Source organism: Rathayibacter caricis DSM 15933, assembly GCF_003044275.1.
In the GTDB taxonomy this organism is placed as follows: domain Bacteria; phylum Actinomycetota; class Actinomycetes; order Actinomycetales; family Microbacteriaceae; genus Rathayibacter; species Rathayibacter caricis.
This window is the reverse complement of record NZ_PZPL01000001.1, coordinates 2540406-2998382: the sequence shown is the minus strand read 5'-3', so window position 1 is coordinate 2998382 and position 457977 is coordinate 2540406. Positions and strand designations below refer to the sequence as shown.

Here is a 457977-nt window from a genome sequence, read left to right as displayed (position 1 = left end):
CGCGTGCTTGGATGGGTTCCATCAAGCACAGATCGAAGACCGAGTGCAGGAGGCCAAGTCATGTCGACCACCGCAACCCCTAATGGCGTGGACGAGCTCGCGGGTGCCCACCAGCTCTCCGCCGCCGACCGCTGCGACAGCTGCGGCGCCCAGGCGTACATCCGCGTCGTCGTGAACAACGGAGAACTGCTGTTCTGCGCGCACCACGGCAAGAAGTACCAGGAGAAGCTCTCCAGCATCGCTCAGAGCTGGCACGACGAGTCCGCGCGGCTCTTCGAGGAGCAGCGCCCCTGATCGTCCGGGCATCCGCCCCCGATCGGCCGTCAGGGCGCTGAGTGCGTCCTACCGTCCGACACCGAGCCGCTTCGCGATGACCTCGCGGGCGGCTCGTGCTGTGTCGTCTGCCTGACGCAGCCGCGGGTCGTCAGCCTCGTAATCGAGGCCGTGCCGCTCCGCGACCCGCTGGAGGATCGTGTCCGCCAGGACCGGGTTCTTCGCGAGCAGGGGCCCGTGCAGATGGCTGCCGAGCAGCGATCCGGCGAGGTACCCCTCGACCCCGTTCCCGTCGCCCACTCCGTGCAGCACCCGCCCGAGCACCGAGCCCGGATCGATGCCCTCGAAGCGCCGGACGTGGTTCTCGAACCCGACGAGCACCCCGGAGGCGCTGTCGAGCACGAGGTCGTCGGTCACCCGCTCCGCAGCGGGAACGCTCCGGCCCGGGAAGACCCCGATCCCGCTCACGACACCTTCCAGCGTGCTGAAGGACTCGGCGAGGAGCTCCCAGCCCGCGCCGATCGCGACGAACTCGGTTCCGGAGTCGGCCCAGCCGCGGACGGTGGCGTCGACGTCGCGGAGAACGTCGAGCACTCCCGGGAGATCCTGATCCGCGCCGGTGCCGGCCACCAGGACGTCCGGCCGCTCGCGGAAGTCGTCGCGGTGGTGCAGGCCGACCAGCTCGGCCTCCAGCCCCGCCCAGCGTGCACGGGCGACGAGCACGCGCGCGTTCGCGGCGTCCCCGTTGCTGTCGAGGACGTCGGGGGCGAGCACGCCGATCCGCAGGACGGTCACGAGGTCTCCTCGCGGTTGGAGGTGAGCTGGAGGTGGGCCCGCGTGCGGCGCATCGAATCGGCTGAGAACACGATCGTCTTCCGGCCCACGGAGGGCGCGGGCAGCGCGAGGAAGCGGTCGAGCGCGCGTCCGAGATCGTCGTCGACGGAGTCGATCTCGACGCCGTCGTACTGCAGGTGCAGCGCCGCCTCGTGGGCCTTGGACCCCGAGACGGCGCTGACGCGGCCGAGTCCGGAGGTGTCCACCGGCCAGAAGTAGGACGGATCGCGCACGTCGGAGCCGATCGCGAGCATGATCTGCTCGGTCCCCGACGGGATCTCCGCGATGTTCAGTCGGTAGCTCGCCGGGTTCTGCACCAGGACGAACTCGACCTCCTGTCCGCGCACGACGACGACCTCCCCCCGTCCGAACACGGGGTCGATCGACGACAGTGCGGTGGACGCGGTGGTTGCGACGAAGCGCTCCCCGAGCACCGCGCGGGCGGCGGAGACGGCGGCCGCGGCGTCCACGGCGTAGTGCACTCCGCGCGCCGGGAGTCGGACGTCGAGTCGCTCGCCGTGGCTGTCGATCGAGGCGGCCGCTCCGCTCGTCGTCGAGACGACGGTCGTGGCGCGATCCGTGCCGGACTCGGCCTCGGCCGCGTATCCCAGCCCGCCGGGCGCCTCGCCGCGGACGTCCGCGGAGACCCCGTACCAGCGCACGCGCTCGTCCGGCAGGGCCGCGGCGAGGGCGGCGACATGCCGGTCGTCGGCGTTGAGGATCACGTGACCGGTGGCGCGCTCGGAGATGGTGGCGAGCATCCGGGCGACCATCGCGGGGTCGAAGAAGCGGTCGATCTGATCGACGACCACGTTGGTGAGGGCGACCACACGGGGGCGCATGCGCGGAGCGAGGCGGGCGCCGTGACCCTCGTCCATCTCGAGGACGGCGATGTCCGCGTCGATCCGGCCCCGCAGGTCCGTCCGCTCGAGCAGAGCGGAGGTGAGCCCCTGCGCGATGTTGGCAGTCGAGGGGTTCGTGAAGACGCGCAGCCCGTGGGCGCGCAGGACGGCGACCAGCATCTTCGTCGTCGTGGACTTGCCGGCGGAACCGCTGACCACGACGAGTCCCTCCGGGAACCCGTCGAGGACCGCGGGCAGGAATCCGGGCGCGACGCGGTTCACGACGAGTCCGGGCACGGCGGATCCCCCGCCGGGCTTCCGGGCGCGCGCCGCGAACCGGGCGGCCCTCCCGAGGAGGACCGCCGGCGCGTAGCGGATCACCGGTCTACTCGAGGTAGTCGCGGAGCGACTGCGACCGGGACGGGTGGCGCAGCTTCGCCATCGTCTTGGACTCGATCTGGCGGATGCGCTCGCGCGTCACGCCGAAGGTGTCGCCGATCTGGTCGAGGGTCTTGGGCATCCCGTCGCCGAGGCCGAAGCGCATGCGGATCACGCCCGCCTCGCGCTCGGAGAGGGAGTCCAGGAGCGACTCGAGCTGCTTCTGCAGCATCGTGAAGCCCACGGCGTCGGCGGGGACGACGGCCTCGGTGTCCTCGATGAGGTCGCCGAACTCGCTGTCGCCGTCCTCGCCCAGGGGCGTGTGCAGCGAGATCGGCTCGCGGCCGTACTTCTGCACCTCGATGACCTTCTCGGGGGTCATGTCGAGCTCGCGCGACAGCTCCTCGGGCGTGGGCTCGCGACCCAGGTCCTGGAGCATCTGACGCTGCACGCGGGCCAGCTTGTTGATGACCTCGACCATGTGCACCGGGATGCGGATGGTGCGGGCCTGGTCGGCCATCGCGCGGGTGATCGCCTGGCGGATCCACCACGTCGCGTAGGTCGAGAACTTGAAGCCCTTGGTGTAGTCGAACTTCTCGACGGCGCGGATCAGACCGAGGTTGCCCTCCTGGATCAGGTCCAGGAACTGCATGCCGCGGCCGGTGTAGCGCTTGGCGAGGCTGACCACCAGGCGGAGGTTCGCTCCGAGCAGGTGGCTCTTCGCGCGCTGTCCGTCCTTCGCGACCCAGCGCAGCTCGCGGACGAGCTCGGGGCTGAGGTCGGTCGAGTTCGCCAGCTTGTCCTCGGCGAAGAGACCCGCCTCGATGCGCATCGCGAGCTCGACCTCCTCGGCCGCGTTCAGGAGCGCGACCTTGCCAATCTGCTTCAGGTAGTCCTTGACCGGGTCGGCGGTCGCTCCGGTGATCGCCGTCGAGTAGACGGGGACCTCGTCGTCGTCGCCGCCGAACGAGAGCACCAGCGCACCGCTGGGCAGCGGTGCCTCCGGTGCGGCGACCGGCGCGACGGGAGCGTCGGGGGTCTCGGCGTCGTCCTTGGCCTCGGTCTCGGTGTCCTCGACGACGACCACCTCGGTGTCGTCGTCGTCGGCCTCCTCGGGCTCGACGGCCTCGGTCGGCTCCTCGTCCTCAGCGGGGGCGGCGGCCTTCGTCGCCGCAGTCTTGCGCGGGGCCTTCGACGCGGCAGGCTTGCGCGCCGCGGGCTTCTTGGTCGTCGTCACGTCGTCGTCGACGGCGTCGAGCGTTGCGGTCTTGGTAGCTCTGGTGGCCATGGCGGCACCTCTCCATCCGTTGCGTCCCGGTCGCGGGCGGCTCCGGAGAGCGCCGTCCGTCGGTGGGCATTACGAGGACCCATGTCAAGTCGAGGACGTCGCACGCCCGACGTGGGCCTGGTGCTCCTCGACCCGAACGGGTCCTATTGACAATTATTGCACGCCTGAGTAGTGCGGTCGCGCGCGGAGCCGTGGAAGGCCCGGATCGATCGGCCGCGAGCCGCCGGCGCCGATCCCGTCGACCCGCGGTCCCCGCCGGAGGACGGGCCGGAGCGCTTCGTCAGCGGCCGGATCGTCCTCGGCGCAGACGGTCACTCAGTGCAACCCAGAGAGGGGCCACCGTTATTCCCTCGTCCTCCGCCAGGCGACGGCGGGTGCGCCGACGGGCGCTGATCAGACCGAGCACGCCGAGCCCGACCACGACGTACTGCACGCACCACGCGAGACGGAAGCTCTCCAGGGAGTACAGCGAGGCGGAGTCCGCTCCGGGCCCGGCGAGCGCGTCCAGGATGAGCCCGATGGCGAACATCATCGTGAAGCTCGCGAGGAACCCGCCGACGTTCACGACTCCGTTCGCGGCACCGAGACTCCGCGACGGGTTGAAGGTGCGGGCGAAGTCGAAGCCGATCATCGATCCGGGCCCGCCCGCGCCGATCACGACCAGGAGAAACACGACGAGCCAGTACGGCGGCACTCCCGGCCAGAGCAGCACGACGGTCCAGGCGAGCGCCATGGTCGAGACGATCCCCAGCACCAGGTTGCTCCGGCGCATCGGATGCCGCGCCGTGAGCACGCCCAGGATCGGCCCCACCACGATGCCGGCGATCACCACGATGGTCAGCGTCGGGGCCGCGACCGCGGGCGGCAGGCCGATGGCGTACACGAGGAAGGGGTATCCCCAGAGGAGGGTGAAGACCGTCCCGGAGGACTGCGTCACGAAGTGCGACCAGAAGCCGAGCTGGGTCCCCGGCCTCCGCAGGCTCACCCCGAGCTGCGCGATCGTCGCCCGCAGCGTCGGCGGTGTCAGGACGATCGGCTCGGTCCGGGGCGGAAGATCGCTGACGAGGAGGAGCACGCCGAGGAAGGCGACCGCACCCAGGCCCGCCGCCGAGAGGAAGGCGGGCGTCCATCCCGCCGAGTGCAGGACCGCCGCGAACGGGAGGGCGGAGAGGATCTGGCCCACCTGGCCGATGTTCCCGATCCACTGCGACAACTGGGGCACGATCGGACCGCTGAACCAGGCGACGGTGAGGCGGATGACGGACGTGAAGATCGCGGCGTCGCCTGCGCCGACCAGGATCCGGCCGACGATCGCGACTCCGATCGACGGGGCGAGTGCCAGCACCACCTGGCCGACCATCATGAGCGCCGTGCCCGAGAGGATGAGCGTCCGAGGCCCGTACCGGTCGATCAGGATACCGACGGGGATCTGCATCCCCGCGTAGACGATCAGCTGGACCACGGCGAGCGAGGACAGCACCGCGGCGGTGATGTCGAAGCGCTCAGCCGCGTCGACCCCTGCGACGCCCAGCGTGGTGCGGTCGAGGACCGCCACCAGGTAGGCGAAGGCACCGGCTCCGAAGACGAACCACGCTCGACGAGATCGCACTCGCCCGAGCCTATCAAGGCCGCGCGCCCCCACCGGGGGGCAGGGCTAGGCGCCCGAGGCCTCGTCGCCCGGGCGGCGGATGGCCAGGAACTTCTCGAGCTCCGCGGCCAGCGCGTCCGCACTCGGAACCGCTCCGTCCTCGTCCGTCAGGGGCGAGCGGAGGCTCGTGCCCTCCATGTAGGTGTCGTGACGGGACTCCAGCGCCGCGACCAGCTTCTGCAGCTCGTCGTTGCCGCCCACCTGCTCGTCGACCTTCGCGAGGAACTCCCGCCCGCTCTCGCGCAGCCGGTCGGTCGGGAAGATGAGGCCGGTCGACGCCGAGATGCTCTCGAGCGCGGCAACGGCGGCCTGCGGGTACTCGGTGTCCGAGAGGTAGTGCGGGATGAGCAGCGCGAAGCCGACGGCGGGCATGCCGAGCTCGTAGAGGCGGTACTCGAGCAGGTGCAGGACATTCGAGGGGATCTGCGTGTGCGGGCGCCAGACCGACATCGCCTCGACGAGGTCCTCGCGGTTGCCGCTGACGGTGACGCCCACCGGCCGCGTGTGCGGCACGGGCATCGGGATCGCGTGCACCCAGGTGGTCCCAGCGACCTCGAGGCGGTCGATGAGGCCGACCACCGCGCGGGTGAACCGCTCCCACTGGAAGTCGGGCTCGAAACCGGTGAGGAGGAGGAACGGCTGGTGCAGCTCGTCATGTGCGAGCGAGAGGCGCAGCGTCGCCGGGCGGTAGTCGGTCAGGTGGTCCTGGTCGAACGTGATGATGGGGCGCCGCGCGCGGTAGTCGAGGAGCTGATCCTGGTCGAACGCCACGATCGCCCGGTGCTGGAGCGTGTCGAGGAGGTACTCGTTCAGCTGGCCGACGGCGCCCCCGGCGTCGGTGAAGCCGGTCAGTCCGGCGACGAGGTGGAGCCCGCGCGGCACGTCGGCGAGGTCGCCCTCGATCTCGAACAGGTCTTCCGGATCCAGCATGCCTTCCACTGTAGACGGCGCCCAGCAGGGGCCGGCGAGCGGCGCTGAGCCCTGAGCGAACAGTGCTCGGGAACACGGCCTAGCATGGCCGCCATGCCCCTCTCCTCTCTCGAGTACACGACCGCGCCCGCCTCCGACATCGACACCGACGCCCTCGTCCTCGGCGTCGCTCCGGGGCCGGACGGCCCCCGGATCGTCGGCGCGGACGGCTTCGAGGACGTGGTCAGGGCCCTTCCGTCGCTGGGTGCGACCGGATCCGTCGAGTCGGTCCTCCGGGTCCCGTCGGCCGGTCCCGCGGGCGTCCTCGTGCTGGTCGGCCTCGGCTCGGACGACCCCTCCCCCACGGTCCTGCGCACCGCCGCCGGCCTCGCCGTGCGCACCCTCGCGGGGACCGCCTCCGTGGCCCTCGCCCTTCCCACGAGCACGCCGGAGGCACTCGCCGCCGTCGCCGAGGGAGCCGCGCTCGGCGCCTACTCCTTCTCGGCCTTCCGCGGCACCACGGCCGAGACGGTGAAGACACCGGTCGAGTCCGTGGTGGTCGTCACGACCGATGCCGAGTCGGACCCGGCGCTCCTCGAGCGCGCCCTCGTGCTGGGCCGCGCGGTCGCCACCGTCAAGGACCTCGTCAACACCCCTCCGTCGCACCTCTACCCGCAGACCCTCGCCGAGGCGGTGCAGGACGGAGCGGCCGGCCTGCCCCTCGAGGTCACCGTCTGGGACGAGGCGGCCCTGGCCGAGGACGGCTTCGGCGGGATCCTCGGGGTCGGCAGCGGATCGACCCGGCCCCCGCGCCTGGTCAAGGTCGCCTACTCGCCCGAGGGGGCGACCGCCCACCTCGCGCTCGTGGGCAAGGGCATCACGTTCGACAGCGGCGGACTCTCGCTCAAGCCGCCGGCGTCGATGGTCGGGATGAAGTACGACATGACCGGTGCGGCGACCGTCTGGGCGGTCGCCCGCGCCGTCGCCGAGCTGGCCCTGCCCGTGCGGGTGACGGCCTGGCTCTGCATCGCCGAGAACCTGCCCTCGGGCAGTGCGATCCGCCCCAACGACGTGCTGACCATCCGCGGCGGCACGACCGTCGAGGTCCTGAACACCGACGCGGAGGGACGCCTCGTGCTCGCCGACGGCATCGTCGCCGCGAGCGAGGAGCAGCCCGACGCGATCATCGACGTCGCCACCCTCACGGGTGCGGCGATGGTCGCCCTCGGCAACCGCTACACGGGAGTGATGGGCGACGACGAGCTGGTGGCCCGCGTGATCGGCACGGCCACCGCTGCGGGCGAGCCGTTCTGGCAGATGCCGTTCCCGCCGGAGCTGCGGCCACTGCTCAACTCCGACGTCGCCGACCTCGCCAACGTGAAGATCGGCAGCACCGCCGGGGGCATGCTCATCGCCGGGCACTTCCTCCGCGAGTTCGTCGGCACGCGCGGCGAGGGCGAAGACGCCACCACGATCCCGTGGGCCCACCTCGACATCGCCGGTCCGGCGAACAACTCGGGCAGCGCCTACGGCTTCACGGGCGCCGGGCCGACCGGGGTCTCCGTGCGGGCGCTCGTCGCGCTGGCCGAGGGCTTCGCGAGCGCGTAGTAGGGTCGACGGGGCGGGAGATCCCGCCTCGTCCCCTCCTCCTCCCGCGCTGCGCTCCGCGTCGCGACCGGTACGGAGCGACCGGGGACCGCACGTCGCAAGGGAGTCACCGGGTGTCGGAAGAGAGCTACGACCTGGTCGTGCTCGGCGGGGGCAGCGGCGGGTACGCCGCGGCGCTGCGGGCCACTCAGCTGGGGATGAACGTCGCTCTCGTCGAGCGCGACAAGCTCGGCGGCACCTGCCTCCACCGGGGCTGCGTCCCCACCAAGGCCCTCCTGCACGCCGCGGAGCTGGCGGACGGCGCCAAGGACGCGCAGAAGTACGGCGTCCGCGCAAGTTTCGACGGCATCGACGTCGAGCAGGTGACGGAGTACCGCCGCGGCGTCGTCGCCGGCAAGTACAAGGGACTGCAGAGCCTCATCTCCTCGCGGGGCATCACCGTGGTCGAGGGCGACGGCCGACTCTCCGGTCCGAGCACCGTGACGGTGGGCGAGCACGTCCTCCACGGACGCTCGATCGTCGTCGCGACCGGCTCCGCGTCGCGGACGCTCCCGGGCATCACGATCGGCGGCCGGATCCTCACCAGCGACGAGGCGCTCGAGCTCGATCACGTGCCGGCTCGCGTCGTCGTGCTGGGCGGCGGAGTCATCGGCGTCGAGTTCGCGAGCGTGTGGCGCTCCTTCGGCGCCGAGGTCACCATCGTGGAGGCGCTCCCCCACCTCGTGCCGAACGAGGACGAGAGCGCGAGCCGACAGCTCGAGCGTGCGTTCCGCAAGCGCGGCATCGCGTTCCAGCTCGGCTCGCGGGTCTCCTCCGTCTCCCAGTCCGACACCGGAGTGAGCGTCTCGCTCGAGAACGGCACCGTCGTCGAGGGCGAGCTGCTGCTCGTCGCCGTCGGCCGGGGTCCGGTCACGGCCGGCATCGGGCTCGAAGAGGCCGGAGTCGCGCTCGATCGCGGCTTCGTCGTCACGGACGAGCGCCTGCGGACCTCGGTCCCGGGCGTCTACGCCGTCGGCGACATCGTCCCCGGACTGCAGCTCGCGCACCGCAGCTTCCAGCAGGGGATCTTCGTCGCCGAGGAGATCGCCGGTCTCGCCCCGCAGGTCGTGAGCGACCTCAACGTGCCGAAGGTGACCTACAGCGATCCCGAGGTGGCCTCCATCGGGCTGACCGAGGCGGGCGCCGTGGCGGAGTACGGTGCCGAGCGCGTCGCCGCCTACGACTACGGCCTCGGCGGCAACGCGCGCAGCACGATCCTGGGCACCAGCGGATCGGTGAAGGTCGTCCGAGTCGTGGACGGACCGGTCGTCGGCGTGCACATGGTCGGCGCCCGGGTCGGCGAGCTGATCGGCGAGGCCCAGCTCATCGTGAACTGGGAGGCGCACCCGGAGGACGTCGCACCCTTCGTGCACGCGCATCCGACCCAGAACGAGGCGCTCGGCGAGGCGCATCTCGCGCTGGCCGGGAAGCCCCTGCACGCCCTCTAGCACCACCGCGGGGCGGCGACCCGCCGCTCCCGCATCACTAAGCTGAACACTGTACGCACACGTCTTAAGGAGACAGGATCATGAGCGAATCCGTCAGCCTCCCGGCACTCGGAGAGAGTGTCACGGAAGGAACGGTCACCCGCTGGCTGAAGAACGTCGGGGATCGCGTCGAGGTCGACGAGCCCCTGCTCGAGGTGTCGACCGACAAGGTCGACACCGAGATCCCGTCGCCCGTCGCCGGTGTCATCGAGGAGATCCTCGTCCAGGAGGACGAGACCGTCGAGGTCGGCGCCGAGCTGGTCCGGATCGGCGACGGTTCCGCGTCCGCGGCGCCCGCCGAGCCCGAGGCCCCCGCCGCCGCCGAGGAGGCTCCGGAGGTCGAGGCCGCCGAGACCGAGCCCACCGACGTGGCGACCCCGTCGGTCGACTCGGACAGCGAGGAGGAGGCTCCGGCCCCCGCCGAGCCCGAGCCGGCCCCCGCCGCCGAGAAGCCCGCCGCGCCCGAGGCCGCCGCACCGGCTCCCTCCGTTCCCGCACCGGCGCCCGCCGCCGCGGCGCCCGCCCAGGCCGCGACCCCCGAGCCCACCGACTCGAACCCCGGCTACGTGACCCCCCTCGTGCGCAAGCTCGCGAGCGAGCACGGCATCGACCTCGCGTCGCTCACCGGCACCGGTGTCGGCGGCCGCATCCGCAAGCAGGACGTGCTCGACGCCGTCGAAGCCGCGAAGTCGGCTCCCGCCCCGGTCTCGGCTCCCGCCGCCGCCGCGGCGAAGGCCGCTCGCACCCCGCTCGAAACCTCGCCGCTGCGCGGAACGACGCAGTCGCTGTCGCGCCTCCGCAAGGTCCTCGCCCAGCGCGCCGTCGAGTCGATGCAGTCGACCGCTCAGCTCACCTCGGTGGTCGAGGTCGACGTGACGAACGTCGCCCGCTTCCGCGACTCGGTGAAGAAGAGCTTCCAGGAGAAGACCGGCGCCAAGCTGTCCTTCCTCCCGTTCTTCGCGCTGGCGGCCGCCGAGGCGCTGAAGGCCTACCCGGTCATCAACTCCACCCTCGACGGCGACTCGATCGTCTACCCGGACCACGAGAACATCAGCATCGCGGTCGACACCGAGCGCGGCCTGCTGACCCCGGTCCTGAAGAACGCGTCGGACCTGAACCTCGCGCAGATCGCCTCCACCATCGGGGACCTGGCCGAGCGCACCCGCAACAACAAGCTCAAGCCCGACGAGCTGGCCGGCGGCACCTTCACGCTGACCAACACCGGATCGCGCGGCGCGCTCTTCGACACCCCGGTGGTCTTCCTCCCGCAGACCGCGATCCTCGGGACCGGCATCGTGACCAAGAAGCCCGCCGTGCTGCAGGTTGACGGTCAGGACGTCATCGCGATCCGCTCGACCGTGTACCTCGCGCTCTCGTACGACCACCGCACGGTGGACGGTGCCGACGCGGCGCGCTTCCTGGTCGCGATCAAGGAGCGCCTCGAGGAGGGCTCGTTCGAGAACGACCTCGGCATCTGAGCGGACCCGTCCGCTGAGGGGACGGCCTAGCCGCCCTCCTCGGTGAACACCTCGCGCAGGAGCCAGCCGGCCTCCGTCCTGATGATCAGGACGGAGGCCGCTGTCGTCTCCCCCGCCTCGGCCGTCGCATCGATCGAGAGGAGGGCGGACGCCCCTTGCTCGTCCGTCAGAGCGGCGTGGTCGACCGTTCCGAGTGCCGCCACGAAATCCGGTCCGCCGTCCGAGCGCAGCGGCGAATCCTCGGCGCTCAGGCTGTCGACGCAGCTCCGATCCGTCGCTCCGGAGCAGGACGCGAAGCTCCGGAGCAGCGCGGTCGCCGCTTCGGCGGCCGGGAGGTCGGCGGAGGGAGGTCTGGGCGCGACCTCCTGGTGGCTTCCGGTCGGAGCGGCCGACGCGCCTCCCTCGGGCGGCGCGCTGACGTCCTGCTCGTTCCCCGAGACGAGTCCGGCGACGAGAGCACCCACGACGACCGCTGCCGCAGCGAGCAGCGGACCGCGACGCGCGCTCGCCATCGCGACGGCCCGACCCCTCCAGCCGTCGAGCGGGTGCACGCGCCGGTGCCGGGCGAGTGCTGAGGCTCCGGCCACCGCGGAGCGACGCCGGAATCGGAGTCGCCACGTCGCGGTGATCCCGGCGATGCGCGTGCGAGCGCTGGGCGAGCCGGTCGGCCCCGGCTCCGGACCTTCGGACGCGGCCGGGACCGCCGGCGCCGTGAGCAGCTCTCCGAGAGGAGCGGGCGCCGCCCAGCGGTAGAGGTGCGCTTCGAGTCCAGCGAGATCGGCGTCCTCCGGAGGACTCGATTCCGGAGCGGCCGCGAGCAGCACCGCGCGGAAGGCCGACGCCGGTGTGGACCCGGCGCCCTCCTCTCCCAGCAGGAGGACGGGCCTCCCTTCCGCCGTCAGGCCGACGGATCCGGTGCCGATCGACAGGACGACGCCGTGGTCCGCGGCGTCCCGCAGCGCCCCCGCGATGGGAGCGAGGACGGTCACCGCGGCGCCCGCTGGCAGTCGGTGCCCTCGCTCCAGGACCCGGGCGAGCGTCTCCACGACCGCCGGTCGCGTCAGCAGGACCACGACCCCGTCGTCCACGCAGAGGTCGACCAGGGTCTCCCGGTGCCCGTGCTCGGGCAGCAGGGCCGCCCCGTTCCGCAGGGCGACGGCGGCGTCGTCGACGGAGCAGATGCGCGCCTCGAGGGCCTCCCCCTCGGGCCCGCGCACGAGGTGTCCGCGCGCCGACGGGCCGACGACCTCATAGCCCGCGACCCGTCGTCCTCGCTCCTCCTGCACCCGTCCCGTCTCCGATCCCATCCCCCGAGGATCGACCGACGCACCGCCCGCCAGGGGCCGCCGATCCCGATCTGGGGACGACCGGGCACAGCGACCGCCGGGGAGGAGCCTCTCGCTGATCGAGGGGGAACGGTCCCTGCGGCCGGGGCGGCTCGGTATCCTTGAGCACATGGCACGCAGCACGGAACCGTCGACGAAGGCGGTCAAGGAACCCGGACGTCTCAAGCAGATGTGGCAGGTGTTCCAGATGACCCGCCGCTACGACAGCAGCGCGGTCTGGATCATCCTGCTCGCGACGCTGCTGCCCGTGCTCCTCGGCGTCCTTTTCGGGATCCTGCTGGGCGGAGGCAATGGCTTCGTCATCGCGCTCTGGGTGCTCGTCGGCGTGCTCGCCGGCATGGTGGCCGGACTCGCCGTGCTCTCCCGTCGCGCCGAGCGCGCGGCCTACGGTCAGATCGCAGGCCAGCCCGGCGCCGTGGGAGCGGTGCTCCGCAGCGGCCTCCGCGGCACGTGGACCGGGACCGAGATGCCCGTCGCCGTGAACGGGAAGACCCAGGACGCCGTGTACCGCGCCGTCGGCCGCGGCGGTGTCGTGCTGATCGCCGAGGGCCCCTCCGGCCGGACCAAGCGCATGCTCGACGACGAGCGCCGCAAGGTGACCCGGATCCTCCCGAACGTCCCCGTCACGTTCGTCCACGTCGGCCCCGACGCCGACTCGGTTCCGCTACACCGCATTCCCCGGACCCTCGCGAAGACGAAGAAGGCCCTCACCAAGGCCGAGGTCCTCGCGGTGAAGAACCGTCTGGCCTCGCTCAACACGTCGCTGCCGATCCCGAAGGGCGTCGACCCCTTCAAGGTGCGCCCGCAGCGCTCGCGCTGAGCGCGGCGCCGACCGCGCGGCGTCGACCGCTCGGCGTCGACCGCTCGGCGTCGACCGCTCAGTAGCGGACGAGCACCGTTCCCGCGACCTTGTCGTGGAAGCCGCGCTGGTCGGAGTCCCAGACCAGCGCGGGAACGAGCACGGCCAGGAGCAGCGAGCGCACCAGCGGGCGCCACGCCCCCACCCAGCCGCCGCCGAGTCGGACGACGCGCATCCGGAGCAGGCGGTGCCCGATGCCACCGCCGATGGTCGGGATGAAGACCGCCTGCAGGACCACGAACAGGATCAGGCTCGCCCAGCGGTCGTAGGAGAAGAACGCCAGCGAGATCAGCGCCGCGATCGCGAAGTCGACCGCCAGCGCGGCGAAGCGGCGACCCGGTCGCGCGATCGACATCCGGCCCTCACGGGGCAGGCCGAGCCGCTCCCCCGGCCAGTGGCTCGGGGGCACATCGGCGAAGGTCCTGCGTTCCGGTCCGGGCATGGATCCATCGTATCGGCGCCCCCTGAGCACCTCGGCCGGCCCGCGGAGCCAGGATGAGTCAGACTCACGTAACATGCTCGAAACAAGGGGGACACTCCAGGGACACACCCCGTGACTAGCCTGGGACGGCTGCGCTCAGCAGTAACCCGTTATGCCATAGGAGACTTCTGCATGTTCAAAGATTCTTCCGAGGTGCTCAAGTTCATCAAGGACACGGACGTCAAGTTCCTCGACATCCGGTTCACCGATCTCCCCGGTGTCCAGCAGCACTTCAACATCCCCGCCTCGACCGTCGACGAGGAGTTCTTCTCGGTCGGCCAGCTCTTCGACGGGTCCTCGATCCGTGGATTCGCGAACATCCACGAGTCGGACATGCAGCTGATCCCCGATGTGACGACCGCCTACGTGGACCCGTTCCGCGTCGAGCGCACCCTGATCCTCGTCTTCGACATCTACAACCCGCGCAACGGCGAGATCTACTCGAAGGACCCGCGCCAGGTGGCCAAGAAGGCTGAGAAGTACCTCGCCTCGACCGGCATCGCCGACACCGCGTTCTTCGCCCCCGAGGCCGAGTTCTACATCTTCGACGACGTCCGCTACGAGATCACGCAGAACTCGGCGTTCCACTCCGTCGACTCCGTCGAGGGCGCCTGGAACTCGGGCCGCGTCGAAGAGGGCGGCAACCTCGGCAACAAGACGCCCTACAAGGGCGGCTACTTCCCTGTGAGCCCCGTCGACAAGCAGGCCGACCTGCGCGACGACATCTGCCTCAAGCTGATCGACGCCGGCCTCATCCTCGAGCGCTCGCACCACGAGGTGGGCACCGGCGGACAGGCCGAGATCAACTACCGCTTCGACACCATGGTGCACGCGGCCGACGACATCCTGAAGTTCAAGTACATCGTCAAGAACACGGCCGAGCAGTGGGGCAAGACCGCCACGTTCATGCCGAAGCCCCTCTTCGGCGACAACGGCTCGGGCATGCACACCCACCAGTCGCTGTGGAACGACGGCACGCCGCTCTTCTACGACGAGAACGGCTACGGCGGACTCTCCGACCTCGCCCGCTGGTACATCGGAGGCCTGCTCAAGCACGCCCCCGCCGTGCTCGCGTTCACGAACCCGACGGTGAACTCCTACCACCGCCTGATCCCGGGCTTCGAGGCGCCGGTCAACCTGGTCTACTCGGCCGGCAACCGCTCCGCGTCGATCCGCATCCCGATCACGGGCACCAACCCCAAGGCCAAGCGCATCGAGTTCCGTGCGCCCGACGCCTCGGGCAACCCGTACCTCGCCTTCGCCGCGCAGCTGATGGCGGGCCTCGACGGCATCAAGAACCGCATCGAGCCGCACGAGCCGGTCGACAAGGACCTCTACGAGCTGCCCCCCGAGGAGGCGAAGCTCATCCCGCAGGTCCCCGCGACCCTCGGCGAGGCTCTCGACGCCCTCGAGGCCGACCACGACTTCCTGCTGCAGGGCGGCGTGTTCACCCAGGAGCTCATCGACACCTGGATCGAGTACAAGCGCGAGAAGGAGATCAAGCCGCTCGCGCAGCGCCCGCACCCCTTCGAGTTCGAGCTGTACTACGGGGTGTAGCTAGAACCCACGGAAGTAGCGGGGTCAGTCCGCAACGAGTCCGCACGAGCGGCCAGCACATGTGCAACGGCCGCTCGTGCGGACTCGTCTTTGTCGGGCCACATGTGCCCGTAGGTGTCGAGCGTCGTCTTCGCTGACGCGTGCCGGAGGCGGGCCTGCACGACCTTCACGTCAAGCCCGGACGCGATCAGCAGCGACGCGAAGTAGTGACGGCAGTCGTGAATCCGGAAACCCTCAGGTAGGCCGTCGATCGCGTCCCGCGCGACCCGGAACGCCGTCTCGATCGTGTATGGCGCGACCGGGCGGCCGTAGGCGCCGACGACGAGGGTGCTGCTCCCCCATTTCGCCGGCACCCGGTTCAACTCGAGCGCGAGTTCGGTGGGGATCGGGATCGGAGTACGCGACATCTCCGTCTTGAGCGGCTCAGCCGGGTACTGGATCGCAGGAGTAATCACACCGCGCATGAAGTCGACGTCCGTCGTACGCAGCGCGGCGATCTCGGCTACCCTCAGGCCGGCGAACGCGCCGAGGAGGATCACCGGCTTCATTCCCTCGGGCATGGCGTCGTGGAGCGCCCAGATCTGCTCCGTCGTCGCAACATACGGCCGCTGCTTCCCCGCACCCGGAGACGTGCGCCTCGAGACCGGAGAGCGAGGCACCAGCCCGTCGTGCACGGCGTCGGAGAACAAATGTGACAGGCGAGCGTGCAGGGCGTAGACCGTGGAGTCCGCGAGTCCCTGCTGCTTCAGTGCCGCGGTCCACGTCTTCACCTCGGACGGCCGGACGCTGGCGAGAGGACGGGGGCCGAATGCGACGCGTATGTGCTTGAGGTGGGTGCGCGCCTGCCGGACCGTTGACGGTCGATTGGTCGCGTATCCGGCGAGCCAGCGGTCGCACCACTCCCCCACGGTCATCCGCGCCGTCTCGGGGTCGAGGTAGTCCCCGCGGACGACTGAGGCTGTCACCGAGTCGAGCCAGTGTTGCGCGGACTCAGCGGGCTTCTTCGGATTGTTCTTGAACTCGAAGTGACGCGCGTGCTCCTTGCCATTGGCGTCCCGGTACCGCGCCCGCCACCTGCCGTTAGGGCGCTTCTGGATGCTCGCCATGCCGTTGCCACGAGTAGAAGGCCTTGATGTATGTGTCGTCGGAGATGTCGATCCCGCGGTCCTCACCGTCAGTCTCTCCGTAGAGCCGCTCCGCCAGCGATGCTTCCATCGCATCCTCAGACCAGATTCGTTCGAGTGTCGTCTCCACCGCTCGCTGAGGTGAATGGCTCAACCAGTCCAAAATTCCTTCGCCAGTTGTGCTGTCCGGGTGTGGCTGCGCGCTGTATGCGGCCATCGAAAGCTGCAGCTGAGTCTCAACGTAAGTGCGTACGGCCTTCTCCACCGCAGCATTGGCTTCCCACATCTTCCGCATCCACACCTGCACTGTCGCGTCGGCTTCCGACGCCAGGAGGTTGTGGACGAAGCCGTGCCCGATTGCGTCGACAACCGCTTCCGCCTCAGCGAGGCGGAGAGGTCGCTCACCTCGCTCAATCGATCCGACCGTGACGTGAGTCCATTTCCACCCCCGTTGCTTCATCTTCTCCGCGAGCTCTCTCTGCGTCATGGAGCCACGCAACTTGATCAGGTTGGAGCCGATCTGCTCGTCAGGGGTAGGCATGCGCTCGACTCTACCGAATCTGACCTAACTTGGTTGGGATCGCTTGCGGTACCAGGTCTGGTCATGTTTGAATCTATCCAAGCCCGGAAGGAACTGGGAACCAAGCACAGGAAAGAGGAACTCTTGAGCACCTCCTACATCACTTCGGGCGGAGCGCTTCTGACGCTCGCCGAGACCGCACTGCGCCTTCGAAAGTCGGAGAAGCAGCTCCGCTGGATGCTGCACCAGGGCACTGCTCCCAAGTCCGCGAAAATCGGTGGCCGCCGGATTTTCCGAGAGTCGGACGTCGAGGCGTTCATCGAAGCGGCTTTCGCGGAGGCGTCCTGACCGGACGAACCGGCAGCCCCTCGAACTGGGCGTCCGCCTCACCGCAGGCGCGCTCAACTGCTCCTCTAGAAGCAGCCCGATGGGAACTCCGGCGACCCCCGAAGCGCTACAACCTCAACTCCGAGGTAGCTGCCGACATCCACCGCATCGTCAGCACGATCCGATCTCGAAGCGTCCTGCCGATCTCCGATCCGACGTTCAACACCGCCGCCACCAACATCGAAACTACGTTGTTGGCCAACTTTGCCGGCTGGCAGCTTCACCCCGACAAGAAGGAGATCTGGCTCGATCCCGAGCATCGGGTCACCATTCGCGCAGAGGCACTCTCACCCACCGAAGCCGTCGCGGTCTTGCGATTCATCGCGGACCACTGCACGAAGCAGCACACGAACAGCGGACGCGGCACGCGCATCGTCCTCGCTGAGAAGAAGAAGGCCCCCATCCATGCGGGTGCAACCGCGGATGAGGGCGACCGGCCCGACCCAACCACTACGAAGGAGACCAGTAATGAACACCATCATGGCACATACCACCGAGGTTGAGCCCGAGCGTTTCCGCCGTGTTCCCCCGGCCGCGCTCAGCTCGCACATGATCGCCGGAGCGGAGGTCATCGTCACCGCCGACGCTCACGGTTTGATCTGCTACGACTCTCGACTGCCCGCAGGATTGTTGTACTCGACCGTCGCCGGCACCGCGTTCGCGGACGAGCACGGCGCCCCGTGGGTGTTCCTCGGCATGTACGAGTTCGAGGGCATCAAGCAGGGGACGGCGACTCTGCGCCTGTTGTCTCCCGTTCCGTGCGTCGATCTCGACTGGTGCCGCGGCCACGAACTCGACGACACTGCCGGCCTACTCGAGCCCGAGTGGCACGAGGGGCCGCGCGAGTCGATCGGGATGATCAAGGGCGGCACGGTCACTGCCTACCGGGTGAGCTACGCCGACGAGGACGGAACCATGATCGATCGCACCGCGATCTTCATGCCGGAGACGTTCGACTACGCCCTGTCGAAGACCGAGTTGTTGGAGATGGCCGACCAGCTCGAGCGCCTCAGCAAGAGCGTCCGGGTCCAGGCGCGAAAGGCGGTTCAGGCGTGAACGCCGCCGAGGTGGTCGCCGGTCCTGACGGCCCCGGCCGGTCCCTTCGCAAGCTACGCCAGCTCGCGGGCGTTCCCATCGTCCAAGCGGCGGAAGCGGTCGGTAAGCCCGTGGCGTCCCTGCACAGGGCCGAGGACGGCGACGACCGGCAGCTCAACATCCGCGAGGTGTTCGTGCTTTCGGGCCTCTATGCCGAGGAGCTCAAGAAGGGCGGCAAGCGATGACCGCCGCGCTGGTCGAGACGCGCTGGGCGGGCGGCCCGATCGCGGTAGAACCGGACGAGTACGACGAGCAGATCGTGGTTCGCGTGGACGTTCCCGGGCTCAGCGTCCCTCTCGCCGCAGACGAGGCCGTGCGACTGGGCGTAGAACTCATCGCCGCCGCTCATCGCGCTGAGCACCCGAAGGTCGACGACTGGCTCGATGACCCGATGGAGCCGCCGTGCTGAACGACGAGATCGTGGTGCTCGACATGAGCATTTCCGAGGTGAAGAGCGCGGTGATGAAGCTCGGGCTGCTGCGTGACGGCATCGAGGGGCAGTTCGCAAAGTACATCGAGGTTGTTTCCTCGCTGTACGAGCGGCGGGCGTGGATCGCGGCCGGCGTGGCGTCCTGGGAGGAGTTCGTGCAGCAGCACGACATCCTCGTGAGCTTGCCGCAGCAGGATCGACAAGCAATCTCGGTCGCGCTCTCCGAGGGCGGCATGAGCACGCGAGCTATCGCCGCGACTCAGGGCGTCAGCCACGTGACCATCGGCAAGGACATCTCCGCCGCGAGTGGTAACCCGGTTACCACTCGTCCCGAGTCGGGTCCAAAGCGGTGGCGGCAGCCCGTCAGAGACGCTCCTGAGCCCCACAAGCTGACCGCCGAGGAGCGGGAGGCCCTGTGGCCGAACGTCATCGAGATGGCCTCGAATGGCTTCACCTCCGAGGCCATCAACCGCTCGCTCCGGATGTACTCCGACGCCTCCTACTTTCGTTCGCAGGCGAAGGAGCGGGGCATCACGATTCAGGCCGACAGCGTGATGCTCGGCCAGCGGAAGATCGTGCACGCCGAGGTGATGGAACGAATGGTATTCGCTCTCGCGAGCGAGGCCGAGGGTCTAGCCGCCGTGGATGTCTACGAGCTTCCCGTCGAACAGGTGGAGAAGTGGTTGGCGAGCATGAAGCACTCGATCACCACGCTCAGCAAGGCCCGGCGCCGAATCGAGGCGGCCTTCACGGCCGACTCGGATGAGCCCGACTAAGGGCCGATCCGGGGTTCTCAGACCACAACTTCACACGTCAGCAACTAGGAGGGCCGATCGCGGCGTGGATACGCGATCGGCCCTCCGTTTTCCCCTGGGAGGGAATCACATGACCAACACCACTACTGACGGCGAGAGGCAGCCGTCACAGCACCACGCGCTGACGCCCGGCGCTGCCGACAGATTGGGGGGCTGATGGGAGCGCAGCTTGTGGGGAAGGCGTTCCTCTTCGCGGCCGAGAACGAGTTGAAGGCGAACGAGTTGCGTTTGCTCATCTGGATGTCACTCAAGGCGATGGATCAGGACAAGCCCCCTCGGTACTTCGCCGCGCGTGAGGAATCGGCCTACGGCTTGGGGCGCCTCGTGCCGGACGAGCCGCAGCCGTTCGACGCCAACGCCGCGGAAGCCACCCTCGACCGCGAGGCGGCGTTCCAGCGCGTGAAGATCGCAACCCAGGGCCTCGTGAAGTCGGGCGCGATCGAGAGAACGAGACGGGGCCAAGCCGGGAACCGAGCGGAGTACGTGCTCCGTTTCGGCAAGGTTGCGTGACCGATCAGGGGTACGGAATGCGTACCCCTGGCGCCTGTGGAGAACCGCTCATGGGGTACGGAATGCGTACCCCTGGCAGGTACGGGATACGTACCCCTCAGGGGTACGCGGAACGTACTTCCAGGGGTACGCGGACTGTACCCCATAGGAACAACTGAGGAACAACGGAGGAAAAGACTATGAGGATTAAGGGGAACCAAGGCGAGCACCTCACGTGTGCAGACCCCTCCTATCGGCAGATGGAGGGGGAAGCATGACCACACCGGATCTCACCGCGATTCGACTCTCGATCCTCGAGAAGGAGAATCGAGATCTTCGCGCGGAGGTCGATCTCTGGCGCAATCGCGCGAAGAAGAAAGAGGATCTGCTCTCGAAGTATCAGCGGTCGGGGATGCGCCGTGCCGATTGAGGTAGCGGGCTGATGCGCGTCTGCAGTACCTCGGGATGCGCGACTCTCGTGCCCACGTCGGGTCACTGCCCTGCGCACCGCAAGGAGAAGGAAAAGGCGCGCGGCACCTCCGCAGAGCGGGGCTACGGGGCGGCTCACGTCGCCCTCCGCGCCGAGTGGGCTCCGATCGTCGCGCTCGGCATGACCCCCTGCTCCCGCTGCGGTCGCGTGATCGCCGCGGGTGAGCCGTGGGCACTTGATCACGACGACGATGACCGCACTCGATATCGCGGACCGTCGTGCGTCCGCTGCAACAACAGCGCTGGCGGCAAGGCGTCACACCGATGAGCGACCCGCTCGAGGAGATGACCGTCGACCGTGACCGGTGGCGCTCGCTCGCCCGCGGACACGAATCCCGACTCCAAGCCGAGAGAGCCGCGCGCAGCGACATCCTCTCGGAGCTCGCAACACACGTCGTCACCGCACTCCGCGGCGCCGGCTACGTCCAGATCAACCCGACCGGACTCCCGGTCGCAACGGAAGAGACCACCAATGACTGAACCCAGCAAGGGCATCGAGGCCGGCCGGCGCATGTTCGCCGAGCGCAACGGACGCTCCGGCTTCCACGCCGATCCCAGCCCCACTCACGAGCCCTACGAGAAGCGACCTCCGGGGACTGTCGAGTCGGGACGCGCCCTGTACGAGCAGAAGCACCCCAAGCCGCAGACGGGAGAGCGCGCATGACCGCAGCGAAGAGCAAGCCGACCAGCGTCCGCGACGTCGCCTACTCGCTCATCCCCGGCTGGGACATCCGCAACGGCATCATGCGGCAGCTCGGAGTAAGCGTGCTGCTCCCCGCAGGATCTCCGGCGCGAGCGACCTTGACCCGGCCCGCCGCCGTCGCCACGGTCGAGCAGAAGATCGAAGCGCTCCTCCTCGCGGGCAAGCCCGTGCCCGACGACATCGCGGCGCCGATCATCGAAGCCGACCGGATCGATGCTCTAGCGGTCGCCCGGATGCACGCACTCAACTCCGTGGCCTCGAACTACTCCGACACTCGCGGGCTCCTCAACGAGTACACGACCGAAGCGGCGTTCGCGTACCTCGCCGGAGAGCTGGCCACCCTCGCCGACAAGGTGCGAGCAGAGGCGAACAACCTCGCGGGAATCACCAGCCCGGCAACCGCCATCCTCGGCAACAGCGAGGCCATCACGTCCTGGCAGACCGTCACCGCTCTCGAACCCCGCTACCGCGAAATCCGCCAGGTTCAGACAGAGCTGATGGACGCCGCGTTCGATCAGAGCAGCACCACCCTCAGCACCGACCAGATCGCCCACTCAGCCCACTTCCGGCGATCCGCCGACGTCGTCCCCCACTGGATCGAACGACGCCGCGAGGCCGCGCGAGAGATCCCGACGAGCAGCCGCCCGAACCTTCTCGAGTATCGGGAATGGCTCGTCAGCGGTACGGCCTCACCAGTGTTCGACAAAGACATCGACAGCACCTACCGCCTCGTGCTCGCGTGCACCGACCTCGAGCCCTGGGTGCCGACGTTCGAAGAGTTCGACCAGGAGCGAGCCGCGGCCGAGTACATCACCGGCGCCCCAACCCCGAACACCATCGAGCACAAGACGCAGGCCCGTGACGCCTACCTGACAGGCGGACCCGCACCCGAAGCCGAGCCGTTCCGCATCATGCCCTCCGACCTCAACCGACGGAGCGAAGCGCACGCACGCGCACGCATGCGCAGCGGCTACCGACCCTGACCCCACACCCGAAAGGACACCAGCAATGACACCCACACAGCACCGAACAGCAGCCGAGAAGCTCTTCACCCAGATCGACGCGCTCAACCACACCCACCCCGACGACAGCACTTACGAGATCGCGACAGCGCACGCCATCCTCGCGAACACAGCAGGCACTGGCGACGACTACGACAAGGCGGGCGAGCTCATCGAGCAGGCCGAACAGATCGCCGCACGCATCACCACCAGCGCCATCCGCTTCGCCAAGCAGGCGCAGGTGCGAGCCCACCTCGCGACCCGCTAGGCGCCCGATGGTCGCGCGCTTCCACCCCGGAGCGGGGAGTCCTCAGGTGCCCTAGCGATCGCACCGCCGGGGTGGGAGCTCGGGGGTGCGAAGGGTTCAAAAAATCCGGAGGACCCCCTGCCCCCACTTCCTCGAGCCTCTCGAGGCGGTTGCCCACCGGGGCGTGCGCCCTTCTCTCCCCACAGAAATCTGTAGGCCCTCGCCATCCAGGCGGGGGCCGTTTCATTCACGAAAGGAACCACTCATGCCCTCAACACGCGTCACCAACCTCTGGGTCGGACCGACCCCGCCCCCCGAACTCGGTCCCGGCACCGTCTGGCTGAAGACGATCGGCGACGGCCGCATCACGATCACCGCCCATGAAGACGACATCGCCGAGTGGAGCCGTTGATGGCGCACAATATGACCCTCGTCGGCGAGCTGGAGGCGATGAGCGATGGCACTGCGGCGACTCTGATCGAGAAGGCTGGCACTCGCACACAGGCGGCCGTACGCGCTCAGTTCGTCGAGGCGCTGGCCGAGCACCCGGACGTGACCGCATCGGCTGGTCTCGCAGCCGCGGAGGCTGCGGTCGGCGCGGTCGAGAACGAACTGAATGCCTCACCGAGGCTTCCGCGACTCGGAAAGTCGGGCCGGTACCTGGCGCGCGTGATGAACGCGGCGAAGACGAAGCTGATCCTCGCTGTCGGGCAGGACGCGGTCCTCTACGTCTTCGGCGCGCTGAACGTCCTCGGCGAGCTCACCCGCCGCAGGACGTCCAAGTCCTGGCTGCGCACCTGGTCCATCGGGAACCGGGTCGTGTTCGGCATCCGAAAGGATTTGCGCATCTTCGGCATCCCCGACGACGCGATGCTCGCCTACATCGCCTCTCATCTCGGACCGATCAGCACGCCGATCCCGCAGGCTCCCGCGCCGTCGCTCGAGGGCCTCGCGTGGTATGACTTCGGGCATTCCTGGGCGACTGGTACGGGTGGGCAGTCCAACGGGACGGTCATCGCCGCGAACGCGATGATCGGGACCGTCTCGGGCGGCTACTCGGCACGCTGGTTCGACCGGGTCCAGCGGCGAATGGGGCTCGCGGTCGTCGCGCAGAAGGGCGTCGCCGGCCGGACGATCGGCGACATCTCAAACCTGCTGATCCAGCCGGCATCGAGCGCGGCGACGACGACGAACAAGTGGGCGTGGCAGACGTACTCGAAGGGCGTCGCTTCGGTCGTGTGCACGGTCAACGACTTGACCCTCTTTCAGGGGTCGGCGGCGTCCAAGCGCGGCTACCTGTACGCCTGGCGTGCCACGCTGGCGGCGCTCACCGCCCGCTCCCTCGGCGCGTCCACGCTCGCGCAGTGGGTGTACTCGGCGGGCTGGACGAAGGAGCTCGCTGCGGGCACCGCGACCTCGACGGCGGGCGCGACTCCCGGGTCGACGTCGGGCTCGAGGTGGACGACGACGACGGCCAACGCCTTCGCGGAGTTCAGCTACGTGGATATCGGTGGCACCGCGCTCGGGAACGGCGTGGACGTGTTTCTCGTCGCTCGAGCGGCGGGCGCGGGAGTCGCGACGATCGCGGTCGACGGGACCACCGTCGGCACGCTCGACCTGACGCAGCCGACTGCGCAGGACTGCATCGCCGTGTTCTCCATCCGCGGCCGCAGCGCCGGCACTCACACTGTCCGCGTCACGCACACGTCGGGCGCGTCGCTCACGGTGGACTCCTACCGAATCCCGCACCCGGAGCCGATCACCGTCCTCGTCCTCGGTGAGCCGCCCGTCGCCCCCGCCACGACTGACTACCCGGGGTACCTCGCGGATCTCGCCTCGTGGAAGGGCGAGCTCGCGGCGATCTGCGCGACGTTCCCGACCGTGCAGTTCCTCGACCTTGCGCCCGGCTGGGACACGGCCACGATGCTCTCCGACGACGGCGGAGACGGCATCACCGGACGCAAGCACCCCTCCGACAAGGGCTCCGCGTTCATCGCCTCCGCCATCGAGTCGAAGCTCAAGGATCTGGCGTTCACGCGCGGCACGAACATCCACCCCGGGTCCGTCACGACCGTCTACACCGCACCCACCGCACCCACCACCCCGACCGGCGGCCACGTCGGCACGGCCACCTCAGGAACCTAGGAGCCCCATGTCCTCCATCGACACGATCCTCACCGGCAACCCCACTGGCGAATACGCCGCCTACCTGCCCACCGTGGACATTCCCGCCCTCGCCACCGGCTACGTCGCCCGCTACCGCGCCGCCGACATCGACGCCCCCATCGGATCGATCGTCACCCCCTGGAACAACGCAGTCACCGGAGGTACCAACCTCACCGGCACCAACGGATTCACCCTCCGAGTCGACGCCGACGGATACAAGTACCTCGAGAGCGACGGCGTCAACGACGCCCTCCTCTACAGCGGCGGCATCGGTACTGCTCTCACCGCGTCCTACGTCCTCGCGATCCCCTCCCTCCCCTCTGGGAAGCGCATCCTCCACGGCTCGACCATCTACACGAACAACGTCGCGGGCTCGCCCCGTCAGGAGCTCGCGGTGAACGCGCAGGGCTACTGGACCGCGAACTCCGGCACCGAGGTCGGCACCGTCCGAGCCACGACCGAACGCACCGTCCTCACCGCCGTCTACGCGCCCGGTGCACCATCCTCGCTCGCCGTCAACGCGAACCCCGAGGACATCGGCGCGAACAACGCCAACTCCGGCGGCGTGAACTTCCTGTTCGCGCTGCAGGGCGGCGTCTACACCCGCATCCGCTGGTACGAGCTCGTGCTCTACACCAGCGCGCTCACCGCACCCGCACGCACCGAGAACCAGGACGCCCTCATGTCCGCCTACGCCATCGCCTGAACGGAGAACCCATCATGCCCGCCTACATCATCGCTCTGACCGACCCCGCCGACGCCGACTACAACGAGTCGACCGTCGCCACCGCCGACACCCCCGAACAGGCCGCCGCCGCAGCCGAGGTCTACGTCCGCGGCTACTCCGGCCGACACGTCACCGCCGTCGACACCGAGCCCGCAGCCGGCTGACACGAACGCCCCCTCGCTACTCCTTCGGGAGCGGCGAGGGGGCGTTTCTGCGTGTGCAGAGCACCAACACCCAGGCCCAAAAATGGTCGCGTCGGGTTCAGACGTTCGAGGGCCTACTTCTGTACTTCGCCCCCGAGCTTGCCCGTGAATTTGTCGAGATCTACCTCGTCACTGATCGCGATCGCCATCCATCGGCTGCCAGTCAATCGAGCAGCATCGCTCTCACCAATCCGAGCCACGTATCGATTCTGGGCGGTCTCGTCATCGAACACGAGGAGCATCGTGGCGTCCTCGCAGAACACGCCATGCGTACCCTCGGAAGTCATCGACTCCGGAACGTCAGTAGCGTCGTCGCACGTGCCGCCCGCATCCGAGTAAGCCTCTTGAAGATCCTGCGGACTGGCATACGTGGTCGATGACGCCGCGCACCCTGTCAGCAGTAGCACGACCAGAACGACCGGCGCGAACCTCTTCACCCTTGACCCCCAAGCTGTTTCTCGGAGCATAGCGATGACGGACTGGCGTGTCAGTGGTCCCCGCGACGATCACCGACATGGCGCACCACTGGACCCCGATGAGCATGGTCTCCCGCTCCGTCACCCCCGGCGAGTGGCGGATGGGCGACAAGCGCGAGGAGCTCGGCTGGATCAGACTCGTCGACTACCAGGGCGTGCCGACGTTCGTGTGTGTCACGCGCGACGAGCTCGTCGTCGGTGGCGGGGACAGCCTCTCCGATGCCGCGCGAGCGTTCCTCGCGTGGCGCCGTAGCTAGCGCTCGACCGGCAGGGCGACGACGCTGTCCTGCATGACCGATCACCAATCCGGGATGCCGCGACGCCCACGCGGCACCGGGGCCCTCTTCCTCGACGCACGCGGCTACTGGACTGCGACGGTCGAGCTGGTCTCGAGCGACGGCAAGCGGCGCCGAAAAGTCGTACGCAGCAGGGACGAGGCGTTTGCGCGAGCTGCAGTCGCCGCGATGTCTGAGCAGATCGGCTCGGATCGCGAGGCCCGTCGCCTTGCGTTCCTGCGCGAGTCGGTAGCGGCGACCGATCTCCCCTGGACGGTCGAGTCCTGGTCGGCGCATTGGCTTGAGACGATCGCACGCCGGCGCGTGAAGCCGAAAACGTTCGAGGCGTACGAGAGCGCCGTCCGACTCCACATCGTCCCCGCAATCGGCTCGGTCCCGCTCGAGACGCTGTCCCCCTCCCATCTCCGGGCGGTCGAGACGTCCGTACTCGACCTCGGGCGCTCACCGAGCAGTGCCCTCCACACGCACCGAGTCATGGCCGTGTGCTTTGGCGACGCCGTCCGCGAAGAGGTTCTCGAACGAAACCCAGCGGAGCGCATGCACCCGCCCAGGAAGGCGGCGAGCAAGCTTTCAACGTTGACCGCGAACGAGGCGGCATCTGCCTTCCGCGGACTCGTCTCGCGCCCGGACGGAGCGCTGTGGGCGACGCTCCTGTTCACCGGCGCCCGCCGCGGCGAGATCCTCGGGCTCGAGCTCGACCGAGTCGGCGAGAGCCTCGAGCTGTCCTGGCAGCTACAGCGCTTCCCCTGGAAGCACGGTTGTGCCGGCGCAACTGCCTGCCCTTCAGGGTGGCGCGCGGGTGCCTGCCCGCAGCGCCACGTGACTCTGCCTGCCACCTTCGAGCACCGCCACGTCTACGGCTCTCTCTACCTGACTCGGCCCAAGTCCTCGGCGGGCGTGCGATACGTGCCGCTCATCGAGCCGCTGCGATCGGTTCTTCTTCGGCACATCCGAACGAACCCCATTCCTCGGAACGGTCTCGTCTTCGTGAACTCCGTAGGCAACCCCATCGACCCCGACTGGGCATCACGTCGCTGGATCGACCTGCGGAAAGAGCTCGGGATCACGAAGCCCATCCGACTTCACGATCTCAGACACGCAGCCGTCGACATGCTTTACGAAGCGGGCGTTCCAGAAGACCTCATCACGGAGCTGATCGGACACTCGTCGTCGCAGATGACCCGCGGGTACAAGTCGTCGTCCTCGCAGGAGAGGCGTCGAGCCGCGGTCGAGAGCATGGCGGCGCTCTACCGCTAGTCCGCAGCCAGTCCGCAAGAGTCCCGATTATGGCCACTCAGCGACAACCGCGCACCACCACCAGATCCCCGAAATCACGCTGATTCCGACCGTCGCCTACCACCGGCAATCACCGACGGGAAGTTCGAGCTGTACTACGGCGTCTGAGCCGACTCGGCACGATCCACGTCGGATCGCAGAGGGCCGCTCTCCTTCGGGAGGGCGGCCCTCCGTCGTTCCCGGAGCGGCTCAGCGGGTGGTCGACTCGCCGTCGGCCGGACCGTAGAAACGACGCTCGAAGACCGCGCGGGCGCGCCGGGTGACCCCGAGGTAGTCGTCCTCGAGCTGCGTGGCGGAGCCGGCCGGGTACTCGAGGAGTCGGGCGACGCCCTCGAGCTGCATCCTGTCGGTCGGGAGCACGTCGCTCGTCCGGTTCGACCAGAGCGTCATCGCCGAGCGCACCCGGGAGGAGAGCAGCCAGGCGGCGCGGAGCCGCTCGGCGTCGCTCGCCGACAGCAGCTCCGCCTCCTCGGCCACGCGCAGAGCCGTCAGGGTCGACGTCGTGCGCAGCTCCGGGATCGCGTGCGCGTGCTGCAGCTGGAGGAGCTGCACGAGCCACTCGACGTCGCTCAGCGAGCCGCGGCCCAGCTTGAGGTGGCGCTTCGGGTCGGCGCCCTGCGGCAGGCGCTCGTTCTCGACGCGCGCCTTGATCCGCTTCACCTCGCGGATGTCGCGGTCCGAGATCGCGGACGGGTAGCGGATGCCGTCCGCGAGGGCGGCGAAGTCGCGGATCAGCGCCTCGTCGCCGGCGACCCCGCGGGCTCGGAGGAGCGCCTGCGCCTCCCACGTCAGTGACCAGCGCGCGTAGTAGGCGCGGTAGGAGTCGAGCGAGCGCACGAGCAGGCCGTTCTTCCCCTCCGGCCTCAGATCCGCGTCGAGGTCCAAGGGCAGCCGTGAGTCCTCGGTGAGGCGGACGAGTTCTGAGACGAGGAACTGCGCAGAGAGCTGGGCGTCGCGCGGCTCCCCCGTGCCGGGGCGCTGCACGTACACGACGTCGGCGTCCGAGCCGAAGCCGAGCTCCGCTCCCCCGTAGCGGCCCATCCCGATGACGGCGAACTCGAGGTCGGCGCCCGGGCGGTCGGCGCTCGCGCGGCGCACCGACGCCAGCACACCGGTCAGCAGCGCCGAGATGATATCGGTGAGGCTCTGCGCGATCTGCTCGATGGTGCTCAGGCCGAGGACGCCGCCGACGGCCGTCCGCAGGACCTCGCGTCGGCGCATGGCGCGCAAGACGCCCGCGACGGCCTCCGGAGTGTCGTGACGGGCTAGGACCGCGCGGACCTCCTCGGCCAGCTGGGCGGCGCTGCGCGGACGGAGGTCGTCGTCGTCCTCCAGCCAGGCGGCGGACTCCGGGATGCGGTCGAGCAGCTCGCCGACGTAGCGGGAGCCGGACAGCACCGTGGTGAGTCGCTTCGCGGCACCGGAGGAGTCGCGCAGCATGCGCAGGAACCAGGGCGTGCCGCCGAGGGTGTCGCTCAGTCGCCGGAAGGCGAGCAGCCCGTAGTCCGGATCGGCGCCGTCGGCGAACCACTGCAGCATCACCGGGACCAGGTGCCGCTGGATGCTGGCGCGGCGCGAGACTCCGGAGGTCATCGCGGCGATGTGGCCGAGCGCACCGCGGGCGTCGGTGAAGCCGATGGCGGCGAGCCGTGCCTCCGCCTGCCCGGTCGAGAGCTCGGCCCCGCCGTCCGGGAGCGACGCGACGGCCGAGAGCAGCGGGCGGTAGAAGAGGCGCTCGTGCAGGCCCCGGACGCGGTGCTTGATGCCGTTCCAGAGGACGAGGAGCTCCTCGGCGGACCGCGCGAGACCGCTCGAGCGCGCCAGGGTCCGCAGCTCGTGCTCGTCGCGGGGCATGAGATGCGTGCGGCGGAGCCGGCGGAGCTGCAGGCGGTGCTCGAGCAGGCGGAGCGCGCGGTAGTCCTTCGAGAACTCGTCGGCGGCGGAGCGTCCGATGTAGCCGCGGTCGGCGAGTGCGCCGAGTGCGAGGAGCGTGCCGGGCATGTGGATCTCGTCGTCCGTCTGCCCGTGCACGAGCTGCAGGAGCTGGACGGTGAACTCGATGTCGCGCAGGCCGCCGGGGCCGAGCTTGAGCTGGTAGTGCACGTCGTTCTGCGGGATGTGCTCGGTGACGCGCTCGCGCATCCGCTGCACCGATTCGACGAAGTTCTCGCGCGACGCGCTCGACCAGACCTTCGGAGCGACCGCGTCGACGTAGGCCTGACCGAGCCCGACGTCGCCCGCGAGCGGACGGGCTTTCAGCAGGGCCTGGAACTCCCAGCTCTTCGCCCAGCGGTCGTAGTACGTGACGTGCGACTCGAGCGTGCGCACCAGAGCGCCCTGCTTGCCCTCGGGCCGCAGGTTCGGGTCGACCTCCCAGAGCTCGGGCTCGACCGCCAACGCAGAAGCGCCGCGCATGAGGAGGACGGCCAGCCGGGTCGCGATGTCGATCGCCCGCGCGTTCGACAGCTCGTGCTCGGGGTCGCCCTCGGCGACGAAGATGACGTCGACGTCACTGACGTAGTTGAGCTCGTGCGCCCCGGCCTTGCCCATCCCGATGACCGCGAGGCGGGTCGCGGCGACCTCGTCGCGCGTGAAGCGGCCCGGACCGACTCCGGCGACGAGATCGGCCCGGGCCACGGCGAGAGAGGCCTCCAGGGCCGCGCCCGCGAGGTCGGCGAGGGCCCGGGTCACCCGGTCGATCGCGGCGACCGGATCGGCCTGCGACAGGTCGTGCACGGCGATGCGGGTCAGGAGTCGCCGGTAGCGGACGCGGAGCGCGACCCAGCCGGCCTCCTCGCCGACCGCCGCGAAACCGTCGACGGCGCCCACGGACTCGAGGAGGTCGTCGCGGAGCTCGGCACGGCCGGGCAGGGTGAGGACCGGATCGAGGAGGCTCCGCAACTCGTCCGGACGCCGCTGCAGGAAGTCGGCGATGCCCGAGGACGCCCCCGTGACCTTCAGGAGCCGGACGAGGGCGTCGTCGTCGGCGAGGACGGCGTCCATCCGATCGCGGTGGCTGCGAAGGAGATCGATCAGCGCCTGGAGCGCCGCATCCGGGTCCGCGACCGACGCGAACGCCGGAACGACGGAGCCCAGGGACCGCCCGGCGAGCCGCTCCGCCTCCGCGATCCGCGCCCCGGTCTCGCCGAGCTCGGCGAAACCGAGGCGCGCGATGTCACTGAGCGTGCGTTCGCGAGCCATGCGACGAGCGGATCAGAGCATCTCGAGGTTGCTGCGCAGCTCGTACGGAGTGACCTGGGCGCGGTACTCGGCCCAGTCCTTCCGCTTGTTGAGCAGCACGAAGTTGAACACCTGCTCGCCGAGCGTCTCGGCGACCAGCTCCGACTCCTCCATCAGCGAGATGGCGCGGTCGAGGCTCGCCGGCAGCGGGCTGTAGCCGAGGGCGCGGCGCTCGGCGTCGGTGAGCGACCAGACGTTGTCCTCGGCCTCGGCGGGGAGCTCGTAGCCCTCCTCGATGCCCTTGAGTCCCGCGGCCAGCAGCAGCGAGTAGGCGAGGTAGGGGTTGGCGGCCGAGTCGAGAGCGCGGTACTCGATGCGCGAGGACTGGCCCTTGTTCGGCTTGTACAGCGGCACGCGCACGAGAGCGGAGCGGTTGTTGTGGCCCCACGAGACGTAGCTGGGGGCCTCGTCGCCGCCCCAGAGTCGCTTGTAGGAGTTCACGAACTGGTTGGTGACCGCCGTGATCTCGGGGGCGTGCTTGAGCAGTCCCGCGATGAACTGACGCCCCAGCTTCGACAGCTGGTACTGCGCGCCCTGCTCGTAGAACACGTTGACGTCGCCCTCGAAGAGCGAGAGGTGGGTGTGCATGCCCGATCCGGGGTGGCCGGAGAGGGGCTTGGGCATGAAGGTCGCGTAGACGCCCTGCTCGATCGCCACCTCCTTGATGACCGTGCGGAACGTCATGATGTTGTCGGCGGTCGTGAGGGCGTCCGCGTAGCGCAGGTCGATCTCGTTCTGGCCGGGCCCCGCCTCGTGGTGGCTGAACTCGACCGAGATCCCGAGGTCCTCGAGCATCCGCACCGACCGGCGGCGGAAGTCGTGCGCGGTGCCACCGGGGACGTTGTCGAAGTAGCCGGCGGAGTCGACGGGCTCGGGGCCCTCCGCGCCGAAGGTCGACGACTTCAACAGGTAGAACTCGATCTCGGGGTGCGTGTAGAACGTGAACCCTCGCTCGGCGGCCTTGGCGAGCGTCCGCTTCAGCACGTTGCGCGGGTCGGCGACGGCGGGCTGGCCGTCGGGAGTCGTGATGTCGCAGAACATGCGCGCGGTCGGATCGATCTCGCCGCGCCACGGGAGGATCTGGAAGGTCGACGGATCCGGGTGCGCGAGCACGTCGGCCTCGAACGAGCGGGTCAGACCCTCGATGGCCGATCCGTCGAAACCGAGGCCCTCGGCGAACGCCCCCTCGACCTCCGCCGGCGCGATCGCGACCGACTTCAGAGTGCCGACGACGTCCGTGAACCAGAGGCGAACGAATTTGATCCCTCGCTCTTCAATGGTGCGAAGAACGAAGTCCCTTTGCTTGTCCATCGAGGCCCTTCCTGCTCGGCTCTAAGGCTAGTGGCTCCGCTCACCGTCCGCGGGGCGGTGCGCAGGGGCCCGGGCCGTGCGCCGCCCCGCCGGTAGACTGGCGCGCATGTCAGCGCAGCCCGTGAAACGCGTTCGAACCCGCCACTTCCAGAACGCGAAGGACTCCGGTGTCCGGATCACGGGTCTGACGAGCTACGACCAGCTCACCGCGCGGATCTTCGACGAGGCGGGCATCGACTTCCTCCTGGTGGGCGACTCCGCCGGCAACAACGTGCTCGGCTACGACACGACCCTCCCGGTCACGGTCGACGAGCTGATCCCCTTCGCGCGTGCGGTCGCCGGAGCGGTGGAGCGGGCCTTCGTCGTCGCCGACATGCCGTTCGGCTCCTACGAGTCGGGCCCGGACGACGCACTGCACACGGCGTTCCGCTTCATGAAGGAGACGCATGCCCACGCGGTCAAGCTCGAGGGCGGGGTGCGCTCGGCCGAGCAGATCCGCCGGATCGTCGACGCGGGCATCCCCGTGATGGCGCACATCGGCTTCACTCCGCAGAGCGAGCACGGACTGGGCGGCCACATCGTGCAGGGGCGAGGCGAGGGCCTCGAGCAGCTGCTCGCCGACGCTCGCGCGGTGGAGGAGGCCGGCGCGTTCGCTGTCGTGCTCGAGATGGTGCCGAGCGAGGCGGCCCGCCGGGTCACCGAGGAGCTCCGCATCCCGACGATCGGAGTGGGTGCCGGACCGCACGTGGACGGTCAGCTGCTCGTCTGGACGGACTTCGCCGGCTTCACCACCGGCCGCGTCCCCCGCTTCGTCAAGCAGTACGCCGACCTGCGGGGCGTGCTCACCGGGGCGGTCACCGCCTACCGTGAGGACGTCGAGTCCGGGGAGTACCCCGGCCCCGAGCACAGCTACGAGTAGCCGGGCTCAGCGGTCCTCCGCGGCCTCCTCCTCGGCCCACTTCCGGCTGTTCTCGCGGAGTCGCTCCGGAGCCGCCGCCGCCTCCTCGCGGGAGGAGAAGGGTCCGACGCGGTCGACGGACGGGGACTGGTACCCCTGCTCCACCGCACCGGTCTTGGAGTTGTACCACCAGGAGGTCTCGTCGCCGTCAGCCATGGCGCCGATCCTACGCTCGGTCGCCGGGGAGCCGTCGGGCGCGCTTCGCTAGCATGACCGGTATGACTTCATCGACGACGGCCATCGGCATCGACATCGGTGGGACCGGGATCAAGGGCGCGTTCGTCGACCTCGATGCAGGCGCCCTCCTCAGCGAGCGCGTGAAGCTCGCGACCCCCGAGGGCGGACGGCCGAAGGACATCATCGCCGTCGTCACGCAGATCATCGACGCCCTTCCGGACGTGGCTGCCGACACCCCGGTGGGCATCTGCTTCCCGGCCGCCGTCGTGCACGGCAGGACGATGTCCGCGGCCAACGTCTCGGACGAGTGGATCGGCCTCGAGGCCGAGAAGCTGTTCGAGGACGCGATCGGCCGCGACATCTTCTTCGTGAACGACGCCGACGCTGCCGGCTACGCCGAGGCGCGGTTCGGCGCGGCGAAGGACAAGCCGGGGCTCGTGCTGATGACCACCCTCGGCACCGGCATCGGCACCGCTCAGATCTACAACGGCGTGCTCATCCCCAACGCCGAGCTGGGCCACCTCGAGATCCACGGCGGCGACTACGAGAAGAAGGCGTCCTTCGCCGCCAAGGAGCGCGAGGACCTCGACTACAAGCACTGGGCGAAGCGGCTCCAGCGCTACTACTCCCACCTCGAGGCGCTTCTCTGGCCCGACCTCTTCATCGTCGGCGGCGGCATCTCGAAGCACTACAAGGAGTTCCTGCCGCTGCTGGACCTCCGGACCCCCATCGTGCCTGCAGAACTCCGCAACAACGCGGGGATCCTCGGGGCTGCCGCACTCGCCGGAGGCGGCGTCCACTCCTGAGCGTCCCGCCTCGAACGTCGAAGACCCCGCAGCACCGGATGCTGCGGGGTCTTCGTGCGAAGGGGCCGGCTGATACGCCGGGTTCTGTTCACGCCGCGCCTCTCGGCGGGCGCTGGACGGCCATCTCTCTCGGAGTCGCGTCGCCGCGACCCTCCAGCGGTCTACCCGAGGACCCGACGAGCAGCCGCATCGTCCTCTGTCTGACCTTGCTCCGGGCGAGGTTTACCGAGCGGACCGGATCACTCCGGCCCCTGGTGGTCTCTTACACCACCGTTTCACCCTTACCGCGGGCCGGGGCCCGTGGCGGTCTGTTCTCTGTGGCACTGTCTCGCGGGTCGCCCCGGGTGGGTGTTGCCCACCGCCCTGCTCTGCGGAGCCCGGACGTTCCTCGGCGCCGGCGCTCTCGCTCCGGCGACGCGGCCGTCTTGCCGACCCGTTCGCCCGTCCAGTGTAGGCCGGGCTCAGGCGAGCGTCGACTCGTCCCCGCGGACGAGGATGCAGCCGCTGTCCGGGCAGAGCACGACGTCGTCGGGAGCGCTCGCGCGGATCCACGACAGATCGGACTCGGTCAGAGCGACTCCGCTGCCCTCGGACACCTTGCCGCGCAGGAGGGCGGCTCCGACCCCGTAGCGGGCGCGCTGCGTCTCGTAGAGCTCGACGAGGTCGACGGGGATCTTCTCGACGAGCGCGGCGCGGTCGCGGGCGAGCGCGTCCTGCTTGCCCGCCAGCTTCTCGGCCTGGGCGTCCTTCTCCTCGGCGAGGGTGTCGAGTGCGGCGACGACCTCGTCGCGCTCAGCCTGAGCGGCGGCGACCTCGGCGTCGATGCCCTCGATGCGCTCCATCAGGGTCAGCTCGATGTCCTCGAGGTCGCCGCGTCGCTTCACCAGCGAAGTGATCTCGCCCTCGAGAGCGGCGATGTCCTTCGCCGACGAGGCGGTCTGCAGGCGGTCGCGGTCGCGGGCGAGCCGCTTCTCGACCACGCCGACGTCGGACTCGATCCGGCCCAGTTCGGTGCGGACGTCCTCGAGACGACCGAGACGCTCGGCGAGGGTTCGGCGGGTCTCGTTGTTGCGCGCCTGCAGGGCCTGGATCTTCGCGATCTGCGGCAGCGTGGCGATCGCGTGGCGCAGCTGCGCGCCTCGCGTGTCGAGAGTCTGCAGGGTCAGTAGCTCGCGCTGGTCGGCGGGGCTGGCTTTCACGTCGCGGTCCTCGTTCCCGGCACAGGAGGTCGTGCCGGGTCCATTCTCGCGTGTCGCGCCGTGCTCAGTGGACGATCGCGAAATCCCACGGATCGGTGCGTGTCTCGCTGACGTCGACCGCGACGGTCGGCAGTGCCTCGCGGAGAGCAGCGGCGGCGACGTCGAGCCAGAGCCACTCGCTCGCCCAGTGCGAGACGTCGATGAGTGCCGGGCCGGTGCCGTGGAGGGCCTTCTCGCGCGCCTCCGACGCCGGGTGGTGCCGGAGGTCGGCCGTGATGTAGACGTCGCTCGTCCGCACGGCGGGGGCGTCCAGGAGGGAGTCACCGGCTCCGCCGCAGAGCGACACGCGGCGCACGGCCGTCTCGTACCCTCCGGCGGCGCGCACTCCCCCGGCGGTGGCGGGCAGCAGATCGGCCACGGCCGCCGCGAGCCGGCCGAGGGTCACCTCCTCGGGCAGTTCGCCCACGCGTCCCAGCCCCACCGCCGGATCGGCGCCGGGCACGATCGGCGTGGCTCCCGTCAGGCCGAGGCGGGTCGCGATCACGTCCGACACCCCGTCGGCGACGATGTCGGCGTTCGTGTGCGCCGAGACCAGGGCGCAGCCGCCGCGGATCAGGTCGGCGAGCAGCCTCCCCTTGTAGCCGTCCTCGGCGATCGAGGTCACGCCGCGCAGGAGGAGCGGGTGGTGCGCGACGAGCAGCTGGTAGCCGCCGCCGACCGCCTCGCGCACGGTGTCGGACACGACGTCGACCGTGAGCAGGATCCGCTCCACGGAGGAGTCGGGGTCACCGGTCACGAGGCCGGGTGCGTCCCAGCTCTCGGCGGCGGCCTCGGGCCAGAGACGATCGATGACGGCGTGGACGTCGCGAAGGGAGGGCATGGGTCCAGGGTAGGCGCGGCGGTCAGCGGGCGTGATCGGACTCGACCGCGCGGATGGCGGCGTCCGAGACCGCCGCGTCCTCGTCGAGGTCCGCGGCGAGGTAGTCCTCCGACTCCGGCAGCCGCACGGTGATGCCGCCGTACTGCTCGACCTCGAGCGTGCCGGCGAGACCCGAGACGGCGAGGACGTGGCCGCCGAGTGTGCCGGTGACGTCGACGAAGTGGGTGTGCAGACCGGCCACGCTGATGCCCTGGAACGCCTTCGGCGCGACGAAGCCGAGCAGTGTGCCCTCGACGCGGTCGAGGTGCAGCTCGCGCTGGTCGTGCATCGCGTCGGCGAGACGGAGGTACGGCTTCACCTGCGCGATCGGCTGACGCAGGGTCAGGCGGTCGAAGCTCCCCCGGACGCGGAGGCCGAGGAAGACGTTGTGGCTCGCGACGAGGCTCCGGACGGCCACCAGCAGGCCGTCCAGCGACGGTACGTCGTGCAGAGGGACCGCGACATCGGCCTCGAAGCGGGAGACCTCGGCGAAGGCCACGCGGTCGTCCGGTGCGAGCACCGCGACCGAGCCGTCGCCGCGGAACACCCGGTGGACGCCGTCGAGGATCACCAGCTCGCCGTCCATCCGGTCGCCGCAGCCCAGACCGAAGTCGCCGGCGGCGTCGACTTCGGCGCGCGTCACGACTCCGTCGAAGAGACCGGCGAGCAGGGCGTCGACGAGGGAGAACTGCGTGATGAGGCCGCGCGGAGCGGTCGGAGTCGGCATGCAGTCAGTCTGGTGGAGGGTGGTCGACCCGCCTGGCCCCCGTTCGTGGCGACCGGCAGGACCGCCACTGCAGCGGTCCTGCCGGTCGGCCGGACGGCTCAGAGGAGGGCCGACTCCTGGGTGTAGATCGCCTTGACCTGCGCGGCCGTCAGGGCGACGTCCCAGACCCGCAGCCGCGCCACGTCCGCGATCGCGAAGTTGCCGAGCACGCCGCCGGTCCGGCTCGCGCCGACGGTGAAGTCGGCCGGCAGGGGGTTGAGGCCGGAGCTGAAGGCGTAGGGGTTCCGCGCGTAGGTCGCCCCGGTGGAGTCGGTGAACGACGGGTACGCGGAGGCGACACCGTTGAGGTAGCTGGTCGCGACGGCGCCGTCGTAGGTGCCGACGTGGAGCTGCCAGACCCCGGGAGTCATGAGCGTCTTCGTCGCGGAGTAGTCGCGCGGATACGGGTAGCCCGGCGTGGCTCCTCCCGAGCGGGAGACGTAGAAGCAGGCGCGATCCGCGCCACCATAGCTGCTCACGTCGTAGAAGAGGCCGTAGGAGCGGCCCGCCGCGCCCGCGGAGTCGCTCCACACGCCGGCGACGCAGCCGGTGTTCGGGTCGTTCTGCCGCACCCACGCGGCGACGGTGACCTTGCCGGAGCCCGCGCCACGGTTGAGCGCGCCGACCGAGGCCTTCGGCACCGCGAGGGCCGAGGAGCCCTTGAGGGCGAGCCCGCGGCCGAAGGGGGTCGCGATCGTCGCCGCCGCGGTCGATCCGATCTGCGAGAGCGGGAACGCGCCGTTGGAGGCGGTGAAGGGGCCGGACGTCTGCGCGAAGTCCCATCGGGCCACCGGGGCCGGGACGGCCACGGGCGTCGTCGTGGGCGGGGTGGTCGTCCCGAGCGCGGCGTGCCAGCGGAAGATGGCGTCGATGCCGTCTTGATTGGCCCACGACGGCGGGTTGTGGCCGAGCGTGTGGTAGCGCACGCTCGCCTCCTTGGCCGTCGACTTCGCCTTGGCGACGAGAGCGAGGCCGTGCAGCGTCGGCGGGACGCTCGTGTCGACGTGGTCGGCATCGGAGACGACCACGCGGATGTTCGTCCCGGCCCACGCGGAGGAGGGCAGGCGCTTGGGGTTGTGCGCGTCGATCTGCGCGGTGCTGCCGAAGGCGTCGCCGATCGAGATCCGGCCGCGGAGCGAGCGGTCGTGGATGTCGCGGAGGTCGTAGACGCCGTTGACGAGGTAGAGGCCGTTGATGCCGGGGATGACCTTGGAGCCGTAGTTCTCGCAGGCGAGCGCTCCGCCGGCCGACAGCGACCACATGTAGCTCGCGCGGATCGGGAACAGGCCGGACAGGTAGGCGTAGCCGTTGCGCTGGTGGCCCTGCGCCGTGTCGTTCGTCCAGAGCGTGCCGCCGAGGGTCTGGCAGATCGCGATCGCGCCCTTCTCGACCGCCAGCTCGGCGGGGTACTTGAAGACGCTGTTCAGCGAGTTGTGGTCGGCCTGCGCCGAGTGGATGAACCAGATGACCGGCACCGGGGTCGTCTGGTTCGGCTTCACGCTCTGCGGGATGAAGATCCGTGCCGAGTCGCCGCCGATGGAGACGACGAGGTTGTCGTAGAGCACGCGCTTGTTCTGCGTCGGCACGTTGATCTTGCGGCTGATCTCGCCGGGCAGACCGCGGATCGGAGCTGCGGAGGCGGCCGTGGCGGGAAGCGTCGCGGCTCCCAGCGCGAGAGCACCGGAGAGCGCCCCGCCGACGATGGTCCGCCGCCGGAGGGAGGAGGAGGTGGAGGATGCGCGACCCGCGGCGTCGTCGTGGGGGGACATGGCTTCTCTTCCTGCAGAGGCCGCTCGCTCCGCGGCGGCCGGTCGATCCGGCTCGGCGGAGGCGGACCCTCTCACCGTACCGGTCGGACGTGTCGGGCGGGTTTCCGGATTCCGCACGGCCGACGCTCACCCGGAGAGCATGTGCGCCCTCAACGCACAAGAGCCGCCCCGAGGGGCGGCTCTTGTGTCTCGGTGGATCCGAGGGGATTCGAACCCCTGACCCCCTGCATGCCATGCAGGTGCGCTACCAGCTGCGCCACGGACCCGTTCGTCTTGCCTGTTCCGTTCCCTCCGCCCGGCGGAAGCAACTCGAATAATCTACAACACGAAGTGCGTCAGACGAAATCGAGCCCTGCCACCGGGCGTGTTCGTCAGTGCGAGGGAGCCGAGGAGTCGGCGGGCACGGGCTGGTCGACGGTGAAGGGCACGGTCGGGCAGTCCTTCCACAGGCGCTCGAGCGAGTAGTACATCCGGTCCTCCTCGTGGAAGACGTGGACGACGAGGTCGCCGAAGTCGAGCAGGATCCAGCGCCCCTCGGAGCGGCCCTCGCGGCGCAGCGGCTTCCTGCCCGAGGCGATCAGGCGGTCCTCGACCTCGTTGGCGATCGCGACCACGTTGCGCTCGGAGCGCCCGGTCACGAGCAGGAAGATGTCGACCAGCGGCAGCGGGCCCGACACGTCGAGCGCGACCAGATCCTCCCCGCCCTTGGAGTCGGCGGCTGTGGCCGCGATGTCGAGCAGGGCGCGGGCGGAATCGGTCGCAGTCATGAAGCCTTCAGTGTCGGGGAGAGCGGATCAGAAGATGTTGAGGACGAAGCCGCCGATGAACAGCGCGATCGAGGCGACGAGGAGGACGGCCGCCGTGATCGCGAGGACGACGGGAGCGCTGATGCCGCGCTTCTTCTGCGGGGCGATCATCGCGGTACCGGCGGCGTGGGTCGAGACGGCGCTGGACGCACGGACCGGCTCGGAGTCGGCGGCGGGCTGCTCGCGGTCGATCCGGTCGACGTAGCGGTCGACGTCGGGCGAGTCGTACAGGTTCGGGTGCTGGCCCGTCGACCCGAGGCTCCGCGGGAGCTCGAAGGTGCCGGTCACGAGGACCTCGCCGGTGTCCGAGCGCCCCTCGACGACGTCGCCGGCACCGGTCGTGGGGAGGATCAGGGCGTTGGTCGTCGTCACCGCTCCGGTGGAGGAGACCCCGCGGGCGATGAGCTCGTCGAACGAGGCGTCGACCTCCTCCTTCGACTTGCTGTCGAGCTCCTCCGTGATCGCGAGGTGCTCGATCGGCGGGTGGAAGCTGCCCGTGATCTCCGTCGCCTTCTCGTCGCCGAGGTCGAGCGTGCCCACGGTCGCGAAGAGGGCGGTGTTGAGCTTGGGCTCGACGGTCCCGGAGTCACGGGTCGCGTCGTCGTCCTGCTGCGCCCGCTCGTCGGAGTCGCCCGAGTCGGAGTCGCCCGAGTCGGAGTCGCCCGAGTCGGTCTCGGAGGAGGGGAGCTCGGAGGCGCGCCCGACGGCGTCGTCGACCGAGGCCGGCTCGTCCGGCTGCGTCGTCGCCACTCCGGGCGCGGAAGCGGTCGTCGGCGAGGCAGCGAGCTTCGCGGCTTGCTGCTGCGCGTGCAGCGCGCGGAGCTCGCGGCGCGTGAGGCTGGAACGCTCGACGCCCTCCGGCAGCACGACCTCGAGAGCGGACGTCCGCAGGTCCGGCTCCCGGGCGGGAGACGCCTGGGGCGCCTCGATGCGGAGGGTCTGGACCGGCGTGAGCACGGGCATGTCCCCCGCAGCGGTCACCGAGGCGGTGGCGGCGCGTCGCGAGGTCGTGGGCGCTGCGGCGGCCGGGGCGAGCCCCGCCTCGCGGCGTTCGCGCTCGCGGATCTCTCGCCGGGTGAGCGGCTTCTCCTCGGGCTGGACTGTCATGACGTACTCCGATACAGATGGTGCTTCGAGATGTACTGGACGACACCGTCGGGAACCAGGTACCAGACCGGACGACCCCGGTTCACGCGGCTCCGACAGTCAGTCGAGGAAATCGCGAGCGCCGGAATCTCCAACAAGGATACGTCCTGTGCCGGCAATCCCGAAACGTTCAGGACGTGGCCGGGCCTGCTGACAGCGACGAAGTGCGCGAGCTCCCAGAGCTCGTCGTAGTCCTTCCAGCTCAGGATCTGCGCGACCGCGTCGGCTCCGGTGATGAAGAAGAGCTCGGCGTCGGGATGCGCGGCGTGGATGTCGCGCAGGGTGTCGATCGTGTAGGTGGTGCCGATCCGGTCGACGTCGACGCGGCTCACGGTGAAGCTCGGGTTCGAGGCGGTCGCGATGACCGTCATCAGGTAGCGATGCTCGGCGGAGGTCACCGTCTTCTTGTGCCAGGGCTGCCCGGTGGGGACGAAGACGACCTCGTCGAGGTCGAACGACTGCGCGACCTCGGACGCCGCGACGAGGTGCCCGTGGTGGATGGGGTCGAACGTTCCGCCCATCACGCCGATGCGCGGACGCCGGGGATCGCCGCTCGCGGCGGACGTCACGATCGCGGAGCCTCCGGCCTAGTGGCCGTGTCCGTGCTGGTCGGCCGATCCGGAGGTCTTGTGCGCGTGGCGGTTCGACACGTCGCGGTAGCTCCAGGTCACGAAGCCGAGGCCGACGAACGCGACGGCGGCGATGAGGCCGAACACGATCGCGGGGAACGGCAGCTCGACGTGCGTCGATGCTTCTGCCAGGACGGTCGTGGCCAGGGACATTCGGTGCTCCTTGAAGGTCGTGGTGCCCGCGCGGGCGCTGTCGAGTCTACCCGGCCGCTGTCGGGACTAGGCGCGGACCTGCCCGGCACCGCGCAGCAGCCATTTGGTGCTCGTCAGCTCGGGCAACCCCATCGGCCCGCGCGCGTGCAGCTTCTGCGTGGAGATGCCGACCTCGGCCCCGAAGCCGAACTCGCCTCCGTCGGTGAAGCGGGTCGACGCGTTCACCATGACGACGGCCGAGTCGACCTCGGCGAGGAACCGCTCGGCGTTCGCGAGGTCGTTGGTCACGATCGACTCGGTGTGGTGCGTGGAGTAGCGCGCGATGTGGGCCATCGCCGCGTCGAGGTCGTCGACGATCGCAACGGCGATGTCGAGCGAGTAGTACTCGGCCGACCAGTCCTCCTCCGTCGCCGCGACCGCGGAGGGGTGCAGCGCGCGGACGCGGTCGTCGCCGTGGACCGTGACGCCCGCGCGCTCGAGCCGGCCGAGGACCGGCGGCAGCAGGCGCTCCGCCGCGTCGCGGTGCACCAGCAGGGTCTCGAGGGCGTTGCAGGTGCTCGGACGCTGCGTCTTGGCGTTGTGCACGATGTCGACCGCCCACTGCTCGTGGGCCGAGGCGTCGAGGAAGACGTGCACCACTCCCGCCCCGGTCTCGATCACCGGCACGGTGGACTCGGTGACGACGGACTCGATGAGCCCTGCGCTCCCCCTCGGGACGAGGACGTCGACGTAGCCCCGGGCGCGCATGAGCGCCTTCGCGCCCTCGCGGCCGTGGTCGTCGACGGTCTGCACCAGCTCGCGCGGCAGTCCGACGGAGGCGATCGCCTCCTGCAGCAGCTCGACCAGCACCCGGTTCGTGTTCTCGGCGGCGGACCCGCCGCGCAGGATCACCGCGTTGCCGCTCTTGAGCGCGAGCGCGGCGATGTCGATCGTCACGTTCGGGCGCGCCTCGTAGATGGCTCCGACGACGCCGAACGGGACGCGCACCTGCGTGAGCGAGGCGCCGTTGGGCAGGTTCGACCCCCGGACGGTCTGCCCCACCGGGTCGACGAGACCGGCGACGGCGACGACGGCGTCGGCCAGGGAGCCCAGTCGCGCCTCGTCGAGGCGGAGGCGGTCCTGCAGACCGGTGCTCATCCCGTTCTCCCGCCCGTTCGCGAGATCGAGGTCGTTCGCCGGCACGATGCGGTCGGCGCCCGAGCGGACGGCGTCGGCGATCGCGAGGAGCGCGCGGTTCTTCAGCTCGGTCGTCGCACTCCGGAGGGATCGGGACGCGGTGCGGGAGGCGGCGAACCGCTCCGTCAGAGCGGTGCTGTCGAGGGTCGTCTGCGGCATCCGGACAGTGTAGTGCTCCGTTGCGGACGACGGACGGAGCCCGGCACCTCCGCGAGCGCCGGGCTCCGGAGGTCAGTCCTCGCGGTCCGCCTCGACGGTGTCGACGGCGTCGTCCTCGTCGGAGACGCGCCACACGCCGCCCAGGCGCTCGCGCTCGAGCTCCGCGCGGGCCTCCGCCTTGGCGTCCATCCGCTCGAAGTACTCGTCGCGGCGCTCGTTGCGCGTCTTGCGGCGGTTGTCCTCGAGCCGCACATCGGTGCCGCGGGGCGCGGTGAGGAGCTCCGCCGTGGAGGTGAGGGTCGGCTCCCAGTCGAAGACGACTCCGTCGCCCCGGCCGATGACGACGGTGGAGCCGGCGACGGCTCCCGCCGCGAACAGGCCGTTCTCGACGCCCAGCTTCGCGAGCCGGTCGGCGAGGAAGCCGACGGCCTCGTCGTTGGTGAAGTCGGTCTGCGCGACCCAGCGCACGGGCTTCGTGCCCAGCACCCGGTAGATGTTGCCGTAGGAGCCGCCCTCGACGCGGATCTCGAAGTCCTTCTCGTCGACGGCCCGCGGGCGGATGGTGATCCGCTCCACCTGGGGTGCCGCAGCGAGCTCGGCGCGGTGCTGCTCGACGATCTCGGCCAGGGCGAAGGTCAGCTGGCGGAGGCCCTTGTGGCTGACGGTCGAGATCTCGAAGACGCGGTAGCCGCGCGCTTCGAGGTCGTTGCGCACGAACGCGGCGAGCTCCTGGGCCTCGGGCACGTCGACCTTGTTGAGGGCGATCAGCTGAGGACGCTCCAGCAGCGGGACCTGGCCGTCGCCGACGGGGTAGGCCGCGAGCTCGCCCAGGATGACGTCGAGGTCGGTCAGCGGGTCGCGACCCGGCTCGAGAGTGGCGCAGTCCAGGACGTGCACGAGCGCCGTGCAGCGCTCGACGTGACGGAGGAACTCGAGGCCGAGCCCCTTGCCCTCGCTCGCGCCCTCGATCAGGCCGGGGACGTCGGCGACGGTGTAGCGCGACTCCCCCGCCTGCACGACGCCGAGGTTCGGGGCGAGCGTGGTGAAGGGGTAGTCGGCGATCTTCGGCTTCGCGGCCGAGATGGCGGCGACGAGGCTCGACTTGCCCGCGGAGGGGAACCCGACGAGTGCGACGTCGGCGACGGTCTTGAGCTCGAGGACGACGTCGCCCTCCCAGCCCGGGGTGCCGAGCAGCGCGAACCCGGGGGCCTTGCGCTTCGTGGTGGCGAGCGACGCGTTGCCCAGACCGCCCTGACCGCCAGGAGCGATGACGAAGCGGAGACCCGGTTCGTCCATGTCGATGAGCTGCTCGCCGTCGGGTGACTTCACGACGGTGCCGACCGGGACGGTCAGCTCGAGGAGCTCGCCGTTGCCTCCGGCGCGGTGGTCGCCCATCCCGGGCCCGCCGTTCTCGGAGGACTGGTGCGGGTGGCGGTGGTAGGCGAGGAGTGTCGTGACCTGCGGGTCGGCGACGAGGACGATGTCGCCGCCGTGACCGCCGTTCCCGCCGTCGGGGCCGGCGAGCGGCTTGAACTTCTCGCGGCGGACGGAGACGCAGCCGTTCCCGCCGTGGCCGGCACGCAGGTGCAGCGTGACGTTGTCGACGAAGGTGACCATGGTTGTTCTGTCCGTCCGATCGGGAGTGGGGGCGCCGGGGTTCCCGTGCGCCGGAGGCCGGCGGGCCGCTGCAACGCGCAAGGGGCGAGCCGAAGCCCGCCCCTTGCGTCCTGTGCCTGCTCGGCCGAGGAGACCGACCCTACTGGGCGGCCGCCACGATGTTGACGACCTTGCGGCCGCCCTTGGTGCCGAACTCGACCGCGCCGGCCGACAGGGCGAACAGGGTGTCGTCGCCGCCGCGTCCGACGTTGGCGCCGGGGTGGAAGTGGGTGCCGCGCTGGCGGACGATGATCTCGCCTGCGTTCACGACCTGACCGCCGAAGCGCTTGACGCCGAGACGCTGCGCGTTCGAGTCACGACCGTTGCGAGTGGAGCTCGCGCCCTTCTTGTGTGCCATTTCTCATCTCCTCGAGACCGGGGGGCCGCAGCCCCGTGCTGAACATCCGCGGTGCGATGGCTCGCTCCGCGGTCAGCGGTTACTTGATGCCAGTGACCTTCACGCGCGTGAGCTCCTGACGGTGCCCCTGGCGCTTCTTGTAGCCGGTCTTGTTCTTGAACTTCTGGATGACGATCTTCGGACCGCGGAGCTCTTCGAGCACCTCCGCGGTGACCGAGACCTTCTCGAGCGCCGAGGCGTCCGAGGTGATCGAGTCTCCGTCGACGAGGAGCACGGCAGCCAGCTGCACGGTGCCGTTCTCGTCGGCCTTGACGCGGTCCATCGTCACGATGGTGCCGACCTCGACCTTCTCCTGCCGACCGCCGGCGCGCACAACTGCGTAAACCACTTCTCGTACCTGTTTCTCGTCTGGACGGGCGCTGTCGTGAGACGGCGCCATCCGGGGCTTGTATGGAAGGGGCGGGGCCCCGTTTCTTTCCCGTCTCCCACACCGAACGAGGGAACCGGTACCGCGTCCCGCTCTCCGTGAGGAGACGGGCGACGACGGAAATCTGCGTGAGCACATGGATCGCGCCACACCAACGGTCAAGAGTACGGGATGGGAGCTCGACGGTCAAACGCCCGCTCCGGAGAGCGGGCATCGCACGGCCGCACGGCCTCTCGGCACGGCGCGCCCGATCCGACGACCCCGTCACGATAGTGGACAGCGGCGGGCCGGGGCGGCAGGCGCGCCGCCTACGATCGATGGATGGCGATCCTTCTCGACGCGGCGCGGTGGCCGGCCCACGACACGCTCTGGGCGCACCTGGTCAGCGACGAGTCGTTGGAGGAGCTGCACGCGTTCGCGCGGCGCACCGGAGTCCCCGAGCGCAGCTTCGACCTCGACCACTACGACGTCCCCGAGGAGCGCCGATCCGAGCTGCTCGCCGCGGGCGCGATCCCGGTCGGCGCACGCGAACTGGTGGAGCGGCTCCTGAGCAGCGGTCTACGCGTGAAGGGCCGGGACCGGGAGACGGAGAGGGCCCGGCGCCGGCTCTCGCCGGGCACCGGGCCCCACTGATCGCTCGCGCGGTCGCTACTGCTGCTCGGCGCGGCGCGGGGTCTGCTCCGGGATGACCGCGACGCCCGTGAGAGCGGCGGTGGTCACCCGGCGGCTCTTGGCGCGGCCCTGACCCGGCTGCTTGGGGGCCGGGAGTGCATCGAGGACGGAGTCGAGCAGGTGCTCGGCGACCTCGCTGCGCACCCGACGACCCGTGGTCGCGGGAGCGGGCGGGATAGGGATGTCGAGGATCGGCACGACCGGCGCCTCGACGGCGGGCGGAGCGGACTGCTCCGCCGGCGCCTCGACCGTCTCATCGCCCGTGCTCTCCTGGCGCGGCTCGCGGTCGCGGCCCCGGCGGCGGCGCTCACCCCGGGCGGGACGCTCGCCGCGACGCGACTGCTCGCGCGGTGCGGTCTGCTCGGTCTGCTCCGAGTCCCCGGTCTCGACGGGCTCGACGGGCTCGGTACGGGCGGACTCGGCGGACGCCTCGTCGACGAGCGCGGCGGCCTCCTCGGCGGCCTGGCGCACGTTCGCGGGGTGGATGGTGCTCGCCGCGATCTGAGCGAGGGCGTTCTTCGCGTCGTCGGTGATGGCGTGCGTGCTGACGCTCTTCGCTCCGGAGCCGTTCTGGCCGTTCGCGGCGGACGAGCCGCCGGAGCCGTTCTGGCGGGGCGAGCCTCCGGACGCGCTGTCGCCCGAGCGGCCGCCGCGGCGGCGCTCCTGCTGCGGGGCGGCGGTGGAGCGGTGCTTGACGACCGGGTCGTGCTGCACGATGACTCCGCGGCCCGCGCACACCTCGCAGTTCTCGCTGAAGGTCTCGAGGAGGCCCAGGCCGAGCTTCTTGCGGGTCATCTGCACGAGGCCGAGCGAGGTGACCTCGGCGACCTGGTGCTTGGTGCGGTCGCGGCTGAGGCACTCGACCAGGCGGCGCAGCACGAGGTCGCGGTTGGACTCGAGCACCATGTCGATGAAGTCGACCACGATGATGCCGCCGATGTCGCGCAGGCGCAGCTGGCGGACGATCTCCTCCGCGGCCTCGAGGTTGTTCTTGGTGACGGTCTCCTCGAGGTTGCCGCCCGAGCCGACGAACTTGCCGGTGTTGACGTCGACGACGGTCATCGCCTCAGTGCGGTCGATGACGAGCGAGCCGCCGCTCGGCAGCCAGACCTTGCGCTCGAGAGCCTTCTCGATCTGCTCGGTGATGCGGAACTCGTCGAACGCGTCCTGCTCGCCCGAGTACACCTCGACGCGCTCGAGCAGGTCGGGGGCGACCTGGCTGAGGTAGAGCTCGATGGTCTCGCGGGCGTCGTCGCCGGCGATGACCATCTTCTCGAAGTCCTCGTTGAAGACGTCGCGGACGATCTTGATCAGCAGGTCGGGCTCGCTGTGCAGGAGAGCCGGCGCCTGGCCGGTCGCGGCCTTCTCGCTGAGCGCCGTCCACTGCGCGGTGAGGCGCTCGACGTCGACGGTCAACTGCTCCTCGGTGGCTCCCTCGGCCGCCGTGCGCACGATGACGCCGACGTTCTCGGGAAGGACCTCCTTGAGGATCTTCTTCAGGCGGGCGCGCTCGGTGTCGGGGAGCTTGCGGGAGATGCCGTTCATCGAGCCGTTGGGCACGTAGACGAGGTAGCGGCCCGGGAGCGAGATCTGGCTCGTCAGGCGGGCGCCCTTGTGGCCGACGGGGTCCTTCGTGACCTGCACGAGGACGCGGTCGCCGGGCTTGAGGGCGAGCTCGATGCGACGGGGGCCGCCGGGGTTCGCCGCGGCGTCCCAATCGACCTCGCCGGAGTAGAGGACGGCGTTGCGTCCGCGTCCGATGTCGACGAACGCCGCCTCCATGCTCGGGAGGACGTTCTGCACGCGGCCGAGGTAGACGTTGCCGATGAGGGACGCCTCCTGCGAGCGGGCGACGTAGTGCTCGGCCAGGACGCCGTCCTCCAGGACGCCGATGCGGATGCTGTCCTGCTTCGAGCGGACCACCATCACGCGGTCGACGGCCTCGCGGCGGGCGAGGAACTCGGACTCGGTGACCACCGTGCGTCGGCGGCCGGCGTCGCGGCCGTCGCGGCGGCGCTGCTTCTTGGCCTCGAGACGAGTGGAGCCCTTGATGCGCTGAGGCTCGGTGATCAGCTCGGGCTCGCGCTGCTCGCGGGGCTCCCGCGGCTGACGGACCCGGACGACGGTGTTCTCGGGGTCGTCCGACCCGCCGCGGTCGCTCTCGCCGGTGCGGCGGCGCGAGCGGCGGCGGACGGAGCCCTGCTCCTCCGCGGGCGCCTCGCGCTCCTCGCGCAGGCCCAGTGGGGCGCCGCGCGGCGGAAGCGGTGCGAGCTCGACGTAGTCGGGCAGCTCGGGCGCCTGGAACAGGAGCGACGTGCTCGGCAGTGCGGGACGGGCGGGACGCGCGTCCTCCTGGCCGGGCGCCGTCTCGGGCAGGGCGTTGAAGAACGCGACGGAGGACGTCGGGCTCTGGGCCTCGCTCACGTCCTCGGTCGGCGTCTCCTGCGCGGTCGTGTCGGTCTCGTCGGTATCGATGATCGTTCCCCCTGTCGCTGGCGCGCTCGACTCGGTCCGCCGGGTCGCCCGGCGGCCACCGAAGAGGCGGCTGATCTTCTTGGCCCCGCTGCGGGGCTCGTCGCGGTCCGGATCGGATCCGCTCGAATTCTTGTCTTCCACCATTCCTGGTGCACTCCTCGGCCGGGTCGTCCGCCGCGCCTTCCTACCCGGATCTCTCCTCGTGCGAGGGGCCGCGTGGGGCCCGTCGCGAATCCTTCCGCTCCCCCGATCCGGTCGCTCACGTGGCGCAGGACTCCGGGTGCAGCTTCGTTCTCGGAACTGACTATCCGACACGTGCTCCGTCTCGCTGCGACCGTCGGTCGCGTCGTGGTGGAGCGGGTGACCCGTCGCGTCCATTCGCGGAACGCGGTCGATCTCCTGTGGCCCGGTGTTCGCCCGGTAAACCTTCTGGTGCCGGCGCGGGATCTTCCGGACCGACGGCTCCGATTATCGCACGCATTCCCAGAGGCGCCGATTCGGCCCGTGCGATAATCCCCCGGTGTCCGACGCCCCCGCCCTTCGACGCCCGATCCTGTTCGCCGCACTGCTGGTCGTCCTGGGGATCACGGGGTGGATCGCGGCCTTCGCGCTGACGCTCGACAAGTTCGCGGCGCTGACCGATCCGTCGACGGGACTGGGGTGCGACTTCAGCATCCTCGTGCAGTGCAGCGCGAACCTCGACTCGCCCCAGGGAGCCGTCTTCGGCTTCCCGAATCCGCTGATCGGGGTGGCCGCCTGGATCGCGCCGATCGTGGTCGGGGCCGGGCTGCTGGCCGGGGCGCGCTTCGACCGCTGGTTCTGGGCGGTCTTCAACCTGGGCTTCGTCTTCGCCCTGGGCTTCGTGATCTGGCTGATCACGCAGAGCGTCTTCCTCCTCGGCACGCTCTGCCCGTGGTGCATGCTCACCTGGGCGGTCGTGATCCCGGGCTTCTGGCTCGTGACCCTGCGGAACCTGCGCGAGGGCGTGTTCCCGGTCCCGGCCGCGGTGCGGCGCTTCGCGGGAGCCGCCTACGGCTGGATCCCGTTCATCACGCTGCTCTGCTACCTCGCGATCGCGGTGATCGCGCAGCTCCGTCTGGATGTGCTCTCGTACCTGTGAGGCTGCTCAGGCGCTGACGGCAGCACTCCTCCTGGAGCACGTGGATCTCGATACGCCCGCTGCGCGGGCTACTCGATCAGCGGGCACGACGTGGATCTACTGGGAGGAGACCCCCGCCTCCTTGCTGGTCGAGTAGCCCCGAAGGGGCGTATCGAGACCCACGTCCCCCAGAACATCCGTCTCTTCCCCCCCGCGTTGGCACCGAAGGCGCCCCCTCCGCTCGATACGCCGCCTGCGCGGGCTCCTCGATCAGCAAGGGCCGGCGGGAGGCTCCTCGTGCAGGGCGCCCTCCGTCGCGGAACGCGCGGACCACCCGACGACACGGACAGAGAAAGGCACCCCGGGAAGATCCCGAGGTGCCCGTCACCGGATCGCCGAACACCGCGAGGCGTATCCGGGAAAGCGCGTTCGAGCGCTTTCCCGTCGCCGGAGTCGCGACGCTCTGCGGATCGGGACCGCCTACGCGAGCCGACCGCGGTTCCGCGGTTCACCGCGGAACACCGCGGAGCGCGAGCTCCCGCGGCGGTTCTCCGTCAGGAGAACCAGAGGGAGAGCTCGCGCTCCGCGGATTCGACGGAGTCGGAGCCGTGGACGAGGTTCTGCTGCACCTTGAGGCCCCAGTCGCGGCCGAGGTCGCCGCGGATGGTGCCGGGCGCCGCGGTCGTCGGGTCGGTCGTTCCGGCGAGGGAGCGGAAGCCCTCGATGACTCGGTCGCCGGCGATGCGGATCGCGACGATCGGACCGCTCTCCATGAACTCCACGAGCGGCTCGTAGAACGGCTTGCCCTCGTGCTCGGCGTAGTGGGCGCCGAGGAGGTCGCGGTCGGCCTCCACGAGCTTGATGTCGACGAGCGAGTAGCCCTTCGCCTCGATGCGGCGGAGGATCTCGCCGGTGAGGTTGCGCGCGACTCCGTCGGGCTTGACGAGGACGAGGGTCTCCTGGATGGCCATGGTTCAGCGGTCTCCTTCGATGGGGTCGGTGGTCCCGGCCGCCGGAGGGCCGGCCTGGGAGTCGAGGCGGGTGCCCGTCACGATGCAGTACGTCCAGAGGGCGACGAAGGCCGCGCCGATGACGAACATGATCGGGACGAGCAGACCCGAGGCAACGATAACGAACTGCAGCACCCAGCCGATCCGGATGCCGAGCGGGCGGTCGAGGAGGCGGAGCGTCGCCAGCATCGCGAGGCAGAGCACTCCCCCGCCGACCAGCACGACCACCGGATCGGCGACCTTCAGGCCGAAGCCCACGAGGGTCGCGAGGAACACGATGACGACCTCGAAGCCGAGGACGATCGACGCGAGGCTCTCGCGGACGGTCCTCGCCCGGCGCGGGCGCCCGGCTCTCACGAGCCCTGCCAGTTCTCGTCGCGGGCGACGGTGATCGCGCGCCCGACGAGAGTGATCGACCCTGTGATCACGAGGGCGCCCTTGTCGGTACGCGCCGCGAGCAGGCGGCCCGCGGTCAGCGCTGCTGCGGTGTCCTCGGCGACGTGCACCGACTCCTCCGGGAACACGGTGCGCGCGAGTGCCGCGAGGTCGTCGGCCGCGAGGGCGCGATCGCTCGGCGCGCGGGTCACGATGAGCTCGTCCACGACCGGCAGGAGCGCGCGGAGGATGCCCTCGGCGTCCTTCTCGGCGAGCACGCCGACGACCGCGGTGACACGGTCGAAGTCGAAGTAGCGGCCGAGCGCTGCAGCGAGCGAGGCGGCGCCGTGCGGGTTGTGCGCGGCGTCGACGAGGGTGCGCGGGGAGTTGCCGACCACCTGGAGACGCCCCGGGGAGGTCGCGGCCGCGAGCCCCTCGTCGAGGACGTCGCCGGTCAGCTCCTGGGTGCCGCCTCCGATGAACGTCTCGACCGCGGCGATGGCGACGGCGGCGTTCTCGGCCTGGTGGTCGCCGAAGAAGGGCAGCAGGAGCTGGTCGTAGGAGGTCGCGAGACCGCGGACCGAGACCAGTTGGCCGCCGACGGCGACGGTGGTCGAGGTGACGTCGAACTCCGAGCCCTCGAAGGCGATGGAGGACTCGGTGGCCTCGGCCGCGTGCCGCAGCACCGCCTCCGCTTCGGGGGTCTGCTTCGCCGACACCACGGCGGCCAGCGGCTTCACGATGCCCGACTTGGTGCGCGCGATCTCGTCGATCGTCGAGCCGAGGCGGTCCGTGTGGTCGAGCGCGATCGGCGTGAAGACGGCCACCTGCGCGTCGGCGACGTTCGTCGAGTCCCACTCGCCGCCCATCCCGACCTCGATGACGGCCACGTCGACCGGCGCGTCGGCGAAGGCCGCGTACGCGAGCACGGTGATGACCTCGAAGAAGGAGAGCGGCGGCTCGTCCTGCTCGGCGAGCTCGGCGTCGGTCATGCGGATGTAGGGCTCGACGTCCTGCCAGTTCGCGACGAGGCTCTCGTCCGAGATGGGCTCGCCGTCGATGACGATGCGCTCGTTGAAGCGCTCGAGGTGCGGGCTCGTGAACAGCCCGACGCGCAGGCCGTGGGCCCGCAGGAGGCTCTCGATCATCCGGCTCGTGGAGGTCTTGCCGTTCGTGCCGGCCACCTGGATCACCGGGTAGGCCCGCTGCGGGTCGCCGAGTATCTCGACGGCGCGTCGCGTCGGGGCGAGCCTCGGGCGGACGTTCGACTCGCCCAGGCGCTCGAGCAGGGTCGCGTAGACGGCGTCGGCCGCCGCCCGGTCGGCGTCGTTCTCGAGGGGATCAGACATCGGCGGCCTCGACCTTCTCGACGCGGATGATGGCGGTGCCGGCGGGACCGAAGGCGACGGCCCCCTCGCCGCCCTCGAGGGCGATGGTCAGCGGGGTGAAGGCGAACCCGGTCGCGAGGGTCTCCTCGGCGATCCAGGTCGCGTGCGGCTCGAGCGCGCCGAGGCTGACCTCGTCGAGCATCACGTCGAGCACGATGCGGTCGCTCACGTCGAGACCGGCTCCCTTGCGGGCGTCCTGCACGGCGCGGATGAGATCGCGGGCGAGCCCCTCGGCCTCGAGCTCGGGCGTGGTGGCGGTGTCGAGGAGGACGAACCCTCCGCGCGGGAGGAGCGCGATGGCGCGGTCGTCGGCGCCCGCTCCCCCGACCTCGAGCGTGAGCTCGTACTCCCCCTCGGCCAGCTCGACGCCGCCCGCGGTCACGACTCCGTCGACCTCGCTCCAGTCGCCCGCCTTCGCGGCCTTGATGACCGTCTGCACGCCGCGTCCGAGCCGCGGTCCGGCGGCACGGGCGTTGACGGCCAGGCGGGAGGTGACTCCGTAGTCGGACGCGCTCGTCTCGACGAGCGGCACGAGGGTCACCTCCTTCACGTTCAGCTCGTCGCGCAGGATCGCCTCGAACGGCGCGAGCTCGTCGGCGTCCGCGACGACCACGGTGAGGCGCGCGAGCGGCAGGCGCACGCGCAGTCCCGCCTGCTTGCGGAGCGAGAGCGCCGTCGACGAGATGCCGCGCACGGCGTCCATCGCGTGGACGAGGGCCTCGTCGACCGGGAACTCGTCGGCGGTGGGCCAGTCGGTCAGGTGCACGCTGCGCCCGCCGGTCAGTCCCCGCCAGATCTCCTCCGAGATCAGCGGGAGCAGCGGAGCGGCGACGCGCGTCACCGTCTCGAGGACGGTGTACAGCGTGTCGAACGCCTCCGCGCCCCGGCCGTCCGCGTCGGCACCCTGCCAGAAGCGGTCGCGGGAGCGGCGCACGTACCAGTTGGTGAGGACGTCGGCGAAGTCGCGCAGCGCGGCCGCGGCGAGGGTCGAGTCGAGCGCCTCGAGGTGCCCGGTGACGGTCTCGATCAGGTCGTGGGTCTTGGCGAGCAGGTACCGGTCGAGGACGTCCCCGGAGTCGGTGCGGCGGCGCGCCTCGTAGCCGTCCTCGCCGGAGGCGTTGGCGTAGAGCGAGAAGAAGTACCAGGTGTTCCAGAGCGGCAGCAGCACCTGGCGCACGCCCTCGCGGATCCCCTCCTCGGTGACGACCAGGTTGCCGCCGCGCAGCACCGGGCTCGACATCAGGAACCAGCGCATCGCGTCGGAGCCGTCGCGGTCGAAGACCTCGGCGACGTCCGGGTAGTTGCGCAGCGACTTCGACATCTTCTGGCCGTCGTTGCCGAGGACGATGCCGTGACTGACGACGTTGCGGAACGCCGGCCGGTCGAAGAGCGCGGTCGAGAGCACGTGCAGCGTGTAGAACCAGCCGCGCGTCTGCCCGATGTACTCGACGATGAAGTCGGCGGGGTTGTGCGAGTCGAACCAGTCCGCGTTCTCGAACGGGTAGTGCACCTGCGCGAACGGCATGGAGCCCGAGTCGAACCAGACGTCGAGGACGTCGGTGATGCGGCGCATCGTCGAGCGCCCGGTCGGGTCGTCGGGATTCGGCCGCGTGAGCTCGTCGATGAAGGGGCGGTGCAGGTCCTCCGGGCGCACGCCGAAGTCGCGCTCGAGCTCGTCGAGCGAGCCGTACACGTCCATGCGCGGGTAGTCGGGGTCGTCGCTCTTCCACACCGGGATCGGCGAGCCGAAGTAGCGGTTCCGGCTGATCGACCAGTCGCGCGCGCCCGAGAGCCACTTGCCGAACTGGCCGTCCTTCACGTTCTCGGGGACCCAGGTGATCTCCTGGTTGAGTTCCTCCATACGGTCGCGGAACGCGGTGACGCGCACGAACCAGCTCGAGACCGCCTTGTAGATCAGCGGGTTCCGGCAGCGCCAGCAGTGCGGGTACGAGTGCTCGTAGCTGGCCTGACGGAGGAGCCGGTGCTGCGCCTTGAGCAGCTGCGTGAGGGGCTTGTTCGCCTCGAACACCTGCAGGCCGGCCACCTCGGCGATCTGCGGGAGGAAGCGGCCGCCGTCGTCGACGGAGATGATGACCGGGATGCCTGCGGCCTCGCAGACCTTCTGGTCGTCCTCGCCATAGGCGGGGGCCTGGTGCACGATGCCCGTGCCCTCGCTCGTCGTCACGTAGTCGGCGACCAGGATGCGCCACGCGTTCTGCGTGCCCCAGGTCTCGGTGTCGGCGTAGTGGTCCCAGAGGCGGTCGTAGCTGACGCCCTCGAGCTCGCGACCGCGGAGGGTGCGCGAGACGGCGGCGCGCGCGGACTCCGCGTCGTCGTAGCCCAGGTCCTTCGCGTACGCGCCGACCTGGTCGATGGCGAGGAGGTACTCGGCCGAGAGCTCGCGCTCCTCCGGCTCGCCCTTCCCGTCGGCGGCGCCGTTCGGGCCCGAGGCGAGCACGGCGTACTCGATGTCGGGGCCGACGGCCAGCGCGGCGTTGGTCGGCAGGGTCCAGGGAGTCGTCGTCCAGGCGAGCGCGCGCACGGCGGTCAGGTTCAGCGCCTCCGCCGTCTCGCCGACCAGCGGGAACGTGACCGTCACCGTCTGGTCCTGGCGCATCTTGTAGACGTCGTCGTCCATCCGCAGCTCGTGGTTCGAGAGCGGGGTCTGGTCGCGCCAGCAGTAGGGCAGCACCCGGTAGCCCTCGTAGGCGAGGCCCTTGTCGTAGAGCTGCTTGAACGCCCAGATGACCGACTCCATGAAGGAGGGGTCGAGCGTCTTGTAGTCGTTCTCGAAGTCGACCCAGCGCGCCTGGCGGGTGACGTAGTCCTGCCACTCGCCCGTGTAGCGCAGCACCGACTCCTTCGCCGCGGCGTTGAACGCGGCGATGCCCATCTCCTCGATCTGGGACTTGTCGGTGATGCCCAGCTGCCGCTCGGCCTCGAGCTCGGCGGGCAGGCCGTGGGTGTCCCAGCCGAAGCGGCGGTGCACCTGCTTGCCGCGCATGGTCTGGAAGCGCGGGAAGAGGTCCTTCGCGTACCCGGTCAGCAGGTGCCCGTAGTGCGGCAGGCCGTTGGCGAAGGGCGGTCCGTCGTAGAACACCCACTCGGGAGAGCCCTCGCGCGAGCGGATCGACTCCTGGAAGGTGTCGTCGGCCTTCCAGTGCGCGAGGACGGCCTCCTCGATCTCGGGGAAGCGCGGCGACGGGGTCACCCCGCGGCCGAAGGCGGATCCGGAGTCGCCGGAGGTGGGAGGGGTCAAGGGATAGGTCACGTGCGTTCTCCTGGCAGTGATGCTGGGCTGCACGAGGACGGCCCGCCCGGATCTGTCAGCCCGGGCCGGGGTCGCGGTACCACCTCGCTTGGGACCTCCCTCGGCGCTGCCTCGGAGACGTCCCCACTCGACCGGCTGTCACGGGCCGCACCCGTCCGGTTCTACTGGGCGGGGGCCGGAGCCGACGCCGTTCTTCCGGAGACTCGCCGGTGATGGCCGGGTCGAAGTCGTTGAGGGCTATCGTAGCGCGTCGGGGGCGGGAGGAGCAGGAGCGCACATGGCGGGAGCGACGAGCAGAGGACGGCCGCGCGCCTCGTCGCGCTCGATGCTCGAGGACGCCGCGCTGGACCTGTTCCTGGAGCAGAGCTACGCGGGCACGACCGTGGAGCAGATCGCCCAGCGCGCCGGCGTCTCGCGCAACACGTTCTTCAACTACTTCGAGTCCAAGAGCGACGTCTTCTGGGTCCTCGTCGACGACCGGCTGGCCGAGCTGCCCGCCGCACTCGGGGCGACGGCGCCGGAGCGGCCGGCGATGGACGCGCTGCGCGACGCGCTGCTGGCGGTCGGCGCCGGCTTCGGCCCCTCCTCCGTGCCCTGGGCGCTCACCCAGAGCGCGCTGATCGGCAGTGTGCACGAGCTGCAGGCGTCGGCCCTGTCGCGGCTCGCGCGCCAGGCGGCGATCGTGGCCGCCTTCGTGGAGCAGCGGGCCGCGCGACCGCTCCCGACCCACCTCTCCCGGGCCATCGCCTACGCCAGCGTCGGAGCGGCCGTCGCCGCGGTGCAGGCGTGGGCGGCGGCGGGGCCCACCCGCGGCGAGCTGGTGCCCTACCTCGACGAGGCGCTCGCCCCGGTCTGCGCCGGATTCGCCCCGGTCGTCGGCCGGGCCGCTCCCGACGGCCGCACCGCGGCTCCGCGATAGGATCGGCGCGGCCGGTGAGCGATCCGCTCCGGAGCCGCCATCCAGGCATCATCACCACCGACACGGTGCCGCCCATATCGAACCGGAGAATCATGACCTTCGCCGCGCAACTCCCCGCGAAGCCCGCCCTCGAGGGGCTCGAGAGCAAGTGGGGCCTCGTCTGGCAGACCGACGGGACGTACCGGTTCGACCGCACCGGTCTCACCCGCGCCGACGTCTACTCGATCGACACGCCCCCGCCCACCGCGTCGGGCTCGCTGCACATCGGGCACGTCTTCTCGTACACGCACACCGACGTCGTCGCGCGGTTCCAGCGCATGCGCGGCCGCAAGGTCTTCTACCCGATGGGCTGGGACGACAACGGCCTGCCGACGGAGCGCCGCGTGCAGAACTACTACGGCGTCCGCTGCGACCCGACGCTGCCCTACGAGGCCGACTTCACTCCTCCGTTCGAGGGCGGCGACAACAAGAGCAGCAAGGCGGCCGACCAGAAGCCGATCTCGCGCCGCAACTTCATCGAGCTGTGCGAGCGCCTCACCCTCGAGGACGAGAAGCAGTTCGAGGACCTCTGGCGCAGCCTCGGACTCTCCGTCGACTGGTCGCAGACCTACCGCACCATCGGCGAGGAGTCGCAGGCCGCCTCGCAGCGCGCGTTCCTCCGGAACCTCGCCCGCGGCGAGGCCTACCAGGCCCAGGCGCCGACCCTGTGGGACATCACCTTCCGCACCGCGGTCGCCCAGGCCGAGCTCGAGGACAAGGAGCAGCCCGGGGCGTACCACCGGATCGCGTTCCACCGCGAGGGCGCGGAGGACGTCTTCATCGAGACGACCCGCCCGGAGCTGCTGCCCGCCTGCGTCGCGCTCGTCGCGCACCCCGACGACGAGCGGTACCAGCCGCTCTTCGGCACGACCGTCCGCACCCCGCTCTTCGACGTCGAGGTGCCCGTGCTCGCGCACCACCTCGCGCAGAAGGACAAGGGCTCGGGCATCGCCATGATCTGCACCTTCGGCGACGTCACCGATGTGGTCTGGTGGCGCGAGCTCGACCTGCCCAACCGCGCGATCATCGGATTCGACGGCCGCATCGTCTCGGAGGCGCCGCAGGCAATCGCGAGCGACGCGGGCCGCGAGGCGTACGCGCAGCTCGCCGGCAAGACGGTGTTCTCGGCCAAGCAGGCCGTCGTCGCGCTCCTCACCGAGTCAGGGGAGATGACCGGCGAGCCGCGTCCCATCACCCACCCCGTGAAGTTCTTCGAGAAGGGCGACAAGCCGCTCGAGATCGTGTCGACCCGGCAGTGGTATCTGGTGAACGGCGCGCGCGACGCCGCGCTCAAGGAGCGCCTGCTGGAGCTCGGCCGCGACGTCCGCTTCGTGCCCGAGTTCATGCGCGTGCGCTACGAGAACTGGGTCAACGGCCTCTCGGGCGACTGGCTCGTCTCGCGCCAGCGCTTCTTCGGCGTGCCGATCCCCGTCTGGTACCCGCTGGACGGCGACGGCAACCCCGTCTTCGACCGCCCGCTCGTTCCCGAGGAGTCGGCGCTGCCCGTCGATCCGTCCTCGGACCCCGCCCCCGGCTACTCCGAGGACCAGCGCGGCGTGCCCGGCGGCTTCCAGGGCGAGCTCGACGTCATGGACACCTGGGCCACCTCCTCGCTCACCCCGCAGCTCGCGGGCGGCTGGGAGCGCGACGACGAGCTCTGGCAGCTCGTGGCTCCGTACGACCTCCGCCCCCAGGGCCAGGACATCATCCGCACCTGGCTCTTCTCGACGCTGCTGCGCTCGCAGCTCGAGGACTCGCGCGCGCCCTGGGGCAACGCGACGATCTCGGGCTTCATCGTCGATCCGGACCGCAAGAAGATGTCGAAGTCGAAGGGCAACGTCGTCACCCCGGCGGGCATGCTCGAGCAGCACGGCTCGGACGCGGTGCGCTATTGGGCGGCCTCGTCGCGGCTCGGGACCGACGCGGCGTTCGATCCGCAGAACCCGACCCAGATCAAGATCGGCCGGCGTCTCGCGATCAAGGTCCTGAACGCGGCGAAGTTCATCCACGGCTTCGCGCAGGCCGAGGGCGCCGAGGTGACCGATCCGCTCGATCTGAGCATGCTCGCGACGCTCGACGCCGTGGTGGCCGAGGCGACGACCGCCCTCGAGAACTACGACCACGCGCGGGCGCTCGAGAGCACCGAGGCGTTCTTCTGGACCTTCTGCGACGACTACCTCGAGCTCGTCAAGGAGCGCGCGTACGGCGAGGACGGTGCCTCGGCGGCCGCCGCACTCCACCTCGCGCTCGATGCGCTGCTGCGCCTCTTCGCTCCGTTCATCCCCTTCGCCACCGAGGAGACGTGGTCGTGGTCGCACGACGCCTCGATCCACACGCAGCCGTGGCCCGAGCAGACCGGTCTCGGTGGGGACCCCTCGGTCCTCGCCGCCGCCAGCACCGTGCTCACGGCGGTCCGCCGCGCGAAGACGGATGCGAAGGCTTCGCAGAAGACGCCGGCCCGCGCGGCCGTCGTCACGGCTCCCGCCGACCTGATCGCCTCGCTCCGCCTCGCCGCGGGTGACATCGCCGCAGTGGGCCGGATCGCCGCCCTCGACTTCGCCGAGGGTGCGACACTGTCGGTGGAGATCGAGCTCGAGACCGAGGTCTAGGACGCGCCGGGAGGCGGGCCCGACCGGCCCGCCTCCCGAGCACCGACGAGAGGACGCACCATGCAGCTCGGAACACGCTGGAACCTCGGCGGCCGGCCGCCGACCACCCTCCCGGAGATCGTCGTCACCGCGGTCCGCGACGTCGAGCACGAGCTCGCCGAGGCGGGCACCGAAACGGCGGACTGGCGCTGGCAGCTCACCTGGCTCGAGGGCAAGCCCGTCCTCGAGCTCGACGACGGTACGACCGTCACCTACCGTCCCGACGAGGACGCGGCCTACATCACGCAGCCGCAGGGCCGCGTCGAGGGCGAGGACGACGACTGGGGCTGAGCCCGCCGGGTGCGGCCTAGGCTCGCAGGATGATCGACTCCGTCGCCGTCCTCCTCGAGCCCAGCACCCTCCCCCACGGTCTGCCCGACTTCGCGGCGGTCGACCCGGACGCCTACCGGCCCGCCTTCGAGGAGGCGCTGCGCCGGCACCGCACCGAGATCGACGTCATCGTCTCCACGGAGGCGGCGCCGAGCATCGAGAACACGCTCGTGGCGCTCGAGCGCTCCGGTCGCGCCCTGCGCCGGGTGAGCGCGGTCTTCTTCACCGTCTGCGCGTCCGATCGCACGGCGCAGACCGATGCGCTGGAGCAGGAGCTCGCTCCACTGCTGTCGGCGCACGACGACGCGATCACCCTCGATCCGCGGCTCTACGAGCGGCTCCGCGTCCTCGGCGAGCAGAGGGATCGACTCGACCTCGACGACGAGACGGCCTACCTGCTCGAGCGGGTGCTCACACGGTTCGCCCGCGCAGGAGCGCTCCTCGACGACGACGGGAAGGCCCGTCTCGGCGAGCTGAACGAGCGGCTCTCGACCCTCACCACGCTCTTCCAGAAGAACCTGCTCGCCGAGACCAACGCGCGCGCCGTCGCGTTCGACGACGCCTCGGCGCTCGACGGGCTCGACGACTCCGAGGTGTCCGCTGCTCAGCGGGCCGCCGGGGAACGCGGTCTCGAGGGCGTCCTCGTCACCCTGCCGCTCTTCTCCGGCCACCCGTGGCTCGCCCGTCTGCGCGATCGCTCGGTGCGCGAGCGCATCCTGCGAGCCTCCGTCGGCAGGGCGAGCGAGGGCGGCGAGCACGACAACCGCGAGGTGCTGCAGGACATCGTCGCCCTGAGGGCGGAGCGCGCCGCTCTGCTCGGGGCGGACTCGCACGCCGAGTTCGTGATCTCGGGGCAGACGGCCGGCTCCCCGGAGCGGGTGCGGACTCTGCTGGAGGAGCTCGCCGAGCCCGCCGCCCGGAACGCGTCCGAGGAGCTCGCCAGGATGCAGGCGTTCGCCGACGCGGAGCAGGACGGCGCAGGTGCACCGCGGTTCGTCCTCGAGCGCTGGGATCGCGCGTACTACGAGGAGCGGGTGCGCTCCGCGTCCTACGACGTCGACTCGAGCGCGCTGCGGCCCTACTTCGAGCTGGAGCGGGTGCTGCACGAGGGGGTCTTCGCCGCGGCGGCGGGACTCTACGGTCTGCGCTTCGAGGAGCGGACGGACCTCGGCGGCCACAGCGAGCACGTCCGCGTCTTCGAGGTGCACGAGGAGGACGGCTCCGCGCTCGGGCTCTTCCTCTTCGACCCCTTCACCCGCGACTCGAAGCGGGGCGGCGCCTGGATGAACTCGCTGTCGACGCGAACGAGCCTCCTCGGCGACTCCGCCGTCGTCGTCAACACCCTGAACATCTTGGCGCCCGGCGAGGGCGAGCCTGCACTGCTCGCTCTGGACGAGGTCGACACGCTCTTCCACGAGTTCGGGCACGCCCTGCACGGCCTCCTCGCCTCGGTGCGGTATCCGCGGTTCGGCGGCACGAGCGTCTACCGCGACTTCGTCGAGTTCCCGAGTCAGGTGAACGAGATGTGGGTGCGCCGACCGGAGCTCCTGTCCTCCTACGCGCGCCACGTCGAGACCGGTGAGCCGCTGAGCGCCGAGCTCGTGCAGCGGCTCGAGGAGTCCGCCCTCTGGGGTGAGGGCTTCGCCACGGCGGAGTACCTCGCCTCGGCGCTCCTGGACCTCGCCTGGCACGAGCGCGCCCACCCGGTCGAGCGCGTCGACGTGCACGACTTCGAGGACGACGCGCTGCGCCGCGCCGGCCTGCTGCTCGACGCGATCCCGCCGCGGTACGGCAGCACCTACTTCGCGCACGTCTTCTCGGGCGGCTACTCCGCGGGCTACTACTCCTACATCTGGAGCGAGATCCTCGACGCCGACACCGTCGAGTGGTTCGAGGAGAACGGCGGTCTGGATCGCGCGGCGGGCGAGCGCTTCCGCCGGATGATCCTCGGGATCGGCGGCTCGCGCGATCCGCTCGACGCCTACCGCGGGTTCCGCGGTCGCGACGCCCGCACCGAGCCGCTGCTGCGACGACGGGGACTGCTCCCCCGCGACTGAGCTCTCAAGCGGCGGACCGGCGCGGCACGAGCCACGCCAGCAGGACGAGCCCGACGACCAGCCCCCAGAAAGCGGATCCGATCCCCGCGACGGTGGTGCCGGACGCGGTGACGAGGAGGGTCGCCGCCGCGGGCAGACGCAGCCGCGGCTCGTCGACGGCCGCCTGCACCGCCGCGACGAACACTCCGAGCAGCGCCAGCCCGGCGACGGCCTCGATGAGCAGAGGGCTCGCGGAGGAGACCAGCGCCGTCGCGGCGCCGGCCACGACGCCGAGGACGAGGTAGGACGCGCCCGCCGAGACCGACGCGATCCACCGGCGCTCCGGCAGCGGGGACGCCTCCGGGCCGGCGGTCAGCGCCGCGCTCAGCGCAGCGAGGTTGATCGGCACCCCGCCGAAGACGGCGGCGACGCCCGAGAGCGCTCCGGAAGAGACGATCGCCGGTCGGGAGTGTGGCGCGAAGCCGAAGCTCGACAGCACGGCGATGCCCGGGATGTTCTGACCCGCCATCGTGACCACGTAGAGCGGGAGTCCGATGCCGACGATCGCGCCGATCTCGAAGACCGGAGCGACGAACTCGGGCGACGGCAGCAGCGGCGCGCCGGCGAGGGCCGCCCCGTCGGTGACCAGCAGCAGCACGATCGCCAGGCCGATCGCGGCAGGTACGGCCCAGCGCGGGAGCAGCCGCACGAGCACGAGCCAGACCAGGATCACCGGCAGGGCCAGCGCCGGGATCTCGACCGCCGCCCGGACGGGCGCGAGCACGAGCGGGAACAGGATCCCCGCGAGCATGCCGTTGGCGAGCGGTCGCGGGATGCGCGACACCAGCCGCCCCAGCGCCGGCCAGAGCCCCGTGACCACCAGGAGGAGCGACGCCACCAGGAACGCGCCCACCGCGCGGTCGAAGCCGCCGGGGAGCGCCGCCGTCGCCGCGAGCAGTGCGGCTCCGGGGGTGCTCCACGCGAAGGTCATCGGAACGCGGTAGCGGATGCTCAGCAGGATGCACAGCAGACCCTGCAGCACGCAGACGGCCAGGAGTCCGGACGCGGCCTGCCGGTCGGTCGCGCCGACGGCGACGACTCCGGCGAGGACGATCGCGAAGGAGCTCGAGAAGCCGGTGAGGGCCGCGACGATCCCGGCGAGCAGGGGCTGGACGATGACGGCTCCTCCGTTCGCGGACGCCCGGACCGACCGGGCGGCGCGTCCACGACCCGCTCCGCCAGGCTAGGGAACCGGAGCGGGCACGACGACGCCCCCGCCGGGCCAATCCTGGTGAACTGGCGCGACGGGGGCGGAGGGGGTCAGGCGCTCTTCTCCTGGCGGCGCGGCGCGTGCGGCACGATCGTCGGCGCGGCGTTGTCGAGCACGGCGGCGCGGGTGACGACGACCCGGGCGACCTCGTCGGACGACGGCACCTCGAACATGATCGGTCCGAGCACCTCCTCGAGGATCGCGCGGAGCCCGCGGGCGCCCGTCTGCCGCAGCACGGCGAGGTCGGCGATCGCCTCGAGGGCGCCGCGGTCGAACTCCAGCTCGACGCCGTCGAGCTCGAACATGCGCTGGTACTGCTTGACGAGCGCGTTGCGCGGCTCGGTCAGGATCTGCATCAGCGCATCCTGGTCGAGCTGCGTCACCGTGGTGACGACCGGGAGGCGGCCGATGAACTCGGGGATGAGCCCGAACTTGTGCAGATCCTCCGGGAGGACCTCGCTGAAGATGTTGATCTCGTCGCCCTTGCTGTGCAGCGGGGCACCGAACCCGATGCCGCGCTTGCCGGCGCGCGACGAGATGATGTCCTCGAGTCCGGCGAACGCTCCCGCGACGATGAACAGCACGTTCGTCGTGTCGATCTGGATGAACTCCTGATGCGGGTGCTTGCGACCACCCTGCGGCGGCACGGAGGCGACCGTGCCCTCGAGGATCTTCAGCAGGGCCTGCTGGACGCCCTCGCCCGAGACGTCGCGCGTGATCGACGGATTCTCGGCCTTGCGCGCGATCTTGTCGACCTCGTCGATGTAGATGATGCCGGTCTCGGCGCGCTTGACGTCGTAGTCGGCCGCCTGGATGAGCTTCAGCAGGATGTTCTCGACGTCCTCGCCGACGTAGCCCGCCTCGGTGAGGGCCGTGGCGTCGGCGACCGCGAAGGGAACGTTGAGCCGCTTCGCGAGCGTCTGAGCGAGGTAGGTCTTGCCGCAGCCGGTCGGGCCGATCAGCAGGATGTTGCTCTTGGCGATCTCGATCTCGTCGTGGATCGCATCGGCCGCGGTGATCGTGTTGCGCACGCGCACCCGCTTGTAGTGGTTGTAGACCGCGACGGCGAGGGCTCGCTTGGCCTGCTCCTGGCCGATCACGTACTCCTCGAGGAACCCGAAGATCTCCTTCGGCTTCGGGAGGTCGAACTCGTGGCTCGTCTCCTCGCTCGACTCCGAGAGCCGCTCCTCGATGATCTCGTTGCACAGCTCGACGCACTCGTCGCAGATGTAGACGCCGGGACCGGCGATGAGCTGCTGGACCTGCTTCTGGCTCTTGCCGCAGAACGAGCACTTCAGCAGGTCGGCGCTTTCGCCAATACGTGCCACGGGGATGCCCCACTTCCTTGTCGTGCGTCGGTCGTGTCGTGCGTCGGTCGTGCGGGGACCGAGGAACTGGTTCCGAGCCTAGCCTCTGCATCGCGAGGGCTCGGCAGGCGGGCCGGGATTCGCGGCCGTTGCGCCCATCGTGACGGTTTGCTACGGACGCCCGGGCGCGACCCCGGGTGCGCGGAAGGGCCGGTCGCGGATCTCTCCGCGCCGGCCCTTCCGAGGGTCGATCAGGCCGTGAGAGCCGGGAGGCTCTTGCGGCTGGTCAGGATCTGGTCGATCAGCCCGTACTCGAGCGCGTCGTCCGCACCGAGGATCTTGTCGCGGTCGATGTCCTTCTTGACCTGCTCGATCGAGCGGTTGGAGTGCTTCGACAGCGTCTCCTCGAGCCACTCGCGCATGCGCATGATCTCGGCCGCCTGGATCTCGATGTCCGAAGCCTGGCCACCACCCTGCTGGACGGCGGGCTGGTGGATGAGGATGCGCGCGTTGGGGAGCGCGAGGCGCTTGCCCGGCGTGCCCGCGGCGGTCAGTACGGCGGCGGCCGAGGCCGCCTGACCGAGGACGACCGTCTGGATGTGCGGGCGGATGTACTGCATCGTGTCGTAGATCGCCGTCATCGCGGTGAAGGATCCACCGGGCGAGTTGATGTACATGACGATGTCGCGGTCGGGGTCCTGGCTCTCGAGCACGAGGAGCTGAGCCATGATGTCGTCCGCCGAGGCGTCGTCGACCTGCACGCCGAGGAAGATGATGCGGTCCTCGAAGAGCTTGGCGTAGGGGTCCTGGCGCTTGTAGCCGTAGGCCGTGCGCTCCTCGAAGGTGGGGAGGATGTAGCGCGAGGACGGCGCGGCTCCGGAGCCGAAGGCCGTTCCGCCGAAGGTGGGTGCGTTCATTGTCTGTTCCTGATCTCTCGGCGCGTCTGGAAGGCTCACTCGGTGGCGGTTCCGCCGCCGCCGGCGACGTCGGTCGCGGAGGAGCGGATGTGGTCGACGAATCCGTAGGCCAGGGCCTCCTCGGCGCTGAACCAGCGGTCGCGGTCGCCGTCCTCGTTGACCTGCTCGACGGTCTTGCCGGTCGCCTTCGCGGTGATCTCGGCGAGGCGCTTCTTCATGTCGAGGATGAGCTGCGCCTGGGTCTGGATGTCGGACGCGGTGCCGCCGAACCCGCCGTGCGGCTGGTGCAGCAGGACGCGGGCGTTCGGCGTGATGTACCGCTTGCCCTGCGTGCCGGCGGTGAGGAGGAGCTGGCCCATCGAGGCCGCCATCCCGATGCCCACGGTCACGATGTCGTTCGGGACGAACTGCATCGTGTCGTAGATCGCCATGCCGGCGGTGATGGAGCCGCCGGGCGAGTTGATGTACAGGAAGATGTCCTTCTCTGCGTCCTCGGCCGCGAGGAGGAGGAGCTTCGCGGCGATCTCGTTCGCGTTCTCGTCGCGCACCTCGGAACCGAGCCAGATGATCCGGTCCTTGAGCAGGCGGTCGAAAACACTGTTGGGCATAACCATGTCGGCCATGTATTGCTCCGTTTCAGTTGTCGCTTCGGAGGCGAATCTATCGGACGCTCCCCCGCCGATCCGGCCGTGTTCGCCCGGGGCGGAGCGGGAGCGGCCGGTGTTCGCCGGGGGCGGACCGGGCGGCGCGCCTGCGCCGGAACGACAGGAGCCGCCCCCGACGGATCGGGGGCGGCTCCTGTGGTCGTCTGCGCGAGTGCTACTCGGCGGCCGGGGTCTCCTCGGCGGGAGCGGCGACCTTCTTCTTGGCGGGGGCGCGCTTCTTCTTCGGAGCCGGGGCGGGCTCCTCCGCTGCGGCCTCGGCCGGAGCCTCGCTCGTCTCGGCCGGAGCGTCGCCGGCCTCCGCGGGCGCCTCGACCGGGACCTCGGCGGCGGCGTCCTCGACCGCGGGAGCGGTCTCGTCGGCCGCCGACTCGTCGTCCTCGCCGGGAACGGCGGTGAAGGCGGTCAGGTCGACGGCCTTGCCGTCGGTGTCGACGACCTTCGCCTTGCCGAGGACGATCGCGAGCGCCTTGTTGCGGGCGACCTCGCCGACCATCTGACCGATCTGGTTGTTCTCGGACAGGATCTTGATGAACTCGTTCGGCTCCATGCCGTACTGCGCAGCGCCCTGGATCAGGTACTGCGTGAGCTCGTCCTGGCTGACCTGGACCTTCTCCTGCTCGACGACGTGGTCGAGCAGGATCTGGGTCTTGAAGGTCTTCTCGCTCGCCTCGGTGACCTCGGCGCGGTGCTCGTCGTCCTCGAGGCGGTTCTCGCCCTCGAGGTGGCGGTGCACCTCGTCCTCGACGAGCGACGCGGGGACCGGCACCTCGACGAGGGCGAGGAGGGCGTCGACGAGCTTCTCGCGCGCCTGGCCGCCCTGGCCGAAGGTCTTCTGCTGAGCGGCCTGCTCCTTGAGCGACTCGCGGAGCTCGGCGATCGTGTCGAACTCGCTGGCGATCTGCGCGAAGTCGTCGTCGGCGTCGGGGAGCTCGCGCTCCTTGACGGCGGTGAGGGTGACGGCGATCTCGGCCTGCTCGCCGGCGTGGTCGCCGCCGAGCAGCGGGGCGGTGAAGGTGGTGCTCTCACCGGCGGTGAGGGAGTCGAGCGCCTCGTCGATGCCCTCGATGAGCTCGCCCGAGCCGAGCTCGTAGGAGATCGCGTTGGCGGTGTCGACCTCGACGCCGTCGATGGTCGCGATCAGGTCGATCTGGGCGAAGTCGCCCGTCTTCGCGGGACGGTCGACCGTCACGAGCGTGCCGAAGCGGCTGCGCAGGCGGTCGAGCTCGGCGTCGACGTCGGCGTCGGTGACCTCGGCCGCGTCGACCGTGAGCTCGATGCCCTCGTAGTCGGGCACGTCGACCTCGGGACGGACGTCGACCTCGATCGCGAGCTCGAGATCGCCGGTGAAGTCCTTGTCGCTCGGCCAGGCGACGATGTCGGCCTGCGGGCGGCCCAGGGGGCGCACCTCGGACTCGCGCACGGCCTCGCGGTAGAAGCCGTCGAGGCCCTCGTTGACGGCGTGCTCGAGCACGGCCGCCTTGCCGACGCGCTGGTCGACGATCGCGGGCGGGACCTTGCCCTTGCGGAAGCCGGGGACGTTGATCTGCTCGGCGATGTGGCCGTACGCGTGCGTGATGCTGGGGCCGAGCTCGTCGGGGGTGACCGAAATCGCGAGCTTGACGCGGGTCGGGCTCAGCTTTTCTACCGTGGTCTTCACGTGAGGGGATCTCCTGTGCTGGTTGGTGTCGGCGCCGTGCAAACGGTCGTCACGGGTCGAGGTCGTCACGATGAGAATCGTGGTCGGGGCGACAGGATTCGAACCTGCGACCTCCCGCTCCCAAAGCGGGCGCTCTAGCCAAGCTGAGCTACGCCCCGGATGCGCGGGCCGGGGCACCGTGCTGTGAGACTCTCGTCGAGCCCTCTCCGCACGTCCGCTGTCGCAACACGCCGAAATGGCCTTCGCAAGTGTACTCCACCGCGACTCGCCCGGCAGGAACGCGGTTCCGACCGCGCGCCGCGAGCAGTGCTGCACGGACGTGTCCGCCTCGGCCACGGGATGTACTACAGTGTCATGGTGCCCGATCGAGAGATGGGCGCACACCCGTTTCGCAGCCTCGCGCCGCGGATCCGGGGCTGTAGCTTAGTGGTAAAGCCTCTGTCTTCCAAACAGATGATGCGAGTTCGATTCTCGTCAGCCCCTCTCCTTCCTCTCTTCTGACCGGCCCGGTCTTCTGACCGTGTCGGCCGCGTCAGGCCGTCGCGTCCGACGCTCCCCGGTGCAGCTCGGTCAGCGCCCGGTACGACTCGGCGTTCCTGCGGATGCCGGCGCGCTCCTCCTCCGTCAACTCGCGACGCACCTTCGCCGGCACTCCGGCCACGAGCGACCCGGGCGGGACGACGGTGCTCTCCAGCACCACGGCACCCGCCGCCACGAGGGAGCCGGTCCCGATGACGGCGCCGTTCAGTACTGTCGCGTTCATCCCGACCAGCACGTCGTCCTCGAGCGTGCAGCCGTGCAGCACGGCGTTGTGCCCGACCGAGACCCCGGCGCCGATCGTCGCACCGAACCCGGCGTCGACGTGCACGATCACGCCGTCCTGCAAGTTGCTGCCCTCGCCGAGTCGGATCGACGCGCTCTCGGCCCGCAGCACCGCCCCGTACCAGACGCTCGCGTGCTCCTCCACGGCGACGTCGCCGACGAGGACGGCGCCGGGCGCCGCCCAGGCGGTGCGGGCGAGGCGGGGCGATCGCCCCTCGCCGAGCCCGAGGAGGCGCGGCCCCTGCTGATCGTTCGACATCGTCGTCTTCCTCTCGTCGTTCCGGGACGCTCGTCCCGCATCCTCGCACCGTCCTTCGGCGAGCGGGACCTCAGCGGGCCGAGCGCAGCCAGGTGAGCACGGCGAGGACGCGCCGGTGGTCCGATCCCGAGTCCTCGAGACCGAGCTTCTGGAAGATCGCGGTCACGTTCTTCTCGACCGCGCCGACCCCGATGAAGAGCGACGCCGCGATGCCCGCGTTCGTGCGCCCCTCCGCCATCGCCTCGAGCACCTCCCGCTCCCGCGGGGTCAGCGAGGCGAGCGGATCGCGCTGGCGCTGCAGGAGCGACGCCACGACCTGCGGGTCGAGCACGGTCCCTCCGGCCGCCACCCTCTCGACCGCGTCACGCAACTCGTCGACGGAGGCGACCCGGTCCTTCAGGAGGTAGCCCATCCCGCCCTCACCGGATCCGAGCAGCTCGTGCGCGTAGGTCACCTCGACGTACTGGCTCAGCAGGAGGACCGCGACGGACGGGTGCGCGGCGCGGATCCGGAGGGCCGCACGCACCCCCTCGTCACGGAAGGTCGGCGGCATGCGGACGTCGAGCACGGCGACGTCGACCGCCGCGGGCTCGCGCTCGAGGAGGGCCACGAGTCCCTCGGCGTCGCCGAACGCTCCGGCCACGGCGAACCCCGCGTCCTCGAACAGTCGGACGAGACCCTCCCGGAGGAGTACCGAGTCCTCGGCGAGGGCGACGCGGATCACGGGTGCGGAGCTCACTCCGTCAGCCTAGAGCGGGGGCATCGGCGGGGAGCGGGCGGAACGGCACGTGGACGCCGACGGTCGTCGGTCCTCCCGCGGGCGAGTCCAGGCGGAGGACGCCGCGGAGACCTCGGAGCCTCCCCTCGACCCCCTCGAGTCCGTGGCCGGGGATCGCGGCCGCCCCGCCGACTCCGTCGTCGATCACCCAGACGTCGAGCCAGCTCTCCCCGGACGGGCCCGGATCGCGCACGTCGAGGTGGACCCGGACGCGCCGGGCCCTCGCGTGCTTCGACGCGTTCGCGAGCAGCTCCGCTACGACGAAGTAGACGCTCCGCTCGACCTCCGGCGGCACCCCCCGGATCGGATGGTCGACGACGACGTCCACCGGAACGGGGCTCAGCGCGGCGATCGAGTGCACGGCCGCCTCGAACCCGCGGTCCTGCAGGATCGGCGGGGCGACGCCGCGCGACAGGGCGCGCAGCTCGTCCAGCGCCGCGCCGACGTGCTCGCGGGCCTGCGCGATCAGGGCCGTCGCTCCCTCCGGATCCGCGCCGATACGGCGTTCCGCCGACGCGAGGTCCATCTGCACCCGGAGGAGCCGCTGCTGCGGTCCGTCGTGGATGTCCCGCTCCAGCCGGCGCAGCTCGCGGTCCTCGGCGGCGACGGCGGCTCCGCGAGAGGCGCTCAACTCCTCGACCTCGCGCTGCAGCGCCTCCGAGCTCCACGGGCCCAGCAGCAGCCTGTCGACCAGGTAGCGGGCGAGGGTGAGGCCGCGCGTCGCGAACGGCAGGGTCGAGACGAACAGCACCAAGACGGCGACTGCGGCCAGGACGACGAGGATCTCCGGCGGCTCGGGCACGCCGAGCAGCGAGCTCACGCGGTCGGCCACCCAGCGGGCGGCGGTCGCTGAGCCGCCTCCCGTGCCGTCGAGCGCCGTCACGAGGGTCCCCGCCCCCGCCCAGAGCCACAGCACCAGCACGGCCCCGAGGACCGTCGAGAGCAGCGGAGCCACGATCAGCGTGTGCAGCAGAGCCAGCCAGTAGTGGCCGTCGATCACGGGACCGTAGAGCGCGAAGGTGGCGGGGGCCGTACCGGCGGGCGCCCGGCGCGCTCGGGGCTCGGGGATGTCCGGGCGACCGGCGAGCAGGTCGAGCCACCGGGTGCCGCGCGCGAAGAAGCGCGCGACGATCAGGGCGACCGGGACCAGGACGACCCCGATCAGCACCCCGATGAGCCCGAGCGCGGCGACGAGCGCGAGGCCGACCGTCGTCGCCCCGACGACCGCGAACGGCACCGCGACGACCAGCGCGAGCGCCTCACGCGGCACCCCGCGCCAGAGGCGGAGGTAGGCGCGGGTCGCCTCGGCCAGCGGTGACGACGCAGCGCTCATCACGGCCCTCCTTCACGCCCGCCGCGGGAGGGGGACGCCGGTCCGAGCGTATCGGCGGCGCCCTCTCGGCACCCGGGGGCGGACCCCCGTCTCCGTCGCTCCTGCGGCCCTCGCGGAGGAGGACAGCCTCACCTCAGCGGCGCTTAGCGGAGCCTCCGCTTCCTTGCGGCGACGGGGCTGCGGCGTACAGTTGACGATCAGTCACCCCCTCTCGAAAGGACCCGATCGATGTCCACTGCATCCGTCACGTCGCTCACCTCGTCGAACCCGGATGTCGCATCCGGAGTCGCTCAGTTCCTCAGCCCCGTCGTCGTCGAGATGACCGCGCTGGCCGTCAACGGCAAGCAGGCGCACTGGCACGTGCGCGGCGCCAACTTCATCGGCGTGCACGAGCTCCTCGACACGATCGTCGCGCACTCGATCGAGTGGGCCGACCTCGCCGCCGAGCGCGTCGTCGCCCTCGGCCTCCCCGTCGACGCCCGCATCCAGACCGTCGCCTCGGCGACGCGGACCCAGCCCCTCACCCCCGGGTTCCAGCGCTCCGAGAACGCCATCGTCGAGATCATCACCCAGATGGACGTCGCGATCGCCACGGTGAACACCGCGATCGCCGAGCTCGCCGAGATCGACGCCAGCAGCCAGGACGTCGCCATCGAGATCGGCCGCGGCCTCGAGAAGGACCGCTGGTTCCTCTTCGCGCACGTCAGCGAGAGCTGAGCACCCGCTCCCGGACGCACCCGGAAGGCCCGCCCGATCCTCGGATCCGGTGGGCCTTCCGTCTGCCCGGTCGGCCGGGACCGGCGTCAGGCCTCGTGGGTGACGCGGCCCGCGAGGAACGTCAGCGCCACGGGCATGGTCCGCAGCCGGTCCGGAGCAGCGGTGAGCGGGTCGCGCTCGACCACGACGAGGTCGGCGGGGTCGCCCGCCATCGGCCGCAGCCGTCGCGACCTCGTCGAGGCGGTGATCGCCTCCCGAGCATCGAGGCGCTGCTCGGGGTGCCAGGGCTCATCGCCGGGGCGCGCCCGGGCCACGGCCGCCGCCATCGCGACCCACGGGTCCAGCGGCGCGACGGGGGCGTCCGATCCCAGCACGACCGTCGCTCCGGAGTCGATCAGCGAGCGGAGCGCGAAGGCGCGGCCGGTCCGTCCCGCCCAGTAGCGGTCGGCGACGTCGCGGTCGTCGAGAGCGTGCTCGGGCTGCACGCCGGCCACGACTCCCAGGCCGGCGAACCGCGGGATGTCGGCGTCCGAGAGCAGCTGCGCGTGCTCGATCCGGCCGCCGCCCACCCGCGCGAGGGCGTCGAGCGCGACCGTGGCGGCCGCGTCGCCGATGGCGTGCACGGTCGACCGGATCCCGGCCGCCGCCGCGCGGGCGAGCAGCTCGTCGAGCTCGACCGGATCGACGGTGAGGACCCCGCGCCCCGCGCCGGCACCCTCGTACGGGTGCTCGCAGAAGGCCGTCCGCGTATTCAGGGAGCCGTCGATCAGCACCTTGAGCGGGCCCATCCGGAGCAGGCCCTCTCCCCCGGCGAGCTCGTCCCCGCTGCGCAGCCCCTCGCGGATCGCGCGGTCCAGGTCGTCCCGGTACACCCCGGTGTCCACCCGGAGGGACCGCGTGCCGTGAGCGACGCGGCGGGTCCAGTCGCCGACGTTCCAGCGCATCTCGAGATCGACGACTCCGACGACCCCGCGCGCGGCCGCCTGCCGGGCCGCCGTGTCGACGAGCAGGTCGAGCTCGTCGTCGGTCATGGCGCCGAGCGCCGTGACGAGCTCGAAGCACGGGTCCTCGCGCAGGAGATCGTCCGTCCACGGCACGGAGTAGCGCCGGAGCGCCGCGGAGTTGAGCCAGACGGAGTGCAGGTCGCCGCCGACGAGCACCACGGGCCGCTCGGGCGCGACGGCGTCGAGCTGCCCGGTGGTCGGCGGCTCGGGCCACAGGCCGTCGCGGTAGCCGAAGCCGACGAGCGTGGTCGTCGCTCCCGCGGGCGAGACGGCGAGCCGGTCGCGGACCGCCGCCACGACCTCGGCAGCCGAGACGGCCGACGAGACGTCCAGGCGCGGAGCGGTCATCGCCCACTGCGAGAAGTGCACGTGCTCGTCCCACAGTCCGGGCAGCAGCCACCGGCCGTCGAGGTCGCGGACGTGGTCGACCGGTCCGGCCGCGGCGCCGACGGAGTCGATCACCCCGTCCCGCACCACCACGTCGACCGGAGCATCGGCGCCCAGCAGCCGCGCGCCGCGCAGCAGCAGCGATCCGCTCATCGTCGTCCGGCCTCGATCACGACTGGCACACCGGGCACCAGTAGAGCTTGCGCGCGCCGATCTCCTCGAGGAGGACGTTCGTGCCGCAGACGCGGCAGGGCAGGCCCTCGCGCTTGTAGACGTAGTTGCGCTCGGCGCGGCTGCGGACGGCCTTCGACCGCTCGGCGGCGGTCAGCCCGCGCCGGGTGATCATCATGCCGGTGCGGATGCCGTCCTCGAGCAGGAGCGCCCAGTCGGCCCACAGCTCGTTCGCGAGCTCGAGCGGCACCTGCTTGCCGGGCGTGTGCGGGTCCAGCGCCGCGCGGTAGAGCAGCTCGGCCCGGTAGATGTTGCCGATGCCGCTGACGACCGACTGGTCCATCAGCACCAGTCCGACCGGAGTGGCCGTCTTGCGCAGCCGCGTCACGAAGCGCTCGCGCGCGGCATCGGAGTCGTCGGCGGCCGGATCGGGGCCGAGCCGCGCCAGCAGGGCCTCGACCTGCGACGGGTCCATCACCTCGCACGCCGTCGGTCCGCGCAGGTCGGCGACCGTCTCCTCCGTCTGCAGGCGCACGCGCACGGCGCCGATCGGCGGGGGCGGGAACTCGTCGAGGTCGCTGTCGGTCTCGTGCTCCGTCTCGGAGAGCCGGACCGCGCGCCGCCGCCGCGGGGCGCCGATGCTGCTGCCCGCCTTCCCGTCGGGGAAGAGCGGAGAGACGTGCCCGAGGAAGTCCCACGCCCCGTAGAGGCCGAGATGCACGTGCAGGAACAGATCGCCCTCGAAGCGCAGCAGCAGGTGCTTGCCGACCGCGGTCGACTCGAGGACGGTCCGCCCGCCGAGCACCGCGGCGCCCTCCGCGAACCGTCCCTGCGGACTGCTGACGGCCACCGCGTGCCCGACCACGTCGCGCTCGAACTGCAGCGCGATGCGGTGGACGGAGTGCCCCTCCGGCACCTAGCGGCTCTTCGCGGTCGAGTCGACGGCTCGGCCGGCGATGTCGCCGGTGGCCTCGTACTCGGCGAGCTGCGCGATGCGGCGCACGTGCCGCTCCTCGAACGTGAAGGGCTCGGCGACGAACGCGTCGATGAAACCCGTCGCCTCGTCGACCGTGTGCTGGCGGGCGCCGATCGAGATCACGTTGGCGTCGTTGTGCTGGCGGGCGAGGACCGCGGTGCTGAGGTTCCAGACCAGGGCGGCGCGGACGCCCGCCACCTTGTTCGCCGCGATCTGCTCGCCGTTCCCGGAGCCGCCGAAGACGACTCCTAGCGCCTGCACGCCGGCCTCCTGGTCGCGCACGACCGCCGCTGCCGCGTTGATGCAGAACGACGGGTAGTCGTCGAGCGGGTCGTAGGAGGTCGGACCGTGGTCGACGACCTCGTGGCCCGCCGCACCGAGGTGCTCGATCAGGTGCCGGCTGAAGTCCAGCCCGGCGTGGTCCGTTGCGATGTGGATGCGCACGCGCTCGTCCTTTGAGAGTGCCGAATCGATGCCCGCTCGAGCGGGCCGGGAGTCAGAGTACCGCCCGCGGACGGCGGTCGCCCTCAGTCGAACTGCGGGTCGCGGGTCCGCGAGCGCTTGAGCTCGAAGAATCCGTCGTACGAGGCGGCGGCGACGATGCCGTCCCACAGGGTCAGCGCCTGCTCGCCGCGCGGAGTGGGCGAGAGGACGGGGCCGAAGAAGGCGACGTCGCCGATCGCGATGACGGGGGTGCCGACGTCCTGGCCGACGCGGTCGATCCCCTCGAAGTGCGAGGCGCGCATCGGGGCGTCGTACTCCTCCGAGTCGGCGTAGGCGGCCAGCTCGGCCGGGACTCCGATCTCGGCGAGCGACTCGGCGATGACCGCGTCGACGTCCGTGCGGCCTCCGACGTGGATCCGGGTGCCGAGAGCGTCGTAGAGCGGCTTGATCTTCTCGCGGCCCTCGCGCTCGCCGACGGCCGCGACGAGGCGCGTGTAGCGCAGCGCCCGCGGCAGGAAGCTGCGGTAGGACTCGTCGACGTCCTTGTCCTCGTTGAGGACGGCGAGGCTCATGATGCGCCAGGTGACGTCGAGGTCGCGGGCGGGCGTCACCTCGTCGACGAAGCGGGAGGTCATCCAGGCCCAGGGGCAGGAGGGGTCGAACCAGAAATCCACGGAGGTCATGCCCTCACGTTACGCCGCCGTCCGCACCCTCCGTGCGCCTGAGCGCCGCCCGGGTGCCACCGGGCGCCACGGCCCTAGGCTTGATCGTCGGCGCCCGCACCCCGGCGCCCGGCGGCCGCGCCCGAGACGAACGGATGGAGCACCCGTGCCAGGAGACAACCTCACCCGGAGCGAAGCGCAGGAGCGCGCCTCGCTGATCCAGGTCATCGACTACGACATCCGCCTCGACCTCACGCAGGGGCCGGAGACGTTCCTCAGCACGACGACCGTGCGCTTCACCGCGGTGGAGGGGGCGTCGACCTTCCTCGACGCGATCACGCGGACCGTCCACTCGGTCGTGCTGAACGGCGTCGAGCTCGACGCGGCCGAGGTCGCCGACGGCGTGCGGATCCGCCTCGACTCCCTCGCCGCCCGGAACGAGCTGACCGTCGTCGCCGACGCGATGTACACCAACACCGGCGAGGGCCTGCACCGCTTCGTCGACCCCGTCGACGGCGAGGTCTACCTGTACTCGCAGTTCGAGGTGCCGGACTCCCGCCGCGTGTTCGCGGTGTTCGAGCAGCCCGATCTCAAGGCGGAGTTCCGCTTCACCGTCACCGCGCCCGCCACCTGGCAGGTCGTCTCGAACCAGCCGACCCCGGAGCCGGTGCCGGCCGGCGAGGGCGTCGCGACCTGGAGCTTCGAGCCCACGCCGCGCATCTCCTCCTACATCACGGCCCTCATCGCGGGACCGTACGTGGTCGAGCGCGACTCGCTCGTCTCCTCCGACGGCCGCACCGTGCCCCTGGGCGTCTTCGCCCGCGCCTCGCTCGCTCCCCATCTCGATGCCGACTACGTCTTCGAGAAGACCAAGCAGGGCTTCGCGTTCTACGAGGAGAAGTTCGGCGTCCCGTACCCGTTCGACAAGTACGACCAGCTCTTCGTCCCCGAGTTCAACGCCGGCGCGATGGAGAACGCGGGAGCGGTCACGTTCACCGAGACCTACGTGTTCCGTTCCAAGGTCACCGACGCGATCAAGGAGCGCCGGGTCGTCACGATCCTGCACGAGCTCGCGCACATGTGGTTCGGCGACCTGGTGACCATGAAGTGGTGGAACGACCTCTGGCTGAACGAGTCGTTCGCCGAGTACGCGTCCACCCTGGCCACCGCCGAGGCGACCGAGTGGACCGAGGCCTGGACGACCTTCGCCGCGATGGAGAAGAGCTGGGCGTACCGCCAGGACCAGCTGCCCTCGACGCACCCGATCGTCGCGACGATCAACGACCTCGAGGACGTCCAGGTCAACTTCGACGGCATAACCTACGCCAAGGGCGCCTCGGTGCTCAAGCAGCTGGTGGCCTGGGTCGGCGAGGAGGAGTTCCTCGCGGGCGTCCACGAGTACTTCGTGAAGCACGCGTTCTCGAACACCGAGCTGCGCGACCTGCTCGTCGAGCTGGAGGCCACGAGCGGCCGCGACCTGACCGAGTGGTCGGCGCAGTGGCTCGAGACGGCCGGAGTGAACACCCTGCGTCCCGAGATCGCGGTCGACGAGTCCGGCTCGATCGCCTCCTTCGCGATCCTGCAGAGCGCCGTCGAGGAGTACCCGACGATCCGTCCGCACCGCCTCGCGATCGGCCTCTACGACTTCGAGGGCGACCGCCTCGTGCGGATCGACCGGCTCGAGCTCGACGTCGACGGCGAGCGGACCGAGGTGCCCGAGCTGATCGGCCGCACCCGCCCGGCCCTCGTGCTGCTCAACGACGACGACCTGGCGTACGCCAAGATCCGGCTCGACGACGCCTCGCTCGACGTCGCGATCGAGCACCTCGCGAGCATCGAGAGCCCCCTGGCGCGTTCGCTCGTCTGGGGCTCGGCCTGGGATGCGACGCGGGACGCCGAGTCGGCTCCCCGCGACTTCGTCCGCCTCGTGCTGGGCAACATCGCCACCGAGACCGAGTCGACCACGCTCCGCACGGTGCTGGGCCAGCTGGTCACGACCGCGACCCAGTACGTCGCTCCGGAGCACCGCTCCGAGACCGTCGCTCAGGTCGGCGACCGGCTCCGCACCCTGGCCGAGGAGGCGGAGGCCGGCAGCGACGCGCAGTTCCAGTTCGTGAAGTTCTTCGCCGCCGTCGCGTCGACGCCCGAGCACCTCGACGCGCTCGAGGCGCTGCGCAGCGGCTCGACCTCGCTCGAGGGCCTCGAGATCGACACCGACCTCTCCTGGGAGCTGCTGATCGCGCTCGTCGCGGGCGGGCGGGCCGGCACGGAGGAGATCGACTCCGCTCTCGCCGCAGACACCACGGCCACCGGTCAGCAGTCGGCGGCGCAGGCCCGCGCCGCGATCCCGACCGCCGAGGCGAAGCGCGCGGCCTGGGAGTCGGTCACGGCCGACGACTCCGCGCCGAACACGATCGTGCGCTCGACGGGCCTCGGCTTCCAGCGCACGAGCGACCCGCAGCTGCTCGACGCGATGGTGCCGGTCTACTTCGATGCTCTGCGCGAGCTGTGGGACTCGAAGAGCTACAAGATCGCCGAGTACCTCGTCGTCGGCTTCTACCCGGCTGCCACCCCGACACCCGAGATCGTCGCGGCGACGCGGGAGTGGCTCGAGGCGAACCCCGAGGTGCCGGCACTGCGCCGTCTCGTCGTCGAGAACCTGGCGGGTGTGGAGCGCGCCCTGCGCGCCCAGGAGCGCGACGGGCGCTGATCGACCCGCTGATCGGCCTCGGAGGGGGCGTCGGAGCGATCCGGCGCCCCTCCTTCGTCCCTACCGCTCGGGCGCCGATCGGCGAGCGACCCTAGCGCTCGGGCACCGATCGTCGAGCGACGCCGTCGTACTGCGACAGGGGCCGGATGAGCGCGTTCGCGGAGCGCTGCTCGATCACGTGCGCCGTCCAGCCCACGACCCGCGCCGCGACGAACAGCGGAGTGAAGACCTCGGTGTCGAAGCCCATCAGCCGGTAGGCGGGCCCTGAGGGATAGTCGAGGTTGGGCAGGATGCCCGTGCGCTCCGCCATGGCCTCGGCCAGCGCGTCCGACAGCTCCACGACGTCCGGACGGCCCGCGTGCTCGGCCAGACGGCGCATCGCGGCGTCCATCGTCGGCACGCGCGAGTCCCCCGACTTGTAGACCCGATGACCGAAGCCCATGATCTTCCGCTTGGCGGCCAGCGCACCGGCCAGCCACTCCCGGGAGCGCGCAGGTGCGTCGGGGCCGAGGCCGATCTCGTCGAAGACGTGCAGGACCGCCTCGTTCGCGCCTCCGTGCAGCGGCCCTTTGAGGGCGCCGACTGCCGCCGTGACCGCTGAGTAGACGTCGGACAGCGTGGAGGTGACGACCCGCGCGGTGAAGGTCGAGGCGTTGAACGAGTGCTCGGCGTACAGGATCAGCGAGACGCGGAAGGCGTCGACGACGACCGGGTCGGGCACCTCGCCGAAGGTGGTCCAGAGGAAGTTCTCGGAGTAGTCGAGGTCGCCCCGCGGCGCGATCGGCTCCTGGCCGCGCCGACGTCGCTGCGCGAAGGAGACGACGGCGGGCAGCGCGGCCCAGAGCCGCACCGAGCGCGCGAGCACCTCCCCCGGCGCGTCCGCTCCCGGCTCCGGATCGAGGGCGCCGAGGACGCTGACGGCGGTCCGGACGACGTCCATCGGATGGGCCGTCAGCGGCAGGAGATCGATCACGGCCCGCACAGCGGGGTCCAGGTCGCGGTGGGCGCGCTCGATGTCGGACAGCGCCGCCGCCTCCTCCGCCGTCGGGAGCTCCCCGTGCCACAGCAGCCAGGCCACGTCCTCGAACGAGCACCGCGACGCGAGCTCCTGCACCGGGTACCCGCGGTACAGCAGGGAGTTCGACTCCGGGTCGACCTTCGAGATCGACGTGGTGTCGACGACGACCCCCGCGAGGCCCTTCCTGATGTCCTGACTCGTCGTGCTCATGCATCGCTCCTTCGCGAGACGGACCCGGTGCGGCGCCGCACCGGGGAGTGCGGGCGCTCAGGCGCCGTAGTGGTCGGCCAGGCTGAAGTCGAAGACGCCCTCGTCGAAACGGCCGTAGGACTCGTAGTCGAGCAGCTCGTAGAGCTCGGCACGGGTCTGCATGCCGGGCACCTCCGAGCGGAGCGAGCCCTCGGCCTTCAGACCGTCGAGCGCGCGCATCGCCGCGCCCATCGCGATGCGCAGGAGCGACACGGGGTAGATGACGATGTTCACGCCGACGTCCGCCAGCTGCTGCGTCGTGAACAGCTCGCTCTTGCCGAACTCGGTCATGTTGGCGAGCACCGGCACGTCGACCGCGGCGCGCACCGCCTCGAACTCGCTCAGGTCGCGCATCGCCTCGGGGAAGATCGCGTCCGCTCCCGCGTCTACCAGCCGCTTCGCGCGGTCGATCGCGGCCTGCAGACCCTCGAGAGCCCGGATGTCGGTCCTCGCCATGACGAGGAGGTCCGGATCGCGGCGCGCGTCGACCGCCGCGGCGATGCGGCGCACCGAGGTGCTCTCGTCGACCACGGCCTTGCCGTCGAGGTGCCCGCACCGCTTCGGGTTGACCTGGTCCTCGATGTGCAGGCCCGCCACTCCCGCGTCCTCCAGCATCTGCACGGTGCGCGCGACGTTCAGGGGCTCGCCGAAGCCGGTGTCAGCGTCGACGAGGACCGGCAGGTCGGTCATGCGCGCGATCTGCTGGCCGCGACCCGCGACCTCCGAGAGCGTGGTGAGTCCGATGTCCGGCAGCCCCAGCTCGGCCGAGAGCACGGCGCCCGAGACGTACACGCCGTCGAAGCCCTTCGCCTCGATGAGCCGCGCCGAGAGCGGGGTGAACGCGCCCGGCAGCTGCAGCAGCTCGCCCGTGGCGAGGCGTTCGCGGAAGAGTCGGCGCTTGTCGGCGGGCGTCCGGGTCGAGTGCAGCAACGGGAGGTCCTTCCCTCGGTGGCGGACCGCCTCGCGGCCCTCCTCCCGAATCTATACACCCCGCGCGGCACCCAGGAGCGGTGCGCGCACACCGGACGGGGAGGAAGGCGTCCCGTAGCCTGGAGGGGTCATGCTGCTCTTCGAGACCTCCACCCCGAATCCCGTCTCCGCCACCATCTCGTTCTTCGACACCCCGGTGTTCTGGAAGAGCGTCTGGGTCCTCGCGATCGTGCTCGGCGCGCTGATCGCCCGGGTCATCGCGCACTTCGTCGTCGGCCGGGTGGTCGACCAGATCGTCTCGGGCGTCAAGCGGCGCCAGCGCGTCGAGGACACCCAGTCGATCGCAGCCTCACCGCTCGCCGCCGTCCGCGTGGTCCAGCGCACCCGCACCCTCGGGTCGATCCTGAACAACATCAGCTCGATCCTGATCGTGGTCATCGCGCTCGTGATGATCGTCAACACGATCGACAGCACCTTGATCGGCTCCTTCGCCCTGCTGACCGCGGCACTCGGCGCCGGCCTCGGTTTCGGCGCCCAGAACATCGTCAAGGACGTGCTGAACGGCCTGTTCATGGTCGCGGAGGACCAGCTGGGCGTCGGCGACGTCGTCGACACCGGGCAGGCGACGGGGGTCGTCGAAGCGGTCGGCGTCCGCATCACCCAGATCCGCGACGTCAACGGCACGCTGTGGTTCGTCCGCAACGGAGAGATCACGCGGGTCGGCAACATGTCGCAGGGCTGGTCGCGGGTCATCATCGACCTCGCGGTGCCCTACGAGACCGACCTCGAGCAGGTGCAGAGCACAGTCCTCGCCACCGCGACCGAGCTGGCCGGCAGCAGCCGCTGGCGGGCCCGCATCATCGACAAGCCCGAGCTGTGGGGCCTGGAGTCGATCGCCGACGACGCGCTCGTCGTGCGCCTGGTGATCAAGACCCGCACGACCGCCAAGGACGACGTCGCCCGCGAGCTCCGTCTGCGTCTGAAGCGGGCCCTCGATGCGCTCGACGTCAAGCTGCCCTCGCTCAACGCGGTCGTGCTGAGCGGGTTCGAGGGGGCGACCAGCGTCGGAGGAGCGAAGCCGCCGCGCACCACGCCGTCCCCGACAGTCACCACCGAGCACGGGAAGCCCGTGCGGCTCCCCCGGGCTCCGCTCCCGTCCCCGCGACGGCGACCCGACTCCCCCGACGGAAGGACCCCGCTCGTGAGCGGACTGCAGATCGGCGGCACCCCGCCGCTCCGGAGCTTCTGGGAGCACATCGGCGGCCGCCCGACGTTCGAACGGCTCGTGCGGCGCTTCTACGAGGGCGTGCGCGAGGACGAAGTGCTCTGGCCGATGTACCCCGAGGACGATCTCGAGGGTGCGATCCAGCGGCTGACGGGCTTCCTCGAGCAGTACTGGGGCGGCCCGGGCACCTACAGCCAGGAGCGCGGGCACCCGCGGCTGCGGATGCGCCACCAGCCGTTCCGCGTGAATCCCGCGGCCCGCGATCACTGGCTGCAGCACATGCGCGTCGCCGTCGACGAGCTCGAGCTGGCACCCGCGGACGACGCGCTGCTCTGGGACTACCTCGAGCGCGCCGCGCACGCCATGGTCAACACTTTCGAGGAGTAGTCAGGCGGGGGTGCGGACGAGGACGTGTCCCCGTCTCGACGTGAGGCGGCGCCACGGACCGCTCTCGAGGAGGGCGACCGGGTCGTCCGCTCCGAGGAAGCCTAGCGCGAAGAGGGCGAAGGCGGCTCCGGCGGGCACGTCCTCGAGACCGTCGAGGGGCCGGCCCCAGACGGAGGAGCGCACCCGTCCGACGATCTGCTCCCCGGTCGCCGAGCCGACGGCCGCCGCGATCTCGTCGATCCCGTCGCGGGCGACCTTCTCGAGGAAGGCGGGGTCCACCGGCTCGCGTCGGGCCCAGCCGCCGCGCGGAGGCGCGATGCCCGCCCAGGCGCCGGCCGTGGCGTCGTCGCCGTCGGGGAGAACGACCGGCTTGCCGTCGGCTCCTCCCGGCTCCCACTGCAGGCGGGCCAGGCGGTCGTTGAGCGCGCGGATCGGGATCACCCGGTCGAACGCGGCCGGCTGATCGAGCGCGAAGACACGGAGGCCGAGCACGGTCGCGGAGCGGTCGAGGATCCCGCGCGGCTGAAGGATCGCGGTGTAGGTGGCCAGGACGTGGTCGTCGGCGACCAGTCGGACCGCGCCGTCGTCGACGCGGGCGGACCGGCCGAGGAAGACCCGCAGATCCGAGAGGCTGGGCGGATCCGCGAGGGAGAAGGACGCATTCATCGCATCGATAAACTTACCCCGAGCCGCTCGACCGATCGGCCGACATCCCGGAGGTACCGTGTCCGATCCCCTGTCCTCGTTCCTCACCGCGCTCGATCTGACCGACACGGGGGCGCGGACCAGCGAGGACATCTTCACGGGGCCGTCGCAGTGGATGCCGGAAGGTCGCGTGTTCGGCGGCCAGGTGCTCGCGCAGTCGCTGATCGCGGCGGGCCGCACGGTCGAGGGCCGCAGCGTGCACTCGATGCACGGCTACTTCCTCCGCCCGGGCGATGTGGAGCTGCCGATCACGTTCTCGGTCGACCGGATCCACGACGGCCGGTCGTTCTGCACCCGGCGCACCCAGGCGTACCAGAACGGCGCGCCGATCCTGTCGATGATCGCGTCGTTCCAGACGGAGGACGAGGGCCTGGACCACCAGACTCCGATGCCGGAGGGCGTGCCCGATCCGGAGTCGCTGCCCAGCACCGCCGAGATCCTCGCCGGTGTCGACCACCCGGTCGGCAGCTTCTGGGCGACGCAGCGGCCGTTCGACGTGCGGCACGTGGAGCAGCCGGTCTACCTCCGTGCCGATCCCGACCGCCGGGCGCATCAGAGCGTCTGGATGCGCTCCCTCGGCACCCTGCCCGACGATCCGATGCTGCACCGCGCAGCTCTCGCGTACGCGAGCGACTACACGATCCTGGAGTCGACGCTGCGCCGGCACGGTGCCGCGTGGACGACGCCCGGGCTCCGGATCGCCAGCCTCGACCACGCGATGTGGTGGCACCGCCCGGCGCGCGTCGACGAGTGGCTGCTGTACGTCCAGGAGGCGCCGAGCGCCTCGGGCGGCCGCGGACTCTCGCTCGGTCGCATCTACGCGCGCAACGGACTGCTGGTCGCCAGCGTCGCGCAGGAGGGCATGGTGCGCGTCCCGCTGCACTGAGCGAGACGCGCACCGTCAGCCTCGCTTCGCGAAGCGCACCGGTTCGTCGACGTACGGAGCCCACACCTCGCGGAGCTCGTCGGGGATCCGCTCGGGACGGCCCGTGGCGGCGGTCACCATGACGAGCGTGGTCGCCGCCTTCGTGTACAGGATGCGCGGCTCGACGCCGGCGGGCGAGTACAGCTCGTAGCAGATCTCGAGGCTGGCGCCGCCGATCCGCCCGATCCACATCTCGATGTCGATCGGCGCCCGCATGTACGGGATGGGAGCGAGGTACTCGATCTCCTGCCGCGCGATCAGGCTGATCGTGCGGGCGCCCGGTCGGGCGTCCAGAACCGCCGTCGCCATGCCCGCCGCGCTCGGGGAGTCCGGCCGCCAGAACGCCTGGATCCGCGCCTCCTCGAGCAGACGCAGCATCTCGGCGTTGTTGACGTGCGCGTAGGCGTCGAAGTCCGACCAGCGCAGCGGGATGGCGACGTGCAGGCGCATCAGTCGCGCGTCAGCTTGCGGTAGGCGGAGCGGTGCGGCTTCGCCGCGTCGGGACCGAGGCGCTCGATCTTGTTCTCCTCGTACGCCTCGAAGTTGCCCTCGAACCAGTACCAGTTCGCCGGGTCCTCCTCGGTGCCCTCGTACGACAGGATGTGCGTCGCGATCCGGTCGAGGAACCACCGGTCGTGGGTGATCACGACGGCGCAGCCGGGGAACTCGAGCAGCGCGTTCTCGAGGCTCCCGAGGGTCTCGACGTCCAGGTCGTTGGTGGGCTCGTCGAGCAGCAGCAGGTTGCCGCCCTGCTTGAGCGTCAGCGCGAGGTTGAGGCGGTTGCGCTCTCCACCGGAGAGCACACCCGCCTTCTTCTGCTGGTCCGGGCCCTTGAAGCCGAACTGCGAGACGTAGGCGCGCGACGGGATCTCGGTCTTCCCGACCTGGATGTAGTCGTGCCCGTCCGAGACGACCTCCCAGAGGTTCTTGTTCGGGTCGATACCGCCGCGGCTCTGGTCGACGTAGGAGATGTCGACGGTCTCGCCGATCTTGAGGTCGCCGCCGTCGAGCGGCTCGAAGCCGACGATCGTCTTGAACAGCGTGGTCTTGCCGACGCCGTTCGGGCCGATGACGCCGACGATGCCGTTGCGCGGGAGCGTGAAGCTGAGGTCCTCGATGAGCACGCGCTCGCCGAACGACTTGTGCAGCTTCTTCGCATCGATGACCTGGGCTCCGAGGCGCGGGCCCACGGGGATCACGATCTCCTCGAAGTCGAGCACGCGCGTCTTCTCGGCCTCGGCGGCCATCTCCTCGTAGCGGGCGAGGCGGGCCTTCGACTTGGCCTGGCGGCCCTTCGCGTTGCTGCGCACCCACTCGAGCTCGGTGGTCAGGCGCTTGGCGAGCTTGGCGTCCTTCTTGCCCTGGACCTCCAGCCGCGCGCGCTTCTTCTCGAGGTAGGTCGAGTAGTTGCCCTCGTAGGGGTAGAGGTGTCCGCGGTCGACCTCGGCGATCCACTCCGCGACGTTGTCGAGGAAGTACCGGTCGTGGGTGACGGCGAGGACGGCGCCGGGGTACTTCGAGAGGAACTGCTCGAGCCAGAGCACGCTCTCGGCGTCCAGGTGGTTGGTGGGCTCGTCGAGCAGGAGCAGGTCGGGCTTCTGCAGGAGGAGCTTGGTCAGCGCCACGCGGCGCTTCTCACCGCCCGAAAGGTTCGTCACGAGGGAGTCGCCCGGGGGCGTCCGGAGAGCGTCCATCGCCTGCTCGAGCTGGGAGTCGAGATCCCATGCGTCGGCGGCGTCGATGGCCTCCTGCAGGGTGCCCATCTCGGCGAGCAGCGAGTCGAAGTCGGCGTCGGGGTCGGCCATCGCGAGGGAGATCTCGTTGAAACGGTCGATCTTGCCCTTGATCTCGCCCACGCCCTCCTGGACGTTCTCGAGCACGGTCTTGGTCTCGTCGAGCTCGGGCTCCTGCATCAGGATCCCGACGGAGTAGCCCGGGCTCAGCCGCGCCTCGCCGTTGCTCGGGGTGTCGAGCCCGGCCATGATCTTCAGGATCGTCGACTTGCCGGCGCCGTTCGGGCCGACCACGCCGATCTTGGCGCCGGGCAGGAACGACATGGTGACGTCGTCCAGGATCAGCTTGTCGCCGACCGCCTTGCGGGCGCGCACCATCGAGTAAATGTATTCAGCCACAGCTAATCCTAAAATTTTCGCATGTCCATGAGGCCCCTTGCCGCCGTCAGTGTCCGATTCGCGTTTCACAGCTCGCTCGAGACGTCGATGCAGGGGTAGAACGCCGACCCGTGCGCCCACGCGGAGTGCACGAGCTCGCAGGTCGTCCGCTACCTCGAGGATACCCGGAAGTCCGGCAGTCGGAAGCGGGCAAGCCCGCTTCCCGATCCTCATGACTACGAGACCAACACGCTCGCAGTCCGCCTCTCGCCACAGGTACCCGCGCAGGCAACGCTGACAGCCACGCCATCCCAAAAGGATTTTCCTTGCAACATGTCCCACAGCACTCCTCTTTGCGAGACCGGTCGCTTACTATGGGACGAGCGCAACATTTCGGAACGCATCCCGGTGCTTATCGAAGAAGACGCGCTCCGCATCTCTTGCGTCGAGTTCGAGGAAGTCGAACCCTCTCCCTAGATCGCAGTGATCTATCAGCCTGACGACCGGCTCTCTATTCTGGTGCAATCAATGTGGTGCCGACTCGCCATACCGATACCACCGCCCATCACCGAAGGCATTAGACACTGTACGTACCGGCCTCGGCCCTGTCGTGTTCAACGGTTGCACTGAGGCTCCTACTGATTTCGGGAATACCTCACCCTCTCGAGACGGGTAAGAACGTAAGCCCACAAGGCCAGGCGGTGGAACCTCCACCCTTTCGTCGTAGATATTGATACCAACTGATACTCCATATGCAGATCCGTGCATTAGTGAGGATCCGCTACCTTCAGGTATGCGCATGCTTTGATATTGGACGCGGTCGTCCATCACGCGCACATAGTGGTGATCATGCCAAAACGTAGCTTTCTTGACGCGCACAGTACTTGGAGTATCAAATTCTACGTCGAGGTAGACTCGGCGATGTCCATCCCGAATGCGCAGGACTTTTCCCGTGAAAGTAACATCCCAGGCATCCGTTGCATATACAAGTTCATTTGCAACAATGCGGACCGCTAGAGAGCCGTCTTCCCTCATTAGATCGACATTCAAGAAGTAGTCACCTTCATCGAACGTGAAGGAAAGAAGTGGACGACCGAAGATGCGAATCACCTCAATATCTTGCCTTGGCGCCGCAGAGAAGTTGTTTGTCGAAAGAACAACCTCCGCCGATTCACCTTCGTAGTGAAGGGAGTAGCCCGCACTCACACCGAGACGCATATTAACTGGATTTGCATTAGCCCTGACGATTTTCGCTGCGGTTAGAAGACCTTTAGTAGCCTCGCTGTGATGAAGCGGGCAAAGTAGCGTCAGGTTTTCCTCTTCGTGAACTTTCACCTCCGCCCACGGATCCATGTGGTGGTACTCGATGAGAGGAATTCCGCACAGCACGCAGCCAAAGCCGCAACGCTTTCTTACCGCTCGCTTTATGTTTGCGGGAATCGGAGGGCGATCTGTTCCAGATGATTCATTCAAAAGGCAAATCTTTCTAGAGGGCTGATTACAGTCGCGACAAACAAGCGACACTCGAGTTTCTCAATCGTAGCCGAACGACAGGCAGCCCAGGCGCTTTTAAAGATAATCGAACGGTTTCAAGCCCGGAACTCGTTCTCGCCAGCATTCCTGCTCGGTCGGGCGCGCCGCACCGTGTTGCTCGCCCGGTTGGCCCTCTGGGTCTCAGTGGACGAGGCCTGCGGATTTGCTCTCAATGGCGCAGCGTCATCGAGTCAGGTTATGGTTCCAACCAGCCAGCGAGCTAGGCCGCGAGTCCTGGACGGGTAGGACGTGGTAAGCACGATTACCTGCGATATTGGTTATCTGGAATGCCAACAGGAGCCGAGCGATGCGACTGACGCTGGCGCTTCCCATGCAGAAGCATGAAAGCGGAGAAAGAGACTAGCCGCGCTTCGCGGCAGGCTTTCCCCTGCATCGCATAAACCACGATTTGTTACTACCGTCGCTATCGACCGGGACGGATCCGCGACAACCCTCGTATAAAAAATCCGAGAGTTACCGCACGGTAGCTGCTGAAGGTGTGACCCACGGCGTCCCTGTTGCAACCAAAACAATAGATTGACAAGACGAGCCTAGACCAGCGGCGTTTCGCCTTGAAGCGCCATTGGTTCATTTACCACATTCGAGTCGCTCCCCACGCCGCCTGCTGACCGTGGACGTCAGCCCCTCGCCCGCAGCAATTCCGCGTTTATGGGACTGACGCAACGCCCTCGCGGACGCAGCTCGGACGCGAGTCCGGACATAAATGTCCGCGGTGACCTACTCACCTGCGGGATCGCGCTTTGCACATGGTGAGTCGCGACAAAGGAGCATTGAAGGCCGCGCAGGGCCGCCCCGCTAGAACCAATTCCGCTATCGTGGTGTAGTCTCAAGTTGCACAATTAGGTTGGCCGGATGTAGACGAGACGGAGCCGCGGCATCTCGTTCAGGCCTTACTTCTTCGCCGCGAGTCAAGCCCAATTCGCATCGGGCGCCTCATCAACGCCGCCGGTCGGAGCTTTCATGCTGAATGGGCCTACCCGGGAGACCGCGGCCGGATGACGGCCTCCGTCGGTCGCGGCGCGGTTCGCGCAGACGGATCGGAGGCCGGGGGCCGTGTCGAGGCTACCGGCTGGGGGACACGGGATCAGCCTTCGAGCGGGACGGTCCGGCCGACCAGGCAGGCGCCGGTCGCGATCGGCGCGGCGACCACCGCGTGGACGCCGTCGCTCTTGGGCCCGTACTGGCCGAGCAGGCAGGAGCCACCGAGCTTCACCGAGACGAGCACCGTGTCGGCGTCCAGCCCGATCGAGGTCTCGTCGGCAGTCAGCTGCATCGACTCCTTCGAGAAGCCGGCCGCGACCAGGGCGTCGACGACGCTGAGTCCGGGTGCCTCGGCGTCCGCGGTGACCACTCCGCTGATCACCTGCTCGAAGAAGGGCAGGTTCTCCTCTGCGGAGCCGCCCGGGACGAGGGCGACCGGTGCCGGCTCTGCCGGAGCACCGGCGGTCGCCTCCGCGACGGGAGACGACGCGGTGGTCTCGGGAGCGGCGGGAGCGGTGCAGCCGGCGAGCATCCCGACGGCGAGGACGGGACCGGCGAGCAGGGCGGCGACACGGCGCAGGCGCTCGTCGACCGGGGTCCGTGTGCTCACTCGACTCCTTCCGGCGGCCGCGGATCTCGCGCCGGACACCCTCGTCAGAACGGGGTGTCGACCGATTCTAACGACGGCTCGAGCGGCGTCGTCACCGCGCCCCAGTCCCCCGTGGCCGCTCCGTCGACGGCCTTGGGTGGCTCCTCGCTCCAGGCCTCGGGCGCGGTGGGGGCCGCCACGGGCGCCGCTCGCCCGACGGTCTTGGTGTAGCGGGTGGTCCCCCACGCGAGATCGTGGCCGATCCCCTCGGCCGTCAGTGCGACGTCGGTGCCGGACTTGCCGCCGCTCTCCCACGAGCGCACGGCGAGCCGCCCCGTGACGATGACCCGGTCGCCGCGGGCGAGGGAGGCGAGGGCGTTGCCGGCCAGTCCGTTGAAGGCGTTCACGGTGTACCAGTTCGTGGATCCGTCGACCCAGCGCTGCTCGGTGCGGTCGTAGCGGCGCTGCGCCGAGGCCAGTCGGAAGCTGGCCATCGTGCTGCCGTTCGCGGTGTCGATGCTCCGCGGATCGGTGCCGATGACGCCGATGAGGGTGAGGGTGTCGGTCATGGTCGTGTCCTCTCGTCGATGGTCGCGGTCGCGACCGGAGCGGCACCCGGGCGGAGGGGGCTGGTACCACCCGGGTGCCGTGAGAACAGTGTCGTGACGAAGGGCCCGCCTCCGGAGTGGAGACGGGCCCTTCTGGGGACGACCGGCGTCATCGACGCCTGGGGAGGACGACTACGACGCGGTGATGTACTTCGAGTACGACTTGCGGATCTTGTTCACCTTGGGAAGTGCCACAGCGAGGCAGTAGCCCTGACCCGGGTTCTTCGCGAAGAAGTCCTGGTGGTAGTCCTCGGCCGGGTAGTAGACGCCGAGGGGCGAGATCTCGGTGACGATCGAGCCGTCCCACCACTCCGAGGCGCGGTCGCGAGCCGCCTCGAACAGCTCCTTCTCCTCGTCGGTGGAGTAGTACATCGCCGAGCGGTACTGCGTTCCGACGTCATTGCCCTGGCGGTTGAGCTGACGGGGGTCGTGGAGGGTGAAGAAGACGTCGAGGATCACCTGCTCCGGGATGACGTCGGGATCGAACGTCACGGCGACGGCCTCGGCGTGGCCGGTGCGTCCTGTGCAGACGTCCTCGTAGTCGGGATCGACGGTGGATCCGCCGGTGTAGCCGGAGACGACGTCGCTCACGCCGTCGAGGACGCGGTAGACGGCGTCGAGGCACCAGAAGCATCCCCCGGCGAGTACGAATGTGCGCATGTGCGTGTGACTCACTTCCTGTCGCGGCGACGCATCCGGAGTGCCGGGCGCGTCGTCTGAGTCAACACCCTCCGGGCCCGCGGCATTCCGCGCCCGGGGGCGGCTGGCATAGAGTCCAGGAGTGAGCTACGACGCAGCCCCCGACCGCTACGACCGCATGGACTACCGACGAGTGGGACGGAGCGGGCTGAAGCTTCCCGCGCTCTCTCTCGGCCTCTGGCACAACTTCGGCTCCGACCGCCCCCTCGACACGCAGCGCGCGATCCTGCGCCGCGCGTTCGACCTGGGGATCACCCACTTCGACCTCGCGAACAACTACGGACCGCCCTACGGCGCGGCCGAGACGGCGTTCGGCCGGATCTTCGCCGAGGACTTCCGTCCCTACCGCGACGAGATCGTGATCTCCTCCAAGGCCGGGTACGACATGTGGCCGGGACCGTACGGCGACGGAGGGTCCCGCAAGTACCTCCTCTCCTCCCTCGACCAGAGCCTCGAGCGCCTCGGAGTCGACTACGTCGACATCTTCTACTCGCACCGGCCGGACCCAGAGACGCCGATCGAGGAGACGATGGGAGCGCTCGCCTCCGCGGTCCAGCAGGGCAAGGCGCTCTACGTCGGAGTCTCGAACTACGACCCCGAGCAGACCCGCGCCGCCCAGGCCGCCCTCGCGTCCGCCGGAGTGCCGCTGCTCATCCACCAGCCGCGGTACTCGATGTTCGACCGCCACATCGAGGACGGCCTCTTCCCGGTCCTCGACGAGCTGGGGACGGGCTGCATCGTGTTCTCGCCGCTCGCCCAGGGGCTGCTGACCGACCGCTACCTCGACGGGACCGTCCCGGACGGATCGCGCGCCGCGACCTCGCGCTTCCTCTCCTCCGACCGGATCGACGAGGACTACCTCGCCCGGGCGCGCGGACTGAACGCGATCGCGGAGGGACGCGGCCAGACCCTCGCGCAGCTCGCGCTGAGCTGGGTCCTGCGCGTCCCCACCGTCACGAGCGCGGTCATCGGCGCCTCGAGTGTCGCCCAGCTCGAGCAGAACGTCGCGGCGCTCGACGCCGGTCCGCTGACGGAGTCGGAGACGGCGGCGATCGAGGAGTTCGCCGTGCACGGGACCGCTCTGCGCTGAGTCCGCGGGACCGACGGGGATGTCGGTGGTCGCTCGTAGTCTGCGAGAGCACCCTGGCCGGTGGGTGCTCCCCGATCCGAGCAGGAGGAACCGATGTCCCTGTCCACTCTGCACGCGACACGCACTCCCCCGCGATTGACCCGGGTGAACGGGCGGCTCTGGCGCGTGAGCACCGCGTCCGGCGCGATCGTCGGCCACATCGAGCTGGTCGACTACCCGCAGGGCGAGAAGTACCGGGCCCGCCTCCTGCGCGCCGGGATGCCCGCAGGTGCGCAGCTCGGCGAGTTCTGGAGCGTCGACGACGCGATCGAGGTCTTCCGCGTCGCCTGACGGCACCGATCGTCCGGTGGTCGGCGTGCCGATCGCCTGTCGCCGCGCGCCCGGGCTAACGTTCGGCACATGCAGTGGTGGAGCGATTTCGTGCAATGGATCCAGACGGCGGACGGCTACCGGGCGGTGTTCCTGGCGGTGATCGTCCTGCTCTCGGTGGTGATCGGAGTGGTCATCACGGCCGCCGTGTTCCGCTCCGCCATCGCGCGGCTGATCCGGCAGCAGGATCACGAGCGCAAGAACGCCGTGATCGCGACCCTGATCGACGCCGCCGTCGATGCCTCCGCGTGGAACGTGCTCAGCCAGACCGAGCGCATCCTGAGCGACCGCGCGTCCGCTCAGGCCGAGACGCACCTGCGCCTCCTGCCCGTCAAGGGCTCCGGGGTCGCGGCGAACTGGGCCGCGCACGAGCTCGCCGATCTGAAGCACTCCTCGGCGACCGGCGGCTATCAGACCCAGGCGAGCGTGGGCGAGTTCCGCGACCGCCTCGTGCTCTGGCGCGACAAGCCCGGGCGTGCCCGCAAGGCGTTCCTCGCCGACCTCGAGCGCTGGCGCTTCTCCGAGACCTCGCGTCCCGAGACGAAGGCCGTCCAGCCCGAAGGGCAGTCCGCCCGCCCGACGCCGGAGCCCGAGCGCGCGGCGACCCCCGCTCCCGTCGTGGTCGGCGCCTCGGAGGGAGCGACCGACTACCAGCGTCCGTCCTCGACGCCGACGATCGTCCTGCCGGCCGCCTCCGAGAACGATGGACACGACGAAACGCGCCAGCTTCTGGACGACGTCGACCGCCTCGACGTGCCCTCGCGCGAGCGCCCGGTCGAAGAGCTCCCGCCCGTCGAGCACGAGCAGACGACGACTTCCGCGCCGCAGACCGAGGTCGAGGGCGAGCACTCCGACGACGCCCGCACGGCGCACGCCGTCCGCCCCGTCGAGTGAGCCGAGCCCCTCATGTCGAGAAGGCCCCGACCGCTGATGCGGTCGGGGCCTTCTCTGTGGTGTAGATCACACGTCTCAGATGTGCGCGTCACGTGCACGCGCAACCCGGCCGACCAGTACGGCGAGGGGCGCCGCGATGATCGTCCACGCAACCGCGATTCCAGCGAGAAGAGCGAGGAGCAGCATGGTCGTACCTCCGTTCGTTACGTCGTTGTAATTCCGGACACCCCCAGACTAGGTGCCCAAAGGCGAGCACAGTGCTCAAAACTCGAAAACACGCCGGTGTTGCCCGGAAAAGAGCAGTGTGTTAGGCGAGAAAAGCCGACTTTGCCACCCATTCAGGGTTGGAAATCGGCGGAAAAGGAAGCACGGCTCTGCACTTCACCCCGAAGCGCGGCTGCCGGATGCGGACCGTCAGCCCTCGTCCTCGGTGAGGAGGCGCTGCGCGACGAAGACCGATCGCCTGCACAACGGCGATACCGGCGTCGACGTGCCCCCGGCAGGAATCGAACCTGCGACCAAGAGATTAGAAGGCTCCTGCTCTATCCGCTGAGCTACGGGGGCGTCCGTCGTCCAGAGTACCGGGACAGCGTCGGCGGGTCGGGAGCGACGCGGGACCGACCCGGGCGGTCAGCCCTGGACGAGCCCGACCACGCCGACGACGAGCGAGACGGCCGCCAGGAGCAGCGAGATCCCGATCAGGATCGAGTGCACCCGGAGGAAGGTCGTCGCGCGCCCGTCCGCATCGCGGGCTCGGGGGTCCTTCCGCACGCGACGGAGGAAGGGCGGCCAGACCACCGCGTTCCAGACGGCGTTGGCGATCAGCATCCAGCAGACGAGGGTCATCACGGAGAACGAGTGTACGAGGCCCGGCCGAGCCCCCCGCGGCGCGTCGGTGGCCGCGGATAGACTGCCCCGCATGAGTAGCGCCCCCGACCGTCTTGTCTGGATCGACTGCGAGATGACGGGACTCGACCTCTCGGTCGACGAGCTCGTCGAGATCGCCGTCGTGGTCACGGACTTCGATCTCGAGCCCCTCGACGAGGGCCTCTCGATCGTCATCAAGCCCGACGCGTCGGCGCTCGAGCACATGGGCGACTTCGTCCGCACGATGCACGAGACCTCGGGGCTGCTCGAGGAGATCCCCTCCGGAGTCAGCGTCGCCGAGGCCGAGTACCAGGTCCTCGAGTACGTGCTGAAGCACGTGCCGAGCGAGCAGCACGCTCCCCTCGCCGGCAACACGATCGGCACCGACCGCGCCTTCCTCGCCAAGTTCATGCCCCGCCTCGACGGGCACCTGCACTACCGCAACGTCGACGTCTCCTCCATCAAGGAGCTCGCGCGGCGCTGGTACCCGCGCATCTATTTCAACGCCCCCGCCAAGCACGGCGGGCACCGGGCCCTCGCCGACATCCTCGAGAGCATCCGCGAGCTCCGGTACTACCGCCGGGCCGCGTTCGTCGCCGAGCCGGGTCCGTCGACCGCCGATGTCCAGGCCGTGTCGGCCGCCGTCGTGGACGAGTTCGCCTCGCGGATGTAGTAGTCTCGTACAGTTGCTTCGGGAGGGTCACCCTCTCGGAACACCGTCCTGGTGGGTATAGCTCAGTTGGCAGAGCGCCTGGTTGTGGTCTAGGAGGTCGCGGGTTCGAGCCCCGTTACTCACCCCAGGAGGGCCCGGAGTCGTCACGACTCCGGGCCCTTTCCCATACCGGAGGCGACGGTGCTCGAACTGGACGAAGCGGCGTTCGGACGACTCGTGGTCGCCGAGCTCGATGAGCTCCCGGACGACATGGTCGACGGCCTCGACAACGTGGTGTTCGTGGTCGAGGACCGTCCCGAGGACGGCTCCCTCGATCTCCTCGGCGTCTACGACGGAGTGGCGCTGACCGAGCGCGAGCGGTACGGCTTCGGCGAGATGCCCGACCGCATCGTGGTGTTCCGCGAGCCCCACCTCGCCGCCTGCGAGACGCTCGATGAGCTGCGGGACGAGATCCACGTGACCCTCGTGCACGAGATCGCGCACTTCTACGGGATCGACGACGACCGGCTGCACGAGCTCGGCTGGGCCTGATCCGCCGTCAGGCGCCGGTGTCGAGCACGACGTCCGCGCCCTCGCGGGGCCGCTCGCGCAGCCGGTAGCGCCGGAACTGCTCGTCCCACTCGTCCCAGTGCGACTCGAAGAGCGCTCCGTCCCGAGCAAGTGCGCGCCGGCGCCTCTCGACGTCGCCCGTCTCGATCCAGATCGTGAGATCCGCCACCGCTCGGCTCGCGGCTGTCGCGGCACCGCAGCCCTCCACGACGAGCAATGGGCAGCGCACCACGACCGGACCAGCCGACGTCCCGCTCGCCCAGTTCCAGGGCCGCCAGCGGCCGGCCCCGTGCAGGGCGTGCGGGCGCACGAGATCCCGGGTGACCTCCGTGGCCGCCCGGTCCAGGCCCGACCAGCCCGGATACAGATCGTCCATCCGCACGAGTGCGGCCTCGGGTGCGCCGGCGGCCGCGCGGACCCGGGCGAGCAGGTCCACCGCGAAGGTCGACTTGCCCGATCCGCTCGGACCGTCGACGAGCACGGTGCGGGCGCGTCGATCGACGATCCGGCGGGCCAGCGCGCGAGCGACGCGGGGAGTCAGGGGCTCAGCCACGCAGCACGAAGCTCCAGGTGCCGGCGAGCACGGCGGCGCCGACGGCGATGCCCGCGATCGCGGCTCCGCCGAGCACGAGGAGGGTGTCACCGCCGCCGAAGCGGGACACCCGCGCCCAGGTCCGCGGCGTGTCCGCTCCGAACCCCTTCGCCTCCATCGCGGTCGCGAGTCGGCTCCCCCGCCGGATGGCGAGCACCAGCAGGGAGAACGTGCGACCCGCGAGGCTGCGGAGAGCCTGGACCGGGCCGCGGCCGTCGGCCACGCCGCGGGCACGCCGCGCCATGGACAGCGTCCGCCAGTCGTCGACGAGCAGGCCCACGAGACGCATGCCGGCGAGACCGCCCAGGACGAACCTCGACGGCAGGCGCAGGATCTGCGCGAGTCCGTCGGCGAGGTCCGTCGGATCGGTCGTCGCGATCAGCACGACGCTCGGGAGGCCGATGGCCAGCACGCGGAGGGTGATCGCACCTCCCAGCGCGACCGAGCCGTCGGTGACGCTGACGAAGAGGAACTCGGCGAGCACCGCCCCGCTGTCGCGTCCGTAGAGGACGGTGGTCATCCCGGCCAGCGGAGCGGCGATCAGCACGGGAGCCGTGCGGCGGAGCAGGTCGCCGAGCCTCAGCCCCGCGAACGGCAGCACGAGCAGTTCGAGGGCGAGCGCGGTCGCCGCCGAGACCGCGTCGAGGGTGAGGACCAGGACGATCGCGATCAGGAGGCTCGCGAGCAGCTTCGCCACGGGGTTCGCCCGGGCGATCCTTCCGCGGGCGGGCAGGGCGTCGAGGAGGGTCATCGCCGCACCTCCTGAGCCGCGCCCAGCGGCAGGACGGCATCGGCGAGCGCGTCGACGAGGTGCTCGTCGTGCGTGACGGTGAGGATCGCGCGCCCGTCCGCACGCAGCTCGGCCAGCAGGTCCACGACCACGTCCCAGGTGCGGCGGTCCTGGCCGAAGGTCGGCTCGTCGAGCACGACGACCGACGGCCGGCGCACCAGAGCGGAGGCGACGGCGAGGCGCCGCTTCTCCCCGCCCGACAGCGTGAACGGATTGGCGTGGGCGAGCGAGGACAGCCCGAGCCGCTCGAGCATCGCGTCGGCGCGCGAGCGCTCCGCCTCGTCGCGGGCGCCGAGGTGCAGCTCCTGCCGCACTCGCGCCGTGAGGAACTGGTGCTCCGGCTCCTGGAAGACCATCGCGACCCGATCCGCGAGCTCCCTCGAGCGCCAGCGGTGCGGATGCGGGGACGCCCCGGCCCGGACCTCGTCCGACGCGATGACCTGTCCCGCCGCCGGATCCAGGAGCCCGGCCAGGGTCAGCGCGAGGGTCGACTTGCCCGCTCCGTTGGGCCCGAGGACGGCGGTGACCCGGCCCTGTCCGATCTTGACGTCCAGTCCCTCCGAGACGCGGGGCGGGTGGCGGACTCCGAAGAGCGGTCGCGCGATGGCCAGATCCACGGTGCGCAGCGCCGGAGGGGCGGCGCCGTCCGGTCCCGGGCGCCGCGCGGGGCGCTCCCCCGGCAGCCACACGCCGGCGGCCTCGAGGACCGCGCGGGCCTCCACGAGCACGGTCGACGGAGCGCCGTCGGCGATCACCGCGCCGTCCGAGCCGAGCACGACGATCCGATCGACGAGATCGACCCACACGTCGACCCGGTGCTCGACGACGACGAGGGTCGCCCCGCTGCGCGCCGTGCTGCGCTGGACCGCGTCGCGCACCTCGCGGACCCCGTCGGGGTCGAGATTCGCGGTCGGCTCGTCCAGCAGCAGGAGTCGGGGGCGCATCGCCAGCACACCCGCCAGGGCGAGCCTCTGCTTCTGACCACCCGAGAGCGCCGAGGTGGAACGGTCCAGCGCGACATCCAGCCCGACGTCGTCGAGCGCCTGCCGCACCCGCTCCGGGATCTCGCCCGCCGGGACACCGAGGTTCTCGCAGGCGAAGCCCACGTCGTCGCCCACGCGGGCGAGCACCGCCTGCGTGTCCGGATCCTGGAGCACGAGGCCCGCGACTCCGCGACGACGGACCGGTGCGTCCCCGTCCAGGACGAGCGCGCCGGTCGACGCGCCGTCCTCCTCGCCGCCGAGGACTCCGGCGAGAGCGTGCAGGAGGGTGCTCTTGCCCGCGCCCGAGGGTCCGAGCAGGAGCACCCGCTCCCCGGCTGCGATCTCGAGATCGAGCCCGGTGACCGCGGAACGGGAGCGCCCGGCGTGCCGCCAACTCCATCCGCGGGCGGAGACCGCCGCGCCGCTCATCGGGCGCCCGCGGCCGCTCCGTCGATCACCCGGCCCTCGCGTCCCGAGGCGAAGCGGTCGAGCGCTCCGGAGGCGGCCAGTCCGCGGACCGCGAGCCACGGGAGCAGGCCCGCGAGAAGGATGCCGGAGACGATCGAGGACACGATGTAGACCGTGGCGAAGAGCCCGTCGACTCCGACGTACCAGAGGAGCAGATCGTTGATCGCGAGCGCGAGCCCGGCCCCCGCTCCGGCGAGCAGAGCGACGATCGGGCGGCCGCTGCGGTAGAGGAACAGGGCCAGGATCAGCTCGGCACCCAGACCCTGCACGAGCCCGGAGAGCAGGACCAGGTAGCCCCACTGGGTGCCGATGAGCGCGGAGACGACCGCGGCGAGCAGCTCGGTGTAGAGCGCTGCACCGGGCTTGCGGATGATGAGACCGCCGAGGACACCGGCGAAGAGCCAGCCGCCGCCGAGGATCCCGCCGAGCCCGGGGAGGAACTCGAACGCGAGGCCGAGGACGTTCGTCGCCAGGCCCCAGGCCCAGAAGACGATGCCGCTCGCGACGGCGACGACGCTCGCCACGACGATGTCGACGACGCGCCAGCGCAGATCGCGGCGCGGAGCGGTGCGGGCGGAGGGGGTGGTGGTGTTCTGCACTGACGTGCCCTTTCGTGGAAGCGAATGGAGGGCACGGGTAGTAAGAGGAGATCGAAACGTTCCTTCGCTGGCATGACCCAGATCAGGTTCGACGGTCGAAGGCTGAAAGCCTTCCTCTCAGTCCGGTGCACCGGACTCCCGTGTTCGTCAGCAATCATAGACAGCATGCTGTGGTCGGTGGTCGTCGTTCTCGCCGTCCTGCTGCTCCTGCTGCTGCAGGTGCTCGTCCATGAGCGGCGACGACGCCTCCGCCGCGAGCTGCTGGCACAGGGCAGGCGAGTCCGCGGGCGCGTGATCGCGGACGACCCGGGAGCGCGGGCCGGGCGTCTGCTCGTCGCCTACCGGCTCGAGAACGGCGAGGAGCGGCGCGCTCTGAAGACGCCGCAGCGTCGAGGGGACGCGTGGATGGCGGGCGAGCCCGTCGTCGTCGTGTACGACCCGCGACGCCCGACCGACGCGGAGCGACTCGTCGTCGGATTCGGCCGCACCAAGACGACCTGGTTCACCGCGCGCCCGATCCGGACGCGCTGAGCGCCCCTACTTCTTCAGGGCCCGCACGATGCGTGCGAGCGCCTTGCCGGTCACCCACACGAACGGGATGCCGACAGCGAGCACCGACACGATGTTGGGCTGGAAGCGCAGGCCGAGGTCGTCCTTGATGTAGGCGCCGATCGGCATGACCGCACCGCCGCCGCCACCACCGCCCTCCTGACCGTCCTCGGATCCGCTGCCCCCGCCGAAGCCGAACCAGCGGAGGGCGACCGGGACCATCGTGGCGCCGTCGACGCTCACGGGCTCCCCGTAGATCGTCGCGGTACCCGCGGAGGTGACTTTGTCGGCCAGGGACACGGCGATGTTGGGCATGCCCGAACGCTACTCCGCGGCTCTCGGCGGCGACAACCGCCGCGCGGGCGCGCACAGCACTCCCCCATCCCGGTCGAGGGAGCCGATGCGATGATCGAGGATGCCTTCCCGCCCCCGCCGTCGACACCCGGTCCGCTCGACCGCGGTCGCGGTGGCGAGCACGGGGCTGGCCGCGTTCCTCGCCTTCCACCGCGTGCTCCCGGAGGCGTCGGGCTGGTTGTCGGTCGTCGAGACCGCGATCCCGTGGTCCGGACTCGCGGTGCTCCTGCTCGTCGCCTCGGCCGTCGCCCTGCGCTCGCGCGGTGCCGGTGCGGCCGTGACGGTGCTCGCGATGGTCTACGGGGTGCTCGTCCTGCCCGTCGCGGTGCCTGCTGCCGCTGTGCGCTCCGGTTCGTTCACGGTCGTCAGCCAGAACATCGGCGGCAGCGGCGAGGCCGGCGCCGCCGCGGCGGAGCTCGCCTCTGCCGAGCCCGACGTGATCGCGCTGCAGGAGTTGACCGCCGACGCGCGCGACGCGGTCGACGACGAGCTGTCGGAGGCCTACCCGCACTCCTACGTCGTCGGGACAGTGGGCGTCTGGAGTCGGGGAGTGCTCTCGAACGGCGAGCCGCTGGATCTGGGGCTCGGCTGGGACCGCGCGCTCGCGGTCGACATCGGCACCACGCTGGGCACGACCCGGCTCTTCGTCGTGCATCTGGCGTCGTTCCGACTGGGCGACCACGAGGAGCGCGATGCGACACTCGCCGGTCTGGCCGATGCCCTCGCGGCGGACGAGTCCCCGAGGACTCTCGTCGTGGGCGACTTCAACACGGCGACCGACGACCACCTGCTCGCCCCGGTGCTCGAGCAGGCCGGGCTCGTGCGCACCTCGGGCATCGGGTTCCCTGCCACGTGGCCGTCGCTCCTCCCGCTGGTCGGCCTCGACCACGCCCTCGCCGACGGCGTGCCCGCGGCGACCGTCGAGGTCCTGCCGCCCAACGGATCGGATCACCGGCCCGTCAGTCTGACGATCGGCTCCGCGTAGCGAGCGTGTCGCTGAGGTCGATGCCCTTCGCCGACTCCGGCGCCGAACGCGCCAGCAGCGAGGCGGGTCGGACCGCCCCCGTGCCGAAGCGTGCCGCGACCCCGTCGACGGCGAGCTCGGCGTCGCGCCAGTCGTCGGAGTCGTTCCAGAGCGAGAAGGCGACCTCGTCGCCGTCGACGAGCTGCTCGCCGCGCACGCCGATGAGGCGCACGGGTCGGCGCATCGGGTTCGCCGCCTCCAGCAGTGCCGACGACGCCTCGTAGAGGACCCGCGCCACGTCCGTCGCCTCGGGCAGCGTCCGGGAGCGGGTGAGCGTGCTGAAGTCGCCGAAGCGCACCTTGACCGCCACCGTGCGGCAGCGCACTCCGCCGCGACGCAGGCGGACCGCGACCTTGTCGCAGAGCCTCAGGAGCTCGCGACGGACCAGCTCGGGGTCGGCGACGTCGTCGGCGAAGGTGATCTCGTGGCCCGCGCTCTTCTCGACGACGCGGGTGTCGACGGGGCGCGGGTCCACTCCGTTCGACAGGGCGTGCAGGCGGCGACCGGTCGCCTCGCCGAGCGAGGAGATCAACACGGCCAGCGGGGTCGCGGCGACGCCGGCGACGGTGGTCAATCCGCGGCGCAGCAGCGCCTCCTCCGTGCTCGCTCCGACGCCCCAGAGTGCGCTCACGGGCAGCGGATCGAGGAACTCGCGCACGCCGTCGGACGGCACGACGAGCAGGCCGTCGGGTTTCGAGCGTCCGGAGGCCAGCTTAGCGACGAACTTCGTGCTGGCGATCCCGACGGAGCAGGTGAGGCCGAGCTCCGAGTGGACGCGCTCGCGGATCGCGGTGCCGATGGCGAAGGGCGTGCCGGACAGGCGACGCGCTCCCGCCACGTCGAGGAACGCCTCGTCGATGCTCAGCCGCTCGACGAGCGGGGTGAAGGAGTCGAAGATGGCCATGACCCGCCGGGACGCCTCGCGGTAGCGGTCCATGTGCGGCTCGAGCACGACGGCCTGCGGGCAGCGGCGGAGCGCCACGGCCATGGGCATCGCCGAGTTGACCCCGTAGCGCCGGGCCTCGTAGGTCGCGGCGGTGACGACGGACCGGGAGCCGATGTGCCCGACGATCACCGGGCGACCGCGCAGGTCGGGTCGCTCGAGCAGCTCGACGGAGGCGAAGAACGCGTCCATGTCGATGTGCAGGATGCTGGCGCGCGGATCGTCGACGGGGTCGAGCGTGACCTGTCGGCCGCTTCCGTCCTGTTTGCTCACGTGCCGTCCTGCTCGCCCTCTACCGATGCCGTCCTGACATGCTCGCACGCACCTCCGACACGGCGCTCGGCGACGAGCGAGGAGGAGGCTCCCATCCGCTGCGGGAATGGCCCGGTGCCGATCCGGGTTGTCCCGAGCACCGACGACGACGCTCCGGAGAAGACATGACGCACGAGCCCGCCTCCCCCACCGCCACCGAGATGAGCCGCTGGCTCGACCTGCAGCAGCGCGCGCACGCCGCCTTCGAGAGCCGCCTGGCCGCCGTCGTGGACTGGTCGGCGCCGACGCCCGACACCGAATGGGACACCCGCGCGCTCGTGCTGCACGTCGTCCGCGAGCAGCAGCGCGCGCACACGCTGCTGTCCGGCGGAGACGAGTCCCCGATCCGCCTCGAGCCGGTCGGCAGCGACCTGCGCAGCGAGTGGAGCCGGGTCACTGCCGACACGCGTGCAGCCGCCTCCTCCGCCCGACCGGAGGCCGTCCTGCGCCTCGGTCGCGACTCCGTCACGGCGCTCGAGCTGGTCCGGGAGCAGGTGTCGGACGTCACCATCCACGCCTGGGACCTCGCCCGCGCCACCGGGACCGACGAGACGCTCGACGAGGAGCTCGTGGCGGCCGTCTGGGAGCTGTTCGCGCCGCAGGAGGAGACGCTGCGCGCGAGCGGGCTGTTCGCCGCTCCCGTCCCCGTCGGCGAGGACGCACCGCTGCAGACGCGCCTGCTCGCCGTCACCGGGCGCGACGACCGCCTGGCAGCCTGAACGCCACTCCCATCCGCCGCAGGCAGGATGGGGCCACCGCCGCCGCGGCGGAGGAAGCACCGGGGCCCCGCGCCCCGCCGAGGAGAGGAACACGCATGGCACGAGTCGCCGTCATCGGAGCCCACGGCAAGGTGGGTCAGCAGATCCTGCACCTGCTCTACGACGCCGGACACGAGTCCGTCGGAGTGATCAGGAACCCCGAGCACGCCGAGGACATCGTGCGACTGGGCGGCGATCCGCTCGTCCACGACCTCGAGAACTCGAGCGCCGAGGAGTTCGCGGCGCTGCTCGAGGGCGTCGACGCCCTCGTCTTCACCGCCGGCGCCGGCCCCGACTCGGGGATCGAACGCAAGCGGACCGTCGACCTGGGCGCCTCCGTGCTCAGCCAGGAGGCCGCGGCCGCGGCCGGAATCCGCCGCTTCGTCCAGATCAGCGCGATCGGCGTCGACGAGCCGCTGGCCGAGGACACCGAGAAGGTCTGGCGCGCCTACGTCGAGGCCAAGCGCGACGCCGACACCGCACTGAGGAACACCGATCTCGACTGGACCATCCTGCGTCCGGGCGGGCTCACGACCGACGAGGGCACCGGCCGGGTCGAGCTGGGTGAGACCGTCGAGCGCGGCAGCATCCCCCGCGAGGACGTCGCAGCCGTGGTCGTCGCCGTGCTCGAGCAGCCCGCGTCCATCGGACGGACCTGGGAGCTCGTCTCGGGTGACGTGCCCGTCGAGGACGCGGTCGCCCGAGCCTGACGCCGGTGGCCGGCGCCCGCCCGAGGGGCGGCGTCGGCCCGTGCGCCTAGAGTGGTGCGGGTGAGCAGCCCCGCGCCCCGTCCCTGGATCCGCAGCTACGCACCCGGAGTGCCGGCGGAGCTCGAGCCCCCCGAGGGCTCGCTCCTCGACATCGTGACGGAGTCGGCGGCGCAGTACCCCGAGAAGGTCGCGCTGGAGTTCTTCGGCCGTGCGACCAGCTACGCCCAGCTCGCGGATGATGTGGAGCGCGTGGCCGAGGGCCTGCGCCGACTGGGCGTCCGCGAGGGCGATCCGGTCGCCCTGATCCTGCCCAACTGCCCCCAGCACGTGGTCGCCTTCTACGCCGTCCTCCGGCTGGGAGCGGTGGTCGTCGAGCACAACCCGCTCTACACGCCGCGGGAGCTGCGGCACCAGTTCGAGGATCACGGCGCGCGCGTCGCGATCGCCTGGGATCGCATCGTGCCCCTGGTCCAGGAGCTGCCCGCCGATCTCGGGGTCGAGACCGTCGTAGCGGTCGACCTCACCAGGGCGATGCCCGCGCCGATGCGCGCGGCCCTCCGCCTGCCGATCCGCAAGGCGCGCGAATCCCGCGCCGCTCTCACCGGGCGCGTGCGCGGCGCGATCGAGTGGGACTCGCTGCTGCGTCGCCGGATCGACCCCGCTCACCCGCGTCCGACCACCGACGACCTCGCGGTGATCCAGTACACGAGCGGGACCACCGGCACTCCCAAGGGCGCCGAACTCACGCACCGCAATCTGACGGCGAACGCCGCGCAGTCCCGCTCCTGGGTGCCGACGGTGCGCCGCGGCGACTGCGTGGTCTACGCGGTGCTGCCGATGTTCCACGCCTACGGCCTCACCCTCTGCCTCACCTTCGCGATGAGCATGGGGGCGCGGCTGGTGCTGTTCCCCAAGTTCGACCCCGACCTCGTGCTGAAGGTCGTGCGCAAGCACCCCGCGACGTTCCTGCCTGCCGTTCCTCCGATCGCCGAGCGGCTCGCCGCGCGGGCCCGCGAGAAGGGCGTCTCGCTGCAGGGCATCGAGATCGCCATCTCGGGGGCGATGCCGCTGGACCCCGCGCTCGTCGCCCGCTTCGAGCAGGAGACGGGAGGCACCCTCGTCGAGGGCTACGGCCTGTCCGAGACCTCGCCGGTCCTGATGGCGAATCCGGTCGGCCCCACTCGGCGCGCCGGGACCGTCGGCCTGCCGCTGCCCGGGACGGACGTGCGCATCGTCGACCCGGAGGACCCCTCCGTCGACGTCGCGCTCGGCGAGCAGGGCGAACTCGTGGTCCGAGGCCCGCAGGTGTTCCGCGGATACCACCGGAAGCCGCAGGAGACCGCGGACTCGTTCACCTCGGACGGCTGGTTCCGCACCGGCGACATCGCCACGATGGACGGGGACGGCTTCATCAGCCTCGTCGACCGCATCAAGGAGCTCATCATCACCGGCGGCTTCAACGTCGCTCCGTCCGAGGTCGAGGAGGTCCTGCGCCGGCTCCCCTCGGTCAGGGACGCGGCGGTCGTCGGCCTCCCCGACGCCCGCAGCGGCGAGATGGTCGCGGCCGCCGTCGTGCTCGAGCCCGGCGCGCACTTCGACGAGTCGGAGGCGCGCGCGCTCGTCCGCGAGGCGCTCACGCCCTACAAGGTGCCGCGGAGGATCGTCGTCATCGACGAGCTGCCGACCAACATGATCGGCAAGGTGCTGCGCCGCGAGGTGAAGGCGACGCTGCTCGACGAGAGCTGAGCGCCCCGGACAGCACAGAGCCCCCGGTCCCGCTCGCGCGGTCCGGGGGCTCCGTCGTACAGTCACATGTCGAAGCCGCCGCCGAAGTCTCCGCCTCCGAAGTCGCCTCCGCCGAAATCCCCACCTCCGCCGTAGTCGCCTCCGCCGTAGTCGCCCCCCGCGTCCGCACCGGCGTCACCACCGTCTGCTCCCGCCTCGCCGTCGCCGCCCTCACCGCCGGCGTAGTCGCCGCCGACGTCCGGGAGGAACGCACCGGCGATCGCCGAGCCGATGGCGAATCCGGCGATCGTGCCGAGCATCGACGAGGCCAGGACCCCGCCGAAGCCCATCCCGCCCGCGCCGCCGCCGGCGAACCGGCGCTCCATGAAGCCGGGCTGCCGCAGCTCGCTACGGGTCGCGGACTGGGCGAGTGCCTGGGGGTCGTCGCTCCGCGGGGCGTCGCCGACGGGTGCGCCCTCGCTCAGCTCGCGGAAGACCTGCTGGCGCTGCTCCGGAGTCAGCTGCTCGAAAGCTTCACGGTGCACCTGCTCCAGCGCCTCAGGCGGCGCGGTGCGCAGGAGGTATCGGTACCGCTCGATCGCGATCTCGTCCTCGCTGCGGGCGGAGCGTCCGGGCGGGGTGCCGTAGGCGGGCTGCTGCCCGTCCGGCCGTCCCGAATCGCGTCGTGCGTTCTCGGCGGGCTCTTCGCGTCCCAGCAGTCGGTCCAGGAATCCCATGATCTCCTCCTCGGCGCCGCGTGGAAGCGGTCGCTCAGCGACACGCTAGGACGCTCGCACGCATGACTCCTGAACGCGCGCTCAGAGTGCGCTCCACACGGGAGCGCGGAATCACCTCTGCTTCGGGATCACGATCCACAGGATGATGTAGGCGATGATCTGCGGTCCCGGCAGCAGGCACGAGAGCACGAAGAGCAGACGGACCAGAAACGGGCTCCAGCCGAAGCGGTGGGCGAGCGCGGCGCAGACGCCGGCGATGATCGTGCCCCGACGGGGGCGAGTGAGAGTGGCCATGGATCCACTCTGTCGCAGCACTCCTGGGAGCGGCATCCGGGGAACCCCCGAGAGTGGGGGCCGGGACCCCGAGTCGGCCTAGTCCGGGAGCGCCGCGGCGGCGGATGTCGCGAAGGCGGCGGCGCGATCAGCGGCGGCCTGCGGCCACACGACCCGGAAGCGCTCGAACACGACCCCCTCGAGCTCGGACTCCGGGTCCTCGCGAGCGAAGTAGCGCCGATGCCCGGACAGCCAGGCCTCGCGGGTGCGATCGCCCTCCCCCTCGGCCCAGGCGAACGCCTCGTCGACCGAGTCGAGCGGTCCGATCCTGACGTCGTCATCGCGCAGGACGAGCCGCGGTGCGCCGGTCCCGTCGCAGACGATCCAGTGATCGCCGGCCGCGGGAACCGGATCGTCGCCGACCAGGGACGCGGTCGCGGTCTTCACTCCGCGCGCGACCAGTGCGAGCAGCTCGTCGGCCAACTCGACGGAGTCGCCGAAGGACTCGACCGGCGGCAGCGGATGCGGTCCGGAGCCCGGGTACTCGGACCAGAGCCGCCGCGCGGCGTCGAGGTCGGGCTCCGGCAGGGGCGTGCGCTGCGGGGCGTCGGGCAGCACCGCGAGGATGTTCGCTCCGGCCAGAGCCGCCGGGTCCTCGGGGTGGTTGTCCGGAGTCTCGACGGAATCGAACGGCCACCGTGTCAGCAGCCAGCGACGCGCGAACGCATCGAACTCCTCCTCGCTGCGCGATCCGCGCAGCTCCGGGAGGACCCACCAGGACGCGGTCGCCGTGCGCCCCTCGCCGGGCACGACGCTCAACGCTCCTCGCACCGTGGTCCAGGAGTCGTCGACGAGGACGAACGCGTGCGCCCGGCCCGCGCGGGCAGCGCCCTCGACGAGCCGGAGAGCCTCCACATCGTCATGCGGATCGGCCCCTCCTGGGAGGAGCGCTTCGAGCCACGCGCGGCGCTCCCCGATCGCCGCACCGAGGAGGTCGGCGTCGCTCGACACCAGGGGACGGAGGAAGTCACCACTCGGCAGATCGAGCCGCGCGGGGACGGAGTCGTCGGGCCGGTCGCTCACCGTCTCCTCCGCTCCCCGCGCACCGGCTCAGCCGGCGGCGCGCTCCAGCACGAGCTCGCGCACGCGGGCGGCGTCGGCCTGGCCCTTCATCGCCTTCATGACGGCGCCGATGACGGCACCGGCGGCCTGCACCTTGCCGTCGCGGATCTTCGCGAGGACGTCGGGCTGCGCGGCGAGGGCGGTGTCGATCGCCTCGATGAGCGCACCGTCGTCCGAGACGACCGCGAGCCCGCGGGCGTCGACGACCTCCTGCGGTGAGCCCTCGCCGGCGACGACGCCCTGCAGCACCTCGCGGGCGAGCCGATCCGTCAGCGTGCCGCTCTCGACGAGACCGGCGAGCTCGGCGACCTGGGTCGGAGTGACCAGGGCCGCCGGGTCCTGCCCAGCCGCGTTGGCGAGACGGGCGATCTCGCCGGTCCACCACTTGCGGGCGGCCTGAGGCGTCGCTCCGGCCGCGACCGTATCGATGATCTCGACCAGCAGGCCGCTGTTGGCGACGTCCTGGAACTCGAGGTCGGTGAAGCCCCAGTCGGCCTTCAGCCGCCGACGGCGGGCAGCGGGCTTCTCGGGGAGCGCGGCGCGCAGCTCCTCGATCAGCTCGGGTGCGGGCACCACCGGGAGCAGGTCGGGCTCGGGGAAGTAGCGGTAGTCGTCGGCGTCGCTCTTGGGGCGGCCGGCGGAGGTGCGGCCGGTGTCCTCGTGCCAGTGGCGCGTCTCCTGCGTGATCGTGCCGCCCGCAGCGAGGATCGCCGCCTGGCGCTGGATCTCGTAGCGCACGGCGCGCTCGACCGAGCGGAGCGAGTTGACGTTCTTGGTCTCGGTGCGGGTGCCGAGCTTCTCCTGGCCCCACGGGCGGAGGGAGACGTTGGCGTCGCAGCGGAGGTTGCCGCGCTCCATCTTCGCGTCGGAGATGCCGAGGGCGAGGACGATGTCGCGGATGGTCGCCACGTACGCCTTGGCGAACTCCGGTGCGTTTTCCCCGGCTCCGAAGATCGGCTTCGTGACGATCTCGACGAGCGGGACCCCCGCGCGGTTGTAGTCGACGAGCGAGTACTCGGCGCCCTGGATGCGGCCGGTGGAGCCGCCCACGTGCGTGAGCTTGCCCGCGTCCTCCTCCATGTGCGCGCGCTCGATCGGGATGTCGACCAGTGTGCCGTCGGCCAGCTCGACCTCGACCGAGCCCTCGAAGGCGATCGGCTCGTCGAACTGCGAGATCTGGTAGTTCTTCGCGAGGTCCGGGTAGAAGTAGTTCTTCCGGGCGAAGCGGCTCGACGGCGCGATCGAGCAGCCCAGCGCGAGGCCGAGGCTGATCGAGTAGCGCACGGCCTGCTCGTTGACGACCGGGAGCGAGCCCGGCAGCCCCAGGTCGACCGGGGTGACGTTGGTGTTGGGCTCGGAGCCGAACTCGTTCGGCGCGTCCGAGAACATCTTGGTCCTGGTGTTGAGCTCGACGTGCACCTCGAAGCCGAGGACCGGCTCGAAGCGCTCGAAGACCTCGTCGTAGTCCATGAGCTCGGGGACGGACGTGTGCGCGGAGGCCATCAGACGGCACCTTCCTCGGAGGCGAACTGCTCGGCGGGAGCGAGATCGGGGGCCTTCGCGAGGAGCGGGTGACCCCACGACTCCTCGAGCAGGGCCTCGAGCGCTCCGCCGACGGTGTAGAGGCGGACGTCCTCGCGGGCGGGAGCGAGGAACTGGATGCCGACGGGCAGCCCGTCCTCGTCGGCCAGCCCCGCGGGGACCGAGATGCCGGGGATGCCGGCGAGATTCGCCGGGATCGTCGCGATGTCGCCGCGGTACATCGCCAGCGGGTCGTCGAGCTTCTCGCCGAGACGGTAGGCGGTGGTCGGCGCGGTCGGCGAGGCGATGACGTCGACCGAGGCGAAGGCCCGGTCGAAGTCGCGCTGCACGAGCGTGCGCACCTTCTGCGCGCTGCCGTAGTAGGCGTCGTAGTAGCCGGCCGAGAGGGCGTAGGTGCCCAGGATGATGCGGCGCTTGACCTCCGGGCCGAAGCCCTGCTCGCGCGTGGCCGCCATGACCTGCTCGACGGTGCCGCCGCCCTTCGGCGTGACCCGCAGGCCGAAGCGGACGGAGTCGAACTTGGCGAGGTTGCTGGACGCCTCGGCGGGGAGGATCAGGTAGTAGGCGGCGACCGCGTGCTCGATGCTGGGGGCGCTCACCTCGACGATCTCGGCTCCGGCGCCCTCGAGCACCGCGAGCGCCTCGTGGAAGCGCGCGAGGACGCCGGGCTGGAAGCCCTCTCCGCCGTCGAGCTCCTTGAGCACTCCGATGCGGAGGCCCTTCACGTCGGCGCGGCGGACCGCATCGGCGAAGGAGGGCCAGGTGTCGCGCAGCGACGTCGAGTCGCGCGGGTCGTGCCCGGCGATCACGTCGTGCAGCAGGGCGGAGTCGAGGACGGTCCGCGAGACGGGTCCGATCTGGTCGAGGCTCGAGGCGAGTGCGATCGCTCCGTAGCGCGAGACGCCGCCGTAGGTCGGCTTGACGCCGACGGTGCCCGTGACGTGAGCGGGCTGGCGGATCGAGCCGCCGGTGTCGGAGCCGAGGGCCAGCGGCGCCTCGTAGCTCGCGACCGCCGCGGCGGAGCCGCCGCCCGAGCCGCCGGGGATGCGGTCGAGGTCCCACGGGTTGTGGGTCGGGCCGTACGCGGAGCGCTCGGTGGTCGAGCCCATCGCGAACTCGTCCATGTTGGTCTTGCCGATCGGCACGAGGCCGGCGGCGCGGACCTTCGTCATGACCGTCGCGTCGTACGGCGGACGCCAGCCCTCGAGGATCCTCGACCCGCTCGTGGTCGGCATGTCGTTCGTGACGATGACGTCCTTGACGGCCAGCGGGATCCCCGCCAGCGGGTGCAGGGACTCGCCGGCGGCGCGACGGCGGTCGATGTCGGCGGCGGTGCCGACGGCGGACTCCTCTGCCACGTGCAGGAACGCGTGCACCGCGGAGTCGACCGACGCGATGCGGTCGAGGTGGGCGCGGGTCGCCTCCGTCGACGAGATCGACCCGTCGACGAGCTTCTCGGAGAGCGCGGAGGCGCTCAGGCGGATGATCTCCGCTCCGTGGGCGCTCACTGCTCCTCCCCCAGGATCGCGGACACCTGGAAGCGGCTGCCGTCGTGCTCGGGGGCACCGGACAGGGCCTGCTCACGGGTGAGGGTCTCGCCGACCACGTCGGGGCGGAAGACGTTCTCGAGCGGGATGGGGTGGCTGGTCGCGGGCACATCGGGGGTGGCGACGGCCTGGACGGCGGCCACGGAGTCGACGATCTGGCCGAGCTCCCGGGTCATGGTCTGGATCTCCTCTGGGGTGAGGTCGATCCTGGCCAGCTGGGCCAGATGGGCGACCGTCTCGGCCGTGATCTCGGACATACGTCTCCGTCGGTGGTTCGTGAGGATGCGGCGTCCAGTGTACCGAGCGGCTCCGCGCCGCTCGGCCAGCCGTGGTGCGGACACCGACGCGGGTCAAGACTCGTCGGACGACTCCGCGGCGTCGGGCTCGGCCTCGCCGGGTGCGGAGGACTCGGCGTCCTCCTCGGGTGGAGCGATCGCCGCGGGCCCCTCGGTGACGAGCAGGTGGAACTGCGCGGCGTCGATGATGCGGACGCCGAGCTGCTCCGCCTTGCCGAGCTTGCTGCCCGCACCGGGCCCGGCCGCCACGTAGTCGGTCTTCTTCGAGACGCTCGAGCCCGCCTTGCCGCCGGCCTGCATGATCGCCTCCAGAGCGCCCTCGCGGGAGTAGCCCTCGAGGGATCCCGTCGCGACGACGGTGAGCCCGGCGAGCACTCCTCCCGCCGCCTCGGCGGCACCGGGGCCGGGGTGTCCCGGAGTCGAGAAGCGCACCCCCGCGGCTGCCCAGCGATCGACGATCTCGCGGTGCCAGTCGACCTCGAACCAGTCGAGCAGGGCGTCGACGATGATGCCGCCCACCCCGTCGACGGCCGCGAGTTCGTCGCGGCTGGCCGAGCGGATGGCGTCGAGCGAGCCGAAGTACCCCGCGAGCGCGCGCGCCGCGACGGGACCGACGTGCCGGATGCTCAGCGAGACGAGCAGGCGCCAGAGCTCCTTGGTCTTCGCCTTGTCGATGTTCTCGACCAGGCGAGTGGCGTTGGTGGACGGGACGGACGACTCATCCCCCGCGAACACGCCCGCGTCGGGATCGAACGGGCCGTCCTTCGCGATCTGGCGTTTGCGCTGGAAGGGCCGGACGACCTTGGGCCGACCCGCGGCGTCGAGCTTCTCGAGACCGGTCTCGGAGTCGCGGACGACGACCTCGATCGGGAACAGGTCGGCGAGGGTGAGCTCGAAGAGCCCGGCCTCGGTGCGCAGCGGCGGCTCCGCGGGGACGAGCGGCTGGGTCAGCGCGGCGGCGCTCACCTCGCCGAGCGCCTCGATGTCGAGTGCCCCGCGGCCGCCGATGTGCTCGACGCGCCCGCGCACCTGCGCCGGGCACGACTCGGCGTTCGGGCAGCGCAGATCGACGTCGCCCTCCTTCGAGGGAGCGAGGGTCGTGCCGCACTCGGGGCAGGTCGTCGGCATCACGAACTCGCGCTCGCTGCCGTCGCGCAGCTCGACGACCGGGCCGAGCACCTCGGGGATCACGTCGCCGGCCTTCCGCAGCACCACGGTGTCGCCGATCAGCACGCCCTTGACCTTGACCACGTCGGCGTTGTGCAGGGTGGCCTGGCGGACCTCGGATCCGGCGACCTTCACCTTCTGCATCACGGCGAACGGAGTGGCCCGTCCGGTGCGTCCGACGCTCACGACGATGTCGAGGAGCTTCGTGTGCACCTCCTCCGGCGGGTACTTGTAGGCGATGGCCCAACGCGGCGCGCGGCTGGTGGCACCGAGCTCGTCGTGGAGGGCGAGCTCGTCGACCTTGACGACGACTCCGTCGATCTCGTGCTCGACCGAGTGGCGCTCCCGCCCGTACTGCTCGACGAAGGCAACCACCTCGTCGACGGAGGCGGACACCCGGTTGTGCGCGCTGACCGGCAGCCCCCACGAGGCCAGCAGGCCGTACACGTCCGACTGCGAGGACACCGGCGGAGCCTGCCACGCTCCGATGCCGTGCACGTAGAGCGCGAGCGACTGCACCCGGGCCTCCCCGGCGCGCAGATCGAGCCCGGACTTCTTGTCCAGCTGCTGGCGCAGCCCTCCGCTCGCGGCGTTGCGCGGGTTCGCGAAGGTCGGGAACCGGCGCAGCGCGCTGTCGCGGGCCCGCTCCTCCTCGAACGGCCTGCGGGTGGCCTCGGGACGCGCGGCCCACCGGGCGCGCGACTCCTCGACGGCCTCCTCGCGCAGCCGCTCCTGCAGAGCGTTGAGCTCGGCGAAGGCCTTCACCGGGATGAACACCTCGCCGCGGACCTCGACCAGGGCGGGGTGGCCCTCGCCGGAGAGCTGCTCGGGGATGCCGGCCAGCCGCACGGCGTTGACCGTGACGTCCTCCCCCGTCCGGCCGTCGCCGCGAGTGGCGGCGGTGACGAGACGCCCGTTCTCGTAGTGGAGGGAGATCGCGAGACCGTCGATCTTGAGCTCGGTGAGCCAGGCGATCTCGCGGCCGGCCGACGCGACGGTCTTCTCGCACCACTCGCGCAGCTCGTCGGCCGAGAACACGTTGTCGAGCGACAGCATCCGCTCGGCGTGGTCGATCGGATCGAGACCGGCCGCGACGACGCCGCCGACGGTGCGGGTCGGCGAGTCCTCGGCGGCGAGCTCGGGGTGCTCGGCCTCGAGGGCGGCCAGCTCGCGCACCAGCGAGTCGTACTCGGCGTCCGAGAGGACGGAGGCGTCGGCCGCGTAGTAGTTCTCGCTCGCGGAGCGGATCCGCTCGCGCAGCTCGTCGACCCGGGCGGCGACGGTCTCGTCGGCGGCCATCAGCGGGCGCCCCCGAGGTAGGCGGCTCCGAGGTCGGCGTCCACGAGATCGGCGGCCACGGTGCGGTCGATCGTGCACTGGCCGAGGACGCGCGTGCCGAGGTAGACGACCGCGGTCTGCCCGGGGGCGACGCCGTCGAGCGGGGAGTCGGGGGTGATCACGAGCTCGACACTGCCATCGACGTCCGACACCACGGCCGAGGCCGGCACGGGGTCGGCGTGAGCGCGGATCTGCACGTCGCAGCGGAAGGGCGTCGTCGCGTCCTCGGGCGCCGCTCCGGCCCACGTGAACCGGGAGCCGGCGATGCGCCCGATCCGCAGCGCCTCGCGCGGTCCGACGACGACCTCGTTGGTCTTCGGTCGCACCTCGAGCACGAAGCGGGGGCGGCCGTCCGGCGCCGGCACTCCGAGGTGCAGGCCGCGGCGCTGACCGACCGTGTAGCCGTGGGCGCCCTCGTGCGCACCGACGACCGCACCGTCGCGGTCGACGATCGAGCCCGGCTCCGGAGCGACCCGCTCGGACAGCCAGCCGCGGGTGTCCCCGTCGGGGATGAAGCAGATGTCGTAGCTGTCGGGCTTGTTCGCGACGCTCAGGCCGCGCTCGGCGGCCTCGGCCCGCACCACGGCCTTCGACGGCGTGGTCCCGAGCGGGAACATCGAGTGCGCCAACTGCTCGGTGGTCAGGACGCCGAGGACGTAGGACTGGTCCTTCGCCTCGTCGCTCGCCCGGTGCAGCTCGCGTCCGCCGTCGGGCAGGGTGACGAGAGAGGCGTAGTGGCCGGTGCAGACCGCGTCGAAGCCGAGGTCGAGCGCCTTCTCGAGCAGTGCGGCGAACTTGATCCGCTCGTTGCAGCGCATGCAGGGGTTCGGGGTGCGGCCCGCGGAGTACTCGGCCACGAAGTCGTCGACGACGTCGAGCTTGAAGCGCTCCGAGAAGTCCCACACGTAGTAGGGGATGCCGAGCACGTTCGCCGCGCGCTGCGCGTCCATCGAGTCCTCGATCGTGCAGCAGCCGCGGCTGCCCGTCCGGAGCGTGCCCGGCATCCGGCTGAGCGCGAGGTGCACGCCGACCACGTCGTGCCCCGCGTCCACCGCCCGGGCCGCGGCCACCGCCGAGTCCACTCCACCACTCATCGCCGCGAGAACCTTCACCGTCCGAGTCTACGAGCGCTCGTGCGGACGGCGCAGTCCCCGCTCAGGCCGTGGGCAGGACGGACCGGTTGGAGAGCCCGGCTCGCGCCGCGCGGGTGTAGGCCCCGGGCAGCGCCGCGAGGACCGCGTCCACGTCGGAGTCGGTCGTCGTGCGGCCGAGCGTCAGGCGAAGCACTCCGCGCGCCTCGTCCTCGCTCCGGCCGAGCGCCATCACCACGTGCGAGGGCTCGGGGATGCCCGCCGTGCACGCCGACCCGGTGGAGACCGAGATCCCCGCCAGATCGAGCAGCAGCAGGAGGGAGTCGCCCTGCGCGCCGGGGAACGCGAAGTGCGCGTTGTTCGCGACGCGGCGGCCGGAGTCGACGGCGGGACCGGTCAGCGTCGCTCCGGGGACCGCCTCGAGCACGCCCGCGACGAGCCGATCGCGCAGAGCGGCGAGGCGGACGGACTCCGCGGCGAGCTCGGCGGTCGCCTCCGCGGCGGCCGCGGCGAACGCGGCGGCGCCCGCGACGTCCTGCGTCCCGGACCGGACGCCGCGCTGCTGGCCGCCGCCGTGCAGGACCGGGACGACCCGGGCGTCCCGCGCGAGGACGAGCGCGCCGGTCGCGATCGGCCCGCCCACCTTGTGGCCGGAGACGCTCACGGCCGCGAGTCCCGCTCCCCCGCCCGAGCCGGAGGTGCGGCGCACCGCCGCGATCTCGAGCGGGACGTGGCCGAACGCGGCGACGGCGTCGAGGTGCAGCGGCACGCCCGCCTCGGCGCAGACGGTCGCGAGCTCGACGACCGACGCGATGGTGCCGATCTCGTTGTTGACCCACAGCGCCGACACCAGCGCGACGGATGCGGGGTCGCGGGCGATCGCCGCGGCGAGCACTTCGGGGCGCAGCACGCCCTCGGAGTCGAGCTCGAGCCACTCGACGGCGGCGTCCTCGTGCTGCACCAGCCACTCGACGCTGTCGATCGTCGCGTGGTGCTCTCCCCCGGGCACGAGGATCCGCCGCCGGGCCGGATCCTCGGCACGGCGCTGCCAGTAGAGGCCCTTGAGCGCGAGGTTGATCGCCTCCGTGCCGCCCGCGGTCAGGATCACCTCGACCGGCTCGCAGCCCAGCGACTCGGCGAGGATCTGGCGCGCGTCCTCGAGGCGGCGGCGCGCCTCCTGCCCGGCGCCGTGCACCGAGGAGGGGTTGCCCGGGCTCTGCGAGGCCTCGACGAAGGCGGCGAGCGCCGAGGCGCGCATCGGAGTCGTGGCCGCGTGGTCGAGGTAGATCACCGCTGTCCCCCGTCCGCGTGCGGGCGCGGAGGAGGTCTCCGGCCCTTCACTACTGTAAGTCGCATGATCTCTCGCGACCCTCTGTCCCGGCTCGGTGTGACCGTGGACGGGGAGGGCGGCGAGCTGCGGGTCTGGTCGGCGAACGCGAGCGCCATCGACCTCCTGCTGTACGACGAGAAGGACCCGGCCTGGGTCGCGCGCACGGTGCCGCTGGTCCGGGGCGAGGGCGACGTGTGGTCGGCGCGGTCGGCGCTGCTGACCCCCGGGCGCCGGTACGCGATCCGCGTCGACGGTCCGGACGGACCGCGCCACCGGTTCGATCCGCGGACGGCGCTGCTCGAGCCCTACTCGAAGGGCCTGCTGCGGGTCGCCGAGAACGAGTGGCGCTCGGTCGTCGTCGACGACTCCTTCGACTGGGGCGGCTCGGTGAAGCCGGGCACGCCGTGGGACCGCACCGTCGTCTACGAGGCGCACGTGAAGGGCCTCACCAAGCTCAACACGGCGCTGCCCGTCGAACTGCGGGGCACCTACGCGGGGCTCGCGCACGAGTCGACCGTCGCGTCGCTCCTGGACCTCGGGGTGACCGCCGTCGAGCTGCTGCCCGTGCACGCCTTCGTGTCGGAGCAGCGGCTGCTCCGCCAGGGGCTGACCAACTACTGGGGCTACAACACCCTCAACTTCTTCAGCCCGCACGCCGCCTACGCCTCCCCCGCGGCTCAGCGCGGCGGGCCGACCGCCGTGCTGCGGGAGTTCAAGGGCATGGTGAAGCTCCTGCACGAGGCCGGGCTCGAGGTGATCCTCGACGTCGTCTACAACCACACCGCCGAGGAGGGGCCGAACGGCCCGCGCTCGAGCCTGCGCGGCATCGACGACGCGAGCTGGTACCGCCAGACCGACGAGGGCCACTACGTCGACGTGACCGGCTGCGGCAACACGATCGACTTCGGGCGGCCCGTCGCGCAGCGGATGGTGCTCGACTCCCTCCGGTACTGGTCGTCCGAGGTCGGCATCGACGGCTTCCGGCTCGACCTGGCCGCGACACTCGGGCGCGACGAGAACGCCCACTTCCGCTCCGATCACCCGCTGCTCGTCGCTGCGGTCGAGGACCCGGAGCTCGCCGACGTCAAGATGATCGCCGAGCCGTGGGACGTCGGCATGGGCGGCTGGCAGACGGGTCAGTTCCCCACCGGCTGGTCGGAGTGGAACGACCGCTACCGCGACCGGGTCCGCAACTTCTGGCTGTCGGACATCGACTACGCCCGGCGCGCCGGTACGGCCCCCGTCGGCATCGGCGGCTTCGCCACCCGCCTCACCGGGTCCTCCAACACGTTCTCCACCGAGCGCGGCCCGCTCGCCTCCGTCAACTTCGTCACCGCGCACGACGGATTCACGCTCGCCGATCTCGTCTCGTACAACGTCAAGCACAACATCGGCAACGGCGAGTCGAACCGCGACGGGTCGGACAACAACCGCTCCTTCAACCACGGCTTCGAGGGGCCCACCCCGGACGAGGGCGTCACTCTCGCCCGCCGCAAGGCCATGCGCAACCTGCTCGGCACGCTCCTGCTCTCGGCCGGCGTGCCGATGATCACGGCGGGCGACGAGTTCGGGCGCAGCCAGCGCGGCAACAACAACGCCTACTGCCAGGACTCGGATCTCACCTGGCTCCGCTGGGACAGCCGGAGCGAGTGGCAGCTCGAGCTGCGCGAGCACACCCGCGCGCTGATCCGGCTCCGGCGCGAGCATCCGGCGCTGCGCCCCTCCCGCTACGGCCGCGAGGGCGAGGTGACACCGAGCGCGAGCACGATGCACTGGTTCGACGTCCACGGCCGCCGGATGTCCGAGCACGACTGGACCTCGGCCGAGAACCGGACGATGCAGTACCTCGCCACCTCCACCCCCGAGACCGAGGAGCTCGACCGCGTCCTCCTCGTGGTGCACGGGGTCGAGCACGAGACGAGCGTCGTCCTCGCCGCGAGCGAGGGCGTCACGGGCTACACCAGGCTGTGGAGCAGCGACGAGCCCGTGCCGCTCGAGCACGGCGAGTCCTTCGAGGCGGGCCAGATGATCCGCGTCGCGGGCACGTCGATGCAGCTCTTCGCGGCCCACTCGGCAGAGGTGACCCCCTCCGGAGCGGGCACCTGATGGCGAGGAGCGGCCCCGGCACCCCGGCGACCGTCGCCCTGGTCGCGGCGGGCATCCCGTTCACACCGCGCGAGTACCAGCACGATCCGGGGACGACCGGATACGGCGCCGAGGCGGCCGAGGCGCTCGGAGTCGAGCCGGACCGCGTGTTCAAGACGCTGCTCGCCGACGTCGACGGCGAGCTCGTGGTGGGCATCGTGCCGGTCAGTGGATCGCTCGATCTCAAGGAGCTGGCGGCGGCAGTGGGCGGCAAGAGGGCCGCCATGGCCGATCCGGCGCTCGCCCAGCGGCGCACCGGCTACGTGCTCGGCGGCATCTCGCCCCTCGGGCAGAAGACGCACCACCGCACCGTGCTCGACGAGACCGCCGAGCTGTACGACACCGTCCTCGTCTCGGGCGGTCGGCGCGGTTTCGACATCGAGCTGGCCCCGGCCGACCTGATCGCCGCGACCGGGGCGATCACGGCAGCCATCGGCCGCTGACGGCTCAGCCCGCGGCCGCGACCAGCCCGAGCTCCGCCGCTCGCGCCAGCAGGGGATGCCTCGGCACCACCCGCACCGTGTAGCCGAAGGTGCCGCTGCGATCCAGCTCGACCACTCCGGCGTACGGCGTCCGCCCGACGGCATCGGCGGGGACCACGGCGCCCGCGGACTCGGCGACCTCGAGGTCCTGGCTGCGCACGTCGGTGAGCGAGCCGTCGGGTGCGGTCGTGCCGTAGACGACCTGCACCGTCACGTCCTCGGGCGCGAGCTCGCCGAGCAGTACTCCCGCGCGGACGGCCAGGCGGTCGCCCCGCTGCGGGACGGCGTCGATCCCGCCCGACTCGACGGAGGCGACCGCCACCCCCGGCCAGCCGGCCCGCACGCGGCGCTTCCACGCCGACAGCTCCTTCGCCGGCTCGAAGTGGTCGACGGCGACCGCCCGGTGCGCCTCGGCGGCGGGACGGTACAGGGACTCGACGTACTGCTGCACCATCCGCTCGGCCGACAGCTCGGGCGAGAGCGTGGCGAGCGTGTGCCGGATCGAGCGGACCCAGCGGCGCGGCACTCCGTCGTGGTCGCGCTCGTAGAAGCGGGGCACGACCTCGCTCTCGAGCAGCTCGTAGAGGGCGTCGGCCTCGAGCGTGTCGCGCGCCTCGGGGTCGAGGGCGCGGTCGGAGGACGGGATCGCCCAGCCGTTCTCGCCGTCGAAGTACTCGTTCCACCACCCGTCGAGGATCGACAGGTTCAGCGAGCCGTTCAGGGCCGCCTTCATCCCGGAGGTGCCGCACGCCTCGAGCGGCCGCAGCGGGTTGTTCAGCCAGACGTCGGTGCCCGGGTAGAGCAGCTGGGCCATGGCGATGTCGTAGTCGGGCAGGAACACGATGCGGCGACGAACGTCCGCCTCCTGGGCGAAGCGGACGAGGCGCTGGATGAGCCGCTTGCCCTCCTCGTCGGCCGGGTGCGACTTCCCCGCGATCACGATCTGGATCGGGTGCTGCGGGTGCGTGAGCAGGGCGCGCAGCCGCTCCGGGTCGTGCAGCATCAGCGTCAGCCGCTTGTAGGTCGGCACCCGCCGCGCGAAGCCGATGGTCAGGACGTCCGGGTCGAGCAGCTCGTCGAGCCAGCCGGGAGTGAGACCGCCGGGGTTCTGCTCGCGCCACGACCGCGCCGCGCGCACCCGGGCGTCGCGCACCAGCTGCTCCCGCAGCGTCCGCCGGGCGGCCCAGAGGTCGTAGTCGCTGAGGGCCCCCGAGGACCAGTCGGCCCGGGTGGTGTCCTCCGTGCCGAGGCGGTCCCGGGCCAGCGCCGTCAGCACCGGATCCGTCCAGGTCGGCGCGTGCACGCCGTTCGTGACCGAGCCGATCGGCACCTCCGCGGTGTCGAATCCCGGCCACAGGCCCGAGAACATGCCGCGGCTCACCTCGCCGTGCAGCTGCGAGACGCCGTTCGAGCGCTGCGCGAGGCGGAGTCCCATCACGGCCATGTTGAAGACGTGCTCGGAGCCGCCGTCGTACGACTCGGCGCCGAGCGCGAGCACGTCCTCGACCTGGACGCCCGGCAGCAGCTCGGTCGAGAAGTACTCCTCGATCAGCCCGCGGTCGAAGCGGTCGATGCCCGCGGGCACGGGGGTGTGCGTCGTGAAGACGGTGGAGGCGCGGACGACCTGCAGGGCCTCGTCGAAGGCGAGCCCCGACCCGATCAGCCCCGAGATGCGCTCGAGCCCCTGGAAGCCCGCGTGCCCCTCGTTGGTGTGGAACACCTCCGGGAGCGGCGTGCCCGACACCTCGGACCACAGCTCGAGCGCGCGGACTCCGCCGATGCCCAGCAGCAGCTCCTGCAGCAGCCGGTCCTCGCCCCCGCCGCCGTAGAGGCGGTCGGTGACCGAGCGGAGGGAGTCCTCGTTCTCGGGGATGTCGGTGTCGAGCAGGAGGAGGGTCACCCGGCCCACCTCGGCCCGCCACACGCGCGCGTACAGGGCCCGGCCGTCCGGCAGCGCGAGCACGATCCGCGCGGCCGACCCGTCGGCGAGCCGGACGACGCGCAGCGGCAGGCCGTCGGGGTCGAGGGAGGGGTACGACTCGATCTGCCAGCCGTCGGCCGAGAGCCCCTGGGAGAAGTAGCCCGAGCGGTAGAAGAGACCGACGCCTGTCAGCGGGACGCCCAGGTCGGACGAGGCCTTGAGGTGGTCCCCCGCCAGGATCCCGAGGCCGCCGGAGTACTGAGGGAGGGCGGCGGCGATGCCGAACTCGGGAGAGAAGTAGGCGAGGGAGCGCGGAGCCGACTCCGGCAGCGACTGGTACCAGCGCGGCTCGGTGCGGTAGCGCTCGAGCTCCTCGCGCAGGCGCCACGCGTCCTCGACGAAACTGCGGTCCTGGGAGAGCTCGGCGAGCCGCTCGGGGCTGACGGTGCCCAGCAGCGCCGTGGGATCGGCTCCTCCGCGGCGCCACAGCGCGGGATCGACCCGCTCGAACAGGCGGCGGGTGGGCTCGTGCCACGCCCAGCGCAGGTTGCCGGCCAGCTCGCCGAGCGCGGAGAGCTCGGGCGGCAGGACCGAACGGACGGTGAAGCGGCGGATGGCCTTCACGGCACTCCTCGACTCTCTGCGGATCCCGGCGTGCACGGGCGCAGAGCGCCGGGGGTCGCGCGCGCTCGCACACCCTAGCGGACCTCCGCGGCGCGGGAGCGGGCGCGCCCGGGACCGTTTGCACAGGCCCGAGTGCGGGCGCAAGCGGCGTGCCGAAGCACGCCCGGGTCGCTACTGTCGTGACGTGGCTCAGACACCTTTCGGCACGTCCTCACACGGCAAAGACGCACGGCGAGCGGCCCGCGGGCGCCCCGCTCCGACCCCCGAGGCGGTGACGCCCCCCGAACCCGCGCCGGTCGCGGAACCGGCGGCACCCGCCCCCGTCGGCCGCGGATACCGCACCCGAGCCGAGCGCCTCCCGATCATCGACCCGCAGCCGCGGCTCGAGGACGACCGCTGGCCGGCGAAGGCCTTCGTCGGAGAGGTGGTGCCGTTCGCGGCGACCGCGTTCCGCGAGGGCCACGACCTCATCGGCGTCGACCTGCTCCTCACCTCGCCCTCGGGCGCCGAGTCCGAGCACCGCATGAGCCTGATCGCGACCGGGACCGACCGCTACGGCCGGCTCGTCCGCCTGGACGCCGAGGGCGACTGGACCTACCGCATCCGCTCCTTCGCCGACGACTGGGCGACCTGGCTGCACACGGCCGAGATCAAGATCCCGGCCGGCCTCGACGTCGAGGTCACCTTCGCGGTGGGTGCGGGACTGCTCCGCTCGGCCGCCGGCGACGAGTCGCGCTCGGGGACCGAGCGCACCCTGCTGGCCGACACGGCGGCGAGCGTCGCCGACACCTCGCTCGCTCCGGAGGCGCGCCTCGCGGCCGCCGAGGACGCCGCTGTCCACGGGGCGCTCACGGCGCGCCCGGTGATGAGCCTCTCGAGCCTGTCGGTGCCGCGCGTCGTGCACGTCGAGCGCACCCGCGCGGGCGTCGGCGCCTGGTACGAGTTCTTCCCGCGCTCCGAGGGCGCGGTGCGCAACGAGGACGGGACGGTCACGAGCGGGACCTTCCGCACCGCTGCCGGGCGCCTCCCCGCCGTCGCCGCCATGGGCTTCGACGTGCTCTACCTGCCGCCGATCCACCCGATCGGCCGCACGTTCCGCAAGGGACCGAACAACACGCTGAACGCCGGCCCGGCCGACCCGGGCTCCCCGTGGGCGATCGGCGCCGCCGAGGGCGGCCACGACGCGATCCACCCCGACCTCGGCACCGTCGAGGACTTCACCGCGTTCCACGACGCCGTGAAGGAGGCGGGCCTCGAGCTCGCCCTCGACTTCGCGCTGCAGGCCTCGCCGGATCACCCGTGGGTCACGAGCCACCCGGAGTGGTTCACGACCCTCCCGGACGGCACCATCGCCTACGCCGAGAACCCGCCGAAGAAGTACCAGGACATCTACCCGATCAACTTCGACAACGACCCCCAGGGCATCCGCCAGGAGTCGCTGCGGATCCTGCGCTACTGGATCTCGCTCGGAGTCCGGATCTTCCGCGTCGACAACCCGCACACGAAGCCGCTCGACTTCTGGGAGTGGATCATCCACGAGGTCAACGCCGAGCACCCCGACGTCGTGTTCCTCGCCGAGGCGTTCACGCGCCCCGCGATCATGCGGGCGCTGGGCAAGGTGGGCTTCCAGCAGTCGTACTCGTACTTCACCTGGCGCAACACCAAGGAGGAGCTCGAGGAGTTCTTCACGAGCATCTCGCACGAGACGGCCGATTACATGCGGCCGAACCTCTTCGTGAACACGCCGGACATCCTCACCGAGTACCTGCAGTACGGCGGACCGGCGGCCTACAAGGTGCGCGCGGCCCTCGCGGCCACGGCCTCGCCGCTCTGGGGCGTCTACGCCGGCTACGAGCTCGTCGAGAACGTCGCGCGCCCGGGCGCCGAGGAGAACATCGACAACGAGAAGTTCGAGTACAAGACGCGCGACTGGGCGGCGGCGGACGCCTCCGGACGCTCGCTCGCGCCGTACATCACCCGGCTCAACGAGATCCGGAAGACGCACCCCGCACTCGCGCAGCGCCGCAACCTCCAGGTGCACCGCAGCGACGACGAGGCGATCATCGTCTACACGAAGCACCTGCAGAAGGAGTTCACGGGCACCGGCAGCGCCGACACCCTGATCGTCGTGGTCAACACGGATCCTCACTCCGCCCGCGAGACGACCGTGCACCTCGACCTGCCCGCACTGGGTCTGGAGTGGGGCGACTCGTTCCAGGTCGAGGACCTGATCACCGGGGCCGTCTGGACCTGGTCGAGCGACAACTACGTGCGGCTGGACTCGTTCGTCGAGCCGGTGCACATCCTGAGCGTGAAGGCGGACGAGCGATGAGCGGCACCACCCCCGGCGACGACACCGCCACCCCGGCCGAGCAGGCGGGCCTCGCCCCGCGCGTCGACACCGTCGTGACGACCGGCACGAGCTCGGCGACGACCACCGGCTTCGGCACCGACGAGGCCGCGGCTCCGTCGGGCGGCTCCTCGACCGCCTCCGACCCGGTCGTCGAGGGCTCCTCCGGCATCGAGCTCCCCGTCATCGAGGAGTGGATCCTCCAGCAGCTCGCGACCGGCAGCAACGCGCTCCCCCACCACGTGCTCGGCCAGCACGTGGTCGCTGCGCAGGGCGTCGCGGATCCCGTGACCGTGGTGCGCACCCGGCGACCCCTCGCCGAGAAGGTCGTCGCGGTGCTCTCGACCGGCGTTCGTGTCGAGCTGACCCACCTCCACGACGGCATCTGGCAGGGCTTCCACATCCTCGGCCCGCAGGCGTACACGATCGAGGCCCGCTACGGTGACGGCAGCGAGTGGACGACGGAGGACCCGTACCGGTTCTCGAAGACCGTCGGCGACTTCGACCTCTACCTCATCGGCGAGGGTCGCCACGAGCGGCTGTGGGAGGCGCTCGGCGCCTGCCACCGCGAGCACGAGGGTGTCTGGGGCACCTCGTTCTCGGTCTGGGCGCCGCACGCCCAGGCGGTTCGCGTGGTCGGCGACTTCAACCAGTGGAGCGGCGAGGGCCACGCCCTCCGCAATCTCGGCGTCACCGGTGTCTGGGAGATCTTCGTCCCCGGCCTCGAGCCCGGCGCGCCCTACAAGTTCGATCTGCTCTCGCGCGACGGCCACTGGGTCCGCAAGGCCGACCCGATGGCCCGCTCGACCGAGGTCCCGCCGGCGACCGCCTCGCGCATCGCGGTCTCGCACCACCAGTGGAGCGACGGCGACTGGATGGCGCAGCGCGCGGCGGTCGATCCGCACACGCAGGCGCTCAGCGTCTACGAGATGCACCTCGGCTCCTGGCGTCCCGGACTCGGCTACCGCGATCTGGCGGATCCGCTGATCGAGTACGTGACCGAGCTCGGCTTCACCCACGTCGAGTTCATGCCGCTCGCCGAGCACCCGTTCGGCGGCTCCTGGGGCTACCAGGTCACCGGCTACTACGCGGCGTCCAGCCGCTTCGGCACGGCCGACGACCTGAAGTACCTGATCGACCGGCTCCACCAGGCCGGCATCGGTGTCATCGTCGACTGGGTCCCCGGGCACTTCCCGAAGGACGACTTCGCGCTCGCCCGCTTCGACGGCGAGCCGCTCTACGAGCACCCGGACTGGCGCCGGGGCGAGCAGATGGACTGGGGCACCTACGTCTTCGACTTCGGTCACACGCAGGTCCGCAACTTCCTCGTCGCGAACGCGCTCTACTGGCTCGAGGAGTTCCACGTCGACGGACTCCGCGTCGACGCGGTCGCCTCGATGCTGTACCTCGACTACTCCCGCAAGGAGGGCGAGTGGCTGCCGAACGAGCACGGCGGTCGCGAGCACCTCGAGGCGATCAGCTTCCTGCAGGAGGTGAACGCGACGGCCTACAAGCTCTACCCCGGCATCATGATGATCGCCGAGGAGTCGACCAGCTGGCCGGGCGTCACGCAGCCCACCGTCTCGGGCGGGCTCGGCTTCGGGCTCAAGTGGAACATGGGCTGGATGCACGACTCGCTGAACTACATGGCGAACGATCCGCTGTGGCGCCAGTACCACCTGGGCGAGATCACCTTCTCGTTCGTCTACGCCTTCAGCGAGAACTTCGTCCTGCCGATCAGCCACGACGAGGTCGTGCACGGCAAGGGGTCGCTGATCCAGAAGATGCCCGGCGACCACTGGCAGCAGCGCGCGAACCTGCGGGCCTACCTGGCATTCATGTGGGCGCACCCCGGCAAGCAGCTGCTCTTCATGGGCCAGGAGTTCGGCCAGTACTCCGAGTGGTCGGAGGAGCGGGGCCTGGACTGGTGGATCCTCGACCAGCCCGCGCACCGCGGTCTCTTCGATCTCGTCGGCCAGTTGAACCGCGTGTACCGCGAGACGCCGTCGCTGTGGGAGCTCGACTTCGATCAGGCGGGCTTCGAGTGGATCGACGGCGGTTCCGCCGCTCCGAACGTCATCTCGTTCCTGCGCAAGGACAAGCAGGGTCGGCCGGTCGCGGTGATCGTGAACTTCTCGGGCTCGCCTGTGCACGGCTACCGGGTCAGCCTGCCCGTCGCCGGCCGCTGGGAGGAGCTCGTCAACACCGACGCCGAGATCTACGGCGGCTCCGGTGTGGGCAACTTCGGCTCCGTCGAGGCCAAGGACGAGCCGTGGTCCGGCCGCCCCGCCTCCGCCGAGGTCGTCCTCCCCCCGCTGGCCGCTCTCTACCTGCGCCCCGCCTCCGACTGACCCTCGGCCCCCTCACCGGCGGGCGGAGCGGGCGCCCAGCGCCCCTCCGCCCGCCGTTCTCGTTCCCCCCACCGGCCGACCACCCACAACCGTCCGCAAGCCTCCTCCGCGCGCCCGCGGCGGAGTCGTTCGAAGCACATTCACCGGCGACCAACGCTCGCGTCATGCCCGGAGCGAGCTCTGCGCAGCACGCACGCTCGAGGGAGCCGTGCGCAGCACGCTCAGTCGAGGAGCCGTGGCCAGCACGCTCAGTCGAAGGAGCCGTGCGCAGCACGCTCAGAACGACGACACCTCTCGACCCGACCGCGCAGCGGAGCTCGCCGACAACCTCCCGTGGACCGACCACGCGCCCTCTCGAAGGCGATGGGCGAGAAACGCGTGTCAGCGTTTCGAGCGAGCCGTGGGCACCCCGCTCCCGGAAACGCGACCACCCACCCAGCCGACCGCGGCGGGGCGAGCGCTCGCGCTCGCCCCGCAAGAGAACTCAGTACAGCAAACCCGTCAGCCGCGCCCTGGCCTTGTTGACGCGCGGGTCCGTCGTCCCGACGATCTCGAACAGCTCGAGCAGTCGGGCGCGCACGGCGGCCTTCCCGTCGGCGTCGAGCCGGGGGAAGATCGACAGGAGCCGGTCGAAGGCGTCCTCGACGTGGCCGCCGGAGACGTCGAGGTCGGCGACGGCGAGCTGCGCGTCGAGGTTGGACGGTTCGGCGGCGGCGGTCGAGCGCACCTCCTCCAGCGTCCTGCCCTGGAGTCGCTTGAGCAGCTTGACCTGGGCGAGGCCGGCGACGGCGAGGTCGTCGCGCGGGTTCTGCGCGATGGCGGTCTCGTACTCGGTGATCGCGGCGTCGTAGTCGCCGGCGTCGATCGCGTCGTACGCCTCCTGGTGGTGCGGGGGCAGCGGGGCTGCCTCGGGTTCGGCACCGTCCTCGGCAGCGATGCCCTCGACGGGGACCGACCCCGTCACTCCGTTCTGCGCGGCGAGCTGGAGCAGCTGCTCGAGCAGGTCGCGGAGCTGCTCCTCGGCGATCAGGCCGCTGAACAGCGGCACCGGGCGCCCGGCGATGACGGCGGCGACGGTCGGCACGGACTGCACCTGGAACGCCTGGGCGAGCTGGGGGCTCGACTCCGCATCGACGCCGACGAGCACGAACGCTCCGGCGTACGAGACGACCACCTTCTCGAGCAGTGCGGTCATGCTCGTGCTCTGCTCGGACCAGGAGCCGCGGAGGTCCACGATCACCGGCACGCGCGACGAGAGCTGGACGACCTGATCGAACTCGGCGTCCCCGGCGGTCAGCAGCAGCGGGTTGGCGGGAGCGGATCCGGCGGGCGCGCCTCCGGGAGCGGCGGCCGGAGCGGGCGCCTGGGGCGCGCGCCGGTTCACCAGGCTCGACAGGTCGACGGCGCCGCGGAGGTTTCCGGGCAGGGGCGGGACGGCGCTCACGGCAGCTGCACCACCGAGACGAGTCCCTGGCTCCATCCGAGCATCACGATCTTCTCCTCCGATCCGACGGGCGGTACGTAGAACAACAACTGATAACCGTAGGTGGTCTCGATCCCCGTCGTCGACTTGTCGGTGCCGAGCAGGGTCTGCGAGGCACCGGAGGTCGAGACGGTCGATCCCTCCGCGGTGGGCCGGACCGTCGACACCTCGGCGATGCTCGCGGCGACGAGGGCGCCCGAGTCGTTGGTCGCCAGGGCGATCGTGGGCGACGTGCCGGCCTTGTTCGAGAACTCGATCGAGGCGGTGTCGGGCAGCGCCTCCCGATCAGCGTTCTTCTTGTCCACGCCGACCTGCCCGCGGAGGGTGTCGCCGTCGGGCGAGAACAGCTCGGCGTACTGGCTGGCGTCGCCGGTGGCGAGGATGTCGGCGTACGCGGCCCCGACGGTCTCGGGGGCGAGGGTCATCAGGCGCGAGTCCGGAGCGACGATCGACGTGCCGACCGTGACGGGAGCCACGTCGGGGATCCGCGCGTTGGCCTCGAGCGAGATCGCGTAGTCGACCTTGTAGTCGACCCGCGGGCTCGCCTGGCTCATCATCAGCGCGATCGGCGCGGTCGTGGTGTCGGCGGGGTCGCCGACCACGGCCGTGACCACCCGCGGCCAGGTGTCGGTGTCCTGCGGGAGGACGACGCTGACGGGCGACGCCGGGATCGCCTGGGGCGCGTCGATCGTGCCGCCCTTGTTCACGACCTCGTAGTTCGTCGTCCGCTCGGTGAGCGCCTCGCCCTGGAAGCGCTCGGCGAGGATCGCGGCGTCGCGGGCCGCATCCGCGGCGGAGGCGGTGTCGGCGATCGACGCGACGATCGCCTCCGCCTGCTGAGTGGTGACGACCGGGGTCGGGATCTCGGCGACCGGCTCGGCACCCGCGGTGGAGGTCGCGGTGGCGGTGGGAGTCGCGGTGGCGCCGGCCGCGAGATCGGGCCAGTAGTCCGAGCTGCAGCCGGCGAGCAGGGCGCTGGTGCCCAGGACGACGGGCAGCACGAGCAGTCCGCGGCGGCGGCTCCGCGCGGGCGAGGCGATCGACGCCTGGATCCCGGCGCGGGGGCGCGGACGCCGGACCCCACGCGGGACCTTACCCTGCGGCCCCTTGCGGCGCGGGCCGTGCTGGCGGCGCAGGTGCACGAAGGCCCAGATGTAGAGGCCGAGGCCGATCAGGAGGAAGAGCGCACCGCCGGCGAGCAGCGGGCCGGCGAGCGGAGTAGCGGTGTCGACGGGCCAGCTGACCCGGATCTCGTCCGCGGCCGGGGCGGTCCCGTCGGTCGCGATGAGGAGCGAGATGTCCTCGGGCACGTCCAATGCGACGTCGATGCTGCCGGCTCCTTCGAGCTGCTCGAGCCACAGGTCGGCGCCGCGGGGATCCACGATCTCGGCGTCGGCCGTCAGCACGTCGGCGGCCAGGTCGATCGCCGTGCCGGTCTCGGTCGAGGCGGTGAGCTCGTCGGTCTCCGCGTCGTAGCCGATCTCGTCGTACTCCGACCCGCCGACCCAGCCGAGCACGTCGCTGGTGCGCGCGTAGGTCAGGACGAGGTCGCCCTCGCCCTCCACGGTGATCGACTGCCGACCCTCGTTCGAGGCGAGGACGCTGCCGTCGATCACGGCGTACGGCGCGTCCGACTCGAGGGCGGTGCTCGCGGTCAGGGACTCGGGCGGGGCCCACACCGTCCGCTGACCGATGCCGAGCGCTATCAGCGCGGCAGCGATGACAGTGGCGATGATGGCGAAGACGAACCGCACGAAAGTACTCCTCCTGCGTTGCCGGATCGGGGTGGCGGCCTCAGCCGGTTCGGCTGGAACGGCCGGACCGGGGCACGACGGCAACAGACAAAGACAGTCCACGATAGCCGATGCCCTCGGCGCGACCCAGGAGATCCGCCGAGAGTGCCCGCGGCGGGCGCCGCGAGCGGGTGTCGCCCCCGGGCCCGGCACGGACCGCTGACTAAACTTCCCGGAGTGCCGCGAGCGTGGCGCTGACCCTTCCGGAGGAGACGACGTGGCAAGCGACGAGGCCGAATTCACCCAGGCGTTCCGCGGGTACGACCGCGACGAGGTCGACAAGGCCATCCAGGGTCTGCGGCGCGAGCTGATCCACGCCAACACCCAGGCCGCCGAGAGCGGTCGCGAGTCCAAGCGGCTCGCCTCGCGCATCGACCAGCTCGAGAAGGAGCTGCAGCAGGTCGGCGCGCCCACCTACGCCGGCCTCGGCGCCAAGCTCGAGCACACGCTCCGGGTCGCCGAGGAGCAGTCCGAGCGCATCATCGCCCAGGCCGAGAACGACGCGTCCGCCCTGCGGCGCTCGACCCGCGACGACGGTGATCGGATCCTCCAGGAGGCGCGCGACGAGGCCGAGCGCCTGGTCACGGAGGCTCGCCGTCGCGCCGACCGCACCCGCAACGAGTCCGAGGCGCAGGCCGCCGCCACGCTCGGCAAGGCCGCCGACGACCGCGACGTGATGACCCAGGACGCCGTCCGCGAGGCCGCGGCGATCCGCGGCACGGTGGCCACCGAGGCGGCCGAGACGCGCGCGACGGCCAAGCGCGAGGCCGCGGCCATCCGCTCGGAAGCGGAGCGGGAGGCCGCCGAGATGCGCGCCGTCGCCGCCCGCGAGGTCGAGATCGCCCGCGCCGAGGCCGCCCGCCTCGCGCAGAGCACCGAGCTGCAGCGCGCCGAGGTGGCCTCCGAGGTCGCCCGCCTGCGCGCGGCGGTCGAGGCCGAGATCGCCCAGGCGCGGGCCGCCGTCGCGGCCGAGGTCGCGTCCGCCCGCGCCGCGCTCGACGCCGACGTCGCGTCGGCCCGCGCCGCGCTCGACGCCGAGATCACCACCGGCCGCGCCGACGCCGCCCGCGAACTCGACGACCAGCGCACGCGCCTGGCGCACGACCGGGCCGAGGCCGTCGCTCTGCTGGACGCCGAGGTCGCCGGGCTCCGCAGCGCCGCCGCGGACGAGGCCGCGGCGCTCTCGCGCGAGGTCGAGCAGGCGCGCATCGACCTGACCGTCGAGCTCGCCGCCCGACGCGAGGAGGCCGACCGCGACCACCTCCTCCGTCACCAGGAGGCCGTCGCGCAGACGCAGCGCTACCTCGACGAGTCGAACCTCCAGCTCGCCGACGCGCTCCGTCGCGCCAACGACAAGCGACTCGAGGCCGACGCGCTCCGTAGCGACGCGCTCGACGAGACGACGCGACTGCGCCGCGATGCCCAGGACGAGTCGGACCGCCTGCTCGCCGAGGCCCGCGAGCGCGCCCAGGAGATGCTCGCCGACGCCGAGAAGCGCAACCGGCAGCTCGTCGCGACGGCGGAGGGGCGTCTCGACGAGATCCGCACCGAGCGCGACGCCATCGCCGGGTACGTGAAGGGGCTCCGCGGACTGATCGGCCACATCGACGAGATCTCGCTCGACTCGGACGACGACTCGGATGACGACTCGGTCGGCGACGAGTCCGGCAGCGACGATTCGGGCCGTGACGACTCGCGCGGTGACGACGCGACGGAGGACGCCGCTCAGCAGGACGGGTCCGAGCCGGACGACGCCGATCGGGACGACAGCGACCGCGAGGGCACCACGGGTACTACCCGCTGACCCGCTCGAGCCCGAAGTGACCGAGGGGAGTCCGCCGACGCGGGCTCCCCTCGTCCGTCCCGGACATCAGCCCAGCTCGCCGTCCCACTCCGTCGGCAGGGGCGACGACGCCGGAGCGACTACCCGCACGATCTCGTCCAGCACGCGGCGCGTCTGCGCCTCGCCGACCCAGAGGTGCTTGCCCCCGGCGACCGGCACCAGCTCGCTCTGCGGGACCGACGCGAACCGCTCAGCGGCCGCCTCCGGACGCAGATAGTCGTCGAACTCGGGGATCAGCGCGACCAGGGGCCGGCCGTCCGCCGCCCAGGCGGCGACCTCATCGGCCGTGGCGCGGTGGAGCGGTGGCGACAGGAGGATCGCCCCCTCGATCGGGTGCTCCCTCCCCCACTTCAGCGCCAGCTCGGTGCCGAACGACCAGCCGACCAGCCAGGGATGCGGCAGGCCGCGCTCGGCGACCAGCTGCATCGCCGCGGCGACGTCGGCGCGCTCGCCCGTCCCTCCGTCGAAGGCGCCCTCGCTCGTGCCTCGCGGCGACGACGTGCCGCGGGTGTTGAAGCGCAGCACGGCGAGGTCGGCCAGCGCCGGGAGCCGCGCCGCGGCCTTGCGCAGGATGTGCGAGTCCATGAAGCCGCCGTGGGTGGGCAGCGGATGCAGGGTCACGAGCGTCGCGACCGGCTCGCGGTCGAGCGGCAGGGCGAGCTCGCCGACGAGCGTCAGCCCGTCCGAAGTGCGGAGCTCGATCTCCTCGCGCCGCGCGGGGAGGACGACGCCACCCCGGATCTCGTTCGTCATCGTGCTCCTTGGATGCGCCAGCAGTGGTTGTGCCAGTGACGGCGGCCGGCGAGGTCCGCCGCGTCGCCGAGGGCCCCGTCGCCGCGCCAGACGACGACGTGCGCGAGGCCGATGTCGATGGTCTGGCCGCAGCCGGGGCAGAGGTAGTTCTTCACGGCCCGGGCGGACGAGACGGGCTGCACGTTCCAGTCGCGACCCGATCGCACCTCGGTGCGGCGCCAGCCCGCCATCATCTGCGACAGGTCGCGCGGTTCGTCGTCGCCCTCGCGCCGACTCCCCCGAGGTCGATTGCTGCGCGGCATTCCTCCAGTGTAGGAGCCGCTCCGGGTGGGGCGACCGTCAGTGGGAGGTGTCGTCCATCTCGAGCCGCGTCTCCTCGGCGTCGAGCATGAGCTGCGCGCGGCGCAGGATCCGTGACGAGTACAGGCCGCGGCCCCGCGCCTCGAGCAGGGCCTCCCGTTCGGCCAGCAGCACCGCACGCCGGAGGATCAGGTACTGGGCGTGAGGTCCGAGCGGAGCGTCCTCCTGGCGATCCACCTGCTCCCACGCGACCTGCGAGCGCGTCAGCGTGTCGCGACGCACGCGCTCGAGCACCCGCGGGCCGACCGCCCCCTCGGGCAGCTCGGCCACGGCCTCGGGCAGCGCCTGGATGCCGGTCGCCGCGACCTCGTCGAGGAGGGTCGCGAGCTCGCGCCGATCGGCGTCGCGGTCGCTCCCCTGGATGCCCGTCAAACGGATCAGCGCGGGCAGCGTCGCCCCCTGCAGCAGGAGCGTCACGACGGCGACCGTGAACGCGATCAGGATCAGCTGCTCGCGGTACGGCGTCTCCCCGGGCAGCGACTGGGCCGCCGCGAGCGTGACCACGCCGCGCATCCCGGACCACGACAGGATCACTCCGCCGCGCCAGCCGAACGCCTCGCTGGTGGTCGCCGCGAGATCGGTCTCGCGCCGCTGGTAGAGGCGCTCGGCGCGCTGCTGGCGTCGTCGGAACCGGTCGTCGCTCGTCGCGCTGTTGCGCAGCCGCATCACTCCGACCGCCAGTCGGCGGTTGATCCGCTCCGCCCGCCGCCCGGAGTTCCGGAGCCAGACCAGCAGCGGCCAGACGAACAGCGTCCGCAGCAGGATGAGGAGGACCACGGTCGCCAGCCCGAGCAGGACCGCCTCGACGATGCCGAGCTCCCCCGGCTCGACCTCGCCGACGATCACCCGGATCTCGGCGCCCATCAGCAGGAACACCCCGTTCTCGAGGAGGAACTGCGCGGTGCGCCAGTTCACCCGCTCGCTGATCCGCGACTGCGGACTGAGGAAGCGGGCGCTGTTGTGCCCCGTGTAGATCCCTGTGACCACGACGGCGAGGACGCCGGACGCGCCAAGCTCCTCCGCCGGGATGTAGGCCAGGAACGGCACCGCGAACGACACCGCGGTGTCGAGCACCGGGTCGCGGAGCTTGGAGCGGACGAAGACGGTGATGACTCCCATCACGAGCCCGAGGGCCACCGCCATGACGACGGAGTAGACGAACAGCACGCCGACCTCGCCGACGTCGATCGCGTCAGCTGAGACGCTCGCTCCGACGACCGCCGTCGCCGCGGTCGCAGCGCGCAGCAGGACGAGCGCGGACGCGTCGTTCACCAGGCTCTCGCCCTCGAGCACCGTCACGAGGCGGGGTGGCAGACCGAGCTTCTTGCCGATCGAGGTCGCGGCGACGGCGTCCGTCGGACTGACGACGGCGCCCAGCGCGATCGCCGCGGGGAGGCCGAGATCCGGGAGGAGGAGGTAGAGGAAGACGCCGACGGCGATCGCCGTCACGAAGACCAGCAGCACCGACAGGCCGAAGATCGACCGGAGGTTCCGGCGGAAGTCCGTGAGTGGCACCTGGATCGCGGCGGAGTAGAGCAGCGGCGGCAGCACCCCCGCCAGGATCAGCTCGGGCTCGACGTGGATCTCGGGGACTCCCGGGAGATAGGAGGCGCCGATGCCGACCACCACGAGGATGAGCGGTGCAGCGATGCCGAGCCGACTCGAGAAGCGCGCGACCGTGACGACCGTGATGATCCCGGCGACCCCGAGCAGCGCGTAGTCCACGCCCTCAGGCTATCGAGAGCCGGGCCGGGAACGCCGACGGGCCCCATCACTGTCGTGAGGGGCCCGTCGGCGCAGGGACGCGAGTTGTCAGTACCAGTTCATCGCCTCGGAGTGCGCCCAGGCACCGCACGGCGATCCGTAGCGGCCGGAGATGTAGCCGAGACCCCAGGTGATCTGAGTCGCCGGGTTGGTCTGCCAGTCCGAGCCGGCGGAGGCCATCTTGCTGCCGGGGAGCGCCTGCGGGATGCCGTAGGCACCGCTCGACTTGTTCTCGGCGAAGGTGTTCCAGCCGGACTCGCGGGTCCAGAGGAGCACGAGGCAGTCGTACTCGCTGTCGGCCCAGCCGCGGGCGACGACCATGTCGTACGCGATCGCCTTCGCGGATCCGGGATCGGGCGCGGCCGAACGAGCGACGGGAGCGGCCGAGCGCTCCGACTGCTGCTCCTCCTCCGCCTCCTCGGTCTCGGTGGGGGTCGGGGTGGGCGTGGGCGTCGGGGTCGGCTTCGCCTGCGCGTCGAAGGTGTCGCGCTGCACGGCGCGCTCGACCGGAGCGGCGACCACGAGTCGCTGGGCGGGATCGCCGTCGAAGCGGGCAGGCGCCTGGTAGTACGGCGACGCGACCGCGCCGCTGGACGGGTCGACGACCGACACCATCACGAATCCGATGGATGCCGCGAAGGCGAGCACCGCCAAGGGGAGGCGTGCTCGGGAGCGACGTGCTGGGGCCTGACGCGGAACCGGGGGCTTCACGGCCAGGGGCCGGGAGACGGGAGGCTGGGCGACGGCGTTCGATTCAAGCTGACCCACGATTACGAAAGCATAACGGACGCGGGCCCGTTCGGCCAGGAACGGCGCGGAAGGTCAGCGGACGGCCAGCATGACGTCGATGACGGTGTCGAGCACGAAGTCGACCTGCGGCTCCGAGTAGCCCCCTCGCTGAGGAGCGAAGGAGACCGTACGGACGTCGTCGACGCTGAGGACGGAGCCGTCGCGGAAGTACCCGGAGATGCGGTCGGCGAAGGCGTCGACCTGCCGGATGTTGTAGCCGGTGGTCAGCGCGCTGAGTCGCTGGAAGCGCTCGCGCTGCGGACGGGCCAGCCGGTTCACGACCTCCTGCGCGGTGGCGCGGGCCTCCCTGAGCCAGACGTCCTCGCCCTTCTCGGCGATCGCGTACTGACGCTCGCGACTCGCGAACGCATCCTCCAGCCGCTCGAGCGCGGCGTCGACGTGCGGTGCGGAGTAGCCGCCCTTGCGGAGCGAGAACGCGGTGTGGCGGAGGTCGGCCGCGCGGAGGTCGGCCGGTCCGCCCGAGAGCTGGGCGTACGCCTCGCGGGCCGAGGCGAGGAAGGAGTCGACCTCCTCGACGTCGTAGCCGGGGCGGTTGTCACGGGCGCGCGGGAAGGGAGCGGTCACCCGGACATTCTGTCAACAGCGGAGCCGAGTGCGGGCAGCGGCGCGTCGCCGAGCCCTGCCGACCCGTCAGTGAGCGAAGAGGAAGTAGAGGACGTAGGCCGCGGCCGCCGACGGGAGGATCGAATCGAGCCGGTCGAGCACGCCGCCGTGGCCCGGGAGCCACGAGCTCATGTCCTTGATCCCGATGTCGCGCTTGATGAGCGACTCCGCGAGGTCGCCGAGCGTCGCGCTCAACAGCATGACCGCGCCGAACACCGCGCCGACCCACCACGGCTGGCCGAGGAGGAGGACGGCGAGGAGGACGCCCGCGACGATCCCCGCGACCGCGGCGCCGGCGAAGCCCTCCCAGGTCTTCTTCGGGCTGATCCGCGGCGCCATGGGGTGCTTGCCCCAGGTCAGGCCGGAGGCGTAGGCGCCGATGTCGACGAGGATCACGAGCACGAGGAACGAGAGCGCCCAGAGCTGTCCGCCCTCCTCGGCCACGAGGCGCACGGCGAAGGCGCCGAGGAAGGTCACGTAGGCCTGGACGAACACGCCGAGCCCCATGTCGAGGAGGAGATCGCGGCGAGTCGAGCTCGTCCGGCGCAGCAACTGCTCGCCGAGGCGCCACAGCGCGACGAACGCGGAGCCGCCGAGGACGGCGAGCCAGGCGGCGGAGATACCGCCGTAGTACGCGGCCGGCACGACGATCACCGCGGCGATGCCGGTCGGGATCCGCGGGATGTCCCGCCCGGCGTGCCGGAGGGCGTTCGAGAGCTCGAGCGCCGCGAGGACGACCAGCGCCCCCGCGAGCACCATGAACAGCTCCTTGATCAGGAGGAGGCTGACGCCCATGGCGCCGACGCCGATCACTCCGATCAGGGTGGCCGAGACGAGGTTCCGGCCGGAGCGCGCGGTCAGGCGGTCGTTCGTCGCCTCGAGCTGCGCCCTGGTCGCCTCGAGCTGGCGCTCGACGTCGGCCTTGCGCTGCTGGGCGCGCGCCACCAGGGCGTCACGGGTGACCATCCGGGAGCCCCGGGCACCCGGGACGTGCGGCTTGCGCTCCTCCCCGTGCTCGGAGCCCTCGGATTCGTCGGCCACCACTAGACCTCGAGCAGCTCGGATTCCTTGCGCTTCAGCGCCTCGTCGATGGCGTCGACGTGCTTCTTTGTGACGGCCTCGAGCTCCTTCTCGGCGCGTCCGACCTCGTCGTCGCCCAGCTCGCCCTTGAGTGCGTCGAGGTCGTCCTTGCCCTTGCGGCGGATGTTCCGGACCGCGACCTTGGCGTCCTCGGCCTTGGTCCGGACGATCTTCACGAACTCCTTGCGACGCTCGGCCGTGAGCTCGGGCAGGGTGACGCGGATGACGTTGCCGTCGTTCGACGGGTTGGCGCCCAGGTTCGGCATGTCCCGGATGGCCTGCTCGATGTCGCGCAGCGAGCCCTTGTCGTAGGGGGTCACGAGGAGGGTGCGCGCCTCCTGGTTCTGCATCGAGGCCAGCTGCGAGAGAGGCGTCGGGGTGCCGTAGTAGCTCACGAGAACCTTCTGGAACATGCCGGGGTTCGCGCGGCCGGTCCGCACGGTGGCGAAGTCCTCCTTGGCGACCTCCACGGCCTTGTCCATCTTGGTCGTCGCGTCGGCGAGTACATCCGAGATCACGGGGGCTCCTTAGAAGAGAGAAGTGGTCAGTCTAGTTCGAGACGAGAGTGCCGAGCCGGGCGCCCCGGATGGCCTTCGCGACATTGCCGGACGGCTCCATGCCGAAGACCTGCATCGGCATCCCGTTGTCCATGCAGAGGCTGAACGCGGTCGAGTCGACGACCTTCAGGCCGCGCTGGAGCGCCTCCTGGTAGGTCAGCGTGTCGAGCTTCTTCGCGTCGGGGTTCGTGCGCGGGTCGGCGTCGTACACGCCGTCGACGCCGTTCTTCGCGACGAGCACGACATCGGCGTGCGTCTCGAGCGCGCGCTGAGCAGCGACGGTGTCGGTGGAGAAGTAGGGCAGTCCCGCTCCGGCGCCGAAGATCACGACGCGCCCCTTCTCCATGTGCCGGATCGCCCGGCGGGGGATGTAGGGCTCGGCGACCTGGGTCATCGCGATGGCCGACTGGACGCGCGTCTCGGCGCCGGCCTGCTCGAGGAAGTCCTGCAGGGCGAGGGCGTTCATCACGGTGCCCAGCATGCCCATGTAGTCGGCGCGACCGCGGTCCATGCCGCGCTGCGAGAGCTCGGCGCCGCGGAAGAAGTTGCCTCCGCCGACCACGACCGAGATCTCGACCTCGGTGGCGGCGTCGGCGATCTCGCGAGCGAGTGCGCTGATCACATCGGGGTTCACCCCGAGAGTCCCGGCCCCGAACGCCTCCCCCGACAGCTTCAGAAGCACCCTGCGGCGCTTGCCCGTCGTCGTAGCATCCGTCTGCGTCATGGACGTCTTCCTCCCGTGGACCCGTACAAACCTATCCCGCGCGGAGCACGCCCCGCGACCACGCCCGGGGGCCTCCCCCGGGCAGAGCGAAGGGAGTCCGGGTCGACTGAACGACCCGGACTCCCCTGCTGCGTGTTACGCGCCGACCTTGAACCGGGCGAAGCCCGAGACGGTCAGACCCGCGTCGGCCACGACCTTGCTCACGGACAGCTTGTTGTCCTTGGCGTAGTCCTGGTCGAGCAGCGCGACCTGCTTGAAGTACGCGTTGACGCGTCCCTCGATGATCTTCGGCAGGGCGGCCTCGGGCTTGCCCTCGCCGCGGGAGATCTCCTCGACGATGCGGCGCTCGTTGTCGACCTCCGATTGCGGGACGTCCTCGCGCGAGAGGTAGGACGGGTTGGCGAACGAGATGTGCTGCGCGATCGAGCGAGCGGTCTCGGCGTCGTCTCCGGAGTAGCCCACGACCACGCCGACCTGCGGGGGCAGGTCCTTATTGGTCTTGTGCAGGTAGATGGCGAAGTTCTCGCCCTGCACGGTGGCGATGCGGCGGAGCTCGACCTTCTCGCCGAGGATCGCGGCCTCGTCGTTGATGAGGTCGGCGACGGTCTTCTCGCCGGCGGGGGCCGCGAGGGCCTCCTCGACGGTGGTGGAGCCGGCGGCGACGACGGCGGCGAGCACCGAGTCGGCCAGGGCGATGAACTTCGTGCCCTTGGCGACGAAGTCGGTCTCGCACGCGAGCTCGATCAGGGTGGCGACGCCGCCGTTCTCAGCGGCGGCGACGAGGCCCTCGCTGGTGGAGCGGTCCGCGCGCTTCGCGTTGCCCTTGGCACCCTTGAGGCGGAGGATCTCGACCGCCTTGTCCAGGTCGCCGTCGGCCTCGACGAGCGCGTTCTTGGTGTCGACCATGCCGGTGCCGAGCTGCTCGCGCAGCGTCTTGACGTCAGCGAGGCTGAAAGTGGCCATAGTTCTGCGAACTCCTCTGTGGTTCTGGCGTCCGGTCGACCCGGTGGTTCCCGGTCGACTGCGGGACTCCAGTCTGTCTGAAGTGGTGATCGCGGTGGCGATCGGTGCCTGTCCGAGCGGAGCCGGGCGCCTGCGGTCAGCAGTGCGCCCGGCTCCGGCTCAGGAGGGGTGTCAGGCGGTGGCGGTCTCGTCGGCCGGAGCCTCGGTGGTCGCCTCGTCGGCGGCGGGGGCCTCGACGGGAGCCTCGTCGGCGGCGGGGGCCTCGGCCTCGGCGACGGCCTCGTCAGCCGTGGCGGCCTCGGCGTCGGCGACCTTCTCGGTCTCGGCGCCGGCCTGCGGCTCCTGGCCCTGGAGAAGCTCCTTCTCCCACTCGGCCAGCGGCTCGACGGCGGAGACGTTGCCCTCGGCCTCGGGCTTCTGGTGACGCTGGATGAGGCCCTCGGCCGCGGCGTCGGCGACGATGCGGGTGAGCAGGCTCACCGAGCGGATCGCGTCGTCGTTGCCCGGGATCGGGTACTGGACCTCGTCCGGGTCGCAATTCGTGTCGAGGATGCCGATGACCGGGATGCCCAGCTTCTTGGCCTCGTCGATCGCGAGGTGCTCCTTCTTGGTGTCGACGACCCACAGCGCGGAGGGGGTCTTCGACAGGTTGCGGATGCCGCCGAGCGACTTGTGCAGCTTGTCGAGCTCCCGCTTCTTGATGAGGAGCTCCTTCTTGGTGAAGCCGCTCTTGGTGGTGTCGTCGAAGTCGAGCTCCTCGAGCTCCTTCATGCGCGCGAGGCGCTTGGAGACCGTCTGGAAGTTGGTGAGGAGCCCACCGAGCCAGCGCTGGTTCACGTAGGGCTGGCCGACGCGGGTCGCCTGCTCGGCGATCGCGTTCTGGGCCTGCTTCTTCGTGCCGACGAAGAGGATGGTGCCGCCGTGGGCGACCGTCTCCTTGACGAAGTCGTAGGTCTTGTCGATGTAGGCCAGCGACTGCTGGAGGTCGATGATGTAGCTGCCCGAGCGCTCGGTCAGGATGAAGCGCTTCATCTTCGGGTTCCAGCGACGGGTCTGGTGCCCGAAGTGGACGCCGCTGTCGAGCAGCTGGCGCATGGTGACGACTGCCATGAGTCGTTCTCCTTGTCTCGGGGTCCGGGCGCACGACGACGCCGAACTCCCGTTCGGTTGTCTGCGACGGCCGGTCGGCACGTCGCCCTGGCGCCCGGCGTGCTCCCGCCTCGCCCGCGTGAGCGGAGGAGGACCGGTAGGAGCGGAGGCCGAATGGGCGCGCGTAGTCACCCCGACGAGCGAGGTGCTCCGAGCATCCTAGCACCGCGGAGGCCGCCTCCCCCGCTGGTGCGGGAGGGCGGCCTCCGGGTGTCGAGGGGCGCTGCTAGTTGCGCGCCGACTTCATCACGGTGCGGATGTGCAGGGTGTCCATCTCCTCCAGCGACCGGCCCTTGGTCTCGGGCACGAACATGAAGACGAAGACGAACGAGATCGCGGCGAACGCGGCGTAGAGGCCGTAGGCGAGCGTCAGCGAGACGTCCTGCGACAGGATCGGGAACGTCACCGTGATGACGAAGTTGGCGATCCACTGCGCCGAGGCGGCGAGACCGAGCGCCGCGGCTCGGATCCGGTTCGGGAAGATCTCGCCGAGCAGGACCCAGACCAGCGGGCCCCAGGTCGCGCCGAAGAAGACGACGAAGGCGTTGGCCGAGACGAGGGCGATCGGGCCCCAGGCGCCGGGCAGCGAGACGTCCTCGCCGTTGATCGTCGACTGGCTGAACGCGATCGCCATCAGCGCGAGCGAGATCGCCATGCCGGCCGAGCCGACCAGCAGCAGCGGCTTCCGGCCGACCTTGTCGACCAGGAAGATCGCCACGAAGGTGACGACGACGTTGACGACGGAGGTGAAGACCGAGATGGCGAACGAGTTCGACTCGTCGAAGCCGACCGCGCTCCACAGCGATGTGGAGTAGTAGAAGATCACGTTGATGCCGACGAACTGCTGGAACACGGAGAGCAGGATTCCGACCCAGACGACGGGCAGCAGTCCGAGCGCGGGGCCGCGCAGGCTCGAGCGCTTGGCGTTCTCGGCGTCCTCGTCGATGCGCTTCTGGATGTCGGCGAGGGCGTCGTCGACCTCCTCGCGGGGCGTGACGGTCGCGAGGACGCGGCGCGCCTCCTCCGTCTTGCCCCGGGTGGCGAGGAAGCGGGGCGACTCCGGCAGCGTCAGCGCGAGCAGGCCGTAGATCACGGCGGGGACGGCGCAGGCGATGAACATCCAGCGCCAGGCGGCGACTCCGAACCAGAACGGCTCGGCGGCGCCGTCCGCGCCGTTCGCGATGAGGGTGTCCGAGAGCAGCGCGGCGAAGATGCCGAGCGTGATCGCGAGCTGCTGCAGCGAGGCGAGGGCACCGCGGATCGCCTTCGGGGCGATCTCGGAGATGTAGGTGGGGGCGATCACCGAGGCGATGCCGATGCCGAGGCCTCCGACGACGCGCCAGAGGACGAGGTCCCAGACGGCGAACGCCGCGCCGGCGCCGATGGAGGAGACGAAGAAGAGGCCGGCGCCGAGCAGCATCACCTTGATGCGGCCCCAGCGGTCGGCGAGGCGGCCCGCGAGGTAGGCGCCGAGCGCGCAGCCCAGCAGCGCCGATGCGACGGCGAAGCCGATCAGCGCGGCCGAGAGGTCGAACTCGCCCTGCACCGCCTCGACCGCTCCGTTCACGACGGAGGAGTCGAAGCCGAAGAGGAAGCCGCCGACCGCGGCCGCGATGGCCAGCCCGATCACCTTCCTCCGGAGCTTGGCTGCTGAAGGGGCCGGTGTCTCGGATCGTCCCGTGGTCATGATCGTCTCCGCTCTGGCTGCCGGCCGGCGGCGCTGATGGCGCCCCGTGCCGGATTCACGCGAAGCGACGTTACTCCCGAGTGCGGATCGGGCTCGACGGGTTGCATTCGCGAGCGATCCGAGACCGTCCTCCACCGGACGGAGCTCGCGGGGCTTCTCCCCCGGTCAGCGCGGGCGGCCGCTGGACTCGGCGCTCGAGCAGCAGGGTGAGCGGATGACGACGTCGATGCTCCTGCGCCCGGGCGTGTTCCTGGCGCTCCTCTCCGGCCTCCTGGGTTCGTCTGAGGCGGTGCCGCCGGGATCGCTGTGGGTCTCACCGGTGCCCGGATTCGTCGTGGTCGAGCCCTGGCAGGCGCCCGAGCACCGGTACGCGGCGGGCCACCGGGGCATCGACCTCGAGGCGACCGCCGGAGCGCCTGTCGTGGCCGCGACCGGCGGGACGGTGTCGTTCGCCGGGCGGGTGGTGGACCGCGGGGTGGTGAGCATCGAGCACGCCGACGGGCTGGTGTCGAGCGTCGAGCCGGTCGAGGCGACCGTGTCCGCGGGTGCGTTCGTGGCTCCGGGGGACGTGATCGGGACGGTCGGCGGCGGAGGCCACTGCGACGCGCGGTGCGTGCACCTGGGCGTCCGGGAGGACGGCGAGTACGTCTCTCCGATGCGCTTCTTCGGGGGAATCCCCCGGGCTGTGCTGCTGCCTCTCGACGTCGCGTCAGGCGCGCGGGTGAGCGAGCCGGTAGGCGTCGCGGATGCGCTCGGTCGAGACGTGCGTGTAGATCTGGGTCGTCCCCAGGCTCGCGTGGCCGAGCATCTCCTGGACCGAGCGGAGGTCGGCTCCCCCGTCGAGCAGGTGGGTGGCGGCGGAGTGGCGGAGCGTGTGCGGACCGGAGGGGCCGGAGCCGTCCTCGAGGAGGCGCGTGACGACTCCGTAGACCGTGCGGGGCGTGAGGCGCGCGCCCCGCCGGCCGAGCAGGAGCGCGTTCTGCGACTCGGGCTTCGCGAGGTGCGGGCGGGCCGTGTCGAGGTAGGCGACGAGCGCCTCCTTCGCCGGGACGCCGAAGGGGACGACGCGCTGCTTCGAGCCCTTGCCGGTGACGAGGACGGTGAGCCGTGAGAGATCGAGATCGCCGATGTCGATCGCGACGAGCTCCGAGACGCGGATGCCGGAGGCGTAGAGCAGCTCGATGATCGCGAGGTCGCGGAGTGCGACGGGGTCGTCGGTCGCTCCGCGCGCCGTCACGGTGTCGATCACCTGCTCCGTCTGCGCCTGGGTGAGGACGTGCGGGAGGGAGCGGCCCGCCTTCGGGGTGCGGAGCCGTGCGGCAACGTCGGTGGGCGTGCGCTCGGTGCGCTGCGCCCAGGAGGAGAAGGAGCGGACCGCCGCGGTGCGACGGGCGAGCGTGGCCCGCGAGACCCCCGTCTGCGTCTGCTGCCACAGCCAGTCGCGGAGCAACTCGAGGTCGACGTCGGCGAGGGTCGCGACGCGCTTCGTCGCCGCGTGAGCCAGGAGAGTGGCGAGGTCGCTTCGGTAGCCCTTGGCCGTCGCGGGTGAGAGCGAGCGCTCGTCGAGCACGTAGCGGAGGAAGTCGTCGACGGCGCCGGCGAGGCTCGCGTCACGCACGCCGCCTCACGCCTCCACGGTGGGCATGCGCGACCACAGGTTGATGCGGCCCTGCTCGTCGAGCTCCTCGAGCCGTTCGATCAGGTCGGTGCCGAAGCGGGTGGCGATCGGAGCCGTCGCGCTGGGCACGAGGGAGGTCGCGATCGTCTCGGGGTGCACGTGGACCAGCGAGAAGCTCTGGGCGCCGTCGATCCCCCGCAACTCCCGTTCGGGCGCGCCGAGGTCCATCGTGTAGCTGGTCGCGCCGGCGACGAAGACGGGGACACCGGCGAAGGTCGCGGCCGACGGGTAGTGCAGGTGGCCGCCGAGGATCGCGCGGACGTCGCTCCCGCGGACCACCTCTTCGAGCCGCTCGATGCCGCGGAGCTCGAGCACGGTCATCGCACCGAGCGGAGTGGGGAGCGGCGGGTGATGAAGGGCGAGGATCGTGCCGAGCGGGGCCGGAGTCGCGAGCTCGCGCTGGAGGCGCTCGAGCTGCTCGTCGGTGAGCGCGCCGTGATGGAAGCCGGGCACCGCGCTGTCGAGCGCGATGATTCGCAGCCCGTCGAGGTCGACGACCTGGTCGATCGGCGTCCCGCCGTCGTCGTGCTGCTGGTCGAGGAGCACGCGTCGGAACGCCCGCCGCTCGTCGTGGTTACCCATCACCCACACGATCGGGCCGCCGAAGCGCGCGGCGAGCGGATCGAGCGCCGCCTTCACCCGCCGGTAGGCGTCCTCCTCGCCCCGGTCGGCCACGTCACCCGTGACGACGATGGCATCGAGTCGACCGCCGCGCTCCTCGAGCCGTGCGAGGGCCTGGTCGAGGCGCGCGACCGTGTCGACGACTCCGTAGAGCGGAGCGCCCTCGGCGAGGAAGTGCGTGTCGCTGAGGTGCGCGATCACCCGATCGGCCGCCCGGAAGTGCCCGAGCTGCGGATGCTCCGTCGTCGTCGCCTCGTCGTCCATGCGGCTCCCCTCGCTGACCTGGTTTCAGCGTAGGGCGGACGACCGACAGCGGGTGTCCGGCGAGCCGCGGGGCCGGCGCGAAGGGCCGCAGTCGGCCGCGCCGCGTGATCAGCGGGGGGTCACCGACCACCTCCCGTCGTCAGTTCGCTGCACGTGGGCCTCCGCCAGGAGCGCGCCGAGGATCGCGAGGGTCTCGGACACGCGGAGCCCGAGATGCTGCGCGAGCGCGTCGGTGTCCTGCTGTCCGCGCTCCCGCAGCGCGGCGACGAGGCGGGAGGCCGGTCCGGGAACGAGGTCCGTCGGGACGCTCTCCCCCACGCCGAGAAGCTCGAGGACCTCCGGCGCCGAGGTGACACAGGTCGCCGCGAACTCGCGGAGGAGGCGATGGCAACCGGCGGAGGACGCGCTCGTGACGGGGCCGGGGACGGCTCCGAGCGGGCGGCCGAGCGCCGCCGCGTGGCCGGCGGTGTTGAGGGACCCCGAACGAGCGCCGGCCTCGACGATGACCGTCGCTCCCGACGAAGCCGCTATCAATCTGTTCCTCTGCAGAAACCTCCATCTCGTGGGCGTCGTCCCCGGCGGCACCTCCGTCACCACCGCGCAGCCGGGAGTCGCGATGATCCGGTGCAGCAGCTCGGAGTGCGCCGTTGGGTAGAGCCGGTCCGGTCCCCCTGCGAGAAAGGCGACCGTGCGACCGCCGGAGCCGAGGACCGCACGGTGGCCGACCGCATCGATGCCGAAGGCACCTCCAGAGACGACGAGGACGCCGCGGTCGGCGACTCCTGCGGCGAGTTCGGCGGTGACGTGCTCGCCGTACCCGGTGGCCGCTCGAGCGCCGACCAGGGCGAGCCGGTGGGCGGGTGCGAACGCGGAGGGGTCACCGCGGGACCAGAGGATGAGCGGGGCGTGCGGACCCAGGTCGTCGAGTGCTTCCGGCCACCCGGGCGAGCCGGGCAGGAGCAGGTGGGCCTTGAGCTTCTGCGCGATGTCGATCCGACGCAGGACCAGCGCGCGGTCCAGTCTGGGACGCCATCGCTCGAGCCCTGCCGCGAGGGCGGACAGCTCGCCGGGTGTGCAGTCGGAGTCGGCGAGAACGTCCGACGCGGTAGCGGACGAGACGACGTGCGCGAGCGCAGCCGTGGCGCCGACGGCCTCGATGAGCGTCGCCGCGACAGCGTCGCCCGGCTCGGTCAGACCGCTCCATGCCGCACGAGCGAGCACATCAGCGGTATCGGAGGCGTCTCCCTCGGCCAGGAGGGAACGGGCGGCGCGGAGCTCGGAGCGATCGAACAGGTTCGCGGTCATGCCGCACCTCCTCGGAGGACGAGGGCGCGTCCGAGATGGCCGGCGGTCGGCCTCTCGGCGCCGTCGAGGTCCGCGAGAGTCCAGGCCAGGCGGAGCACCCGGTCGTAGCCGCGCATCGTGACGAGGCCGCGCTCGAGCGCCTTGTCGAGGGTCCGCGACTCCGAGGAGGTCGGCCGCTGATCACCGGAGCGGAGCCAGCTTCCGGAGACCTCGGCGTTCGTCGTCCAGGGTGTGCGCCGGAGTCTCTCGCGGGCTCGGTCGCGAGCCGCGGTCACCCGCGAGCGCGCGTCTGCCGTCGTGACGCCCTGCTCATCCCTCCGCGCGGCGAGATGAGCGGCTCCGATGCGGCGCACGGTGAGACGGATGTCGACCCGATCGAGCAGCGGTCCGCTCAAGCGGGCGAGGTAGCGGCGCCGCAGCGCGGGAGCGCACGTGCACGTCTCTCCCGGGATGCCGTGGCGACCGCAGGGGCAGGGGTTCGCGGCGAGGACCAGCTGCACGCGCGCCGGGAACTCGGCGACCGCGTTCGCGCGATGGATGCGGATGACACCCGACTCCAGCGGCTGCCTCAGCGCGTCGAGCGCGACCGCGCTGAACTCGGGAGCTTCATCCAAGAAGAGCACCCCTCTTGTGGCGCGGGCGACGGCGCCCGGGCGGATGCGTCCGCTGCCGCCTCCGACGATCGCGGCGGCCGAGGCGGAGTGGTGCGGGCTCTCGAACGGCGGGCGGCGCACGAGGCTGCCTCCGGTGGACGCGCCGACGAGGGAGCGCATGCACGTGGCTTCGAGGGCGGCGTCGTCGTCGAGGTCGGGGAGGATTCCCGGGAGTCGGGTCGCGAGCATCGTCTTGCCCGCGCCGGGCGGACCCAGGAGGAACACGTGGTGACCGCCCGCAGCCGCCGCGATCATCGCCTCCGCCGCCTCCTCATTGCCGATCACGTCGGCGAAGTCCAGGCGCGACACCGGTTCGACCGGGGCCTGCCCGTGTGCGGCGGGCTCGGGGAGGACCGGGACCTCCCACTCCGCTCCGTGCCACACGGCCGCTGCGGCCAGCGACGAGACGGCGATGATCTCGACGCCGTCGACGAGCTCCGCCTCGGCGCGGTCCTCGAGCGGCACCATGACGCGGCGACGACCCGCCCTCGCCGCGGCGAGCACCGCCGGCAGCACACCCGGAACAGAACGGAGCCGACCGTCCAGACCGAGCTCGCCGACATGCACGACGGATGCGACGGACTCACCGTTCACCTCGCCCAGCGCCGCCAGCGCAGCCAAACCGATCGCGAGATCGAACGCGGACCCGTGCTTGGGCATCGCGGCCGGTGAGAGGTTCACCGTGATCTTGTACTCCGAGATCACACTGCCCGAGTTGGTCGCCGCCGAGCGCACCCGCTCCTTCGCCTGCGACAGCGCCGCGTCCGGCAGCCCGACGATCCCGATCGCGGGAGTGCCGTCGGAGGAGTGCGCCTCGACTCCGACCACCGCTCCCGTGAACCCGACCAGGCCCACCGCGGAGGTGCGACCCATGCCCATCACGCCACCGCCCGGAAGTGCCGCACCTGCACCGGGACCCCGTCCGGCGCGATGATGCCCACCGCGTCGATCCGCAGATGCCGCGCCCGTTGGTCGTGCTCCCGAGCCCACGCGTACGCCAACCGCCGCAGCCGCTGCGCCTTCGCCCGGGTGATCGCCTCGATCGGCATCCCGAACCGCGCGGAGGAGCGCGTCTTCACCTCCACCACCACCAACGCCGCACCCTCACGCGCGACGATGTCGAGCTCGCCCTCCCGCACCCGCCAGTTGCGGTCCAGGAGCTCGAAGCCCTTCGCCCTCAGATGCGCCGCAGCGATCTCCTCGCCCCGCCGACCCAACTCGTCCTTGTCCATGAAGACCTCCCGCACGCAGAGTCGCGGAGAAGAGGTGAGCGCGGGACTGCGGAAGGTGGATCTCAGGAGAAAGCGCGGGAAGAGGGGCTGTGGAGGGATCAGCTCGAGGGGAGGTGGGTCTCGATACGCCGCCGGGGGCGGCTACTCGACCAGCAAGAGGGGAGGGCGCGCCGCGCGCAGAAGGCAGCGCACCGCAGCAGAAGGGGCGCGGAGCGCTACTCGTCGAGGGCGAGTTCCTTGGGGAGCTCGAACTCCTTGCGGGAGAGCTCCTCGACGTTGACGTCCTTGAAAGTCAGGACGCGGACCGACTTCACGAAGCGGTCGGAGCGGTAGACGTCCCAGACCCACACGTCGCGCATGGTCAGCTCGAAGTAGAAGTCGTGCTCGGTGTCGCGGCGCACGAGATCGACCTCGTTCGCGAGGTAGAAGCGGCGCTCGGTCTCGACGACGTACGAGAACTGCGAGACGACGTCGCGGTACTCCCGGTACAGTGCCAGCTCGACCTCGCGGTCGTAGTCCTCGAATTCGTCTTCATCCATCGTCCGTCAATCCTACGCGGGTGCGGGAGCGCCGGACGCCGCGGGCACCTCGTCGGCGACTGCCTCGCGCGGCTTCGACAGCCACGTGACGCGGTGCAGCGGGGACGGACCGACGCGGTCGAGGCCCGCCCAGTGCGCGGCGCTGCCGTAGCCCTTGTTGCTGTCCCAGGCGTAGTCCGCGAACTCGTCGTGGTGGCGCACCATCTGGCCGTCGCGGCCGACCTTCGCCAGCACGGAGGCGGCCGAGACGGACGCGCAGTCGCGGTCGGCCTTGATGCGGGTGACGATGGTCAGCTCGGCGGCCCACTCCCCCAGCGCCGGCGTGAGCCAGTCGTGCTTGCCGTCGAGCAGCACCACCGACGTCGCGAGGTCGACGCCCTGGTCGACGAGACGCTCGATGCCGCGCGATGCGGCTCGGCCGAGGCCGGCGATGATCCCGGAGTCGTCGATCTCGTCGGCGGAGGACTCGCCGATCGCCCAGCCCGAGACCCACTTCACCACGCCGGGCAGCAGGGCCTCGCGACGGGCCGGAGCGAGCAGTTTGGAGTCGCGCAGCCCCTCCGGGAAGCGGCCGCAGCGTCGGGGAATCGAGACGACGCCGACCGAGACGGGGCCGGCGATCGCTCCGCGGCCCACCTCGTCGCAGCCGATGATGCTCTCGTAGCCCTGGCGGAAGAGGCGCCGCTCCATCGACAGGGTCGGTTCGGCGACGGCCACCTAGCCCTGCCCGGCCTCGGAGGAGGACTCGGACGACTCGGACGACTCCGACGTGTCCTTCTCGACCCCGCGGAACACGGACGGGTAGTCGTCCAGCCACGCCCACTGCTCCACCGGCCAGGTCACCAGGACCGCCCGGCCGACGACGTTGTCGATCGGGACGAAGCCGTTGCCTGGCTTGTCGGTGTTGTAGCGGGAGTCGGCCGAGTTGTAGCGGTTGTCGCCCATGACCCAGAGCGAGCCCTCGGGCACGGTCACGTCGAACGGGGTCGCCGAGACGGCCTGGACTCCATCGGGGAGCTTCACGTAGGGCTCGTCGATCGGGTTGCCGTTGACCTCCACCTGGCCGAGCGGGGTGCAGCAGGTGATCCGGTCGCCGGGCAGGCCGATGACGCGCTTGATCAGATGGTCGTTGCTGTCGGGAGCGGTGAGGCCGACGATCGCTAGGGCGGAGTCGACGGCGGCCTGGAACGGCGGCACCTCCGGCTCGGTGCTCGGCGAGAGCCATCCGCCCGGATCGCGGAAGACGACGACGTCACCGCGCGAGATCGGAACCAGGTCGGGGACCAGCTCGTTCACGAGGATGCGGTCGTTCTCGACCAGCGTCTGCTCCATCGAGGACGACGGGATGTAGAACGAGCGGATCAGGAACGTCTTCACCAGGAACGAGACCAGCACGGCGACGACGAAGATGATCAGCACGTCGCGGAGGAAGAGGAGCAGGCCGCGGCGCCTGCGGGGCCGCTCCGGCTCCGCGGTGTGGCGGGCGTGCTCGCCGTCGCCCTCGAGCCGGACCGGGGCCGTGCTGTCTGTCATCGCGTGCCGTCGCCCCTAGCTGTGGTTCGTCCGGGACCGAGCATCACCGGGCCGGGGTCACCGGCAGGACCGGCCCCCGGAAAGGGTCGAACCCCGGTCCATCATAAGTGGACCGGGGTTCGGGAAGAGTGTGCGGAGACCCGCTGGGGGTCAGCGCTTCTCCTTGATCTTGGCCTTCTTGCCGCGGAGGTTCCGCAGGTAGTAGAGCTTCGCGCGGCGCACGTCTCCGCGGGTGACGACCTCGATGTGGTCGATCACCGGGGAGTGCACCGGGAAGGTGCGCTCGACGCCGACCTGGAAGCTGACCTTGCGGACGGTGAAGGTCTCGCGGACGCCCTCGTTGGAGCGGCCGATGACGACGCCCTGGAAGACCTGGACGCGCGAGCGGGTTCCCTCGACGATGTTGACGTGGACCTTGACGGTGTCGCCCGCACGGAAGTCGGGGATGTCGGTCCGGAGTGACGCCGCATCGACGTTATCGAGGATGTGCATGTTCTATCGCTCTCCGTGCCCGCCACAGGTCGAGCACCGTTTCGTGGGTGGGAAGTCGGTGCGCGCCCCGCGTCGTAGCGGCTCCCCTGTGGCAGAGCCTGCGCGAGGCACAAGCGCTTATTCTGTCACGGCGCGCCGATCCGCGTCAAAGCGGGGAGGCGGTCCGCTCAGAGGACGATCGTCTGACCGTCCTGCGGGCGCTCCGGGTCGAAGCCCTCGCCCGTCACCGGCCGGCCCCCCTGGGCCTGCACGGTCGACGCCTCGGCGAAGGCCACCAGCGTCGCCCGTGCATCGTGGAGGAAGCGCCAGACGGAGTGGCCGAGCGCCACGACTCCGAGCAGCACCGAGAGCAGCCCGAGCGCCCACGCTCCCGGAGGGAAGAACCCGAGCGCGATCAGCGACGCGTGCCAGGCGCCCAGAGCGGCGACGTCGCCCCAAGCCGGGGTGCGCGTCGGCCGCACAGTCACCCGAAACGCCACGATGCTCGCCACGACGGCGAGGCTGAGCGCCAGAATGGGGAGGGCGATGACGAGGCCGAGGACGGTCCACCCGCTCGATCCCCCGAAGAGTCCGTACCCCAGGAGGATCCACAGGGGCAGGACGATCGCGGCCGGATACTGCCAGGAACCGAAAGCCCGTCGCGTGCGCATGCACCGACCGTACCCACCACCGCTGAGCAACGCCTCAGCGACCCCCGAGAGGATCAGGATGATCGAGCTGCGCACGCCCGCCGAGATCGAGGAGATGCGACCCGCCGGCCGCTTCGTGGCCGAGGTCCTGCAGGCCACCGTCGCCGCGGCCGGAGTGGGCGTCAACCTGCTCGAGCTCGACCGCCTCGCCCACGACATGATCCGCAAGGCCGGCGCCGAGTCCTGCTACATCGACTACCACCCCTCCTTCGGTGCGAGCCCCTTCGGCAAGGTGCTCTGCACCTCCGTCAACGACGCCGTGCTGCACGGGCTGCCGTTCGACTACCGCCTGCGGGACGGCGACCTGCTGACGCTCGACTTCGCGGCGTCCGTGAACGGCTGGGTGTCCGACTCCGCCGTCAGCGTCGTGGTCGGCACGCCGCGCGACGAGGACCTCGCTCTCATCGACACCACCACCCGCGCGCTCGAGGCCGGCATCGCCGCCGCGAAGCCGGGCGGGAAGATCGGCGACATCTCGGCCGCGATCGCCGCGGTCGCCCGCGCCGAGGGGCTGAGCATCAACACCGACTTCGGCGGCCACGGCGTCGGGCGCACGATGCACGGGGACCCGCACGTCCCGAACGACGGGCGCGCCGGGCGCGGCTACCCGCTGCGGCCGGGCCTGGTCGTCGCGATCGAGCCGTGGTTCCTGCAGACGACCGACGAGATCTTCACCGACAAGGACGGCTGGACCCTCCGCAGCCGCGACGGCTCGCGCGGGGCGCACATGGAGCACACGATCGCGATCACCGAGACCGGGGCGCTGGTCCTCACCGCCCGGGACTGACGCGGAGAGGACCGCGTCGGCGACTGCACTGGACAGCGACACTATCGGATAGCCATACTCTCCGTATGCGCATCTCCGAGCTCGCTCGCCTCACGGGCGTCAGCGTCGCCACGATCAAGTACTACATCCGGGAGGGGATCCTCGCCACGGGCGAGTCCTCGGTGCCCCAGCGGGCGGAGTACGGCGACGCCCACGTCGCGCGGCTCCGCCTGCTCCGCGGTCTCATCGAGAGCGGAGGAGTCGGCATCGCCGGCGCGAAGCGCATCACAGCGGTCCTCGACAGCGGGGCACCCCCTGCGCACGCGTTCGAGGTGGCGCAGGACGTCGTCTCGGCGAACGCCGACTCGGAGGCCCCGGCGACGGAGGGCTCGCTGGAGCGCATCCGCTCGCTCGTCGGCCCGCTGCTGTGCGAGCACCCCGCCGTCGCGACGGCGGCCCGCGCGCTGGACGCCCTGGAGGCGTCCGGCGGAGCGATGACCCCCGACTGGCTCGAGCGCTACGAGGAGGCCGCCGAGCTCGTCGCCCGCGCCGACCTCGACGAGCTCGAGGCGAGGGAGAGCGTGAGCGAGCAGGCGTCGATCGCGGCGGTCGGGACGGCTCTCGGCGACGTGGTCCTGCAGTCGCTGCGCCGAGTGGCCCAGGCCCGCGAGACGCAGCGCCGGTTCGGCCCGGCCGAGGGCGCGTCGCGATGACCGCCGTGCAGGAGGCGCCGATCTCCGAGGCCCCCGCCCGTCCGCACCGTCCCCTCCTCGCCCTCGCGATCGCGATGGCCGTCGGGGCCGCGTTCTGCGTCGTCGCGCTCCTCGTCGATCCGCGCGAGCTCGGCGGGCAGCCCGTCTGGGCGAAGCCGCTCAAGTTCTGCCTCTCGATCGCCGTCTACGCGCTGACCCTCGCGTGGCTGATCGGACTCCTCCCCCGCCGCCGTCGACTCGGACGCATCCTCGGCACCGTCGCGGCAGCGGGCCTGGTGATCGAGATGGTCGTCATCGGCGGCGCCGCGGCCGTCGGTGCCGCGAGCCACTTCGACGTCAGCACGCCCCTGCACTCGGTGATGTGGACGACCATGGCCGTGTCGATCGTGGTCGTCTGGCTCGCCACCCTGGTCCTGGCGCTCCTCCTGGCCCGGGTCCCCCTGGGCGATGCGGCCCTGACGGTCGCCGTGCGGTCGGGACTCGTGATCGGCCTGGTGGGCATGGCGCTGGCCTTCCTGATGACCGGTCCGACCGCGGACCAGATCTCGGACTACAAGGGGGTCGTCGGAGCGCACGCCGTCGGCGTGCCGGACGGCGGCACGGGCCTGCCGCTGCTCGGCTGGAGCACCACGGGCGGCGACCTCCGCATCCCGCACTTCGTCGGGATGCACGCCCTGCAGGGGCTGCCGCTGCTGGCGATCGGCCTGCGTCTGCTCGGACGACGCGTCCCGCTGCTCGCCTACTCGGTCGTGCGCGCCCGACTGCTCGTGCTCGCCTCCGTCGGGTGGGCCGGTGTCGTCGCGATCACCTGCTGGCAGGCGCTGCGCGGCCAGTCGATCGTCGCTCCGGGTGCGCTCACCGCGGCCGTCGGTCTCGGCCTCGCCCTCCTCCTGCTCGGCGGCGCCGTCGCCGTGCTCACCCGACCGCGCACCACGGAGGTCCCGCGATGAACCGACTGCTGAAGAACTGGACGCCGCTGGCGCTGGTCTACCTCGTCCTCGCGGTCCTCGGGCTCGTCGGCACCTGGACGCACAACATCCGCGCCGTGCTCGAGAGCGTCGACTTCCTCGGCGCCTGGTTCGACGGCGGGCCGGCGGTGTCGTCGCTGACGACGGATCTGCTGATCGTCGCGATCGCGGCGGTGGCCCTGATCGTCGCCGAAGGACGGCGTCTCAGGATGAAGCGGATCTGGGTCTACGTGCTGCTCGCTCCGCTGGTCGCGCTCGCCTTCACGTTCCCGCTGTTCCTCGCGATGCGGGAGCGGCGCCTCGCCGAGCGGCGCGCCGAGGGCAGACCCTAGGGGAGCAACTCCGGGCGGACGCGGCGGGTGCGCTCGACGCTCTGCTCGTGGCGCCACGCGGCGATCGCTCCGTGGTTGCCGCTGAGCAGCACCGGGGGGACGTCGAGGCCGCGCCAGGACGCGGGCTTGGTGTAGCTGGGGTACTCGAGCAGGCCGTCGGAGTGGCTCTCCTCGACCAGGCTCGCCGGGTTGCCGACGACGCCGGGGACGAGTCGGCCGACGGCCTCGATCATGGACATGACGGCGACCTCGCCACCGTTCAGCACGTAGTCGCCGAGGCTGATCATTCGGACGCGGGCGCGCGTCGCGGTGTGGTCGACGACGCGCTGGTCGATGCCCTCGTAGCGGCCGCAGCCGAAGACGAGCGCCTTCTCGTCGGCGAGCTGCCGAGCGGTGGCCTGCGTGAAGACCTCACCGGCGGGCGAGGGGAAGACGACGAGCGGATCCGCGTCGCCGGCGGACTCGAGGATCGTGTCGAGCGCCTCGCCCCACGGCTCCGGGCGCATGACCATGCCGGCGCCTCCGCCGTAGGGAGTGTCGTCGACAGTGCGGTGCCGGTCGTGGGTGAAGGAGCGCAGATCGTGCACGCCGAGCTCGATCAGCCCGCTCTGGCGCGCACGCCCGAGCAGGCTGATGTCGAGCACCCCGAAGAACTCCGGGAAGATCGTGACGATGTCGATCCTCACGACCGGGGGTCCTCCGCGGGGGTCTCATCGGTCGGGTCGCCCTCGGAGGAGGGGGCGTCGGCCGCGATCGCGTCCTGATCGGCATCGCCGTCCTCGGAGTCGGCCCCGGCGATCGTCGCGAGCTCGGGATCCGACAGGTCGACGCCCGTCAGATCGACCTGCGCGGGCTCCACCTCGACGATCTCCTCGAAGAGACCGGTCGGAGGAGTGACGGTGACGACGCCGGCGACGGGATCGATCGACGGCACGATCGCGGTGACGAACGGCACCATGACCTCGCCGGAGGGAGTCGCCACGATCAGCAGATCCTGCGCGGGGAAGTGATCGACGCGGCGGACGGTGCCGACTTCGGCTCCATCGCGGACGACCTTCATGCCGACGAGCTGGTAGTCGTACCAGGAGTCGTCGTCACCCGGCGTCGTGCGGACCTCCTCGTCGATCCAGAGGATCGCCTTCAGGAGCGTCTCGGCGGCGCTGCGGTCGTCGACGCCCTTGAAGAACGCGACGGGGTGGCTGTTGTACCAGCGCAGCTCGACGAGCTCGAGCTTCTTCCCGTGCCACTCGGAGGTGCGAGGCACCTGCAACGTGAACGTGGATCCGGGGGTGAAGCGCTTGTCGGGCTCGTCGGTGTAGAGCTCGAGCTTGATGGCGCCCTTGAGGCCGTGGGCCTTGGTGAGTCGGGCGACGCGGAGCTGCGTCGTGCCCGTTCCGGGGGTCGCCACCTCTACTTGTCGGTGTCGACGACGTCGACGCGGACGCGACGGCCGTCGGCGAGAGCGGCGACCAGGGTGCGGACGGCCTTGGCGGTGCGGCCGGAACGTCCGATCACGCGGCCGAGGTCCTCGGGGTGCACGCGCACCTCGAGGACCTCTCCGCGTGGGGAGCTCGTCGCCACGACACGGACCTCATCGGGGTTCTCGACGATCCCCTTGACGAGGTGTTCGACGGCAGGAGCGAGCATGGACTACGCCTCGGTGGAGGTCTCGTCGGCGGTGTCCTCGGCCGGGGCGGCCTTGGCCGGAGCCTCGGTCTTGGGCTTGAGGACGGGCTTCTTCTTGGCGTCGATGACGAAGGGCGCCTTGGGCTCCTTCACCTTGACGGTGCTGACGGCGTCGGCGTCGCCCTTGTAGCGGCCCCAGTCTCCGGTCAGCTTGAGGATCGCGGCGACCTGCTCGGTCGGCTGCGCGCCGACGCCGAGCCAGTACTGCGCACGCTCGGAGTCGACCTGGATGAACGAGGGCTCCTCGGTGGGGTGGTACTTGCCGATCTCCTCGATGACGCGGCCGTCGCGCTTGGTGCGCGAGTCGGCGACGACGATGCGGTAGTAGGGCGCTCGGATCTTGCCGAGGCGCTTCAGACGAATCTTGACAGCCACAATTCTCCTGTGTGGTCGTTGACCGATGAGGTCGATGATGGATGAACTGAGCCGTGAGCGTGGGGTGCACACCCGGCCGGAAGCTCGAGGGGGTTTCTTCGGCGGTGAGTAGAGGGTCGACCGCCTCGGACCCGACGGATCATTCTGCCAGAAAAACGCCCGGCGCGCGGGCGCGACATGCATCTCCCGGGGCCGCGCAGCCGCGGATCGCGACCGGACGACCACCTGTGACCCCGCGCGGACAGCCCACACGTCCGCCTCCGCGAGTCGTGGGACGATGAAAGCCGTGCGTCCCGACCCGGTGGACGCCGGATCGACGGAGACGACGCCATGGAGATCAGCTTCGCCCAGTCCGACCGCTCCACGCTCGGGATCGAGTGGGAGGTCGCGATCGTCGACCGGCAGACGGGCGATCTGGCCAACGTCGCCGACGTCGTGCTCGAGGCCCTCCGCGGGGAGGACGGCGAGCCGCATCCGCGGATCACCGGCGAGCTGCTGCGCAACACCGTCGAGCTCGTCTCCGGTGTGCACACGACCGTCCGCGACGCCGTCGCCGATCTGCAGGACCAGCTGCGCCAGGTGCGCGAGATCACGGACCCCATGGGCCTGGACCTCGTCTGCTCCGGCACCCACCCCTTCGCCCAGTGGTACGACCAGAGCATCACCGACAAGGAGCGCTACCACCGGCTCATCGACCGGACCCAGTGGTGGGGCCGGAACATGATGATCTGGGGCATCCACGTGCACGTCGGCATCGAGGACCGCGACAAGGTGCTCGCGATCCTGAAATCCCTGCTCGACTACTACCCGCACCTCCAGGCTCTGTCGGCGTCGAGCCCGTTCTGGGGCGGAGTGGACACCGGGTACGCCTCGAACCGCGCCCTGATGTTCCAGCAGCTGCCCACGGCGGGCCTTCCTCCCCAGTTCGGCGCGTGGGCGAACTACGAGGAGTACGTCGACGACATGATGCGCACCGGCGTCATCGACGACCACACCGAGGTCCGCTGGGACATCCGCCCCTCGCCGCAGTGGGGCACGCTCGAGATGCGCGCGTGCGACGGCCTCTCGTCTGCGGAGGAGATCGGCGCGGTCGCCGCGCTCATCCAGTGCCTCGTCGAGCACCTGTCGACGCGCCTGGACCAGGGCGAGGACCTGCCGACCATGCAGCCCTGGTACGTGCGCGAGAACAAGTGGCGCGCGGCGCGGTACGGACTCGACGCCGAGATCATCCTGGACAGCGCGGGGGCCGAGCGCCTCGTGACCGACGACATCCGCGATCTGCTCGTGACGCTCGCGCCCGTCGCCGAGCGCCTGGACTGCACCGCCGAGCTCGCCGACGTCGAGCTGATCCTCGTCGCCGGCGCCAGCTACCAGCGGCAGCTGAAGGTCGCCGCGGCGAACGACGGCGACCTGAAGTCCGTCGTGCGGGCACTCGCCGGCGAGCTGCGCGACGGACTGCGGGACCCGCGGGCATGACCGCGACGCGGCGGCTCGTGCTGGTCGCGGCCCTCGTGCTGGGGCTGGCCGGGTGCTCGTCCGCAGCGGAGCCCGCGGCGACCGGTGCCGCGACCGCGACTCCGGCCCCGACCCGCGACGCCGAGGCCCCGAACCCGCTCGTGGTCGGAGGAGCGATCCCGGCCGGCGCGCGGGTCACCTTCGTCGGGGACAGCATCGTGCGCGGCTACGGGCTCGACGCGGAAGCCGCCTGGCCCGTGCTCGTCGGCGACGCGTTCGGCTGGACGGTGACCAACCTCGGCTGCGACGGCGGCGGCTTCGTCAGGCCGGGGACCTGCGGGTCCCCGATCGGGGAGCGCGCCGAGGAGATCGCCGCGACCGAGCCGGACGCCGTCGTCGTCCTGGCGAGCAGCAACGACCTCGGCTCGTCCGTCGACGAGGTCGTCGCCGCGATCCCTCCGGCGGTCCAGGCGATCGCCGCTGCCGTCTCGTCCGCGCGACTGATCGCGGTCGACTCCGTCTGGGGACCCGACCCGCGGCCCGCCGACCTCGCCGCCTACGACCAGGCGCTGGTGGACGCGGTGACCGCGGCCGGCGGCGGAGCGCTCGAGTACCCCGATCCGCTCCGCGCCGACGGGCTGCTCGCCGAGGACGGCATCCACCCGACGGAGGCGGGCCAGCTCGCCCTCGCGGAGGCCTTCGCGCTGGCGGCCGAGAAGGCCGGGCTCGGGCAGAGCGTCCCGACCGATTCGGCGCCGACGGTCACGGAGTAGGGCGGGAGTCGAGCTCCCGCCCCTCTCCGATCAGCGGGTAGTGCTGTTCTTGCCGTCGCGCCAGGACAGGAGCTCGCGCACCGGCGCGAGGTCGATGTCGGGGCCGGTGATGCCGAGCGTGAACAGGCGCGCGCCGAGGTCGAACTGCTGATCGAGCACCTCGAAGGAGTCGTCTCCGACGCCGGCACGCACGCTCGCTCCGGTCGAGATCTCGATGGCCGACAGGTCGCGGTCGACCCGCGTGCACCAGTCGCCGAGGACGCCGAGCTTGCGCTCGAGGGTCGGGACGTCCGAGAAGCTGTGCCAGATGTCGGCGTGCTCGGCGACGATCCGCAGGGTCTTCCTCTCTCCCCCGCCGCCGATCATCACGGGGATGTCGCGGGTGGGAGCGGGGTTCAGCTTCTCCCAGCGGCTGCGGATGCGCGGCATGGCCTCGGACAGCTCGTCCAGTCGCGAGCCGGCGGTGCCGAACTCGTAGCCGTACTCCTGGTAGTCGCGCTCGAACCAGCCGGAGCCGATGCCGAAGATCAAGCGGCCCTCCGCGCCCTTCGCGCTGATGTGGTCGACGGTGCGGGCCATGTCGGCCAGCAGGTCGGGGTTGCGGTAGCTGTTGCAGGTCACGAGCGGGCCGAACTCGATGCGGCTGGTCTGCTCGGCCCAGGCGGCGAGCATGCTCCAGCCCTCGAAGTGGAGGCCGTCGGGCTCGCCCGAGAGCGGGTAGAAGTGATCCCAGTTGAAGGCGATGTCGACGCCGAGGTCCTCGATCTCGGCGAGGGTGTCGCGGATGACCTCGTAGGACACGTGCTGAGGGGCGATCTGGACGCCGATGCGGACCGGGCGCGCGGTGGTGGTTGTCATGCTCTCCACGCTAGACCTCGGGAGTGACGGGGACGCGTCTTCCGTCGCTGGGAGAGGAGCGCCTCAGGCGCCCCTTCTGCTGGTCGAGTAGCGCAGGCGCCCCTTCTTGCTGGTCGAGTAGCGCCGCAGGCGCGTATCGAGACCCACCGGCTCCGGGTGACGTGGATCTCGATACGCCCGCTGCGCGGGCTACTCGATCAGCGAGTGGGGGACGCCCGCTGCGCGGGTTGCTCGATCAGCAAGGGGTGCCCGACGGGTGGCCTGCTCGAGCAGGGAGGGGCGGCGGCTACTCGCCGGCGGGGTCGGGGGCGGTGGTCGGGGCGTCGTCGGAGGTCGAGCGGGCGAGCTTGACGGTGGTGGCGCCGGCGTCGTCGAAGAGGCGGAGGCGTCCGCCGTCGATCGCGGCCATCGACGCCTCCGAGAAGATCGTCGGCAGGGCCACTCCGTCGCACGCGATCATCGTGCTCGGCCCGGCGTCGACGCTGAGCCCGCCCTCGCCGTCGATCGACCACTCGCCCTGCACGCCGTTGCAGCCGTCCGAGCCGGTCCAGGTGCCGTCGTCGGCGATCAGGAGGAACGGCACGTCCGGGGACTCGTAGGCGACTCCGGTCACCCACCGGCCGACGAGCTCCTCGGAAGCGGGCGCCGACATCGCATCCGCTCCGGACGTCTCAGCGCAGCCCGCGAGCCCGAGGACGGCGACGGCCGCGAGGGCCGCTGCGGCGATCCGTCGCCCCGCCGTCATCGGCCGAGGAACTTCTGCAGCTGCTCCAGCTCCTCGGGGGTGGGCTGGGCCTGCGGGCCCGTGCCGCCGCCGAGGCCGAAGCCCGATCCGCCGGCGTCGCCGGGACGCGGGCCCGAGGTGATGGCCGCGTTCTCGGCCGCGCGCTTCGCCGGGTTGCCCGACTTCGACGTCTTCTTCTTCTGCGGCTTCGGACGGCCCTGGTAGCCGGCTCCGGGGACGGGACCCATGCCGGGCACGTTCGGCATGCCGCCCTTGGCCACGGTCTTCATCATCTTCGCGGCCTGCTCGAAGCGCTGCACGAGCTGGTTCACGTCGGTCACGGTCATGCCCGAGCCCCGCGCAATGCGCAGCCGGCGGGAGCCGTTGAGCAGCTTCGGGTTCACGCGCTCGGCCTTGGTCATCGACTGGATGATGGCCTCGGTGCGCACGATCTCGCGCTCGTCGAACTGGTCGAGCTGGTCGCGCATGCCCTTGGCGCCCGGGAGCATGCCGATCATCTTCTTGATCGAGCCCATGTTGCGCAGCTGCTGCATCTGGCCGAGGAAGTCGTCGAGCGTGAACGAGTCGCTCATGATCTTCTCGGCGACCTTGCGCGCCTCGTCCTCGTCGAACGCGGACTGCGCCTGCTCGATGAGGGTCAGCACGTCGCCGAGGTCGAGGATCCGGCTCGCCATGCGGTCGGGGTGGAACTGCTCGAAGTCGTCGAGGCCCTCGCCCGTGGAGGCGAAGAGGATCGGCCGACCGGTCAGCGAGGCGACGGACAGCGCTGCGCCGCCTCGCGCATCGCCGTCGAGCTTCGACAGCACGACTCCGGTGAAATCGACGCCCTCCTGGAAGGCCTTCGCGGTGGCGACCGCGTCCTGTCCGATCATGGCGTCGATGACGAAGAGGACCTCGTCGGGGTTCGTGACGCGGCGGATGTCGGACGCCTGCTTCATCATGTCGGCGTCGACACCGAGGCGACCGGCGGTGTCGATGATGACGGTGTCGTACTGCTTGTCGACGGCGAACTTGATCGCGTTCTGCGCCACCTTGACCGGATTGCCGACCCCGTTGCCGGGCTCGGGAGCGTAGACCGCGACTCCGGCCTGCTCGCCCACGACCTGCAGCTGTTGCACCGCGTTGGGGCGCTGGAGGTCGGCGGCGACGAGGAGGGGCGTGTGCCCGTCCTTGCCGAGGTACTTGCCGAGCTTGCCGGCGAGCGTCGTCTTGCCCGCACCCTGGAGGCCCGCGAGCATGATGACGGTCGGCGGGCGCTTCGCGAACTCGAGGCGGCGCGACTGACCGCCGAGGATCGCGACGAGCTCCTCGTTGACGATCTGCACGACCTGCTGCGCCGGGTTCAGCGCCTTGTTGACCTCGTCGCCGAGGGCGCGCTCGCGGACCTTCCCGGTGAAGGCCTTGACCACGTCCAGCGCAACATCGGCGTCGAGCAGCGCGCGCCGGATCTCGCGGACGGTGCCGTCGACGTCCGAGGCCGAGAGCTTGCCCTTCGTGCGGAGGTTCTTGAAGGTCTCGACGAGTCGATCGGAGAGGGTGCCGAAAGTAGCCATGATGCCCGGAATTCTACCGGAGCCGCGGAGTGCTCGGTTCTGCGGGGGCTCGGCTCGATTAACTGGGCTCGGTGCAGGAAAGCGTCTAGGGTGGCGACGTGATCGAGACACTTCTGGCGGGCGACTCCGCAGCTCCTCTGGACTACCGCGACGGCTGGCAGCTGCAGCGCCGCCTCCACGATGAGGTGGTCGCCGGGCGCGACGGCGTGCTGGTGCTCTGCGAGCACGCCTCCGTCTACACCGCGGGCAAGCGGACCGAGGCGCACGAGCGCCCGGTCGACGGCTTCCCCGTCGTCGACGTCGACCGCGGCGGCAGGATCACCTGGCACGGGCCCGGTCAGCTCGTCGGGTACCCGATCGTGCGGCTGCGCGAGCCGGTCGACGTGGTCGCCTACGTCCGCTCCCTCGAGGGCATGCTGATCGCCGTGCTCGCCGACCTCGGGGTCACGGGCGAGCGGATCGACGGGCGCTCGGGCGTGTGGATCCGCCGACCGCTCGGCGCCGACAAGATCGCGGCCATCGGCATCCGCGTCGCCGGCGGCGTGACGATGCACGGCTTCGCGCTCAACGTCTCGAACAGCCTCGAGCCCTACTCCCGCATCGTCGCCTGCGGCATCGCGGACGCCGGAGTGACGACGATCGAGCGAGAGACGGGCAGCGCCGTGTCGATGGAGGCGGTGCGCGCCCTGGTCGACCGGCGGTTCCGCGAGTGCTCGCTCGAGTTCACGGCTCAGCAGGCCGCGGTGGTGGCCGCATGAGCGCCGAGGTGGGCGGACGCAAGCTGCTCCGACTCGAGATCCGCAACGCCGAGACTCCGATCGAGCGCAAGCCCGACTGGATCAAGACCAAGGCCACCATGGGCCCGGAGTACCGGCAGCTGCAATCGCTCGTGAAGAGCGAGGAGCTGCACACGGTCTGCCAGGAGGCGGGCTGCCCCAACATCTTCGAGTGCTGGGAGGACCGAGAGGCCACGTTCCTCATCGGCGGCGCTCAGTGCACGCGCCGCTGCGACTTCTGCCAGATCGACACCGGCAAGCCCGCCGACTACGACGCCGACGAGCCGCGGCGCGTGGGCGAATCGGTGGCGAGGATGAACCTCCGCTACGCCACGGTCACCGGAGTCGCGCGCGACGACCTCGCGGACGAGGGCTCCTGGCTCTACGCCGAGACCATCCGCCAGATCCACGCGCAGTCCCCCGGCACGGGTGTCGAGATCCTCGTGCCCGACTTCACCGGGCGCCCGGAGCACCTCGGCCGCGTGTTCGAGGCGCGCCCGGAGGTGTTCGCGCACAACGTCGAGACCGTCCCGCGGATCTTCAAGCGGATCCGGCCCGCGTTCCGCTACGAGCGCTCGCTCGACGTGCTCACGCAGGGGCGCGACGCGGGTCTGATCACCAAGTCGAACCTCATCCTGGGCATGGGCGAGGAGCGCGAGGAGATCTCGCAGGCGCTGCAGGACCTGCACGACGCGGGCACCGACCTGCTCACGATCACGCAGTACCTGCGGCCGACGCCGCGGCACCTGCCGGTCGATCGCTGGGTGCATCCGGAGGAGTTCGTGGCGATCAAGGAGGAGGCGGAGGACATCGGCTTCCTCGGCGTGCTCTCGGGTCCGCTCGTGCGGTCCTCCTACCGCGCGGGCCGGCTCTGGGCGCAGTCGATGGAGTCGAAGGGGCGGCCGGTCCCGGAGCACCTGCGGCACCTCGCCGACGCGGCGCTGGGGTTCTCGCAGGCGGTGTGATCGGTCGCGCCGGCGCGAGACGCCGGTCCGGTCCTCCTCGCTCAGCGTGTCGCGTACCGGAGTGGCGTCTCGCGGAGCGCGGGGAGCCGAGCGCGTCCGGCGGTCAGCCGACGAGCTGCTGGGCGAAGACGTGCGGGGTGAAGCCGGTGAGGTCGCCGATGCCCTCGCCCTGGCCGACGAGCTTGATCGGGATGCCGGTGCGCTCCTGCACAGCGAGGACGAAGCCGCCCTTCGCGGAACCGTCGAGCTTCGTGATGACGAGCCCCGTCACTCCGGCGTGCTCGATGAACGCCTCGGCCTGGCTGAGACCGTTCTGACCGGTCGTCGCGTCGAGCACGAGCAGGATCTCGGAGATCGGCGCCTGCTTCTCGATGACGCGCTTGATCTTGCCGAGCTCGTCCATCAGCCCGCCCTTCGTGTGCAGGCGGCCCGCGGTGTCGATGATGACCATCTCGATGCCGTTGTCCTTCGCGAACTGCACGGTCTGGAACGCGACGGACGCGGGATCCTGGCGCTCCTGCTGCGGGCGCACGATCTGCGCATCGGCGCGCTGGGCCCAGGTGGCGAGCTGATCGACGGCGGCCGCGCGGAACGTGTCGGCGGCTCCGACCACGACGCTGCGGTCGTAGTTGCGGAGGAACTTGGCGAACTTGCCGATGGTCGTGGTCTTGCCGACGCCGTTGACGCCCACGACGAGGATCACGGCCGGGCGCTCGCTGAGCTTGAGGGTCGTGTCGTACTTCGACAGCCGTTCCTCCATCGACTCGCGGAGCATGCGCTGGAGGTCGCGCGGATCGGTCGTGCTGTAGCGCTCGACCTTCGCACGGAGGTCCTCGACGATCTCCTCGGTGATGTCGGGGCCGAAGTCGGCGGTGATGAGCGCCGTCTCGAGGTCGTCCCACGTCTGGTCGTCGATCGTGCGCTTCTCGAACAGGCCGCGCAGTGCGCGACCGAGCGACCAGGAGGTGCGTTCAGCCATGTGATCCAGGGTACCGGCGGGAACGGGAGCGGGGAGGCCGTCGAGGAGCCGTCCGGGTACCGCGCAGCCACTCCAGACGTCCCTCGGCGAACTGTCTCGCCAGCCCGGGCGATCGCCACCAGAGCCGGAGGAGCGCGAGCCGGGAGAGCAGCGACTCCCCCGCGAGCAGCGCGGCTCCGGTCGACCGGCGGTACTCGAGGTCTATCCCGAAGGACCTGTCGACGGCGGCGGGGCCGATCCGCACTCCGCGGATGTCGTTCATCAGGTTCGAGCCGTGCACGACCTGGAGCCAGAGCGGCTCGGCCCGGATGCTGCGCACCGGGGCGTGGAGGCGGGAGGAGCTGTGCCGTCCGTCCTGGAGCACCGTCCGAGGTCCGAGTGCTCCCCGCGGGGGTTCGAGGAGGCTGATGAAAGGGTTCGAGGCGTAGTCGTAGCGGAAGACCGCGCCGGAGCGGTCGATCTGCAGACCGCGGGTGCAGTTGAGAGAGAGCCCGTCCTCCCCGACCCCCTGCACGAGCGCCGCACTCGCCTCCCGACGCACGGTCTCCACGAAGCGCCGGCCGAGGGCGTCGTCGCTGTCGAGACGAGTCGTCAGGAGTGCCGCAGCGGGGTCCACCCGCTGCACGATCTCGGCGCGCACCACCTCGGCCGAGAACGGTCCTCGGACGTACACGGCGTCGAACAGCCCGTCGGAGGACAGTTCCGCCATCTCTGACCGCAGCCAGTCGGGCGCCCGATCGTCGAGGAACACGAGCCAGGAGGAGCCCGTCGAGGTCTGGGAGCGGAGGGAGGCGACCGTCGCGTCGCGGAAGAAGCCCAGCCGGTAGCGCAGCCACGCATCCTCCGGAGTCGGCTGCCCCGCCGTGAAGACGACGCTGAACCTGGTGAGGACGACGTGCTCCAGGGGGATCATCCCGCGACGGTAGCGACGCCCGGCGGCCCCGACTCCGCTGGCGCGTCGTCGTGCGCGGGGCGACGGTCAGTCGGCGGGGGCCGCGACGCGCTGGCCGACGACGGCCGAGACCCCGTCCTGGCGCATGGAGACGCCGTAGAGGGCGTCGGCGATCTCCATGGTGCGCTTCTGGTGCGTGATGACGATGAGCTGGCTGGAGGTCCGCAGGTCCTGGAAGATCGACAGCAGCCGGCCGAGGTTCGCGTCGTCCAGGGCCGCCTCGACCTCGTCCATGATGTAGAACGGGCTCGGCCGCGACTTGAAGATCGCGACCATGAACGCCACCGCCGCGAGCGAGCGCTCGCCGCCCGAGAGCAGCGACAGCCGCTCGATCTTCTTGCCCGCGGGGCGCACGGCGACCTCGATCCCGGTCGTGAGCAGGCTGTCGGGGTCCGTCAGGCGGATGCTGCCCGTGCCGCCGGGGAACAGCACCGGGAACACGTCGGCGAAGGCCGCCTGCGTGTCGGCGAAGGCCGAGGCGAAGACCGTCTGCATGGTCTCGTCGAGCTCCTCGATGATGAGGAGCAGATCGCGGCGGGTGTCGGTGAGGTCGGTGAGCTGCTCGGTCAGGAACGCGTGCCGCTGCTCCAGCGCCGCGAACTCCTCGAGGGCCAGCGGATTGACGCGGCCGAGCTGCGCGAGCTGCTTCTCGGCCTTCTCGAGCCGGCGGCGCTGCTCCTCCCGCACGAAGGGACGCGTCGGCGCGTCCTCCTGCTCGCTCATCTCGTCCGGTACGCCGACCAGCGGACCGTACTCGGCGACCAGCACGTCCTCGACGAGTCCCAGCTCGGATCCGGCGCGCTCGAGCAACCCGGAGAGCTGCAGGCGCTTCTCGTAGATCTGCAGCTCGAGCCCGTGCACGGTCTCGGTGACCGACTGCAGCCGCTCGCGCAGGGCCGACTCCTGTCGGCGCAGCCCCTGCAGCTCCTCGTCCTGCTGCGAGCGGGCGGCCTCGGCCTGCACGAGCTCGGCGCGCGCCTGCTGCACCGAGCGGTCGACGGAGGCGAGGACCGCGGGGATCGCGGAGGTCACGTCGGCCGCCGCGTCGTGCTGCCGTCGGCGGATGACGGCGCGGCGGGCGGCCTCGTCGGCCGCGGCGCGGTCGGCGGCGAGCTGACGCTCGAGCAACTCGCCGCGGGACTGCTCGGCGCGCACGCGCTCCTTGGCGGTCTCGACTGCGAGACGCGCCTCGATCTCGTGCTCGCGGGCGGCGTCGACCGCCTGCTGCAGCGCGTCCCTGCCGCTCACGTCGAGGATCGGCCGCGGACGCGAGCGCGCGGTGTCGAGCTCGCTCTTCGCCGTGGTCGCCGCGCGCTCGGCGTCGCCGACGCGCTCTGCGGCGATCGCGAGCGCCTTCTGCCCGCGGCCGAATTCGGCCACTGCGGCCTCGTGCTGCGCGCGGACCCGGCCGAGGCGCTCGGTGTGCGCGGCCCGGGCGGAGTCGTGCTCGCGCAGGGCGGCGAGGGCGAGCCGCGACTGCTCCTTGGCGCCCTTCAGTGCGCCGCTCTGCTCGGCGAGGTCGAAGCGGAGGCGGTCGATGCGTCCCACGATCTCCTCCAGGGCGGAGTCGGCCGCGTCGCGCTCCGAGACGAGCTCGATCCGGCTGCGCTGCCCGCCGGAGCCGCCGCTCACGACGAAGTCCGAGAGCGCGGCTCCGTCGCGCGTGACGACCGTGACCGGATGCGTGCGCCCGGCCAGGGCGGGCCAGACCGCGCGCGCGGTGGCGAGGTCGTCGACGACGACGACCTGCTCGAGCAGGGCGAGGACGGCGGGCGGACCGGTGACGAGGTCGCGGGCGCGCAGCGCCGGGTCGGGCAGGGTCAGCTCGAGCTCCGCACGCGAGGCGCTGCCCACCAGCAGCTCGACCCGCCCGAGGTCGCGGCGGACGGCCTCGTCGAGCGCGGCCTCGGCCTGCTCGGAAGTGCCGGCGAGGACGGCGTCGGCGAGGGTGCCGAGTGCGGCGGCGACCGCGGCCTCGTAGCCCGGACGAACCTGGATCCGCTCGGCGACCCGGCCCTCGATGCCGTCGAGGCGCGCGGCGAGCAGCTCGGAGGAGCCGTCCGAGACGTCGAGGGCCAGCGAGAGGGCGCTGGTGCGCGCCGCGAGACCGTCGCGCTCGCGCTCGTGGGCGTGCAGCTCCTCCCGCAGGCGCTCGATCTCGCCCTCGGCCTCGAAGACCGCGGACTGCGCCAGCTCGTAGCTCTCGTCGAGCGACCCGTCGGTGCCGCCGCCCGCCTCGCCGATCTCGTCCTCCAGTGCGTCGAGCTGACGCTCCGCGGCATCCCGGCGCTGCACGGCGGAGTCGAGGGTGTTCTGCGCGCGGAGCACCTCGCCCCGGACGGCCGCGAGTCGCGACGCTGCCGAATCGGCCTTCCCGGTGAGCTGCGAGATCTCGAGGTCGTGCCGCGAGACGAGGGCGGACTGCGCGGCGATCTCGTCGTCGAGCGCGTCGAGCACCTGCCGCGCGCGGACGGTGCCCTTCTGCGAGGCGGCCCACGCCGCCTCGGCGTCGAGCACGCCCTGCCTCAGGCGCTCGAGCTCCTCCCGCGCCTCGGCGATGTCCCGAGGGGTGACGCGGGGCTGCACCTGCGGCTGCTCCGACTCCGCGTCGAGCAGTGCCAGGCGCTGGCCAGCGAGCGCCTGCAGGTTGCGCAGCCGCTCCTGCACCGACTCCAGCTCGAACGTCGTACGGCGCGCGTCGTCGACGGCGTCGCCCACCCGCTCGGACTCGATGCGCGCCATCCGCAGGGTCGCCTGCTCGAGCTTCTCCTGCAGCACGATGCGCTCGCCGTGCCGCTCGCTCTCGGAGCGCGCGAAGCCGTCGAGGGCGGTGCGGAGGGTCACGACGTCGTCGGCGAGCAGGCGCGCGCGGGCGTCGCGCACGACCGCCGCGATGGTCTGCGCCTGCCGGGCGACCTCGGCCTGGCGGCCGAGCGGCTTCAGCTGCCGCCGGATCTCGCCCGCGAGGTCCGACAGACGCGTGAGGTTCGTCTGCATCGCCTCGAGCTTGCGGAGCGTCTTCTCCTTGCGGCGGCGGTGCTTGAGGATCCCGGCGGCCTCCTCGATGAAGCCGCGCCGCTCCTCCGGGGTCGCGTGCAGCACGGCGTCGAGCTGCCCCTGGCCGACGATGACGTGCATCTCCCGGCCCAGACCGGAGTCGCTCAGCAGCTCCTGCACGTCGAGCAAGCGGCACGAGCGCCCGTTGATCGCGTACTCGCTGCCGCCGTTGCGGAAGAGCGTCCGGGTGATCGTCACCTCGGTGTACTCGATCGGCAGGGCGCCGTCGGTGTTGTCGATGGTGAGCGCGACCTCGGCCCGGCCGAGCGGACCGCGGGTGGACGTCCCGGCGAAGATGACGTCCTCCATCTTGCCGCCGCGGAGCGTCTTCGCGCCCTGCTCCCCCATCACCCAGGCGAGCGCGTCGACGACGTTGCTCTTGCCCGAGCCGTTCGGACCGACGACGCACGTGACGCCCGGCTCGAAGGCGAACGTGGTCGGCTGAGCGAAGGACTTGAACCCCTTGAGGGTCAGGCTCTTCAGATGCACCCGCCGGCCTCGCTCCTGTCGGAAAACTCTCCCCACGGTACTGGACGACCAGCGCCGATCCGCGGAGGCGGGCGTTCGCCGCCGCGCGGCGTGCACACTGGGGAGGTGACTCCTCCGCTCTCCCCCGTGACGCTCCCGGTCGAACCCGGGCCCCCGCTCACCGCCGCAGAACAGGAGCGCTTCGCCCGGCAGATCCGGCTCTCCCCGATCGGGGAGCTCGGGCAGCGGCGCCTGCGGAACGCGGCGGTGCTCGTGCTCGGCGCAGGCGGCATCGGCTCGCCGGTGATCACGGCGCTCGCCGCGGCAGGAGTCGGGCGGCTCGGCGTCGTCGACGCCGATGTGGTCGAACCGTCCAACCTGTCGCGGCAGACCGCCCACGACGACTCCTCGGTCGGCCTCTCGAAGGCGGAGTCGGCGGTCGCGACCGCGCGGCGGCTCTCGCCCGGGATCGACGCCCGCGCCTACCCGGTCGCGTTCACCGCGGCCAACGCCGAAGCGCTCGTCGCAGGCTGGGACGTCGTCGTCGATGGCTTCGACACGTTCGGCTCCCGCTACCTCGCCTCCGACGCGACGACGCGCGCGGGAGTGCCGCACGTCTGGGGCTCGGCGCTCGGCTTCGACGGCCAGCTCTCCACGTTCTGGTCCCACGCTCCCGGCGGCGGAGTGACGCTGCGCGCTCTGCATCCGGAGGCCGAGGACGCCGCCGACAGCTGCGCGACGGTGGGCGTGCTCGGCTCGCTCTGCGCGACGATCGGCTCCGCCATGGCGAGCGAGGTCGTGAAGCTGGTGACGGGTGTCGGCACTCCGCTGTTCGGACGGATCGTGGTGCACGACGCGCTCGACGGGTCGTGGACGGAGCTTCCGCTCGAGCGGCGGGCGCCGGAGCCGCCGCGACCCCGCGGAGTCGCCGGGGCGGTCACCGCCGACGAGCTCCGCGCCCGGCTGGCGGCGCACGAGCCGCTCACGGTCGTCGACCTGCGCGAGGACTCGGAGGACCGTTCCGTGTCGGTGCCCGGTGCCGTGCGGATGCCGATGTCGGGCTTCGATCCGGCGCTGCTGCCCGCCGGCCCGCTCGTGCTGCACTGCGCGTCGGGAGTGCGCTCGCGGATCGCGGCCGACCGGGCGGCGGCCGTCGGCATCAGCGCCGACTCGCTGGTCGGCGGGGCCGCGGCGCTGCGGGTCTGAGGCTCAGCCGCCCGCGAAGGGCGGCAGCACGTCGACCGAGGAACCCGCGGCCAGCGGAGTCGCGCGGTCGGTCGTCGACACTCCGTCGACCAGGTAGCTGCACCGGCCGAGCACCGCGGCGGACTCCGGCGAGTCCTCGACGAGACGCGCCTCGAGTGCTGCGACGTCGGGCAGCTCGTCGAACTCGTCCGAGGCTCGCCCGAGCGCGGCCTTCGCCGCGGCGAAGTAGCGGACCCGCACGCTCATCCGCCGATCGCGCTCATCGTGCGCTCGGGCTGCACGAACCCGATGCGGTTCATCTCGTGCCCGGCGGGCTTCGCCCACATCGCGCCGCGCCAGAGCTGGGCCACGTGGTGGTCGTCGACGCCGGCGCGCATCGGGCCGAGCAGGTCGGTCTCCTCGTTCGAGAAGAGGCAGCTGCGCACGCCGCCCTCGGCGGTCAGGCGGGTGCGGCGGCAGTCGGCGCAGAACGCCTCCGTCACGGACGCGATGATGCCGACCTGACCCAGGAGCGGACCGCCCTCGCGATCGCGCACGTCGAACAGCTCGGCGGGCGCGCCGTCGCGGGGGGCCGCGTGCGGGCTCAGCACGAACCGCTCCGAGAGCAGCTCGCGGATCCGCGCCGCCGTGATCATCGTCTCGCGGTCCCACCCGTGGTCGGCGTCGAGGGCCATCTGCTCGATGAAGCGCAGCTGGTGGCCTCCGGCGAGCGCCCAGGCGAGCAGCTCGGGCGCCTCGTGGTCGTTGATCCCCGGGAGGAGCACCGCGTTGATCTTGGTCTGCGCGAGGCCCGCGGGGGCCAGGGCGTCGATGCCGGCGAGCACGCGGTCGAGGAACGGGCGGCGGGTCACCTTCGCGAAGGTCTCGGCGCAGATGGAGTCGAGCGAGACGTTCACGCGGTCCAGGCCCGCCTCGGCGAGCGCCGTCGCCCGGCCGGAGAGGCCGATGGCGTTGGTGGTCAGCGAGATCTCGGGCCGGGGCTCGAGGGCCGCGACGCCGCGGATGATCTCGACCAGGTCCTTGCGCAGCAGCGGCTCGCCTCCGGTGAAGCGGATCTGCCGCACGCCGAACTGCTCCACCGCGATGCGCGCCAGCCGCACGATCTCGTCGCGGGTCAGCAGGGCGGCGGGAGGGAGGAACGGGAGTCCCTCGGCCGGCATGCAGTAGGTGCAGCGCAGGTTGCACTTGTCGGTCAACGAGATGCGCAGGTCGTCGGCCGCACGTCCGTGGGTGTCCACGAGCAGCGGGGTCTCGGGCCGGTCGGCCGGGAGCTCCGCCCCCCGCTGGCGAGGTCGGATGCCGGGCATTCCGAGTACGGTGCTCATCCGGCCAGACTACGCGGCGGAACCGTGTGCGACCCGGCAAGATAGGGAACCCGACCACCCCTCGTGGGGGACCCGCCGAGAGGACCCGATGACCTCGATCGACATCCACGCTGCCCGGGTGCGCGCTCTGCTGGCCCCGCTCGCTACGCGCGGTGCCCGCGAGGCCCTGTCGCTCGATCCGAGGAGTGTGGCGGCGGATCCGGGTGCCTACGATCGGCGCGTCCTCGCCCGCACCGTGCACTCGCCGCTGGACCTCCCCCGCTTCGACAACTCGCAGATGGACGGCTACGCCGTGCGGGCGGCGGACCTGGACGAGGCGTCCGCCGACGCTCCGGTCGTGCTGCCGGTCGCCGCGCCGGTCCCCGCCGGCGAGAGCGCGCCGCGGCACTCCCCCGGCACCGCCGTGCCGATCATGACCGGCTCGCCCCTCCCGGTCGGTGCCGACGCCGTCGTGCCGATCGAGCGGGTCGACCCGCCGCGCTTCCCCGACGCGTCGGCGACCGGCGCCCGCGTCGCGTTCGCGGCCCCCGTCACTCCGACGACCTTCGTGCGCGCGCGGGGCAGCGACTCCGCGGCGGGCTCCGTCGCGCTGGCGGCCGGCACCGTGCTCCGCGCCGCGCACTACGGTCTGCTCGCCTCGCTCGGTCTCGTCGAGGTCGAGGTGCTGCCCCGGATCCGGGTGCTGATCGTGCCGACCGGCAACGAGATCCGCCCCGCGGGGACCGAGCTCGAGGCCGCCCAGATCTACGACGCGAACGGCGCGCTGCTCGCCGAGGCGGTCCGCGAGGCGGGCGCGCTGCCCGTCGTGGCGCCCTGCGACAGCGACCGCGCCGAGGACCTGCTGGCGATCCTCCGCTCGCGGGCGGGCGACGCCGACGTGGCGATCACGGTCGGCGGAGTGAGTGCCGGCGCCTACGAGGTGGTGCGCGACGCTCTCGGTCCCGCGGGGTCCGAGTTCGGGCACGTCGCCATGCAGCCGGGCGGCCCGCAGGGCCTGGGCCTGGTCGCGGTGTCGCCGGACGCGCACCTGCCGATCGTCTCGCTCCCGGGCAACCCGGTGAGCGCCCTCGTCTCGTTCGAGGTGTTCCTGCGCCCGGTCCTCCGCTCGCTGGCGGGCCGCTCGCCGGCCGAGCGGCCGCGGCTCCGGGCCCGGCTCGGCACCGCGCTCGACTCGCCCGCCCACCTGCACCAGTTCCGGCGGGGAGCCCTCGACGACGAGGGCCTCGTGCACCCCGTCGGCGGGCCGAGCTCCCACCTGCTCGCGTCCTACGCGCGCTCGAACGTCCTCATCCACGTCCCGGTCGGGACCGAGCACGCCGCGACCGGCGACACGGTCGAGATCTGGAGGATCGATGACTGAGAACCTGACCCACGTCCGAGGCGACGGGGCCGTGCACATGGTCGACGTCGGAGCGAAGGACGTCACCTCGCGCACCGCCGTCGCCGAGGGCGTCGTCGTCACGACCCCCGAGGTGGTGCGACTGCTGGAGCAGGGCGAGCTGCCCAAGGGCGAGGCGCTCGGGGTCGCCCGCATCGCCGGGATCATGGGGGCCAAGGCCACCTCGACCCTGATCCCGCTCTGCCACCCGCTCGCGCTCGACGGGGTCGACATCGATCTCGAGACGCTCGAGGACCGGGTGCGGATCGAGGCGCGGGTGCGCACGAGCGGGCGCACCGGTATCGAGATGGAGGCGCTCACCGCCGTCAGCGTCGCGGCGCTGACCGTCTACGACATGATCAAGGCCGTCGACCGCGGCGCCGTCATCACCGGCATCCAGGTGCTGGCGAAGGACGGCGGGAGGAGCGGATCGTGGAGCAGGGAGTGACACGCCGCGCCGTCGCGGTCGTGGCCTCCACCCGCGCCGCGTCCGGTGTGTACGAGGACCGCACGGGCCCGGCGCTGCTGGCCTGGTTCGAGAGCCGCGGCTGGAGCGGCGAGGTGGTCGTGGTGGCCGACGGGGACGCGGTGGGCGAGGCGATCGGCGACGCGCTCACCTCCGGTGCCGACGTGATCGTGACGACGGGAGGCACCGGCGTGGCGCCGAGCGACGTGACTCCGGAGCAGACCGCACCGCTGCTCGAGCGGACCCTGCCGGGCCTCGCCGAGGCGATCCGCGCCCGCGGAGCGGCCAAGGTGCCGACCGCGGTGCTGAGCCGCGGGACCGCGGGGGTCGCCGGTCGCAGCGTCGTGGTGAACCTGCCCGGCTCGCCGGGCGGCGTCCGGGACGGCATCGACGTCCTCGACCCGGTGATCGGCCACCTCCTCGACCAGCTGGGAGGCGGCGACCATGTCCGATGACGGCGTCGCCCTCGCCCGCATCGCCCGCGAGGCGATCACGGTCGACGAGTGCGAGCAGGCGGTCGACTCCCCCGCCCACGGCGCGGTCGTGACCTTCGCGGGCGTCGTGCGCGATCACGACGAGGGCCGCGGAGTGCTCCGGCTGGCCTACGAGGCGCACCCGGACGCGCCTGCCGCACTGGCCGACTCCGCCCGCCGGATCGCCGAGCGCTTCCCCGAGGTGCGCGTGGCCGCCGTGCACCGGGTCGGCGACCTGGTCGTCGGCGATCTCGCGCTCGCCTGCGCGGTCGCCTCGGCGCACCGGGCCGCCGCCTTCGAGGCCTGCGCGGCGCTCGTCGACGACATCAAGGCGTCCGTGCCGATCTGGAAGGAGCAGTCGTTCGTCGACGGCAGCTCCGAGTGGGTGGCGTCGCTGGGCTGAGCCTCTGGCGGATCCGCCAGGGTGCGGCTCCGGACGCCGGTGGAGCGCCGAGCGCGGGTAACACGGGTGTCACACGCGTGCTGTTCACTGGAGGAGCGCGCACCCCGCGGGCACCGGCGAGAGGCGGAGCATGGACCTCAGCACGATCCAGCGCGTGCGCGTGGTGCGCGAGCGCGGCGAGCTGGCCGCGATGGGGCCGCGCACGGCGGTCATCGGAGGCGGCTCCTGGGTCTTCTCGCTCCCCCACGACCACCTCGACGAGCTGCTCGACCTGCAGGGCTTCGGCTGGGAGCCGCTGCGCTCGAGCGCGGACGGCCTCTCGGTCGCCGCGACGTGCACCTTCGCCGAGCTCGCGGCGATTCCGGACACGGGCCGCGCCGCGCACCGCCTCTTCTTCCAGTGCTGCACGGCGCTGCTCGGCTCGTTCAAGATCTGGAACGTCGCGACCGTCGGCGGCAACATCGCGAACGCACTGCCGGCCGGGCCCATGATCAGCCTCGCGGCCGCGCTCGACGCCCGTGCGCTCGTCTGGCGGGCCGACGGCTCCGACGACCTCGTGCCGGTGGCTGAGCTCGTCACCGGGAACATGACGACGCTGCTCGAGCACGGCGACGTGATCCGATCGATCGATTTCCCGGCGCACGCTCTGGACGCCCGTACCGCCTACCGCAAGATCGCGCTGTCGCCGCTGGGCCGCTCCGGAGCGGTCGTCATCGGCCGGCTCGACCGCGACGGCGCGTTCGTGCTCGCGGTGACGGCCGCGACGATCCGGCCCGAGGTGCTGCGCTTCCCCCGGACGCCGTCCGCCTCCGAGCTGGCTGCGGCCATCGACGGGATCGGCACCTGGTTCACCGACCCGCACGGAGCCGCGGACTGGCGGCACGCGGTCGTCGGCGTCCTCGCGGAGGAGATCCGCGAGGAGCTCGCCCGCACCGAGCCCGACGGAGGCGTCGCATGAGATTCACCGTGAACGGCGAGCAGATCGACGCGACGCCGCGCCCCGGTCAGGTCCTGCGGACCCTGCTGCGCGACCACGAGCACTTCGAGGTGAAGAAGGGCTGCGACGCCGGCGACTGCGGCGCGTGCTCGGTGCTCGTCGACGGGACCCCCTTCCACTCCTGCCTCTACCCCGCGCACCGCGTCGAGGGGCGCTCGGTCACGACCGCCGCGGGGCTGGGCACCCCGGAGGAGCCGGGCCCGGTGCAGCAGGCGTTCGTCGACTCCGGCGCGTTCCAGTGCGGCTTCTGCACCGCGGGCATGGTCGTCACGGCCACCGCCATCCAGGGCGCCGACCCCGTCGACGTGCCGCGACTGATGAAGGGCAACCTCTGCCGCTGCACGGGGTACCGGGCGATCGGCGAAGCGATCGCGAGCTGCGATCACGAGCATCCGACCGGGCTCACCCCCGTGCGCCGCACCGGCCGGCCCACCGCCGACGAGTCGCGGGTCGGCCGCTCGCTCGGCGCCCCCGCGGGCCGGCGCATCGTCTCGGGGCAGGAGCCGTACACGCTCGACGTCGCCGTCCCGGGGCTGCTGCACCTGAAGGTCCTGCAGAGCCCGCACGCCCACGCGCGGATCGTGTCGATGGACACCCGCGCCGCCCGGAAGCTGCCCGGCGTCGTCGCCGTGCTGACCGCCGACGACGTGCCCGACATGCTCTACTCCACCGCCCGGCACGAGTCGCGGCTCGACGATCCCGACGACACCCGGATGCTCGACACCGTCGTGCGGTTCCGCGGGCAGCGGGTGGCCGTGGTCGTCGCCGAGTCGGTCGCGCAGGCCGAGATCGCCTGCCGCGCGATCGAGGTCGAGTACGAGGTGCTGCCGGCGGTCTTCGATCCGGAGGAGGCCCGCGCACCCGGGGCGCCCCTCCTGCACGGCGAGAAGGTCCCGATCAACTCGCGCATCGCGAAGCCGGAGTCGAACGTCGTCGCGGAGCTGCACGGCGAGTACGGCGACGTCGAGGCGGGCTTCGCCGAGGCGGACGTCGTCGTCGGCGGCACCTGGACGACGTCCCGCGTCGCGCACACCGCGCTCGAGACGCACGGCACCATCGGCTGGCTCGAGGGCGACGAGCTGGTGCTTCGCACCTCGACGCAGGTCCCGTTCCTCGTCCGCGACGAGATCGCGCGCCTGTTCGACCGCGATCCCTCCAGCGTCCGGGTCTTCACGGCGCGCGTCGGCGGGGGCTTCGGCGGCAAGCAGGAGATCCTCACGGAGGACGTCGTCGCCCTCGCGGTCCTCGCGACCGGGCGCCCGGTGCAGTTCGAGTTCACCCGCTCCGACGAGTTCACCATGGCGCCGTGCCGGCACCCCATGCGGGTCGGCGTGCGCCTCGGCGCGCGACGCGACGGCCTGCTGACCGCCCTGAGCGTCGACGTGCTCTCCGACACCGGCGCCTACGGCAACCACGGTCCCGGAGTGATGTTCCACGGCACCTCGGAGTCGGTCGCCGTGTACAACGCGCCGAGCAAGCGGGTGGACGCGCAGGCCGTCTACACGAACAACATCCCGTCGGGCGCCTTCCGCGGCTACGGCCTGGGGCAGGTGATCTTCGGCATCGAATCCGCGATGGACGAGCTCGCGCGCGAGCTCGGGATCGACCCGTTCGAGCTGCGGCGGATCAACGCGGTGCGCCCCGGCGATCCGCTCGTCGTGACGCACGTCGAGGGCGACGACATCGGCTTCGCCTCGTACGGGCTCGACCAGTGCCTGGATCTGACCGAGCAGGCGCTCGCGCGCGGGAACGGCGTCGCAGCGCCCAAGGGTGAGGACTGGCGAGTCGGCGAGGGGATGGCCGTCGCGATGATCGCGACGATCCCTCCGCGCGGCCACTTCTCGGAGGCGACGGTCACCGTCGACGCCGACGGGATCCTGACGGTCGGCGTCGGCACGTCCGAGTTCGGCAACGGCACGACGACGGTGCACACCCAGCTCGTCGCGAGCGCGTTCGGCGCCTCGGCCGATCGCGTGCGGATCCGGCAGTCGGACACGGCCGCCGCGCGCTACGACACCGGCGCCTTCGGGAGCGCGGGCACGGTGGTGGCGGGCAAGGCCGTCTACTCGGCCGCCGTGCGGCTGCTCGCCGACCTGCGCTCGCTCGCCAAGCGGATCACGGGGCACGACGACTTCGAGCCCGACGACTCCGGGCTCCTCGCGCCCGACGGCACGCGCGTCACTTTCGACGAGCTGGTGCGCGCCGCCGGCGGTCCGGTCACCGCGACCGGCACCGAGGACGGAGCGAAGCGCTCGCTCGCCTTCAACGTGCACGGCTTCCGCGTCGCAGTTCACGTGCCCACCGGGGAGGTGCGCATCCTGCAGTCCGTGCAGGCGGCCGACGCCGGCTACGTGCTGAACCCCGACCAGTGCCGCGGCCAGGTCGAGGGCGGCTCGGCGCAGGCCATCGGCTCGGCGCTCTACGAGGAGGTGATCCTCGACGGCGAGGGCACGGTGACGACGGCGATCCTGCGGAACTACCACATCCCGCAGATGGCGGACGTGCCCGTGACCGAGGTCTTCTTCGCCGACACGGCGGACGACCTCGGGCCGTTCGGGGCGAAGTCGATGAGCGAGGCGCCGTACAACCCGGTGGCTCCCGCTCTCGCGAACGCGGTGCGCGACGCGGTCGGCGTGCGTCCGTTCGCGCTGCCGGTGTCGCGCGACCGCGTCTGGCGGATGCTGCACCCGGATGCGGCGCCGATCCGCACGGTGGACGCGCAGGCCCCGCAGGGCTGAGCCCGTCCCCGCGGAGGCGGCGCAGCGAGACCCACCGCTCCCAGACGACGTGGATCTCGATACGCCCGCTCCGCGGGCTACTCGATCAGCAGGCACGGGTCGCCGCCGCTAGTGGCACACCGCCCTGCTGGTCGAGTAGCCGCCGCAGGCGGCGTATCGAGACCCACCTGCTCCCGGCGGACGGGGATCTCGATACGCCCGCTCCGCGGGCTACTCGATCAGCAGGCACGGGCAGGACTCGCTCACTACTCCGGGAGCGGGCGGGACGACACCTCTGCTGGTCGAGTAGCCGCTGCAGGCGGCGTATCGAGACCCACCTGCTCCCGGCGGACGGGGATCTCGATACGCCCGCTCCGCGGGCTACTCGATCAGCAAGCACGGCCAGATCAGCAGGCACGGGCAGCCCCCGCGGGGCTCGATCGGCGGCGGGCGCGGTCAGACGCGGGCTGCGAGGTCCGCGCTCGCGCGGGCGACCTCGCGGGCGATCGCGTCCTCGTCGGCGTTCACGAGGCGGCCCGCAGAGACCGTCGGGCGGCCGTTGACCAGCAGGAGCGACAGCGGCGGCTGCGAGCCGAGGGCGAGGGCGGCGACCGGGTCCGCGATGCCCGCGTGCTCGATCCCGTCGACCTTCCAGAGCGCGAGATCGCCGAGCTTGCCGACCTCGATCGAGCCGATCTCGTCCTGCCGGCCGAGGACCCGCGCTCCTCCGATCGTGGCGATCGAGAGCGCCTGACGGGCGCTCATCCGATCGGCCCCCGCGCGCAGCCGGTTCATCAGCACGGCCTCGCGGATCTCGATACCCAGCTGCCCCGACTCGTTCGACGCGGCTCCGTCGACCCCGAGCCCGACCGGCACGCCGGCGGCCAGCAGCTGCGGCACCGGGGCGATGCCCGCGGCGAGTCGGCCGTTCGAGGACGGGCAGTGCGCCACTCCGGTGCCGGTCGCGGCGAACTTCGCGATGGCGTCGTCGTCGAGGTGCACGCAGTGCGCCATCCACACGTCGTCGCCGAGCCAGCCGAGCGACTCGAGGTAGTCGGTGGGCGACATCCCGAACGCCTCGCGGGTGTAGGCGTCCTCCTCGATCGTCTCGGAGCCGTGGGTGTGCAGCCGGACGCCCAGCTGCCGGGCGAGCACGGCCGACTCGCGCAGCAGGTCAGGAGTGACCGAGAACGGCGAGCACGGCGCGATCGCGACGCGCACCATCGAGTCGAACGAGGCGTCGTGGTAGCGCTCGACGGCCGCCCCGCTCGCCTCGAGCGCCGCCGCGGTCGTCTCGACGGCGAAGTCCGGCGGCAGCCCGCCCTGCGACTCGCCGAGGTCCATCGACCCGCGGGTCGCGTGCAGCCGCACTCCGAGGGTCGACGCCGCGTCGACGATGCCGCCGACGATGTCGCCCGAGCCGCGCGGGAAGACGTAGTGGTGATCGCCGACCGTCGTGCAGCCGGAGCGGGCGAGCACGCCCATCGCGCCGAGCGAGGCCGACCGGGTGAGGTCCGCGTCGATCCGGGACCAGGCCGGGTAGAGCGCCACGAGCCAGTCGAAGAGGATCGAGTCCTGCGCCCAGCCGCGGGTCAGCCACTGGTACAGGTGGTGGTGCGTGTTGATCAGGCCGGGGGTCAGCAGCTGGCCGCGTCCGTCGATGCGGGTGATCGCCACCGCCTCCTGCGCGGGGAGCCCGGTCGGCGCGCGGCCCTCGACGGCCCACGCGGGAGCCTCCCCGGCGCCGACGGCGACGATCCGCGAGTCGTCGACCACGACGTGGCCGCTCGGATGCTCGGTGCCCGCGGCGTCGACGGTCGCGACGTGGGCTCCGGTGATGATGTGGCGCTGCATCCTCCGAGCATGGCAGCGGAGTGTTTCGCGGCGGTTTCCCGCGGTCGGAGGACCGGTCAGGCGGTCGCGGCGTGGATCGGACCGGCGCCGGCGCGCAGCGGCGCCCCCGACGCACCTGCCCGCGTCGCCAGCACCTCGGCCAGGATCGACACCGCGGTCTCCTCCGGTGTCGAAGCGCCGATGTCGAGGCCGATCGGCGAGTGCAGCCGCGCGAGCGCCTCCTCGGCCACCCCCGCCTCGCGGAGGAGGGCCAGTCGCCGCTCGTGGGTCCGGCGGGACCCCATCGCGCCCACGTAGCCGACGGGCAGCGTCAGGGCGAGCTCGAGCAAAGGGATGTCGAACTTCTCGTCGTGGGTGAGCACCGCGACGACCGTCCGCTCGTCCACCGCCGTCTGCGCGAGGTAGTCGGAGGGCCACTCCACGACGACCTCGTCGGCGGCGGGGAAGCGCTCGGCCGTCGCGAACACCGGGCGGGCGTCGCACACGGTGACGCGGTAGCCGAGCAGCGATCCCGCGGCGCACAGGGCGGCCGAGAAGTCGACGGCGCCGAAGACGAGCAGGCGCGGCTTCTCGGCGCTGACGACGAACGCGACCTCGAGCTCGCGGCCCCGGCAGTCGATCTCGATCGTGGCGGAGCGGCCGGAGTGGAGCCGCGCGTCGCGTTCGGCGAGGATCCGGCGCACGGTGGCCTCGTCGAGGGAGGGGCCGACCACGTCCTGCGCGCGGGTGGCGCCGGTCAGCACCAGGCCGACGAGCTCCTCCGGCCCGCCGACGATCATCGCCAGAGCGGCGGGGCGGCCGGCACGGGCGGCCCGCAGCTCGGCGAGCACGGCCCCGGAGCCGGCGTCGATCGCGTGGCCGAAGACCCGCAACTGCCCGCCGCAGGAGAGGCCGGCCGAGAACGCGGCCTCGTCGTCGAAGCCGAAGTGCTCGGTCGCTGCGGACCCCGTGCCGAGCACCTCCTGCGCGAGGGCGTACGCCTGCGCCTCGACGCAGCCGCCCGAGATCGAGCCGATCGCGGCTCCGCTCCCGTCGACCGCCATCGACGAGCCGAGGGCGCGCGGAGCCGAGCCGAACACGTGCGTGACGGTCACCACCGCGAGCCGCTCACCCGCGTCGACGCGCTGCAGGATCGGGACGGCGAGCTCGAGCATGGCGGCCTCCTCGGGCAGCGGGTGGGAGGCGGCGCTGCCGTGGCGCGGGGTCGGCCGGGAGGGCTCGTCCGCACGAAACATGCCGAGTATAAGGTCGATCCATGCCTTCGGACTCCCCCTCCCTCGACCTCGTGATCCGCTCCTCCGCCGTTCTGACGGAGCACGGGTTCCAGCCCGCCAGCGTGGCCGTGGCCGAGGGGCTGATCGTCGCGGTCAGCGCGATCGACGCGCCCTGGGAGGCGCGGGAGGTCGTCGAGCTGCCCGCCGGGCAGGTGCTGATCCCGGGGATCGTCGATACGCACGTGCACGTCAACGAGCCGGGCCGCACCGAGTGGGAGGGGTTCGCCTCCGCCACCCGCGCCGCCGCCGCCGGGGGCGTCACCACGATCCTGGACATGCCGCTCAACTCGATCCCGCCGACGACCACCGTCGCCGGCCTCGAGGCCAAGCGCGCCGCCGCCGGTCCGCAGGCGCTGGTCGACGTGGGCTTCTGGGGCGGGGCGGTCCCCGGCAACCTCGGCACCCTCCGCGAGCTGCACGACGCCGGCGTCTTCGGCTTCAAGTCCTTCCTGTCGCCCAGCGGAGTGGACGAGTTCCCGCACCTCTCGACCGATCAGCTCTTCGAGGCGATGCACGAGATCGCCGCGTTCGACGGACTGCTGATCGTGCACGCCGAGGACCCGGACGAGCTGGACGCGCACACGAACGACGGAGGCACCTCCTACGACGCGTTCGTCGCCTCCCGCCCGGACGCCTCCGAGAGCAGCGCGATCCTGCATGTGATCGAGGCGGTCCGCGAGACCGGCGGGCGCGCGCACATCCTGCACCTCTCCTCCGCGAAGGCTCTGCCGCTGCTGCGCGAGGCGAAGGCGGAGGGGCTGCGCATCACCGCGGAGACCTGCCCGCACTACCTGACCTTCGACGCCGAGACGATCCCCGACGGCGGTACGCAGTACAAGTGCTGCCCGCCCATCCGGGACGAGCGCAACCGCGAACTCCTCTGGAAGGGCCTGCTCGACGGCACGATCGACATCATCGCCTCCGACCACTCCCCCGCCACGAAGGAGCTGAAGTTCGCGCACGACGGCGATTTCGGCCTCGCCTGGGGCGGCATCTCGGGACTCGAGCTCAGCTTCCGCGCCGTCTGGACCGGAGCCCGCGAGCGCGGGATCCCGCTCGAGCAGGTCGTCGCGTGGATGTCGACGGGAACGGCGGCGTTCGCGGGCCTCGGCCAGAAGGGCCTGCTGCGGGCGGGCGCCGACGCCGATCTGGTGGCGTTCGATCCGGAGGCGCAGTCGCGCGTCGACGTCGAGGCCCTCGCGCACAAGAACAAGGTGTCGGCCTACGACGGACGGACGGTGCGCGGAGCCGTCGCCGGGACCTGGGTCGGCGGCCGGCGGATCGACGCGGGTGCGGAGGCGCCGGTGGGCCGTCTGCTCGACCGCCCCTGATCACCGTGTTCCGGTCGCGTTTCGGGCGTGTGAACGCCCGCGGGTCCGGGGCGGGATCCGGGCGGATCGCACAAGACTGGGCCGCGAGGAGCGCGTGATGCTGAACGCTCCGACGAAGCGGCACCCGGCTCCGGAGCGGCATCCTGGCAGACGGGCACCCGCCGCCGCCCACCCTCGAACGCGAACAGGAGCGGACATGTCGATCATCCTCGGAGACCACCAGTACGGGAAGGCCGAGAACCGCGTCGTCAGGATCTACCGCGACTCCCCGCGCCACGAGATCCACGACGTCAACGTCTCGACCGCGCTGCGCGGCGACTTCGAGGCCGCGCACCTCGAGGGCGACCAGTCCGCGGTCCTGCCGACCGACACGCAGAAGCAGACCGCCTACTCCTTCGCCAAGGAGAAGGGGCTGCGCTCGATCGAGGCCTACGGTCTCGAGCTCGCCCGGCACTTCGTCGACGGCTACGCGCCCGTCCACGGCGCGCGCGTCGAGATCGAGGAGTTCGCGTGGGAGCGCGTGCTCGTCGACGGGCAGGAGCACGACCACACCTGGGTCAGGAAGGGTCAGGAGGTGCGCACCGCCTCGGTGACCGTCGAGGGCGTCGGCGAGGACCAGCGGATCTGGGTCACCGGCGGCTTCAAGGACCTCACGATCCTCAAGTCGACGGGGTCGGAGTTCCACGGGTTCCTGACCGACCCGTACACGGTGCTGCAGCCGACGAACGACCGGGTGATGGCCACGTCGCTTGTGGCGAAGTGGCGCTTCGCGCTCACTCCCGACGAGCTCGCCGCGATGGACTGGGAGGCGGTCTACTCCGGCGTGAAGGCCCTGATGATCAGCCGCTTCGCCACCGTGCACTCGCTCGCGCTGCAGCAGACCCTGTTCGAGATGGGCAAGGCTGTGCTGGAGGAGTTCCCGCAGATCGTCGAGATGCGCCTGTCGGCCCCGAACAAGCACCACTTCGTCTACGACCTCTCGCCGTTCGGAGTGACGAACGACAACGAGGTCTTCCACGCCGACGACCGTCCGTACGGGCTCATCCAGGCGAGCGTCGTGCGCGACGACGCGCCGGACGCCGGACCGGCCTGGTACGCCTACACGGGACTGGTGTGACCGCCGCCGTCCACCGCGGGCACCTCCTGCACGTCGCCGGCCGGCCCGCGCTCGAGCAGGCGCGCGCGTCCCTCGTGTCGATCCCGGACGGCGCGCTCGTCGTGGACGACGCGGGCGTCATCGCCTGGACCGGCCGCTACGCCGACCTGCCCGATGCGTACCGAGCCCTGCCGGTGACGGGCGACTCCTCCGCGATCCTCGTGCCCGGCTTCGTCGACGCGCACGTGCACTTCCCGCAGACCTACTCGCTCGACGGCTACGGCGGCGGGCAGCTGCTCGAGTGGCTCGACGGCACGATCTTCCCGGCGGAGGCGCGGCTCGCCGATCAGGCGTTCGCCGCCCGCATCGCCCGCGACTTCACCCGACGCCGGATCGCCGCCGGCACGACCGCGGCGATGGTCTTCGGATCCGCGTTCCCGCACGCGCAGGACGCCCTCTTCGAGCGCAGCCGGGACGCGGGACTGCGCCTGGTCTCGGGACGGGGCGTGCAGACCGTCGGGCCCGACTCCGCGGCGCCGCTGCTCACCGGCGAGGCCGAGGCGATCGACCTGGTCGCCGACGAGATCGAGCGCTGGCACGCCGTCGACACCGGCGATCCCGCGACGGCGCTGCTGCAGGTCGCGATCGTGCCGCGGTTCTCCCTCTCCGTCACTCCGACGACCCTCGGCGCCCTCGGCGACCTGTACGACGACGTGCGCGGCCGCGGGGTGTACGTGCACACGCACCTGAACGAGAACGACCGCCCGGGCGACGGCGAGATCGCCGCGGTGCTCGCCTCGTTCGGCACCCGCAGCTACCTCGACACCTACGACGGGCTGTTCCTCCCGGGCTCCGAGCGCGGCGGCTCGTCGCTGCTGGGTCGGCGCACGATCCTCGCGCACGCGGTGCACTGCCAGGACGCGGAGCTGCACCGGATGGTCGAGACGGGCACCTCGATCGCGCACTGCCCGACGTCGCAGCAGTTCCTCGGCTCGGGCACGATGCCCTGGCGGCGCACCGTCGCGAGCGGAGTGACGGTGGCGCTCGGGAGCGACGTGGGGGCCGGCGACGAGTGGCTCCTGCCGCGCGTCGCGAACGATGCGTTCAAGGTGCACCTGTCCGAGCCCGGCGACGCGTCGGTGCCGCTGCACCCGGCCGAGCTGCTGTTCTCGGCGACCCTCGCAGGAGCTCGCGCGCTCGACATGGAGGACCGCTTCGGCAACCTCGACGTCGGCAAGGACGCCGACTTCCTCCGGATCGAGCCTGCGCGCTGGGAGCCGTTGGCGGACGTGCTCGAGCACGGGATCCGGGCGGACGACGAGGAGACGGCGACGGCGCAGCTGCTCTTCGCGCTGCTGATGGGGATCCGCGAGCCCGCGATCGCGGCGGTGCACGTGCAGGGTCGCGAGGTGCACGTTCGGGAGTAGCGCGGGCGCGCTCCGCGGCGTTTGCACGATCTGCAGGCATCCACGCGATCTGCAGGCATCCGCACCATCTGCAGGCATCCGCGCGATCTGCAGGTATCTGTGCGATCTGCAGGTGTCTGTGCGATCTGCAGGTGTTCCGCGCGGGAAGGCGCCTTCCTCCGCATCACGGCATCGGGCGACCCCCGGATCCCCTGCGAATCGCACGCAGCGACCCGCGGATCCCCTGCGAATCGCACACAGCGGGCACCCGCAGACGCGCCCTCAGCGCAGCTGGAGCGCCAGGAACAGGTCCGCCCGGTCCGACGTGTTCGACAGGTCCCGCTGCGTCAGCTCCTCGACCCGCGCGATCCGGTACCGCACCGTGTTCAGGTGCAGGTGTGTCTGCTCCGCGGTCCGCACCCACGACCCGCCCGACTCCAGGAACGCCGCCAGGGTCGCGACGAGCGCGGAGTTGTAGCGCGCGTCGTGCTCGATCAGGCGGCCCAGCACGAGCTCCACGAACACGGTGCGCAGGTGGTCCGGCACCGCGGTCAGCAGCTGCACCGCCGAGGTCACCTCGCCCGCGTCGTTGATGCGCACGCGGGAGCCGTCACCGGGGACGCCCGGCAGCAGCATCCCGTAGCGCGCCGAGCGCAGTGCTCCGCCCAGTGCCGCGAGCGACGTCGCCGCACTCGTGCCGACCCGCAGGACCTGGCCGTCGAGTCCCGGTCCCACGCGCCGCAGGGCGGCGGTCACGACGGCCAGCGGATCCGCTCCGGTCGGGATCGCGTCGGTCGCGTCGACCGGCAGCACCGCCACCACGCGCCCCTCCGCGTCGCGGCCCACGACCGCCCGACCCAGGTGCGAGGCGGCGTCGGTCAGCAGCCGGCGGGCGAGATCCGCGGAGGAGTCGTCGTCGAAGCCCGCGGCGATCACGGCGCAGCGCCCGACCCCACCGAGCCCCAGTTGACGGAGGTAGACGGCCGTCTCGGGCTGCTCGCTGTCCTCCTCGACGAGCTCGAGCAGCCGGTCGGCGAGCGCGGTGTCGGCGAGCGTCTCGGCGTCGCGCTGCAGCCGGTAGAGCCCCACCACTCCGGTGAGCTCGGTGACGGCGTCGAGCAGGGACGGGTGCCAGCCGTTCCAGTCGCCGGCGACCACGACGAACCAGGCCGTGGCGCGGTGCTCGTCGGCGCCGGTGACGGCGAAGACCGACAGGGTTCCGCCGTGCGCGTCCGGCACCGTGACCGGGTTCTGCCGCGCGGTCAGTCCGGCGTGGACCACGCGCTCGATCTCGGTCAGCCCGAGCGGCTCGGCGGCGGCGGCCGCGCGCCCGGTCCCGGTGAGGACGCGGACCGGCCGGCCGAGCTCGCTGGACGTCCGCGCGATCAGCTCGTCGAGCAGCTGCCCGCGGTAGACGTCGGTCAGCAGCTGGCGCTGGCGGGCGAGCCCCGCCGTGAGCCGGGCCACCCGGTCCCCCGCCAGGGCGTTCGAGAGGTGCGCCGTGATCGACGCGAACGAGACGTCCGCCGGCACCGCGAAGAGCGCGACTCCGTGCGCGCGGCACGCCTCGATCACGTCGTCGGGCACGAAGCCGTAGAGGCCCTCGCCCGCGAGCAGCGCCACCGCCCCGGAGGCGGCGACCGCCGAGACGAACACGTCGCTGTCCTCGGGGGTGCGGCGCCACATCATGCCGGTCAGCACGAGCTGGTCGCGGGCGAGGTAGCGGCGCGGGTCGAGCAGGTCGGTGGTGAAGGTCCAGTTCACGGGCAGCGCGAGCGCCTCGGGAGTCGTGTACACGGCCCGGATCCGCAGCTGCGGAGCGTCGAGGACGTCCTGGAGCTGCACGCTCAGCTCCCCCGGTACGTCGAGTAGGCGAACGGGCTGAGCAGCAGCGGCACGTGGTAGTGCGCGCCCTCGTCGGCGAGCCGGAAAGCGATGACGACCTCGGGGAAGAACGACTCGACGTCGCCGAAGTAGGCGGCGGTGTCGAAGACGACGCGGTAGACACCGGCGGGCAGCGACTCCGGGCCGAACGCGGTGACGCGCCCGTCGGCGTCGGTGCGCGCCTCGGCGAGACGCTGCCAGCCGGAGTCGGTGCGTGCCTCGAGCACGACGGGCACCCCCTCGGCCGGTCGGCCCCGCACGGCGTCGAGCACGTGGGTCGTGACGTGACTGGCGTGCGCGCTCATCGGGCGGCCTCCTCGACGACGGCCCCCGACTCGGAGCCGAGGGCGCGCACGCGCAGCACCGTGATCTCGCGGAGCTGATCGGCGACGATCGCCCGCTCGACGGCGTCGTCGAGGGTGAGACGCCGTTCGAGCTCGGCGACGATCTCGGCGCGCGAGCGCCCGGCCGCGCGGATCAGGAACACGCGGTCGAACCGCTCCTCGTAGGCGCGGTTGCCGGCGATCAGGCGCTCGGCGAGATCCTCGTCGCTCGACGCGCTCGCGGCCTGCTCGGCGGCCGAGAAGGCGGAGGCGCGCCCCGAGGCGGCGTGCCGCTCGCCGATCCGCGGGTGGTCGGCGAGGGCGGCGTCGATCTCGTCCGTCGTCAGCGTGCGCGCGACGCGGTCAGCTGCCTCGGCGAGCTCCTCCGTCGAGGCGTAGGGCGCTCCGTGGGCGACCTCGTCGGCCCAGCGGGGCACGGCGAGGCAGGCGAGCAGGGCGTCCCGGAGCGGGGCGGGGGCGGGAGTGGTCATGGTCTCTCCTCGTCGGGCGGCGGGGTGGGGCACGATGGTGGGATGGATGCTGCCGTCGTCACCGGGATCGTCCTCGCGGCGGGCGCGGGGCGTCGCGCGGGCGGCCCGAAGGCTCTGCGGCGGGGTGCGGACGGCACTCCGTGGGTTGAGCTCGCCGTGCGGCGGCTGCGGGCGGTCGGCTGCGGCCGGGTGCTGGTGGTCCTGGGGGCCGGAGCCGACGACGCGCGCCGTCTCGTCCCTCCGGAGACCGGGATCGTGGTCGCCGAGGACTGGGCCGACGGGATGTCCGCGTCGCTGCGCGCGGGACTCGCGGCCGCGACCGGCGAGGCCGCCCTGGTGACACTCGTGGACCTGCCGGAGGAGCCCACCGCGGTCGGCGCGCGCGTCCTCGCGGCGGCTCCCCCGGGTCCGGAGGCCCTCGCTCGAGCCGTGCACGACGGCCGGCCCGGTCATCCCGTGCTGATAGGACGCGCGCACTGGGCGGCGATCCGCGCGGAGGTCCACGGCGACTCCGGCGCGCGCGACCACCTCGAGGAGCACGGGGCGCTGGCCGTCGAGTGCGGCGACCTCGCCGACGGCCGCGATCACGACGGCCCCGCCTGAGCGAGGGCGTCGCGCAGGGCGCGCCAGGCCAGCGTGGCGCAGACCGAGCGCACCGGATTCGCGGCCACCGCGAGCAGGGCCGCCTCGTCGCCGAGCATCGGATCCGCGACCCGCAGGCTCATCGAGATCAGGAGCGCGCCGACGCGACCGGCCAGCGCCTCCGCCCCGAGACCGTCGAGCTCGTCGACGAGCATCGACGCGGAGCCCTGCGACAGCTCGCAGCCCCGCCCCGTCCAGCGGAGCGACAGACCGCCGTCGACGCGGACGACGCGCAGCGCGAGCCGGTCGCCGCAGGTCGGCGTGAGCAGCTCGACGCGTCCGAGCACGTCCTCGGACGCGTCCTCGGCGGCCCGCCCCACCGGGTGCCGGGCGTGCAGCCGGATCAGATCGGCGGCCTCGACCGCGTTCACGCCCGGTCCTCGATCTCGGAGAGCTCCGCGTAAACGGTGCTGATCCCGGCGATCCGCTCGCGGGCGTCCCGCGGACGCGCCCCGAGCACCCCCGAGGCGAGTAGTGCGACGGCGCTCATCGCCGCGGCGTAGCTGTCGAACGCCGAGTCGCTGTCGACGGGGCACTCGAGCCAGACCGCCGCCCGGTCGGCGAACCGGCGGGCCTGGGCGTCGGCGAGCAGCACGACCGGCACCCCGCGCGCGGCGAGCACGTCGAGGAGCGCGGCGAAGGAGGAGGGGCGCCGGCGGAAGCCGACCAGCACGACGACGTCCTCGGCGCCGAGCCCCACGACCTCCTCGCCGAGCGACTGACCGGGCTGCGGCGCCACTCGGACGCGGGCGCGGGCCTGGGCGAGCTGCTGGCGCAGGTGCAGCGCCACCGGGTAGCTGTTGCGCATCCCGACGACCACGACCTCGCGGGCGTCCGAGACGAGGCGCACGGCGGCGTCCAGCCGTCCGTCGCCGAGCGCCGCGGCGAGCCGCTGCAGATTGGCGCGCTCGCTCTCGAGGTGCGCGGCGATTGGGTCGCCGGCGGTCGAGGCGGGGCCGACTGGGACTCCCGAGCTGCGCAGCGCGCGGGCGTGCTCGCGCACCTCCTGCGAGTTCGAGAACCCGAGGCGCCGGAACAGCCGCGACACCGTGGCCTTGGACACTCCGCTGTGCTGCGCGAGCTCGGTCGCCGTGTAGATCGCCAGGTCGCCGAGGTGGTCGAGGATGAAATCGGCCGCCCGCTGCTCCTGCCGCGAGAGCGAAGCGTAGCCCGCGTCGATGCGGTGCCCGATGCTGGGCGGCGCCTCGGCATCGGAGGGGGCGGCCCCGGTCACGCGCGCGACCTCGCGAAGGCGTGCACCGCCGCCTCGAAGGCGTCCAGTGCCACGGCCACGTCGGCCTCGGTGACGTTCTCCTCCGGGTGGTGGCTGACGCCTCCCTCGCAGCGGAGGAAGAGCATCGCGTACTCAGTGAGCTCGGCGATCGCCATCGCATCGTGACCGGCCTTCGAGAAGAGCACCATCGGCTCCTCGTCGCCGGTCGCGCGGATGCCCTCGCGGATCACGTCCTGCAGCCGGTCGGAGGCGACGACGGCGGGGGCGCCGTGGGTCTCCTCGACGGTCAGAGAGAGGCGTCGGCGGCGCGCCGTCTCGGACATCGCGTGCTGGATCTCGTCCCAGACGCGGTCGCGCACGTCGTCGAACTCGGCGCGCAGATCGAGGCTGAACTCGACCCGCCCCGGGATCACGTTGACCGCGCCGGGGAACGCCTCGAGGCGCCCGACCGTCGCGATGCAGCCGTTGTCGCGGGCGATCCGCTCGACCGCGAGCACCGCCTCCGCAGCCCCCGTGAGCGCGTCGCGGCGGCGGTCGAACGGCACTCCGCCCGCGTGACCGGCCTTGCCGGTGAGCGTGAGGGCGAACCGCCGGGCGCCGGCGATGGAGGAGACGACGCCGAGGGCGCGGTCGGCCTCCTCGAGGTACGGGCCCTGCTCGATGTGCGCCTCGAGGTAGCCGAGCAGGTCGTCGGCCGCCCGGGCGGCGGTCGAGATGCGGGAGGGGTCGAGCCCGAACTCGTGGAACGCCTCGACGAGCGTGGTGCCCTGCGCGTCCTCGAGCTCCCACCAGTGCTCGTCCCAGGTGCCGGCGACAGCGCGCGATCCGAGCAGGGCGGTGCCGAAGCGGGTGCCCTCCTCGTCGCCGAACGCCACGACCTCGATCGCGAACGGCAGGCGGACGCCGGCGGCGTTCAGCCGCGAGACGACTCCGATCGCGAGCATCACGCCCAGGATCCCGTCGTAGCGTCCCGCGTCGATCACCGTGTCGAGGTGGGACCCGAGCATCAGCGCGGGCTGCCCCGCGCTCGCGCCCTCGTAGCGGCCGCACTGGTTGCCGGCGGCGTCCTGCCACGTCCGCATGCCCGCCTCCTCCATCCAGGCGGCCGCCATCGCGTTGACACGGGCGTGCTCCGGAGAGAGGTAGACGCGCTCGATCGCCCCGCGCGTGCTCGAGACCGCCGCGAGCAGATCGCAGCGCTCCATGATCAGGGCGGCGTCGACGGCGCTCACGCCGCGCTCCCGTAGACGCCGTAGGCGCCGTCCACCCCGCCGCCCGGAGAGACGGAGGCGCCCGCGCGTCGGAGGACCGCCTCGAGCGCGGCGAGCGTGGTCAGGACCGTGTCGGTGCGGGCGTTGTAGCCCATGGTGCCGATGCGCCAGACCTTGCCGTGCAGCGGCCCGAACGACGTGCCGATCTCGATGCCGAAGTCCTCGAGCATCGCGCCGCGCACAGCGTCGCCGTTCACGCCGTCCGGGATCCGGACCGCGACGACGTTGCTCATCTTGTGCGCGACGTCGCCGAACACCTCGAGCCCGAGGCCCTGCACGCCGGCGAGCATCGCCGCTCCGTGCAGCCGGTGCCGGGCGATCGTGTTCTCGAGGCCCTCCTCGACGATGATCCGGGCGCACTCGCGCGCGCCGTAGAGCATCGTGGTCGCCTCGGTGTGGTGGTTCAGCCGGCGCGGACCCCAGTAGTCGAAGACCATGCCGAGGTCGAAGTAGTTGGAGCGGACGGGGTGCGCGCTGACCGCGTCGCCCTCGTCGCGGATGCCCGCCTCGATGCTCTTGCGCGACTCGATCACGGCGACGGCCCGCTCCGAGAAGGTCACGGGCGCCGAGCCGGAGGGGCCGCCGAGGCACTTCTGCAGCCCCGCCGAGACGGCGTCGAGCCCCAGCTCGTCGGCGCCGAACGAGTTGCCGGCGAGGGACGCGGTGACGTCGGTGTAGAAGAGCACGCCGTGCTTCTCGCAGATCGCGCCGAGCTCCTCGAGCGGCTGCGCCATCGTCGTGGAGGTGTCTCCGTGCACGACCGCGAGCACCTTCGGGCGGACCCTCTCGATCGCCTCGGCGATCACCGACACGGGGAACACCTGCCCCCACTCCGCCTCGATCACGTGCACCTCGGCGCCGCAGCGCTCGGCGATCTCGCGGAGGAGGTGGCCGAACCTGCCGAAGACCGGCACGAGCACGCGGTCGCCCGGCTCGAGCATCGAGACGAGGGCGGCCTCGATGCCCGCGCGGCTGGTGCCGTCGACGAGCATCGTCTTCTCGTTCTCCGTGACGAAGACGCGGCGGTAGAGCTCCTGCGTCTCGGTCATGTAGGCGGTCATGGAGGGGTCGTACTGGCCGACCAGCTGCGCCGACATGGCGCGCAGCACGCGGGGGTCCGCGTTGATCGGACCGGGGCCCATCAGGAGCCGCGGGGGCGGGTCGATCGGCAGGAACGTCGAGATCGCGGGCGCGGTCGGAATGGGAACCACCTCTTCACGGACGGGGAACGCAGGCGGAAGACCTGTTTCAACCGGTCATTCTACGGAACAGACGTTTCACCCGTGTTTCGGGGAGCCGAACGCGGCCGCCCTCTCGAGGAGGGCGAGGTCCGCGCCGCGCGGGCCGACCAGGCACAGTCCCACCGGAGCGCCGGCGACCGAGAGCAGCGGCGCCGACAGAGCCGGGTAGCCGCCGATCCCCGCGACGCAGGTCATGCTCAGCGTCGCCGTGCGCACCGCGTCGATCCGCTCCGCCGAGGCGTCCAGCGGTGGGGCGGGCGAGGAGGCGGACGGGAGGAGCAGCACCCGGTCACCGAGAGCCGAGTCGAGGGCGGAGCGGTAGCCGTCGAGGCGCTCCCGCGCGGCGGCGACCGTCGCCGCATCCAGCCGGGACGCCGCATCGAAGCGCCCCTGCACGTCCGGAGCCAGGGCACCCGGATGCGCCGAGACCCACTCGCCGTCGGCGGCCCACGCCTCCGCCGCCTGCACGGTGCGGAAGTCGGCGAACATCTCGGCCACGGGCGGCAGGACGACGCTCTCGGGCTCCTCCAGCGCGCCGTCGGCGACCAGCGCCTCGACGCGGCGCGCGAACGCCTCCTGTACCGCCGGATCGGCCGCCGTGAGCAGGCCCGGCGCCGTCACGACTCCGCGGCCCGCCACGCGCTGCTCGGCTCGCGCGAGCCCGACCCGCGCGACGCGCTGCAGAGTCAGGACGTCCCGCGTCAGCCAGCCGACGGTGTCGAAGCTCGGCGCCAGCGGCAGCAGCCCCGCCGCGGGCACGGCGCCGTGCGTCGTCCGCAGTCCCCAGAGCCCCTGGTACGAGGCGGGCACGCGGATCGAGCCCGCCGTGTCGGTCGCGAGCCCGACGGAGGCCTGCCCGAGCGAGACGGCGGTCGCCGGTCCGCTCGAGGAGCCGCCGGGGATCGCGCCCGGCACGGCCGGATTCGGCGGCGTCCCGTAGCCGGAGTTGCGGCCCGCGATGCTGTACGCGAACTCGTCCGTCTGCGCGAGACCGCGGACGGACGCCCCCGCCTCGAGCAGGTCCGCCACGGCCGGAGCCGTCCCGGTCTCGATCGCGGCCTCGGCGAGGTGCGCGGGCACGCCGGCCCCGATCCGCTGCCCCTCGATCGCGAAGAGGTCCTTCACCGCGATCTCGAGCCCGTCCAGCTCGCCCGAGCCGGTCGGAGGCACCAGCGGCGCACCGACGACCCGCCAGACCCGCACATCAAGGGCCGGCGCGGGCGCCTGCACCTGCGCGGCGCGCACCCGCCAGACGCCATCGTCGAGCGACCACAGCTGCGTGACGAGACCGCGCCCGCCGCGGGACGGCGTGTTCACCGTGACGACCAGCGCGGTGCCGGCGTCCACCGCCCGCACGTGCAGCTCGGCCAGGCCGCGCGGAGGAGTCCCGCCGCGCCGTCCGCGGAAGCCGGTGATCGCGTCGTGGCCGACCAGCAGCCCCGAGGCGTCGCCCCGGAGCGTCGTCGGGGCGCGGACGAACGCGTCGGCGAGCGCCGGCACGTCGTCGGCCGAGAGTGCGGCCTCGTAGGCGAGGACCGCGTCGACGAGGCCGTCCGGAAGCTCGCCCTCGAGCGAGGTCACGCGCGGGTCAGACATCGAAGTCCGCCGTCCGCACGCGGGCGTGCACGCCCTTCACGAGGTCGACGACCTGCGAGATGTTGAAGTCGGTCGCGGCGCTGAGGTACGCGTAGGCGAGGCTCGCGTCCATCCCGTAGCGCGCCTGCAGCAGCGCGATGGCCGCGCGCACGCAGTTCTGCACGGCGATGTCGAGGTCGGCGTCCATCCCGGTGGGCACCAGGAACTCGCTCGTCTCGCCCAGCGGCCCGACGAGCTCGCCGAACGCCTCGAGCGCGTCGGCGCGCCGCACCACCTCGAACCGGACCCGGACGCGGAGACTCGCCTCCATCGCCGTCAGCGCGACCTCGCCGTCGCCCTGCGCGAAGTGCGGGTCGCCGACGTACGCGAGCGCCTCCGGCACCTGCACCGGCAGGTAGAGGCTCGTCCCTGCGGTGAGCAGCGAGATGTCGATGTTGCCGCCGTGCGGGCCGGGCGGCACGGAGTGGGGGCGCTCGTCGCCCGCGACCGCGACGCCCATGATCCCGAGGAACGGGTGCAGCTCGAAGCGCGCCGAGCGCTCGCCTCCCGTTACCAGCGGCAGCACTCCGCGGCGGACGCCGTCCGCTGCGTCCTCGACGTGCGCGAAGGCGCTGAAGGGCCCCGCCGCGAGCGGGTACTCCCCCGGCAGCGCGCCGCGCCCGTGCCGGTTCGAGATCACGCCGTACGGCACCCGCGGCTCGGCCTCGAGGAGGGTCATCCGCAGCAGGTCGCCGGGCCGCGCGCCCCGGACGGCGATGGGACCCGTGACGACGTGCGGACCGTCGACCTCCGCGTCGCGGAACGGACCGGAGGCGGCGAGCGCGATCGCGTCGCGCAGCACGCCCTCGGGAGCGACGCCGTGCCGACCGAAGAACGCGACCGGATCGCGGCCTTGATCCTCCAGCACGCCCTCGTGGCTGAGGGTGTCGATGACGACCTCGGTACCGGAGTCGATGCTCAGCACCGCGCGGTCGCTCGCGCAGGGCAGCCGCCCCCAGAGCACCGAGTCGGGGCTCGCGGGCAGGTACTCCACGCCCTCCGGGATCGACTCACCGGGCTGCACCGCCCACTCCGCCAGCCGCATGCGCCGCCCGCCTTCCTGCGCGGGAGCCTCCCGCGACCGTCCGACAGTACCGAAGCCGTGTTTCGTCTCTTCGCGCGCATCCGTGGCAGGATCGGCGGAGCTCAGCCCCTGCTCCACCCCGCGAGACGGCACTCCCGCACGAGACACGCCGGTGCGAGCGTGCCGACGTGGCGTCTCGCGGGCGCCTCCCCTCCCTCCGACGACAGGACCCCCGTGTTCCGACGCCTGCGCACGCGCACCGACAACGTCCACCTCGGCCTCATGCTCGCCTTGACCTTCTCGACCGGCATCATCGACGCCGTCGGCTACCTCGGCCTCGACCGCGTCTTCACCGGCAACATGACCGGCAACGTCGTGATCCTCGGCATGGCCCTGGCCGGCGCCGACGACCTGCCCGTCGTCGGCCCGATCATCGCGCTCGTCGGCTTCATGCTCGGCGCCGCGCTCGGCGGCCGCGTGCTGCGCCCCGTGAAGACGGGCTGGACCACCCGCTCCACCTGGCTCTTCACCGTCGTCGGCCTGCTGATGGCCGTCCTCGCGATCGTCCTCGGCGTCGTCCCCGAGCACCAGGAGCCGCTCGCGCTCACCGTCACCGGGATCCTCGGCCTCGCCATGGGTCTGCAGGCGGCGACCGCCCGCCACATCGCCGTGAAGGACGTCACCACCGTCGTCGTCACGTCGACCATCACCGGGCTCGCGGCCGACTCGTGGCTCGGCAGCGGCAAGGGCCAGCCCTGGTTCCGCCGCCTCGCGGCCGTCGTGCTGATCGGGGCCGGAGCCGGAGTTGGCGCGCTGGCCCTGAACGTCGGCCTCTGGCTCGGCCTCGCGATCGCGGCCGCGATCACCCTGATCGCCTCGCTCTTCGGCCACCTCGTCGCGCACGTGAAGCACGCTCCGGCGCCCGAGAAGGCCGCGGCCTGACACTCCCCGCACAAGCTCAGCTCAGAGGGGGGTCTGTCGGCTGTCAGGGCCTGTGCCCCTCTCGCAGCAGACGTTCCGCCCCTACCACCCGCGGCAGCAGCTGGCAGTGCGGGCACAGGTGCGACGAGCGGTTCATGAACGGCACCCGCACGATCGCCTCGCCGCACCGAGGGCACGGCTTCCCGGTCTGCCCGTAGGCGTTCAGGCTGTGCGAGAAGTACCCCGACGCCCCGTTCACGTTCACGTACTGGGCGTCGAAGCTCGTCCCGCCCTCGGCCAGCGCGCGCTCGAGCACCGAGCGCACCTCCGCGAAAAGCCGGCGGATGCGCGGCTCGCTCAACGACGCGCTCGAGCGCTCCGGATGCAGCTCCGCCGCCCACAGCGACTCGTCCGCGTAGATGTTGCCGATCCCGCTGACCAGCGTCTGATCGAGCAGTGCCCGCTTGATCCCACTGTGCCGGCGTCCGAGCGCCGTCACGATGGCGGGCAGGTCGAAGAAGGGGTCGAGCGGATCACGCGCGATGTGCGCCACCTGCGAGGGGACGCGCGCGGCCCAGTCGCCGAGCGGCCCGTCGCCGGAGTAGCCGCCCGGGGCGCCGTCGGGGGTCGGCTCGAGCGTGTCGATCGCCATCGAGCCGAAGATCCGCTGGTCGACGAAGTGCAGGGCGAGCTCACCGTGCTCGGGGTGGTCGATGCCGATCCGGATGCGCGTCAGCCTCGCGGGCGGCGCGTCCGCGGCGCGCAGCAGCACCTGCCCGCTCATCCCGAGGTGCACCAGCAGCGCCTCGTCGCGGCCCGCGGGCATCCAGAGGAACTTCCCGCGGCGCACCGCTCCGGCGAGCCGGCGCCCGACCAGCAGCCGCTCGAACGTGCCGTGCGGATGCACGTGCCGTTTCAGCGAGCGCTCGTCGACGATCTCGACACCGGTCACGAGCGATCCCGTGACGGCCGGGGCGAGGCCGGCGCGCACCACCTCGACCTCGGGCAACTCGGGCACGTCAGGCTCCGGAGGCGGGCGGCAGCGCGGCCAGGCGCGTCCAGGCGTCCAGCGCCGCGGCCATCTCGGCCGCCTTCTTGCTGGTCCCCTCGCCGCGGGCGGTCACCAGACCACCGACGATCACCGTCGCCAAGAAGACCTTGTTGTGGTCGGGGCCGGTCGCTGCGATCTCGTAGCGGGGAGCGGGAGCGCCGTGCTCGGCGGCCGCCTCCTGCAGGCTCGTCTTTGGATCCATCGAGACGCCGAAGCGGCCCGGGTCGGCACGCAGCGGAGCGATGAGGCGCAGCACGAGGTCGCGCGCGGCATCGGGGCCGGTGCCGAGGTAGACGGCTCCGATGATCGCCTCGACCGTGTCGGCGAGGATCGACGCCTTCTCGCGACCGCCGGTCAGCTCCTCGCCGCGGCCGAGCCGGAGGAACTCGCCCAGGCCGATGCCGCGGGCGATCTCGGCCAGCGCGACCGTCGACACGAGGCTCGCCCGGCGCTTGGCCAGGTCGCCCTCGCTCAGGGCGGGGTACTCGGTGTAGAGCATGACGGTGACGGCCTGCCCGAGGATCGAGTCGCCGAGGAACTCGAGGCGCTCGTTGTGCGGGATGCCGCCGTGCTCGAAAGCGAACGACCGGTGCGTCAGGGCGAGCTCGAAGAGCTCACCGTCGAGGCTCACGCCGAGCGTGGCCTCCAGACGCGACCGGTCGTCGCTGGAGGGTGATGCGGAGGTCTGGTTCACCATGGACCACTCGACGTCCGTCGCGCAGCGACGGCTCGCCGGAGGAGTCGGATCAGACGTCGGCGACCTTGCGGCCCTTGTACTCGAGGAACAGCGCGGTGCCCGCGGAGTCCTCGACGACCTTGGCGCGGTGGGGGAGGCTGTAGACGACCTTGCCGTTCTCGACGGTCTTGACCAGGGTGGGGACCTCGGCCTTCCACTGCGAACGACGGGCGTGGGTGTTCGCGCGGGACTTCTTCCTCTTGGGAACAGCCATGATTCTCTCTTCTCTACGTGTGTCCCGTGTCGGGGCTAGTCGGTTTCGGTGCCGGCCTGACGGCCTGCACCGCTGTCTGCGGAAGCTCCGGGCGCTGCGGCCCCACCGTTCCCCGTCTCGCTCAACCCGGCGAGCGCGGCCCACCTGGGGTCGTGCGGCGCATCGGGTTCGCGCTCGGAGGAATCGGCCAGCCGCTCCCCCGTGACGGGGTCGAGGCCCGGACAATCCGGCCGGCAGACCGGCTGGAACGGCAGCGACAAAACCACCGCATCCCTGACCAGAGGTTCAAGATCCACGTGGTCGTCGTGAACCTCATAGTCGAAAGCTTCGTCAGAAGAGTACGCGAAAAGTTCCTGGAACTCGACATCGACAGGCAGGGAGATGTCGGTCAGGCACCGGCTGCACTCGCCGACGGCCTCCGCCGAGACCTCGACGCTGGCCAGGATGCCCTCGTGCACCGACTCCACGCGCACGTCGAGGTCGATCGGCGCGCCCTGCCGGACCGCCACGATCCCCTCGCCGTACTGCTCGGGAGCGTCGATGTCGAGACGGTGCTCGCGCATCTCCCCCGGACGGCCGATGAGATCGCGCACGTGCACGGTGAACGGCGTCTTTCGGAAAGTAGTCACGAGGGTCCATCTTACGCGCGACGGCGCCGAGCGGGCGGGAGAGCCCCAAGTCGCGGACGGGGCCAGGACGACGGCCCCGGCACGACGACGGGCCGGAGGCGTCGCGGACGACGGCCCCGGCCCGGGGAGCACGGATCAGGCGCCGCCCTCCTGCAGCGTCACCTCGATCGGCTCGAAGTCGGCGCCGCTCGTGTCGACGCCCTCCTCCTCGAGCTCGGCCAGCGCCTTCTCGACGTACTCGTTCGAGTACGCCGTCTCCGGCGGGTCGTCGCTGATGATCGTCGCGCCGGTCTCGTTCTGCGTCTCCTTGGCGATGTCGACCGTCTGCTGCCAGGCGGCCTCGTCGATCATGCCGATGCCTCCGGTGGAGGGCCAGATCAGCTTGTTGACCTCGTTGGTCATCCAGAGCTGGTGGCTCGTGCCGAGCGTCGAGCCGGCGGCGGTGACGATGTCGGCCGCCTCCTCCGGGTTGTCCTTCGCGTAGATCCAGCCCTTGATCGAGGCCTTCACGAACGCGACGGTCTGCTCCGCGTACGCGTCGTCGCTCTCGAGCTTCTCGGCGTCGGCCCAGATCGCGTCCTGCAGCATCGCCGTGCCGACGTCGTTCCAGCTGATCACGTTCAGGTCGTCGGGCGTGTACAGCTCCCCCGTCTCCGGGTTCACGCTCTCGAGCACCTGCGCGTACTCGTTGTAGGTCATCGCCTGCGCCGCATCGATGTCGCCGGCGAGGAAGCCGTTCATGTCGAACTGCTGCTGCACGAGCGAGATGTCGTCGAGCGACACTCCGTCCTGCTGCATGCCGGCGAAGAGCTCCCACTCGTTGCCGTAGCCCCAGCTTCCGACCGTCTTGCCGGACAGGTCGGCGGGCGAGGTGATGCCCTTGTCCTTGAACGAGATCTGCGTGGTGGCGCTGCGCTCGAAGATCTGCGCGACATCGGTGATCGCCGCGCCCTGCTCGATCGAGCCGAGCACCTTCGGCACCCACGAGATCGCGTAGTCCGCGTCGCCGGAGGCGAGGACGTCCTGCGGCACGATGTCGCCGCCGCCCTCGGCGATGGTGACGTCCAGACCCTCGTCCTCGTAGTAGCCCTGGTCGAGGGCGGCGTAGTACCCGGCGAACTGGGCCTGGGCGACCCACTGCAGCTGCAGGGTGACCGGCGCGAGGTCGCCCGAGCCTCCGCCCGAGCCGCCGTCGTCGGTTCCGGATGCGCTGCATCCGGTGAGCGCGAGACCGACGGCGGCGAGCCCCGCCGTCGTGGTCGTCGCGATGCGCGTGCGTCTGTTCACTGTTCCTCCAGATGGTGTGGTGCAGGACGTGCCCGTGCGGGCGGTGCTGTGGAGCGACGTGCCGTGGTGCGGATGGAGCGCCGGGCGGACCCGGGTGGAACGGTGGAGCACCGGGCGGGCCCGGGAGCGGCTGGGATCAGCGCGCGCGACTGCGCCGGAGCGCGAAGGCCTCGAGCCCCGCGGTGGCGCAGTAGAACAGGAGGCCGACGAGCACGGCGCCGAGCACGTAGGCGTAGGCGAGCGCGTAGTCGCTGCCCGAGGCCGCCGTCGTGATCGACTTGCCGAGCCCGCCGACCGGTCCGCCGAAGTACTCGGCGACCAGCGCCGAGATGACGGCGAGCGAGGAGGCGATGCGCAGTCCCGTGAAGAAGAACGGCACGGCGGCGGGGAGGGTGACGGCGAGGGTACTCTGCCACGGCGTCGCGGCGTACGCCCGCATCAGATCGCGGTGCACCGGAGTCGCCTGCCGCAGCCCCCGCAGGGTGTTCACGTAGACCGGTACGAAGACGGCGAGTGCCGCGACGAGCTGCCGCGCCGTCTCGACGCTCGCGCCGAACATCGTGTAGAGCACCGGCGCCAGCGCCACGATCGGCACCACGGCGGCCGCCGCGACGATCGGAGCGACGAGGCCGTCGAAGACCCGCAGCAGCGCCGACAGGCTCGCGACGACCACCGCGACGACCGCTCCGACGACGAGGCCGATCAGCGCGTTCCCTCCGGTGACGCGGCTGCCGGACGCCACCGAGCCGAGATTCTGCGCGAACTCCGCGCCGATCGAGACCGGCGACGGCAGCACGAACGGCTTCACGTCGAACGCCGTGACGCCCACCTGCCACAGGATCAGGGCCGCGAGCCCGAGCAGCAGCGGCGCGAGGACGGTGCGCGCGAGCGCCGGAGTCGTCATCGGTTCTCCACCCCGCGCGGCAGCGCCGCGGCCTCGCCGTGCAGGAGCTCGCGCACGGCGCTGACGTCGCGGAAGAACGACTCGTCCTCGCGCACGCCCTCGTCGCGCGAGGCGGCGTCGGGCAGGCGCACCGGGAGCACGTCGCGGATCCGCCCCGGGCGGGGCGACATGACGACGACGCGGTCCGAGAGGAACACCGCCTCCGGGATCGAGTGGGTGACGAAGACGACGGCCGCTCCGGTCTCGGTGCGGATCCGCAGCAGCTCCGTCTGCATCCGCTCGCGCGTCATCTCGTCCAGCGCTCCGAAGGGCTCGTCCATCAGGAGCAGCCGCGGGCTCTCGGCGAGCGCACGCGCGATGGCGACGCGCTGCTGCATGCCTCCCGAGAGCTGGTCGGGGTAGGAGTCGGCGAAGTCGCCGAGCCCGACCAGCGCGAGGAGTTCGTCGACCCGCGAGCGCCGGGCCGACGCTCCCACCCCGTGCAGCTCGAGCGGCAGGGCGATGTTCGCGCGGATGCTGCGCCACGGCAGCAGCCCGGCCTGCTGGAACGCGATGCCGTAGTCCTGGTCGAGCCGCGCGCGCCGGGCGGTCTTGCCGAAGACGGAGATCGCTCCCGACGTCGGCTCGTCGAGGTCCGCGATCAGTCGCAGCAGGGTCGACTTGCCGCAGCCGGAGGGTCCGATCAGCGAGACGAACTCCCCCGCCGCGATCTCGAGCGACACGTCCTGGAGCGCGACGACGCTCGCGCCCTTCTTCGTGCTGAACGTCTTGGTGACGGCGTCGACGACGACGGCGGACTCGGCAGCGCTCATGCGGGCTGCTCCCCTCTGCGGAACGGACGGAGGGCGACCCCGATCAGCGCGACGGCGCCGGCGGCCGCCAGGCCGACGAGCACCGCGCCCAGGATCGGCGCCCAGGGCTTGGCGGGGTCTCCGCCGGCGGCGGAGGCGAACTCGATGATCATGCGGCCGATGCCGCCGCGCAGGCCGATCGAGACCTCGGCGACCACGGTCCCGATGACGGCGCTGACCGCTCCGAGACGCAGGGCGGGGAGCAGGTACGCCACGCTCGCCGGCAGGCGCAGCCGCACGAGCGTCTTCCACCAGCCCACCCCGTAGACGTGCATCAGCTCCACCTGGTGCGCAGCCGGCGAGCCGAGCCCGCGGAGCGCGCCGATCGACACGGGGAAGAACGCGAGGTAGGAGGCGATCAGCGCCACCGACATCCAGTTCTCCCAGGTGAACGCGCCGAGCTCGAGCTGCGAGCCCCAGCGGCGCACCAGCGGCGCGATGGCGATGAGCGGCACCGTCTGGCTGAGCACGATCCAGGGCAGCACCGCCGACTCCGCGGTGCGGAACCGCTGCATGAGCAGCGCGAGCAGCATCCCGACGACGACCCCGACGACCCAGCCGACGGCCGCGATCCCGAGCGAGAAGGCGCTCGCCTGCAGCACAGCGAGCCAGAGCGCCGGAGCGCCGCGGGCTCCGGTCACCGGCTCGACGAGGCGCGCCGCGATCTCCCAGAGGTGCGGCATCGCGATCGCGCTGGTGCGCGGCAGCACCGTGACGCCTCCGACGATCACACCGGTCTCGGGGCCGAGCGCCTTGTACGCCTCCCAGACGAGAGCGAGCAGGAGCAGGCCGGCCGCGCCGAGCAGGATCCCGCGCGCCGCGGCCGGAGCCCTCATGCCCTGGCCGTGATGTGCGGGCCGAGAGCCGGGATCACGCGCTCGCCGTAGACGCGCAGCGTCTCCTCCTTGTTGTCGTGCTGGAGGTAGCCGGCGAACTGCGTGACGCCGATCTCGGCGAGCGCCTCGAGCTTGGCGATGTGCTCGTCGGCCGTGCCCAGCACGCAGAAGCGCTCGACGATCTCGTCCGGCACGAACGAGGTGTGGCTGTTGCCCGCCCGCCCGTGCTCGTTGTAGTCGTAGCCCTCGCGCCCCGCGATGTAGTCGGTGAGGGCCTGCGGCACCGCGCCGCTGCTCCCGTAGCGGCCGACGATGTCGGCGACGTGGTTGCCGACCATGCCGCCGAACCAGCGGCACTGCTCGTACATGTGGGCGCGGTCGGTGCCGATGTACATCGGCGCGGCGATGCAGAACTGCAGCGACTCGGGGTCGCGGCCCACGTTCGCGGCCGCCTCCTTGACCGTGGTGATCATCCAGCGCGCGATGTCGACGTCGGCCAGCTGCAGGATGAAGCCGTCGCCGACCTCGCCCGCGAGCTTCAGCGCGAGCGGGCCGTACGCGGCCACCCACATCTCGAGCGAGGAGCCGCGGCTCCACGGGAACTGCAGGGTCGAGCCGTTGTACTCGACCGAGCGGCTGTTGGCGAGCTCGCGGATGACGTGGATCGACTCCCGCAGCGTCTTGAGCGTGGTCGGCGCCCCGCCCGTCACGCGCACCGCGGAGTCGCCGCGGCCGATCCCGCACACGGTGCGGTTGCCGTACATCTCGTTCAGCGTCGCGTGCAGGGAGGCGATGACCGTCCAGTCGCGCGTCGCCGGGTTCGTGACCATCGGGCCGACCGTGATGCGGTGCGTCTTCTCGAGGATCTGCGAGTAGATCACGTAGGGCTCCTGCCAGAGCAGGTGCGAGTCGAACGTCCACGCGTAGTCGAAGCCGTAGGTCTCGGCCAGGACGGCGAGGGCGACGGTGCGCGAGGCGGGCGGGTTGGTCTGGAGGACGACTCCGAAGTCCATGGGGTTCCTTTGTGCTGCGGTCGGACGAGGAGAGGTCAGATCAGATATTGGGAGAGTCCGCGCTTGATGTACTTGCCGTCGCCCTTGGTGCCGACGTACTGCCCGTCGTCGACGACGACCTTGCCGCGGGAGATCACGGTGTCGACGTGCCCGTCGATCTCGAACCCCTCCCATGCGGAGTAGTCCATGTTCATGTGGTGGCTGCGCCCCTCGCCGATGCCGATCGAGGTGTGGCCGTTCGGGTCGTAGACGACGACGTCGCCGTCGGCGCCGGGCTGGATCACGCCCTTCTTCCCGTACATCCCGAACATCCGCGCCGGAGTCGTGGACGTCAGCTCGACCCAGCGCGGGAGCGAGATCTGCCCGGACACGACGCCCTGGTACATCAGGTCCATCCGATGCTCCACCGAGCCGATGCCGTTGGGGATCTTCGAGAAGTCGCCGACGCCCATGTCCTTCTGGCCCTTCATGCAGAACGGGCAGTGGTCGGTGGACACCATCTGGATGTCGTTCGTGCGCAGCGACTGCCACATGTGGTGCTGGTGCCCCTCCGTCTTCGAGCGCAGCGGCGTGGAGCACACCCACTTCGCGCCCTCGAACCCGGGAGCGCCCAGCTGCTCCTCGAGCGAGAGGTACAGGTACTGCGGGCAGGTCTCGCCGAACACGTTCATGCCGCGGTCGCGGGCCTCGGCGATCTGCTCCACCGCCTGCTTCGCCGACACGTGCACCACGTACAACGGCGCACCGGTGAGGTCGGCGATCATGATCGCCCGGTGCGTGGCCTCCTCCTCCGCCTGCCACGGACGCGACGTGCCGTGGAAGTACGGAGACGTGTTCCCGGCCGCGAGGGACTGCTTCACGAGCTCGTCGATGATCGCGCCGTTCTCGGCGTGCATCATCATCATCGCGCCGTTCGAGGCGCCCTTCTGGAACGCGCGGAGGATCTGCCCGTCGTCCGACAGGAACACGCCCTTGTAGGCCATGAAGAGCTTGAAGCTCGTCACCCCCTCATCCATCAGCTCGTCCATCGCGACCAGCGACGAGTCCTGCACGTCCGACAGGATCTGGTGGAAGCCGTAGTCGATCGCGCACTCCCCCGCCGCCTTCGCCTGCCACGCCTGATAGCGGTCGACGACGCTCTCGCCGGGGTACTGGACCACGAAGTCCACGATCGAGGTCGTGCCGCCCCACGCGGCGGCCCGGGTGCCCGTCTCGAAGGTGTCCGAGGCGAAGGTGCCGCCGAAGGGCATCTCCATGTGCGTGTGCGCGTCGATGCCGCCCGGGATCACGTACTTGCCGGTCGCGTCGATCACGCGGTCGACGTTCGCCCCGAGATCGAAGCCGAGCAGAGTCGACCCGGGCGCGAGGACCGCCGCGATCGTCTCGCCGTCGATCAGCACGTCGGCCGCGCCGGTGCCGGTCGCGTTCACGACCGTGCCGTTGATGATGAGGGTCTTCATCGTCGCTCCTGGATGGTTCGCGCGGTCACGGCTTGGGGATGCTGGTGTACGACTCCGGCCGGCGGTCGCGGTAGAACTGCCAGTCGTCGCGCATCTGCTGCACCATGTCGAGATCGAGGTCCCGGAGGAGGATCTCCTCGCTCTCCCCGGAGCCGCGCTCGCCGACGAACTCGCCGCGCGGATCGATGACCTGGCTCGTGCCGTAGAAGTCGACGGCGAGGTCGCCGTACTCGTTGTCCTCGCGGCCCACCCGGTTGGGCTGCAGCACGAAGTACCCGTTCGCCACGGCGGCAGCGGGTCCCTCGACCTCCCACAGGCGGTTGGAGAGCCCCGGCTTGGTCGCGTTGGGATTGAAGACCATGTGCGCACCGTTCAGACCCAGCTCCCGCCAGCCCTCCGGGAAGTGCCGGTCGTAGCAGATGTGCACGCCCACCTTGCCGACGGCGGTGTCGAACACCGGGTAGCCGAGGTTGCCCGGGCGGAAGTAGAACTTCTCCCAGAACCGGTCCAGGTGCGGGATGTGGTGCTTGCGGTACTTCCCGAGGATCGTGCCGTCGGCGTCGACCACCACCGCGGTGTTGTAGTAGACGCCGGTCTGCTCCTCCTCGTAGATCGGGAGGATCATCACCACCCCGAGCTCCTTCGCCAGTGCCGCGAAGCGCTGCACGATCGGCCCGTCGGCCGGCTCCGCGTAGCGGTAGTACTTCTTGTCCTGCGTGATGCCGAAGTACGGACCGTAGAACAGCTCCTGGAAGCAGACGATCTGCGCCCCGTCGGCGGCGGCGTCCCGGGCCATCTGCTCGTGCTTGTCGAGCATCGACTCCTTGTCGCCGGTCCAGGTGGTCTGCGTGATCGCTGCGCGGACGATGGTCATCGGTACCTCCATGACAGTGGGGCCATCCGCCAGCGGGGCTTCGACGGCGGAACTCCTCGGGTGCCTCGGCACCGTGCGGATGCGGAGTCGGGGGACCGTGGTCCCACTGTGGTGGGCCGAGCGCCCGAAGGCAACGACCCGCCCGACTCCGTGGACAGGGGTTCATCGTCGTCCTCCGACGTTTCCCGCGTGTTTCGAGTGGGAATCCGTGGGATTAAGGAGTCGGCTCCACCGATTCCGTCGCCGCTCGACGGGGGCGGTACCGTGGGCGGATGCGCATCACGATCCTCGCCGGCGGCGTCGGAGGAGCCCGCTTCACCTCGGCCGTGCGGGAGCACCTCCGCGACCTCGAGGCCGCGGGCGGCGGCCCGTCCGAGATCACGGTGGTCGCGAACACGGGCGACGACATGTGGCTCACCGGCCTCAAGGTCTGCCCCGATCTCGACTCCCTCACCTACGCCCTGGGCGGAGTGAACGACACCGAGCGCGGCTGGGGCCGGGCCGGCGAGTCGGAGCGGGTCTCGGCCGAGCTCACCGCGTTCGGCGTCGGCTGGCCCTGGTTCACCCTCGGAGACCTCGACCTCGGCACGCACATCGCCCGCACCTCGATGCTGCGCGACGGTCTCACCCTGTCGGAGGCGACCGAGCGGATCACGGCGCGCTGGCCGCTCGGCGTCCGCCTGCTCCCCATGTCCGACGACGACGTCGAGACGCACGTCGAGGTCGAGATCCCCGGTGAGGGCGTGCGGCTGCTGCACTTCGAGGAGTGGTGGGTGCGGCTGCGCGCCTCCGTGCCCGCCCGCCGCTTCGTGCAGAAGGGGGTCGCGACCGCGCGTCCCGCTCCCGGCGTCCTCGAGGCGATCGCCGACACGGATGCGGTGCTCGTGGCACCGTCGAACCCCGTCGTGTCGATCGGCACGATCCTCGGCGTGCCGGGCATCGCCGACGCCCTGCGCACGACGTCGGCGCCGGTCGTCGGAGTCTCCCCTGTGATCGGCGGAGCCGTCGTGCGCGGGATGGCCGACGCGTGCCTCGCCGCGATCGGCGTCGAGACCTCGGCCGAGGCGGTCGGCCTGCACTACGGCTCCCGCTCCACGGGCGGGCTGCTCGACGCGTGGCTGGTCGGCGAGGAGGACGCCGCGGCCGTCCCCGCGCTCGAGGCCGCCGGTCTGCGGACACGCTCGGTGCCCCTCTGGCTCCGCGACCGCGAGACCTCCGCCCGCCTGGCCGCCGACGCGATCGCCGCCTCCCGCGGCTGAGCCGTGGTGTCTCCCGCGCGGCCCGCCGTCGCCCGATCGGGCCGTTTGCTTGTACCGTCGTCCCGGATCGACTTCCCGGGCGACGAGCGCCGGAACCGGAGTCGCACGACCGCCCGTCCAGGACCGCCCCCGCGGATCCGCCGCTCGGGCCGCAGGGCGCGCGCGCTCGCAGGAGGACTCATGCAGCATCGCACCCGCATCGGAGCGGACGCCGTCCGCGGTGCCGGCGGTGCGCGCCGTGCCTGAGCGCTCCTTCGTCCTGCACATGCCCCCGGACGACGGCATGACTGCGATCCACGAGGCGCTCGAGGAGCTCTGGGCCGAGAGCCCGGGACTGGGGTCGTGGGACCGCATGTCCTTCACCACGGCCCTCGTCGAGGTGACGTCCAACATCGTCCAGCACGCGCGCTCCTCCCGGCCCGTCGTCTGCCGCGTCGAGATCCGCGTCGACGACCTCGAGATGCGCGCCGTTCTGAGCGACTCGGGCGAGGCCGCCGACATCGACGTGGCCGAGCGCCGCGACATGCCCGACGAGTGGGAGGAGGCCGGCCGCGGCATCCCCTTCATCCAGGCCCTCGTGACCAGCTTCGAGCACCGCCGCGTCGACGGGCAGAACGTCTGGACGATCGTGCGCGAGCGCAAGCGCTCCTGAGCGCTCCCCCCGGACGCGGGAGCCGACGCCCAGGACCGTGTGCCAGCGTGGGAGGAACCGCGTCCGGACCACAGGCGCGGACCCCCTTCGGAAGGAACTCGTCCATGCCTGGTGCCCTCGTCCTCGCCGGAGGCGGACTGGCCGGTATCGCCTGGGAGCTCGGCGTCGTGCGCGGCATCGCCGACGCGTCCCCCGAGGCCGCCCGCCTCCTGCTCGACCCCTCGACCACGTTCCTCGGCACGTCCGCGGGGTCCGCCGTCGCGGCCCAGCTGAGCACCTCCGTCGGCCTCGGCGAGGCCTACGCCTCGCAGCTGCGCGAGGAGTCGGCCGAGATCGGCGCCGTCATCGACTCCGAGGCCCTGCAGGCGAGCTTCGCCGCCGCGATCGAGGGCGCGACCTCGCCCGAGGACGCCCGTCGTCGCATCGGCGTACTCGCCCTGTCGACGTCGACCCTGTCGGAGGAGTCGCGCCGGGACGTCATCGCCGCTCGCGTCGCCGACGCGGACTGGCCCGATCGGCGCCTCCTGATCACTGCGGTCGACACCGCCACCGGCGCCCTCGTCGTCTTCGACCGGACGAGCGGCGTCCCGCTCGTCGACGCCATCGCCGCGAGCTGCGCCGTTCCGGGCGTCTGGCCGCCGGTCACGATCGACGGCGTGCGCTACATGGACGGGGGCGTGCGCTCGGGGAGCAACGCCGACCTGGCCGCCGGAGCCGACTGGGTCCTCGTCGTCACTCCGCTGCCCGGCATCGGCGCACCCGGAGCGGGCACCCTGCCCACGGCCGAGCTGGACGCCCTCGCGTCCTCGCGGGTCGAGGTCGTCTACGCCGACGAGACGTCGATCCGGGCCTTCGGACCCAACTCGCTCGACCCCGCGGTGCGCGCCGCCTCGGCAGAAGCCGGTCGCGCCCAGGGCTCCCGGATCGCGAGCAGGATCGCCGAGCTCGTCGGCGCCTGACGCGTCCTCAGCGCACGACGCCGTAGCGGAGGAAGAGCGTCCCGTCGCTGAAGCGCCGCTGCTCGCGCAGCTCGAGCGCCGTGCGGAACCCGGACGGCAGGAACTGCGTCCCGCCTCCGACCACGACGGGCACCACGTACCAGCGGATCTCGTCCACAATGCCGGCGCGCAGAGCCTGAGCGGCGAGGTCGGCCCCTCCGATCGAGGCGTCGTGGTCGAGCGCGTCCACCTGCTCGCGCACCGCCTCGGGGTCGAAGCGCCGCTCGAGCCGGGTGCGCTCGGTCCGGACGTCGTCCAGTGTCCGCGAGTACACGATCTTGTCCGCCGACCGCCACATCTCCTGGAAATCGCGGATGAAGGCGAACTGCTCGGCGAGAGCGAATCCCGGCCCCCAGGGGCTCATGGTCTCGTACATCCGCCGGCCGTAGAGATAGGTGCGCACCTCCGCCTCGGTCTCGTTGACGAAGCGGTGCACCTCGGGCCGCGGCTCCGCCCAGGTGAAGCCGCCGGCCTCGTCCTGGGTGTACCCGTCGACCGAGGCGATCCCGCTGTAGACGAGCGCGCCCACGTCGGCCTCCTCCGCGGGCGAGTTCGGGTTCCGCCCACGAGCGCAGGCTATACGCGAGAGCGCTCTCACGCAACACGGAGCGGAGGGATCGGCGACGATCGACGGGCTGGCGATTCCTTCCCGACCGCGTAGGGTTCAGGGGGCCGTGCCTGCGGCCGCGAAGGGTTCCGGATGAAGATCAGCCAGCTGCGCCACTTCGTTGCGGTCGCCGAGGAGCTGCACTTCGTGCGCGCCGCCGAGAAGCTCGGCATCTCGCGGAAGAAGCTCGACTCCTCCGTCGCCGCCGTCGAGTTCGACCTCGGGCGTCCGCTCTTCGAGCCCGGCGCGTCCCGCACGGTGCTCACCGCGGCCGGCCGCGAACGGCTCGCCTCCGCCCGAGCGGAGCTCGCGGCCCTGGGCGACGAGCCCGAGGCGGCTCCCCCCGCCGGCGGCAAGGCGAAGGCCTCGAAGGGGACCGGCCGCGCCCCGATCGTCAAGGGCCAGCCCAAGCCCTACAAGCGCCGCCAGACGCGCTGAGGAACGGATCCGCGCGGCCCGCCGAGCGCGATCCGGAGTGGGCCCTACCGGGCTCGAACCGATGACATCCACGGTGTAAACGTGGCGCTCTACCAACTGAGCTAAAGGCCCCCGTCGCGGCCTGGCCGCCGACGAGCGTCCCCATCGTACGACACCCTCTCCCGCGTCCCCGGCCGTCGGGCGCCGCTAGCCTCGGCACATGACCGACGCACCCGGTGACCGGGCGAGGCGGCGCGCCGAGAGCCGCTGGCCCGCCTCCGCCGCCATCCTCGTCGCCGTCGCCCTCAACGTCGTGGGGCACGACGACCGCACGTCGGCGGTCAGGCTGGCCGCGGCGGCGCTCACCCTCGTCCTCCTCGTCCCGCTGTTCGTCGTCAACCCGCGCCGCCTCGACACCGAGACGAAGTGGTCGCGCGTCGTCTCGATCTCGCTGGCCGTCGTCCTCGCCGTCGCCAACCAGGTGAACGTCGTCGCCCTGGTCCTGGCGCTGGTCGACGGATCGACGGACGGGCCGCTCCTGCTGCTCACCGCTCTGCAGGTCTGGGTGACGAACGTGGTCGCCTACGCGCTGCTCTACTGGGAGCTCGACCGCGGCGGCCCCGTCGCCCGCGGAACCCTCCCGCGGAGCGGGCTGCCCACCGCCGACTTCGCGTTCCCGCAGGACGGCTATCGCGACACGGTGCAGGAGGTCTCGGCGACCTCCTCCGAGCGGGCCGACTGGCGGCCCGGCTTCGTCGACTACCTCTACGTCTCGACGACGAACACCATGGCGTTCAGCCCGACCGACACCATGCCGCTCTCGAGCCGGGCGAAGCTCCTGATGGCCGTCGAGGGCGTCACCGGATTCGTCCTGCTCGCGCTGGTCATCGCCCGCGCGGTCAACATCCTGAACTGACCCGGTACCCGATCACTCGGGCTGCGTCTCCGCGAGATGCCACTCCGGTACGCGACACGCCGCAGGAGCCGTACCGAAGCGGCATCTCGCGAGGAGCGTCAGGCGTGCGCCGGCTGGAGCGCCTCGATCGCGGCGCGGTACGCGTCGATCGAGCGCGCCTCCCCGGGCTCGGTGATGAAGGTGTCGCGGATGACGCCCTCCCGGTCGATGAGGAAGGTCGCGCGCGTCGCGTAGCCCTTGCTCTCGACGAAGACGCCGTACTGCTTCGCCACGTCGCCGTGCGGCCAGAAGTCCGAGAGGAGCGTGAAGTCGTAGCCCTGCTTCTCGCCCCAGGCGCGCAGCGTGTGCTTGGAGTCGACGGAGATGCCGATCACCTCGACGTCCGCGTGCTCGAAGAGCGACAGGTTCTCGCGCAGAGCGCAGAACTCCCCCGTGCAGGTGCCCGAGAAGGCGAGGGGGAAGAAGACGAGGGCGACGTTGCGCCGCCCGTGGAAGTCGCCGAGCTGGATCCGCTCGCCGTACTGGTTGGCGAGTTCGAAGTCGGGAGCGAGCGTCAGCTTCTCGAGAGCCATCGGTCCGATGTCCTTCCGTGCGCACGAGATTCGCGCGAGCACGAGGGGCAATGCTAGACCCGCTTCGCGCCCCCACCAAGGGGGATCGGCGAACCGGCGATCGGAGCCGGCTCCCCGATGGCCGCGGAGGGCCCTCCGGATGGTGGAACCCCACAGACCGCTGAACGCTTCCGTCGTGGATCGCCACAGTAGGCGGGAATCGCTAGGCTTGCCCAGGTGCCTGCGCGCAGCTCGTCATCCGTAGCACCCGCGCGTGGATCCGCACCGCTTCATGAGAATGATGTCTCGGGCACGATCTGCCCCCAGAGAGAGGTCGAGGGTGACTGTTAACGATCAGGACCCGTATTCCGTCGGTCACGTGGACTCGGACCCCGAGGAAACGTCGGAGTGGAACGAGTCGCTGGACGCGCTCGTGCAGGAGCGGGGTGCGGGTCGCGGACGCGACGTCGTGCTCAGCCTCCTGAAGCGCTCCAAGGAGCTGCACCTCGGCGTGCCGATGGTGCCGACCACGGACTACATCAACACCATCGCGCCCGAGAACGAGCCCGAGTTCCCCGGTGACGAGGACGTCGAACGCCGCTACCGCGCCTGGATCCGGTGGAACGCCGCGATCCTCGTGCACCGCGCGCAGCGCCCCGGGATCGGCGTCGGCGGCCACATCTCGACGTACGCGTCGAGCGCGTCGCTCTACGAGGTCGGCTTCAACCACTTCTTCCGCGGCCAGGACCACCCCGGAGGCGGCGACCAGGTCTTCATCCAGGGTCACGCCTCGCCCGGTCCCTACGCCCGCGCCTACCTCGAGGGACGCCTGACCGAGCACCAGCTCGACGGCTTCCGCCAGGAGCGCTCGCACAGCGGCGGAGGGCTCTCGAGCTACCCGCACCCGCGCCTCATGCCGGAGTTCTGGCAGTTCCCGACCGTGTCGATGGGCCTCGGGCCGATCAACGCGATCTACCAGGCCCAGGCCAACAAGTACCTCACCAACCGCGGCATCAAGGACGCCTCCGACCAGCAGGTCTGGGCGTTCCTCGGCGACGGCGAGATGGACGAGGTCGAGTCGCGCGGTCAGCTCCAGGTCGCCGCGAACGACGGTCTCGACAACCTGAACTTCATCGTCAACTGCAACCTCCAGCGCCTCGACGGACCCGTCCGCGGCAACGGCAAGATCGTGCAGGAGCTCGAGTCGTACTTCCGCGGAGCCGGCTGGAACGTCATCAAGCTGATCTGGGGCCGCGAGTGGGACGACCTGCTCGCCCGCGACACCGAGGGCGCGCTGCTCGACCTCATGAACAAGACGCCCGACGGCGACTTCCAGACCTACAAGACGGAGGACGGCGCCTACGTCCGCGAGAACTTCTTCGGCCGCGACGAGCGCGCCAAGAAGCTGGTCGAGGACTACTCCGACGAGCAGATCTGGGGCCTTCGCCGAGGCGGCCACGACTACCGCAAGATCTACGCGGCCATGAAGGCCGCGACGGAGCACAAGGGCCAGCCCACCGTCATCCTCGCCCACACCATCAAGGGCTACGGTCTCGGCCGCAGCTTCGAGGGCCGCAACGCGACCCACCAGATGAAGAAGATGACGCTCGACAACCTGAAGGGCTTCCGCGACACCATGCGGATCCCGATCACGGATGCGCAGCTCGAGGAGAACCCCTACCTCCCGCCGTACTACCACCCCGGTCAGAACGACGAGGCGATCGAGTACCTGCAGGAGCGCCGTCGCGCGCTCGGCGGCTACCTGCCCGAGCGCCGCTCGAAGTACACGCAGCTCAACCTCCCCGACGACTCCGCGTACAAGATCGGCAAGAAGGGCTCCGGGACGCAGGAGATCGCCACCACCATGGCGTTCGTCCGCATCCTGAAGGACATCCTCCGCTCGAAGGACTTCGGCAACCGCGTCGTCCCGATCATCCCGGACGAGGCCCGCACCTTCGGCATGGACGCGTTCTTCCCGAACGCGAAGATCTACAACCCCCGCGGGCAGCACTACACGTCCGTCGACCGCGAACTGCTGCTGGCGTACAAGGAGAGCCCCCAGGGTCAGATCCTGCACGTCGGCATCAACGAAGCGGGCGCCCTGGCGGCGTTCACCGCAGTCGGCACCTCGTACTCGACGCAGGGCGAGCCGCTCATCCCGGTCTACGTCTTCTACTCGATGTTCGGGTTCCAGCGCACGGGCGACGCGATCTGGGCGGCGGGCGACATGATGGCCCGCGGCTTCATGATCGGAGCGACCGCCGGCCGCACCACGCTGACCGGCGAAGGCCTGCAGCACGCGGACGGGCACTCCCCGATCCTCGCGGCCACCAACCCGGCCGTCGTGAGCTACGACCCGGCGTACGGCTACGAGATCGCGCACATCGTGCAGTCCGGTCTCGAGCGGATGTACGGCGGGAAGCACTCCGACCCGAACGTCATGTACTACCTCACGGTGTACAACGAGCCGATCGTGCAGCCCGCCGAGCCCGAGGACGTGGATGTGGACGGCATCGTCCGCGGCATCCACCGCGTGTCCTGGGGCCAGTGGGACGGCCCCAAGGCGCAGCTGCTCGCCAGCGGCGTCGCGGTGCCGTGGGCGATCGAGGCGCAGAAGCTCCTCGCGGAGGACTGGGGCGTCTCGGCCGACGTCTGGTCGGTCACCTCGTGGAACGAGCTGCGCCGCGACGGCATGAAAGCCGAGCAGCACAACTTCCTCCACCCCGAGGACGCTCAGCAGGTGCCGTACGTCACCGAGAAGCTCGCCGACGCGAAGGGCCCCTTCGTCGCCGTCTCCGACTTCTCGCACCAGGTGCCCGACCAGCTGCGCCAGTTCATCCCGGGCGACTTCGCGACGCTCGGAGCGGACGACTTCGGCTTCTCGGACACCCGCGCGGCCGCTCGTCGCCACTTCAAGATCGACGGCCCGTCCGTCGTGGTGCGCACGCTGCAGCTGCTCGCCAAGCGCGGCGAGGTCGACCCCTCGCTGTCGGTCCAGGCGATCGAGAAGTACCGGCTGCACGACGTGAACGCCGGTACCACCGGCAACGCGGGCGGCGAGAGCTGACGGACAAGTCGGTGCTCTCCTCCGACGCGTCGTCGTCGACCACGCGAGGGTCTGCTCCCGCAGCCCCGGCCTCACGGCCGGGCGCTGCGCGCACCAAGGAGCAGACCCTCGCGTGGCTGCGCACCATCGCCGGTGAACTCGCGACGCAGACCATCAAGCGCCTGGACGACACGCTTCCCTGGTACGGCGCGATGCCTCCGGGTCGGCGCTCGGCCGTGGGTCTGGTCGCCCAGGCCGGCATCACGTCGTTCATCTCGTGGTTCGACGATCCGCAGGCGACCCCGTGGATCGCGGCCGACGTCTTCGGTGCGGCCCCTCGGGAGCTGCTCCGCTCGGTCTCGCTGACCCAGACGCTGCAGCTGATCAAGGTCACCGTCGAGGTGGTCGAGGACCGGGTCCGCAACGGCAGCGAGGACCTCCGCGAGGCGATCCTCCTCTACTCCCGCGAGGTCGCGTTCGCGGCGGCCGACGTCTACGCGCGCGCCGCCGAGGCGCGCGGACTCTGGGACGCGCGCCTCGAGGCCCTCGTCGTCGACTCGATCCTCACGGGCGAGGCCGACGACGAGCTGCCCAGCCGCATCGCCGCTCTCGGCTGGCACGGGCACGGCGAGGTCGCGGTCCTGGTCGGCACGGCCCCCAAGATGCTCGACGTCGACCAGCTGCGGCGCACCGCGCGGCACATGGACGCCGACGTGCTGATCGGCGTGCAGGGCAGCCGGCTCGTGCTGGTGATCGGCCGCGCCGAGCCGAGCGAGAACGCGACGGAGGAGACCGGTCCCCCGGTCGCGTTCCTCGAGATCGCGGAGGCGCTCGAGCCCGGCTTCGGCTCCGGCCATCTGGTGCTCGGCCACGAGGTGCCGACGCTGGTCGAGGCCTCCCGCAGCGCCCGGGCCGCTCTCGCCGGCTTCGCGGTCGCCCGCTCCTGGCGCAACGCACCGCGCCCGGTCAGTGCCGACGACCTCCTGCCCGAGCGCGCCCTCGCCGGCGATCCGCTCGCCCGGCAGAGCCTCATCACGCAGATCTACAAGCCCCTGCAGAAGCACTCGACCGAGCTGCTCACCACGCTGTGGGCCTACCTGGACAACGGGCGCTCGCTCGAGGCGACCGCCCGCGAGCTGTTCGTGCACCCCAACACGGTCCGCTACCGGCTCAAGCGCGTCGCCGAGGTGATCGGCTGGGACGCGACGGGCGCCCGCGAGGCGCTCATCCTGCAATCGGCGCTCATCCTCGGGTCGATGAGCGACCCCGACGGAGCCGTCCGGCGCCGTCCTGCGCGCAGCTGACCTCCGCTTCTTGTAGACCCGCCACAAGCTCTTTGTGGTTTCTCCGTACGAACAAGCGGCGCCCAGTGTGGCGCGGATCGGAAGACTGGACACGTGATCGTCGTCGTCGCCCCGGGTCAGGGCTCCCAGACCCCCGGATTCCTCGTGCCCTGGTTGGCCGTCCCGTCCGTCGCCGAGCAGGTGGCGGCCCACTCCGAGGCCGTCGGCATCGACCTCGCGGCGCACGGAACCGAGTCGGATGCGGACACCATCCGCGACACGGCCGTCGCTCAGCCGCTGATCGTCTCCGCCGGACTCGTCAGCCTCGCCGCCCTCCTCGAGGGCGGGCGCCGCGACCGGATCGCCGGCATCGCCGGGCACTCGGTGGGCGAGATCACCGCGGCCGCCGGAGCGGGAGTCCTCTCCGAAGCCGACGCGCTCGTCTTCGTCCGCGAGCGCGCCCGCGCCATGGCCGCGGCCGCAGCTACGGAGCCGACCGCGATGAGCGCCGTCCTCGGCGGCGACGAGCAGGCGCTCCTCGCCCGCCTCGACGAGCTCGGCCTCGAGCCGGCCAACTACAACGGCGGCGGGCAGATCGTGGTCGCCGGCGCCGTCGACGCCCTGCAGGCGCTCAAGGACGAGCCGGTCGCCGGCACCCGTGTCATCCCCCTCCAGGTCGCCGGAGCGTTCCACACCCGGTACATGGCGCCCGCCCGCGACTCGCTCGCCGAGATCGCGGCCGGCATCACCCCGTCCGACCCGACTCTGCGGCTGTGGACCAACCGCGACGGCTCGGTCGTCGAGTCCGGCCCGGCCTTCCTGGACCTCCTCGTGGGCCAGGTCGCGTCCCCGGTGCGCTGGGACCTGTGCATGGCGGCGTTCGCCGAGGCCGGAGTCACGGGCCTCATCGAGCTCGCCCCGGCCGGCGCCCTGGTGGGCCTCGCCAAGCGCGGCCTCAAGGGGCTGCCGACCCTCGCGGTCAAGACCCCCGACGACCTCGACGCCGCCCGCGCCTTCATCGACGAGCACGCCGCCTAGCAGGAGAGACCCATGACGACCCCTACCCTCACCCAGTCCAGCGGCACCGCCTACACCCGGATCCTCGGCATCGGAGCGGCGCGCGGCGACCGCGTCGTGCCGAACGACGACCTGATCGAGCCGATCAACTCCTCCGACGAGTGGATCCGCCAGCGCACCGGCATCATCGAGCGCCGCCGCGCTTCGGCCGACGTGCAGGCGGTCGATCTCGCGACCACCGCCTCCCTCGAGGCGATCGAGAAGGCCGGCATCCGCCCCGACCAGATCGGCGTCGTGCTCGTCTCGACCATCAGCAACACGGTGCAGACACCGTCGCTCGCGGCCCTCCTCGCCGACCGCATCGGCGCCAACCCGGCCCCGGCCTACGACATCTCGGCCGCCTGCGCCGGTTACACGTACGGCATCGCGCAGGCCGACTCGTTCATCCGCTCGGGTCTCGCCGAGTACGTGCTCGTCGTCGGCGCCGAGAAGCTCTCGGACCTGGTCAGCCCCACCGACCGCAGCATCTCGTTCCTCCTGGGCGACGGCGCGGGCGCGGCGGTCGTCGGGCCGAGCGACTCGGCAGGCATCTCGAAGACCGTCTGGGGCTCGGACGGCTCCCGCTGGGACACCGTCGGCATGGACAACCCGATGCTCGCCTACCGCGAGGGCCGCGCCGAGTGGCCCACCCTCCGGCAGGACGGCCCCTCCGTCTTCCGCTGGGCCGTCTGGGACATGGCGAAGGTCGCGAAGCAGGCGCTGGCGGAGGCGGGCGTCGAGCCTTCGGACCTCGCCGCATTCATCCCGCACCAGGCGAACATGCGCATCATCGACGAGTTCGCCAAGCAGCTCAAGCTGCCGGACACCGTGATGATCGCCCGCGACATCGAGACGACCGGCAACACCTCCGCCGCGTCCATCCCGCTGGCGACCCACCGCCTGCTCGAGGAGCACCCCGAGCTCAGCGGCGGACTCGCCCTGCAGATCGGGTTCGGCGCCGGACTCGTGTTCGGCGCGCAGGTCGTGGTGCTCCCTTAGGGGGCACCGCCCCACCCCTAAACTGACTCACGGTCACTCGACGACAACCCGAACCGAACCCCTCAAGGAGAGCACCATGGCACTGTCCACCGAAGAAGTCCTCGCCGGCCTGGCCGAGCTGGTCAACGACGAGACCGGCATCGCGACCGATTCCGTCGAGATGGACAAGTCGTTCACCGACGACCTCGACATCGACTCCATCTCGATGATGACCATCGTCGTCAACGCCGAGGAGAAGTTCGACGTGAAGATCCCGGACGACGAGGTCAAGAACCTCAAGACGGTGGGCGACGCGGTCACCTTCATCGTCAAGGCGTCCGAGTAGCACTTCCGCGCCCCTGAGGCGGACACCCCGGCCCGGCATCCGCCCGGCCGGGGTGCGCCCGGCACCCACCCCGTCACGGAACAGAGATCGTCGTCATGAGCACCAAGAAAATCGTCGTCACCGGCATCGGAGCCACCACGCCCCTCGGCGGGACCGCCCGGGACTCGTGGAACGCCCTCCTCGCGGGGGAGTCCGGCATCAGCACCATCGAGGCCGAGTGGGTCGCGAAGCACGAGCTGCCCGTGACGTTCGCCGGCCAGGCCAAGGTCCGTCCCGAGGACGTCCTGCCCCGTGCCGAGTTCAAGCGGCTCGATCCCTCCGCCCGTTTCGCCGTGATCTCCGCTCGCGAGGCCTGGGCCGACGCGGGCATCACCGACGTCGATCCGCTGCGCGTCGGCGTCGACTACTCCACCGGCATCGGCGGACTCTGGACGCTGCTCGACGCGTGGGACACCCTGCGCGAGCGCGGACCCCGCCGCGTGCTGCCCATGACCATCCCGATGCTCATGCCGAACGCCGCCGCCGCGGCGATCAGCATGTCCATCCCCTCCCGCGCCTACGCCCGCACCGACGTCTCGGCCTGCGCCTCGAGCACCGAGGCTCTCGCGAACGCCTACGAGCACCTCCAGCGCGGCCTTGCCGACGTCGTCATCGCCGGCGGCACGGAGTCGGTCATCCACCCGCTCCCCCTCGCCGCCTTCGCCGCCATGCAGGCCCTCTCCCGTCGCAACGACGACCCGGCCACCGCCTCCCGCCCCTACGACGTGAGCCGCGACGGCTTCGTCATGGGCGAGGGAGCCGCCTCGCTCGTCCTCGAGACCGAGGAGCACGCCCTGGCCCGCGGCGCCCGCATCTACGCCGAGCTCGCCGGCGGCGCGGTCACCAGCGACTCGTACCACATCACCGCCCCCGACCCCGAGGGCTCCGCCGCCGCCCGCGCGATGATCGCCGCCCTCGAGCAGGCCGGCGCCGACCGCACCGACGTCGTCCACGTCAACGCCCACGCGACCAGCACCCCGGTCGGCGACATCGCCGAGTATCGCGCCCTCGCCCGCGTGTTCGGCGACCACCTCCCGAACATCGCCGTGTCGGCGACGAAGGCCGCCACCGGCCACCTCCTCGGCGGCACCGGCGCCCTCGAGGCGATCTTCACCGTCCTCGCCCTGCACGAGCGCACCGCCCCGCCGACGATCAACCTCACCGAGCAGGACCCCCAGATCCCCCTCGACGTCGTCACCAGCCCCCGCGCCCTCGGCGACGGCCCCCTCGTCGCCCTCTCGAACTCCTTCGGGTTCGGGGGGCACAATGCTGTGGCCGCGTTCCGGTCGGTCTGACGGGGCTTCGCCCCGTGGACCGAGCGGAACGCGGGCTTCGTTGCGCGTAGCGCAACGAAGGCGCGTCCGCTCCCTAGGGGGCTGAGTTCCCGGGGGCCGGTGCGGTGCGGCGACGGAGATCCGCTGGGACGCGGATCTCCGGATACGCCTCGCGGCGCTCGGGTGGGCTGCGCGCTGCCCTCCGGGCATCGGCGCGGTGCTCGCCCTGCCGGGCATCGAGACACGGCTCGCCCTACCGGGCATCGAGACTCAGGCCGCCATACCAGGCATCGGTGAACAACTCACCCGATCGGGCTTCGGCGCACAGCTTCCGCCGTACGGCTCCCGCAGCAGGATCGCCGACAGGGCATCAGCCATGCCGCGCGCCGTGCCGAGCATCAGCACTCGTCTCCGGGACCCGCGGATCACATCTCCGGCTCCCCGAATCGCGTCGGGCTCGCGAGACCACCGGCTTCCAACGAGCCCGTCCCGATCCCACGAGCCGGAACATGGGGAACACGCCCTCTGGCACCTCCGGTCGGCGACGGCCCTCCCGTCGGCCCGATCGCCAGGTGTGAACGGGCTCGGCCCGTTCCCCGCCATCCCCAAGGTCTGATGACCTCCTGGACCGATCTCCGGCTCGCAGAATCGCACTCGGCGCGCGAGATCCGGCTATCCCCGGCTCTTTCCACTAGCCGAGGCTGCGGCACCCGCCCGGCTTCCACCGCACGAAACTCCCGAGCTCGCCTCCGCCACCGGATCGCCGAGCCCCCAAGGCGTATCCGGCGATCCGCGTGCCAGCGGATCGCCGTCGCCGAACGCACCCCGCTCTGCAGAACGCGACCCCGTCGCACAGCCGACCGCGCGATGCCGCGCGAGGAGCGGCGTCGACGATGCACGGATCGATCCCGAGCCCCCGCCCCCGGATGACCGAGCCCCGCGAGGCGTATCCGGCGATCCGCGTGCCAGCGGATCGCCGTCGCCGAACGCACCCCGCTCTTCGGAGCGCGACCCCGTCGCGAAGCCGACCGCGCGACGCCGCGCGAGGGGCGGCGTCGGCACAAGCACAGCCGACCGCGCGACGCCGCGCGAGGAGCGGCGTCGACGATGCACGGATCGATCCCGAGCCCCCGCCCCCGGATGACCGAGCCCCGCGAGGCGTATCCGGCGATCCGCGTGCCAGCGGATCGCCGTCGCCGAACGCACCCCGCTCTTCGGAGCGCGACCCCGTCGCGAAGCCGACCGCGCGACGCCGCGCGAGGAGCGGCGTCGACGATGCACGGAGTCGGCGTCAGCCGACTCCGTGCATCCAGATAACCGGCGCGAAGTCGCTCGCGTACCGGAACGGCTCGAGTTCGTCCTCCCACGCCTGGCCGAGGGCGAGGCGGAGTTCGCGGTGCAGCTCGATGGGGTCGGCGCCGGCCGTCTCCATCGCGGCGCGGACGCGGTCCTCGGGGATGACGGTGTTGCCGACGCTGTCGGTCTGGGCGAAGAAGATCCCGAGGCCGGGGGTGTGCATCCAGCGGCCGCCGTCGACTCCGGGGGACGGCTCCTCGGTGACCTCGTAGCGGACGTCCTCCCAGCCGCGCAGAGCGGAGGCGATGCTCGCGCCGGTGCCGGGGGCACCCTCCCACGCGAACTCGGCGCGCTGCGTTCCGCGCAGGACCGGCTGATCGATCCACTCGAAGTTCACGGCACGACCGAGAGCGCGCCCGGCTCCCCACTCGAGGTGGGGGCAGAGCGCGCGAGGGGCGGAGTGCACGAAGAGCACACCCCGAGTCTGCTGCGCCACCATGCTGTCCTCCGTTCGTCCCGGTGCGTCTTCCCCAACGACCCGGACCACGTACGACTAGCGGTGCATTCTTCGATTGTGCGGTGGACGAGCCACCACGTCAGAGTATGCATCAGCCGTCCCGCGCCGACAAGACGGCTCGCCGCGCCCGCCCGGGGCGCGCCCGGATCCCCTGCCTATACTCGGCATGTCCGGTGCCCGCTCCCGCTCGGGCCCGTCCGAGAGGAGTCCCGTGTCGGTCCGCGACGGTCTCCTGGCGCTCCTCACCCTCGGTCCCGCCTACGGTCTGCAGCTGCACTCCGAGCTCCTCGATCGCGCGGCGCACCGCCGCCGAGTGAACGTGGGGCAGATCTACTCGACGCTCGAGCGCCTGCGCGAGCGCGGTCTCGTCGTCCCGGCCGGAGCGACGGACGACGGACTCCCTCTGCACGCACTGACCGACGACGGCCGCGCGGAGGCGTCCGCCTGGCTCCACGGCGACGGCGCCTCGGCGCAGGAGGACTGGGACGACGTCCTCGACCGCATCCTGCTCGCGTCGACCCTCGAGGAGGCCGACCTCGATGCGGTCCTGGCCGCGTACTCGGTCGCGCTCCCGGAGGACGAGGAGCCCGTCGACGACCACCCGCAGCGCCGCCTCGCCGCCCGGGCCCTCCGGGTCCGCGACGACGCCCTGCGGAGCCTGCTCGACGCGGCCCGCGAGGAGCTGTCCGGAGCGGAGGCGGCGGCGGGCGTCCGCGGCTTCACGCTCGAGCGTCCGCGCCGGGGCCGGAGAGCGGTGTCCCGGGACGAGACAGGCGAAGGGGCCGTCGCTTAGGCTGGAGTGCATGTCCCGCTCCCCTCTCGGCCTCCGCGTCGCCTCGCGCACGCGTCGACGCCTGATCGCGGCGGGTACCGGCACTCTCCTCGTCCTCTGCGCCTCCCTCGCCTCGCCGCTCACCGCGTCCGCCGCGTACGATCCGGCCGACTACCCGTCGTGGTCCGACGTCGAGGCCGCGAAGGACAGCGAGGGCGCGACGGCGGCCGAGGTCGCCAGGATCACGGCCTTCCTGGCCGATCTCCGCGATCAGGCCGCCGAGCTGACCGACGCCGCCATCGCCCGGGCGTCCGAGGCCGACGCCGCTCGGACCGCCCTCGACGAAGCGGGTCAGCGCGTCACCGCGCTCGAGAGCCGCGCCGATGCGGCGCGCTCCGCCGCCGACGCCGCGAAGGAGCAGGCCGGTCGGCTCGCCGCCCAGCTCTACCGCACCGGCGGCACCGACGCCACGCTGAACCTCCTCGTCGGAGGACAGGAGTCGGACGAGCTGCTGTACCGCATCGGCACGATGAGCCAGCTGACGCTCCAGACGAGCACGCTGCAGACGGCGGCCGAGACGAGCGAGAACGAGGCCGGTGCTCTCGCCGCCCAGGCCGAGAAGGCCCGGTCCGAGCGGGTCGCCCTCGCCGACGCGGCCGGCCGCGCCCTCGACGAGGCCGAGGCGGCGCAGTCGGCGGCCGACGCGAAGGTGGCCGAGCAGGAGCAGTACAGCTCGACGCTCTACGCCCAGCTCGCCGAGCTCAAGGACACGACCGCGGCGCTCGAGGAGCAGTACGCGACCGGGCAGCAGGAGAAGGCGGTCTTCGAGGACCAGCAGCGCCGTGCCAGGGAGGCAGCTCAGCAGGAGGCGATCCGCACCGCGCCGTCCGCCGGCTCGCGTCCCGTGGCCGCCGCTCCCGCCCCTGCCGCTCCGGGCGGCGGGCCGCTGCAGCTCGGGAACGACGATCCGACCGGAGCGCGCAACAGCTCCGCCGAGACCATCGCGGCCCTCAGCACCTACGCCGGCCGCACCGACGGCCTGTCCCCCGCGCAGGCGCAGGCGTACGCACGGACGGTCCTCGGGAACTACGGCTGGGGCCAGGACCAGATGGACTCGTGCCTCGTCCCGCTCTGGAACGGCGAGTCCGGCTGGCGCTGGAACGCCCTGAACCGGTCCTCCGGCGCGTACGGGATCCCGCAGGCGCTGCCGGCGAGCAAGATGGCCTCGTCCGGGTCCGACTACCAGACCAGCGCGGCGACGCAGGTGAACTGGGGCCTCTCGTACATCAAGAGCTCGTACGGATCGCCCTGCAACGCCTGGGCGAAGTGGAACTCCCGCTCGCCGCACTGGTACTGAGCCCGCGTCTCACTTCGCCTCGTCGTAGGCGTCGACCACCGCCACGGTCACGGGGAAGTCGATGTCCGCTCCGCCGAAGAGGGCTCGGCCCGCGCGGGCGGCCGACTCCCGGACGATCCCGGCGACCTGCTCGGCGACGTCCGCCGGCGCGTGCACGATCACCTCGTCGTGCAGGAAGTACACGAGGTGCGCCCGATCCAGGCCCGGGCCGCCGTCGCGCAGTCGGGCGCGCAGATCGCCCATCCAGCAGAGCGCCCACTCGGCGGCGGTGCCCTGCACGACGAAGTTCCGGGTGAAGCGGCCCCAGTCCCGCGCCCGCTGGGCACTGCGCGCATCCGGACTCTCGTCGTTCGCTCCGACCGCTCCCGGAGGGGAGCTGCGGCCGAGCCAGGTCGAGACGCTCTCGCCCCGCTCCCCCGCGCGGGCGGCGGCCTCGACGTGCGCGACGGAACGCGGGTAGGCCCGGGTGAGCCGCGGCAGGAGGCTCCCCGCCTCCCCGCTGGTCGCTCCGTACATCGCACCGAGCATCGCGACCTTGGCCCGCGGACGGTCGGGGACGACTCCGGCGTCGACGATGCCCTGGTAGAGGTCGCGCCCTCGCCCGGCCGCCGCCATGGCGGAGTCGCCCGCCAGCGCGGCGAGGATCCGGGGCTCCAGCTGCGCGGCGTCGGCCACGACGAGCTTCCAGCCGTCGTCGGCGACCACGGCGGCGCGGATCTGCCGCGGGAGCTGCAGTGCTCCTCCGCCGGAGGTCGCCCAGCGACCGGTGACCACGCCTCCCACGACGTACTCCGGCCGGAACCGGCCGCCGTGGACCCAGGCATCGAGCCACGCCCAGCCGTTCGCGGTCAGCAACCGCGAGAGCTTCTTGTACTCCAGGAGCGGCGGGATCACCGGGTGCTCGAGGGACTGGAGCTCCCACGAGCGGGTCGACTCGACGGCCAGGCCTGCGCGACGGAGCGAGCGGATGAGGTCGGCGGGCGAGTCGGGGTTGAGCTCGGGTGCCGCGAGAGCCGAGCGGATGCGATCGGCCAGCGCCTCGAGACGGGCGGGGCGACCGCCGAAGACGGGCCGCGGACCGAGCGCCTCCGTCAGCACGCGGTCGTGCACGTCGGCGCGCCAGGGCAGGCCCGCGGCGGCGATCTCGCGCGCGATGAGCGCGCCGACCGACTCCGCCGCGAGGAGCAGGCGCAGTCGGCCCGGCTGCGAGGACGCCGTGACCGCCTCCTCCTGCCGGGCGAGCTCGACGACGGGGTCGAGCTCGGCGGGGTCGGCGTCGGCCTCCTCGAAGCCGACGAGCGTGTCGGTGGCGGCGGGCGCGACGGCGTCCGAGTCCCACGCGTCGCGGGGAGCCCGGGCGAGCGGCGAGCCCGCTGCGGCGACCGAGCGGCGGAGGATCGCGCGGCCGAGCCGCAGATCGTGGCACCGCGACACGCGGACGTCGGCATCGAGCAGCGCGGGATACCAGCGCGACGTGTCGTCCCACACCCAGCGCGGACGCCGGGACTCGTTCACCCGGACGAACCGGGCGAGGTCCCCGGCGCCGCGACCGCTCCCCTCGGGCGACGACTCCCCCGTCTCGGCGACGGAGACGGCCCACCAGGCACCCGAGGGTGAACCGGCGAGGACGAGGAGCATCCGTCCATTCTCCTCCGGCGAGCGGACGCCCCCGGCGCCGGGACCGCTCATCCCTGACGCTGCGAGGCCGGGTAGCCGGGGAAGGGCTTCTCCTGCGCGGTCGGCGGCTGACGCTCCCAGAGCGCCTTCGCGATGGTCTCCATGTCGCGGGAGTAGCCGACGAGCGTCCGCTTCTCGGGCTCGGCCGCCCAGGTCACCGCACGGAACCAGGTCTCGCCGTACGGGCCCGTCTCGATCCGGCGCACGAGTCCGATGCGGCCGGTGCGCACGGCGTCGACCATGACCCACTCGTCCGGGCCGCTGCTGCGCAGCATCTGCAGTGGACTCCACTCGATCATCGCGCCTCCCCGCCGTTCGCTCGTGGCCGTGGCGGGTGACTTCGCCGCGGCGTACACTCGCAGACTATCGAACACATGTTCGAACGGCCAACCGGCACCGGAGCATCCGGGCGGGTCGCCGACGAGGAGGAACGGGGCGCGAGGATGGCGGTGATCGACGAGACGGCGCTGGTCTCGACCGACGGCGAGGGCGTGCCGATCGCACTCGACTGGCGGGGCGGGCGCTACCGGGTGACCGACCGCCCGACGGTGTGGACCTGCACGAGCGCCTGGTGGGCACCGCTCGAGGGCTTCCGGCCCACGTTCGGACGACCGCCCGTGAGCATCGGGGGCTGGCGGTTCCAGGCGACCCACGTCGAGACGGGCGGATCGTTCGTCCTCGACGTCATCGCGTCGACGGAGCCGAGCTGGAGCGTCGTGCGGGTGTACGAGTGAGGCGCGACGGCGCCGGTGCTACTTGTCGGCCGACCAGGGCGCCACGGTCATGACGATCAGGGCGGCAGTGCCCGAGACGAGGCCGGCGGCGGTGATACCTGCGATGACGAGCCAGAGCACGAGTTCCATACGACGAGTCTACCGAGCGCGTCGAGTCCTCCTTCCATCCCCCGGCTATGGAATACCGTCGGAGGAGTGACCGACGCCCCGACCCGTGCCAGCGTCGGACTGCGCTCCGAGCGCGGTCCGATCCTCCTCTCGCTGATGATCTCGACCGCGCTGGTCGCCCTCGACGCCACGATCCTCGCGACGGCCGTGCCGTCGATCGTCGACGACCTCGGCGGATTCGCCCAGTTCCCCTGGCTGTTCTCGATCTACCTGCTCGCGCAGGCCGTCTCGGTCCCCCTGTACGGCAAGCTCTCGGACGTGATCGGTCGCAAGCCGATCATGCTGATCGGCATCGGGCTGTTCCTCCTCGGCTCCCTGCTCTGCGGGCTGGCCTGGAGCATGCCGGCGCTGATCGCCTTCCGGGCCCTGCAGGGGCTCGGCGCGGGTGCGATCCAGCCCATGGGCATCACCATCGCGGGCGACATCTACACGGTCGCCGAGCGCGCGAAGACCCAGGGCTACCTGGCGAGCGTCTGGGGGATCTCCTCCGTCGTCGGGCCGACCCTCGGCGGTGTGCTGTCGGACCTCGGCGCCTGGCGCGGGATCTTCCTGATCAACATCCCGCTCTGCCTCCTCGCCGCGTTCCTCCTCATCCGGAGCTTCCGCGAGACGACCAGAGGCGAGCGGCAGCCGATCGACCTCGCCGGAGCGGCCGTCCTCGCCGTCGGCACCGCGCTGCTGATCCTCGGCCTGCTCGAAGGAGGGACGGCCTGGCCGTGGCTCTCGCCGGCCGGGATCGGAGTGTTCGCCCTCTCGGCCCTCGCCTTCGCCGTATTCGTCGCGATCGAGCGGCGCGCCAGTGCCCCGGTGCTGCCGCTCTGGGTGCTCAGCCGTCGCCTCCTGCTGTCGACGAGTCTCGTGTCCGCCGCGGTCGGCGCGATCACCCTCGGCGTCACGTCCTACTTCCCGACCTTCGCTCAGGGCGTGCTCGGCAGCTCGGCGCTCGGAGCGGGCTTCGCCGTGGCCGCGATGACGCTCGGCTGGCCCGTCGCGGCGAGCCTGTCGGGGCGCCTCTACCTCCGCATCGGCTTCCGCAGCACGGGATTCATCGGAGCGGGGCTCGTCGTCGTCGGCACCGCGCTGACGATCCTCCTCGGCAGCACCTCGACGCTCTGGCACATCGCAGGATTCTGCGTGCTGATCGGTGCGGGCATGGGTCTCGTGGCGACTCCGACCCTCATCCGGGCGCAGTCCAGCGTCGAGTGGAGCGAGCGCGGCGTCGTGTCCTCGACCAACTTCTTCGCCCGCAACATCGGCAGCGCGGTCGCGGTCGCGGTCTTCGGCGCGATCGTCAACGCCGCGACCGGCGACGGCACTCCCGCCCCCGAGGATCTGGCCGCCGGGACGCGGTTCGTGTGCATCGCGCTCGCGGTCGTCGCCCTCGGCATGCTGGCGGCGGTCGCGGCGATGCCGAAGGAGGGGCGTCCCGTCGCCGACTGATCAGTCGCGCGTGCGGTCGGCTCGTGCTGCGAGAGCACGGCGCGACGCGGCGATCCGCTGCAGCCGCCCGATCCGGGAGCGACGGACCCGGTGCGTCCAGCGCAGCACGGGGTCGCCGAGACCCGGGTGCCGACGGAGCGTGTGCAGCGCGCGGTCGAGGCGGCGCATCATGTCCCTCGCTGCGCCGAACGGCCGCGCCGAGATGCCGACCTCGAGGTGGCGGTCGAGCACGATGCGGTGGCGCACGCCGAGGTGCACGCTGATCTCGACGTCGTCGTGCACGTACGAGTCCTCGCGGTGCATCTCCTCCGCGATCTCCTGCCACGCGGAGCGGCGGATCGCGCAGTTCGACCCGAACAGCGGCCAGTGGGACAGGGCGGAGCCCATCAGGGCGAAGTACGCGTCCATGTAGACCACCCGGGCGAGCAGGCGCGGCAGAGGACTCAGCTCGACGAAGCGGCCGGGGCCGGTCACCGCTCCGACCGTCGGATCGGCGAAGTGGCCGGCGAGCCGCGCGATCCAGTCCGGTCCCGGCTGCGAGTCGGCGTCAAGCCGCGCCAGCACGTCGCCCTCGGCGGCGTCGAAGCCGAACGCCGTGCTCGCGGGGATCCCGCTCCCCTCGTGCACGACGACCCGGGCGCCGAACGCCCGAGCCACTTCGGCACTGTCGTCGGTGCTGCCGTCGTCGACGACCACGACCTCGAGGGGGGCGAGGGTCTGCTCGGCGAGGAGGGCGAGCAGCCGCTCGAGGTGGCGGGCGTCGTCCTTGACGGGGACGACGACCGAGATGCGACGGTGTTCCATCCGCCCAGTCAACGCGATGCGAGGGGCCGGAGTGACCCTCCCACGCCGGACGCGCGTCTCGCGCTCGTGTCAAGCCGGTCCCGTCGGCCTCCTCCGGATGCTCGGATCGAGGTGACGACGAACCCACTCGGCATCAGGAGACGACATGACCCACGGACCTCGAGACTTCCAGCCGACGCGCGCCGTCGTGACGGCATCGGACTCCGGCATCGGCCGAGCGACGGCCGTCGCCCTGGCCCGGGCCGGGATGGACGTCGGCATCACCTGGCACAGCGACGAGGAGGGAGCGAACGGCACCGCGGAGGAGGTCCGCTCCCACGGCCGCCGCGCCGAGATCGCGCAGCTCGATGCGACAGAGCTCGACCGGGCGGGAGACGTGATCGACGATCTCGCCGAGCGCCTGGGCGGCCTCGACGTGTTGGTGAACAACGCGGGTGGCGGAGGCGGCGAGCCGTTCCTCGAGCAGAGCGTCGAGAGCTGGCGGAGCACGGTGGCGCTGAACCTCGACGGGGCCTTCGTCTGCCTGCAGCGTGCGGCGCGGCGGATGGTGGACGCGGGCACCGGAGGACGGCTGATCGCTGTCACCAGCGTGCACGAGCACCAGCCCCGCGTCGGAGCCGGAGCGTACGTCGCGGCCAAGCACGGACTCGGCGGGCTGCTCAAGGTCGCCGCACTCGAGCTCGGGGCGCACGGGATCACCGTCAATGCCGTCGCTCCCGGCGAGATCGCGACCCCGATGAACGACGCGGACGACGTCGATCCCTTCACGATCGACCGTCCCGGCATCCCGCTCGGCCGTCCCGGCGACGCGCGCGAGATCGCCGCCGTCATCGCGTTCCTCGCCTCCCCCGGAGCCGCCTACGTCACCGGCTCCTCGTACGTGGTCGACGGCGGCATGCTGCAGATGGGCCCGCAGGCCGGCTCGCACCTGCTGCAGGACGACTGGCGTGAGGCCTGAGCGACTCCCCGCGCCGCTCCCCCGACCGGTACTCTCGAAGAGGTGTTCCGGCGGGCGGAGCGCCGTGCTCGGGATGTAGGTGACGCGCGTGTGGTTCCGCCGTCGACGCCGACTCAAGATGAGGCCGTACGACCCCGATGAGAACCCCTCGCGCGAGCCGGTCTCGGTCGAGGAGGCGACCGAGGAGGGTCTGATGCTCGCCGAGTACGCGAGCCGGATGGCCGTGAAGAACCGCGTGCTCATGGACGGGCTCACCGCCGACGTCCCCTTCGACGTGGGCCACTACTCGCGGGCCGCCGCGCTCGAGCTGACGAAGCTCGCCGACGAGTCCGTGGCCGCGGCCGAGCGCCTGCGCGCGATCGCCGCCGAGGCGACCTCGGTGGGCGGTCGCTCCGACCACGTGCACGACTACCGCTCGGCCGACGTCGACAATCTCGACCACCGCGAGCGGCTCTCGCTGGCGGTCGCCGACACCCTCCGCCGCCGTGCCGAGGACGACGAGTACCTCGCCGGACTCGTGGACGGAGCGAGGCAGGACGCCTGGCGCGAGCTCTCGCAGTCGATCGAGGAGACCCTCGACCGCGCACCGCGGATCGACCCGGACGACGAGCAGTACCGGCGCGACCGCTCCGTGCGGATGGCGCTGGTCGTCATCGACGACCTCGCCAAGCTCGCCCAGGACCGCGGCGTCGACCTCGAGCCCTGAGTCGACCTCGAGCCCCGAGCAGGGCGGGAGTCGGTTCAGGCCAGCCTCGGTTCAGGCCCGGCCTCGGTTCAGGCCCAGCCTCGGTTCAGGCCCAGCCTCGGTTCAGGCCCAGCCGGCGCGGAACGACTCCGTCGCCTCGGTCGACCTCTCGCGCACCGCCTCGAGCAGCTGCTCCATCGACTCGCTCCGGAGGAACGCCAGCCGGTCGAGCTCCGTCACCGGGGCGACGCCCGCGAGCTGCCACGCGTGCGCGGCCGGATCCTCGGCGAGCTCGACGACGGCGCCGTAGCGCTGCTCGACGAACTCGCTCGCCACGGCCAGCGCCGTGCGCACCGCGGACTCCGCGGCGGTCAGCGCCTCGGCGAGGCGCGGCTCCCACTCCAGGTCGGTCAGCAGGCGGACCTCGGCCCGCGGGTACGGGTCGTCCTCGTACCAGCGGACGACCTCGAAGCGGTGCTCGCCGACCGAGTCGAGGGTGACGAACGACTCCGCGCCGTCGATGTTCAGGATGCGCGCCACGGTGCCGACCGCGAAGCGCTGATCGCCACCGCCCACCTCCTGGCCGCGCTCGATGAGGACCACGCCGAAGGACAGGCTCTCGTCCTCGAGCACGTCGCCGAGCATCCGCAGGTACCGCGGCTCGAATAGCCGGAGCGGGAGCGGCATGTGCGGCAGGAGCACGGAGCCGAGCGGGAACATCGGGAGGTCAGGCACAGCACCAGGGAATCATGTCCGGCAGTCGGCGGCCAGTACGGGCGCCCGGGCGGCGGACGTGCTAGCGATCACGCGGTGGCGTCCGGACGCGGTCCGAGGACGGCGACGACCAGCTCGTCGGCGTCCTTCAGATAGCCGAGCAGCGCCGTCGTCTCCCGCGCCTCGGCGAGCCTCGCGATCGTGGGCGCGCTGAACACACCGTCGGCGGGGTCGCGGAGCAGGATCCCGCCGCGTGCGAGCGCCACCGCCGTGTCGTCGTCGAGCAGCCACGCGTTCACCCCGGCCGTCTCGACCGTCGCGTCGACGGACCGTCGCCCTCGGCCGGTGTGGACCCGGGTCGCCGACCGGACGGGGAGCGGCGCCACCGTCAGGTCCCCCCTGTTCACCGCGCGGGTCACCGCGTCGGACAGGACGCCCCGCCCCAGGTCGTGCAGCCGCGTCGCGAGCTCGATGTGCTCCACCGGTGATCCTCCGTCGTCCCTCGCGGCCGGCGGGGACGAGACGGGCGGGCCCTCTCGCCCGCGGCAGGCCTCCTGCAGTGCGGGTGAACGCTCCGTCGCCTCCACGACCCAGGGTAGAGAGGTCGGGTCCCGCGCCGCGCCCCCCGTCGTGGACGGCAGCACCTGCTGTTCACCCGGCTGGTGCATCATTCTCCGGTGGCTGCTGACGTGAACCTCGACGAGATCGCCTCCGAAGTATCGGCGCGCCTGCGCGCCCGCTTCCCCGACCACTCGGCGGAGGAGGTCGACGCGACCGTCCGCGCCGAGCTCGACGCCCTCGCCGACCGCCCGGTCCGCGACTACCTCTCGGTGCTGACCGAGCGCGCCGCGAAGTCCCGCCTGAAGAAGTCACCCTCGGCCTGACGGCCCCCGACTCCGCAGAAGTTGTCGTACTCGGCGCCGAGTACGACAACTTCTGAGGAGTCGAAGGACCTCGAGTCCGAAGAGACTGCATTCACCCGGTCGCGTCTGCGAAGCTCGACACTCCGAGCGTCCGCGGGGTCTCAGGCACCCGACCCGATGTCGTGTGGCTAGACGGACGCGCCGATGACGGCGAGCAGTTCGCCGAATCCCGGGGCATCGAGGATCTCGATCCTCTGACCCGCTAGCGCGAGTTCCCGCGCCTTCACCACTTTCGCACTGACGATCTCGCCCGGCTTGAGCTCTCCCGGACCGAATGTGCCCATCACCACGAGGGTCGTCTTTCTCGTGACGTTCGAGCCGATGCTGGCTCCGTGCGCGGCAACCAGCGCCTGAGCCTTCTTCCGCGGCATTCCGTCGATCTCCCCGGTGAAGACGACTGTCTCGCCGAACAGCGGACCGGTCGGATCGGCGTCCGCGGCGGGGGCCGGGAGATCCGCGAGACGAGTGTAAGCAGCGCGGGCGGACGTCTTCGGCACCCGACTGTCACTCCAGAGATGATGAACATCGTGACGCCCGAGACGGCGCCCGAGGGCGAGAGCCACTTCAGCACTGGCGACAGCATCGGCTTCCGCATCGTGGTGGTCGTCGAGGACCACCCCGAGGTGCGCGGCGACGGTCGGCAGACGGTAGGAGTCGAGGGCCAGATGAGCTTTCGCCAGCACCACCGTGCACAGGAGGTCCGGAACAGGCGCGTCGAGCATCGCCAACTTGTGTGCGGCTGCGATCACTCCCTTCTCGAAGGGCGCGTTGTGAGCGATGACCGGATCGTCTCCGATGACCGTGTCCAACCATCCTGCGACCGCCACCCAGTCGGGGGCGGTCTCGCAGTCCTCCCACCTCAACCCGTGGATGTCCGTATTCCTTGGGGAGAAATCGTCTCCTGTCAGAGGTCGGATGAGCGTGGACGCTCGATAGGTGATCGCGCCGTCGGTCACCCGGGCGACACCGACCGCGCAGGCCGAGCCTCTCTGAGCATTCGCCGTCTCGAAGTCGATCGCTGTGAAGGTCAGGGGCATCCGCGGTTCTCCTCTGGCTGGTGTGCCGCCTTCGGATCTTCGCAGCAGCGAGCGCCCGTGAACGCGCACTGGACGACGCGTGTCGCATATGTCCTCGCGCCGCTGTTCCAGGCCCCCGTGAAATCCCACCGCTGTCGGCGGCAGCGACCATCGCGCCGCCGAGGCCGTGCGGACAAGGGCAGTGCGGGAGTAGGGCGTACGGGACTTTAACCCGTGACCCGCGGATTATCAGCGCGACGCCCACTCGTCACCGGCCCGAACGGAGATACCTTGCCGCAACTCACCGAGAACCTAGAGATTCACGCCGTTGCTTGAAGGAACCAGCCTTCGACACTCGACTTGCGACTCGTCTCGGTACGGCTCGGACAAGCTCGACCGATGCGGTTGAGCGATTTTCGAAGGAACTTCTATCGTGTGAATTAAACTCGCGAACCCGTGCGCTCGGACAGGGCGACTGTGGCACGAGCGCGAACGAGTGCGTTTGAGAGCACGAACCATAGACCCGCAGCTACGACGGTAGCTACAGCCGCAATTGCAGCGGAAACCGCGACCCAGAACCACGCATCATTTACGGTGGCGCGATCAGCGGCTGCGGTCGCAAGCGCGTCTGCGCTCGCGATCGTCGCGTCCTCAAGGCGCTCGGTTGCGTCCTCGAAATCCTCAGCCACAGGGCTATACTCGACCGCTGCGGCTGCGATTGCGGCGTCCATTTCCGCCTTCAAGCCCGCGTCATAGCCGACAGTGGCCGGCCACGCAGGGGCCGGAATAGACCCATTCTTCACGCCGCGAGCAACCGATACGTCATATATCTGCGCGGCGTTCTGCTGGTCATACTGCAGTTCTTCCCAAGCGACGTCTTTCCGGTACTGCGCCCCCTTTGCATCGCGCTTTGCCTCCGTCAGGCGCGAGGCAGCGGAAGCGGCAGATGCCTCCGACGCGTCTGCGCGGTATGAATGCTGCACGGCGCCGAAGATGCCGCTGCCGACTAGTACGAGACTGCCGGCGATCACGATGAAGAAGACCAGTCGGCCCACTTGGGCTGCCACCTCTGAGCGACGCAAAAAGTGGCGGACAGGGTCGGGAACAGTTGCGGTGGAAGCAGTCGGCACGCGGTGATCCTATCCAGACCCTGGAGAGGGCGGCTGCGGCCCGGTTCGCTGCCCCGCCCCTGGGCCGCTATGGCACGCGTGCCAGAGCGAACCAAGCCTGGGCACTCGGCGCCTCTTCTGCTCACGGAGGACGCGGCCGCCTTCGACGCTCCTGCTCGACCACGCTCGCGTTATTCGAAAACTGGCGGATGGGCAAGGCGAATACATGGCCGCCCGCCCACACGCCGCCGAGCCGACCGCGTCGCTGTGGCCGGTGCGCAACTACAGCGGGTGCGGCGACTTCCGCGGCGGGCTCAATTGGTCGAAGCGCATGGACTACAACTCGTTCTACCGGCGCCGGTTCCGTGAGGCCGCCAAGGCCATCGGCCAGCCGGACCTGCGCTTCCACGACCTCCGCCACACCGCAGCGTCGCTGTTCGCGGCGTCGGGGATGCCGCTGGCGCGGGTCGCCCGCATCCTCGGCAACGCCGACACCGCGACCACCTACAAGGCGTACCTGCACTTCTTCCCCGACGACCACGCCGCCGACATAGACCGACTCGACGCCCATCTCTCGCCTGATCGTGGCCGCGATGCTGAGACGCGAAGTATCGAGATCGCTTAGATTCGCTGTTCCGGCAACCAGAGCGCATGCCGCTTGATCATCGTGCGCCACCAGAGCGGCCCTGCGATACAGGTCGTAGCAAGACCAACTACCAGGAACCAGATATGCGGTAGCGGATCGGCGGGCGGAAATTCTCCACGAATCCCAATGAAGAGAACAGCCGCGATGCTAAATAGCCACATCACAGTGACCGCTACCCGATCACCAGCGATCATCTCACCATCGGCGCCCGTCCCCAGCGGATAGATGTACCGACGATGGCTCAACTTCTGCACCTCGGTGATTCGCGATTCGGATGACGGAGCTTTCATCGGCCCAGATGCGACGACCTGGACCTCGATTAGGTCGCGCTTATTCATCAGCACCGGTTCAATTTCGACTGAAGACTCCACAATTGAAACATTCGGAGGGGAACCTGGTGGCGTTAGTCCGGAAACTTTCGCAGACAAGATTGTCACGCCGCCCCCAAACCTGAACCTCAAGGGGGCATGCCATTCACTCTTTGAAATGTCCTTTGTTCCGCTGTTGACTATCCGTAGCGTTGCATACCACGCGTCTTTGATCGGTACGCCATCTACGCTGACTTGAACTGCAAATTTCGATGGTACAGCGACCATCGGAGCCATGCTCCGTACTGTCCACTCGATCCGGGACTTAGATCGAGCGTTCCAGATCGCCCAACCACCTAGAACGACGTCAAGGGACCCGAATACAATGGAGAGAATTTCCGCGATCGCCACGCCGCGAGCCTAGACGAGCGCCGCGCGATCCATCCGAGGCGACGCCGCGTCAGCCGCGCGAACGCGGAGCTTTCCGGTCATGGAGGGGTTTTGGAGGGGTTCTGCTTCTGCACCTTCCGCCGGAACAGCCCTACTCCCCATTGTTTACTTGGTAGGGCGTACGGGACTTGAACCCGTGACCGACGGATTATGAGTCCGCTGCTCTGACCGGCTGAGCTAACGCCCCGCGGACCCCGCCGGCGGGAGAGCCGTCAGGCTCGGCCAGCCGTGGCGGAGGCTGCGTCGATGGTCGGATCGGCCACCGGCTCCCCACGATACAGGCTCTCGAATGTGCTGATCGTGCGGGTGATGTCGTGAGCGGCGACGATGCGCAGGGAGGCGCGCTTCATCTCCTCGAGGCGCTCGGGGGTGCTGGTGAGGACGTCGGTCAGACGGTCGGCGAGGGCCTGCGCGTTGCCGGGCTCGAACAGGTGGCCGTTCTCGCCGTCGTGCACGAGGTGCGGGAGGGCCATCGCGTCGGCGGCGACGACGGGGAGGGCCGACGCCATCGCCTCCATCGTGGCGATGCTCTGCAGCTCGGCGATCGAGGGCATCGCGAAGACGGTGGCGCGCGAGTACGCCTGCTTGAGCTCGGCGTCCGAGACGTAGCCGGTGAAGCGGACGCGGTCGCCGAGGCCGAGGCTCGCGGCCAGCTGCTGGAGGTTGCGCATCTGGTCGCCGCCGCCGACGATCTCGAGTTGCGCGTCGAGGGTCGGATCGAGCAGTGCCACGGCCCGGAGGAGGACGTCGATGTGCTTCTCGCCGGTCACGCGTCCGACGAAGAGGATGCGGTTCTCGCCGCGCGGGGTGAAGTCGGGGGTGTAGTTGTCCGCATCGATGCCGCAGGAGATGGCGTGCACGCCGCGGAGGCCGGTGTACTGCTCGAGGAACTGGGCGGCCCTGCGGGTCGGCGTGGTCACGGCCTCGGCTCGGCCGAAGGTGCGGCGGGCGGCGCGCCACGCCATCTGCACGGCCTTCGCCTGGACGGCCTTGGGCAGAAGCGTGAACTCGAGCATGTTCTCGGGCATGAAGTGGTTGGTGCCGATGATGCGGACGCCGCGCTTGGCCGCCTCGATGCCCAGTCCGCGCCCGACGATGATGTGCGACTGGAAGTGGACGACGTCGGGCTTCACCTCGTCGAGGATCCGCGCGCTGTTCTGCTTGATCCGCCACGGCATCGCGAAGCGCAGCCAGTCGTGCGGGAACCAGCGCCAGCTGTGGAGGCGGTGCACGATCATCCGCTGACCTTCGTGGGTCTCGAACCGCGTGCCGCTCCAGCCGTCGGCCGACGGGGCGACGACGTGCACCTCGTGGCCGCGGGCGACGAGGCCGGCGGCGAGTCGCTCGGCGAACTTCGCGGCGCCGTTGACGTTCGGGGCGAACGTGTCGCAGCCGATCACGACCTTCAGCGGTCGGGCGTCCGAGTCCGAGGAGGAGGTCGCCTCCGTGACGTGCGGGACGGAGTCGTCGGGAGCGTCCGATGACTCGCTCGGCACGGGCGACTCCGGTCCTGAGGCGGCGCGGGGGTCTGACACGGGGTGGTTCCTCACGGTGTGGTCCGCTCGTGGCGGGGTGTCGATCGGCGAGTGGTCGGTCGGCTTCGGCTCACCTCGGCGCGGTCCCAGTGTAGACAGCGGGCCTCGGGGATCCGCGGATTAGGGGGCCGCGTCGCCCGGGTCAGCGGGCCTGCGGGTGGTGCTTCGCGAGCAGCAGGACGCCCCAGATCGCGACCGCTCCGGCGATCACGAAGAGCGGGATCGCCCAGGGGGCCGCGTACTGCGCCTCGCCGAGCACGATGATGCCGATGGCCACGGCGACCAGCGGATCGATGACGGTGAGACCGGCGACGACGAGGTCGGGAGGGCCCGACGAGTAGGCGTTCTGCACGAAGTAGCCGCCGAGAGCGCTGGCGGCGAGGAGCGCGACGATGCAGACGACGGTGAGCGGGTCGAACTCGCCGAACTTGATCCGGTTGAGGACGACCTTGGCGAGCGTCGCGACGAAGCCGTAGACGACTCCGGCGCCGAGGATGTAGAAGATGGCGCGCGCCTTCCGCCGGAACACCCGGAACGCGACGACGAACACCACGAGCACGACCCCCAGGATCACGAGGATCGTGATCAGCTGGGGCGTGCGGATCGACTTGTCGACCGCGTTGAAGGCCGCGACGAGGACGAACGTGCCCACGCCGCCGACGCACAGCACGATCGCGCGGATCGAGGCCTTGTTGAGACGGACCCGGCTCACGCGCGCGTTCATCACGGCCGTGATGACCAGGGCGACCGCGCCGAGCGGCTGCACCACGATGAGCGGCGAGAAGCCGAGACTCGTGAGCTGGAACACGACGGCGAGGCCGAGCATGAGCGTCCCGACGACCCACGAGGGCCGCGAGAGCAGGGCGAAGAGCTGACCGCCGTTCAATCCGGAGGAGCCGGAGCGGCCCGAGAACCGCTCCACCTTCGCGACTCCGCGGTGCTGGAACTGCGCCCCCAGAGAGAGGAAGACCGCGCCGACGAGCGCGATCGGGATGCCGATGAACTGCACCGGGTCGAGCGTGAACTGCTCGGTCAACTCGGTCAGATCTGCGGACATGCGCTCGACCCTACCGACATATCCTCCGCGGGCCGTCCGGCGCACGGGTGACGCGGGAAGCCCAGCGGATGACCCCCGAGGACGGGGCTGGAGGACCCCCGCGATACCCTGGGCTCCATGGCCGTCCTCCCCATCCTCATCGCCGGCGACCCCGTGCTGCACTCCCCCGCCGCCCCCGTCACCGTGTTCGACGACTCCCTCCGCACGCTCGTCGCCGACATGTTCGAGACGATGGAGGCGGCTCCCGGCGTCGGCCTCGCGGGCCCGCAGATCGGAGTCGCACTGCGCCTCTTCGTCTACGACTACGCCGCCGATGACGGCACCCCCCGCCGCGGCGTGGCCATCAATCCGGAGCTCTTCGTCTCGCCCGTGCCCCTCGGCGAGGCCGACGAGGACACGGAGTCGGAGGGGTGCCTCTCGTTCCCGGGCGAGCGGTTCCCGCTGCGCCGCTCCGAGAAGGCGATCCTTCGGGCCGTCGACCTCGAGGGCGCGCCCTTCGAGATCGAGGCGGAGGGCTGGTTCGCGCGGGTGTTCCAGCACGAGTTCGACCACCTCGACGGCATCCTCTACACGGACCGCCTCGAGCACGAGTACCGGAAGCCGGTCGCGAAGATCACCCGCAAGCGCGGCTGGGGCGTTCCCGGCACGTCGTGGATGCCGGGAGTCGACAACCTCGAGGACTGACCTCCGCTCAGCCCAGGTCGACCCCGTGCACGCCGTTGTGGTGGCGCAGCGCGGGGAACGAGGCGGTGACGGAGCGGCCCACGCCCGGCGTCCGCTTCTCGGTCACGTCGCCGCCGAAGAGGGCGGCGCGCTCGCGCAGCTCCAGGAGGGCGGGGCTGTCGATCCGCTCGGTCAGCGCGTGCAGATCCGCCTCGACGGCGCTCGCATCCGCCTGCGCGGCTCCGTGCCGCTCGCGGTCGTCGTCGATCTCGACCCGGAGGCCGGTCGACGTCCAGCGCGAGCTGATCCGGACCTCGGTGCCGGTGCCACCGGTCGCCGACGCCTGATCGAAGGCGTACTCGAGGACGCGCAGGACGGCCACCTCGGCTCCGTCCTGCAGCGGGAACGGCTCGCCGAAGGTCTCCTCGTGGACGGCGAGGCCGCGGTCGCGGGCGAGGGCTGTCAGCGTCTCGGCGCCGTCGGTGGCGGGCAGCTCCCGCGGGTCGACGGCGGCGACGACCGCGATGCGCCGCAGTTGCGCGAGCGAGGACTCGGCGGCGCGCACCGCTCTCACGGCGGAGCGCTCGGCGGCGGCCGGGTCGCGCTCGATCGTCAGCCGCACGCTCTCGGCCTCCTCGACGACGAGCGAGGCGCTGCGGACGGCGAGCTGCTCGAGTTCGCCCACGATACGCAGGCGCGCCTCCTGCTCGCCGACGGCCAGCTCGAGGCGCGCGACGCGTTCCGTCTCGCGGGAGTGCCGCTCGCGCAGCTCCTTCTCGGCGGTGGCGGAGCGGCGCCACAGGACGATCGCGCCGACGGCGACGATCAGTGCCAGGACGAGGACGACTTCGAGCACGACGGCCTCCGGTGCGGTGACGGGGATCGGCGCGAGGGCACGCCGGAGAGCGATGGTACCCGCGTGCGGCGGCCGCTCGCTGAGCCCGCGACGGGGCTTGCGCTCAGCGGTCGGCGGCGCGGACCGAACGGGTGACGGTGAACTTGCGATCGCGGGCGACGACGGACGTCGCTCCGATCGACCGGCGCAGCTCGGCCGGATGGGCGAGGTGGGAGTTGAACACGGTCCAGAGCTCGCCGCCCGGGCGCAGGAGGCGGCCGGCCGCGCGGATCATGCGCCGCGCGACGAGGTCGGTGACGGCTCCGTCCGAGTGGAACGGCGGGTTGCAGACGACGACGTCGACCGATCCGCCGTCGAGCGTCGAGGCGTTGTCGTCGCGGAGGACGCGGTAGCGCAGGCCGTTGGCCTCGGCGGTGGCGCGGGCCGACTCGGTCGCGGCGCGCGAGGTGTCGGTGGCGACGACGTCGAGGTCGGGGCGCGAGCGGGCGAGGACGGCGGCGAGGATCCCTGTGCCGCAGCCGAGGTCGACGGCGGTGCCAGCGGGCAGCGTCCGGACGTCGAGAGCGGCCAGCAGCGCCCGGGTGCCGATGTCGAGGCGGGCGCCGGCGAAGGCTCCGGGGACGGCGACCACGTCGAGGTCGAGATCGTCGAGACGGCGGCGCTCCGGCCCGGGGGCGGGGGCCTGGTCGGCACGGGCGGCGGTCGCGAGCAGGGCCCGCGACTTCTGCCGCGCCGGGCTGACGTCGACGCGCTCGTAGCGGGCGAGCAGCACGTCGTTCATGCCGTGGCTCATGTGCTTGATGCGGCCCGCGGCGATCAGCGGGGCAGCGGGGGCGGCTCGGGCGGTGCCGGCGGCGATCGCGGCGAGGGCGTCGAGAGAGCGGGGCAGCCGGAGGAGCACTGCGTCGCTCCCGCCGACGGCGGCCTCGACGCTCTCGGCGACGGTCACGGCGGCGAGCTCGATGCCCGCTGCGCGCACCGCCTCGGCGTTCGCGGCGAGGGCCCGTTCGGCGGTGATCGAGTCCTGGACGACGCTCACCGCGACGCCCTCGGCGGCGAGGGCGAGCGCGAGTGCTCCGTAGGCGTCTCCGACGACCGCGATGCGGCCGCGCTGCTCGAGCAGGTCGAGCAGGAGCCGGTCGGACGCGTCGACCGCCACGAGGGACGGGGCCTCGACGTCGGGGCGTCGACGGAGGAGGCCGAAGACGTCCTCGCGCATCGCGCCTCCGTTCCGGGGATGGGCGCGGGACCGTGGAGCCGCGACCCTCACCAGGGCAAAGAAAAAGGGCCCGAGAGTGGAGTCCCAGGCCCTTCGCTCCCCGACTTGGACTCGAACCAAGAACCTACCGGTTAACAGCCGATTGCTCTGCCAATTGAGCTATCGAGGATCATCCGACCACCCGGAGGCGATCAGCGCAGGACTACTTTAGCAAACTCTGCGGGAAGACCAAATCGGGCGGCGGGGTCCGTCAGTAGCCCGCGTCCGGGTCGACGACGCCGACCAGGTCCTCCCCCGCGGCGAAGGCAGCGGTGTTCATCCGGACGCGCTCGGCGAGCAGCGGCGCGGTCATCTCGGGGGTGTCGGCGGAGTGAGGAGTGATGAGGCACCGGGGCTCGCTCCAGAGCGGATGCCCGTCGGGCAACGGCTCCGGGTCGGTGACGTCGAGCGCGGCTCCCGCGAGCCGGCCCTCGGCCAGCGCGGCGGCGAGCGCGTCCGTGTCGACGAATGTCCCCCGCGCGATGTTCACGAGGACCGCGTGCGGCGCGAGGCGCGAGAGCAGCTCCGCGTCGACGAGGTGCCGCGTCCCACCCGTCGCGGCGGCGGCGAGGATCAGCACGTCGGCGTCGGTGACGACCTCGGCGAGCCCGTCGCCCGTCACCGTGCGCTCGGCGCCCGGCACCGGGTCGGCGCGGCGCCGCACCACCGTGACATGCGCGTCGAAGACCGAGAGGAGCCGCAGGAGCTCCTGCGCGATGCCTCCGGCGCCGACGACGACGACGCGGGCGCGGTGCAGGGTCGCGGCGTGCTTCGCACCCCACGAGGTCGCCCGCGCGCGCTCGGGGAGGGACCGCAGCAGCGCCAGGGTGAGGGCGAGCGCGTGCTCGGCCACCGGCTCGGAGTAGGCGCCCTTCGCACTCGTCCAGGTCAGACCCGGTCGAGTGGCGCTGCGCAGGGTGGACGCGAACGCGTCGACTCCGGCCCAGGGCAGCTGGACCCAGCGGATCGACGGGTGCTGCTCGAGGACGTCCTCGAGCTCGTCCACGCGGCCGTACGAGAGCCAGAGCAGGGCGTCGGGCGTGCCGTCGAGTCCGACGACCCGGCCGCCGCCGTCCTCGATCGCCCGGGTGAACACGTCCTTCGTGCGCGGCAGCACGGCCACGCGCGGCGTCGTCACAGCGCCTCCTCGGCCGGAGCGACGCGCTGAGCGCGCGAGGCGTCGAACCGCTCGTACTCCGCGAACGCGGCGCCGAGCTCCCGCACGTACGGGTGGCGCGACTCGACCAGCACGTCCAGGAGCGGGCCGTAGGCGACCACCTCCCCGCCCACGAGCACGGCGATGCGGTCGGTCGCGCGGCTGAGCACGTCGATGTCGTGGCTGACGACGACCGCGGCGAACCCCTCCCTCCGGCGCAGGTCGGCCAGCAGATCGACGATCGACTCGCGGACGGTGGCGTCGATGCCCGAGGTGGGCTCGTCGGCGACGAGGACCTTCGGGCCGAGCACGAGCGCCCGGGCGATGGCGACGCGCTGCCGCTGGCCGCTCGAGAGCTCGTACGGGAAGCGGTCGAGCAGGAAGAGCGGCAGGTGCACCGAGTCGAGCAGGGTCGCGACGCGCACGGCGGCGCTCTTCGGGTCGTAGTGGCGGTCGCGGAGGAAGATCGGCTCGGCGATGAGCTCCGAGACGGTCAGCTCGGGCCGGAGGGTGGCTCCCGCGTCCTGCGCCAGGTAGGCCACGTCGAACGTGAAGCGCTTGATCTCGCGGGCGGGCAGGTGGCGGAGCCGGTGGCCCGCGACGGTCGCGTCGCCTCCGACGATCACCGGGCGGGCGCGGTCGCCGTCACCGCCCAGCCCGTCGCCGCCCAGGACCCGGGCGAGCGTCGACTTGCCCGAGCCGCTGCCGCCGAGGATCCCGAGCACCTCCCCCGGCTCGACGCGGAGGCTGATGCCGCGCAGGGCCGTCCAGCGGCGGCTGATGCCGCGCGGCGGGTACTCGACGCTCAGATCGTCGACGACGATCGGCGCGGACTCCGTGCTCACGCGTCGCGCTCCGCGCGGGTGATGCGGCGCAGGAGCTCGCGGCGCTCGGCCTGCTCAGCCGGGTCCGGGACGGGCAGGGACGCGAGCAGGCGCTGCGTGTAGGGGTGCTTCGGCGTCGCGAGGACCTCCTCGCCCGTGCCCTCCTCGACCAGCTCGCCGCGGTAGAGCACCGCGATCCGGTCGGCCAGGAGGTCGACGACGGCGAGGTCGTGACTGATGAACAGCGAGGCGAAGCCGAACTCGCGCTGCAGCTCCGAGAACAGCTCGAGCACGCGGGCCTGCACCGAGACGTCGAGCGCCGAGGTGGGCTCGTCGGCGATCAGCAGCTTGGGCTGGAGCGCGAGCGCTCGCGCGAGGCTCGCGCGCTGACGCTGCCCGCCCGAGAGCTCGTGCGGGTAGCGGTCGCCGTAGGACTTCGGCAGCTGCACCGCCTCGAGGAGCTCGTCGACGCGCGATCTCGCGGAGCCCGCATCCGGGAACCGCCCGTGCACGATCAGCGGCTCGGCGACGCACTCGGCGATGGTGAGCAGCGGGTTGAAGCTCGACGCCGGGTCCTGGAAGACGAAGCCGATGTCGCCGCGCACCGGGCGGAACGACCGCTCGCGGATGCCGCGCATCTCCTTCCCCAGGACGCGGAGGGATCCGCCGGTGACGGTGGTCAGGCCCGCGATCGCACGCCCGATAGTCGTCTTGCCCGATCCGCTCTCGCCGACGAGGCCCAGGACCTCGCCGGCTCGGATGCGGAACGAGACTCCGTCGACCGCGACGAAGCCGGAGCGGCCGAGCCGGCCCGGGTACTGGATCCGGAGCCCGTCGGCCTCGACCAGGGTCTCGGCCTCGGGCAGGCTCGCCCGCTCGATGGCGCGGTCCTTCGCCCGCTCGACGCCCTGGCCGACGTGCGGCACGGCGGCGAGCAGCTTCTTCGTGTACTCGGCCTTCGGCGAGGCGAAGAGCTCGGCGACCGGCGCCTCCTCGACCAGCTCGCCCTGGTACATGACCGCGACGCGGTCGGCGAGGTCGGCGACCACGCCCATGTTGTGCGTGATCAGCACGATCGAGGTGCCGAAGTCGTCACGGCAGCGTCGGAGGAGATCGAGGATCTCGGCCTGCACCGTGACGTCGAGCGCCGTGGTCGGCTCGTCGGCGACGATGAGCCCGGGATCGAGCACGAGCGCCATCGCGATCACGACGCGCTGCTTCTGCCCGCCCGAGAACTGGTGCGGGTAGTAGTCGACCCGCTTCTCCGGCTCGGGGATGCCGACCGTGCGCAGGACGTCGATCGCGCGGGCGCGCGCCTCCTTCTTCGAGACGCTGCCGTGGGCGCGCAGCCCCTCGGCGATCTGCCAGCCCACGGTGAAGACGGGGTTCAGCGCGGTCGAGGGCTCCTGGAAGACCATCGCCACGTCGGTGCCGCGGATCTCGCGCAGTCGCGCCTTCGGCACGGACACGACATCGGTGGAGGAGCTGCCGTCCTTCTTCGAGAGCAGCACGACCCCCGAGGCGGTCGCGGTCTCGGGCAGGAGGCCCAGGATCGTCTTGGCCGTCACGGTCTTGCCGCTGCCGGACTCGCCGACGATGGCGAGCACCTCGCCGCGCTCGACCCGCAGGCTCACTCCGGCGACGGCGCGGACGGCACCCCGGTCGCTGGCGAAGGCGACCTCGAGATCGGTGATGTCGACGATCGGCCTCTGGTCGCTCATCGCGTCCCCTCCACTCCGGCGACGGGGTCGTGCCCCGGCGTCTCCAGGCCGTCCGCGGCGAGCACGCCGCCCGGGACGACGGACGTCGCGGCGACGTCGCCGGCTCCGGCGGCCACCGCGCGCCGACCGCGCAGGCGCGGGTCGGCGAGGTCGTTCAGGCTCTCGCCGACGAGCGTGATGCCCAGCACGACGAGGACGATGGCGAGGCCGGGGAAGACCGAGGTCCACCAGATGCCGCTCGTCACGTCCGAGAGCGCTTTGTTGAGGTCGTAGCCCCACTCGGCCGCCGAGGTCGGCTCGATGCCGAAGCCGAGGAAGCCCAGTCCCGCGAGGGTCAGGATCGCCTCGGACGAGTTCAGCGTGAAGATCAGCGGCAGGGTGCGGGTGGCGTTGCGCAGGACGTGACGGAACATGATCCGGCTCGTCGAGGCTCCGACGACCTTCGCGGACTCGACGTAGGCATCGCCCTTGATCCGCACCGTCTCGGCGCGGATCACCCGGAAGTACTGCGGGATGTAGACGACCGTGATCGAGACGGCGGCGGCGAAGATGCCCGCCCAGAGGTTCGACTGCCCGCCCGAGATCACGATCGACATCACGATGGCGAGCAGCAGGGTCGGGAAGGCGTAGATCGCATCGCAGATCACGACCAGCACGCGGTCGAGCCAGCCGCCGAGGTACCCCGAGACCAGCCCGAGGAACACTCCGACGAAGATCGACAGCACGACCGCGACGACGATCACGAGGAACGCGGTCTGCGCACCCCAGAGCACGCGGCTCAGGACGTCGTAGCCGCCGACGGTGGTGCCGAGCAGGTGCTCGGCGCTCGGCGGCTGCTGCGCGCCGAACGCCCCGCTGTCCGAGCGCAGCTGCGAGTAGCCGTAGGGCGCGATCAGCGGAGCGAAGAGGGCGACCAGGAGGAATGCGCCGGTGATGACGAGGCCCGTGACGAGCATCCCGCGCTGCAGCCCCACGCTCTGGCGGAGCTGGTGCACGACGGGGAGCCGGTCGACGAGGCGGCGCCGCGGACGCGCGGCGGAGGAGGTGGTGGTGCTCATGCTCAGTACCTCACTCGCGGGTCGATGAGCGCCGCGATGACATCGACGATGAAGTTGGTGAGCGCCACGATGACCGCCAGCAGGGCGACGATGCCCTGGACGGCCACGAAGTCGCGGGCCTGGAGGTACTCGGCCAGCTGGAAGCCGAGTCCCTTCCACTCGAACGTGGTCTCGGTCAGGACCGCGCCGCCGAGCAGCAGGGCGATCTGCAGTCCGATCACGGTGATGATCGGGATGAGCGCGGGCCGGTAGGCGTGCGTGCGGACCAGGCGGAACTCGCCGACACCGCGCGAGCGCGCCGCGTCGACGTAGTCGGTGCCGAGGGTGCCGATGACGTTGGTGCGGACGAGACGGAGGAAGATGCCGGCGGTCAGCAGGCCCAGCGCGACGGCGGGCAGCACCGCGTGCGAGAGCACGTCGGACACCGCGGCCGGGTCGCCGGTCTGGAACGCGTCGATGAGGTAGATGCCGGTCTTGTTCTCGAGGAACTGCAGCGACAGCTCCGTGCTGGTCGAGGCGCGCCCCGCGACCGGGAACCACTTCAGCCAGACCGCGAAGACGAGCTTGAGCAGCAGGCCGGCGAAGAACACCGGAGTCGCGTAGCAGAGGATCGCGAAGATGCGCAGCACCGCGTCGGGCGTGCGGTCGCGGTGGTAGGCGGCCAGCATGCCGAGCGGGATGCCGACGAGGAACGCGACGAGGAGCGCGTAGAACGCCAGCTCGACGGTCGCCGCTCCGTAGGTCAGCAGCACTTCGGTGACCGGCCGGTTGTCGCTCAGCGTGGTGCCGAAGTCGCCGGTGAGCAGCTGGCCGAGGTACTCGACGTACTGCACGATCAGCGGCCGGTCGTAGCCGGCGGCCGCGACGCGCTCGGCGAGCTGGTCGGCGGTCAGTCGTCCACCGAGGGCGGCCGTGATCGGGTCGCCCGTGGTGCGCATGAGCAGGAACACCAGCGTCACGAGGATGAAGACGGTGGGGATGATGAGCAGGAAGCGGACGAGCAGGTAGCGCCCGAGTCCGCCTCCGGAGCCGCGCGATCGCCGGGTGGGCGTCGTCGCCGCAGCCGTCGTGGCTGTCGTCACGTGATGCCTTTCGTGGAGAAAGGCCGGCGCCTCCCGATCGGGGAGGCGCCGGCCTCGGAGGGGTGGATCAGCCCTTGCTGAGCGCCGCGTAGCGGAACTTGAACGAGGCGTCGAGGGTGTCCTCGGCTCCGCTCACGTCGCTGCCGACGACCGCGACCTGCGAGCCCTGGAGGTACGGGACGGTCGACAGCTGCGCCGCGACCTTGTCCTGGATCTCCTCGATGACCGCGGTGCGCGCGTCGGGATCGGTCGTCGAGACCTGCTCCGCGATCAGGCCCTGGACCTCGGCGTCGTCGTAGTGGTTCGCGAGGAAGTTCTCCTTGATGAAGAACGGCGAGAGGTAGTTGTCGGCGTCCGAGTAGTCCGGGAACCAGCCCAGCTGGTACGCCGGGTAGACGTCCGAGCTGCGGTCCTTCGAGTACTGCACCCACTCCGTGGTCTGCAGGTCGACGGTGAACAGGCCCGAGGACTCGAGCTGGTCCTTGATCAGCGCGTACTCGTCGCCCGAGGACGGGCCGTAGTGGTCGTTCGAGTACTGGAGGCTGAGGTTCACCGGCTCGGTGACGCCGGCGGCCTCGAGGGTCGCCTTCGCCTTGTCGGCGTCCGGTCCGCCCTCGCCGTCGCCGTAGAGCGACTTCAGGGGCTCGGTCGCTCCGGTCAGCCCCTCGGGGACGAACGAGTAGAGCGGGGTGTAGGTGCCCTTGTAGACCTGGTCGGCGATCTCCTCGCGGTCGATCAGGTCGGCCACGGCCTGGCGCACGGCGAGCGACTTGGCCGGGTCGGCCTCGGCGGTCGTCGCACCGAAGGGCTGGGTGTCGAAGTTGAAGACGATGTAGCGGATCTCGCCGCCGGGGCCGTCGACGACCTTGACCGCGTCGTTGCCGCGGAGGTCCTCGACGTCGGTGGCCGAGAGGCTCCGAAACGCCACGTCGATGTTGCCCTCCTGGATGTCCAGCTTGAGGTTCGACGAGTCGGCGTAGTACTTGACGTTGACGGTGCCGGTCTCGGCCGCGCCGAGCACGCCCTCGTAGCCCTCGTACGCCTTGTACTGGATGAGGTTGTTCACGTCGTAGTTCGCGATCGTGTACTGACCGGCGAAGGCGTCGCCCGAGACGATCTCGTCGTCCGGAGTCAGCGCGTCGGCCGAGAAGACGTCCTCGTCGACGATCGGGCCGGCGGGGCTCGAGAGGATCTGCGGGAACGTCTGGTCGTTCTCGGACTTGAGCGTGAAGACGACGGTGGTGTCGTCCGGAGCCGCGACGCTGTCGAGGTTCGCGAGGAGTGACGACGGGCCGTTCGCGTCCGCGATCGCCAGCTGGCGGTCGAACGAGAACTTGACGTCCGAGGAGGTCAGGTCGTTGCCGTTCGCCCACTTCAGACCCTCCTTGAGGGTCACGGTGTACTCGGTGGGCGCCGAGAACTCGGCGGACTCGGCGATGTCGGGCTCGACGTCCGGGCTGCCGTAGGGCGTGTTCATGAGGAACGGGTAGACCTGGTTCATCACGGCGAAGGAGCCGTTGTCGTACGAGCCGGCCGGGTCGAGCGTCGTGATCTTGTCGGTCGTGCCGATCGTCAGGGCGCCTCCTGCGGCGCTGTCGCCCGCGGAGTCGGAGCCGCCGGCGGAGCAGCCCGCGAGCACGATCGCGACCGCGGCGAAACCTGCGGCGGCGGAGAGCGCGCGAGCGCCCCGGATGGATGCGGATGTCATCGTCCGTCTACCTCTTCCTGGTAAGGATCTGTTGCGGATGCGCTCGTGGCGCGCGCGGTCGTGCGGCGGACCCGTTCTCCGGGGCGCGCACCAGCGCACCCGTGCCGGGCGTCCGCAGTGCTGTTGTTCAGTGGTAACACATGTGGAAGCGCTCTCCGAGCCCGAGCGCTCCGCCGCGGCGGAATCTTCACACGACTGCAACACGCCCCTGGAAGGGTGACGATTGCTCCTCCGCTGGTCACTCGCTCCGCAGAGCGCGCTTCTCGCGCTCGAGCTCGACGAGGCGCACCTGCACCGCACGCGACATCACGGGGTCGGCGGAGGCGCGCTGCAGAGCCCCGCGCAGCTCGGCGATCTCGCGGAGCAGGTCGCGCTCGATCAGAGAGACCGCGACGTCGCGTGCGTAGCGCGCGAGCTTCGCCTCGTCGGCGGCCGGGATCGGCGCCACCGCGAGCTGGCGGACCAGGGAGGCGAACGGGCCGGGAACGTCGTTCGCGACGTGCTCGACCCAATCGCGGTCCTCCGCGCGCTCGAGGTTCGCGACGACGGCGTCGCGCACGACGCGCAGGGTCTCGTTGGTCACGGCGGCGTGCGCGGCGCGGGTGAGCAGCTCGACGCCCATCGCCTGCGGGAGCTGGAGCATCGCCATCAGCGCCTCGCGCTCGATGCGCGTGACGACGTCGACGGGGAGGTCGGCGAGGCGCGCACCCGCGGGCGGCTCGGTCGCCGCGGCCTCGCGCTCGGATTCGCGACGCTCCTCGCGGGAGCCGCGGGGACGGGAGCCGGCGGAGCGCACCGCGGAGTTGACCTCGGACATGTCCAGGCCGAGCATCCGGGCGAGCTCGCGGGAGTAGCCGGGCCGGAGCGCGGGATCGCGGATCTCGGCGACCACCGGGGCGGCCGCGCGCAGGGCGGCGACCCGGCCCTCGACCGTCTCGAGGTCGTAGCGCGACAGCAGCTGCCGAATCACGAACTCGAACATCGGCTTCTTGTCGTCGATGAGGCGGCGGACCGCGTCGTCGCCGCGGTTCAGCCGCAGGTCGCACGGATCCAGACCCTCGGGCGCGACGGCGACGAACGTCTGCGCGGCGAAGCGGTGCTCCTCCTGGAACGCGCGCATCGCGGCCTTCTGACCCGCGGCGTCGGGATCGAACGTGAAGACGACCTCGCCCACTCCGCTGTCGTCGCCCAGCACCCGGCGCAGCACCTTGATGTGATCGACGCCGAACGAGGTGCCGCACGTGGCGACCGCGGTCGTCACTCCCGCGAGGTGGCACGCCATCACGTCGGTGTAGCCCTCGACCACCACCACCTGGTGCCCGCGCGAGATGTCGCGCTTGGCGAGGTCGAGCCCGTAGAGCACCTGCGACTTGTGGTACACGGGCGTCTCGGGGGTGTTCAGGTACTTCGGGCCCTTGTCCTCCTCGAGGAGGCGGCGGGCGCCGAAGCCGACCGTCTGCCCGGTGACGTCGCGGATCGGCCAGACGAGGCGACCGCGGAACCGGTCGTAGACGCCTCCGCGGTTGCTGCTGCTGACCAGGCCCGCCGCGGTGAGCTCGGTCTCGGAGAAGCCGCGCCGCTTGAGCGCGGTCGTCAGCCCGTCCCAGCCGTCGGGCGCGAAGCCGACGCCGAAGCGATCGGCGGCGGCGCGGTCGAAGCCCCGCTCGCCGAGGAACCTGCGGCCGACGTCGGCCCCCGGAGTGGCCAGCTGCTCGCGGAAATACTCCTCCGCCACTCTGTTCGCCTCGAGGAGGCGCACGCGACCGCCGGTCTCGGGCGCCTGACCGCCGCCCTCCTCGTACTGGAGGACGATGCCGACGCGGGCGGCGAGCCGCTCGACCGTCTCACTGAACGAGGTGTGGTCCATCTTCATGATGAAGCTGTAGACGTCGCCCGACTCCTGGCAGCCGAAGCAGTGGTAGAACCCGGCCTGCGGGCGCACGTGGAAACTGGGGCTGCGCTCGTCGTGGAAGGGGCAGAGACCCTTGAGCGACCCGACACCCGCCGACTTCAGGGTGACGTACTCGCCGACGACGTCGCCGATGTTGACCCGCGCCTTGACCTCCTCGACATCCTGTTGTCGAATCCGTCCTGGCACGGTGTCCATCGTACGTCGCCGGTCCCGGCCCGGCGTCGCGCAGTCGGCTTTTCGACGGTGCGGATCCCGTAGAGCGTCCTGCGTCCGCCTACGGCGATCCGCTCGCACGCGGATCACCGGTTCGGCTCGACCCAGAGCGTTGGGTCGGCTGGTCCCAGCGCAGAACAGGAGCTGAGGACGGGGTGCGACCGCCGACAGGGGCTGAGCCCCCTCGGCAGCTGAGGTTGCGCATCGCGCTGCCGCTCCGGTGAAGCTGCCGCCTCCCCTTGCTGGTCGAGTAGCCCCGCAGGGGCGTATCGAGACCCACCCTCCGAGCCGACGCGGATCTCGATACGGGCGCTGCGCGCCCTACTCGATCAGCAGATGAGGAGAGCGGACGCGCGAAGCCTGCCTGGTCGAGTAGCCCCGCAGGGGCGTATCGAGACCCACCCTCCGAGCGGACCTGGATCTCGATACGGGCGCTGCGCGCCCTACTCGATCAGCAAGAGAGGGGGCGCACCGGCAGAGCGATCCTCCCGAGCGGAACGGGCGATCCGCGTGCGAGCGGATCGACCTACGCGAACGCACCCCGCTCTGCGGAACGCGACCACCCGCCCGAGCCGACGGCGCGGGGCCGGGCGGGGACCGGCCCCGTATCGGCACAGCGGAACGGTCGATCCGCGTGCCAGCGGATCGACCTACGCGAACGCGACACGCTCTGCAGAACGCGACCATCCACGAGAGCCGACCGCGCGGGGCCGGGCGGGGACCGGCCCCGTATCGGCACAGCGGAACGGGCGATCCGCGTGCGAGCGGATCGACCTACGCGGACGCGACCCGCTCTGCGGAACGCGACCATGTGCGAAAGCCGACCGCGGGGAGCCGGGCGAGGACCGGCTCCCTATGGGCACAACCTCTCGAACCAGGCGAGGGCGCTCTGGTCGGTGAGGTTGGCGACCTGGTCGACGACGACACGGCGGCGGGCGTCGTCGGAGTCGCTCGCGCGCCAGTCCTCGGCGAAGCCGGGCTCGAGGACGCCCTCGCCGCGCTCGAGGAGGGTGTCGGCGAGGCGCGTGAGGACCTCGCGCTGCTGGGCGTAGATGGGCTGGCGGGTGTTCCGCGACATCACGAACGTCGCGACGATGCCCTTGAGGACCGCGATCTCGGCCTGCTGCTCGCGGGGCACGACGACGTGGCCGCCGAAGCGGACGAGGTCGGGGTGCGAATAGGCCTCGCGGGTCGCCTCGGTGGCGGCGGCGGCGAAGCGGCCGATGAGCTGGCTGGTGAGGTTCTTCAGGCGAGCCTGATCGCGGCGCGACCCGTCCCACGAGTCGAGCCAGACGTCGAGCGAGTCGAGGCGGTCGAAGGCGGAGACGAGCTCGGCGTGCTCGATCTCGTCGCCGACCCAGGCGTGCATCGAGGCCACGAGGTCGTCGTGGTCGCTGCGGGAGCCGAGCGCCTCGACGTCGATGTAGCCCGAGACGACGGCGTCCTCGAAGTCGTGCACCGAGTAGGCGATGTCGTCCGAGAGGTCCATCACCTCGGCCTCGATGCAGCGCACGCCCTCGGGGGCGCCCTCGCGCATCCAGGCGAACGCCGGTGCGTCGTCGGCGTAGAACCCGAACTTCGCCCGGCCGGAGGGATCCGCGACGGAGCGCGTGTCGGGCCAGGGGTACTTGCAGCTGGCGTCGAGGCTCGCGCGGGTGAGGTTCAGACCGTAGGGGCGGTCGTCGTCGCCGAACACCTTCGGCTCGAGGCGGGTGAGCAGGCGGAAGGTCTGCGCGTTGCCCTCGAAGCCGCCGATGCCGTCGGCCCAGGCGTTGAGCGCGCGCTCGCCGTTGTGGCCGAAGGGAGGGTGGCCGATGTCGTGGGCGAGGCAGGCGGTGTCGACGACGTCGGGGTCGAGGTCGAGGCTCGTCGCGAGCTCGCGGCCGATCTGCGCCACCTCGAGCGAGTGGGTCAGCCGGTTGCGGGCGAAGTCGACTCCGGCCGTGGGGCTGAGCACCTGCGTCTTGGCCGCGAGGCGGCGCAGGGCGCTGGAGTGGAACAGCCGCGCGCGGTCACGTGCGAAGTCGGAGCGGCGGGTGGAGTGCTCCTCCGGCAGGAACCGCTCGACGTCGACGAGCGAGTACCCCCAGAGCGCGCGGTCATCCACCGCTGTGGTGGACTTCGGCGGCGGACACGTCGGCGCGCTGGCCGGCGTCGAGCTCGCGGGACTCGAGCCAGCGGTCGGGCAGCGACGGGACCTTCGGCGATCCCGCGCGGCCGCGCTGTCCCTCGGCCGCCTCGCCCGGGTAGGGCTCCTCGGGGTCGAGCTGCGCGAGCAGCTCGTCGAGCTCGGCGAGGGTCTCGGCCGACGCCATGCGGGCGCGCAGCTCGCCGCCGACGGGGTAGCCCTTGAAGTACCAGGCGACGTGCTTGCGGATGTCGCGGCAGCCGCGCTCCTCGCTCTCGAAGAACTCGCAGATGAGCTCGGCGTGGCGGCGGAAGGCGACGGCCACCTGGCCGAGCGTCGGGCGGAAGCGCTCCTCCGAGCCGGCGAAGGCCGCGGCGAGGTCGCCGAACAGCCACGGCCGACCGAGGCAGCCGCGGCCGACCACGACACCGTCGCAGCCGGTCTCGGCCATCATCCGCAGCGCGTCCTCGGCCGACCAGATGTCGCCGTTGCCGAGCACCGGGACACTCGTGATCGCCTCTTTCAGCGTCGCGATGGCCGACCAGTCGGCGTGGCCGCTGTAGAACTCGGACGCGGTGCGGGCGTGGAGGGCGATGGAGGCGACTCCGGCACCCTCGGCGGCTCGGGCGGCCTCGAGGTAGGTCAGGTGGTCGGCGTCGATGCCCTTGCGCATCTTGACGGTCAGCGGCACGTCGCCGGCGGCCTTCACCGCTCCCTCGACGATCTGCCGGAAGAGGGGCAGCTTCCACGGCAGCGCCGCTCCCCCGCCCTTCCTGGTCACCTTGGCGACCGGGCAGCCGAAGTTGAGGTCGATGTGATCGGCGCGGTCCTCCGCGACGAGCATGGTGACCGCTTCGGCGACCGTCTTCGGATCGACTCCGTAGAGCTGGATGGAGCGGACCGACTCGCTGGGATGGTGGCGGATGAGGCGCATCGACTCCGGCGTGCGCTCGACGAGCGCCCGGGAGGTGATCATCTCGCTCACGTAGAGCCCCGCGCCGAACTCGCGGCAGAGGCGGCGGAACGCGGTGTTGGTGATCCCCGCCATGGGAGCGAGGACGACCGGCGCGTCGAGTTCGAGGGGGCCGATGCGCAGCGCCGGCGCGGGTCGCGCGGGCGGTGGGGCCAGAAGAGTGGAGGACATCGGTATCGATTCTCCCAGATCCTGTGTTGGGGAAGGCGAGACGAGCAGAGGAGGCGGATCGATGAGCACGATCGATGCTGGGGAGGACGGGCCGGCGCGCTTCGAGGCGGACGCCCGGGCGCGCGGACTGGACGTCGAGGTGGTCGAGAGGCCCGAGGCCGGGAGCCTCGAGGAGGCCGCGCGGCTGCTCGGCATCGAGCCGGGCACGATCGTCAAGTCGCTCGTGGTGAAGCGCCACGACGGTGGTCTGCTCTTCGCGCTGATCCCCGGCGGGCGGCAGATCTCGTGGCCGAAGCTGCGCGCGGTGGTCGGAGTGAACAAGCTGAGGATGCCCGAGGAGTCGGTGGCGTTCGAGGCCACCGGGTACCGTCGCGGAACCATCACGCCGATCGGCTCCACGACCGCGTGGCCCGTCGTCGCCGACGAGCGCATCCGGGGTCGGCGCATCGCGATGGGCGCCGGGACGCCGGGGCGCAGCGCCTTCGTCGACGCCGACGCGCTGATCGAGGCCTACGGCGCCGAGGTGGCCGACATCAGCGTCGAGGAGCCTCTGCGCTGACCGCGGCGGGATCGGGCGCCACGGCCGGCACGGCGCAGACCCCGTCCTCGCAGACGGGCACGCCGGCGGCTCCGAGCATCTCGAAGCTCATGACGCGCTCACCCGCTGCTCGAGGACGTGCTCCAGCACCTCGGTGAACGCCTGCGGCTCCTGCGCACCCGAGACGCCGAAGCGCCCGTCGAGGACGAAGAACGGAACGCCGGTGATCCCGTACTCGCGGGCCTGCGCGATGTCGGCCTGCACGTCGGGCAGGTGGCGCTGCTCCGCGAGGACCTGTGCCGTCTCGGCCTCGTCGAGGCCGACCTCGGCGGCGAGCGACGCGAGGACCGCTGAGTCCGCGAGATCGCGGCCCTCGACGAAGTACGCGCTCAGGAGCCGTTCCTTCAGCTCGAGCTGCAGGCCCTGCGACTTCGCGTGGTGCAGCGCCTGGTGCGCGGTGACGGTCTTGACGTGCCGCACCGTCTCGAAGTGGTAGTCGAGGCCGACGCTCGCCGCGATGGCGGTCACGGTGTCGAGCATCTGCTGCGCCTGCGCCTCGGGGATCCCCTTGTGCTCGGCCAGGAACGCCGCTTCGCCGCCGCGGTAGTCCTCGGGGGTGTCCGGCGACAGCTCGAAGCTCCGGTACTCGATCGCCACGGCGGGCGCCTCCGGGTGGGCGAGACGGAAGGCCTCGAGCCCGCGCTCGAACTTGCGCTTGCCGATGTAGCACCAGGGGCACGCGATGTCCGACCAGATGTCGACGGTGATGGGGGGCTGGGAGTCGCTCACTCCGAGGACAACCGAGCGGGGCCGCCGCTATTCCCGCAGCAGTCGGACCAGCTCGTCCACGTCGGACTCGTCGTTCCAGACGTGGAACGCGACCCGCAGCCGTCCGCCGCGCCCCGACACCTTGATCCCCGCCTCGAGCAGGCGCGCCAGGTCCGCACCGTCCTCGTCCGGCCACGAGACGATCGCCCGGCGCTGGGGGTCGCGATCGAGCCGTTCGCAGAGCAGGTCGCCGAGACCGGAGGCGTGCCGCCACACCTCGTCGAGGTCGAGCGAGCCGAGCAGGGCGAGCGCCGCCTCCGCCCCCACGAACGCCTGCCAGGCGGGCGAGACGTCGAAGCGGCGGGCGTTCTCGGCGAGGTGCATCGCCGGCCCGTAGCAGGACGACCACACGTCCTCTCCGGAGTACCAGCCCGCCTGCAGCGGCACGAGCTCGGCGGCGTACTCCGGCGAGACCGTGAGGAACGCGACTCCGCGGGGCGAGCACAGCCACTTGTACGCGTGGGTGAGCGTCGCGTCGAAGCGGGAGGCGTCGACGGGCAGCACGCCCGCCGCCTGGGTCAGGTCGCACGCGGTCCGCGCGCCGCAGCGGGCGGCCGCTTCGAGGACCGCGTCGAGGTCGGCGAGCGCCCCGCTCCTGGACTGCACCGCCGAGAAGACGACCAGGTCGTCGGCGGGCTCGACGGAGTCGGCCAGCGCCTCCAGCGGCACCGAGCGCACCACGACGCCGCGGTGGGCCTGGGCGAGGAACGGGAAGACGATGGAGGAGAAGTCGCCGTCGACGCAGAGCACCCGCGCGCCGTCCGGCAGCGAGCCGGCGAGGACCGAGGCCATCGCCGAGGTCTGCGAGCCGATCGCGACGCGCTCGACGGGGACGCCGACGATCCCCGCGAAGGAGGACCGGGCGCGCTCGGCGACGTCGCCGTAGCCGGCGGCCGTGTTCTCACCCGCGGACCAGCGGTCGAGATCGAGACGCAGCGCCTCGACGCTCTCGCGGGGCGGCAGGCCGAGCGTGCAGGCGTTGTGATAGCCGCGCGCGCCGGCGAACCGCTCGCGCAGGGCGGTCACGGACGGGCCTGGAGTACTCACCCTTCGAGGATCCCCCTCCCCCGCCGGATCGCCAAGAGCGCTCCCACGCCGGGCGCGTCGATCCTCAGCGGGCGAGGGCGTGCGCCTGCTCGATCGCCGCGACGACGGCGAGGGCCTCGTGCACGTCGACGGGGGCCGGGGCGCCGTCCTGCAGAGTGCGGGCGACACCCTCGTAGAAGGACGCGTAGCGGCCGCGCTCGCTGGGCACGGGGCGGCGTCCGGAGTCGTCCGTCAGCACTCCCCACTCCTCGCGCGGGACCTCGCCGAAGCCGGCATCGTCGACCCGCGCTCCCCCGTGCCGCAGCGCGGTCTCCTGCGGGTCGAGCCCGTCGACCGAGAAGGCGGCTCCGGTGCCGAGGACGCGGAACCGCGGTCCGGTCGCCCGCGCGACCCGGCTCATGGCCAGGTGCGAGCGGACCCCGCTGCGGTGAAGGAGCGACACGAAGGCGTCGTCCTCGCTCGCGCCGCCCGCGTGCACCACTCGCGTCTCCGCGGCGGTGACGGTCGCGGGTCCGAAGAGCACGAGCGCCTGGTCGACGAGGTGGCTGCCGAGGTCGAAGAGGATCCCGCCGCCCTGCTCCGGGCCGATCGCGCTCTGCCAGCGCCCGGTCTTCGGCGCGCTCCAGCGCTCGAACGTCGACTCGAAGCGCACGATCTCTCCGAGAACGCCCTCGTCGAGCAACCGCCTCAGCGTCAGGAAGTCGGCGTCCCAGCGCCGGTTCTGGAACACGAGGACGGGGGCGCCGCTCGCCTCCGACGCCGCGAGGATCGCCTCGGCGTCGGCGACGCTCGGAGCGAACGGCTTGTCGATCACGACCGCGACGCCCGCCTCGAGCACGGCGACCGCCTGCTCGCGGTGCACCGACGGCGGAGACGCGAGCACCACGAGGTCAGGGCTCTCGGCGAGGGCCGCGGCGGTGTCGGCGACGATCCGTGCTCCGGGATGCGCGGCGGCGGCGCTCGCGGCGCGCTCCGCGTTCGACGTCGCCACCGCGACGACCTCGAACGAGGGATCGGCGGCCAGGAACGGACCGTGGAACACGCTACCCGCGAGCCCGTAGCCGACGATCGCGACGCGGATCACGTCGACGCCCCCGGCACGTCCACGGCACCGCCGAAGCGGCGGGAGCGACCGGAGTAGTGCTCGATCGCCTCCCACAGGTCGGTCCGCGAGAAGTCGGGCCACAGGCGGTCGAGGAACACCATCTCGGCGTACGCGCTCTGCCAGAGCAGGAAGTTGCTGGTCCGCTGCTCGCCGGAGGAGCGCAGGAAGAGGTCGACGTCGGGCATCTCGGGCACGTAGAGCGCCTTCGCGATCGTCTTCTCGGTGATGCCCGACGGCTTCAGCCTGCCCGCCGCGACCTCGCCGGCGAGGCGCTGCACGGCGTCCGCGATCTCGGTGCGGCCCCCGTAGTTGACGCACATGGTGAGGGTCAGGACATCGTTGCCCGCGGTCAGCTTCTCGGCGAACTGCAGCTCGTTGATCACCGAGGCCCAGAGCCGGGGCTTCCGCCCGGCCCAGCGGATGCGCACGCCCCACTCGTTGAGCTGGTCGCGTCGGCGGTGCAGGACGTCGCGGTTGAACCCCATCAGGAAGCGCACCTCCTCGGGTGAGCGCTTCCAGTTCTCGGTCGAGAACGCGTAGACGCTGAGGTGCTTGACGCCGATCTGGATCGCTCCCGCCACGACGTCGAGCAGCGCCGCCTCTCCGCGCTTGTGCCCCTCGATGCGGGTGAGCCCGCGCCCGTTCGCCCAGCGGCCGTTGCCGTCCATGACGATGGCGACGTGCCCGGGGACGGCCTTCCGCGGCACGTCCGGCGGGTAGAGCCCGGTCCAGTCGAGCTCGCGGTAGGGCTCGGCGTCCTTGTGCGTGAAGGGCTTCATCGGGTGACGTGCTCCAGTGATCTCAGTCCTCGTTCGAGGTGGAACTGCGTGTAGGCGGCGACGACTCCGCTCGCGCGCGATCGGGTCGAGGGCTCGGTGGACTCGGCGTGCGCCCAGTCTCCGGAGAGCAGCGCGCCGAGCAGCACGACGACCTCCGGGGCGACGCGCGGGGCGCCGGGAGGAGTGCAGTCCTCGCAGACCACCCCTCCCAGCTGCACGACGACCGCGCCGTGCGGGCCGGGTGCGCCGCACCTGGCGCAGTCCTCGAAGCTCGGCGCCCAGCCCGCGATCGACAGCGCGCGCAGGAGGTAGGAGTCGAGCGTCAGCACCGGCTCGTGCTCGCGCCGCGAGAGCGAGCGCAGCGCCCCGACGAGCAGCAGGTACTGCTGCAGGGAGGCGTCGGAGTCGGTCAGCCGGTCGGCCGTCTCGACCATCGCGTTGGCGGCGGTGTAGCAGTCGTAGTCGGCGGCGATCAGGGCGCCGTACGCCCCGATCGACTCGGCCTGGGTGACGATGTCGAGGCTGCGGCCCTCGTAGAGCTGCAGATCGGCCACCATGAACGGCTCGAGCCGCGAGCCGAACTTGGAGCCGGTCTTGCGGACGCCCTTCGCGACGGCGCGGATCTTGCCGTGCCCGCGCGAGAGCAGGGTCACGATGCGGTCGGCCTCGCCCAGCTTGTGCGTGCGGAGCACCACGGCTTCGTCACGATAAGTGGGCATGACCCCGATTATCCTCCCCGCCACTGACAGCGCCCCGGCCGCCGGGCCGGAGGCGGGTGCGGAGCGTGGAACGATGGGCCGGTGGCCGCCACCCTCTTCGTGATCCCCGCCTGGGCCGACCTGCTCGCGATCGCCATCGGCTGCCTCCAGGGCGCGATGTTCGCGGGCGAGTTCCGCGACCGCCGCATCGACCTGCTCGGCGTGACGATCATCGGCACGGCGACCGGTCTGGGAGGCGGCGTGCTGCGCGATCTGCTGCTGCAGACTCCGCTCGTCGCCCTGCACACCAACGCCTACCTGATCGTCGCGGTCGCCGCCTCGCTCGTCGGGATGCTCCTCCAGCACGTGCTGAACCGCGTCGACGGCACGATCACCGCCCTCGACGCCCTGACGCTCGGGCTCTTCGGCGCGATCGGGACGACGAAGGCGCTGGCGCTCGGCGTGCCGGAGGTGCCGGCCGTCTTCGTCGGGACCGTGTCGGCGGTCGGCGGGTCGGTCATCCGGGACGTGCTGCTCAACCGGCCGATCGCGCTGATGCACGTCGGCTCGCTCTACGCGATCGCCGCGACCGCGGGCACGGCCGTGCTCGTGGCGGGACTGCGCTTCGGGATGCTCATCGACTTCGCCGCGCCGCTCGCGGTGGGCGTCACCACGCTGATCCGCCTGCTCGCCGTGCGCTACGGCTGGAGCCTGCCCGAGCAGCGCGCCCTGAACCGCGTCCCCCGCCTCCACTGGCGTCGCCGCGCCTAGACGCGCCGTGAACCGAGGGAACCCCGACCTGTCGAGGGAACCCCTGGTGCGGGCTCCCTCGACAGGCCGGGGTTCTCTCGGCCGGACGGATCAGACCGAGGTGGCGGCCAGCTCGAGGGCGGGCGCCTCTTCGCGCAGGGCGCGGTTCACGGCCGAGACGATCGCCTTCAGCGAGGCGGTCGAGATGTCGGCGTCGACGCCCACGCCCCAGAGCGTGCGGCCGTTGACCGAGCACTCGACGTAGGAGGCGGCCAGCGCGTCGCCGCCGGCGCTGAGAGCGTGCTCGACGTAGTCGAGCACCCGCACCTCGACGCCGTGCTGGGCCAGCACGGACTCGAAGGCGTTGACCGGGCCGTTGCCGGAGGCGTTGGCCTCGATGACCTCGTCGCCGACGCGCAGCACCGCGTTGAGGGCGATCGTGCCCCCCATGTCGCTCGAGGTGCTCGTGCGGGTCAGCTCGAAGCGGCCCCACTTCTCGTCGGCGCGGTGCGCGGGAGCGGGCAGGTACTCGTCCTGGAAGATCGTCCAGATCTGCTCGCTCGTGACCTCGCCGCCCTCGGCGTCGGTCTTGGCCTGCACCACGCCCGAGAACTCGATCTGGAGGCGGCGCGGCAGGTCCAGCGCGTGGTCCGTCTTCAGCAGGTACGCGACTCCGCCCTTGCCAGACTGCGAGTTGACGCGGATGACCGCCTCGTAGGAGCGCCCCAGGTCCTTCGGGTCGACCGGCAGGTACGGCACGGCCCAGGTCAGCTCGTCGACGCCGCGACCGCTGCGCTCGGCCTCGGCCTCCATGGCCTCGAAGCCCTTCTTGATCGCGTCCTGGTGCGAGCCGCTGAACGCGGTGAAGACCAGATCGCCCGCCCAGGGGCTGCGCTCGGGCACGGCCAGCTGGTTGCAGTACTCGGCGGTGCGCTTGATGCCGTCCATGTCGCCGAAGTCGATCTGCGGGTCGATGCCCTGCGTGAACAGGTTGACGCCCAGCGCGACGAGGTCGACGTTGCCGGTCCGCTCCCCGTTGCCGAAGAGGCAGCCCTCGATGCGGTCGGCGCCGGCCAGGTAGCCCAGCTCGGCGGCGGCGACGGCGGTGCCGCGGTCGTTGTGGGGGTGCAGCGACAGGATGATGTTCTCGCGCTGCGCCAGGTTCCGGCTCATCCACTCGATCGAGTCGGCGTAGACGTTCGGAGTCGCCATCTCGACGGTGGCGGGCAGGTTCAGGATGACCTTGCGGTCGGGGGTCGGCTCGAAGACCTCGACGACGCGGTCGCAGATCTCGCGGGCGAACTCGAGCTCGGTGCCGGTGTAGCTCTCGGGCGAGTACTCGTAGTAGACGGTGGTCCCGGGGACCGACGCCTCCATCTCGCGGCACTTGCGCGCCCCGGCGAGGGCGATGTCGATGATCCCCTGGCGGTCCTTGCGGAACACGACCTCGCGCTGCAGCACGCTGGTGGAGTTGTAGAGGTGCACGATCGCCTGGCGGGCGCCGCGGATCGACTCGTAGGTGCGCTCGATGAGGTGGTCGCGGGCCTGGGTCAGCACCTGGATGGTGACGTCCTCGGGGATCGCGCCCTCCTCGATCAGGCTGCGGACGAAGTCGAAGTCGGTCTGGCTGGCGCTGGGGAAGCCGACCTCGATCTCCTTGTAACCCATCGAGACGAGCAGGTCGAACATGATCCGCTTGCGCTCGGGGCTCATCGGGTCGATCAGCGCCTGGTTGCCGTCGCGGAGGTCGACGGCGCACCAGCGCGGCGCCGTGGTGATCCGCTTGGTCGGCCACGTGCGGTCGGGCAGATCGACGGTGATCTGCTCGTGGTAGGGCCGGTACTTGTGGATCGGCATGGACGAGGGCTTCTGCGTGTTCTTCATGGGGTCTCCTGGCGCGGATGCGCGCCCGTGTCGGTCTCGCGGGGATCCGGTGTCGGATGCGACCTCGCGATGGGAACTGCGATCAGGCGTCGACGGACTCCGCGACGAGGGAGGCCTGGGGGTTAGGACTCGTCGCGGCAGCTAAGAAGGAGCAGACCGAAGCGCACGCGGCCAGGCTAGCACTGCGCGGCGCCCGGGTCACCCGCGGGCGCTCAGGCGACGAGGCCGTTCTCGTAGGCGTAGACGACGAGCTGCACGCGGTCGCGGAGCCCCAGCTTGCCGAGGGTCCGGCTGATGTGGGTCTTCACCGTCGCCTCGCTGAGGAACTCGGCCGTCGCGATCTCGGTGTTGCTCAGGCCCCTCGCGGCGTGGTGGAAGATCTCGCGCTCGCGATCGGTCAGCGTCGAGAACGCGGCGGGCGTCTCGCGTCCGCTGCCCGGCGCTCCGAAGTGCTCGAACAGCTCCCGGGTCGCAGAGGCGGCCACGACGGCGGTCCCGGCGTGCACCGTCCGCACGGAGGCGAGGAGGAACCCCGGCTCGGTGTCCTTGAGGAGGAAGCCGCTCGCCCCGGCGCGGATGGCCCGGGCGGCCGCCTCGTCGAGGTCGAAGGTCGTGAGGACGAGGATGCGCGGCGGCTCGGTCCCCGTCTCGGCGGCCCGTGCGAGGATCCGCCGGGTGGACTCGATCCCGTCGACGCCGGGCATCCGGATGTCCATCAGCACCACGTCCGGTGCGACGCGGCCGACCAGCTCGGCGCCCTCCGCACCGTCCGACGCCTCGCCGACCACCTCGAGATCGGGCTGCGAGCTCAGGAGCATGCGGATGCCGGCGCGGAAGAGCGCCTGGTCGTCGACGAGGACGATGCGGATGGGATCGGTCATGACGGGGTGCCTCCGGAGGCGAGCGGCGGGACGAGCGGGACGGGTGAGGTGCGCGACGGGACGACGGGAGCGGGCAGTCGGGCGTCGACCACGAAGTCGTCGCCCACCGGCCCGGCCTGGAGGACTCCGCCCGCGAGGACGGCGCGCTCGCGCATCCCGATGAGGCCGTGGCCCTCCCCCGGCGTCGCGAGCGCGTCCTCGCAGCGGGCGTTGCGGACCGTGAGCACGACGTCGGCGCCGTCGCGGCGCAGGGCGACGTCGAGCGGAGCGCCGGGGCGGCCGTGGCGGAGGGCGTTCGTGGTCGCCTCCTGGGTGATGCGGTAGAGCGCCAGCCCGGTCGCGCGCGGCACGGACTCGAGGTCGAGCCCGAGCTCCGAGCGCACCGGTGCACCCGTGCCGCTCACGCTCTCGAGCAGCGCGGGCAGGTCGCGCGCCTCGGGCTGGGGGCCGTCGGCCTGGCTGTGCCGCAGTTGCGCGAGGAGCTGACGGACGTCGCCGAGCGCGTCGCGCGCGACTCCCGAGATGGTGAGCAGCGCCGCATCGGTCTGCTCGGGGCTGCCCGCGCCGAGGTAGCGGGCGCCGTCGGCCTGGGCGATGACGACCGCGAGCGAATGGGCGACGACGTCGTGCATGTCGCGGGCGATGCGGTTGCGCTCCTCGACGGTGTCGAGCTCGCGCTGGGCCCGCGCCCGCTCGCGCTCCGCCTCGTCGCGGAGCGCCTGCCCCTCGCGGGCGCGTCGGGCGGCCCGGGAGAGCAGTCCGATCGTCCACGAGAGTCCGAGCGTCGCGAGGATCCCGCCGAACGACGCCACGAGGGAGATCAGATCCCTGGGTGAACCCTGCGCCAGCCCGAAGGCGACCGAGAGGTACGCCACCGCGACCATCGAGCCGGCGACGGCGGAGACAGCCCCTGCCGTGCGCACCCGCTTCGACGCGGCCGCTCCTGCACCGAAGAGCACCACGAGGATCGCCAGATCGGAGGGAGCCGGCTCCAGCCGGATGCTCATCTGCAGAGCGGCGCCGATCCACGCGATGCCGAGGGCGAGTCCGGGCGCGCGACGGTGCAGCACGAGCGCGACGGCCAGCACTCCGGCCACGAACGGGTGCAGCGAATCGACGTCCACCGAGTACGGGACGACCGAGATCGCCAGCAGCACGAGCGCCTGCGCACCGGCCGATCCGACCGCGAAGGCGTCCTGGGGCCCGGCGAGGCGGACCAGGAGCCGCTCGGTCGGGTCGTCGACGCCGACCGGCGAGCGGAGCCCGCGGAGGAAGGACAGCACCGCGACCGCCGCCAGGACCCCGGCGACGAGCACCGCCACCGCGACCAGGACGAGGAAGTCGATGCTCGGCGACGGCTCCGGGGCGTCGATCGACGGTCGGAGCGACGCCGACGCGACGATCCCGCCGATCCCGGAGAGCAGGAGGGCGCCCACCAGTGTCAGCGACCGGGTCCACGGGCCGAGGCGGCGCGCCGTCGACCAGAGCACGACCGCTCCGACGACGACGCCGTCGAGCGGCAGCCCGGCGACCGGGACCGCGCCGCCGAGGAGGATGCCCGAGGCGGCGAGGGTCGGCGCGAGCGCGGGCAGGTAGCCGGCCAGTGCGAGGGCGAGACCGAGCAGCAGGCCTGCGGACGGATGCGCGCTCGACACGCCGCTCGCCAGCGCCAGCAGGTGCGCGGCCGCGAGGAGCACCCCCGCGATCGGGAGCGTCGCCGGACGGTCCAGGAGCACGCGCATGCCTCTCACGCTAGACGTCGAGCGCGGCGGCGTCGTCGTCCCGGCGGCTGATGGGCGTGCGCCGACGGGATCAGAAGCCCAGTCGGCCCAGCAGCTTCGGGTCGCGCTGCCACTCCTTCGCGACCTTCACCCGGATCGAGAGGAACACGCGGCGGCCGAGGAGCCGCTCGATCTGCTCGCGGGAGACGGCGCCGACCTCGCGCAGGCGCTGACCGCCCTTGCCGATGATGATGCCCTTCTGGCTGTCGCGCTCGACGAAGACGTTGGCGTAGATGTCGATGAACGAGCCGTCCTCGCGCTCGACCATGTCGTCGAGGGTCACGGCGAGCGAGTGCGGCAGCTCGTCCGAGACGCCCTCGAGGGCGGCCTCGCGGATGAACTCGGCGATGCGGGAGCCGAGGTCCTCGTCCGTCACGGCCTCCTCGGGGTAGAGGGCGGGCGACACGGGCATCAGGCGGAGGAGCTCCACGGCGAGCACGTCGAGCTGCTCGTCGGTCACGGCCGAGATCGGCACGATCGTGTCCCACTCCCGCAGCTCCGAGACGGCCAGCAGCTGCTTCGCGACCGACTTCTTCGACGAGAGGTCGACCTTCGAGACGATCGCGACCTTCCGGGCCCGCGGGAACGCGTCGAGCTGCTCGTTGATGAAGCGGTCGCCGGGGCCGATCGGCTCGTCGGCCGGGAAGAGCATCCCGATCACGTCGACGTCGCCGAGCGTGGAGGTGACGAGGGAGTTGAGCCGCTCGCCCAGCAGGGTGCGGGGGCGGTGGATGCCCGGGGTGTCGACCACGATCAGCTGGCCGTCGGGCCGGTGCACGATGCCGCGGATCGCGCGGCGGGTCGTCTGGGGCTTCGAGCTCGTGATGGCGATCTTCTCGCCGACGAGGGCGTTCGTCAGGGTCGACTTGCCGACGTTCGGGCGGCCGACGAACGACACGAATCCCGCTCGGAAGGGCGTCGTGGGCGGGCTGGTGTCGGTCATCGTGCGTCCTCGTTCTGTCTGTCCTCGGCGGGGGTGCCCGCTGCCCGGGCCCGCTCGGCGCGGGCCTGGGCGGCCCGTCCGTCCCGCGCACGCGTGTCGCGCGAGTGGGGGTCCCGGCTCCGAGTATCCCCGGTCCGCGCGCCCTCGGCGGCGTCCTCGCCGCCGTCGACCACGATCGGCACCGGGCCCGTGCCTGACTCGTTCGCGGGATCGTGGTCGGGATCGCGCCGCACCAGGACCGTCGAGATCGTGCCCCGGCGGGCGTCGGCCTGCTCCGCCTCGAGGATCACACCGCCGATCCGGGCGCTGGCTCCGCGATCCGGCAGTCGTCCGTAGGCCTTGGTGAGAAGTCCGCCGACGGAGTCGACGTCGTCGTCCTCGAGGTCGATCTCGAAGAGCTCGCCGAGCTCGTCGACCGGGAGGCGCGCCGAGACGCGGTACACGCCCGGCTCGATCTCCTCGAACAGGTCGACCTCGCGGTCGTACTCGTCCGAGATGTCGCCGACCAACTCCTCGATGAGGTCCTCGAGCGTGACGAGGCCCGCGATGCCGCCGTACTCGTCGACGACCATCGCGAGGTGGTTCGACTCCAGCTGCATCTGGCGCAGCAGCTCGTCCGCCTTCTTCGACTCCGGTACGAAGAGCGCGGGCCGGGCGAGGTCGGCGACGACGTCGTCGTCGTCCGGGCGCTCGTAGGTGTGGCGGGCGACGTCGCGGAGGTAGAGCACGCCCAGCACGTCGTCGACGCCCTCGCCGATGACGGGGAGCCGCGAGATGCCGCGGCTGAGGAGGAGCCCCATGCCGGCTCCGATCGACGCGGTCGCCTCGATCGTCACCATGTCGGTGCGTGGCACCATCACCTCGCGGACGAGGGTGTCGTTGAACTCGAAGATCGAGTGGATGAGCTCGCGGTCGTCCTGCTCGAGGACGGACTGCTCGGTGGCCTCGTCGACCATGCTGAGCAGCTGCTCCTCGGAGGAGAAGCCCGCCGAGCGACCCGTTCCCGGAGTGACGCGGTTGCCGAGGGCCACCAGTCCGTGGGCCACGGGGCCCAGCGCGACCCGCAGGACGTGCACCAGGGACGCGCTCGTGGCCAGGACCGCCCGGGCGTGCGCACGACCGACGCTGCGCGGGCTCGAGCCCACCAGGACGAACGAGACGGCCGCCATGATCAGGATCGCCAGCAGCAGAGCGAGCCAGAGCTGGTCGACGACCACGACGAGCACCGTCGTGACGAACACGGCGGCGGTCGTCTCGGCGGCGATCCGCGAGAAGTTGACCACGTTGACGTGCGCGCTCATGTCGCCCGCGATCGCGCGCAGGGCGCGGGCGCTGCGGGAGTGGTTCGCCATCTCGAGCACGTCGCTGCGCGAGAGGACGCCCAGAGCGGCGTCGGTGGCGGCGAACCAGCCGCCGACGGCGACGAGCGCCAGAGCGGCGATGAGGAGCTGGAGGGTCAGCACGCCGAGACCTAGCGGCGTCGCTCGCTGATGTGGAAGCCCACGAGGATGTCGCGCTGGATGCCGAACATCTCGCGCTCCTCCTCCGCCTCCGCGTGGTCGAAGCCGAGCAGGTGCAGGAGCCCGTGCGCGGTCAGCAGCAGCAGCTCGTCGAGGACGGAGTGGCCCGCGGCCTCGGCCTGGGTCTGCGCGACCTGCGGGCAGAGCACGATGTCGCCGAGCAGGCCCGCCGGGGTCTGCTCGTCCTCGGTGCCGGGACGCAGCTCGTCCATCGGGAAGCTGAGCACGTCGGTCGGTCCCGGCTCGTCCATCCACTGCACGTGCAGCTGCTCCATCGCGCCCTCGTCGACCAGGACGATCGCGAGCTCGGCGTCGGGGTGCACGTGCAGCGAGTCGAGCGCGTAGCCGGCGAGGCGCAGCAGCGCCGCCTCGTCGACGGGGACGCTCGACTCGTTGTTGATCTCGATGCTCACGGGGGCGGTGTTCCTCTTCGTCGGAGTGGGTCGGGTGCGCGGGTCAGCCGCGCGGGCGCTTGGGCTGCGCGTCGCCGGCGGAGCGGGCCGAGCCCGCGCGCCGCTCCGCGCGGTTGGCGAACTCGCGCGCCTGCTCGCGCTCGTAGTGCTGCGCCTGCTTCTGCTGGTCGTACTCGGTGTACGCGTCCACGATGCGGCCGACGAGGCTGTGGCGCACCACGTCCTCGCTGGTCAGCCTCGAGAAGTGGATGTCGTCGATCCCGTCGAGCACGCGCGTGACGAGCCGCAGACCGCTGGCGCCGGTGGGCAGGTCGACCTGCGTGATGTCGCCGGTGATGACCATCCGCGAGCCGAAGCCCAGCCGGGTGAGGAACATCTTCATCTGCTCGGGCGTGGTGTTCTGCGCCTCGTCGAGCACGACGAACGAGTTGTTGAGCGTGCGCCCGCGCATGTAGGCGAGCGGAGCGACCTCGATCGTGCCGGCGGCCAGGAGCTTGGGCACGATCTCCGGGTCCATCATCTCGTTGAGGGCGTCGTAGAGCGGGCGCAGGTACGGGTCGATCTTGTCGGTGAGCGAGCCGGGCAGGTAGCCGAGCCGCTCCCCCGCCTCCACCGCCGGGCGGGTCAGGATGATCCGCTCGACCTCCTTGCGCTGCAGGGCCTGGACGGCCTTCGCCATCGCGAGGTAGGTCTTGCCCGTTCCGGCGGGGCCGATGCCGAACACGATGGTGTTCTGATCGACGGCGTCGACGTACTCGCGCTGCCCGAGAGTCTTCGGGCGGATGCTCTTGCCGCGCGCGGTCAGGATCGCCTGCCCGAACGCCTCGGCCGGGCTGACCGGCCCGCCGCTCTCGAGGATGCGAGCGGACTCGCGGACTCCCTCGGGGTCGAGGTCGTGGCCGCCTGCGGTCATGGTCACCAGTTCTTCCACCAGTCGCGTCGCCGCGGAGACGGGTGCGCGCTCGCCCTCGAGCGTCACCTCGTTGCCGCGCACGTGCACCTGGACATCGGGGAATCGCGATTCGACCGCTCGGATGAGGCGGTCCTGAGGTCCGAGGAGGCGCACCATGGCGACTCCGTCGACGGCGACGACGCGCCGCGTCGGGCCGGGTGTCGTCGAGCCGGTCGCGAGCGACTCGGCGGTGGTCGGAGAGACGGGCTCGTCGCCCGCGTGGTCAACCGGTGGCAAGGGAGCCTTCCGTCAGATGTCCGCCCAGGACGTGGGCGTGGACGTGGAACACGGTCTGGCCGGCCGCTTCGCCCGAGTTGAAGACGAGGCGGAACTGCCCGCCGCAGTGGGCGTCGGCCAGGGTCTGCGCGACCTGCACCATCTCAGCGAGGAGGGCCGGGTCGGCGGCGCCGAGCTCGGCGACCGTCGCGTACTCCTGGGTCTTGGGGAAGATCAGGAGGTGGACCGGCGCTTTCGGCGCGATGTCGGTGATGGCGAGAACCCGCTCGTTCTCGAACACCACGTCGGCGGGGATCTCGCCCCGGACGATGCGCGTGAAGACGGTGGGTTCGCTCATGCCTTCATCTTAAACGGCGGGCGGCCTCGAACGGGGCCCCGTTCGCCGTCAGCGCGCGCTCCTGCTACCAGCGGCCCAGTCGCGCCGAGAGCACGGCGATGGCCGCGGGGCCGGCGGTGGAGGTGCGCAGCACGGTGTCGCCGAGCGCGACGGCCTCGGCGCCCGCCTCCGCGAGCAGCCGCAGCTCCTCCGGAGCGACGCCGCCCTCGGGTCCCACGACGAGCACGAGATCGCGGCCGTCGGGCTCGATCGCCGACAGGCGGACCTCGGCCGACGGCTCCAGCACGAGGACACGGTCGGTCGCCGCGCGGTCCGCGAGCGCGCGCGTCAACGCGAGCGGCGAGACCTCGGGCACCCGGGCCCGGAGCGACTGCTTGCTCGCCTCGCGGACGATGCTGCGCCAGCGCTCGCGGCCCTTCTCCTCCTTGGGGCCGCTCCAGCGCGAGATCGAGCGGGCGGCCTGCCACGGCACCACTTCGTCGACCCCCAGCTCGGTCGCGGCCTGCACGGCGAGCTCGTCCCGGTCGCCCTTCGCGAGGGCCTGCACGAGCACGAGCCTCGGCGATGGCGGGGCCGCCTCCTCCACGGACTCGACGACGAGCACCACCCTCGACGGCTCCGAGCTCTCGACGACGGCCGTCGCGACGCGGCCGCGCCCGTCTCCGACGCGGATCGTCTCACCGGCGCGGATCCGGCTCACCGTCGCGGCGTGGCGCGCCTCCGCGCCGGTCAGGGCCAGTCGACCGCCGACGACGACGTCGCCGGAGTCGAGCGACTCGTCGATGTAGTGGTGGGCCACGGCCGCGCTCCGATCAGCCGAGGAAGCGGTCGCGGAGCTTCGAGAAGAGGCCCTGCTGGAAGTGGGTCAGCGCGGGCTTCTGCGGCTTGTAGTGCTTCGCGAACTCCTGCACGAGCTCGCGCTCGCGGTGCCCGAGCTTGGTCGGAGTGACGACCTGGATGCCCACGCGCAGGTCGCCGCGGCCGTTGCCGCGCAGCTTCGTCACTCCGCGCCCCTTGATCGTGACGATCTCGGTGCTCTGCGTCCCGGGCTTGATCTCGATCTCGATGTCGCCGTCGAGCGCCGCGAGCGTCGTCGTGGAGCCGAGGATCGCATCGGTCATCTGCACCTCGAGGGTGGCGAGCAGGTCGTCGCCGTTGCGGCTGAAAACATCGTGGTGCTTGACCTTGATCTCGAGGTAGAGATCGCCGTTGGGGCCGCCCGCCGGGCCGACCTCGCCGCTGCCCGGCATCTGCAGGCGGAGGCCCGTGTCGACGCCCGCGGGGACGTCGACGGGGATCGTGCGGCGCGCGCGCACGCGACCCTGGCCCTGGCAGGTCGAGCACGGGGTGGCGATGACGGTTCCGTAGCCGCGGCACGTGCCGCAGGGGCTGGCCGTCATCACGTTGCCCAGGAGCGAGCGGACGGTGCGCTGGATCTGGCCGGAGCCGTGGCAGATGTCGCAGGTGACCGGCGACGTGCCGGGCTGGCAGCACGACCCCTGGCAGGTCTCGCAGAGCACCGCCGTGTCGACCTCGAGGTCGCGGTGCGTGCCGAAGATGACCTCGTCGAGCGACACCTCGACGCGCAGAAGCGCGTCCTGGCCGCGCTCGCGACGGGAGCGGGGCCCGCGGGACGAGCCCTGCGCACCCTGGCCGAAGAACGTCTCGAAGATGTCGCCGAATCCGCCGAAGCCCTGTGCGCCGCCGGGGAAGCCCTCCTGGGGTCCGCGGTCGTACTGCTGGCGCTGCTGCGCGTCGCTCAGGACGTCGTAGGCGTGCGTGACGAGCTTGAAGCGCTCGGAGGCGTCGGCGCTCGGATTGACGTCGGGGTGGAGCTCGCGGGCGAGTCGGCGGTACGCCTTCTTGATCTCGTCGGCGGAGGCGTCGCGGGCGACGCCCAGCACTTCGTAGTGATCGGCCACAGGTGGCTTCGTCCTTCGTTCGTGGGTCGGTGCACCGGGCACGGCGGACCTGATGGGAGCCGGGGCGACCGGCGAGTCGGGAAGAGCGGGCTAGTCCTCGCCGAGGAGGCGGGAGAGGTAGCGGGCGACGGCGCGCACCGCGGCGATGTTGCCGGAGTAGTCCATCCTGATCGGTCCGAGGACCCCCAGGCGCGAGACCTGGCCGCCGGCAGTGTTGTAGCCGCTGGTGAGGACGGACGTCTCCTGGAGACCGAAGGGCGCGTTCTCGCGGCCGATGCGCACCGAGATGCCGCGCGGATCCGGGACCATCTCGGCGAACAGGCGCAGCAGCTCCACCTGCTCCTCGATCGCCTCGAGCACCGGGTAGATGCTGCCCGAGAAGTCCTCCTCGGTGCGGACGAGGTTGGCCGCGCCGGCCATCACCAGGCGGTCCTGGCGGTTGGCGCCGACCTGCTCGAGCAGGGTCTGCAGGATCGGAGCCAGGACGTCGCGCCGCTCGGGCGTGAAGCGCTCGGCGGCCGACTGCAGCGTCTCGGCGGCGGCCTGGAGCCCCAGGCCCAGGACGGCCGTGTTCAGCTTGGCGCGGATCTCGCCGAGGAACTCGTCGTCGATGTCGGCGGGGGTCTCGAGGACGCGCTGATCCACCCGGCCGGTGTCGGTGATGAGCACCGAGAGCAGGCGGCGCGGCGCGAGGGCGACGAGCTCCACGTGGCGGATCCGCGCGGCTCCGAACGAGGGGTACTGCACGAGGGCGACGCTGTTCGTGAGCTGCGAGAGCAGCCGCACGGTCTTCACCAGCACCTCGTCGAGATCGGGGCTCTGCCCGAGGAAGGTCTCGATGGCCTGCCGCTGCGCCGCGGTGAGCGGGCGCAGATCGGTGAGCCGATCGACGAAGAGGCGGTAGCCCTTGTCGGTCGGCACCCGTCCGGAGGAGGTGTGCGGAGCCGCGATGAGCTCCTCCTCCTCGAGCTGCGCCATCTCGTTCCGGATGGTCGCCGCCGAGACGCCGAAGGCGTGCCGCTCGACGATCGACTTCGAGCCCACGGGCTCGCGATGGGCCACGTAGTCCTGCACGATCACGCGCAGGACCTGGAGACCGCGCTCCGTCACCATACGACCGACCTCCCGCCGGGCTCCGCGTGCCTCGCGGCACGGACCACCGCGGCGCCGTCGCGCCGCTCGGAGCTTGGCACTCCGCAACTCCGAGTGCCAATCATACCCGCGAGCAGGGCCGCGGAGGGGTCCGACCGCGATCCGCGCGGTGGCGGGACAGCGCGCCGCACGACGTGCCACGATGGACGCCGTGCGCACGGGGGTCGCCCGGCGCGATCACGTCGGAATCAGGAGCCCACATGTCGACCACGCCGCCCCCTCCCCCGCCCCCCGCGTACAGCACTCCCGCGCCGCCGCTGAATCCGGCCGACGAGAAGACCTGGGCGATCGTCACCCACGTCCTCGGCATCTTCTTCAGCTTCATCCCGTCGCTGATCGTGTACCTGGTCTTCAAGGGCCGCGGGCCGTTCCTGGAGGCCCACGCGAAGACCGCGCTGAACTTCCACCTCACGACGCTGATCGCCTACGTGGCGGGCACGATCCTGTCGTTCGTGCTGGTCGGCTTCATCGTGTTCCTCGTGGTGCCGATCCTCGTGATCGTCTTCGCGATCATCGCCTCGGTGCGCGCGAGCGCCGGCGAGTACTACACGTACCCGCTGAGCATCCCGTTCTTCAAGTAGGTCCGGGAGTCGCGGGTCTCGATGCGCCCGCTGCGCGGGCTGCTCGACCAGCGGAGTGACGTCGCCCCCGCTGGTCGAGCAGCCGCCGCGGGCGGCGTTCCTCCTCGCTGGTCGAGTAGCCGCCACGGGCGGCGTATCGAGACCCGCGTCCTCTGCAGGGGTCGGTCTCGATACGCCCGCTGCGCGGGCTACTCGACCAGCAAGCACGAGATCACCGCACCCCCGCTGGTCGCATCCCCGGGAACGGCGGGTCTCGAGGCGCCGGATCAGCCGTCGGTCAGGCGCCGCACGACCGCGTCGGCCAGCAGACGGCCGCGCAGCGTCAGCACCACGCGGCCCTGCAGCGCCGCGCGACCCTCGATCAGCCCGTCGGCGATGAGGCCCGCGACCTCGCGGCGGCGCTCCGGATCGATGGAGTCGATCGGCAGCCCGTCCGACAGGCGCGAGCGCAGCAGCACGTCCTCGACTCCGCGCGTCGCCCCGTCGAGCGTCTCCCGGCCGGCCGCCGGGGAGGATCCCACGCGCAGGCGGTCGGCGTAGGCCGCCGGGTGCTTCACGTTCCACCAGCGGACACCGCCCACGTGGCTGTGCGCGCCCGGTCCGACGCCCCACCAGTCGTGCCCGAGCCAGTACGACAGGTTGTGCCGCGACCGGTGCGCGTCGTCGATCGCCCAGTTGCTCACCTCGTACCAGGAGTAGCCCGCACTCGCGAGTCGGGCATCCGCCAGCTCGTACATGTCCGCCGTCAGGTCGTCGTCGGGGGTCGCCACCTCGCCCCGGCGGATCTGGCGCGCGAGCTTGGTGCCGTCCTCGACGATCAGCGCGTACGCCGAGAGGTGGTCGGGGCGGTTCGCGAGGGCGGAGTCGAGCGAGCGCTCCCAGTCGGCGAGCGACTCCCCCGGCGTGCCGTAGATGAGGTCGAGGCTCACCTGCAGGCCCGCCTCGCGCGCCCACTCGACCACCAGCGGGACGCGCTCGGGGTCGTGCGTGCGCTCGAGGGTCGCGAGCACGTGCGGCACGGCCGACTGCATCCCGAAGCTGACCCGCGTGAATCCCGCGTCGGCGAGCGTGCGCAGGTAGGCGGCGTCGACGGAGTCGGGGTTCGCCTCGGTCGTGATCTCGGCGCCCTCGGCGATGCCGAAGCGGATGCGCAACCCGTCGAGCATGCGGACGAGGTCCTCGGCCGGGAGGAGCGTGGGCGTCCCTCCGCCGAAGAAGACCGTGGCGGCCGGCCGCTCGGGGAGCCCGGCCCGCCGGAGCACCTCGGCGCCGAGCGTCATCTCGGCGACGGCCTGCTCGGCGTAGTCGGACTGCTTCGCTCCGCGCAGCTCGGTCGCGGTGTAGGTGTTGAAGTCGCAGTAGCCGCAGCGCACCCGGCAGAACGGGACGTGGACGTACAGGCCGAGGTCGCGCTGCTCCGCGCCCGTGGCGACGGAGGCGGGCAGGAGCCCGTCAAGCGGAGCGGGATCGGCGAGAGGGAGGGCGCTGCCCACGTCAGCTGACGCGCGCCGGGAGCAGGGCGCGCAGGTACTTCTTGACCTGCCTCTTCTGCACCGCGCGCAGCACGGGCGTGCCGAGTCGGTAGAGGCGGGTGGAGGGACGCGAGAAGACGCGGATGACGAGCCAGACGGAGTCGTCGGCCCGCTTCTCGACCACGAAGGACTCCTCGCCGCTCTCGGGGTGCCCCTCGAGCGTGCCGTAGGCGAAGCCGACCTGATCGGGCTCGTCGACGACGTAGACGACGCGCACGGGGGCGTCGAAGGTCCGGCCGAGGAGGTCGATCTTGAGCACGGCGGTGACGCCGGCGGTGATGTAGGGGGTGCCGTCCGGGCCGAACCGCTCCTCAGTGGGGCGGCTCGTGAGGTCGATGGGGGTGCCGGCCGAGTCGAAGTTGACCCCGGTGTACTGCACGCCGCTGCCGCTGGTGATGTCCTCGACGCGGATGCCGCTGCCGCGCTGCACGCCCCACGTCATCAGCGAGGCGGTCGTGATGGCGAAGCGCTCGTCGCCCGAGCCCAGGCGCGCCTCGAACCGCTCGGCGGTGAAGCCGTCCGGCGGGTACTCGAGGAGGTCGGGGGCGAGAGTGCCGCCGACGGCCGCGTAGGTGACCTGCGGCTGCCCCTCGAAGCTCGAGCGCCGGACGCTCACTTCGCGGCCCCCGTCGCCGGTGCGGCCTCGCCGAGAGGTGAGGTCCTCGAGTCCGTCAGCATCGCCGATCCCGTCCCGCGGGCATGTCCGTCCATTCGACCCAGCGTATCCGACAGTGTGACGGGTGGGCCCGGTGCACGGGAAGAGCCCGGGCCCTCCTGCCGTCAGCAGCGAGGACCCGGGCTCCGGGGAGTCGACTCAGGCGCAGGGCGTGAGCTTCGCGACGGCGTCGGACAGGGTGCCCTCACCGCCGAGCAGGACGACCCGCGTCGTTCCCGCGTTCTTCAGGTCGTTCAGGACGGCCTGCGGGACGCAGTCCGGCCGGACGGCGAACAGGGGCGCGTTCGCGTAGCCCGCCGCAGCCGCTCCCGCGAGGGCGTCGGGGAACTTCTCACCGGTCGCGAAGAAGGCCGTCCTGGCCTTGCCGAAGGCCGCTCGGTTGAGCTGCTCCGACGTGTCGTAGCGGTCCGTTCCGCCGATGCGGGTCTTCTTCGCCACGGTGAGCGAGTTCTCGATGCCGGTGCTGACCGACAGCGCGCTGCCCGCGATGGTCAGATCGGTCACGCGCAGGCCCGAGACGATCCGCTGCGTCGTCACGTCGGCCGACGGCAGTCCGCCGTTGACGAGGACCACCGGGGCGTCGGACGAGCCGGCCGCCGCGCTGGCGCTCAGGGCGTCGGGGAACTTCTCACCCGTGGCGAGCCATGCGTCGGACGAACCGCCCGAGAAGACCCGCGAGATGAGCTGACGGGACGTGTCGTAGCGGTCCACTCCGCCGATGCGCACGGTCTTGCCGGCCGGCGCGTAGGCGGAGAGCTGGCCGAGGAGGCGGTCGCTGACGCTGAGCGCGGAGCCGACCACGACGATGTTCTTCGGCGCGAGGCGCGTCAGCTCATCCGTGACGACCTTGCTCACCGAGTCGGTGTCGACGAGCAGGAGCGGTCCGCCCTGCTTCGCCGCCGCCGGGCCGGCGCTGAGGGCGTCGGGGAAGTTCGAGCCGGTGGCGATGTAGACGACCGGGACGCCGGGGGTCCGGAAGACCGACTTGGAGACCTCGACGGCCGTTCCCTGGCGGTCGGTGCCGGCGAGGCGGGTGACGGTCGGGCCGCCGGCGGGCGGCGGGGTGACCGGCGTGCCGTCGACGGTGAGGGGGGCCTTCACGCGCACGACGGAGCCGGCCGGCTGCTCGTCGCCCTTGCTCACACCCGTGATCACGACGGAGGGGCCGGCGTCGGGCGTGGTGCCGACCTGGCCTGCGTAGCGGTCGAAGAAGGACTGCGGGGGCGTGACCGAGATCGCCGATGCGTCGCTGTCCACCGTGAACGGCGCGGTGATGTCGGGGTTCGCTCCGATGCCCACCTTCGCACCGGCACCCTGGAGGTCGAAGAACCCGGGGACTCCGGATTCGAGCACGAGTGCGTCACCCGAGGCGACGGGCGACAGTCGTCCTCCGCCGGCCCAGAAGATGCCGCCGTTGACCTTCGCGGCGGCGGTGGAGGTCGACAGGTCGATGACGTTGTCGGCTCCCGCGCCAGGTGCCGCGACGCTCACGAAGGTGTCGATGTCGAGGATGAAACCGGTGTTCGTGGCGGCTCCCTGCGGAGCGACGGCGTCCGCGGCGGGGCCGACCGCGTCGAAGAGGGAGATCTTGGCCCCGGGCAGGCCGAAGGAGCCGAGCGGCTGCTCCAGGGTCAGAGTGATCGAGTTCGTCGTCGCGTTCAGCGTGGAGTCGCCCGAGAGGAGGATGCCGTCGCCGTCCTGGATCTCCCATCCGATGGTCTCGTAGGCGGGGTGCGACCACTCGGTGAACGCCGCAGGCTTCGCGGTCGACGGCAGGACGATGTCGAGCGTCGTCGCGTCCCCTGACACGGCCTCCACCTGCGCGGTCGAGTACTTGTACGTGTCCGACCACACGTACGGCGACGGCGAGACCGGCACCGTCCGGTTGATCGCGGCCGCCGGTCCTGCTGCGGCGAGCGTGCTCGCCGCCACTGCCGCGACTCCGGCGAGCGCTACTGCCGCTCGCACTCTGTTCCTGTTCGAGACTTGCGCGCGCGTGAGCTGCACGGTCCCCACCCTCCGTTGAATTGGTGAAGGGCCGACCATCGACGCTCGAGCCCCCCGTGCAGATGACCTGCAGCCGCGTCTGGCGTCTGAAAGCTATCGGGGTATCCGGTGCGGCCGCAACGTCCCCCGTCCGGGGACGTCACACAAGCGGAGGGAGAACGCTACTTCTTGTCCTTGGTCTCGACGTCGCCCGAGAGCGCGGCGATGAACGCCTCCTGCGGCACCTCGACGCGGCCCACCATCTTCATGCGCTTCTTGCCCTCCTTCTGCTTCTCGAGGAGCTTGCGCTTGCGGGTGATGTCACCGCCGTAGCACTTGGCCAGGACGTCCTTGCGCATCGCGCTGATCGACTCGCGCGCGATGATGCGGGCGCCGATCGCGGCCTGGATGGGGACCTCGAACTGCTGACGCGGGATGAGCTTCCGCAGGCGTCCGGTCATGAGGACCCCGTAGGCGTAGGCCTTCTCCCGGTGCACGATCGCGCTGAACGCGTCGACCTGCTCGCCCTGGAGCAGGATGTCGACCTTGACGAGGTCGGCCTCCTGGTCGCCGGCCGGCTCGTAGTCGAGCGAGGCGTAGCCGGCGGTCTTGGACTTGAGGTTGTCGAAGAAGTCGAAGACGATCTCGCCGAGCGGCATGTGATACCGGATCTCGACCCGGTCCTCGCCGAGGTACTCCATGCCGATCAGGGTGCCGCGCCGGCTCTGGCACAGCTCCATGATCGTGCCGACGTAGTCCTTCGGCGCGAGGATCGCGGCCTTGACGATCGGCTCGGTGACCGAGGCGATCTTGCCGCCGGGGAACTCGCTCGGGTTCGTCACGGTGACGGTCTTCTTGTCCTCCGTGGTCACCTCGTAGATGACGGAGGGCGCCGTGGTGATGAGGTCGAGGCCGAACTCGCGGTCGAGGCGCTCGGTCACGATCTCGAGGTGCAGCAGTCCCAGGAAACCGCAGCGGAAGCCGAAGCCCAGCGCGACGGAGGTCTCGGGCTCGTAGACGAGCGCCGCGTCCGACAGCTTGAGCTTGTCGAGCGCCTCGCGGAGATCGGGGTAGTCGCTGCCGTCGATCGGGTAGAGGCCCGAGAAGACCATGGGGAGCGGCTCGGTGTAACCGGGCAGCGCCTGAGTCGCGGGCTTGGCCGCGGTCGTGACCGTGTCGCCGACCTTCGACTGGCGGACGTCCTTCACTCCGGTGATCAGGTACCCCACCTCGCCGACCGCGAGGCCCTTCGTGGCGACCGGCTCGGGGCTGGAGACGCCGATCTCGAGGATCTCGTGCGTCGCCCGGGTCGACATCATCTGGATCTTCTCGCGCGGCGAGAGCTTGCCGTCGATCATGCGGACGTAGGTGACGACTCCGCGGTAGGCGTCGTAGACCGAGTCGAAGATCATGGCGCGCGCGGGGGCGTCGGCGTCGCCGACGGGCGGCGGGATGAGCTGCGTGACGCGGTCGAGGAGGGCCTCGACGCCCATGCCGGTCTTGCCCGACACGCGCAGCACGTCGTCGGGGTCGCCGCCGATGAGGCTCGCGAGCTCCTTCGCGTACTTGTCCGGGTCGGCGGCGGGGAGGTCGATCTTGTTCAGGACCGGGATGATCGTGAGGTCGTTCTCGAGCGCGAGGTAGAGGTTCGCGAGGGTCTGCGCCTCGATGCCCTGCGCAGCGTCGACCAGGAGGATCGCGCCCTCGCAGGCGGCCAGCGAGCGGCTCACCTCGTACGAGAAGTCGACGTGCCCGGGGGTGTCGATCATGTTGAGGGCGAAGGTCCGGCCCTCGTGCTCCCACGGCATGCGCACGGCCTGCGACTTGATGGTGATGCCGCGCTCGCGCTCGATGTCCATCCGATCGAGGTACTGCGCGCGCATGGCACGGTCCTCGACCACGCCCGTGATGCCGAGCATGCGATCGGCGAGGGTGGACTTGCCGTGATCGATGTGGGCGATGATGCAGAAGTTGCGGATGGACGCCGGATCGGTCGCGGCGGGCTCGAGCCCGAGGTGTGCACGTGGAGACATCGTGGGGCCATTGTCCCACGGCCGGGGTGCGGCGGCGGGCGGGCGCCGTGACGGGCTCCCTCGGTGGTCTACAGGTCGAGGCCGTAGGTGCGCGTCGGCTCGACGCCCGGCGGGTTCTCGCGCTCGGCCAGGCGGACGAAGCCCATGCTCTCGTAGAGCGCGTGCGCGGCGACCATGTCGGTCCCGCTGTTCATGACGACGCGCTCGAGGCCGCGCTCGCTCGCGAGCATCACCACGAACTCGGTGAGCAGGCGCCCGAGGCCGCGCCCGCGCGCCTCCGGGGCGACCGCGAGCAGCCGCCAGTCGAGCTCGCCGGGGCGGCCCAGGGAGTAGAGGTTCGATCCGGGAGCCGCCGTGGTGACGGTCGCGAGGATCCGGCCGTCGCGGTCCTCGGCGACCCAGACCTCGCCCTCGCGATCGTGCCGAGCGACGTCCGCGACGTCGGCCGCGTACTCCTCTCCCAGTGCGTAGTCGTGGGCGTACGCGGCGAGGCGGAGTCGCGACACCGCCGCGTGCTCGTCCTCGCGCATGCGGCGCACGAGGATCCCGTCCGCACTCACGGTCGGACCGGAGCAGGCAGCGTGCGCAGGCCGTGCTCGATGTCGGCCGGATCCGCCGCGAGGCAGACCCGGATCCAGCCCTCGCCCGTGCGACCGAAGGCGCTGCCCGGAGCGACGGCGACGAGCGTCTCGAGGAGGAACGCCTCGACCCACGAGGCGACGTCGCCGCCGGTCGCGTGCGACATGTCGATCCAGAGGTAGAAGGCGCCCTCGGGCTCGCGGAAGCGGATACCGCGCTCGTCGAGGATCGCCGTGGCGAGCCGCAGGTTCGCGAGGTAGTGCGCGGAGGCCTCCGCCACCGCCTCCTGCGGACCGGTCAGAGCGGCGAGGGCCGCGCGCTGATCGGGAGAGGCGACGCAGCTGATCGCCGCCTCCTGCACGGTGACCATCGTCGAGGTCATCCCGGGCGGGGTGACGAGGTAGCCGACGCGCACGCCGGTCATCGCGTACGACTTCGAGAACGAGAAGACGCTGAAGACGCGGTCGTCGTCGTGGCCCAGCTCCTGCGCGATGCTCGCGAGGCTCGTGTGCGGGCGGCCGTAGGTGAAGTACTCGTAGACCTCGTCGCTGATGATCCACAGGTCGTGCCGCCGGGCGAAGTCGAGGAGGCGCTCGAGCAGCGGGCGCGGGAGCACGACTCCGAGCGGATTCGACGGGCTGTTCACGATGATCACGCGGGTGCGATCGGTGACGATGCGCTCGAGCTCGTCGAGATCGGGGAGGAAGCCGTTCTCGGGACGGAGCGTGTACGGCACCGGGACGGCCTCGATCATCCGCGCGTTCATGGTGAACGTGGTGTAGCCCGGATCCGGGACGAGGACCTCGTCGCCCGCGCGCAGCGTCAACGTCATCGCCTGGTAGAGCGCCTGCGTGGCGCCGACGGTCAGCCAGACCTGCTCGACGTCCGCCCGGATGCCGTTGTCGCGGGCGAGCTTGTCGACGATCGCGCGCCGCAGCTCGGGGATGCCTCCGTTGGGTCCGTAATCCGTGTCGTCGGCCGCCCACGCGGCACGAGCGGCCTCGATGATGTGCGGCGCAGTCGGCACGTCGGGCTCGCCGACGCACAGGAACGTGACGCCCTCGAGGCGGAGGGCGATCTCGAAGAGGCGGCGGATGCCGGACGGCGGCACCGCGGGGATGTGATCGGCGAGACGTGGCATCACTGATCACCGTATCGCCCGACCGCGCCCCTGCCCGCTTCTCCGCGGCGGGGCGCGGTTGAAGCGGGAGGACGGGTGCGCTAAAGTTCCTTGTTGGCTTGCGCTCCACCACCGGCACGTGTGTGGAGTGATCAGAAGCCGGCGACCTCCAGTCGCACCGGGACGGCCCGCGCCGCCCGGAAGGGGCACTCCGACGAGTAGCCGGCTGCACACACGCACATTCGAGAAAAGGTAATCCACGTGGCAAACATCAAGTCGCAGATCAAGCGCAACCTCACCAACAAGAAGGCGAACGAGCGCAACAAGGCCGTCAAGAGCCAGCTCAAGACCGCCGTCCGCTCGGTGCACACCGCCATCGCCTCCGGCGACGCCGCCCAGGCCGCGACCGCCCTCGCGTTCGCCGCCAAGAAGCTCGACAAGGCCGCCAGCAAGGGCGTCATCCACAAGAACCAGGCCGCGAACCGCAAGTCGGCCATCGCGAAGCAGGTCGCGGCGCTGTAACGCTGCGCTCCGCTGCAACGACGAAGGGTCCGGCCGATGGCCGGACCCTTCGTCGTTGCAGCTTCGCGGTCGACGAGCTCCTCGTTCCTCGTCGCTCGTCGCGCGGTCGGCTTCCCGGGGTGGTTGCGGTGGGAGGAGCGTCCTGCGTTCCGCGTACCTCGATCCGCTCGCACGCGGATCGAGGGTGACGCTGCGGGGGCGCAGGCTGGTTGAGGAGGGCTCCCGCTGCGCGGGTCGGGTACGCCTGCGGGGGCGTGGGGTGATTCGGAAGTCGAGGGGTGCGCTCGATGGACGATGCGACCGCCCTTCGGGTGGCGCCGGAGGCGCGTCTCGAGACCCGACGAGTCCTGGAGGACGGGGATCTCGAGACGTCCGCTGCGCGGACTACTCGATCAGCAGAAGAGGGGAGACGGAGCAGCGCCTCGCCGGGCCTCCGCCGCCGTACCCGGTGGTCGAGTAGTCCCGCAGGGGCGTACCGAGACCCGGCGACTCCGGGAGGACGGGGATCTCGATACGTCCGCTGCGCGGACTACTCGATCAGCGAGGGAGGGTGGGACGGAGCAGCGCCTCGCCGGGCCTCCGCCACCGGATCCGGTGGTCGAGTAGCCCCGCGGGGGCGTACCGAGACCCCCCGTCAGTTGTGCAGGCCGCGGGCGGAGATGACGGAGACCATGCGCTCGAGGGCGTAGACGGGGTCGCGGCCGCCGCCCTTGACGTTCGCGTCGGCGTCGGCGACGGTCTCGATGGCGGTGCCCAGTCCGTCGCCGGTCCAGCCCTGCAGGTCGCGGCGGGCGCGGTCGACCTGCCAGGGGGCGAGGCCGAGACGCGAGGCGATCTGGCCGGAACCCTCGCGGGAGCCGGCGACCTTCGCCATGGTGCGGAGCTTGCTCGCGAAGGCGGCGACGATCGGCACGGGGTCCGCTCCGGACGCCAGCGCGTGGCGCAGGCCCAGCAGCGCCTCTCCGTGCCGCCCCGCGATCGCGGCGTCGGCGACGGTGAACGCGGTGGTCTCGACGCGGCCGCCGTAGTACTGGGCGACGGTGGCCTCGGTGATCTCGCCCGAGGCGTCCGAGATCAGCTGCTGACATGCGGAGGCGAGCTCGTCGAGGTCGTCCGAGAAGGCCGACACGAGGGCTCGGACCGCGCCGGTCGTCGCCGTGCGGCCAGCGGAGCGGAACTCGGCGACGGCGAAGTCGACCTTGTCGCTCTCGCGCTTGAGCTCGGCGCAGACGATCTCGATGCCGCCGCCCGCGCCCGAGCGGATCGCGTCGAGCAGCTTCTTGCCGCGGTTGCCGCCGCCGTGCCGCAGCACCACGGTCGCTCCGTCTGCGGGCGACGACAGGTACTCCACCGCCTCGATCAGGAAGGCGTCGGTGCACTTCTCGACGTTCGAGACGCGCAGCAGACGCGGCTCGTCGAACAGGGAGGGGCTCGCGAGCGTCAGGAGCTCACCGGGAGCGTAGCCTCCGGCGTCGATGTCGCTGACCTCGAGGCTCGGATCCTCGGCGCGGAGGAAGTCGCGGAGGAAGCGCAGCGCGCGATCGGCGAGGAACTGCTCGGGTCCGGTGATCAGGACGACGGGGGCGGGCCTCGTCTCGTTCCAGGCGAGCTGCGGGATCGCCGCCTTCGAGGGCGCCGCCTTCGCGCGCGCGGGGGCTCTGCCTGCCATGCCGTCGTCCTTCCGTCGCCCGCCCGATCGAGCGCCCTCCACCCTACGGTCTGCCCGTGCCCGCCCGAGGCGGCGGGGACGGCCGTCGGACCGCTCGCCCACACCGCTATCCCGTCGCTGCGCGAAGCCAGGACGACCGTACCCTCGACGTCCGACCTCAGCGCCTCGACCCCGCGCCCGGCAAGGAGGGACAGCAGCGAGGGCGCCGGATGCCCGTAGTCGTTGTCGGCGCCGACGGAGACGAGACCGGCACCGGCGTCGAGTGCGTCAAAGAGGGCGGGCGCCTGATCCGCCGAGCCGTGGTGCGCGACCTTGACCACGTCGACCGGTCCGATCGGAAGCCGCGCGAGGCGCCCCTGCTCCTCCGCACCCAGGTCGCCCAGCAGGGCGATCGACAGGGGCCCGCCGACCGAATCGGGGCCGATGTCGACGCGCAGGGTCACGCTGGCCGCGTTCCCCCGCAGGGAGCTGCCCCGCTCGGGCCAGAGGACCCGCCAGCGGAGCGACCCCAGGGCGCCCTCCTCGCCCTGCTCCGTCTCGCGCACCTCCGCCCCCGCGTCGCGGAGGACGCTCCGGTCGCGCTCGTCGCCGATCTCGGCGGAGGGACCGACGAGCGCGGAGTCGACCCGGTGAGCCGCGGCCTCGAGCCCGCCGACGTGGTCGAGGTCGTAGTGCGTCAGCACGAGCATCGAGATCCGGTCGACCCCGAGCAGGGACAGGCAGGCGTCGAGACGCTCCGGCAGCGGCCCCGTGTCGACCAGCAGCACTCCCCCGTCGCCCCGGAGGAGGATCGCGTCGCCCTGGCCCACATCGCACATCGCGACCCGCCAGTCCTGGGGAACGGAACCGGAGCGCAGCAGCGGCGTAGCCACTCCGGTCGCCGCCGTGCCCGCGAGCAGGGCGGCGAGCACAGCCGCGACCGTGCGGCGCAGCACTGCGAGGCGACGCGTCCGCGTCAGCAGGAGCAGCGCGAGGACGGTCAGCACGGTGAGGGCGAGCACCCCGGCGAGCCCGGGCCACCAGGCGAGCCGGGGCATCGGCCAGCTCGACACCGCGCGGGCGATCGACGCGATCCACCAGGTCGGCACCGCGGCGAAGCGGATGGCCGCATCGGCCCCCCACGGCCACCACGGCGCCAGCAGGCACCCGATCAGTCCGAGCCCCGTCGCGAGAGGAGCCGCCGGTTCGGCGAGCAGGTTCGCCAGGACTCCGTAGACGGGGACGGTGGGATCCACCAGCAGCACGACGGGCTGGCAGGCGAGCTGGGCGGCCGTCGGCACGGCGAGCACGAGTGCGAGGGGCCGGGGCAGCACCTCGCCGAGTCGGCGCGCGATCGGCTCCGCGAGCAGCAGCAGACCGGCCGTGGCCAGCACCGACAGCACGAAGCCGAGCTTCCCCGCGATGGCCGGATCGGCGATCACGAGCAGGACGACGCTCGCCAGCAGCGCCGGCACCGCGGCTCCCGACCGCCTCCCCAGACGGGCCAGCAGCACGACGGTCGCCATCGTCGCCGCCCGGACGACGCTCGGCTCGGGGGTGACGAGGACGACGAAGGCGGCGAGGGCGAGCAGGGCGCTGAGGGTGCGGAGGAGCCGGTTCACGCCGAGCAGCGACGCCAGCAGCCAGCCGGCGACGACCACGACCGCGCAGTTCGCGCCGGAGACCGCGGTCAGGTGGGTGAGGGAGGCCGTCCGCATGTCCTCCTCGAGGTCGGCGGTGAGCGCGGTCGTGTCGCCCGTCGCGAGACCGGGCAGCAGACCCGCCACGTCACCGCCGAGGACGGCCGTGCGCTCGAGGAAGCTCGAGCGCAGCACTTCCGCGACGGCGGCGATCCCCGTCGGCGCGCTCCGGTCGAGGATCCCGGACGCCGTGACGAGCGTGCGCTCCCCCACGGGGTCCCGGGGTCCGCCGTCGGCCCGTGCCTCCAGCAGGAGCTCGGAGCCGACCGGGACGCGCCCTCCCGGCTCCGCCAGGAAGACCCTCACGGGCGCGGCGATCTCCTCGGCGTCGATCGAGAGCGCGACGGCGTCGAACCAGACGCCGCCCGTCGCGAGCGGGCGCGCCGCGGTCTCGACCCGGATCTCGAGCGCGATCCGGGTGCGCCGTTCGGCAGCCTCGACGAGCGGCTCCGGATGCGCACCCGGTGCCGAGAGGACGACCGCGGTGATCGCGAGGGCCGCTCCCGCCGCCGGGACCGCGAGGACGGCGAGGAGCGTCCGCCGACCCGCGAGGAGGACGAGGAGCACGAGGAGGAGGGCGACGGCGGCCCAGGCCGCGAGCAGGATCCCCGGGCCGGCCTTGAGCACGATCGAGACCGGCAGCAGTCCGCTGAGCGCGGCCGCCGTCCAGGTCAGCACGGCCACCGGGAGCAGCCGCAGATCCGCCGCCCTCACGGCGCCACCTGGTCGCGGAAGCCCTCGAGCGTCTTCTCGCCGATCCCGGGGACTTCGAGCAGTTGATCGACGGACGCGAAGGGACCGTTCGCCTCGCGGTAGGCGATGATCTTCGACGCGGTCGCCGGACCCACCTCGGGCAGCTCCTCGAGCTGGGCGGCCGTCGCCGTGCTGAGGCTGATCGGGCCCGAGCCGGCGACGGCGCCGGGAACCGCTCCCGGCGCGGGGGCCGCACCGACCTCGGGCACGATCAGCTGCTCCCCGTCGACGATCCGTCGTGCGAGGTTCACCGCGTAGCTCTCCGCCTCCTCGGTCAGCCCTCCGGCCGCCGCGAGCGCGTCCGCGACGCGTGCTCCCTCCTTCATCAGGTAGAGCCCCGGAGCGACCACCTCCCCCGCGACGTGCACGTACAGCGTCGGCGGACCGGTCGTGGCCGCCTCGGAGGGCGGCGCGGTACCGGCGGACGACGCCACCGGCAGCACGCGGCTCCTGCCGCTCGCCTGAGCCCCGGCCAGGAGCACGGCGATCACGGCCGCCGCGAGGACGAGCACGACGGCGGCACCCATCCCCATCCGCCAGCGCGCGCGAGAGCGCCGCGGGCGCAGCAGGAGTGCGAGGTCGTCCGTCCCGTCGCTCGTCTGCATCCGAGAACGGTAGGAGCGCGACGCGGCCCGGAGCGGCCGCACCGCGACGATCCGTGGACGACGCAGGGGCTCCTCCGCTGTGGAGGAGCCCCTTCGAGAGGACGGGCTAGACGGCCTTCGTCACCAGGTTCACGAGGCGCGGCGCCCGCACGATCGCCTTGACGACCTCGCGGCCGACGAGAGCACGCGCGACGCCGGCCGTGGCCCGCGCCTTCTCCTCGAGCTCGTCCGACGAGATCTTGGGCGACACCTCGAGGCGGTCGCGGACCTTGCCGTCGACCTGGAGGATCGCGGTGACCTTCTCCTCGACGAGCAGCGTCGGGTCGGCCTTGCGCCAGACGACGTGCGCGACGGGGCCCTGGTAGCCCAGGCGGCTCCACATGTCCTCGGCCGTGTAGGGCGCGAACAGGTTGAGCGCCATCGCGATGACCTCGGCGGCCTCGCGCACCGCGGCGTCGCCGCCTCCGGCACCCGAGTCGATCGTCTTGCGGGTCGCGTTGACGAGCTCCATCAGACGCGCGACGACGACGTTGAACTTGAACGCCTCGATCAGCGAGGGCGACTCCGAGAGGAAGCGGTGCGTCTGGCGGCGGAGCGCGGCGTCTCCGTTCTTCCACTCGATGTCGGGCTTCGAGGTGACGTCCTTCGCGAGGCGCCAGGCGCGCGCGAGGAACTTCGCGCTGCCCGACGGCGAGACGTCGGCCCAGTCGATGTCGTCCTCGGGCGGGCCGGCGAACGCCATGGTCAGGCGCACGGCGTCGACGCCGTACTCGTCGAGCTGCTCCGACAGGCGCACGATGTTGCCCTTGGACTTCGACATCGCGGCGCCGTCCATCTGCACCATGCCCTGGTTGAGCAGCGCCGTGAACGGCTCGGTGAAGGACACGTAGCCGAGGTCGAAGAGCACCTTGGTGATGAACCGCGCGTAGAGCAGGTGCAGGATCGCGTGGGTCACGCCTCCGACGTACTGGTCGACGGGCGCCCACTTCTCCGCGAGCTTCGGATCGAACGCCTGCGTGTCGTCGTTCGGCGACAGGAAGCGGAGGAAGTACCAGGAGGAGTCGACGAACGTGTCCATCGTGTCCGGGTCGCGGCGCGCGGGGCTGCCGTCGACCGGGTTGGGCACGTTCACCCAGTCCTCCGCCGCGCCCAGCGGCGACGAGCCCTTGGGCTGCAGGTCGAGGCCCTCGGTCGGCGGGAGGACCACCGGCAGCTGGTCCTCGGGCACGGGGATCAGCTCGCCGTTCTCGCCGTGGATGATCGGGATGGGCGTGCCCCAGTAGCGCTGGCGCGAGATCAGCCAGTCGCGCAGGCGGTAGTTCTTCGCCGAGCGGCCGCGGCCGCGCTCCTCGAGCAGCTTGATCACGCGCTCGATGGCGGTGCGCTTGGAGAGCCCGTCGAGCGGGCCGGAGTTCATCAGGCGGCCGTCGCCGGTCAGCGCCTCGCCGGTGATCGCGGGGTCGGCCGAGTAGCGCGCCTCGAGAGCAGCGAGCTCCTCCGGGTCCTCGGGGATCACGGGGATCGCACCGGTCACGGGGGCGGAGGTGTCGACGACGACGCGGACCGGCAGGTCGAACGCGCGGGCGAAGTCGAGGTCGCGCTGGTCGTGCGCGGGCACGGCCATGACCGCGCCGTGGCCGTAGTCGGACAGCACGTAGTCGGCGGCCCAGATCGGCAGGCGCTCGCCGTTCACCGGGTTGATCGCGTAGCGGCCGAGGAACACGCCGGTCTTGGGGCGGTCGGCGGTGAGGCGCTCGATCTCGCTCGACTTCTGCACCTTCTCGAGGTACGAGCGGAACGCGTCGCGCAGCTCCGGCTCGGATCCCTCGACCAGCTCGGTGGCGAGATCGGAGTCGGGGGCGACGACCATGAACGTCGCGCCGTAGAGGGTGTCGGGACGCGTCGTGAACACGGTGACGCGCTCGTCGCGGCCCTCGATCTCGAACTCGACGTCGGCGCCGATGGAGCGGCCGATCCAGTTGCGCTGCATCGCGATGACCTTCGACGGCCACGAGCCCTCGAGCTGGTTGAGGTCGTCGAGCAGGCGGTCGGCGTAGTCGGTGATCTTGAAGTACCACTGGGTGAGCTTCTTCTTCACGACGACGGCGCCCGAGCGCTCGGACGTGCCGTCGGCGAGGACCTGCTCGTTGGCGAGGACGGTCTGGTCCACCGGGTCCCAGTTGACCCAGCTGTCCTTGCGGTAGGCCAAGCCCTTCTCGTACATCTTCAGGAACAGCCACTGGTTCCACTTGTAGTAGTCCGGGTCGGACGTGTGGATGACGCGGTCCCAGTCGAAGGAGGCGGCGTAGCGCTTCATCGAGCGCTTCTGCTGCTCGATGTTGTCGTAGGTCCAGGTGCGGGGGTTCAGTCCGCGCTTGATCGCGGCGTTCTCGGCGGGCAGGCCGAAGCTGTCCCAGCCGATCGGGTGGAGCACGTTGAAGCCCTGCTGGCGCCAGTAGCGCGCGATGACGTCGCCGAGCGCGTACGCCTCGGCGTGGCCCATGTGCAGGTCGCCCGAGGGGTACGGGAACATGTCGAGCACGTACTTGCGGGGGCGCTTGTCGTCGGGGAGGTCCGTCGAGAACGGACGGGTCTCCTCCCAGATCGGGAGCCACTTCTCTTGCAGTGCGCGGAAGTCGTAGCGGTCCTCGTCGTTCGCGCCGGTCTGCTGGGAGGTCTCGTCTGCCACAGGTGTGTCCTACTTCATCAGGGTGGGATCGGACGCGCAGCGCCCGTCGGGGGCGGCGTCCGACGAACAACCCTACTGGCCCTCAGCGACCGGGCGACGAATCCTCCGCGACCTCGCGGGGCACTCCGAGCACGGCGAGCAGGGCGCGCGCCTTGAGCAGCGTCTCCTCGACCTCCTCCTCGGGCACCGAGAGTGCGGTGATGCCGCCGCCGGTGCCGAGGCGCGCGCGATCCTGCTCGATCACGAGGCTCCGGATGGTCATGGCGAGGTCGATCGAGCCGTCCGAGCCGAGGCGGCCGAAGGCTCCGGAGTAGACGCCGCGCGGTCCGTCCTCCCACTCCCGGAGGAGTTCCACGGCCCGCCGCTTCGGCGCCCCCGTCATCGAGCCGGCCGGGAACGTCGCGGCGATCAGGCCGGCGACGCCGATCCCCTCCGCGGGCAGCGCCGACACCTCGCTGACGAGCTGGTGCACGTGCGGGTAGGTCTCGACCTCCAGCAGCCGGTCGACGCGGATGGAGCCCGGCTCGGCGATGCGCGCGAGGTCGTTGCGGACCAGATCGACGATCATGACGTTCTCGGCCCGCTCCTTGACGCTCGCCAGCAGCTCGGCGCGCAGGGCGTCGTCCTCCGCGGCGTCGCGGCCACGGGGCCGGGTCCCCTTGATCGGATGCGTCGCCGCGCGGCCGCCCGCCTCGCGCGTCAGGAAGCGCTCGGGCGACGCGCTCACGAGAGCCCGGCCCCCGAAGCGGATCAGCCCGCCGTGATGGCTGGGGCTCGAGCGGCGCAGGCGCCGGTAGCACTCGACGGGGTCGAAGCGTCCCTCCACGACGACCTCGTTCGTGAGGCAGAGCTGGTAGGCGTCGCCCGCGCGGATCGCGGCCTGACAGCGCGCGATGAGAGCGGAGTAGGCGGCGCGGTCGTGCCGGCGGCGCACGGAGGCGACGGGCTCGGCGGGAGCGGGATCCCCCAGCGGCTCGTCGGCGAGCGCCGCCAGGGCCGCGATCAGGCGGTCCGCCTCCCTTCGCCGCTCCGCCGTCGCCACGACGCGCAGCGTGCGGGCGGCGTGGTCGAACTCGAGCACGGGGTCGCCGCGGAGCAGGACCAGCGCGGGCGGATCGCCCTCGGTCGCTCCGACGGCGGGCAGGGACACGAAGGGCGCGCCCGCCTCGTAGGAGAGGTGGCCGTAGCGACCGAGCGCGCGGTCGCGACCGGTCGACTCCGCCTCCACCCGGGCGAGTGCCGCGGACACGTCGTGGCCGGCCTCGACGACGATCGCGTCGGAGGGGCGGCAGGACCCGAGGTAGGAGCGACCGGCGACCGCGTCGGGGCCGGAGTCGAGCCAGAAGGCGGCGTCCGCCTCGCGGTAGAGGGCGAGGAACGCCCGCTCGGGGTCGACCCACGGCAGGACGACCTCGTGCAGGCCATCGGAGAGCAGGGCGCCGACCACTGGGCTAGCGTAGGCCGTCGTGGACGGCGAGCAGGTGCGGGACTGGGACGGGCGTGAGCTCGCCTCCCCGCGCGAACCCGGCGCGGCGGCGCTGCTGGCCGCCGACTCGTGGCTCGTCTCGGAGGGCCGCGTGCGCGGTCTCGAGCTGCACCGCGAGCGCTTCCTCGACGCCGTCCGGGCGGCGGACGGACCGGACGACGCGGGCGCGTTCTTCGACGCGTCCGTCGCCGCCCTCCCCCGCACCGGCGACCACTTCCCCCGCGTCGAGCTCGACTCCGCCGGACTGCACCTGCGCCTGCGACCGGCACCGCCGCGCACCCGCTCGGTCGTGCTGTGGACGAGTCCTGTGGATCCGCGGCGGGTGCCGGAGTGGAAGGGACCCGACATCGCCCGGCTCGCGCTGCTGCGGCAGCGGGCGATCGCGAACGGAGCCGACGAGGCCGTGATCCTCGACGCGGACGGTGCGATCCTCGACGGCGCGACCAGCGCGGTCCTGTGGTGGCTCGGCGACACCCTCGTCCTCCCTCCGCCCACGAGCCCCCGGGTGCGCAGCGTCACCGCCCGCACGATTTCGGTGCTCGCGGGCGCGCTCGGCGTCGACGTGCTCGAGGCGCCGACCGAGCCGGAGTCGCTCGACGGCCGCGAGGTGTGGGTCGTCAACGCGCTGCACGGCGCGCGCCTGGCGACCTCGTGGGTCGGCGGGCCGGCGCTCGCCGCGGAGCCGGGCCGGCTCGACTCGTGGCGCCGTCGCCTGGACGCGCTGCGTCGCCCCCTCCCCTGACGTCCGCCGCCGCGGGTGTCCACGAGGCCCTCCGGATCGACGCAGAATGGAGGGATGAGCGGGCCCGGTGACTTCCTCCGCCAGGTGCTCGCCTACGAGGGCGATCAGTGGCGGGCGCAGGACGTGCGCGAGCGGCTCGGTCACGGCCTCGACGCGACCGGGGCGTCCGTCGGCGCCGTCCGCGGCGGCGTCCGCGACGCGCTGAACAAGTTCCGCGGCCTGACGCACGACGACGTCACCGCGCTCTCCTCGGAGCTCTGGGACCCGCCCGTCTTCGAGCACCGCCTCGCGGCCGTCGTCCTGCTCCAGTCGCGCGTCGCGCTCCTGCGCGCGTCGGACCTCACTCGGCTCGAGGGCTTCGTCCGCGACGGGCGCGTGCCCGAGCTCGTCGATCCTCTCGCGGCCGACGTCGTGCGCCCGCTGCGCGCCGCCCTCGACGACCGAGCACGACGGCGGATGGACGCGGTGCTCGACCGGTGGGCCGACGAGGGCGGGATGCTCGCCCGAGCTGCGGCGCGCGTCAGGAGCTGACGGCGGTCCCGTCGGTCACGGCGACGCGCCGGTCGAACACGAACGACGGATCCACGCGGTGCGCGATCAGGACGACCGTGCGGCCCCGCGCCGCGGCGAGCAGATCGGCGAGCAGCGCATCCGCGACCGGAGCGTCGACCGAGGCGGTCGGCTCGTCGAGCACCAGCACGGGGAAGTCGGCCAGCAGCGCCCGCGCGAGGGCGAGGCGCTGCGCCTGCCCGCCGGACACGAGGGAGCCGCGCTCCCCGACCCGTGCGTCGATCCCTCCGCGGGACGCGGTCCACCCACCGAGCCCGACACGGTCCAGCACCGACAGGAGCTCCTCCTCGTCGGCGGCGGGCCGCGCGAAGAGCAGGTTCTGCCGGATCGTGTCGTCGAACAGGTAGGGCTGCTGCTCGACGAGGCCGACCAGCCGGCGCACCCGGGCCTGCGGGAGCGTCCGCGCCTCGACTCCGCCGACGAGGTACGAGCCGGAGTAGTCGAGGAAGCGCACGAGGGCGTGCGCGAGCGTGGTCTTGCCGGATCCGCTCGAGCCGGTCACGAGGATCCGCTCGCCCGCTCGCAGCTCGAGCGACACGTGCGTGAGCGCGGGCGCCGGGGAGCCGGGCCAGGACACCGAGAGGTCCTGCAGCACGAGATCCGATCCGTGCGGGTCGGGAACGAGCGGATCGACGTCAGCGTCGGTCGCGAGGTCGGGTGACGACGCCTCGCGGTCGAGGTCCGCGAGGCGCTGAGCACTCGAGAGCGCGGTGCGCGCCGACTGCACGGCGAGCGGGGCGGCGGCGGCCACCTCGAAGACGGCGAGCGGCACCAGGGCGAGGACGCCCAGCGCCGGCCCGCCGAGGGCGTCCACAGACGGGATGCCGAGGGCGAGCGACGCCCACACCGCGCCTCCCGAGCACAGCGCGAGCACCGCGGCGGCGAGTCCCGCCGACGCGGCACGGCGGCGGGCGGCACGGGTGAGCGCCTCCTCCGCCTCCGCCACGTCGGCCACGGCACGGTCGGCCGCATCGAACGCGATCAGCACGTCGAGACGGGTGACGAGGAGGTTGAGGCGCTCGGCCAGCTCTCCGCGCAGCGGCGCGAGCTCGCGGTCGGCGCGCGCCGACACGAGACCGGAGCCGACCGCTCCCGCCCCGAACGCCAGCAGGAGGAGCGCGAGGAGCACGACCGCGGCGGCCGGGAGCAGGAGCCAGACGCCCACCACCGCGAGAATCGACACGACGAGCGCCACGACGAGCGGCTGCACGATCCGCAGCGGCACGTCCTGCTGCGCATCGACGTCCGCGACGACCCGCGAGACGAGGTCTCCGCGGCGCACGCGGCCGAGTCCGTCGGGAGCGACCGGGACGAGCCGCTCGTAGACGCCCGCCCGCAGCTCCGCGAGCGCGCGGAACGCCGCGTCGTGGCCGATGAGCCGCTCGAGGTAGCGGAAGAACGCGCGCGCGAGCGCGAAGGCGCGCACCCCGACGACCGCCATCGACAGGAAGAGGATGGGCGGCTGCTCCGCCGCGCGGACGATCAGCCAGGCCGAGCAGGCCAGCAGGGCGACGACCGAGGCCGAGGAGAGCAGTCCGAACGAGAGTCCGGGGAGGAAGCGGCGGGCCGGCGGCATCGCGGCGCGGAGGACGTCGGCGCGCCTCACCGGAGCACCGCCTCGGCACTCGAGAGCGCGAGCACGGCGTCGGCGGCGGCGATCGTGGCGGGGCGGTGCGTGGCGACGATCACGGTCGCGCCCTCGCCGGCCAGCGCGCGGAGCCCCGCGAGGAGCCGCCGCTCCGTCGCGTCGTCCAGCGCCGCTGTCGGCTCGTCGAGCAGGAGCAGGACGCCGTCGCGCCCGAGCAGCCGGTGGATCGCGCGGGCGACGGCGACGCGCGCGCTCTGACCCCCCGAGAGCCCGGTGCCCTCCGCGTCGACGCGGCGCGTCGGACCGACGTCCACGGCGGCGAGCCGGAGTGCGCGGTCGAGGAGCGCGGGATCGACCGATCGCGCGCCCAGAATGACGTTCGAGGCGACCGTGCCCGGCAGCAGATCGGCGCGCTGCCCCGCCCAGGCGATCCGGTCGCGGACGGCGGCGGGCGCGACCGGCTCCCCGCCGAGCAGCACGGTCCCCTCGGCGGCCACGAACCCGGCGAGGACCGCGAGGAGGGTCGACTTGCCCGAGCCGCTCGCTCCGGTGACCGCGGTGATCGTGCCGACGGCGAAGGTCGCGTCGACCGGCGCGAGCACGCGGCCCGAGCCGTCGTCGACCGAGACGCCGCGCAGCTCGAGGTCGCCGCGCGTCGCCGTGCCTCCGGCCACCGCGGGCAGCAGTGCCGCCCGCTCGATCACCGCGAACGCCTCGTCCGCCGCCTGCACGCCGTCCGCCGCCGCGTGGAACTCGGCGCCGACCTGGCGGACCGGCAGGAACACGTCCGGCGCCAGCACGAGCACGAAGAGCCCGACCGCCAGCGCCAGCGAGCCGTCGACGAGCCGCAGGCCGATCGAGACCGCGACGAGGGCGACCGAGAGCGAACCGGCCAGCTCGAGCACGAATCCGCTCACGAAGGTCACCCGCAGCACCTTCATCGTGTGCACGCGGTAGTCCTCCGTCAGCGTGCGGATCCGCGCCGACTGGCGCTCGGCCCGGCCGAAGATCTTGAGCGTCGCGAGTCCGCCGACCGTGTCGACGAACCCCGACGCGAGCGCCTGGAGCCGATCCCACTGGCGCTTCTGCACCGCCTGCGTCGCCCAGCCGATCAGGATCATGAAGACCGGGATGAGCGGCAGCGTCACGATCAGGAACAGCGCGCTGAGCGGATCCGCGAGCAGCACCACCCCGACGAGGATCGGAGTCGTGACCGCCGTCGCGATCAGCTGCGGCAGGTAGCGGGCGAAGTAGCCGTCCAGCGCGTCGAGCCCGCCGCCCAGCAGCGCGACGACGCCGCCGGAGCCGCCGGCCGGCCGCCCCGACGGACCGAGCGCCACGAGGGCCTCGAGCACCGCCGCGCGCAGCTGCGCCTTGGCCCCCACTCCGCCGCGCACCGCGTTCACCTCGGTCGCCCACGCCAGGGCCGCCCGCGCGGCGATCACGGCGAGCAGCGCGCCGAGCAGCGGAGCGAGCTCCCGGGCCGAGCGCCCGTCGACCGCTCCCGACACGAGCTGCGCGACCAGCCACGCGAACGCGATCGTGCCCAGCGTGCGGGCGAGTGCGAGGGCGCCGCCGAGCACGAGGAACAGGCGTGCGGCGCGGGCGTAGCGGAGCAGCCGCGGATCGAGAGGCTTCACGGACGAGGGGCGTTCACGTCAGTGCGCGTCCACCGGGATCTGCGTCCGGGTGATGCGCTTGCGGAAGATCCAGTAGGTCCAGGCCTGGTAGCCGACGATGAGCGGCACGAACACCAGGGCGGTCCAACTCATGACCGTCAGCGTATACGGGGTGCTCGACGCGTTCTCGATCGTGAGGCTGTTCGCGACGTCGTTCGACGCGGGCATGACCGCCGGGAACAGCGTGGTGAACAGCGCGAGCACCGCGAGGGCGATCGTGCCGGCGAGCAGGGCGAACGCGCGTCCCTCCCTCCCCCGGATGTTCGCGAGCCACGCCAGGATCAGCGCGGCGGCGGCGGCGAGGGAGAGCAGCCACGAGGGGCCGTTGCCCGACTGCAGGTTCGTCCAGGCGAGGAACACCGCCGCGACCACGATGGTCACGAGCCCAGCCTTCGTCGCCAGCCGTCGCGCCCGCTCGCGGATCTCTCCGTCGGTCTTGAGCGAGACGAAGACCACTCCGTGGGTGAAGAACAGCAGGAGGGTCGTCAGTCCGCCCAGGAGCGCGTACGGGTTCAGCAGGTCGAAGACCGTGCCGATGTAGTTGTGGTCGGCGTCCAGCGGCACGCCCTGCACGATGTTCGCGAAGGCGACTCCCCAGAGGAACGCGGGCAGCGCCGAGCCGACCACGATCATCCGGTCGAACCGCGACTTCCACTGCGCCTCCGGACGCTGGTGGCGGTACTCGAACGAGACGCCGCGCGCGATCAGAGCGAGCAGGATCAGCAGCAGCGGCAGGTAGAACCCGCTGAAGAGCGTCGCGTACCACTCCGGGAACGCCGCGAACATGGCCGCGCCCGCGACGATGACCCAGGTCTCGTTGAGGTCCCAGACCGGCCCGATCGTGTTGATCAGGACGCGGCGGTCGGTGTCGTCGCGACCGAGGAACGGGAGCGACATGCCGACGCCGAAGTCGAAGCCGTCGAGGACGAAGTAGCCGATGAAGAACGCGGCGACGATCCAGAACCAGAGTGTGGGGAGATCCACGGGTGCCTCCTAGTAGACGGTGCCGACGAGCTGCGGGCGACCGCTCTCCTCGTCGACCTCGGGAGCGTCGTCGGGTCCGGCCTGGGCCGCGCGCTTGATGAGCCGGAACTCCACGACGGCGAGAGCGCCGTAGATGGCGGTGAAGGAGAGGAGCGAGATCAGCACCTCGACTCCGCTGACGCCGGGAGAGACGCCGTCGGCCGTCTTCAGCAGGCCGAAGACCAGCCACGGCTGGCGGCCCATCTCGGTGAAGACCCAGCCGACGATCATCGCGAAGAGGGGCAGCGGAGCGGCCCAGATCGCGATCCTCCACATCCACTGCTTCGGCTCGCGGCCCTTGCGGGTGAACCAGAGGCCGGCGGCGGCGACGCCGATGGCGAGGACGCCGAGCGCCATCATCCAGCGGAACGACCAGTAGGTGACCCAGATGATCGGCGTGTAGTCGCCGGGGCCGTAGACCTGCTCGTACTGCGCCTGCAGGTCGTTGATGCCCTCGACGGTGCCGGTGAAGGTGTGGGTCGAGAGGAAGGAGAGCAGGTAGGGGATGCGGATCGAGAACAGCTCGCTGGCGCCGTCGGGCGTGCCCCAGGTGAAGACCGAGAACGAGGCGTCGACGCCGGTCGAGGTGCGGTAGAGCGCCTCGGCCGCGGCCATCTTCATCGGCTGCGTGTCGACCATGGCGAGGCCGAGCTGATCTCCGGTGAGGAGGGTGAGTCCGCCGCTGACGAGCATCATCCAGGCGCCGAACTTCAGCGCCGGGCGCATGGTCTCGAGGTGCTGGCTGCGCGAGAGGTGGTAGGCGGCGACGCTGATGATGACCGCGGCCGAGACCATGAAGCAGGCGAAGATCGTGTGCGGGAACGCGGCGAGCGCGACCTTGTTCGTGAGCAGCGCCCAGATGTCCGTCAGCTCGGCGCGGCCCTTCGCCTCGTTGATCCGGAAGCCGACCGGATTCTGCATGAACGCGTTCGCGGCGATGATGAAGTAGGCCGAGAGCGTCGTGCCGAGCGAGGTGAGCCAGATGGTCGCGAGGTGGAGCTTCTCGGGCAGCTTGGCCCAGCCGAAGATCCAGAGGCCGATGAACGTCGCCTCGAGGAAGAACGCGAGCAGCCCCTCGAAGGCCAGCGGAGCGCCGAACACGTCGCCGACGAAACGGGAGTAGTCGCTCCAGTTCATGCCGAACTGGAACTCCTGGACGATGCCGGTGACCACGCCCATGGCGAAGTTGATCAGGAAGAGCTTCCCGAAGAACTTGGTGAGCTGCAGGTAGTGGATCTTCGAGGTGCGCACCCAGGCGGTCTGGAAGATCGCGACGGTGAGCGCCATGCCGATCGTCAGCGGCACGAAGAGGAAGTGGTAGATCGTCGTCAGGCCGAACTGCCACCTCGACAGCAGGAGCGGATCCAGGAGTTCGTTCACGGCCCCGAGCCTAGGTCGGCGACGAGGGCCGGATACCCTCCGATCCCAGTACTGGAGCGGATGTGCGGCCCATGGGCCCCCTCCGACGACACCCTTCCGCGGGCCGTCGGCGAGCTCGTCTCGACGCCCGCGTGCAGGAGGTCTGTCGACGTCGAGAGGGAGTGTCTCGACGTCGAGGGACACCACCGCCGGGCGACGGGCGAACGGCCCTCCCCGCCGTCGGAGCCGCTGCCGCACTCCTCTCGACGGCGAGCGACTCCGCTGGATCGTCGAACCTGAGGAACCCGCTCATTCAGTCTCGGTGGATTCCCAGGTTGCACGAACCGCACGGGAGCGGTGAACATCCGTTCGCCGCACCTGACGCCGGCACCAGCGCCCGCGCACCGCTCGCCCTGCGACGCCCCGTACGCTTTAGCCATGCCGAGCAAGGGGAGCTACGCCAAGGGTGTCGCCAAGCGCGAGGAGATCCTGCAGACCGCACTCGAGGTGTTCTCGCGCCAGGGGTACCGGAAGGCCTCGCTGCGCGAGATCTCGGAGGCGGTGGGCCTCACGCAGGCGGGTCTGCTGCACTACTTCGACTCGAAGGAGGAGCTCTTCGCCGAGGTCCTCCGCAAGCGCGACGAGCTCGACAGTGCCGCCTACGATCTGGGGCGCACCGGCGACGCCGCGATCGAGCAGCTGGTGCGGCTCATCCGGCACAACAGCGACGTGCCCGGCCTCGTCCACCTCTACGCCACGCTCTCGGCCGAGGGGACGGACCAGTCCCACCCCGCGCACCCGTTCTTCCTCGAGCGCTACCGCACGGTCACCGAGACGCTCGCGTCACGGGTGCGCGAGGACCAGAGCGAGGGCCTCATCGCCGAGGACGTCGACCCCGAGACCGCCGCGCGCATGATCATCGCCCTTTCCGACGGACTGCAGGTGCAGTGGCTCCTGGACGACTCCGTCGACATGGGCTCGATCGTCGAGACCTTCTGGGCGCTGCTCAAGCGCGTGCGCTGAGGCCCGGGTCCGGATGAACGACGCGCTGAGTGCGATCCTCGACTTCGTCGTCGCGGTGCCGCCCGTGTGGCGCACGCTCCTGGCGGGCCTCGCGATCTTCCTCGAGACGACGATCCTCGCGGGGCTGATCGTGCCCGGCGACACGGTCGTCATCGTCAGCGCGACCGGCGTCACCACTCCCCTGCAGTTCCTGGCGCTCGCCCTCACGGTGATCCTCGGGGCGCTCGGAGGCGAGTCGGTCGGCTTCGCGCTCGGCCGCTTCTTCGGGCCGCGGATCCGCGCCTCGCGCCTGGGGCGGCGCCTCGGCGAGAAGAACTGGCTGCGCGCCGAGCGCTACCTCGCCCGGCGGGGTGGGATCGCGGTGTTCCTCTCCCGCTTCCTCCCGGTGCTGCACTCGCTCATCCCCCTCACGGTCGGGATGAGCGGCATGTCGTACCGCACGTTCATGGCGTGGACGACGCCCGCGTGCGTCATCTGGTCCTTCGCGTACGTCGGGGTCGGCACGGCCGTCGCCGGCGGGTACCGCGAGCTCGCGGACACGCTGCACTGGGCCGGCTACCTCTTCGTCGGCGTGATCGTGCTCTTCGTCCTGCTCGTCGTCGGCGGCAAGAAGCTGCTCTCACGAGCAGAGGCGCGCCACCTCGACGAGTGACGCGCCTCTGCGCGGTGCGATCGGCCGGAGCCGATCAGGGCATCGTGCCCCGGGTCAGCCCAGCAGGCCGGCCGAGGTGAGCCACTCGGTCGCGATGGACGCGGCCGACTTCTGCTCGTTGACGCTCTCGGAGTTCAGCGAGACCAGGTCCTCGGCGGTCAGCTTCGCGCTGACCTCGTTCAGGACCTCGGCCGCGTCGTCCTCGACCTTGTCGGAGACGATCGGCACCACGTTGTCGGCCACGAACAGGCCGTCCGGGTCCTCGAGGGGCAGCAGGTCGTTCGACTCGATGTTCGGGTCGGCGGTGTAGATGTTCGCCAGCTGGATCTGGTTGCTGGTCAGCGCGTCGACGGTGGTCGATCCGCCGCTGTCCTCGATCGCCTGGAAGGTGGTCTCGACGCCGTACTTCTCGAGCAGCGCGTCCGGTCCGTAGGGGCGGGTCTGCAGCTCGGAGTTGCCGCCCAGCACGATCGGGTCGGTCACCGAGGAGAGCGAGGCGATGTCGGTGAGGCCCCACTGGTCGGCGAAGGCCTGGGTCACGGTGTACGAGTTCTGGTCGCTGGCGTCGGCCGCGTCCAGAGCGCGCAGGCCGTCGGGCAGCGCCTCGGTCAGAGCCGAGTACACGTCGTCGGCCGTGGTCGCGGTCGTGTCGGGCTCGAGCGCCTGGAGCAGGCTGCCGCCGTACTCGGGGAAGACGTCGATCGATCCGCTCTCGATCTCGGGGAGGTAGATCTCGCGCTGGCCGATGCGGAAGTCGCGCTGCACGGTGAAGCCGCCGTCCTCCAGCGCCTGCGCGTAGATCTCGGCGATGATCTCGTTCGAGTAGTAGTCCTGCGAGCCGATGACGATCGTGTCGCCGCCCTCGGCGGCACCCGATCCCTCGTCCAGCGGATCGCTCGAGGAACACCCTGCCAGTGCCACGACGGCACCGACCGCGAGTGCGCCCAGCGCGACACGGCCCTTCGTGAAGTGTGCTGTGAACATTGCTATTTCCTCTCCTCGGTGGGATTCCCCACCACCGCGCGTCGTCGGGGCGACGAGGCGCGGATGCTCGAACGGCCGGCGGCGCTGCCGGCGAGACCCAGGACCACTCCGCGCGGGACGGCCACCCGCTGGAGGACGGCGTAGACGACCTCGCTGATCAGAGTGAGCACGATGACGATGATCGACCCGGCGAGCATCTGCGGGTAGTCCCCCGCCTTCACGCCCTGGAAGATGTAGCGGCCGAGGCCGCCTGCGCCGATGAAGTCGGCGAGCGTGGCGGTGGCGATGATCTGCAGCGTCGCCGAGCGGAGGCCGCCCATCAGCAGCGGCAGCCCGAGCGGGATCTCGACCTTCGTGAGGATCTGCCACTCCGTCATGCCGACCGAGCGGGCGGCGTCGACGGTGCGCCGGTCGACCGCCTCGAGGCCGGAGTAGGCGCCGGCGAGGATCGACGGGATCGCCAGGATCACGAGCGCGATCAGCGGCGCGCCGAGCCCGAGTCCGAGGCTCATGGCCGCGAGCACCAGGACGCCCAGCGTCGGCAGGGCGCGCAGTCCGCCCGCGACCGGGACGGCGATGCCCTTGCCCTTGCCGGTGTGGCCGATGAGGTAGCCGATCGGTATCGCGATCACCGCGGCGATCACGAGCACGAGCAGGCTGATGCCCAGGTGCTGCGCCACGCGGGTGGGGATCCCGTAGATCCCGGTCCAGTGCTCCGGATCGCCGATCCAGGCGAACGCGTCGAGGATGAGGTTCACGCCGACACCGCCGTCCGGTCGGCCGGCGCCCTGCGCGCCGAGCGGGCGCGGTCGGCCGCGGTCCACGGCATCAGCAGGCGGCCGAGGAGGACCAGGAGCGCGTCGAGCGCGAGCGCCAGCGCGATGGTGAGGACGATGCCCGAGACGATCTCCCCCGTGATGCCGCGCTGGAAGCCGTCGGTGAAGAGGAGCCCCAGGCTCTGGATGCCGAGCACGGCGCCGACCGTCACGAGGCTGACCGTGCTGACGGTGACCACGCGCAGTCCCGAGAGGAGCACGGGTCCGGCGAGCGGGAACTCGACCTTCCAGAACCGGGCCCAGGCGGAGTAGCCCATCGCCGTCGCCGACTGGATCACGTCCTCCGACACCGCCGAAAGCGCGTCCGCGGTCGTGCGGACCATGAGGGCGATGCCGTAGAGGGTCAGGCCGATGATCACGTTCGCGGTCGAGCGCAGCGGGATGCCCAGCACGGCCGGCAGCAGGATGAACATCGCCAGCGACGGGATCGCGTAGAGCACCCCGAGCGCGGTGAGCAGCGTGCCGCGACTCCAGCGATACCGGTTGGCGAACCAGCCGAACGGCACCGAGATCACGAACGACAGCAGGATCGGCGGCACCGAGAGGACCAGGTGCGCGATCAGGTTCGCGACGATCGAGTCGACGTTGTTGACGACCCAGTTCACGCGGTGCCGCCGTCCGCGGGCCGGAGCACCCCGGTCGCCCGCCCGTCGCCGTCGACGACGAGTCGCGCGCCGTCGCGCTCCTCGATGTGCAGCGAGCGCTTGCCGCGGTCGGCGCCGATGAACCCGGCGACGAAGTCGCTCGCGGGGGCGGCGAGGATCTCGGCGGGCGAGCCCTTCTGCGCGATCCGGCCGCCCTTCTCGAGGATCACGACCTGATCGCCGAGGAGGAACGCCTCGTCGATGTCGTGGGTGACGAAGACGACGGTCTTGTCGAGCTCGCGCTGCAGGCGGAGGGTCTCGCGCTGCAGATCGGCGCGCACGAGCGGGTCGACGGCGCCGAAGGGCTCGTCCATCAGCAGGATGTTGGGGTCGACGGCGAGGCCGCGGGCGACTCCGACGCGCTGCTGCTGGCCGCCCGAGAGCTGGCTCGGGTAGCGCGCGGCGAGCGCGCGGTCCAGGCCTACGGTGTCCATCAGCTCGAGTGCGCGGTCGTGGGCGGTGCGCTTCGCGACCCCGTTCAGCCGCGGAACGGTCGCGATGTTGTCCACGACCCTCCTGTGCGGCAGGAGGCCCGAGTTCTGCATGACGTAGCCGATGCGCCGGCGCAGCGCCACGGCGGGCAGCGTCGAGATGTCCTCGCCGTCGATCTCGATCGTGCCGCCGGTGGGCTCGATCATGCGGTTGATCATCCGGAGGATCGTGGTCTTGCCGCAGCCGGACGAGCCGACGAAGACGGTGGTGCGCCGCGACGGGAGGACGAGCGAGAAGTCGTCGACCGCCCGGGTGCCGTCCGGGTACTGCTTGCTCACTCCGCGGAATTCGATCACGCCTGTGCCTGCCCTCGCTCCGCTGTACCGAGCCCGTCCCGGACCGAGGCCCCCTGGGAACCCGGCAGTCAGCAAAACATCATTCGGAGACGGCCGCCAACCGGATGGCGGAGTGTTGCGATCCGGCTCCGGAGGGACTAAGCGCCGAAGGGACCGGGCCGCGTCAGCCCTCGACGGGCCCGTAGTGCATCGACAGGTAGTTGCGCAGCAGCGCGCGGCTTTCGTCGATGAAGCGCTGGTCGCCGTTCGGGTCGATCAGGAACGCCCGGGTGAGCAGGGCGTCGGCCACCTCGACCGTGACCTCGAGGCGGAACGAGAGCTGGGCGCCTCCCGGCAGTCCGTACTCGGAGGCGAGGATCTCGGCGAACCGGCGGGCGAAGAACCCGGCCTCGAACGCCTCGCCCGCCACCTCGGGAGCGTGGATGGTGTCGACGAACCGGATCGAGCGGAAGCCCGCCTCGGTGCGGTGCATGTCGCAGAAGGCATCGACCGCGCAGTCGACGGCGCCCCACCAGTTGTCGGGGTGCGTGTCCCGGATCTCGGTGATGACCTTCTTGCGGAAGCGCTCGAGCGCCCGCTCGCGCAGGGCCTGCAGCACCGCGATGCGGTCGGGGAAGTAGCGGTAGACGGTGCCGATCGCAGCACCGGCGCGCTCGGCGACCATGGCGGTCGTCAGCCGGTCGAAGCCGACCTCGTCGACGACCGCGGCGGCGGCGTCGAGGAGCGAGGCGAGGCGCGCGGCGCTGCGGACCTGGACGGGCTCGTTCCGGACCTGAGGGGATTCGCCGAAGGGTCGATCCACGAGATTTCCTAGAGGCACGGCGGGCTCCTTCGCTGACGGTTCCTACAATCGTACGCACGCGGACACGCCGTCCGCGTCACTTCGCCGAATGTCCCTCGTGTTTGTCGCCCCCCGAAGGGCGACGCCGCGGACGGACGGACCGCCCTCATCAGGAGGACCCATGTGCGGACGCTTCGTCCTCTCGCAGACCACGGCCGACCTCGTCGCGCTCTTCGACATCGACGATGTGGGCGAGGACCTGCCCAGCCCGTCGTGGAACATCGCGCCCACGCAGCGGATTTCGGTGGTCGCCGAGTCGATGAAGGGCGTCGAGGAGGGCAGCCCGCCGAGGCGGCGCCTGGCCGGAGCCCGCTGGGGCCTGGTGCCCCGCTCCGCGGCCGATCCGTCGGCCGGGGCGCCGCTGTTCAACGCGCGGATCGAGTCGGTCGCCGAGAAGCCGGCCTTCCGCGAGTCCTACGCCGCCCGCCGGGCGATCGTTCCCGCCTCCGGCTGGTACGAGTGGCGCGTCGGCGCCGACGGCGCGAAGACCCCGGTCTTCGTCTCTCCCGGTGGCGACTCCGTGGTGCTCTTCGCGGGCGTGTACGAGTGGTGGCGCGCGGCGGCACCCGGCTCGCCGTGGCTGCTGTCGGCCACGATCCTCACTCGCCCCTCGGCAGGTGCCCTCATCGACGTGCACGAGCGGATGCCGGTGCTGCTGCAGCCGGAGCTCATCGAGGACTGGCTCGACCCGCTGGCGGAGCCCGACGGCTCGCTGCTGCGCGCGGCCGCCGACGGCGCGGCGGAGCTGGCCGAGGAGCTCGGGATCGCGGAGGTCGGCCCGGCGGTCGGCACCGTGTCGAACAACGGCCCCGAGCTCATCCGGCCCCTCTGACGGGCGCCGCCGGGAGCACTCGGCGGCGGGAGGCACCGTCTGCCAGACTGGGCGGATGCCGCTGACGCCTGCAAGCAAGCCCATGAGCGCGGGAGCGGCCGAGGTCATGCACCGCGCCGCACGCCTCGAGGACGCGATCCACCGCTTCCGGATGCGCCGCGTGAAGCGTCGCGGCTACGTCGCCCGCGTGATCCCCTACACCGGTTACGGCTCGACCGGGCAGCTCCGCGTGCTCGCCCGTGTCCTCTACACGCGGCCGACCCCTCCCGGATCCGAGGAGGTGCGGCCGGTCGAGGGCGTGCGCGGCTGGCGGAGCTTCACGAGCGTCTTCGTGAGCGGAGCCGTCGTGTCCGTCGAGGTCGACGGGCAGCGGCACGACATCGTGGCCGACCGCGGCGGCGTGGTCGACTCCGACATCCCGATCACGCTCGAGCCCGGCTGGCACACCATCACCTTCACCACGGCCGACGCGAAGCCGGTCGAGGCCCCCGTGTTCATCGTGCGGCCGGAGGCGCGGATCGGCGTCGTCTCGGACATCGACGACACGGTCATGGTCACCGCGCTCCCCCGCCCCTTCATCGCCGCGTGGAACACCTTCGTGCTGAACGAGCACGCGCGGATGCCCACGCCGGGCATGGCGGTCTTCCTCGACCGCTTCTCGCGGCAGAACGACGGCTCGCCCGTCATCTACCTCTCCACGGGGGCCTGGAACGTCGCTCCGGCGCTCACTCGCTTCCTCTCGCGCCACCTCTACCCCGCCGGCGCGCTGCTGCTGACCGACTGGGGGCCGACGCACGACCGCTGGTTCCGCAGCGGCAAGCAGCACAAGGAGCAGAACCTCCGCCGCCTGGCCGCCGAGTTCCCGGACGTGCAGTGGCTGCTGGTCGGCGACGACGGCCAGCACGACGAGGAGATCTACTCGGACTTCGCGAGCGAGCACCCCGACAAGGTCGCGGCGATCGCGATCCGGCAGCTGTCGACGGGTGAGGCCGTGCTGGCCGGTGGCCGCTCGAAGGCGGCCGACCGCTCCGAGACCAGCGGCACCCACTGGGTCTACGCGCCGGACGGCGCCGGGATCGCCGAGCAGCTGACGGAGCTCGGACTGCTCTGACCGATCAGTCGCGCTCCCCGGGGAACGCCGACGCCGTCCGACTCCCGAGGGAGCGGACGGCGTCGGAGCGGACGGAGCGGACTACGCCTGGTGCGCGGCCTGCAGGTCGAGGGTGATGGTGACCTTCTCGCCGATGAGGACGCCGCCGGTCTCGAGCGCGGCGTTGTAGGTGAGGCCGAAGTCGGTGCGGTCGATGGTGGTCTTCGCGGTCAGACCGGCCTTGTAGTTGCCGTAGGGGTCGGTGCCGAAGCCGCCGAACTCGACCTCGAAGGTGACCGGCTTGGTGACGCCCTTGATGGTGAGGTTCCCGTCGACGAGGAAGTCGTCGCCGTTCGCGCGCACGCCGGTCGAGGCGAAGTGGATCTCGGGGTAGGTCTCGGCCTCGAAGAAGTCGCCGGTGCGGAGGTGTCCGTCGCGGTTGGGCTCGTTGGTGTTGATGGAGGCGACCTCGGCGGTGGCCTCGACGGTCGAGTCGAGCGGGTTCTCACCGGTCGTGAACGTCGCGGTGAAGCGCTCGAACTTGCCCTTGACCTTGCTGATCATGAGGTGGCGGACGCTGAAGGCGACCTCGCTGTGCGTGGGGTCGATGACCCAGGAGCCGGCCTTGTAACCGGGGATGGAAAGCGTGTCGGTCATGATTACTCCTCGAGGATGTGGTCGATGCGGAGAGCTGCTCCCCGTCCGATACATGCAAGCGTATCGAGGATCCGGCTATTCCATGTAGCTACAACTAATTTTTCGACGGCCCGGGCGTGGCGGATGCGGGCTCGCGCGCCGGGTTCCGGATCCCCAGCAGCGAGACCAGTCCGCCGAGGATCAGCAGGACCGCTGTCGCCAGCGCCGCGCGCGAGAAGCCGCCGTCGTCGAGCGTGTCGCCGACCACCAGGGTGGTCGCTGCGATCGCGACCAGCCCCGCGATCCGCGAGACCGCGTTGTTCACGGCGGAGCCGACTCCGCTGTGCTCGCTCGCCACCGCGCCCAGGATCGTCGACGTCAGCGGAGCGACCGTGACCGCGAGCCCGAGACCGAACAGCAGGATCCCCGGCAGCAGCTGGGTGAGGTAGTCCGCCGGCTCGCGGACCCCGACCATCAGGAGGAACCCGCCGCCGGCGACGAGCGGCCCGAGCCCCATGAACAGTCGAGGTCCGAAGCGGGCCGACAGCGATCCGGACACCTGCGAGAAGAGCAGCAGCAGGATCGTCGGCGGCAGGGTGGCGAGTCCGGCGAGCGTGGCCGAGAAGCCGAGGCTCTGCTGGAGGAACAGCCCGAGGGCGAAGAATCCGAACGAGAGCGCGCCGTAGACGAACGCGGTCGCGACGTTGCCGACGGTGAAGTTGCGCGAGGCGAACAGCGAGAGGGGCAGCATCGGATGCGGTGCCCGCCGCTCCCAGACGACGAACCCCACGAGCGCCGCGAGCCCGACGACGAGCGCTCCCAGCACGAGCGGATCCGTGGCGCCGAGCCGCTCCTGCTCGATCAGCGCGAAGACCGGACCGCCGAGCCCGACGATCCCGAGGACCGCGCCCACCCCGTCGATCGGCACCCTGCTGCCGGTGTCGACGTGCCCGAGGCGGCGCAGGAGCACGATCGTCACGAGGATCGGGAGCACGTTGAGGGCGAAGACGTAGCGCCAGGAGCCCGCGTCCACGAGCAGTCCGCCGAGCACCGGGCCCGCGATCGTGGCGGTGCCGGTCCACGCGGTCCACGCGCCGATCGTCGTCGCCTGCGCGGCACCGCGCACCGTGGCGATGATCAGGGCCAGCGAGCTCGGCACGAGGATCGCGCCGGCCGCGCCCTGCAGCATCCGCGCGACGATCAGCACCTCCGCGGTCGGGGCGACGGCGCAGAGCAGCGACGTGACTCCGAAGCCGACCAGGCCGATCATCATGCTGCGGGCCCGGCCGATGCGGTCCGCGAGCGACCCCGCGACCAGGATCAGCGCGCCGAGGGTGATCAGGTAGCCGTCGACCACCCACTGCTGGACGGCCAGCCCGCCGCCGAGCTCGTCGGTGATCGCGGGCAGGGCGACGTTGACCACGGTGCCGTCGAGGAAGGCGACGAAGGAGGCGAAGATCGCGACGACGAGGACGGCCCGGCGGCGGCGCTCCTCCTCGGGCGAGGCGGGTGCGGCGGCGGTCACGTGCGGGTCCGGCTCATCCGCTCACGCTACTCCCGGGCGCTCCGGCGAGCGCTCCTCAGGCTCGTCGCCTACTCTCGTAGCCATGTCTGCGCAAGGAACCGCCCGCGGCGGCGTGCTCGCCCGCGTCCTCGGGATCGTCGGGGCGAGCGTCGCCGGTGGTCTGCTGATCACGGTCGGCGTCACCCCCGCTCTCGCCGTCACCGGTCTCGCCTCGAACAATCCGATCGGCCTGTTCGAGACGGTGCCCGAGTACCTCGAGCTGGGGCAGCTCGCCCAGAAGACCGAGATCTACGCGAAGAACGCCGACGGCACCGACGGGCTCCTCGCCTCCTTCTACGCGCAGAACCGCGAGGAGGTGGCCTTCGACCAGGTCGCCCAGTCCGTCAAGGACGCCGCCCTCGCGACCGAGGACCCGCGGTTCTACGAGCACGGCGGAGTGGACCTGCAGGGCACCATCCGCGCCGTGGTGAGCAACGTGATCGGCGGTGACCTGCAGGGCGGCTCGTCGATCACGCAGCAGTACGTCAAGAACGTGCTCATCCAGCAGGCCGAGGCGCTGAGCGACCCGGCGGCCTCGCAGGCGGCGTACGACGAGGCCACCGCCACCACTCCGGCGCGCAAGCTCAAGGAGATGAAGCTCGCCGTCGACCTCGAGAAGAAGTACAGCAAGGACGACATCCTGCTGGGCTACCTCAACATCGCCGGATTCGGCGGTCAGGTGTACGGCATCCAGGCCGCGGCCGAGTACTACTTCTCGACCACCGCCTCCGCTCTCACGCTCGCGCAGTCCGCGAGCCTCATCGCCACGGTCAACAACCCCAACGGGCTCCGCATCGACGTGCCCGAGAACATCCCCGCGAACAAGGAGCGCCGCGACTACGTGCTGGGCCGCATGCTCGAGGAGGGGAAGATCTCGCAGGCCGACCACGACGCCGCGGTCGCGGAGGAGGTCGTGCCCGCGATCAAGGAGACGCCCACCGGCTGCCAGACCGCGGGCAACGCCGCCTTCTTCTGCGACTACGTCTCGCGGGTCATCCAGAACGATCCGGCGTTCGGCGCCGACGAGGCGACGCGCCTGGCGAACTTCCAGCGCGGCGGCTACAAGATCTACACGACCCTCGACCGCGATCTTCAGGACGTCGCCACCGCCGCCACGAACGAGTGGGTGCCGAAGACCCCGATCGACGAGGTGAACATCGGCAGCTCGACGGTCTCGATGGAGGTCGGCACGGGCCGGATCCTCGCGATGGTGCAGAACAAGGACTACGACGCGGCCGGTTCGGTGAATGGCGAGAACTTCTCGGCGATCAACTTCAACACCGATACGGCGTACGGCGGCTCGAACGGGTTCCAGGTCGGATCGACCTACAAGGTCTTCACGCTCGCGCAGTGGATCGCGAACGGTCACACCATCTACGAGACGGTGAACGGCCGCGAGCGGACCTTCGAGGAGTTCCCCGCGTCGTGCGCTCCCGACGGAGAGTGGTACGGCGAGTTCCCGGTGAGCAACGACGACGACGAGACCGGCGTCTTCAGCGTGCTACAGGGCACCATGCGCTCCATCAACACCGTCTACGTGGCGATGGCCCAGCAGCTGGACCTGTGCGCGATCCGCGACCAGGCGGCCGCCTTCGGCGTGAAGACGGCGTCCGGTGCGCAGCTGCAGTACCTCCCGTCGGCCATCCTCGGCTCGGCCGACCAGATCGCCCCGCTCTCGATGGCGACCGCCTTCGCCGGCTTCGCCAACAACGGCGCCGCCTGCACCGCGATCGCGATCGACACCATCACCGATGCGGCGGGCGCGCCCGTGCAGGCGCCCGTGTCGACCTGCACGCAGGCCCTCTCCCCCGAGCTCACCGCGGTGGCGAACGACGCGCTGCAGGACGTGGTGACCGGCGGCACCGCCGCCGCGTCCGATCCCGACGACGGCATCGAGCACATCGGCAAGACCGGCACGACCGACGACGCGATCCACACCTGGATGGACGGCGCGTCGACGAGGGTCGCCACGGTGGTCTGGGTCGGCAACATCACCGGCGACGCCTCCATGCGCCAGGTGCGCGTGCGCAGCACCGAGACAGGGAACCGCGCCTACGCCTCGAACCTCCGCCACTACATCTGGAACGCGGTGATGACCCGGGCCGACGAGAAGTACGGCGGCGACGACTTCGCCGACCCGAGCTCGGCCCTGCTGAACGGCCGCCAGGTGACCATCCCAAACGTGACCGGCCGATCGGTCGACTCCGCGACGGAGGTCCTCGAGGACCTCGGCTTCGACGTGGAGGAGGGCGCCACCGTCGACTCGGCCGCTCCCGCCGGCACGGTCGCCGGAACGGACCCCGCCTCGGGTACCGCCATCGCGCGCTACTCGAGCATCACGCTCCTGATCAGCAACGGCTCCCAGGTGCCCGCCCCGGCGCCCGAGACGCAGCAGCCGACGCCGACCGCCACCGCGACGGCTCCGGCCGCGACCGAGACGCCGGTGCCGGAGCCCACCGCCACGGCCACCGCGGTCCCGACGGCGACCACGACTCCGGACGTCGACGGATGAGCACCGGATTCGACCCGGCGTTCCTCGGTGCGCCGCTCGTCGCGCCGGCTCCCTCGGCCGACCGCCCGGTCCGCGTGCTGGCGTACACGCACTTCGAGGTCCTGCTCGATCCGGTGCGGCGCCTCGCGCTCTCGACCGCGGTGAACATCGACGGGGCGGCGCTGCTCGACCTCGGGCGCGGCGACGACTGGCACCTCGACGACCGGGTGCCCGAGTCGGAGCAGACCGGTCCCGAGGTCTACGCCCGGAACGACCTCGACCGCGGGCACCTCGTCCGCCGCCGAGACCCGGTCTGGGGCGAGCCGGAGGAGGCCCGCGCCGCAAACTACGACAGCTTCTGCTACACGAACGCGGCCCCGCAGGCGAGCGGGTTCAACCAGTCGAAGGAGCTGTGGCTGGGGCTCGAGGACTTCGTCCTCGAGTACGCGCAGACCTCGCGGTCCCGACTGAGCGTGTTCACCGGCCCCGTGCTGGCCGACGGCGATCCGGTCTACCGCGGTGTCGGCATCCCGCGCCTGTTCTGGAAGATCGCGGCCTGGAGTCCGGACGGCGAGGGCCTCGCGACGAGCGCGTACCTCCTCGACCAGTCGGAGCTCGTCGAGACCGTGCGCGAGAGCGCGGTCCCCGGCCTCGGGGTGTTCAGGACGTTCCAGGTGCCGGTCGCCGAGATAGGCGCCCTCACGGCGCTGGACGTCTCCTCGCTCGCCGCGGCGGACGTTCTCGTCAGCGCGGGCGTGCGGCCCGAGGAGCAGCGCCGCGAGCTCTCCTCCCCCGAGGACGTCCGCGCGGGACTCGCCGGGCGCTGACCGACCGCGCGGGCCAGGATGGGGGCATGACCTCCCCCGTCCTCGTCGAGATCGACGACTCCGGCACCGCCGTCCTGCGCGATCCCTCGAACGGACTCGTCGCGGTCGACGAGCCCGGCTACCTGCGCGGCGACGGCGTCTTCGAGACCCTCGCTGTCCTCCGGGGCCGCCCGCACGGTCTCGACGAGCACCTGAGCCGACTGGAGGCCTCCGCGGCGGCCGTGGACCTCGCCCTGCCGCCCCGGGTGGCCTGGACAGCGGCGGTGGCGCTCGCGGTCGCCGAGCACGACGCCGTCGACGATCTGTCGGTGCGCCTGGTCGCCAGCCATCGCGCCTCCGCCGCCCGCTGCACGGTGCGCGCCGAGCCCACCGCCGACGCGAGCGCCCTCCGGCGCGATGGGGTCGCCGTCGTCGTGCTCGACCGCGGCTACCCGAGCGGAGCGCAGGAGGCGGCTCCGTGGCTCCTCGGCGGCGTCAAGTCGACCTCGGGCGCGGTCACCCGGGCCGCCCTGCGCGAGGCGCACCGCCGTGGAGCCGACGACGTCGTCTGGCGCACGAGCGACGGGCTGCTCCTGGAGGGAGCGACGTCGAGTCTGGTCCTGCTCACCGGAGGTGCGCTGCTGACGCCCTCCGCGGGCTCCGGCATCCTCGACGGCACGACGGTCGCCCGGATCCTGGACATCGGCACCGGCCGTGGGCTCGAGACCGCGCGACGGGAGCTGCCCGCCGCGGCCCTCGGCGGCGCCGACTCCGCGTGGCTCGTCTCGAGCACCCGCCGCGCCGTGCCGATCCGCTCGGTCGACGGAGTCGGGCTGCGCCTGGACCGCGAGCTCACGGACGCGTTCGAGCGGGGACTGCTCGCCGAGTGAGCTCAGGCCGCTGCCGCGAGCACGAGCGCGGTCCGGGGGCCGACTCCGACCGCCTCCGCGTCCCGCAGGTCCTCGACCGTGTCGACGTCGAGTCGCAGGGTCGACCCGACGGGGACGTCGAGGACGCGGCAGCCCGCCGATCGGTGACGGGCGAGGGATCCGGGTCCGAAGGCCGGGTCGACGCGCTCCGTCGCCCCGACCAGGAGCGCCGTGGTGCCGGTTCCCGCGCGGTCCGCGACGACGGCGGGCAGCGGTGCGGCCGCCGCGAGCACCTCGTCGAGCGTCGCGGGATCGAGCGCCGGCAGGTCGCCGGTCAGGGCGACGACGGACGCGGAGGGATCCAGGAGGAGGGCGGCCTCGATCCCGGCCGTCACTGCCGGGTTCAGCGCGCCGGGATCGGGCACGACGACGAGCCCGGGGGTCTCGTGCCGGGCGAGCGAGGCGGCGGCCTCGTCCGAGGTCACGAGCACGATCGTCCCGACGCGCTCCGCGGCGGTGACTGCCGCGAGCGTGTCGAGCAGGAACGCCTCCGCGAGCGCCGCCCTCCCCTCGAGCTCGAGGCGGGTCTTGGACGTGCCGCGGCCCTTGAAGGCCACGACGGCGCTCCAGCGTCCGGTCACTCCGGAGCCGCCCCGAGCTCCGCGCGAGCCGCCGCCCGGCCCTCGGCGTACGCCTCGTCGGCGCCGAGGCGGAACATGTCCTCCGGCCCGGTGCGGGTGAGACTCCGCGCGCCCGGAGCGTCCAGCCCCGTCACGTAGCGCCCGAGCCCCCGCACGACCGCCACCGGGCGCCCGCTCGACTTGCCCTTCACGAGGTCGCCCAGCGCGGCGATCTCGTCCGCGACGGCGGGCATCGTGACACCGAGGGTGCGGCCGAGCGCGTCGACGGCGCCGCGCAGATCGTCGATCACGTGCAGTCCCGCCGCGCCGATCGCGGCGTCGGTCTGCCCGACCCGCCACGCGCGGCCGAGGGTGTCGCTGACGACGACCCCGACCTCGACTCCGAGGCGCTCGCGGAGGCCCCCGCACAGAGCCCGCGCCGAGGCGTCGGGATCGACGGGGAGCAGCAGCACGGTGCCCTCGGCGACGTTGCTGGCGTCGACGCCGGCGGCGGCCTGCACGATGCCCAGCCGGTTCTCGACGATGCGGGTGATCCCGTGCGCGTGAGCGCGGGTGGCGACGACGCGCACGGTCTCGGCGGTGATCGCCTCCTCGCGGTCCTCGGCGGCGACGACGCGACCCTCGGCCTTCGAGACGATCTTGCTCGTGACGACAAGCACGTCTCCGCCCCGCGGGCGGTCCTCCTCGGCGGCGCCGGCGACGGCCGCGAGGATCAGCTCGAGCAGGTCGTCACCGGGCGAGACCTCGGGGATCCCGTCGAGGGCCCAGGCCTGGACGCGTGTCGCACTCATCGCTCCATTCTCCCCCGCCCCGAGCGCTCGCCCGACGCGGCGCTCAGGCCGAGAGGTACGCCGCGACCGCCGGGGGCACGTACGGGGAGACGTCGCCGCCGAGCGAGGACACCTGCCGGACGAGGGAGGAGGAGACGTGCGCGTGCGCCGGGTCGGGCAGGAGGAAGACGGTCTCGACGTGCGCGAGGTTGCGGTTCACGATCGCCATCGGCGTCTCGTAGGCGACGTCGACCTGCGAGCGGATGCCCTTGACCAGGATGCTCGCGCCGACGTCGACGCAGTAGTCGACCAGCAGGCCCATGCTCCACGACGCGACGACGATCGAGCCCTCGATCCCCGCCTCCCTGATCGACTGCTCGATCAGGGCGACGCGCTGGGCGATGGGCAGCAGCGCGGTCTTCGACGGGTTGTGGACGACGACCACGTGCAGCTCGTCGACCAGCCGGGCGGCGCGCTCGATGACGTCGAGGTGGCCGAGGGTGACGGGGTCGAACGAGCCGGGGACGACGGCGATGCGGGCCATACCGACAGCGTACCGGCCGACTCCGTCGCCCTCCCGGGAGCGGACGCCACCCGTCCGGGGTCAGCTCTTCGCGAGGAACTCGCGGTCGCGGTCCTGCACGCGGCGCTCGAGCGCGGCGCGGAGCCGGTCGTGCGCCGAGAGCGAGGGGTCCTCCTCGAGCAGCCGCTCGGCGAGGGCACGGGCCTCGACGATCAAGTGCGCGTCCTGCACGACGCGCAGCAGGCGGAGGGAGGAGCGGCCGCCGGACTGCGAGTCGCCCAGCACGTCGCCCTCCCGCCGCAGCTCGAGGTCGACCTCGGCGAGCTCGAAGCCGTCGAGCGTCGCAGCGACGGCCTCGACCCGCTCGCGGGCCGTGGTGCCCGCCTCCGCCGCCGTGACGAAGAGGCACACCCCCGGTACGCCGCCGCGCCCGATGCGCCCCCGCAGCTGGTGCAGCTGCGAGACGCCGAAGCGCTCGGCGTCCAGCACGATCATCATCGACGCGTTGGGCACGTCGACCCCCACCTCGATCACGGTCGTCGAGACGAGGACGTCGATCTCGCCCGCGGCGAAGGAGCGCATGACCGCGTCCTTCTCCTCCGCGCTCATCCGTCCGTGCAGGGCGGCCGAGCGGCGGTGCTTGAGGAGGGCGTGCGACCGCACGCCCTCGAGCGTCTGCGCGACCGTCGAGAGCGGGGTGGCCGCCTCCTCCGGAGCCGTCGCCGCGGCGCCCTCCGCGACCTCGCCGGGCTCGATGGCCGGGCAGACGAGGTACACCTGGTGGCCCTGCCGGATCTCCTCCTCGGCGCGCTCCCACGCCCGGGCGATGAGGCCCGGCTTGTCGGTGAGCGGCACGACGTGGCTCGTGATGCCCGGGCGCCCCGCCGGCAGCTCGCGGATCGTGGACGTGTCGAGATCGCCGAACACCGTCATCGCGACCGTGCGCGGGATGGGCGTGGCCGTGAGCACGAGCACGTGCGGCGGCTGCGCCCCCTTGCGCCGCAGAGCGTCGCGCTGGTCCACTCCGAAGCGGTGCTGCTCGTCGATCACGACCAGCGCCAGATCGTAGAACGAGACCTTGTCGCCCAGCAGCGCGTGGGTGCCGACGACGATCTTCGCCGTGCCCGAGACGATCCGCAGGAGCGCCGCGCGCCGCTCCGCCGCTCCGAGACCGCCCGTCAGGAGGGTCGGCACGAGCGCGGTGGACAGCTCGGGCCCGAGCGTCCGCACGATCGAGCGCAGGTGCTGCCCGGCGAGCACCTCGGTCGGCGCGAGCAGCGCGGCCTGCCCGCCGCTCTCGGCGGCCGCGAGCATCGCCCGCAGCGCCACGAGGGTCTTCCCCGAGCCCACCTCGCCCTGCACGAGTCGCGACATCGGGCTCTCGCCCGCGAGGTCGGCGGCGATCTCGGCGCCGACCGAGCGCTGGTCGCCCGTGAGCGAGAACGGCAGCGCCGCGTCGAAGCGCTCGAGCCAGCCTCCCGGCCCGGGCACGCGCGGGGTCGCGGGGGTCGCCCGCGCGGCGGCCCGGCGCTCGAGGAGCGCGAGCTGCAGGAGGAACGCCTCGTGGAACCGCAGCGTCTCGCGCGCCCGCCTCTCCTCGCCCTCGCGCGCGGGACGGTGGATCAGCTCGAGCGCCTCGCCGAGCGGCATCAGCGAGCGACTCGCGCGCACCGACTCCGGCATCGGATCGGGCACGTCGCGCAGACCGTCGAGGATCACGCCGATCGCGGCCTGCAGCTGCCAGCTCGAGATCGCGCTCGTCGCCGGGTAGATCGGGATCGGGCGCTCGGCCCAGTCCTTCGCCAGCGCCGATCCCTTGTCGGCCTCGGCGGTCGCGGCCTCCTCGTCCTCGAAGAGCCGGTAGTCGGGATGCGTGAGCTGCACCGTCTCGCGGAACATCGAGACCGTCCCCGCGAAGATGCCGCGAACGCCGCGGCGCAGCTTCGCCGCCCGCCACGGCTGCCCGAAGAACGTCAGCGACAGCGTGCCCGTGCCGTCCGAGATGACGACCTCCAGGAGCGAGCCGCGGCGGTTGCGCATCGGCCGCTCCCGCACCTCGCGCACCTCCGCCACGATCGTGACGCTCTCGCCGACCGGGAGCCGCGAGAGCTCCGTGAGCTCGCCGCGCTGCGCGTAGCGGCGCGGGTAGTGCCCGAGCAGCTCGCCCACGGTGCGGTAGCCGAACGCCTTCTCGACCGCGGTCGCCGTGCGCGGGCCGATCACCGGCGCGAGGGAGGCGTCGAGGGGGTCCGGGATCACCCGTCGATCATAGGTCGGAGCTCGGACGTCCGACGCGGGAGAAGGCGCCGAGCGCGGAGCGCGGGAGCACCGCGGCGAATGCGCGGCGCGGAGCGCCCGCCGCGATCCGCAGCGCCCGCACCACCCGCGCACCGGCGGCCCAGCCCGCCGCCTCCGAGGCGGCTACAGGGGCGTAGCGCGCCCGCTCGACCGTGTCGCGGAGGAGCGACAGGTCGTTCCGCGCGGCGGCGTCCTCGCCGAGGGCGTCGCGCAGCAGCGCCTCCTGCGCACGCGGGGAGTCGGTCTCCTCGACCGGCACGCCGAGATCCCTGGCGCTCGCCAGCACCTCCGCCCAGGCGGCCTCCGCGGATCCCCCGTCGGCCGCACGCCGCCGGAGCGAGCGCTGAACGGTGCGGAGGAGCCACGGGACCAGCAGGAGGAGCAGCAGGAGCACCCACGCGGTGACGACGGGCGCCGTCGCCGCCGTCGAGGAGCCGACCGCACCGGGGGTCGCCGTGGCGGAGGACACGGTCGGCGTCGGGGTCGCCTCGGCCTCCTCGGACTGCTCGGGAGCGGCACCGGCCGACGCCCCGGGCGTCGCGCCGGTCGAGGACGTCGCGCTGGGCAGCGTGTACGACGCCGGAGCGCCCCGGCTCGGAGTGGGCTCGAAGGGCAGCCAGCCGACGCCCTCGAAGAACAGCTCGGGCCAGGCGTGCAGATCGGAGGAGAGCAGGCGGTAGTCCGTCAGGTCGCTGCCGGAGGAGGGCACCACGGATCCCGGCTGGTAGCCGATCGCCAGGCGGGACGGGATCCCGAGCTCGCGCGCCATGACCGCCATCGCCGAGGCGAAGTGCACGCAGTAGCCCTCGCGCACCTCGAGGAACGCCTCGAGGACGCCCACGCCGTCGCCGTCGTAGCCCTCCTCGGCCGGGGTGTCCTCGGAGTAGGTGAACTCGGAGGAGCGGAAGAACGACTGCAGCGCGCGCGCCCGGTCGTACGCGTTCCCCGCCTCGGCCGTGACTTCAGCCGCGGTGGTGCCCACCACGTCGGGCACGTCGGCCGGGAGAGCCAGGTAGCGCTCGAGGGCGTCGCCCGACGCCGGTGCGGCGAGCAGCTGCTGCGGGTCGGGCGCGAGGCGCAGCGCCTCGACCCGGTACTCGTCGCCGGCCCGGGTGGTCGCGTCGCCGCGGATCGAGCCGTCCTGCACGTCCTGCAGCCAGCCGTCCCCGACGCCCTCGAGGGAGGAGACCGGGTAGGGCACCGGCAGCCACTGGCTGCGGAGGGTCTCGACCTCGACCTCGACCTGCTCGGTCTCGCGCGGCACGCTCTCGGCGAGGCCTTCGGGAGCGATCGGCTCCTCGACCGGGGCCGTCGCCTCCGTGCCGCTCGGCGCCCAGTTCTCGCCGTCGAAGTCCGAGACCGTGAGCACGCGGAGGTACACGGGCAGATCGGAGTCGGTGGAGTAGCGCAGCACCGTCACCGGGTTGGGCCGGCGCAGGTCGTCGCCCAGCGCCACGACGGGATCGATCGACCCGTTGAACAGGGTGCCCGAGACCCCGGAGGAGGACGGCGTGCGGACGTAGCCGGATGCGGAGCCCGCGAGCAGCCCCGCGGAGACGACGACCACTCCGACGACCGCGACCGACGGCAGGGCGGAGGCGGCGGACAGCCGGCGGGCGGGAGCCCGGCGCTCGGGACGCGATCCCGCGGCGAGCACCCCGGCGTAGGCCAGCGCGGTCAGCACGAGACTCGGCCAGGACACCTCGGAGGGGTCGATGATCGCCGGCACCGCGAGCAGCGCGAGGAGGAACAGCCCGGTCAGCGCGGGCAGCCGCACCGAGAAGGCGAAGAGGTCGGCGGCCCAGGCGAGGACGACGACGCCGCCCACCAGGAGGAACGCGATGCCGCTGTCGGCGGTGGCGGGCAGGCCCTGCTGGGCGATCGAGGTGAATCCGGCCTGCGCGAGGGTCTGCGCGTCGGCGATCGCCGCCGGGGTCGGCAGCAGGAAGAACAGTGCGCGCGCCGGCACGAACATCGCGGTGAGGACGACGACCGCCGTGAGCGTGCCGAGCACGGGCGGCACGACGGGGTGCGCGCGGAGAGCCCGCGCACCCGCGGGCACCGCGAGCACGACTCCGACGGCGAGGGCCAGCTGGACGAGCCAGCCGACGCCCTCGAGCAGTCGGCCCGTGCCCGACGCCGCCGAGACGAGGGCGAGCCAGAGCAGGAGCGAGAGCAGGGCGGAGCCGGCCCGCGGGTCGCGATCGGTGCGCCGGCTCATGCGATCGCCCTCAGCGCGAGGGCCTCGGACCAGGCCTCCTCGATGCTCGTGCGCGCGGTCGCGGCGACCGGGTACCACCCCAGCGAGGAGAGCGCGGCCTCCTCCTCCGCGGTCCCCTCGACGAGGAACGCGATGGCGGGCCGGGCGTGCGAGGCGAGCGACGAGAGCGCGTCCAGGTCCTCCTCGCGGAGGCGGGTGAGCACGGCGAAGACCGGACGCACTCCCCCGGCCTCGCGCATCTCGCCGGCGATCCGCGCGGCGGCGTCGGCCGACTCCTCGGACGGCACGAGCTCCGCGAGCCGGAGCAGGACGTCGTGCGCGACCTCGCGCTCGTCCTCCGAGTGCTGCACGTCGGGCCCCGCGCCGGTCTCGACGAGGTGGGTCTCGAATCCGCGGTCGAGCAGGTGGACGGCCAGCGAGGCGGTCATCGAGACCGCCCACTCGAGCCGGTCGCCGTCGCCGCGCGCTCGACGGCCGTCACCGGCGGGCCGGTCCAGGACGCGGCTCGCCCGCGACTCGAGCAGGATCCACGCGTGCGGATCGGTGTTCTGCTCGTCCTGGCGCACCATCAGCTCGCCCGAGCGCGCGCTCGCCCGCCAGTGCACCCGGCGCATCGCGTCGCCGGGCCGGTAGTCGCGCGGGATGACGTCGTCGGTGCCCGATCCTGCTGTCGCGTGCGCGACCGGGCTCGATCCGCCGGCGCCGAACGCGTCGAGCACGTCGCTCTCGAGCGGCACGGCGCGCGGAGTGACGACGAACGGCTGCGCCGAGCCGACGATGCTCTCGCGCAGAGCCAGCCCGAGGGCCTCGCTGCGCACGATCCGCAGGGGGCCCAGGCGGTGGATCCCGCGTCGTCCCGCGGGCAGGCGGTACCGGGCGCGGACGCGGCTCGACCGCTGTCCTGCACGCGCCACGGGAGGCAGTCCGAACCCGCCGCTCGCGACGGAGCGGCCGGAGTCGTCGCCGCGGTCCCTCCGCGTCAGCCGGTCCTCGGCGCGGGCCGAGCGCAGCGGCCCGCCGCGGTTCTCGAGCACCACGTCGACGTCCACGACATCGCCGACCGCCACGACGCGCGGCTCGAAGCGCCGCTGCACCTGCACGACCGGCGTCGAGACCGCGAGCGACACGACGGCCCCGAAGGGCAGTCCGAGGAGCACGAGCCCCATGAACAGCAGCTCGCGGAAGTCCACCAGCGGCGCGGCCACGATCGCCGCCGTGCCGAGCACGACGAAGGCCCAGCCGCGCAGCGTGAGCGCGACCCCGCCCAGCGCGGGGAGGGAGCCGATGCGCGGAGAGGGCCCGTCGAGGCCGCGGCGCTCAGTCGCCACGGCCGCTGAAGGGCACGGGCGTCGACGCCAGGATCCGCTGCACGATCTCGGTCACCGAGTGCGAGGCACCCGAACCGGAGCGTCCCGGCAGACGGGTCGCGGGGAGCAGGCGGTGTCCGAGAACGGGCACCGCGAGCGCGTCGATGTCGTCCGGCACGACGAAGTCGCGGTCGTTGATCGCGGCGAGCGACTTCGCCGCGGCGATGAGCTGCAGCGTCGCGCGGGGACTCCCGCCCAGGCGCAGCTCCGGATCGATGCGCGTCGCCTGCATGATCGCGACGACGTACTCCTGCACGGGGGGCGCGACGTAGACCGACTGCACGTAGTCGATCATCCGCTCGAGCTCGTCGCGCGTGACGACGGGCCGCAGAGCGTCGAGCGGGCTGGCCGCGTCTCGGGTGCGGATCATCTCGAGCTCGGCGCGCTCGTCGGGGTAGCCGAGCGAGAGCCGGGCCATGAAGCGGTCGCGCTGCGCCTCGGGGAGGCTGTAGGTCCCCTCCATCTCGACGGGGTTCTGCGTCGCCACGACCGCGAAGGGGCGAGGGAGGAGGTGCGTGATGCCGTCGACCGACACCTGGCGCTCCTCCATGCACTCGAGCAGGGCCGACTGCGTCTTGGGCGAGGCGCGGTTGATCTCGTCGCCGATGAGGATGTTCGCGAAGACCGGGCCGGGCTTGAACTCGAAGTCCCGGGTCGCCTGGTTGTACACCGAGACGCCGGTGACGTCGGAGGGCAGCAGGTCCGGGGTGAACTGGATGCGGGCGACGCTGCCGCCGACCGAGGCGGCGAGAGACTTCGCGAGGACGGTCTTGCCGGTGCCCGGCACGTCCTCCATCAGCAGATGGCCGCCGGCGAGGAAGACGGTCAGCGCCATCGAGACCTCGTCGTCCTTGCCGTCGATCACGCTGGTCAGATTGCGGAGGATCGCACCGCAGTGGGCGGTGAACTCCTCGCGGGACATCGGCGCCCGAGCCCCGCTCGGGCCCGCGGGGCCGCCGACAGGGGCGAGGGTGTCATCCAGGGACGTCATGATCATCGATTCTCTCAGTCTCGAACCGGTAACGGGCGGTCGGATCGGGCGGTCTCCCAGCTGCGGGCGCCCCCGTATCCTCGGACGGTGACCAGGATCATCTCCGGCTACGCCGGGTCGCTCACCCTCAAGGTCCCGCGCGCCGGCACCCGTCCCACCAGCGATCGTGTCCGCGAGGCCGTCTTCTCGGCACTCGAGGCGCGCGACGCCCTCGACGAGGCGACGGTCCTCGACCTCTACGCCGGATCCGGAGCACTCGGGCTCGAGGCCGCCAGCCGCGGAGCCGCCTACGTGGTGCTCGTGGAGCGCGATCCCTCCGCCGCCCGGACGATCGATGCGAACGCCCGGGCCGTCGTCTCGGCGGCTGCGGCCGGACGGCTGCCGCGCCCGCGGATCGAGGTGGTCACCTCGTCCGTCCGCTCGTTCCTCGACCGCGCCGCAGGATTGCTCGCCGACACGGTGCTCCTGGACCCGCCCTACGACGTCACCGAGGAGGAGCTCGCGGCCGATCTGGCGGGAGTGCTGCCGCTGCTGCACGAGCACGCCGTCGTGGTCGTCGAGCGGAGCTCCCGCAGCCCGGAGCCGACGTGGCCCGCCGGACTCGAGCGCGAGCGCCGCAAGGACTACGGGGACACCACGATCTGGTGGGCCTCCCGCTCCGAGGCCGACTAGCGGGTCACCCCGCGGCGCCGTCCCAGCCGAGGTAGGGGTCCCATCCGCCGCGGTCCTCGAGAGCCGCTCCGCCGAGCCGGACCTCGGGAGCGCCCTCGCGGACCCGCCCGAGCACGGTGAAGCCGACGGGGAGCGCGACGCCCTCCGGGAAGCAGGCGAGCATCGCGTGGTCCTCGCCGCCGCCCAGCACGAGCGAGCGAGCGAGCGCCCCATCGATCCCGTCGACGTCGGTCAGCGGTGCCGCATGCGCGTCGACCGCCGCCGGATCGAGGTCGAGGACCACTCCGCTCGCACGCGCCATCCGCCGCGCGTCGAGGACGACGCCGTCGGAGACGTCCATCATCGCGCTGGCGGAGCGGCCGGCGGCGATCCCCGCCGCGATCGGCGAGGTCGGCCGCAGCTGCGCGTCGAGGACCGCCGGCAGCCGCTCCCGGAGCCGCGCCGCGCGTCGCACGGACGGCACTCCGTCCTCCTGCGCCCGCTCGAAGAGCAGCCGCAGTCCGAGGCCCGCCGCGCCCAGGTTCCCCGCCACGGCCAGCACGTCACCCGGACGGGCTCCGCTCCGCAGCACGGGCGCACGGTCGTCGAGCGAGCCGAACGCGGTGATCGAGAGGGTGAGGGTCGCCGAGGCCGAGAGGTCTCCCCCGACCACCCCGCAGCCCGGAGCCATCGCCGCGCACCCCGCGGCCAGACCGTCGGCGATCCCCTCCAGCACGTCGACGCCGAGCTCCTGCGGCGCGGCGATCGCGACCACCAGCGCCGTCGGGCGGGCGCCCATCGCCGCGACGTCCGAGAGGTTGGACGCCGCCGCCTTCCAGCCGAGGTCGAACGGAGTGGACCACGCGAGCCGGAAGTCCGGGCCGTGCACCATCATGTCCGTGGTGACGACGAAGCGGCCGTCGGGAGCACGCACCACGGCGCAGTCGTCGCCGGGCCCGACCAGCGTCTCGGCACCCGAGGATCCGGCGGACAGCCGGGCGAGCACCCGGGCCAGGACCTCGCTCTCGCTCAGCTCGGCCAGCGACGGGGCGGCCGGCGGGGAGGCGGGGTCGGCCGCGGTGGAGCTCTGATCCGGTGCCATGGTTGACACGCTAGCCTGGCTCGCGATGTCCCCCCGCCGCCTCGCCTGCCCCCTCGCCGCCCTGTCCTCCGTGCTCCTGCTCAGCGGCTGCTCCGCCCCGGTCGCACTCGAACCGGCCGCGGACGCGACGAGCACCGAGTGCGCCGAGGTCTCGGTCCGACTGCCGGATGTTGTGGCGGGCCAGCCCGAGCGCGAGACGAACGCGCAGGGCACGGGCGCCTGGGGCACCCCGGCCGCGGTCATCCTGCACTGCGGAGTCGAGGTGCCCGGCCCCACGACCGACCTCTGCGTCTCGGTCAGCGGGGTCGACTGGATCATCGACGAGTCGCAGGCGGCCGACGACGTGTACACGCTGACGACGTACGGGCGCGATCCGGCCGTCGAGATCACCGTCGACCAGAGCCGCGCCTCCGGCACCTCGGCCGTCGTCGACCTGGCCGAATCGGTGTCCTACCTGCCGAAGGTCGGCGAGTGCACGAACGTGTCCGAGACCGACACCCTCGACACGACCGGGACGCCCGAGGGCTGAGCTCAGCGGCCGAGCGCCGTCCGCACCATCCGCAGTGCCTCGTCCGGAGCGACGCCGAGCCCGCGCATCCGCTCGGCGAACGCGACCGCCGCGAGCTGCGCCTCGTGGCCCACACCCTCCGCTCCGCGCGCGACGACGGTGCCGGAGCGACCGCGCGTCTCGACGACACCGGCAGCCTCGAGCTCCTTGTAGGCGCGCGCGACCGTCCCCGCGGCGATGCCCAGCGTCTCTGCCAGGGCGCGCACCGGCGGGAGCCGCGTGCCGACGATCAGCGCGCCGTCGGCGACCTGCGCGGTGATCTGCTCCCGGATCTGCTCGAAGGGAGCGGTCGGTCCCGCCTCGAGGCGGAGCCCCAGGGCCGGATCCGTCACGCCACCGCGACCGGGCGGCGCTCGAGGGCCAGCTCGATCAGCTCCGTGATGAGGTCGGGGTACTCGACCCCGCTCGCCCCCCACATCCGCGGGAACATCGAGATCGGCGTGAATCCGGGCATCGTGTTGATCTCGTTCACCACGAAGCCGTCGGCGGTGAGGAAGAAGTCGACGCGGGCCAGTCCTTCTGCCCCGATCGCCTCGAACCCGCGCACCGCCAGCTCGCGCATCTCGGCGAGCTCGTCGGCGGTGAGGTCGGCGGGGCAGACCAGGTCGATGCCTGCCGCCCCGAGGTACTTGGCCTCGAAGTCGTAGAAGCCGCGGCCCGAGATCACGATCTCGCCGGCGACGGAGGAGCGCGGCAGCTCCCCGCGACGACCGCCGAGCACGCCGATCTCGACCTCGCGGCCCACGATCGCCGATTCGACGAGCACGCGGGAGTCGTGCGAGAACGCCTCGTCGAGAGCCGCAGCGAGGTCCGCTCGGTCGTCGACCCGACTCACTCCGACGCTGGAGCCGGCTCGCGCCGGCTTCACGAAGGCGGGCAACCCGAGCTCGTCGAGCGCCGCCTCGGCGTCGCCGGGGGCCGCGCGCCACTCCGCCTCGGTCACCGTGTACCAGGGCGCGACCTCGATGCCGGCCGCGCGCAGCACCGTCTTGGTGAAGTGCTTGTCCATGCCGAGCGCCGAGGCGAGCACGCCCGAGCCGACGTAGGGCAGGCCCACGAGCTCGAGGAGCCCCTGGATCGTGCCGTCCTCGCCCCACGGCCCGTGCAGGATCGGGAACACGACGTCGACGTCCCCGAGCGACTCGGTCGAGCCGTCGGGTCGCGTGACGCCCAGCTCGCGCGAGAGCGCCGACTCCGGCCAGCGCACGCGGCTCCCGTCGTCGTGCACGCGGGGCAGGGCCGCCGCGTCGAGCGCGAACTTCTCGGGACGGTCCTCCTCGAGCACGAACGCGCCGTCGACGGTGATCCCGACCGGGATCACCTCGAAGCGGTCACGGTCGATCGCCCTCAGGACCCCTGCCGCCGTGGCGCAGCTGATCGAGTGCTCGCTGGAGCGCCCCCCGAACAGAACGGCGACGCGGAGCTTGCTGGTCATCGAGGTTCCTCTCACCCTGTGGCTCGTCCGAATCCGTGGTCAGGTGCGGCGCGATGTCCTTCGGGTCGAGCGTACCGGCGAGCACCTGCGACACCTGCTGGACGATGGGCATGTCGACTCCGCGCGCACGGGCGAGCTCCAGGACGGGCGCCACGGACGCGAGTCCCTCCGCCGTCTGCTGCATCGACTTCACCACGTCGGTGAAGCTGTAGCCCTGCCCGAGCAGCCGCCCGGCGGTGTTGTTGCGCGAGAGCGACGAGCTCGAGGTGGCGATGAGGTCGCCCAGCCCCGCGAGACCGGACATCGTCTCGGGCCGGCCCCCGTAGGCGACCGCGAAGTCGGTCATCTCGGCGAGGCCGCGCGTGATGATCGACGCCTTCGTGTTCTCGCCGTAGCCGACCCCGTCGACGATGCCGATGGCCACCGCGATCAGGTTCTTCAGCACCCCGCCGAACTCCGTGCCGATCACGTCGGTGTTCACGTAGGAGCGGAAGTAGCGGTTGGTGGCGGCGAGGGCCACCTCCTGAGCGGTGACGAGGCTCTCGGAGGCGATGACCGCCGCTGTCGGCTGCTCCTTCGCGATCTCGAGAGCGAGGTTGGGCCCGGAGGCGACCGCGATGCGGCTCGGATCGATCGGCAGCATCTGCGCGATCACCTCGCTCATCCGCAGTCCCGTGCTCTTCTCCACGCCCTTCATCAGGCTGATCAGCACCGTGCGCTCGGTGAGGAACGGAGTGATCGCCTCGAGGTTGCCGCGCAGCGACTGCGACGGGATCGAGAGGTAGACGTGGTCGGCGCCCTCGAGCGCCTCCTCGATGCGCGGTGTCGCGCGGATGTTGCGCGGCAGGTTGATGCCGGGCAGGTAGTCGCTGTTGCGCTTGGCCTCGGTGATCTCGCGGGCGAGCTCGCTCCGGCGCGCCCACATCACGACGTCCGATCCTCCGTCCGCCAGGATCTTGGCGAACGTGGTCCCCCAGCTCCCCGCCCCCAGAACCGCGACACGGCGTGGGACGGGGATCGGAGCGGATCTCCTACTGCTCGGACTCAAAGCGTCCCGTCCCCTTCTGGTTGTGCTCGGACGGGTTCCACCGGGTGGCCGGCGCGGTCTCGCCGCGCAGCTCCTCGAGCAATGCGGTGATCGCGGCCATGACGACCGCCGACGCCTCGTTCAGCGTGACGGCGTCGAGGCTGCGCCCGCGGAACGCCGACAGGTCGACGGGATCGCCGATCAGGATGTCGACGCGCTTGCGCCGGAAGAGCGTGAGCTTCTTGGAGTAGCGGCCCATCAGCTGCTGCGTGCCCCAGTGCGCCGCGGGGATCACGGGCAGGTCGTACTGCAGCGCCATGCGCACCGCCCCGGTCTTGCCGCGCATCGGCCAGAGCTCGGGGTCACGGGTGAGCGAGCCCTCGGGGTAGATGATCACCGAGCGCTGCTCGTCGACGAGCGCCTTCGCCGCCTTGAGCGGCTCGTTCCCGCGGACGGTCCCGGCGCGCTCGACCGGGATCTGCCCCGACGCCCGCAGGAGCGCCCCGAGGACGGGGACCTTGAACAGCGACGCCTTCGCGAGGAACCGCGGCGCGCGCCCCAGCTTCCAGAGCGTCCACCCGGTGATGATCGGGTCGATCTCGCTGTAGTGATTCGGCGCGAAGACGAAGGCGCCGGTGCTCGGGACCTTGTGGCCGTCGCGGACGCGGAGGTCGACGGAGGCGGTCATCGCGGGGATCACCGCGGCCGCGAGGAACCAGAAGACGGACGGACGGCTGCGTTCAGACACCCGCCCATCCTGCCATCGACCCTCGTCGACGCGGCCCGCCCACGCCCGCCGCGCGACGATCGCACGACCCGACCGACCCTGCCCGTTACCGTGTGCGGGTGACTCCTGTCCCGGCCGATTCCCGCGACCCTCTCGCCGGTGTGCTCACGGACCCGACGCTGCTCACGGTCGCCGCCTTCGCGCTGCTCGGGCTGCTCCTCGTCGCGGTCGTCGTGACCGCCCGCCTCCTGGCCGCACCGCGGGCTGTCGTCACCGCGAGCGACGAGGGCGGTGTCGTCGTCCGCGGAGGCCCGGACCTCGCGCGTCTGCTCCGCTTCGTGGATCCCTTCCTGCCGCGCACCAGCCTGCGGCCCTACGTCGTCCTCGTCCCCACGACGGAGGTGCTCACCGTGATCGCGGGCGAGGACCGCGCCGAGCTGCTGTGGGACGAGATCCGACGCGTCGAACGCCGGAAGGCCGGCCTCGGCGCCCGGAGCGAGATCGTCGTCGAGTTCGCCCGCAGTGGTCGTCCGAGACTGGCGGTCCTCCGACTCGTCGAGGAGCCCGGTGCGCTGGGGCTGCGTCGGGCACCGGAGGAGAGCGTCGATCGGTTCGAGCGACGACTTCTCCTGCACTCCGCCGCGGCATCGCACAGGCCCGACTGGGGCAGCCGCCCCTCCTGAGCGCCCGCTACCGCGCGTCGCGGTACCGCCACATCGTCAGCGTCCCGAACACCGCGACGAGCCCCGCCGCCCACACGAGCGTCAGCACGAGCTCCGCACCAGGGTCCGCTCCCGCCATCAGCGCCCGCACGGCGGTGACCAGGTGCGAGACCGGATTGACCTCGACGAAGGACTGCAGCCAGCCCGGCATCGTGGCGGGGTCGACGAAGATGTTGCTGCCGAAGGTGATCGGCGTGATGACGAGCATGCTCACGCCCATCACCGAGCCGGAGGTGCGCAGCACCAGGCTGAGGAACGTCCAGATCCAGCCGAGCGCGAACGCGAAGACGAGCAGCAGGAGCACCCCGAGCACGACGCCGACCACTCCTCCGCCCGGTCGGAAGCCCAGCAGGAGGCCGAGGCAGACGGTGATCACCGCCGAGATGGTGAAGCGCACCGCGTCGCCGAGCAGCATGCCGACGAGCGCGGAGGGACGCCAGATCGGCAGCGACCGGAAGCGGTCGAAGACCCCGCGATCCAGATCGGTCCGCAGCGTCGTGCCCGTGTACATCGTGATCATGATCACGCCCTGCACCAGGATCCCGGGCAGCAGGAACTGGATGTAGTCGACCGTGCTGCCGGCCAGCGCCCCGCCGAAGAGGAAGGTGAAGAGCAGCGTGAACATGATCGGGAACACCGTCACGTCGAACAGCTGCTCCGGCACGTGCTTGATCTTCAGCAGCGCGCGCCAGCCGAACGTGAGGGACGTCGAGAGGGGCCCCGGCGGAGTCGGCCGCTCGCCCTGCACGAGGACGGCGACGAGAGCCTCGCGATCCGGTGCGGTCTCGCGGGCGGTGTCGAGACTCATGCGGCCACCTCCGTGCCCGTGGTCTGCGGCCTGCCGGTCAGCGCGAGGAACACCTCGTCGAGGGAGGGCTGGCCGAGCGAGAACTGGGCGAGCTCGATGCCGGCGCCCTCCAGCGCGGTCAGGGCGCGGGTGACGTCGCGGGCGGAGCCGTCCACTCGCGCCGCGAGGGCCGCCGGATCGGCCTCCTCCCGCACCTCGACTCCGAGCACCGCCTCGAGGAGCCGCCGCGCCTCTCCCCGGGACGCGGGATCGAGCACGCGGACGTGCAGCGACCCGGATCCGACCGACGCCTTCAGCTCCCCCGGCGTGCCCTCGGCGATCACCCGGCCGGTGTCGATGACGCTGATGCGGTCGGCGAGCCGGTCGGCCTCGTCGAGGTACTGGGTCGTCAGGAGCACCGTCGTGCCGCTCGCGACCATCGCCCGGACGATGTCCCACACCTCGTTGCGGCTGCGCGGGTCCAGCCCGGTCGTCGGCTCGTCGAGGAACAGCAGCTCGGGAGTGACCACGATGCTCGCCGCGATGTCGATCCGGCGCCGCATCCCGCCCGAGAACTTCTTCACCTGCCGGTCGGCCGCTTCGCCCAGGTGGAACGCGTCGAGCAGGTCGTCGGCCCGTCGCGACGCGCGCGAGCCGGTGTAGCCGAAGAGCCGCCCGATCAGCCGGAGGTTCTCGCGGCCGGTGAGGTCCTCGTCGACCGAGGCGAACTGACCCGTGAGGCTGACCTTCCGCCGCACCTCCTTCGCCTCGGTGACGACGTCGTGCCCCAGCACCAGTGCGCGTCCGGCGTCCGGCCGCAGGAGTGTCGCGAGGACGCGGATGGTCGTCGTCTTGCCGGCACCGTTCGGGCCGAGGAAGCCGTGCACCCCGCCGCGCGGGATCTCGAGATCGACGCCGTCGATCGCTCGGGTCGTGCCGAACGTCTTGACCAGCCCTTCAGTGGAGACGGCCGGATCGTCCATGGTCGCTCCTCGTCCGCGGCGGCTCCGGCGGACCCCTCCGCCTGAGAATGCGCACACCGTACGCCCAGGACGAGGAGCTCGGCAAGACCCCCGGGAACGACGGAGGAGCCCGACGATGCGGGCTCCTCCGGAGGGTCTGACGGGCGGTGCGGCTACGCGTCGAGCGAGAAGTCGGCGCCGAGCAGTTCGAGCTTCGTCAGGAAGTTCTCGTAGCCGCGGCTGATGATGCCCACGTTCGAGACCGTCGAGGTGCCCTCGGCCGAGAGCGCCGCGATCAGGTGCGAGAACCCACCGCGCAGATCCGGCACCACGATGTCCGCGCCGTGCAGCTTCGACGGACCGGAGATGACGGCCGAGTGCATGAAGTTGCGCTGGCCGAAGCGGCACGCCTGCCCGCCGAGGCACTCGCGGTGGATCTGGATGGTCGCACCCATCTCGACCAGGGCGTCGACGAAGCCGAAGCGCTGCTCGTAGACGGTCTCGTGGACGATCGACACGCCCTTCGCCTTGGTGAGCGCCACGACGAGCGGCTGCTGCCAGTCGGTCATGAAGCCGGGGTGCACGTCGGTCTCGATGATGACCGGCTTCAGCTCGCCACCGGGGTGGTAGAAGCGGATGCCGTCCTCGGCGATCTCGAACGCGCCGCCGACCTTGCGGAAGACGTTGAGGAAGGTCGTCATCTCCTGCTGGCGGGCGCCGCCGACGAAGATGTCGCCGTCGGTCGCGAGGGCCGCGGCCGCCCAGGAGGCGGCCTCGTTGCGGTCGAACAGGGCGCGGTGGGTGTAGCCCTCGAGGCGGTCCACGCCCTCGATGCGGATCACGCGGTCGGTGTCGACCGAGATGATGGCGCCCATCTTCTGCAGGATGTTGATGAGATCCATGATCTCGGGCTCGATGGCCGCACCCGACAGCTCGGTGATGCCCGAGGCGCGCACCGCGGTCAGCAGCACCTGCTCGGTGGCGCCGACGCTGGGGTAGGGCAGCGCGACCTTGGCGCCGTGCAGGCCCTCGGGGGCCGACATCCGGATGCCGGAGGGCAGCTTCTCGACGATGGCGCCGAAGTTGCGCAGCACCTCGAGGTGGTAGTCGATCGGACGGTCGCCGATCCGGCAGCCGCCGAGGTCGGGGATGAACGCCTCGCCCAGGCGGTGCAGGAGCGGTCCGCAGAAGAGGATCGGGATGCGGCTGGAGCCGGCGTGCGCGTCGATGTCGGCGAAGTGCGCCGACTCGACGTTCGAGGGGTCGAGGATCAGCTCGCCCACCTCGGGGCCCTGCTGCACCTTCACTCCGTGCACCTCGAGGAGGCCCTTCACGACGCGGACGTCGCTGATGTCCGGGACGTCGCGCAGCGTCGAGGCGGTCTCGCCGAGCAGCGCCGCGACCATGGCCTTGGTGACGAGGTTCTTCGCGCCCTTCAGCTCGATGCGGCCCTTCAGCGGGCGACCGCCGTTGATCGTGATCCGCTCGGTCATCATCCCCACCCGCGCCCCGGACGCCTTCGCGTCCTGGAGGGCCTTCGCATCCTGAAGAAGTGTGTTCACGCTATTTCACCGGCAATGTCTTGGGCCGCCAGCTCTCGCGGCGGGTCTCGAATTCGGAGATGCGCGCTTCGTCGCGCAGAGTCAGACCGATGTCGTCCAACCCCTCGATCAGGCGCCAACGAGTGTAGTCGTCGACCTCGAAGGGGAAGGACTCGCCACCGGCGGTGACCGTACGCGCAACCAGATCGACGGTCAGTTCTATTCCCGGCTGCGCGTCGATGAGCTCCCAGAGGCGCTCGATCGCCTCCTCGGCGACCGCCGCGGCGAGCAGCCCCTGCTTGCCGGAGTTGCCCCGGAAGATGTCGCCGAAGCGGGAGGACAGGATGACGCGGAAGCCGAAGTCGCGCAGCGCCCAGACCGCGTGCTCGCGACTGGAGCCGGTGCCGAAGTCGGGACCCGCGACGAGGATCTGCGCCCCCTGGAACGCCGGCCGGTTGAGGACGAAGTCCTCCTCCTGGCGCCAGCCGTGGAACAGCGCGTCCTCGAAACCGGTCTTGGTGACGCGCTTGAGGAACACCGCCGGGATGATCTGGTCGGTGTCGACGTTGCTGCGCTTCAGCGGCGCGGCGATGCCGGTGACGGTCTCGAACTTGTCCATGATCAGGCCTCCACCAGTTCTCGAGCGGGCTCCAGATCGGAGGGACTGGAGAGGGTGCCGCGCACGGCGGTCGCGGCGGCGACGAGCGGGGACACGAGGTGCGTCCGTCCGCCCTTGCCCTGGCGGCCCTCGAAGTTGCGGTTCGACGTCGAGGCGCAGCGCTCCCCCGGGGCGAGCTGATCCGGGTTCATGCCCAGGCACATCGAGCAGCCGGCGAACCGCCACTCCGCGCCGAAGTCGGTGAACACGCGGTCCAGGCCCTCGGCCTCGGCCTCGATCCGCACGCGGGCGGAGCCGGGCACCACCATGACGCGCACGCCCGGCGCCTTGGTCCGGCCCTTGATGACGGAGGCGAAGGCGCGCAGGTCCTCGATGCGGGAGTTGGTGCAGGAGCCCATGAAGACCGCGTCCACCGGGATCTCCTTCATCGGGGTGCCGGCCTCCAGGTCCATGTACTCCAGCGCGCGACGGGCGTTGGAGCGCTCGTTCGGGTCGGCGATGGCCTCCGGGTCCGGGACGGACTGCGACAGCGACACTCCCTGGCCGGGGTTCGTGCCCCAGGTCACGAAGGGCTCGAGCGCGTCGGCGTCCAGCACGACCTCGGCGTCGTAGGAGGCGCCCTCGTCGCTGGGCAGCGTGCGCCAGTAGGCGACCGCGTCGTCCCAGTCCTGACCCGCGGGGGCGTGGGGGCGGCCCTTCAGATAGGCGAAGGTCGTCTCGTCGGGGGCGACCATGCCCGCGCGGGCGCCGGCCTCGATCGACATGTTGCAGATCGTCATCCGGCCCTCCATCGAGAGCGCGCGGATGGCGGAGCCGCGGTACTCGAGGACGTAGCCCTGACCGCCTCCGGTGCCGATCTTCGCGATGACGGCCAGGATGATGTCCTTCGCCGTCACCCCCTCCTTCAGCTCGCCCTCGACGGTGATCGCCATCGTCTTGAACGGCTTCAGCGGCAGGGTCTGCGTGGCCATGACGTGCTCGACCTCGCTGGTACCGATGCCGAACGCCATCGCGCCGAACGCGCCGTGCGTCGAGGTGTGCGAGTCGCCGCAGACGACGGTGATGCCGGGCATCGTCAGCCCGAGCTGCGGGCCGACGACGTGCACGATGCCCTGCTCGATGTCGCCGAGCGAGTGCAGGCGGACGCCGAACTCCTCGGCGTTGCGGCGCAGCGTATGGATCTGGGTGCGGCTCGTCAGATCGGCGATCGGCTTGTCGATGGCGAGGGTCGGGGTGTTGTGGTCCTCGGTCGCGATCGTCAGATCGGGGCGGCGCACGGGGCGGCCGGCCAGGCGGAGTCCGTCGAAGGCCTGCGGGCTGGTGACCTCGTGCACGAGGTGCAGGTCGATGTAGATGAGGTCGGGGGTGCCGTCCTCGCCCTTGGCGACGAGGTGGTCGTCCCAGACCTTCTCGGCGAGGGTGCGCGGTCGGGCGGTCCCGGACTCGATGGAGCTGTCGTTCATGACGGGTTTCTCTTCCTCAGGAATGGTGGTCAGCCCACGGGAGACACCGCGACGAGGGAGGCCTGTCAGATCGAGGTCTCGTCGCGGCGGAGAAGAAGGAGCCGGCCGGTCAGCACCCCCAGAGACTAGCACCGCGGCGGCTCCGCTCCCGGGGACGCCACGAGCCCGCTCCCGGCCGATCACGGCGGAGGATCCTCGCGGCTCAGCGCCGCTGCTCGAGGACCGCGTCGATCACGACCACGGTCACGTTGTCGCGCCCGCCCGCCTCGATCGCGGCGCGGACGAGGGCCGCGGCGAGGTCGGGAGCGCCGATCGCGCCCGCGTCCCGGCGCGCGAACAGAGCGGCGATCTCGGCGTCCGAGAGCTCCTTCGTCAGACCGTCGGAGCAGAGCAGGTAGCTCGAGCGCGGGAGGACCGGCAGGGTCCACACGTCCGTCTCGACCTCGTCGTCGGCGCCGAGCGCGCGGGTGACGATGTTGCGGTCCGGATGCGTCTCCGCGAGCTCCCGGGTGAGCAGGCCCGCCGAGACGAGCTCCTGCACGGCGGAGTGGTCGACGGTGAGCTGCTCGAGGTCGGACCCGTCCCAGCGGTACGCGCGGGAGTCGCCGACGTTGAACAGCGCCCAGCGCGCGGGCCCCGCCCCGTCGGGCCGCACCAGGGTGAGCCCGGTGAGGGTGGTCCCGCAGAGCGCTCCTCCGACGTCGAGCCCGCGGACCGCGGCGTTCGCGGCCTCGACGAGATCGAAGACGGCGTCCACCTGACCGATGACCGCGGGGGTGTTCGCCCGCAGGGCGTCGACGGCGGTGGCGCTGGCGAGGTCGCCGCGCGCGTGACCGCCCATGCCGTCCGCGACGGCCAGGAGCAGCTCGTCGGCCAGCAGCGCGTCCTCGTTGACGCGCCGCACGTTCCCCACGTCGGTGCTGCTGGTCACGCTCAGGTGAAGCACGCCCTGGGGCAGGTCGACGTCCAGGGGGGTCATCCGGCCGTCACCTCTCGTCGGAGGGACGCGTCGCGTCGGCGTCCGCGACGACCTCGGGGTGCCCGTCGTGCATCTCGATGTGCGCGTGCTCGCGCCGCATCTTGACGAGGCTCGCCAGCGTCGCGACCGCCATGCTCACGATGATCACGGCGAGGGACGTCCAGGTGTCGATGTCCCACACCGGCACGGGCTCGCCGCCGTTGATGAAGGGGAGCTCGTTCTCGTGCAGGGCGTGCAGCACGAGCTTCACGCCGATGAAGGCGAGGATGAACGCGATGCCGTACTTGAGGTACTCGAGCTTGTCGATCAGGCCGCCGAGCAGGAAGTAGAGCTGGCGCAGGCCCATCAGGGCGAAGATGTTCGCGGTGAAGACGATGAACGGGCTCTGCGTGATGCCGAAGATCGCGGGGATCGAGTCGAGCGCGAACAGCAGGTCCGTCGATCCGATCGCCAGGAACACGATCAGCATCGGCGTGAAGAACTTCTTGCCGTCGATGACGGTGCGGATCTTCGAGCCGTCGAAGCTGTCCGAGATGTTCACGCGGCGGCGGAGCAGGCGGATGAGCAGGTTGTCCGTGCCCTCGTCCTCGTCCTCCTTGCCGAAGGCCTGGTTGTAGGCCGTGTAGACGAGGAACGCGCCGAAGAGGTAGAAGATCCAGCTGAAGCTCTCGATCAGCTGCGCGCCGAGCAGGATGAAGATGCCGCGCAGGATCAGCGCGATGATGATGCCCACCATCAGCACCTCCTGCTGGTACTTCGGCGGTACCGCGAAGCGCCCCATGATGATGACGAACACGAAGAGGTTGTCGATCGAGAGGCTGTACTCGGTCAGCCAGCCCGCGAGGAACTGGCCCGCGTGCTCGCCGTCGCCCAGGATCAGCATCAGCAGGGCGAAGATCAGCGCGAGGCTGACGTAGAAGGCGACCCAGAGGCTCGACTCCTTCAGGCTCGGCACGTGCGGCCGCTTGTAGACGATCAGCAGGTCGGCGGCCAGGATCAGCGTCAGGCCGATGAAGGAGCCGACGACGAACCAGACGGGCAGATCGAGCATGGGGGCCTTTCAGGGGTGAAGAGGATGCGGCGGAGCGGGTCCGCAGGCGGACCACGCGGACGGGGTCCGGCGCTCGCTCCGCCCGGCGCGCGCGGTGCGGCGTGATCGGAGGGAGCGGGAAGGCCGGTTCGCTCCCCTTCGCGGTTGCGATCCTACCGTCGGCGGCGTACCGCGGAAGGAGGTCGGCCGGGGTTCCGCAGGCCCACGATCGTCGCCGGAACCGCTCGGCCCAGGTGCGGTGACGCGCTGTTAACGCAGAAGAACCCCCGGCCTGAGCCGGGGGTTCTCCTGGTGTTGCCGTGGTGACCCCAGCGGGATTTGAACCCGCGTTACCGCCGTGAGAGGGCGACGTCCTAGGCCGCTAAACGATGGGGCCGCGTTTTTGCAACTCGAAGAGTGTTGCACACGGATCCGCATCGATGCAAATCGAGGGGGCCGCCTGCCCGACCGGTGGGAATCTCAGCGCGGACAGCCCCCCTCCGGGGCGCGGGACGCAGGGCACCCGGCTCCTACGCTCGAGGTCCCCCCACCGCCGATCGGCGGGGGCACGTCCCCGAGGAGCCGTCCGATGCCGATCCGCCCGCACTCCCGACCCCGACTCCTGACCGCGATCGCCGCGCTCGGAGTGGTCCTCTCCGCACTGCTCGCCGCTCCTGCGGCGGCCGCGGCGCCGACTCCGCCGTCGATCACCCTCTCCCCCGCGTCCGGTCCGGTCGGGACGACCGTCGTCGTCACCGGCGCGGCCTTCCCGAAGAAGACGAGCGGATCCCTGACGGTGCTCGGCACGTCCGTCCGGATCACGACGAACGGCTCCGGAGTCTTCCAGGCGCCGATCGCGATCCCGAGCGCGCCGGCGGGCCCGACCACGATCACGGCTCGCGCCGGCACCGCCTCGTCGACGGCGGTCTTCACCGTCACCGCCCCTCCTGCGGCACCCGTCATCAGCAGCGCCCGGCTCCGCTTCGGGGTCACCACCCCCGGTGGCGCCTCGGCGAACGCCGAGCTCGACGCCGTGGCGACGCTGGCGGGCGAGAGTCCGTCGATCGTCGTCTCGTACCAGGACTTCGGGCAGCCGGCTCCGCTCGCCGATCTGCGCAGCGTCGCCGCCCGCGGGGCGACGAGCCTGATCACCTGGGAGCCCTGGCGCTGGGGCGGCGGTGTCGACCAGCCCGCGTACTCCTCCGCCCGCATCCTCGCCGGCGACCACGACGCCTACCTCACGAGCTGGGCGCGGGACCTCGCCGCCTGGGGCTCGCCCGTCCTGCTCCGCTACGCGCACGAGATGAACGGCGACTGGTATCCCTGGTCGGACGGAGTGAACGGGAACGCTCCGGGCTCCTACGCGGCCGCCTGGAACCACGTGCACGGGATCTTCCAGGCGCAGGGCGCGACGAACGTGCAGTGGGTGTGGAGCCCGAACGTGCCCTACTCCGGCTCGGTGCCGCTCGACACGCTCTACCCGGGTTCCGCCTCCGTCGATGTCCTCGCACTCGACGGCTACAACTGGGGCACGGCGACGACCTGGAGCTCCTGGACCACCGCCGGCGCGCTCTTCGCCGAGGGACTGGATCAGGTGCGGTCGCTGTCCCCCGGCACCCCGATCATCATCGGCGAGACGGCGTCCGCCGAGGCCGGCGGTTCCAAGGCCGCGTGGATCAGCGACCTGGTCGGGTACCTGAACGTCCAGCCGGACGTCGTCGGCCTGGTCTGGTTCCACCACGACAAGGAGGTGGACTGGCGGATCGACAGCTCGCCCTCCTCCGCCGCCGCGTTCGCCGGCGCCCTGGCCGCCCGCCGGGCGTGACGGCACCGCCTCGCCTGACGGCACCGCCTTGCGACCGGGCGGCGAGGGCGGTTAGCTCGGAGCCATGCGACTGACCAAGCTCGAGCACGCCGCCGTCCTCGTCGAGGAGGCGGGATCCCGCCTCGTGATCGACCCCGGAGCCTTCACCCGCCCCGTGGAGGGCACCGCCGAGACCGTGGCCGTGGTCCTCACCCACGAGCACCCCGACCACTGGACGCCCGAGCAGCTCGAGCGCCTGCGTTCGGCGAACCCGTCGATCCGCTTCTTCGGACCGGCGGGGGTCGCTGCGGCCGCCGAGGGCTTCGCCATCGAGACCGTCTCGGACGGCGACCGCGTCGAGGTCGGACCGTTCGAGCTGCGGTTCTTCGGCTCGCGGCACGCGGTCATCCACAGCTCCATCCCCGTGATCGACAACGTCGCGGTGCTGGTGAACGGGCGCTTCTACTACGCGGGCGACTCCTTCACCCGGCCCGACGGCGTCGACGTGGAGATCCTGGCCGCCCCCTCCGGCGCTCCCTGGATGAAGATCGCCGAGTCGATGGACCACGTGCTGGCCCTCTCTCCGCGGCACGCCTTCGCGACGCACGAGGGAGTGCTGTCCGAGGCCGGCCGGGGCATGGGCCACGACCGCCTCGGCTGGGCGACCCGCGAGGGCGGCGGGGAGTACCACGCGCTCGAACCCGGCGACGTCCTCGAAGTCTGAGCTCAGCCCGCGGAGGTGTACCCGGGGACGTCGGTGGCGCGGACGGTCGCGAGGTCCTCACCGAACTCGAAGCGGAAGCGCGCGTGCTCGCCCCGGAGCAGCACGCCCGGGAGCCACCAGCGCGCGTCGTCCCACATCCGCTCGTAGGGGACGGAGTGCAGCGGGACGAACTCGGCGGCGAGGTCGGCCGACTCCGTCACCTCGCCCCGCCAGCGGCGGCAGAGGAAGACGTGCGAACGCTGGCTCCATGCGGGCCGGTGCGGGAACGAGTAGTCGAGGATCCCGTGCGCGACGAGATCGCCCGGTTCGGCGTGCAGCCCGACCTCCTCGGCGAGCTCGCGCACGGCGGCCTCGACCGGCGACTCCCCCGGCTCGAGCTTCCCGCCCGGAGCGACGACCCGGCCCCGTCCCAGACCGCGGCGCTTCTCGCCGAGCAGCACCTCGACGGTTCCGTCGCTCTCGCGCAGCACGTAGACCACGCACACCTCGGGCAGTGGAGTCACCGCGCACCTCCGCTCCGCGCGGGCCGGAGGCCGCTGACCGCCGTCGTAGGCTAGCCCGGTGACGACCACCTCCGCGCTCGAGCGCTTCCAGGCCCTGCTGCGGGTCGACACGGTGTCGCACTCCGACGAATCCGCGACCGACTGGTCGCGCTTCGACGTCTTCGTCGAGCTGCTCGAGCAGTTCTACCCCGCCCTGCACGGCACGCTGGAGCGCGAGATCGTCGCCGGGCACTCGCTGCTCTGGCGCTGGCGCGGCACCGTCGACGGCGACCCCGCGGTGCTGATGGCCCACTACGACGTCGTCAGCGTCACGCCGGAGGACTGGTCGAGCTCGCCGTTCGCCGCCGACACCGTCCTGCGGCCCGACGGCCGCACGTCGGTCATCGGACGGGGCGCGCTCGACGACAAGGGGTCCCTCGTGGCCCTGCTCGAGGTGGTCGAGGCGGCGGTGCTGCGCGGTGAGCGTCCCGAGCGCGACGTCTACCTCCTCTCGACGCACAACGAGGAGACCGCCGGCGACGGCGCCCCCTCGGTCGTCGCCCTGCTCGCCGCCCGCGGCGTGCGGCCCCGCTTCGTGCTCGACGAGGGCGGCAACGTCCGCCGCGGCATCCTGCCCGGCGTGACCACTCCGATCGCCGTCGTCGGAGTGACCGAGCGCGGCATCATGAACCTCGAGCTGACCTGCCGCGACGCCGGTGGCCACGCCTCCGCTCCCCCGCCCTTCCCGGGGCTCCTCGCCACGCAGCGGCTCGCCCGAGCCATCCACCGGCTGACCGAGAACCCGTTCCCGTCCACGCTCCCGGAGCCGATCGCCGAGCTCGTGCAGGCGGCGGCTCCGCACGCCGACGCGGCGCACGCCGTCTGGTACTCCCACCCCCACGAGCACCCGGACGCGGTGATCGGCGCTCTCGCCGCGCACTCCAACCGCTCGGCCGCGATGCTGCGCACCACCGTCGCCGTCACCCAGCTCCGCGGCAGCACCGGGGCCAACGTCCTCGCGTCGACCGCCAGCGCGGTCGCGAACGTCCGGATCAATCCGGGCGGCACCGTCGCGGGCGTGGTCGCCCGGATCCGCGACGTCATCGACGACCCGCAGGTCGAGGTCGAGGTGCGGGTGGCGCACGAGCCCTCCCCGGTCTCCTCGACCGGCGAGCCCGGCGACGGCGGCCCGTACGACGTGCTGCGCTCCGTGATCCGCGAGGTGTTCCCCGAGGCGATCGTGGCGCCGTACGTGCAGACCGGCGGCAGCGACGCGCGGCACTTCCACGCGATCAGCGACGGCGTCTACCGCTTCATCCCCTTCGAGATCAGCCCGCAGCAGCAGCTCGGCATCCACGGCGCCGACGAGTCGATCGAGGTCGACCAGTTCGAGCGCGCGATCGTGTTCTACGAGCGGATGCTGCACCGGCTCTGAGCCGACCCGCCCTCGTTCCTGCGGTTCGCGCCGGTTCCTGGGAAAAGCGTTCGATGACGCGCCGTGCCGCGTTGGCCCCTCGTTCACCCCGCGATGATGGACTGGCGTCAGCGGGTGCAGTCCTGGATCCCGCGTCGTACCTTCGCTAGTGTCGATGCTGGAACAACCGATTCAGCTCCCGCCGATCGTGAAACCCGAGGATCATGACCGTCCGTCAGGCCGAGTACCCGCGGCCCAACCACTTCATCCTTCATCTCAGCGACACGCACTTCATCGCGGGCGACGGAGGCCTCTACGGCTCCGACGTCGACAGCGAGGCGCAGCTCCGTCGGCTCTTCGACGAGCTCGAGGAGTCGGGCGGGCGCCCCGAGGCGATCGTCATCACGGGCGACCTCGCCGACAAGGGCGAGCCCGAGGCGTACGCCAAGCTCCGCGCCGTCGTGGAGCCCGCGGCCGCCCGCCTCGGCGCCGAGGTGATCTGGGTGATGGGCAACCACGACGACCGCGGCGCGTTCCGCTCGGGACTGCTCGACCAGCTCCCCACGACGCAGCCCTTCGACCGCGTGCACGACGTGAACGGGCTGCGGATCATCGCGCTCGACTCGACCGTGCCCGGCGCCCACTACGGCGAGATCTCGGGCGCGCAGCTCGACTGGCTCGCCGAGGAGCTGGCGAGCCCCGCTCCGCACGGCACGATCCTGGCGCTGCACCACCCGCCGGTGCCGTCCGTGCTCGACCTCTCGGTGCTCGTGGAGCTGCGCGACCAGCCGGCGCTGGCCGAGGTCCTCGAGGGGTCCGACGTCCGCAGCATCATCGCGGGGCACCTCCACTACTCCTCCACCGCCACCTTCGCGGGGATCCCGGTGTCGGTCGCCTCGGCCACCTGCTACACCCAGGACCTCAACGTCCCGGTCGGCGGCACCCGCGCGCGCAACGGCGCCCAGGCGTTCAACCTCATCCACGTCTACGACGGCACGGTGCTGCACTCGGTCGTGCCGATCGGCACCTCGACCGAGGTCTCGTACGTCTCCGCGAACGAGACCGAGCGGATCCTCGCGGCCGCCGGCGTCGAGATCGCCCCGGCCACCGCGGCTCCCGTCACGCGCGACGAGGCGCTCTACCCGCCGCTCGAGGAGCGCGTCGGCGTCAGCGCCTAGGGCGAGGCTCGGACCGAGGAGCCCTCGCAGTGGGAGACCTTCTCGCTGACCGAGCGGCCCCTCCTTCTTGCTGATCGAGTAGCCCGCGCAGCGGGCGTATCGAGATCCACGTCCACCAGCAGCCCCGCCTCCGACCCCGTCCCTGGCGCGTTCCACCGCCTCGTGGCGCGATCGCGACTGAGATGTCGGTGGTCGCTGGTGTCATCCTCGTATGGTTCTTCTGGATGTCGAAGCGAGGCCGGCAGGCGGTGGTCCGAGCGTGCGCGAGTGCTTCGACGACGCCCTCGTCGCCGCCGTCGGAGCCGCCTGCGCGGTCGACGCGTTCCGCTCCCGCGCCGAAGCGCAACGGGCCGAGCTGATCGAACTCGCCCGCCAAACCGCGATGACCCTCCCGAACGCCCTCGTTGATCCCCGCGTGCAGGCGCACGTCGAACGCGAAGAGGCCGCGATGCGCGCCCTCGTCGCCGAGATCGCAACCGGGATGCGGATCTCCGAATCCCTCGCCGGCATCCTCGTCGAGGAGAGCCGGATGCTCGTGAACGAACTGCCGGACACACTCACGGCTCTGCGCGAGGCCGCGATCGCACCCGAGCACGCCCGCGTGGTCATCAGGGCCGCGCTCGAACTGCCGGTCGACGTGCGGAGCCGTTTCGACGAGGCCGCCGCGGCCCTCGCCCGTGCCTGCACGCCTCCGCAGCTGCGACGCCGCTTGCGCTCGCTGCGCGAGCGCCTGCACCCGGAGTCGCTCACCGACCGGCACACGCGGTGCGCCGCCCGCCGTGGCGTCTGGCTAGACGGCGAACTCGACGGCATGGCCACCCTGCACATGCATCTACCCGCTCCGCAAGCGCACGGAGCGTTCGACAGGATAGACCGCACCACCCGCAGCCTGCACGAGGTCCCCGAGGAGGAGCGCACCCTCGGGCAGCTGCGCGCCGACGTCGCCGCCGCGCTCCTGCTCGACGGCGAGATCGTGCCGGGCCCCGATAGTCCGCAGCCGTCGACGTCGATACCGCGGGGCGTGCGCCCGTGGGTCTCCGTCACCGTCCCCGTCCTGACCCTCCTCGGACGCTCCGACGAACCCGGTGTCCTCGACGGCTACGGCCCCATCGACCCCGCCACCGCACGGCGCCTCACCGCCGATGCGCCCTCGTTCACCCGCATCCTCACCCACCCGGAGACCGGCGCCGTCCTCTCCGTCGGGCGCACCACCTACCGCGTCCCCGCCGACCTCCGCCGGGCCCTCGCCCACCGCGACGTCACGTGCCGGTTCCCCGGCTGCACCCGATCCGCCCGCGACAGCGACATCGACCACACCGTCGAATGGCAGCACGAGGGCCCCACCGACGCCGACAACCTCGCCCACCTCTGCCGCCACCACCACCGACTCCGCCACACCACCACCTGGCAGGTCCACCACCGACCAGGCGGAGTCCTCGACTGGACCAGCCCCACCGGACGACACCACACCACCGCACCGGAGCCGCCGGAGCGGCTCTTCGGAGGTGCGCCGGAGTGGCGGCGCGAAGGCGATCCCCTTCCCTTCTGAGGCCGAACCGCGCCTGCTCTCCGTGACGTGCGCCGACGAGTCCCTCTGGACATCAGGCGAAGGACCTTTCCTCCGCCGCAGGCAGCGTCCACCGAAGGCCGTGGACGTCCGGCCACGATGGAGCATGCGTTCGCCCCGGGCGCGGCCGAACACGCCGTGCTATCGCGCAGGCAGCCCGACCCCTCTACGGACGCGGACCGTTGTGACGACGGTCGAGCCGCGCCCGCTCTCAGCGCTCCGAGCGGCCCCGCTCCCGATCGCGTGCGAACAGGTGGCCGGCGAAGGCCAGCGCGGCGCCGAGCGCGAGGCCGACACCCACGCCGGCACCCACTCCGATGCCCGGGAACACGAGCGAGCTCGCGATCCCGAGCAGCAGTCCGACGACCGCGCCGCCGACGGTCCAGAGCACGGTCAGTCCTCGCGCTCCCACGGGGCGGCGATCGGGTAGTACTCCTCGAGGAACCCGATGACGGCCTTCGTGCGCGCCTCCGCCGAGATCTCGGGAAAGCTGCCGTCGTTCAGGCAGAAGAAGTCGACGGCCCGGTTCTTCAGGAGCTTCTTCATGTCCTTCAGGCCCTGGTGCATCGTGGTGTCGACGTACTTGACCTTCGCGTTCTCCTGCACGACCGCTCGGCCGGTCATCAGCGCGTAGTAGTGGTACAGCGAGTTGGTCACCGACACGTCGCTCGCCGAGCGGAAGCGGCTCGCGGCGGTCGCGGTGAACTCGGGCTCGAACTCGGCCTCGAGCTCGCTCATGACGCTCTTGCGCAGCGGAGTCGCCGCGTGCTCGAGGTGACGGGTGGTCATCGCTCCGAAGCGCTCGCGCAGGAGGCGGCGGTTGACGCGCGCGGCGTTCTCGAAACCGCTGCGCGTGGAGTTGGAATCGCCCATTCCGATGCGCGTCGTGGCCTCGATGAACTTCGTGATCCCTCCGGGTGAGAAGAAGATCGACGGATCGACCGGTCGCCCGAAGAACATGTCGTCGTTGGAGTAGAGGAAGTGCTCGGCGAGGCCCGGGATGCGGTGGAGCTGGCTCTCGACGGCGTGCGAGTTGTGGGTGGGCAGCACCGAGAGGTCGCGGAAGTGGTCCTCGCTGCGCACGAGGGTCACATCGGGGTGCTCGTCGAGCCAGCGGGGGCGCGGCGAGTCGGTGACGATGTAGATGTGCCGGATCCACGGCGCGTACATGTAGACGCTGCGCAGGGCGTACTTGAGCTCGTCGATCTGACGGAAGCGCGCGGGAGCGTCGTCGCCCTCGCCCACGACGTAGCTGGCCATGCGGGCCGCCCGGGCGCGCTGGAACTCGAGATCGGTGCCGTCGACCCAGGAGAAGACGATGTCGACGTCGAAGCGGATGTCGCTGACGAGCGGCTCGAACATGCCCTCGAAGGTCGGCCAGGTGCGCCCGTACGCCTCGACGTGCGCGTCGATCGCCTCGGCGACGGGGAGGCTGCTCCGCATGAGGGCGTTCTCGGCAGGAGTGGTGATCTCCTCCTCGCCCACCTTCCACAGCTCCAGGCGCACGCCGCTGCGGGCGCCGTAGCGGAGCGATCCGGTAGAGGAGACGCGAGGGCGGAAGAGTGAGAAGACGTAGGCGCGCGGGTACGGCGCGATCATCCCCTCAGCGACCAGGTGCGGTGGGGTCCCGCGCTTGTCGAGGGTCTTCACGTAGAAGGGCTCGGTCGCGAACGCACGGGAGAGCAGAGTGGCCAGCTCGGTGCCGAGCGAGCGGTCGACGGCCAGGAACGGCGATCCGTCGGTGCCGCGGATGAGGCGGTACGGGAACTCGGCCTCGTCGAGGACCTCGCCGATCGCGATCAGATCCTCGGTCCACGCTGCCTTGGGCGTCGTACTCGAGTTCACCAGCGAGAACAGACCGGCATGGACGACCACGTCGTCGCGGTCGAAATGGCGGGGACGCAGGAGCGGTGACGGGAGAGCACGGACGGAAGGCATGATTCACATTATCCGCCGCCCGTTTCCTGCGCGTTACCGCGGGTTCACCTTGACAGGGAGTCGAATCGGGCGAACGCCTCCTCCGCCGCCTGTCCCGCATCGTGGGCACGGTGGCCCTCCTCGGCGAAGGCGACGCCGAGGGCGGCGGCGGGCTCTCCGAGACGGGTCGCCCGGGCCGCGTGCTCGCCCAGCGCACGACGTGCCGCGAGGGCGTCGCGCTGCTCTCCGAGAGAGTCCGCGATGTCCTCGGCCGCGCTGCCGAGGCGGTGGATCGTCGATCCGACCGCCGAGGGGACGACGGACCGCCAGGCCTCGACGACGTAGCGCAGCCGCTTCGCCGCCTTGCGGACCTCGTGGCGGTCGGGTCCGCTCCTCGCCGTCTCGAGTCGCGAGAGCTCCTTCTTCAGCGACCGCTTCACGAGCTTCTTCGGGCTCGACGCGGCCTTCGGGAGCCGCGGGGGGTCGCCGAGGAGCTCGTCCAGCGAGGCCAGCAGATCGAGGTAGCGACCGCCGCGCAGGGTCCGCGCGACGCGGCGCACCGCGACGCCGTGCCTCCGCTCGACCTCCTCGAGGATCGTGCCGGGCGCGACCGCCGCCGCCGGGAGCTGCTCGGCCGCGGCGTCGAGGTCGGTTCGGAGCCGCGCCCCGAGCACCTCCTCGTCCCGCGCCGCGCCGAGCACCGAGCCGAGCCAGCGCAGCTCGTCGCGGATCGGGTCGGTCGCGGTGCGGTCCAGCACCGAGCGGGAGGCGGCGAGGACGCTGCGCAGACGCCGGCTGAGCGTGCGCATCCGGTGCAGGGCGTTCTCGCCCTCGAGCCGGACGAAGGGGTCGACCGCGCGCAGCTCGCGCAGGAGCGCGGCGATCGCGGCGAGCGCCGCCTCTCCCCCGTCGCGAGGGGCGGGTCGGCGGTCGTCGATCGGGCCCCCGGTGGCGCGGGCGAGCTTGGAGGCGCTCTCGGCCGGCCGGGCACCGCCCGCCAGCAGGCGCTCCTCGATCGCGTCGAGGACGGCCTCGCCCTCCTGGCCGGACGCGTCGACGAGCTCGACCTCCCACTCGCGCCACCGCCGCTCGACTCCGGTGCGGGCGTCGACGGCCACCACGAGGTCATCGGCGACCTCGGCGAGCTGACGACCCGACGCGTCGAGGACGCGGGTGATGCCGCGCCGGGTCTCGAGGAGCGCGAGCGGCTCGAGCCGCGAGCGGCCCACGTGTCCGAGCACCGCCGAGCGGATGACCGTGGGCACCGCGCTGGACTCGGTCAGCGGCGCGTGGATCTCGGTGCGCCCCGCCGAGCCCGGGAGCTTCACGTGCCAGCCCTCGTCCGCCCCGCCCGCGCGTCGGCGCAGCGTGAAGCGGCCGCGGGAGAGGGCGCGACCGGACGTGTCGAAGTACTCGGCACGGAGCTCGACCGGGTTCTCGCTCACGCTCCCGGCCACCGGCCCGGCACCCACGAGATCGGGCAGCGCGGTGTCGGCGCCGACGTCGTACTTGCGCTCGACCTCCGTCTGCGTGTGCGAGGCGCGCTGCGCGGTCGGAGCGGGCTTCTTCGTCTTCTTCGCGCTCGGCATGGTCCATTCTGCGCACGGCGCAGCGGTGCCGCGCACCCGGGGGCGCCGAGGAGCCGCTCCGGCCTAGGCTGAGGGGATGACTGCGCCCGTCCCGCCCGTCGCCCGCCGCATCCCCCTGGAACGCCGTCATCACGGCGACACGGTCCTCGATCACTACGAGTGGCTGCGGCGCAAGGAGGACCCCGAGGTCCTCGCGCACCTCGAGGCCGAGAACGCCTACACCGACGCCGTGCTCGAGCCCCTGGCCCCGCTGCGCGAGCGCCTGTTCGACGAGATCCGCTCGCGGACGAAGGAGACCGACCTCTCGGTCCCCGTGCGCGAGGGCGGCTGGTGGTACTTCTCGCGCTCGTTCGAGGGGCGTCAGTACGCCGTGCACTGCCGCGCGCCGATCAGCGGACCGGACGACTGGACCCCGCCGTCCCTCGGCGAGGGCGGCGAGCTCCCGGGCGAGCAGGTCGTCCTCGACGGCAACGCCGAGGCGGAGGGGCACGACTTCTTCTCGCTCGGCAGCTTCGACATCAGCGCCGACGGCCGCTACCTGCTCTTCGGCACCGATGTCGAGGGCGACGAGCGCTACACCCTCCGCATCCGCGACCTCTCGACCGGCGAGGACCTCGCCGACGTCGTCGAGGGCACGGGCGGCGGAGCGACCTTCGGCGCCGACGCACGGTTCGTCTTCTACCCGACCGTCGACGAGTCCTGGCGGCCGGACACGGTCTGGCGGCACGAGGTCGGCACCGACTCCTCCGCCGACACCGTCGTCTTCTCGGAGCCCGACGAGCGCTACTGGATCGGCGTCGGCCTCACCCGCAGCCGCCGCTTCCTCGTGATCGAGATCGGCAGCAAGATCACCAGCGAGTGCCTCCTGCTCGACGCCCAGGACCCGACCGGCGAGTTCCGCTCCGTCTGGCCGCGGCGCGAGGGAGTGGAGTACGAGGTCGAGCACGCCGTCCTCGACGGGCGCGACCGCCTCCTGATCGTGCACAACGACGACGCGCTCGACTTCGAGATCGTCGAGGAGCCGGCGGACCTCTCCCTCGACGCCGCCGAGCGCGCCGCGCAGCGCCGTGTCGTCGTCCCGCACCTGCCCGGCCGCCGGATCGAGGGGGTCGACGCCTTCGCCGGCCACGTGGTCGTCTCGTACCGGTCGGAGGGAGCGACCCGGCTGGGTCTCCTGCACGAGGGCGGAGCTGCGGCGACCCTGGACGAGATCGTCTTCGACGAGCCGCTCTACGACGCGGGGCTGGCCGGCAACCCGGAGTGGGCGCAGACGTCCCTCCGGCTCGCCTACACCTCGTTCGTCACCCCCTCGACGGTGCTCTCCCTCGACGTCGCGACCGGCGAACGCACTGTGCTCAAGCAGCAGCCGGTGCTCGGCGACTACGACCCCGAGGAGTACGTCCAGCGCCGGGAGTGGGCGACGGCCCAGGACGGCACGCGGATCCCGCTCTCGCTGGTCTGGCGCCGCGACGCCGCGGATCCCGACGCGGCCCCGGCTCCGCTGATCCTCTACGGCTACGGCTCCTACGAGGCGAGCATCGACCCCGGCTTCTCGATCCCCCGGCTCTCGCTGCTCGACCGCGGAGTCGTCTTCGCGATCGCGCACGTGCGCGGCGGCGGCGAGATGGGCCGCTCCTGGTACGAGAACGGCAAGACGCTCTCCAAGAAGGCCACCTTCACCGACTTCGTCGACTCCGCTCGTCACCTGGTCGACTCCGGGTTCACGACTCCGGAGCGGCTCGTCGCCCAGGGCGGCTCGGCCGGCGGTCTGCTGGTCGGCGCGGTCGCGAACCTCGCCCCGGAGCTGTTCGCGGGGGTCCTCGCGCAGGTCCCGTTCGTCGACGCGCTCACGTCGATCCTCGATCCGTCGCTGCCGCTGACGGTCATCGAGTGGGACGAGTGGGGCGACCCGCTGAACGACGCCGAGGTCTACGCCTACATGAAGTCCTACTCCCCCTACGAGAACGTGCGGGAGGGAGTGCGGTACCCGCGGATCCTCGCGACGACCAGCCTGAACGACACGCGCGTGCTCTACGTGGAGCCCGCGAAGTGGGTGGCGCGGCTGCGCGAGGTCGGTGCACCCGCACTGCTCAAGATCGAGATGACGGCGGGCCACGGCGGCGTGAGCGGGCGCTACGAGCGCTGGCGCGAGGTGGCGTTCGAGTACGCGTGGACGCTCGACGTGCTCGGGCTGTCCTGAGGGCCGACGCGAGCGCTCGACCCTGATCGGCGGTGCGCCGCTCCGGACCGCAGCGTCCTGCCGCAAGCCCCAGCCGGGTGTCGTCCCCGACGCGTAGGGTTCGGGGTGCCGACGAAGGGGAAGAGCATGAGCGCAGGCCTGTCGATCGACCGGATCGCCGCATGGGTGGCGGACCAGAGGTGGTACGCGAGCAAGGGGCGGCGCCCCGAGCTCGAGGTGCGCGGCGCGTGGACGCTGCGCCCCGACGGCGGTGAGGTGGTCGACCATCTGTTCATCGACACGGCCGGGACGAGCCCCGTGCTCTACCAGGTGCCGGTGACGGTCCACTCCGCTCCGGTCGCCGGCCTCGAGGACGCGCTGGTCTACTCCGACGGCGAGCGCTGGGTCTACGACGCACCGCGCGACCCGTTCTTCGCGCGGGCGCTGCTGGCGATGATCGCCGACGGCGGCCGCTCCGACACGGACGGCGCCGAGGGCGGTGCCCGGGCCGAGGGCCACCGGCAGCCCGGTGCCGTGATCGGCGCTTTCGCCTCGTCGAAGGTCCTCAGCGGCGAGCAGTCGAACACCTCGCTCATCGTGTCGACCACGGCCGAGGACGGCTCGATCGGGACGCCGGTGATCGTGAAGGTCTTCCGCGCCCTGCACCACGGCGACAATCCCGACGTGACCGTGCAGTCGGCGCTCAACGCCGCCGGCAGCGCGCTCGTGCCTCCGGTGATCGGCAACGTGACCGGCGAGTGGGACGACGAGGGCGAGCCGTCCGGCCGCGCCTTCGGACACCTGGCGTTCGCGCAGGAGTTCCTCCCCGGCGTGCAGGACGCGTGGCGGGTCGCCCTCGAGGCGGTCGCCGCCGACTCCGACTTCACCGGCCCCGCGCGGGCGCTGGGCCTCGCGACCGCCGAGGTGCACGCGACCCTCGCCGACGTGCTCGAGACCGAGGAGGCGACCCCCGAGGTCGTCGAGCGCATCGTCGCGACCATGCGCCGCCGCCTCCGCATCGCCTCGTCCGAGGTCCCGGTGATCGCCGAGGACTCCGAGGCGATCGACGCCGTGTTCCGTGTCGCGGCGAGCGCTCCGTGGCCGCTGCTGCAGCGCATCCACGGCGACTACCACCTGGGTCAGGTCCTGCTGGTGCCGGACCGCGGCTGGGTGCTCCTCGACTTCGAGGGCGAGCCGCTGCGGCCGATGAACGAGCGCCGGATGCCCGACGTGGCCCTGCGCGACGTGGCCGGGATGCTGCGCTCCTTCGACTACGCCGCCGGAGCGCACGAGCAGTCCTCGCCCGGTTCGAGCCGCGCGGAGTGGGCCGCGGCGAGCCGGGCCGCGTTCCTCGAGGGCTACTCCGAGCGCGCGGGCGACGCCGTCGAGGCCCACCGCGCCGTCCTCGACGCGTTCGAGCTCGACAAGGCGGTCTACGAGGCCATCTACGAGGCGCGCAACCGTCCCGAGTGGCTGTCGATCCCGGTGACAGCCGTGCAGCGGCTCGTCGGACGCTCGTAGGGTTCAGGTATGAGCGAACGCGACGAGAAGCCCGACGAGAAGCCCCTGGACCCGCTGAGCGACTTCAGCATCCCGGGCGACACCGATCTGCACACCGACGGCGACGCCTCCGGGGCCGACGGGGAGAAGATCGCGGAGCCCGGGACCGAGGACTAGGGTCCGGAGTCGGCTAGAGCCAGCCCCAGCGCTTGAACAGCCTGTGCAGCACGACGCTGGAGGCGACCATCAGTCCCAGCGCGGCCGGGTAGCCCCACGCCACGTGCAGCTCCGGCATGACGTCGAAGTTCATGCCGTAGACGCTCGAGATCATGGTCGGGGCGAAGAAGATCGCCGCCCAGGCCGAGATGCGCTTCACCTCGTCGTTCTGCTGGTTGCCCGCTTCGGCGAGGCGCTTCATGTCCTCGTTCTGCCGCTGCGCGACGAGGGTCGCGTTCACCGCGAGGATCTCGCGGAGGGTCGTCCGGAAGCCCTCGACGCGCTCGTCGACGACGGCGACGTGGTCGGCGACGTCGCGGAGGTAGCGCCGGAGCTCCACGTCCTCGCGGAAGACCTCGAAGTCGGTGACGAGGCGGCCGAGCATGCCGGTCAGCGGGCGCGTCGCGCGCTGGAAGTCGAGGACCTCCTGGCTCAGCTCGTAGATGCGCCGGGACACCGCCGGGTCGCCCTCGAAGACCTGCGCCTCGATCTCGTCGATGTCGTTCTCGAGCCCGGCGACGACCGGCGAGTACTGGTCGACGACCGCATCCAGGATCGCGTAGAGGACCGCGACGGGTCCCTTCCGCAGCAGCTCGGGGTCGGCCTCCATCCGGCGCCGCACCAGGGAGAGATCGGGCTTCTCGGAGTGGCGGACCGTGACGACGAAGTTCGGGCCGACGAACAGGTGCAGCTCGCCGAAGTCGACCTCCTCGCGCTGGTCGGCGTAGCTCGCGGCGCGCAGCACCACGAACATGTCGCTGCCGTAGCGCTCGAGCTTGGGCCGCTGGTGCGCGCTGATCGCGTCCTCGATGGCGAGCGGGTGCATCGAGAACTCGTCCTCGAGCGCCGCGAGCTCGGACTGGGTCGGGCGGTACAGGCCGATCCACGCCATGGCGTCGGGGAGCTTCTGTAGGGCGGCGAGCGCCTCCGGGATGCTGCTCGGCGAGACGATCCGGCGGCCGTCCTGGTAGATCGCGTTGTCGACCGTGCTCGTGCGGGACGGCGCCTGCGGCGGGAGGAGCCGCTCGATCGGAGCGGTGTCCTCGGCGGCGGCGCGGGTGCGCGAGCCGAGTCCGAGGGAGGGGACGCGGGGAAGCTTCACGATCGACTCCTTCCGCCTTCGCCGACGACCCATTGTGCACCCCGGGGTGAACGGGAGATGTCCGAGCGGGTGCCCCGCCCGCGGCCCGGCGGTCGGCCCGTGTCGGAGGCCCTCAGTAGCCTGGAGGGACGAGAGGGGGCCACCCCGCACGCCAGGAGGGACGACGTCGGTGAAGCTGCTCCACACCTCCGACTGGCACATCGGCCGCACCTTCCACGGGCACTCCACGGTCGCCGCGCTGTCGCAGGTGCTCGACGCGCTCGTGGCGACCGTGCGCGAGGAGGCCGTCGACGTGGTGCTCGTCTCGGGCGACGTCTTCGACTCTGCGGTGCCGGCGGGCGAGCACTACGCCCTGCTGACCCGCACGCTCGAGGCGATCCGCGGCGCCGGCGCCGAGGTCGTCCTCACCAGCGGCAACCACGACTCCCCCGCGCGTCTCGGCTTCCAGGCGGGCCTCCTGCGCACCTCGGGCGTGCACGTCCTCACCGATCCCGAGGCGTACGCCGAGCCGGTCGTCCTCCGGGACGAGCACGGCGAGGTCGGCGTCTACGGCATCCCCTACCTCGAGCCGGCCCTCTACCGTCATCGGCACCCGGAGGAGGCGCTGCGCCGGCACGAGGACGTGCTCGCGTTCGCGATGCGCCGGATCCGCGCCTCCGCCGAGGCCGCCGGGCGCCGCTGGGTCGTCCTCTCGCACTGCTTCGCGGTCGGAGCGCCCGCGGGCACCGTCGAGCGCGACATCACCGCAGGAGGCATCGACTACGTCTCGGTCGACCACTTCGCCGATGCCGACTACGCGGCGCTCGGCCACATCCACGGGCGGGCCGAGCTGCTGCCGAACGTCCGCTACTCCGGGGCGCCCCTGCACTACTCCTTCGGCGAGGCCGCGAAGCTCCGCGGCAGCTGGCTCGTCGAGCTCGGAGCCGAGGGGCTCGGGGAGGTGCGCTGGTCCGCGCTGCCGGTCCCCCGCCGCCTCAGCGTGATCGAGGGGCGGCTCGACGAGCTGCTGGTCGACCCTTCGCTCGCCGGGAAGGAGCTCGACTGGGTCTCGGCGGTGCTGACCGACGAGGTGCGGCCCCTGGACGCGATGGCGCGGCTGCAGTCGCGCTTCCCCGGCTGCGTGACGCTCGAGCACCGGCCGCCGAGTGCTCCGGCCGCCGAACCGACCGCGTACGCCGAGCGGATCCGCGGGCGCAGCGACGTCGAGATCGTCGACGACTTCCTCGCCCACGTGCGGGGGCGGGGTGCGTCGGACGCCGAGCGCGAGACGGTCCTCGACGCTCTCGCCGCGGTCGACGCCGAGGCTCTGCGGTGAGGATCCGGCGCCTCGCCTTCGCCGGACTCGGCCCGTTCCGCGATCCGCAGGAGATCGACTTCGACCGGCTCGAGGACGTCGGCATCTACCTGATCGCCGGCCGGACCGGTGCGGGCAAGTCGACGATCCTCGATGCGATCAGCTTCGCGCTCTACGGATCCGTGCCCCGCTTCGACGGAACGTCCGCGCGGCTCCGGAGCGACCACAGCGCCCCCGAGGACGAGACCTTCGCCGAGCTGGACTTCGAGGCGGCCGGACGGCTCTACCGGATCCGCCGCTCCCCCGAGTACGAGCGCCCGGCCAAGCGCGGCGGCGGCACGACGAGGCAGGCGGCGAAGGTCTCGCTGCTCGAATGCGTCGGCGGCGCCTGGAGCGGCGTCTCGTCGAGCGCGAAGGAGACGGGGGTCGAGATCGGTCGCATCGTCGGCCTGACGAAGGACCAGTTCCTGCAGGTGATCCTGCTGGCCCAGAACCGCTTCCACGAGTTCCTGCTCGCGAAGAACGACGACCGGCAGAAGCTGCTGCGCACCCTCTTCGCGACCGAGCGCTACGAACTGCTCCGCCGACGCCTCCTCGACCAGCGGCAAGAGAGCGCCGCCGTGCTGGAGGAGGAGCGAACCGCCGTCGCCGCCCTCGCCGACGAGGCGCGCCGACTGGGCGGAACGGACGAGGCCGAGGCGATCGATGCGGCGTGGTTCGCCGGCCTCGTCACCTCCCTCGAGCCGGCGCTCCTCGAGGCGCGGTCGGAGGTCGATCGGGCCGACGACGCGCAGGTCGAGGCGCGGGCGGCCCTCGACGCCGCGTCGCTCCTCCGTCGCGCCCAGGATCGCCGCTCCCGAGCCCTGCGCGAGAGCGAGGAGCTGGCGGTCGCCGAGGCCGTCGTCGTCGCCCAGCGCGAGCGCGTCGAGCTCGCGCGTCGGGCCGACGGTGTGCTCCCGGTGCTCCGGTCCGCGGCGTCCGCCCGGACCGCGGCCGAGAGGGCGGCCGCCGAGAGGGACGGTGCGGCCGAGCTGTTCGGCGCCGTGCTCGCGGAGCCCGCCGAGCGAGCCCGGGCCGCCGAACGGTCGGAGGCTCTCGGGCGCCGGCTGGGGGCTCTGGCTGACGCGCTCGCGGAGGAGCGCCGTATCCCCGATGCCGAGAAGGCGGTGGAGCGGGCCGAGCGCGCTCGTGCGAAGGCTCTCGCCTCGCTCGAGCGGCTCGAGGGAGAGCTGAAGGAGCTGCCGGTCCGGCTCGACGCCCTCGCCGCCGAGGAGGAGTCGCTCACTCCCGAGGCGGCGACCGTCCCCTCCCGCACCGACGAGCTCGCCGCGCTGGAGCGACGCATCGCGGCCGCCGCCGAGCGCGAGGCCGCCGCGTCGTCGCTCGCATCGCTCCGCTCGGCCTACGCCGACGCCGGACGCCGGCACGGCGACCTCGCGGCCGAGCACTCGGCCCTCATCTCCCGCCGGTTCGCCGGCTTCGCCGGGGAGCTCGCCACGGCCCTGATCCCCGGGGAGCCCTGCCCCGTCTGCGGTGCTCGCGAGCACCCGCGTCCGGCCGAGCACGGCGACCTCGCCCCGGTCTCGATCGAGGACCTCGACCGGGCCCGGGCGGCGGTCGACGCGGCCGCTCGAACCATGGACCGCGCCCGCGATCGCGAGAGCACCGCGGCGCTCGCGCTCGCCGCGCTCGAGGAGCGGGCGGGAGTGGACACCCCAGAGTCACTCGACCTCGCGCTGATCGAGGGGCGCGAGCGGCTGGCCGCCGCCCGCGCCGCCGCGTCGCGCTGCGAAGCCCTGCGGAGCGAGCGCGGCACGCTGCGCCACCGGCTCGACGAGCTGACCGCGCTCCGCGAGAGCGCCCGCACCGACGACGACCGGCTGACCCGAGAGGCGACGATCGCGGCCGAGGCGCTGCGGACCCTCCTCGAGAGGGTCGAGGCGCAGCGCGACGGCGCCGACAGCATCGCCGCCCGCGTGGCCGAGCTGACCGAGCGGCGCCGCGTCGCCGACGCCCTCGTCGCGGCGGAGGACCTCCTGGTCGCGCGCACCCGCGCGGCCGACGAGGCGCAGGAGCACCTCGAGTCGGTGCTCGCCGAGCGCGACTTCGCGAGCGCGGCCTCCGCCGAGGCGGCGGCGCTCACCGCGGGCGAGCGCGCGCGGGCCGAGGCCGTCGTCGCCGAGCACGAGCGGCGCAGGGCCGCCGTCGACGCGGTGCTCGCGGAGCCCGAGCTGCAGGGGCTTCCCACGACCCCCGTCGACCTCGCCGGCGCCGAGGAAGCGGCCCGACTCGCCTCCGCCCGCCGCGACGAGGCACGCTCGCGGCTCTCGGTGCTCGAGCACCGGGCCGCACGACTGGCCGAGCTGTCCGTCCTCGCCGAGAACAGGCTGCGCTCGCTCGAGGGCCGGCTCCGTCGGCACGAGGAGCTGCGTGCTCTCGCCGAGACGATCGACGGCCGGGGCCAGAACACCCGCCGCATGGATCTCGAGGCCTTCGCGCTCGCGGGCCGCCTCGAGGAGATCGTGGGCGCGGCGAACCTGCGCCTCGGCGCGATGACCAGCGGCCGCTACTCCTTGCTCCACGACGACTCCCTCGCCTACCGCAACACCTCCTCCGGCCTCGGGATCGAGGTGCTCGACGCGTTCACGGGCGTGCGCCGCCAGCCCGCCTCGCTCTCGGGAGGCGAGACGTTCCTCGCGTCGCTCGCCCTCGCCCTCGGTCTCGCCGACGTCGTCACGGCGCAGTCGGGCGGTATCACACTCGAGACGATGTTCATCGACGAGGGCTTCGGCTCGCTCGACGCCGAGACCCTCGAGACCGCGCTGGGCACGCTCGACGCGCTCCGGTCCGGCGGTCGCACGATCGGACTCATCAGCCACGTCGACGCGATGCGCGAGCGGCTGCCGATCGGGCTCCGTGTCGTGGTCGGCGATCGCGGCGACAGCACGCTCCGCACGGACTGAGCGCTACCGCGCCGATCGGCGGTGCCGCGCGACCGCGTCCGTGTTCCCGCAGCGCGCGGAGCAGTAGCGCTGCCGACCGGCCCGGGATTCGTCGACGAAGACCCTGTCGCAGCTCTCGCGCGCGCAGACGCCCATCCGGAGCCCGGCGGAGGAGGACACGAAGAACGCGAGGCCGCCCGCGGTCACCGAGCGGACGCGAGTGACGACGTCGCTGTCGTCCGGCACGAGGTGCAGGTGCGGCGGCATGCCGTCGTGGGTCGCGACGAACAGCGACCCGGCGACCTCGGCGAGCAGGGCGTTCACCTCGTCGCAGCGGGCCTGGACGGAGGTCGCGGTGAAGACGCCCCGCATCCGCCTGCCCCAGGTCCGCAGTGCGAGCGTCGCGGAGGGAGCGAGCGCCGGTTCGCGGACGCCCTGCTCGCGCAGCAGCGGCTCGATCGCGTCGTCGGGCGCCGCGTTCACGAGCGCGGCCGCGAGTCGCGGGCCGACCTGGTGGCGGTGGTCGAAGCTCATCCGCCGACTGTAATGGTTGAACGTCACCGAGGCATGACGTGAGGATCGGCGCATGCACGAGCACCGATGGACACGACTCTCCCGCCACCCGACCAGCGAGGGGATCCTCAGCTACCTGCAGTGCCCCTGCGGGGCGCGGGAGATCGAGCTCCTCCCGCTCGCGCCCGCCGTGCTCGTGGCCTCCAGGGAGGGTCGGAGCCGCTGCTAGGGTCGTGCGCAGTGACACGGGGTGCCCGAGAGGGCTGAGAGAAGACCCGTTGAACCTGATCTAGTTCGTACTAGCGAAGGGATGTCGCGAATGAGCATTCGCACGCCTGCCCACCCGACCCTCCACGACCTCGACGGGGCCGCCGTCGGCCGCGATCTCGAGGAGCTGCGCCGGAAGGCGCCGCTCGTCCAGTGCATCACCAACGCGGTGGTGACCGGATTCACGGCCAACAGCCTCCTCGCGCTGGGCGCCAGTCCGGCGATGGCGGACCTGCCCGGCGAGGCCGGCGTCTTCGCCGCGATCGCCTCCGCGACGCTCGTGAACCTCGGCACTCCCGGTGCCGAGCAGCGCGCCGGCGCCCGCGAGGCGATCGCCGCCGGCGGCCGGTGGGTGCTCGATCCGGTCGCCGTCGGCCCGCTGCCGGTGCGCACCGCCTTCGCCGCCGAGATCGTCGCCCTGCGGCCCTCGATCATCCGCGGCAACGCCTCCGAGATCCTCGCGCTGGCGGGACTCGGAGCAGGCGGGCGCGGAGTGGACGCGGTTCACGGCGCCGAGGACGCGCTCGACGCCGCGAAGGAGCTCGCGCTGCGCACCGGCGCCGCTGTCGCCGTCTCGGGTCCGGTGGACCTCGTGACCGACGGGGTCGCGATCGTGCGCGTCACGGGCGGGCACCCCCTCCTCACCCGGGTGACCGGCGGAGGCTGCGCTCTCGGCGCGGTGATGGCCGCCTTCCTCGGGGCGTCGGACGATACTCCCGCAGCAGCGCTGCGCGCCGCCGTCGCGGGATCGGTCGTGTGGGGCCTCGCGGCCGAGCACGCGGCCTCCGTGTCGGCCGGCCCCGGATCCTTCGCCGTGGCGCTGCTCGACGCGGTCTCGGCCCTCGACGCGGCGGTCGTCGCGGAGAAGGCGAGGATCGCATGAGGCCCCTCGACCTCTCCGTCTACCTGGTCACCGACACCCGGCAGTGCGGGGTGCGCGGAGTGCCCGCGGTGGTCGCTGCAGCCGTCGTCGGCGGTGTCCGCACGGTGCAGATCCGCGACCACGACGCCTCCGCGGCCGAGCTGCTCGCTCTCGTCCTGGCCGTCGCCGAGGTGCTCGACGACAGCACGACCCTCCTGGTCGACGACCGCGTCGACGTCGCCCTCGCCGCGCGGCTCGCCGGCGCCCGGGTGCACGGCGTGCACGTCGGGCAGTCCGATCTGCCCGTCGCCGCGGCACGCGCGCTGCTGGGACCCGACGCGGTCGTCGGGCTGACGGCGAACACGACCGCCCACCTCGACGCCGTCCACGCCCTGCCCGCGGGCACCGTCGACTACCTCGGAGTCGGAGTGATCCGCCCGACCACCACGAAGCCGGACCACCCGGCGCCGCTCGGGATCGACGGCTTCGCCGCTCTCGCCGCCGCGACTGCGCTCCCCTGCGTCGCCATCGGCGGCGTGGACGCCCGCGACGCAGCTCCCCTGCGGGCGGCGGGCGCGGCGGGGCTCGCCGTCGTCTCCGCGATCTGCACGGCGGCCGACCCCGCCGACGCCGCTCGGAGCCTGCGCTCGGAGTGGGACCGATGACCGCGCGGATCCCCCGCGTGCTCAGCATCGCGGGCACCGACCCGACCGGCGGCGCGGGCATCCAGGCCGACCTCAAGTCGATCGGGGCGCTCGGCGGCTACGGGATGGCGGTCGTCACCGCGCTGGTCGCGCAGAACACGCACGGTGTGCGCTCCGTCCATCTGCCCCCGACCTCCTTCCTCCGCGAGCAGCTCGACGCCGTCAGCGACGACGTCGAGATCGACGCGGTGAAGATCGGGATGATCGCGACCGCCGCGATCGGCGCCGAGATCCTCGACTGGCTCGAGACGGTGCAGCCGCCGCTGATCGTCGTCGATCCGGTCATGATCGCGACCAGCGGCCACCGCCTGCTCGACCCCGAGGCCGAGGAGTGCGTCCGCGGGCTCGTCCGTCGGGCACACCTCGTCACTCCGAATCTCCCCGAGCTCGCGGTGCTCGCGGGGACAGCGCCCGCAGAGGACTGGCACGAGGCGCTGCAGCAGGGCGCGCAGCTCGCCCGCAGCCTCGGCACCGCCGTGCTCGTGAAGGGCGGCCACCTCGACGGCCCCTCGACTCCGGACGCCGTGGTCACGCCCGAGGGCGAGGTGCGCGAGGTCCCGGGTGAGCGCGTCGCCACTGCGAACACGCACGGCACGGGCTGCTCGCTCTCCTCCGCCCTGGCCGTGCTCCTCGCCGGACGCTCCACCTCGGCCGACGATCTCGCCGAGGCGCTGACGCAGGCGAAGGAGTGGCTGACCGGCGCCCTGCGCGCGGCCGACGCCCTCGAGGTCGGCAGCGGCAACGGCCCGATCGACCACTTCCACCGGCACAGGACCCCGCCGTTCTGCAGCGCCGTCTGGGAGGAGACGGAGCCGCTGCGCCGCGCGATCGACGCGCTGCCCTTCGTGACCGCGCTGGGCGACGGCACCCTGGAGCGCGACGACTTCGAGTGGTACCTCGCCCAGGACGCTCTCTACCTCTCGGAGTACGCGCGCGTGCTCGCCGTCGCGGCGCAGAAGGCTCCTACCGCCCAGGAGCAGGTCTTCTGGGCCGAGAGCTCCGGCCAGGCGATCGCGACGGAGGCGCAGCTGCACCGCGACCGCCTCGGCGGCCGCACCGCGACCCCGTCCGACACCACCCGCGGCTACGTCGACCACCTGACGGCCGTCGGAGCGAGGGGCGGCTACGGCGAGATCGTCGCGGCGCTGCTCCCGTGCTTCTGGCTCTACGCCGACATCGGCGAGCGCCTGGCGGCCGCGAACCGGCCGGGTAACCCCTACGAGGACTGGCTCTCGACCTACGCCGATCCCGGCTTCGCCGCGGCGACCGAGCGGGCGATCGCCCTCACCGAAGCCGCGTCGGCCCGCGCCGGACATGCGGAACGCGCCGCGATGCGCGACGCGTTCCTGCGCTCCAGCCTGTTCGAGCGCGACTTCTTCGCGGCTCCGCTCAGCCGATCGCCTCGCGGAGGACGTGCATGAGCGCGTCCAGCTGAACGGTGTCCGCCGAGGCGGTCTCGGCGTCCGCCCCGTCGAGGGCGCGGGCGGCGAGACCCGCCTTGGCGTCGATCAGCTCGGCGATCTTGGCGTCGATCGTGTGCGCGGCGATGATGCGCCACGCCGTGACCGGCTCCTCCTGACCGATGCGGTGCACGCGGTCGATGGCCTGCGTCTGCTCCGCGGACGTCCAGGACAGCTCCGCGAGGACCACGTTCGAGGAGGCCTGCAGGTTCACGCCCACTCCGGCCGCCGTCAGCGAGCAGACTGCGACCGAGACGTCGGGGTCGGTGTTGAACGCGTCGATCTGCGACTGGCGGAAGGTCGCCGTCTGGTCGCCGCGGATCGAGACGGAGGCGAGCTCGCGCTTCTCGAAGGTGTCCTCGGCCTGGTCCATCACGTCGACGTGCTTGGCGAAGAAGACGACCTTGCCGACGGAGCGCGCGAGCTGCGAGGCGTAGTCCGCGGCGAGCGCGGCCTTCGCCTGGCCGATGCGCCGCACCATCGTGAACACGTTCTCGCCGGTCTTCGCCGACTTCGACTCCTCGAGCTCGCTCTGCGCGACGATGCGGATGAACCGCTCGCTCTCGTCGGTGTCGAGCTCGTGCGTGATCGAGGCCGTGACGGCCTTGTACCGCTGCAGCATCCGGGCGCCCAGCTCGCGCTCGGCCTTCTGGATGGAGCGGCCGAGGTCGTCGTCGAGCTCGACGGGCAGGTCGACGATCCGCTTCGACGGCAGGTCGGCGGCGACGTCGATCTTCTTGCGCCGGACGATGCCGAGGTCGATGACCGCCTCGCGCGCCTCCGGGTAGAAGGCCGTGTCGGCCGGAGTGAGGCCCGTGTCCTCGAGGCGGCTCATCAGCTCGGTGCCGGGCTTCGTCTCGTCGATCCAGCCGAGGAAGCGCCAGATGGCGCGGAAGTCGTCGACGTCGTTGATCAGCGGTGTGCCCGTCAGGGCGATCATCAGCGGATCGTGACCCGGAGTGGTCTCGCGGATCTTCGAGGCGAGCGCGAGCACGCTCTGCGACCGCTGCGACCGCAGGTTCTTGATGAAGTGCGCCTCGTCGACGACCATGCCGCGGAAGCCCATGCTCCCGAGCCAGCCCAGGTGGCGGTCGAGGATGTCGTAGTTCACGATGACCACGTCGGCGAACGCGTCGAGGGTCGTCCCGTCGCCGTGGATCACGGTCGCGCGGCGCTGCGGCGTCCAGTGCTCGACCTCGCGCGCCCAGTTCATCTTGACGACGTTCGGCACCACGGCGAGCAGCGGGTACGACCCGGTGACGGAGGCGGCGAGGAGGCTCTGCGCGGTCTTGCCGAGGCCCGGCTCGTCGGCGAGGAGGAAGCTGCGGTGCCCCTCCCGAGCGCTCTCGATGAAGCGCGCCTGGTGCTCCATCAGCTCGCGGCCGCGCGGGGAGACCCGGTCGAGGGTCGGCGGCTCGGGCAGCTCCATGCTCGCGGCGCGTCCGCCGGCGCCGTACTCGAACGCCTTGAAGAGCGGTCCGAGCAGCTCCCAGTCGTCGAGTCGACGGCGGGTCGGCGCCGGAGCGGCGGCGATCGAGAAGTCCGGCGGGAGGAACGGGTTGGCGAGCTGACGCGCGCGGACCGACGGCGGAACGACCTGGTTGACGGGCGCTTCCGGCTTGGGCTCCGGCTCGGTCACGATGAGCAGCTCGTCGGGAGTGAGCTCGGCGCCGGCCTCGAGCAGCCAGTCGCGGCGCAGCTTCTGCGCGGCGGCCGTGTATCCCGCCTCCGATTCGAGGAGGCTGATCAGGCTCGTGTCGCGCGCCGCGGTCTTCGCGAGGATCGTCGCGATGCCGTCCAGGCGCTTCATCTCCTCGGCGCGCTGAGCGTCGCTGAGCTCGGTGTCGACCTTGACCCGCTTGCGCTCCTCGCGCATGAGCAGGGCGATGACGAGGAACTTCGTGCGGTTGGTCGGGCCGACCTTGCCGCTCTGCGCCTTCGCCTCCACCTCGCGGACGCGTCGCGCGAGGATCGGGATGATCCCGGCGTTGTCGCCTCCGCGGGGCCGCGAGCGCGGCCTGCTCCCGGCCGCGTTCGTACGACGCGTCTGACCACCGGACTGACGCTGGCCGCTGCGAGCCATGCTCCTCCTCGACGTTCGACGGGGGCGCAGGAGGGGTTCCCGGGCTCTACCGTCGGCATTGCCGCCGCCGCGTTGCCTCCGTGGAGGCGGTCGTGCGTCGGTGCACCCGGTGGCCGTCGGGAGCTCCGAGCAACGGATCTGAGACCCGGTCGCAGCATCCCCGGCGCGCGGGTGCGCCCTCATCATACCCCGAGGAGGTGCGGCACACCCCGACCCGGTGCGTCCCGCCCCGAGGAGGCGCGGCGGATCACTCCGCGACGGGCACCTTGATGATCAGCCCGGCTGCGACGACGACGCCGACGGCCGCCAGGTGGAGGGAGGACCAGACCGCGTCCGGGAACGCGAACGGCAGCACGGGGTTCCAGAGCACGAGGATCGGCACGAGCCCGATCAGCCAGAGCGGCGCCCGCGCCTGGATCGCGAACCAGCCGATCACGGCGGCGAGGATCGCCACCGGGTACCGCACGAAGTCGTACGCGTCGCCGCCGACGAGGGCGAGTCCGGCGAGGAGGACGATCGCCGCGAGCACACCGGGAGCCAGCGCCATCTTGGACGTGGCGCGGGAGGGGTACCGGCCGGCGGGGCCGCGGGAGGACGGAGCAGCGTTCACTCCTCGATCGTACGGGGCGGCGGGTGGGATACCCCCGGCGGGTATCCGCCGAGTCGGCGTAGGCTGGCGGAGTGATCGACGATCTGAAGAAGAGGTCCCTCCACCGCGCGCGCATCCTCGAGGGGCAGATGCGCGGACTCGCGAAGATGATCGAGAACGAGGACTACTGCGTCGACATCGTCACGCAGTCCCTCGCGATCCAGAAGTCGCTCGGCTCGCTGAACAAGCTGATCGTCGAGAACCACCTGCGCACCCACGTGACGACGATGTTCGACGAGGGCGGCGAGGCACGCGAGGCGGCGATCGCCGAGCTCGTGAAGATCTTCGAGCTCTCGAACAACCGCTCGTGACCCGGCTCGTCGCGCTCCGCGGGGACATCACCCGCGAACGGGTCGACGTCGTGGTGAACGCCGCGAACTCCTCCCTCCTGGGCGGAGGCGGCGTCGACGGAGCGATCCACCGTGCGGGCGGTCCCGAGATCCTCGAGGAGTGCCGTCGCCTGCGCGCGGTATCACTCCGCGACGGGCTCCCCGCGGGGTCGGCGGTGGCCACGACGGCGGGGCGGCTGCCCGCCCGCTGGGTCGTGCACACCGTCGGGCCGGTGCACTCCCGCAGCGAGGACCGCACCGCGATCCTCTCCTCCGCGTACACCGAGTCGATCGCCGTGGCCCGCGGGCTCGGCGCGCGGACCGTCGCGTTCCCCGCGATCTCGGCCGGCGTCTACGGCTGGCCGATGGACGACACCGCCCGGGTCGCCGCGGCGGCCGTCCGAGGAGCGACCGCCGACGACGACCCGATCGAGGAGGTGCGCTTCGTGCTCTTCTCGGACGACGCCCTCGAGGAGTTCACCGCGGCGCTGGGCTGAGCTCAGAGCTGCCGCTACGCCGTCTTGGGCCGCGCGAACTCGTCGAACGGCAGCGTGATCGGGCGCGTCCGCGGAGGCATCCGCAGCAGGGCGTCCAGAGCGGGGCCCAGCGCCTCGCGCCAGGCGCGGTAGCCGTCCTCGTTCAGGTGCAGCCGATCCGGGCTGTAGCGGTCGTCCATCGCGCCGTCCTCCGTGGCGAAGACGGGCCACAGGTCGAGGTACGCCGCGTGTGCCGTGGGCGCGAACTGCCACAGGTGGCGGTTCACGTCGCGGATCTGCGGCGCGAACTCGTGCCCGCGCGGCAGGACCGAGTTGACCAGGAGCCGCACGTCCGGGAGGTCGCGGCGCAGCGTCGCGACGATCGTCTCGATGTTGCGCACGATGTGCTCGGTCGTGCGGTGCCAGGCGAGATCGTTGGTGCCGACCAGCAGCACCACCGTGTCGGGGGCCTGCTCGACGAGTTCGGGGAGGCGCGCCACGACGTCGGCCGTGGTCGCTCCTCCGTGGCCCTCGTCGACGACCGTCGACGCCGTCAGCCACTCGTCCCAGGCGCCCGCCTGGATGATGCTGTCCCCGACGAAGAGGACCGTGCCCAGCTGGAGATCGCGCCCCGCGTCCGTGTCCGACAGATCGCTCATCGTGCTCCTCTCATCGATGCCGGGAGCGGTGTCGCTGCTCTCCGGCCGTTCCATTGTCACCGCTGCGCTCCGCGCCCGCCAGAGGAGCGCTCGTCGCCCGCGTCCGGCAGGTCGAGCGCGGTGGCCGTGATCCGGTTCGCCATGCCGTTGAAGACGATGCCGTGGAAGGGCAGGACCGCGAACCAGTAGAGGCGTCCGGCGAGCCCCTGCGGGAAGAAGACCGCGCGCTGCGTGTAGACCGATCCGCCGCCCTCGTCCGGCTCCGCGTGCATCTCGAGCCACGCTCCGCCCGGCACCTTCATCTCGGCGCGCAGCCGCAGCAGCGTCGGCCGCTCGATCGCCTCGACGCGCCAGAAGTCGAGCGCGTCGCCGGCGTGCAGTCGCTCGGAGTCGCGGCGCCCGCGCTGCAGGCCCACTCCCCCGACCAGCTTGTCCATCCAGCCCCGGATCGCCCACGCGAGCGGGAACGAGTACCAGCCGTTCGTGCCGCCGATCCCCTCGATGACCCGCCACAGCTTCGCCGCGTCGGCCTCGGTGCGGCGGACCTTGAGGTCGACGTAGACGGTGTGGCCCGCCCACTCCGGGTCGCTCGGCAGCGGATCGCTCGGGGCGCCCGAAACCTCGGCGTTCTGCCAGCTCGTCTCGATCTCGCCGGCCTGCATCTTGCCCAGCGCCAACCGCACCGAGCGGCGGTACGGCGTGAGGCCGCCCTCGGGGTCGGGGATGAGCGAGCGGATGTCCTGCTCGCGCACCACGCAGTCGTACTGCAGCGAGGCGATGATCGGCACCGCGAGCGAGCGCGGGATCGGCGTGACGAGGTTGACCCACTGCGAGGCGAGCCAGGGTGTGAAGACCGGGAGGGAGGCGATGGGACGCTGCGGCAGGCCGGCCTCGACCGCGTAGCCGTTCATCATCTGGCCGTAGCGCAGCACGTCGGGGCCGCCGATGTCGAACGTGCGGTTGAGCGTGCGGTCCTCGAGCGAGGCGGCGCCGATCAGGTAGTGCAGCACGTCGCGCACCGCGATCGGCTGGATGAAGTTGCGCACCCACTGCGGAGCGGGCATGTAGGGCAGCACGTCGGTGAGGTGCCGGACCATCTCGAACGAGGTGGAGCCGGAGCCGATGATCACTCCGGCCTGCAGGGCGATCGTCGGAACGCCCGACTCCATCAGGATCCGGCCGACCTCGGCCCGGGAGCGCAGGTGCTTCGAGAGCTTCTCGCCGTCGGGGTGCAGTCCGCCGAGGTAGACGATCCGCTCGACGCCGGCCGCGAGCGCGGCCTCGGCGACGTTGGTCGCAGCGCGGCTCTCGATCTCCTCGAACTTCGCGTGATCGGCCCCTGAGCCCATCGAGTGCACCAGGTAGTAGAGGACCGAGACGCCCTCGAACGCGGCGGTCAGCGACTCCGGATCGCCCAGGTCGCCCTGTGCCACCTCGACCTGCTCGGCCCAGGGCACCTCGGCGAGCTTGCGCGGATCGCGGACCAGCACGCGGACGCGGAAGCCGGCCTCGAGCAGTCGCGGGGTGAGCCGGCCGCCGATGTAGCCGGTCGCACCGGTGACGAGCGCCAGAGGGCGCAACGGATCGGAGGAGGATTCGCTCATGTCGGCCACGGTACGCCGATGCCCTGGCAGGCTCCCCCGCTGGTGCCGTCCGTCCTGCGCTGCTAGGACCGGCGGAGGCCGTCGGGACGTGCCTGCGCGGCTAGGACTCGCCGAGGACGACGCGGACCCGGCTCACGTCGTCGTTCATCTGGCGGATGAGCGGCTCGACGCCCTCGTAGGCGACCATGCCGCGGATCCTCGACACGAAGGCCACGTCGACGACGCGGTCGTAGAGATCCAGCGTCTGATCGAGCACGAACGCCTCGACCTGCTTGGGCGGCACTCCGACGAAGGTCGGGTTGCTCCCCACCGAGATCGCCGCGGGGTAGGTGCGCTCCTCGACAGTGAGCCGACCGGCGTACACGCCGTCGGCCGGGATCAGGCCCTGCGACTCCGGGGACAGGTTCGCGGTCGGGAAGCCCAGCTCGCGCCCCCGCTTCGCCCCGTGGACGACCACGCCGCGGACGACCGGCTCGTGCCCGAGCAGGCGCGTCGCGTGCTCCACGTCGCCGTCGGCGAGGAGCTCCCGGATCCAGGTGGACGACACCCGCCGGCCGTGCTCCGGGCGGACGTCGTCGATCAGCTCGACCTCGAAGCCGTGCTCGGCGCCGAGCGTCCGGAGGAGGTCGATGTCGCCGGCGCCGCGCGCCCCGAAGCGGAAGTCGGAGCCGACCAGGACGACGCGCGCCTCCAGCGCGTCCACCAGGATCCGCTGCACGAACTCGTGCGGCGTCCACGAGCGGAACTCCTCGTCGAACGTCAGCAGCAGCGTCGCGTCCACTCCGGTGCCGGCGAGGAGCTCGAGCTTCTGCTCGTTGCCGACGAGTGCGGGCGGGCACTTCTCGGGGGCGATGACGCTCAGCGGATTGCGGTCGAAGGTCACGACGACGGCGGCGAGTCCGCGCTCGCGCGCCCGCTCGTGCAGCGTGCCGATGACGGCGCGGTGGCCGGAGTGGACGCCGTCGAACTTGCCGATCGTCACCGCGGAGGGACCGATGCCGGCGAGATCCTCCGGTCGCGTCTCGATCCGCATCACCGCGCCGCCCGTCGGCCCTGCACGCGCAGCCACCAGAGCCCGAGCACGGGCAGGACGAGCGGGATGAGCAGGTAGCCGGCGCCGAACGCCGACCAGACCGTGGACTGGCGGCCGAAGGGATCGACGCTCGTCAGCCCGAGCAGCTCGGGGGCCAGCACGCTGATCGCCCCGACGACGAGCACGCCCACCAGCTCGAACGTGATGGTGACGAAGGCGACCCGCTGCCAGAAGGCACCGCGGGCGACGAGCGCGACGGTGGCGAGGATGTAGACGACAGCTGAGAGGGCCGAGAGCGAGAAGGCGAGCGGCGCCTCGTCGAAGCGGTCGATGATCTGGAACACCGAGCGGCCGGTCGCGGCGAGCGCGAGGATCCCGTAGACGACCACGAGGAGGCTGCCGACCCCCCTCGAGCGTGCGGAGCGGACGGGTCGGGACGGCTGAGTCGGGGTGGAGGCGCCCCGATCCTCGGCCTCGCTGGAGTGTGTGGACATCGCAGGGTCAATGGTAGGCGCTCGGAGCCGGGAGCCGGCCCGGCGGGATCAGGCGACCTGGACGAACCAGATCTGGTGCATCCGGTACACCATGACCGCGATCGAGAGGCAGACGACTCCGAGGATCACGGTGCTCCACCGGGTGCGCTCGATCAGCGCCCAGAACCCGGCCGCGAGCGGCAGCAGCAGCGCCGAGATCAGGTAGATGTAGTACTCCGGCAGGCTGCCGGAGGGGTCGTTGCCGACGAGCGGCGACACGATGGCCACCGCGAGCTGCACGATGAGCAGCAGCTCGACGATCGCGGTCGCGCCGACGGACACGTCCGAGGGCCGGCGGCCGAAGAGGCCGAGGATGAGGCAGAGGAGCCCGGCCGCGACGGCGACCGCGACCTGGACGATCGTGAACCACTCGATCACGGCGCGACCGCCCGAACGTCCTCGGTCGGGAAGTTGACGACGCTCTTGAGCACCGCACCGCGCCGCTCGGCGAGGCCGATCAGCCGCTCCCCCGGGGCGACCGCGGCGAGGAGGCCCGACGACTCGCGCAGCGACTCCGGAGCAGGGATCCGCTTGCCGTTCGCGAGGTCCGCCGACGCCTGCGCGTCCAGGCGGAGGAGGGGGAACAGCTCGCCGGCCACGGCGGTCGGCGACAGGAGTGCCGATGCGACGTCGAGCTCGTCGATGACGCCCGCTTGCGCGACGGAGAACGGGCCGACGGCGCTGCGACGGAGCGCGGTGAGGTGCCCGCCGACGCCGAGGGCCGCTCCGAGGTCGCGGGCGAGTGCACGGATGTAGGTGCCGGACGAGCACGAGACGCTCACGTCCAGGTCGAGGAAGCCGTCGACCTCGCGGCGCGCGAGCACGTCGAACGCGCTCACCGTCACCGGTCGCGCGGGGATCACCACCTCCTCGCCGTCGCGGGCGCGGGCGTAGGCGCGGCGCCCGTCGATCTTGATCGCGCTCACCGAGCTCGGCACCTGCTCGATCGCTCCGGTGAGGTCCGAGACCGCGGCGTCGACCTGCTCCGCGGCGACCGCGGCGACCGCGGCGGCGTCGGCCGTCTCGAGGACCTCGCCCTCGCGGTCGTCGGTGCTGGTCGAGGCGCCGAGACGGATCGTCGCCTCGTACTGCTTGTCGAGTCCGACGAGGTAGGTGAGCAGTCGGGTCGACGGGCCGAGTCCCAGGATCATCAGCCCGGTCGCCATGGGATCGAGCGTCCCGGCGTGCCCGACCTTGCGCGTCCCGGCGCGGCGCCGGGTCCGCGACACGAGATCGTGGCTGGTGATGCCGCCGGGCTTGTCCAGCAGGAGGATCCCGTTCGGGGCCGTCACCGGAGGAGTGGGGGTCGCGAACACGGGTGCGAGGATACACGCGCCGATCGGGAGCTCCCCGCGCAGGCCGGCCGCCCGTCGGCTCCGTCCTAGGCTGGTCGGATGAGGATCGCAGTACTCGGGACGGGCGCCGTCGGTGGAACGATCGCCGCCCTCCTGGACCGTGCCGGGCACGACGTCGAGGCGACCGCGCGCGGCGCGAACCTCACCGCGATCCGCCGCTCGGGCATCCGCCTCGACGGCGCGTGGGGCGAGCACACCGCCTGGGTCAGGACCGGCGAGACCCTCGACCTGGTCCCCGACGTCGCCTTCCTCTGCACCAAGGCGCAGGACGCCGAGGACGCCCTCCGCGCGAACCGCCGCACGGTCGACGGCACCCTGATCGTGGTCGTCCAGAACGGGCTCGACGGACTGCAGGCGGCGTCCCGCCAGGTCCGCGACGCCTCGCTCGTGGGAGCGCTCGCCCTCTTCGCGGCCAGCCACCTCGAGCCCGGCCGCGTCACGGTCACGGCGCCGGCGACCACCACGCTCGGCGTCCCCGGCCGCCCCGCCGACGACGAGGTCCGCCGGGCCGCCGCCGTCCTGGGTGAGGCGGTGCCCGTCGCGGTCACCGACGACTTCCTCGGTGCGCAGTGGACCAAGCTCCTGATCAACGAGGTCAACGCGCTGCCCGCGATCACCGGGCTGTCCGTGCAGGCGACCATCGCGGATCCGCGCCTGCGCCGTCTGCTCGCCCGGGCGATGAAGGAGGCGGCCCGAACGGGGCTCGCCGCCGGCGTCCGCTTCGGAGCCCTGCAGGGGCTGACCGACCCGGCGGTCCGAGCGCTCGCCGCGGCACCGCTGCCGGTCGTCGAGCTGCTGCCCCGGCGGATGGCCAAGGGCATGGGCGAGGTGCCGAACCCCGGATCCACTCTGCAGAGCGTCCGGCGCGGCGTGCGGACCGAGATCGACCACCTCGCGGGAGCGGTCGTGCGCACGGCCCACCGACTCGGCCGCGAGGCACCGGTCAACCAGCTGCTCGTCGACCTCGTGCACGAGGTCGAGCGATCCGGTGCGTTCCTCGGTGCCGACGAGGTCGTCCGTCGCGCCGCCGCCCTCTGAGTGCGGACCCGCTCAGCAGGAGTCGGCGAAGACGCGACGCGGATGCTCCGGGTCGCGGATGTCGATCAGCACCGGGGCGAGCCGGCGCGGATCGGTGGTCGCTCTGTAAGCCGCGTCGACCGGCGGCTCCTGGGTGTCGAGCCGGATGCTGAGGTTCCACGTGCCGCGCAGCTCCGGGCGGAGCGCGAACTCGCCGTCGACCAGCAGCACGGCGTCGCGGCCGGCGGTCCGCCAGCGCGGCTGCCGCTGCTCCTCCCGCACGGCGTCGAAGGCCGCCAGGACGAAGCCCGTGCTCCCGCCGAGCTTGAACGGGTCGAGCAGCACGCGCCGCAGCAGCTCGTAGTCGTAGCGCAGGCGGTAGGCGCGCTCCTCCGCGGCGATCGACACGTCGTCGCGCTCCGCGCGGGGCCGCTGGAAGTCGGTCAGGTGAGCGACGAAGACCCCGTGGCCGGCCCGGCGGATCGCCGCGGCCAGGTCCTCCGCGAACGCCGACGACACTGCCGGGTCGTCGCCGTCGATCGCCACCGCGACCCTGCCGCGCGAGTAGTTGTGCAGCACCTCCGCCGCGAGCGCGTCGAGCACATCGGCCTTCTGCGGAGCCCACTTCGTCATCCGTCCACGATACGCGGCAGCACGTACGCTGGAGGGATGCCCGCCGCCTTCGCTCCCGCGATCGTCGACTGGTTCCGCTCCGACGCCCGCGACCTGCCGTGGCGCCGCGAGGGCTTCCCCGCGTGGGGCACCCTCGTCAGCGAGTTCATGCTCCAGCAGACCCCGGTCGTCCGCGTCGTCCCGCGACTCGAGGAGTGGCTGCGCCGCTGGCCCACGCCCGCCGATCTCGCCGCCGTGCCCTCCGGCGAGGCGGTCCGCGCCTGGCAGTCCCTGGGGTACCCGCGCCGCGCCCTGCGCCTGCACGCCTGCGCCGTCGCGATCGCCGACGAGCACGGCAACGTCGTGCCCGACGACGTCGACACCCTCCTCGCCCTCCCCGGAGTGGGCGAGTACACGGCGCGCGCCATCGCGGTCTTCGCCTACGGGCGCCGGGCTCCGGTCGTCGACACGAACGTGCGCCGGGTGATCGCCCGGGCCGTCGCCGGCGTCGCCGAGCCGGGGCCGCCCCGCACGAAGCCCGACCTCGCGGCGATGGACGCCCTCCTCCCCGACGACGTCGAGGAGTCCACGGTCTTCAACGCCGGGATGATGGAGCTCGGCGCGATCGTCTGCACGGCACGCTCCCCGCGCTGCGACGTCTGCCCGATCCGCGACTCCTGCCGCTGGCGCGCCGAGGGCTACCCGGCCTACGACGGACCGGTCAAGGCGCGGCAGAAGAGGTTCGAGGGCTCCGACCGGCAGGTGCGCGGCCTGGTGCTCGCGGAGCTCCGGGCGGCCCACCGGCCGGTGACCGCGGCCGAGGTCAGCTCGCTGTGGCCCGACGCCGAGCAGCTGGAGCGAGCGCTGTCCGGCCTGCTGGCCGACGGCCTCGCCACGGGGACCCCGGACGAGGGCTACCTCCTCCCGCACTCCTGATCGCCTCCAGCGGGTCGGAGGAGGCCGGTAGCGTGGCGCCGTGACCCGACGTCGTCTCCGCCTCCCCCGCCCCGACTCCGAGCTCGACGCCGCGCTGGCCGCGGTCCGCGCCGAGAACGATCTGCCGGGCGGCTTCCCCGCCGACGTGCTGGCCGAGGCGGAGGCCGCCGACGCGAACGCCGACGATGCGGGCCGGATCGACCTGACGCACGTCGCGTTCGTCACGATCGATCCGCCCGGCTCCCTCGATCTCGACCAGGCGGTGCACCTCGAGGGCTCCCCGTCCGCCGCCGTCCTCCGCTACGCGATCGCCGACGTCCCCGCGGTGATCCTCCCCGGAGGCGCGCTCGACGCCGAGACCCGCCACCGCAGCCAGACCTACTACCTGCCCGACGGCCGCGTCCCGCTGCACCCGGCGGTCCTCTCCGAGGGCACGGCCTCGCTCCTGCCCGACGAGCGGCGCCGCGCCCTCGTCTGGACGATGGAGCTCGGCCCGGATGCCGAGCCCCGCTCCGTGCGCCTCGAGCGCGCTCTCGTACGCAGCGTCGCCCGGCTCGACTACGAGGGCGTGCAGCACGACGCCGACTCCGGCACCCTGCACCCCTCGATCGCGCTGCTGCCCTGGTTCGGCCGGGAGCGCCGCGCCCGCGAGGCCGAGCGGGGCGGAGCGAGCCTCACCCTGCCCGAGGAGGAGATCGTCGCCGAGGGCGGCGCCTACCGCGTCGAGCGCCGCGCCCCGCTCGAGTCCGAGGACTGGAACGCGCAGGTGTCGCTCCTGACCGGGATGGCCGCGGCCTCGATGATGCTCGACGCCGGCGTCGGGATCCTGCGCACCATGCCGCCCGCCGACGACGAGACCGTCGCCGCGTTCCGAGCGCGCACCGAGGTGCTCGGCGCGCCGTGGCCCGCCGACGAGCCGTACGGCGCGTACCTCCGCCGCCTCGACACGACCGACCCGGCACAGCTCGCCGTGCTGCACCCGGCCGCCTCGCTCTTCCGCGGCGCCGGCTACACCGCCTTCGACGGCACACGGCCGGAGCATCCGCAGCAGGCCGCGCTCGCCGCTCCGTACGCCCACGTCACCGCCCCGCTGCGCCGCCTCGTCGACCGCTTCGGCCTGGCCGTCTGCCTCGCGATCAGCCGCCAGCAGGAGCTGCCCAGCCGCCTCCGCGACGCGCTGCCCGGGATCCCCGCACTCATGGCGGCCGGGGACCGCCGCTCCGGAGCCGCGTCCCGAGCCGCCACCGCCGTCGTCGAGGCCGCGATCCTTCGCGGCCGCGAGGGCACGACGTTCTCGGGCGTCGTCGTCACGACCGCGCGGACGCGCTCCTCGGTCCAGCTCCTCGACCCCGAGATCACGGTCGACGTGCAGTCCCCGCTCACGCCGGGAGCCCGTGTCGACGTCGTCCTGGAATCGGTCGACGTCGCCACGGGCTCCGCGGTGCTCCGTGCGGTGGATCAGTCCTCGTCGTCGTCCTCCCGCGGCTTGACGTAGGGGTCCTCGTCGCCGGCGTAGCTCGCGCCGGCCGCCAGCGTCTGCACCTGCGAGTCCTGGTTGCGCGCCGCGGCGAGCAGGTCCTCGATGTGCTTCGCGTTCTCGGGGACCGCGTCGAGGATGAACTCGAGCGACGGGGTCAGGCGCGACGTGATGTTCTTGCCCACCTCGGTCCGCAGCATGCCCGTGGCCGCCTTCAGTGCCGCCGCCGAGTCCGTGCGCTCCTCGTCCGTGCCGTACACGGTGTAGAACACCGAGGCGTGCTGCAGGTCGCCGGTCACCTGGACGTCCGTGATGGTGACGAAGCCGAGCCGCGGGTCGCGGATGCCGCGCTCGAGCCGCTTGGCGACGATCACCTTGATCCTGTCGGCGAGCTTCCTCGCCCGTGCCGGATCTGCCATAGCCGGTCCTCTTCTCTCTCTCGACGGGCCGTCGGGCCCGTCCTCTGATTATTCTCCCGCGCCGCGAGACGGCTCCCCGCCTTGACTGCCGGTCGGGCTTCTGAGGGGACGTCGCAGACGGAACGCCTCGCGACGCCTCCTTCCCGCGCACCTGCGGTGCGCCCGCCAGACCCGAGCCAGGAGGCGTCGCGAGGCGTTCCGCCCGCTCCTCCGTTCGGAGGAGATGCGCTGCTGGTCCGAGGGATCTCGCCCGGTGCACGTCGACTCACGAGGAGTGGAGCGCCGCCCACCGGAGTGGAGGGGCGGCGGCGTCCTCTTCGCGTGCCCGGCTCGGGTCTGGCGGGCGCCCGAAGGGCGCGGGAAGGGCGCGCGAAGAGGACGCCGCCGTCCCGACCGACCACGGGGCCGACCGGAAGGACCCCCCAACGACGGAGGAGGCCCGGGGCGAACCCCGGGCCTCCTCGTGAGCGTCGGATCAGCCTCGCGGCTTCTCCTTCATCTCGATCGTCTCGATCTCGTCGCCGATCTGGATGTCGTTGTACTTGCCGAGACCGATACCGGCCTCGAAGTCCGTACGGACCTCCGTGACGTCGTCCTTGAAACGACGCAGCGACTCGATGGCGAGGTTGTCGCCCACCACGACGCCGTCACGGATGACGCGCGCCTTCGAGTTGCGGGTGATCGTGCCGGAGCGGACGATGACACCCGCGATGTTGCCGAACTTCGAGGAGCGGAACACCTCGCGGATCTCGGCGACACCCGACTGGACCTCTTCGAACTCGGGCTTGAGCATGCCCTTGAGCGAGTTCTCGACCTCTTCGATCGCGTTGTAGATGACCGAGTAGAAGCGGATGTCCACTCCTTCTCGAGCAGCGCGCTCGCGGGCCTTCGGGTCGGGGCGGACGTTGAAGCCCACGATGATCGCGTTGTCGATCGTCGCGAGGTTGACGTCCGACTCCGTGATCGCACCGACACCGCGGTGGATGATGCGCAGCTGCACCGAGTCGTCGACCTCGATCTTGACGAGCGACTCCTCCAGCGCCTCGACGGCACCGGACACGTCGCCCTTGATGATGAGGTTGAGCGACTCGACCTTGCCCTCTTCGAGAGCGCGGGTGAAGTCCTCGAGCGAGATGCGCTTGCGGGCCTTGGCCAGCAGGGCGTTGCGCTGAGCGGCTTCGCGCTTCTCGGCGATCTGACGGGCGGTGCGGTCCTCCTCGGTGACGAGGAAGGTGTCGCCGGCGCGGGGCACGGACGAGAGTCCCTGCACCTGCACCGGACGCGACGGCACGGCCTCGAGGACGGCGTTGCCGTTCTCGTCCGCCATCGCACGGACGCGGCCGTAGGCCGTTCCGGCGACGATCGCGTCTCCGACGCGCAGCGTTCCCGACTGGATGAGGACGGTCGCGACCGCACCGCGTCCCTTGTCGAGCTTCGCCTCGATCGCGACTCCGCGTGCCTCCTTGTTGGGGTTGGCGCGCAGGTCGAGACCGGCGTCGGCGGTGAGCAGCACGGCGTCCAGGAGGTCCTGGATGCCCGTGCCGGCGCGGGCCGACACGTCGACGAACATGACGTCTCCGCCGTACTCCTCGGCGACCAGACCGAACTCGGTGAGCTGCTGGCGCACCTTGGCCGGGTTGGCGTCGGGCTTGTCCACCTTGTTGACCGCGACCACGATCGGCACGTTGGCCGCCTGGGCGTGGTTCAGCGCCTCGATGGTCTGCGGCATGATGCCGTCGTCCGCCGCGACCACGAGGATCGCGATGTCCGTGACCTGGGCACCACGGGCTCGCATGGCGGTGAACGCCTCGTGACCCGGGGTGTCGATGAAGGTGATCGGGCGCTCGATGCCCTCGTGCTCCGCGACGACCTGGTACGCACCGATGTGCTGCGTGATGCCGCCCGCCTCGCCGGCGACGACGTTGGCGTTGCGGATCGCGTCGAGCAGGCGCGTCTTTCCGTGGTCGACGTGACCCATGACGGTGACGACGGGGGGACGGATCTCGAGGTCCTCGTCCGTCTCGTCGTCGAGCTCCTGCTCGAGGTCGAGACCGAAGCCCTCGAGGAGCTCCTTGTCCTCGTCCTCGGGCGAGACGACCTGGATCTTGAAGCCGAGCTCCCCGCCGAGCACCTCGAAGGTGGCCTCGTCGAGCGACTCGGTCGCCGTCGCCATCTCGCCGAGGGCGAAGAGGACGGTGACCAGGTTGCCGGGGGGCACCGGCACGCCGGTCATGGCCTCGATCTTGTCGGCGAAGTCCGAGATCGACGCGCCGCGGCGCAGACGGATGACCGTCTTGCCGTCGCCGCGGGGAACGCTGACGCCGCCGAGCGACGGGGCCTCCCTGAGCTCGAACTCCTGACGCTTCGTGCGCTTGGACTTCCGGGCCTTGCTCTTGCCGCCGCCGCGACCGAAGGCACCTGCGGTACCTCCGCCGGGGCCGCGACCGCGACCGCCGCCGCCACCGGGACGCGGGCGAAGCCGCCACCGGCACCGGGGCGCCGCCGCCGGGACGCTGGAAGCCGCCGCCTGCGGGACGACCGGCACCGCCGGGACGTCCTGCTCCGCCACCGGGACCGCCGGGACGCTGGCCGAAGCCCGCGGGACGCTGGCCCATGCCGGGTCCGCCGGGCGCGGGGCGCCGGGGCGGGGGCTGCGGGACGGGGATGCTGCTCGGGGTCGGGCGCGAGCCCATGCCCTGCGAGCTGGCGAAGGGGTTGTTGCCGGGGCGCGGGGCGGCGGGACGCTGTCCCATGCCCTGGTTGCTGGCGAACGGGTTGTTGCCGGGACGCGGCGCGCCGGGACGACCGGGACCGCCCGCTGCACCACCGGAGCCACTGGGGCGCGGGGGGTTGGCGGCGGGAGCCGGACGCGGGGTGACGGGCTTGGGTCCACCGGCGGCGGGGCTCGCAGCGGGCTTCTCGGCGGGGCGCTGGGCGCCTTCGCCTCGGGAGCCGCAGCAGCGGGAGCCTCGGCCGGAGCGTCGGCGGCGGCCTGCGCGCGGGCAGCGGCAGCCGCCTCCTGTGCGGCCTGGGCCTGAGCCTGGCGCTCGGCGACCGACATCGGCGGAGCCGGCGCCGGAGCGGGCGGCTTGGCCGGGCCGGGGACCGGGGCGGACGGACGCGCACCAGACGGGCGCGGCGCGCCGGGGCGGGCGCTGCTGGTGGCGGTCGGGGCCGGCGCGGAGGTTCCCGCGCTGCCCTGGAGCGCCTGGCGGAGCTTGCGGGCCACGGGGGGCTCGATGCTCGAGGACGGTCCCTTGACGAACTCGCCCAGTTCTTTCAGTTTCGCAAGTGCGACCTTGCTATCGACGCCGAGTTCGGCTGCGATCTCGTGTACGCGTGGTTTTGCCACTTCTCTCCTGTCTTGGGCCTGCGCCCAAGACGGGGCAGGCCATCACAAACGGACGGATCTCATTTCGAGCCGCTCATCAGTCGTTGCTCATGATCAGTTCACGGGCCGTTCTGCCTGTTCTCTCTGCGATGCGACCGCGCCCTGTGTCGGCTCCTCGTGGGGAGGAACCGGGCCGGTCGAACCGCGGGTGATGTACTGCTCCAGCTCGCTCGTATCCACGCTCTCGCGCGTCTTGAACGCCCTGGGGAACGCGTGGCGCTTCACCGCGCGTTCGTAGCAGTCGTACGTGTCGTGCAGCCACGCTCCCCGCCCAGCACGAACCGCGCGCGGATCGACCGCGAGGGAGTTCGAGTGGAGGACGAGCCTCAGAAGAGAGGCCCGGGGGGCGCGCAGACGGCAGCCGACGCACGTTCTGACGGGTTCCACTCTACTCCCTCGTCCGCGGGAGCGCTTCCCCGCACGGCCGATGCTCGGGGATCACTCCCCGTCCATCACCGAATCGGGCTGGATGTCGATCTTCGCTCCGGTCAGCTTCGCGGCGAGTCGCGCGTTCTGACCCTCCTTGCCGATGGCGAGCGAGAGCTGGTAGTCGGGGACGAGCGCACGCACGGCCTTGAGGCTCTGGTCGATCACGAACGCGCTGGTCACCTTCGCCGGCGACAGCGCGCTGGCGACGAAGGTGGGCAGGTCGGAGGAGTAGTCGACGATGTCGATCTTCTCGTTGTTCAGCTCCGCGGTGACCGCGCGGACGCGCTGTCCGAGCTCGCCGATGCAGGCGCCCTTGGCGTTCACTCCGGGCTCGGTCGCGCGGACCGCGATCTTGGTGCGGTGCCCCGCCTCGCGGGCGAGCGACACGATCTCGACGACACCGGAGGCGATCTCGGGCACCTCGAGCGCGAAGAGCTTCCGCACGAGCGACGGGTGCGTGCGCGAGACCTGGACCGAGGGGCCCTTCTGGCCGCGGCTGACGCTGGTGACGTAGACGCGGATCCGGCGCCCGTGGCTGTAGTCCTCCCCCGGGACCTGCTCCTCGGGAGCGAGGATCGCCTCGATCGAGCCGAGGTCCACGTGGATCATCTTGGGGTTCGGGCCCTGCTGGATGACGCCCGCGACGATGTCGCCCTCCCGGCCCTTGAACTCGCCGAGGACCTTCTCGTCGCCGATGTCGCGCAGGCGCTGGTTGATGACCTGCTTCGCGGCGAAGGCGGCGATGCGGCCGAAGTCGCGCGGCGAGTCCTCGGACTCGCCGATCACGGCCCCCTCCTCGTCGATCTCGGGGACGAAGACCGACACGTGGCCGGTCTTGCGGTCGAGGTGCACGCGGGCGTCCACGGCGGTGGCCTTGTCGGCGTCGTCCGCCTGCCCGATGTGCTTGAGGTAGGCGGTGAGGATCGCCTGCTCGATGATCTGCACGAGTTCCTCGAAGGGGATCTCGCGCTCGCGCTCCAGGAGGCGCAGAACGCTCAGGTCGATGTCCACGGCGGGCCTTTCTCTCTATTCACTTGGCGTCGCACAGTGCGACCACGTCGAAGTCTCGCCCGACGCCGGCGGTGCGCCGGCTCCGTCGGGAGCCGGTCCGCGCGTCGGGACCATTGATCTTAGCGGACCACGGCGTCGAGCACCCGGGGCCGGAGAGGGGAACCCGTCAGGCTCCGAGGCGTGCGAGCGCCTCGGCGACGGGGAGCTGCTCGCGCTCCCCCGTCCGGCGGTCCCAGAGCTCGACGATCCCCTCGGCCGCACTGCGACCGGCGATCACGATCACGGGCACGCCGATCAGCTCGGCGTCGCCGAACTTCACTCCCGGCGACACCTTGGGCCGGTCGTCGATCAGCACGTCGCGCCCGGCGCTCTCGAGCGAGGCGCCGACCGACTCCGCGAGGGCGAGGGCAGCCGCGTCCTTGCCGGTCGCGATCACGTGCACGTCGAACGGAGCGACGTTCTCGGGCCAGATCAGGCCGCGGTCGTCGTGGTTGCTCTCGGCGATGACGGCGAGGATCCGCGTGACGCCGATGCCGTAGGAGCCCATCGTCACGGTGACGAGCTTGCCGTTCTCGTCCAGGACCTTCAGGCCCAGGACCTCGGCGTACTTGCGGCCGAGCTGGAACACGTGGCCGATCTCCATGCCGCGCGCCGTCTCGATCGGGCCGGAGCCGTCCGGAGCGGGATCGCCGGCGCGGACGTCCGCGACCTCGACGACGCCGTCGGCGGTGAAGTCGCGCCCGGCGACGAGGTCGAGGACGTGCTTCCCCGGGATGTTCGCCCCGGTGATCCAGGCGGTGCCGTCGACCACGCGGGGGTCGAGCAGGTAGCGCACGCCGGTGGCCGACTCCTCGCCGAGCACCGCGCCCTCGGGCGACCAGGGGCCGATGTAGCCCTTGATGAGACCGGGGTGCTTCGCGAAGTCGGCCTCTGTGGCCGCCTCGACCTCGGCGGGCGCGAAGGCGACCTCCGCGCGCTTGAGGTCGATGTCGCGGTCACCCGGCAGGCCCACGATGACGAGCTCGCGGCTCCCGTCGAGGGCGGTGAGCGCGAGCACCACGTTCTTCAGTGTGTCGGCCGCGGTCCAGGCTCGGCCGTCGGCGCGGGGCTCGCGGTCGTTCGCCAGGTCGACCAGCGTCTGGATCGTGGGGGTGTCGGGCGAGTCGAAGACGCGCGCCTCGGGCAGACCCTCGAGGGGACGGGCTTCGGGCACGGGGGTGCGGTACGCCTCGACGTTCGCGGCGTAGCCGCCGTCGGAGCGGACGAAGGTGTCCTCGCCCACGGGGGTCGGGTGCAGGAACTCCTCGCTCCGCGAGCCGCCCATGGCGCCCGCGTCGGCCTGCACGATCACGTACTCGAGGCCGAGGCGGGCGAAGATCCGCTCGTAGGCGTCGCGCTGCAGCTGGTAGCTCGCATCGAGGCCCGCGTCGGTGTGGTCGAAGGAGTACGCGTCCTTCATGGTGAACTCGCGTCCGCGCAGGAGGCCGGCGCGGGGACGGGCCTCGTCGCGGTACTTGTCCTGGATCTGGTAGATCGACAGGGGCAGGTCCTTGTAGGAGGAGTAGAGGTCCTTGACCAGGAGGGTGAAGAACTCCTCGTGGGTGGGCGCCAGCATGTAGTCAGCATCCTTGCGGTCCTTCAGACGGAACACTCCGTCGCCGTACTCGGTCCAGCGTCCGCTCGCCTCGTAGGGCTCGCGCGGCAGGAGCGCGGGGAAGTGCACCTCCTGGGCGCCGGCCGCCTCCATCTCCTCGTGGATGATCCGCTCGATGCGGCGCTTCACCCGGAGGCCGAGCGGCAGCCAGGCGAAGACGCCCGGGGCCTGGCGGCGGATGTAGCCCGCGCGCACGAGGAGGCGGTGGCTCGCGACCTCGGCGTCCGAGGGATCCTCTCGGAGGGTGCGGACGAACAGGTGCGACAGACGGGTAACCACGAGGGACGATCCTATCCGGAGCCCGCGCGCCGGGTGGCGCCGTCAGTCGGGGATCCGCGAGAAGACCAGGCTCCCGCCGACCCCGTCCAGGACGACGTCCTCCGAGGTCCCGCCGATCTCGACCGGGGCCGAGAGGAGGGCCAGCAGGCGGTTCTCGGCGGGGCCGGGCTGCTCGCCGCAGCCGTCCGTCCAGACGGGCGGCTCCTCCGGCGCCAGCACGCCCGCGTCGATCGTGAACGGAGCGACGACGCTCGAGCACTCGGTGCCGATCACGAGGGTCTCATAGCCGTCCACGCGCTCCGTGCGCAGTCGGACCCGCGCGTCCTCCACCCAGGCGGAGTAGGGCCCCTCCCCCGACGCGGCCGTCAGCACCCAGCGGTCGCAGCCGAACGGATCCGCGGCGGTGCGGCGGTCGGTGCAGCCGTCGATGCCAGCGGCCGCGGCCGGACGGAGCGAGGCGACGCCGGCCGCGGCGAGGGTCGCGACGACGACGGTGAGCGCGAGGCGGAGGACGGGGCGGACCACGACGATCGCGCCCCGCTCCGACTCAGTTGGCGCCGACGGTGACGACCGGGGCGCCGGTCGAGGTGTCGTCCGCGGGCATCTCGGCGGCCAGGCGGTTGGCCTCCTCGATGAGCGTCTTCACGATCTCGGCCTCGGGGACGGTCTTGATGACCTCGCCCTTGACGAAGATCTGGCCCTTGCCGTTGCCGGAGGCGACGCCGAGGTCGGCCTCTCGGGCCTCACCGGGCCCGTTCACGACGCAGCCCATCACGGCGACGCGCAGCGGCACGCTCATGCCCTCGAGGCCGGCCGTGACGTCGTTCGCGAGCGTGTAGACGTCGACCTGGGCGCGACCGCAGCTCGGGCACGACACGATCTCGAGCTTGCGCTCGCGGAGGTTGAGCGACTGCAGGATCTGCAGACCGACCTTGACCTCCTGCGCGGGCGGAGCGGACAGCGACACGCGGATGGTGTCGCCGATGCCCTCGCCGAGGAGGATGCCGAACGCCGTGGCCGACTTGATCGTGCCCTGGAACTCGGGGCCCGCCTCCGTCACGCCGAGGTGCAACGGCCAGTCGCCGCGCTCGGCGAGCAGGCGGTAGGCCTTCACCATGACGACGGGGTCGTTGTGCTTGACCGAGATCTTGAAGTCGTGGAAGTCGTGCTCCTCGAAGAGGCTCGCCTCCCAGACGGCGCTCTCGACGAGGGCCTCCGGGGTGGGCTTGCCGTACTTCTGCAGCAGGCTCGGCTCGAGCGAGCCGGCGTTGACGCCGATGCGGATCGAGACGCCCGCGGCCTTCGCGGCGGCGGCGATCTTGCCGACCTGGTCGTCGAACTTGCGGATGTTGCCCGGATTCACGCGGACCGCGGCGCACCCGGCGTCGATCGCCGCGTAGACGTAGTTGGGCTGGAAGTGGATGTCGGCGATCACCGGGATCTGGCTCTTCTTCGCGATGATCGGCAGCGCCTCCGCATCGTCGCGGCTCGGCACGGCGACCCGCACGATGTCGCAGCCCGAGGCCGTGAGCTCGGCGATCTGCTGGAGCGTCGCGTTGATGTTCGTCGTCGGGGTCGTGCACATCGACTGCACACTGACCTGGGCGTCACCACCCACGAGCACCTTCCCGACCTTGATCTGGCGGGACTTGCGGCGGGGGGCGAGGGTCATGGGCACCTTGGGAAGACCCAGATTCACTGCTGGCACCCGCCCATCGTACGCGCGCCGCCCGACGCTCCGTCCGCTCGCCGCGTCTTCCCAGCCGCCGCCCGACTCCCGAGGCGCTCAGCGGACAGAGCCACCCGCCCCGAGCCGCCCGAGAAGATCCTTCGCCGTCGCCGAGGTGAACGGACGGATCGCGTGCCAGCGATCCGACCTAGCCGACCGCACGACGCTCCTGGCAACGCAACCACCCTGCGAGGCCGACCGCGGCACGCCGCCAGTGGCCTGCCGTCGCCGCAGGCGAGGCGAACGGACGGATCGCGTGCGAGCGATCCGTCCTAGCCGTACGCAGGACGCTCCCGAGAACCCAGCCACCTCGGAGAGCCGACCGCGGCACGCCGGGCAGGGACCGGCGTGCGAATCAGAACAGCCGTATCGGCTTCACGATGTCGGCGTAGATGAGCAGGGCGCTCATCCCGCCCAGCAGCAGCACGACCGCGTAGGTCAGCGGCAGCAGCTTCGCGATGTCCACCGGGCCCGGGTCGCGCTTCCCGAAGAGCTTCGCGATGCGTCGGCGCAGCCCCTCCCAGAGGGCTCCGGCGATGTGACCGCCGTCCATCGGGAGCAGCGGGACGAGGTTGAAGACGAACAGCGCCACGTTGAGCGAGGCGAGCACGCCCACCATGGTCTGCACCTTCGACACCACGGGCAGCTGGTCGGAGGCGGCGATCTCGCCGGCGATGCGGCCGACGCCGACGACGCTGATCGGCCCGTTCGCATCGCGCTCCTCCGGGCCGAAGGCCGCCTGCGCCACGTCGAGCAGCCGCTGCGGCAGGTTGAGGATCACGCCGGCGACACTCGCGACGTTCTGCCCGACCGTCTCCGGCACGGCGGTGATCGGCTGCTGGACCAGCGCCTGCGCGGGCGAGATGCCGATGAAGCCGACGGTCTGCGTCCGGACGGCTCCCGAGGAGTCGAGCACGGGGCTGCCCGCGTCGTCCACCACCGCCACCTCGTTCTCGGCCGGGGTGATCGAGAGGGTGAGGCTCGTGCCGTCCCGGTCGATCTCCACGGCGAGGGGCGTGCCGGCCGACTCGCGGATGATCGGGGTCAGGTCGTCCCAGGAGGAGACCGCGGTGCCGTCGATCGAGACGATCCGGTCGCCCGGAAGGAGCCCCGCCGCGGCGCCCGGAGCCAGCGGGTCGTCGGGCGAGCAGGTCTCCGCGCTGGACTGGGAGGCGGGGACGACGCACTGCGAGACGGTGGAGATCGTCGAGGTGTTCTGGGCCACTCCGATGCCGCACAGCAGGACGGTGAAGAGGACGGTCGCGATGAGGAGGTTCATGAAGGGGCCGCCGAACATCACGATCACCCGCTTCCAGACCGGGAGGCGGTAGAAGGCGCGGTGCTCCTCCCCCTCGCCGATGGTCTCGGCGCTGGCGGCCCGCGCCTCGTCGATCATCGTCGAGTAGGCGCCGCGTCGCGGTTCGGGTGCGGACTCGTTGCCATTCAGCCCGTTGAAGAAGCCGGTGCTCGACTCCGCGACCCGGTCGCCGGGGTGCTTCGGCGGGTACATGCCGATCATCGCGATGTAGCCGCCGAGCGGCAGGGCCTTGATCCCGTACTCGGTCTCGCCGCGGCGGCGCGAGTAGATCGTCCTGCCGAAGCCGATCATGTACTGAGTGACCTTCACCCCGAAGAGCTTGGCCGGCACGAGGTGCCCCACCTCGTGCAGGGCGATCGAGAGGGCGACGCCCACGGCGATGATGACGACGCCGAGGACGAAGAGCAGCACGGATTCCACCGCATCACTGTAGGCCGGAGCGGCGCGTGCACGCTGGGGTGCGCCTGCACGATCCCGATGAGTCGGGCCATCCGCGGGCGCTCACCGCGGAGCAGTCCGAACGGGGGGGCGCGACCGGTGATGCGGTCCGCGGAGGCGCCCGCCTAGAGTGCGATGGGCGAACGGTCGCCCTCCTCGAAGGAGCGACATGAAAAGACTGCCGACACTCGCGGCCGCTGGAGCAGTCCTGCTCGCGATCCTCGCGACTCCGCTGAGCGCTGCGGCCGCGCAACCCGCCGAGATCAGCATCTCCGGCGAGGTTCGGGTGATCGGCCCGACCGGAGCGGTCCTCCCCTTCGAGCGCGTGACCGTGCGCGCCTTCTCTCTGCACGGTGATGTGGTCGCCGAGTCGTACGGCACAGGGGGCTTCGCGCTGAACGGACTCGCCGAGGGGAGCTACGTGCTCCGCGCCGAGGCCGCGGAGGTCGCCCCCGGCTGGTACGGCGGCGCGTCCGCGCGGAGCGCGGCCACCGTCGTCTCCGCCAGCACGGAGACCGCCGACATCGTGCTGCGACCGGGGGGATCCGTCTCGGGGACCGCGCGGTTCTCGGGAGCACTGCCCGCCCAGCGCCCCGACATCGCCATCACGCCCTATTTGCAGGATCCGGCGACGGGAGGCTGGGAGCGGATGAGCACCAGCGCGTCGGTCGACTTCTCGGTCCAGGACGACCCGTCCTTCCGGCTCGAGCATCTCGCCCCCGGCCGCTACGCACTCCGCGCTCACCAGTGGACGGCGGAACCGGCCTACGGCGACGAGTGGTGGTCGGGCGCCTCTTCCTCCGACGGCGCCGCACTCGTCGACGTCGTCGCGGGAGCCGAATCGACCGGCGTGTCCTTCGTCCTTCCACCGTGGAAGTGGGCCCTTCCTCGCATCGACGGCCGTGACCGGTACGACACCGCGGTGCGCCTCACGGCCTCGGAGTTCGAGCCCGGCCTGCCCGTCGTGTACGTGGCCAGCGGGGCGACCTGGCCCGATGCCCTGAGCGCGGGCCCCGCCGCGTCGGCGCTCGGGGGTGCGCTCCTGCTCACGGACCCCGCCTCGCTGCCCTCGACCGTGGCAGCGGAGCTGACCCGCCTGCGTCCGACGAGGGTCGTCGTGGTCGGCTCCGAACTGACGGTCAGCGCACCGGTTCTCGACGCGATCGCGCGGGCGTCCGGAGCCCCGACTCAGAGGATCGGAGGGAAGGACCGCTACGACACGTCGCGCCTCCTCGTCGACGACGTCTTCGATCGCGATCGCACCGCCCAGGTCTTCCTCGCGACGGGCACGAACTACCCCGACGCGCTCAGCGTCGGACCGATCGCAGGACGACGGCACGAGGCGGTGCTCCTCGTGGACGGCGCTCAGCCGACGGCCGACGCACCGACCCGGCGACTCCTCGAGGACCTCTCGCCCGGCACCCTCGTGGCCCTCGGTGGAGAGCCGTCGATCCGGCAGTCCGTCCTCGATTCGCTCGCGCAGGGTCCGTGGACGATCGACAGGATCGCCGGCCGCGACCGTTCCGAGACGAGCTCCTGGCTCGTCGGCGAGTACCCGACGACGAGCGAGATGCGCTACGTCGTGACCGAGGGGGGATTCGCCGACGCTCTGGCCGTCTCGAGCGTCGCCGCCGCGAAGGGCGCGAACGTGGCCCTGACCCGCTCGGACTGCATGCGGGCAGCGATCCCAGGCAATGCGCGGCACAGCGCGATCGACACTCTCGTCCTCGTGGGCGGCCTCGGGACTCTCGGGCCCGAGGTCGCCGCACTCGCTCCGTGCCGTGGCTGACGTGGGGAGCACGATGCGCCTGACGGCACTCGGTGCAGCGCTGACGGTCCTCGCCGGGCTCTCGACCCCCGTACCCGCCTCGGCTGCCCCCCTCGACGAGCCGCCGACGCTCACGGTCGCCGTCCGGTACGTCGACGTCGACGGACGACCCGCGTCCGGCCCGGCGATGACCTCGTTCGAGCTCCGCGGTGCCGACCCCGATGGTGTCGGCTCGGACGGCCCCTGGAGCGGGTCCTCGACCTCCGTCTTCGGCGACACGATGACCTGGACGGGCCTGCGGCCGGGCGCGTTCACGGTCCGGGCCTCGGCTCCGTCGTGGGGTGCGGCGTGGTTCGGCGACACTCCGCTCGCGTCGCAGGCGCAGGTGATCGTCCTCTCCCCGGGCGAGGACGATCGGGTGGAGATCGAGCTGCGCCCCGGTGCCGTCGTCTCGGGCCTCGTCACGAGGGGCGGGAGCGTGGACGCTTGGCTCCAGGATCCCGACTCCGGCACCTGGGAGAGCATGGGCCGGGTTTCGAACGTCATCCGCGACGACGACACCTACACCCTCGAGTCGCTCCCCGCGGGGGACTACGTCCTCCGCGCCGAAGACAGCACCGACTGGAACCGGGTTTTCTCCGACCGCTATTGGAAGGACTCCCCGACTCTCGCGGGCGCCACGACTGTGCGCCTGGGCGCAGGCTCGACGACCTCCGGCATCGATCTGAGGCTCCGACCCTGGCAGACCGTCTCGGATCGGATCGCCGGCTCCGACCGGTACGCGACGGCGGTGGAGGTGTCGCGATCCGCTTTCACGGATCCCGTGCCCGTCGTGTACCTCGTCAGCGGAGCGAACTGGCCGGACGCCCTGAGCGCCGGTCCGGCCGCCGCCGTCGGGGACGGCGCACTCCTGCTTACCGACCCGCGGACCCTGCCCGGCGTGGTCGAGGACGAGATCCGCCGCCTCTCCCCCGAGCGCATCGTCGTCGTCGGATCGCCCCTCAGCGTGTCCTCCGCCGTCGAGGCGCGCGCTCAAACGCTCGCACCGGACGTCGAGCGGCTGGGCGGCCGCGACCGCTACGAGACGTCCCGCCTGGTCGTCGAGGACGCCTTCGCCGGTCGGCCGGTCGAGAACGTCTTCCTCGCCACAGGCACCAACTTCCCCGACGCGCTGGCGGTCGGGCCGGTAGCGGGGATCGACGGCGATCCGGTCGTCCTCGTCGACGGCGCCCGCGACCGTCTCGACGAGCCGACCCGCGAGCTCGCCACTGGGCTCTCACCTCTCGGCATCCAGGTGATCGGCAGCGCCGCGGCGGTCTCGGACGGGATCCTCCGCGAGCTCGAAACGGAGGAGACGAGCACCGACGTGCGACGTGTGGCCGGCGGCGACCGGATCGCCACGAGCGTCGCCGTCAATGAGGCTAATCGCGGCGATCCGCTGAACGACCGCGCCTTCCTGGCTCGCTCGGACGGGTTCGCCGACGCGCTCGGCGCGATCGCCGCCGCGAGCGCCCTTCGCGTCCGGACCTATCTGACCGACGACGACTGCGTGCGCCCCGCGGTCTTCGATTCCGCGCGTCGGGAAGGAATCGACCGGTTCACGCTCCTGGGCGGCTCGGGCACGCTCTCGCCGTCGGTCGCCGCGCTCACGCGCTGCAGTTGACCGCGCGCGCTCAGGCCGACGCGATCCGCTCGTCGGCCGTGCGCCGCGCCCAGGTCTCCGCCGCGGCGAGCGACTCCCGAGTCAGAGCCCCGTCGACGGAGTGCGCGTCGACGACGGCCTCCACCGTCGCGAGGATGTCGAGGTAGCCGATCCGGCCCAAGTGGAACGCCTGCACCGCCTGCTCGTTCGCCGCGTTGAAGACGGCCGGGTACGACGCCCCGGCGACGCCGACCTTCTTGGCGAGGCGGACGGAGGGGAACGCCTCCTCGTCGAGGGGCTCGAAGGTCCAGGAGTGCGCGCGGGTCCAGTCCAGCGGCGCGCCGACGCCCGCGACCCGGTGCGGCCAGTCGAGGCCGAGGGAGATCGGGAGCCGCATGTCGGGCGGCGACGCCTGGGCGAGCGTCGAGCCGTCGACGTACTCGACCATCGAGTGCACGACCGACTGGGGGTGCACGGTCACGTCGATCCGCTCGTAGGGGATGTCGAAGAGCAGGTGCGCCTCGATGACCTCGAGGCCCTTGTTGACGAGCGTCGACGAGTTCGTCGTGACGACGAGTCCCATGTCCCAGGTCGGGTGCGCGAGCGCCTCGGCGGGGGTCACGTCCCGGAGGGAGGAGCGGTCGCGCCCGCGGAAGGGCCCACCGGACGCGGTGAGGACCAGGCGGCGGACCTCCCGGTGCTCGCCCGCGAGAAGGGCCTGCGCGATCGCCGAGTGCTCGGAGTCGACCGGCACGATCTGCCCGGGGGCCGCGATCGAGGTGACCAGCTCGCCGCCGACGATCAGCGACTCCTTGTTGGCCAGGGCGAGGCTCCGCCCCTCCTCGAGCGCGGCGAGGGTCGGTCCGAGCCCGACCGAGCCGGTGATTCCGTTCAGCACGACGTCGGCGTCGACGCTCCGGACGAGCTGCTCCGCCTCGTCCGCGCCGAACGCGGTGTGCTCGACGCCGAACGCCCGGGCCTGCTCGGCCACCGCCTCCCGGTGGGAGCCGGCGGCGAGGCCGACCACCTCGAAGCGGTCGCGGTTCGCCCCGATGACGTCGAGGGCCTGCGTGCCGATGGACCCGGTCGAGCCGAGGATGATGACCCTGCGCATCCGCCCATCCTGGCACGGCGCGCAGAGCTGCTCCCGGGTCAGCTCACCGCGAGGATGTCGATCACGAAGACGAGGGTGTCGGTGCCGGAGATGCCGGCGTTCGCGTTGCCCGCCTCTCCGTAGCCCTGGGCGGGCGGGATCACGACGAGCACCTGCGAACCGACGGTCTGCCCGACGAGCGCCGCCTTGAAGCCCTCGATCACGTCGCCGGTGCCGAAGGAGGCGGGCGTGCCGGTCCCCCAGCTCTGGTCGAACACCTCGCCGGTGCCCCAGACGGTGCCCTGGTACTGCACGATCAGGCTGTCGCCGTCGGCGACCACCTGGCCGTCGCCCTTCTTCAAGACGCCCAGCTGCAGCTCGGTCGGCGGGTCGGTCTCGGGGATCGCGACGGTCGGGGTGCCGTCCTCGGCGAGCTCGACGGTGGGCAGGCCGTCGACCGGCGGCTGCGGAGCCCCGGTCGCGGTGGTCGGGACGATCGCCTCGACGTCGATCACCATGACGATCGAGTCGTCGGCCCCGACGCCGAAGTCGGCGCTGCCCGCGTCGCCGAAGGCGTCCGCCGGAGGCACCACGGCCACGACGCGGGAGCCGACGGTCGCGCAGTTCACGGCCTTCACGAGGCCCGAGAGGTACTGGTCGGTGTCGACGGCGAACGCGGCGCGGCCACCGGAGGCGTAGGTGCTCGCCGAGAACTCGGCTCCGCTCGTCGCGTTGTAGAGGGTGTAGTCGACCAGGACGGTGTCGCCCTCCTCGACCTCGTCGCCGGTGCCCTCGATCGCGGTCGTGCGCTCGGTCTCGTCGACGCTCAGCGGCGAGGGGAAGACGGTGACCGGCTTCGTCGCGAAGTCGCCGCTCGTCTCGACGGCCGCCGAGGCGTCCCCCTCCGACACGCAGGTCAGCGGAGTGGGCGACGCGCTCGGCGCCGCCTCCTCCGCACCGCCGGTGCAGGCCGTCAGGCCCAGGGTCGCGCCGACGACGGCGAGGATCGCGAATGCTCTGCGCACGGGGTGCCTTTCCTGTCCGGTGCTGCCGGACGACGTTCGGGAATGCCTCCATGGTCCGTCACGCGCCTCTGGACGACCTGGGCGCGGAGCGTCGGAGCGCCCCTGCAGGAGCGCCGCCTACGATTGGGGCATGCGTGAATTCTCGGTCCCCCAGTCCCGCGCGCTCGTCACCGAGCTCCCCGGCCCGCGCTCGATCGCCCTGCAGGAGCGTCGCGTCGCGAGCGTCTCGCGCGGTGCGGGCACCCTGGCGAACATCTACATGGACCACGCCTCGGGCGCCGTCCTGGTCGACGTCGACGGCAACCGCCTCATCGACCTCGGCTGCGGCATCGGAGTCACGACCATCGGTCACGCGCACCCCGCGGTGGCCGCCGCGGCCGCCGCCCAGGCCGAGAAGCTCACCCACACGCTCTTCACGGTGACCCCCTACGAGAACTACGTCAGGGTCGCCGAGAAGCTCGCCGAGATCACCCCCGGCGACTTCGAGAAGCGCTCGATCCTCGTGAACTCCGGCGCCGAGGCCGTCGAGAACGCCGTGAAGATCGCCCGCAAGTACACCGGCCGCCGCGCGATCGCCTCGCTCGACCACGCCTTCCACGGCCGCACGAACCTCACCATGGCGATGACCTACCGCCCCTGGCCCGAGCGCGCCGGCATGGGCCCCTTCCCCGGCGAGATCTACAGCCTCCCGATCAGCTACCCGTTCCGCGACCCCGAGGGCATGACGGGCGAGGAGGCGGCCGAGCGCTCGATCGACTACATCCGCACGCACATCGGCGCGCAGGAGCTCGCGGCGCTGTTCGTCGAGCCCATCCAGGGCGACGGCGGCATCATCATCCCGGCGCCCGGCTACTTCCAGCGCCTCTCCGAGTTCTGCACCGAGAACGGCATCGTCTTCGTCGCCGACGAGATCCAGGCCGGCATCGCCCGCACCGGCGCGTGGTACTCCATCGAGCACCACGGAGTCGTGCCGGACCTGATCACGACCGCCAAGGGCATCGCGGGCGGCTTCCCGCTCGCGGCCGTCACCGGTCGCGCCGAGATCATGGACGCCGTGCAGCCCGGCGGCATCGGCGGCACCTTCGGCGGCAACCCCGTCTCGACGGCGGCGGCGCTCGCGACCTTCGAGGCCATCGAGACCGAGGGCCTGCTCGAGGAGGCGCAGCGCGTGGAGCGCGCGCTGTGGGCGCGCATCGGCGACTGGGCCGAGCGCTTCCCGGTCGTCGGCGAGGTGCGCGGCAAGGGCGCCATGTTCGGCGTCGAGCTCGTCCACCCCGGCACCAAGAGGCAGAATCCGGAGGCGCTCACCGCGGTCCTGAAGCACGCGACCGCGAACGGCGTCATCCCGCTCGACGCGGGCAGCTGGGACAGCGTCCTGCGCATCATGCCCAGCGTCGTCATCAGCGAGGAGCTCATCGACGACGCGATGTCGGTCATCGAGGAGGCGCTCGCGCAGCTCGGCTGAGCCTCCCCTCCCGCCGGTCGCGCGCATGACCGGCGGGGCATGCGACCGCCGGTACTGTCGGGCGGATGCGGACCGACGACGACCACGACGCGCCGACCCCACCCGGCATCGGCCTCTCGGCGAGGTTCGCCCGCTTCGCGATCGGCGGGGTCGGCCGCGTGGTCTACCGCCCGATCGTCGAGGGGCGCGACAACGTTCCGCTGACGGGCCGCGTGATCCTCGCCGCCAACCATCTGTCGTTCATCGACTCCCCCGTGCTGACGCTCCTCGCGCCGCGCCCGGTGCAGTTCCTCGCGAAGGCCGACTACTTCACCGGCACCGGACCCCGCGGCGCCCTCTCCCGGTCCTTCTTCACGGCGGTCGGCGCCGTCCCGGTCGAGCGCGGGGCCGGACAGGCGGCGCAGGAGGCGCTCGACCTCGGTCGCGCGATCCTCGAGCGCGACGAGGCGTTCGCCGTCTACCCCGAGGGCACCCGCTCGCGCGACGGCCGGCTCTACCGGGGCCGCACGGGAGTGGCGTGGCTCGCGCTGACGACCGGTGCTTCCGTGGTCCCGGTCGGGCTGATCGGCACTCAGGAGCTGCAGCCCGTCGGCTCGGTGATCCCGCGCCTGCACCGCATCACGGTGCGCTTCGGCGACGCGCTCGACCTCTCGCGGCACGGCTCCGCCGACTCAGGTCGCGCCCGCCGTCACGCGACGGACGAGGTCATGACCGCGATCCACGCCCTCTCGGGGCAGGAGGCGGCCGGCGTCTACAACGAGTCGCCGCCGACGACCACGGCCGAGCGCATCCGGCGCGCGCTGCCGCACGAGCGCCGCTGAGCCCCGCGGGAACGGTCAGCCGGCGGCGACCGTCTCGGGTTCGTGCGCTACGGGGAAGGCGACGGAGTTCGCGATGAAGCACAGTCGTGCGGCCTCACCGTGCAGCGACTGCGCCAGCTCGATCATCGATGCGTCCGCGACCGTCACCCGGGGGCGCAGGGTCGCCGAGGCGAACCGCCCTCCGTCGCCCTCCTGCACCATCCGGCCGACCGCGTCGTCCGAGTAGTCGGTGACGACCACTCCGTTCTTCACGGCCACGTGGAGATAGGAGAGGAGGTGGCACTGCGCCAGGGCGGCGAGCAGCATCTGCTCGGGGTTCCACCGGTCGGCGTCCCCGCGGAAGGGCTTGTCAGCCGACCCCGCGATCGCCTCGCGTCCCTCCGCCCGCACCGTGCTCTGCCGCCCGTAGTCGCGGTAGCCGCTGGTGCCGGTGCCCCGGTTGCCGTCCCAGACGACGGAAACCGCGTAGTGGTGATCGATCTGCATCGGATTCCTTCTTCCCCTGGCTGGATCGGGCCGGTCTCGTCGGTCTGGACCCCTGCCCCCGGCAGTGCCGCGGGTAGGATCGCAGGACCATGACAGACACGCTCGCCCCCCAGGTTCCCACGTCGGCAGTCCCCCAGGAGAGGCTCGTCGCGACCGAGATCCCCGGACCGCGCTCGAGGGCCCTGCACGAGCGACGCCTGGCCGTGGTGCCCACGGGAGTCGGCACCGCCCTGCCGGTCTACATCGACCGCGCGCACGGCGCGATCCTGGTCGACGTCGACGGCAACCGCTTCATCGATCTCGGAGCGGGCATCGGAGTGACCACCATCGGCCACACGGACGACGCGGTCGTCGCCGCCGCGACCGAGCAGCTCGGCCGCCTTACGCACACCCTCTTCACCGTCACGCCGTACGAGCCCTACATCCAGGTCGCCGAGCTGCTCGGCGAGCACACGCCCGGCGACTTCGCCAAGAAGACCGTCCTGGTCAACTCGGGCGCGGAGGCGGTCGAGAACGCGGTCAAGATCGCGCGCAAGCACACCGGTCGCCCCGGGGTGGCGGTCCTCGACCACGCGTACCACGGCCGCACGAACCTGACGATGGCCATGAACTTCAAGGCCCTGCCCTACGGCCTCGGCTTCGGCCCCTTCGCGAGCGACATCCACCGCGCGCCGAGCTCCTACCCCTACCACGACGGTCTCTCCGGCGCCGAGGCGGCCGAGCGCACGATCTCCTACCTCGAGAAGACGGTCGGCGCCTCCGCTCTGGCCTGCCTCGTCGTCGAGCCGGTGCAGGGCGAGGGCGGATTCATGGTGCCCGCCGAGGGCTACCTCCCGGCGCTGCAGGAGTGGTGCACCGCGAACGGCATCGTCTTCGTCGCCGACGAGATCCAGTCGGGCATGGCCCGCACCGGCGCCTGGTTCGCGAGCGAGCACTTCGGCCTCGTCCCCGACCTCGTGCTCTCGGCCAAGGGCATCGCGGGCGGGCTGCCGCTGGCCGGAGTGACGGGTCGGGCCGAGATCATGGACTCCGCGCAGGCGGGCGGACTCGGCGGCACCTTCGGCGGCAACCCCGTCGCGGCTGCGGCCTCCGTCGCCGTCTTCGAGCGCATCGAGCGCGAAGGACTGCTCGCCGAGGCCGACCGGATCGGCGCCCGTCTCGGTGCCGCTCTGCGAGAGCTGCAGGAGCAGTACGACATCATCGGCGACGTGCGCGGGATCGGCGCGATGATGGCGATCGAGCTCGTCCTGCCCGGCACCGCCACGACCACGAAGATCCCGAACGCGGCGGCCGTGACCGCGATCACCGAGTACGCGGCCTCGCACGGCGTCCTCGTGCTCAGCGCGGGCACCTACGGCAACGTGGTCCGCTTCCTGCCCAGCCTCGCCCTCACCGACGAGCTGCTCGACGACGCGGTGTCGGTCCTCCGCGACGCCTTCGCCACGCTCTGACGGGATTCCTCCGCACTCGACGGCCCGGACCCCGTACGAGGGGTGCCGGGCCGTCGGGCAAGATGGGGGGATGTCTGCAGGAACCTTCACCGTCGCGGAGTCCGTCGAGCTCGCCGTCGTCGAGCGCTCGGGATTCGTCGAATCCCGCCACGCGGGCTCGGCCGTCCTCCTCGACAGCGACGGCCGGGTCGCCCGGACCCTCGGGAACCCGGCGGCGCCGATCCTCCCCCGCTCCTGCCTCAAGCCCTTCCAGGCCCTCGCCGTCATGACTGCCGGGGTCGAGCTGAACGCCGCGGAGGCCGTGATCGCGACGGCGAGTCACGCCGGCCTGTCGCAGCACGTCGCCCTGGTGCAGAACCTGCTCTTCCGCGCGGGGCTCGACCACACGGCGCTGCAGTGCCCCGCCGACTGGCCGAGCGACTCCGCGAGCCGGGCGCAGCTCCTCCGGGCCGGTGCGGCGAAGGACCCGCTCTACATGAACTGCTCGGGCAAGCACGCGGCGATGCTGCTCGCCTGCGTTCAGAACGGCTGGAGCACGGACGACTACCTCGAGCGCACCCACCCGCTGCAGCAGCACATCGTCGACACGATCGAGCGGCTGACCGGCGAGCGGATCGCGGGGACGGCGATCGACGGCTGCGGCGCACCCGTGCACGCGCTGCCGCTGACCGCACTCGCGAAGGGGATCTCGCGGATCGTCTCCTCCTCTCCGTCGTCGCCGTTCGGCCTCTACCGGCAGGCGGGGGTGCTGACGAACGCGATCCTCGAGAACGCCTGGGCGCTCGACGGACCGGGGCGCGACAATACCGTGGTGATCGAGCGGCTCGGACTCGTCGCCAAGCTGGGCGCCGAGGGCGTGCTGATCATGGCCTCGCCGGACGGCACGACCGTGGCGCTGAAGATCCTGGACGGCAGCCTGCGCGCGGCGACGGTCGTCGCGCTGAAGCTCCTCGTCGAGGCGGGCACGGTCGAGCGTGCCGCGGCGAACGAGGTGCTCGTCCGCCTGAACCCGGTCGTCACGGGCGGCGGACGTCCGGTCGGCGCGATCCGCGCCTCCTACGTCTGAGCCGCCCGCTCTACCGATCGTCCTCTCCGCTTCTCACTGCTCCTTCGCGAGCCGCTTGGCGCGCGCCGCCGACGACACCTGGGTGACGACGACGATCACGATGGCCAGCAGGAACACCGCCGAGGCGATGACGTTCGCCTCCGCCGGGATCCCGCGGGCCGCGGCGATGTAGATGTACTTCGGGAACGTCGTGACCGAGCCGGAGTTGAAGTTCGTGATGATGAAGTCGTCGAAGCTGAGCGCGAAGGACAGCAGCGCCGCGGCGAGGATCCCGGGGAGCAGCAGCGGGAACGTGATCCGCCAGAACACCTGCCCGGGCGAGGCGTAGAGATCGCGGCCCGCCTCCTCGAGCTTGGGGTCGAGGCTCGCGACGCGGGCCTTCACCGTCACCACCACGAAGCTGATGCAGAACATCGTGTGCGCCAGGATGATCGTGACGAGGCCCTTCTCCGCTCCCACCGTGAGGAACTGGGCGGCGAGTCCCGCACCGAGGACGACCTCCGGGGTCGCCATCGGCAGGAACAGGAGCAGGCTGATCGCGGACCGGTACCGGAACCGGAAGCGCACGAGCGCGATGGCGATCATCGTGCCCAGCGCCGTCGCGAGCACGGTCGCGACCGCCCCCACGAGCAGGCTGTTGCCGAAGGCGGTCATCACCTCCTCGCTCGTCCACGCCGAGATCCACTTGTCGAAGGTGAACCCGCGCCAGGCGATGTTGCTCTTCACGGAGTCGTTGAACGAGAACACGAAGGTGTAGCCGATGGGGATGAGCAGGAAAATCAGCGCGAGGGCGGTGTAGACGCCCAGACCCAGTCCCGTGAATCGGCGCGGGCCGCGCACGGGCGCCGGCGCCGGGGCCCCGAGGGCTTCCTGCGCGCTGGCGACGGGCCGATCGGCGGTAGCGGTCACAGCAGGTCCTCCGTTCCACTGCGCTTCACGTAGAAGCCGACGATGACGAGGATCACGGCCATCAGCACGATCGAGAGCGCCGCCGCAGCGGGGTAGTTCTCGAGCGTGAGGAAGTTGGCCTCGATCGCGTTGCCCACCATGGACGTCTGCGAGGATCCGAGGAAGTCGCGGCTGGCGTTGATGTAGTCGCCGGCCGCCGGGATGAAGGTCAGCAGGGTGCCCGAGACGATGCCCGGCATCGAGAGCGGCACGGTGACCTTCCAGAACACGGATGCGGGATGGGCGTAGAGGTCGGAGCCCGCCTCGAGGAACCGAACGTCGAGCCGCTCGAGCGAGGTGTAGAGCGGCAGCGTCATGAACGGGATGAAGTTGTAGGTGATGCCGAAGATCACCGCGATCGGCGTCCCGGTCAGGTGGCCGTCGGCCGGGAGGATCGCGACGGCCTTGAGCCCCTGCACGAGCGGGCTCTCGTCCGCCAGGATCTGCTTCCACGCAAGGGTCCGCAGCAGGAAGCTGATGAAGAACGGGGCGATGACGAGGGTCAGCAGCAGGTTCTGCAGCAGCGGCCACGGCCGCGCCTTGACGCCGATGAAGTACGCGAGCGGGTAGCTGATGACGAGGGCGAGGACCGTCGCGATCAGGGCGTACCCGAAGGACCGCAGCGCGTGGGGCCAGTAGTCGGCCATCACCACGAGGTAGTTCTGCCACGCGAACCCGGGGGCGTACTCGCCGATGTCGCCGTCCGGGATCTCGGCCTGGAACGACGTGAGCACCAGCGAGATCAGCGGCGCGAGGAAGAACAGCAGCATGTACGCGATGCCCGGCAGCAGCAGGACCAGCGCGAGGGTCGAGCGCTTGCGGACCGGCGCGTCCAGCGGATTCGCGGGTCCGGACGCGAACGCGGCGAAGGCCATCCCTACGCTCCCGCTCGCCCGGCGAGCAGGCCGCGCTTCTGCAGTGCGATCGCGCGGGTCGAGTCGTCGGCGTCGAAGCGCGGCACGGAGCCGGGCTCGTCGGCGAGGCCGAAGCCGTGCTCGGTGCTCCAGCTCACCCAGACCTGCGCTCCCTCCCCCACGACCGGGCCGAACACCATGTTCTGCGCGAACACGACGACGGGACCGAGGCCGGGGATCTGGAGGGTGTACTGCGTGCTGACCCCGCTGAAGGACACGTCGACGACGACACCGGGCCCGAGCACGTTCCGGTCGGGGAGGTCCCCCGGCGCCTCGGTGAGCAGCAGCAGCTTCTCGGGACGGATGCCGATCGTGATCTCGCCGCTCGTGCGCGCGGACCGGGCCGCCGGGACGGTGATGCGGTGACCGCCCGCCTCGACCGTGAGAGCGCGGTCGGTCGAGCCCACGACCTCGCCGGTGAACAGGTTGGACTGGCCGAGGAAGTTCGCGACGAACGCCGTGCGCGGCAGCTCGTAGAGCTCCTCCGGAGCGCCCATCTGCTCGATGCGGCCCTTGTTCATCACCGCGACGGTGTCGGCCATGGTCATGGCCTCCTCCTGGTCGTGCGTGACGTGGAGGAAGGTCAGGCCGACCTCCTCCTGGATCGACTTGAGCTCGAGCTGCATCTGCCGGCGGAGCTTGAGGTCGAGGGCTCCCAGCGGTTCGTCGAGCAGGAGGAGTGCCGGACGGTTGACGATGGCCCGGGCGAGGGCGACCCGTTGCTGCTGCCCGCCCGAGAGGGAGGCCGGGCGGCGCTGCGCGAGATGGTCGAGCTCGACCAGGCGCAGCGCCTCGTGCGCCTTGCCGACGGGGTCGTCGATCTTCCGGCGCTTGAGCCCGAAGGCGACGTTCTCGAGGATCGACATGTGCGGGAACAGCGCGTACGACTGGAACACGGTGTTGACCGGGCGCTGGTAGGTCTTCGTCGCCGTGACGTCCTCCCCGCCGATGAGGATCCGGCCGGCGGAGGGCTCCTCGAGCCCTGCGACGAGTCGGAGCGTCGTGGTCTTCCCGCAGCCCGAGGGGCCGAGCAGCGCGAAGAACGAGCCGGCGGGGATGGTGAGATCGAGCGAGTCGATGGCGGTGAATCCGGGGTACTGCTTGCTGATCCCGACCAGCTGGAGGTCGGCGCCGCTCTCGGCGAAGGTTCCCGTCGCCATCAGATGCCCAGCAGCACTTTCTGGAACTCCGCCTGGTAGTCCTTCTCCTCCGACGCCGTGAGCGTCCGGAACACGTGCGCCTGCGACAGCGTCTGCTCGTCGGGGAAGATCAGCTGGTTCTCGGCCAGCTCCGGGTCGATGCTCTCCATGGCGTCCTTCGCTCCGTCGACGGGGGTGATGTAGTTGACCCAGGCGGCCACCTCGGCGGCGACCTCCGGCTCGTAGTAGTAGTTCATGAGGGCTTCCGCGTTGGCTTTCCGCTTCGAGCCCATCGGCACGACGAACGTGTCGTTCCAGAGCGTGCCGCCGGAGTCGGGGAGAGCGAACTCCCACTTGTCGCCCGCCTCCGCGTTGATGAGCGTGATGTCGCCCGACCAGCAGATCGCCGCCAGGGTGTCCTCGTTCTGCAGGTCGTTGAGGTAGGCGTTGCCCTTGATGTTGCGGATCTGGCCGTCGTCGACCTGCTTGCGGAAGACGTCGATCGCGTTCATGAACTCGTCGTCGCCCCAAGTTCCGGCGATGTCCGTGCCCTGGGCCTGCATGATGAGTCCGATCGTGTCCCGCATCTCGCTCAGCACGCCGACGCGTCCGCGCAGCTCCGGGTCCCACAGGTCGTCGACGCTGCGCAGGCCGTCCGGCAGCTTCTCCTTGTTCCAGCAGATCCCCGCGAACCCCGCCTGCCACGGCAGCGAGAGCCGACGGCCCGGATCGAAGTCCGGGTTGGCGAGCGAGGCGCTCAGATTGGCGATGTTCGGGATGTTGGCGTGGTCGAGCTCCTGGACGAAGCCGCGCCGGACGAGCCGCGAGACCATCCACTCGGTCAGGCACACGGTGTCGGCGCCGATGTACTGGCCGAGGGCCAGCTGGTCCTTGACCTTGCCGTAGTAGGAGTTGTTGTCGTCGACCGCCACGTTGTAGGTGACCGAGATCCCGGACTGCTCCTCGAAGGCCAGCAGCGTCGGGTAGGCGCCGTCGTCGTCCTCGTCGAGGTAGGCGGGCCAGTTGTCCCAGACCAGTCTCGGGTCGGCGGCCGATCCGTCGGCAGCCGCCGTGGGAGCCGGGCGGCTGACCGGCGCGCAGGCGGCGAGCGCGAGAGCACCCGCTCCGAGCCCCAGTCCGCCGAGGACGGCACGCCGTGACAGCATCGCGCGCCGCTCGCGCTCTCGGGAGCGGGCGACGGCGATCGCCTCGCGGAGGACGGGATCCCTCGGGAGGGGACGGGTCATGGCTGCGGCTCCTGACTTCGTCGGTGCGCGTGCTCACCGGCGTGAACGTGGGGAAATACTGGCACAGCACCGATCGGCCTGTCGACGCGCGACGGACGGAATCGGGCATTCGGAAACATGATTGTCACGAATTCCGCGCTCATACGCCCTTCAGACCACGGATTCCCGAAGTCGCCGCCTCGTTCCTCGAGCTGTCGGGCCACCGCGACCGCCGTAACCGTCCGCCCTCCTCGAGCACGAGGCTGCCGGGCGTGCAGAGCGGAGCGACCGGCAGCGGGCCGAGGACGGTCCGCGCCTCGAGCGGCGGCACGTCCAGCACGACGGCCCCGTCCCTGCGGATCCCGGCGAGCAGTCCTCGGGCGGTCGCCCACTCGGCGACCGTCCCGAGGATGACCGAGGAGCGCTCCCCGCCGTCCGCGGCGAGCGCCTCCTCGACGGAGAGCACGGGAGCCGTACCGTCCAGCATCGTGCGGAGCGCTCTCGACGAGTTCGTGAGGATCGCCACCCGGGCGGCACCGACCGGTAGCGGAGGAGGGAGGCGCCGCTCACGCGCGAGAGCCGGCCGGCTGCACTCGAAGACCTGCAGCCGGTCGCCGTGCCACCATCCCCCGCCCGGAGGGAGCTCGGCGCGGAAAGGCTCGCCGTCGACGGCGAGCAGCTGATGGTCCTGTCTGCTCGCGGCCCTGAGCAGCAGCACGTCGTCGACTCCGTCGCGGAGCGCGGCGATCCCGTCGGTGGTCCGTCTCGCGGAGACGACGATCCGCCGCCGCCCCGATCGCACGGCGGTCTGCAGCGAGTCGAGCAGACGGCGCCGCTCCTCGTCCGAGCATCGACGCAGCAGCAGGTCCAGGTCGTCGAGCAGCAGAGGCGTCTCTCCCCCTCGATCGGACACCACCTCGTCCCAGATCTCCTCGGCGTCCTCGGCACCGAGCACCGGAGGAGCACCGAGCTGCTCGGCGAGCATCCGCAGAGTGCTCGTGCGGCCCGTTCCGGCCGCGCCGAGCACGAGAAGGGAGGGGCGAGTCAGGACGACCGCCTCCTGGGTCTGCTCGGTCGGCCGGTCGACGACGCCCAGCAGCAGACCGGCGCGGTCGTCGGGCGGGACGCCGAGATGCGAGGGAAGAGGATCGAGCCACGGCCGGTGGACCGGCACGTCGGCGTCGCCGGCCGCGATAGCGAGTGGGATGTCTCCCGGCCCCGCGAGCGCGGTCTGCACGAGCGTCCGTCGTCCACCGGCGGACACGACGCAGCGCCCCGGAGAGGCGTGCGGGATCCTCGCGGCCGCATCCGTGCCGAGCAGCGCCCGCGAGTCGGCGGCGTCGTGCACGCGCAGCGCGATCCGGAGCCCGCAGTTCGCCGCCACGGCGTCGCGCACGACCCCGATGGGACGCTGCGTGCACAGCACGAGGTGGACACCGAGCGATCGGCCCCGCGCCGCGATGTCGGCGAAGGCGCGGTGCAGGTCCGGTGACCGTTCGAGGACGACCGCGCACTCGTCGACCACCACGACCAGGCGGGCCAGCGCACCCCGCGGCAGACGTGCGATGTCCGGCACACCGTGACGGGCCAGGACCACCTCCCGCCTCCGCAGCTCCGCCGCGACGCTCGCGAAGGCGCGGTCGGCACCGTGCGGATCGAGGTCGGTGATGACTCCGGTGACGTGCGGCACGCCCGCGAGCGGAGCGAATCCCGCGCCGCCCTTGAAGTCGGCCAGCAGGAACGTCACGGCCGCCGGGTCGTACCGGGCGGCGAGCGCCAGCACCCAGGCCACGAGCAGCTCGCTCTTCCCGCTGCCGGTCGTCCCTCCGACGATCGCGTGGGGCCCGTCGGCGACGAGATCGACCTCGACCGGACCGTCCGCGCCGATGCCGAGGACGACCGGTAGACCGGGTCCGCCGCCGACGCGGCGGAGTGCCCCGAGTTCGACCAGGCTCACGGCATCGGGAACAGCGCGCGCGCTCACGGGGGAGCTCGCGCCGGCGAGAGCCTCGGAGTAGCGGCGCGCCTCCTGCGTCGAGACGTAGCCGACCGACAGGTCCTCCGTCCGACCGACGGCCTCCCTTCCGATCACCCGATCACCGCCCGGCCCGCCGAGCTCGACGACGCACCGGCACGCAGGCGGCAGGTCCGAGGAACGGCTCGCCAGGACGACGAGCCGCTCGCTCTCGCTTCCCACGCCGCCGTCGTCCACCTCGACCACGCGCCAGACTGCACCCGGAGCATCGCCGCGCGCGTGGGGTGCGCTGCGCAGGCAGTCCCACTCCGGACCCGGAGGGAGGACGACGGCGAGCTCCTCCGGCGGGACGAGCTCCAGTGCCTGGATCAGGAGCCCTCGGGCGAAGGCGCGGGTCAGCACCGGAGGACCCGCCACTCCGATCCCCACGGTCGCCGGCGTGCGCAGCGGCGCCTCCGCCATCGGCGCACCGGTCCCGGACGAGAGCACGCCCCTCCCCAGCACCACGGCGAATCCCTCCGCGCGTCGCCGCCACCTGGTGTCGGCGGGAAGCCCTCCTCGGAGGATCTCCCGCGCGTCCGGCGCCTCCGCCCGCAGCTCGGCGAGCCGGTTCCTCTCCCGCTCCGCGAGCGCCTCCCTGTAGGCGGCGGACTCCCGCGCGTAGCGCTCGTCCTCGGCGCGCTCGGTTCTGCGTCGCACGCGCTTCGCGTCGAGGGAGGAGGCGATGACGACGACCGGCCCCAGCGCGGCGAACGCCAGCACCGTCGGCGACCGCGTCACCGCGAACAGGACCGCCGCCGACAGGACCGGGGCGAGAGCAGCGATCCACGGGAACGGCGGACGCGGCGCGGGAGCAGGCGGTCGGGGCGCGGAGAGCTCGGGGAGGTGGTTCATCCCCCCATCAGAACGGAGGACGCCCGCCCGTGGAGCGTCAGCGGAGGATCGGCGGTCGCCCGGAGCCTGTGGAGGAGCCGTCCACCCGCTCGACCGCCATCTCGACGGAGGAGAGCAGCAGTCGGCTGCCGATCTTGGCGCGGTAGCGGCGCCCCGCCTCCAACGGCAGCGGTGCCTGGGCGGGAGCGACGAGGACCGTGCCGTTCGCCGACCAGCGGTCCCTCACCCAGAGCCCGACCTCGTCGAAGCCGAACTCGAGGTGGGTCTTCGACAGCGACCTCGTCTCGTCGGGGATCGCGAGGATGTGACGGACGGTCTCACCCGGATCCGGCAGCGGCTGCCGGCCGACGAGACCCGTGCCGGTGACGATGGCGTGGTGCCCGGTGGCGAAGCTCAGCCGGACGAGCCCCTGCGCCGGCGGTGCGAGAGGTGCTCCCGGGGCCGGCCGTCGGTGCCGCCCGGGCGCCAGGCCCGGCAGCCACGCGCGCCGTGACGGATCGAGGACCGCCGTGTCCCCGGACGCGGTCGGACCGGACGTCCCGCGGGTCGCGTGCGTCGCCACCGGGGAACCGCACTCACCGCAGAGGATCGCCCCCGGGGCGAGGGTGGAGCCACACGTGCTGCAGATCACCGAGAACGCCCTTTCCTCCGTCCATGCTATCCGGCGACGGCGCGGCACCGGCCGGGTGGCCGCGATCAGCCGGGGTCGCCCACCACGTCGAGCACATCGACGACGATCGCCGTCACGTTGTCGCGCCCGCCGTTCTCCAGCGCCGCATCCACGAGCGCGTCGACGGCGTCCTGGGCACTCGTGGTCGAGGACAGCAGGTGCTCGAGCCCCGCGTCCGTCAGCTCCTTGGTCAACCCGTCCGAGCACAGCAGGAGGCGTGACGGAGCGATCACCGGGACGAGCCGGTAGTCGGGGACAGGCGCCTCGTGGAAGCCGACCGCCCGGGTGATGACGTTGCTGTGGGGGTGCACGTCCGCTTCGTCCCGGGAGATCAGCCCAGCGTCCACCAGCTCCTGCACCACGGAGTGGTCCACCGTCAGCTGCACGAGCGATCCCTGCACCCACAGGTAGACCCGGGAATCGCCGATGTTGAAGATCGACCAGTACGGCTCTCCCCCGACGGCGGTGAGCGCGGCTCCGGTCACCGTGGTGCCGGTTCCACGGTCGGCCGTCTCGGAGTGGCGCGCGATGTCGCTGACCGCGTCGCGGAGAGCACGATCGATCTCCTCGGCTCCCACGGTCGTCCCCGTCGCGGCGATCGACAGCCGCGAGACGACGGCCTCGCTGGCGATCTCCCCGGCCGCGTGCCCGCCCATGCCGTCGGCCACGGCGAAGAGGGGTGTCTTCGCGAGGTAGCTGTCCTGGTTCGCGCTGCGGACCCGACCGGTGTCCGTGCGGGCCGCCCACCCCAGGGTCACCTCGGCCGCCGGGGTGTCCGAGCTCCAGGCCGAGACGGGCACGGTGACGCTGGCGCGGCTGCGGCCGATCTGCGTCATCGCGACTCCTCGTCTGAGCTCCCCCGCAGCCGTCCGGGCGCGGGGAACCCTCCGATGCTACTTGCTGCCCGTGCTCCACCCCGCTCGCACGCGCTCCGCTCCGTTCCGACATGCGGCGTCGACCGTCACGGACAGCGGGAGCACGCTGGATCGACGGGGGAATCCGTGATTCCACACCCCTGCTGCGTGCGGAATCACTTGCTGCGAGCCTTCCGCACTGCCAGGATCGTCGCATGAGTCCCAACCGCCCTCCTGCGCAGCGCCCGGTCCAGCTCGACGACGTGTCGAAGGCGATCATCGAACAGCTGCAGGCCGACGGGCGGCGCTCCTACGCCGAGATCGGCAAGGCGGTCGGCCTGAGCGAGGCGGCCGTGCGCCAGCGCGTCCAGAAGCTCACAGAATCCGGCGTCATGCAGATCGTCGCCGTGACGGACCCGATGCAGTTGGGCTTCTACCGTCAGGCGATGATCGGGGTGCGCGTCACGGGCGACACCCGCGAGGTCGCGGATCGCCTCGCCGCCATCCCCGCCGTGGACTACGTGGTCCTGACGGCGGGCACGTTCGACATCCTCGCCGAGGTCGTCTGCGAGAACGACGACGACCTCATCGCACTGCTCAATCAGGAGATCCGCTCGCTGCCGGGCGTCCTCTCGACCGAGACCTTCGTCTATCTCAAACTCCACAAGCAGTTCTACAACTGGGGAACGCGGTAAGCCATGACTGACACAGCCTTCTCGACCGACGCGGTCGACGCCGGAGAGACGTTCCGAGCAGACGACGCACCCGCCCCGATCGACGACGCCGACCTCCAGAAGAAGGCGAAGGACCATCTCTGGATGCACTTCACCCGGCAGTCCGTCATGGACTCCGGCGCAGGGGTGCCGATCATCACGCGCGGCGAGGGTCACCACATCTGGGACAGCACGGGCCGGAAGTACATCGACGGCCTCTCCGGCCTGTTCGTCGTGAACGCCGGCCACGGTCGCCGTCGACTCGCCGAGGCCGCGGCCAAGCAGGCGTCGGAGCTGTCCTTCTTCCCGCTCTGGTCGTACGCCACGCCGAGCGCGATCGAGCTCGCCGACCGTCTCGCCGACCACGCTCCGGGCGATCTCAACAGGGTCTTCTTCTCCACCGGCGGGGGCGAGGCGGTCGAGACCGCCTTCAAGCTCGCCAAGCACTTCTGGAAGCTCCAGGGGAAGCCGGGGAAGCACAAGGTCATCTCTCGGTCCGTGGCCTATCACGGAACTCCGCAGGGAGCGCTCGCCATCACCGGCATCCCGGCGATGAAGTCGATGTTCGAGCCGCTGGTCCCGGGAGGCTTCCGGGTGCCGAACACGAACTTCTACCGCGCTCCCCAGCACGGCGACGACCTCGAGGCCTTCGGCGTCTGGGCCGCCGATCGGATCGAGGAGATGATCGAGTTCGAGGGGCCGGACACCGTGGCCGCCGTGTTCCTGGAGCCGGTCCAGAACTCCGGAGGATGCTTCCCGCCCCCGCCCGGCTACTTCCAGCGCGTCCGCGAGATCTGCGACCGCCACGACGTCCTCCTCGTCTCGGACGAGGTCATCTGCGCCTTCGGTCGCATCGGCCACATGTTCGCCTGCGACGAGTACGGCTACGTCCCCGACATGATCACCTGCGCGAAGGGCATGACGAGCGGGTACTCCCCCATCGGCGCGACGATCGTCAGCGACCGCGTCTACGAGCCCTTCCGCCACGGCCAGGTCTCCTTCCCCCACGGCTACACCTTCGGCGGCCACCCGGTCTCGGCCGCCGTCGCCCTCGAGAACCTCGACATCTTCGAGGAGGAGAAGCTTAACGAGCGCGTCCGCGAGAACTCGCCGGTCTTCCGCTCGACCCTCGAGAAGCTGCTCGATCTCCCGATCGTCGGAGACGTGCGCGGAGCCGGTTACTTCTTCGGCATCGAACTCGTGAAGGACAAGGCGACGAAGGAGACCTTCGACGACGACGAGTCGGAGCGCCTGCTGAGGGGGTTCCTGTCGAAGGCGCTGTTCGACGCGGGTCTCTACTGCCGAGCGGATGATCGCGGCGATCCGGTCGTCCAGCTCGCTCCGCCGCTGACGACGGGTCCGAAGGAGTTCGACGAGATCGAGCAGATCCTGCGAGGCGTTCTGACGGAGGCCTGGGCCCGTCTCTGAGGGCACGCGTGCGTCGCCGACTCAGGCGGCGCGCTCGTGCGCGAACTGCCAGGGCGGGCGCTCGCCGCACTCGAGTGCGGCGAGGAGACGGCGTGCTCCTTCCTCGTGCGGGTCCGTGCGGCCCGCTTCCTGGGCGACACGGAGTGCCGCGCCGGAGTCGCCGGACGACCAGTGCAGCGCTGCGAGAAGCACGAGGACGCGAGCCCGCTCGGTCCGGGGAGCGAGATCCGCCACGCGCGCGATCGCCTTTACCACGTGATCCGGGTGCGCCTGCGCCCGTGGTGCCAGGAGGATCGTCAGGGCGTGCTCGACCCAGCCCGGACGCTGCGCGCTCACGATCAGTGCGGCGGTGAGCTCCGGTCCGGGCGGGATCTCCCGACCGTCCGCCGTTCGCCGGAGCAGCTGTTCCACCCTCGCACGGTCCCCTCCTGGCAGCTCGGCCCGCGGATGCCGATCGAGCAGCAGGTCGACCTGCTCCGCCACCGCCTTCCGCGCTGAACGGAGTCCTCCGGCCGGGTCGACGATCGGTGCAGGCTCGGGCTCGGCACCGATCGCCTCGAACGAGGTGAGCGACGTCTCACGGGCGCGAGCCCGCAGTGCCGAGGCGACCGCGCCGGATCTCGCCGGATCGTCCGCGTACAGCACCGCGACGACGGAGTCGGCGCGACCGAAGCGACCCAGCGCACCGAGGAAGGCCCGGGCGGAGAGCACCGGGTCTCCTCCGGGCAGGTCGAATCGGAGCGCACCGGTCGGAGCACCGTCACGCACAGGGACGAGCACGACACTCTCGCGCGGGTGGAAGCCGACGAGCTGCGGGATGCGGGACAGGAGCGCTCCGTGGTGGAGGGGCGGGGACGTGTCGAGAGGAGTCATGGGAGCACAGTGGCGCCCCGGTACGACCCTCCGGCGGCTCTCCTCCCGCAGTGGAGGAGAGCCGCGTCCGGCCCGCCGCTGTGGAGGACCGAACGGCTGCCTCCTCCCCAGTCGCGGCCTCGTCGATCGGTCCACCGATGTCCGTTTTCCGCCGGTCGGTCTCGCGGCCGGCGGATACCCTCGGGGCATGAGAACGACTCCCCTCCACCTGCGCCGCACGGCGAGCCCGCTCGGCCGGATCGAGATCGGCAGCGACGGCCGCGCGATCGTGTCGCTCGCCATCGCGCGGGCCGACGTGCTCCCCCACGACCACCTCGAGGAGAGCACCGATCCGGTGCTCGATGCGGCCGTCGACCAGCTCGACGAGTACTTCGCCGGAGCGCGCCGCTCCTTCGACCTGCCGGTGAGCCTCACCGGCACCGCCTTCCAGCTCGAGATCTGGACGGCGCTGCAGTCCCTCCGCTGGGGCGAGATCACGTCCTACGGCGCACTGGGCCAGGCGACGGGACGGCTCCGCTCCGGGCGCCCGATCGGCGGCGCCGTCGGCCGCAACCCCGTTCCGATCATCGTCGGATGCCACCGTGTCCTCGCAGGGGACGGCCGGATCACCGGGTACAGCGGTGGTGAGGGGATCGCGACGAAGAAGTGGCTCCTCGACCACGAGGGGATCGCGCACCGATGACGGTCGACGAGGGGATCCTCGTCGACGAGGACGGCACGGCCCGCTGCGCGTGGGCCGGCCGGGATCCGGAGTACCGCCGATACCACGACGAGGAATGGGGCGTTCCCCTCCACGGCGACCGGCCGCTCCTCGAGAAGATCTGCCTGGAGGGTTTCCAGTCCGGCCTCTCCTGGATCACGATCCTCCGGAAGCGTCCCCGATTCCGAGAGGTCTTCCACGACTTCGACCTCGAGTCGGTGGCGGGGTTCGGTGAGGACGACGTCGAGCGCCTCATGGCCGATCCGGGGATCATCCGCAATCGCCCGAAGATCACGGCGACGATCGAGAACGCCCGGGCCACGCTCGCCTTGCGTGACAGAGACGGCGACGGCGCCCTCGACCGCCTGGTCTGGTCGTTCCACGACGACCGGTCGGGAGGCAGGCCCGTGACCCTCGAGCACGTGCCGACCAGGACGGCCTCGTCACTCGCCCTGTCCCGCGCCCTCCGCTCGGCCGGCTTCCGCTTCGTCGGCCCCACCACGATGTACGCCCTGCAGCAGTCGGCCGGCATCGTCGACGACCATCTCGCAGGATGCTTCCGAGCCGCCGACTGAGCGTCACGCCTCGGGAACGACCAGGTCGAGCTCCCCTGACTGCGCGTTGACCCCGAGCTCGAAGCCCCGGCCCGCGGACCACTCCACGAGTTCCTCGATCGAGTCGGTCGCGAAGTCGTCCTCCGCCAGTGCTCGGACGAAGAGCCCCTTGCTCTGCTTGTTGAAGTGGTTCAGATTGCGGAGCGACCCGTCGGCGCCCCGCGACCGCACGCGCACGAAACGCTGCGAATCCCCCGAGAGCGGTCCGAGCGCCGCATAGGCCTCGCTGCGCAGATCGAGCACGAGACCACCCAGCGACGCCAGAGCGCGACCCGCTTCCCCCGCCCACCAGCGCCTCAACGGCATGCCCGGGACTCGTGAGTCGTGCGAGAGCCGGTACGCCGGGATCGGGTCGGATGCCCGTACCGGCCCCCAGAGGGCGGACTGGACGAGGACGGTTCGGCCGAGGAAAGCCCGCCCCGCCGCCCCCAGACCCACCGCGTCCAGCGAGTCGTAGAGGACCCCGTCGAAGCGGTCGACCGCAGGCATCGCGGGTGCCGTCATCAGCGCCGCATTGCGTTCGATCTCGGAGAGCTGCCGCGGCCCGAGCTTCAGAGCACGCGCCGACGCGTCGCGATCGTGCGCGAGCCGCACCAGCGCGTCCCGCAGCTCTCGTCGGCGCCCCGCGAGTTCCGGGAACGCCAGGTCCTCGAGTACGAAGACGGAGGAGCCGCCCGAGCGCTTCGTCTCGGACGGCGGCAGCACGACGTGCACGGATCTCCTCGCAGGTTCTCGCGCCGCGGACGGCGCACGACGGAGGGGCCGGGCGATCGTGATGATCGCCCGGCCCCTCCGGTGCCGCGGAGTGCGGCGGGTGTCTCAGACGAGCGCCGCCTCGCGGGCGACGACCGTGACGACGTCGTTCTCGACGGACAGGAATCCGTCGTCGGCCTGCGCGGTGATGCGCGTGCCGTCGGCCGCGGTGACGCGCACCTCGCCGGTGGCGAGGATCGCGAGCAACGGCTCGTGGCCGGCGAGAATACCGATCTCACCCTCGACGGTGCGGGCCGTGAGCTGCTTCGCCTCTCCCGACCACACCTCCGCGTTGGCGGAGACGACGCTGACCTTCAGGGTCCCGGCCATGGTCAGCCGTTCTCCTTCTGGATCTGGACCCACTTCTCCTCGACGTCCGAGATCGAACCGACGTTGAAGAACGCCTGCTCGGCCACGTGGTCGAACTCGCCCTTGGTGATCGCGTCGAACGACTCGATCGTGTCCTTGAGCGGCACGGTCGATCCCTCGACACCGGTGAACTTCTTCGCCATGTAGGTGTTCTGCGAGAGGAACTGCTGGATGCGGCGCGCGCGCGACACCGTGATCTTGTCCTCTTCGGAGAGCTCGTCGACACCGAGGATCGCGATGATCTCCTGCAGCTCCTTGTTCTTCTGCAGGATCTGCTTCACGTTCGTCGCCACGCGGTAGTGGTCGGCGCCCAGGTAGCGGGGGTCGAGGATCCGCGAGGTCGAGGTGAGCGGGTCGACGGCCGGGTACAGGCCCTTCGACGCGATCTCACGCGAGAGCTCGGTGGTGGCGTCGAGGTGCGCGAAGGTGGTGGCCGGAGCCGGGTCGGTGTAGTCGTCCGCGGGGACGTAGATCGCCTGCAGCGAGGTGATCGAGTGACCGCGGGTCGACGTGATGCGCTCCTGGAGCACACCCATCTCGTCGGCGAGGTTCGGCTGGTAGCCCACCGCGGAGGGCATGCGGCCCAGGAGGGTCGACACCTCCGAGCCGGCCTGCGTGAAGCGGAAGATGTTGTCGATGAAGAGCAGCACGTCCTGCTTCTGCACGTCGCGGAAGTACTCCGCCATCGTGAGCGCCGACAGGGCGACACGGAGACGGGTTCCCGGCGGCTCGTCCATCTGGCCGAAGACGAGGGCGGTCTTGTCGAAGACGCCCGCCTCCTCCATCTCGGCGATGAGGTCGTTGCCCTCACGGGTGCGCTCGCCGACACCGGCGAACACGGACACTCCACCGTGGTCCTGCGCCACGCGCTGGATCATCTCCTGGATGAGGACGGTCTTGCCGACGCCCGCTCCACCGAACAGGCCGATCTTGCCGCCCTGCACGTACGGAGTGAGGAGGTCGATGACCTTGATGCCGGTCTCGAACAGCTCGGTCTTCGACTCGAGCTGGTCGAACGCCGGCGGCTTGCGGTGGATCGGCCAGCGCTCGGTGATCTCGAACGACTCGCCGTTGATCTTGCCGTCGGCGTCAGCGTTGAGGACCTCGCCGATCACGTTGAAGACCTTGCCCTTGGTCACGTCGCCGACGGGAACCGAGATCGGCAGGCCGGTGTCGTGGACCTCCTGGCCGCGGACGAGTCCGTCGGTCGGGTTGAGCGAGATGGCGCGGACGAGGTCGTCGCCCAGGTGCTGCGCGACCTCGAAGGTCAGCTTGCTCGAGACGCCCTCGACCTCGACGTGCGTGTAGAGCGCGTTGTAGACCTCGGGGATCGCGTCGTGGGGGAACTCGATGTCAACGACGGGGCCGGTGACGCGGGCGATGCGGCCGATGGCCCCGCCCGAAGTCCCGGTCGCCGCCTCAGGTGCGGTCAGTGTCATTGCTTCTTCCTTCTTGGTCTCACCGCACCAGGGGCGCGGAGTCTTCGTGTCTGGGAGGTGAGCCGTCTACTTGGCGGACGACAGGGCGTCGGCGCCGCCGACGATCTCGGCGATCTGCTGCGTGATCTCGGTCTGGCGCGCGTTGTTGGCCAGTCGCGTGTACGTCTTGATCAGCGTGTCGGCGTTGTCGCTCGCCGACTTCATCGCCTTCTGACGCGCCGCGTGCTCCGACGCCGCCGACTGCAGCATCGCGTTGAAGATGCGGCTCTCGACGTAGACCGGGAGGAGGCGGTCGAGAACCGTCTCGGGGTCGGGCTCGAACTCGTACAGCGGGTAGAGCTCGCTGTTCTGGTCCTCCGCGCCCTCGACGACCTCGAGCGGCAGCAGACGGACGACCGTCGGCTGCTGCGTCACCATGCTGACGAAGCGGTTGTACACGAGGTGGATCTCGTCCACGCCGCCCTCCTCGTCATCGAGGTTGTACGACTCGACGACCGCGTCCGCGATCTCCTTCGCCGTCTCGAACACGGGCTGGTCGGTGCCTCCGGTCCAGACGCGCACGCTGGGGCGCTTCCGGAACGAGAAGTACGCGTTGGCCTTGCGGCCGACCAGGTAGAAGACGACCTCCTTGCCTTCGCTGCGCAGCAGCGAGGCCAGCTCCTCCGCCTCCTTGAGCACGCTCGAGGAGAACGCTCCCGCGAGTCCGCGGTCGGAGGTGAAGATCACGATCGCGGCCGTGTCGAGCTTCTCGCGCTCGGTCGTGAGCGGGTGCTCGACGTTCGAGTAGGTCGCGACGGCCGACACGGCCCGCGTGATGGCGTTCGAGTACGGAGCCGCGGCGGCGACGCGGTTCTGCGCCTTCTGGATGCGCGAGGCCGAGATCAGCTCCATGGCCCGAGTGATCTTCTTGGTCGTCTGGGCCGAACGGATCTTCGACCGGTAGACCCGAAGTTGCGCTCCCATGTGTCTCCTGTAGTCCTTGTGTGACGAATCGCCGGGGTGCCGCTGTTAGCGACGGCCCTTGACGATCTTCTCCTGGCCGACCTCGTCGGCCGAGATCGCCTGGTGCTCCTCGCGCCCGACCGAGGCGAGGGGCTTGCCCTCGCCGGTCTGGAACTCGAGCTTGAAACCGTCGACGGCACGGGACAGCTCGGCGACGACGTCGTCCGAGAGCACGTTGGTGTCGCGCAGCGTGGAGAGGACCTGCGTGTTGCGGCCCAGGTAGTCGAGCAGCTCGCGCTCGAAGCGCAGCACGTCGGGGACGGGCACCTCGTCGAGCTTGCCGTTCGTGCCGGCCCAGATCGAGACGACCTGCTCCTCCACGGGGTACGGCGAGTACTGCGGCTGCTTGAGCAGCTCGGTCAGGCGCGCGCCACGAGCGAGCTGGCGGCGCGAGGCCGCGTCGAGGTCGGACTCGAACATCGCGAAGGCCTCGAGCGAGCGGTACTGCGCGAGTTCGAGCTTCAGCGTTCCGGAGACCTTCTTGATCGACTTGACCTGGGCGTCGCCGCCGACTCGCGACACCGAGATGCCCACGTCGACCGCCGGACGCTGGTTGGCGTTGAAGAGGTCGGACTGGAGGAAGATCTGGCCGTCGGTGATCGAGATCACGTTGGTCGGGATGTACGCCGAGACGTCGTTCGCCTTGGTCTCGATGATCGGGAGACCCGTCATCGATCCGGCGCCGAGCTCGTCGGACAGCTTCGCGCAACGCTCCAGCAGGCGGGAGTGCAGGTAGAAGACGTCACCCGGGTACGCCTCGCGTCCCGGCGGGCGGCGCAGGAGGAGCGACACGGCGCGGTAGGCCTCGGCCTGCTTCGACAGGTCGTCGAAGATGATCAGGACGTGCTTGCCGCCGTACATCCAGTGCTGGCCGATGGCCGAGCCGGTGTAGGGGGCGAGGTACTTGAAGCCGGCGGGGTCGGAGGCCGGGGACGCGACGATGGTCGTGTACTCCATGGCTCCGGCGTCCTCGAGCGCGCCCTTCACCGAGGCGATGGTCGAGCCCTTCTGGCCGATGGCGACGTAGATGCAGCGGACCTGCTTGTTCGTGTCGCCCGACTCCCAGTTGGCCTTCTGGTTGATGATCGTGTCGATCGCGATGGCCGTCTTGCCGGTCTGGCGGTCGCCGATGATCAGCTGGCGCTGGCCGCGGCCGACGGGGATCATCGCGTCGATGGCCTTGATGCCGGTCTGCAGCGGCTCGTGGACCGACTTGCGCGACATGACGCCGGGTGCCTGCAGCTCGAGAGCGCGGCGACCCTCGGAGGCGATGTCGCCGAGGCCGTCGATCGGGTTGCCGAGCGGGTCGACCACGCGACCGAGGTAGCCGTCACCGACGGGGACGGAGAGGACCTCGCCCGTGCGGGTGACCTCCATGCCCTCCTCGATGCCGGAGAACTCGCCGAGGACGACGACGCCGATCTCGTTCTCGTCGAGGTTCTGGGCGAGGCCCAGGACTCCGTTCGAGAAGCGGATGAGCTCGTTGGCCATGACGCCGGGGAGTCCCTCGACGTGGGCGATGCCGTCGGCGGCGTCGATGACGTAGCCGACCTCGGTGGTGGAGGCCTTGCCCGGCTCGTACGACGAGACGAAGTCCTTCAGCGCGTCGCGGATCTCATCCGGGCTGATGGTGATATCTGCCATGGGAATTCCTATTCGTTGGGTCCGTGCGAGCCGAAGCGGTCGTCGGGGCCTGACCTGGTGGTGCGGAGGTCGGAGGCGGCGCGAGCCGCTTCCTGAGGATACGTGCGTCCGTCAGGACGCGAGCTGGAGCTTCAGGTCGGAGAGCCGTGCGGACACGGTCCCGTCGATGACCTCGTCGCCGACCTGCAGTCGCATGCCGCCCAGGAGGGACGGATCGACGAGCATGTTGACAGAGACGGGCCGGTCGTACTGCCGCGAGAGCGCGGACCGGAGGCGGTCGAGCTGGTGCGGCGGGAGCGGGGACGCGACCGAGACCGTGGCGATGGTGAAACCGCCCTGGTCGGCGACGACGCCGGCGGCGAATCGCACGAGCTCCGGGATGCGACGACCGCGCGGGTGCGCGATCAGCTGCCGGAGGATCGCGAGGGTCTCAGCCGAGGCCTTGCCCTCGAGTAGGCGCTGGACGAGCGAGACCTTCGAGTCGGACGCGGCCAGCTTGCTGCCGAGAGCCAGCTCGAGCTCGGCGTCGGACGAGACGACCGCGCCGAACATCTGCAGCTCGCGCTCGATCGAGACGCCCTCCGGAGCGGACGTCGCGATCGCACGGACCCCGACCTCCTCGATCCCGGCGACGAGGTCGCTCGGGCTCGACCAGCGGTGGCCCGCGATCACGGTCAGCAGGCGCTTCGCGTTGACCCCGAACGGAGCGAACACGCGAGCCACGAGAGCCCGCTTGGTCGCCGCGTCCACGCTCGGGTCCGAGAGGGCCGAACGCAGCTGGGCCTGCGAGTCGATGACCCGCGCCGCTTCGAAGAGCTGCTGAGCGTCCTCGAGCGACACGTGGCCGTGGAACGCGGACAGCTCCGCCTTCGCGGCAGCCAGGGCCTGTCGTGACGCGCTTCCCATCAGCTGTTCGCCTTCTCCGAGGCCTCGAGGTCGGCGAGGAAGCGGTCCACGATCGCGGACGCCTTCGCGTCGTCGTTGAGGCTCTCGCCGATCACGCCGGAGGCGAGGTCGATGGCGAGGGTTCCGACTTCGGAGCGCAGGGCGACGACGGCGGCCTGACGGTCCGCCTCGATCTGAGCGTGCGCGTTGTGCAGGATGCGCTCGGCCTCGGCCTGAGCCTGCTCCTTCTTCGCCGCCACGATCGCGTTGCCGTCGGCGTTGGCCTTCTCGCGGATGACTCCGGCCTCGGCGCGCGCTTCCGCGAGCTGAGCGGTGTACTTCTCGAGAGCGGCTTCCGCCTGGCGCTGAGCCTCGTCGGCCTTGGCGATGTTCCCCTCGATGGCGGCGGACCGCGCGTCGAGCAGCTTCTGGATGCGCGGCAGGACAAGCTTCCAGAAGAAGAACAGGAGGATGAGGAAGATCACCCCCGACCAGAAGAAGTCGTAGAACTCCGGGATCAGAATGACCGCGGGGACGTCACCTTCTTCCGCAGCGATGTTCACAGCGGTGCTGAACACGACTACGCCGCGAAGATGAAGTAGGTGGCGAGGCCGATGAGGGCGAGCACCTCGGTGAACGCGATGCCGAGGAACATCGTGGTCTGGAGGCGGCCGGCCATCTCGGGCTGGCGCGCCATCGCCTCGACGGTCTTGCCCGCGACGATGCCGACACCGATGCCGGGGCCGATCGCTGCGAGGCCGTAACCGACCGTCGCGATGTTGCCGGTGAGTTCGGCGAGAACGGTGACTGAGTCCACGAGTGGGTCCTTTCAGTGGGGTGATCGTATGAACGGGTGGGAGCCCGTGAGTTGAGGTGTCAGTGCTCCTCGGCGACGGCCAACTGGATGTAGACCGCAGCGAGAAGAGTGAAGATGTACGCCTGGAGGACGGCGACGAGCAGCTCGAAGAGCGTGAAGGCGCCTCCGAAGGCGAAGGTCACGACACCGAAGAGCTTGAAGCCCGGGTCGACCTGCGAGCTGAAGAGGAAGAACTGCGTGGCCGAGAAGCAGAGGACCAGCAGGAGGTGCCCGACGATCATGTTCATGACCAGTCGCAGGGCGAGCGAGAGCGGACGGATGATGAACGTCTGCAGCAGCTCGATCGGCGTGAGGATGAAGTAGATGAGGAACGGGGCTCCGGGCGGGAACAGGGCGTTCTTGAAGAAGCCCATCCCGCGGTCCTTGATGCCGGCGTAGATGAAGGTGACGTAGGCCACCAGACCGAGGAAGAGCGGCATGCCGACGACGGAGGTTCCCGCGATGTTGAGGAACGGCACGATGCCGGTGAGGTTCATCGCGATGATCGCGAAGAAGATCGTCACCAGGATCGGCAGGAAGCGGCGTGCGTCCTTCTCGCCGAGGATGTCCTTCGCGATCGTGACGCGCACGAAGTCGAAGGCCATCTCGACGACGCTCTGGAAGCGTCCGGGCACGATGCGCATCTTGCGCGTCCCGAGCCAGAAGAACAGCATCAGCGCGATGACCGCGATGAAGCGGACCATCATGACGCGGTTGATCTCGAAGGGGGTGTCCACGAAGAGGAAACCGGGCGGGAAGAACTCAGAGATCGACGGGGTGTGGAAGTCACTCTCACCGGTCGAGGCAGAGACCAACAGGGTCACAGCGTTAGCAAACAGCGCTAGCTCCTGGAATTCGGGGCGTGGCACGCGGCAACCGGATGATCTTCATCATTCGGACACAACGCTCTCGCGACGACGAAAGGTGGGGGTCTTTCCGCTCGGACGACGCTCGTACTCGACGACCGACATCAACGATGAGACGACCTGAGGACGGGCACACGTTCGCCTGCGGATTCGTCCCTACTGTAGCAACAGAACGGCCTGAGAGCCGAATCGTCTCGTTCTCAGACAGTGCACGGGTGGCGTTCACCTGCCGATGTCGCTCACGTTTGGCATCCGCGAGCGCGACACCACGAGGACGTCGATCGCGAGTGAGCCGAGCACCGCGACGATGATCGTCACGAACATGGCCGTGCTGTTCAGCCACGGCTGGTCGCGGAGGACCAGGGCCGCGATGACGAACAGCACGAACTTGGCCAGCCACATGCCGAGGACGACGGCGAAGAAGCCGCCGATGTCGAGCCGGTTCGCGACCAGGATGCTCACCGCCGTGAGCGCGACCATCACTCCGCCGATGACCGCCCCGACGAGCGCGCCGATCGCACCCTCTCCCCCGGCGACGAGGGCGCCGACGATCGCGCCGACCACGGCGAGAGCGGCGATGAACACGCCGCCCAGCACGAGGGTGCGTCGCAGGATCGGCACGGAGGCGGGCTGGGGACGGGTGGCGGCCGGGGTGTCTCCGGTCATGATGCTTCCTTCCGCGCCGCGGAGGGCGCTGCGGTGTCCAGGCCGATCGGCAGGCCGACCGGAGGGTCGACCGGGTCTGCTGCGGACGCGCGGTCGAGGGGATCGAGTACGGGGGACGCCTCCGCCGACTGGGCGGCGGCTTCGAGCTTCTTGCGGCGGCTCAGTGGAGCGAGCGTGACGACCGTGCAGGCGAGCAGCCCGACACCGAGGAACGCGAGCGGGATCCAGATCACGTCGACGACGAAGATCAGGAGGCAGCCGAAAGCGACGACGGCTGTCCAGGAGTAGAAGATCAGGACAGCGTGCAGGTGCGAGTGCCCCATGTCGAGGAGACGGTGGTGGAGGTGCTTGCGGTCGGCGCTGAACGGCGACTTCCCCGCGCGGAGCCTGCGGATCACGGCGAGGCCGAAATCCATCAGCGGCACGATCAGCACCGCGAACGGCAGGATGATCGGGATGAACGCCGGCAGGAGCTCCTTCGCCTTCAACTGAGCGGGGTCGATCTGCCCGGTGACGGCGATAGCGGCCGTGGCCATCAGCATCCCGACGAGCAGCGCTCCCCCGTCGCCCATGAACATGCGCGCGGGCCGCCAGTTGATCGGGAGGAAGCCCGCGCACGCCCCGACCAGCACGACCGCGATCAGCGAGGCGAGGTTGAAGTAGTCGGTGGGCGAGGTCCGCTGGACGAGCAGGTAGCTGTAGAGGAAGAACACGCCGTTGGCGATCAGTGCGACGCCGGCGACCAGGCCGTCCAGGCCGTCGATGAAGTTCAGGGCGTTGGTCACGAGGACGATGGCGAGCACCGTGATGATCAGCGACATCCACGGCGATCCGACCGTGAGCCCGCCGATGGGCAGCGACACGATCTGCACGCCCTTCCAGGCGATCAGACCGGCCGCGATCAGCTGACCGGCGAGCTTCGTGGTCCAGTCGAGGTCCCAGATGTCGTCGGCGACCCCGATCAGCACGATGAGGAGGCTCGCCCCGAGGATCGCGAGGATCGGCTCGGGGTTGGCGAACACGAGCCGGAAGTACGGGACCTGCGAGGCGATGCCGAACGACGCCACCATGCCGAGGAACATGGCGATGCCACCGAGACGGGGCGTGGGCCGCGTGTGCACGTCGCGATTGCGGATCTTCGGATAGAGCCGGTAGCGCAGAGCCAGCCGCCAGATCGCAAAGGACAGAATGAAGGTCACGACCGCGCAGGCGAGCGAGACGAGGACGAAGGCGATCACGGGCTACTCACCCGGGGCGGAGTCGGAGCGCGCGGTGCCGCTCGGCTCGTCCTGCAGGCGCGCTCCGGAGGCCCAGTCGGGTCGAGCGGACGGAGCGGGCTCGTCACGCGCCTCGGTCGGCTCCGTCGAGACGGAGTCGTCCGACGCCTCGGCCGTGTCGCCGGACGGCGGCACGTCGTCGGTCTCGTCGGGCAGCAGTGCGCCGACCACCTCGCGGATCCGCTCCGCGGACACGACGCCCTGACGCAGGACGCGCAGAGTGCCGCCGTCGAAGCTGAGCGCCGTGGCGTCGACGATCGTCGACGACTCGCTCGCTCCCGCTGGGCGATCGCCGTATCCGGTACCCGCAGTCCCCGCATCGAGGTACACGTCCACGGCGTCGCCGAGCTGATCGAACGCCTCCTGGGCGGTGGTGGCGGAGGGACGGCCGGTCCGGTTCGCGGAAGAGACGGCGAGCGGGCCCGTCTCGGCGAGGAGCTCGAGCGTCACGGGATTGTCGGGCATCCGCAGCGCGACGGTCCCCCGGGTCTCCCCCAGGTCCCAGATGAGCGACGGCTGCGCGTGCAGCACGATCGTCAAACCACCGGGCCAGAACGCCTTGGCGAGTTCGCGGACGGCGTCGGGCACGTTCTCGGCCAGCGCGTCGAGCGCAGCGACGTCCCCGATGAGCACGGGCGGAGGCGACTGCCTCGTGCGCCCCTTCGCGTCGAGCAGGCGCTGCACGGCCGCGGCGTCGAAGGCGTTCGCGGCGACTCCGTAGACCGTGTCGGTCGGCAGGACGACCAGTTCTCCCCGCCCGATCGCCGTCCGCGCGAGACGAGTGCCGGTGAGGAGGTCCGTGTCGACGGAGCAGTCGTAGATGCGTGCCATAACAAGCCGATGATACCGGCGAGGACGCGGGCGTCCTCCGCCGATCTCGCTCCGGCCGCGAACTTCACGTTCTCGACGCGGCCATCGCGCCGCGCCGTCCGATGCAACGCGCCATCGAGGACCTGCTGGTCTCCGACCTCCCTACCATCCGAGAATCCGTCGTTTTCGCGCCCATCGGCGCGGCACGGCTCCTGCCGTGCGACCGCCGCGCGGAGCACGATCCTTCTTGGAGGCCGCCCCTTGCCCGGAATCATCGTCCACGAGTGGCTAGAGGCGTTCGGCGGTGCTGAGAAGGTCGTCGATGCGATGACGGGCGTCTATCCGGACGCCGACCTGTACTGCCTGTGGAACGACGCGCCGGGACGCTACCCGGCTCATCGCGTCATCGAGTCGCCGCTGGCATCCTCACCACTTCGATCGCGGAAGATCGCCGCTCTGCCGGTCGCGCTCGCGACGTGGCGGAACCTGCCGTACGACGACTACGACTGGGCTCTCGTCAGCTCGCACGCCTTCGCGCATCACGCCCGCTTCAGGAAGCAGCCGGACGGGTTCCGCAAGCTCGTCTACGTCCACACTCCCGCTCGGTACATCTGGAACCCGGAGCTCGATCACCGAGGCGCGAGCGCTCCGGTCCGAGCTGCAGCGCAGGCGCTCCAGCCGCTCGACCGGCGCCGAGCCGGCGAGGCGACGTCGATGGCTGCGAACAGCGCATACGTGCGCGAGAGGATCCGGCGAGCCTGGGGACGCGACGCGGCGGTGATCCATCCACCGGTCGAGATCGAGCGCATCGTCGCCACGAAGTGGGAGGACGCTCTGACTGCCCGCGAGGGCGCCCTCCTCGAGACCCTTCCCGAGGACTTCCTCCTCGGAGCGTCGAGGTTCGTGCCCTACAAGGCCCTCGAGCTCGTCATCCGCTCCGGTGAGGCGGCGAGAACTCCCGTGGTCCTCGCCGGATCGGGTCCGGACGAGCAGCGACTGCGGGCGATCGCGCGGACCGCCGCGGTGCCGGTCCACTTCGTCGACAGACCCTCCGACGCTCTCCTGTACTGCCTGTACGAGCGGGCGATGGCGTACGTGTTCCCCTCGGTCGAGGACTTCGGGATCATGCCGATCGAGGCGATGGCACTGGGCACGCCGGTCGTGTGCGGCACATCCGGTGGCGTCCTCGAGACGGTGGCCGACGGGGTCAGCGGCGTCCACGTCGCGGACTGGAGCGCCGACCCGCTCGCCACCGAGATCGACCGGGCGGTCCGGCTCGATCCGAGCGGTGTCCGCGCTCACGCACAGCAGTTCTCGCGACAGGCCTTCGACGCGCACCTCGCCGCCTGGGTGGGAGGGGCTGCGTGATGGCCCGGATCGCCGTCAATCGAGCTTTCCGCGATCAGAGGATCACCGGTCAGCAGCGCTACGCCACCGAGATCTCGAATCGACTCCTCCTGCGCGAGGGCGTCCGATCAGTCGACCCTCCCCGGTTCTCGAGCCGCTCCTCCCTTGCCAGCTGGGCGTGGGTGCAGTCGCCGGCGCTCAGGACGAGGAGGGGCGAGTTCCTGCTCTCCCTCACCAGCAGGGCTCCGCTCGCGCATCCCCGGCAGCTGCTCGTCGTGCACGACCTGTTCGTGCTCGAGCACCCGGAATGGTTCTCGCGCAGGTACGCGGCGACCCACTCGCGAGCACTTCGAGCGCAGCTCGCGAGCGCTGCCGCAGTGATCACCGTGAGCGAGCCCACGCTCGCTGCCGTGCAGCGGTGGATCCCCTCGACCACTCCGTCGATCGTGGCACCCAACGGCGTCACACTGCGGTTCTCCTCGTCGGGGGGCTCGGACGAGTCCGCGCGGCTCCTGAGGTCACTCGGAATCGAGGGGACGACGTTCCTCCTCGCCGTGGGATCTCTCGATCCCCGCAAGAACCTCCGACGGCTCCTCGCTGCGCACGGCTCGCTCGATCACGAGTGGCGCAGACGGCACCCCCTCGTTCTCGTAGGGGGCGGTGGTCGTGCCTTCCGGTCTGAGCAGCTCGTCGCCCAGGACCACGTCGTCCACGCCGGCTACGTCGACGAGGACGCCCTGGCAGGCCTCTACCGGGCTGCGCACGCGGTCGTCGTGCCGAGCCTCTCCGAGGGATTCGGGCTGCCCGTCGTCGAGGCGATCGCGTCGGGCACGCAGGTCGTACTCGCCGACATCCCCGCCTTCCGCTGGGTCCACGGATCCGGCGGGCTGTGGTTCGACCCGCTCGACACCGCATCGATTGCCCGCGCACTCGAGCGCGTCTCCGCGATCTCCCCGGACCCCGCTGAGGCGGCGAAGCTCGCCGCCGGCATCAGTCGGAGGTTCGACTGGGACAAGAGCGCCGATGCGATCGAGCAGCTCGCCGATCGAGTCGGGGCGGCATGACCCGCGACCAGTACACGGGCTCGACGCCGACGGACCCCGCCCGGTCGGCATCGAGCCGCCTCTGGCGGCGCTCCCCGTCGATCGCCCACGTCGAGACGCCCGGCAGGTCCGTGATCCTCGACCTCGCAGCCCCGGCTCCGGTCCCTCTCGTCCTCACCGGTACGGCGGTCTCGATCTGGCAGGCGCTGGACGGCGTCGTCTCCGCTCGACAGCTCGTCGAGGGAGCCGCGATGTCCGCAGGGGCGCCCGAGTTCTCCGTCGTCGAGTCCGCAGTCCTCTCCTTCCTCGAGGAGCTGCGCGCCGCGGGCCTCATCGAGATCCACACAGACCCTTCCGACCCCGACCGTTCCGCGCGACCGAAACAGCCGGCGCCCGGCGAGGAGACCGACGAATGACGAACGACGACGCCCTCCATGTGGGAGTGGTCATCGCCTCAGCAGGCCGACACGAGATCCTCAGCAGGACGCTCGATCACGTCCTCGCGCTCGATTGGACAGAGCTCGTGGTCGTCGTCAGCGTTCCCGACGAGGAGAGCCGACCGTCCCAAGCGACCTCGGATCGCTTGCTCGTCGTCGAAGGGGTCCGCGGCGCCGCGGCTCAGAGGAACGCGGGCATCGCGGCGCTCCCCGCGGGAACGGACGTCGTCTTCTTCTTCGACGACGACACCGTGCCCCGCGCCGACTACGTGAGTCGCGCCGTCGCCCTCCTCGACGAGCGCCCCGACATCGTCGCGGTGACCGGGCACGTCGCCGCCGACGGCGCTCCGTCGCGCCGCGAGATCTCCGTCGACGAGGCTCTGCGGATCCTCGAGTTCAGCGATCGTGGAGCGGACTGGGTCGACGCGAGCTGGAAGCAGCTCTACGGCTGCAATTTCGCCGTGCGCCACAGGATCCTCACCGTCGAGCGCTTCGACGAGCGATTGCCCTTGTACAGCTGGCTGGAGGACCACGACCTCGCTCGTCGAGTGCTCGACCACGGTCTCATCGCACGCTTCGGAGGAAGTGTCGCCGTTCACCTCGGCGCCTCCAGCGGCGGCAGGGAGGCGCATAGCCGTTTCGGGTACAGCCAGCTGATCAACCCGTACTACCTCTGGAGGAAGGGGAGCTTCCCGCTCGGTCTCGCTCTGACCGAAGCCGGACGTCCCGCTCTCATGAACGCGGCTCGGAGTCTCAGCAGAGACCAGGGTCCCTGGCGTCGCCGACGCCTCCGCGGGAACATCGCCGCCCTCGTCGCCATCCTCCGCGGGCACGGCCGTCCGGAGGACATCATCGGAATGGACTCATGACAGTCACGTGCGTCATCCCCACTCACGACAGGGACTCCCTCCTGCCCCGCGCAGTCCGTTCCGCCGCGGCGCAGACCCTCCCGCCCGAGTCGATCATCGTGGTCGACGACGTCCCCCGGGCCGAGACGCGCGCCCTCGTCGAGGGTCTCGCCGCCGAGACGGACGTGCCGGTGATCTACCTCGACGCGAGTGCATCCACCCGCCGCACCGCCGGCTCCTCGCGGAACGCCGGAGCAGCGCTCGCCGAGAGCGAGCTCCTCGCTTTCCTCGACGACGACGACATCTGGGACCCCGCTTTCCTCGAAGAGGCCGTGGCCACGCTCGAGTCGGAAGAAGTCGATTTCGTCGTCGGATGGACGAAGTACCGCCGCGAGGATCGCGAAGGGCGGGGCCTCTCGATGCCCGGAGGATTGTCTCCTCACCAGGCACTCGCCGTGAACCCCGGTCTGACGGGGAGCAACACCGTCGTTCGGACAGTCGACTTCCGACGCATCGACGGATTCGACCCAGAGCTGCCGGTCGCCAACGATCTCGACTTCCTCTACCGCCTCCTCTGCTCGGGCTCGACCTACGCCGTCCTCCGCGAGCGCCTCGTGGTCCAGGTCTTCCACAGGCACGGCCATCTCTCCTCACGAACGGCGGCCAGAGCCGAGGGACTGCGCCGTTACATGCGGAAGCACTCCGCCGCTCTCACCTGGTCGGACCGGAGGAAGATCCGTCGGCTCATCCATTCGGCCCTGCGTGGTCACGACCGTCCGATCGCCGTCCGCGCCTTCCACTTCCTCCTGCAGACTGCCAACACCGACGTTCGCCAGTTCTGGTGGGCGCTGGAGCACCGACTCCATCGGAGGCCCACGCATTGGGAGGGCACGGGCGATGAGCGTTGAGATCCTCCTCGTCCTTCTGGCCGGAGTGATCGCCCTCCTCGTCGTGCTGCTCCTCTCGCTCTCGGCGAACTGGTCGATCATGACGATCCTCGCCGCGGTGAGTCCGCAGCCGGTCACGACGATCATCCACTTCAGCCAGATGTGGGCGCTCGGAAGCGTGCCGCGGACCTGGGGACGCGCGAGCAACGCCCTGCTCCACCCAGTCACCCTCCTCGTGCTCGGATACGCCCTCGCGGCGCTGGTCGCGACCGACTGGTCGCAGCGGCCGGCTTTCGCCGTCGGGCCGGCGATCGCCGCCCTGTCGATCGTCGCGGCCATCGCCCTCGCCGATGCGAATCGCGCCGCCGGTCGGGACATGCTCCTCGTCACCGTGCGCCTCTGCGCCCCGCTCATGTGCGTTCAATCGCTCTCCACGATCGTGTTCCAGCTGTTCGACGACGTGAAGGAGACGTACCTCCACAGCGCCTTCGCCGGATGGCTGATCGGCGATCAGGCGCGACTCCTCTTCACGACTCTCCGGAACAACGTGACCGACCCGACCAAGTCCGGTGGTCTGCTCTTCGTCAACGCCAATCGGGCGTCGATGGTGATGGCCGCCGTCGCCCTCTGCTGCTGGGCCGCGTCCTACCGGTCGCGCCTCGCACGCGATCGCGCCGCCGCCCTGATCTGCTTCGCCGGAGCGCTGAGCACGGGATCCAAGACCGCGGTGATCCTCGCCGTGGTCCTCCCGCTCCTGGCGTTCCTCCTGCCCTACCTGCTCGCTCCGAGCCGGTCGCAGCTGCAGCTCGCCGGGGCGCTGATCCTGGTGCCACTGGTCTCACTCGGTGCCGCGCAGGTCGCGAGTCGCGCTACCGACTTCACGACCAACGCGACCGAGGCGACCGAGGCGCGGGACGCCCTGTGGACCGCTGCGTCGGCCGCTTTCGCGGATTCGCCGTTCCGAGGACTCGGCTGGGGCGGTTGGGCGCCCCTCTGGAGTGCTTCTGCAGAGAGGGGCGAACTTCCCGCAACTCTGCAGCCGCACAACTTCCTCATCTGGGCCTGGGCGAACACCGGACTACTGGGGGCGCTGTGCCTCGCCGGACTGCACCTGATCCTCATCGTGGCGGCACTGAGGCGGATCAGGCGGGCGGCGGACGCCCGCGAGGGGCATGTCGCGTCGTTCGAACTTGCCGCCCTGCTCTGGATGCTGCTCCACGGGATGTACGACAACACCGAGTACTTCGGAACCGAGCACACCATCCCGCTCTTCGCGATGCTGGTGGTGAACAGCTTCCGCCCGAAACCGGATGCGGACGGAGCCCGACCTGGCACGCGGGGCCGAGCGGGAAGCACTCTGCAGCGACCCCGCACTCGAGAGGCCACTCGGACGACGGCGACGCAGGTAAGCCGGGGAGCACGTTCCGGCAGAGCGACGGTTCCCCTCCGCTCTTCGCGACCCGCTGCACTCGGCACTCGCTCGAAACACGGGAGATCGACCGGTCCCTGGCCGTCGCGAGCGTCGAGGCCCGAGCAGGACGGGACGGTGTCGTGATCGGGCAGGCCGTCGAACGACTCCAGCAAGGCGAGGCGGTCGTGCTCGCCCACGCGTTGGCGCACCGAATCGCCGCGGAGTCAGGGATCCGCGCCCTGATCATCAAAGGACCCTTGGCGGCTCGTTCCGGTCTCCGTCCCGAACGGGACTCCACGGACGTGGACATCTGGGTGGATCCCGCCCGCTTCGACGACTACCTCCGGGCACTGGAGCGCGCGGACTGGAGACCACGGCCGGACCCGGCGATCCCGCGGATCATCGCACTCCACTCGCTCACCTACCTCCACCCCGGTTGGCCCTGCGACATCGACGTGCACCACTCCTACCCAGGGTTCTTCGCGGATGTCCACGCGGTGTTCGACGCTCTCTGGGCCCGACGGCGCACCGAGGTGATCGGCGGTGTGGGCGTCGAGACGACGGATCGGGTCGGCGGAGCGCTCGTCGTGGCGCTGCACGCCCTGCGCGATCTCCAGGTCCCTCGGAACGCGGCCGAGTTCGGCTTCCTCGCTGACGCCGTTCGCGATCGGTTCACCGCGGCCGAGAAGGAGCAGCTGTGCGCGGTGAGTGCCGAGATGGGGGCGAACACGGCGCTCGCACCGTTGTTCACGGAGACCGGCCTGGTCCCTTTCGCGCAACCGGAGCTCCCGGCTCGCGCCGTGCTCGACCTGTACCTCTGGCGTGTTCGGACGAGGGGCGTGAACAACTCCACGACCGCCTGGCTCCTCGCCCTCTCCCAAGCACAGGCTCGTGAATGGCCGATGCTGCTACGCGAGGCCGTGTACCCGGCGAAGGAGTCGTTCCTCCGCAGCCACCCCGAGAGCACGTCGCAGCGGCTCCACCGAGCGCGGCTCGCTCGGCTCCGTCGCGGTCTTCTCGCGCTGCCGGCGGCCTCCGCCGCGATCGTCGCCCCGATGCTGCAGCGCTCAGCGCCGGGTCGTCGGACGCTGGCACTCGTCAGCCTCCTGCGACGACGCTCGGGCTGACCTCTCTGCGCCGCTCCGCGCCTTGCCGGATGCGGGAGTGCCGAGGACCGCTCAGCGCCGGCGGAGGAGCACGACGACTCCTTGAAGCTCGAGGCGGCTGGCACGCTGAGCGCACGCGATCGAGCCTGCTCCGAGCAGCCAGCACGCGAGGTACACGACCAGTCCCAGCCACCCGTCGATGTCCAGTCCGAAGAGCATGCACCCGCGGACCAGGAGGAAACCCGACCCGACGGCGGACACGATACGTGCCGAGGTGAGGAGGAGGGGGCGTGGGTCGATCCCGGTCCGCTTGACCGTGAGGAACGAACCCACCGCCCAGATGAGTGCGGTGCCCGCTGCGGATGCCGTCGCGACAGCGGCGGGGCCGTCCTCGATGAACACGATCATGCCCGCGATCATCACGAGGCGACCCGACAGCTCCGACACGAAGAGGAGGCCGGTCCTCGCGGTGGCGAGGAAGACCCAGTAGTAGACGTAGGAGAGCACCTGGAACGCTCCGCCTACAGCGAGGATCGGCAGGAGGTCGGCCGCAGCGGACCATCCGGGGCCGAGGACGACGCTCGTCACCTGCTCGGACATCGCGGCGAGCACGCTCAGGATCGAGAGAAGCGCCCAGAGGAGCGCCGCGTGAATCTTGGTGGCGACACGGGTCAGTTCTGCAGGCTCCGTGATTCGTGAGAGCAGAGGCAGCGCGATCCGCGTCAACGGCGATGCGAGCTGCTGCACGGGCAGCGAGACCAACTGGAAGGCTCTGTTGTAGAAGCCGAGGACGGTCGCCCCGAAGCGCTGACCGAGGAGGACGGAGTCGGCATTGGCACTGATGTAATTGACGACCTGCGTCAGGAACGTCGAGCCGCCGTAGGACAAGAGTGCGCGCATCGGCTCCGCTCTCGATGGTCTGCTCGGACGCCAGCGGGACCACGACACGACGAGGACGCCGGAGACGACCGCGAACACGATCTGCTGCAGGGCGAGCGCCCAGTACCCCGCTCCCGCCCATGCGCTCAGGACCGCGGTCGCGAACGCCGCGGCCTGCCCGAGAACGTCCGAGAGCGCGAGCGAGGTGAACCGGGTGCGGCGCGTGAGATCGGCGCGATGCTGAGTGGTGAACCCGGCGACGACGAACGAGCTGCCCAGCGCGATGGTGAGCAGGGTCAGTCGGGGGTCGTTGTAGAAGGAGGCGAGCAGCGGAGCGATCGGCACGAAGGCCAGTGCTGTGATCGTCCCGACTGCACCGTTCAGCCAGAACAGATTCGACCGCTGCCCCTGGGACAGCTGACGGGCCTGGATCGCGGCGAGGCTGAGACCGAAATCGCCGAGGACATTGGCGATCCCGATCACCGCGGTGGTCATGGCGATGAGCCCGAAGTCGGTCGGAGTCAGCAGCCGAGCGAGGACCACGAGGGACGCCAGCTGAAGGGCGTACTTCGTCCACTGCCCGGCGAGCGTCACCGCCGCGGCCCGTGCGCCGCCCGCGTCACGGCCCCGCTCCTCGTCTCCCTCATCTGCTCGCACGAGAATCGACGCTACGAGAGGCGACACGGGCGAGTAGCTGTGGCGCGTTCCGTCGGCGCATCAGGTACGCCGCCGTCGGATTTCGCAAGACTCTCACGACCATGATTACTGCGAGAAGAACCTGCGCGAGGGACCGCCCTTCCGCCCGCATCGAGGTACTCCAGTCGTTCGGCGAGCTCGATCCCGAGGGCGGGAACCCCTACCTCCATCAGCTCGTCAGCAGCCTGCCGCCGCTGATCCGGTGCTCGTTCTTCCGCTGGCGCACGGCGCTCTTCGGTTGCTACGACGTCTTCCATCTGCACTGGCCGGAGCACCTCCTGGTGGCGCAGGGGCCGAAAGGACTCGTCAAGTCGGCGCTCTTCGGCCTGCTCCTGATCCGCCTCGCAATCAGTCGTGTGCCCGTCATCCGCACGGTGCACAATCCGCAGCCGCACGAGGGCGTCGGCCTTCTGGACCGGTGGCTGCTGTCTCGGGCGGACCGCCTCACGTCCTACTCCATCGTGATGTCTCGGAGCTCGGTCGCTCCCCCGTCGAACCGGCGCCTCATCCCCCACGGTCACTACAGGGACTGGTACGGGCCCTCCGAAGCGCAGCAGCGCGTTCCGGGCAGACTGCTCTTCTTCGGGCTCATCCGGGAGTACAAGGGCATTCCCGAGCTCATCGCCGCTTTCGGCGAGACTGCGAATCCGTCGAGCACCCTCTCGATCGTCGGCCTGCCCTTCGACGCCGGCCTGGCGGCCAGAGTCGTCGAGCGGGCCGCGGCCGATCCCCGAGTCTCGGTCACACTCGGTCACGCCAGCGACGCGGCGCTCGCGCTGGCCATCAGAGAGGCCGAGCTCGTCGCGCTCCCCTACGCGCACATGCTCAACTCGGGCGCGCTGCTCCTCGCACTCTCCCTCGACAGGCCTGTCCTGGTGCCGAGGACCCCCGGAAACGAGGAGCTGTCGAACGAAGTGGGGAGCGGCTGGATCCTGATGTACGACGGTCCCCTCACTGCTGAAGCGCTCGGGGCCGCTCTGCAGGCGGCGGGCGCCGCACGAGGCGGGCGGCCCGACTTGAGCAGACGGGAGTGGCCGGAGCTCGGGCGGCAGCTCGCCGAGGTCTACCACGAGGCCGTTCGAAGTGGACGGCGGGACCGAGACGACGCCTGACCCTCTGTCTTCTCCGAGCTCGCTGAGACGGGTCTCCGAACCGGCGGGATCCTCTCGGTCCACCGCGACCAAAGGCAGCTCAGGAGTGCGATTCCGACCGTCGGCGGCACTTCGAGTGTTCCTCACCGGGGCAGCCCCTCGCCGGGGGCCACGCGAGAACGAGGTCGGCCGTCTGGGCAACTTCTCGGAAACCTGACCGGGGTACCGTGGACGGGTGCTCCAGTTCCCTCCCCTCGATTCGGCTCGCTCGTCGCGCCGCATCTCACCCTTCCCCCTCCTGCCGGGCCTCGGCATCGAGCAGGCGGCTGCTCGATGAAGGGGATCGTGCTGGCGGGCGGGTCGGGGTCGCGGTTGTGGCCGATCACCAAGGGCATCTCGAAGCAGTTGATGCCGATCTACGACAAGCCGATGATCTACTACCCGTTGTCGACGTTGATGATGGCCGGAATCGACGAGGTCCTGGTCATCACGACGCCCGAGTACAACAACCAGTTCCGCGCCCTTCTGGGGGACGGGTCGGATCTGGGGATGTCGATCTCGTACGCGGTGCAGGAGTCCCCGGACGGGCTCGCGCAGGCGTTCCTGATCGGTGAGGAGTTCATCGGCGGCGACTCCGTCGCCCTTGTTCTGGGAGACAACATCTTCCACGGCACTGCGCTCGGGACGGCTCTCGCCGCCAACACCGATATCGAAGGCGCAGTGATCTTCGCGTACCAGGTTGCGGATCCTCGCGCCTATGGAGTGGTGGAGTTCGACGGGGATTTCCGAGCGCTGTCGATCGAGGAGAAGCCCGCGACTCCGAAGAGCAACTACGCGGTGCCCGGGCTGTACTTCTACGACAACGACGTCGTCGCGATCGCGAAGACCATCCAGCCCTCCGCGCGCGGGGAGTTGGAGATCTCGACGATCAATGAGCACTACCTCGACGCGGGCCGCCTGAACGTGCAGGTCCTCGACCGAGGAACCGCATGGCTGGACACGGGAACCTTCGACTCGATGATCGAAGCCACGGAGTTCGTGCGGGTGATCGAGCAGCGCCAGGGATTCAAGATCGGCTGCATCGAGGAGATCGCCTGGCGCCAGGGCTGGATCGACGACACCCAACTCGCCGACCTCGCTGCACCACTCTTGAAAAGCGGCTACGGCGCCTACCTCCAGCGACTCCTCGAACTCCAATCCCTATCCCCCGTCCAGTGACACAGAGCAGCGGACACCTCCTGGACTAGCGTCGACAGGGAGCGAATCCGCGTCCCCTCCTTCTTTACCGTCTCCACTACGTGCAGGAGTACTCGTGCGCATCCTCGTCACCGGCGGCGCCGGCTTCATCGGCAGCAACTTCGTCCACCTCACCCTGAGTGAGCGTCCGGACGTCCAGATCACCGTGCTCGACAAGCTCACCTACGCCGGCAACCGCGACTCCCTCGCTCCTGTCGCCGACCGCATCACCCTCGTCGAGGGCGACATCATCGACGCCGAGCTCGTCGACCGGCTCGTCGCCGACTCCGACCTGGTCGTGCACTTCGCGGCGGAGTCGCACAACGACAACTCGCTGAACGACCCCAGCCCGTTCGTCGCGACCAATATCATCGGCACGTACACGCTGCTGCAGGCCGTCCGCAAGCACGACGTCCGCTACCACCACATCTCGACCGACGAGGTCTACGGCGACCTCGAGCTCGACGACCCAGCGAAGTTCACCGAGCAGACGCCGTACAACCCCTCGAGTCCCTACTCCTCGACCAAAGCCGGCAGCGACCTGCTCGTGCGCGCCTGGGTCCGCTCGTTCGGCGTGAAGGCGACGATCTCGAACTGCTCCAACAACTACGGGCCGTACCAGCACGTCGAGAAGTTCATCCCCCGCCAGATTACGAACATCATCGACGGCATCCGCCCGAAGCTCTACGGCGCCGGCGAGAACGTGCGCGACTGGATCCACGTCGACGACCACAACAGCGGCGTCTGGGCGATCATCGACCGCGGCGAGATCGGCGAGACCTACCTCATCGGTGCCGACGGGGAGAAGAACAACCTCGAGGTCGTCACGCTGATCCTCGACGAGTTCGGACTCGCCGAGAACGCCTTCGACCACGTCACGGACCGCCCCGGACACGACCTCCGCTACGCGATCGACTCGACGCGTCTGCGCACCGAGCTCGGTTGGGAGCCGCGCTACACCGACTTCGAGTCCGGGCTCGCGGCGACGGTGAAGTGGTACCGCGAGAACGAAGCCTGGTGGCGCCCGCAGAAGGCGGCGACCGAGGCGAAGTACGCGGCACAGGTCGAATCCGGATTCGACCGCGCGACCAGCAAGGAGGGAGCGATCCATTGAGCACGAGAGGACGGGGCTGGATGAAACTCGAGTCGACCGCCGTCGTCGAGGGAACCGATCGCATCATCGTCCTCGGGCTCGATCACCTCGACGCCTCCCCTCTCGTACTTGAGGGAACGGCCCTCGCAATATGGAGGGAGATCGACGGCAAGTCCGATACCGACGAGATCGTCGCGCGCTTGTCGCGCGACTTCGACGTCGCTGCTGAGCGGATCCGATCCGACGTCGCGGATTTCCTCGATCAGCTGGCCCTCGAGCGGCTCGTCATCGAGACGAGCGGTATCGTCGTGCCGTCCGAGCGGCGGATCGTATGAGGACCCCGGCTCTCCTCGACATGGTCAGTGCCACGCAGCTCGCTCATGCCCTCACAGCGCACGTCGCCAGAGACCTCGGAGTGCGCTCGATCAGCGTCAAGGGCCCGGTGCTCGCGGAACAGAAGCTGCGCTCGCCCAGGACCTCGACCGACGCCGACGTCCTGGTCGATCCTGATCGGGTTGAGGAACTGGTCGAAGCGCTCAAAAGAAGAGGCTGGGAGGAGCGGTTCGTCGCCGATGTACCACGCATCCTCGACAACCACGCGCGGACGCTCTCCCACTCTGACTGGCCCTGCGACATAGACGTTCACCACGGCTTCCTCGGCTTCCTCGCACCCGAACGCGAGGTGTTCGAGGCGCTGTGGGAGCGCCGTCGGACGATGCTGATCGCAGGCAGGCCCGTCACGTGCGCCGACCCTGTAGCGAATACCGCCATGCTCGCTCTGCACTGCCTGCGCGAGTTGCACGTCCCCCGCAATCGTGCCGAGCTCGAAGAGCTCGCGGTGGCCTGGTCGGGCGAACGCGGCGATCTCGACGTGGAAGACCTCCTCGGGCTCGCGGCGCGAACCGGATCGGTCGAAACCCTGAGCCCGTTCCTCTCCCGCATCGGCGTCGACTCCACGCTGTCGCCGTTCGACCGGGCCGGGTTCGCGGCATGGACCCTGCACACGGCCTCCGTCGAAGCGGGTCGTGCCGCGGCGTGGCTCGCAGCGATAGCGGACGCGCGTTGGCGAGAACGCCCCCGCCTGCTCGCGAAGGCGATCCTCCCTCCCGCGATCGAGTACAGGCTCGAGCATCCGGAGATCGGTCCGTCCCGCCTGGACTTCACCCGAGCCGTGCTCCAGCGCGGAGTGAACGGGATCCGAGCACTGCCTCTCGCCTCCGTCCAGATCGCGCAAGCGCGTCGACTGCAGATCACAGCGTCGTCCCAAAGACGCACTGACTCGGAGCCCGCGGAAGCAGCGCCTCGAAGATACGGGAACCGGACCACACCATCGAGCACCTCAGCGAAAGGCGAAGACCGAATGCCGAAGTCCGTCGCGATCATCGGAACCCGTGGGTACCCGAGCTACTACGGGGGCTTCGAGACGGCAGTCAGAAGGCTCGCTCCCTATCTGGCGGAACGCGGCTGGGACGTGACGGTCTACGGCAGGGACGGATCGACCAAAGACGACGACGCGGGGATCGATCGCCGCGTGACGACCCGAGTGACTCGAGGAGTCGAGTCGAAGTCGCTCAGCACGCTCACCTACGGGCTGACGGCATGCGTGGACGCCGTCCGGCGCAAGCCGGACGTCGCTCTCGTCATGAACGTGGCGAACGGTTTCTGGCTCCCGCTGCTCCGCGGCCGCGGCATCCCGACCGCAGTCAACGTCGACGGGATCGAATGGGACAGGGCGAAGTGGGGCCGACTCGCGAAGAACGTCTTCAAGAGCGGCGCTAAGGCGACCGCGCTGTTCGGCGACGAGTTGATCTACGACGCGGTCGAGATCGCTCGCCGATGGAAGCAGGACTTCAAGCGGGACGGGACGTTCATCCCCTATGGGGGCGACGACCCGGGCGTGCTCCCGCCGGTCGAGGGATTCCCTCACAGGGGGTACATCCTCGTCGTCGCGCGCTTCGTCCCGGAGAACACGATCGTCGAGTTCCTCAACGCGGCCGAGACCCTAGGGGACCGCTGGCCCGTCGTGATCGTCGGCTCCTCCGGCTATGGAGGCGAACTCGACGAGCACGCGCGTCGGCTCGCATCCGACAAAGAGAACGTGTCGTGGCTCGGGCACGTGAGTGATGACCGCAAGCTCTTCTCGCTCTGGCAGCACGCCGGCGCGTACTTCCACGGCCACAGCGTCGGCGGCACCAATCCGGCCCTCGTGCAGGCGATGTCGTGCGGCGCGCCGACGGTCGCCCGCGACACGGTCTACAACAGGGAAGTCCTGGAGGACACCGCCGTTTTCGCCCAGCCCGACGCCGACTCGATCATTCAGGCGATCACGGAGCTGATGGAGGACTCGGCTCGTCAGGAGCAGCTGAGCGCGGAAGCATACGAGAGGGGTCGCTCGCGTTACTCGTGGGAGGTCGTGTGCGCCGGCTACGAAGCGGTGCTGGACGCACAGATCGCCAAGCGGAAAGAGCGCGGAAGGTGAACGCCGGCCGGTCCACGTCCCGCCGATCGATCCGACTCGTCCCCGAGTTGCGCGCCGTGCACCTCGAACGGTACCCGCGGACGACTCCGGCGGTGATGTTGTACTTCGACGAGAACTACGATCTGGCCGGGGTGCCGGTCCCGCCGGAGATCCGCAAAGTCGGCCTGCGGTCCCTCGTCTCGGAATTCTGGTCGTCCGAGGCCGAAGTGCTCGAGATGCCCGAACCGCTCTGGGTCAGATTCCTGCCGACCGGGGCGGTGATCGCCGTCCTCTTCAAGGTCACAGGTGCGGTCCGCGGTCGTCGCAGGCTCATAAGCACGTACGCAATGGAGAACAATTCGCTGCCGCGGCTGATCGGAGGGCGGAGGCATGTGCCGGAGCCCGTCGTGCGCGTCTTCGCGGTCGGGCTCGGCCTCTACATGCGAGCGGTCATCGACCGACTCGCTTTCGCCAGCAGCGGTGCCGAGCGCCTCTACACGGCACTTCCTTTTGTGAGCGCCATCGACCACCGGACTATCGAAGAGCTGCCCTCAGCACTTGCCGATGACGACGACTCGGTCTCAGCCGGGTCCGCGCTGTTCGTCGGCGCGCTTGAACCACGGAAGGGCGTACGCGAGCTCCTCGCCTCGTGGGAGCAGGTGGAGCGGCACCACGAGCGGGTGAGGCTCTCGATCATCGGTCCCGGACCGCTGACGGAGGAGATCGAGGCCTGGGTCCTGCAGAGCCCCTCGACGCGCTGCTACCTCGGCCAGAGGCCGCGCACCGAGATCATCGACCGCCTCCGGAGGACTCAAGTGCTCATCGCGCCCTCCATTCCATACGGTCGGTGGCGAGAGCAGATCGGCCTTCCGATCAAGGAGGCGCTCTCCGTGGGAGTCACTGTGGTGACATCCCGTCAGACAGGCCTCGCCGACTGGCTCGAGCAGCACGGCCATGCAGTCGTGGATCTCACGGCGCACGACGCCGCGGTAGCGTCTCTGGCGAGCGCAGTTTCCGAGGCGCTCACCGCGCCGCTCGATCGAGCGAGAGTTCGAGCGAGTCTGCCTGACACAGAGGGACGCGTCGCCTCGGATATTTGGCTCCACAGGACGACCCGATGAGCCGCCCCGATTCGCGGAAGTCGCACCGCGTCGTCGTCGTGAATCCCCTCGGAGGCACGCTGCTCCACTACACGGAAGCGCTCAGGGAGCTCCTGGTGGCGACGGGGTGCGAGGCCGACATCATCTCGTTCGACGAGCCGTCTGCATCCGGCGCCTCGCGGCAAGCCTGGCTCGTCCAGTACCTCCGCGCGCTGTGGACGGCGGTGCGCAGGCTCGATCGAGGCGGCCGACTGATCGTCACCTGGCCGGTGCTCGGGTACTGGGATTTCCTCTTCCTCGCTGTCGCGAAGGTGGCGGGAGCACGTCCCACCGTCGTCTTGCACGACCCGGAACCGTTGGTACACGCGGTCGGATACTCCGCCGTGCCGCGTTGGCTCGCGCGCCTGACCTCACCCCGATCCGGCCTGATCGTGCACAGCCATGCAGCCCACTCGGTGATCGAGACGCAGTCGATGGGCGCGATGACGACGGTGCTGCCCCATCCGGTCCGCAACGCGGCCGGGAGAGGAGACGATGACCGACGTGGTCGGACCGTCCGCGTGCTCGGGCAATTCAAACCCGACAGGGACACCGCGCTGCTCGAGTCGATCGCTGCTCTCCGTAGCGGCGACGTCACGCTCGAGGTCTGGGGACGGGGATGGCCCGAGATCTCGGGATGGGATGTCCACGAGGGATTCGTGTCCGAACAGCGACTCGACGAGCTCGTCCGCACCGCCGGCGCTGTCCTCGTCCCTTACCGCCGCTTCTATCAGAGCGGCATCGCGATACGTGCGCTCGAGTGCCAGGTCCCGTTCGTGGGTCCCCGCGCCAGCAGCCTCGCCGATCTGTACGATGCGTCGTCGCCCTTGCTCGTCCCTGCGGAAGAGGTGACGGACGGGAGCGCGTGGTGGAGATCCATCCGCGCGGCCCGCGCAATGACCTCGTCCGATCTCGAGAGTGCAGCTCGCGAGGCCTCACGGCGAACCGTGCAGGCATGGCGGACGTGGCTGCTCCTCTCACCTCCGACCGACGAGAGAGGTCTCCAGTGACTCAGCTCATCCTCTGGATCGTCGTGTGCCTCACGGCGTCCGCGGTCCTCGCTTCACGTCTCCGCTTCCTCATCGCCCTGTCGATCGCGCTGCACGTTCTCCTTCCGACCATTGCGATCTCGGTGGTCGTCGGCAACCCGACGGGAGTCCCCGGCGTGCACCCGGGCGGCTGGCTAGCCCTCATCGGCGTGGGTGTGCAGTTCCTCCTCCACCTCGAGGAGTCGGTGAGCGTCGCGCTCCGGAACAAGCTCCTCATATCGGCCGGTCTCGTGATGACCGTTGCCGCAGTGCTGTTCACCGTCGACGCCTCGGGCGTGGGCGGACTGGGTCTGATCGTGAATCAGATCGTCGCTCCTTTCGCTCTCTTCGTCCTGATCCGGATCGAGCTCGGCAGGCGAGCGGCGTCAGGCACCTTCCTCGCGCGATCCGTGATCGTCTTCGGCGCAGTCGCCTCCGCTGTGGCACTGCTCGTCTGGCTTCGACTCATCCCCCAGCCGTTCGACGCCGAGCTCCGCGGTTACAGCTGGTACGGAGTCGAATTCGTGCGATCTCTCGGGACGCTGGACCACCCTCTGGCGCTCTCCCTCTTGATGACGCTCTGCATCGCCCTTCTCCCGAGCGTCCGATCCTCCGTCGCTCAGGTGTCCCTCGGCATTGCTTTCCTCGCCACGATCTTCCTCACCGAGTCGAGGACGGGACTTCTTCTCGGCGCCATCGGCCTCGTCGTCGTCATGGTCAGGAAAGGCGCGACCGTGGGAGCGCGCCTTGCGGCGCTCGGAGCGATGGCCGGCGCACTGCTGCTCTATCTGAACTCCACCCTCGCATCCGGCCTCGCCGAGAAGCTCGTCGACGACACGGGATCTGCGAATGCTCGAACCCTCGCGATCCAGGCCATTCTGGGTGACTGGACGGCCTACGCCGTCGTCGGTGCCGGTTCCGGCATCAGTTTCGATGTCGCCCGCTCCCTCGGCCTCAGAACGAGCTTCGAGAACCCCCTGCTGATGTACATGGTCGACTTCGGGTTGCTCGCGACCATCATCTACTTCGGAGCCATGGCGATGACCGCACTGCGCCGAGGCACACGGTCCACCCCGGGCGGACAGGCAGCTGGCATTCTCGTTTTCATCGCCGTGCAGACCTACAGCAGTGTGGGATCGAACACGAGCGCCGGGGCGCTCTTGTGGATAGCCGTCGGATTTGCTGCCCGCGACGCTCTGCGATCGGACAAGACTGACGAGATGGTCGTCTCGTCGCCGACACCGCGGCGTGGGGCCACCCGTCGATCCATCGATCAGCAGCGTCGGTCGCGCCAGCCTCCGACAGCGCCGACTCGGCTCGTCACGAAATCGGCGTGGGCGGGAAGGGCGCAGTGACCTCCTCCGCATCCGGGGCTAGCGGCCGGATGGGACGCAACGTCGCGTTCGCAGCGCTCGGCAACGCCTTCGCCCCCCTCGCAGCGCTGGCCACAGCGCCGATCATGGCGCAGAGCCTCGGAGTCGCGGGACGCGGCGATGTCGCTGCGGCCACCGCTCCGCTCTTCTTGGCGACGACAGCAGCGACGTTCGGCATCCCCGCCGCAGTGAATTACTCGATAGCACGCCACCCACGGCTGATGCGCTCGCTCGCTCTGCGCGGAACCGTACTGATCGCCATCGCCGGAGTCCTCGCGTCGACCGCCGTCTTCCTCGCGGCCGGCTTCCTTAGCGCGGGTGACCCCGACCTCCGCGAGCTGATCGTCCTCGCGGCTGTCGCTATCGTTCCGGGCTTGTGCGTCGCTCTGCTCCAAGCGGTGGCGGCGGGCAGCCATCAGTGGGCCCTCGTCGCACGGGAGCGGTTCCTCACCGCCGCCACCCGATTGGCCGCGTTCATCGCCTTGGCAGCGACGGGGCAGCTCACGGTCTTCTGGGGAGTCGTCATCCTCGCCCTCTCCCCGGTCCTGGGAGGGCTCGCCTACTTCGGCCTGAAGCAGGCGAGGGTGGTCGCCGACGACGACGACGCGCCGACCATCGTCACTATGAACTCGCTGCTCGGCTACGGCGTGCGTGTCTGGATCGGATCCATCTCGGGCGTCCTGCTGACCAGGCTCGATCAGACGCTGATGACTCCCCTCGCGGGCTCCTTCGCCCTCGGTCTCTACGTGGTCGCCGTGAGCATCAGCGAATTGCCGCTGATCGTGAACAACGCGGTCCGCGAGGTGACCTTCTCGGCCGACGCAGCAGAGAACAGCGACGCCCGCCTCGGCCTGTCCTCCCGTCTGTCGACACTGGCAGCACTCTCGGCAGCGGTGATGATCGGCGCCACTCTCTGGTGGTGGCTGCCGCCCGTCTTCGGCGAGGATTTCGTTCCTGCGATACCGGTCGCGCTCATCCTGCTGAGCGCAGTCGTACTGGGGAATCCCGGCTCCATCGCCGGGATCGGGCTGAGCTCGAGGGGTCGGCCGGGAACGAGGAGCGTCTCACTCCTCATCTCCTGCGTTGTCAACGCCGCCGCTCTGGTCCTCCTTGCACCCCTGTTCGGCGCTATCGGCGCCGCATTGGCGACTCTGTTCGGCAACGTGCTCGCGAGCAACTTGAACATCTACTTCCTCTGGAAGCACTTCCGGGTTCCGCCGGCCGACTTCTACCTGATCCGGCGGTCGGACTTCGCAGTTCTCAAGAGCATCATCCTGAAGCTCGCCGCGCGCTTCCGTCGTCCCTGATACTGGCTCAGCCAGCCGAGCGCAGGGGCCGGCCAGCGGCGAGAAGACCCTCGACGAGCGCGTCGATCCGTGGCGACACGATCTCGATGTCGCGACGCGCGAGCTCCAGCTCGGCGGAGGAGCGCGAGTCTGGCAGAAAGTCGGACCACGACGAGATCCTCGCCTCGAGCCCGACCGAGTCGTGGTAGTCGAGGTACTTGAAGGCCGGGGCGGTCGGCAGTGCATCCGCGAAGCTGATCAGCGACGCAGGCGTCCCCAGACTGTGGGACAGGATCACGCCGTGCATCCCTGAACTCACGACGCTCTCAGCGGTGCTGATCGTCTCCAGCATCGTCCCCGGATCGAGAGTGGGTTCGGCGACGCGGTAGCCGCCAGCGACCAGCGCGGAGATCCTCTTCCGGCCTGCAGAGGTTCGGTAGACGGTGAAGTGCGGGATCACGACCTTGCCTGATCGACGAGTTGCACGCGGACGCAGAGTTCTGACCACGAGACCCGGGTCCCCGAGTGGGGTCGATTCGTCGAGACCGAGCGCGGAACGGGTGCGGGGGCCGCGGACCGCAAGGAAGCGCTCGCGCACAGCGCCCGCCTTCTCGGGCGGAACGACCGGCTCGTTGAGACCGCTGCCCCAGATCAGACCGCGGCCTCCCGATGCGAAGTACGGGACCAGGATCGAGCCGATCGCGGCGACATCCTCTCGGCCCAGCGGCGACCACCGTACTCGGCGACCGAAGGTCTCGGACAGCACGAGACCGGTGAGCTCATCACCGTAATTCGTGAAGCCTCTCCGAGCCGGTCGGAGGAGGCGGGCCCAAGCGGCTCCGTGGGAACGGACCTCGGCGGCGAGAACGCGGGGCGAACGCCGCGGCGACCACCAGTAGGCATTCAGATCCTTCGTCACGGGAAAGGTCCTTTCGAAGGCGGAAATGCGCGGACGCGACCAATACGGCGAGCGGGTGCCGGATCCTCATCTCGGTCCGCAGTGACGGACGGCACAGGCCGGCGCGCCTGCTCCCAGCGTATCGCCCGCTGCTACCGCCCTTCTCCGTGCCGTCACGTGCTCGTTACATCCGCATGCCAGACTGACTCGACTTCAGGAAGGCGGACGCGCGCGCTGATGTCGTGTACAGCGGCGAGAAGGGGGACGGGTGACGGTTCGACGCGAAGTCGCTGCGAAGACCGCTCGAGCGACCTCGGAGGTGTCCGGCGCGTTCAGAGCCGACATTCAGGGGCTGAGGGCCGTCGCGGTCGGACTGGTCATCGCCGATCACATTGATCTCCCCCCGTTCCATGGCGGGTACGTCGGCGTCGATGTGTTCTTCGTGATCTCGGGCTTCCTCATCACGAGCCACCTGCTCTCGCGGCTGCGGGCGACAGGCCGGATCGGCTTCGCCGACTTCTACGCGCGGCGCATGCGGCGGATCCTCCCGGCGGCCCTACTCGTCGCTGCTGTCTCACTGGTGGCCGCACTGTTCCTGATGCCGCCTCTCGCCTCCGACGGGCTCATCCGCATGGCGATCGCCACTGCCCTCTACGTGCCGAACATGCAGCTCGCCCTCTCGGGCACCGACTATCTAGCGGAGCGCGCCCCGTCTCCCTTCCAGCACTACTGGTCGCTCGGCGTCGAGGAGCAGTTCTACCTCCTCTGGCCGCTCCTGCTGCTGGTGCTGTTCGTCGTCCTTCGTCGCTCACCGCGTGCCATCACGGCAGCGCTCGCTCTCATGGTCCTGTCCTCCCTCGCACTCTGCGTGCTGGTGACCGACCAGACCCAGCCCTGGGCCTTCTTCTCGCTGCCGACGCGCGCGTGGGAGCTCGGGGTCGGCGGTCTGGTCGCGTGCACGGTCGCCCACGGCTGGGCGCTGCGGCTGGCTGCGCGCGTGCCTGCGATCCTTCCGGTCCTCGCCTGGACGGGCCTCGTCGGAATCGCGGTTGTGTCAGTGGTCTACTCCGACACGACGCCTTTCCCGGGTATCGCAGCGGCTCTTCCGGTCGTCTCGGCGGCCCTCGTGATCCTCGGCGGCTCGACCGGCTCATCTGCAGGGCCGGTGAGCCTCCTCCGCGGCCATCTCCTGCAATGGGGCGGGCGAATCTCCTACTCGCTCTACCTGTGGCACTGGCCGATCCTGGTGATCTCCCAGGCGGCGGTGGGTCTCGCGACCCCGCTGCCTCTCTGGCTGAAGGCCGGGATGATGGTCGTCGCCGTAGCGCTCGCCGAGCTCACCTTCCGGCTCGTGGAGGAACCGATCAGGAACGCCCGTCCGTTGGTCGCCGGCGGTCCGAGAAGATCGCTCTGGGTCGGCGGAGCGGCATCGCTCGCCCTCGTCCTGCTCGCCGCCGGAACCAGCCCGCTCGCTGCCGCGCAACCGCGCTCGACAACGACGATCGTCGATCCGGTGGCCCCGAGCGCTCCGCCGCGCTTCACGAAGATCGTCCCCGCCAATCTGTCGCCCGGCCTCGCGGAGGCCGACGAATCGACCTCGGAGGTGCACCGCAACGGCTGCCACATCTCCGATGCTGCGACTGTCACCGTCAACAACTGCCTTTTCGGTGACACGACGAGTTCGACGGAGGTCGCGCTGTTCGGCGACTCGCACGCGGCGCACTGGTTCGGGGGCCTGGACGCCTGGGCGGATCGCAGCAGTGTCGCTGTCCGCTCGTACACGAAGGTCGGCTGCCCCTCTGTGCCGGTCCTCGTGCTCGACGCGTCGACTCCGTACACGGAGTGCACCGAGTGGCGTGACGACGTCATCGATCGGCTCGTCGATGACCCGCCCGACGTCGTCCTGCTCTCGAACACGAACCGCCTCGCCTTCGTCGACGACGAGCAACGGATCGACACGTGGACGGCCTCCGTCGCCGATCTCGCGATCCGACTCCCCGCCAGCACGCACGTGGTGATGCTCGCGAACACCCCGGAGCTGCCGGAGGATGCGCCGCGGTGCCTGTCCGCCCACCTCGACGATGCGGCCGCCTGCGGGATCCCCCGCGCGAACGCGCTCGATCAGGCCTGGATCGACGCCGAGCGCGATGCCGCCGTCCGAGCGGGAATGCGGTACGCGGACCTGAACGACTACTTCTGCAGCGCCGCACGCTGCGAGGAGATCGTCGGCGGTGTCCTCCTCTACCGCGACACCAGCCACCTGACCGAGGACTGGTCGATCGCGATGCAGGACGCGCTCGGCGCCGCCATCACCCCGGCTCTCTCCGACTGACCCCACTCCGCTCCACGTAACGACGAGGACTACCGCATGCTCTCCGCCCTCCGCCTCGCGCGCGTACCGCTCATCTCGACTCTTCTGAGCAATGCGCGCATCGCCGCCTCGATGATCGTCCTGTCGATCGTCAACCTGACCTCCCGCGCTCCGGTGACCGCGCCCGACGGACCGGTGGTCAGCCTGACCAGCTACAGCAAGCGTGTCGACCAGGTGCACCTGACCATTGAGAGCATCGCCCGCGGATCGCAGAAGCCGTCCAGGCTCATCCTGTGGCTCGACGAGCAGGAGCGGCTCGCGAACCCTCCACGAGCTCTCCGCCGGCTCGTCGCGAGAGGGCTGGAGATCCGGGAGACGCCGAACTACGGGCCGCACAAGAAGTACTACCCGTACGCCGCCGGGACGGCGCACCACTCGGTGCCGCTCGTCACGTCCGACGATGACACGATGTACCCCGAAGAATGGCTGGCGAGCCTCGTTCGAGCACACCGAGTGGACCCGGAAATGGTGGTCGCTCACAGGGTTAACCTGATCGAGATCCGGGACGGCGCCATCGCCCCCTACTCCTCTTGGAGGCGGGCGACATCGACCTCTCTCAGTCCGCGCAACTTCGCGGTCGGCGTCCGCGGGATCCTCTATCCGCCGGCCTTCCTCGATGTGCTCCGCGAGCAGGGCACCGGCTTCGAGGACGTCGCTCCCCGTGCAGACGACGTATGGCTGCACTGGAACCTGATCCGCAGCGGGCGCCGCGTCCGTCCGATCCTCGAGCTGCCCGCGGAGGACTTCCTGCCCGTTCGCGGAGGGGGCAGAGTCGCTGGGCTGTGGGCGTCGAACATCGACTCCGGCGGAAACGACGAGCAGATCCGGCGGACCTACGCTCCCGAGGAGGTCGCCGTCATCGTCGGCGGCTGATCGGTTTCCTGCCCGATGCGGCGATCAGCCCGCCGGACGCAGGACGACCTCGAGACTCGGCTTCTGCGCGCTCTCCATGGAATCGATCTTCACGACGAGACCGACCCCCGAGGCGATGTCCGGTTCATCGATCCCGATGCTGGTCATGGATCGAGGACTTTCCGACACGTAGGAGGTGACATCGATCTCGCGCGTCGATTTCGTCGCGTCCACACCGACGACCCCGAGCTGATCGCCCATCACCGGACGGTTGTTCCAGTTCGTCGACGCCGCCGTCCAGCTGTCGGAGACCTTCCGAATCCTCAGATCCATTGCGGCCCCGCGAGTGTCATCCACGACGGCGGAGAAGCGCAGGGTCGCCGAGATGATGTCGCCGGCCGGGATCTTCGACAAGTCGAACCCCAGGTACGCGACACGGTCGTTGCCGGGGTACTGAGTCAAGTGGCGGACTTGGAGGACACTGTCTCGACCGTACGTGACCGTCGGGGCCGAACCAGTCACCCAGGTGTCGGCAGATGGCGTGAGAGTGGTCGTCGTCGTCGCGTCGCTCGTCGGCCGGACCACAGCGCAGGGCGACACTGCTGACCCGCGCCCTGCGATCGTCGTTGCGGCGACCACGTGCTGACTGATCGAGAATGCGCCCGCAACGGTGAAATCGGCCGATCCGTCGCTTGCAGCAGTCACCGTCGTCGACCCGACCAGTGTGCCCGCCGCCCGCGTCGCTCCGCAGGTGTCGGAATCCTGCACGAAAACGTCGACGACGACGGACTCTCCGGGCTCCGCCGACACTGTTCCTGTCGCGCTGCCAGCTCCGGCGTAGTCGGCAGACGCCGATGCGATCGTCGGCGTCCGCGGCAGCGAGGTGGAGGGATCCTGCAGAGTCAACTCGATGGTGGGCTTCGACGCGATCGACTCGAGCGAGTCGACCTGCACGACGAGCCCGAGGCCGCTCGGCCGGTCCGGCTGCGTCAGCCCGATGCTCGCTTCTCCGCCCGCTTTGAGCCTCGCGTAATCAGTGATGTCCATTCTTCGGACGGACTTCGTCGAGTTCACGTGGGTGGATCCGACCCGGTAGGACAGCGTTGGTCTCGTGGCGTACGTCACGGTCGCAGCGTCCCACGCTCCACTGGTCTCCCAGGCCTCGACATCGATGTCGGTACCGCTCGTATCGACGACGGCGGCGCTGAAGGTGAGGGTCGCTGTTTCGATCATGCGGGGGTCGATGCCGCCGAGATCGAATTTCAGGTAGGCGAGCCGGTCGAATTGCGGATAGAGAGCGTGATGTCGGACGGTGAGAGCCGCAGTCCGGTTGTAGTTCGTCGTCGTACCACCCTGGACCCAGGTGTCGGCCTGCGCGACGACGGCCGTCCTTCGGGAATCGGTGACGGTGATCGTCTGGAGGTTGTACACGTAGTCGCGCCCGGCTTCCACGAGCGCCCCGACGCGCACCGTCCCGCCGGCGACCCCGGCCACGATGCCGTCGTCGGTGATCGTAGCGATCGACGGATCGGAGCTGACGTATTGCACGGGAGGCGACGACGAACCCCCTACAGGAGCGGTCACGGTGGCGCTCACAGCCGCCGTCGAACCGATCTCGATGTTCTTCGGCTCGATCGACACGGCTACCGCGTAGTGCGGGGTCTTCGCGCTGGCGGAGGTACGGGGGTCGTTGTCTCCGAAGACCTCCACCTCGTCGATGACGGCCGTCTTGTCCGCTGCCTTGTCGCCGTGGGTGACGACCCGGACGTAGCGGCCCGCGCGCGGCCCTGTCTGGAACGAAGCCCAGTGCCGCTGTTCAATCGCCTTCGCTTGCCCGGTGTAGACCGTGGTCCAATTCGTCTTGTCAGTGGATAGCTGGACCTCGAAGAACTGCCCCTTGGCGGGAAGGTACAGCCACACGATCTCCAGGTGGTTCACGATCTGCGAGAAGCCGAGATCGTATTGAAGATAGGCGTCGGTCGCCGTTGACCAGCGCGTGTAGGGCAACCCGTCAATGGTCCTCCCTGCGAGCGCGCCGTTATCGGAGGCGGTCGCCGTCGATATCTGGATGGGGCCGCGATTGATGTAGACCCGGTAGAGCGCATCGGCCGATCCCGAGCGCTTCACCCGGATCGTCGCAACACCGGGGACAGACGTCGCCTGAGTCACCGTCGCCGACGCTCCGGCCTGCGCGTACGCCTCGATAACAGGCGGGGAGGACTTGACAGATGCGGTCACGTCGTAAGTCCGGGTCTGCGGCGAGAAGCTCGCGAGGGGCTTTCCTGTCATCGCGAGGTACTTCAATGCCGGGGCGCCGGACTCACTCGCGGACGCCCCCCAGCCCGCGAGGGGAGTGACCGCGAGAGGACTTGCGCTCCCCTGCGCCGGTCGAAGCGGACTGAACTCGACCGCGATCGTGTACGAGGATGCTCCGGAGAGCTTGATCGCCAGTTTCGAGACACCGGCGTTGGCCGTCTGCCCTTCCGGCGCCGGCGAGGTGGGCAGAGGAGCGGCTGCCTGGTAGGTGAAGGTCGCAGAGCCGCTCGACACGATCCGCGCCAAGAGCTGCTCGCCCTCGAGCGAGAGGACCGCCGAGCGTCCGTCCTCGGCTACGGAGATGTCGGCACGCGTGTGCGCGAACCACCACGCATCCCCGGACACTCCGCTGACCTCGTCTTGAAGCAGGACGCGAGAACGACCGTCGATCAGTGCGATGCCTCGCTTCCAGGACGCCACTCCGTTGCTCGCACTGGAGAGATCGGCGACGGTCGCTCCCCGTTCGCCGGTCGAGGCGACGAGGCTCTGCGAAGCGGACGGGTTCGTGGACGCATCCGGACCGGGCCCTCTCCCGAACACCATCGTGTTGCTGCCCTCCGCCCGCTTGCGGTAGTAGTTCCAGCGCTCCTCGCTCGCGACCGTGAAGTAGCCGGGAAGGCTGTAGGAGTCCGCGCCGAGATCGCCGAACCAGTTGACGCCCTGGGCGTCGAGCACGAACGAGCCGTTGTCGAGATCGGAGTGCCCGGTGATCGGCCCGCTGGTCGCCCGGAGTCCTGCCCAGAGTGCGTCTGCCTGACCCCAGCCCGACCGCAGTGTCGTCACTCCCGCGCTAGAGAACCCGGCGTCGAGTGGTGGCGCTGAAGCCGTTGCGGCGGGTGCCGGCCGATACCACAGCAGTGGACGCGCGCTCACGGTGTCGGCGTCGAATCCATCACGGCCGACGATGGAGCGTGATCGGAATCCGAAGTCCTCGTAGAGATACTCGAGTCCCATGAGGGGCACGGTCAGCGCTTCATTGACCCAAGCATCCCCGAAGTTGAACTGCCGCCCGCTGGGGCCGGTGAGAGCATTCGCCCACTGGGCCGAGGCCTGGAGTCCGGGGGTGGCGAGAAGGCCGTGGTCATCGCCGGTCGCGACTTCGAGAGACGCGATGTAGCTCGAGAGGTAGCTGGTCGAATACGCCCAGTAAGTCAGCCCTTCGGCGAAACCACCGTCTGCGCCGTACGACGGCAGGCCGTACTGCAGGCTCGAGGTGACGGCGTCGAGCGCCCTCTGAGCGATTGCCGGATCGGTGTCGGCGACCACGAGGGCCGCCATCCCGATCCCGCTGCCCGAGACGATGTTCCAATTGCTCGCCTGCGTGGTCCAGGCGTATTTGGCCGCAGTGCTCGCATACGCGGAGAGAGCGGGGGTTAGAGCCTTGTCGACGAGAGCGGTGCGCACTGACGTCCGCTGTTCCGAGGAAAGGGCCGGATAGATCCAGTCGTATCCGACCGCGACGGCATGAGCCATCTCGGCGGTATCGAGGAAATTGTCGGGATTCCAGTTGGGAAAGGCGGCCACAGCCCGAAGCTCCGAGGCGAGACGCTGCGCATAGACGACTTTTCCGCTCTTCCGGTACATGAACCCGAGCGCGTAGGCGCGATTCAGCACGGTCCGACTCGTCTCGAGCATGGACCCGGCAGAAATCCGGTACGTGACAGGAGAGGTCGACAAGTAGCCGTCCGCCTCCTTTTGAACCGCAGTAGACCACGCTCGAGCCGTGTTGTCGGAGTTGATCAACCCGAAGGTCGTCGCGAAGTCCGATGCCGAGGCGATGAGACGCGGATGAGCGGAGCTGACCGAAGAGACGGATACTACCGACGGATCGGCTTGCGCGGCGGGCGCGACGAGCCCTCCCAGGAGAAGGGCGACCGACACCAGTACTGCGACAATCGACGGTCGGGACGTCCAGAGACGAGCGAAAGACAATCTCCTGCTGACGCCGATGAGGCGAATGGTCGAGGGTGAGCCTCGCATGATGATCCTCGTCCATGGCTGAGAAGGTGAGGTCCGCCGGTCCGTCATACTCGTTCTGCAAGAAGTGCCGATGACGGCGCGGACGGATCTCCCGTGCTTCTGATGGTGCAGAGATTAGGCTACAAATGACTTTCCGCCATTCCGCACCCCGGATGGGGGTAATTGAACGTAAGTCCGCTTCAGTTGACGGGTGAGTAGACGATCGGCGGGCGTTCTCTCCAGTTCGACCGCCGGGCAGAACGGAAGGAAGCGAGATGAGCGCTGTGACTCGGATCGCCACGAGGCGCGCCCGGATCGCCGCCGCTATCGCCTACTCGATCCTCCTCATCGGCATCATGCTCTGGCCCGAACCCGTCGACGCGGGACTTCATGACGAGATCGCCAGGTGGATCTGGCGACTCAATTCGGTGGGCATCGACAGCGTCGGCTACGCGAATATCGAATCGATCAGCAACCTTCTGCTCTTCATCCCGTTCGGACTCGTCGTCGCGATGCTCGTCAGGCGAGGGAAGGAGTGGACCGCGGTGGTAGCGGGTCTTTCAGCGAGCTCCCTCGCAGAGACAGCGCAGTGGCTCATCCTCCCCGAACGATTCGCGACGATCGAGGACGTGCTGGCGAACGGTGCTGGTGCAGCGCTCGGCGCGTTCGCCGTCGCGGCGGCTCGTTCCGTGTCGACGGCGCGGCCTCGGGCTGTTCCCGCCGACGGGGATCTCGACTGAAGAAGCACGCTGGCCCTTGGGTAACTCGCCAAGTCCAGCTTGATCAACGAAGAAGGAGAGTCGACAAGAGGCCAGAATCGTCCGCACGTACCGGGAGGCCGACGGTACCCGTATGAGCTGCGGACACGGCGAATCCCGTCGTCGCGACGTACAAGCGGATTCCGAGCCGCTGAGTCTTATCGTTGAACACCACAATCTGCCCGCCGGCCTAGGACCGGCGAAGCACGAGCTCGAACAGCGGCCCTCTCGCAGGCAAGGCCGGTGCCAAATGTCATGAGCCTCTGATTGAGATGAATCCACGGGCGGTGAGCGGCGAGACCGCATCTGCCGTTCACTAAAAGGTGATCGGGCGTGGACGGGTCGATGAAGACCTCTCATGTGATGGCCGGGGCGATCCTCATCGCGGCTATGGGAGTTTGACGGAAGCGGAAGCCAGGACAGATACGCCGAGCCTGACCTGAGGAGGACCGACGCGACTCAATGCGAGCTGCCTCGCAGAATGGTGAACGACGACTCCGCCCTTGACCGCCAGTCCTGAGCCGGTCGGTGACAAGCACTCCGATCGAATCGGCGTCCACGTGCGCCCCCTCGCGCCGTCCATCTCCATTCTGGTCGTCGATCTACCAACGACTTACTTGCTCGACACGTGGACATGCACCTGACGGCGCGCGCACTTCATCCCCACGCGAACTCAGCGCACGGCCACCGTCGATCGGTCTCGACCCGTCAGGTCCCGCTGCGTTGTCGCCCCGCGCCAACCGTCCGCCGTCAGCAGACCGCGGATCTCCGCTCCCTGCAGCTCCCCATGCTCGATCACGAGCACTCCCCCGGGCCGCAGCAGACGGCGCGAAGTGTGTGACAACTGGCGCGCGACATCGAGTCCGTCCTCTCCGCCGTACAGGGCGGCCGGCGGATCGAAGAGGCGGACCTCCGGGTCGCGGGGAATCGCGGCCGAGGGGATGTACGGCGGGTTGGAGACGACGACCGACACCGTGCCGTCCAGGTCGGGCAGGGCGTCCGCCAGGTCGGCGAAGACGATGCGGGCGTTCTCGAGCCGCAGGCGATCGCGGTTCCCCCGCGCCCAGATGAAGGCCTCCACGGAGTTCTCGACACCGATGACGCGGGCGTGAGGGACCTCGTATGCCAGGGCGAGCGCGATGGCACCGCTCCCGGTGCCAAGGTCGACAGCAAGGGGTGACGGGTCAGCGACGGAGCGCAGGGCGTCGATGGCGAGCTGCGCGACGCCCTCCGTCTCGGGTCGCGGCACGAAGACGCCGGGGCCGACTGCGAGCTCGATGCTGCGGAACGGGGCGACTCCGGTGATGTGCTGGAGCGGCTCGCGGGCGGAGCGGCGCTCGACGAAGCGGTCGAACGCGTCGACCATCCGCTCCTCGAGAGAGAGGCCGGTGATCAGGCGCGCCTGCAGCTCGCCGCGGCCGAGCCCGAGGAGGTGACCGAGCAGGAGCTCGGCGTCGATGTCGGCGTTGGGGACGTGCGCTCGGGTCAAGCGCGCGACCGCGTCGGCCAGGAGGGCGTGGGCGTCCACGGAAGTGGTCACCGCGCTCACGCCTCCTCGGACCCGATCTCGGCGAGGCGCGCTTCCTCGTCGGCCTGGATGGCGCTCTCGACGACGGGGTCGAGTGCTCCGTTCATGACGCCGTCGAGGTTGTACGCCTTGTAGCCGGTGCGGTGGTCGGCGATGCGGTTCTCGGGGAAGTTGTACGTGCGGATGCGCTCGGAGCGGTCCATGGTGCGGATCTGGGTCTTCCGGGCGTCGGACGCGGCCGCGGCGATCTCCTCCTGCTGACGCGCGAGGATGCGGGCGCGCAGGACGCGCATGCCGGCCTCGCGGTTCTGCAGCTGGCTCTTCTCGTTCTGCATCGAGACGACGATGCCGGTCGGGAGGTGGGTGATGCGCACCGCGGAGTCGGTCGTGTTGACCGACTGGCCGCCGGGGCCCGACGAGCGGTACACGTCGATCTTCAGGTCGTTCTGGTTGATCGCGACCTCTTCGGGGGCGTCGACCTCGGGGAACACCAGAACACCGGTGGTCGACGTGTGGATGCGTCCCTGCGACTCCGTCACGGGCACGCGCTGCACGCGGTGCACGCCACCCTCGTACTTCAGGTGCGCCCACACGCCCTGCGAGGGGTCGGTGGCGTTGCTCTTGATCGCGACCTGGACGTTCTTGTAGCCGCCGAGGTCGGACTCGTCGCGGTCGAGGATCTCGGTCTTCCAGCCCTTCGCCTCGGCGTAGTGCAGGTACATGCGCAGCAGGTCGGCCGCGAACAGCGCGCTCTCGGCTCCGCCCTCGCCGCCCTTGATCTCCATGATCACGTCGCGGCCGTCATCGGGATCGCGCGGGATCAGGAGACGGCGCAGCTTCTCCTGGGCGACGCGGAGCGACTCCTCGAGCTCCGGGACCTCCTCCGCGAAGGCATCGTCCTCGCGGGCGAGCTCGTGAGCGGCGTCGAGGTCCTCCCCCGCCTGGATCCACGCGGCGTGCGCCGCCTTGATCTGGCTCAGTTCCGCGTAGCGGCGGTTGACCTTCTTCGCTCGGGCCGCGTCGGCGTGCAGAGCCGGATCGGAGAGCTGCGTCTGCAGATCCTCGTGCTCGGCGAGGAGGACGCTGACGGATTCGAACATGAGAGGGGGCCTGGCTTCCGGAGTGGGTGTGAGAGGGGTGGGTCTCGATACGCCGCCTTCAGCGGCTACTCGACCAGCGGGTTCGGGGGATGCGGTCGGCGGCGGAGAACTGGGGGTCTCGATACGCCGCCTTCGGCGGCTACTCGACCAGCGGAGACGGGGCGACAGGTCCGTTTCGACGGGCACCGAGACGTCCCCGGGGACGCGAAAACGTCCGCGGCCGCCCCTGGGAGGGGACGACCGCGGACGTGAGGGCGCTAGTGGTGGCCGTTGCCGTGGCCGGCGGTGGTCGGGCCCACGGCGGACTTCGAGACCTGCATCAGGAACTCGACGTTCGAGGACGTCTCCTTCAGGCGGGACAGGATGATCTCGAGCGCCTGCTGCTGGTCGAGGCCGGCGAGGGCGCGACGCAGCTTCCAGGTGATCTTGACCTCGTCCTGGCTGAGGAGCATCTCCTCGCGGCGAGTGCCGGACGCGTTGACGTCGACCGCCGGGAAGATCCGCTTGTCGGCGAGGTGGCGCGAGAGGCGGAGCTCCATGTTGCCGGTGCCCTTGAACTCCTCGAAGATCACCTCGTCCATCTTCGATCCGGTCTCGATGAGCGCCGTGGCGAGGATGGTGAGCGAGCCGCCGTTCTCGATGTTGCGCGCCGCACCGAAGAACTTCTTCGGCGGGTACAGCGCCGACGCGTCGACGCCACCCGAGAGGACACGGCCGGAAGCGGGCGCCGTCACGTTGTAGGCGCGGCCCAGACGCGTGATCGAGTCGAGCAGCACGACGACGTCATGACCCAGCTCGACGAGACGCTTGGCGCGCTCGATAGCGAGCTCGGCGACGGTGGTGTGGTCCTCGGCCGGGCGGTCGAAGGTGGAGGCGACGACCTCGCCGCGCACGGTGCGCTGCATGTCGGTGACCTCCTCCGGACGCTCGTCGACCAGGACGACCATGAGGTGCACCTCGGGGTTGTTCTGCACGATCGCGTTGGCGATCTGCTGCAGGACGATCGTCTTGCCGGCCTTTGGCGGCGCGACGATGAGGCCGCGCTGTCCCTTGCCGATCGGAGCGACGAGATCGATGATGCGCTGGGTCAGCTTGCCCGGCTCGGTCTCGAGGCGCAGGCGCTCGGTCGGGTACAACGGCGTGAGCTTCTGGAACTCGACACGCGCCGCGGCCTCCTCGACGGTCTGGCCGTTGATGGAGTCGACCCTGACGATCGCGTTGTACTTCTGGCGGCCGCCACCTTCGCCCTCGCGGGGCTGGCGGATGGCGCCGACGACCGCGTCTCCCTTGCGCAGGTTGTACTTCTTGACCTGGCCGAGCGACACGTAGACGTCGCTGACGCCGGGCAGGTAGCCGGTGGTGCGCACGAAGGCGTAGTTGTCGAGGACGTCGAGGATGCCGGCGACCGGGATGAGGACGTCGTCCTCGCTGATCTCGGGCTCGAAGTCGTCGCCGACGGTGGTGCCGCGGCGCTTGCGGTCGCGGTAGCGGCTGCGGCGTCCGTCCTCGCCCTCGGCCTGCTGGCCGTTCTGCGCGCCCTGGGCCGGTCCGGCCGACTGCTGCGCGGCGGCGGGCTGGCCGTTCTGGTTGCCCTGCCCGTTCTGGTTGCCCTGGTTGCCCTGGCCGTTCTGCTGCTGGCCACCGTTCTGGCCCTGCTGGTCGGAACGGTCGTCGCTGCGGTTGCGGTTCCGGTTGCGGCGGTTGCGGCCGCGGCCGGTCCCCTGCTGCTCGCCGTTCTGCTGGTCGCCCTGGTTCTGCTCGGAGTCGTTCTGCGCCTCGGCGGAGTCGTCCGAGCTGGAGTCGACGGCGTCCGTCTGCTCGGGCTGGTCGTTCTGCTCGGCGGCACCGCCTCGGCTGCGGCGACGGCCGCGACGCTCGCGCTGTCCGCTCTCGCGGGAGGAGTCGTCGGAATCGGGCCCGTTGGGCAGCTCGATCTCGATGACCGGCTTCGGGGCCTGCTCGGCCTCGGGGGTCTTCTCGATCACCGGCAGGTCGGGGATGAGCGACTCGACGCCCGTGCCTCCGGGGATGTTGAGGTGCTCGCCCGCGGCGACGGTGCCGCTGGACGCGCGACGCGAGCTGCGGCGGCGCGGGGCGCGCTCGGCGGGCTCGGCCACCTGCTCCGCGGCGGGAAGCTCGATCTCGACCGGCGCGGCCTCGGCGACGGGCGACGGCGCCTCGTCGACGGTCGGCGCCGCCTGCTCGAGCACGTCGGCCGTGTCGGCCTCGGTGCTCTCGACGGGCACCGGCACCTCGGCCGGGGCCTCGAGCACCGGAGCGGCCTGCTCGGCCACATCGGCGGGCTCGGCCTCGACGCTGGTCGCGTCGACGATCGGCTCCTCGGACGCCGCGGCGGCGCGGAGGTCCGTGATCGCCTGCACGAGCTCGCCCTTGCGGAGCTTGGACGCTCCACCGAGACCGAGGCTCGTCGCGAGAGCCTGGAGCTCTGCGACGCGGAGTGCCGACAGGTCGGCGTTGAGTTCCACGGTCGAGCCGTGGGTGTTGACATCTGTCACTGGAGAGGGTTCCTTCCCCCCGGGAACGACTGCTCACCGGGAGAGCTCATCGACCGTGCGGTTCCATCACGTGTTCTGATCCACGTGATGCTCTCGGTCGAACGCGCAGTCCCCCTCGGAAAGCGCAGGAGGAGCGCGGACGACCGGACGCCGAACTGCAAGAGAAGCAGTGGACGCCCTTCACACGATGCGATGGCCGTGGTTATCGGGACGATCCTTCGGACAGATTCCGCTCGTTACGCGGTTCCTCAGGATGCGATCCCCACTGTAGCACCCTTGAAGTCGACGGCCAGCATGTGGGCGCGCCACGGCGAGTGCGCCTCCTTCTCGACCAGTTCGGCCGCCGCGAGACGCTGTGCGGGATCGCTGCAGAGCACCAGGACACTGGGGCCTGCGCCGGACACGACGGCGGCGTAGCCGTGCGAGCGCAGGAGCGCGATGAGCTCCGACGTCTGCGGCATCGCTGCCGCGCGGTAGTTCTGGTGGAGCTTGTCCTCGGTCGCTGCGAACAGCAGCTCCGGGCTCTGGATGAGTGCCGCGATCAGAAGTGACGAGCGCGACACGTTGAAGACGGCGTCCTCGTGCGGCACGCTCTGCGGCTGCAGCGAGCGGGCGAGGCGGGTCGACATCTGGTGCTCGGGCACGAAGACGACGGGCGAGACTCCGCGGTGCACCATCAGGCGCTTGGAGCGCGGACGCAGCGGCGCGTCGTCGGCACCGGACGGCTCGACCCAGGCGATGGTCAGGCCGCCGAAAAGTGCGGGCGCCACGTTGTCGGGGTGCCCCTCCATCTCGGTCGCGATGCGCAGCAGGTCGTCGGCGTCGAGCTCGACGATGCCGTCGAGCAGGCCCTTCGCGGCCATGATCCCCGACACGATCGCCGCACCGGAGGAGCCCATCCCGCGACCGTGCGGGATGATGTTGCGCGCCGTCACGTCGATGCCGGGCATCTCCTGGCGCTGGTCCTGGAAGGTGTAGGCGATGGCCTGCACGACGAGGTTCGTCTCGTCGGTCGGCACCTCCCCCTCGCCGACACCGTGCACGGTCACGCGCGCACCGGTCGCCGACACGGCCGTCACGTCGAGCTCGTCGTAGGACGACAGCGCCAGCCCGAGCGTGTCGAAGCCGGGCCCGAGGTTCGCGGAGGTCGCCGGGACCTTCACGTGGACGGTGCGGCCGACGGGAACCGCCGAGGTCATGCGCCGGCCAGCCCCAGCACGTCCGCGATCGCGGCGGTGTCCACCGGCACGACGGTCGGAGTGATGTCGGAGCCGTCGGCGGTGCGGAGGGCCCACTGGGGGTCCTTCAGTCCGTGGCCGGTGACCGTCAGCACGACAGTGGCGTCCTTGGGGATCTGCCCGGCCTCGGCACGCTCGAGCAGGCCCGCGACGCTGATGGCGGAGGCGGGCTCGACGAACACGCCGACCTCGCCGGCGAGCAGTCGGTACGCCTCGAGGATCTTCGCGTCGCTGATCGCGCCGAAGTAGCCGTCGCTGACGGTGCGCGCGTTGAGCGCGAGCTCCCACGACGCGGGGTTGCCGATGCGGATTGCGCTGGCGATGGTCTCGGGGTGGCGCACCGGCGCGCCGTGCACGATCGGCGCGGAGCCCTCGGCCTGGAAGCCGAACATGCGCGGCAGCTTCGTCGACTCGCCGCGCTCCAGCTCCTCGGAGTAGCCGCGGAAGTAGGCCGTGTAGTTGCCGGCGTTGCCGACGGGGACGATGTGGAAGTCCGGCGCGTCGCCCAGGACCTCGACGACCTCGAACGCAGCCGTCTTCTGACCGGCGATGCGGTCGGGGTTCACCGAGTTGACCAGGTGCACCGGGTAGTTCTTCGCGAGGTCGCGGGCGATGTCGAGGCAGTCGTCGAAGTTGCCCTGGACCTGCAGCAGCTGCGCGTTGTGCGCGATCGCCTGGCTGAGCTTGCCCAGCGCGATCTTGCCCTCGGGCACGAGCACCCCGGCGGTGATGCCGGCGTGCGTCGCGTAAGCGGCGGCGGAAGCGGAGGTGTTGCCGGTCGAGGCGCAGATGACGGCCTTGGCGCCGTGCTCGACGGCCTTCGAGATCGCCATGGTCATGCCGCGGTCCTTGAAGGAGCCGGTGGGGTTCATCCCCTCGTACTTGACCCAGACCTTCGCACCGGTGCGGGCCGAGAGGGCCGCGGCCGGGATGAGCGGCGTGCCGCCCTCGCCGAGCGTGATGACGGGGGTCGCCTCGGTCACATCGAGGCGGTCCGCGTACTCGTGCAGGACTCCGCGCCACTGCTTCGCCATCTCAGGCTCCTTCAACTCGTAGGACTGACGTCACGGCGCCGACGAACCCGTGGGAGTGCAGCGCGGTGACGGTGGCCGCCAGATCGGACTCTGCCGCCGCGTGCGTGCCGATGACCAGGGTAGCGGTCGGCTCGCGGCGCTCCGGACCGGACACCTGCTCCTCGAGCGGGTCGGCGTTCGGCGGGGTCTGCACGAGGGTCTCGACCGAGACCTCGTGGTCGGCGAACACCCCGGCGATCTGAGCGAGCACACCCGGGCGGTCCAGGACCTCGAGGGTGACCTGGTACCGCGTGGTGACGTGGCCGATGGGGAGGACGGGCAGTCCCGAGTTGGCGCTCGTGACCAGACCGGGACCTCCCACGACATGCCGCCGGGCGGCCGAGACGACGTCGCCGAGCACGGCCGAGGCGGTCTCGATGCCGCCGGCGCCCGCTCCGTAGAACATCAGACTGCCGGCGGCTTCGGCCTCGACGAAGACCGCATTGTTGGCGCCGTGCACTGCCGCGAGGGGGTGCGCACGGTGGACGAGGGCCGGGTAGACGCGGGCCGACACACCCTCCTCCCCCGTCTTCGCGTCGACGAGCCGCTCGCAGATCGCGAGCAGCTTGACGACGTAGCCGGAGTCGCGCGCCTGGTCGACCTGCTGCTTCGTGATGCCGGTGATGCCCTCGCGGTGCACCATCGTCACCGGGACGTCGGTGTGGAAGGCGAGGCGCGCCAGGATCGCGGCCTTCTGGGCAGCGTCGTAGCCCTCGATGTCGGCGGTCGGATCGGCCTCGGCGTAGCCGAGCTCGGTCGCACGGGCCAGCGACTCCTCGAGCGTCGCGTGCTCGGTGTCCATACGGTCGAGAATGAAGTTGGTCGTGCCGTTGACGATGCCGAGGATCCGGTGGACCCGGTCGCCCGCGAGGCTGTCGCGCAGCGGCCGGATGATCGGGATCGCTCCGCCGACCGCCGCCTCGTAGTTGAGCTGCGCGCCGACCTGGTCGGCGGCCTCGAAGAGCTCGGTGCCGTGCGCTGCGAGGAGGGCCTTGTTCGCGGTGATGACGTCGGCTCCCGACGAGATCGCCTTCAGGATGTAGCTGCGCGCCGGCTCGATGCCGCCCATCAGCTCGACCACGATGTCGGCCCCGAGGATCAGCGCCTCGGCGTCGGTCGTCAGGTACTCGCGGGGGATGTCGGCGGTGCGCGGCGCATCGAGGTCGCGCACGGCGACCCCGGCGAGCTCGAGGGGCGCTCCGACCCGCTGGGCGAGCTCGTCCCCGTGGTCGAGCAGGAGTCGCGCCACCTGGGCACCGACGGACCCGGCGCCCAGGAGGGCGACCCGGAGGCTGCGGTACTCGATCATCGGCTGGTGGCCTTTCGTTCGATGCCGGCATCGCGGCGGAGGAGGTCCTCCTCGGTCTCGCCGCGCACGATGACGCGGGCCTCCCCGTCGCGCACGGCGACGACGGGTGGGCGGCCGAGGTAGTTGTAGTTGCTCGAGAGCGACCAGCAGTAGGCGCCGGTCGCGGCGACGGCGAGCAGGTCGCCGGGGTGCACGTCGGCGGGCAGGAACTCGTCGTGCACGACGATGTCGCCCGACTCGCAGTGCTTCCCCGCCACGCGCACGAGCGCGGGCTCGGCGTCCGACTCGCGGCCGGCGAGGCGGGCGGAGTAGTCGGCGCCGTACAGCGCCGGACGGGCGTTGTCGCTCATCCCGCCGTCGACGCTGACGTAGCGGCGGACGCTCGTCGAGCCCGCGCCGCCCACGACGACGTCCTTGATCGTGCCGACCTCGTAGAGGGTGAGGCCCGCGGGACCGATGAGCGAGCGGCCGGGCTCGATCGCGATGTGGGGCACCGGGATGCCGTGACGCGCGCACTCCGCCGAGACCGCGTCGGCAATGGCCGCGGCGATCTCGTCGATCGGAGTGGGGTCGTCGGCGCTCGTGTAGGCGATGCCGAATCCGCCGCCGAGATTGAGGTCAGGGACGGGGCCGTCAGCGAGCAGACCCGCGTGCACCTCGAGGAGGCGCGAGGCCGACTCCGCGAACCCGGCGGAGCCGAAGATCTGCGAGCCGATGTGGCAGTGCAGGCCGAGGAAGCGCAGGCTCGCGTGCGAGCGGATGCGCGCGACCGCGGCCGGGCAGTCCGAGAGCGGGAGGCCGAACTTCTGGTCCTCGTGCGCGGTCGCGAGGAACTCGTGGGTGTGCGCGTGCACTCCGCTGTTGACCCGGAGGCGCACGTTCTGCACGCGGCCGTGGCGCTCGGCGGCGGAGGCGACGCGCTCGATCTCGATGAGGCTGTCGAGCACGATCGCGCCGATGCCCGCCGCGACGACGCGGTCGATCTCGGCGACCGACTTGTTGTTGCCGTGCAGGCCCACGCGGGCCGGATCGACGCCCGCGGCCTGGGTGACGGCGAACTCGCCGACGCTGCACGCGTCGATGTTGAGGCCCTCCTCGCGCATCCAGCGGGCCACCTCGGTCGAGAGGAACGCCTTGCCCGCGTAGTACACGGTGACGTCGGTGCCGATGCGGCCGAGCTCGCGCTCGAAGGCCTCGCGCGTCTGCACGGCCCGGCGGCGGGCGTCGGCCTCGTCGATCACATAGACCGGGGTGCCGAACTCCTCGACCAGGCGGGCCGCGGGGACGCCCGCGACGGCGAGGGAGCCGTCGGAGCCGCGGACGGCGTTGTCGGACCACACGGCGGGGTCGAGCGCGTTGGCGTCCTCCGGCTGCTCGAGCCAGTCGGGCGCGAGCGGATGACGCGGGGCGCGGGCGTGCGCGTCGTCGTTGTCCACGGGTGAGACCTCACAGGAGAGAGTGGGAGCGTCACTGCGTGGCGAGCGAGTCCGGATTGACCCCTGAAGCCAGCAAGTTCGATGAGTGCTGTCGGTGAATGCTGTCGGTGCAGGGCCCGCGGGTGGCGCGGGCGCAGGCCTCCGATCCTACCGGGACGGTGCACCCGCCCGAGCGCGCGGGGGTCGCGCGATCAGGGGCAGACGCCGGGCTCCTGCTGCGCGGGGTCGCTGAGGAACGTCGGAGCGAGTGAGAACGAGGCGTTCAGCGACTCCTCGGCGACCTCGACGCCCGTGAGGGTGAGCCCGCGCGCGACCGAGTCCGCGATGCACAGGGTGCCGGGACCGAGCAGTCCGTCCGTCAGCCCGCCGAAGCGCTGCTCCGCGTCGTCCGCCGGGAAGGTGGCTCCTGCAACGGTCACCTCGGACGGAGTGAGCTCGATCTGCCCGTCCACGGCGCCGAGCTCGAGTCCGACTCCGGCTGAGAGCGAGAGGCCCAGCACCTCGACCGAGGTGCTGACGCGCACGAGCGGCGGATCGAGCACCACCGAGTCGATCGGGACGGTGCTGCGCTCCGAGATGAGGTCGGTCACGGAATCGGCGTCGAGCGCCGTCGTCGCGGTGCCCGAGTCGAGGGCGCCGGAGCCGCTCGCGGGCACGCCCTCCAGGACCAGGGAGACGTCGCCGGTCAGCTCGTCGAGAGCGACGTCCTCAGTCCGGATGTCGAGTCGGTCGAACCGTCCCGAGAGCAGCTGCGGGAGCACGGCCCACCCCGCGACGTCGACGTCGACGGGGTGATCGGCCGGAAGGTCGAGGGCCTCGCGGACGCTGGTCGCCGCGGTGTCGGCCACCCCTCGGCGCACGAGCGAGTCGGCGACGACCGCCGCGACGGCGAGGAGCAGGAGTACGACGACGAGCACGACCACGCCGCGACGGGACCGCGACCGGCGGGGCGCCGGCGCCGGCGACGCGCTCACATCCGGTCCGGAGCGGCGACGCCGAGGAGAGAGAGCCCGTTGCGCAGGACCTGACCGGTGGCCTCGTTGAGGCGCAATCGCGTGGAGTGCACCGCCTCGATCGGGTCCTCGCCCTGCGGTACGACACGGCAGCTGTCGTACCAGCGGTGGTAGAGCCCGGCGATCTCCTCGAGGTAGCGGGCGATGCGGTGCGGCTCGCGCAGCTCGGCGGCGTGCGCCGTGATCCGCGGGAACTCCTGCAGACCGCCCAGGAGGGCCGACTCGGTCGGATGGACGAGAGTCTCGGGGGCGAACGGCTCGCGCGGCACTCCCGAGGCCTCGGCCTTCGCCGCGACCTGACGGGTGCGCGCGTGGGCGTACTGCACGTAGTAGACGGGGTTGTCGTTGCTCCGCTTCGTCAGCAGATCGAGGTCGATGTCGAGCGTCGAGTCGGCGGAGGAGCGCACGAGCGAGTAGCGCGCGGCGTCGACGCCGACGGCCTCGACGAGGTCCTCCATCGTCACGACGGTGCCGGCGCGCTTGGACATCCGGACGGCCTGGCCGTCGCGCAGCAGATTCACCAGCTGCCCGATCAGGATCTCGAGGTTGACACCCGGCGTGTCGCCGAAGGCGGCGCACATCGCCATCATGCGGCCGATGTAGCCGTGGTGGTCGGCGCCCAGCATGATGATCGCCCGGTCGAAGCCGCGCTCGCGCTTGTCGAGGTAGTAGGCGAGGTCGCCCGCGATGTAAGCGGCCTCGCCGTCGCTCTTGATGATGACCCGGTCGCGGTCGTCGCCGAAGTCCGTGGTGCGCAGCCACGTCGCTCCGTCGGCCTCGTAGATGTGGCCGAGGCCGCGCAGCCGCTCGATCGCCCGCTCGACAGCGCGCGACTCGTGCAGGGAGTTCTCGTGGAAGTAGACGTCGAAGTCGACTCCGAACTCGTGCAGGCTCTGCTTGATCTCGCCGAACATGAGCTCGACGCCGATCGAGCGGAACGTCTCGTTCAGCTCCTCCTCGGGCAGGACCGAGAGGTCGCCCGGATACGCGGCGACGACACGGTCGGCGATGTCGGCGATGTAGGCGCCTCCGTAGCCGTCCTCCGGCGTCGGCTCGCCTCGGTGAGCGGCGAGGAGGCTGCGCGTGAAGCGGTCGATCTGCGCGCCGTGGTCGTTGAAGTAGTACTCGCGGGTGACCTCGGCCCCCTGCGCCAGCAGCACGCGGGCGAGGCTGTCGCCGACGGCCGCCCAGCGCGTGCCGCCGATGTGGATGGGGCCGGTGGGGTTGGCCGAGACGAACTCGAGGTTCATCCTCACGCCCGTGTAGAGGGAGCCGGAGCCGTAGGACTCCCCCGCCTCGACGATCACCCCGGCGAGGGCGCCGGCCGCGGCCGCTTCGAGACGGACGTTGAGGAAGCCGGGACCCGCGACCTCGACGCTGGCGACACCGTCCACGGCCCCGAGGCCCTCGGCCAGCTCGGCCGCGAGCTCACGCGGGTTCGCTCCGACCTTCTTGGCCAGCTTCATCGCGATGTTGGAGGCCCAGTCGCCGTGGTCGCGGTTCTTGGGCCGTTCGAGCACGACGTCGGCGAGAGCCGGCTCGGCGTCGCTCCCCCGTCGCTGCACGGCGTCGTGGACGAGGGCGTGCAGGGAGGCGGCGAGCTGTTCGGGAGTCACAGGGGACGATTCTACCGGCCGGGTGCGGCTCCGCCGGGGCTCCCTCGACCCTGAACGGGGAGCGCTTGCTAGGGTGCACCGCATGCGACGCCCCGCCGCCCTCCTCCTCGTCGTCGCCCTCAGCGCGCTGACCGGATGCACCGCGGCTCCGGCTCCCGCTCCGACCGTCGCCGGCGCGATCACCGGCACCCCGGTGCCGCTGACCTGCGAGGAGCTCGTCCCCGCCTCGGCGCTGACCGGACTGTGGGCGGCGTTCACTCCCGACGACTCCGTCGAGCGGACGGACGTCTCGACCGAGATCGCGGGCTACGACGGGCTGGTCTGCGGCTTCTCGGACGACACGGGCGCCGAGCTGCAGATCGCCGTGGCGCACCTCGACGCATCCCTGGTCGAGGCGCTCAAGAACGAGTTCTTCCGCACGAGCAACGCCGTGCCGACCTACGGCAAGCCGCCGGCCGTCGAGGGCTACTACGAGGTCGCCTCCGGGCGAGGAGTGGCCGACGTGCTGCTCGACGAGCACTGGATCGAGGCGTCGAGCGCGTCGTTCGTCGAGCCCGGCGATCCCGAGCCGCTCGTGCGCGCCGCCGTCGCCGCGGTCGGAGCCTGACGTCAGCCGAGGCGGACGGGCGACACGTGGTCGTCCTCGACGGCCGTATCGCACTCCGCGTCGACGCTCATCCTGGTGAGCGACAGATCGGTGAGGTAGCTGCTGAGGAACGCTGTGTCCGCGGTGTCGCGTCCCGACGAGATGCGGAGCATCGACCCACGCGGAGCGAGCCGCGTCGCGTCGATCACGTGCCACGCGCCGCCGACCCACGCCTCCGTCACCGCGTGGAAGTCCTTCGGCTCGAGGCCGGGAGCGTAGACGGCACTGACCCGCGCCGGGATGTCGAGCGCTCGCAGCAGCCCGGCGCACGTGTGCGCGAAGTCTCGGCACACTCCCCGACCGCTGTCGATGACCTGCGCCGCTCCCCCGGTCGCGACGGTCGAGCCGTACTCGTAGGAGAGGTGGCCGTGGACCCACGCCTCGACGGCCGTGAGCGCGTCGAAACCCCGCGCGCGTCCGAACTCGCGACGGGCGATGCCGCCGAGAACGTCCGCCTCGGCGTACCGGCTCGGTCGTAGGTACTCCACCAGCTCGAGCTCGCTCGGCTCGTCGGGAGCGCCCCGGCCGTGGACTTCTGCCCGGTACTCGACGCGCATCTCGCCCCGGTTCGCCTCCACGCGGTGGACGCGGGAACCGTGCCGGGCGGGGAACTGCCTGACGGGCAGCACCTCGCCGTCGAGCCGGACCGAGAAGGAGTCCTCGAACGAGTCGCCCGTCTCCGCCGCGGCCACGAGGAAGATCAGGTCGGTCGGCCCGGAGAGACGCAGGTCCAGCGAGGCGGAGACGGTGCGCAGCATGGCTCCATCGTGGCACGCCCCACGGCACGTTCCGGCGTCGGGTGGCCCTCCAGCCGGGTGCTAATGTGGTCAGGCACTCCTGGCCCCCATAGCTCAGGGGATAGAGCACTGCCCTCCGGAGGCAGGGGCGTAGGTTCGAATCCTACTGGGGGCACCACGTGAGCTTCCTCGGTCTCCGTTTCTTCGGTCTCCGCTTCCGCGGCCGCACGGGAAGCGCGTGAAGCTCCCATCTGCGGTTCAGCGCGTGCGTGCTAAGGGCCTGGTCGGCCGCAGGAGTACCGCGTGTCCGCGCCTCTTGCGTCGTATCGCCCGCCACGAATCAAAGTCCCAATCAAGGCAACGCGGTGGTGTCAGCTCCCTGTCAGGCAGCTCGATGGATCGACCTCGGCTCAACGCGACGACTGCACTCCCGTCGCACTCGCATAGGCTCTGAAGGTGACGCCCCCTTCCGCACGCTCACCAGCAATCGACGTCGTCCGCGTGCTTGCGCTCGTCTTCATCGTCTTTCGGCACACGTTTGTGGTTCCGCTCGACGAGCAGTCGATCCTTTTCTCGTGGACAGTGCCGTTCTTCTTCTTCCTCACAGGCTGGCTGTGGAAGCCTGGCGGTCGCACTGTGCGAGAAGAAGCCGAACGACGTTGGTCCTCTCTCGGACTGCCGTACGTATCGTGGTTCGCGATCATCTGGATAACGTTCCTCGTCACGTCCCTCGTCTCTGACAGCGTCGACCTCAGCCGTCTTCTGAAGCCGTTTGCGGGTTCAGTGCACGCCGCGCGTCCCTTCACGACGTTCTGGTTTATCTCGGCATTGTTCTTTGTCGCTGTGCTCTACCGACTCATCGACCGCCTTGCGATGATCGCTCAGCTCGGCATCGCGATCCTTCTCCTCGCCGCCGGTTGGGCCGTCGGGCCTCTTCTCTCGAAGTTGCCATTGTCAATCGGTACCGCGACCGTGTGCCTCGCCTTCGTGATCTTCGGTCGGTTCTTCAAGAATTTCGCCTCGAATGTCACTTCACGTCTCGCACTCATCGCGATGAGTGTCGTCCTGCTCGCCATCCTCGCGTCACCTGTGATACCTCCGATCGATGTGAAGTACGGTTTCTACGGCGCGCTCCTGGTCTCGGCATGCGTCTCTCTCGCTCTCTGTTGGGCCGTGATCATTCTCGCCAGCTTCTTGTTCGACAAGGCGCCACGGGCCGCCGCCGCAGTGCAACGTCCTGCTCGGATGCTGACATCAGTTGCGATGTGCGTCATTCTTACGCACCCATTCGTGCTCTACCTGCTCGGCGCCACGCAGGCCGACGCACGTTGGTGGCACTACTTGGTTGCCCTCATCGTCCCTTGGGCTCTCGGCCTCGCACTCGTCAGGACGCCGATTCGGAAGTACCTCATCGGAGGCTAGAGGCAGCAGCATCTGGCCAGGACGGACCTCGACCAACGGCCCGAGTCCAGTTTCTTCGGAGAAGCGCGGACGGCGCTTTCGATCAGCCATCCGAAGGTACAACGAGGCAGTTCTCGAGAGCCGCCTCTTGTACACGTGCCCTATCTTTTTCCCGTGCGTTCTCAGCTTGTCGCGTTCATATCGGAGCTGACCGACTGATGCGCCTCTCGGACACGGCCTCTCGGATGAGCGAAACGGGCGCTCAGGAGTACAGGTGATTCGTTCTCGCGCACGCGTCATCGCAGAAGCCGTCACGGCGTGCTGGTTTCACCCCGCAAGCGGTGCAGCGTCGGGCAAAGAGAAGCGTGCGCAGAAACGAGAACATCGTCGATACCTCAGGGAGCCGACACCGCGACCATCGGGGCGCAAGCCTTCGGGGGCTCGCTGGTCGCTCGGGAGGCGTCGTCCTCGAACTCGAGAAGCGGTCAGCGCTGGTGTACACAGGTGAAGACACGATGTCCTCGAATCCAGCGTCCAGAGGGCGCCGGAGGCCGACCAGCAGGAGACCGAGCTGGAGAACGACGCCGGCGACCTACCCTTTGCCCACATCCATCGGCACGATCACGGGCACGATGAGCAGCCGCGACAGGGCGACCGCGAACGGGTCCGGGCGCGGAAGAGCAACGGCTCTCACTTCATAGAACGACGGCAGCCCGAGACTTGGGGGCCTCCTGAGCCCTTCGGCGCCGACTCGACCTCTCGAGCGACGTCTCCTGTCCATAGGTCCTGCACGTCACTCCGATCGCTCTCACTATGTCGCGTTCAAGTCGGAGCTGACCGACCGACGCGCTTGTCGAGGCCTGCGTCGACACCTGAATTTCCACGCTCGGTCGACACGAGGGACCCCTCGGAGTGCTGGTTCAGAGGGATTCGCTCGCGACCAGTGCGGGAGCGGTTGCGCTCCAGCACTGGGTCGGATCGCCGCCGGCCGAGAGGGCGGCAGCCGCATCCTGGGCACTGCGTTCGACAGAGGAGGTCAGGAAGAAGCCGGTCGGTCCCTGCCGCACGCGGCGTCGCGCGAACCACCGTGCTGCGACGATGTGACCCCGCAGGCGAGGCAGAGACGGCGCGGAAGTATCGGACAGCGGAAAAGGGAACATCATCAGCACCTGTTGAATCGATGACGCGAACACAGTGCTGCAGAATCCGAGGTTCGCGGGCACCTCGGGAGGCAGCATCCTCAAGCATCCGGTTCCACGAGCGTCGACCACACGTTCGTCAGCACCAGGATCCATACGGAGACGAGGATCGCGTCGACCGCTGGTCAGAGGTCGTAGTAGTGGAAGGTCCTGGCGCAGTCGTCGGAGCAGAAGCCGGTCGACGTCGCCGGGCGGAGGCCGCACGCTTCGCACGGGCGGCGGCGACGGAGGCGAGCGAGCAGTCTGTTGAGCACGAAGGGCTTCCCAGTCGGTCGAGGGATGAGGCGATGTCACAGTAGAAGAGGGTCGTGCGGCGTGTTCGGTCACGGCGCGATCAGGAGGCCCCCTTGTCGCGGCCTGTCGCTTCTCGACCTGTCCGCCCCCGCTGGCACGCCGCTCTCCGCTGAACCGGCACATCTTTCTGGCCAAATGACACCCCTACGGGGACAATTTGGCGCGGAAGGCCGTATGATCGGCGCACGCGCCACCCCGAGTGCAGACCCGAAACCTCACTCGTCCCCCGATGGAACCCCGGTGCGTGAATCCCTGGACCGATCATGCTCATCGAACTCCCGCCCCGCCTGACGGGCGCCCGTCTCCTCCACCTCAACCACAAGAAGTGCGAGGCGTGCGGCAGCAATCGTGCCCGCCGTCACTCGCCCTTCTGCTCGCAGGAGTGCGCAAGCACGTTCGTCTACTACGACTGAACCGCCGCCCTCGTCGCGGAGCCGCCCCGAAGATCCCTCGAACGGCTCTCAGGAACACTCGTTCCTGAGAGCCGCGTCGTAGGGTGAGGCCCGTGAAGATCCTTGTCGTGGAAGACGATCCGGCCATGGGCGAAGCTCTCGTGGGAGGCCTCGGCGATGCCGGCTACGAGGCTGTGCTCACCACCAACGGCGTGGACGCGCTGGTCGCGTTCAGCAACGCCGAGTTCTCGGCGGCGATCGTCGACGTGATGCTGCCCGCGATGTCGGGATTCGAGATCTGCCGCCGCATCCGAGAGCTCGGCCGATCGACCCCGATCATGCTGCTCACCGCGCGGGACGCGATCGAGGACCGCGTCTTCGGCCTCGACGCCGGAGCGGACGACTACCTCACCAAGCCGTTCGCCTTCACCGAGCTGAACGCCCGACTCCGTGCCCTGCTGCGACGCAGCCCCTCGCTCATGTCCACCTCGATCGAGGTCGGACGCATCACGGTCGACGGCTCCAGCATCCGCCGCACTGCCGACGCCAGCCGCATCCACGTCAGCCCCAAGGAGCTCGAGCTCCTGAAGCTCCTCATCACACCCGTCGGATCCGTCGTCACGCGGCAGCGCATCCTCGCGGAGATCTGGGGCGGCGGCGAGATCGTCGACAACAACATCGTCGACCAGTACGTCAGCTACCTGCGTAAGAAGCTCCCGACCGACGACACCGGAGTGACCATCGTGACGGTGCGCGGCAAGGGCTACTTCCTCCGCCCGGTCGACTAGCCGTGGCAGCCCCGGCGCAGCCCGAGAGCCGACGGCCCACCGCCCTCTCCATCCGCGCGCGGATCACCATCGGGAGCGTCGCGGTCGCGTCGGTCCTGTTCGCGCTCGCGGCGCTCCTCTTCTACCAGGTCGTCTCCGGGATCGTGGAGCGCAGCGAGCGGACGATCCTCACCTCCATCGAGGACGAGATCCGACGCGACATCTCGGCCGGCAACGTGCCCCGCGCCCCGGCGACGTCGACCGGGCAGCTCTACCTCGCTCTGGCCCCCGACGGCTCTGTCGGCGCCACGACCATGCCGACCGCCCTCACCGATGCGGTGCTCGAGGACCTGCGGGAGACCGGAGCAGACACCACCGCTCGCTACGAGCAGCTCACCACCGGGAGCACGAGCTATCTGGCACGCGTCGCCGCGATCGACGACGACGGAGCGACGTGGTCGGTCGTGACCGCACGGGATCAGGCCGCCTCGCAGCTGGTCCTCGACGACTTCGCGCACGTGCTGGTCTACGCCGCGATCTTCCTCGTGGTCACGTTCGGGCTGGCGTCGTGGATCCTGACGGGCACCGCGCTCGCTCCGGTCCGCCGTATGCGGGCCCGGGCCGATCAGATCGCCGCCGACCCCGGGCAGGGCGACCAGCTGCCGGTCGTGGGCACCCGCGACGAGATCGACGAGCTCGCCGAGACGCTCAACGCGTTCCTGCAGAAGCAGAGCGCCTCGCTCGCGCGGGAGAAGCAGATGGTGTCGGATGCGAGCCACGAGCTCCGCACTCCCCTGGCCGCGCTGTCGGCGCAGCTC

The 457977-nt window shown here is 71.1% G+C and carries 424 protein-coding genes, 10 tRNA genes, 1 other RNA gene, 4 pseudogenes and 2 riboswitches (1 of these 441 cut by a window edge); of the genes and pseudogenes, 165 read left to right on the top strand and 274 right to left on the bottom strand.

Going from position 1 to position 457977, the window contains the following annotated elements:
• Positions 1-60 precede the first annotated feature (60 nt).
• A complete protein-coding gene (locus C1I63_RS13955; RefSeq protein WP_055792284.1) occupies positions 61-294 on the top strand; it encodes a DUF7455 domain-containing protein in 234 nt (77 codons plus the stop codon).
• A 48-nt stretch (positions 295-342) separates the two neighbouring features.
• Here the strand turns inward: C1I63_RS13955 and C1I63_RS13950 are convergent, their stop codons facing one another.
• The 5 genes from C1I63_RS13950 to C1I63_RS13930 all read right to left on the bottom strand — a co-directional run bounded on the left by C1I63_RS13950 (position 343) and on the right by C1I63_RS13930 (position 6193).
• Entirely contained in the window at positions 343-1068 is a 726-nt protein-coding gene (locus C1I63_RS13950) for a type 1 glutamine amidotransferase (RefSeq protein ID WP_107575168.1), read from the bottom strand.
• Complete coding sequence (locus C1I63_RS13945) at positions 1065-2330, bottom strand: Mur ligase family protein (RefSeq protein WP_107575167.1); 1266 nt, start codon at positions 2328-2330, stop codon at positions 1065-1067. The genes C1I63_RS13950 and C1I63_RS13945 overlap by 4 nt, the downstream gene beginning before the upstream one ends.
• A gap of 4 nt (positions 2331-2334) precedes the next feature.
• Positions 2335-3615 (bottom strand): RNA polymerase sigma factor, encoded by a 1281-nt coding sequence (locus tag C1I63_RS13940; RefSeq protein ID WP_107575166.1) that lies wholly within the window; start codon positions 3613-3615, stop codon positions 2335-2337.
• A gap of 280 nt (positions 3616-3895) precedes the next feature.
• On the bottom strand, positions 3896-5224 hold the full coding sequence (locus tag C1I63_RS13935) for an MFS transporter (RefSeq protein ID WP_107575165.1): 1329 nt from the start codon (positions 5222-5224) through the stop codon (positions 3896-3898).
• A gap of 45 nt (positions 5225-5269) precedes the next feature.
• Complete coding sequence (locus C1I63_RS13930) at positions 5270-6193, bottom strand: proteasome assembly chaperone family protein (protein ID WP_055792297.1); 924 nt, start codon at positions 6191-6193, stop codon at positions 5270-5272.
• 93 nt (positions 6194-6286) lie between these two features.
• Here C1I63_RS13930 and C1I63_RS13925 point away from each other — a divergent pair, with 93 nt between their 5' ends.
• The 3 genes from C1I63_RS13925 (at position 6287) to sucB (ending at position 10784) form a co-directional block, all read left to right on the top strand.
• Positions 6287-7780, top strand: coding sequence for a leucyl aminopeptidase (locus C1I63_RS13925; RefSeq protein ID WP_107575879.1), 1494 nt, complete (start codon positions 6287-6289; stop codon positions 7778-7780).
• A 113-nt stretch (positions 7781-7893) separates the two neighbouring features.
• A complete protein-coding gene (gene lpdA / locus C1I63_RS13920; protein WP_107575164.1) occupies positions 7894-9267 on the top strand; it encodes a dihydrolipoyl dehydrogenase in 1374 nt (457 codons plus the stop codon).
• Positions 9268-9347: 80 nt separating this feature from the next.
• The gene (gene sucB, locus C1I63_RS13915; RefSeq protein ID WP_107575163.1) at positions 9348-10784 is read left to right on the top strand and encodes a 2-oxoglutarate dehydrogenase, E2 component, dihydrolipoamide succinyltransferase; all 1437 of its coding nucleotides are present in this window, start codon (positions 9348-9350) and stop codon (positions 10782-10784) included.
• A gap of 26 nt (positions 10785-10810) precedes the next feature.
• Here sucB and C1I63_RS13910 read toward each other — a convergent pair whose 3' ends face one another.
• On the bottom strand, positions 10811-12091 hold the full coding sequence (locus C1I63_RS13910) for a hypothetical protein (protein WP_107575162.1): 1281 nt from the start codon (positions 12089-12091) through the stop codon (positions 10811-10813).
• A 148-nt stretch (positions 12092-12239) separates the two neighbouring features.
• Here C1I63_RS13910 and C1I63_RS13905 point away from each other — a divergent pair, with 148 nt between their 5' ends.
• Positions 12240-12950: a DUF4191 domain-containing protein gene (locus C1I63_RS13905; RefSeq protein WP_107575161.1), complete on the top strand. Its 711-nt coding sequence runs from the start codon at positions 12240-12242 to the stop codon at positions 12948-12950.
• 58 nt (positions 12951-13008) lie between these two features.
• Here the strand turns inward: C1I63_RS13905 and C1I63_RS13900 are convergent, their stop codons facing one another.
• A complete protein-coding gene (locus C1I63_RS13900; RefSeq protein WP_055792311.1) occupies positions 13009-13431 on the bottom strand; it encodes an RDD family protein in 423 nt (140 codons plus the stop codon).
• A gap of 171 nt (positions 13432-13602) precedes the next feature.
• Here C1I63_RS13900 and glnA point away from each other — a divergent pair, with 171 nt between their 5' ends.
• On the top strand, positions 13603-15027 hold the full coding sequence (glnA, locus tag C1I63_RS13895; protein WP_055792314.1) for a type I glutamate--ammonia ligase: 1425 nt from the start codon (positions 13603-13605) through the stop codon (positions 15025-15027).
• Here the strand turns inward: glnA and C1I63_RS13890 are convergent.
• Positions 15015-16133, bottom strand: a complete 1119-nt coding sequence (locus C1I63_RS13890; protein WP_107575160.1) for a tyrosine-type recombinase/integrase — start codon at positions 16131-16133, stop codon at positions 15015-15017. The genes glnA and C1I63_RS13890 overlap by 13 nt on opposite strands.
• Positions 16108-16692: a helix-turn-helix domain-containing protein gene (locus C1I63_RS13885; RefSeq protein ID WP_107575159.1), complete on the bottom strand. Its 585-nt coding sequence runs from the start codon at positions 16690-16692 to the stop codon at positions 16108-16110. Before C1I63_RS13885 ends, C1I63_RS13890 begins: the two co-directional genes overlap by 26 nt.
• A 63-nt stretch (positions 16693-16755) precedes the next feature.
• Here C1I63_RS13885 and C1I63_RS13880 point away from each other — a divergent pair, with 63 nt between their 5' ends.
• The 16 genes from C1I63_RS13880 (at position 16756) to C1I63_RS19820 (ending at position 25384) form a co-directional block, all read left to right on the top strand.
• A complete protein-coding gene (locus C1I63_RS13880; RefSeq protein ID WP_107575158.1) occupies positions 16756-17019 on the top strand; it encodes a helix-turn-helix transcriptional regulator in 264 nt (87 codons plus the stop codon).
• Positions 17020-17252: 233 nt separating this feature from the next.
• Positions 17253-17561 carry a hypothetical protein gene (locus C1I63_RS19525; RefSeq protein WP_146168470.1) on the top strand — a complete coding sequence of 103 codons (309 nt, stop codon included), beginning with the start codon at positions 17253-17255 and terminating at the stop codon, positions 17559-17561.
• Complete coding sequence (locus C1I63_RS13875; protein ID WP_107575157.1) at positions 17527-18114, top strand: hypothetical protein; 588 nt, start codon at positions 17527-17529, stop codon at positions 18112-18114. The genes C1I63_RS19525 and C1I63_RS13875 overlap by 35 nt, the downstream gene beginning before the upstream one ends.
• Positions 18111-18338, top strand: a complete 228-nt coding sequence (locus C1I63_RS13870; RefSeq protein WP_107575156.1) for a hypothetical protein — start codon at positions 18111-18113, stop codon at positions 18336-18338. The genes C1I63_RS13875 and C1I63_RS13870 overlap by 4 nt, the downstream gene beginning before the upstream one ends.
• Positions 18335-18562 carry a hypothetical protein gene (locus tag C1I63_RS13865; RefSeq protein ID WP_107575155.1) on the top strand — a complete coding sequence of 76 codons (228 nt, stop codon included), beginning with the start codon at positions 18335-18337 and terminating at the stop codon, positions 18560-18562. The genes C1I63_RS13870 and C1I63_RS13865 overlap by 4 nt, the downstream gene beginning before the upstream one ends.
• The gene (locus C1I63_RS13860; protein WP_107575154.1) at positions 18556-19359 is read left to right on the top strand and encodes a hypothetical protein; all 804 of its coding nucleotides are present in this window, start codon (positions 18556-18558) and stop codon (positions 19357-19359) included. The genes C1I63_RS13865 and C1I63_RS13860 overlap by 7 nt, the downstream gene beginning before the upstream one ends.
• Before the next feature lie 195 nt (positions 19360-19554).
• Positions 19555-19908 carry a hypothetical protein gene (locus C1I63_RS13855; RefSeq protein ID WP_107575153.1) on the top strand — a complete coding sequence of 118 codons (354 nt, stop codon included), beginning with the start codon at positions 19555-19557 and terminating at the stop codon, positions 19906-19908.
• 253 nt (positions 19909-20161) lie between these two features.
• Entirely contained in the window at positions 20162-20317 is a 156-nt protein-coding gene (locus C1I63_RS19830; RefSeq protein WP_170116390.1) for a hypothetical protein, read from the top strand.
• Positions 20318-20640: 323 nt separating this feature from the next.
• Positions 20641-20856: a hypothetical protein gene (locus tag C1I63_RS13850; protein WP_107575152.1), complete on the top strand. Its 216-nt coding sequence runs from the start codon at positions 20641-20643 to the stop codon at positions 20854-20856.
• On the top strand, positions 20849-21040 hold the full coding sequence (locus C1I63_RS13845) for a hypothetical protein (RefSeq protein ID WP_107575151.1): 192 nt from the start codon (positions 20849-20851) through the stop codon (positions 21038-21040). Before C1I63_RS13850 ends, C1I63_RS13845 begins: the two co-directional genes overlap by 8 nt.
• Positions 21037-22062 (top strand): hypothetical protein, encoded by a 1026-nt coding sequence (locus C1I63_RS13840; RefSeq protein WP_107575150.1) that lies wholly within the window; start codon positions 21037-21039, stop codon positions 22060-22062. Before C1I63_RS13845 ends, C1I63_RS13840 begins: the two co-directional genes overlap by 4 nt.
• A 25-nt stretch (positions 22063-22087) precedes the next feature.
• Positions 22088-22348 carry a hypothetical protein gene (locus tag C1I63_RS13835; protein ID WP_107575149.1) on the top strand — a complete coding sequence of 87 codons (261 nt, stop codon included), beginning with the start codon at positions 22088-22090 and terminating at the stop codon, positions 22346-22348.
• A 244-nt stretch (positions 22349-22592) separates the two neighbouring features.
• The gene (locus C1I63_RS19825) at positions 22593-22739 is read left to right on the top strand and encodes a hypothetical protein (protein ID WP_170116389.1); all 147 of its coding nucleotides are present in this window, start codon (positions 22593-22595) and stop codon (positions 22737-22739) included.
• Positions 22739-24472, top strand: coding sequence for an SGNH/GDSL hydrolase family protein (locus C1I63_RS13830; protein WP_146168469.1), 1734 nt, complete (start codon positions 22739-22741; stop codon positions 24470-24472). The genes C1I63_RS19825 and C1I63_RS13830 overlap by 1 nt, the downstream gene beginning before the upstream one ends.
• A 7-nt stretch (positions 24473-24479) precedes the next feature.
• Entirely contained in the window at positions 24480-25199 is a 720-nt protein-coding gene (locus tag C1I63_RS13825) for a hypothetical protein (RefSeq protein WP_107575147.1), read from the top strand.
• 14 nt (positions 25200-25213) lie between these two features.
• Positions 25214-25384 carry a hypothetical protein gene (locus C1I63_RS19820; protein ID WP_170116388.1) on the top strand — a complete coding sequence of 57 codons (171 nt, stop codon included), beginning with the start codon at positions 25214-25216 and terminating at the stop codon, positions 25382-25384.
• Between the two features lie 113 nt (positions 25385-25497).
• Here C1I63_RS19820 and C1I63_RS13820 read toward each other — a convergent pair whose 3' ends face one another.
• Positions 25498-25860 (bottom strand): hypothetical protein, encoded by a 363-nt coding sequence (locus C1I63_RS13820; RefSeq protein WP_107575146.1) that lies wholly within the window; start codon positions 25858-25860, stop codon positions 25498-25500.
• A 47-nt stretch (positions 25861-25907) separates the two neighbouring features.
• Between C1I63_RS13820 and C1I63_RS13815 the strand changes: the two genes are divergently transcribed.
• Together C1I63_RS13815 and C1I63_RS13810 are read left to right on the top strand one after the other, a co-directional pair.
• On the top strand, positions 25908-26156 hold the full coding sequence (locus C1I63_RS13815; RefSeq protein WP_146168468.1) for a hypothetical protein: 249 nt from the start codon (positions 25908-25910) through the stop codon (positions 26154-26156).
• A gap of 33 nt (positions 26157-26189) precedes the next feature.
• A complete protein-coding gene (locus tag C1I63_RS13810; protein ID WP_107575144.1) occupies positions 26190-27452 on the top strand; it encodes a tyrosine-type recombinase/integrase in 1263 nt (420 codons plus the stop codon).
• A 228-nt stretch (positions 27453-27680) separates the two neighbouring features.
• Here C1I63_RS13810 and C1I63_RS13805 read toward each other — a convergent pair whose 3' ends face one another.
• Positions 27681-30692: a bifunctional [glutamine synthetase] adenylyltransferase/[glutamine synthetase]-adenylyl-L-tyrosine phosphorylase gene (locus tag C1I63_RS13805; RefSeq protein WP_107575143.1), complete on the bottom strand. Its 3012-nt coding sequence runs from the start codon at positions 30690-30692 to the stop codon at positions 27681-27683.
• A 12-nt stretch (positions 30693-30704) separates the two neighbouring features.
• Complete coding sequence (locus tag C1I63_RS13800) at positions 30705-32042, bottom strand: glutamine synthetase family protein (protein WP_055792319.1); 1338 nt, start codon at positions 32040-32042, stop codon at positions 30705-30707.
• 106 nt (positions 32043-32148) lie between these two features.
• Here C1I63_RS13800 and panB point away from each other — a divergent pair, with 106 nt between their 5' ends.
• Positions 32149-32961, top strand: coding sequence for a 3-methyl-2-oxobutanoate hydroxymethyltransferase (gene panB, locus C1I63_RS13795; protein WP_055792322.1), 813 nt, complete (start codon positions 32149-32151; stop codon positions 32959-32961).
• Between the two features lie 6 nt (positions 32962-32967).
• Here the strand turns inward: panB and C1I63_RS13790 are convergent, their stop codons facing one another.
• A complete protein-coding gene (locus C1I63_RS13790; RefSeq protein ID WP_055792325.1) occupies positions 32968-33156 on the bottom strand; it encodes a hypothetical protein in 189 nt (62 codons plus the stop codon).
• A 62-nt stretch (positions 33157-33218) separates the two neighbouring features.
• Between C1I63_RS13790 and ppgK the strand changes: the two genes are divergently transcribed.
• Positions 33219-33983 (top strand): polyphosphate--glucose phosphotransferase, encoded by a 765-nt coding sequence (gene ppgK / locus C1I63_RS13785; RefSeq protein WP_055792327.1) that lies wholly within the window; start codon positions 33219-33221, stop codon positions 33981-33983.
• A 57-nt stretch (positions 33984-34040) separates the two neighbouring features.
• Here the strand turns inward: ppgK and rnpB are convergent.
• From rnpB to rplU, 14 genes are all read right to left on the bottom strand, one after another.
• Positions 34041-34419: RNase P RNA component class A (rnpB, locus tag C1I63_RS13780), an RNA gene on the bottom strand.
• A 25-nt stretch (positions 34420-34444) separates the two neighbouring features.
• The gene (locus tag C1I63_RS13775; RefSeq protein ID WP_055792330.1) at positions 34445-35182 is read right to left on the bottom strand and encodes a zinc ribbon domain-containing protein; all 738 of its coding nucleotides are present in this window, start codon (positions 35180-35182) and stop codon (positions 34445-34447) included.
• Between the two features lie 64 nt (positions 35183-35246).
• A complete protein-coding gene (locus C1I63_RS13770) occupies positions 35247-36062 on the bottom strand; it encodes a Nif3-like dinuclear metal center hexameric protein (protein WP_107575142.1) in 816 nt (271 codons plus the stop codon).
• Between the two features lie 22 nt (positions 36063-36084).
• Positions 36085-36828, bottom strand: a complete 744-nt coding sequence (locus C1I63_RS13765; RefSeq protein WP_107575141.1) for an acetolactate decarboxylase — start codon at positions 36826-36828, stop codon at positions 36085-36087.
• A gap of 98 nt (positions 36829-36926) precedes the next feature.
• Positions 36927-38636, bottom strand: coding sequence for a LamG-like jellyroll fold domain-containing protein (locus C1I63_RS13760; RefSeq protein ID WP_055792338.1), 1710 nt, complete (start codon positions 38634-38636; stop codon positions 36927-36929).
• A 193-nt stretch (positions 38637-38829) separates the two neighbouring features.
• A tRNA-Ala gene (locus C1I63_RS13755) sits at positions 38830-38902 on the bottom strand.
• A gap of 105 nt (positions 38903-39007) precedes the next feature.
• Positions 39008-39403 (bottom strand): ribosome silencing factor, encoded by a 396-nt coding sequence (gene rsfS, locus C1I63_RS13750; protein ID WP_055792340.1) that lies wholly within the window; start codon positions 39401-39403, stop codon positions 39008-39010.
• Between the two features lie 27 nt (positions 39404-39430).
• Positions 39431-40549: a hypothetical protein gene (locus C1I63_RS13745; RefSeq protein WP_107575140.1), complete on the bottom strand. Its 1119-nt coding sequence runs from the start codon at positions 40547-40549 to the stop codon at positions 39431-39433.
• Positions 40546-41157, bottom strand: coding sequence for a nicotinate-nucleotide adenylyltransferase (gene nadD, locus C1I63_RS13740; protein ID WP_082481455.1), 612 nt, complete (start codon positions 41155-41157; stop codon positions 40546-40548). Before nadD ends, C1I63_RS13745 begins: the two co-directional genes overlap by 4 nt.
• Before the next feature lie 18 nt (positions 41158-41175).
• Positions 41176-41370, bottom strand: a complete 195-nt coding sequence (locus C1I63_RS13735; protein WP_055792346.1) for a hypothetical protein — start codon at positions 41368-41370, stop codon at positions 41176-41178.
• Positions 41371-41436: 66 nt separating this feature from the next.
• Positions 41437-42705, bottom strand: coding sequence for a glutamate-5-semialdehyde dehydrogenase (locus C1I63_RS13730; protein WP_107575139.1), 1269 nt, complete (start codon positions 42703-42705; stop codon positions 41437-41439).
• Between the two features lie 72 nt (positions 42706-42777).
• The gene (gene obgE / locus C1I63_RS13725; protein ID WP_107575138.1) at positions 42778-44322 is read right to left on the bottom strand and encodes a GTPase ObgE; all 1545 of its coding nucleotides are present in this window, start codon (positions 44320-44322) and stop codon (positions 42778-42780) included.
• Between the two features lie 139 nt (positions 44323-44461).
• Complete coding sequence (rpmA, locus tag C1I63_RS13720) at positions 44462-44719, bottom strand: 50S ribosomal protein L27 (protein WP_055792356.1); 258 nt, start codon at positions 44717-44719, stop codon at positions 44462-44464.
• Positions 44720-44798: 79 nt separating this feature from the next.
• Positions 44799-45107, bottom strand: a complete 309-nt coding sequence (gene rplU, locus C1I63_RS13715; RefSeq protein ID WP_077223659.1) for a 50S ribosomal protein L21 — start codon at positions 45105-45107, stop codon at positions 44799-44801.
• Positions 45108-45467: 360 nt separating this feature from the next.
• Here rplU and C1I63_RS13710 point away from each other — a divergent pair, with 360 nt between their 5' ends.
• The gene (locus C1I63_RS13710; RefSeq protein WP_107575137.1) at positions 45468-45779 is read left to right on the top strand and encodes a DUF4031 domain-containing protein; all 312 of its coding nucleotides are present in this window, start codon (positions 45468-45470) and stop codon (positions 45777-45779) included.
• A gap of 15 nt (positions 45780-45794) precedes the next feature.
• On the opposite strand, the gene C1I63_RS13705 is transcribed toward C1I63_RS13710, so the two are convergent.
• Positions 45795-48437, bottom strand: a complete 2643-nt coding sequence (locus C1I63_RS13705; protein ID WP_107575136.1) for an Rne/Rng family ribonuclease — start codon at positions 48435-48437, stop codon at positions 45795-45797.
• A gap of 376 nt (positions 48438-48813) precedes the next feature.
• On the opposite strand from C1I63_RS13705, the gene C1I63_RS13700 reads away from it, so the two are divergent.
• On the top strand, positions 48814-49413 hold the full coding sequence (locus C1I63_RS13700) for a vitamin K epoxide reductase family protein (RefSeq protein WP_107575135.1): 600 nt from the start codon (positions 48814-48816) through the stop codon (positions 49411-49413).
• Positions 49414-49946: 533 nt separating this feature from the next.
• On the opposite strand, the gene ndk is transcribed toward C1I63_RS13700, so the two are convergent.
• Genes ndk through ileS form a run of 4 tightly spaced genes read right to left on the bottom strand, consistent with a single transcriptional unit; the run spans position 49947 to position 55436 of the window.
• A complete protein-coding gene (gene ndk / locus C1I63_RS13695; RefSeq protein ID WP_056867064.1) occupies positions 49947-50363 on the bottom strand; it encodes a nucleoside-diphosphate kinase in 417 nt (138 codons plus the stop codon).
• A 3-nt stretch (positions 50364-50366) separates the two neighbouring features.
• Complete coding sequence (locus tag C1I63_RS13690) at positions 50367-50759, bottom strand: DUF4233 domain-containing protein (protein WP_244907084.1); 393 nt, start codon at positions 50757-50759, stop codon at positions 50367-50369.
• A complete protein-coding gene (locus C1I63_RS13685) occupies positions 50756-52126 on the bottom strand; it encodes a bifunctional folylpolyglutamate synthase/dihydrofolate synthase (protein ID WP_107575134.1) in 1371 nt (456 codons plus the stop codon). Before C1I63_RS13685 ends, C1I63_RS13690 begins: the two co-directional genes overlap by 4 nt.
• A complete protein-coding gene (gene ileS / locus C1I63_RS13680) occupies positions 52119-55436 on the bottom strand; it encodes an isoleucine--tRNA ligase (RefSeq protein ID WP_107575133.1) in 3318 nt (1105 codons plus the stop codon). The genes C1I63_RS13685 and ileS overlap by 8 nt, the downstream gene beginning before the upstream one ends.
• Before the next feature lie 277 nt (positions 55437-55713).
• Between ileS and C1I63_RS13675 the strand changes: the two genes are divergently transcribed.
• The 4 genes from C1I63_RS13675 to C1I63_RS13660 all read left to right on the top strand — a co-directional run bounded on the left by C1I63_RS13675 (position 55714) and on the right by C1I63_RS13660 (position 61429).
• The gene (locus tag C1I63_RS13675; RefSeq protein WP_055792378.1) at positions 55714-56355 is read left to right on the top strand and encodes a TetR/AcrR family transcriptional regulator; all 642 of its coding nucleotides are present in this window, start codon (positions 55714-55716) and stop codon (positions 56353-56355) included.
• 92 nt (positions 56356-56447) lie between these two features.
• Positions 56448-59003 (top strand): valine--tRNA ligase, encoded by a 2556-nt coding sequence (gene valS / locus C1I63_RS13670; protein ID WP_107575132.1) that lies wholly within the window; start codon positions 56448-56450, stop codon positions 59001-59003.
• A 60-nt stretch (positions 59004-59063) separates the two neighbouring features.
• Complete coding sequence (locus tag C1I63_RS13665) at positions 59064-59333, top strand: hypothetical protein (protein WP_107575131.1); 270 nt, start codon at positions 59064-59066, stop codon at positions 59331-59333.
• 29 nt (positions 59334-59362) lie between these two features.
• Positions 59363-61429 (top strand): M3 family metallopeptidase, encoded by a 2067-nt coding sequence (locus C1I63_RS13660; RefSeq protein ID WP_107575130.1) that lies wholly within the window; start codon positions 59363-59365, stop codon positions 61427-61429.
• Positions 61430-61433: 4 nt separating this feature from the next.
• On the opposite strand, the gene C1I63_RS13655 is transcribed toward C1I63_RS13660, so the two are convergent.
• The 6 genes from C1I63_RS13655 to C1I63_RS13630 form a co-directional block, all read right to left on the bottom strand.
• Entirely contained in the window at positions 61434-62573 is a 1140-nt protein-coding gene (locus tag C1I63_RS13655) for a benzoate/H(+) symporter BenE family transporter (RefSeq protein WP_211315674.1), read from the bottom strand.
• Positions 62574-62728: 155 nt separating this feature from the next.
• Entirely contained in the window at positions 62729-64006 is a 1278-nt protein-coding gene (clpX, locus tag C1I63_RS13650) for an ATP-dependent Clp protease ATP-binding subunit ClpX (RefSeq protein ID WP_055792389.1), read from the bottom strand.
• Between the two features lie 230 nt (positions 64007-64236).
• Complete coding sequence (locus tag C1I63_RS13645) at positions 64237-64902, bottom strand: ATP-dependent Clp protease proteolytic subunit (RefSeq protein ID WP_055792392.1); 666 nt, start codon at positions 64900-64902, stop codon at positions 64237-64239.
• Positions 64903-64937: 35 nt separating this feature from the next.
• The gene (locus tag C1I63_RS13640) at positions 64938-65525 is read right to left on the bottom strand and encodes an ATP-dependent Clp protease proteolytic subunit (RefSeq protein ID WP_055792396.1); all 588 of its coding nucleotides are present in this window, start codon (positions 65523-65525) and stop codon (positions 64938-64940) included.
• 196 nt (positions 65526-65721) lie between these two features.
• The gene (gene tig, locus C1I63_RS13635) at positions 65722-67224 is read right to left on the bottom strand and encodes a trigger factor (RefSeq protein ID WP_107575128.1); all 1503 of its coding nucleotides are present in this window, start codon (positions 67222-67224) and stop codon (positions 65722-65724) included.
• A gap of 80 nt (positions 67225-67304) precedes the next feature.
• A tRNA-Pro gene (locus C1I63_RS13630) sits at positions 67305-67382 on the bottom strand.
• Positions 67383-67636: 254 nt separating this feature from the next.
• On the opposite strand from C1I63_RS13630, the gene C1I63_RS13625 reads away from it, so the two are divergent.
• Positions 67637-67707: transfer RNA gene (locus C1I63_RS13625), tRNA-Gly, on the top strand.
• A gap of 49 nt (positions 67708-67756) precedes the next feature.
• Here the strand turns inward: C1I63_RS13625 and C1I63_RS13620 are convergent.
• The 3 genes from C1I63_RS13620 to C1I63_RS13610 all read right to left on the bottom strand — a co-directional run bounded on the left by C1I63_RS13620 (position 67757) and on the right by C1I63_RS13610 (position 70416).
• The gene (locus C1I63_RS13620) at positions 67757-68305 is read right to left on the bottom strand and encodes a gamma carbonic anhydrase family protein (RefSeq protein WP_107575127.1); all 549 of its coding nucleotides are present in this window, start codon (positions 68303-68305) and stop codon (positions 67757-67759) included.
• 70 nt (positions 68306-68375) lie between these two features.
• Complete coding sequence (locus C1I63_RS13615; protein ID WP_244907082.1) at positions 68376-69044, bottom strand: response regulator transcription factor; 669 nt, start codon at positions 69042-69044, stop codon at positions 68376-68378.
• Positions 69045-69048: 4 nt separating this feature from the next.
• On the bottom strand, positions 69049-70416 hold the full coding sequence (locus C1I63_RS13610; protein ID WP_107575126.1) for a sensor histidine kinase: 1368 nt from the start codon (positions 70414-70416) through the stop codon (positions 69049-69051).
• Between the two features lie 228 nt (positions 70417-70644).
• Here C1I63_RS13610 and C1I63_RS13605 point away from each other — a divergent pair, with 228 nt between their 5' ends.
• Complete coding sequence (locus tag C1I63_RS13605; RefSeq protein WP_055792411.1) at positions 70645-71133, top strand: Dps family protein; 489 nt, start codon at positions 70645-70647, stop codon at positions 71131-71133.
• An 86-nt stretch (positions 71134-71219) separates the two neighbouring features.
• Here C1I63_RS13605 and C1I63_RS13600 read toward each other — a convergent pair whose 3' ends face one another.
• From C1I63_RS13600 to C1I63_RS13585, 4 genes are all read right to left on the bottom strand, one after another.
• On the bottom strand, positions 71220-72677 hold the full coding sequence (locus C1I63_RS13600) for an amidohydrolase (RefSeq protein WP_107575125.1): 1458 nt from the start codon (positions 72675-72677) through the stop codon (positions 71220-71222).
• Between the two features lie 16 nt (positions 72678-72693).
• Positions 72694-73611: an Fpg/Nei family DNA glycosylase gene (locus C1I63_RS13595; RefSeq protein WP_107575124.1), complete on the bottom strand. Its 918-nt coding sequence runs from the start codon at positions 73609-73611 to the stop codon at positions 72694-72696.
• Positions 73612-74115: a ribose-5-phosphate isomerase gene (locus C1I63_RS13590; RefSeq protein WP_055792425.1), complete on the bottom strand. Its 504-nt coding sequence runs from the start codon at positions 74113-74115 to the stop codon at positions 73612-73614.
• 83 nt (positions 74116-74198) lie between these two features.
• Positions 74199-74798, bottom strand: coding sequence for a mycothiol-dependent nitroreductase Rv2466c family protein (locus C1I63_RS13585; RefSeq protein WP_107575123.1), 600 nt, complete (start codon positions 74796-74798; stop codon positions 74199-74201).
• A 145-nt stretch (positions 74799-74943) separates the two neighbouring features.
• Here C1I63_RS13585 and pepN point away from each other — a divergent pair, with 145 nt between their 5' ends.
• Positions 74944-77487: an aminopeptidase N gene (gene pepN / locus C1I63_RS13580; RefSeq protein ID WP_107575122.1), complete on the top strand. Its 2544-nt coding sequence runs from the start codon at positions 74944-74946 to the stop codon at positions 77485-77487.
• Positions 77488-77578: 91 nt separating this feature from the next.
• On the opposite strand, the gene C1I63_RS13575 is transcribed toward pepN, so the two are convergent.
• Both C1I63_RS13575 and prpB read right to left on the bottom strand, forming a co-directional pair.
• Positions 77579-78715 carry a bifunctional 2-methylcitrate synthase/citrate synthase gene (locus C1I63_RS13575; RefSeq protein ID WP_107575121.1) on the bottom strand — a complete coding sequence of 379 codons (1137 nt, stop codon included), beginning with the start codon at positions 78713-78715 and terminating at the stop codon, positions 77579-77581.
• 57 nt (positions 78716-78772) lie between these two features.
• Entirely contained in the window at positions 78773-79684 is a 912-nt protein-coding gene (gene prpB / locus C1I63_RS13570; protein ID WP_107575120.1) for a methylisocitrate lyase, read from the bottom strand.
• Between the two features lie 130 nt (positions 79685-79814).
• Between prpB and C1I63_RS20360 the strand changes: the two are divergent.
• Together C1I63_RS20360 and C1I63_RS19815 are read left to right on the top strand one after the other, a co-directional pair.
• Positions 79815-80357 (top strand): annotated as a pseudogene (locus C1I63_RS20360) (mechanosensitive ion channel family protein); the annotation flags it as partial.
• A 537-nt stretch (positions 80358-80894) separates the two neighbouring features.
• Positions 80895-81296 (top strand): globin, encoded by a 402-nt coding sequence (locus C1I63_RS19815; RefSeq protein WP_235576916.1) that lies wholly within the window; start codon positions 80895-80897, stop codon positions 81294-81296.
• On the opposite strand, the gene C1I63_RS13560 is transcribed toward C1I63_RS19815, so the two are convergent.
• Positions 81297-81962: a DUF8185 domain-containing protein gene (locus C1I63_RS13560; RefSeq protein WP_055792438.1), complete on the bottom strand. Its 666-nt coding sequence runs from the start codon at positions 81960-81962 to the stop codon at positions 81297-81299.
• 58 nt (positions 81963-82020) lie between these two features.
• Between C1I63_RS13560 and C1I63_RS13555 the strand changes: the two genes are divergently transcribed.
• Complete coding sequence (locus tag C1I63_RS13555) at positions 82021-82887, top strand: acyl-CoA thioesterase (RefSeq protein ID WP_244907080.1); 867 nt, start codon at positions 82021-82023, stop codon at positions 82885-82887.
• Positions 82888-82902: 15 nt separating this feature from the next.
• On the opposite strand, the gene C1I63_RS13550 is transcribed toward C1I63_RS13555, so the two are convergent.
• The 6 genes from C1I63_RS13550 to msrA all read right to left on the bottom strand — a co-directional run bounded on the left by C1I63_RS13550 (position 82903) and on the right by msrA (position 89429).
• Complete coding sequence (locus tag C1I63_RS13550; RefSeq protein WP_107575118.1) at positions 82903-83376, bottom strand: acyl-CoA thioesterase; 474 nt, start codon at positions 83374-83376, stop codon at positions 82903-82905.
• Complete coding sequence (ettA, locus tag C1I63_RS13545; RefSeq protein ID WP_055792444.1) at positions 83376-85058, bottom strand: energy-dependent translational throttle protein EttA; 1683 nt, start codon at positions 85056-85058, stop codon at positions 83376-83378. The genes C1I63_RS13550 and ettA overlap by 1 nt, the downstream gene beginning before the upstream one ends.
• Before the next feature lie 504 nt (positions 85059-85562).
• Positions 85563-86426 (bottom strand): HNH endonuclease signature motif containing protein, encoded by an 864-nt coding sequence (locus C1I63_RS13540; protein WP_280523134.1) that lies wholly within the window; start codon positions 86424-86426, stop codon positions 85563-85565.
• A 1249-nt stretch (positions 86427-87675) separates the two neighbouring features.
• On the bottom strand, positions 87676-88182 hold the full coding sequence (locus C1I63_RS13535) for a DUF6993 domain-containing protein (protein WP_107575116.1): 507 nt from the start codon (positions 88180-88182) through the stop codon (positions 87676-87678).
• Positions 88183-88226: 44 nt separating this feature from the next.
• Positions 88227-88730 (bottom strand): single-stranded DNA-binding protein, encoded by a 504-nt coding sequence (locus C1I63_RS13530; protein ID WP_107575115.1) that lies wholly within the window; start codon positions 88728-88730, stop codon positions 88227-88229.
• A 171-nt stretch (positions 88731-88901) separates the two neighbouring features.
• On the bottom strand, positions 88902-89429 hold the full coding sequence (gene msrA / locus C1I63_RS13525; RefSeq protein ID WP_055792452.1) for a peptide-methionine (S)-S-oxide reductase MsrA: 528 nt from the start codon (positions 89427-89429) through the stop codon (positions 88902-88904).
• A gap of 121 nt (positions 89430-89550) precedes the next feature.
• Between msrA and C1I63_RS13520 the strand changes: the two genes are divergently transcribed.
• The 3 genes from C1I63_RS13520 to C1I63_RS13510 all read left to right on the top strand — a co-directional run bounded on the left by C1I63_RS13520 (position 89551) and on the right by C1I63_RS13510 (position 91821).
• Complete coding sequence (locus C1I63_RS13520; RefSeq protein ID WP_107575114.1) at positions 89551-90558, top strand: aldo/keto reductase; 1008 nt, start codon at positions 89551-89553, stop codon at positions 90556-90558.
• Between the two features lie 93 nt (positions 90559-90651).
• Entirely contained in the window at positions 90652-90888 is a 237-nt protein-coding gene (locus C1I63_RS13515) for a hypothetical protein (RefSeq protein ID WP_107575113.1), read from the top strand.
• Between the two features lie 69 nt (positions 90889-90957).
• Positions 90958-91821 carry a hypothetical protein gene (locus tag C1I63_RS13510; protein WP_107575112.1) on the top strand — a complete coding sequence of 288 codons (864 nt, stop codon included), beginning with the start codon at positions 90958-90960 and terminating at the stop codon, positions 91819-91821.
• A 491-nt stretch (positions 91822-92312) separates the two neighbouring features.
• Here C1I63_RS13510 and C1I63_RS13505 read toward each other — a convergent pair.
• Together C1I63_RS13505 and C1I63_RS13500 are read right to left on the bottom strand one after the other, a co-directional pair.
• A tRNA-Arg gene (locus C1I63_RS13505) sits at positions 92313-92385 on the bottom strand.
• 66 nt (positions 92386-92451) lie between these two features.
• On the bottom strand, positions 92452-92667 hold the full coding sequence (locus C1I63_RS13500) for an SCO4848 family membrane protein (RefSeq protein WP_416351486.1): 216 nt from the start codon (positions 92665-92667) through the stop codon (positions 92452-92454).
• 73 nt (positions 92668-92740) lie between these two features.
• Here C1I63_RS13500 and orn point away from each other — a divergent pair, with 73 nt between their 5' ends.
• The 3 genes from orn to C1I63_RS13485 all read left to right on the top strand — a co-directional run bounded on the left by orn (position 92741) and on the right by C1I63_RS13485 (position 93892).
• Positions 92741-93361: an oligoribonuclease gene (gene orn / locus C1I63_RS13495; RefSeq protein ID WP_055792465.1), complete on the top strand. Its 621-nt coding sequence runs from the start codon at positions 92741-92743 to the stop codon at positions 93359-93361.
• A gap of 51 nt (positions 93362-93412) precedes the next feature.
• Positions 93413-93488 (top strand) — tRNA-His (locus C1I63_RS13490).
• Positions 93489-93541: 53 nt separating this feature from the next.
• Positions 93542-93892, top strand: coding sequence for a metallopeptidase family protein (locus C1I63_RS13485; protein WP_107575111.1), 351 nt, complete (start codon positions 93542-93544; stop codon positions 93890-93892).
• Between the two features lie 7 nt (positions 93893-93899).
• On the opposite strand, the gene C1I63_RS13480 is transcribed toward C1I63_RS13485, so the two are convergent.
• The 4 genes from C1I63_RS13480 to C1I63_RS13465 are packed head-to-tail and all read right to left on the bottom strand — an operon-like array spanning position 93900 to position 97342.
• Entirely contained in the window at positions 93900-94463 is a 564-nt protein-coding gene (locus tag C1I63_RS13480; protein WP_211315625.1) for a nucleoside/nucleotide kinase family protein, read from the bottom strand.
• Complete coding sequence (locus C1I63_RS13475; RefSeq protein ID WP_107575110.1) at positions 94456-95253, bottom strand: energy-coupling factor transporter transmembrane component T family protein; 798 nt, start codon at positions 95251-95253, stop codon at positions 94456-94458. The genes C1I63_RS13480 and C1I63_RS13475 overlap by 8 nt, the downstream gene beginning before the upstream one ends.
• On the bottom strand, positions 95250-96704 hold the full coding sequence (locus C1I63_RS13470; protein ID WP_107575109.1) for an ABC transporter ATP-binding protein: 1455 nt from the start codon (positions 96702-96704) through the stop codon (positions 95250-95252). Before C1I63_RS13470 ends, C1I63_RS13475 begins: the two co-directional genes overlap by 4 nt.
• Positions 96701-97342, bottom strand: coding sequence for an ECF transporter S component (locus tag C1I63_RS13465; RefSeq protein WP_055792473.1), 642 nt, complete (start codon positions 97340-97342; stop codon positions 96701-96703). Before C1I63_RS13465 ends, C1I63_RS13470 begins: the two co-directional genes overlap by 4 nt.
• A gap of 42 nt (positions 97343-97384) precedes the next feature.
• Positions 97385-97493, bottom strand: a riboswitch (TPP riboswitch).
• A gap of 14 nt (positions 97494-97507) precedes the next feature.
• Between C1I63_RS13465 and C1I63_RS13460 the strand changes: the two genes are divergently transcribed.
• Complete coding sequence (locus C1I63_RS13460; RefSeq protein ID WP_107575108.1) at positions 97508-97873, top strand: DUF3592 domain-containing protein; 366 nt, start codon at positions 97508-97510, stop codon at positions 97871-97873.
• A gap of 6 nt (positions 97874-97879) precedes the next feature.
• Here C1I63_RS13460 and C1I63_RS13455 read toward each other — a convergent pair whose 3' ends face one another.
• Entirely contained in the window at positions 97880-98206 is a 327-nt protein-coding gene (locus C1I63_RS13455; protein WP_107575107.1) for a hypothetical protein, read from the bottom strand.
• Between the two features lie 100 nt (positions 98207-98306).
• On the opposite strand from C1I63_RS13455, the gene C1I63_RS13450 reads away from it, so the two are divergent.
• Positions 98307-99230, top strand: a complete 924-nt coding sequence (locus C1I63_RS13450) for an endonuclease/exonuclease/phosphatase family protein (RefSeq protein WP_107575106.1) — start codon at positions 98307-98309, stop codon at positions 99228-99230.
• Here C1I63_RS13450 and dinB read toward each other — a convergent pair.
• Positions 99205-100485: a DNA polymerase IV gene (gene dinB, locus C1I63_RS13445; RefSeq protein ID WP_107575105.1), complete on the bottom strand. Its 1281-nt coding sequence runs from the start codon at positions 100483-100485 to the stop codon at positions 99205-99207. The two genes, C1I63_RS13450 and dinB, sit on opposite strands and share 26 nt — an antisense overlap.
• 164 nt (positions 100486-100649) lie before the next feature.
• Between dinB and C1I63_RS13440 the strand changes: the two genes are divergently transcribed.
• From C1I63_RS13440 to C1I63_RS13430, 3 genes are all read left to right on the top strand, one after another.
• Entirely contained in the window at positions 100650-101243 is a 594-nt protein-coding gene (locus tag C1I63_RS13440) for a TIGR03086 family metal-binding protein (protein WP_200931014.1), read from the top strand.
• A gap of 95 nt (positions 101244-101338) precedes the next feature.
• Entirely contained in the window at positions 101339-101992 is a 654-nt protein-coding gene (locus C1I63_RS13435; protein WP_107575104.1) for an SDR family oxidoreductase, read from the top strand.
• A 60-nt stretch (positions 101993-102052) separates the two neighbouring features.
• The gene (locus C1I63_RS13430) at positions 102053-103738 is read left to right on the top strand and encodes a long-chain-fatty-acid--CoA ligase (protein WP_107575874.1); all 1686 of its coding nucleotides are present in this window, start codon (positions 102053-102055) and stop codon (positions 103736-103738) included.
• A gap of 62 nt (positions 103739-103800) precedes the next feature.
• Here C1I63_RS13430 and C1I63_RS13425 read toward each other — a convergent pair whose 3' ends face one another.
• From C1I63_RS13425 to C1I63_RS13385, 9 genes are all read right to left on the bottom strand, one after another.
• Positions 103801-104454: a hypothetical protein gene (locus C1I63_RS13425; RefSeq protein ID WP_107575103.1), complete on the bottom strand. Its 654-nt coding sequence runs from the start codon at positions 104452-104454 to the stop codon at positions 103801-103803.
• 111 nt (positions 104455-104565) lie between these two features.
• Entirely contained in the window at positions 104566-104748 is a 183-nt protein-coding gene (locus C1I63_RS13420; protein ID WP_055792497.1) for a PspC domain-containing protein, read from the bottom strand.
• A 78-nt stretch (positions 104749-104826) separates the two neighbouring features.
• Positions 104827-105810, bottom strand: coding sequence for an ASCH domain-containing protein (locus tag C1I63_RS20150; RefSeq protein WP_244907078.1), 984 nt, complete (start codon positions 105808-105810; stop codon positions 104827-104829).
• 27 nt (positions 105811-105837) lie between these two features.
• Entirely contained in the window at positions 105838-107352 is a 1515-nt protein-coding gene (gene gatB, locus C1I63_RS13410; protein ID WP_107575102.1) for an Asp-tRNA(Asn)/Glu-tRNA(Gln) amidotransferase subunit GatB, read from the bottom strand.
• Entirely contained in the window at positions 107352-108899 is a 1548-nt protein-coding gene (gatA, locus tag C1I63_RS13405) for an Asp-tRNA(Asn)/Glu-tRNA(Gln) amidotransferase subunit GatA (RefSeq protein ID WP_107575101.1), read from the bottom strand. Before gatA ends, gatB begins: the two co-directional genes overlap by 1 nt.
• A complete protein-coding gene (gatC, locus tag C1I63_RS13400; protein ID WP_107575100.1) occupies positions 108896-109195 on the bottom strand; it encodes an Asp-tRNA(Asn)/Glu-tRNA(Gln) amidotransferase subunit GatC in 300 nt (99 codons plus the stop codon). Before gatC ends, gatA begins: the two co-directional genes overlap by 4 nt.
• Before the next feature lie 93 nt (positions 109196-109288).
• On the bottom strand, positions 109289-111700 hold the full coding sequence (gene ligA, locus C1I63_RS13395) for an NAD-dependent DNA ligase LigA (protein ID WP_107575099.1): 2412 nt from the start codon (positions 111698-111700) through the stop codon (positions 109289-109291).
• Positions 111700-112851, bottom strand: a complete 1152-nt coding sequence (mnmA, locus tag C1I63_RS13390; RefSeq protein WP_244907076.1) for a tRNA 2-thiouridine(34) synthase MnmA — start codon at positions 112849-112851, stop codon at positions 111700-111702. The genes ligA and mnmA overlap by 1 nt, the downstream gene beginning before the upstream one ends.
• 43 nt (positions 112852-112894) lie before the next feature.
• Positions 112895-114088, bottom strand: a complete 1194-nt coding sequence (locus C1I63_RS13385) for a cysteine desulfurase family protein (RefSeq protein ID WP_107575871.1) — start codon at positions 114086-114088, stop codon at positions 112895-112897.
• A 96-nt stretch (positions 114089-114184) separates the two neighbouring features.
• Here C1I63_RS13385 and glgX point away from each other — a divergent pair, with 96 nt between their 5' ends.
• Together glgX and ybaK are read left to right on the top strand one after the other, a co-directional pair.
• A complete protein-coding gene (gene glgX, locus C1I63_RS13380; protein WP_107575098.1) occupies positions 114185-116266 on the top strand; it encodes a glycogen debranching protein GlgX in 2082 nt (693 codons plus the stop codon).
• Positions 116266-116748 (top strand): Cys-tRNA(Pro) deacylase, encoded by a 483-nt coding sequence (gene ybaK / locus C1I63_RS13375; RefSeq protein WP_107575097.1) that lies wholly within the window; start codon positions 116266-116268, stop codon positions 116746-116748. Before glgX ends, ybaK begins: the two co-directional genes overlap by 1 nt.
• 4 nt (positions 116749-116752) lie before the next feature.
• Here the strand turns inward: ybaK and glgP are convergent, their stop codons facing one another.
• Positions 116753-119332 carry an alpha-glucan family phosphorylase gene (gene glgP, locus C1I63_RS13370; protein WP_107575096.1) on the bottom strand — a complete coding sequence of 860 codons (2580 nt, stop codon included), beginning with the start codon at positions 119330-119332 and terminating at the stop codon, positions 116753-116755.
• A 271-nt stretch (positions 119333-119603) separates the two neighbouring features.
• Here glgP and C1I63_RS13365 point away from each other — a divergent pair, with 271 nt between their 5' ends.
• Both C1I63_RS13365 and glgB read left to right on the top strand, forming a co-directional pair.
• Positions 119604-121664: an alpha-1,4-glucan--maltose-1-phosphate maltosyltransferase gene (locus C1I63_RS13365; protein WP_425326978.1), complete on the top strand. Its 2061-nt coding sequence runs from the start codon at positions 119604-119606 to the stop codon at positions 121662-121664.
• On the top strand, positions 121661-124033 hold the full coding sequence (gene glgB, locus C1I63_RS13360; protein ID WP_107575094.1) for a 1,4-alpha-glucan branching protein GlgB: 2373 nt from the start codon (positions 121661-121663) through the stop codon (positions 124031-124033). Before C1I63_RS13365 ends, glgB begins: the two co-directional genes overlap by 4 nt.
• A 484-nt stretch (positions 124034-124517) precedes the next feature.
• On the opposite strand, the gene C1I63_RS13355 is transcribed toward glgB, so the two are convergent.
• Together C1I63_RS13355 and C1I63_RS13350 are read right to left on the bottom strand one after the other, a co-directional pair.
• The gene (locus C1I63_RS13355; protein WP_107575093.1) at positions 124518-125477 is read right to left on the bottom strand and encodes a tetratricopeptide repeat protein; all 960 of its coding nucleotides are present in this window, start codon (positions 125475-125477) and stop codon (positions 124518-124520) included.
• Positions 125474-127270 (bottom strand): DUF8094 domain-containing protein, encoded by a 1797-nt coding sequence (locus C1I63_RS13350; protein WP_107575092.1) that lies wholly within the window; start codon positions 127268-127270, stop codon positions 125474-125476. Before C1I63_RS13350 ends, C1I63_RS13355 begins: the two co-directional genes overlap by 4 nt.
• Positions 127271-127526: 256 nt before the next feature.
• Between C1I63_RS13350 and C1I63_RS13345 the strand changes: the two genes are divergently transcribed.
• On the top strand, positions 127527-129113 hold the full coding sequence (locus tag C1I63_RS13345) for a DivIVA domain-containing protein (RefSeq protein ID WP_107575091.1): 1587 nt from the start codon (positions 127527-127529) through the stop codon (positions 129111-129113).
• Between the two features lie 66 nt (positions 129114-129179).
• Here the strand turns inward: C1I63_RS13345 and C1I63_RS13340 are convergent, their stop codons facing one another.
• The 11 genes from C1I63_RS13340 to C1I63_RS13290 all read right to left on the bottom strand — a co-directional run bounded on the left by C1I63_RS13340 (position 129180) and on the right by C1I63_RS13290 (position 139602).
• Positions 129180-129905, bottom strand: coding sequence for an alpha/beta hydrolase (locus C1I63_RS13340; RefSeq protein ID WP_107575090.1), 726 nt, complete (start codon positions 129903-129905; stop codon positions 129180-129182).
• Positions 129902-130207 (bottom strand): hypothetical protein, encoded by a 306-nt coding sequence (locus C1I63_RS13335; RefSeq protein ID WP_055792532.1) that lies wholly within the window; start codon positions 130205-130207, stop codon positions 129902-129904. Before C1I63_RS13335 ends, C1I63_RS13340 begins: the two co-directional genes overlap by 4 nt.
• Before the next feature lie 37 nt (positions 130208-130244).
• Positions 130245-131990 carry a cation:proton antiporter gene (locus tag C1I63_RS13330; RefSeq protein WP_107575089.1) on the bottom strand — a complete coding sequence of 582 codons (1746 nt, stop codon included), beginning with the start codon at positions 131988-131990 and terminating at the stop codon, positions 130245-130247.
• A gap of 87 nt (positions 131991-132077) precedes the next feature.
• On the bottom strand, positions 132078-132677 hold the full coding sequence (locus C1I63_RS13325) for an aggregation-promoting factor C-terminal-like domain-containing protein (protein WP_244907214.1): 600 nt from the start codon (positions 132675-132677) through the stop codon (positions 132078-132080).
• Between the two features lie 174 nt (positions 132678-132851).
• Complete coding sequence (locus C1I63_RS13320) at positions 132852-133403, bottom strand: DivIVA domain-containing protein (protein WP_055792541.1); 552 nt, start codon at positions 133401-133403, stop codon at positions 132852-132854.
• Between the two features lie 66 nt (positions 133404-133469).
• Positions 133470-134483 carry a phosphatidate cytidylyltransferase gene (locus tag C1I63_RS13315; RefSeq protein ID WP_244907074.1) on the bottom strand — a complete coding sequence of 338 codons (1014 nt, stop codon included), beginning with the start codon at positions 134481-134483 and terminating at the stop codon, positions 133470-133472.
• Between the two features lie 2 nt (positions 134484-134485).
• Positions 134486-135040 (bottom strand): ribosome recycling factor, encoded by a 555-nt coding sequence (frr, locus tag C1I63_RS13310; protein ID WP_056867011.1) that lies wholly within the window; start codon positions 135038-135040, stop codon positions 134486-134488.
• A gap of 31 nt (positions 135041-135071) precedes the next feature.
• Positions 135072-135803: a UMP kinase gene (gene pyrH / locus C1I63_RS13305; RefSeq protein ID WP_055792548.1), complete on the bottom strand. Its 732-nt coding sequence runs from the start codon at positions 135801-135803 to the stop codon at positions 135072-135074.
• 135 nt (positions 135804-135938) lie between these two features.
• The gene (gene tsf / locus C1I63_RS13300) at positions 135939-136766 is read right to left on the bottom strand and encodes a translation elongation factor Ts (RefSeq protein ID WP_055792551.1); all 828 of its coding nucleotides are present in this window, start codon (positions 136764-136766) and stop codon (positions 135939-135941) included.
• A 171-nt stretch (positions 136767-136937) separates the two neighbouring features.
• The gene (rpsB, locus tag C1I63_RS13295; RefSeq protein WP_055792555.1) at positions 136938-137876 is read right to left on the bottom strand and encodes a 30S ribosomal protein S2; all 939 of its coding nucleotides are present in this window, start codon (positions 137874-137876) and stop codon (positions 136938-136940) included.
• 265 nt (positions 137877-138141) lie between these two features.
• Positions 138142-139602 (bottom strand): sugar porter family MFS transporter, encoded by a 1461-nt coding sequence (locus C1I63_RS13290; protein ID WP_107575088.1) that lies wholly within the window; start codon positions 139600-139602, stop codon positions 138142-138144.
• Positions 139603-139816: 214 nt separating this feature from the next.
• On the opposite strand from C1I63_RS13290, the pseudogene C1I63_RS20455 reads away from it, so the two are divergent.
• Positions 139817-140245: pseudogene (locus tag C1I63_RS20455) on the top strand (murein hydrolase activator EnvC family protein); the annotation flags it as partial.
• 66 nt (positions 140246-140311) lie between these two features.
• Here C1I63_RS20455 and C1I63_RS13280 read toward each other — a convergent pair.
• The 10 genes from C1I63_RS13280 to C1I63_RS13235 all read right to left on the bottom strand — a co-directional run bounded on the left by C1I63_RS13280 (position 140312) and on the right by C1I63_RS13235 (position 148569).
• Positions 140312-141220 (bottom strand): tyrosine recombinase XerC, encoded by a 909-nt coding sequence (locus C1I63_RS13280; protein ID WP_107575086.1) that lies wholly within the window; start codon positions 141218-141220, stop codon positions 140312-140314.
• A gap of 6 nt (positions 141221-141226) precedes the next feature.
• Positions 141227-142165, bottom strand: coding sequence for a phosphodiesterase (locus C1I63_RS13275; protein ID WP_107575085.1), 939 nt, complete (start codon positions 142163-142165; stop codon positions 141227-141229).
• Positions 142166-142273: 108 nt separating this feature from the next.
• Positions 142274-143470, bottom strand: coding sequence for a DNA-processing protein DprA (dprA, locus tag C1I63_RS13270; RefSeq protein WP_107575084.1), 1197 nt, complete (start codon positions 143468-143470; stop codon positions 142274-142276).
• Entirely contained in the window at positions 143467-145002 is a 1536-nt protein-coding gene (locus C1I63_RS13265) for a YifB family Mg chelatase-like AAA ATPase (protein ID WP_107575083.1), read from the bottom strand. The genes dprA and C1I63_RS13265 overlap by 4 nt, the downstream gene beginning before the upstream one ends.
• On the bottom strand, positions 145002-145355 hold the full coding sequence (locus C1I63_RS13260; RefSeq protein ID WP_055792574.1) for a YraN family protein: 354 nt from the start codon (positions 145353-145355) through the stop codon (positions 145002-145004). Before C1I63_RS13260 ends, C1I63_RS13265 begins: the two co-directional genes overlap by 1 nt.
• A 215-nt stretch (positions 145356-145570) precedes the next feature.
• The gene (locus tag C1I63_RS13255; protein WP_055792576.1) at positions 145571-145894 is read right to left on the bottom strand and encodes a DUF2469 domain-containing protein; all 324 of its coding nucleotides are present in this window, start codon (positions 145892-145894) and stop codon (positions 145571-145573) included.
• Positions 145895-145906: 12 nt separating this feature from the next.
• A complete protein-coding gene (locus C1I63_RS13250; RefSeq protein ID WP_107575082.1) occupies positions 145907-146611 on the bottom strand; it encodes a ribonuclease HII in 705 nt (234 codons plus the stop codon).
• On the bottom strand, positions 146612-147427 hold the full coding sequence (gene lepB, locus C1I63_RS13245) for a signal peptidase I (protein ID WP_107575081.1): 816 nt from the start codon (positions 147425-147427) through the stop codon (positions 146612-146614).
• Between the two features lie 150 nt (positions 147428-147577).
• Positions 147578-147919 carry a 50S ribosomal protein L19 gene (gene rplS / locus C1I63_RS13240; RefSeq protein ID WP_055792582.1) on the bottom strand — a complete coding sequence of 114 codons (342 nt, stop codon included), beginning with the start codon at positions 147917-147919 and terminating at the stop codon, positions 147578-147580.
• Positions 147920-148086: 167 nt separating this feature from the next.
• Positions 148087-148569, bottom strand: a complete 483-nt coding sequence (locus tag C1I63_RS13235; protein WP_107575080.1) for an MFS transporter permease — start codon at positions 148567-148569, stop codon at positions 148087-148089.
• A 58-nt stretch (positions 148570-148627) separates the two neighbouring features.
• Between C1I63_RS13235 and map the strand changes: the two genes are divergently transcribed.
• The 4 genes from map (at position 148628) to C1I63_RS13215 (ending at position 151387) form a co-directional block, all read left to right on the top strand.
• Positions 148628-149395, top strand: coding sequence for a type I methionyl aminopeptidase (map, locus tag C1I63_RS13230; protein ID WP_107575079.1), 768 nt, complete (start codon positions 148628-148630; stop codon positions 149393-149395).
• 65 nt (positions 149396-149460) lie between these two features.
• Positions 149461-150087: a MerR family transcriptional regulator gene (locus tag C1I63_RS13225; RefSeq protein ID WP_107575078.1), complete on the top strand. Its 627-nt coding sequence runs from the start codon at positions 149461-149463 to the stop codon at positions 150085-150087.
• A complete protein-coding gene (locus C1I63_RS13220) occupies positions 150084-151037 on the top strand; it encodes a hypothetical protein (protein WP_107575077.1) in 954 nt (317 codons plus the stop codon). The genes C1I63_RS13225 and C1I63_RS13220 overlap by 4 nt, the downstream gene beginning before the upstream one ends.
• A complete protein-coding gene (locus C1I63_RS13215; protein WP_107575076.1) occupies positions 151034-151387 on the top strand; it encodes a DUF2834 domain-containing protein in 354 nt (117 codons plus the stop codon). Before C1I63_RS13220 ends, C1I63_RS13215 begins: the two co-directional genes overlap by 4 nt.
• On the opposite strand, the gene trmD is transcribed toward C1I63_RS13215, so the two are convergent.
• Genes trmD through rpsP form a run of 4 tightly spaced genes read right to left on the bottom strand, consistent with a single transcriptional unit; the run spans position 151384 to position 153448 of the window.
• Complete coding sequence (gene trmD, locus C1I63_RS13210) at positions 151384-152073, bottom strand: tRNA (guanosine(37)-N1)-methyltransferase TrmD (protein ID WP_107575075.1); 690 nt, start codon at positions 152071-152073, stop codon at positions 151384-151386. The two genes, C1I63_RS13215 and trmD, sit on opposite strands and share 4 nt — an antisense overlap.
• Positions 152070-152795, bottom strand: a complete 726-nt coding sequence (gene rimM, locus C1I63_RS13205; RefSeq protein ID WP_107575074.1) for a ribosome maturation factor RimM — start codon at positions 152793-152795, stop codon at positions 152070-152072. The genes trmD and rimM overlap by 4 nt, the downstream gene beginning before the upstream one ends.
• 2 nt (positions 152796-152797) lie before the next feature.
• Positions 152798-153034 (bottom strand): RNA-binding protein, encoded by a 237-nt coding sequence (locus C1I63_RS13200; RefSeq protein ID WP_055792605.1) that lies wholly within the window; start codon positions 153032-153034, stop codon positions 152798-152800.
• A 3-nt stretch (positions 153035-153037) separates the two neighbouring features.
• Positions 153038-153448 carry a 30S ribosomal protein S16 gene (gene rpsP, locus C1I63_RS13195; protein ID WP_055792609.1) on the bottom strand — a complete coding sequence of 137 codons (411 nt, stop codon included), beginning with the start codon at positions 153446-153448 and terminating at the stop codon, positions 153038-153040.
• Positions 153449-153778: 330 nt separating this feature from the next.
• Here rpsP and C1I63_RS13190 point away from each other — a divergent pair, with 330 nt between their 5' ends.
• Positions 153779-154924 carry a glutamate--cysteine ligase gene (locus C1I63_RS13190; RefSeq protein WP_107575073.1) on the top strand — a complete coding sequence of 382 codons (1146 nt, stop codon included), beginning with the start codon at positions 153779-153781 and terminating at the stop codon, positions 154922-154924.
• Entirely contained in the window at positions 154921-155676 is a 756-nt protein-coding gene (locus tag C1I63_RS13185) for an SGNH/GDSL hydrolase family protein (RefSeq protein ID WP_107575072.1), read from the top strand. The genes C1I63_RS13190 and C1I63_RS13185 overlap by 4 nt, the downstream gene beginning before the upstream one ends.
• Positions 155677-155706: 30 nt before the next feature.
• Here the strand turns inward: C1I63_RS13185 and C1I63_RS13180 are convergent, their stop codons facing one another.
• From C1I63_RS13180 to ffh, 3 genes are all read right to left on the bottom strand, one after another.
• Positions 155707-156534, bottom strand: a complete 828-nt coding sequence (locus tag C1I63_RS13180; RefSeq protein WP_107575868.1) for an LLM class F420-dependent oxidoreductase — start codon at positions 156532-156534, stop codon at positions 155707-155709.
• Between the two features lie 286 nt (positions 156535-156820).
• Positions 156821-157279 (bottom strand): META domain-containing protein, encoded by a 459-nt coding sequence (locus tag C1I63_RS13175; protein ID WP_107575071.1) that lies wholly within the window; start codon positions 157277-157279, stop codon positions 156821-156823.
• The gene (gene ffh, locus C1I63_RS13170; RefSeq protein ID WP_107575070.1) at positions 157276-158832 is read right to left on the bottom strand and encodes a signal recognition particle protein; all 1557 of its coding nucleotides are present in this window, start codon (positions 158830-158832) and stop codon (positions 157276-157278) included. Before ffh ends, C1I63_RS13175 begins: the two co-directional genes overlap by 4 nt.
• Positions 158833-158930: 98 nt before the next feature.
• Between ffh and lipB the strand changes: the two genes are divergently transcribed.
• Entirely contained in the window at positions 158931-159590 is a 660-nt protein-coding gene (gene lipB, locus C1I63_RS13165) for a lipoyl(octanoyl) transferase LipB (RefSeq protein ID WP_244907073.1), read from the top strand.
• Positions 159587-160573, top strand: a complete 987-nt coding sequence (lipA, locus tag C1I63_RS13160) for a lipoyl synthase (protein ID WP_077223252.1) — start codon at positions 159587-159589, stop codon at positions 160571-160573. The genes lipB and lipA overlap by 4 nt, the downstream gene beginning before the upstream one ends.
• 103 nt (positions 160574-160676) lie before the next feature.
• Here lipA and ftsY read toward each other — a convergent pair whose 3' ends face one another.
• The 3 genes from ftsY to smc all read right to left on the bottom strand — a co-directional run bounded on the left by ftsY (position 160677) and on the right by smc (position 166050).
• On the bottom strand, positions 160677-161552 hold the full coding sequence (gene ftsY / locus C1I63_RS13155; RefSeq protein WP_055792633.1) for a signal recognition particle-docking protein FtsY: 876 nt from the start codon (positions 161550-161552) through the stop codon (positions 160677-160679).
• The gene (locus C1I63_RS13150; RefSeq protein WP_107575069.1) at positions 161545-162465 is read right to left on the bottom strand and encodes a glycosyltransferase; all 921 of its coding nucleotides are present in this window, start codon (positions 162463-162465) and stop codon (positions 161545-161547) included. Before C1I63_RS13150 ends, ftsY begins: the two co-directional genes overlap by 8 nt.
• A gap of 66 nt (positions 162466-162531) precedes the next feature.
• A complete protein-coding gene (gene smc / locus C1I63_RS13145) occupies positions 162532-166050 on the bottom strand; it encodes a chromosome segregation protein SMC (protein WP_107575068.1) in 3519 nt (1172 codons plus the stop codon).
• A 105-nt stretch (positions 166051-166155) separates the two neighbouring features.
• Between smc and C1I63_RS13140 the strand changes: the two genes are divergently transcribed.
• Positions 166156-167235, top strand: a complete 1080-nt coding sequence (locus tag C1I63_RS13140; protein WP_243590725.1) for a ThiF family adenylyltransferase — start codon at positions 166156-166158, stop codon at positions 167233-167235.
• Positions 167236-167238: 3 nt separating this feature from the next.
• Here the strand turns inward: C1I63_RS13140 and C1I63_RS13135 are convergent, their stop codons facing one another.
• A complete protein-coding gene (locus tag C1I63_RS13135; protein WP_107575066.1) occupies positions 167239-167481 on the bottom strand; it encodes a MoaD/ThiS family protein in 243 nt (80 codons plus the stop codon).
• Positions 167478-168560 carry a GTP 3',8-cyclase MoaA gene (gene moaA, locus C1I63_RS13130; RefSeq protein ID WP_082481478.1) on the bottom strand — a complete coding sequence of 361 codons (1083 nt, stop codon included), beginning with the start codon at positions 168558-168560 and terminating at the stop codon, positions 167478-167480. The genes C1I63_RS13135 and moaA overlap by 4 nt, the downstream gene beginning before the upstream one ends.
• An 88-nt stretch (positions 168561-168648) precedes the next feature.
• Here moaA and C1I63_RS13125 point away from each other — a divergent pair, with 88 nt between their 5' ends.
• The 6 genes from C1I63_RS13125 to C1I63_RS13100 all read left to right on the top strand — a co-directional run bounded on the left by C1I63_RS13125 (position 168649) and on the right by C1I63_RS13100 (position 175015).
• A complete protein-coding gene (locus C1I63_RS13125; RefSeq protein ID WP_107575065.1) occupies positions 168649-169920 on the top strand; it encodes a molybdopterin molybdotransferase MoeA in 1272 nt (423 codons plus the stop codon).
• Positions 169913-170386 carry a cyclic pyranopterin monophosphate synthase MoaC gene (moaC, locus tag C1I63_RS13120; RefSeq protein ID WP_107575064.1) on the top strand — a complete coding sequence of 158 codons (474 nt, stop codon included), beginning with the start codon at positions 169913-169915 and terminating at the stop codon, positions 170384-170386. Before C1I63_RS13125 ends, moaC begins: the two co-directional genes overlap by 8 nt.
• Positions 170383-170859, top strand: a complete 477-nt coding sequence (locus C1I63_RS13115; protein WP_055793191.1) for a MogA/MoaB family molybdenum cofactor biosynthesis protein — start codon at positions 170383-170385, stop codon at positions 170857-170859. The genes moaC and C1I63_RS13115 overlap by 4 nt, the downstream gene beginning before the upstream one ends.
• A complete protein-coding gene (locus tag C1I63_RS13110; protein ID WP_055792655.1) occupies positions 170849-171280 on the top strand; it encodes a molybdenum cofactor biosynthesis protein MoaE in 432 nt (143 codons plus the stop codon). Before C1I63_RS13115 ends, C1I63_RS13110 begins: the two co-directional genes overlap by 11 nt.
• 130 nt (positions 171281-171410) lie before the next feature.
• The gene (locus C1I63_RS13105; RefSeq protein WP_107575063.1) at positions 171411-172238 is read left to right on the top strand and encodes an FAD binding domain-containing protein; all 828 of its coding nucleotides are present in this window, start codon (positions 171411-171413) and stop codon (positions 172236-172238) included.
• The gene (locus C1I63_RS13100) at positions 172235-175015 is read left to right on the top strand and encodes a molybdopterin-dependent oxidoreductase (RefSeq protein WP_107575062.1); all 2781 of its coding nucleotides are present in this window, start codon (positions 172235-172237) and stop codon (positions 175013-175015) included. The genes C1I63_RS13105 and C1I63_RS13100 overlap by 4 nt, the downstream gene beginning before the upstream one ends.
• A 435-nt stretch (positions 175016-175450) precedes the next feature.
• Here the strand turns inward: C1I63_RS13100 and C1I63_RS13095 are convergent, their stop codons facing one another.
• Positions 175451-176848, bottom strand: a complete 1398-nt coding sequence (locus C1I63_RS13095; RefSeq protein ID WP_107575061.1) for an 8-oxoguanine deaminase — start codon at positions 176846-176848, stop codon at positions 175451-175453.
• A 56-nt stretch (positions 176849-176904) separates the two neighbouring features.
• Positions 176905-178083, bottom strand: a complete 1179-nt coding sequence (locus tag C1I63_RS13090; RefSeq protein WP_244907072.1) for an XdhC family protein — start codon at positions 178081-178083, stop codon at positions 176905-176907.
• Between the two features lie 20 nt (positions 178084-178103).
• Here C1I63_RS13090 and allB point away from each other — a divergent pair, with 20 nt between their 5' ends.
• From allB to C1I63_RS13075, 3 genes are all read left to right on the top strand, one after another.
• Positions 178104-179453 (top strand): allantoinase AllB, encoded by a 1350-nt coding sequence (gene allB, locus C1I63_RS13085; RefSeq protein WP_107575059.1) that lies wholly within the window; start codon positions 178104-178106, stop codon positions 179451-179453.
• Positions 179454-179649: 196 nt separating this feature from the next.
• Complete coding sequence (pucL, locus tag C1I63_RS13080; RefSeq protein WP_107575058.1) at positions 179650-180570, top strand: factor-independent urate hydroxylase; 921 nt, start codon at positions 179650-179652, stop codon at positions 180568-180570.
• Positions 180567-181976: an amidohydrolase family protein gene (locus tag C1I63_RS13075; protein ID WP_107575057.1), complete on the top strand. Its 1410-nt coding sequence runs from the start codon at positions 180567-180569 to the stop codon at positions 181974-181976. Before pucL ends, C1I63_RS13075 begins: the two co-directional genes overlap by 4 nt.
• A gap of 261 nt (positions 181977-182237) precedes the next feature.
• Here the strand turns inward: C1I63_RS13075 and C1I63_RS13070 are convergent, their stop codons facing one another.
• The 3 genes from C1I63_RS13070 to uraD are packed head-to-tail and all read right to left on the bottom strand — an operon-like array spanning position 182238 to position 184653.
• Positions 182238-183800, bottom strand: a complete 1563-nt coding sequence (locus C1I63_RS13070; RefSeq protein ID WP_107575056.1) for a helix-turn-helix domain-containing protein — start codon at positions 183798-183800, stop codon at positions 182238-182240.
• Positions 183801-183802: 2 nt separating this feature from the next.
• Positions 183803-184144, bottom strand: a complete 342-nt coding sequence (gene uraH, locus C1I63_RS13065) for a hydroxyisourate hydrolase (protein ID WP_107575055.1) — start codon at positions 184142-184144, stop codon at positions 183803-183805.
• Entirely contained in the window at positions 184141-184653 is a 513-nt protein-coding gene (gene uraD, locus C1I63_RS13060) for a 2-oxo-4-hydroxy-4-carboxy-5-ureidoimidazoline decarboxylase (protein WP_055792685.1), read from the bottom strand. Before uraD ends, uraH begins: the two co-directional genes overlap by 4 nt.
• A 42-nt stretch (positions 184654-184695) precedes the next feature.
• Here uraD and C1I63_RS13055 point away from each other — a divergent pair, with 42 nt between their 5' ends.
• Complete coding sequence (locus C1I63_RS13055) at positions 184696-185256, top strand: nucleotidyltransferase family protein (protein ID WP_107575054.1); 561 nt, start codon at positions 184696-184698, stop codon at positions 185254-185256.
• Here C1I63_RS13055 and C1I63_RS13050 read toward each other — a convergent pair.
• The 6 genes from C1I63_RS13050 to C1I63_RS13025 form a co-directional block, all read right to left on the bottom strand.
• On the bottom strand, positions 185238-185666 hold the full coding sequence (locus C1I63_RS13050; RefSeq protein WP_107575053.1) for an iron-sulfur cluster assembly scaffold protein: 429 nt from the start codon (positions 185664-185666) through the stop codon (positions 185238-185240). The genes C1I63_RS13055 and C1I63_RS13050 overlap by 19 nt on opposite strands.
• Complete coding sequence (locus tag C1I63_RS13045) at positions 185663-186529, bottom strand: MurR/RpiR family transcriptional regulator (RefSeq protein ID WP_107575052.1); 867 nt, start codon at positions 186527-186529, stop codon at positions 185663-185665. Before C1I63_RS13045 ends, C1I63_RS13050 begins: the two co-directional genes overlap by 4 nt.
• Complete coding sequence (locus C1I63_RS13040) at positions 186526-187761, bottom strand: allantoate amidohydrolase (RefSeq protein WP_055792696.1); 1236 nt, start codon at positions 187759-187761, stop codon at positions 186526-186528. The genes C1I63_RS13045 and C1I63_RS13040 overlap by 4 nt, the downstream gene beginning before the upstream one ends.
• Complete coding sequence (locus C1I63_RS13035) at positions 187758-188942, bottom strand: pyridoxal-phosphate-dependent aminotransferase family protein (protein ID WP_107575866.1); 1185 nt, start codon at positions 188940-188942, stop codon at positions 187758-187760. The genes C1I63_RS13040 and C1I63_RS13035 overlap by 4 nt, the downstream gene beginning before the upstream one ends.
• 135 nt (positions 188943-189077) lie before the next feature.
• Positions 189078-190637 (bottom strand): AtzH-like domain-containing protein, encoded by a 1560-nt coding sequence (locus tag C1I63_RS13030; protein WP_107575051.1) that lies wholly within the window; start codon positions 190635-190637, stop codon positions 189078-189080.
• Positions 190630-191721: an acetamidase/formamidase family protein gene (locus C1I63_RS13025; protein WP_107575050.1), complete on the bottom strand. Its 1092-nt coding sequence runs from the start codon at positions 191719-191721 to the stop codon at positions 190630-190632. Before C1I63_RS13025 ends, C1I63_RS13030 begins: the two co-directional genes overlap by 8 nt.
• A 213-nt stretch (positions 191722-191934) precedes the next feature.
• Here C1I63_RS13025 and C1I63_RS13020 point away from each other — a divergent pair, with 213 nt between their 5' ends.
• Positions 191935-192642 (top strand): YoaK family protein, encoded by a 708-nt coding sequence (locus tag C1I63_RS13020; protein WP_342353110.1) that lies wholly within the window; start codon positions 191935-191937, stop codon positions 192640-192642.
• A 43-nt stretch (positions 192643-192685) separates the two neighbouring features.
• Here the strand turns inward: C1I63_RS13020 and mutM are convergent, their stop codons facing one another.
• The 11 genes from mutM to C1I63_RS12965 form a co-directional block, all read right to left on the bottom strand.
• A complete protein-coding gene (gene mutM, locus C1I63_RS13015) occupies positions 192686-193639 on the bottom strand; it encodes a bifunctional DNA-formamidopyrimidine glycosylase/DNA-(apurinic or apyrimidinic site) lyase (protein ID WP_107575049.1) in 954 nt (317 codons plus the stop codon).
• A gap of 1 nt (position 193640) precedes the next feature.
• On the bottom strand, positions 193641-194369 hold the full coding sequence (gene rnc / locus C1I63_RS13010) for a ribonuclease III (RefSeq protein ID WP_107575048.1): 729 nt from the start codon (positions 194367-194369) through the stop codon (positions 193641-193643).
• Positions 194370-194418: 49 nt separating this feature from the next.
• A complete protein-coding gene (rpmF, locus tag C1I63_RS13005) occupies positions 194419-194622 on the bottom strand; it encodes a 50S ribosomal protein L32 (protein WP_055792711.1) in 204 nt (67 codons plus the stop codon).
• Between the two features lie 35 nt (positions 194623-194657).
• On the bottom strand, positions 194658-195251 hold the full coding sequence (locus C1I63_RS13000; protein ID WP_235576877.1) for a YceD family protein: 594 nt from the start codon (positions 195249-195251) through the stop codon (positions 194658-194660).
• A gap of 135 nt (positions 195252-195386) precedes the next feature.
• A complete protein-coding gene (locus tag C1I63_RS12995; protein ID WP_244907071.1) occupies positions 195387-196538 on the bottom strand; it encodes an ABC transporter substrate-binding protein in 1152 nt (383 codons plus the stop codon).
• A 136-nt stretch (positions 196539-196674) separates the two neighbouring features.
• Positions 196675-197442, bottom strand: coding sequence for an ABC transporter permease (locus C1I63_RS12990; RefSeq protein ID WP_107575047.1), 768 nt, complete (start codon positions 197440-197442; stop codon positions 196675-196677).
• On the bottom strand, positions 197439-198254 hold the full coding sequence (locus tag C1I63_RS12985) for an ABC transporter ATP-binding protein (protein ID WP_107575046.1): 816 nt from the start codon (positions 198252-198254) through the stop codon (positions 197439-197441). The genes C1I63_RS12990 and C1I63_RS12985 overlap by 4 nt, the downstream gene beginning before the upstream one ends.
• The gene (locus tag C1I63_RS12980; RefSeq protein WP_107575045.1) at positions 198251-199129 is read right to left on the bottom strand and encodes an ABC transporter permease; all 879 of its coding nucleotides are present in this window, start codon (positions 199127-199129) and stop codon (positions 198251-198253) included. Before C1I63_RS12980 ends, C1I63_RS12985 begins: the two co-directional genes overlap by 4 nt.
• Positions 199126-200142, bottom strand: coding sequence for a TIGR03842 family LLM class F420-dependent oxidoreductase (locus C1I63_RS12975; protein ID WP_107575044.1), 1017 nt, complete (start codon positions 200140-200142; stop codon positions 199126-199128). Before C1I63_RS12975 ends, C1I63_RS12980 begins: the two co-directional genes overlap by 4 nt.
• Before the next feature lie 35 nt (positions 200143-200177).
• Positions 200178-201602, bottom strand: a complete 1425-nt coding sequence (gene hydA / locus C1I63_RS12970) for a dihydropyrimidinase (protein ID WP_107575043.1) — start codon at positions 201600-201602, stop codon at positions 200178-200180.
• Positions 201603-201627: 25 nt separating this feature from the next.
• The gene (locus C1I63_RS12965; protein ID WP_055792728.1) at positions 201628-202476 is read right to left on the bottom strand and encodes a nitrilase-related carbon-nitrogen hydrolase; all 849 of its coding nucleotides are present in this window, start codon (positions 202474-202476) and stop codon (positions 201628-201630) included.
• A gap of 272 nt (positions 202477-202748) precedes the next feature.
• Between C1I63_RS12965 and cofD the strand changes: the two genes are divergently transcribed.
• The 3 genes from cofD (at position 202749) to C1I63_RS12950 (ending at position 205346) form a co-directional block, all read left to right on the top strand.
• On the top strand, positions 202749-203735 hold the full coding sequence (gene cofD, locus C1I63_RS12960; RefSeq protein ID WP_107575042.1) for a 2-phospho-L-lactate transferase: 987 nt from the start codon (positions 202749-202751) through the stop codon (positions 203733-203735).
• A gap of 238 nt (positions 203736-203973) precedes the next feature.
• Entirely contained in the window at positions 203974-204387 is a 414-nt protein-coding gene (locus tag C1I63_RS12955; RefSeq protein WP_146168467.1) for an ATP-binding protein, read from the top strand.
• A 104-nt stretch (positions 204388-204491) separates the two neighbouring features.
• Complete coding sequence (locus C1I63_RS12950; RefSeq protein ID WP_107575040.1) at positions 204492-205346, top strand: patatin-like phospholipase family protein; 855 nt, start codon at positions 204492-204494, stop codon at positions 205344-205346.
• A 7-nt stretch (positions 205347-205353) separates the two neighbouring features.
• Here C1I63_RS12950 and C1I63_RS12945 read toward each other — a convergent pair whose 3' ends face one another.
• Positions 205354-205914, bottom strand: a complete 561-nt coding sequence (locus C1I63_RS12945; protein ID WP_107575039.1) for a dihydrofolate reductase family protein — start codon at positions 205912-205914, stop codon at positions 205354-205356.
• Between the two features lie 171 nt (positions 205915-206085).
• Here C1I63_RS12945 and C1I63_RS12940 point away from each other — a divergent pair, with 171 nt between their 5' ends.
• A complete protein-coding gene (locus C1I63_RS12940) occupies positions 206086-206430 on the top strand; it encodes a helix-turn-helix domain-containing protein (RefSeq protein ID WP_055792740.1) in 345 nt (114 codons plus the stop codon).
• Positions 206431-206468: 38 nt separating this feature from the next.
• Here C1I63_RS12940 and C1I63_RS12935 read toward each other — a convergent pair.
• Positions 206469-206541: transfer RNA gene (locus C1I63_RS12935), tRNA-Val, on the bottom strand.
• Positions 206542-206629: 88 nt separating this feature from the next.
• Between C1I63_RS12935 and C1I63_RS12930 the strand changes: the two genes are divergently transcribed.
• Entirely contained in the window at positions 206630-207325 is a 696-nt protein-coding gene (locus C1I63_RS12930; RefSeq protein WP_107575038.1) for a DUF1345 domain-containing protein, read from the top strand.
• Positions 207326-207423: 98 nt separating this feature from the next.
• On the opposite strand, the gene C1I63_RS12925 is transcribed toward C1I63_RS12930, so the two are convergent.
• Positions 207424-207897, bottom strand: coding sequence for a peroxiredoxin (locus C1I63_RS12925; protein WP_077222641.1), 474 nt, complete (start codon positions 207895-207897; stop codon positions 207424-207426).
• 319 nt (positions 207898-208216) lie between these two features.
• On the opposite strand from C1I63_RS12925, the gene aceE reads away from it, so the two are divergent.
• The 6 genes from aceE to C1I63_RS12895 all read left to right on the top strand — a co-directional run bounded on the left by aceE (position 208217) and on the right by C1I63_RS12895 (position 215919).
• A complete protein-coding gene (aceE, locus tag C1I63_RS12920) occupies positions 208217-210943 on the top strand; it encodes a pyruvate dehydrogenase (acetyl-transferring), homodimeric type (protein WP_055792750.1) in 2727 nt (908 codons plus the stop codon).
• 116 nt (positions 210944-211059) lie between these two features.
• Positions 211060-212226 carry a PucR family transcriptional regulator gene (locus tag C1I63_RS12915; RefSeq protein WP_211315672.1) on the top strand — a complete coding sequence of 389 codons (1167 nt, stop codon included), beginning with the start codon at positions 211060-211062 and terminating at the stop codon, positions 212224-212226.
• A 93-nt stretch (positions 212227-212319) separates the two neighbouring features.
• On the top strand, positions 212320-213243 hold the full coding sequence (locus C1I63_RS12910) for an ACP S-malonyltransferase (protein ID WP_107575036.1): 924 nt from the start codon (positions 212320-212322) through the stop codon (positions 213241-213243).
• Positions 213244-213255: 12 nt separating this feature from the next.
• Complete coding sequence (locus C1I63_RS12905) at positions 213256-214260, top strand: beta-ketoacyl-ACP synthase III (protein ID WP_055792755.1); 1005 nt, start codon at positions 213256-213258, stop codon at positions 214258-214260.
• Positions 214261-214336: 76 nt separating this feature from the next.
• Positions 214337-214585 carry an acyl carrier protein gene (locus tag C1I63_RS12900; RefSeq protein WP_055792757.1) on the top strand — a complete coding sequence of 83 codons (249 nt, stop codon included), beginning with the start codon at positions 214337-214339 and terminating at the stop codon, positions 214583-214585.
• A gap of 95 nt (positions 214586-214680) precedes the next feature.
• Positions 214681-215919, top strand: a complete 1239-nt coding sequence (locus C1I63_RS12895) for a beta-ketoacyl-[acyl-carrier-protein] synthase family protein (RefSeq protein WP_055792760.1) — start codon at positions 214681-214683, stop codon at positions 215917-215919.
• A gap of 1270 nt (positions 215920-217189) precedes the next feature.
• Here the strand turns inward: C1I63_RS12895 and C1I63_RS12890 are convergent.
• Positions 217190-217693 carry a DUF3145 domain-containing protein gene (locus C1I63_RS12890; RefSeq protein ID WP_055792765.1) on the bottom strand — a complete coding sequence of 168 codons (504 nt, stop codon included), beginning with the start codon at positions 217691-217693 and terminating at the stop codon, positions 217190-217192.
• A gap of 229 nt (positions 217694-217922) precedes the next feature.
• On the opposite strand from C1I63_RS12890, the gene C1I63_RS12885 reads away from it, so the two are divergent.
• A complete protein-coding gene (locus C1I63_RS12885) occupies positions 217923-218504 on the top strand; it encodes a PadR family transcriptional regulator (RefSeq protein WP_170116386.1) in 582 nt (193 codons plus the stop codon).
• Positions 218505-218514: 10 nt separating this feature from the next.
• Complete coding sequence (locus tag C1I63_RS12880; protein WP_107575034.1) at positions 218515-219840, top strand: aggregation-promoting factor C-terminal-like domain-containing protein; 1326 nt, start codon at positions 218515-218517, stop codon at positions 219838-219840.
• A gap of 9 nt (positions 219841-219849) precedes the next feature.
• Here C1I63_RS12880 and C1I63_RS12875 read toward each other — a convergent pair whose 3' ends face one another.
• Together C1I63_RS12875 and C1I63_RS12870 are read right to left on the bottom strand one after the other, a co-directional pair.
• Positions 219850-221478 (bottom strand): bifunctional 3'-5' exonuclease/DNA polymerase, encoded by a 1629-nt coding sequence (locus tag C1I63_RS12875; RefSeq protein WP_107575033.1) that lies wholly within the window; start codon positions 221476-221478, stop codon positions 219850-219852.
• Between the two features lie 47 nt (positions 221479-221525).
• Entirely contained in the window at positions 221526-221816 is a 291-nt protein-coding gene (locus C1I63_RS12870) for a hypothetical protein (protein WP_146168466.1), read from the bottom strand.
• A gap of 75 nt (positions 221817-221891) precedes the next feature.
• Here C1I63_RS12870 and C1I63_RS12865 point away from each other — a divergent pair, with 75 nt between their 5' ends.
• Together C1I63_RS12865 and C1I63_RS12860 are read left to right on the top strand one after the other, a co-directional pair.
• Complete coding sequence (locus tag C1I63_RS12865) at positions 221892-222251, top strand: hypothetical protein (protein WP_235576874.1); 360 nt, start codon at positions 221892-221894, stop codon at positions 222249-222251.
• A gap of 264 nt (positions 222252-222515) precedes the next feature.
• Complete coding sequence (locus tag C1I63_RS12860) at positions 222516-223859, top strand: MFS transporter (protein ID WP_107575863.1); 1344 nt, start codon at positions 222516-222518, stop codon at positions 223857-223859.
• Here C1I63_RS12860 and C1I63_RS12855 read toward each other — a convergent pair whose 3' ends face one another.
• Positions 223860-224663, bottom strand: coding sequence for a glycosyltransferase family 2 protein (locus C1I63_RS12855; RefSeq protein ID WP_107575031.1), 804 nt, complete (start codon positions 224661-224663; stop codon positions 223860-223862).
• Between the two features lie 145 nt (positions 224664-224808).
• Here C1I63_RS12855 and C1I63_RS12850 point away from each other — a divergent pair, with 145 nt between their 5' ends.
• The gene (locus C1I63_RS12850) at positions 224809-225621 is read left to right on the top strand and encodes an SDR family oxidoreductase (protein WP_107575030.1); all 813 of its coding nucleotides are present in this window, start codon (positions 224809-224811) and stop codon (positions 225619-225621) included.
• A 118-nt stretch (positions 225622-225739) separates the two neighbouring features.
• Complete coding sequence (locus tag C1I63_RS12845) at positions 225740-226327, top strand: hypothetical protein (RefSeq protein WP_107575029.1); 588 nt, start codon at positions 225740-225742, stop codon at positions 226325-226327.
• Positions 226328-226429: 102 nt separating this feature from the next.
• Here C1I63_RS12845 and C1I63_RS12840 read toward each other — a convergent pair whose 3' ends face one another.
• Positions 226430-227041 (bottom strand): LON peptidase substrate-binding domain-containing protein, encoded by a 612-nt coding sequence (locus C1I63_RS12840; protein ID WP_244907070.1) that lies wholly within the window; start codon positions 227039-227041, stop codon positions 226430-226432.
• Between the two features lie 68 nt (positions 227042-227109).
• Positions 227110-227502 (bottom strand): hypothetical protein, encoded by a 393-nt coding sequence (locus C1I63_RS12835; RefSeq protein ID WP_107575027.1) that lies wholly within the window; start codon positions 227500-227502, stop codon positions 227110-227112.
• A gap of 195 nt (positions 227503-227697) precedes the next feature.
• On the opposite strand from C1I63_RS12835, the gene C1I63_RS12830 reads away from it, so the two are divergent.
• Positions 227698-227904 carry a three-helix bundle dimerization domain-containing protein gene (locus C1I63_RS12830; protein ID WP_146168465.1) on the top strand — a complete coding sequence of 69 codons (207 nt, stop codon included), beginning with the start codon at positions 227698-227700 and terminating at the stop codon, positions 227902-227904.
• A 167-nt stretch (positions 227905-228071) separates the two neighbouring features.
• On the opposite strand, the gene C1I63_RS12825 is transcribed toward C1I63_RS12830, so the two are convergent.
• Positions 228072-228980 (bottom strand): exonuclease domain-containing protein, encoded by a 909-nt coding sequence (locus tag C1I63_RS12825; RefSeq protein WP_107575026.1) that lies wholly within the window; start codon positions 228978-228980, stop codon positions 228072-228074.
• A 419-nt stretch (positions 228981-229399) separates the two neighbouring features.
• On the bottom strand, positions 229400-230089 hold the full coding sequence (locus C1I63_RS12820; RefSeq protein WP_146168464.1) for a hypothetical protein: 690 nt from the start codon (positions 230087-230089) through the stop codon (positions 229400-229402).
• Positions 230090-230294: 205 nt separating this feature from the next.
• Here C1I63_RS12820 and C1I63_RS12815 point away from each other — a divergent pair, with 205 nt between their 5' ends.
• The gene (locus tag C1I63_RS12815) at positions 230295-230693 is read left to right on the top strand and encodes a tyrosine-type recombinase/integrase (protein WP_107575024.1); all 399 of its coding nucleotides are present in this window, start codon (positions 230295-230297) and stop codon (positions 230691-230693) included.
• Here C1I63_RS12815 and C1I63_RS19515 read toward each other — a convergent pair.
• The 4 genes from C1I63_RS19515 to C1I63_RS12795 all read right to left on the bottom strand — a co-directional run bounded on the left by C1I63_RS19515 (position 230690) and on the right by C1I63_RS12795 (position 234064).
• Positions 230690-231433 (bottom strand): hypothetical protein, encoded by a 744-nt coding sequence (locus C1I63_RS19515; protein WP_146168463.1) that lies wholly within the window; start codon positions 231431-231433, stop codon positions 230690-230692. The two genes, C1I63_RS12815 and C1I63_RS19515, sit on opposite strands and share 4 nt — an antisense overlap.
• 149 nt (positions 231434-231582) lie before the next feature.
• Positions 231583-231659 (bottom strand) — tRNA-Ile (locus tag C1I63_RS12805).
• A gap of 25 nt (positions 231660-231684) precedes the next feature.
• On the bottom strand, positions 231685-232869 hold the full coding sequence (locus C1I63_RS12800; protein ID WP_107575862.1) for a glycosyltransferase: 1185 nt from the start codon (positions 232867-232869) through the stop codon (positions 231685-231687).
• Between the two features lie 280 nt (positions 232870-233149).
• On the bottom strand, positions 233150-234064 hold the full coding sequence (locus tag C1I63_RS12795) for a DMT family transporter (RefSeq protein WP_055792818.1): 915 nt from the start codon (positions 234062-234064) through the stop codon (positions 233150-233152).
• A gap of 117 nt (positions 234065-234181) precedes the next feature.
• Between C1I63_RS12795 and def the strand changes: the two genes are divergently transcribed.
• Positions 234182-234748, top strand: a complete 567-nt coding sequence (def, locus tag C1I63_RS12790; RefSeq protein WP_107575022.1) for a peptide deformylase — start codon at positions 234182-234184, stop codon at positions 234746-234748.
• Between the two features lie 7 nt (positions 234749-234755).
• On the opposite strand, the gene C1I63_RS12785 is transcribed toward def, so the two are convergent.
• The 12 genes from C1I63_RS12785 to dusB form a co-directional block, all read right to left on the bottom strand.
• Positions 234756-235583, bottom strand: a complete 828-nt coding sequence (locus C1I63_RS12785; protein WP_055792824.1) for a sensor histidine kinase — start codon at positions 235581-235583, stop codon at positions 234756-234758.
• A 103-nt stretch (positions 235584-235686) separates the two neighbouring features.
• Positions 235687-236802 carry a class I SAM-dependent methyltransferase gene (locus tag C1I63_RS12780; RefSeq protein WP_107575021.1) on the bottom strand — a complete coding sequence of 372 codons (1116 nt, stop codon included), beginning with the start codon at positions 236800-236802 and terminating at the stop codon, positions 235687-235689.
• A 96-nt stretch (positions 236803-236898) separates the two neighbouring features.
• A tRNA-Asn gene (locus tag C1I63_RS12775) sits at positions 236899-236971 on the bottom strand.
• 81 nt (positions 236972-237052) lie between these two features.
• Positions 237053-237979: a D-isomer specific 2-hydroxyacid dehydrogenase family protein gene (locus tag C1I63_RS12770; RefSeq protein ID WP_107575020.1), complete on the bottom strand. Its 927-nt coding sequence runs from the start codon at positions 237977-237979 to the stop codon at positions 237053-237055.
• A complete protein-coding gene (locus tag C1I63_RS12765; protein ID WP_082481491.1) occupies positions 237976-238842 on the bottom strand; it encodes an ATP-binding cassette domain-containing protein in 867 nt (288 codons plus the stop codon). The genes C1I63_RS12770 and C1I63_RS12765 overlap by 4 nt, the downstream gene beginning before the upstream one ends.
• A complete protein-coding gene (locus C1I63_RS12760) occupies positions 238839-240542 on the bottom strand; it encodes an ABC transporter ATP-binding protein (protein WP_107575019.1) in 1704 nt (567 codons plus the stop codon). Before C1I63_RS12760 ends, C1I63_RS12765 begins: the two co-directional genes overlap by 4 nt.
• Positions 240539-241600 carry an ABC transporter permease gene (locus C1I63_RS12755; RefSeq protein ID WP_107575018.1) on the bottom strand — a complete coding sequence of 354 codons (1062 nt, stop codon included), beginning with the start codon at positions 241598-241600 and terminating at the stop codon, positions 240539-240541. Before C1I63_RS12755 ends, C1I63_RS12760 begins: the two co-directional genes overlap by 4 nt.
• A gap of 2 nt (positions 241601-241602) precedes the next feature.
• A complete protein-coding gene (locus tag C1I63_RS12750; RefSeq protein ID WP_056866938.1) occupies positions 241603-242682 on the bottom strand; it encodes an ABC transporter permease in 1080 nt (359 codons plus the stop codon).
• 67 nt (positions 242683-242749) lie between these two features.
• Entirely contained in the window at positions 242750-244390 is a 1641-nt protein-coding gene (locus tag C1I63_RS12745) for an ABC transporter substrate-binding protein (RefSeq protein ID WP_107575017.1), read from the bottom strand.
• Positions 244391-244628: 238 nt separating this feature from the next.
• Positions 244629-246497, bottom strand: coding sequence for a DNA primase (dnaG, locus tag C1I63_RS12740; protein ID WP_107575016.1), 1869 nt, complete (start codon positions 246495-246497; stop codon positions 244629-244631).
• Positions 246498-247368: 871 nt separating this feature from the next.
• Positions 247369-248622 (bottom strand): deoxyguanosinetriphosphate triphosphohydrolase, encoded by a 1254-nt coding sequence (locus C1I63_RS12735; RefSeq protein WP_107575015.1) that lies wholly within the window; start codon positions 248620-248622, stop codon positions 247369-247371.
• A complete protein-coding gene (gene dusB, locus C1I63_RS12730; protein WP_107575014.1) occupies positions 248615-249787 on the bottom strand; it encodes a tRNA dihydrouridine synthase DusB in 1173 nt (390 codons plus the stop codon). Before dusB ends, C1I63_RS12735 begins: the two co-directional genes overlap by 8 nt.
• A gap of 61 nt (positions 249788-249848) precedes the next feature.
• Here dusB and C1I63_RS12725 point away from each other — a divergent pair, with 61 nt between their 5' ends.
• Positions 249849-250346, top strand: coding sequence for an aminoacyl-tRNA deacylase (locus C1I63_RS12725; protein WP_107575013.1), 498 nt, complete (start codon positions 249849-249851; stop codon positions 250344-250346).
• Positions 250347-250433: 87 nt separating this feature from the next.
• Here C1I63_RS12725 and C1I63_RS12720 read toward each other — a convergent pair whose 3' ends face one another.
• From C1I63_RS12720 to recO, 5 genes are all read right to left on the bottom strand, one after another.
• Positions 250434-251114: a DsbA family oxidoreductase gene (locus tag C1I63_RS12720; RefSeq protein WP_107575012.1), complete on the bottom strand. Its 681-nt coding sequence runs from the start codon at positions 251112-251114 to the stop codon at positions 250434-250436.
• Positions 251115-251141: 27 nt separating this feature from the next.
• Complete coding sequence (locus tag C1I63_RS12715) at positions 251142-252179, bottom strand: aminotransferase class V-fold PLP-dependent enzyme (protein ID WP_107575011.1); 1038 nt, start codon at positions 252177-252179, stop codon at positions 251142-251144.
• Positions 252180-252264: 85 nt separating this feature from the next.
• Positions 252265-253284, bottom strand: coding sequence for a Gfo/Idh/MocA family protein (locus C1I63_RS12710; RefSeq protein WP_107575010.1), 1020 nt, complete (start codon positions 253282-253284; stop codon positions 252265-252267).
• Positions 253281-254084 (bottom strand): isoprenyl transferase, encoded by an 804-nt coding sequence (locus C1I63_RS12705; protein ID WP_055792863.1) that lies wholly within the window; start codon positions 254082-254084, stop codon positions 253281-253283. The genes C1I63_RS12710 and C1I63_RS12705 overlap by 4 nt, the downstream gene beginning before the upstream one ends.
• On the bottom strand, positions 254081-254803 hold the full coding sequence (gene recO / locus C1I63_RS12700) for a DNA repair protein RecO (protein WP_077223138.1): 723 nt from the start codon (positions 254801-254803) through the stop codon (positions 254081-254083). The genes C1I63_RS12705 and recO overlap by 4 nt, the downstream gene beginning before the upstream one ends.
• A gap of 81 nt (positions 254804-254884) precedes the next feature.
• Here recO and C1I63_RS12695 point away from each other — a divergent pair, with 81 nt between their 5' ends.
• A complete protein-coding gene (locus C1I63_RS12695; RefSeq protein WP_055792869.1) occupies positions 254885-255553 on the top strand; it encodes a trimeric intracellular cation channel family protein in 669 nt (222 codons plus the stop codon).
• Positions 255554-255643: 90 nt separating this feature from the next.
• Here C1I63_RS12695 and leuA read toward each other — a convergent pair whose 3' ends face one another.
• The 11 genes from leuA to hrcA all read right to left on the bottom strand — a co-directional run bounded on the left by leuA (position 255644) and on the right by hrcA (position 267515).
• Positions 255644-257416, bottom strand: a complete 1773-nt coding sequence (gene leuA / locus C1I63_RS12690) for a 2-isopropylmalate synthase (protein WP_055792873.1) — start codon at positions 257414-257416, stop codon at positions 255644-255646.
• A gap of 212 nt (positions 257417-257628) precedes the next feature.
• Positions 257629-258297 (bottom strand): response regulator, encoded by a 669-nt coding sequence (locus C1I63_RS12685; RefSeq protein WP_055792875.1) that lies wholly within the window; start codon positions 258295-258297, stop codon positions 257629-257631.
• A complete protein-coding gene (locus C1I63_RS12680; protein WP_107575009.1) occupies positions 258294-260039 on the bottom strand; it encodes a sensor histidine kinase in 1746 nt (581 codons plus the stop codon). The genes C1I63_RS12685 and C1I63_RS12680 overlap by 4 nt, the downstream gene beginning before the upstream one ends.
• A gap of 70 nt (positions 260040-260109) precedes the next feature.
• Entirely contained in the window at positions 260110-261021 is a 912-nt protein-coding gene (era, locus tag C1I63_RS12675; protein WP_055792880.1) for a GTPase Era, read from the bottom strand.
• Entirely contained in the window at positions 261018-262484 is a 1467-nt protein-coding gene (locus C1I63_RS12670; RefSeq protein WP_244907068.1) for a hemolysin family protein, read from the bottom strand. Before C1I63_RS12670 ends, era begins: the two co-directional genes overlap by 4 nt.
• 8 nt (positions 262485-262492) lie before the next feature.
• Entirely contained in the window at positions 262493-262954 is a 462-nt protein-coding gene (gene ybeY, locus C1I63_RS12665; RefSeq protein ID WP_055792884.1) for an rRNA maturation RNase YbeY, read from the bottom strand.
• Positions 262955-262997: 43 nt separating this feature from the next.
• Positions 262998-264023, bottom strand: a complete 1026-nt coding sequence (locus tag C1I63_RS12660; RefSeq protein WP_107575860.1) for a PhoH family protein — start codon at positions 264021-264023, stop codon at positions 262998-263000.
• Between the two features lie 106 nt (positions 264024-264129).
• A complete protein-coding gene (locus C1I63_RS12655; protein ID WP_055792890.1) occupies positions 264130-264480 on the bottom strand; it encodes a histidine triad nucleotide-binding protein in 351 nt (116 codons plus the stop codon).
• Positions 264481-264544: 64 nt separating this feature from the next.
• Positions 264545-265279 carry a 16S rRNA (uracil(1498)-N(3))-methyltransferase gene (locus C1I63_RS12650; protein WP_107575008.1) on the bottom strand — a complete coding sequence of 245 codons (735 nt, stop codon included), beginning with the start codon at positions 265277-265279 and terminating at the stop codon, positions 264545-264547.
• Between the two features lie 13 nt (positions 265280-265292).
• The gene (dnaJ, locus tag C1I63_RS12645) at positions 265293-266402 is read right to left on the bottom strand and encodes a molecular chaperone DnaJ (protein ID WP_055792897.1); all 1110 of its coding nucleotides are present in this window, start codon (positions 266400-266402) and stop codon (positions 265293-265295) included.
• A 90-nt stretch (positions 266403-266492) separates the two neighbouring features.
• On the bottom strand, positions 266493-267515 hold the full coding sequence (gene hrcA / locus C1I63_RS12640) for a heat-inducible transcriptional repressor HrcA (RefSeq protein ID WP_055792900.1): 1023 nt from the start codon (positions 267513-267515) through the stop codon (positions 266493-266495).
• 239 nt (positions 267516-267754) lie between these two features.
• Between hrcA and C1I63_RS12635 the strand changes: the two genes are divergently transcribed.
• A complete protein-coding gene (locus C1I63_RS12635; RefSeq protein WP_055792903.1) occupies positions 267755-268135 on the top strand; it encodes a DUF4870 domain-containing protein in 381 nt (126 codons plus the stop codon).
• Between the two features lie 266 nt (positions 268136-268401).
• On the opposite strand, the gene hemW is transcribed toward C1I63_RS12635, so the two are convergent.
• The 6 genes from hemW to C1I63_RS12605 all read right to left on the bottom strand — a co-directional run bounded on the left by hemW (position 268402) and on the right by C1I63_RS12605 (position 276082).
• Positions 268402-269628 (bottom strand): radical SAM family heme chaperone HemW, encoded by a 1227-nt coding sequence (gene hemW / locus C1I63_RS12630; RefSeq protein ID WP_107575007.1) that lies wholly within the window; start codon positions 269626-269628, stop codon positions 268402-268404.
• Position 269629: 1 nt separating this feature from the next.
• Positions 269630-270283, bottom strand: coding sequence for a DUF1990 domain-containing protein (locus C1I63_RS12625; RefSeq protein WP_055792909.1), 654 nt, complete (start codon positions 270281-270283; stop codon positions 269630-269632).
• Positions 270284-270481: 198 nt separating this feature from the next.
• Positions 270482-272311 carry a cell wall-binding repeat-containing protein gene (locus C1I63_RS12620; RefSeq protein ID WP_146168462.1) on the bottom strand — a complete coding sequence of 610 codons (1830 nt, stop codon included), beginning with the start codon at positions 272309-272311 and terminating at the stop codon, positions 270482-270484.
• Between the two features lie 200 nt (positions 272312-272511).
• Complete coding sequence (gene lepA, locus C1I63_RS12615) at positions 272512-274362, bottom strand: translation elongation factor 4 (RefSeq protein ID WP_055792916.1); 1851 nt, start codon at positions 274360-274362, stop codon at positions 272512-272514.
• A gap of 68 nt (positions 274363-274430) precedes the next feature.
• Positions 274431-274922: a GNAT family N-acetyltransferase gene (locus C1I63_RS12610; RefSeq protein ID WP_244907065.1), complete on the bottom strand. Its 492-nt coding sequence runs from the start codon at positions 274920-274922 to the stop codon at positions 274431-274433.
• Complete coding sequence (locus C1I63_RS12605; protein ID WP_107575005.1) at positions 274919-276082, bottom strand: pyridoxal phosphate-dependent aminotransferase; 1164 nt, start codon at positions 276080-276082, stop codon at positions 274919-274921. Before C1I63_RS12605 ends, C1I63_RS12610 begins: the two co-directional genes overlap by 4 nt.
• Positions 276083-276322: 240 nt before the next feature.
• Between C1I63_RS12605 and rpsT the strand changes: the two genes are divergently transcribed.
• A complete protein-coding gene (gene rpsT / locus C1I63_RS12600) occupies positions 276323-276583 on the top strand; it encodes a 30S ribosomal protein S20 (RefSeq protein ID WP_055792923.1) in 261 nt (86 codons plus the stop codon).
• A 634-nt stretch (positions 276584-277217) separates the two neighbouring features.
• Here the strand turns inward: rpsT and holA are convergent.
• The 5 genes from holA to C1I63_RS12575 form a co-directional block, all read right to left on the bottom strand.
• Positions 277218-278252 carry a DNA polymerase III subunit delta gene (gene holA / locus C1I63_RS12595; protein ID WP_055792927.1) on the bottom strand — a complete coding sequence of 345 codons (1035 nt, stop codon included), beginning with the start codon at positions 278250-278252 and terminating at the stop codon, positions 277218-277220.
• A complete protein-coding gene (locus C1I63_RS12590; protein WP_107575004.1) occupies positions 278153-280645 on the bottom strand; it encodes a ComEC/Rec2 family competence protein in 2493 nt (830 codons plus the stop codon). Before C1I63_RS12590 ends, holA begins: the two co-directional genes overlap by 100 nt.
• Positions 280642-281289, bottom strand: coding sequence for a ComEA family DNA-binding protein (locus C1I63_RS12585; RefSeq protein WP_244907064.1), 648 nt, complete (start codon positions 281287-281289; stop codon positions 280642-280644). Before C1I63_RS12585 ends, C1I63_RS12590 begins: the two co-directional genes overlap by 4 nt.
• 106 nt (positions 281290-281395) lie before the next feature.
• On the bottom strand, positions 281396-283978 hold the full coding sequence (leuS, locus tag C1I63_RS12580) for a leucine--tRNA ligase (protein ID WP_107575003.1): 2583 nt from the start codon (positions 283976-283978) through the stop codon (positions 281396-281398).
• Positions 283979-284060: 82 nt separating this feature from the next.
• Positions 284061-285425, bottom strand: coding sequence for an anthranilate synthase component I family protein (locus C1I63_RS12575; RefSeq protein WP_244907063.1), 1365 nt, complete (start codon positions 285423-285425; stop codon positions 284061-284063).
• A 19-nt stretch (positions 285426-285444) separates the two neighbouring features.
• Between C1I63_RS12575 and C1I63_RS12570 the strand changes: the two genes are divergently transcribed.
• Both C1I63_RS12570 and C1I63_RS12565 read left to right on the top strand, forming a co-directional pair.
• Complete coding sequence (locus C1I63_RS12570; protein ID WP_244907061.1) at positions 285445-286206, top strand: aminotransferase class IV; 762 nt, start codon at positions 285445-285447, stop codon at positions 286204-286206.
• Positions 286207-286260: 54 nt separating this feature from the next.
• Entirely contained in the window at positions 286261-286737 is a 477-nt protein-coding gene (locus C1I63_RS12565; protein WP_107575002.1) for a DNA alkylation repair protein, read from the top strand.
• On the opposite strand, the gene cydC is transcribed toward C1I63_RS12565, so the two are convergent.
• The 4 genes from cydC to C1I63_RS12545 are packed head-to-tail and all read right to left on the bottom strand — an operon-like array spanning position 286727 to position 292446.
• Positions 286727-288382: a thiol reductant ABC exporter subunit CydC gene (gene cydC / locus C1I63_RS12560; RefSeq protein ID WP_280523123.1), complete on the bottom strand. Its 1656-nt coding sequence runs from the start codon at positions 288380-288382 to the stop codon at positions 286727-286729. The two genes, C1I63_RS12565 and cydC, sit on opposite strands and share 11 nt — an antisense overlap.
• A complete protein-coding gene (gene cydD, locus C1I63_RS12555) occupies positions 288379-290004 on the bottom strand; it encodes a thiol reductant ABC exporter subunit CydD (protein WP_107575001.1) in 1626 nt (541 codons plus the stop codon). The genes cydC and cydD overlap by 4 nt, the downstream gene beginning before the upstream one ends.
• 18 nt (positions 290005-290022) lie before the next feature.
• A complete protein-coding gene (gene cydB / locus C1I63_RS12550) occupies positions 290023-291027 on the bottom strand; it encodes a cytochrome d ubiquinol oxidase subunit II (protein ID WP_107575000.1) in 1005 nt (334 codons plus the stop codon).
• Positions 291028-291036: 9 nt separating this feature from the next.
• A complete protein-coding gene (locus C1I63_RS12545) occupies positions 291037-292446 on the bottom strand; it encodes a cytochrome ubiquinol oxidase subunit I (RefSeq protein ID WP_107574999.1) in 1410 nt (469 codons plus the stop codon).
• Positions 292447-292863: 417 nt separating this feature from the next.
• Here C1I63_RS12545 and C1I63_RS12540 point away from each other — a divergent pair, with 417 nt between their 5' ends.
• Entirely contained in the window at positions 292864-293448 is a 585-nt protein-coding gene (locus C1I63_RS12540; RefSeq protein ID WP_107574998.1) for a TetR/AcrR family transcriptional regulator, read from the top strand.
• Between the two features lie 13 nt (positions 293449-293461).
• A complete protein-coding gene (locus C1I63_RS12535; RefSeq protein ID WP_055792952.1) occupies positions 293462-294100 on the top strand; it encodes a DedA family protein in 639 nt (212 codons plus the stop codon).
• Between the two features lie 54 nt (positions 294101-294154).
• Here the strand turns inward: C1I63_RS12535 and C1I63_RS12530 are convergent, their stop codons facing one another.
• The 5 genes from C1I63_RS12530 to C1I63_RS12510 all read right to left on the bottom strand — a co-directional run bounded on the left by C1I63_RS12530 (position 294155) and on the right by C1I63_RS12510 (position 298154).
• Complete coding sequence (locus C1I63_RS12530) at positions 294155-295084, bottom strand: ABC transporter substrate-binding protein (RefSeq protein WP_055792956.1); 930 nt, start codon at positions 295082-295084, stop codon at positions 294155-294157.
• A 2-nt stretch (positions 295085-295086) separates the two neighbouring features.
• Entirely contained in the window at positions 295087-295842 is a 756-nt protein-coding gene (locus tag C1I63_RS12525) for an ABC transporter permease (protein ID WP_055793228.1), read from the bottom strand.
• Positions 295839-296525 carry an ABC transporter permease gene (locus C1I63_RS12520; RefSeq protein WP_107574997.1) on the bottom strand — a complete coding sequence of 229 codons (687 nt, stop codon included), beginning with the start codon at positions 296523-296525 and terminating at the stop codon, positions 295839-295841. Before C1I63_RS12520 ends, C1I63_RS12525 begins: the two co-directional genes overlap by 4 nt.
• A complete protein-coding gene (locus C1I63_RS12515) occupies positions 296522-297352 on the bottom strand; it encodes an ABC transporter ATP-binding protein (protein ID WP_055792961.1) in 831 nt (276 codons plus the stop codon). The genes C1I63_RS12520 and C1I63_RS12515 overlap by 4 nt, the downstream gene beginning before the upstream one ends.
• A 163-nt stretch (positions 297353-297515) precedes the next feature.
• Positions 297516-298154 carry a TetR/AcrR family transcriptional regulator gene (locus C1I63_RS12510; RefSeq protein WP_230671281.1) on the bottom strand — a complete coding sequence of 213 codons (639 nt, stop codon included), beginning with the start codon at positions 298152-298154 and terminating at the stop codon, positions 297516-297518.
• Between the two features lie 160 nt (positions 298155-298314).
• Between C1I63_RS12510 and C1I63_RS12505 the strand changes: the two genes are divergently transcribed.
• Both C1I63_RS12505 and C1I63_RS12500 read left to right on the top strand, forming a co-directional pair.
• Entirely contained in the window at positions 298315-299025 is a 711-nt protein-coding gene (locus tag C1I63_RS12505; RefSeq protein ID WP_107574996.1) for an SOS response-associated peptidase, read from the top strand.
• A gap of 55 nt (positions 299026-299080) precedes the next feature.
• Positions 299081-300136 (top strand): App1 family protein phosphatidate phosphatase, encoded by a 1056-nt coding sequence (locus C1I63_RS12500; protein WP_055792970.1) that lies wholly within the window; start codon positions 299081-299083, stop codon positions 300134-300136.
• An 81-nt stretch (positions 300137-300217) separates the two neighbouring features.
• Here C1I63_RS12500 and C1I63_RS12495 read toward each other — a convergent pair whose 3' ends face one another.
• On the bottom strand, positions 300218-300772 hold the full coding sequence (locus C1I63_RS12495) for a YceI family protein (RefSeq protein WP_055792972.1): 555 nt from the start codon (positions 300770-300772) through the stop codon (positions 300218-300220).
• 94 nt (positions 300773-300866) lie between these two features.
• Positions 300867-302276, bottom strand: a complete 1410-nt coding sequence (locus C1I63_RS12490) for a DHA2 family efflux MFS transporter permease subunit (protein WP_211315624.1) — start codon at positions 302274-302276, stop codon at positions 300867-300869.
• An 82-nt stretch (positions 302277-302358) separates the two neighbouring features.
• On the opposite strand from C1I63_RS12490, the gene C1I63_RS12485 reads away from it, so the two are divergent.
• The 3 genes from C1I63_RS12485 to C1I63_RS12475 are packed head-to-tail and all read left to right on the top strand — an operon-like array spanning position 302359 to position 306502.
• Positions 302359-304827: a transglycosylase domain-containing protein gene (locus C1I63_RS12485; RefSeq protein ID WP_107574995.1), complete on the top strand. Its 2469-nt coding sequence runs from the start codon at positions 302359-302361 to the stop codon at positions 304825-304827.
• Entirely contained in the window at positions 304824-305633 is an 810-nt protein-coding gene (locus tag C1I63_RS12480; RefSeq protein WP_107574994.1) for a DNA/RNA non-specific endonuclease, read from the top strand. Before C1I63_RS12485 ends, C1I63_RS12480 begins: the two co-directional genes overlap by 4 nt.
• Before the next feature lie 26 nt (positions 305634-305659).
• Entirely contained in the window at positions 305660-306502 is an 843-nt protein-coding gene (locus tag C1I63_RS12475; protein ID WP_107574993.1) for an aminotransferase class IV, read from the top strand.
• Positions 306503-306504: 2 nt separating this feature from the next.
• Here the strand turns inward: C1I63_RS12475 and cofC are convergent, their stop codons facing one another.
• The 7 genes from cofC to C1I63_RS12440 are packed head-to-tail and all read right to left on the bottom strand — an operon-like array spanning position 306505 to position 315223.
• Positions 306505-307122, bottom strand: a complete 618-nt coding sequence (gene cofC, locus C1I63_RS12470; RefSeq protein ID WP_211315623.1) for a 2-phospho-L-lactate guanylyltransferase — start codon at positions 307120-307122, stop codon at positions 306505-306507.
• Positions 307119-307913 (bottom strand): coenzyme F420-0:L-glutamate ligase, encoded by a 795-nt coding sequence (locus C1I63_RS12465; protein ID WP_107574992.1) that lies wholly within the window; start codon positions 307911-307913, stop codon positions 307119-307121. Before C1I63_RS12465 ends, cofC begins: the two co-directional genes overlap by 4 nt.
• A 43-nt stretch (positions 307914-307956) precedes the next feature.
• Positions 307957-308436: a pantetheine-phosphate adenylyltransferase gene (coaD, locus tag C1I63_RS12460; RefSeq protein WP_055792997.1), complete on the bottom strand. Its 480-nt coding sequence runs from the start codon at positions 308434-308436 to the stop codon at positions 307957-307959.
• Between the two features lie 60 nt (positions 308437-308496).
• On the bottom strand, positions 308497-310674 hold the full coding sequence (locus C1I63_RS12455) for an ATP-dependent DNA helicase RecG (protein WP_372488100.1): 2178 nt from the start codon (positions 310672-310674) through the stop codon (positions 308497-308499).
• A gap of 7 nt (positions 310675-310681) precedes the next feature.
• Entirely contained in the window at positions 310682-312934 is a 2253-nt protein-coding gene (locus C1I63_RS12450; protein ID WP_107574991.1) for a transglutaminase TgpA family protein, read from the bottom strand.
• Positions 312931-314262, bottom strand: coding sequence for a DUF58 domain-containing protein (locus C1I63_RS12445; protein WP_107574990.1), 1332 nt, complete (start codon positions 314260-314262; stop codon positions 312931-312933). The genes C1I63_RS12450 and C1I63_RS12445 overlap by 4 nt, the downstream gene beginning before the upstream one ends.
• Positions 314252-315223 (bottom strand): AAA family ATPase, encoded by a 972-nt coding sequence (locus tag C1I63_RS12440; RefSeq protein ID WP_244907211.1) that lies wholly within the window; start codon positions 315221-315223, stop codon positions 314252-314254. Before C1I63_RS12440 ends, C1I63_RS12445 begins: the two co-directional genes overlap by 11 nt.
• Positions 315224-315379: 156 nt before the next feature.
• Here C1I63_RS12440 and rsmD point away from each other — a divergent pair, with 156 nt between their 5' ends.
• On the top strand, positions 315380-315964 hold the full coding sequence (gene rsmD, locus C1I63_RS12435; RefSeq protein ID WP_055793007.1) for a 16S rRNA (guanine(966)-N(2))-methyltransferase RsmD: 585 nt from the start codon (positions 315380-315382) through the stop codon (positions 315962-315964).
• A 4-nt stretch (positions 315965-315968) separates the two neighbouring features.
• Here the strand turns inward: rsmD and thiL are convergent, their stop codons facing one another.
• Positions 315969-317045: a thiamine-phosphate kinase gene (gene thiL / locus C1I63_RS12430; RefSeq protein WP_107574988.1), complete on the bottom strand. Its 1077-nt coding sequence runs from the start codon at positions 317043-317045 to the stop codon at positions 315969-315971.
• On the opposite strand from thiL, the gene C1I63_RS12425 reads away from it, so the two are divergent.
• Entirely contained in the window at positions 317044-317574 is a 531-nt protein-coding gene (locus C1I63_RS12425; protein ID WP_244907059.1) for a DUF3515 domain-containing protein, read from the top strand. The two genes, thiL and C1I63_RS12425, sit on opposite strands and share 2 nt — an antisense overlap.
• 2 nt (positions 317575-317576) lie before the next feature.
• On the opposite strand, the gene C1I63_RS12420 is transcribed toward C1I63_RS12425, so the two are convergent.
• The 4 genes from C1I63_RS12420 to C1I63_RS12405 are packed head-to-tail and all read right to left on the bottom strand — an operon-like array spanning position 317577 to position 320763.
• Positions 317577-317945: a GntR family transcriptional regulator gene (locus C1I63_RS12420; protein WP_211315622.1), complete on the bottom strand. Its 369-nt coding sequence runs from the start codon at positions 317943-317945 to the stop codon at positions 317577-317579.
• Positions 317942-319048, bottom strand: a complete 1107-nt coding sequence (locus C1I63_RS12415) for a D-alanine--D-alanine ligase family protein (protein WP_107574987.1) — start codon at positions 319046-319048, stop codon at positions 317942-317944. The genes C1I63_RS12420 and C1I63_RS12415 overlap by 4 nt, the downstream gene beginning before the upstream one ends.
• Complete coding sequence (locus C1I63_RS12410; RefSeq protein WP_055793017.1) at positions 318945-320096, bottom strand: NAD(P)H-dependent glycerol-3-phosphate dehydrogenase; 1152 nt, start codon at positions 320094-320096, stop codon at positions 318945-318947. The genes C1I63_RS12415 and C1I63_RS12410 overlap by 104 nt, the downstream gene beginning before the upstream one ends.
• Positions 320080-320763, bottom strand: a complete 684-nt coding sequence (locus tag C1I63_RS12405) for a lysophospholipid acyltransferase family protein (protein ID WP_082481546.1) — start codon at positions 320761-320763, stop codon at positions 320080-320082. The genes C1I63_RS12410 and C1I63_RS12405 overlap by 17 nt, the downstream gene beginning before the upstream one ends.
• Positions 320764-320921: 158 nt before the next feature.
• Between C1I63_RS12405 and C1I63_RS12400 the strand changes: the two genes are divergently transcribed.
• Positions 320922-321485 carry a hypothetical protein gene (locus C1I63_RS12400; RefSeq protein WP_146168461.1) on the top strand — a complete coding sequence of 188 codons (564 nt, stop codon included), beginning with the start codon at positions 320922-320924 and terminating at the stop codon, positions 321483-321485.
• A gap of 7 nt (positions 321486-321492) precedes the next feature.
• On the opposite strand, the gene C1I63_RS12395 is transcribed toward C1I63_RS12400, so the two are convergent.
• From C1I63_RS12395 to C1I63_RS12360, 8 genes are all read right to left on the bottom strand, one after another.
• Entirely contained in the window at positions 321493-322332 is an 840-nt protein-coding gene (locus tag C1I63_RS12395) for an ABC transporter permease (RefSeq protein ID WP_107574985.1), read from the bottom strand.
• Positions 322329-323294 (bottom strand): ATP-binding cassette domain-containing protein, encoded by a 966-nt coding sequence (locus tag C1I63_RS12390; protein ID WP_107574984.1) that lies wholly within the window; start codon positions 323292-323294, stop codon positions 322329-322331. The genes C1I63_RS12395 and C1I63_RS12390 overlap by 4 nt, the downstream gene beginning before the upstream one ends.
• A 152-nt stretch (positions 323295-323446) precedes the next feature.
• Positions 323447-324766: a UDP-N-acetylglucosamine 1-carboxyvinyltransferase gene (murA, locus tag C1I63_RS12385; protein WP_170116425.1), complete on the bottom strand. Its 1320-nt coding sequence runs from the start codon at positions 324764-324766 to the stop codon at positions 323447-323449.
• A gap of 70 nt (positions 324767-324836) precedes the next feature.
• Entirely contained in the window at positions 324837-325433 is a 597-nt protein-coding gene (gene leuD, locus C1I63_RS12380; RefSeq protein WP_056866889.1) for a 3-isopropylmalate dehydratase small subunit, read from the bottom strand.
• Between the two features lie 2 nt (positions 325434-325435).
• A complete protein-coding gene (gene leuC, locus C1I63_RS12375; RefSeq protein WP_107574983.1) occupies positions 325436-326896 on the bottom strand; it encodes a 3-isopropylmalate dehydratase large subunit in 1461 nt (486 codons plus the stop codon).
• A gap of 202 nt (positions 326897-327098) precedes the next feature.
• The gene (locus tag C1I63_RS12370; RefSeq protein WP_055793041.1) at positions 327099-327875 is read right to left on the bottom strand and encodes a PP2C family protein-serine/threonine phosphatase; all 777 of its coding nucleotides are present in this window, start codon (positions 327873-327875) and stop codon (positions 327099-327101) included.
• 7 nt (positions 327876-327882) lie between these two features.
• On the bottom strand, positions 327883-328926 hold the full coding sequence (locus C1I63_RS12365) for a TerC family protein (protein WP_107574982.1): 1044 nt from the start codon (positions 328924-328926) through the stop codon (positions 327883-327885).
• 300 nt (positions 328927-329226) lie between these two features.
• Positions 329227-329302 (bottom strand) — tRNA-Glu (locus C1I63_RS12360).
• Positions 329303-329494: 192 nt separating this feature from the next.
• Between C1I63_RS12360 and C1I63_RS12355 the strand changes: the two genes are divergently transcribed.
• Together C1I63_RS12355 and C1I63_RS12350 are read left to right on the top strand one after the other, a co-directional pair.
• Positions 329495-330730, top strand: coding sequence for a glycoside hydrolase family 26 protein (locus C1I63_RS12355; RefSeq protein WP_107574981.1), 1236 nt, complete (start codon positions 329495-329497; stop codon positions 330728-330730).
• A 64-nt stretch (positions 330731-330794) separates the two neighbouring features.
• Positions 330795-331433: an MBL fold metallo-hydrolase gene (locus tag C1I63_RS12350; protein WP_055793050.1), complete on the top strand. Its 639-nt coding sequence runs from the start codon at positions 330795-330797 to the stop codon at positions 331431-331433.
• Between the two features lie 2 nt (positions 331434-331435).
• On the opposite strand, the gene C1I63_RS12345 is transcribed toward C1I63_RS12350, so the two are convergent.
• Positions 331436-331936, bottom strand: a complete 501-nt coding sequence (locus C1I63_RS12345) for an 8-oxo-dGTP diphosphatase (RefSeq protein ID WP_211315621.1) — start codon at positions 331934-331936, stop codon at positions 331436-331438.
• A gap of 58 nt (positions 331937-331994) precedes the next feature.
• Here C1I63_RS12345 and C1I63_RS12340 point away from each other — a divergent pair, with 58 nt between their 5' ends.
• From C1I63_RS12340 to C1I63_RS12330, 3 genes are all read left to right on the top strand, one after another.
• Positions 331995-333350, top strand: a complete 1356-nt coding sequence (locus C1I63_RS12340; RefSeq protein ID WP_107574979.1) for a M20/M25/M40 family metallo-hydrolase — start codon at positions 331995-331997, stop codon at positions 333348-333350.
• Positions 333351-333553: 203 nt separating this feature from the next.
• On the top strand, positions 333554-334507 hold the full coding sequence (locus tag C1I63_RS12335; protein ID WP_107574978.1) for a phosphodiesterase: 954 nt from the start codon (positions 333554-333556) through the stop codon (positions 334505-334507).
• 259 nt (positions 334508-334766) lie between these two features.
• Entirely contained in the window at positions 334767-336056 is a 1290-nt protein-coding gene (locus tag C1I63_RS12330) for an HNH endonuclease signature motif containing protein (protein WP_170116384.1), read from the top strand.
• Between the two features lie 229 nt (positions 336057-336285).
• On the opposite strand, the gene C1I63_RS12325 is transcribed toward C1I63_RS12330, so the two are convergent.
• Genes C1I63_RS12325 through C1I63_RS12315 form a run of 3 tightly spaced genes read right to left on the bottom strand, consistent with a single transcriptional unit; the run spans position 336286 to position 339580 of the window.
• Positions 336286-336465, bottom strand: a complete 180-nt coding sequence (locus C1I63_RS12325) for a hypothetical protein (protein ID WP_056866880.1) — start codon at positions 336463-336465, stop codon at positions 336286-336288.
• A gap of 2 nt (positions 336466-336467) precedes the next feature.
• Positions 336468-338012 (bottom strand): stealth family protein, encoded by a 1545-nt coding sequence (locus C1I63_RS12320; protein ID WP_056866879.1) that lies wholly within the window; start codon positions 338010-338012, stop codon positions 336468-336470.
• Positions 338013-338056: 44 nt separating this feature from the next.
• Positions 338057-339580 (bottom strand): CYTH and CHAD domain-containing protein, encoded by a 1524-nt coding sequence (locus tag C1I63_RS12315; RefSeq protein WP_107574976.1) that lies wholly within the window; start codon positions 339578-339580, stop codon positions 338057-338059.
• Between the two features lie 76 nt (positions 339581-339656).
• Between C1I63_RS12315 and C1I63_RS12310 the strand changes: the two genes are divergently transcribed.
• The 3 genes from C1I63_RS12310 (at position 339657) to C1I63_RS19805 (ending at position 343436) form a co-directional block, all read left to right on the top strand.
• Positions 339657-341780, top strand: coding sequence for a S9 family peptidase (locus C1I63_RS12310; protein ID WP_107574975.1), 2124 nt, complete (start codon positions 339657-339659; stop codon positions 341778-341780).
• A 126-nt stretch (positions 341781-341906) separates the two neighbouring features.
• Positions 341907-343280 (top strand): maltokinase N-terminal cap-like domain-containing protein, encoded by a 1374-nt coding sequence (locus tag C1I63_RS12305; RefSeq protein WP_107574974.1) that lies wholly within the window; start codon positions 341907-341909, stop codon positions 343278-343280.
• Between the two features lie 9 nt (positions 343281-343289).
• A complete protein-coding gene (locus tag C1I63_RS19805) occupies positions 343290-343436 on the top strand; it encodes a hypothetical protein (RefSeq protein WP_170116383.1) in 147 nt (48 codons plus the stop codon).
• A 13-nt stretch (positions 343437-343449) separates the two neighbouring features.
• Here C1I63_RS19805 and C1I63_RS12300 read toward each other — a convergent pair whose 3' ends face one another.
• Positions 343450-344577, bottom strand: coding sequence for a magnesium and cobalt transport protein CorA (locus C1I63_RS12300; protein ID WP_372488101.1), 1128 nt, complete (start codon positions 344575-344577; stop codon positions 343450-343452).
• A gap of 169 nt (positions 344578-344746) precedes the next feature.
• Between C1I63_RS12300 and C1I63_RS12295 the strand changes: the two genes are divergently transcribed.
• Entirely contained in the window at positions 344747-345892 is a 1146-nt protein-coding gene (locus C1I63_RS12295; protein ID WP_107574972.1) for an exonuclease SbcCD subunit D, read from the top strand.
• Positions 345889-348834 carry an AAA family ATPase gene (locus C1I63_RS12290; protein WP_107574971.1) on the top strand — a complete coding sequence of 982 codons (2946 nt, stop codon included), beginning with the start codon at positions 345889-345891 and terminating at the stop codon, positions 348832-348834. Before C1I63_RS12295 ends, C1I63_RS12290 begins: the two co-directional genes overlap by 4 nt.
• 3 nt (positions 348835-348837) lie before the next feature.
• On the opposite strand, the gene C1I63_RS12285 is transcribed toward C1I63_RS12290, so the two are convergent.
• Entirely contained in the window at positions 348838-349347 is a 510-nt protein-coding gene (locus C1I63_RS12285; protein ID WP_107574970.1) for a CGNR zinc finger domain-containing protein, read from the bottom strand.
• 52 nt (positions 349348-349399) lie between these two features.
• Between C1I63_RS12285 and C1I63_RS19800 the strand changes: the two genes are divergently transcribed.
• The 4 genes from C1I63_RS19800 to thiD all read left to right on the top strand — a co-directional run bounded on the left by C1I63_RS19800 (position 349400) and on the right by thiD (position 352580).
• Positions 349400-349555 (top strand): hypothetical protein, encoded by a 156-nt coding sequence (locus C1I63_RS19800; RefSeq protein WP_170116382.1) that lies wholly within the window; start codon positions 349400-349402, stop codon positions 349553-349555.
• A 7-nt stretch (positions 349556-349562) separates the two neighbouring features.
• Positions 349563-349654: riboswitch (TPP riboswitch) on the top strand.
• Entirely contained in the window at positions 349646-350476 is an 831-nt protein-coding gene (gene thiM / locus C1I63_RS12280) for a hydroxyethylthiazole kinase (RefSeq protein ID WP_107574969.1), read from the top strand. It overlaps the preceding riboswitch by 9 nt.
• On the top strand, positions 350473-351120 hold the full coding sequence (thiE, locus tag C1I63_RS12275; protein ID WP_107574968.1) for a thiamine phosphate synthase: 648 nt from the start codon (positions 350473-350475) through the stop codon (positions 351118-351120). The genes thiM and thiE overlap by 4 nt, the downstream gene beginning before the upstream one ends.
• A complete protein-coding gene (gene thiD / locus C1I63_RS12270; RefSeq protein WP_107575848.1) occupies positions 351117-352580 on the top strand; it encodes a bifunctional hydroxymethylpyrimidine kinase/phosphomethylpyrimidine kinase in 1464 nt (487 codons plus the stop codon). Before thiE ends, thiD begins: the two co-directional genes overlap by 4 nt.
• Here thiD and C1I63_RS12265 read toward each other — a convergent pair.
• Both C1I63_RS12265 and C1I63_RS19980 read right to left on the bottom strand, forming a co-directional pair.
• Positions 352549-354702, bottom strand: a complete 2154-nt coding sequence (locus tag C1I63_RS12265; RefSeq protein ID WP_055794618.1) for a DEAD/DEAH box helicase — start codon at positions 354700-354702, stop codon at positions 352549-352551. The genes thiD and C1I63_RS12265 overlap by 32 nt on opposite strands.
• A gap of 247 nt (positions 354703-354949) precedes the next feature.
• Entirely contained in the window at positions 354950-355312 is a 363-nt protein-coding gene (locus C1I63_RS19980; RefSeq protein WP_107574967.1) for a DUF6804 family protein, read from the bottom strand.
• Positions 355313-355383: 71 nt separating this feature from the next.
• Here C1I63_RS19980 and C1I63_RS19975 point away from each other — a divergent pair, with 71 nt between their 5' ends.
• Positions 355384-355662: a metal-sensitive transcriptional regulator gene (locus C1I63_RS19975; RefSeq protein WP_055794622.1), complete on the top strand. Its 279-nt coding sequence runs from the start codon at positions 355384-355386 to the stop codon at positions 355660-355662.
• A complete protein-coding gene (locus tag C1I63_RS19970; RefSeq protein ID WP_107574966.1) occupies positions 355659-356177 on the top strand; it encodes an O-acetyl-ADP-ribose deacetylase in 519 nt (172 codons plus the stop codon). Before C1I63_RS19975 ends, C1I63_RS19970 begins: the two co-directional genes overlap by 4 nt.
• Before the next feature lie 14 nt (positions 356178-356191).
• Here the strand turns inward: C1I63_RS19970 and C1I63_RS12245 are convergent, their stop codons facing one another.
• The 6 genes from C1I63_RS12245 to truB all read right to left on the bottom strand — a co-directional run bounded on the left by C1I63_RS12245 (position 356192) and on the right by truB (position 361301).
• The gene (locus C1I63_RS12245; protein ID WP_107575847.1) at positions 356192-356815 is read right to left on the bottom strand and encodes a GDSL-type esterase/lipase family protein; all 624 of its coding nucleotides are present in this window, start codon (positions 356813-356815) and stop codon (positions 356192-356194) included.
• A gap of 56 nt (positions 356816-356871) precedes the next feature.
• On the bottom strand, positions 356872-358419 hold the full coding sequence (locus C1I63_RS12240; protein WP_107574965.1) for an SDR family oxidoreductase: 1548 nt from the start codon (positions 358417-358419) through the stop codon (positions 356872-356874).
• 100 nt (positions 358420-358519) lie between these two features.
• The gene (locus tag C1I63_RS12235) at positions 358520-359452 is read right to left on the bottom strand and encodes a bifunctional riboflavin kinase/FAD synthetase (RefSeq protein ID WP_107575846.1); all 933 of its coding nucleotides are present in this window, start codon (positions 359450-359452) and stop codon (positions 358520-358522) included.
• On the bottom strand, positions 359452-359946 hold the full coding sequence (locus C1I63_RS12230) for a hypothetical protein (protein WP_243590833.1): 495 nt from the start codon (positions 359944-359946) through the stop codon (positions 359452-359454). The genes C1I63_RS12235 and C1I63_RS12230 overlap by 1 nt, the downstream gene beginning before the upstream one ends.
• 48 nt (positions 359947-359994) lie before the next feature.
• The gene (locus tag C1I63_RS12225) at positions 359995-360363 is read right to left on the bottom strand and encodes a hypothetical protein (protein ID WP_055794628.1); all 369 of its coding nucleotides are present in this window, start codon (positions 360361-360363) and stop codon (positions 359995-359997) included.
• Entirely contained in the window at positions 360360-361301 is a 942-nt protein-coding gene (truB, locus tag C1I63_RS12220) for a tRNA pseudouridine(55) synthase TruB (RefSeq protein ID WP_244907058.1), read from the bottom strand. Before truB ends, C1I63_RS12225 begins: the two co-directional genes overlap by 4 nt.
• Positions 361302-361379: 78 nt before the next feature.
• Here truB and C1I63_RS12215 point away from each other — a divergent pair, with 78 nt between their 5' ends.
• Positions 361380-362378: a ketopantoate reductase family protein gene (locus tag C1I63_RS12215; protein WP_107574963.1), complete on the top strand. Its 999-nt coding sequence runs from the start codon at positions 361380-361382 to the stop codon at positions 362376-362378.
• A gap of 12 nt (positions 362379-362390) precedes the next feature.
• Here C1I63_RS12215 and C1I63_RS12210 read toward each other — a convergent pair whose 3' ends face one another.
• Positions 362391-362990 (bottom strand): nucleoside/nucleotide kinase family protein, encoded by a 600-nt coding sequence (locus C1I63_RS12210; protein WP_055794634.1) that lies wholly within the window; start codon positions 362988-362990, stop codon positions 362391-362393.
• 36 nt (positions 362991-363026) lie between these two features.
• Here C1I63_RS12210 and C1I63_RS12205 point away from each other — a divergent pair, with 36 nt between their 5' ends.
• Together C1I63_RS12205 and C1I63_RS12200 are read left to right on the top strand one after the other, a co-directional pair.
• Positions 363027-363905 carry an HhH-GPD family protein gene (locus tag C1I63_RS12205; RefSeq protein ID WP_107574962.1) on the top strand — a complete coding sequence of 293 codons (879 nt, stop codon included), beginning with the start codon at positions 363027-363029 and terminating at the stop codon, positions 363903-363905.
• A 40-nt stretch (positions 363906-363945) separates the two neighbouring features.
• Positions 363946-365400 (top strand): RNB domain-containing ribonuclease, encoded by a 1455-nt coding sequence (locus tag C1I63_RS12200; RefSeq protein ID WP_107574961.1) that lies wholly within the window; start codon positions 363946-363948, stop codon positions 365398-365400.
• On the opposite strand, the gene rbfA is transcribed toward C1I63_RS12200, so the two are convergent.
• From rbfA to C1I63_RS12160, 8 genes and pseudogenes are all read right to left on the bottom strand, one after another.
• A complete protein-coding gene (gene rbfA, locus C1I63_RS12195) occupies positions 365364-365801 on the bottom strand; it encodes a 30S ribosome-binding factor RbfA (RefSeq protein WP_055794638.1) in 438 nt (145 codons plus the stop codon). The two genes, C1I63_RS12200 and rbfA, sit on opposite strands and share 37 nt — an antisense overlap.
• Before the next feature lie 475 nt (positions 365802-366276).
• Positions 366277-369153: pseudogene (infB, locus tag C1I63_RS12190) on the bottom strand (translation initiation factor IF-2).
• 93 nt (positions 369154-369246) lie between these two features.
• Positions 369247-369579, bottom strand: a complete 333-nt coding sequence (locus tag C1I63_RS12185) for a YlxR family protein (RefSeq protein ID WP_107574960.1) — start codon at positions 369577-369579, stop codon at positions 369247-369249.
• A gap of 51 nt (positions 369580-369630) precedes the next feature.
• Positions 369631-370632 carry a transcription termination factor NusA gene (gene nusA / locus C1I63_RS12180; RefSeq protein ID WP_055794643.1) on the bottom strand — a complete coding sequence of 334 codons (1002 nt, stop codon included), beginning with the start codon at positions 370630-370632 and terminating at the stop codon, positions 369631-369633.
• Between the two features lie 166 nt (positions 370633-370798).
• Positions 370799-372565 (bottom strand): proline--tRNA ligase, encoded by a 1767-nt coding sequence (locus tag C1I63_RS12175; protein ID WP_211315620.1) that lies wholly within the window; start codon positions 372563-372565, stop codon positions 370799-370801.
• 42 nt (positions 372566-372607) lie between these two features.
• The gene (locus C1I63_RS12170) at positions 372608-373090 is read right to left on the bottom strand and encodes a hypothetical protein (protein WP_107574959.1); all 483 of its coding nucleotides are present in this window, start codon (positions 373088-373090) and stop codon (positions 372608-372610) included.
• 22 nt (positions 373091-373112) lie between these two features.
• On the bottom strand, positions 373113-374273 hold the full coding sequence (ispG, locus tag C1I63_RS12165) for a flavodoxin-dependent (E)-4-hydroxy-3-methylbut-2-enyl-diphosphate synthase (RefSeq protein ID WP_082481773.1): 1161 nt from the start codon (positions 374271-374273) through the stop codon (positions 373113-373115).
• A gap of 376 nt (positions 374274-374649) precedes the next feature.
• Positions 374650-376032: a M50 family metallopeptidase gene (locus C1I63_RS12160; RefSeq protein ID WP_211315619.1), complete on the bottom strand. Its 1383-nt coding sequence runs from the start codon at positions 376030-376032 to the stop codon at positions 374650-374652.
• A 187-nt stretch (positions 376033-376219) separates the two neighbouring features.
• Here C1I63_RS12160 and C1I63_RS12155 point away from each other — a divergent pair, with 187 nt between their 5' ends.
• Entirely contained in the window at positions 376220-377839 is a 1620-nt protein-coding gene (locus C1I63_RS12155) for a cell wall-binding repeat-containing protein (protein ID WP_107574957.1), read from the top strand.
• The gene (locus C1I63_RS12150; RefSeq protein WP_170116381.1) at positions 377832-379481 is read left to right on the top strand and encodes a cell wall-binding repeat-containing protein; all 1650 of its coding nucleotides are present in this window, start codon (positions 377832-377834) and stop codon (positions 379479-379481) included. Before C1I63_RS12155 ends, C1I63_RS12150 begins: the two co-directional genes overlap by 8 nt.
• A gap of 10 nt (positions 379482-379491) precedes the next feature.
• Here the strand turns inward: C1I63_RS12150 and C1I63_RS12145 are convergent, their stop codons facing one another.
• Together C1I63_RS12145 and C1I63_RS12140 are read right to left on the bottom strand one after the other, a co-directional pair.
• Positions 379492-380574: a 1-deoxy-D-xylulose-5-phosphate reductoisomerase gene (locus tag C1I63_RS12145; protein WP_107574955.1), complete on the bottom strand. Its 1083-nt coding sequence runs from the start codon at positions 380572-380574 to the stop codon at positions 379492-379494.
• A 38-nt stretch (positions 380575-380612) separates the two neighbouring features.
• Complete coding sequence (locus tag C1I63_RS12140; protein ID WP_107574954.1) at positions 380613-381578, bottom strand: FKBP-type peptidyl-prolyl cis-trans isomerase; 966 nt, start codon at positions 381576-381578, stop codon at positions 380613-380615.
• Between the two features lie 130 nt (positions 381579-381708).
• Here C1I63_RS12140 and gabT (C1I63_RS12135) point away from each other — a divergent pair, with 130 nt between their 5' ends.
• Both gabT (C1I63_RS12135) and C1I63_RS12130 read left to right on the top strand, forming a co-directional pair.
• Positions 381709-383043 (top strand): 4-aminobutyrate--2-oxoglutarate transaminase, encoded by a 1335-nt coding sequence (gabT, locus tag C1I63_RS12135; protein WP_107574953.1) that lies wholly within the window; start codon positions 381709-381711, stop codon positions 383041-383043.
• A 65-nt stretch (positions 383044-383108) separates the two neighbouring features.
• A complete protein-coding gene (locus C1I63_RS12130; RefSeq protein ID WP_107574952.1) occupies positions 383109-383864 on the top strand; it encodes a lysophospholipid acyltransferase family protein in 756 nt (251 codons plus the stop codon).
• Positions 383865-383879: 15 nt separating this feature from the next.
• Here C1I63_RS12130 and C1I63_RS12125 read toward each other — a convergent pair whose 3' ends face one another.
• The gene (locus tag C1I63_RS12125; RefSeq protein ID WP_107574951.1) at positions 383880-384350 is read right to left on the bottom strand and encodes an OsmC family protein; all 471 of its coding nucleotides are present in this window, start codon (positions 384348-384350) and stop codon (positions 383880-383882) included.
• Between the two features lie 89 nt (positions 384351-384439).
• Between C1I63_RS12125 and gabT (C1I63_RS12120) the strand changes: the two genes are divergently transcribed.
• Both gabT (C1I63_RS12120) and C1I63_RS12115 read left to right on the top strand, forming a co-directional pair.
• Positions 384440-385801: a 4-aminobutyrate--2-oxoglutarate transaminase gene (gene gabT / locus C1I63_RS12120; protein WP_107574950.1), complete on the top strand. Its 1362-nt coding sequence runs from the start codon at positions 384440-384442 to the stop codon at positions 385799-385801.
• A 70-nt stretch (positions 385802-385871) separates the two neighbouring features.
• Positions 385872-386867, top strand: coding sequence for an asparaginase (locus C1I63_RS12115; RefSeq protein WP_055794664.1), 996 nt, complete (start codon positions 385872-385874; stop codon positions 386865-386867).
• A gap of 33 nt (positions 386868-386900) precedes the next feature.
• Here C1I63_RS12115 and C1I63_RS12110 read toward each other — a convergent pair whose 3' ends face one another.
• The 7 genes from C1I63_RS12110 to C1I63_RS12080 form a co-directional block, all read right to left on the bottom strand.
• Positions 386901-387680 carry an ABC transporter permease gene (locus C1I63_RS12110; protein ID WP_200919693.1) on the bottom strand — a complete coding sequence of 260 codons (780 nt, stop codon included), beginning with the start codon at positions 387678-387680 and terminating at the stop codon, positions 386901-386903.
• 92 nt (positions 387681-387772) lie between these two features.
• On the bottom strand, positions 387773-388690 hold the full coding sequence (locus C1I63_RS12105; protein ID WP_055794668.1) for an ABC transporter permease: 918 nt from the start codon (positions 388688-388690) through the stop codon (positions 387773-387775).
• A gap of 2 nt (positions 388691-388692) precedes the next feature.
• Positions 388693-389889 (bottom strand): ABC transporter ATP-binding protein, encoded by a 1197-nt coding sequence (locus C1I63_RS12100; RefSeq protein ID WP_107574949.1) that lies wholly within the window; start codon positions 389887-389889, stop codon positions 388693-388695.
• On the bottom strand, positions 389889-391115 hold the full coding sequence (locus tag C1I63_RS12095) for an ABC transporter substrate-binding protein (RefSeq protein WP_055794671.1): 1227 nt from the start codon (positions 391113-391115) through the stop codon (positions 389889-389891). Before C1I63_RS12095 ends, C1I63_RS12100 begins: the two co-directional genes overlap by 1 nt.
• Before the next feature lie 139 nt (positions 391116-391254).
• On the bottom strand, positions 391255-393963 hold the full coding sequence (locus C1I63_RS12090; RefSeq protein WP_107574948.1) for an FtsK/SpoIIIE domain-containing protein: 2709 nt from the start codon (positions 393961-393963) through the stop codon (positions 391255-391257).
• 37 nt (positions 393964-394000) lie between these two features.
• Entirely contained in the window at positions 394001-394525 is a 525-nt protein-coding gene (locus C1I63_RS12085; protein ID WP_107574947.1) for an FHA domain-containing protein, read from the bottom strand.
• Positions 394526-394659: 134 nt separating this feature from the next.
• Positions 394660-395469 (bottom strand): PP2C family protein-serine/threonine phosphatase, encoded by an 810-nt coding sequence (locus C1I63_RS12080; protein ID WP_107574946.1) that lies wholly within the window; start codon positions 395467-395469, stop codon positions 394660-394662.
• A gap of 233 nt (positions 395470-395702) precedes the next feature.
• Between C1I63_RS12080 and C1I63_RS12075 the strand changes: the two genes are divergently transcribed.
• Positions 395703-396182 carry an Lrp/AsnC family transcriptional regulator gene (locus C1I63_RS12075; RefSeq protein WP_055794678.1) on the top strand — a complete coding sequence of 160 codons (480 nt, stop codon included), beginning with the start codon at positions 395703-395705 and terminating at the stop codon, positions 396180-396182.
• 123 nt (positions 396183-396305) lie between these two features.
• The gene (locus tag C1I63_RS12070; protein ID WP_244907209.1) at positions 396306-397628 is read left to right on the top strand and encodes an aspartate aminotransferase family protein; all 1323 of its coding nucleotides are present in this window, start codon (positions 396306-396308) and stop codon (positions 397626-397628) included.
• 21 nt (positions 397629-397649) lie between these two features.
• Here C1I63_RS12070 and C1I63_RS12065 read toward each other — a convergent pair whose 3' ends face one another.
• On the bottom strand, positions 397650-398501 hold the full coding sequence (locus tag C1I63_RS12065; protein ID WP_170116380.1) for a DUF4192 family protein: 852 nt from the start codon (positions 398499-398501) through the stop codon (positions 397650-397652).
• A gap of 187 nt (positions 398502-398688) precedes the next feature.
• On the opposite strand from C1I63_RS12065, the gene C1I63_RS12060 reads away from it, so the two are divergent.
• Together C1I63_RS12060 and C1I63_RS12055 are read left to right on the top strand one after the other, a co-directional pair.
• Complete coding sequence (locus C1I63_RS12060) at positions 398689-399183, top strand: methylated-DNA--[protein]-cysteine S-methyltransferase (protein ID WP_107574943.1); 495 nt, start codon at positions 398689-398691, stop codon at positions 399181-399183.
• A complete protein-coding gene (locus C1I63_RS12055; RefSeq protein WP_107574942.1) occupies positions 399180-399776 on the top strand; it encodes a DNA-3-methyladenine glycosylase I in 597 nt (198 codons plus the stop codon). Before C1I63_RS12060 ends, C1I63_RS12055 begins: the two co-directional genes overlap by 4 nt.
• A 3-nt stretch (positions 399777-399779) precedes the next feature.
• Here the strand turns inward: C1I63_RS12055 and C1I63_RS12050 are convergent, their stop codons facing one another.
• The 12 genes and pseudogenes from C1I63_RS12050 to C1I63_RS11995 form a co-directional block, all read right to left on the bottom strand.
• A complete protein-coding gene (locus C1I63_RS12050) occupies positions 399780-400529 on the bottom strand; it encodes a YaaA family protein (protein ID WP_107574941.1) in 750 nt (249 codons plus the stop codon).
• Positions 400530-400634: 105 nt separating this feature from the next.
• The gene (locus C1I63_RS12045) at positions 400635-400898 is read right to left on the bottom strand and encodes a F0F1 ATP synthase subunit epsilon (RefSeq protein WP_055794690.1); all 264 of its coding nucleotides are present in this window, start codon (positions 400896-400898) and stop codon (positions 400635-400637) included.
• A gap of 2 nt (positions 400899-400900) precedes the next feature.
• Positions 400901-402376 (bottom strand): F0F1 ATP synthase subunit beta, encoded by a 1476-nt coding sequence (atpD, locus tag C1I63_RS12040; RefSeq protein WP_055794692.1) that lies wholly within the window; start codon positions 402374-402376, stop codon positions 400901-400903.
• A gap of 66 nt (positions 402377-402442) precedes the next feature.
• Positions 402443-403339 (bottom strand): F0F1 ATP synthase subunit gamma, encoded by an 897-nt coding sequence (locus C1I63_RS12035; RefSeq protein ID WP_055794694.1) that lies wholly within the window; start codon positions 403337-403339, stop codon positions 402443-402445.
• A 45-nt stretch (positions 403340-403384) separates the two neighbouring features.
• Entirely contained in the window at positions 403385-405022 is a 1638-nt protein-coding gene (atpA, locus tag C1I63_RS12030; protein ID WP_107574940.1) for a F0F1 ATP synthase subunit alpha, read from the bottom strand.
• A gap of 111 nt (positions 405023-405133) precedes the next feature.
• Entirely contained in the window at positions 405134-405928 is a 795-nt protein-coding gene (locus tag C1I63_RS12025; RefSeq protein WP_055794698.1) for a F0F1 ATP synthase subunit delta, read from the bottom strand.
• A complete protein-coding gene (locus tag C1I63_RS12020; RefSeq protein WP_055794700.1) occupies positions 405928-406485 on the bottom strand; it encodes a F0F1 ATP synthase subunit B in 558 nt (185 codons plus the stop codon). The genes C1I63_RS12025 and C1I63_RS12020 overlap by 1 nt, the downstream gene beginning before the upstream one ends.
• Before the next feature lie 2 nt (positions 406486-406487).
• Complete coding sequence (locus C1I63_RS12015) at positions 406488-406724, bottom strand: ATP synthase F0 subunit C (protein WP_055794702.1); 237 nt, start codon at positions 406722-406724, stop codon at positions 406488-406490.
• A gap of 59 nt (positions 406725-406783) precedes the next feature.
• A complete protein-coding gene (gene atpB, locus C1I63_RS12010) occupies positions 406784-407587 on the bottom strand; it encodes a F0F1 ATP synthase subunit A (protein WP_055794705.1) in 804 nt (267 codons plus the stop codon).
• Positions 407588-407851: 264 nt separating this feature from the next.
• On the bottom strand, positions 407852-408295 hold the full coding sequence (locus C1I63_RS12005) for a Cg1360 family ATP-synthase-associated protein (RefSeq protein ID WP_107574939.1): 444 nt from the start codon (positions 408293-408295) through the stop codon (positions 407852-407854).
• On the bottom strand, positions 408292-409533 hold the full coding sequence (locus tag C1I63_RS12000; protein WP_107574938.1) for an MraY family glycosyltransferase: 1242 nt from the start codon (positions 409531-409533) through the stop codon (positions 408292-408294). Before C1I63_RS12000 ends, C1I63_RS12005 begins: the two co-directional genes overlap by 4 nt.
• Before the next feature lie 183 nt (positions 409534-409716).
• Positions 409717-410403: pseudogene (locus C1I63_RS11995) on the bottom strand (L-threonylcarbamoyladenylate synthase); the annotation flags it as partial.
• Between the two features lie 240 nt (positions 410404-410643).
• Here C1I63_RS11995 and C1I63_RS11990 point away from each other — a divergent pair.
• The 7 genes from C1I63_RS11990 to C1I63_RS19790 all read left to right on the top strand — a co-directional run bounded on the left by C1I63_RS11990 (position 410644) and on the right by C1I63_RS19790 (position 417482).
• Positions 410644-411750, top strand: a complete 1107-nt coding sequence (locus tag C1I63_RS11990) for a glycosyltransferase (RefSeq protein WP_211315618.1) — start codon at positions 410644-410646, stop codon at positions 411748-411750.
• Positions 411750-412793: a glycosyltransferase family 4 protein gene (locus C1I63_RS11985; RefSeq protein WP_107574936.1), complete on the top strand. Its 1044-nt coding sequence runs from the start codon at positions 411750-411752 to the stop codon at positions 412791-412793. The genes C1I63_RS11990 and C1I63_RS11985 overlap by 1 nt, the downstream gene beginning before the upstream one ends.
• Positions 412790-413188: a PqqD family protein gene (locus C1I63_RS11980; RefSeq protein WP_107574935.1), complete on the top strand. Its 399-nt coding sequence runs from the start codon at positions 412790-412792 to the stop codon at positions 413186-413188. Before C1I63_RS11985 ends, C1I63_RS11980 begins: the two co-directional genes overlap by 4 nt.
• Positions 413185-414078 carry a glycosyltransferase family 2 protein gene (locus tag C1I63_RS11975; protein ID WP_107574934.1) on the top strand — a complete coding sequence of 298 codons (894 nt, stop codon included), beginning with the start codon at positions 413185-413187 and terminating at the stop codon, positions 414076-414078. The genes C1I63_RS11980 and C1I63_RS11975 overlap by 4 nt, the downstream gene beginning before the upstream one ends.
• Positions 414075-414965, top strand: a complete 891-nt coding sequence (locus C1I63_RS11970; RefSeq protein WP_107574933.1) for a glycosyltransferase family 2 protein — start codon at positions 414075-414077, stop codon at positions 414963-414965. Before C1I63_RS11975 ends, C1I63_RS11970 begins: the two co-directional genes overlap by 4 nt.
• Entirely contained in the window at positions 414955-416499 is a 1545-nt protein-coding gene (locus C1I63_RS11965; protein WP_107574932.1) for an O-antigen ligase family protein, read from the top strand. The genes C1I63_RS11970 and C1I63_RS11965 overlap by 11 nt, the downstream gene beginning before the upstream one ends.
• Positions 416500-416669: 170 nt before the next feature.
• Entirely contained in the window at positions 416670-417482 is an 813-nt protein-coding gene (locus tag C1I63_RS19790) for a hypothetical protein (RefSeq protein WP_483407220.1), read from the top strand.
• 51 nt (positions 417483-417533) lie between these two features.
• On the opposite strand, the gene C1I63_RS11955 is transcribed toward C1I63_RS19790, so the two are convergent.
• Positions 417534-418997, bottom strand: coding sequence for a lipopolysaccharide biosynthesis protein (locus C1I63_RS11955; RefSeq protein ID WP_170116378.1), 1464 nt, complete (start codon positions 418995-418997; stop codon positions 417534-417536).
• Between the two features lie 101 nt (positions 418998-419098).
• Here C1I63_RS11955 and C1I63_RS11950 point away from each other — a divergent pair, with 101 nt between their 5' ends.
• The 9 genes from C1I63_RS11950 (at position 419099) to C1I63_RS11910 (ending at position 429761) form a co-directional block, all read left to right on the top strand.
• Positions 419099-420148: a glycosyltransferase family protein gene (locus C1I63_RS11950; RefSeq protein WP_107574930.1), complete on the top strand. Its 1050-nt coding sequence runs from the start codon at positions 419099-419101 to the stop codon at positions 420146-420148.
• A gap of 312 nt (positions 420149-420460) precedes the next feature.
• Complete coding sequence (gene rfbA, locus C1I63_RS11945; RefSeq protein WP_107574929.1) at positions 420461-421345, top strand: glucose-1-phosphate thymidylyltransferase RfbA; 885 nt, start codon at positions 420461-420463, stop codon at positions 421343-421345.
• Between the two features lie 94 nt (positions 421346-421439).
• Positions 421440-422477, top strand: coding sequence for a dTDP-glucose 4,6-dehydratase (rfbB, locus tag C1I63_RS11940; protein ID WP_107574928.1), 1038 nt, complete (start codon positions 421440-421442; stop codon positions 422475-422477).
• A gap of 20 nt (positions 422478-422497) precedes the next feature.
• Positions 422498-422791 carry a PqqD family protein gene (locus C1I63_RS11935; RefSeq protein ID WP_107574927.1) on the top strand — a complete coding sequence of 98 codons (294 nt, stop codon included), beginning with the start codon at positions 422498-422500 and terminating at the stop codon, positions 422789-422791.
• Between the two features lie 80 nt (positions 422792-422871).
• Positions 422872-424935 (top strand): glycosyltransferase, encoded by a 2064-nt coding sequence (locus tag C1I63_RS11930; protein WP_211315617.1) that lies wholly within the window; start codon positions 422872-422874, stop codon positions 424933-424935.
• A 56-nt stretch (positions 424936-424991) separates the two neighbouring features.
• Positions 424992-426035 carry a glycosyltransferase gene (locus C1I63_RS11925; RefSeq protein WP_146168460.1) on the top strand — a complete coding sequence of 348 codons (1044 nt, stop codon included), beginning with the start codon at positions 424992-424994 and terminating at the stop codon, positions 426033-426035.
• Positions 426032-427063 (top strand): glycosyltransferase family protein, encoded by a 1032-nt coding sequence (locus C1I63_RS11920; protein WP_107574924.1) that lies wholly within the window; start codon positions 426032-426034, stop codon positions 427061-427063. Before C1I63_RS11925 ends, C1I63_RS11920 begins: the two co-directional genes overlap by 4 nt.
• The gene (locus C1I63_RS11915) at positions 427060-428436 is read left to right on the top strand and encodes a hypothetical protein (RefSeq protein WP_107574923.1); all 1377 of its coding nucleotides are present in this window, start codon (positions 427060-427062) and stop codon (positions 428434-428436) included. Before C1I63_RS11920 ends, C1I63_RS11915 begins: the two co-directional genes overlap by 4 nt.
• A gap of 29 nt (positions 428437-428465) precedes the next feature.
• Positions 428466-429761, top strand: coding sequence for an oligosaccharide flippase family protein (locus C1I63_RS11910; RefSeq protein ID WP_146168459.1), 1296 nt, complete (start codon positions 428466-428468; stop codon positions 429759-429761).
• 7 nt (positions 429762-429768) lie between these two features.
• On the opposite strand, the gene C1I63_RS11905 is transcribed toward C1I63_RS11910, so the two are convergent.
• Positions 429769-430338, bottom strand: a complete 570-nt coding sequence (locus tag C1I63_RS11905) for a polysaccharide pyruvyl transferase family protein (RefSeq protein WP_146168458.1) — start codon at positions 430336-430338, stop codon at positions 429769-429771.
• Between the two features lie 568 nt (positions 430339-430906).
• On the opposite strand from C1I63_RS11905, the gene C1I63_RS11900 reads away from it, so the two are divergent.
• Positions 430907-432970: an acyltransferase family protein gene (locus C1I63_RS11900; protein WP_107574920.1), complete on the top strand. Its 2064-nt coding sequence runs from the start codon at positions 430907-430909 to the stop codon at positions 432968-432970.
• Positions 432971-433006: 36 nt separating this feature from the next.
• Positions 433007-433882, top strand: coding sequence for a hypothetical protein (locus tag C1I63_RS11895; protein ID WP_107574919.1), 876 nt, complete (start codon positions 433007-433009; stop codon positions 433880-433882).
• A 24-nt stretch (positions 433883-433906) separates the two neighbouring features.
• Here the strand turns inward: C1I63_RS11895 and C1I63_RS11890 are convergent, their stop codons facing one another.
• The gene (locus C1I63_RS11890; RefSeq protein ID WP_170116376.1) at positions 433907-438157 is read right to left on the bottom strand and encodes a CBM96 family carbohydrate-binding protein; all 4251 of its coding nucleotides are present in this window, start codon (positions 438155-438157) and stop codon (positions 433907-433909) included.
• A 254-nt stretch (positions 438158-438411) separates the two neighbouring features.
• Here C1I63_RS11890 and C1I63_RS11885 point away from each other — a divergent pair, with 254 nt between their 5' ends.
• Complete coding sequence (locus C1I63_RS11885; RefSeq protein ID WP_107574917.1) at positions 438412-438876, top strand: VanZ family protein; 465 nt, start codon at positions 438412-438414, stop codon at positions 438874-438876.
• Positions 438877-439567: 691 nt separating this feature from the next.
• On the opposite strand, the gene prmC is transcribed toward C1I63_RS11885, so the two are convergent.
• From prmC to argS, 9 genes are all read right to left on the bottom strand, one after another.
• A complete protein-coding gene (prmC, locus tag C1I63_RS11880; RefSeq protein ID WP_244907054.1) occupies positions 439568-440434 on the bottom strand; it encodes a peptide chain release factor N(5)-glutamine methyltransferase in 867 nt (288 codons plus the stop codon).
• 5 nt (positions 440435-440439) lie between these two features.
• Entirely contained in the window at positions 440440-441522 is a 1083-nt protein-coding gene (prfA, locus tag C1I63_RS11875) for a peptide chain release factor 1 (RefSeq protein WP_107574915.1), read from the bottom strand.
• Positions 441523-441779: 257 nt separating this feature from the next.
• A complete protein-coding gene (gene rho, locus C1I63_RS11870; RefSeq protein WP_107574914.1) occupies positions 441780-444038 on the bottom strand; it encodes a transcription termination factor Rho in 2259 nt (752 codons plus the stop codon).
• Positions 444039-444286: 248 nt separating this feature from the next.
• Positions 444287-445237: a homoserine kinase gene (gene thrB / locus C1I63_RS11865; protein WP_055788568.1), complete on the bottom strand. Its 951-nt coding sequence runs from the start codon at positions 445235-445237 to the stop codon at positions 444287-444289.
• Entirely contained in the window at positions 445234-446310 is a 1077-nt protein-coding gene (gene thrC / locus C1I63_RS11860) for a threonine synthase (protein ID WP_107574913.1), read from the bottom strand. The genes thrB and thrC overlap by 4 nt, the downstream gene beginning before the upstream one ends.
• A 1-nt stretch (position 446311) precedes the next feature.
• On the bottom strand, positions 446312-447658 hold the full coding sequence (locus C1I63_RS11855) for a homoserine dehydrogenase (RefSeq protein WP_107574912.1): 1347 nt from the start codon (positions 447656-447658) through the stop codon (positions 446312-446314).
• Positions 447655-449094 carry a diaminopimelate decarboxylase gene (gene lysA / locus C1I63_RS11850; protein ID WP_107574911.1) on the bottom strand — a complete coding sequence of 480 codons (1440 nt, stop codon included), beginning with the start codon at positions 449092-449094 and terminating at the stop codon, positions 447655-447657. Before lysA ends, C1I63_RS11855 begins: the two co-directional genes overlap by 4 nt.
• A 191-nt stretch (positions 449095-449285) precedes the next feature.
• On the bottom strand, positions 449286-450017 hold the full coding sequence (locus C1I63_RS11845) for an LmeA family phospholipid-binding protein (protein WP_170116375.1): 732 nt from the start codon (positions 450015-450017) through the stop codon (positions 449286-449288).
• A gap of 47 nt (positions 450018-450064) precedes the next feature.
• Positions 450065-451723 carry an arginine--tRNA ligase gene (gene argS / locus C1I63_RS11840; protein WP_107574910.1) on the bottom strand — a complete coding sequence of 553 codons (1659 nt, stop codon included), beginning with the start codon at positions 451721-451723 and terminating at the stop codon, positions 450065-450067.
• A gap of 82 nt (positions 451724-451805) precedes the next feature.
• Between argS and C1I63_RS11835 the strand changes: the two genes are divergently transcribed.
• The gene (locus tag C1I63_RS11835) at positions 451806-452330 is read left to right on the top strand and encodes a hypothetical protein (RefSeq protein ID WP_146168457.1); all 525 of its coding nucleotides are present in this window, start codon (positions 451806-451808) and stop codon (positions 452328-452330) included.
• 2 nt (positions 452331-452332) lie between these two features.
• On the opposite strand, the gene C1I63_RS11830 is transcribed toward C1I63_RS11835, so the two are convergent.
• Entirely contained in the window at positions 452333-453127 is a 795-nt protein-coding gene (locus C1I63_RS11830) for a transglutaminase-like domain-containing protein (protein ID WP_107574908.1), read from the bottom strand.
• A gap of 82 nt (positions 453128-453209) precedes the next feature.
• Here C1I63_RS11830 and C1I63_RS11825 point away from each other — a divergent pair.
• A tRNA-Arg gene (locus C1I63_RS11825) sits at positions 453210-453284 on the top strand.
• Positions 453285-453562: 278 nt separating this feature from the next.
• The gene (locus tag C1I63_RS11820) at positions 453563-454528 is read left to right on the top strand and encodes an acyltransferase family protein (protein ID WP_146168456.1); all 966 of its coding nucleotides are present in this window, start codon (positions 453563-453565) and stop codon (positions 454526-454528) included.
• A gap of 899 nt (positions 454529-455427) precedes the next feature.
• On the opposite strand, the gene C1I63_RS19510 is transcribed toward C1I63_RS11820, so the two are convergent.
• On the bottom strand, positions 455428-455745 hold the full coding sequence (locus C1I63_RS19510) for a hypothetical protein (RefSeq protein WP_146168455.1): 318 nt from the start codon (positions 455743-455745) through the stop codon (positions 455428-455430).
• Positions 455746-456263: 518 nt separating this feature from the next.
• Here C1I63_RS19510 and C1I63_RS19785 point away from each other — a divergent pair.
• From C1I63_RS19785 to C1I63_RS11810, 3 genes are all read left to right on the top strand, one after another.
• The gene (locus C1I63_RS19785; protein WP_170116373.1) at positions 456264-456413 is read left to right on the top strand and encodes a hypothetical protein; all 150 of its coding nucleotides are present in this window, start codon (positions 456264-456266) and stop codon (positions 456411-456413) included.
• Between the two features lie 125 nt (positions 456414-456538).
• Entirely contained in the window at positions 456539-457180 is a 642-nt protein-coding gene (locus tag C1I63_RS11815) for a response regulator transcription factor (protein ID WP_107574906.1), read from the top strand.
• Between the two features lie 2 nt (positions 457181-457182).
• Positions 457183-457977, top strand: partial view of a sensor histidine kinase gene (locus C1I63_RS11810; RefSeq protein WP_107574905.1) — the 5' portion only. It continues 624 nt past the right edge of the window; 795 of the gene's 1419 nt are visible here — the first part of the coding sequence; it begins with the start codon at positions 457183-457185; its stop codon lies beyond the right edge, outside the window.

Coding starts and splice junctions, on each gene's coding strand:
- moaC (WP_107575064.1), top strand. CDS start 169,913: ATGACTGAGAACCTGACCCACGTCCGAGGCGACGGGGCCGTGCACATG.
- C1I63_RS13885 (WP_107575159.1), bottom strand. CDS start 16,692: ATGCCTACCCCTGACGAGCAGATCGGCTCCAACCTGATCAAGTTGCGT.
- C1I63_RS12725 (WP_107575013.1), top strand. CDS start 249,849: ATGAGCACGATCGATGCTGGGGAGGACGGGCCGGCGCGCTTCGAGGCG.
- C1I63_RS12075 (WP_055794678.1), top strand. CDS start 395,703: ATGAGTCCCAACCGCCCTCCTGCGCAGCGCCCGGTCCAGCTCGACGAC.
- C1I63_RS13180 (WP_107575868.1), bottom strand. CDS start 156,534: ATGACAACCACCACCGCGCGCCCGGTCCGCATCGGCGTCCAGATCGCC.
- C1I63_RS13660 (WP_107575130.1), top strand. CDS start 59,363: ATGATCGACTCCGTCGCCGTCCTCCTCGAGCCCAGCACCCTCCCCCAC.
- C1I63_RS13825 (WP_107575147.1), top strand. CDS start 24,480: ATGTCCTCCATCGACACGATCCTCACCGGCAACCCCACTGGCGAATAC.
- C1I63_RS12930 (WP_107575038.1), top strand. CDS start 206,630: ATGACCGACGCACCCGGTGACCGGGCGAGGCGGCGCGCCGAGAGCCGC.
- C1I63_RS13435 (WP_107575104.1), top strand. CDS start 101,339: ATGGCACGAGTCGCCGTCATCGGAGCCCACGGCAAGGTGGGTCAGCAG.
- C1I63_RS12310 (WP_107574975.1), top strand. CDS start 339,657: ATGACTGCGCCCGTCCCGCCCGTCGCCCGCCGCATCCCCCTGGAACGC.
- ybaK (WP_107575097.1), top strand. CDS start 116,266: ATGGCGAGGAGCGGCCCCGGCACCCCGGCGACCGTCGCCCTGGTCGCG.
- C1I63_RS13675 (WP_055792378.1), top strand. CDS start 55,714: ATGGCGGGAGCGACGAGCAGAGGACGGCCGCGCGCCTCGTCGCGCTCG.
- C1I63_RS13265 (WP_107575083.1), bottom strand. CDS start 145,002: ATGGGCATGGGTCGCACCTCCGCGGTGGGCCTGGTCGGGTTCACGGGA.
- cofD (WP_107575042.1), top strand. CDS start 202,749: ATGCGCATCACGATCCTCGCCGGCGGCGTCGGAGGAGCCCGCTTCACC.
- C1I63_RS11830 (WP_107574908.1), bottom strand. CDS start 453,127: ATGCTGCGCACCGTCTCCGCCTCGCTGGACCTGCGTCTCTCCGGGCCG.
- C1I63_RS12475 (WP_107574993.1), top strand. CDS start 305,660: ATGACCTCCCCCGTCCTCGTCGAGATCGACGACTCCGGCACCGCCGTC.
- C1I63_RS13090 (WP_244907072.1), bottom strand. CDS start 178,083: ATGTTTCGTGCGGACGAGCCCTCCCGGCCGACCCCGCGCCACGGCAGC.
- map (WP_107575079.1), top strand. CDS start 148,628: ATGATCGAGCTGCGCACGCCCGCCGAGATCGAGGAGATGCGACCCGCC.
- C1I63_RS12925 (WP_077222641.1), bottom strand. CDS start 207,897: ATGGCTCTCGAGAAGCTGACGCTCGCTCCCGACTTCGAACTCGCCAAC.
- C1I63_RS12895 (WP_055792760.1), top strand. CDS start 214,681: ATGAGCACCAAGAAAATCGTCGTCACCGGCATCGGAGCCACCACGCCC.
- C1I63_RS13025 (WP_107575050.1), bottom strand. CDS start 191,721: ATGCGGCTGGCGGAGTGGGCGGTGCAGCCCGGTGAGTCGATCCCGGAG.
- C1I63_RS13215 (WP_107575076.1), top strand. CDS start 151,034: ATGAACCGACTGCTGAAGAACTGGACGCCGCTGGCGCTGGTCTACCTC.
- lepA (WP_055792916.1), bottom strand. CDS start 274,362: ATGTCTCCACGTGCACACCTCGGGCTCGAGCCCGCCGCGACCGATCCG.
- C1I63_RS12905 (WP_055792755.1), top strand. CDS start 213,256: ATGACGACCCCTACCCTCACCCAGTCCAGCGGCACCGCCTACACCCGG.
- C1I63_RS12565 (WP_107575002.1), top strand. CDS start 286,261: ATGAGCGGGCCCGGTGACTTCCTCCGCCAGGTGCTCGCCTACGAGGGC.
- C1I63_RS13600 (WP_107575125.1), bottom strand. CDS start 72,677: ATGAGCGGATCGCTGCTGCTGCGCGGCGCGCGGCTGCTGGGCGCCGAT.
- C1I63_RS12865 (WP_235576874.1), top strand. CDS start 221,892: ATGTTCGAACGGCCAACCGGCACCGGAGCATCCGGGCGGGTCGCCGAC.
- C1I63_RS11920 (WP_107574924.1), top strand. CDS start 426,032: ATGAGCCGCCCCGATTCGCGGAAGTCGCACCGCGTCGTCGTCGTGAAT.
- C1I63_RS12875 (WP_107575033.1), bottom strand. CDS start 221,478: ATGCTCCTCGTCCTCGCCGGTTCACCCTCGGGTGCCTGGTGGGCCGTC.
- atpD (WP_055794692.1), bottom strand. CDS start 402,376: ATGACACTGACCGCACCTGAGGCGGCGACCGGGACTTCGGGCGGGGCC.
- C1I63_RS13255 (WP_055792576.1), bottom strand. CDS start 145,894: ATGGATGAAGACGAATTCGAGGACTACGACCGCGAGGTCGAGCTGGCA.
- C1I63_RS13185 (WP_107575072.1), top strand. CDS start 154,921: ATGACCGCGACGCGGCGGCTCGTGCTGGTCGCGGCCCTCGTGCTGGGG.
- C1I63_RS12505 (WP_107574996.1), top strand. CDS start 298,315: ATGTGCGGACGCTTCGTCCTCTCGCAGACCACGGCCGACCTCGTCGCG.
- C1I63_RS13510 (WP_107575112.1), top strand. CDS start 90,958: ATGCAGTGGTGGAGCGATTTCGTGCAATGGATCCAGACGGCGGACGGC.
- uraD (WP_055792685.1), bottom strand. CDS start 184,653: ATGACCACTCCCGCCCCCGCCCCGCTCCGGGACGCCCTGCTCGCCTGC.
- thrC (WP_107574913.1), bottom strand. CDS start 446,310: ATGGCGAAGCAGTGGCGCGGAGTCCTGCACGAGTACGCGGACCGCCTC.
- msrA (WP_055792452.1), bottom strand. CDS start 89,429: ATGCGCACATTCGTACTCGCCGGGGGATGCTTCTGGTGCCTCGACGCC.
- rpmA (WP_055792356.1), bottom strand. CDS start 44,719: ATGGCACACAAGAAGGGCGCGAGCTCCACTCGCAACGGTCGTGACTCG.
- uraH (WP_107575055.1), bottom strand. CDS start 184,144: ATGAGCGCGCACGCCAGTCACGTCACGACCCACGTGCTCGACGCCGTG.
- C1I63_RS13730 (WP_107575139.1), bottom strand. CDS start 42,705: ATGCCGCAGACGACCCTCGACAGCACCGCTCTGACGGAGCGGTTCGCC.
- C1I63_RS12965 (WP_055792728.1), bottom strand. CDS start 202,476: ATGACCATCGTCCGCGCAGCGATCACGCAGACCACCTGGACCGGCGAC.
- ffh (WP_107575070.1), bottom strand. CDS start 158,832: ATGGCTACTTTCGGCACCCTCTCCGATCGACTCGTCGAGACCTTCAAG.
- C1I63_RS12315 (WP_107574976.1), bottom strand. CDS start 339,580: ATGCCGAGCGCGAAGAAGACGAAGAAGCCCGCTCCGACCGCGCAGCGC.
- thiL (WP_107574988.1), bottom strand. CDS start 317,045: ATGGCACCGGATCAGAGCTCCACCGCGGCCGACCCCGCCTCCCCGCCG.
- C1I63_RS19800 (WP_170116382.1), top strand. CDS start 349,400: ATGCACGAGCACCGATGGACACGACTCTCCCGCCACCCGACCAGCGAG.
- C1I63_RS12065 (WP_170116380.1), bottom strand. CDS start 398,501: ATGACTCCTCTCGACACGTCCCCGCCCCTCCACCACGGAGCGCTCCTG.
- C1I63_RS12990 (WP_107575047.1), bottom strand. CDS start 197,442: ATGACGACTCCGGCGCTCGCGCGCACCGTCCTCGCGCCGCTGCTGCTC.
- thrB (WP_055788568.1), bottom strand. CDS start 445,237: ATGACCTCGGCGGTTCCCGTCGGCCGCACCGTCCACGTGAAGGTCCCG.
- gatC (WP_107575100.1), bottom strand. CDS start 109,195: ATGTCCGAGATCACGGCCGAGACGGTCGCCCATCTGGCCCAGCTGGCC.
- rsfS (WP_055792340.1), bottom strand. CDS start 39,403: ATGACTGCGACCGATTCCGCCCGCGCCCTGCTCGACATCGCGGCCACA.
- C1I63_RS13175 (WP_107575071.1), bottom strand. CDS start 157,279: ATGACGGCGGGGCGACGGATCGCCGCAGCGGCCCTCGCGGCCGTCGCC.
- C1I63_RS13850 (WP_107575152.1), top strand. CDS start 20,641: ATGAGCGACCCGCTCGAGGAGATGACCGTCGACCGTGACCGGTGGCGC.
- ppgK (WP_055792327.1), top strand. CDS start 33,219: ATGACTTCATCGACGACGGCCATCGGCATCGACATCGGTGGGACCGGG.
- C1I63_RS13910 (WP_107575162.1), bottom strand. CDS start 12,091: ATGGGATCGGAGACGGGACGGGTGCAGGAGGAGCGAGGACGACGGGTC.
- C1I63_RS12535 (WP_055792952.1), top strand. CDS start 293,462: ATGAACGACGCGCTGAGTGCGATCCTCGACTTCGTCGTCGCGGTGCCG.
- C1I63_RS13875 (WP_107575157.1), top strand. CDS start 17,527: ATGAACACCATCATGGCACATACCACCGAGGTTGAGCCCGAGCGTTTC.
- C1I63_RS13095 (WP_107575061.1), bottom strand. CDS start 176,848: ATGCAGCGCCACATCATCACCGGAGCCCACGTCGCGACCGTCGACGCC.
- hrcA (WP_055792900.1), bottom strand. CDS start 267,515: ATGGTGACGGAGCGCGGTCTCCAGGTCCTGCGCGTGATCGTGCAGGAC.
- C1I63_RS13845 (WP_107575151.1), top strand. CDS start 20,849: ATGACTGAACCCAGCAAGGGCATCGAGGCCGGCCGGCGCATGTTCGCC.
- def (WP_107575022.1), top strand. CDS start 234,182: ATGGCCGTCCTCCCCATCCTCATCGCCGGCGACCCCGTGCTGCACTCC.
- leuC (WP_107574983.1), bottom strand. CDS start 326,896: ATGAACGACAGCTCCATCGAGTCCGGGACCGCCCGACCGCGCACCCTC.
- C1I63_RS12100 (WP_107574949.1), bottom strand. CDS start 389,889: ATGGCGACGGGAACCTTCGCCGAGAGCGGCGCCGACCTCCAGCTGGTC.
- sucB (WP_107575163.1), top strand. CDS start 9,348: ATGAGCGAATCCGTCAGCCTCCCGGCACTCGGAGAGAGTGTCACGGAA.
- C1I63_RS13290 (WP_107575088.1), bottom strand. CDS start 139,602: ATGACCACGGGACGATCCGAGACACCGGCCCCTTCAGCAGCCAAGCTC.
- C1I63_RS12780 (WP_107575021.1), bottom strand. CDS start 236,802: ATGCGCGAGGACGTCTTCGGCCTCCTCCGTCGACGCCCCGACGTCGAG.
- orn (WP_055792465.1), top strand. CDS start 92,741: ATGAGTAGCGCCCCCGACCGTCTTGTCTGGATCGACTGCGAGATGACG.
- C1I63_RS12450 (WP_107574991.1), bottom strand. CDS start 312,934: ATGAGCCGGCGCACCGATCGCGACCCGCGGGCCGGCTCCGCCCTGCTC.
- C1I63_RS12090 (WP_107574948.1), bottom strand. CDS start 393,963: ATGAACCACCTCCCCGAGCTCTCCGCGCCCCGACCGCCTGCTCCCGCG.
- coaD (WP_055792997.1), bottom strand. CDS start 308,436: ATGGCCCGCATCGCCGTCGTCCCCGGCTCGTTCGACCCCGTCACCCTC.
- C1I63_RS13930 (WP_055792297.1), bottom strand. CDS start 6,193: ATGCTGGATCCGGAAGACCTGTTCGAGATCGAGGGCGACCTCGCCGAC.
- C1I63_RS12235 (WP_107575846.1), bottom strand. CDS start 359,452: ATGCGGATCGAGACGCGACCGGAGGATCTCGCCGGCATCGGTCCCTCC.
- pucL (WP_107575058.1), top strand. CDS start 179,650: ATGTCGATCATCCTCGGAGACCACCAGTACGGGAAGGCCGAGAACCGC.
- C1I63_RS12240 (WP_107574965.1), bottom strand. CDS start 358,419: ATGAGCGAATCCTCCTCCGATCCGTTGCGCCCTCTGGCGCTCGTCACC.
- C1I63_RS12425 (WP_244907059.1), top strand. CDS start 317,044: ATGGTTGACACGCTAGCCTGGCTCGCGATGTCCCCCCGCCGCCTCGCC.
- C1I63_RS13190 (WP_107575073.1), top strand. CDS start 153,779: ATGGAGATCAGCTTCGCCCAGTCCGACCGCTCCACGCTCGGGATCGAG.
- tsf (WP_055792551.1), bottom strand. CDS start 136,766: ATGGCCACTTTCAGCCTCGCTGACGTCAAGACGCTGCGCGAGCAGCTC.
- C1I63_RS12355 (WP_107574981.1), top strand. CDS start 329,495: ATGCCGATCCGCCCGCACTCCCGACCCCGACTCCTGACCGCGATCGCC.
- C1I63_RS13225 (WP_107575078.1), top strand. CDS start 149,461: ATGCGCATCTCCGAGCTCGCTCGCCTCACGGGCGTCAGCGTCGCCACG.
- C1I63_RS13800 (WP_055792319.1), bottom strand. CDS start 32,042: ATGGACAAGCAAAGGGACTTCGTTCTTCGCACCATTGAAGAGCGAGGG.
- C1I63_RS13475 (WP_107575110.1), bottom strand. CDS start 95,253: ATGACCCTCCTCGACGCCCTGCCCGCCCGCGGAAGGATCGCCCGGGCG.
- C1I63_RS12390 (WP_107574984.1), bottom strand. CDS start 323,294: ATGGACGATCCGGCCGTCTCCACTGAAGGGCTGGTCAAGACGTTCGGC.
- C1I63_RS13765 (WP_107575141.1), bottom strand. CDS start 36,828: ATGCCGACTCCGACCGCTCCGCGCGGCCTCATCACGCAGTTCTCCCTC.
- C1I63_RS13110 (WP_055792655.1), top strand. CDS start 170,849: ATGTCCGATGACGGCGTCGCCCTCGCCCGCATCGCCCGCGAGGCGATC.
- gabT (WP_107574953.1), top strand. CDS start 381,709: ATGCGTGAATTCTCGGTCCCCCAGTCCCGCGCGCTCGTCACCGAGCTC.
- C1I63_RS12370 (WP_055793041.1), bottom strand. CDS start 327,875: ATGACCCCCCTGGACGTCGACCTGCCCCAGGGCGTGCTTCACCTGAGC.
- C1I63_RS13450 (WP_107575106.1), top strand. CDS start 98,307: ATGCCTTCCCGCCCCCGCCGTCGACACCCGGTCCGCTCGACCGCGGTC.
- C1I63_RS12320 (WP_056866879.1), bottom strand. CDS start 338,012: ATGCCTTCCGTCCGTGCTCTCCCGTCACCGCTCCTGCGTCCCCGCCAT.
- C1I63_RS12855 (WP_107575031.1), bottom strand. CDS start 224,663: ATGGAACACCGTCGCATCTCGGTCGTCGTCCCCGTCAAGGACGACGCC.
- recO (WP_077223138.1), bottom strand. CDS start 254,803: ATGCCCACTTATCGTGACGAAGCCGTGGTGCTCCGCACGCACAAGCTG.
- C1I63_RS12950 (WP_107575040.1), top strand. CDS start 204,492: ATGCCTGGTGCCCTCGTCCTCGCCGGAGGCGGACTGGCCGGTATCGCC.
- C1I63_RS12985 (WP_107575046.1), bottom strand. CDS start 198,254: ATGAGCGCTGCCGAGTCCGCCGTCGTCGTCGACGCCGTCACCAAGACG.
- C1I63_RS13455 (WP_107575107.1), bottom strand. CDS start 98,206: ATGCCCAACATCGCCGTGTCCCTGGCCGACAAAGTCACCTCCGCGGGT.
- C1I63_RS13585 (WP_107575123.1), bottom strand. CDS start 74,798: ATGACCTCCGTGGATTTCTGGTTCGACCCCTCCTGCCCCTGGGCCTGG.
- gatB (WP_107575102.1), bottom strand. CDS start 107,352: ATGGCCTCCGCGCACACGTCCGTCCCCGAGCTCATGGACTACGACGAG.
- C1I63_RS13620 (WP_107575127.1), bottom strand. CDS start 68,305: ATGTCGAACGATCAGCAGGGGCCGCGCCTCCTCGGGCTCGGCGAGGGG.
- panB (WP_055792322.1), top strand. CDS start 32,149: ATGTCAGCGCAGCCCGTGAAACGCGTTCGAACCCGCCACTTCCAGAAC.
- C1I63_RS12705 (WP_055792863.1), bottom strand. CDS start 254,084: ATGAAGCCCTTCACGCACAAGGACGCCGAGCCCTACCGCGAGCTCGAC.
- C1I63_RS13200 (WP_055792605.1), bottom strand. CDS start 153,034: ATGCTCGCTCCTGCCGTCGAACACCTCGTCAAGGGGATCGTCGAGAAC.
- C1I63_RS13275 (WP_107575085.1), bottom strand. CDS start 142,165: ATGGACGACGAGGCGACGACGACGGAGCATCCGCAGCTCGGGCACTTC.
- C1I63_RS11935 (WP_107574927.1), top strand. CDS start 422,498: ATGAAACTCGAGTCGACCGCCGTCGTCGAGGGAACCGATCGCATCATC.
- C1I63_RS12060 (WP_107574943.1), top strand. CDS start 398,689: ATGAGAACGACTCCCCTCCACCTGCGCCGCACGGCGAGCCCGCTCGGC.
- C1I63_RS12540 (WP_107574998.1), top strand. CDS start 292,864: ATGCCGAGCAAGGGGAGCTACGCCAAGGGTGTCGCCAAGCGCGAGGAG.
- C1I63_RS13735 (WP_055792346.1), bottom strand. CDS start 41,370: ATGTCCCTGGCCACGACCGTCCTGGCAGAAGCATCGACGCACGTCGAG.
- C1I63_RS12155 (WP_107574957.1), top strand. CDS start 376,220: ATGAAAAGACTGCCGACACTCGCGGCCGCTGGAGCAGTCCTGCTCGCG.
- C1I63_RS13605 (WP_055792411.1), top strand. CDS start 70,645: ATGTCCACTGCATCCGTCACGTCGCTCACCTCGTCGAACCCGGATGTC.
- C1I63_RS13900 (WP_055792311.1), bottom strand. CDS start 13,431: ATGCCCGGACCGGAACGCAGGACCTTCGCCGATGTGCCCCCGAGCCAC.
- ligA (WP_107575099.1), bottom strand. CDS start 111,700: ATGGCCGCCGACGAGACCGTCGCCGCCCGGGTCGACGAGCTGCGCGAG.
- C1I63_RS11885 (WP_107574917.1), top strand. CDS start 438,412: ATGAGCGCTGTGACTCGGATCGCCACGAGGCGCGCCCGGATCGCCGCC.
- C1I63_RS11910 (WP_146168459.1), top strand. CDS start 428,466: ATGGGACGCAACGTCGCGTTCGCAGCGCTCGGCAACGCCTTCGCCCCC.
- C1I63_RS12210 (WP_055794634.1), bottom strand. CDS start 362,990: ATGACGAAGTGGGCTCCGCAGAAGGCCGATGTGCTCGACGCGCTCGCG.
- C1I63_RS13420 (WP_055792497.1), bottom strand. CDS start 104,748: ATGGCCACTCTCACTCGCCCCCGTCGGGGCACGATCATCGCCGGCGTC.
- C1I63_RS12485 (WP_107574995.1), top strand. CDS start 302,359: ATGTCTGCGCAAGGAACCGCCCGCGGCGGCGTGCTCGCCCGCGTCCTC.
- leuA (WP_055792873.1), bottom strand. CDS start 257,416: ATGAAGAACACGCAGAAGCCCTCGTCCATGCCGATCCACAAGTACCGG.
- C1I63_RS13460 (WP_107575108.1), top strand. CDS start 97,508: ATGCTGTGGTCGGTGGTCGTCGTTCTCGCCGTCCTGCTGCTCCTGCTG.
- C1I63_RS13840 (WP_107575150.1), top strand. CDS start 21,037: ATGACCGCAGCGAAGAGCAAGCCGACCAGCGTCCGCGACGTCGCCTAC.
- C1I63_RS12900 (WP_055792757.1), top strand. CDS start 214,337: ATGGCACTGTCCACCGAAGAAGTCCTCGCCGGCCTGGCCGAGCTGGTC.
- C1I63_RS12745 (WP_107575017.1), bottom strand. CDS start 244,390: ATGACATCCGCATCCATCCGGGGCGCTCGCGCGCTCTCCGCCGCCGCA.
- C1I63_RS12500 (WP_055792970.1), top strand. CDS start 299,081: ATGCCGCTGACGCCTGCAAGCAAGCCCATGAGCGCGGGAGCGGCCGAG.
- C1I63_RS11835 (WP_146168457.1), top strand. CDS start 451,806: ATGCGACGCCCCGCCGCCCTCCTCCTCGTCGTCGCCCTCAGCGCGCTG.
- glgB (WP_107575094.1), top strand. CDS start 121,661: ATGAGCGGCACCACCCCCGGCGACGACACCGCCACCCCGGCCGAGCAG.
- C1I63_RS13150 (WP_107575069.1), bottom strand. CDS start 162,465: ATGATCCCCCTGGAGCACGTCGTCCTCACCAGGTTCAGCGTCGTCTTC.
- C1I63_RS11895 (WP_107574919.1), top strand. CDS start 433,007: ATGCTCTCCGCCCTCCGCCTCGCGCGCGTACCGCTCATCTCGACTCTT.
- C1I63_RS12395 (WP_107574985.1), bottom strand. CDS start 322,332: ATGAGTCTCGACACCGCCCGCGAGACCGCACCGGATCGCGAGGCTCTC.
- C1I63_RS12890 (WP_055792765.1), bottom strand. CDS start 217,693: ATGGTGGCGCAGCAGACTCGGGGTGTGCTCTTCGTGCACTCCGCCCCT.
- C1I63_RS19785 (WP_170116373.1), top strand. CDS start 456,264: ATGCTCATCGAACTCCCGCCCCGCCTGACGGGCGCCCGTCTCCTCCAC.
- glgX (WP_107575098.1), top strand. CDS start 114,185: ATGATCTCTCGCGACCCTCTGTCCCGGCTCGGTGTGACCGTGGACGGG.
- C1I63_RS12605 (WP_107575005.1), bottom strand. CDS start 276,082: ATGCCACGTCTCGCCGATCACATCCCCGCGGTGCCGCCGTCCGGCATC.
- C1I63_RS13685 (WP_107575134.1), bottom strand. CDS start 52,126: ATGTCTGATCCCCTCGAGAACGACGCCGACCGGGCGGCGGCCGACGCC.
- C1I63_RS13830 (WP_146168469.1), top strand. CDS start 22,739: ATGGCGCACAATATGACCCTCGTCGGCGAGCTGGAGGCGATGAGCGAT.
- C1I63_RS12465 (WP_107574992.1), bottom strand. CDS start 307,913: ATGAGTGCGACACGCGTCCAGGCCTGGGCCCTCGACGGGATCCCCGAG.
- C1I63_RS13260 (WP_055792574.1), bottom strand. CDS start 145,355: ATGGACAAGGACGAGTTGGGTCGGCGGGGCGAGGAGATCGCTGCGGCG.
- holA (WP_055792927.1), bottom strand. CDS start 278,252: ATGGCAGGCAGAGCCCCCGCGCGCGCGAAGGCGGCGCCCTCGAAGGCG.
- C1I63_RS12585 (WP_244907064.1), bottom strand. CDS start 281,289: ATGCAGACGAGCGACGGGACGGACGACCTCGCACTCCTGCTGCGCCCG.
- thiE (WP_107574968.1), top strand. CDS start 350,473: ATGAGGCCCCTCGACCTCTCCGTCTACCTGGTCACCGACACCCGGCAG.
- C1I63_RS13100 (WP_107575062.1), top strand. CDS start 172,235: ATGAGATTCACCGTGAACGGCGAGCAGATCGACGCGACGCCGCGCCCC.
- rpmF (WP_055792711.1), bottom strand. CDS start 194,622: ATGGCTGTTCCCAAGAGGAAGAAGTCCCGCGCGAACACCCACGCCCGT.
- C1I63_RS13805 (WP_107575143.1), bottom strand. CDS start 30,692: ATGGCTCGCGAACGCACGCTCAGTGACATCGCGCGCCTCGGTTTCGCC.
- C1I63_RS13890 (WP_107575160.1), bottom strand. CDS start 16,133: ATGGCGAGCATCCAGAAGCGCCCTAACGGCAGGTGGCGGGCGCGGTAC.
- C1I63_RS11985 (WP_107574936.1), top strand. CDS start 411,750: ATGGCCCGGATCGCCGTCAATCGAGCTTTCCGCGATCAGAGGATCACC.
- C1I63_RS19510 (WP_146168455.1), bottom strand. CDS start 455,745: ATGCTGCCTCCCGAGGTGCCCGCGAACCTCGGATTCTGCAGCACTGTG.
- C1I63_RS13030 (WP_107575051.1), bottom strand. CDS start 190,637: ATGTCTGACCCGCGCGTGACCTCGCTCGAGGGCGAGCTTCCGGACGGC.
- C1I63_RS12845 (WP_107575029.1), top strand. CDS start 225,740: ATGAGGCCGTACGACCCCGATGAGAACCCCTCGCGCGAGCCGGTCTCG.
- C1I63_RS13550 (WP_107575118.1), bottom strand. CDS start 83,376: ATGCGCCTGCACGTCGCCATCCCGCTGCGCTGGTCGGACTTCGACGCC.
- C1I63_RS11855 (WP_107574912.1), bottom strand. CDS start 447,658: ATGATCGAGTACCGCAGCCTCCGGGTCGCCCTCCTGGGCGCCGGGTCC.
- C1I63_RS12130 (WP_107574952.1), top strand. CDS start 383,109: ATGCGGACCGACGACGACCACGACGCGCCGACCCCACCCGGCATCGGC.
- C1I63_RS13745 (WP_107575140.1), bottom strand. CDS start 40,549: ATGACAGTCCAGCCCGAGGAGAAGCCGCTCACCCGGCGAGAGATCCGC.
- hydA (WP_107575043.1), bottom strand. CDS start 201,602: ATGAAGACCCTCATCATCAACGGCACGGTCGTGAACGCGACCGGCACC.
- C1I63_RS12530 (WP_055792956.1), bottom strand. CDS start 295,084: ATGTTCACAGCACACTTCACGAAGGGCCGTGTCGCGCTGGGCGCACTC.
- C1I63_RS11965 (WP_107574932.1), top strand. CDS start 414,955: ATGAGCGTTGAGATCCTCCTCGTCCTTCTGGCCGGAGTGATCGCCCTC.
- C1I63_RS19820 (WP_170116388.1), top strand. CDS start 25,214: ATGCCCGCCTACATCATCGCTCTGACCGACCCCGCCGACGCCGACTAC.
- C1I63_RS12095 (WP_055794671.1), bottom strand. CDS start 391,115: ATGACCCGTCCCCTCCCGAGGGATCCCGTCCTCCGCGAGGCGATCGCC.
- rplS (WP_055792582.1), bottom strand. CDS start 147,919: ATGCACATCCTCGATAACGTCGATGCGGCGTCACTCCGGACCGACATC.
- C1I63_RS12105 (WP_055794668.1), bottom strand. CDS start 388,690: ATGGCCTTCGCCGCGTTCGCGTCCGGACCCGCGAATCCGCTGGACGCG.
- C1I63_RS12245 (WP_107575847.1), bottom strand. CDS start 356,815: ATGAGCGATCTGTCGGACACGGACGCGGGGCGCGATCTCCAGCTGGGC.
- C1I63_RS13500 (WP_416351486.1), bottom strand. CDS start 92,667: ATGACCCTCGTCTGCTGGATGCTGATCGCCAACGCCGTCTGGAACGCG.
- C1I63_RS11890 (WP_170116376.1), bottom strand. CDS start 438,157: ATGCGAGGCTCACCCTCGACCATTCGCCTCATCGGCGTCAGCAGGAGA.
- C1I63_RS13610 (WP_107575126.1), bottom strand. CDS start 70,416: ATGAGCGCTGCGTCGTCACCGCTGGCCGAGGCGACCCGCGCCTACCTC.
- C1I63_RS12440 (WP_244907211.1), bottom strand. CDS start 315,223: ATGTCCCGCGAGGAGTTCACCGCCCACTGCGGTGCGATCCTCCGCAAT.
- dprA (WP_107575084.1), bottom strand. CDS start 143,470: ATGACCGCGAACCTGTTCGATCGCTCCGAGCTCCGCGCCGCCCGTTCC.
- C1I63_RS12880 (WP_107575034.1), top strand. CDS start 218,515: ATGTCCCGCTCCCCTCTCGGCCTCCGCGTCGCCTCGCGCACGCGTCGA.
- C1I63_RS13055 (WP_107575054.1), top strand. CDS start 184,696: ATGGATGCTGCCGTCGTCACCGGGATCGTCCTCGCGGCGGGCGCGGGG.
- C1I63_RS12145 (WP_107574955.1), bottom strand. CDS start 380,574: ATGCGCAGGGTCATCATCCTCGGCTCGACCGGGTCCATCGGCACGCAG.
- C1I63_RS12005 (WP_107574939.1), bottom strand. CDS start 408,295: ATGACCGGAGACACCCCGGCCGCCACCCGTCCCCAGCCCGCCTCCGTG.
- dnaG (WP_107575016.1), bottom strand. CDS start 246,497: ATGGACACCGTGCCAGGACGGATTCGACAACAGGATGTCGAGGAGGTC.
- C1I63_RS13760 (WP_055792338.1), bottom strand. CDS start 38,636: ATGTCCCCCCACGACGACGCCGCGGGTCGCGCATCCTCCACCTCCTCC.
- C1I63_RS11950 (WP_107574930.1), top strand. CDS start 419,099: ATGATTACTGCGAGAAGAACCTGCGCGAGGGACCGCCCTTCCGCCCGC.
- C1I63_RS12660 (WP_107575860.1), bottom strand. CDS start 264,023: ATGGTGCGCCTCCTCGGACCTCAGGACCGCCTCATCCGAGCGGTCGAA.
- C1I63_RS13035 (WP_107575866.1), bottom strand. CDS start 188,942: ATGGGCCCCGGTCCGATCAACGCGGACCCCCGCGTGCTGCGCGCCATG.
- prfA (WP_107574915.1), bottom strand. CDS start 441,522: ATGTTCGAATCCGTCAGCGTCCTCCTCGCCGAGCACGAGGATCTGCAG.
- C1I63_RS13575 (WP_107575121.1), bottom strand. CDS start 78,715: ATGAGCACGACGAGTCAGGACATCAGGAAGGGCCTCGCGGGGGTCGTC.
- C1I63_RS12755 (WP_107575018.1), bottom strand. CDS start 241,600: ATGAGCACCACCACCTCCTCCGCCGCGCGTCCGCGGCGCCGCCTCGTC.
- C1I63_RS12825 (WP_107575026.1), bottom strand. CDS start 228,980: ATGCCCCTGACCTTCACAGCGATCGACTTCGAGACGGCGAATGCTCAG.
- C1I63_RS12350 (WP_055793050.1), top strand. CDS start 330,795: ATGCGACTGACCAAGCTCGAGCACGCCGCCGTCCTCGTCGAGGAGGCG.
- C1I63_RS13640 (WP_055792396.1), bottom strand. CDS start 65,525: ATGGCCGACATGGTTATGCCCAACAGTGTTTTCGACCGCCTGCTCAAG.
- C1I63_RS12125 (WP_107574951.1), bottom strand. CDS start 384,350: ATGCAGATCGATCACCACTACGCGGTTTCCGTCGTCTGGGACGGCAAC.
- C1I63_RS13530 (WP_107575115.1), bottom strand. CDS start 88,730: ATGACCGACACCCTCACCCTCATCGGCGTCATCGGCACCGATCCGCGG.
- C1I63_RS13220 (WP_107575077.1), top strand. CDS start 150,084: ATGACCGCCGTGCAGGAGGCGCCGATCTCCGAGGCCCCCGCCCGTCCG.
- C1I63_RS12870 (WP_146168466.1), bottom strand. CDS start 221,816: ATGATCGAGTGGAGTCCACTGCAGATGCTGCGCAGCAGCGGCCCGGAC.
- C1I63_RS12365 (WP_107574982.1), bottom strand. CDS start 328,926: ATGCTCGATCTGCCCGTCTGGTTCGTCGTCGGCTCCTTCATCGGCCTG.
- C1I63_RS13810 (WP_107575144.1), top strand. CDS start 26,190: ATGACCGATCACCAATCCGGGATGCCGCGACGCCCACGCGGCACCGGG.
- C1I63_RS12070 (WP_244907209.1), top strand. CDS start 396,306: ATGCACTTCACCCGGCAGTCCGTCATGGACTCCGGCGCAGGGGTGCCG.
- ftsY (WP_055792633.1), bottom strand. CDS start 161,552: ATGGCTGAACGCACCTCCTGGTCGCTCGGTCGCGCACTGCGCGGCCTG.
- leuD (WP_056866889.1), bottom strand. CDS start 325,433: ATGGACAAGTTCGAGACCGTCACCGGCATCGCCGCGCCGCTGAAGCGC.
- C1I63_RS13425 (WP_107575103.1), bottom strand. CDS start 104,454: ATGGGATTCCTGGACCGACTGCTGGGACGCGAAGAGCCCGCCGAGAAC.
- dusB (WP_107575014.1), bottom strand. CDS start 249,787: ATGTCCTCCACTCTTCTGGCCCCACCGCCCGCGCGACCCGCGCCGGCG.
- thiM (WP_107574969.1), top strand. CDS start 349,646: ATGAGCATTCGCACGCCTGCCCACCCGACCCTCCACGACCTCGACGGG.
- C1I63_RS12685 (WP_055792875.1), bottom strand. CDS start 258,297: ATGACCGATCCCATCCGCATCGTCCTCGTCGACGACCAGGCGCTCTTC.
- C1I63_RS12655 (WP_055792890.1), bottom strand. CDS start 264,480: ATGAGCGAACCCACCGTCTTCACGCGCATCGTCCGGGGCGAGATCCCC.
- C1I63_RS13560 (WP_055792438.1), bottom strand. CDS start 81,962: ATGAATGCGTCCTTCTCCCTCGCGGATCCGCCCAGCCTCTCGGATCTG.
- rpsB (WP_055792555.1), bottom strand. CDS start 137,876: ATGGCAGTCGTCACCATGCGCCAGCTGCTCGACAGCGGCGTCCACTTC.
- C1I63_RS13105 (WP_107575063.1), top strand. CDS start 171,411: ATGGACCTCAGCACGATCCAGCGCGTGCGCGTGGTGCGCGAGCGCGGC.
- C1I63_RS12265 (WP_055794618.1), bottom strand. CDS start 354,702: ATGGCTCGCAGCGGCCAGCGTCAGTCCGGTGGTCAGACGCGTCGTACG.
- C1I63_RS12980 (WP_107575045.1), bottom strand. CDS start 199,129: ATGAGGGCTCCGGCCGCGGCGCGCGGGATCCTGCTCGGCGCGGCCGGC.
- C1I63_RS12815 (WP_107575024.1), top strand. CDS start 230,295: ATGGCCGCCCGCCCACACGCCGCCGAGCCGACCGCGTCGCTGTGGCCG.
- ndk (WP_056867064.1), bottom strand. CDS start 50,363: ATGGCCATCCAGGAGACCCTCGTCCTCGTCAAGCCCGACGGAGTCGCG.
- C1I63_RS12795 (WP_055792818.1), bottom strand. CDS start 234,064: ATGTCCGCAGATCTGACCGAGTTGACCGAGCAGTTCACGCTCGACCCG.
- glnA (WP_055792314.1), top strand. CDS start 13,603: ATGTTCAAAGATTCTTCCGAGGTGCTCAAGTTCATCAAGGACACGGAC.
- atpA (WP_107574940.1), bottom strand. CDS start 405,022: ATGGCAGATATCACCATCAGCCCGGATGAGATCCGCGACGCGCTGAAG.
- C1I63_RS13770 (WP_107575142.1), bottom strand. CDS start 36,062: ATGCCCTCCCTTCGCGACGTCCACGCCGTCATCGATCGTCTCTGGCCC.
- C1I63_RS12860 (WP_107575863.1), top strand. CDS start 222,516: ATGATCTCGACCGCGCTGGTCGCCCTCGACGCCACGATCCTCGCGACG.
- C1I63_RS19805 (WP_170116383.1), top strand. CDS start 343,290: ATGAGCGAACGCGACGAGAAGCCCGACGAGAAGCCCCTGGACCCGCTG.
- C1I63_RS12025 (WP_055794698.1), bottom strand. CDS start 405,928: ATGGGAAGCGCGTCACGACAGGCCCTGGCTGCCGCGAAGGCGGAGCTG.
- C1I63_RS12635 (WP_055792903.1), top strand. CDS start 267,755: ATGTCGACCACGCCGCCCCCTCCCCCGCCCCCCGCGTACAGCACTCCC.
- murA (WP_170116425.1), bottom strand. CDS start 324,766: ATGACCGAGCGGATCACGATCAACGGCGGTCGCCCGCTGAAGGGCCGC.
- rbfA (WP_055794638.1), bottom strand. CDS start 365,801: ATGGCAGATCCGGCACGGGCGAGGAAGCTCGCCGACAGGATCAAGGTG.
- C1I63_RS12760 (WP_107575019.1), bottom strand. CDS start 240,542: ATGAGCGACCAGAGGCCGATCGTCGACATCACCGATCTCGAGGTCGCC.
- C1I63_RS13335 (WP_055792532.1), bottom strand. CDS start 130,207: ATGCCGCGCAGCAATCGACCTCGGGGGAGTCGGCGCGAGGGCGACGAC.
- C1I63_RS11980 (WP_107574935.1), top strand. CDS start 412,790: ATGACCCGCGACCAGTACACGGGCTCGACGCCGACGGACCCCGCCCGG.
- C1I63_RS11970 (WP_107574933.1), top strand. CDS start 414,075: ATGACAGTCACGTGCGTCATCCCCACTCACGACAGGGACTCCCTCCTG.
- gabT (WP_107574950.1), top strand. CDS start 384,440: ATGACAGACACGCTCGCCCCCCAGGTTCCCACGTCGGCAGTCCCCCAG.
- C1I63_RS11815 (WP_107574906.1), top strand. CDS start 456,539: ATGGGCGAAGCTCTCGTGGGAGGCCTCGGCGATGCCGGCTACGAGGCT.
- C1I63_RS12975 (WP_107575044.1), bottom strand. CDS start 200,142: ATGGACTTCGGAGTCGTCCTCCAGACCAACCCGCCCGCCTCGCGCACC.
- C1I63_RS13790 (WP_055792325.1), bottom strand. CDS start 33,156: ATGGCTGACGGCGACGAGACCTCCTGGTGGTACAACTCCAAGACCGGT.
- C1I63_RS13340 (WP_107575090.1), bottom strand. CDS start 129,905: ATGACGAACGAGATCCGGGGTGGCGTCGTCCTCCCCGCGCGGCGCGAG.
- C1I63_RS13385 (WP_107575871.1), bottom strand. CDS start 114,088: ATGCGCGCCTCGGCGCTCGCCGCCTTCGTCGAGGCCTCGCAGAGCCCG.
- C1I63_RS13955 (WP_055792284.1), top strand. CDS start 61: ATGTCGACCACCGCAACCCCTAATGGCGTGGACGAGCTCGCGGGTGCC.
- C1I63_RS13515 (WP_107575113.1), top strand. CDS start 90,652: ATGTCCCTGTCCACTCTGCACGCGACACGCACTCCCCCGCGATTGACC.
- C1I63_RS12115 (WP_055794664.1), top strand. CDS start 385,872: ATGTCTGCAGGAACCTTCACCGTCGCGGAGTCCGTCGAGCTCGCCGTC.
- C1I63_RS13705 (WP_107575136.1), bottom strand. CDS start 48,437: ATGGTGGAAGACAAGAATTCGAGCGGATCCGATCCGGACCGCGACGAG.
- rfbA (WP_107574929.1), top strand. CDS start 420,461: ATGAAGGGGATCGTGCTGGCGGGCGGGTCGGGGTCGCGGTTGTGGCCG.
- C1I63_RS12940 (WP_055792740.1), top strand. CDS start 206,086: ATGAAGATCAGCCAGCTGCGCCACTTCGTTGCGGTCGCCGAGGAGCTG.
- C1I63_RS13135 (WP_107575066.1), bottom strand. CDS start 167,481: ATGAGCGTGCGGGTCCGCTACTTCGCCGCGGCGAAGGCCGCGCTCGGG.
- C1I63_RS13440 (WP_200931014.1), top strand. CDS start 100,650: ATGACGCACGAGCCCGCCTCCCCCACCGCCACCGAGATGAGCCGCTGG.
- C1I63_RS12055 (WP_107574942.1), top strand. CDS start 399,180: ATGACGGTCGACGAGGGGATCCTCGTCGACGAGGACGGCACGGCCCGC.
- C1I63_RS13645 (WP_055792392.1), bottom strand. CDS start 64,902: ATGAACGCACCCACCTTCGGCGGAACGGCCTTCGGCTCCGGAGCCGCG.
- C1I63_RS12285 (WP_107574970.1), bottom strand. CDS start 349,347: ATGAGCTTCGACCACCGCCACCAGGTCGGCCCGCGACTCGCGGCCGCG.
- C1I63_RS13940 (WP_107575166.1), bottom strand. CDS start 3,615: ATGGCCACCAGAGCTACCAAGACCGCAACGCTCGACGCCGTCGACGAC.
- C1I63_RS12035 (WP_055794694.1), bottom strand. CDS start 403,339: ATGGGAGCGCAACTTCGGGTCTACCGGTCGAAGATCCGTTCGGCCCAG.
- C1I63_RS13710 (WP_107575137.1), top strand. CDS start 45,468: ATGGCGATCCTTCTCGACGCGGCGCGGTGGCCGGCCCACGACACGCTC.
- C1I63_RS13125 (WP_107575065.1), top strand. CDS start 168,649: ATGACCTCGATCGACATCCACGCTGCCCGGGTGCGCGCTCTGCTGGCC.
- C1I63_RS13925 (WP_107575879.1), top strand. CDS start 6,287: ATGCCCCTCTCCTCTCTCGAGTACACGACCGCGCCCGCCTCCGACATC.
- C1I63_RS13835 (WP_107575149.1), top strand. CDS start 22,088: ATGACACCCACACAGCACCGAACAGCAGCCGAGAAGCTCTTCACCCAG.
- C1I63_RS12335 (WP_107574978.1), top strand. CDS start 333,554: ATGACCGTCCGTCAGGCCGAGTACCCGCGGCCCAACCACTTCATCCTT.
- lipA (WP_077223252.1), top strand. CDS start 159,587: ATGAGCGCCGAGGTGGGCGGACGCAAGCTGCTCCGACTCGAGATCCGC.
- C1I63_RS13665 (WP_107575131.1), top strand. CDS start 59,064: ATGCAGCTCGGAACACGCTGGAACCTCGGCGGCCGGCCGCCGACCACC.
- C1I63_RS13905 (WP_107575161.1), top strand. CDS start 12,240: ATGGCACGCAGCACGGAACCGTCGACGAAGGCGGTCAAGGAACCCGGA.
- C1I63_RS19825 (WP_170116389.1), top strand. CDS start 22,593: ATGCCCTCAACACGCGTCACCAACCTCTGGGTCGGACCGACCCCGCCC.
- C1I63_RS13855 (WP_107575153.1), top strand. CDS start 19,555: ATGGGAGCGCAGCTTGTGGGGAAGGCGTTCCTCTTCGCGGCCGAGAAC.
- C1I63_RS13235 (WP_107575080.1), bottom strand. CDS start 148,569: ATGCGCACGCGACGGGCTTTCGGTTCCTGGCAGTATCCGGCCGCGATC.
- C1I63_RS12480 (WP_107574994.1), top strand. CDS start 304,824: ATGAGCACCGGATTCGACCCGGCGTTCCTCGGTGCGCCGCTCGTCGCG.
- valS (WP_107575132.1), top strand. CDS start 56,448: ATGACCTTCGCCGCGCAACTCCCCGCGAAGCCCGCCCTCGAGGGGCTC.
- C1I63_RS12205 (WP_107574962.1), top strand. CDS start 363,027: ATGCCCGCCGCCTTCGCTCCCGCGATCGTCGACTGGTTCCGCTCCGAC.
- era (WP_055792880.1), bottom strand. CDS start 261,021: ATGACCGACACCAGCCCGCCCACGACGCCCTTCCGAGCGGGATTCGTG.
- obgE (WP_107575138.1), bottom strand. CDS start 44,322: ATGGTCACCTTCGTCGACAACGTCACGCTGCACCTGCGTGCCGGCCAC.
- C1I63_RS13880 (WP_107575158.1), top strand. CDS start 16,756: ATGTTTGAATCTATCCAAGCCCGGAAGGAACTGGGAACCAAGCACAGG.
- C1I63_RS13865 (WP_107575155.1), top strand. CDS start 18,335: ATGACCGCCGCGCTGGTCGAGACGCGCTGGGCGGGCGGCCCGATCGCG.
- lepB (WP_107575081.1), bottom strand. CDS start 147,427: ATGACAGACAGCACGGCCCCGGTCCGGCTCGAGGGCGACGGCGAGCAC.
- C1I63_RS12215 (WP_107574963.1), top strand. CDS start 361,380: ATGAGGATCGCAGTACTCGGGACGGGCGCCGTCGGTGGAACGATCGCC.
- C1I63_RS12415 (WP_107574987.1), bottom strand. CDS start 319,048: ATGACCAGCAAGCTCCGCGTCGCCGTTCTGTTCGGGGGGCGCTCCAGC.
- allB (WP_107575059.1), top strand. CDS start 178,104: ATGCCTTCGGACTCCCCCTCCCTCGACCTCGTGATCCGCTCCTCCGCC.
- rnc (WP_107575048.1), bottom strand. CDS start 194,369: ATGGTGAACCAGACCTCCGCATCACCCTCCAGCGACGACCGGTCGCGT.
- C1I63_RS12405 (WP_082481546.1), bottom strand. CDS start 320,763: ATGACCGCCTCCGTCGACCTCCGCGTCCGCGACGGCCACAAGGTCCCG.
- C1I63_RS12305 (WP_107574974.1), top strand. CDS start 341,907: ATGAGCGCAGGCCTGTCGATCGACCGGATCGCCGCATGGGTGGCGGAC.
- moaA (WP_082481478.1), bottom strand. CDS start 168,560: ATGAGCACCGTACTCGGAATGCCCGGCATCCGACCTCGCCAGCGGGGG.
- pyrH (WP_055792548.1), bottom strand. CDS start 135,803: ATGACGCAGACGGATGCTACGACGACGGGCAAGCGCCGCAGGGTGCTT.
- C1I63_RS12230 (WP_243590833.1), bottom strand. CDS start 359,946: ATGTCCACACACTCCAGCGAGGCCGAGGATCGGGGCGCCTCCACCCCG.
- C1I63_RS19830 (WP_170116390.1), top strand. CDS start 20,162: ATGACCACACCGGATCTCACCGCGATTCGACTCTCGATCCTCGAGAAG.
- C1I63_RS13470 (WP_107575109.1), bottom strand. CDS start 96,704: ATGAGCGGCGCGGCGGTCTCCGCCCGCGGATGGAGTTGGCGGCACGCC.
- C1I63_RS12045 (WP_055794690.1), bottom strand. CDS start 400,898: ATGGCCGGGACCCTGAAGGTCAGCGTCGTCTCCGCCAACGCGGAGGTG.
- C1I63_RS12850 (WP_107575030.1), top strand. CDS start 224,809: ATGACCCACGGACCTCGAGACTTCCAGCCGACGCGCGCCGTCGTGACG.
- thiD (WP_107575848.1), top strand. CDS start 351,117: ATGACCGCGCGGATCCCCCGCGTGCTCAGCATCGCGGGCACCGACCCG.
- C1I63_RS11975 (WP_107574934.1), top strand. CDS start 413,185: ATGACGAACGACGACGCCCTCCATGTGGGAGTGGTCATCGCCTCAGCA.
- C1I63_RS12680 (WP_107575009.1), bottom strand. CDS start 260,039: ATGCGCGTGCTCCTGGACCGTCCGGCGACGCTCCCGATCGCGGGGGTG.
- C1I63_RS12080 (WP_107574946.1), bottom strand. CDS start 395,469: ATGACGCAGATCGGCCGCAGCCGCGCCAGCGTCACCGTGCCCGTCTCG.
- C1I63_RS12495 (WP_055792972.1), bottom strand. CDS start 300,772: ATGACCGACACGCTTTCCATCCCCGGTTACAAGGCCGGCTCCTGGGTC.